Below are 455,533 nucleotides of genomic sequence, written 5' to 3'. Positions count from 1 at the left end.
CAGGTCGATAAGCGCCTTAATCTTCTGGAGATCCATCTTTGAGTCCGTAGCCGGTTGGACGCGCGCCGGTCGATTGGCGTGCGCGAAGCACCGCTGGGGCTGTACGGCAACCGGATTCAATCTCCAATTGCCCCGCCCGCGTGACGGCTAGCCTCGTCGCGCCGGCTCACTGCAAACCGGGGCGATCGACGATGGACTCAATGTATCCGGCGCATAAAAATTGCGCCAAGACGGTTTGGCTTTGTAGCGATAAGGCGCGCTTATGTATCGGCGCCGGACTCGAAGCGCACGTCGAGCGCAAGGTCGCCGGCCAGTTCCAGCAGGATGTCCTTGACGGCCGCGGCGGGCTCGGAAAGCGGCAAATGGTCGGACAGACAGACCGAAAGCGGAATCTTGATGACGGGTGAAACGATCCGGCATTGCACGACGTCGCCCGCCGCGGCCACGACCCGTGCGGTGGAATCGGGCAGGATGGTCGCACCGATCCCCGCGCTCACCGCGGCTGACAACGTCGACGCGGATTCGATTTCGGCCACGACCTTGGGGATCATCTGCACGCGCGCGAAACCCTCGTCGACGTACTTGCGCAGATAGTTGTACGGACGCGGCAGCAGCAAAGGCACGTCGCGCAACTCCGTCACGGCGATCTGCTCCTGCGTGATCCCCATACTGCGCGGCGCCACGAGGAACAGTTCCTCGTTCATCAGAAGCTGGAACGACAGGCCGTGGACGGGTTTATCGCCATACAGCACGGCCATGTCCATACGCCCGTTCATGATCAGCTCGCTGAGCGTCGTGCCGAAATTCTCGTTGATGTAGAGCAGGATGTCCGGATGCCGGGCGCGCACGGTCCGCAACAGCGGCAGCGACAGCGCCGACGCGCCGGTGCCGGGCGCCAGCCCCACCGAAACCTGGCCTGACAGTGTCTGACCGGCGCTCTTCACGTCGGCCTGAGCCTGCTCGTACTGGCGCAGGATCAGCTGGGCGTGGCGATACAGCGTTGCGCCCGCCTCAGTGGCCGTGACGCCCCGCTTGGTGCGCACGAGCAGCTGTTGCTGGAACTCGTCTTCGAGCGTGATCAACTGCTGGCTCAACGCCGGCTGGGCGATATGAAGCACTTCGGCGGCCTGTGTCAGGCTGCCGATATCGACGATCTTCACGAAGTACTTCAGACGCCGCAGGTTCACGGTAGTCGCGTCTCAACGTTAAGTGATGGCAACAATGATAGGGCAAGCGCCGTCCCGCGCACAGTGCTTAAAAAAACCTCGCTCCCGCTCCTGCAACGCTAAAACCGTGGCCTGTCAGCGTATTCCCGCATGGACCCCGATCGGTAAATGCCGGACGCGCACGCGTACCGTCCTGTCATAAGTGGATGTTATTGCGCCAGCGGAAAGACGTCTTGGCTTGAACTTTTTCGCGCGCTTAAGGTGAAGCCTCATCAAATGCCGTTGAGGAGTCAAGTGTGAGTGCATCGCGAATTGCCGCCCGCGTCCAACGAATCAAACCTTCGCCGAGCAGCGCCGCGGCGGACCGGGCCGCGGAACTGCGGCGGCAGGGGAAAACCATCGTCAACCTCGTGGTTGGCGAACCCGATTTCGACACGCCAGCGCACATTCGCCAGGCCGCGTTCGAAGCGATGGAGCGCGGCGAAACGCGTTATACGCAGACCGCGGGCACGCCGGCGCTGCGCGCCGCCATCGCGGCGAAACTGCAACGCGAGAACGGTCTTTCGTACGACCCCAAACACATCATCGTGACGTGCGGCGCCAAACACGCGATCTTCAACGCGCTCGCCATCACCGTTGAAGCAGGCAATGAAGTCCTGATTCCCGCCCCCTACTGGGTGTCCTACCCGGACATGGCGCTCGCCTGCGACGGCGTGCCGGTCGTCGTGCCCTGCACCGAAGCAGACAGCTTCAAGCTCACACCCGCCACCCTCGAAGCGGCGATTACGCCCAACACGCGCTGGCTGATCATCAATTCGCCGACCAATCCTACGGGTGCAACGTATAGCGCCGTAGAACTGCGCGCATTGGCGGATGTGCTGTTGCGTCACCCGCAGGTGCTGGTGATGATGGACGACATCTACGAACATATCCGGTTCGAAGGCGAGGCATCACAGCACCTCTTGTCGATTGAACCCGAACTCAGCTCGCGCACCCTGGTCGTCAACGGCGTTTCCAAGACCTACGCGATGACCGGCTGGCGCATCGGCTACGCCGCCGGCCCTGCCGACCTGATCGCGGCCATGGACACGCTCCAGTCCCAATCCACCAGCAACGCCAGTTCGATCAGCCAGGCCGCGGCACTCGCGGCGCTGAACGGCGACCAGACATTCGTGCAGCAATCGGTGCGGACCTATAAGGAACGCCGCGACCACGCACTCGAAGCCCTTAACGCGATTCCCGGCATCAGTTGCAAAACGCCGGGCGGCGCTTTCTATCTGTATGTCAATTGCGGCGGCATGATCGGCCGCACCACACCGCAAGGCAAGCGCATCGAGGGCGACGTGGATGTCGTTCTGTATCTGCTCGAGCACGCCGGCGTCGCGCTGGTTGCCGGATCGGCCTATGGCGTTTCACCTTTCTTCCGCATGTCGATCGCGACAAGCATCGACATTATCGATGAGGGCTGCAGAAAGATTGCCGCCGCGGTCGCCGCACTGAACTGAGAGTACAGCGACGACGTGAATACGTCGCGTCGTCGTTTTGCAAAAAAGACATGCCGCGCCGAGAGGACGTGGCAGTCGGTTTGGAGTTTTCCATTTTTCGTCAATCTGCAAGGGGATCTAGTCGTGAAAAAGCATACTTTAGGCATACTAACTGGATTAGGACTGGCAGTTTCTGGGATCGCGCACGCGCAGTCGAGCGTCACCCTGTACGGCATCATCGACGAAGCGGTGCGCTACGACACCCACCAGAACAAATCCGGCGGGAAGCTTTTCACGATGGGTAGCGGCGGCGAGATTCAGGGTAGCCGCTGGGGTCTGCAGGGAACCGAGGATCTCGGTGGCGGCTTGTCCGCGATCTTCCAGCTCGAAGGCGGCTTTACACCGAATACCGGCGTGACACAGCAATCCACGCCGTCCGGCACCGCCCGCCTGTTCGGCCGCACCGCGCTGGTGGGCCTGAGCAGCACGGCCTACGGCACGTTGACAATGGGCCGGCAATACACGCTGGTGCATGAAATGGGCTGGACGCACGATATCTATGCGTTCGCCAATTACACCGGCACGGTCGGCTTTCAGGGCGCCGGTCTGACTGGCGGCGGCCGTCTGGACAATTCCGTCCGATATACCTCGCCGACGCTTGCCGGTTTTACCCTCAAGGGCTCGTATACGTTTGGCGGTGTAGCGGGAAATACTCACCAGAACTCGTCACCGGCCGTCAGTCTTTCTTACGACCACGGTCCCCTGAGCGTTGGCGCGGCCTATCAGATCGTCAACGACATCGGCGGCCTGACGCCTGCGACCAGCACCTATGGCAGCACGTACTTCGGCGTGACGATCCCGGACAGCTCGCAAAAGATCTTCACCGCGGGCGCAACGTATAAGTTCGGCGCGGCGAAGGTGTTCGGCTCGTATATCTACAGCCACGTCTATCCGGCCGACTATCGCAACGACTCCTTCTCCACCGCGGTCCAGTACTTCATCACGCCGTCACTCGTGCTCGATCTGCCGTTCTACATCGACTTCGTCCATCACGCGGGCCAGAGCGGCACGCGTATCACGACTGGTCCGACGTTCGACTATTTCCTCAGCAAGCGCACCGACGTCTATGTCGGCGTGGACTACAACCACCTGACCGGCGCATGGACGACCCTCGCCGCCGCCTCCGGCTCGAACCAGCCGTTCTATGGCTTCAACTCGCTGTTCGAAGCCACGATCGGTCTGCGTCACAAGTTCTAAGGTTTGCAGTGTGGCACGTCTGTTCGGTGTCGCCCGACGCCGGCAGACCTCTCCGAAGGCCGAACGACATCAGGACGCAAAGTCTTGTCCCGATCGTCAACAATGGGATCGAGAATATGACCAAGGCACTCGAATGAGCATCCATAAGCGTCGACTATCGGCCCAGACAACTTTGATCTTTGTCGACTGGGCCTTGAGACGCTAACGTATAGCGTGCTGATCCCGCATTCACCGTTATAGGCCCTCACCATGCATGCACTTGTCATTCACGCCCCACTCGATCTGCGGATCGAGGACGTTCCCACGCCTGAACCGGAAGCCAACCAGTTGCTCGTACGGGTTCGGGCCGGCGGTATCTGCGGTTCGGATCTTCATTACTTCAATCATGGCGGTTTCGGCACGATTCGCATCAAGGAGCCCATGGTGCTCGGTCATGAAGTCTCGGGTGCCGTCGCGCGTGTGGGATCTGGCGTGACGGATATGCCGGTCGGCACCCGGATCTCCATCAGCCCGAGCCGCCCGTGTGGCCTGTGCCAATACTGCCAGCAAGGGCTGCAGAACCACTGCCTGGATATGCGCTACTACGGCAGCGCCATGCGCACGCCGCACGTGCAGGGCGCATTCCGGCAGGAGATCGTGATCGACCGTTCACAGGCGCACGTCGTGGCGGACTCGTTGAGCGATGCCGAAGCCGCGATGGCCGAACCGCTGTCGGTCGCCCTTCACGCCGTTCGGCGCGCGGGTCCGTTGCTCGGCAAGCGGGTGCTCGTCACAGGATGTGGGCCGATCGGCGCGTTGATCGTGGCTGCCGCGCGCCGAGCCGGCGCAGCAATGATCGTGGCAACTGACGTGAATACGCTGCCGCTCGAGAGCGCGAAAAAGGTCGGCGCCGACCTCGCGTTCAACATCGCGGAGACGCCGGACGCGCTCCAGCCGTTCGCCGTCGACAAGGGCAGCTTCGACGTTCTGTTCGAGGCGAGCGGCAACGCGGCGGCATTGCGCGGTGCGTTCGACGTGCTCAAACCGCGCGGCGTGATCGTCCAGGTCGGCCTCGGCGGCGACATCTCGTTGCCGATCAATGTGATCGTCGCCAAGGAATTCGATCTGCGCGGCGCGTTCCGCTTTCACGAAGAATTCGCTATTGCCGTCGAACTGCTGAACAAGGGATTGATCGATGTGAAGCCTTTGATCTCGGGTATTTTCCCGTATCAGGATTCGGTCAAGGCCTTCCAGACAGCGGGCGATCGCTCAAAATCGATGAAGGTGCTGGTGAGCTTCGATTGATTGCACACGTGTGGCGACGATGACGCGGCAAGCCGCGTTCTCGTCGCCATTCGTCCGTCCATCGCGCGTATGGGCAATGAACCGGCCATAAAAAAGCCGACGTCGCAATACAGACGTCGGCTTTTTCCTGCTCCCCACGCGATGCTCAGTTATTGCATCGTGCTTCGAGCGCATCGATAAACGCGCGGTTCCAACGACCTTCCTTCATTGCTCGCATCGTCTCAGCCTCGGCTTCCAGAACGGCCAGCGCTTTTTCGATGACAAACTCGGCATCGCCTTGCGGAATGGCCAGCAAGCCATCCTGATCGCCGACAACGATATCGCCGGGATTGACCAGCATTCCGCCGACCGACACCGCCACATTGATTTCACCCGGACCGTCTTTATACGGCCCCCGGTGCGTGACCCCACGGGCGTAAACCGGAAAATCCCGATCGCGGATTTCCGCGACATCACGGATCGCGCCGTCTATGACCAAACCGACAACGCCGATGTTTGCAGCGTAGAAAGACAGAATGCCGCCGACCACGGCGTTGTTGAGATCGCCGCCCGCGTCCACGACCAGGACGTCACCAGGACGGCAAAACTCCAGGGCGCGCAGATAAGTCAGGTTATCTCCGCCACGCGAGCGCACGGTGACTGCGGTACCGGCCATCGTCTTCTTGCCGGGCCGTTGATACGGGTGGAGCCCCACGCTGCCGATGTTACGATGCATGTTGTCGCTGAGCGCGGAGACGGGGATGTCGCGCAATGCGCTAAGGATGGTATCGGCAGCCTGAGCCGCCGACGGGTTCTTCCTGATGGCTTTGTACATGGTCGATCTTCGCTTCCGGATGTAAGGGGAGCGGCTCATGCAGATCAGGAACGAGTAGGCACGACACCGCTGCAACACGGATATAACGGTATATCGCCCCTACAAATCGCGCCAAGACGGGTTCGTTCTTGCGCGATAGGAAACGCTTATGAAACGCAATTGCCGGGGGACGCGGCGCTGCGATACGCCGAGGTCGGCTTTCGACGATCAGCTATGGGCAGCGAAAGCAGACATTGGTTAACATCGCTCATCGACCCTTGGGATTTCACACCGATGCCCTCTTCCATCCGCAACTCGCTCGTCTGGATCTTCGACGCATTCGAGCGCGACTCCACCTATATTCGCAAACGGATGTTCGGCAGCGATGCCGCCTACATCGACGGCCTGTTGTGTCTGATTGCCGCCGACCGCGACAAGCCGTGGAATGGCTTGCTGGTGTGCACCTCGCATGAACGCCACGCCGCGCTCATTGAAGAAGTACCCGCTTTGCGGCCGCATCCGGTGCTTGGAAAATGGCTTTATGTACCGCAAGACGATCCGGCATTTGAAACCACCGTCGAAACGATGACGGCGCTCGTGCTCGCGCGCGATCCGCGCATAGGTGTAGAGCCGAAGCCGCGCAAACGGAGCGGAAAATCCACGTTGCCGAAGACATAAGGTATCGCTGCCGGCCGCCTCGCCGACTCATCGAACCCGACACAGTCAACGCGCCGCACGAAGCTCAGACGGCTCGAGATAAAAATTCCTGTTCCCAGCGAGACGCTCGACCGTAAAATCAATGAACGCCCTCACACGCAGCGGCTGCTCGGTTCGATGGCGATAGTAGACGTAGATGGCCTCACGCTGTGTGACATGCCTGACGAGCAGCGGAACAAGTTCGCCACGTTTGATAGGCAAGGTTGCCGAAAAGCCGCCGAGCTGCCCGATTGCGAGTCCAGCCAGCACGGCTTGGGCCTCCGCCTCCGTATCATTGACGCACAAGCTGGCTGCGACGTCGCGATAGACGATCTCGTCATCGATCAAAAATTCCCACGGAGACTGCTTGCCTGTATTCGCCCGCCGATAGCCGGTGCAACGGTGCCCGTCGAGCTCGTCGATGGTCCGCGGCGCGCCATAGCGCTCGATATAGGCAGGCGATGCACAGACAATCAATTGGATCGGCAACAGCCGTCTCGCGATCGTGCCGCCCGACGGCGGCGAACCACCGCGAAAGCCAACATCGGCCCGATCGCTGACGAGGTCGGTGAAGTGATCGTCGAACTGCACATCCAGTTGCACATTCGGATGCAATTCGGCGAATTCGAGGAAATACGGCCACAGCACGGTGCGCGAGAACGCACTTGGCGCGCTCACCCGCAGCGGCCCGGCGATCGCGTCTTTCGATCGCCGCGCGTCGTCGAGTGCCGACGACAGTATCGCCAACGCAGGTCTCACGCTGTCGAGGAGTCCCTGTCCCTCCTCGGTCAGGCTCAACTTGCGCGTGGTCCGGTGGAAAAGCCGAACCCCCAGCTCCTTTTCCAGTTGCATGACCGCGTGGCTCGCGGCCTGCGGCGAGATGCCCTGATCCACGGCGGCCTTGCGCAGACTTCCCAGCGCCGCGGCCCGGACGAATATCGTAATTGCGCGTACTTCGTTCATGGCCGCCTGAATTAGCAAATAAGAGTTGATTATCAGTCTACCAATGACCGTCTAGTTTGTGCCAATCGACACTCCTATTATTCGTTCACTTTCACCCGAACCGTAGGAGAAACATCATGGCTAACAACACGAACAACGGCTTCAAGCGCGTCTGGTTCATCACCGGCGCGACGCGCGGCCTGGGCGCCCTGATCGCCGAGGCCGCTCTCGCTGACGGCAATGCGGTCGTTGCCACTGGCCGCAATGTCGCAGCGATCGCCGAGCGCTTCGGTCACTCGCCGGCACTCCTTCCCGTCGCGCTGGACGTGACCGACGAAGCTCAGGCGAAGGCCGCGGTCCAAGCCGCAGTTGAACGGTTCGGCCGGATCGACGTTCTGGTCAACAACGCAGGCTTCGGTTTGCTTGGCGCCATCGAGGAGTCAAGCGATGCCGACGTGCGCCGCATGTACGACACGAACGTATTCGGCTTGCTGAATATCACGCGCGCCGTTCTGCCGGTGATGCGCGCGCAGCGGGCCGGCCACGTCATCAATATGTCGTCGATCGGCGGTTATCGGGCAGCCGCCGGGTTCGGCGCCTATTCTTCGACCAAGTTCGCCGTTGAAGGCTTGACTGAAGCATTGCGGGCCGAGCTGAAGCCGCTCGGTATTCACGCAACGGTCGTAGAGCCAGGATACTTCCGTACGGACTTCCTCGACGCGTCATCGCTTATGGTTGCCGGGAACGTGATTGCCGACTATGACGAGACTTCAGGAGAGGTTCGCCGGCGCGCTACCCGCATGAACCACAACCAACCGGGCAACCCGGAGAAGCTCGCGGCCGCCATGGTCGAATTGGTCGACGCACAAACGCCTCCGCTGCGGCTGCCGATTGGCACCGACACGCTGAAGGCGATCGCCGAGAAAAATGCGTATGTCACGCAGGAAACCGAAACCTGGCAGGCGCTGTCGGCATCGACTGACTTTCCCGCTTGATAGCTTTTAGATCGGATAGGCGAATGCCGGGCTTCCGTGCGATCGGAAGGACCCGGCATGTGCAATCCGTCAACGCATCAGGCCGTGTGCCCCTGACTTCCCTGTTCGCTGTCGAGATGCGCCATCTGCGCCGCTGCGTAACGTTCACCTGCGGCGGCCCCATGCGGCACTGCCTGGGCGATCGCGGCCAGATCCTCCGCGCTGAGCGTCACATCAACCGCACCGAGTGCTTCGGCAAGACGATCGCGACGGCGCGCGCCAACCAGCGGCACGATATCGCTGCCTTGGGCCGCAACCCAGGCAATCGCGATCTGCGCAACCGAGACGCCTTTTGCATCGGCCACCTTGCGCAACGCATCCACCAGCGCGAGATTGTGATCGACGTTGTCCCCCTGAAAACGCGGGCTCATGGCGCGGAAATCGCCTTTCCCCGCGGAGCCCTTGCTCCAGTGCCCACTGATCAAACCGCGGGATAGCACGCCGTACGCCGTCACGCCGATCCCGAGTTCGCGGCAGGTCGGCAGGATCTCGTCTTCAATGCCGCGCGAAATCAGCGAGTACTCGATCTGCAGGTCGCTCACCGGGTGCACCGCTGCCGCACGGCGAATAGTCGTGGCGCCTACTTCGGACAAACCGACGTACCGTACATAGCCGGCTTTGACCATATCGGCGATCGCCCCGACCGTGTCTTCGATAGGCACGTTGGGATCGAGCCGCGCAGGACGGTAGATGTCGATATGATCGACGCCCAGCCGCTGCAGCGAATAGGCAAGAAAGTTTTTGACCGCCGCGGGACGCCCATCGTAGAGCGACCAGCCACCTGCGGGGTCGCGCATGGCGCCGAATTTCACGCTGATGATCGCCGCGTCGCGGCGTGACGGCGGCGCACTTTTCAGGGCCTCGCCGATCAGGATTTCGTTGTGGCCGGAGCCGTAGAAGTCGCCGGTATCGAGCAGCGTGATGCCCGCTTCGAGCGCGGCGTGGATCGTTGCGATGCTTTCGGCGCGGTCGGAGGGACCGTACATGCCCGACATCCCCATGCAGCCAAGACCGATGGCGGAGCTTTGCGGACCCGTCTTGCCCAGTTGAAGCTGTTTCATGATGTTCCTCGGTAGGTGCGCCGCAAGAAAGGCGCTTGGGCTGAAGTATCGGCCGATTTCCAGCGTGCGATAATCCACCTCAATCTGGATGACCCGTGCGGAAAGGCGAACAATGCAGGAACCCGACCTGTCCGATCTGAAAGCATTCGTCGCCGTCACACGGGCACGCGGGTTTCGCCATGCCGCACTGACGGGCGGCGTGTCAGCCTCATCGCTTAGCGAAGCGGTTCGACGGCTCGAACAACAGCTTGGCGTCAGACTGCTCAACCGCACGACGCGCAGCGTTACACCAACGGAAGCCGGGCAGCGTCTTTTTGAACGGCTTGCGCCGGCCTTCGGGGAAATCACCATCGCGCTGGACGCGGTGAACCTCTTTCGCGAGAGTCCGACGGGAACACTGAGATTAAACGTTCCGTCGATCGCGGCAAGAGAAATTCTGCCTGCTCTCCTTTCCCGCTTCCTCGCCGCTCATCCGGCTATCACGGTGGACGTCGGCACCAACGACACGTTCATCGATATCCTCGCGGCCGGCTTCGATGCCGGCATCCGCTACGACGAACGCCTCGAGCGCGACATGATCGCCGTGCCAATCGGCCCGCGCGTTCAACATTTCGTCGCGGCGGCCTCGCCGTCCTATCTCGCGGCCCGCGGCATACCGCAACATCCGGGCGAACTGCTGAACCACGCGTGTATCGGACACCGCTTCGACAGCGGCGTGCTCGCGACATGGGAATTCAAGCGAGGTGACGACGTCGTGCGAATCGAGCCAAACGGACCGATGATCGCCTCCGTGATCGAACTGGAACGAGGCGCGGCCATCGCGGGACTGGGAATCGTCTACTCGTTCGATGAATTTCTGCGGCCGGCAATAGAGCAAGGGGCGCTCGTGCCGGTGCTCGACGAGTGGTGTCAATCCTTCACTGGACCTTTTCTGTACTACCCGAGCCGAACGCATATGCCGGCTCCGCTCCGGGCGTTCGTTGACTTTATTCTTGCCGATGAAGATTCAGGTAGTCATCCGTAGGCGAGGACGCCAAGGTAAACCGGTATGGGTCGCGGCGCGGACCGATGTCACGCGATCCACGCCACGCCGCACAACGACGGCGTGCTCAGCCGGCTACGACGACGTCGATGCGCAACGCTTCCCCACCGGCCACAATCGCGAGCAGATGGTCGACGTTCGGGTGGGCACCCGGATGGTTGCGCGCGTCGGCCGTATGCTCGGCGAACACCGCGAGGCCGTGTTCGGCGGCCTTGGCGTCCAGCGTGCCAAAGGCCTGCTGCAGATAGTTGTACACCGCGAGCGACCCCTGCTTGCCCGGCTTGTTCTCGATGCTGGCCACCACGGCGCCCTTGCCGTCGAGCAGATCGATACGTTCGATACCGTCAATGGCGGGCAGTTGGGCGAGGTTGTCCTTGAACACGTTGCTCGGTTGAATCACTGAAAACACTCCTTCTATTCGGAAAATTGCGGCGAGCCGTATCTTATCCGATAGGGTGTTTTGCATCGTGCTGAACGATGAGGCTTCGCACGGTCGGCCGCGGAAGCTTCGGTTTTTACGAACCTTCACTCCCGGATTAGCAGATTTATCCGTTCCTCTACCTGACGCAGACTGAGGCTCATCACCACTGCGGACATTGTCCGCGCCAGGAGCCCAAACATGCGAACCTATCCGCGCAATAGTCCTCAAGCCGCCGCACGTATCGTCGCGCTGGCACTCACTTCCGACGGACACGTCAGCAGCTCGGAAGAACTCGCCCTCGAAAGCCTGGATATAGCGGGCCAACTCGGTCTCGCACCGGAGCAATTCGCGCAGATCGTGCAAACGCTGTGCGAGGACCAGTCGGTCGCGAACACGCCGTTCGCCCCGCCGGTCGGCCAGCTCGGCGCGGCCTTGCTCACCACGTTGTTAGATGAGATCGACGACCCCGCGTTGCGTCGCAAGGTAATGCGGCTGTGTATCGCCGTCGCGATCGCGGACAACTATCTGGCGGATGGCGAAATTGCCTTGCTCGCTGCCGTGTTCAACGCGTGGGGGCCTAAGCCAAACCAGATGGCAAGCCGGCACATCCCGTTGCCGGACGCACCATACGCTCACGCACGCCCGGCAGCCACCACCTGAGAAGCGAGCGCATGGTGTTGCCCGCGCCGCGAGCGGATCGCGTGGATTTCTTCGACCACGCCTTCCGCTCGACCGAGCCAGCGCAGTCCTCGCAGCAGCGCCACGTCCCCCGCGCCCAATTCCGCGAGCGGAAACACGCCCAGACCACGCGCGGCAAACACCGCCATCAGCGCGCTGTCTTCGAACTCCCCAACGATCCGCGGCCGGATTCCTTCGGTTTCGAACCATCGGTCAATCCGCGCACGCAACGCGCCGTGCCCGGTGGGCAGGAGCACAGGCAGCTCGGCCAGGCACTGCGGAAATCCAGTGCGAGCGGACTTGCGGATGATCTCCGCGGGGCCATACCAGTCGACGGGTGAACCGACGAGGCGCTGACTGACGACGCGCAGGTCCGCATTGTGCGGCGCAGGCTGGCACGCCAGCACGAGATCGAGCCGGTGGAGCGCGAGTTCGGACAGCAACTGCGCATGTTCGCCCTCGTGGCAGAGCAGCCTGAGCGACGGCGTTTCGAGCACCGGCGCAAGCAGCGCGTGCGCGGCGAGCTTTGAGATGCCGTCGGAGAGACCCACCGCAAGCCGGGCAACACGTTCACCGCCCGCCTCGCGCATCTCGTCGAGTAACGCCTCGCCGATCTGAAAAATCTGTTCCGCGCGATTGAAAGCCGTCTCGCCGGCTTCAGTCATCGTGACGCCGCGCCCTGCTGGTTTCAGCAATTGACGCCCGATCGATTTTTCCAGTTCGCGCACCTGCGCGCTGATCGTTTGAACCGCCATGTCGAGACGCTCGGCCGCGCGCGCGAAGCCGCCCTCCTTCACGACGATCCAGAAATAGTAGAGATGGCGATAGTTGAGCATGTTGGCGACACTTCGAAAAAATCGATATATCAATCAGATTATCACTGATTTATCCGAACTACGAAGACGGCGATGATAACGGCATACCGACGTTGCCTGTCACCCTTTGCTTACGGACCCCATGGACTCTTTACTCATACTCGCCGCCGACCCCGCTGCATGGGCTGCGCTTCTCACGCTGGTCGTGATGGAAATCGTGCTCGGCATCGACAATCTGATCTTCATCTCGATCCTCAGCAACAAGCTGCCGGAAGCACAGCGCGCACGCGTGCAGCGCATGGGCATCATGCTTGCGCTGGTGCTGCGGCTCGCCCTGCTCGGCACCGTCGCATGGATTGCGCAACTGACCGCGCCCGCCGTGACGCTGTTCGGCCACGCGTTCTCATGGCGCGACCTGATCCTGCTCGGCGGCGGCCTGTTCCTCGTCTGGAAGGCGACGAGCGAAATTCGCCATCACGTCGTCCATGCGGAAGAAGTACGCAACAAGGCGAGCACGACCGTGCAGTTGACCGCCATGGCTGCGATTGGACAGATCCTGGTGCTCGATATCGTGTTTTCGGTCGACAGCATCATCACTGCGGTCGGGATGACCGAGCACATGCCGATCATGTTCGTTGCCGTGATCGCTGCGGTCACAGTGATGCTGTTCGCCGCCAACCCGCTGTCGCGCTTTATCGATCGCAATCCGACCATCGTCATGCTCGCGCTCGGTTTCCTGCTCGTGATCGGCATGACGCTCATCGCAGAAGGTTTTGGTTCACACGTGTCGAAGGCTTACATCTACGCGGCTATGGCGTTCTCCGCGTTTGTCGAGGCACTGAACATGCTCGTGCGCCGGGCGAATTCGAAGCGGATGGTTAGCGCGGAGTAATGAGCGCTCGATGAATTTTTTTACTCTTGAGGAGCAGCGAAATGAAATGTCCCGTTTGCAAGACCACTGACTTGCTGATGACCGAGCGACGCTCGATCGAAATCGACTACTGCCCGGTTTGCCGGGGCATCTGGCTCGATCGCGGCGAACTCGACAAGCTGATTGCGCAGGACGCCGGGAGCGATGACACGCAGGCTAACGCTGCCGCACGCACGAGCCGGGACGGCCATCAGGATCGAGATCGGGAACGGGAACGGCATCGCGACCATGCGTACGACAACAACCGCACGTATGACAATCACCGAACGGATTATCGGGGACACAAGAAGAAGCGCTCGCTTTTCGACATGTTCGATTTCGATTGACGGTGTCCGCGAGTAGAAGAACCAGGCTGCAGTTATCAGATCAAAGGCGCGCGCTGTTATCAGCCGCGCCTTTTCATTTTCCCTCCGACGTTGCCTCCGCCAGCGTCGAACCCTTCATACAAATAACAACGTGCCGCGTGTCATCGACAAAGCGAACTGGCGCGTTAAGCCGTTAACGGTTTCAGCGCGGGTTTGAGCGCGCAAGTCAGGCACGATCCACACGCGCTGAATTCCCTGCGCCCGCCGCCATGATGTTCCCCCAAATTGTTTTCCTGCCCGTCTATCGTTCAGATGCCAATTTCTATCGTTTCGATTACAAAGACCGTCGCGCTTGCCGCGCTAACGTATTGCGCGCTAACCATGGCGATGCCGGCGCAAGCAGCCGACAACGTGATCGTGCTCGACTCCGGCGAAGCCCAGCTGACGCTGATCGATCCCGCTACGCACAAGGTCATCGGCACGGAGCCGACCGGTAAGGAACCGCACCATCTGATGATTACGCCCGACGGGCATTCGCTCATCGTCGCGGATTCGATCTCGAACGATCTGATGTTTCTCGATCCGCATACCGGCCGCGTACAGCGCAAGGTCGACGATATTGAAGATCCCTATCAGCTCGGTTTCTCGCCGGATCACAAATGGTTCGTGACGGCAGGTCTGCGACTGGATCGCGTCGACGTGTACCACTACGACGGCCAGAACATGACGCTCGCCAAACGCGTCCCGCTCTCGAAGACGCCGAGTCACATGACGTTCTCGTCCGATAGCAAGACCGTGTTCGTCACGTTGCAAGACACGGGCGAGGTGGCCGCGATCGATCTGGCGACGCAGTCGGTGCTGTGGAAACTGCACGTGGGCAATACTCCCGCCGGCCTCTGGATGACACCGGGCGACCGCTATCTGTTAATCGGCATGACGGGCGAAGACGATGTGGCCGTGGTCGACTGGCACAAACAGCAAGTCGTGAAAAGAATTCAGACCGGGCGCGGCGCGCACAACTTCCGTAATCTCGACGACGGTCAGCACGTAGCGCTCACGAACCGCGTGGAAAGTACGATCAGCATTCTCGATTACAACACGCTGACAAAGACCGCCGACATCACCGGACTTATGCCCGGCCCCGACGACATGGAGCTGTCCGCGGATCACCGCTACCTGTGGGTCACATTCCGTTTTTCGCGGCATGTCGGCATCATTGATCTGACGACGCATAAACTTATCGACACGATCGCGGTCGGACGTTCACCGCATGGTTTGTATTTCGCCAATCGTGCGCCCGTGTATGCGCCCAATCCAGACTGAACAGGCTTTCGTTTTAATGACAGCACCCGCAATTTCAAGAGGTTTTTGATGGCCCACGAAATCCTCGCGCTACTCGACAATGGCATCTCGACGCTGCAGACACTCCTGTACGTCGACGTGGTGCAGCCGTTTTTCTATCGCTTCGGCCTGATGGGATACGACGAGGACACCTACGACGCGCTCTATTGGGTGATCGTCGGCGTGCTGGAAATTCTGGTCACGTATATCGCCTTGCGGCCGCTGGAGGCGCTGCGGCCCGTCGAGGCGTGGTCCGATCGAAAAGCGCTGCGCGCCGATGTGATCTACACGTGGATCGCCAAGCTCGGCATCCTCAATATCGCGTTCTTCTTCATGCTCCAGCCGCTGTTCAATCACTGGCAGAGTCTGATGGCGATCTACAACGTGCCGAACATCGACATCGACGGACTGTGGCCGGGCGTCACCGATCAGCCGGTTGTGTCGTTCCTCATCTACCTGATCGTGCTCGATTTCTTCGGCTACTGGTATCACCGCTGGCAGCATCGCTTCGGCGTGTGGTGGGAACTGCACGCGGTGCACCACAGCCAGCAGCAGATGTCGTTGTGGGCCGACGATCGCAATCACTTTCTCGACGACATCATCCAGGCCGCGTTCTTCGCCGCGATTTCGCTGTTCATCGGCGTGCAGCCGACGCAGTTCGTCGTACTGGTCGCCGTCGGCAACTTCATGCAGAGCGTGCAGCACGTGAACGCGCGCTTGCCGTATGGATGGCTGCTCGAACGCACTATCGTGAGCCCGATTTTTCATCGGCGTCATCACGCGGTCGGCTACGGTCATGAAGGCACGCGCTATGGCTGTAACTTCGGCGTGCTGTTTCCGTGGTGGGACATGATGTTCAGGACCGCGTCGTGGGACCGCACCGTCGAGCCGACCGGCATCCGTGACCAGTTGCCCGTGCCGCACGGCGCAGCGCGCTCCTATGGCGACGGGTTGATCGCACAGCAATGGCGCGCGTTTGGCCGCATCGCGATGCGTCTGCGGGGACAGCGCAATTACGGTGGCATGACCGATTGATTGTCGTCGGCATGGGGCGGGTGACTCATCCCAAGCCTACGGCTCGCGCGGTCAGCAACACGCCTGCGCCGACGATACCGGCCCCGATCACGCGCGCCGCCCGGTCACCACGCGGTGCAAGACGTTCAACGGTGATGGCCGCCGTCACGACAGCCATCACACTCAAATCCATGACCCCGGCAACGAGCAGGACCGTCGTCAGGCCCGCACAGCAGTAGCTGCAGTGGAGGCCGAGACGCAGGCCGTGCCGCCATGCGGTGGCGGCGTCGGCGGGCAATGCGGGCAACAGGAGGCAGCGACCAGGTGTTGCGCGGCAGCAGGCAAGACGCCGGGCCTTCCACGCCGTGAACTGCAGCGCCCCGGCGATCAGCACAATCACACCGTCTGCGAACGGAACGGCGCGCGCCAGCGCCGGCTGTTGCATCTCGAGCGCCGCCAGCGCCACGCCGAGCGGAAAGGCGGCCATGCCGAACGCGGTCCACACGAAGAAGTACCCCGCGCCCACCACCACCGTCAGCCGGCCCAAGCCCGTTACGCCCGTCCCGCCGACGGCCTCGCGGTAGCGCCACAGCATAGGAACGAGAGATGGCAGCATCATCGCGACCATCATCACCGCCCACATGCCGAGGAATGACGCCGCGAAGCCTGGCCACGTTTGTCCGCACATCCGCATCCACGCCGCCGACATCGTCCAGCCGCCGGGCATCGGCATCTCACCCATCGCCGACATAGATGCCGCGCCGACGATCGTCACCGCCGTGCTGACGGCGAAGAGTAGTGCCGAGACGCCGAAGAAAGCCCGCTGGGAAGCGCGCGCTTCGATCGCACGTCCTGACGTTTCGCCGCTCCCGGTTGCGCTAACGTGTTCCATCATCTAGCTCAGCGCGTCGCCTCGTACTCGTCGTGACGCTTCCACCAGACGCCCGTCTCGTTACGCCCTTTGGGCGCGCGGTCGAGCCACTGGTACATACCCCAGATGCCGTCCACGCCGCGCGCATAGGTGGAATACGTGTGATAGACGACGCCGTCTTCGAGTACGAACGCACTCAAGCCCGGCCTGTCGCGCGTGTACGTCGCCGCGTCGGTTCCGCATGTAGCCGCGAACTGGGCGACGGGCTCGGGGACGACCTGTGTCTCGTCCATCGCGTGGCCGCCGCGCTCGTAGTTGTATTCGATGCTTCCTTCGCGCTGTTGCGCCTCCGTGAACGCGATGTTGAAGTCGAAGTTGAAGTCGCTGCCAGCCGAAGACGCCCAGGGGAACGTCCAGCCCATCCGGCGCTGATACGTCTGCAGCTTCTCGAGCGGCGCACGCGATACCGCGGACAGCGTGACGTCGTGATTCGCCAGATGAACCACGAGGCCGTCGAACCCATCCGCGATCGACGAGCATGACGGGCACCCCGCCTTGTAGTCAGGCCCGAACATGAAGTGGTACACGAGGAGCTGCGAGCGTCCTTTGAAGAGGTCGGCCAACGAAGCGCTTCCCGCAGCCGTTTCGAATCGGTACGCCTTGTCGATTCGCACCCAGGGCAACGCCTGCCGTTGCTGCACCAGCGCGTCGCTCTGACGCGTGAGCGCCTTTTCCGCCTTGAGCAGGTCGATCCGCGCCGCCAGCCACTGGTCACGCGTCCCGGTTTTATGTGTCGTGGTCATGCTTCCCTCCTTGGGAGTCCTTCGCCGATCGTTCAGTTGTCGATACGACGAACTGGTTGGTGGTCGTGCTAGATTAGCCACGGGCACCCGAACGATGGGAGTGACAAATGTGGCGGGATTCGAATAGACCATGGACTCGCTAGTGACGGCAGCGGCGCGTGCGCTCGCTGCGGGCGACCCGCTCGGCGCACTGAACCAGGTCGCCTTGCGCGACGACGCAGCTGCGCTCGCGCTGCGAGGCATCGCGATGGCGCAGCTCGGCGATCTCGTTCGGGCGAAAGCGCTGGTGCGAAGTGCGGCGCGCGCCTTCGGCCCGAAAGCGCCCGTGGCCCGTGCGCGATGCGTGGTCGCCGAGGCCGAAATCGCGCTCGCCTCACGCGATCTGGGCTGGCCCGCAAAGGCGCTCGACGCCGCGCGAGCGACGCTCGAAGCCCACGGTGACCGGCTGAACGCCGCGCATGCGCGGTATCTCGAAGTCCGGCGCCTCCTCCTGATCGGGCGCCTCGACGAAGCCGAGCGCCTGCTTGCCCACCTCGATCCCACGCCCTTCCCGCCCGCGCTGCGTGCCGCCCACGAGCTGGTCGTCGCGGGGGTCGCGATGCGCCGTCTCCAGACGAAAACAGCGCGCACTGCGCTCGCGAAAGCCGAGCAGGCCGCGCGTCACGCCGGTATCCCGTCGCTGGCGGCGGAGGTCGAAAGCGCACGCCTTCTGCTTGACACGCCCGCGGCTCGTCTGATTGCACACGGCGAAGAGCGGCTGCTCGTGCTCGAGGAGGTTGAGGCGTTACTGGCCTCGAAAGCGCTCGTGGTGGACGCGTGCCGTTATGTCATACGTGAAGCAAACATCGTAGTTCCGCTCGCGAGGCGTCCGGTGTTGTTCGCGCTCGCACGCGAATTGGCCGAAGCGTGGCCCGAAGACGTATCGAGGGACACCCTCATCGCGCGCGCATTCCGGACGAAGCATGCCGATGAATCGCATCGCGCACGGTTGCGCGTCGAAGTCGGGCGGCTTCGCGCGTTGCTTGGGCCGCTGGCCGGCGTGAGCGCGACGAAGCGCGGCTTTGCGCTGGTGCCGCACGGCGCGCGCGAGGTCGTCGTGCTCGCGCGGCCGGTAGAAGAACCCCATGCGATGGTGCTCGCCTTCCTCGCGGACGGTGAGTCGTGGTCGAGCTCGGCGCTCGCGATTGCGCTGGACGCCAGCCAGCGCACCATGCAGCGGGCACTCGATTCGCTGGCGGCAGCCGGCAAGGTGCAGTCGTTCGGTCGCGGGCGCGCGCGACGCTGGATGACGCCGCCCATGCCCGGATTCACGACGGCTTTGTTACTCCCCGCTCCCCCTACCGAGTGATTAGGATCGAAACATGAACAAATCAGCCGCCAAAATCGTTCGTGAATATGGGCCCTTTCCGGGTGTCAACCAGGTGGGGGGCGTCACCTATGACGGTCAGCGTGTCTGGATTGCCGCCGGAGACAAGCTGAACGCCTTCGATCCAGTGAGCGGAGAAACGCTGCGCTCGTTCGACGTCACGGCGCAGGCAGGCACGGCCTTCGACGGCCAACACCTGTTCCAGATCGCCGACGATCGCATCCAGAAGATCGATCCGGATACCGGCAGCGTGCTCGCCACCATTCCGGCGCCCGGCGGCGGTGGCAACTCGGGGCTCGCGTGGGCCGAAGGCATGCTCTGGGTGGGGCGGTATCAGGACCGGAAGATCCACCAGGTCGATCCCCAAACCGGGGCGATTCTGCGCACCATTGAGTCCAACCGCTTCGTCACCGGCGTCACGTGGAGCAACGGAGAGCTCTGGCACGGCACCTGGGAAGATGACGCGAGCGAGTTGCGACGAGTCGATCCTGGTACGGGAGAAGTGCTGGAGAGCCTGGAGATGCCACCCGGCCTGACCGTGTCGGGGCTGGAAGCCGACGGCGGCGATCTGTTTTTCTGCGGCGGCGGAAGCAGCGGGAAGGTGCGAGCCGTACGCCGGCCCGCGCGCGACGCCGAGGTCCCTGTCGAGTCTGCGAGCGAGTAATTTCCCGCCTGCTTTCCCAGTCGCGCACCGCTTGCGCGAACAATCCCAGTGCGCTCGGCGGAGGCTGAGTCCGGCCGCTAGGGGTATGCACGGTACCCCGTGCCGCGCACACGATGCTACGCTTGGAGTTCTTTGCGCACGACACCAATTAAACGCAGATTTCAGCCAGACTTCGCACAACTCGTCTAGCCGCCACGGGATACATGACGAGTGTCTTTGGCACTCCACAAAGTCGATAGCGAACTGAAAAAGCGGCGCAAGCAACCGAATATCCGTTCAGGAGACTTCGATGAAGACAGCGGCTTCCACCCCTCTACCGCCAGATCAGGCGAAGAAGCAGGCCTTCTGGCCCCAAGGATGGTGGAGGCTGATGGAGATCCGCATTGGCATCATTCCGCTGCCGATCTATGTGATTGCCGGCGTACTCATCGCAGTGCTTGTCTATATCGACAAGCTGCCCAATGAGATCTCGCTCGTGATCGTGATGTTTGCGTTCTTCGGTTTCACGCTGGCCGAAATCGGTAAGCGCATTCCGGGCATTCGCGCCATCGGCGCCGCTGCCATCTTTGCGACCTTTATCCCGTCCGCGCTGGTGTACTACAAGTTGCTGCCTGCGCAGATCGTGAAGGTCACCATCGAATTCACCAAGTCCACCAATTTTCTATACCTGTTTATTGCGTCCATTATTGTGGGCAGCATCCTGAGCATGGACCGGCAGGTCCTGATCAAGGGCTTCCTCAAGATCTTCGTGCCGCTCGGTGTCGGAACGATCGTGGCCGGCGCCGTCGGGACGGCCGTCGGAACGGTGCTGGGACTCGGCGCCTATCACACGTTCTTTTTTATCGTCGTACCGATCATGGCTGGCGGAGTTGGCGAAGGGGCCATTCCGCTGACCGTCGGATATGCCGGGATCCTGCATCAGGATCCGGGAGTCCTGTTTGCGACCGTTCTGCCACCCGTCATGCTCGGCAGCCTGGCGGCGATCATTTTCGCCGGCACGTTGAACTTCGTCGGCAAGCGATACCCCCGTTTCACCGGCGAAGGGCGTTTGCAGCCTGGCGAGCACGACGAGATGGACCCTGCGCAGCAAGAAATCTCGGGGCATATGGATGTGACCCATATCGCCGCGGCAGGCATCACTGCACTGACGCTCTACGTTGTCGGGATCTTATGCCAGCGGCTGTTCGGCCTGCCGGCGCCGGTCGCGATGCTTTTTATCGCGGTGGTCGTGAAACTCGCGCAGGCGGTGTCTCCAGAGCTGCAACAGGGCGCTTACATTGTGTACAAGTTTTTCTCCACCGCGGTCACCTACCCGCTGCTGTTCGCCATCGGCGTGTCGCTGACGCCGTGGGACAAGCTGATGGCTTCCTTCACCCTGCCGACCCTCATCACCATCGTGTCAACCGTCGCAACCCTGATGGCAGTCGGTGCTTTGGTGGGGTACTGGATGAAGATGTATCCGATCGACGCGGCCATCGTGAACGCTTGTCACAGCGGCCAGGGTGGCACGGGCGACGTCGCCATCCTGACTGCCGCCAATCGCATGACGCTGATGCCGTTCGCGCAGATCGCGACCCGGATCGGCGGGGCGATTACCGTGACGACCGTGCTGATTGTCCTGTCGCGCATTGTCTAGCCAGCACCTCTCCAACCGGCGGCACACGCATGGCGTGTGCCGCGTCTAAACACCAACCAGTGCCGGCAGCTCTACCTCGTACGACACGCGCTCGCGCCAGCTGCTCATCTGTGGCTGACGTACCGCCTGGGTCGCATGCGACGCGCTTTCGACGCGTATCGATACGCGCGCTGGATAGCGCGCTTTCTTCCTCTCGAGAATGGCCCGGCTCAGAAACTCGACGCTATACGCTTTCAGCAAGTGCGCGTGATGTGCTTCGATGTACGCGGCAATCTGCGCCTCCTCGTCGTCGATCGTGGCTACCAACGCCAGCGTGCGCGCATCCCAACGGAAGCGCAGACCGAGTTCTTCGAACGCGCTGTTATAGGCGCACAGTTGCGCCTCTACTTCCGCGTCGTGCGCGCTGTCGCGGGCGTCGAACTGGGATGGGTTCATGGTCGTCTCCTTCGGGCAAATTGACATGACCAAGAATAGGAGCGCGCATAGATAAACAACAGTTAAAGTTATTTCGAAAAACCATAACGTTTTGTTTATACGTTGATTCCCCTGCCGATCCGTAAACGCACCGGAAAGCATCCGTTTGCTCTTGCAGTGCACCACATCCCTGCTCAGTCGACGCAGAGTCTCGTTGCTTAGAACCCGCAATCAGAACCGGCAACCCCATCCATTAGGTATGCCTAATGCTAACCATAAAATGTTTTAACTTTTACTTATCGCTGTTCGCGCGCAGCATCCTTCAGACGCGCTCCACGCGAAACGCCTTCTACCCAGTTGTTGTGAGATCGACGGGCAAGGGTTTTCGTCAGTGCAATTCCCTCTGGCCGACCACTGGCGCTTGATTGCCCACAGACAAACCGGCGATGAAGCGATTCGATCACGTAGGTCCAACGCGCCGCTCGAGCGCGACGGAATATACAGGAGACGAAAGACATGGGACATACCAACGTATCCGGGACAGGCAGTACGCCGTTCCGGCAAAACCGCTGGGTGCAGCTAGCGATCGGCATCGTATGCATGGGGCTGGTCGCGAATCTCCAATATGCCTGGACGCTGTTCGTCGTACCGATGGACAACGCCCACCACTGGGGCCAGGCAGCCATTCAGACCGCATTCACGGTCTTCATCGTCACTGAAACCTGGCTCGTGCCGATCGAAGGCTGGCTCGTCGACAAGTTCGGGCCGCGCCCGGTTGTGATCGGCGGCTCGGTGTGCGCGGCGCTCGGCTGGATCATCGACGCGCATGCGAGCAGCCTCGTCGATCTATACATCGCAGCCGTGATCGCCGGTATCGGCGCAGGTTGCGTGTACGGCACCTGCGTCGGCACGGCGCTCAAATGGTTTCCGGACAAGCGCGGTCTCGCAGCCGGCCTGACTGCGGCAGGTTTCGGCGCCGGCGCGGCCGTCACCGTGATTCCAATCGCCAACATGATCCAGCGCTCGGGTTACGAGCACACGTTCATGTTCTTCGGCATTTTCCAGGGCGTCTGCATTCTGTTGCTCGCCACCATGCTGGTACGGCCGAAACCGCCCGCATTCGCAGTCGCGGCCAAACGCGTGGTCGCCAGCAAGATCGACTACACACCCGGCGAGATGATCCGTTCGCCGCTCTTCTGGGTGCTGTATCTGATGTTCGTATTCGTCGCAGCCGGCGGCATTATCGCCACGGCACAGCTTGGGCCGATCGCGAAGGAATTCGGCTTTGCCAAGCTGCCGGTGAACCTGATGGGCATCACGCTGCCGCTGCTCACGATGACGCTGTCGATCGACAACCTGTGCAACGGCTTCACGCGTCCGTTGTGCGGCTTTCTGTCGGACCGCATCGGCCGTGAAAACACAATGTTCATGATCTTTCTCGGCGAAGGCGTCGCACTGCTGGGGCTCATGCAGTTCGGCCACAACCCGTACGCCTTCATGTTCTTCGCCGCCGCCGTATTCCTGTGCTGGGGCGAGATCTTCTCGATCTTCCCGGCGACCTGCGCGGACACGTTCGGCAGCAAATACGCTGCGGCCAATGCCGGCACGCTCTATACGGCGAAAGGCACCGCGTCGATGCTGGTGCCGATCGCATCGGTGCTGTCGGCCAACGGCGGGTGGAGCACCGTGTTCATCTCGGCGGCGGTGGTGTCGATCGCGGCAGCCGTATCCGCGAAATTCATCCTCGCCCCTATGAGAAAACGCTGGATCGAAAACTCAGGCGCGCCGGCTGGCGTAGTTATCGCTGAAGCGCGCCTGCAGCCGTCACCCGGCGGCTCACCTGAATGAACAACAACGTGAGCTCGCCACTCACGACGAATCCATAACGTCCCGCGACCAAGGAGCAGCATCATGGCAGAAGCCGACCGGCAATCAGTAGAAGAGACTTCGACACAACAAGCGGCCGAGACGACCGACGGGTTTCATCTCGTTATCGACGCGCTGAAACTGAACGACATCAGCACCATCTTTGGTCTTGTCGGCATCCCGATCACCGACCTCGCGCGGCTTGCCCAGGCGGAAGGGATGCGTTTCATCGGCTTTCGTCATGAACAGCACGCGGGCAACGCAGCGGCCATTAGTGGTTTCATGACGCAAAAGCCGGGTATCTGCCTGACAGTGTCGGCGCCCGGCTTTCTGAACGGCCTGACCGCGCTCGCCAACGCGACCACCAACTGCTTCCCGATGATCCTGATCAGCGGCTCGAGCGAGCGTGAAATCGTCGATCTGCAGCAGGGCGATTACGAAGAAATGGATCAGTTGAATGCGGCCAAGCCGTATGCGAAGGCCGCGTATCGCGTGCTGCATGCGGAAGACATCGGCATCGGCGTGGCGCGTGCGATTCGCGCGGCGGTGTCGGGCCGTCCGGGCGGCGTGTATCTGGACTTGCCGGCCAAGCTGCTCGCGCAAACGCTGGACGCCGTGAAGGCGCAGCAATCGCTGGTCAAAGTGGTCGACGCCGCACCGCGTCAGTTGCCGGCGCCGGAATCGGTCAAGCGTGCAATCGATGTGCTGAAAAGCGCCAAGCGTCCGTTGATCCTGCTCGGCAAGGGGGCGGCTTACGCGCAGGCCGACGCGGAGATCCGCGCGTTCGTCGAACAAAGCGGCATTCCGTATCTGCCGATGTCGATGGCCAAGGGCCTGTTGCCTGACACGCACGAGCAATCGGCGTCGGCGGCGCGCTCGTTCGTGCTGCAGGAAGCCGACGTTGTCGTGCTGATCGGCGCGCGTCTGAACTGGTTGCTCTCGCATGGCAAGGGCAAAACGTGGGGCGCGGAGCCGAAGAAGTTCGTCCAGGTCGATATTTCGCCGACCGAGATCGACAGCAACGTCGCGATTGCCGCGCCGGTGATCGGCGATATCGGCTCGTGCGTGGCGGCATTGCGTGCCGGCCTCGATGCGGGATTCGCGAAGCCGAGCGCTGAGTGGACCGGCGCCATCGCCGAGCGCAAGAGCAAGAACCTCGCAAAGATGGCCGCCACACTCGACAAGAACCCGTCGCCGATGAATTTCCACAGCGCGTTGCGTGCAATCCGCGATGTGCTGAAGACGCGCCCGGACATCAACGTCGTCAACGAAGGCGCGAACACGCTCGACTACGCTCGCAGCATCATCGACATGTACGAGCCGCGCAAACGCTTCGATTCGGGCACGTGGGGAATCATGGGCATCGGCATGGGCTTCGCGATCGGCGCGGCGGTGACGAGCGGCAAACCGGTTGTCGCGATCGAAGGTGACAGCGCGTTCGGCTTCAGCGGCATGGAACTCGAAACCATCTGCCGTTACGACTTGCCGGTTTGCACGATCGTGTTCAACAACAACGGCGTGTATCGCGGCACCGATGTGAACCCGACGGGCGGCAAGGACGTCGCGCCGACCGTGTTCGTGAAGGGCGCGCGCTACGACAAGATGATCGAGGCATTCGGCGGTGTCGGCTACAACGCGACCACCCCGGAAGAATTGACGAAAGCGCTGCTTGAATCGATCGCATCAGGCAAGCCGACCTTGATCAATGCCGTCATCGATGAAGCGGCGGGCACCGAAAGCGGCCGCCTGACCAATCTGAATCCGCAAAGCGCGGCAATGAAAAAGTGATCCAGCGTAACCACGGAGATAGCAAAGTGACCAAACCACTCGAAGGCATCAAGATCATCGACTTCACCCACGTTCAGGCCGGCCCCGCGTGCACCCAGTTGCTCGCCTGGTTCGGCGCCGACGTGATCAAGGTTGAAAGACCGGGTTCGGGCGACGTGACGCGCAACCAGTTGCGAGACATCCCCGACGCTGACGCGCTGTACTTCACGATGCTCAACAGCAACAAGAAGTCGCTCACGTTGGACACGAAAAAGCCCGAAGGCAAGGAAGTACTCGAAAAGCTGATTCGCGAATCCGACGTGCTGGTCGAAAATTTTGGCCCGGGCGCGCTGGACCGGATGGGTTTTTCATGGGAACGCCTGAACGAACTCAATCCGAAGATGATCGTCGCTTCGGTGAAGGGTTTCAGCGACGGCCATCACTACGATGACCTGAAGGTCTACGAAAACGTCGCGCAATGCGCGGGCGGCGCGGCCTCCACCACCGGCTTCTGGGACGGTCCGCCGACCATCAGCGCCGCGGCGCTCGGCGACAGCAACACCGGCATGCATCTGGCGATCGGCATTCTGACCGCACTGATTGGACGCGACAAAACCGGCAAAGGCCAGAAAGTCGCGGTGTCGATGCAGGACAGCGTGCTGAACCTGTGCCGCGTGAAGCTGCGCGACCAGCAGCGGCTGGAACGCGTGGGCTATCTCGAGGAATATCCGCAGTATCCGCACGGCGAGTTCAGCGACGTGGTACCGCGCGGCGGCAATGCGGGCGGCGGTGGTCAGCCGGGCTGGGTACTCAAGTGCAAGGGCTGGGAAACGGATCCGAACGCGTATATCTACTTCACGATCCAGGGTCATGCGTGGGAGCCGATCTGCAAGGCGCTCGGCAAACCCGAATGGATCGACGATCCCGCCTACAAGACCGCCGAAGCACGTCAACCGCATATCTTCGAGATCTTCGGCACCATCGAAGGCTGGCTCGCCGACAAGACCAAATTCGAAGCGGTCGACATCTTGCGCAAGTTCGACATTCCGTGCGCGCCGGTGCTGACAATGAAGGAGCTGGCCAACGACCCGTCATTGCGCGCGAGCGGCACGATCGTCGAAGTGCAGCACAAGAAACGCGGTTCGTATCTGACGGTCGGCAGTCCGATCAAGTTCTCGGACATGAAGCCGGAAGTGACCGCCTCGCCGCTGCTCGGTGAACACACGGATGAAGTGCTGGCGAGCCTCGGCTACAGCCGGCAGGACATCTTCAACCTGCACGAAATCAAAGCGGTTTAATGGTGTTACGCTGCGAGCCTGTGTGTAGGCTCGGGGCTGTGGATACGGCGCCCCTCAGCGGGCGCCGTATCCCATTCAAGGATCTGCGGTTTTACTTCCGGGGAGCGCCATGCAAAGCGCTATCGACTTCGAGCAACTCGTCAACGCAATCGGCGACGCGATCATCATTTCCGATGCCGCCGGCAGCATCACATTATGGAATCCCGGCGCTGAGCGCATGTTCGGCTTTACGCAGGACGAGGCACTGGGAAGGTCGCTGGACCTGATCATTCCGCAACGTTTACGCGGCCGCCATTGGGACGGTTATCACAAGACCATGGCAACGGGCGAAACCCGCTATGGCAACGACGTGCTGCGCGTCCCTGCCGTGCATAAAGACGGGCGGTCACTGTCGATTGCCTTTACGGTTGCGTTGCTGCATTCGCCGCAAAACGAACTCACCGGCATCGTCGCCGTGATCCGCGACGAAACCAGCCGCTTCCAGGAGGATCGCCTGCTGCGCAAGCGTCTTGCAGAACTGGAAGCGTCCGCGGGCGCGTGAGCGTCATGCGTAGCGCGCAAGAAACATATCGGCAGCAGATTCCGCGACGTGCCTTTGTTCATCCACGCTGAGGGGGGGCTGGCCCATCGTCACCTGCGGCCAGAACGCGAACGCTTTCACCAGGGCCTGCAACTGCTGCGAGGCGAACATCGGGTCCGACGTCTTGAGGCGGCCATCGGCAGCGGCTGCGCGAATCCACACCGTCAGGTCTTCTTCGCGCTCGCCCATGCGAGCCACCATGTCGCGCGCGCGTTCCTGCGAATGAATGCCCGCCGCGATCGCAACGCGCGCCAGCGATAGAAAGGCCTCGTTATTCAGGAGGGCCAGCTTTTTAAACAGAAGCTGGAGCAACTGCGCACGCAACGGATACGCGGCCGAATAAGCCGTCACCTCTCCCGTGTCACTCGACTCCCACAACTGCCCCAGGATCGCCGCAAACAGCGCTTCCTTGCTTGGAAAATGGTTGTAGACCGTCCGCTTCGAGACGCCCGCGCGTGCCGCGATACGGTCCATGCTGGTCGCGTCGAAGCCGGCCGCGAGAAATTCTTCGATTGCCGCCCCAATTACAGCGGCGCGCTTGCGGTCGGTCAGGCGGAGGGTGGGTTCACTGGTGCTCATCATTAAATTTTACACCGGGCAGTTTACTTTTCTCGAAAATAAACTACACTCAACAGTCTACTTTCTGTTTCGAGGCTGCCCGCATGACATCGTTCACCGGTTCTATTCGCCGCGCCTTGGGGCTGACGGCTGCGCAACGCGGGCGGGAATCGTTCGATATGTCGGCTCAGCACGACGGCGAGCGCTTTCGTAACGTCAAACCGCGTCCTGTCGAAGGACTCGGGAAGACCTTAAGCATCGTCTGGAATATTTTGCTCAACAAGCCGGCCGGCACGACGCCCGCAGGCGCCCTGCCCGTCGATGCGCTGTCGCCAGAACAACTTCAGGCCGCACCGGACCGGAGCCTGTATCGCCTCGGGCATTCCACCATGCTGCTCAAGCTGCGGGGTCAGTTCTGGTTGACCGACCCCGTCTTCGCCGAACGGGCATCACCGTTCCGGCGCTTCGGTCCAAAGCGCTTTCATGCGCCGCCCATTGCCCTCGAAGACTTGCCGCCGCTGCGCGGCGTGATTCTGTCGCATGACCACTACGACCATCTGGACCGCGAAACCGTGCTGGCACTCGCTGCGAAGACAGGGGTGTTCCTGACGGCGCTCGGCGTCGGCGACCGTCTGATCGAGTGGGGTATCGACGCGTCGAAGGTCCGCCAGTTCGACTGGTGGCAGGGCGTCGAAATCGACGGCCTGGCGTTCACGGCAACCCCGGCGCAGCATTTCTCCGGCCGCAGTCTGTTCGACGGCAACAGCACCTTGTGGGCTTCGTGGGTCATCGTCGATGACGCGCTGCGCGTGTTCTTCAGCGGCGACACGGGCTACTTCGACGGATTCAAGGCCATTGGCGAACGGCTGGGTCCCTTCGACGTGACGCTGCTCGAAACCGGCGCCTACGATGCGCAATGGCCGTACGTCCACATGCAACCCGACGAGACCGTCCAGGCCCACGTCGATCTGCGTGGCCGCTGGCTGGTGCCGGTTCACAACGGCACGTTCGATCTGGCGATGCATCGCTGGCAGGAACCGTACGAGCGCGTGACCGGGCTCACCGCCGCGCGCGGCATTCCGCTGTCGACGCCCCGCATGGGCGAGCGGCTGGACCTGGCCTCGCCGCACCGCGGCGAGAAGTGGTGGCGCGAAGTCGCCGAGACCGCGAGTGCGCGAGAGTCCAGGACACCGCTGCGCCGGTTCTTCTGCCGCCAGGCCCGGCAAGCGAATTCGTGAGGTCAACGACCTCGCGCAGCGTGCTCTCAGCTAGCTTGATCAGATGCCCGCGCGCAACGTTTTAGCTGCCGCAACCATGTTCTTCAATGCAGGGATGACTTCTTCCCACGCACGGGTCTTCAGGCCGCAGTCGGGGTTCACCCACAAGCGCTCAGCCGGAATCCGTTCAGCCGCCTTGCGCATCAGATTCACGATGTGCTCCTGGCTCGGGATATTCGGCGAGTGGATGTCGTAGACACCCGGGCCGATCTCGTTCGGATAATTGAAGTTGTCGAAGGCGTCCAGCAATTCCATGTCCGAGCGCGACGTCTCGATCGTGATGACGTCGGCGTCCATATCGGCGATCGAAGCGATGATGTCGTTGAACTCGGAATAGCACATGTGCGTGTGGATCTGTGTCTCATCCTGCACGCCATTTGCCGTGATACGGAAGGATTCCACCGCCCATTGCAAATAGTCGTTCCATTGCGACTTGCGCAACGGCAGGCCTTCACGCAGCGCCGCTTCGTCAATCTGGATCACCCGTACACCCGCCTTCTCCAGGTCCAGCACTTCCTCGCGAATCGCCAGCGCCAACTGATAGCAGGAAACCGAACGCGGCTGGTCGTCACGCACGAACGACCAGTTCAGGATCGTGACCGGGCCGGTCAACATGCCCTTCATCGGCTTGGCGGTCTGCGATTGCGCATACCTGATCCACTCGACAGTCATCGCCTTCGGACGGTTGATGTCGCCGAACAGAATGGGCGGCTTCACGCAACGCGAGCCATAGGACTGCACCCAGGCGAACTGGCTGAACGCGTAACCGTCGAGCTGTTCGCCGAAGTATTCGACCATGTCGTTACGCTCTGCTTCGCCATGCACGAGCACGTCGAGACCCAGCGCTTCCTGTTCCTGCACGCTGCGCGCAATCTCGTGCTGCATCACCGTCTTGTAGCTGGCTTCGTCCAGTTCACCACGCTTGAACTGGCTACGCGCCTGGCGAATTTCGGCGGTTTGCGGGAATGATCCGATGGTGGTGGTCGGGTAAGCCGGCAGGTTCAACAGCGCAGACTGCCGGGCGGCACGTTGCGGATAAGCGCTGGCACGACGTCCCAGCGCGGCATCGATCTTCGCGATCGCGTCCTTGACCGCCGGGTTGTGAACGCGCGGCGACGTGCGACGGCTCTGAATGGCGGTCTGATTTTCGGCAAGCGCGGCTTGCACCGACTCGCGCCCGTCGTTCAACGCCTTGGCGATGATCTTCAGTTCGTCGAGCTTTTGCAGGGCAAAGGCGAGCCACGAACGGATTTCGTGATCGAGCTTCTGTTCGCTGTTCAGGTCGACCGGAACATGCAGCAATGAACACGACGGCGCGATCCACAGGCGAGCCTGCAATGTTTGATGAATCGGCGTCAGCCATTCCAGCACCGCGTTCAGGTCGGTCTTCCAGACGTTGCGGCCGTTGATCACGCCAAGCGACAGAATCTTGTCGGTGGGCAACCGTGCGACGACCTGCTCGACCTCGCTACGGGCGTTGACCGCATCGACATGCAGACCTTGAACCGGCAACCCGCAAGCAAGCGCGAGGTTGTCGCGCAGTTCGCCGAAATAGGTTGCCAGTAGCAGCTTCACCCTGGTGGTCTTCAACACGTCGTACGCGGTGACGAAAGCGTGTTGCCATGCCGGGTCAAGCTCGGTGACCAGCGCCGGCTCATCGATCTGCACCCATTCCACCCCTTGCGCCGCCAGTTGCTCGAGCAGGGCCACGTACACAGGCAACAGGCGCGGCAACAGCGCGAGCTTGTCCGAATCGTCCTTCGCCTTGCCGAGCCATAGATACGTCACCGGTCCGATGATGACCGGCTTGGCTTTGACGCCAAGCGCGCGAGCCTGGTCGAGTTGATCGAGGAGGCGCGACGCGTCGAGCGAGAACTCGGTCGACGCGTTGAATTCCGGCACGATGTAGTGGTAGTTCGTATCGAACCACTTGGTCATCTCGCCGGCCTGCACGCCGCAACTGCAGGCGCAATCATGCGCGGAGCGGCCACGTGCAACGCGAAAATAATTGTCGAGCGCGTCGCCCTCAAAACCCCGGACCCGTTCCGGGATATTGCCCAGCATGAAGCTCGTGTCGAGCACCTGGTCATAGAACGAGAAGTCGCCAACCGGAACCTGATCGAGGCCGGACTGGTTCTCCCAGTGGCGCTGACGCAGTTGGGCGCCCAGGCTTTTCAGTTCGTCGCGCGACGACTGGCCTTTCCAGTAATGCTCCTGGGCGAACTTCAGCTCACGCTTTGCGCCGATGCGGGGGAAACCCAGATTGTGTGTCGTAACCATGGTGATGAACTGCTCCGAAAATGAACGGCTCGATCATAGGGTGGATGGCTCATGAAATATAATGGCATTATTTCATTGATCAATTAGTTTTCTTCATGGACTCGCCATGCTCGAACGAACCCATCTGACGATCATTCGGGAAGTGGACCGCCAGGGGTCTCTGACCGCGGCGGCCAACGTGCTATGCCTGACGCAATCGGCGCTGAGTCACACCGTCAAGAAGATGGAACAACAGCTCGGCACCGCCGTGTGGGATCGCGAGGGCCGAAACCTGCGCCTGACCCAGGCGGGTCAATATCTGCTGGCGCTTGCCAACCGGGTACTGCCGCAAATGGAACACGCGGAAGAACGGATGAAGCAATACGCCCAGGGACAGCGCGGCACGCTTCGTATCGGTATGGAGTGCCACCCCTGCTATCAGTGGCTGCTCAAGGTGGTCTCGCCGTATCTCGCGCGCTGGCCGGACGTGGATGTCGACGTCAAACAGAAATTCCAGTTTGGCGGCATTGGCGCGCTGTTCGGTTACGACATCGACATTCTGGTCACGCCGGACCCGTTGAGAAAACCCGGTCTACACTTCGAGCCGGTGTTCGATTACGAGCAGGTGCTGGTGGTCGGCCTCGGGCACCGACTCGCGCAGTTGCCCTTTATTCCGCCCGAGGAACTTGCGGATGAAGTCCTCATTACGTATCCGGTGGAAATCGATCGGCTGGATATCTATAACCAGTTTCTGATGCCGGCGAACGTCATGCCGAAGCGCCACAAGGTCATTGAAACAACCGACATCATGTTGCAAATGGTGGCCAGTGGACGGGGCGTTGCCGCGCTACCGCGCTGGCTGGTGGAAGAGTACGCAGGCAAGGTTGCCATCAGTCCAGTCAGATTAGGCAAGCGAGGCATCGCCAAGCAGATTTTTCTCGGCGTGCGCGAGACAGACGCGGCGATCGATTATCTGAAGGCGTTCGTCGAACTCGCGCGCGAATCGGACTGGAACGCGACCGAAAAAGCCGGCTGATCGGCGGGCGTGTCTGGAGAATTCGATGCGTTGATGGGCGGCGATAGTGCGTGACGGCGCATTGCTGATGGCCGGTTCATATAGCCGCCCGCGTCTCGACGAATTCACTCCGGTGAATCCATTGCCGATTGCTGATAGTTCTGAATCCCCACCTTGTCGATCAACGCCAGATTGGTCTCGAGCCAGTCGATATGTTCCTCGGTGTCGTCGAGAATATGGGTAAGGATCGCGCGTGACACGTAATCGCTAACCGTCTCGCAGTAGGCAATGGCTTCCTTGCACGTTGCCTGCGACATCCGCTCGAGCTTGAGGTCGCACTCAAGGATTTCCTGCGTTTCCTCGCCGATCAGCAATTTGTGCAGGTCCTGCAAATTCGGTAAGCCGTCCAGCACGAAGATGCGCTCGATCAGCAGATCGGCGTGCTTCATCTCGCCGATTGATTCGTCGTACTCGTGTTTGCCGAGACTTTTCAGGCCCCAATGACCATACATTCTGGCGTGCAGAAAGTACTGGTTGATTGCGGTCAGCTCATTCTTCAATTGCGCGTTCAGGTATTCGAGTACCTTGGCATCTCCTTGCATACCGCCTCCTCTATTCGCTACGCCACGCCGCTCAGGCAACGCACTTCACGTGATGCTGTCTGGTGCATGGCATCACGCTGCTCATGTGCGGCACCCGTTAGCGCAGCATAGTGCATGGCACGCCTGACCGTACGAATGAGAATTGGTATCGCTTCAGATCCAAGCAAACCCAACGCGCGAAGGGTCACTGGATTGCCAACTTGCGGATTCCATCCAGCAGTCTGCCAATTTCCGCCTCGGTAGTCAGATAGCTGACCGACGCGCGCGCGATCTGCTTAAGTCCTCTGGATTCCATATCAAGAGGCGTGTACGGGACACCGTTACTGCCGATTGAGACACCCTGATCCGCCAGACTGCGCTGCACCGACGCAGCTTCCAGACCCGCTATGTTGAACGCCACCAGCCCCGATTGCTCCCGGCCCTGGTCCAGCACCGTCACACCGGGGATCTCGGCGAGTTGCCCGCGCAACGCGCGTGCCACGCTGTCGATCCGCGCGCGAATATTTTCAACGCCGATCTCCAACGCCTCGTCCAACGCGTTAGCCATGCCGCAATGCAGCGCCAACGATGGTTCCGCCGACTCGAAACGCACCGCGTCGTCCCGCAAGACAGGTTCGCCGTCAGCACCCAGCGGCGCGGATCGCATGTCGACGAAAGCCGGCGTCAGGCGGGACAGAAAGTCCTCCCGCACATACAACAGGCCCGTGCCTCTCGGACCACGCAACGCTTTGCGGCACGGACCGGTCAGGACATCGCAACCCACCTCGGCAACGTCGATGGGAAGCTGCCCAATCGCCTGGGCGGCATCGACGAAGTAGGGAATGCCGTGGCGGCGTGCGACCTGCCCGATCGCCGCAGCCGGATTGATCAGTCCGCCGTTCGCCGGCAACCAGGTCAGCGTAATCAGGCGCACACGGTCGTCAAGCATGGCCTCCAGCGCCTGCGGATCCACGGCGCCGCGGGAATCGGACGGAATGACTTCGATCGACGCCCCTGCGCGCTGCGCCGACAGGCGCATGGCCGCCAGATTCCCGCCCCACTCGTGACGCCCGACCAGGATCCGCTCGCCGGCTCTCCAAGGTCCTAGCGCGGCGAATGCGGGCCCCCAACCTGCCGAGTTGCCGGTAGTCAGGGCGATCTCCGCCGGACGGGCGTTCAGCAGCCGCGCAGCCAGCGAGCGAGCGCGCTCGGTCTGCTCACGTCCGGCTACGCCGGCTTCCATCGGCCCCGTCGTGGCTTCGAGCCAAAGGTGAGCGCGCATCGCCTCCAGCGTGGCGGACGACGGCAGCGAGGCCCCCGCGTGATTGAAATGCGTGGTGCTTTGAGCACCGGGCGTGAGGGCGCGCAACGCGTCCACGGCAGCAGGCGAAAGAGGAGAAAGCATGGTCGGTAATGGGCGAGTGGGATGCATCGGACATGGGAGATAGGAGTTTGCCATGCTACGCCACCTGACCGGGAAGGCGCTGGCCTGCCGCCCTCGATCGATTCCACGACCTTTAAAAAAAGCCGCATTCAGCGACGGATTCCCGCAGGTTGCTCCGTTAAAGAAGCTGAAGCACAACGTTCGCGGGTCACGAGCAGTCTGACGGCACTGAAAGCTGGCGCGGCAAACCAGCCGTCGTGACGTGGCGGCCAACGTTATTGCAACCCTGATTGCCGGCCTATGCGTTCGATTTCCCTACTATGACAACTCAAATATTGGTCGTTGACGACGATGTCGAACTACTTGGGTCGCTGGCCGATTTTCTCGGACGGGAAGGCATGGCGGTCTCCGTATTGCACGAGGTGAGGTCGCTCGGGGAACACATCGAACGGAACCCACCCGATCTGATTGTCCTCGACCAGATCATGCACGGCGTGAATGGCCTCGCAGCGCTGAGCACGCTACGCGCAGCCGGCAACACGGTCCCCGTGATTCTGGCCTCGGGACCCGACGACATGGACCGGATCGTGGGCCTCGAAATGGGCGCGGACGACTGCATCGGCAAACCCTTCAATCCGCGCGAACTCCTTGCCCGCATGCGAGCCGTATTGCGACGACGAACCCTGTCTGCCTCGGCCGCCGCGCGGGAAAAACACGAAGTCGTCGGATTCGGCCCATTCACGCTGGACCTTCAGTTGCGCGCGCTCAAGACGGAGAACAACCGGCTCACGCTATCGGCGGGTGAATTCGCGCTGCTTAAGATCTTCGTCAGTCACCCCATGCGCACGCTTACGCGTGAGCGCCTGCTTGAATTGCTGCACGGCCCGGAAGACGATCATACCGGCCGTGGAGTCGATGTCCAGGTGTGGCGGTTGCGCAGGCTTCTCGAAGCGGACCCTTCCGCGCCGAGGTTCATTCAGACCGTCCGCAGTCATGGTTATGTATTTGTGCCGGACGGCGCGCAACCGTCCTCGACGCACTGAGTCTTCACTCATCGCGGTGGTCGCAACCTCGAGTGCGGATATGGACAAGGCGTCCACGGCACTGCATTATCCATGCTGGCTGTCAGACACCACCAGCGCGAGAGAGGCGAACAATGCCCAGGCACAACCCAGCGCTTCATCGCAACGAAAAACGCCCCATGACCCCGGGTCGCCGGCGGCTTCTCATCGCCGGCGTGATCGTGCTGATCGCCGCGTTTGGTTGGGGGCTTTGGGTCATACTCGAGCCCGCCTTCCGGCACACCATCGTCATCACAACCGGCGCAGACAACGGGATCTATCGCGGTTTTGCAGATCGCTATGCCCCTATCCTGAAGCGTGACGGCATCAAGCTCGATATTCGCAGTTCGTCGGGGTCGAGTGAAAACTATCAGCGGCTGAATGACCCCAACAGCGAATACGAGGTGGGCTTCATCCAGTCCGGCACCACCAGCCCGAAAGATACCGATCACCTGCAGACGATCGCTGCCGTCTCCTATGAGCCGATCTGGGTGTTCTACCGTGGCGAGTCCACCATCACCCGGCTGGCACAACTGCGTGGCAAGAGAGTTTCAATCGGTGTTCCTGGCAGCGGCCTGCTGAATGTCTCCCAGGTATTGCTCGGATACAGCGGTATCACACGGGACAATACGACGCTGCTCCAAATGGACGCCGTCAAATCCTACCAGGCCCTCGAAAACGGTCAGCTGGATGCCGCTTTCTTTATCGGCAGGCCCGATGCGCCCATGCAGACAACGCTGCTGAACAGCGATCTCAAGCTGATGAGTTTTGTGCAGGCCGATGCGTTGATACAGAAATTCCCGTCGCTATCCAAGGTCATTTTTCCGCGCGCCGCAACCAGCATCGTCAATGATCTGCCGCAAGCCGACGTCACGCTGCTCGCCGCCACCGCCTTGCTCGTCGCCAAAGACACACTGCACCCTGCGCTGGTCTACCTGTTGCTGGACGCCGCTAAAACCGTCCACGGTGGCGAAGATTACTTCACGCCGCTTGGCGTGTTTCCCAATCTGAATACCGCGGATTTTCCGGTTTCCGAAGAGAGCGAGCGTTACTTCAAAACGGGCCGCCCCTTCCTGCAGCGCTACCTGCCGTTCTGGCTGGCCAGCTTTATCGAACGACGTCTGCTGATCCTGCTCCCGTTCATGGCTTTATTGCTCGGCCTGCTGCAGGCGCTGCCGCGCATGGCGGAGGCACGCATAAAAAAACGCCTGGTTGTCTGGTATCGCGAGATCAAGGCGCTCGAAGACGAAATATGGAAAACCAGCCACCCAACGCCGGACCAGATTGCGCAATGGCAGGACGAGATCGAACACATCGATGCCAATGCCAATCAGATCCGGATGCCGCAGCGTTATTTCCAGGACGTGTATGCACTCAAGCAGGCGATTGCCGTAGTCCGGAACCGGATTTCCCGCGTCGCGGACCGGGCTACGACGGGCGCAGCATGAGCTTCTGGACTCGCCAGTTCAGCAACTCAGCAACAAACAGCACGTTCTCGGACGGACAGGCCATCTGGTGAATCCAGCCGAACTGCTTCAGTTGCTTGCCGGATTGCCCCAGCATGCCAAGCAGTTTTCCTTCGAGCGTCAGTTTGTAGATCCGTCCCGGAAACGCATCGGAACAGTAAAGCACCTGATTCGGACCGGGAGAAATGCAGATCGCCCACGGTGAGCCTGGTGCAAAGGTGCCGGCGGCTATCGTGGCTTCATCGGGAACGCTGCCGATCGCGGGTTGGGCGCCGGACGGGACCGGCACGTCGATGGTGAACTGCCGCTGGAAATTACCCTCGCCGTCGAAAACCTGAATACGACGGTTGCTGCGATCGGCAACATACACGAGGCCTTTGGCATCGACAGCGATACTGTGAGGCGTATGGAACTGACCCGGCCCCGTCCCACGCTCGCCCCATGATTTGAGCCAGTTGCCGTCCTTGTCGACTTTCGCCACACGGGAGTTGATATATCCGTCGCTGATATAGGTGTTGTCAGCGCTGTCCCACGCGACGTCGGTGACCTGCCTGAAGCGTCCCGGCTCTGCCGGCAAGGGCGGATTCGGATGTTTGAGCGGACCCGTTTCCTCGTCCGCCGCCTCCTGCTTACGACCGAAAACCATGGCTACGCGTCCCTCCGGCGTGAACTTGATCACCATGTCGGAACCCTTGTCGGTCACCCAGATATTGTCGTGCCGGTCGACCTTCACCGTATGCGCAAACGACCAGGCATACAGGTTGTGGCCGATTTCGCGGACGAAACGACCATCTGGTGCGAACTCGAGAAGCTGGGCCGCGGCCGCGCCGTAGGCTGGCCCAATCGAATTGCCGCGCGAGAGTACAAAAATATGCCCCTTCGAGTTGAAGCTCACGCCCGAACACTCGCCGAAATAGACGTCGCGTGGGAGATGCAGCAGATCGGGAACCGACTCGTAAGCGATGGTCGGGACAGAGTCCGCGTAGGCGAGGCTGGGGAAGATAGCAAGCGCCGCGGCGCTTTCGGCCGCCAGAGTGAGGAAGCGGCGGCGGCTAAAGGCAGCGCTTGGAGAGTCGCTGCAGCATAGACAAGAGTACGAGTGCTGATCGTTCATTGGCTTGCCTCCTTTTCGCTTGCTGTGCGGAACAGCAGCGTTGTCGGTTTTCGCGCCGATGCATGCGGCATGTCCGAACAACAGGCGCGGTAGGTCTTGCACGCCGAGGATACACCGAGTAGCCGCGACTGATCGGAGTCAGCTGATTGGAGTCAGGTTAACCGAGGTGACGCACACACAGATTCCTGGCGCATATAAGATCACGCGTAACATCTGTAATCTGTACGATTCAGTTCACTGGTCGTACTCAACGACCGCAACCGCCATGCACCACGTGTCACTCGAGGTCATATCCATGCTCAGGAAAGTTTCGCAAGCAAGCTTCGCAACCATCGCCGTATCCCTGCTGACCGCGTGTGCGACGCCGCCAGCAAGTCCCCCAAGTGCATCCATCGATCCACCTCAAGCTGAGCGCGTGATGACGCTCGCTGCGTCCGGTGTACAGAACTATTCGTGTGAATTCGACGCGCAGCATCAGCTGGGATGGGTGTTCAAGAGCCCACTGGCAACGCTCTACGATGCGAGCGGCCACGCTACGGTCCGGCACGGCGCGGGGCCGTCCTGGGAAACGGAAGATGGCAGCCGGATCGTCGGCCACGTGCTTGCACAGCAGCCCAGCGAAACGCGGGCGAGCATTCCCCAGCTACTGCTCGAAACGCATAGCACGGCCGGTAGCGGCCCACTGTCAGCGGTACGGTATGTGCAGCGCTTGCATACCGTCGGCGGGTTAGCGCCAACGGCACCATGTTCAACGGAACATCAAGCCGGAAGCTCGCCCTATCTCGCGGACTACGTGTTCTACCGATAGCCGCCCAGGCTTCGCGTCGCGCCCTTACTTCATGTCGGACTGGTTCGGCGGCGGCAGTGACGGATCGAGTTTCGCGGACTCTCTCACCAGTTGCTCAGTCATTGCGGCCGCAACCGGGTTCGAGCCAGGACGATAAGAGTCGTCACGACTACTGGGTTGGGCCGGCGGCGGCAAAGCCGGATCGAGTTTTGCGGATTCTTTGACCAACTCATCCGTGATCGCGGCCGCGACCGGATTCGTGCCATGGCGATGCAAACCGTCACGCGTGCCTTCTGATCGCAACGCGGGGTCGGTCTTCGACTCGACATAACTACGAACGGCGACCGATTCGCGTGGTCGCGTGTTCGCTCGCGGCAAAGGCACGGCGTCGTTCACTGGCGAGCCGGATACGGCCACCACTGTCCCGTTCGCAGACTGCTTGGGGTCAGTCACCGTGTTGGCGGAGAGCGCCGCCGCGCCGATCACACTTCCCGCCGTCACATGGGTGTCACCCAATGGGGGGGAAGTCGCGGCCAATTCCGTCGAACCGCTTGTCGTAGCGTCGGGGTCGACTGTCGAGCGATGGCTTTTGTGTAGCAGTAGAAAAGCGCCGAACACCAACTCGAGGAGCAGCACTCCAACAATCAATGATGTACGTACATTCCTCATATTAACCAACGATTCGTTCAGTCGAGACGATTGGATTGATGATGGCCGCTGGCTCGAAGGGCACGCCAAACGGCAAGTTCGCAGCGTGAGCCTGCGATGGGTTGATGTGGGGATGATTTGCGCGACCCGCACACGTTGATTGTCCGGTGGCAATGGTCCGGTGATTCGCTCCACCGAACGGCACGGGACATTTCTCCTATGCTAATGCGAAAAAATAACCCGTGCTGAACGGTCGCGCGGTCGGGGCGAGATAGTCCGAAAACTGCGGGCTTTCTGCGAGCCCGCAGCCACAGGGGACTACAGGTCGATGTTATGGAACATTCGGTTGGCGAGAGGCAATTTTCTCGTCCGGAGCGGTCAGATTTTTGTCGGCAATGAGCTAGTTCTGTTTGCGATCGATGTGCACGCGATTTGTCCGACGATCCGCACGCAGCGTGATACCGCATGCGCTGTCAATCAATATGCCCCTTGCACCAGATTGGTCGGCACACCGTTTACGAAGTTTTCAATGTTGTCCATTAATTGATCGGCAAGACACTGCTGCGCCTCGTCCGACGCCCATGCAACATGCGGCGTCAGAATGACGTTCGGGCGACCGGCCGCACGCATCAGCGGATTGTCCTCAGGAGGCGGCTCGCTTGCGGTCACATCGAAACCCGCACCGCTGATCAAACCTTCGTCAAGCGCCTGCACCAATGCGCCTTCATCGACCAGGCCGCCGCGCGCCGTGTTGATGATCAAGGGCTTTCTTTTCATCGCGCGGAACTCGGGCATGGCCAGCATGTTCCGCGTGTTCGGTGTAAGCGGACTGTGCACGGTGATGATGTCGCTGGTCGCGAGCACCTCGTCCCACGGTGTGTAAAGCGGACCCAAACCGTCACGCCCTTTGTGCGCGGCGAACATCGGCTGCATGCCGAAGGCTTTGCCGATTTCCGCGACACGCTGACCGAGCACGCCTTCACCAATGATGCCAAGACGCGCGCCGGCCAGATCGTGAATCGCGTGCGTAAAGAAACAGAATTGGCCGGACTTCTGCCACTCGCCGGCGAGCACGTCATCGCGATACGCGATCAGATTGCGCCGCAGCGCGAGTATCAGTGCGAAGGTGTGCTCGGGCACGGTATTGATCGCATAGCCGCGAATATTGCACACGGCAATGCCGAGCCGCTGGCAAGCCGCTTTGTCGACGCAATCGGTGCCCGTGGCGGCGATTGCGATAAGCTTCAGATCGGGCAATTGAGCGAGCACGTCCTGCGTCAGCGCCACCTTGTTGGTGATCGCGATCGACACCCCGGCGAGCCGCTGCAACACCTGCTCAGGCGACGTGTTTTCATATTCGATCAACTGATGATCGAAGCGCGGTTCGCGCAACACGATTTGCGGCGCAAGCGTGGCGCGGTCGAGAAAGGCGATCTTATGCATGCTCATGTCCTGGTTGATTTACAGATGCCGCTTTGCTTCGGCCACGACATGCTGCGCCGTGATACCGAAGTGCTCGTACAACGTCTCTGCGGAAGCCGAAGCACCGAAGCCCGTCATCCCGACGAAACCACCGCGCTCGCCCAGATAGCGGTCCCAGCCGAAACGCAGCGCCGCCTCGATACCGACGCGTACTGTGTTTGGACCCAAAACCGCCGCGCGATAGTCAGCGTCCTGCTCATCGAAGATTTCCCAACATGGCATCGACACCACGGCGGTCGCAATGCCCTCTTCCTGTAACTGAACGCGCGCCTGCAACGCCAGCGCGACCTCAGAGCCGGTGGCCAGCAAGGTCACGACACGCGCGCCACCCTCCGCTTCGGCCAGCACATAGGCACCGCGACGCGACAACGAATCGGCGCTATATTCGCGGCGCACCAGCGGCAACGCCTGCCTTGCAAAAATCAACGTACTCGGCCCGTGCCGATGCTCGAGCGCAAGCGCCCAGCACTCGGCAGCCTCCACCGCATCCGCGGGACGCAGCACGCGCATATTCGGCATCGCGCGTAACGAGGCAAGTATCTCGACGGGCTGATGCGTCGGCCCGTTTTTGCCCACGCCGATCGAGTCGTGGCTGAACACGTAGTGCACCGGCAAGCCCATCAGCGCGGCCATGCGCATCGCCGGGCGCTGATAGTCGGAGAACGCCAGATACGTGACGCTGGTCGCGACGATGCCGCCGTGCGCAGCCATGCCGTTAGCCATCGCACCCATCAGATGCTCGCGCACACCGCAGTGGACGTACGCGCCGCTGTGGTCGTCGGCGGTGAAAGCGTGCAACTGGCGTTTGTGGCCCGTAGGCGCCTCGAGATCGGCGCAACCCACCATGCGTTCAGGCAGCAGCGGCGCGAACAGATCGCTGATCTCGCCGGACACGGTGATGCCAGGCTGCGGTTCGTCGCGTTCCACGGCACGCTTTCGGTAAGCGTCGAGCACGTCACGCCAGCCTTCCGGCAAGCCACCCGCCATGACCCGTTCGAACTCGGCGCACTGAGCGTCCGGCAACGCGGCAAGGCGCGCGTGCCACGCGTTGTATTCCTCACTACTGCGTCGGCCCGCTTCGCGCCATGCGCCCAGGACATCGGCGGGCATGTCGAACGGTGCGTGCGGCCAGCCGAGTTGTGCGCGCGCCGCGTCGGCATCCGCCTGGAACAGCTTGCCGCTATGGCCGCCGCGCTGTCCTTGCAAGCGCGCGATACCGCGGCCGATAACCGTCTTGCACGCGATCATCGACGGCCGCGGATCGGCGCGCGCAATTGTCAACGCCGCGCTGACCGCTTCTAGATCGTGGCCGTCGACTTCGATCACCTGCCAACCGGCAACGCGAAATCGCGCGCAGACGTCCTCGCTGATGGAGAGCGAGGTGCTGCCGTCGTCGGTGATCTGGTTGTCATCCCAGCAGAGGATCAGTTTGCCAAGCCGCAGATGGCCGGCCAGCGAAATCATTTCCTGACCGATGCCCTCCTGAAGACAGCCGTCGCCGACGAACGCATACGTGTAGTGATCGACCAGCTCGCGGCCGAAATTCGCCGCGAGATACGCTTCGGCGATGGCCATGCCAAACGCGTTGGCAATGCCTTGCCCCAGCGGACCGGTGGTCGCCTCGATACCATGCGCCGGCTCGTACTCGGGATGCCCCGCGCAATGCGAACCCAGTTCGCGGAAGGTCTTGAGCTGGTCAAGCCCGATCGCCGCATAGCCAGTCAGATACAACAGCGAATACAGCAGCAACGAACCGTGGCCGTTGGACAGCACGAAGCGGTCGCGGTCGGGCCAGGTTGGGTCGGCGGGATTGAATTTCAGGTGCCGGGTGAACAACGCCGTCGCGACTTCGGCCATGCCGAGCGGCACGCCCTGATGGCCTTCACCCGCCCGCAGAATCGAATCGATGGAGAGGAAGCGGATCGCGTCGGCCAACGGCAATTGCGGCCGTTGCTGACGAGATTGAGTTTGCGTCGCTGCGGCCGATAGTGAAGTCGATGGCGTAAGCGAAGCAATCGGTGCAGCAGACTGAGCTTCAGTGGTGGACATGACAAAAGGCTCCTCTACGCCGCCCCGGCATGCAGGGCGGCGGCAATCAAAACGAATCGGATCGGATCAGGCGGAAGAACTTCGTATGAGGCGGCACCGCGCAGCCTCATACGTCAGCGGGTCAATGCAGGAAACCTGTCGAAATCCACGGCACCGCGGCGACGATAATCAACCCAGCCATCAGCGCTGCGATGTAGCCAAGAATCGGCTTCATGCCTTCGTCGGGATGAATGCGGCTCACCGCGCAGGCCGAGTAATAACCCACGCCGAACGGCGGCGCGAACAAGCCCACGCCCATCGAGAGGATCACCACCATCGCGTAGTGCACATCGTGAATGCCCATCTGCCGCGCGATCGGGAACATCAGCGGGCCGAACAGCACGATCGCCGGAATGCCTTCGAGCACGCTGCCGAGAATCACGAACACACAGATGGATGCCGCCATGAACATCGCCGCGCCGCCAGGCAGTGCGCCGAGCGTCTGCGCGAGCTGTCCTGAGAAGCCCGATTGCGTCAACGCCCACGCCATGCTCGTCGCCGCGCCGATAATCAGCAGAATCGCGCCCGACAACGTTGCGGTGTCGATCAGCATCGGCTTGAGCCGCTTCCACTCGAAACGGCGATAGATCAGCAAACCCGCCAGCACCGCGTACGCAATACCGATGGTCGAGACTTCCGTCGCCGTTGCAATACCTTCGACCACCGCGGCGCGAATCACGAACGGCAACGCAATCGCAGGAAACGCGATGACGAACTTGCGCAGAATCTCGACGCCCGTCGCACGCTTGACGCCCGACATGTCTTCGCGCCGATAACGCCACTGCACAACGATGCACAAGGTGATCGCCAGCACGATGCCCGGCAGCATGCCGCCCGTGAAGAGCGCTGAGATCGACACGCCGGTCACGGAACCGAGCGTAATCAGCACGAGGCTCGGCGGAATCGTCTCGGTCTGCGCGCCGGTCGCGGCCAGCAGCGCGACCAGATCGCCGGGCTTCGCACCGCGCGCTTTCATCTCGGGAAACAGCACCGGCGCAACCGCCGCCATGTCCGCAGCTTTCGAGCCCGAAATGCCCGACACCAGATACATCGCGCCGACCAGCACATAGGACAGTCCGCCGCGCACGTGACCCAGCAAGCTAGCGAGAAACGCGATCATCGCCGCGGCCATGCCGGTCATCTCGATCAACTGCCCGAGAAACACAAAGAGCGGCACCGAAAGCAGGATCAGATGCGACATGCCCTCATCCATCCGGCCGACCACCACCGGCATCGGCGTATTCGTGGTCAGCGCAAGATAGCCGAAGGTGGCGAGTCCAAACGAGAAGGCAATCGGCACGCCGCTCAGCACACCGAGCGCGACCAGGCCGACAAAGAAGATCAGCAGGTTGATATTGCCGAGATCGCGCAGCAGCGGGCCGAGTGCAATGAAGATGCCGGCCAGCGCGCCGACCGTTGCAATCGCAGCGAGCGTCAGGCGCCAGTTGCCCATGCGGGCGAGCCGCACCACCGCGACCAGCAGCATCAGCGCCGAACCAACCGGCAAGGCAGCGGCGCGCCACGAGTTCGACAATTCGAGTGCCGGCGTCGTGATGAACGATTCGTCCTGCGCGAAGCTGATCGCCGGACCGATCACCATCGCGAGGAACGCGATCGGCGCGGCGATCGCGACCACGTCGAGAAAGGCGCGCACACCTGGCGGCGCCATGCCGACCAGCGCTGTCATCCGCATATGCTCGCCGCGCCGCAACGCGATCACGGCACCAAGCATGGCGAGCCACAGGAACAGCATCGACGCGAGTTCATCGGACCACACGAGCGGCGCGTGCAGCAGATAGCGGCTCGTCACGCCAGCCAGCAGCACGACGATTTCCGCGAGCACCAGCAACGCAGCGGGAATCTCCACCAGATGGCCGAGGGCGGAGTCGAGCGCACAGGCGAACCGATGCTGCCGCTCGTGCGAATAGGAGATTGAGATCATCGCATTACCCCAGTTTTCCGACGGACTTCTCCATCAGCCCCCACGCCTCGTCGCCGTACTTGGCTTTCCAGTCGTGATAGAAGCTCGTCTTGGCCAGCGCGCCACGGAAAGCGTCCCGGTCGACATCGATAAAGGTAATGCCCTTCTTTTTCAGGTCGTCGCGCAGCGAGAGGCTGAGCCTGGCAATATCCGCGCGTTGCAGCATCGCTGCGCTTTCGAATTCACGCGTGACGATCGCGCGAATATCCGCAGGCAGACGCTCCCAAGCAGCGCGATTGCCGAGAATCCAGTAACCGTCCCACACGTGCGACGTGAGGCTGATGTACTTCTGCACTTCATAGAGCTTGGCCGTCGCGATGATTGGCAGCGGGTTTTCCTGACCTTCCACCACACCGGTTTGCAAGGCCGAATACAGCTCGTTGAAGTTGATCGGCGCGGGGCCGGCGTCGAGCGCTTTGAAGAGTGAGGTCAGCATCGGCGCTTGCGGCACGCGAATCTTGAAGCCTTTCAGATCAGCCGGCGCGCGCAGTGCTCGAGTCGATGAACTGATCTGCCGGAAGCCGTTGTCCCACACCTTGCTCACAGATACCAGGCCCGACTTGCCGATCTGCGCGCGGATGTAGTTGCCGAGATCGCCGTCCATCGCCTTCCAGACCGCGTCGTAGTCCTTGAACGCGAAGCCGGTATTGACGATGCCCGCGGCGGGCGTCAGCGTCGCCAGAATCGACGAGGCCTGATTGAAGAACTCGACGCCGCCATTGCGCACCTGCGACAGCAGATCGGTATCGGAGCCGAGCTGATTCTGCGGAAAGAGTTTGATATCGAGGCGGCCCTTGGTCGCTTCGCGAATGCGATTGATCGCCTCCTGTGCGCGAATGTTGACCGGATGTGTCGGGTCCTGGCCGGTTGCGAGTTTGTACGAAAACTCGGGGGCCGCCATCGCGCTTCGCGAGATGCTCCATAACGGTGCGGCGGCGGATAAGGTCGCGCCGGCCTTCAGAAAGGTGCGGCGGCTGATGCCCTGCGGGGCGTTCGAACGGGTTGTCATGGTGTCTTCCTCCAATTCTGGATCGCGCGTCGTTATGTTTTTAGAATCTGAACCGCGGCGGCTGCACGTGTTGCTCGCCGCGATCGTCTGTTCTCTACTACGTGGTCCCCATTGCCGCCGCCGGCCCCCCGCCTGACGGCCCGTCCTGCCGTCTGGCGTCAGCCGTGAATCAGCATTCCACCGTTCACATCGATCACCGCGCCGGTAATATACGACGACAGGTTCGATGCGAGGAACAGGAAGGCGCCGGCCACATCGTCGGGTACGCCCAGACGATTGAGCGGAATGCCCGCGAGAATTTCGCCGCGCTTGTCGTCGCTGATCTTGCCTGCGTTGATGTCGGTCTGGATCAGACCCGGCGTCACGCAGTTCACGCGAATGCCGTCGTTGCCGAGTTCACGCGCCATCGCTTTGGCAAGGCCCAGCACACCGGCTTTCGCCGCCGAGTAATGCGGGCCGCCGAGAATGCCGCCGCCGCGCTGCGCCGATACTGACGACATGCAGCCGATCGAGCCGCTCTTCTGCTTCTTCATCTGCGGGACGACCGCTTGCGACAGATACAACACGCCGCGCAGATTGACGTCGAGAATACGGTCCCAGCTTTCCGGATCGATCTCGAGCAGCTTGGCAGCCTGGGTAATGCCGGCGTTGTTGATCAGGATATCGATCGAACCAAAATCGGCGACGGTGCGTTCGACAGCAGCCTGGCAGGCGCCACGGTCGGTCACATTGCATACATAGCCACGATGTTCGGGCCCAATCGACGCCGCGGCTTCGACCGCGGCATTTTCGTCGAGATCGAAAATGGCGATGCGTGCGCCGTGCGCCGCGAACATGCGGGCGGTCGCCATACCGATGCCGCGCGGCGACGCGCCGCCGGAAATGACGGCGACCTTGCCGTCGAGTAGACGTGACTCTGACATGATGCGGATCTCCTGAATATGAAGCTTATGGTTTGCTAAATTGTTTGCTATCGGTAAGTACGCGTGTATGCGGCGCTTACCAGCCTTGATGAACCTTTACCGCAGCCAGCCTTTGATCGTGTCGCACATTGCCTCGGTGGAAATTCCGTAGCGGTCGTGCAAGGTCGGCAGCGCACCCGCGTCGAGAAACGCGTCGGGCAAGCCGATCTGACGGAACGGCGGCGTGACGCCATTGGTCAATAGCACCGCCGCCACCGCTTCGCCCAGCCCGCCGATCACCGTATGGTTCTCCGCCACCACGACAAGGCGGCCGGACCGGCGGGCTTCGCGCAGCAGCGTGGCGGTGTCGAGCGGCTTGATGGTCGGCACGTGCAGCACGCCCACGTCAATGCGATCGGCAGCCAGCGCCTTCGCCGTTTCCAGCGCACGCATCGTCATGATCCCGGACGAGATGATCAGCACCTCGGCGCCGTCGCGTAGCAGCTTCGCTTTGCCGAGTTCGAACTGATAGTCGTATTCGTCGAGTACGACCGGCACGTTGCCGCGCAACAGTCGTGCATACACGGGCCCGCGATGGTCGGCGATGGCCGGCACCATCTGCTCGATTTCGATGGCGTCGCACGGGTCGATCACCGTGAGATTCGGCATCGCGCGGAACAGGGCGAGGTCTTCCGCCGCCTGGTGGCTCGGACCGTAGCCGGTCGTGAGGCCAGGCAACGCGCAGACGATCTTGACGTCGAGGTTGTCCTCGGCAATCGCCTGATGGATGAAATCGTAGGCACGGCGCGCGGCGAACACGGCGTACGTGGTGACGAACGGCTGCGCGCCTTCGTGCGCCATGCCGGCCGCGGCGCCCATCAGCAGTTGCTCGGCCATGCCCATCTGGTAGTAGCGCTCCGGGTATTCCTTCGCGAACAGATGCAGGTCCGTGTACTTGCCGAGATCGGCGGTCATGCCGACCACTTCGGGGCGGTTGCGCGCCAGTTCCACCAGGGCGTGGCCGAACGGGGCCGAGCGGGTGATCTGCCCTTCACCGGCGATCGAGGCGATCATCGCCGACGTTTTCAGACGCGGTTTCGGTACGGCGGCGCTCATACGGTTCTCCCGGCTTCGAGCGCCTGCAGCGCGAGTTGCCACTCGTGCGCATCGACGCGGATAAAGTGATTTTTTTCGCGCGCTTCGAGGAACGGCACGCCACACCCCATCCGCGTATCGCAGACGATGATTCGCGGTTGCGCTTCCGGATGCGCATGCGCTGCATCGAACGCGGCGACGACAGCGGCGAGATCGTTGCCGTCCACGCGTTGCACGAACCAGCCGAACGCCTGGAGTTTGTCGACCAGCGGCTCGAACGCCATCACGCTCGACGACGGGCCGTCGGCCTGCTGGTTGTTGACGTCGACCATCGCGATCAGGTTGTCGAGCTTCCAGTGGGCCGCGGACATCAGGCCTTCCCAGATCGCGCCTTCATCGAGTTCGCCGTCGGAGAACAGCGTGTAGACCCGGGCATCCGAGCCTTTGCGCTTCAGACCCAGGCAGCGGCCCACCGCGATCGTCAGTCCCTGCCCGAGCGAGCCGCCGGACATCTCCATGCCGGGCGTATAGCTCGCCATACCGGACATCGGCAGACGGCTGTCGTCGCTGCCGTAGGTTTCCAGTTCTTCGTCGGCGATGATGCGGGCCTCGATCAGCGCGGCGTACAGCGCGATGGCGTAGTGACCGTTCGATAGCAGAAAGCGGTCGCGGCCTTCCCATTCGGGGTCGTCGGCGCGATAGCGCATGGCGCGGAAGTAGGCGACGGCCAGGACATCGGCGATATCGAGCGCCTGGCCGATATAACCCTGCCCCTGCACTTCGCCCATGCGCAGCGCGTTGCGGCGAATCTGATAGGCGTGCTCCGCGAGCTGGGCGTACGGCGCGGTTTCGCTGGTGGTCACTGTTTGTCTCCTCGTGGATCTCTTGGCAGGGGCCGCTGTGATGCCGATCCCAGTGACTCAAGCGTAATCTCGCACTCACACGCGCTCAAACGAATTAATATGGGTCAATGGATGAATTCAATTCACCTTGATGCTGCCATGCACAATCGTGTCACCTTCAAGTCGATACAAGCATTCGAGGCCGCTGCGCGGCTCTCGTCGTTTGCGCTCGCAGCAGACGAACTGTTTGTCACGCCCTCAGCCGTCAGCCATCAAATCAAGCTGCTGGAAGAGCAATTGAGTATTCGTCTGTTTCATCGGCTGCACCGCACGGTGATCCTGACGGACTACGGGCGGCAATACGCTGAGGAAATCACCGCGGCGTTCGCGCGGATCGACTCAGCCACCCGCGAGATCGGGCGCGCCGCCAAGAGCGACATCCTCACGATCCACTGCACGCCCAGCTTTGCGACTCAATGGCTGATGCCGCGCATCGCTCGTTTTAGCGCGGCACATCCGGATATCGACGTGCGCTTGAATGCCTCTTCAGAGGCGGTGGATCTGATCTCGGAAGCGGTGGATATCGACATCCGTTACGGTCCGAGAAAGCTGCAGCCGGCCGGTACGATGGTGCTCGAGTTACCGCCCGAGACGATCGTGCCGTTGTGCTCGCCCACGCTGATGGCTGGAGAACATCCGCTGCGCAGCGTCGCGGATTTACCGCACCATGCGCTGATTCATAGCGAAGGGTGTCTGGTCGGATGGAGAGACTGGATGCGTCTATATCGCAAGACGCGGCTCGATATCGGACGCGGTCCGCGTTTCGATCGATCGTTTATGGCGATCAGCGCGGCGGTGGACGGCTTGGGCGTCTGCCTCGAAAGCCTGCTTCTGGCGCAGCGCGAACTGGAAACGGGCCGACTGGTGGCGCCGTTCGGTCTGGAAGGACTCCCTGTGAACGGCTATACGCTGAACCTGCTGAAATCCCGCGCCGAATTGCCGAAGCTGCATAGCTTCCAGGATTGGCTGTTTGCGGAACTTGAGAAGTGATGCGCGTGCCGCACTGATCCGGTCATGCGCAAACAGTCGACAAGAGAGGGGGCCATCTTTCCTCATCGGGCACTCAGACAGCGTCTCCTCCTGTTCCGGCAACAAGGCGAGCGGCCAGAAAATCAATCAACACACGGATGCGGCGCGGAACCGGACGGCCCGCCATCCACACCAGATGTACGGGTACGGGTTCGGGCTCGAACGAATCCAGCACCGTCACGACCTGCCCTGCGTCGAGCAGCTTCTGCACCTGAAAGATCGGTGCCCGGCCGACACCTGCGCCAGCCGCGGCCGCCGCATTGCACGCTAACGCGCTTGTGGAGCGGAACCGCCCCGTGACTTGGACAGCGCCCCCTGCCCGATTGAATGTCCATGTTTCACGCTCCGCGTGCTGGCGCAGGACGCAATCGTGTGCGGCAAGATCGGACGGATGAGCCGGGTAACCGCGAGCGGCAAAATAGCCCGGCGCGCCGAACACCACCCGTCGCAACGTGCCCACCTGTCTCGCGCGTAAGGTCGAATCCGGCAGACGTCCGAGGCGGACCGCTAGATCGATGTCGGCTTTCGCGAGGTCGAGATACAGCTCGGCGAGCACGAGTTCGGCTCTGACAGACTCGTGAATTGCCAAAAACTTCGCAAGAATCGGCGAGACAAATTCAGCGCCGAATACCGTCGGTGCGCCGACGCGAATACTGCCGCGCAACTGCGTGACCTGGTCGACGAGTTCGTCACGCGCTGCGTCGATTTCTCCCAGCGCGGGCCGAATTCGCGCAGCGAATTTCAGGCACGCCGCAGTGGGCTCAACACGACGTGTCGTTCGATGGAACAAGGTCGAGTTCAACTCACGCTCGAGCGCGGCAATGGCGCGGCTCACCGACTGTAACGTTCGACCCAGCGACCGCGCCGCAGCTGTCAGACTTCCTTCGTCGAGAATAGCCAACAGCACTTCATATTCGTCTTTGTTCATGCACGTTATTCTCTCGTTTTCTGGAAGAATCTCTGACGGCTCGCGCAGCTATGCGCGAGCTGATCGCCGCCTTACATTCTAGCCATGTTGATATCCAACTGGACCAAATGAGGCGACGAATGACCCAACGAAACGAGAATGGCATGCCGATGAAATACAGCGACCGGTTCAACCTGGCCGATGCACGCCAGGTCGCGCGCGCAGCCGAAGAGGAGGCGATGCGTCACGGTTGGCCGATGGTCATTGCAATTGTGGACAGCGGCGCGCACCTGGTGCTTCAGCAGCGGCTTGACGGCGCGCAACTCGGTAGTAACGACGTTGCAAGACAGAAGGCCGAAACGGCCGTGCGATTCCGGCGGCCCACGTGCGTTTTCGAAGACGCACTCGCGCAAGGCGGACTCCACCTGCGCCTGCTCGGCATGACTAACCTCGTACCACTGGATGGGGGAATTCCGCTGCTTCGCGACGGCGCGGTGGTCGGCGCGATAGGTGTGTCGGGTATGCGTTCCGACCAGGACGCGCAGGTCGCCCAGGCCGGTGCAGACGCGCTGCCGCCGGCAGAACCGCCTGGCAGCCTTTAAGGTTTGCCTTTGAGGGTGAACGGCGCCAGCAGTGACCGTACGTCGACCTGCTGCCCCTGGAGCAGAAGCAGCCTCGCGTGAAGCACCGTGTTCTCGAGAACGAGCTTGGCGGTGCTCAGCAGATACAGCGCGTGGATATCGGAGATCGACATGTTGCCTGCTTCGACCTGGTGGTGACGCTCGACAAGTGAACTCATGACGAGCCGCCTGAGTTCCTGCTCTCCAAATGGAAGGTCCGCGTAGTCGATCGGGTCGTCGGCTTCTACTTCCCGCAGCAGTTCCACCAGCGTTTCAGTGCTCACGTCCATGGCAGGCTCCACGTTGTCGTTCAAGACCAGCATAGCCAAACAGAGTCACCAGCACTGACAGCCTACCGTTTCTATTTAAGGGAGTCTAGTCTGCGAGTGACACTGCCCGGCTTCAAATCACGACACGTGAAATCGCGTTGAGCTTACCCTCGACGCTTCTTCTTCAACTCGATTGTTTCGAACAACTCGTAGTTCTGAGTCGGTGTTTGGTCCGCACCCGGCGCGTGGTAGTAGTTCATCGTTATCGTGGTCTCACCACCCGGATGGCCCGGATCATGGTCAAACACCGCGATACCGTAGCCCGTGCCGGTATCCCGTTGCGCCGACCACACCGCATCTTCAACGGCATCCGCGCCGGCACGCACAAACGTACCTGCGGTCGTCCCGGCAACCGGACGATTCGGCCGCGTGAAAATACGCGCCTGCGGTAAGCCGGTTCCGAGATCCACCCCGTACACGTCGAGCGGCGCACTCGTGCCGCCACCGCCGAGAATCAGGTGGATCGTGCCGTGACTCGTATCGAACGTCGATGCCCCCGACGACACCGCCGACATCACCGGCCGCGGCTGCAACGTATCGACCACGCGTCCCGTGGCGATATCGGTGCCCTTGTTGTGATTGCAGCCGCGCACGGGATAGCTGCGCTCGTAATCATGGTCATGCCCGCACAGCACCAGATCGACACCGTAGCGGTCAAATAGTGGCAGCCAGGCTTCGCGGATGCCCTTGTCGGAGCCGTTGCCGGTCTTCGACGAACTCAGCGCGTCTTGATGCATCTGCACGATGATCCAGTCGACTTCGTCGTCTTCCGCCGCCCGGCGCAATGTCTTCTCGAGCCAGCGGGTCTGCTCGCCCTCGCTATAGCCGCGCACATAGAGCGACGTGCCCGGCTGAATCGGCGGATTGCCGGTGCTCGCCACCGGCACCAGGGGAGCCGGGCCGGCCACGAACGCAGCCGCATCCTGATAGACCACGTCATCCGCATCGAGCGAGATGAACAGCACCGAACTCACGCGGAAGCTGTACCAGCGTCCCTGGAAGCGCGTGTGATTCTCCGGCAGCGTGTAGCGCGAAAGATACGAGGCGAGGCCCTGTTCGCCGTTATGGAATTCGAGCTCGTGATTGCCCGGACATGGCATCCACGGCCGGTTCGACGCCGAGGTCTGGCAGTTGTTGCCGAAATCGCGCCACACGTCGGGCTGGTGCGTCGGGTTCAGATTGGCGTAGCAGAGATCGCCGTTGAGCAGATGGAACAGCGGCTGAAATCGCTCGACGGCCTGAACCGCGAAACGGCTCTGCGGCGACGACAGGACCCAGCCGGTGTTGGGCGTCGCGAGATCGCCGTAGCTCGTCCAGCGAAATGGCGCGCGGCCGCGGGGCGCCGTGCGGAAGCTCGCGGTGAAGGGCTGAGCCGCGTTGCTGTCGTTGTCGGCGCTCACCTCGTACTCGTAGTTCGTGTCTGCCTTCAGGCCACGCAGACGTGCGTGATAGGTGAACACGACCTCGCCGTTGATGCCATCGGTATAGGTGCTTTGCACGCCGTGCACCGTTACTCTCGCCCCGCCCCCGCCGCTTAACCGCACCTGTGGATTGGCCGCCGGCGCCGGCGACGCCCATGACACGGTGACCTCGCTCGTCGGATCGTTGCCCCAGGTCAGGTGGACCTGCTCAGGCGTACCGTCGGGCGCGCCGTTCGCGGCCCGCGCCGCCGACGCGAGCGTGCCCGCGGCCGTCGCGAGGCTCGATGCGCCCGCAAACTTCAGAAAGCCACGGCGCGAGACGATGGTAGCGCCCTGATCGGTCGGCGAATCCTTGTCGATTTTCTTGTTTGTCATGTCGGGTTTTTGTATGGGGGTGGAAGGTCGGCAACGCGGACGGCGAGTACACGGCGCGATATGCGCCGCGAGTGCCGTGCCGGACCAGGGTGCGACAGAAGCGACAGGGCATCCTAGTCGCGAAGCTATGACAGGCAGATGAAATGGTCGGACGTGGGCGGTGCCGTGCCGCCTCTTTCGGGAGAGACTACACCGCGTCGGCGCGGTGCATCGCGCCGGCCGACCGCCGTGACCATTCAGTCGATAGACGGTGTAGAAGCCGCCCAATTAACCTCGTAAAAACCCTCATGGCGGCCCAAATCACCGCATCGCGATCGGCCCGTTGGCCGCGCTGAAACCCTCGCTTGCCCCGCCCGTTCATTAAGGGGCTGCATCCCTCCCCCCGCCGCCGTGTAAACTGCTGACTTTTTTGACTCTGGTGGTATGGTGCAAGCCCCACAGCGCACAGCTTTCAGTGGCCCGGCGCTCATTCGCATACTTGCTCGCCTGACGGACGTCGATGTTCCCGAATCCAGCCAGTCGCTTTCGGACCGGCTAAGCCAATGGCTCGGCTGGACCGACGCGATCGCGTTGTCCTCGGCGCTGAGCAACGCTCCGCCTGCCGTCGCCGCCGGCGCACGCGCCTCCAGCGACGCTGAAGAGAGCGAATGCGCCCGCGTGCGCGCGTCGTTGGCGGATGCCATCGTCGGCGACAGCGTGTTTGCCGTTGCGAGGCGCCGCGGGTCGGCGGCTCAGGCGCTCCCGCAAGGCGCCCCGGCGGATGCGCCGGTCGATTATGCGGTTTTTCGTCAGCGCTACCTCTCCATGCAGCAGTCGATGGAGACGGGTATCGGCACCCTGCGCGCCCGCCTGCGGGCCATGCTGGCCGCCAGAACACCCGCCATGGCCCGGCTCGCGGTGGTAGACGCCGTGATGGAGCGAGCGCTCAGCGAGCGTGAGCGGAGTCTGCTGGCCGCCGTGCCCGGCTTGCTCAAGGGGCACTTCGAGCGTTTGCGCGAGGCGGAGCAACAGACGCTGGCCGACGCCGAAGCCTCAGAGGACGCCGCAACCGTCCCATCCGCCACACCCGGCGCATGGCTGAACACGTTCCGCAAGGATATGCAGAGCGTGTTGCTGGCCGAACTGGATGTTCGTTTACAACCGGTCGAAGGGCTGCTTGCGGCCCTTCGCACCCGCTAACTGGGACACTATGTCCAGATATCTCAATCTCGTTGTTTTTCTGGTCGGTCTGGCCGCGGTGTGCTGGATCGGTGGCGGCTACGTCGGCTCGAATGTGCTGGCGTTGGCGGTCACGCTGTTGATTGGCGCCTGCTACGTGGCAGGCTCGCTCGAACTGCGGCGCTACAGCCAGGCCACGTCCACGCTGGCGCGTGCGGTCGCGGGCTTGTCCGGACCGCCGCCCAGCCTGGGCGCCTGGCTTGAGCCCTTGCATCCCAGCCTGCGCAATGCGGTGCGCGTGCGCGTCGAGGGTGAGCGTGTGGCCTTGCCGGGCCCGGCGCTGACGCCGTATCTGGTCGGTCTGCTCGTGTTGCTGGGCATGCTCGGCACGCTCCTCGGCATGGTGGCGACCCTGCGGGGCACCGGCATGGCGCTGGAAAGCGCGACAGACCTTCAAGCTATCCGCGATTCGCTCGGTGCGCCGGTCAAGGGGTTGGGCTTCGCGTTCGGCACGTCGATTGCCGGCGTGGCCGCATCTGCGATGCTGGGACTGCTTTCAGCGTTGTGCCGGCGCGAACGGATCGATGCCGCGCAGATGCTCGACGTGAAGATCGCGACGACCTTGCGCATCTACTCGCAGACCCATCAGCGCGAGGAAAGCTTCAAGCTCCTGCAGCGGCAGGCCGAGGTGATGCCCACGCTGGTCGATCGTCTGCAGGCGATGATGACGGCCATCGAGCAGCAGAGCCTCGCCTTGAACGAGCGGCAGATCGCCAGCCAGGACGCTTTCCACAGCAGGGCCGAGACCATCTATACGCAGCTTGCTGCGTCCGTGGAGCAGTCGTTAAAGGAGAGTGTCGCCGAAAGCACCCGCGCCGCCAGCGCGGCGCTGCAGCCGGTCATGGCGGCCACGTTGGCGGGTCTCGCGCGCGCGACGACCGCGATGCACGACACCGTCACGCACGCCGTCCAGCGGCAGTTGGATGGACTCTCGACTGGCTTCGAGGCGACCACCTCGACTGTCGCGGGCATCTGGAACAAGGCGCTTGAGGGGCAACAGCAATCGAACGAGGCGCTCACCCAGCAACTGGGCACGTCGCTGGATCGATTCACCGAGACTTTCGAGCAACGCTCGGCTGGCCTGCTGGATGGCGTCGCCGCGCGGCTGGAGGCAACGGCGGGCAGCGTGTCGGCCGCGTGGAACGAGGCGCTGTCACGACAAGAACAGGTCGGCGAGAAACTGGCGGGACACAATCAGCAAGCTTTGGCGGCGGCCGCTGCAACCTTCGAGCAGCACTCGGCGTCACTGCTACGCGCAGTAGGCCAATCGCACACGGACTTGCAGACGGAATTGGCCGCGCGAGACCAGCAACGATTGGCGATCTGGACCGAGACGCTTGGCTCGATGGCCGCTACGTTGAACAAGGAGTGGGAGCAGGCAGGCACGCTTAGCGCGAGCCGGCAGCAGGAAATCTGCGACGTGCTGGCACAAACCGCACGCGACGTCTCCGCTCAAACCCAGGCACATGCGAGCAGCACGATCGCCGAGATTGACCGGCTCGTGCAAGTGGCTGCAGAAGCGCCTAAGGCCGCGGCAGACTTGCAGGCGGAACTGGCCGCGCGAGATCAGCAGCGGCTGGCCGCCTGGACCGAGACACTCGGCTCCATGGCCACCACGCTGAGCAAGGAATGGGAACAGGCCGGCACGCGCAGCGCGAGCCGGCAGCAGGAAATCTGTGACACGCTGGCGCAAACCGCACGCGACATCTCGGCCCAAACACAGGCGCACGCGAGCAGCACGATCGCCGAGATCGGCCAGCTTGTGCAAGCCGCGTCGGAAGCGCCCAAGGCAGCGGCCGAAGTCGTCGCCGAATTGCGTCAGAAGCTCTCCGACAGCATGGTCCGCGACACCGCGATGCTGGACGAGCGTAGCCGCCTGCTAGCAACGCTGGAGACCCTGCTCGATGCAGTGAACCATGCGTCCACCGAACAGCGCACCGCCGTCGACGCGCTCGTCGCCACGTCGGCGGATCTGCTGGATCGTGTCGGCACCCGTTTCACCGACAAGGTCGAACTCGAAACCGGGAAGCTGGGCGCGGTGGCCGCGCAGGTCACTGGCAGCGCCGTCGAAGTAGCGAGCCTCGGCGAAGCATTCGGCGCGGCCGTCCAGATGTTCGGCGAGTCGAACACCACGCTCGTCGCGCATCTTCAGCGTATCGAAGCCGCGTTGGACAAGTCCCTCGCGCGCAGTGACGAGCAGCTGGCCTATTACGTCGCCCAGGCGCGAGAAGTCATCGACCTGAGCATGATGTCGCAGAAGCAGATCGTCGAAGATCTGCAGCAACTCGCGGGCAAGCGGGCGTCCATCGGGGCTGAAGCGGCATGAGCGAGGAAATCGACGGCGGCGTAGAGACCACGGCGCCCATCTGGCCCGTCTTCGGCGACCTGATGTCGGTGCTGCTGGGCGCGTTCGTGCTGATTCTGGTGGGCGTCATCGGTGTGCAACTGGAACTCTCGACCCGCCTTGCGCAAGAGGTCAAGCAGCGTCAGATGGAAACGCAGCGCCGCAAGACCCTGGAGCAGGCGCTGGCAGGACCGTTGGCAGCGGGCCGGGTCACGCTGGTCAACGGACGCATCGGCATCAACGGCAGCGTGTTGTTCGCACTGAACTCCGATCAATTGCAGCCCGAAGGCCGGGACGTCCTCAAGAGCCTGGCGGGGCCGCTGTCCGCTTACCTCCGGGCCAATGACCAGATCCTGATGGTGAGCGGCTTTACTGATGACCGGCAGGTGCGGGAAGCTAACCGTCGCTTTGCCGACAACTGGGAGCTGTCGGCCCAGCGCGCGCTGACGGTGACCCGTGCGTTGATTGATGCAGGCGTTCCGGCTTCGTCCGTATTCGCGGCCGCGTTCGGCTCGCAGCAGCCCGTCAGCTCGAATACCGACGACCAGGGCCGGGCGAAAAACCGACGCGTGGAAATAGCACCGGTCCCGAGGCCTTCGAGCGCAACGGTGAAGCCTCGTGAGTAGTGTGAGTCATACGAGTAGTGGCGCCAGTGACGTGACAGCCGGCGCCCGGGCAACGCTCGACGCATGGCGCGAGCGCGGCGCCGATCGCCTGGATCCCATCCGCTTTCGTTTCATCGAGGCGCTGGATCGGCGGGCAGCGGATCATAGCGGCGAGGCGCGGCGTCTCCTGGATGAGAAGCTCTCCAAACTGATCGAGGCGTATGCCATCGATCTCGAGCACGCTGCGTCCAAGGCGGTTGACGCTAATGCCGATACCGACATCGGCCCCACGGCATCATCCGATGAACCCGCTCGCGACACGCTGGCCGGACTGATCGACTACATCGCCAGTCATGCGCCCGCAGACGGTGACGGCCTCAAAGCAGGCAGCGTCACGCCTCGGCCGTCGTCCTATCCGGAACTGGAGGCGCTCGACTACTTCAGGGAAACCTGGTCCAAGGTCCGATCCGAGAAACAGCTGCGGCAGTCGTTAAAGAAAGCGCCGGGCAATGCCGGTCCGCTCAACTCGAGCAGCCTCGTGCATCGATCGCTCTCGCTGATGCGCGAGTTGTCGCCTGGGTATCTCCAGCAGTTCCTGTCGTACGTCGACGCCTTGTCGTGGATGGAGCAGATGAACGGCGGCGGCGCCTTGCCGGCTAAAGATGCGCCTCGCGCCGCAAGCGCCAAAAAGAATACTAGGGGCAAATCGCGTTAGCGCGAGGGCAGATCCGCCGAGCCCCTGGAGCATCACAATCCAGCCAAAAGCAATCCTCCGGTTTGCGCCGCTTTAACATCCGAAATCGCGATTTAGAAGATGGGCTCTACTTGGGATAATCGGATTGTACTGATTGGTTAAAATCTGAAAATGTTCGAATCCCCGCTGTCTGATGAAGACTGGCAACGCATTGCCCACCTGTTCCACCACGACACCACACCGAGAGTTGGCCGACCACGGCGAGATCCGCGCGAGATCGTCAACGCCATACTGTGGATCGTTCGCAATAACGAAAAGTGGCAGCGCCTCCCCGCAAGCTTTCCGCCATCGCAAACCTGTTACATCAAATGGCTGGAGTGGCGACGCGCCGGCATGATGTCGAAGGTTTTCGTCGAACTTGGCATGAGCGAGCAGTTCGACTGTTCAAACGGCGCGCGATGTTGAAGTGGTGAAACAGGACAGGAAGAATCGAGACGCCGCGGATCACGTCTATTCGCGGGTTGCGCGGGTCGACGCGCGTCACGCCCGATCCGCTGTCCACTTCACGAATACCGCGCCGACCTCGCGCAAGACAGCCTCCCGAGCGGGCATGTCAAGCGCGGGCGCATCGTAATAGGCTGCGATCAAAAGCGGCGCGCGTCCGGGTGGGCGAACGATCGCATAGTCGTTGGTTTCTTCTTCGACGCTGGTTCCGGGCCTGTCACCCGCTATCCAGTCCAGCGGTAACTTAGCACGGAGCCGGTTCAAACCCGGCTTGCAGGCAATCATCCAGTTTTCCAGCTGCGTACGTGATTGGGGGCTCAGAACATTCCCCAAGAGAATTTTGCTCGCCGAGTTCGTGATCGAACGAGGCGTAGTGGTATCGAGCACACCGTTATATTTGTTCGACTCGGGTTCGTACCGATCGGAACGCGTCACGGTATCGCCGAGACCGCGAACGAATTGAGTCAAAGCGGCAGGACCGCCGGCGCTTCTCATCAACAACACGGCCGCCGTGTTGTCGCTCACTTCGACAATCGCCTGGCACAGTGCGCCGACCGACATCGCGCCCTCTGCAACGTGTGCCTTCGTCACGGGCGACGTAAAGATCAGATCCTTCTCTGTGTATGTCACGCGGCGGGCAAGATCCTCATTGCCGGCATCCACGCGCGATAGCACCTGCGCGGCGAGCATTCCCTTAAAGGTGCTGCACATCAGAAAGCGTTCGTCAGCGCGATGAGCTAAGGTCCGGCCTGAACCGGTATCGATAGCGAACACGCCAAGGCGTCCATCATTGCGGCGTTCGATGTCGGCTAATGGAGAAGCGTTTGCGGCCAGTGTGGGAGTAACGCGAAGGCTCAAGAGCAGCGGCAACCCGAGCGTCAGGGTTCTGCGCGTCGCAGAGATGGTCAAAGAATCGTCCTCAAATTCAATTCGCTCACGACAAGCACGCGACGGATGGCAACGATCAGGCGTATCACGCTGCGATCCGACATCCCGCCGATCATTTTCCATGGTTGCTTTGCGCGCGAGAGTCTGTCCCGGGTCACCATGAAAAACGGGCCAGTCCTAAATAGGACTGGCCCGCTCACAGCGCAAAAATCACGTCTGAGGATTCGTACCGTCTGCAGCCTGAGCGTTGTCGGCGTCGTCCTGCTTCTCGCCGTCTTTCTTCTCGACCAACGACTCCAATGCACCGGCGCCTTCAAAGCCTGCAATCGCTGCAACGCCTTTCGTTAGCAGACCTGCGTCCGGATCGACTTTTTCCGCCGCTTCAACGGCCGCCACTGCACCAGCGATCTTGCCTACTTCGTCCAAGAGTCCCATTTCGCCCTCCGCGAGAAAAAGTGAAATGCCATCCTCTCACGAACTTCGCGCCTTGTCGCCAAATGTAAAATTGACTTACCACTTTTCCGCCGGCTCGAAATGACATTGAAAGAAATGTCCACTCCGTACGGCTAAATCGCCTTCGTCACCGGCGCAGTGGCAGCCGGATCGGTGACGCTGGTGTGGCCTGTTTCCACGTGACCTGCAATGCGCCGCAACCAGCCCGCATTGCCTGCAACAGTCAATTGAAAGTCATACCACTGGCTGCTGCATGACAGATCCCAATGCGCCTCCACACTACTCGCCGCAGGCACGGTCAACGTGCGCGGCGCCTGTCCATAGGCGGCGTCGATCGCGGTGACCGTGAGCGACTTGGTTCCAGCATTGGACACTGTCACGTAGACATTGCCGTTGGCCACGTCGTAGCAGGTCACGACATCCGGCTTTGCAGCAGCATCTGCAGTGGACGAACCCGCGAAGCGCCGGAAGTAACCGTTCGGGCCATAGACGTTCACCAGGTAATTACCATTCGCGTCGAGTGCCCACGTATCGGTCAACTGCTTGCCGGCCTCGACGGTATAGCGACGCGGCATCGCAGTCGGGTCGACCGTGTACACCCAGAAATGTGCGCCCTGCGTGCCGGTGTTCGCAAACGTCAGCGCATACCCTTGCGACTGCAACTGCCCGTTCACATGCAATTCATACGGCAACGCCCGTGCGGGCCGCGTGCCCGCCTCCTGCGCCGTCACCAGCTGCTGAGCCGTGCTAGCCGGCGCAGCTTGCGCCGTGGAACGCGCGCATTGCAGGTCGGCCTGTGCGACGTAGGTTTGCGTGCTCGGCAGCGACGGCACGGCCGAATCCGATTTCGAAAAGTCGAGCGCCGTGGTCAGGTCACCGCAAACGGCACGGCGCCACGGCGAGATATTGGTCTCGACTACGCCGAAACGTTTTTCGATGAATTGCAGCACCGACGTGTGATCGAACACCTGCGAGCAGACGAAACCACCCTTCGACCACGGCGACACGACCGTCATCGGTACACGCGGCCCAAGGCCGTACGGCAGATCGTCGGCGGTATACGTGCCGGCCTGCGTCGCGGTCACGACGTTGTGCCGTTCGAGCGAGATGTCCACGGTGCTCATGCCGGAGCCGGGCACCGTTGGCGCCTGCGGCGGCACCACGTGATCGAAGAAGCCGTCGTTCTCGTCGTACATGATGAACAGGACGGTCTTGCTCCACACGTCGGGATTCGACGTCAGTGCGTCGAGGATCGTCGAGATGTAATTGGCGCCATAGAGCGGCGTGAACTTCGGATGCTCCGAATACGCGGCGGGCGGCAACAGCCAGGACACTTGCGGCAATGCACCGGCCTGCACGTCGGCCTTCAACTGTGTCAGCGTGCGTGTGCTCATCCCACGGTTTTGCAACGACGAACCCGCCGGTGCGTTTACGAAATTCTGGAACGAGGCCAGCATGTTCGTGCCGTAGTTGCCGGTGAAATTGTCGAAGCCGGTGCCCTGCTGATAAATCTGCCAGGAGATGCCGGCCGTTTCCAGCCGCTCGGGATACGTGGTCCAGTTGAAGGGCTGCAGTTTGACGGTATCGAACTGGTTGTCGATGTAGTCGGTGTTGTCGAGTAGCGGCCCGCCTCCCGTGGCGAGTGGGTCGACCATCCCCGTCATCAAATACATGCGGTTCGGGTGCGTGTTTCCCGGAATTGAACAGAAGTAGTTGTCGCACACGGTGAAGGCGTCGGCGAGCGCGTAGTGGAACGGAATGTCCTCGCGCACGTGGTAGCCCATCGTCATGTTGGTCTTCTGCACGGCCCACTTGTCGGCGCGGCCGCTGTCGATCGCGCCGTGCGTGGTGGCCCACGTATGCGGCAGGCCGCCGATACATTGCGCGTTGACGTTCGGATTGGTCGTGTCGTAGCGGAACGGCGCGATCACCTTCGTCTGATCCTCCTGACGCGGCTGGAACCACACCGGCTGGCCGTTCGGCAGCGTCACGGGGAAACGGTCGTTATATCCGCGCACACCGCTCAGGTGACCGAGATAGTGGTCGAACGAGCGGTTCTCCTGCATGAACACGACAATGTGCTGCACGTCCTGGATCGTGCCGGTCACCGAATTCGGCTCGATCGCCAACGCCTTGCGAATCGATTCGGGAAACAGGGCGGTGGCGGCTGTCGCGCCAGCCAGTCCGGCGGACAGCTTCAGAAAATCTCGACGAGTTTTGGTGACCATGCGATGGACCTAGTTTGAATTCTGGACTCAGGAGGCGGGCGGGACGAAGCCAGGAGGGCAACTCATACGCGCGTTCACGACGGTGGCGTTGCCGCATGCTGCCTTGGCCGGCGTGGACAATACGCCGTCGCTGCATGCGCTAAGCAGCGCTGCCGCAGCAATAGAACAGATGAGCGCAAAAAGCCGGAATGCCGACGTCGGCATGGAGGTCTCCGTGGAAATGAACGACGGACGCGATCGCGCGTCGGCAACCGCCGCGCTCTGGCGCAAGCGATGCCGAGACAATAGTTTCGATTTATTACATGAGAGTGTCGTGCTGGAAAGCAGATGGACTATGTGTAATCGCTAGCGCTTGGGCGGCTGCGGGTTATTCGCGGGATTAGTATCGAACCGGGCGACGCTCTTAATGCCATCTTCACTGGCGAGTGCCGTCAATTCAGATTCCATCACGTCGGTGATTTCCTTGCCGTATATCTCGTCGCCATTCACGTAGACAGTGAATGATTGCAAGTACTTCGCTTTCTTCTCTGGGTTCTCAATTGTCTGCCGGGTCCATTGATAAAGCGGATAGTTTTCCAAGCCCCGCTTTTCCGCTTCATGTACGTAATCGGCGAAAGCGTCGAATTGACATTTCAAAGTCGCGTTGTGCTTGTCCAGCACATGGCGAAGCGCAGAATGCGAAGCACCCGTCGGGTCTGCACGCAGATGGTTTGCAAGTTCGGGTGAGACGGTGATTCTTAGCTGGAATTGCCAGGTGGGTTCCATGTGGACCTCGGTATCGAATCATGAGCGCGCGCTCGTGGACATTCAAGAAGGTAGCATGGGCGCGATCCATCGGCGTTTCGAATCAAGGCGCCAATTCACAGTCAGCCACTCGCGTCGTTCAGCAACGCTTCGACTTCAAACTGCTGTCAGACAAGCAGTCCATCAGCACACTGCTCGCAATCCAGCAGCGTTAAACCCCGGCACAGCTACCGAGCAGCGCGGCAGCATGCCCGCCACGATGGCATAGCTCGTGCTTTGTAGTCCATATGGTCAAGAGCCCAATCGCTCTGCCTTACTCCACCTATCGACTTAAGAGCAGGCGCATGACATCACAAAACCCGCGTGAAAAACACCCGCTTTCGTACGGCACAGACTATGAACAGTTGGCTGCCAGGTTCAGGCCGATTTTCAACCGGATCGCGGAAGGCGCGCTCGAACGCGAACGCACTCGTGCGTTGCCCTACGAGCAGATTGTCTGGTTGAAGGAAGCGGGCTTCGGCGCCGTCAGAGTGCCGCGCGAATACGGCGGCGCCGGCGCGTCGCTTCCGCAACTCGTGCAACTCCTGATCGAACTGGCCGAGGCCGATTCGAGTTTGCCGCAAGCGTTGCGCGGACATTTCGCCTTCGTCGAAGACAGAATCAACGCGGCACCCGGCGCTGCACAGGAAAAATGGCTGCAACGCTTCGTGGCGGGGGAAATCGTCGGTAACGCGTGGACCGAAGTCGGTGCGGTCAAGATCGGCGACGTGATCACGCGGGTCTCGCGCCACAACAATCAGTGGGTCGTCAACGGAACCAAGTACTACAGCACCGGCAGCATTTTTGCCGACTGGATCGACGTCTACGCGCAGCGCGACGACAACGGCTCCGACGTCATCGCAGCAGTAAGCACGCATCAGTCAGGCGTCAAACAAAGCGATGACTGGGATGGCTTCGGTCAACGCACCACCGGAAGCGGGACGTCCGTATTCGAGAACGCCGTGGTCGACGAAGAGAACATCATCGACTTCTCCACGCGCTTCAAATACCAGACTGCGTTCTATCAACTCGTGCTGATCGCCGTAATTGCAGGGACGGGGCGCGCTGCCTTGCGCGACATCTCGCATGAAGTACGCAAACGCACCCGGGTTTACAGCCACGGCAACGCGCCACGCGTCAGCGAAGACGCCCAGGTGCAACAGGTGGTGGGGCAAATAGCGGCACGCGTGTATGCAGCAGAAGCGGCCGCTGTGCGAGCCGCGGAGCCGTCACAAAGAGCGTACGAAACGCGCTTCGGCGCGGACCGCGATGCTGAACATGCGCCGAACGTGGCGGCCGAAATCGAATCGGCAAAAGCCCAGGTCGCCGTGGCCAGTCTGATTTTGCAGGCGACCACCGATCTGTTCAATGCACTCGGCGCTTCGGGCACTAGCGAAAACAAACTATTGGACCGTCACTGGCGAAACGCGCGCACTGCAGCGTCGCACAACCCACTGATCTATAAGGAGCGGATTGTGGGAGACTGGGAAATCAACGGCAAAGAGCCGCCCTTCGTCTGGCAGATCGGCAACAGCAGAACCGCGGTATAGTCCGCTGCCGCCGCGAACGCAGCAAACAACGCAGCAACACATGCGGACCGGCCTCGCGGCCGGTCTGCTTCCACTTCCAAAGCCCTGCAAAAGAAAGTACCGCACCTACCATCCGCTATCACGCACATGAGCCTACTTCTGCGCGGAAATCTGCTTCGCCCGAATCAGGCGCGCCCGCAACACATTGCGACTAATGCCCAGCAGCCTCGCCGCCTGAATCTGATTCCGGTAGCAGAAGTCGAAGGCCACGCGCATCACCGTGTCTTCGATCTGTTCGAACAGGTTGCCTTCCGCGTGATCGAACAGATGACGCAACGCCCCCTCGAGCCCTTCCAACGGTGTAGACGCAAGCGGTTCAGCAGCCGCCCGTCGCGCGGCGTGAATCCCGAACGAAGACATCTGCAAATCGCCCTCACCTAGCGAATCGCTGCGGCACACCAGCAACGCATAGTGGATGACATTCTCAAGTTCGCGGATATTGCCGGGCCAACTATGTTCCAGCAGCTTTCGTTCCGCGCGCGGCTCGATGTCGACGGGACCGTAGCCCAGCCGGTTCCGGTACTCTTCAATGAAGTAGCGGGCCAGCGGCAATATATCGCCGGGCCGATCGCGCAGCGTCGGTACAGCCAGATGCACGACGTTCAGCCGATAAAACAGGTCCTCGCGAAAATGGCCTGCCGCCACCGCGTCCTGCAGATGCACATTGGTGGCCGCCAGCACCCGCACGTCGATGGGAATGCTCCGGCGCGAGCCGAGCCGCACGATCTCACGTTCCTGCAATACGCGCAGCAGTTTGACCTGCATCGATAGCGGCAGATCGCCTATCTCGTCGAGAAACAGCGTCCCACCGTTCGCCGCTTCGAACCAGCCGGGCTTGGCGCAGAACGCCCCGGTGAAGGCGCCTTTCTCGTGGCCGAACAACTCGCTCTCCACCAGCGACTCGGAGAACGCCCCGCAATTGACCGCCACAAACGGACCGTCCTTGCGAGCACTCAGGTTATGCACATGACGCGCGACCAGTTCTTTACCCGTCCCTGTCTCGCCGATCACGAGTACGTTAGCGTCGCTCGGCGCCACCATGCGAATACGTTCGAGCAACGCCAGCGATTGCGGGTCCGAGAAGATCTGCGCGGTCGCGCGAATCGAGGTGGTCAGCGTGCGCTTGTCGGGCATCGTCAACAAAGGCGGCACTTCCGTTCGCGCGATGGCAGGCCGGTCTGGTAACACGTGATTGAGTGAATAGTTCATGAGTAGAAGCTCGGCGTCGGATATCGTTGCGTCAGGGCCCATTCGCCGATTTCTCGAAGCTTATAGGCAAGCGGATCGTGAAGCGTATGCGTGCGCAAATTTCGCCAGTGGCGGTCCAGCCTCAGCGCGCCGTGCGTCGCGCGCGCACCGGCTACATCGAACATACGCGTACAGATGGTGAGCCCAATTTCTGTGGCGGCGACTTTGGCCGTTGCAACCGCCAACGCCACGTCGCCACGTTCGGCATCAGTCAGCGCATCCGCTCGCATCCAGGCCGCATCGAAACGATCGGCCGCGCGGTCGGTCAACAGCCGCGCCGCCTCGAGGCCCGCCCAGAACTCGCCATACTGGCCGAGGATATAAGGATCCGCCGCGGTGGTTTGCACGCCGGACGTATGCCACGGACGCGCTTCATGAAGCGTGTAATGACGGGCATCGTTGAACGCGCTTTCGCCGATGCTGAGGTACACATTCGTCAGGATCAGCTGAGCGAGCAACGGCCGTAAGCACGCAAAAGGCGTCGACAGCGGCCCCGGGTCGGTCAGAATCTCGTGGTTCTCCACCCGCACCTTTTCCAGCGTCACCGTGCCGCTGTCCGTTTGGCGCTGGCCGATGTTGTTCCAATCCTCCGCGACGGAGATGCCCGTGCGTCCGGTCGGTACTGCCGCGATCAGCAACGTTCCGGTATCGGCGTCTCGCGCGGACGCGATCAGCATTTCGGAATCAAGTGCGCCGGAACAGAAGCTCTTCTGCCCGCTGAACTCCCGCCAATCCGCGTGCGAGTGGCTCACGGCCCGCTCATCGAGCGGGTTTAACGCATTGCCCCAGAACCATTGACGGCGGGCAGTCTGCTCGAACCAGGCACGCCATTGCGCCGACGAACCGAACAACCGCACCGTCGCCAGCATCAGATGATGGAAGCCGAATACATGTCCAAGCGAACTGTCGGCCCGGCCAAGCGTGCGCACTACATCCATCGTCTGCCGCCAGTTCGCGCCGAGACCGCCGAGCGCCTCGGGAATGCTCATCGCAAGCAGACCACTGGCGCGCAATGCATCCCGCTCCGCTTTCGGCGTTCCGCCCCGCGCGTCGCGTTCGGCAGCAGTTAGCGCAAATAGGGTCGCGAGCCGCTGCGCGATCTGCTGCGGCGTTTCAGTGACCGATGCTGTCTCCGCGCTCGGTAGCAAAGAAGCCGGTGCGTCCGGCAGTACGTAGGTCGAATTCATATGGGCAAGGACACTCACTCCGCTACGTGCGGGCGTGGACCGTCATCTGTCGGCTGACGGGCGTTGAATGGCATCGATCAGGGTTGCTTTCTCAGAAGCGTATTCTGAACATCTACCGCGATTTCCGATGCATTTTGTTGTGGTATCCAAAGTCAAATTGCTGCTTACGCAGCAGCATCGGTATGGATGTTGCCTCTGCACCAGCACCGCCCGCACTCACTGCCTCCCAGGCAGCAGGCCTGTTGGAACACTGAAAGCCCTCGCGTCCATCGCTGACACTCGCGCTGCTTCTCCAGCAGCAGCGCCGAGGCCATCTTGCTTCGCCAGCTTCATACGTCAGCCTGCAATGGTTCCATGCCACCGCGATATGCGCGGAAGCAAAAACCGCAAACGGTTATGCCATTTGACTTGGCGCGCGATCGGAGTTGGCCCGCGCATTCATCATCAACCCGTCTTGTTCACGCAAATCCGGATGGCACGGTATTCGCTAAATAAGCGGCACTCCCGATTAATTCGCTTTCGCCTGAAAGGATCGTTCGAATGAGTAAGAGATTGAAAGTAGTCGCCGTCTCCGGTGGATTGCAACGGCCGTCGCGCACCCTCGTGGTGGTCGAACGCCTGCTTGCCGCGCTCGGCGACGCGCTGCCGATCGACACGCATCTCGTCGAACTAGGGCAAATCACCTCCAGCCTCGCCGGTGCGGTTCATCGCTCGCAGGTCCCTGCCGACGTGGGAACGCACATTGACGCCATTGAAGCGGCGGACCTGCTGATCGTTGCGAGCCCGGTTTATCGCGGGTCGTATACCGGACTCTTCAAGCATCTGTTCGATCTCGTGCATCACGAGGCGCTGGTCGACGTGCCCGTTCTGCTCGCTGCAACGGGCGGCAGCGATCGCCACGCGCTCGTCATCGATCATCAATTGCGTCCGCTGTTCAGCTTTTTTCAGACTCGCACGCTGCCGATCGGCGTGTATGCGTCTGAAGCGGATTTCAACGGCTATGCAATCTCTAACCCGGCGCTGGAAGAACGCGTTGCCCTGGCGGTGACACGCGCGCTTCCATGGCTGCATGCCGGACGCCTCCCCGCCTCTTTCCCGCAAGCCGCAACGCTGGCTGCATAGACCTCTTCATTCAATCATCAGGAATATCATGAGCCAGAACCACTCTCACGACGACGCCGTCAAATTCGCCTACTGGGTGCCCAATGTCAGCGGCGGTTTGGTCGTCAGCACGATCGAGCAGCGCACGGACTGGAGTCTCGAGTACAACCAGAAGCTCGCACTCACCGCGGAGAAGGCGGGTTTCGAATACGCGCTGAGCCAGATCCGCTTCACCGCCGGATATGGTGCGGAATATCAGCATGAATCGGTTTCGTTCAGTCAGGCCCTGTTGCACGCTACAACCAAACTCAAGGTGCTGGCGGCGATTCTGCCAGGCCCGTGGCACCCCGCCGTTGTCGCCAAACAGATTGCCACCATCGACCATATTTCCAACGGCCGTATTGGAATCAACGTGGTGAGCGGCTGGTTCAAGGGCGAATTCACCGCGCTCGGCGAACCGTGGCTCGAACACGACGAACGCTACCGCCGCACGCACGAATTCATTGAGGCACTCAAGGGCATCTGGACACAGGACAATTTCACCTTCAAGGGTGACTTCTACCGCTTCAACAATTACACGCTGAGTCCCAAGCCCGTGCAAAAGCCGCATCCAGAGATCTTCCAGGGCGGCAGTTCGCGCGCCGCACGCGACAACGCTGCGAGTGTCTCCGACTGGTATTTCACCAACGGCAACACGCCAGAGAATCTGAAAGCACAGATCGACGATATTCAGACCAAGGCAGCAAAGAACAATCACAAGGTGCGCATCGGCGTGAATGCCTTCGTGATCGCCCGCGATACCGAAGAAGAAGCCAAGGCCGTGCTCGCCGACATCATCAAACATGCGCACGTCGAAGCCGTGCATGCGTTCGGCGACGCCGTCAAGCAGGCCGGCAAGGCCTCACCGGAAGGTGAAGGCAACTGGGCCACGTCGAGCTTCGAAGACCTCGTGCAATACAACGACGGCTTCCGCACCAATCTCATCGGTACACCGCAGCAGATTGCCGAGCGCATCGTCGAATTGAAATCGGTCGGCGTGGATCTCGTGCTGACCGGTTTTCTTCATTTCATCGAAGAGGTGGAGTATTTCGGCAAGCGGGTCCTGCCGTTGGTCCGTGAACTCGAACTCAAGCAGCAGGCCAAGGCCGCCTGACCATGACAAACGCCCAGCCCTCGACGCTGCCGGACTGGCTGCGCCATCAGGCGCAGCACCGGCCTCACGCCATCGCATTGCGGCACAAGCAGCTGGGCGCATGGCACGCGTTGTCGTGGCAAGACGTCGCCACGGCGGTCGAGCAGTTAGCCGCCGGTCTCGCGCAACATGGCTTTGCGGCGGGTGACGCGCTGCTGCTCGTCAGTCATCCGCGCGAGGAGGCGCTGCTACTGTCGCTAGGGAGGTCTGCACAACCCGTTTCCCGTATGTCGCGTAGGTTGCTTGCCCGCATTGTATTGGCGACGAAGGTGCTGCGACCTGAATCGCAGTCCTGTTCGAACCGACGCGACTCACGTTAGCCCAGTCTCATCGCGCGTACGTCCGCGTGTTTCACGCTTTGCGCAGTGCCTTACGCACCATCCACAGGTTACCCAGCGCGAACAGCGTCGTGATCTGCGCCGTGTTCTTCATCAAGCCCCGGTATCGTGTCTTCGTATAGCCAAACTGGCGCTTGATGATCCGGAATGGATGTTCCATCCATGGCACGGATACCGGCTTTCAGGCGTTCGATCTGATCGAATATCGCGTCCAGACGATCACTCAGGTCCAGTTTTCTGCGCTTGCCTGGTCCCATCGCCACATGCCAGCGCACTGAACCGCCCGCACATCGCTTCTGAATACCCTGATAGCCGGCATCAGCATACACATCCGCTTCTTCACCGTGTAGCAACGCTTCGGCTGTATTGATGTCCTGAGCGTTGGCAGCTGTACCGATGACCGTGTGAACCAGGCCAGATTCCGCGTCCACGCCGATATGCGCTTTCATCCCGAAGTACCACTGATTTCCCTTCTTCGTCTGGTGCATTTCCGGATCCCGCGTACCTGAGGCGTTCTTCGTCGAGTTGGGCGCAGAAATCAATGTGGCGTCGACTACCGACCCGGCCTTGAGCATCATCCCTTTCCCGCTCAGGATCTCATTGACCAGCGCGAGCATCTGCACGGCCAGGCCGTGCGCTTCGAGCAGGTGACGGAACCGGAGGATCGTGCTCTCGTCGGGCAATCGCGCCATGCTGTCGTCAAGCCCCGCAAAGTCGCGATACAGCGGTACGTCATAGAGCGCTTCTTCCATCGCCGGGTCTGACAGACCAAACCACTGCTGCATGAAGTGAATCTGCAGCATCGTGGCAATCGGAAAGGGCGGCCGTCCCGTTTTACCCTTCGGATAGTGTGGCTCGATCAGGGCAATCAGCTGCGACCACGGCACCACGCGCCTCATCTCTTCGAGAAATTCCCGCTTGCGCGTGCGTTTCGTTGACAGATCCAGACCAAGGCCAAGTTGTGCCATCACGTCCCCCTTAAATTCTCCTGTTCCCAGGATAGTCCACACTCACGTCAATGCCAGGACTTTTGCAGACTTTCCTTAGTGCGTTTCGAAAGACATCGTCGTCCATGATTCTTTTGAGAAGCATTCTGGCTTCCAGAGCGGAATGGTAAATCACCCCGGTCGAACCATGACGAACGGTATCGATGTTTCCAGGGCAATCGGAAGCCACCACCGGTGTCCCAAGCGTCATAGCCTCAATAACGGAAATCGGCATTCCCTCCCAGGAGGCCGTCGACAGAAAGATATTCGCCTGTGCGACAGCGTCGATAACTTCCGTTCGCACCAGCCATCCCGTCACACGCACGCCCGCTTCCTCCAACGTTCTTTTAAGGTCGGGATCGCCGTCGCCGATCCATATGAACTCGGTGCCGTCCTGGTTGAACGAGCGCGCAATCTCCGCAAATAGCCGCGGATTTTTTTGCACACGAATGCCGCCGACCGTCACAATTCGTTGCGTCGTCTTCGAATGCACCTTATCCGAATGCCAATCGCGACGCGCTGTCACAGTTCGATCCACCGCGTTTTCGATCAGCACGGCAGGCCGTCCGAGGTAACGCTGGATTGCCGCGCACTCGCTCTCCGAGCACCCGACATAGGTGCAGCTCTTCACGCAAGCCAACAGCTCCAGCCCGGCGAAACAGTATCGTTTCATACGGCCGACGTCCTGACGAATGAACGAAATGCAGTGCGGGCTATATAGAAACGCTGTTGAAGGCAGGCAGAACAATGTAGATAGCCGACCCAGAAATCCTGCGAACGACGAGTGAAGATGAACAATGTCGGGCTTCAGCTCGATAAGCTTCCGGCGCAAGCCCAGCAATGTGCTCGCCAACGAAGGCCCTTTCATCTGCAGATTCAGCAAGACGACGTCCGGGTGAAACAGGGCATGCAGGTTCTGCGGCGTTTCATCTCTCGCGGAATAGATCACACGGACTTCATGACCTTCCGCAGCCAGACGATTAGCGATCGTGCATACAACCGCAAGCGTTCCTGTGGCAGTCGATTCGATTACGTGGGCTACTCGCATGATTTTTTCTATTTGAAAAGGAGTGCACTACATGGCGACCATGTCAAATTCAATCGAGGGGATCTGCAACCGAAGACATGGATTGAATGCGGGCGACTTAGTACGCCCCGTCTTTTTCCAGCACCACTTTGACGGTCTTCAACAGAATCGTGACGTCGAGCGCCAGCGAACGGTTCATGGCATAGCAAACATCGAGTGAGACGCGGGTCGAGTAATCTACGTTGTTTCTACCGCTGATCTGCCACAGACCTGTGATCCCGGGCTTCAGCATCAGGTAATAACTCACATCGGGTCCGTATCGAGCCAGTTCCTGGCGGACAACCGGACGCGGCCCCACGAGGCTCATATCGCCACGCAACACATTCCAAAGCTGGGGAAGTTCATCAAGGCTCGTTCGCCTCAGAATGCGTCCTATCGGTGTGATGCGAATATCGTTTTTTAGCTTGAAATCACGGTTCCATTCCTCACGAGCCTTTGGATCGGTGGCCAGTAGTTTTTCAAGGACCTGGTCCGCGTTCCTCACCATCGAGCGGAATTTCAGACACAGGAAAGTTCTACCTCCCCGACCAATTCTCGGATGCCCGAACACGACACTTCCCCGGTCGCTCATGACAGCGATCGCGATGACAATCAGAATCGGAAACAACACGACAAGCAGCGTGGAAGCTCCGCAGACATCGACCGTCCTCTTAAAAAAATCTCCCCACCATCCAGAGAAAGAGTTCGTCTTCTTCGGAACGGTGTCATTGGGGACGGCCTGCTGCGAGGATACGTCGAGGCGTGTGTCTCCTAACTTCGGATCCGTGCGGACTTGGGAATCGGACATGCAAACTCCTTGAGATGCGGGCACCATTTGACACGATGCCTGCGAGCAGCACGTACGCGGCGTCTTTCGATTTCAAATCCGATTTGGTATAGAACGCGATGGCTGTTGCGATAAACATCGCCGGCATCGCTGTGACTTCAAGATGAGGGTAACACCCCATTCCGCGCGCCGAATACTTCAATAGCGCGCACAGACGCCATCGTACAGTCGGATCACGACACGTTGAAGCTGGTGATTCATTGCTCGAACCTTGCGAGTGCACGTTCGAAGTATCAGAGATGATTGATTCCCGACTCGAACGCATGTCGGTCGAAAGAACCGTTCACTCCTTATCCGCGGAATGCGCAGCCAGCCTTTTTTCGAGGTGCGGGATCTCTTCACTCCGGACTGGTTTTCCCAGAAGGAAACCCTGAGCATGCGTGCATCCGCAGACGCGCACGAAATTCAACTGCTCCTGCGTCTCAATGCCTTCCGCTGTGGTGGGCATGCCGATCTCGCGTGCCAACGCCACAATCCCACGAACCACGGCCGCGGATTCGCGTCGATGCACGGACTCTTTTACGAATGAACTGTCGATCTTGAGCTTGTCGAATGAGAAGCGCACGAGGGTCGACATGGTTGAGAATCCGGTGCCGAAATCGTCGAGTGCGAGGCCGATTCCCAATGCACGAAGCTTCTCGACGTTGTGCCGGGTGACGATATCGTCGCTCAATAACACCGTTTCCGTGACTTCGATATTCAGACGCGCCGGCGGCAATCCGGTCTTGCCAAGGATCACGGCAACCGTCGACGCGAACGATTCCTCCCGCAATTGCACCGGCGAAACATTCACGGCGACGCTCACTGCGTCGCGCCACATGGCAGCTTCCGTACAGGATTGCAGCAGCGCCCACTCGCCGAGTGCGAGGATGAGGCCCGTACGTTCGGCTGTGGGAATAAATGAGGACGGAGAGAGCTCGCCGCGCGTCGGGTGCGTCCAGCGAAGCAGCGCTTCGCGGCCGGAAATCGTATCGTCGGCGAGATCGACGATCGGCTGGTACTCCATGCGCAGATCGCTATAGGACTGCATCGCACCTTCCAGATCGCTTCGCAGAAGGCTCAAACTCTCGTCGGATGCGTGCCTGACGGCATCGAAGACAGAGAAGGCACTTTTGCCGCTGCGTTTGACCGCGTACAACGCGCGGTCCGCGCAGATCAGCAATTGTGGTCCTGTCTTTGCGTGCTCCGGATAGAGCGAGACGCCCACGCTCGCACCGATATGCACCAACGCTTCACTGAGTGTGAAAGGCCGCGCGAGCGTTTTGACGATACGGTCTGCCAGCAAATGGACGTCGCGGGTCAACGCCGTGCCGTCAGTAATGGCGACGAACTCGTCGCCGGCCAGGCGTCCGACCAGGTCGCCAGTCGGCAGTATTTCACGCAATCGAATCGCCGCTTCCTGAAGAATCTGATCGCCGGCGGCGTGACCCAGGCTGTCATTGATCGCCTTGAAACCGTCGAGGTCGATCAGTAAAACCGCGAATCGATGATTCAGCCGTAACGAGCCTGCCGCCGTGCGTTCCAGCAGAAGCTCGGTAATGCGAGCGCGGTTAGGCAAGCCGGTGAGACTGTCCTGGTGCGCCAGCCGATGACTGCTTTCGCGCGCCAGCAGTAACGCAACGGTGTCGCGATTGCTGCGCAATGCCACGGTAAAGAAACCCGCCGCGCAAAACGGCGCCTGAAACAGCAGCACGAGCTTGCCGGAGCCGGGAGAAAGCGCCGCCCCGCAACCCAACAGCCCGAGAATGAATGAAATCTGGAGAAGCACCAGCCTGGGTGTGCCTGCATTGCGTCCGGCTAGTCCGCCGATCACGCCCACGGCGCAAACGTTGCCGAGCAGAAAAAGTGTCTGATTTCCGCTGGTATTGCACAAAAAGGTGCCAAAGCCGAACAGGGCCGCCCAGAGAAGACTGGCAAAGAGAAAAGCTGAGGTAGGGGTTGGCAGATTGCGGGCACTGCGCTCGCAGCACAACCAGATCAACGCGAGACGCGTTATCAGCAACGCGACCACCGCGCCGCCCCACCACGCGTACAGGGCTCTCGGATAAAGGTAGTAGGCGGTTGCGCAGACACTGATTTCGCAGATCGACGCAAAGACAATCGATGCGGTTCGCGTGAACAGGTTGGCAAGCAATATTTGCCGATTCTCGGCGCTCAGATTCTGAGCGGAGGACACCACCCATTTGAAAAACGGAGACCTTGGTTCGCTGAAAGCCATGACCTGCGCATTTTTAATGGTTAATGGGTCGAATCTGACACACCTCGCAATTATTACGTAAACACCCAATGTCCGTTACAACGCAATTGCGTTGGCTTATTAGACACCCTTATTGGACACCCTTATTGGACACCCTTATTGGACACCCTCATTAGACACCACTACGCCTGTGCAACAGGCAATGCGGCGCCGCCCGTCGTCCGAAGACGCGAGCATCCCTTGCGGATTGCTTCACGCTCCGGCGAGAGATGCGGTCATTCAGGCTATTTCTACAGGCACCCGTTTTGCCAAGGCGCACATCAGCTCGTACCCGATCGTTCCGGAAGCGTGAGCGACATCATCGATCTTGACCTGTTCGCCCCACAGTTCGACCTTTGAACCGATCTGCGCATGCGGGCACGGTGTCAGATCGACAGTGAGCATGTCCATCGACACACGGCCCACTACCTGCGTCATGACGCCGTCGATAGCGATTGGTGTACCCGTCGATGCGTGCCGGGGGTATCCGTCCGCATACCCGCATGCGACCACACCAATGCGCATCTCGCGGTTCGCAGCGAAGGCACGGCCGTACCCAACCGTCTCCTCCGCCGACAATGACTGCACACCGATCACTTCGCTCCTCAGCGTCATCGAAGCGCGCAAGCCCACGTCGTCGATGTGGCGCGACTGACCGGTGGGCGAACCGCCGTACAGCACGACACCTGGCCGCACCCAGTCACGATGCGCCTGGGGATGCCACAAAACGGCCGCTGAATTCGCGAGGCTTCGTTGACCCGGTATGTCTTGAGTCACTGCATCGAAGCGATCCATCTGCCATGCCACGTCGCCATCATCAGCATTCGCGAAATGGCTCATCAACGTGATGTCCGCTATAGCCGCAATCGATCTGGCTTGTTCCCACGCGGCGCGGTACGCATCGGGACGGAATCCGAGGCGGTTCATTCCGGAGTTCATCTTCAGATGCACGTTGACGCGCTCATGCGACGGTGACAGGCGCAACAGATCGAGTTGCTCACGGCAATGCACGGCCATGGAAAGATCGAACTGTTGGGCGATTTGCACGTCACCTGACTTGAACACGCCTTCCAGAAGAAGGATCGGCTTGGTCCAACCCAACTCACGCACACGGACTGCTTCGTCGAGATCGAGCAGTGCGATGCCGTCGGCATTCGCAAGTGCCGGGAAAACGTGATCGATTCCGTGTCCGTATGCGTTGGCTTTGACCACGGCCCAAGCCCGTGATCGAGGTGCCCGCTGCTTGACGATGGAGAGGTTGTGGCTGACTGCGGCGGGATGAATCTGTGCAACGATCGGGCGTGGCATAGGAGGCGTGGAGGGCTAGTTTGAAAAGGGAATGGATGCCCGTTGGTAAAGACCGGCGTTATGGCCTACAGGCAGCTTTTTCCACTATCGTATCTAGCTCAAGCCAGTTTTTGTTACTGTATTGTTTGGATTTTTGGGTTTATCTATCGGCTGCCTGCTATCGCTCGAAACCCTTCCTGGCGGTTTTCGATGTCTGAGATGGGCAAGTGCAAGGCGTGTCGATTTGCACGGACGGAGCTTCGCCCTGATTCCATCTATTACCGGTCACTACTTGTTGAAGGCTCATGCATTACGTTATATATAGCGAGATACAACGACACAAAAGTAGATACCTCAGGTCCATGACTCGCTCAATCAACGCCTTTCAGGCGCTCACACTCGTATCCGCAGGGATGGGAGCGACATTCTCAGCCCATGCTCAAGACGACGGAATCCAACTCACACCGGTAGTCATCACTGGAATATCACCCTTTACGTACCCGTCATATCAGATCGACCGAACGAAAGTTGGACCGCTCGGCGAGAAGGCGCTTCTTGATACGCCGTACTCGATTAGCGTCGTTCCCTCATCGCTCGCGGAGAACCAGCAACTCCAGAGCGTGCGCGAAGCGTTTCGCTTCATCCCGACGGTTCAGGGGGAAAATATCCGCCCTCAGACTCGAGGACTGCAAGCCGGGGTTGTCCAGAACACGCGGGTTGACGGCCTGAATATCGCGGCGACAACCGACTATCCAATCGAGCAGTTCGAGCAGATTGAGGTTCTAAATGGCCTGGCCGGTGCCCTGTACGGGCCCGCCAGCCCTGCCGGCACGTTCAACTACGTGCTCAAACGGCCTACCGCCGAGCCGTTGCGCGAGTTCACGTTCGGCTACGCCTCACGCCAGTCCTTGACGGAACATCTGGACCTCGGAGGACACTTCGGCAACGACGATCTCTTCGGGTATCGGCTGAATTTGCTCAACCAGAACGGCGAGGGATATGTGGAAGGCAGTCGCCTGCGCAGACAACTGGCAAGCCTCGCGTTCGATGTTCGTTTCTCCCCGGACACGAGACTCGAGACCAATTTCAGCACGTACCACTACCTGTCGACTGGATTCCCAGGAACGTTTGCTTTAGCGCGCAACGTGCCCTTTCCCAGCGCGCCCGACCCTACACGTCCCGGCTACGGCCAATCGTGGGCTGGTGACGACAACGTCACCAACATGTTCAGTGCCACCTTGAAGCATGACTTCAACAAGGACTGGCACTTCAGCGTTGGTGTGTTGAGAGAGACGAACGACCGTGCGTCGACCGTGCCGACCAACACCATCACCAGCAAGACAGGCGCCTATACGACGACCACCGCGACGACCACGTACAGCCTGGACACGATCGTCAGCAACACGGTCGCGCTGAATGGCCACACGGAGCTTGCAGGCCTGACACACGACGTCTTCGTGTCAAACACCGGGTTCTTCTGGAATCGATACACGCCATTTCAGACAGGCGCGATTACGCTCGGCAACGCAAGCATCAACGACCCGCTGTCTTTTGCAAAACCTCCGTTGCCCGATTTCTCAAATCGATATCGGTCCGTCAACACGGTCCAGCAGTCGATTAGCGTCGGCGACACGATTGGATTCGACAAACATTGGTCAACGCTACTGGCCGCGAGCCAGAGCTGGATACACACTGAAAACTACAACAAGCAGGGAGCGACGACCAGCAAGTACAACGCGAGCGGCATCAGCCCGACGGCCAGTCTGATGTTTAAGCCGCTAGACAATATGACAGCGTATCTGACGTACGCCGACAGTCTTCAACAAGGGGACAATGCCCCGGCTGGATCGGCCAATGCGGGAGATAGCCTCGCTCCGTATCGAAGCAAAGAATGGGAACTGGGCTACAAAGTCGATGTGAGCCGGATTACGCTCGGCGCCGCCCTTTACCGCATCGAGCGACCGTACGCTTATGTCGGTGCGAACAATATTTTCGCCGAACAAGGGCAACAGGTTAATCGTGGACTTGAACTCACTGCAACAGGCGCGGTGACAAGAGATCTAAACATCTTCACGGGGATCTCGCTACTCGATCCCCGTCTGTTCGACACCGGTTCGGCGTCTACCAGTGATAAACAGATTCTCGGGCTGTCGCGCGTTGTGTTCAATGCGCTACTCGACTACTCCGTACCGGCCGTTGCCGGTCTCGGATTCAACATCAACATGAACTACGCAAGTCGTCGCCCAGGAAATTATACGAACACAGACTATGTTGACGGCTACACCGTCTTTGATCTCGGTGCGCGCTACAGAACGAAAATTGCCGGCAAATCAGTGACGCTGCGCATTGCCATCGACAACATCACCAACCGTCAGTACTGGGCCAACATCACGCCAAGTGGACAAAATGGCTACAGCGGCTCCGACAACGGTACAGGTACGCTTGGCGCCCCACGTACCGTCCGCGCTTCGCTACAGATCAATCTCTGAACAAGGACCGACCATGGTACTTCGCACTTTCCTTGCCGTAGTTCTCGCTAGCACCACGAGCATCGCGTGGGCGCAACAGGCGCCCGCCACACCGGTGGTAACGATCTTTGCTGCGGGAAGCATGAGCGGTGCACTCGCCGCTATCACGCAGCAATACACGAGGGAGTCCGGTCAGAAAGTTGATCTCGTCACAGGGCCAGCAGGTCTTCTACTGAACAAGATCGAGAATTCCGCCAACGCGGACGTTTTCGTTTCCGCCAATATGGCGCATCCACAGCGCCTGACGACGGAAGGAAAGGCTGCGCCTACTGTCGTCTTTGCGAGGAATCGGCTTTGTGTTCAGGCCCGGCCGGACGTCGGCCTCACCACGGACAATCTGCTCGACAAACTACTTGATCCGAACATAAAGATCGGCACTTCAACACCCAAGGCAGACCCGGGCGGTGACTACGCATGGGAGTTGTTCGCGAAGGCTGACTCAGTCCGCCCGGGAGCGAAGCAGATTCTGGAGACGAAAGCGCAGCAACTGGTTGGTGGTCCAGCGGCGCCTCAGGTGCCAGCGGGGCAGAATCCGGTGAAATACTTTATGGCGACGCGGCGTGTCGACGTCTTCGTCGGCTATTGCAGCTCCCACGAAACAAAGCCCGATTCGACCCTCGTGCAGGTCGAGCTCCCGGCCAACCTTAGCATCTCCGCCGACTATGGGATGACGGTTCTGGAGCTGCCGCAGACCGCTACTACCCGCAATACCGCGTACCGGCTTGCCTTGTATCTGATGAGCCCTGAGGCACAGGACGTACTCACACGTTACGGGTTCACGCCGGTTGCGCGCCAATAGAATGTCGCCCGGTCCCATGTAGCCGCGCGCGTGCGCATGCACGCGCCAATGATAGATTGCCCCTTCCCGCGAGCCGTCACATCAACTCCATCCACGTCGCATTGCGGATAGGCTTGTCACTTTCTATTTTCCACTGACACTTTTAATTTCCAGGATCATTCGCAAAGAAACACGCACGCACGCGCGCCTCCCACAATTTACTTGACATCTAAACTATCGACGCCTAAATTACCCTCCAGAGAAAGGTCCACATGGAGAGTCAACATGCGCATCGTATGTATCGGCGGCGGCCCGGCCGGCTTGTACTTCGGCCTGTTAATGAAGGGCCGGAACCCGGCATATGACGTCACGGTGGTCGAGCGCAACCGGCCCTATGACACCTTCGGCTGGGGCGTGGTCTTTTCCGACCAGACGCTCGGCAACCTGCGCGCCGCCGATGCTCCCAGCGCGGACACGATTCTCGACGCCTTCAACCACTGGGACGACATCGAGATCAATTTCCGCGGCAGGCAGGTTCGCTCGTCGGGCCATGGCTTCTGCGGCATCGGCCGCAAACGTCTGTTGAATATCCTGCAGGCGCGCTGCGAAGAACTGGGCGTCAATCTGGTGTTCGAAACCCAGGTCACCGACGACACAGCCTACGAAGCCGACCTGATCATCGCCTGTGACGGCGCCAATAGCGCCATTCGTCAGAAGCACACCGCCACCTACAAGCCCGCGATCGACATGCGCGATTGCCGCTTCGTCTGGCTCGGCACCAAAAAGCTCTTCGACGCCTTCACGTTCGCCTTCGAAGAAACCGAGTTCGGCTGGTTTCAGGCCCACGCCTATCGCTTCGACGATCAAACCTCGACGTTTATTGTGGAAACACCGGAGCGTGTATGGCGCGCCGCCGGTCTCGACGAAATGAGCAAGGAAGACAGCATCGCGTTCTGCGAGAAGTTGTTCGCCAAGTACCTGGACGGCAACCCGTTGCTGTCGAACGCCGCGCATTTGCGTGGGTCGTCGCAGTGGATTCGTTTCCCGCGTGTCGTCAACGAGGAATGGGTGCATTGGCGCGACAACGCCGACGGCACCCAAACGCCGATCGTGCTGATGGGCGACGCAGCGCACACCGCACACTTTTCGATTGGCTCAGGCACCAAGCTCGCGCTCGAAGATTCGATCGAACTCGCCAACAGCATCGGCGCGCATCCGGGTGATTTGCCCGCTGCGTTGCAGCACTACACGGATGTCCGCAGTATCGACGTATTGCGCATCCAGAACGCCGCGCGCAATTCGACGGAGTGGTTCGAGCATGTCGACCGCTATACGTCGTTCGAGCCGGAACAGTTCGCGTATTCGCTGCTCACGCGCTCGCAGCGCATCTCGCATGAGAACTTGCGTGAGCGTGACGCAACCTATCTCTCGACGTTCGAAGACTGGCTCTCACACCGCTCAGGTATTGACCGCGCGCCTGAAAAACACTCCGTTCCACCGATGTTCACGCCCTTCACATTGCGTGGCGTCACCCTGAAAAACCGCGTAGTCGTCTCGCCGATGGCGCAATACTCCGCCGTCGACGGCATCGCCGGTGACTATCACCTGATGCATCTCGGTGCCCGCGCCATGGGCGGCGCCGGGCTGGTCATGACGGAAATGACCTGCGTGTCGCCGGAAGCGCGCATCACGCCCGCTTGTCCCGGTATGTACGCGCCCGAGCATCTCACGGCATGGAAGCGCATCGTGGATCTCGTGCACACCCAGTCGGACGCGAAGATCGGCATCCAGCTGGGACACTCTGGCGCCAAAGGCTCGACACGTGTCTCGTGGGAAGGCATCGACCAGCCGCTTGACGAAGGCAATTGGCCGCTCGTGTCCGCTTCGCCGCAGCAATATTTGAGCGGCGTCAGTCAGACCTCGCATGAAGCCTCACGAGACGAACTTGAAGAAATCGAAGCGCAATTCGTACGCGCCACGCAAATGTCCGCAGAGGCAGGCTTCGATTGGCTCGAACTGCACTGCGCGCACGGCTATTTCCTCTCGAGCTTCCTGTCGCCGCTGACCAACCATCGCACGGACGAATATGGCGGTTCGCTCGAAAACCGTCTGCGCTACCCGTTGCAGGTCTTCAAGGCGATCCGTGCGGTCTGGCCGCAAGACAAGCCGATTTCCGTGCGCATTTCCGCTAACGATTGGGTTGAAGGCGGCACCACGCCTGACGACGCTGTGCAAATCGCCAGTGCCTTCAAAGCGGCAGGCGCCGACATGATCGACGTCTCGTCGGGCCAGGTCAGCAAGCAGGAAAAACCCGTGTTTGGCCGTATGTTCCAGACGCCATTCGCCGACCGTGTGCGCAACGAAGCCGGCATCGCAACCATCGCCGTTGGTGCGATCTCGGAAGCGGACCACGTGAACAGCATCATCGCGGCGGGCCGTGCCGATCTCTGTGCGATCGCGCGGCCGCATCTGGCCAATCCGTCGTGGACGTTGAATGAAGCCGCAAAAATCGGCTATCTGGACGTGACGTGGCCGAAGCCTTACACGGCAGCCAAGTCGCAACTCGAGCGCAATCTCGAACGCGAACGTACACAGGCCGCTGCGAACGCAGGGTTGTCGCCGCAAGAACGCGCGCAACGCGCTGAAGGAACCACGTGAATACGTCCAACACGAACCTCGCAGGACAGCACGCCGTCGTCACAGGCGGCGGCAGCGGCATCGGCGCAGCCGTAGCCGAAGCGCTGCTGCGCGCCGGTGCGCGCGTCACCTTGATGGGCCGCAACGCGCAACGTCTCGATGCCCAGCGGGAAAATTTCAACGGGCTCGGCGAGGTCGCCTGCATCAGCGTCGATGTCACAAGCGAAGAATCGGTCGAGAAAGCATTCGCGCAAGCCGGCGCAATCGATATCCTCGTCAACAACGCCGGCCAGGCGCAAGCCGCGCCCTTCACTCACACCGACATGGCGCTCTGGCAGCGCATGCTCGACGTGAACCTCACCGGCGTCTTCCTCGGCACGCGCGCCGTATTGCCCGGCATGCTCGAGCGCGGCCATGGCCGCATCGTCAACGTCGCGAGCACGGCGGGACAAATCGGCTACGCCTACGTCGCCGCTTACTGCGCCGCGAAGCATGGCGTGATCGGCCTGACGCGCTCACTCGCGCTGGAAGTCGCGACGAAAGGCGTCACCGTCAACGCCGTGTGCCCCGGCTACACGGAAACCGAACTGCTGCACGCATCGCTCGAACAGATCACCAGCAAAACCTCGCGCACCGAACTGCAGGCGCGCGAAACCTTGCTGCGCTCGAATCCGCAACATCGCTTCGTGAGCCCTGAGCAGGTCGCCAACGCCGTGCTTTGGCTTTGCCAACCCGGCTCGGACGCGATCACGGGTCAATCCATTTCCATCTCCGGTGGAGAAGTAATGTGACCAAGTTATCGAACCTCAAAAAGACTACGACGGCCGAAGCAAAGCCGCCGCGCAAAGGCGTCGCCAAACCAGCGGAGAACGTCGTGGATCTGGAAATGAGTACCGGCGCCGATAGTCACATGGGCCTACGTTTGTGGCTGCGCATGTTGACCACGACCAATCTCGTGCAAGCCGAACTGCGCAAGCGCCTGCGCAACGAATTCGACACCACATTGCCCCGTTTCGATTTGATGGCGCAACTCGAACGTCATCCGGAAGGCCTGAAGATGACCGAACTGTCGCGCCGTTTGATGGTGACGGGCGGCAATGTGACCGGCATTACCGATCAGCTCGAGAAAGAAGGTCTGGTTTCGCGCGGCACCGATCCCAACGATCGCCGCTCGATCAGCGTGTGCCTCACACCCGCGGGCCGCAAGGCGTTCGACAAGATGGCCATAGCGCATGAGCAATGGGTTGTCGAACTGTTCGGTGGCTTGAGCCTCGACGAAAAATCGCGCACCCATCAGCGCCTCGGCAAGCTCAAACAACATCTGCTCGACAGTCTGAAAGACTGATCCGCACCGAATAGAGGGAGATACTCATGACACGATCCAACGCCGACGCCCTACTGGCCGGCAACCGCCTGACGCTCGCCGGTTACGAGGCGCAGCACTTCGGCTGGTCGGTCGCCGACAAGGTCGCGACGATCACGCTCAACCGCCCCGAACGCAAAAACCCGCTGACGTTCGAATCGTATGCGGAATTGCGCGATCTGTTCCGGCAACTCACCTACGCGACCGACGTGAAGGCGGTCGTGATTCACGGCGCAGGCGAGAACTTCTGCTCCGGCGGCGATGTGCACGACATCATCGCGCCGCTGATCGATCTGCCGATGCCGGAATTGCTGCTGTTCACGCGCATGACTGGCGATCTGGTCAAAGCGATGCGTCACTGCCCGCAACCCATCATTGCCGCGGTCGACGGCGTGTGCGCAGGTGCCGGCGCAATCCTGGCGATGTCGTCCGACATGCGCCTGGGCACCGCGCGCAGCAAGCTCGCGTTTCTGTTCTCTCGCGTCGGCCTCGCCGGTTGCGATATGGGCGCTTGCGCGATCCTGCCGCGCATCATCGGCCAGGGCCGCGCCACCGAATTGCTGTTCACCGGCCGCTCGGCGAGTGGTGACGAGGGCCACGCATGGGGTTTCTACAACCGCCTGTGCGAACCGGCAGCGCTCCTCGCGGACGCACAGAAGCTCGCCGCCGATCTCGTCGCCGGTCCGACCTTCGCGCACGGCATCACGAAGAAAATGCTGCACCAGGAATGGAGCATGAGCATCGACGAAGCGATCGAATCGGAAGCGCAAGCACAGGCAATCTGTATGAGCACACGCGATTTCGAACGTGCGTATAGCGCGTTTGCCGCCAAGTCGCGCCCTGTCTTCGAGGGAGATTGAATTGAGCACCAACAGCGATATGGATCTGCACAGCGCACTGGCCTGGCCGTTTTTCGAACCACGCCATCGCGAACTGGCCGCGGGTATCGAAGCATGGTCTCGCGCGAATCTCTCGCCTGTAGAACATAACGACGTCGACGCAACCTGCCGCCGCCTGGTTCGCGAACTCGGTTCGGCAGGCTGGTTGAAATACGGTGTCGGCGGCGTTGCCTATGGCGGGAATGGCGACACGATCGACACACGCGCCGTGTGCCTGCTGCGCGAGACACTCGCCAAGCATTCCGGTCTCGCTGATTTCGCTTTGGCGATGCAAGGACTCGGCTCCGGCGCGATCTCGCTCGGCGGCACGCATGAGCAAAAGACACGCTACTTGCCGCGTGTGGCAAGCGGTACCGCGATCGCTGCCTTCGCCTTATCGGAACCGGAAGCGGGATCGGACGTCGCCGCGATGTCCCTCTCAGCACGCGAAGACGGCGACGCCTACCTGCTCGACGGCGACAAAACGTGGATCTCGAACGGCGGCATCGCCGATTTCTACGTGGTATTCGCCAGAACCGGCGAAGCGCCTGGCGCACGCGGCATCACCGCCTTCATCGTCGATGCCGACACGCCGGGCCTGGAAATCGCCGAACGCATCGACGTGATCGCACCGCATCCGCTAGCGCGTTTGCACTTTGCCGGCGCACGCGTGCCGCGCAGCCAGATGCTCGGCGCGCCCGGCGAAGGTTTCAAACTTGCGATGCGCACGCTGGATATTTTCCGCACCTCGGTGGCGGCAGCGTCGCTAGGCTTCGCGCGGCATGCAATGGCTGAAGGTCTCTCACGCGCATCGTCGCGCAAGATGTTCGGACAGACCCTCGGCGATTTTCAGCTGACGCAAGCCAAGCTCGCACAGATGGCATTGACGATCGACAGCAGCGCATTGCTGGTCTATCGCGCGGCCTGGCTGCGCGATCAGGGCGAACAGGTCACGCGTGAAGCCGCAATGGCCAAGTGGCACGCAAGCGAAGGCGCGCAACAGGTAATCGACGCCGCCGTGCAACTCTATGGCGGCATGGGTGTGCAAAGCGGCACAGCCGTCGAGATGCTGTACCGCGAAATTCGTGCGTTGCGGATCTATGAAGGCGCGACTGAAGTGCAACAGCTGATTGTCGGCCGCGACCTTCTGAAGGCACATGCCGCGCAAGCCATCAAGGGTGCGGCGAAATGAACACGACCTTCGAAAGACCTGTCCGCATCCGCTTCCAGCACTGCGATCCGGCCGGCATTGTGTTCTTTCCGCAATATCTGGTAATGACCAACGCGTTGGTCGAAGACTGGTTCAACGAAGGCATGCAGATCGACTACGCGCAAATGATCGCGCAACGCCGGGTCGGCTTGCCGATCGTCAAACTCGATTGCGAGTTTTCGCGGCCGAGCCAGATGGGCGAAACGATCACGCTGTCACTCAGCGTCACGAAGGTCGGGCGCCGCTCGATCAGTATCGAGATCGTCGGCCGGCACGGCGACGAAATCCGCTTTAGCGCGAAACAGGTGCTGGTGACGACATCGCTCGAAAGCGGCACATCCATCGACATTCCCGCAGACATCGCGAGCGCGCTCGCGGCGTTTGTCCCACAGCCTGAATCCATCGAGGCGCATCGCTCATGAAAAAAGCTCTCCTTCCCGCCGGTTGGATCAAGCCGCGCGGCTACGCGAACGGCGTTGCAGCAACCGGCACGCAAGTGTTCATCGCCGGCCAGATCGGCTGGGACGAACAGGCGCAGTTTCAGACCACCGACTTTGCACAACAGGCGATTCAGGCGCTCAAGAACATCCTCGCCGTCCTGCACGAAGCGGGCGGCAAGCCTGAGCATCTGGTCCGCCTGACGTGGTACGTCACGGACAAGCGCGAATACCTCGGCTCGCTGAAAGATATCGGCCGTGCGTTTCGCGAGTTGATCGGCGACTACGACATCGCGATGAGCGCGATACAGGTCGTCGCACTGGTCGAAGACGAAGCCAAGGTCGAGATCGAAGCCACGGCAGTGATTCCCCAGTAAGCGCACGAAATACGAAGCACGAAGCACGAAGCACGAAACACGCAACCCACCAAGCCAACCGAAGCGCATTCAGCCGGCTCACCCCCGGGAGACCATGATGGAACCGTCAGCACACGTCGATACCTTCGCGCGCGACAATCTTCCGCCGCAGGATCAATGGCCTGTCTTTCTGCTCGACAACCCGGACGTTGCTTACCCGGCGCGCTTCAATTGCGCGACGGAATTGCTCGACAGAACGATCGAAGCGGGACACCGCGACCATCCGGCGATCTGGTCGGACGTAGATGGGAAGCCGCAGGCGACCACTTACGGTGAGTTGCTTGCCTTGGTGAATCGCAGTGCGCATGTACTGGTCGATGAAATGGGTTTGCAACCCGGCAATCGCGTGCTGCTGCGCGGACCGAACACCTTGCACATGGCGGTGACGGCGCTCGCCGCGCTGAAGGTCGGCCTTGTCGTGGTGCCCACCATGCCGCTGCTGCGCGCGAAAGAACTCAAGCAGATCATCGAGAAGGCACAAGTCAGCGCCGCGCTATGCGATGCGCGCCTGACCGCTGAACTCGCGCGCTGCAACGATCCCGAGGACGAGTTCTACTGTGCGGGTTTGAAACAAACGTGCCTGTTCCATGACGATTCAGACGATTCACTCGACACCCTCGCAATCAACAAACCGTACCACTTCACCGCCTGCGACACGGCCGCCGACGACGTCTGCCTGATTGCCTTCACGAGCGGCACGACGGGGGCGCCGAAGGGCTGCATGCACTTTCATCGCGACGTCCTGGCAATGTGCGATCTGTTTCCGCGGCATGTTCTGAAACCCTCATCGAGCGATGTGTTTTGCGGGACGCCACCGCTCGCCTTCACATTCGGCCTCGGTGGTTTGCTGTGCTTTCCGCTGCGAGCGGGTGCGTCGACGGTGCTGATCGAGAAGCTCACGCCCGAAACCTTGCTGCAAACCGTCGAACGCTTTCACGCGACGATCATGTTCACCGCGCCGACGTTCTATCGGCAGATGGCTCCGCTCGTTGCGCATCACGACATTTCAAGCTTGAAGAAAACGGTCTCGGCGGGAGAAGCGTTGCCGGATTCGACACGCCGCCTATGGCACGATGCAAGCGGCATCGAGATGATCGACGGGATCGGCGGCACAGAACTGATCCATATTTTCATCTCGGCGCAAGGCGACGCGATTCGCCCGCATGCCATCGGTCGTGCGGTGCCCGGTTACGTCGTGCAGGCCGTTGACGACGCCATGCAACCGGTCCCGGCTGGCACAATCGGCAAACTCGCGGTGCGCGGACCGACTGGCTGCCGCTATCTCGCCGACGAGCGTCAAGCAAAGTTCGTTCGCGACGGCTGGAATCTTCCCGGCGACTCGGTCTATCTCGACCAAGACGGCTACGTGTTCTATCAGGCGCGCGCCGACGACATGATCGTCTCCGCCGGCTACAACATCTCCGGTCCGGAAGTGGAAAGCGTGTTGATGCAACACGACGCGGTGGCCGAATGCGGTGTGATCGGCGTGCCCGACGAGACGCGCGGACAGATCGTCAAGGCCTTCGTGGTGCTGAACCCGGGTTATACGCCTGACGACAAAATGGTCGCACAACTGCAGGATTTCGTGAAAAATAGCGTGGCGCCGTATAAATACCCACGCGTCATCGCTTTCATCGGGGCGCTGCCGCGCACCGAAACCGGCAAGATCAAACGCTTCGAATTGCGCACGCTCGGGTAGCCCTTCATGTAGTCCCTCTTTCCTGTTGGAGACACACCGCATGGCCGCCTCTTTCATCGAAGTTGTCGCCCAGGATGGCGGCCGTTTCAACGCCTACGTCGCGCGTCCGGCGCAGGGCTCAGGCCCGGGGCTCGTCCTCCTGCAGGAAATCTTCGGCATCAACGACACGATGAAGTCGATGGCCGACCGCTTCGCAGAAGAAGGTTACGTGGTGCTGGTGCCGGATCTGTTCTGGCGGATCAAGCCAGGCATTTCGCTCGGCTATGGCGAGGCGGATATGAAGCAGGCGCTCGGCTATCTCGCGCGCTTCGACGTCGATCTCGCCGTCGACGATATCGCGGCAACGGTCGCCACATTGCGCACGTTGCCCGAGCAGGCCGGCAAGGTGGGCACCGTCGGCTACTGTCTCGGCGGCAAACTCGCATTCCTGAGCGCGGCACGCACCGACGTGGACTGCGCGGTCAGCTACTACGGCGTCGGCCTCGAAGCGTATCTGGATGAAGTGCCGGCCGTGCGCTGCCCGATGGTGTTTCACTTCCCTGAAAACGACGCGCACTGTCCGCCCGAAACGCGCGAGCGAATCAGCGCCGCATTGCGCACGCGTCCGCAAATCGACCAATACGTGTACCCCGGTTGCGATCATGCATTCGCCACACCATCACGTCCGCAGTACGACAAACCCGCCGCGATGATGGCTTATTCGCGCACGCTCGCCCTGCTCCGTAAAGTGCTGGGTCCGGTCTACGATCTGAACGCGTTGTGGGAAGCACACTGCTATTACGAGTTCGCCACGCGCGATGTCGACGCCGTCATGCCGACCATGGTCGCGCAACCTTACGTCAACCACGTCCCGACCATGACCGGCGGTGTGGGCCATGACAAGCTCAAACGTTTCTACACGCATCACTTCGTCAATTCGAATCCTGCCGATACGAAGCTGATTCCGATTTCGCGCACGATCGGCGCGGATCGCATCGTCGACGAATTCATTTTCAGCTGCACGCATAACTGCGAGATCGACTGGCTGTTACCTGGCGTCGCGCCAACCGGCAAATATTTCGAAGTGCCGATGCTGGCCGTGGTGTGCTTTCGCGGCGACAAGCTGTACAACGAGCACATCTATTGGGATCAGGCATCGGTGCTCGTGCAGGTCGGCTTGCTGAATCCCGAGGGACTGCCGGTGGCCGGCATCGAGAGCGCGCGCAAGCTGCTCGATGAGACCTTGCCGTCGAACCAGCTGATGGGCGCGAAGTCGCGCGTGTGACGTGTGGCCGGGGGCGAGCATGAGGCAAGCAAATAGAGCCCCGCCTCGGCACAACACCCCTATGATGTGACGCTTCACCGGCCAACCTCCCTCGACCCATGCTGACCGTCCATCATCTGAACAACTCCCGCTCGCAACGCGTGTTGTGGCTGCTCGAAGAACTCGGCGTGCCGTACGAGATCAAGCGCTACGAGCGCGATCCGAACACAATGCTGGCGCCGCCCGAGTTGCGCGCAGTGCATCCGCTCGGCAAGTCGCCCGTCATTACGGACGACGGCCAGACCCTCGCCGAATCCGGCGCAATCATCGAGTATCTGGTCGACAAGTACGGTCAAGGCCGCTTCGCACCCGCAGCGGGCACGCCCGAGCGGCTGCGCTACACCTACTGGATGCACTATGCGGAAGGCTCGGCCATGCCACCGCTGCTGCTGAAACTGATCGCCCTGCGCATCGCCAGCGCGCCGATGCCGTTCTTCGCCAAACCTATCGCCCGCAAGATCGCGTCGACATTGCAATCGAGCTTCATCGATCCACAGTTGAAGCTGCACCTCGGCTTCATCAATAAAGAATTGAGCGCGACCGGCTGGTTCGTCGGCAGCGACTTCACAGCGGCCGATGTTCAGATGAGCTTCCCGCTCGAAGCCGCCACCGCACGCGGCGGCATGAAAGGGCAGATTCCCGCCGTCGTCGATTTCCTGCAACGCATTCACGTGCGACCCGCCTATCAGCGGGCGCTGGAGCGCGGCGGCAAGTACGAACTACTGGGCGGCGATTGACGGCCAACTCCGCCCAGGAATTCGTAGTTGTGGCTTAAAAGTCGCGAGTGCTAGACTAAAAATCGCCATTGCCATCAACGGGTTGCCGACCGGGCTTCGAATTCGTGCCGGGCGGCGGAACGTCCGGCATTCGCTTGCATCCGCTGGCGCCCGCTTGAGCTTGATAGACCACGGCAAAGGAGTCCCTGCATGACCCATTCCATCCAAGGCAACAAACGCTGGCTGGCGCTGATCGTTCTGTGCCTCGGCGTGCTCATGATCGTGCTCGATACGACGATCGTGAACGTTGCCTTGCCGTCGATCGCCGCGGACCTCGGCTTTAGCGAAACCTCGCTGGTGTGGGTGGTCAATGCGTACATGCTCACCTTCGGCGGCTGCCTGCTGCTTGGCGGCCGGCTGGGCGATCTCTACGGCCACCGCAAGCTGTTCCTCGGCGGCATCACGCTGTTCACGCTGGCGTCGCTCGCATGCGGCATGGCGAATTCGCAGATTCTGCTGGTATGCGCGCGTGCCGTGCAGGGTCTGGGCGGCGCGGTGGTCTCCGCTGTTTCGCTGTCGCTGATCATGAATCTGTTCACCGAAGCGGGCGAACGGGCGAAAGCGATGGGCATATACGGTTTCGTCTGCGCGGGCGGCGGGAGCATCGGCGTATTGCTCGGCGGTCTGCTGACCAACCTGCTGAGCTGGCACTGGATCTTTCTTGTCAACCTGCCGATTGGCATCGCCGTCTACGCCCTGTGTGTCGCGCTCCTGCCGTCGGCACGCGGTCATGCACATGGCGAAAGGCTCGACGTGGCCGGTGCGGTCACAGTCACCGCCTCGCTGATGCTGGCCGTGTACGCGGTCGTGAACGGCAATGAAGCGGGCTGGACCTCGGCGCAGACACTCGGCCTGCTGTTCGCCGCGCTCGCGCTGCTGGCCGTGTTTCTAGTGATCGAAGCACGTGTGCAGCATCCGTTGATGCCGCTCGGTCTGTTCCGCCTGCGCAATGTCGCCACTGCCAATGTGGTAGGCGTACTGTGGGCAGCCGCAATGTTCGCGTGGTTCTTCATCTCCGCCTTGTACCTGCAGCGCGTGCTCGGCTACCGGCCCTTGCAGGTCGGACTCGCGTTTTTGCCGGCCAATCTGATCATGGCGTTCTTTTCGTTGGGACTGTCGGCACGCGTGGTGATGCGCTTCGGCCTGCGCCTTCCGCTTGCCGTCGGGCTGCTGGTCGCGGCGATTGGCCTCGCACTGTTTGCACGCGCGCCCGTCGACGGCAGCTTCGTGCTCGACGTGCTGCCCGGCATGATCCTGCTCGGCTTCGGCGCGGGTATCGCGTTCAATCCCCTGCTGCTGGCCGCCATGAGCGACGTCGATCCGAGCGATTCGGGCCTCGCGTCCGGAATCGTCAATACGTCGTTCATGATGGGTGGCGCACTCGGCCTCGCCGTGCTCGCGAGTCTCGCGGCCGCGCGCAGTGATGCGACGCAGGCTTCCGAAAACGCGGTGACGGCGCTCAATAGCGGCTACCACGTGGCGTTCCTGTTCGGTGCAATCTTCGCGGCAGCGGCGGGTGTATTGGGCGGTTTGCTGCTGCGGCCGGGGCAACCTGGTGCTGCGAACGCACATGCGGATGCGCACGATGACGGCGGCTCCGCCGCAGCGCAGTCGCGTGACGCCAGTAACGGAGCAGCGACCGAAAACTACTGACCTCTCCGCCCTGAAACCAGGCCGATCGCGGCCAATCAGGCACCCACCGCAAAACCGCAAGCGCGATCAAATGCGCCGCGTCGCGCCTGGCTATGCTGGCTTCGTGCTGACATGAGAGCCGAAATGAACCCCGTCGGAAAAGCGCTCTGGTTTATCGAAAGCCACTTTGCTCGCGAGTTGACGCTCGACGACATCGCCAACTGTGGATGTGTGTCGCGCTTTCACCTGGCGCGTGCTTTCGAAGCAGCCACGGGGCTTTCGGTCATGCGCTATGTTCGCGCGCGCCGTTTGAGCGAAGCGGCACGGCGCCTCGCCGACGGTGCACCCGATATTCTGACTGTCGCCATCGACGCCGGTTACGGTTCTCACGAAGCATTCACGCGTGCGTTTCGCGAGCAATTCGGACTCACGCCCGAAGCGCTGCGCGCGCGTGGTCACCTCGACAACATTGCCATCGTGGAGCCGATCAAAATGGACGAAACCCTTCTCACGCACCTCGAACCGCCGCGTTTCGAAGACGGCAAACCGTTTCTCGTCGCGGGCCTGAGCGAACGCTACACAAGCGAAACCTGCGCCGCGATTCCTTCGCAGTGGCAGCGCTTTGGCGAATACTTCGGCAGAGTGCCGGGCCAGCTCGGCAACGTGGCGTATGGCGTCTGTTACAACGCCGACGACGCCGGCAACGTCGACTATCTGTGCGGCGTCGAAGTCAGCGACTTTTCGGCATTGCCTGCCGAACTCAGCCGCTTGCGCATTTCCCCGCAGCGCTACGCGGTGTTCAGCCACCGCGAGCATATCTCGACCATACGGCGCACCTGGAACACGATCTGGAATCAGTGGCTGCCGGCATCGGGACATATTCCCGCCGATGCGCCCAACTTCGAGCGCTACGACGAGAAGTTCGATCCGGTCAGCGGCATGGGTGGGCTCGAGATATGGCTACCGCTGAAGGCTTGATTCGAGCGTTGGGCGGCTCGCTCGCGAAACTAGCCGCTCACTTTGAGCAGCACCGGATCGTTGCGATACAGATCGGGAAACATGCGCTTCAGTCCACTCACCTTCGGTAGATCGTTGATCACGATGTACGGGTGGTCAGGATGGAGCGCGAGAAAATTCTGGTGATAGCTTTCCGCCGGATAGAAACCCTTGAAATCCTCCACGCGCGTGACGATCGGCCCTGAAAACACGTGCGCCTTGTCGAGCTGCGCAATATACGATTGCGCGACGCTACGCTGCTCAGGATTGGCCGGAAAGATCGCCGAGCGGTATTGCGTGCCGTGGTCGGGCCCCTGGTAGTTCAGCTCGGTGGGGTCGTGTGCAACCGAGAAGAAAATCTGCAGCAAACGTCCGTAAGTTATCTGCGTGGGGTCATAGGTGACCTGCACCGACTCCGCGTGCCCAGTATCGCCCTCGCTGACGGTTTCATATTGCGCAGTCCCAGCCGCGCCGCCCGTGTATCCCGAGGCGACCTGCTTCACGCCGCGCACGTGTTCGAACACGCCCTGAACGCCCCAGAAGCAACCGCCCGCGAACACCGCAGTTTCGCTATGCACCGAGCCGACGCTCTCGTCATGGGCAGGCGCCGGAATCTTCGTCATTGCTTCGGCTGAGTTCGCGATGCGCTGCGCGGCGAAGACGCCCGCCGCAATGGCGACGCAACCCGCGAGCCGGAAAAATGACGAACGCCTGCGTTGGGAAACCTTGCTAGTAGAGGTTGTTTGCATGATGTCAGTCTTTCAATGAGTGGTTGAGTCACGCCGTCAGGCTCAGCTTAGCCAAACGTAAAGGCATACGCTTGCACGCCCGGATCCAGAAACTCGATCGAGAACGTGTGATCCGCAACATCGCCGGTTTGGCGCACGAGCTGGTAAAGACGCTGCTCGGTAACGGTGCCGCTGCCGTCTGCGGCGACGTCTGTTCCGTGCGCAGCGCCGGGTGCGGCGCCATCCACGCTTACGCGGAAGCGAACCGGCTTGCCGTCCTTGCCCGGACCAAGCACCAGATGCAGATCACGCGCATGGAAGCGATAGACGATGCGTCCGGATGCCGCCGCGAGCGTCGCGTGTTCGGCACCCACATTCCACGCACCGGCCAGCCCCCAATCGTTGACGGCGGGCTGTGATGGCACCGTATAGGTATGAACCTTGTCCTCCGCTGCGCCGCCGGGCGACGTGAAATTCTCAGCACGCTCGTATCCGATATAGGTTTCCGGCGACTGCATGTCGGCGCTGTCGGCCGCGGCCTGCACGCCTTGCGCGCTCGTGCCGGTGATGCCGATTGCGACCTTCGACGCATTCGCATGCCCTGCCTCAGTCAGCAATTCCTGAATCACCTTTTCCGATTCCGCATAGTCGCCTTCGCCGAAATGGTGATAACGAATCTGCCCCTTGCCATCGACGAAATAATGGGCCGGCCAGTACTGATTGTTCAGCGCGCGCCAGATCGCGTAGTTGTTGTCGATCGCGACGGGATAGTCGACGCCGAGATCGTGGACAGCCTTCTTCACGTTGTCGATATTGCGTTCGAACGCGAATTCCGGCGCATGCACGCCGATGACGACGAGCCCCTGGTCCTTGTACTTCTGCGCCCACGCTTTCACGTACGGCAGCGAACGCAGGCAGTTGATGCACGAGTACGTCCAGAAATCGACCAGCACGACTTTGCCGCGCAGGTCCTGAACCGTCAGTGGCGGTGAATTCAGCCACTGGACGGCGCCGTTCAAGGTCGGCAGCACACCTTCAACGGGCAACGCAGCCGCGCCGCCTGGGGCGCCTTGCGAAGCACGCATCATCGCGCCGGCGTCGCTTGCAGCGGCGGCGGGGTTGGCCGTCATCACGGCATCGCTGCCCGATGCGTTGGCTGGCGCGTTGGTCGGTGCATTGGTCTTGTCACCCGCCGCCACCGGATTGGCCGGCGTCGCACCGGGCGACAGCTTGTCGACCAGTTTCTGTTCAAGGCCACCGGTAGCGATGGTCGATACACGCGCCAGCACGCCAGTGTCGAGCCCGAATGCAATCGCCACCACGCCGCCTAGCATCGCCGCGCCGATCCCGCGGCGGATCCATTCGCCCGCGCCCAGAGAGCGCTTCATCGCCGTGAACACCCGGCCGCCGATCAGCAGCGCCACCGCGAGCGACGTCGCCGCACCGGCCGCATAGGCAACCAGCAACAGCGTGGTGCCGACGCTCGCGCCCCGCAATGCCGCGCCGGTCAGCACCAGGCCGAGAATCGGACCGGCGCACGGCGCCCACAGCAAGCCAGTGGCGATGCCCAGCAAAAAGGACGATCCCGCGCGAACCTGCTGACCGTCGCCCTGCGCGAAATTCGACAGGCGATTGCCGGCGCTCACCAGCGGGCGCATCAGACGATCCGCGAAACGCGGCAGCAGCAGCGTCAGTCCGAAGATGGCGAGCAAGGCAATTGCAAGCCAGCGGCCATACTGGTTAGCCTGCGTGACCCAACCGCCACCCACTGCGGCGAGGGTCGCGACGATGGCGAAGGTCAGCGCCATGCCGGCCAGCAACGGCAGCCCGCTGCGCACGAAAGGCTGATCGGCGCGCGCGAAGACAAACGGCAGCACCGGCAGGATGCACGGACTGAGGATCGTCAGAGCGCCGCCGAGATAGGCAAGAACGATGAGTAGCATGTCGGTTCCGGGCGTTGTTTTAAGTCGGTTAGGATGGTTACGCGGCTTGGGTACGCTGTTAATCAGCGGGAAGCGCAGCGGAAAGTGCCCACATCCTAGGGCGCGAGGGGTGTCAAAGTCCTCACGAAAAGTTAAATTAAACGTGATAACTCGCAGCCCGGAAATTTTGCACAATGGCGCAACGGCCCGTTTTTGCGGGCGCCCTGTCTTTCCACCGCTCGGAACCACGCCCTTACCCACGGCTAAAGCCCTCCATGGACCCACTGAAGCGCATCCTGATCGTTGAAGACGACGTCGACATCGCCAACGTGCTGAGCCTTCATCTGCGCGACGAGCGTTACGAAGTCGTGCACAGCGCCGACGGCAGCGAAGGGCTGCGCCTGCTGGAGCAAGGCGGCTGGGACGCGCTGATCCTCGACCTGATGCTGCCCGGCGTCGACGGTCTGGAAATCTGCCGGCGCGCCCGCGCAATGACGCGCTACACGCCGATCATCATCACCAGCGCGCGTTCGAGCGAAGTGCACCGGATCCTCGGCCTCGAACTCGGCGCCGACGACTACCTGGCCAAACCGTTCTCGGTGCTCGAGCTGGTGGCGCGCGTCAAAGCCTTGCTGCGGCGCGTCGAAGCCATGGCGAAAGACTCGCGCATCGACGCCGGCAGTCTGCAGCTCGCCGGGCTCACGATCGATCCGCTGACGCGCGAGGCGACAGTGGACGGCAAGCCTATTGAACTGACGCCGCGTGAATTCGACCTGCTGTATTTCTTCGCGCAGCATCCCGGCAAGGTGTTCTCGCGGATGGACCTGCTCAATGCCGTGTGGGGCTATCAGCACGAGGGTTACGAACACACCGTCAACACCCACATCAACCGCCTGCGCGCGAAGATCGAGACCGACCCCGCCCAGCCCGAGCGCATCCTGACCGTCTGGGGGCGCGGCTACAAGCTGGCTATGCCTGGCAATCCAGGCGACGGGCCGACGCCCGCGGGCGCACCTCAGGACGCGCCGTGAATCTGACACTGACCCAGCGGCTCTCGCTCGTCTTCTCCGCGCTGCTGCTGGCGTGCTGCGGCGCGTCGGCGTGGCTGCAGATCCGGTCGAGCGACCTGCACGAAAAGGAGGTCGTGCAGCGCCTGTCGAAGGATCTCGCCAACCATATCGCGCATCGCACCACGCTGATGGACGCGAACGGCCTGCGGCCCGACGCGGTGCGCCAGCTGTTCGGCCAGTTGATGATGGTGAATCCGAGCGTCGAGGTGTACCTGCTCGACAACCAGGGGCGCATCGAGGGCGACGACGCCCCTGCGGGCCACGTCAAGCGCGCTCGGGTGGATCTCGCGCCCGTCCGGCAATTCATCGCCGGGGAGGCGTTGCCGATCCTCGGCGACGACCCGCGCAGTGTCGACGGGAAAAAAGTGTTTAGCGCCGCGCCGCTGCAATTGAACGGGCAGCCGCCGTCCGGCTATATCTATGTGGTCCTGCTCGGCGAGGAACACGACGCGCTCGCCGCACGCGTGGCCGCCAGCTCGGTGCTGCGTACCACCCTCTGGTCGATGGCGCTAGTCGCGCTGCTGGGATTGCTGGCAGGTTTGACGGCATTCGGCCTGATCACGCGACCACTACGCCGCCTTACCGACGCCATGCGCCGTTTCGATGCCGACGGCGAGCCGGACACCCAGCCGGCAGTGCCACGCTCGTCGCCTGCCGGACGGCGCGACGAAATCGGCGTACTCGAAGCCACGTTCGCGCAGATGGCCAACCGCATCGGCGATCAGTGGCGCGCGCTGACGCGCCAGGATCAGCAGCGGCGCGAGCTGATCGCCAATATTTCGCACGACCTGCGCACGCCGCTGACCTCGCTGCACGGCTACCTCGAGACGCTGTCGCTCAAAGCCGAGACGCTCGGCGAAACGGAGCGCAAACGCTATCTGGCGATTGCGCTCGCACAGAGCGTCAAGGTCGGGCGGCTCGCGCAGGCGCTGTTCGAGCTTGCCCGGCTCGAACACGGCAACGTGCAACCCGCACTCGAGCCGTTCTCGCTGGTCGATCTGGTCCAGGACGTCTTCCAGAAATTCGAGTTGCCGGCCGAGGCACGGCACATCCAGTTGCGCGCCGATTTTCCCCCTCGCCTGCCGGCGGTCTACGCCGACCTGGGGATGATCGAGCGCGTGCTGACGAACCTGCTCGACAACGCGATTCGCCATACACCCTCCGGCGGGTCGATCGACGTCGATCTCGCGCACAAGGACGGCAAGGTATCGGTCACGGTGAGCGACACCGGTCCCGGCATTCCAGCGGAGCAGCGCGAAGGTCTGTTCGAACGTCCGTTCAGTTCAGGTGGCGCGCATCGCGGCGGCGGACTCGGTCTGCTGATCGTGCAACGCATGCTGCAGTTGCATCACAGCCAGATACGCCTGCTCGAACATGAGGGAACGGGCACGGCATTCTGCTTCGAGCTGCCGACCACCGAAAAACCGGCTGTCGCCGGCATCCCGCTCTGACCGGTAGTGATTAACCGGCGCGATCAGACCAGCAAGTCCTCATAGAACGACCCGAACGGCCGGGTCGGATGCGCGAGCTGGATTTCAAGAATCCACAGGCCGGCGTCCGGACACTCCGCGAAATCGCCCAGATTTCCTGCTTTGTAGATCGCGTGCGGAAAATCGCTGACACGGTGACCCTTGATATCCAGGTTCAAACGCAACCCTAGCGCCGCTGCACGCTGCGCTGCGAAGTCATACAACGCTTTGCCGCCCGCACGCGTCGAGCGCCAGTGATGCTCCACTTCGTCGAACACGGTCTTTGCGGCGTCGGCGCAGGCCTTCATCTCCGCATCATGGCCGACCACGAAGGTCGCGCCCGCATCGCCTTCGTGCTGATCCCAAACCACGCCCAGGTCGACGAAGAAAATATCGTCGTCCTTGAGTCGCGGATCGCCATCTGATTGCTGCTTGAACGTCTTCAGCGTGTTCTCGCCGAAGCGCACCAGCACCGGATGCCAGATACGATCCATGCCCAACTCGTTCAATACGTTCTTGCATTCGGCCGTCGCCTCCGACTCGAGCATGCCGGGCTGAATCCGCTGCGCCAACTGCTCCACGACGTCCCACGTTCGGCGCTGGGCATATTTCATCGACTCGAGCACGTATTTGCTTCCAACCGCCTGTTTCGCCGCTGCTTCCATCCACCTTCTCCAGTTATGTCCGTTCGAATATAACGATCGAATGCATCGGTGTCCATGCTCTGTTTCTGCCGATCGTGCGTCGCAGAGACGGCCATTCCGCGCGAAACGATGCGCGCCGATCCGTTCAAGGCACGCGCGGTCGCTATATTCCATGTGATATAACGAGGCGGGCATGTGCAAACGGCACCTGCCGGTATTCGGGGAGCGCGATGTTCATCCGTCAACTTCATTATCTGGTTACGCTTGCGCAGGAACAGCATTTCGCCAAGGCTGCGGAGCTGAGCCATGTTTCGCAACCGGCGCTGTCCTCGGCGATTCGAAGCCTTGAGGCAGAGTTGGGTCTGGTCATTGTCAGACGAGGCAGACGTTTCATCGGCTTCACCGAGGAAGGCGAGCGGGTGCTTGGGTGGGCCCGTCAAACACTCGCCACACTCGAACATATGCGGCAGGACGCGTCGGCCGCTCAGGTGCGATTGACCGGTACGATCCGCATCGGCGTCATTCCGACGACGATGCCTATCGTCGGTTTGTTACTGGGGGCGTGCCGGGCGGATCACGCCGCGATCCGATACTCCGCGCGCTCGCTCAGTGCCGACACCATCCTGCGTCAGTTGGACGACTACGAACTGGATGTCGGGTTCACCTATCTGGACGATCGCGTTCAGGCTGGTTTTGCCGTTCTCCCGCTGTATCGCGAGCGTTACTTTCTGCTGTCCCCTCCTGACTCGCCTGCCGACCCCGCTCTGAACCGCTGGGACGCGCTCGGCGAACTGCCTTTCTGCCTGCTGGGCACCTCGATGCAGAACCGGCAGGTCATCAATGCCGCATTTCGCCGGGCCGGTGTTCAGCCAACCGTCGTGCTCGAAACAGATTCGTTGCTCGCGCTGTATTCGAACGTACAGCACGCCGGCTTATACAGCATCTTGCCGCACAGCCTCTTGAGCGTGCTCGACACCCGGACTAGCGTCAGCGCAACGCCGTTGTTGCCCGAACTGACACGCGAGATTGGCCTGATCACGCGCAATTCACCGTCGATGCCACCGTTGGCGGCTGCCATGTGGAGCGCAGCAGAACGACTCGACCTGCAGCAGTCGTTCGATGCATTGCTACAGAAGGCGGATATCGTGGCGTTGCAGTGAACGGCGTTTGATAAGTACAGGTTATCAGCCAATCCGTCCAAACGATTGGACCGGGTCCGCTTCCCTCACAGACACTGTGCCGGTCGATGTCACGCATCGATCCGCCCGGCAGATGCATGACGCCGGATCACAATTGCACTGAGTGGAGTGAGACAACATGGCCAAGGTTCTTTGTGTACTGTATGACGACCCGGTCGGCGGCATGCCGAAAAAGTACGCGCGCGACGACATTCCGGCAATCACCCGCTATCACGATGGTCAGACAGCGCCCACGCCCGAGGCGATCGATTTCACGCCGGGACAGTTGCTCGGCAGCGTCTCCGGCGAACTGGGGCTGCGTCGTTTTCTCGAATCGCAAGGACATACGCTGGTCGTTACGTCCGACAAGGACGGCCCGAACTCGGTGTTCGAACGTGAACTGCACGATGCAGAGGTCGTCATTTCGCAGCCGTTCTGGCCGGCCTATCTAACGGCGGAACGCATTGCCAAAGCACCCAGGCTCAAGCTTGCCTTGACCGCCGGCATCGGCTCCGACCACGTCGATTTGCAAGCGGCGATTGAACGCGGCATCACGGTCGCCGAGGTGACTTACTGCAACAGCATCAGCGTCGCGGAACACGTGGTGATGATGATCCTCTCGCAGGTCCGCAACTATCTGCCTTCACACGAGTGGGTGAAGCAAGGTGGCTGGAATATCGCCGATTGCGTCGAACGGGCATATGACCTCGAAGGCATGCACGTCGGTACGGTTGCGGCCGGGCGCATCGGCGCGGCGGTGCTGCGCAGACTCAAGGCTTTCGACGTCAAGCTTCACTACACGGACCGGCATCGTCTGCCGGCGGATGTGGAACGCGAACTGGGCGCGACCTGGCATCCGGATGTCGAATCGATGGTGAAGGTATGCGATGTCGTGACGATCAACTGTCCGCTGCATCCGGAAACCGAACATCTGTTCGACGAAAAAATGATCGCGAAGATGAAGCGCGGTGCGTACATCATCAACACGGCGCGCGGCAAGATCTGCGACCGCGACGCGATTGTTCGCGCGCTCGAAAGCGGACAACTCGCAGGCTATGCGGGCGATGTGTGGTTCCCGCAACCCGCGCCGCGCGATCATCCGTGGCGCACGATGCCGCATCAAGGGATGACGCCGCACACGTCGGGTACGACCTTGTCCGCACAGACGCGATACGCGGCTGGCACACGCGAAATTCTCGAGTGCTGGTTCGAAAAGCGACCGATCCGCGACGAATATCTGATTGTCGATGGCGGACAACTCGCGGGCGTGGGCGCCCATTCGTACTCGGCGGGCAATGCTACGACGGGTTCCGAGGAAGCCAGCCGCTTCAAGGCTGCCTGATCCTGTTGCCGCTTGCCGTCATGCGCGGACCCACCGCGCGGACGGCACGCGGCCCACGCCGGAGTATCCATGCAACAAAGTGTTCCCGGGTCGGCGGCGGTCGGCGCCCGCTCCACGTTTCGTCATGTGGCTGTGCCGGCCGTACTAGGTTTTCTAGGCGGCACCCTTGCGATCGGCGTGCTCGGCACGCTCGGCAAACTCACCGGCTTGCCGCTGTTGATCGCACCATTCGGTGCATCGAGCGTATTGTTGTTTGCGGCCCCTGATAGCGCCTTTGCCCAACCGAGAAACCTCGTGCTGGGACATCTGATCGCTTCGGCGGTCGGGCTGGCGGTTTTCTGGATCGCAGGCGCAGGAATCTGGCAGGCTGCGTTGGCCGTCGGCGCGGCGATTGCCGCCATGCAACTGACCAGGACGGTGCATCCCCCCGCAGGCGCCGATCCACTCGTGATCATGCTGGCGGGTGGGATGTCTCCACGCTTTCTGATTCTGCCTATCCTGGCCGGTGTGCTGGTGCTGCAGGTGATCGCGCTTTTGTTCAATAACATTGTCCGCAAGCGTGCCCCGCGGTAATTAGTTGCAGCGCAACGGCGGATTCCCCCTACAACCTGCCTACAGGGACAGTCTTTTTTGTTCTACGCTATAGGTGCGACCCGCAGCGCGTCCCGATGGCTGTTCCGCATCCCGGCTATTTGAGAGCATCTCTGAAACTGTTGCGCCCGCAGACGGTCCTCCGGCACGATATGGTGCAATACGGCGCAAGCGGCCGGAGGGTAGTCTCTAGTCAGACCAATTGCCACTCAACACCCAGGCAGCCCGGGGGACGTCACGCCGACCGCGGCACGGGTACCTCGGTACACTCACCTATGGAGACTGATGATGTCGATTCGACTAGGAGAAAACGCTCCCGATTTCACTGCCGAAACCACAGAAGGGACGATCCATTTTCACGAATGGATCGGAGACCATTGGGCGATCCTGTTTTCGCATCCGAAGGATTTCACCCCCGTTTGTACGACGGAACTCGGCTACCTGGCGGGCCTCAAACCGGAATTCGATAAGCGCAACACGAAAATTATCGGGCTCAGCATCGATCCCGTCGGCGACCATAAGGAGTGGGTCAAGGATATCGCGGAGACGCAGGGCCACGCGGTCAACTACCCGCTAATCGGTGACTCGGACCTGACGGTCGCGAAGCTCTACGACATGATTCATCCCGAGGCGAGCGGCGGCGGCGCGCGCACCGCGGTGGACAATGCGACCGTACGCTCGGTATTTCTCATCGGACCGGACAAGAAGGTCAAAGCCATGCTCGTCTATCCGATGAGTGCGGGCCGCAATTTCGACGAAGTGCTGCGGCTGCTCGATGCCCTGCAGCTCAACGCGAAACACACGGTAGCGACGCCGGTGAACTGGAAACCGGGTGAAGACGTGATCATTCCAACGTCCGTTTCCAACGATGCCGCGACGCAAAAGTATCCGCAGGGTTTCAAAACCGTGAAGCCTTACCTGCGATACGTTACGCAGCCGAAGTAAAAACGCTCATTGATTGGAGCGGCGAGCGCCAGACAGTGTCGAAGTGCGACGGCCGATGCGAGTCCGGGTGCACTCACGTGCCCGGCGCGCTGAACGGGGTGCGCCCAATTCGACTGCCTGTAGGACGGTTTGGCGACGCTCCATGGGCCGCGATCCTTAACCGCTCGCAAAAGCGGGCCGCGGAGTGAAATCGTGTTGATCTTCCGGCAGCTATTCGATCAGCAATCGTCGACCTACACGTATCTTCTTGCCGACAGCGCGACGCGAGAGGCCGTGCTGGTCGATCCGGTATTTGAACAGGTGCGCCGGGATGCCGCCCTGATCGAAGAGCTCGGATTGCATCTGCTTTACACAATCGACACCCACGTCCACGCCGATCACGTGACCGGTGCATGGATGCTGAATCGCCGCACAGGTAGCCGGATTGCGATCTCGGCTGCAAGCGGCGCCGAAGGTGCGGACCGCTATCTGAGCCACGGCGACAAGGTCGAGTTCGGTGCGAGGTACCTGGCCATCCTTGCGACACCGGGTCATACCGATGGCTGCATCACACTCGTACTCGACAACGAGACCATGGCGTTTACCGGCGACTGCCTGCTGATCAGAGGCACTGGCCGCACGGATTTCCAGCGCGGTGACGCGCACGCCATGTTTCGCGCGGTCCACAACCACATTTTCACGCTACCCGCCGCGTGCCTCCTTTACCCGGCCCACGACTATCGCGGTTTGACGGTCACCAGTGTGGACGAGGAGCGGCGCTTCAATCCACGTCTTGGCGGTGAACTGTGTGAAGACGATTTCGCCGGATACATGACGAACCTGCGCCTGTCGCATCCGAAGCAGATCGATGTGGCGGTGCCCGCGAACCTGAAATGCGGCCTGGCGGCGAGCTACCCCGCGCAGATGGCGGAGCCCGATTGGGCGCCATTGACATGTAGCTTTGCGGGCATCTGGGAAATCAATGCCCAGTGGCTCGAGGAAAATCTGCGTGCGGTCGAGATCGTCGACGTGCGCGAGCCCGACGAGTTCAACGGCCCGCTGGGGCGCATTCCCGTTGCCAGGCTCATTCCATTGGGTGAGCTCGCCGGCCGCGCCCCTGAACTAACGAAGGAACGCCCGATCGTGACTGTCTGCCGGGCAGGCGGACGGTCGGCACAAGCCACGATCATGCTGCGACAGGCCGGATTCGAGCAGGTTGCCAACCTTCCCGGCGGCATGCTCCGCTGGCGTGCAGAAGGCCGCGTCGTCGACAACGCCAGCATGTGACGGAATCGTCAGTCGTCGGCTGGATGGCTAACCATCGGCCACGCGGCGTCTGATTTGGCGCTTCATGCATGCTCCTGCTTCCATTGCCGATAACGCCGCGTCAGCCGGCGCGTGCGCAGTTGATCGAGTATCAATGTCAAGACCGCGGAATACCGGGCGGGTGCCGTACGTCCCGCGCCGAGCATACGCAGACGGCGTTTGACGAGCGCCATGCGCGCGAGTGCCGCGAGCGCCCGGTCGCGCCACTCGACAGGCTGAATGTGCGCCCCCAGATCGGCGCCTGCCTGCCAGCGTGCCGGCAGATCGGGCATCACGGCAAGCGCCGTGGCCATGCCGACGACGGCGACGCCACTGTTCAGCACCTGCTCGGCCACAGCGCGGCGCCGGATGCCGCCGGTGGTCATGACAGGCATCGTGGCGACGCCGGCCAGATCTTTGGCGAATTCGAGGAAGTAGGCTTCGCGCGCGAGGGTGCGCCCGTCGGCAGTGTCGCCCTGCATCGCGGGGCTTTCGTAGCTGCCCCCGGATAGCTCGACCAGGTCGACCGACAGGTCATTCAGCCACAGCACGACTTGCCGGGCGTCCTCTTCCGAAAAGCCACCGCGCTGAAAGTCAGCGGAGTTCAGTTTGACCGCCACGCAAAAACCCGCTGAAACCCTTGCGCGCACCGCTCGCACCACGTCCAGCAACAGACGGGCACGGTTGGCGAGATCGCCGCCCCAACGATCGGCGCGGCGATTGGTCAGCGGCGAAAGGAACTGCGAGATCAAATAGCCATGGGCGGCGTGAATTTCCACGCCAGTAAACCCCGCCTGCTCCGCAGCGTGCGCCGTCGCGGCAAAGCGGCCGATGGTCTCGCTGATCTCGTCCTCGCTCATGGCGCTCGGCTGCGCGAACAGCTTGCTGTGTTTGCCGAGCGCCATCGGGACAGCGGAAGGCGCCCACGCCGTGCCGCCCATCGCCGCTAGAACCTGCCGGCCCGGATGATTGATCTGCATCCACACCTGGGCACCCCTGCTGCGCGCCGCTTGTGACCACTGCGTGAAGGGTGCAAGGGGCGTATTGGCCTCGAGCACGATCCCGCCTGGCCCGGTCAGCGCCCGGCCGTCGATCATCACATTGCCCGTAACGATAAGACCTGCGCCGCCTTCGGCCCACGAGCGGTATAGGCGATGGATCGTCTCGCCAGGCAGTTGCCCCGCGTCGGCAAGATTTTCTTCCATCGCCGCTTTGGCTAGACGGTTGGGCAGCCAACTGCCGTTGGGCAACTGCACGGGTGTGAACAGCGATGTAGTCATGGCGGAGTCAGCATACAAAAGGAGCGATGCCGCTATACTAAGATTCAAGTCAACTTGAAGGTCAAGCGTTATGAGAATCGGCGAACTTGCGGAAAAAACCGGCCTCGCGCCGTCTGCCATCCGCTTTTACGAGCAGAGCGGCTTGCTGCCTGCGCCGGAGCGCAGTGCCAATGGTTATCGCGTCTACTCTGACCTGGCCGTTGGGCGCCTACGCGTAGTGCAGTTGGCGCAGAATCTGGGCTTCCCCCTCGACAGACTGCGTGAGGCCTTCGCCGGTGACGAGGTTTATCCGAAAGAGGAATTGCTGCACAAACTCGATGCGCGGCTCGACGAGATCGAGCAACTCATGACCGCGCTGCGTACGCAGCGAAAGACGCTACGCACGCTGCGCACCACGCTCAGCGAAGCGTGGGCTGCAGGAAAGTGTGTCGACGGCGTGGAGTTGGCCAATCAGCTCCTGGCACAGCAGCAGGAACCGGTGCGCCGGTCAAAAACCCGACACGAATAAAGCAGACCGCGCGCGCACCACGGTCAAAGCTCATTTGTTGAACGGCGCCTTTTCCGGTTCAGCTGCGTACTTGTCCCGGATCGCGTTCACGCAGTGGGTGAAGCGCGTGCGGAAACCGACGGGATCGGTGCTCGGCGGCGTGAGTCCGTCCGAAGTCACGTTCCATCCGTCGGACGTACGGGTGACATCAAGATCGAAGGAAGGACCCGGCTCATTCTCGAGGATCACCGTCTCGCGCACGTCACGGCCCTCGGCGCGGATGATCGCCATGCATCCCTGGTGGAGCCCGCCCGGAGCATGCGTGTAGACGCCGCCCGGAGCGGGGTTATCCGGCGCTGCGCCGTACATCCGCATTGATTCGAATTGGGGCGGCGTCCCGGTGGTAACGAATGCGGCGTCGGCCTCGGATATCCCGTCACTACAGCCTGTTACCAAGGTGGAAATCGCAGCCAACATGACGCCGGCGGAAACGCGTCGGAGACTCGATGTGGCGTAGCGTGGCATGGTTGGTCTTGGAATTTATAGTACGTAGCGGTAAGCGGCATTTTAGGGCAAGTCGGCGTTCGTCGGCACGACCACGCGTCTCTCACGATCCGGCGACACATCGGCCACGCCCCAACGCGTCGCGAGACCACGCAATACTTAAGGAAACCTTATGCAATACAAACTATTACGTCATTTTCTCACCGTTGCATAAATCGTTAGTGCGTTATGGAATCGAAAGCGCCAGTTCATCCCGACGACTCAATTCCACTGCACATTCATCTCCGATTACCAAATGTTTCGTAACAACCAAAAGGACGAGAGATGAAGACGATCAGGAGATGGAAGCGTACACAAAGCACCGTTGGCGTGAGCGTTGCCTTGCTGGCTGGAATGTACTCGCTGGGCGCAGCGGCGAGCGATGAACACGATCACGAGCATGAGTCAGTGAAACACGTGCTGCTGATTAGCTTCGATGGCTTGCATGAGCAGGACGTCGCACGCTGTATCGGTTCGAATGCCTGCCCCAATCTTGCATTGCTGGCCAGGTCGGGCACGACTTACACCAACGCGCACACGCCAGGTCTTTCGGATTCGTTCCCGGGCCTCGCGGCGCTCGTCACCGGTGGCTCGCCCAAATCCGCGGGCCTGTTCTACGACGTATCGTATGACCGCACGCTCTACGCGCCGTCCGATAACAATTGCACCGGCAAGCAAGGCTGGAACGTCGTATTCGACGAGACCACTGGCATCGACGGTGAGAACGGCGGTGCACTGACCCATCTCAACGGTGGCGGCGCGTTCAATCCGCAAGCCATCCCTCATGCGTTGGTTAATGGCGTCTGCACGCCCGTCTATCCGCACAACTATGTGAAGACCAACACGATCTTCGAAGTGGTCAAAAGCAACGTGAAGGGCGCTCGCACCGCGTGGGCGGACAAGCATGCGTGGGGCTACGACTGGCTCAATGGACCGTCTGGCACAGGCGTCGACGACCTTTCTCGCACTGAGATCAATTCGATTGATCCGGCTACCAACACGAACTACATCGACATCTACACGCACACGGAAAAGTTCGACAATCTCCACGTGCAGTCGCTGATCAATGAAATTGACGGCAAGGATTCGACTGGCCAATCCAGCGCCGACATACCCACAGTGTTCGGCACCAACTTCCAGACACTGAGCGTCGCCCAGAAGGCAACGGTCGCGAATGGCGGCGGCTATCTGGATGCGAGCTTCACGCCGGGTCCGCAGGTAACCGGCGCGATTGCTTATCTGGACAACGCGCTGGGCCGCATCGTGTCCGAACTCAAGCAGCACAACCTTTATTCGTCGACAGCGATCATCGTCACGGCGAAGCATGGACAGTCTCCGACCGATCATTCGAAGCTGGTCAAGAACGGCGACACGCTCTCGAAACTGCTTGAAGCAAACAACTACCTGGATCCGAACGGCAACTTCGGCCAGAACAGTACGAAAAGCGGCAACCTCAATGACGGAACGGGGCTCGTCAATACGGGTCTCGTGCAGACCGATGACGTCGGCCTGATCTGGTTACGCGATCAAAGCCAATTGCCCGCAGTCGTGAAGACCCTGAAAGACAACCTGAGCTGCAACGCACCCGGCATCTGTGCGGACGGCCCGCAGGCGTACATTCTGTACGGCCCGCAGTTGAACGGCTGGTTTGGCGATCCGGCACGCGGACGTACGCCTGACATCATCGTCCAACCGAACCCGGGGGTCATCTATACCTCGAGTACGGCTAAAGACGAAGAGCACGGCGGCAATGCTCCCGACGACAGTCATCTTGGTCTCGTGATCTACGTGCCTCACGCCCATCACGCTGGTCGAAGCAACGACGAGCGTGTATCGACCACGCAGGTCGCGCCGACGATCCTGCGTTTGCTCGACCTGGAACCTGAACTGCTGCACTCGGTCGCTATTGAAGGAACGCGTGCGCTACCGGGCTTCGATCGCGAGCGCTTCTAGGCGAATGGATGCGAGTGCGTGGCCAGTACCGCGCACTCGCTTCACCGACGATGCCGTTTTTAACTACTCGAAGTCGTTTCTGACGGCGTCGTTGAAGACGTAGACAGCACCTTGATCGACTCCCAACGCGGATGCAGGAGACGCAACATAGCGAGAATCGCGCTCCTGGTATCTTCTGACACGGTTAGCTCGTCACTTCCTGTCTGAACCGCTTTCTTGCCATGCTGGCAATACTGATACTCCACGCGAACCGTTACTGACATGATTACGATTTCCTTCCTGTTAAGGCTGACATCCCACGAGTGATCGACGGTTTAACGCTATCAGTCAGTCCCTGTTCGACTCGATTCGATTGACGAATCCGCAATCCAGCAGTATCTGACACAAGTCTTCGGGCGAGCAGGACGATCCCGCCACTTCGCTCATCCGGGCGAGAACGTCAGAGAACGAAGCAAGTACGCGCCAACTGTCATAGTAAGCATGCAGTTGCGGCACGACCTCGTTGCCCAGTTTTTCCCAGCGCACGGAAAGCATACCGACCGTTCCGCCGCCCTCCACCCGGTAGAGACCGAAGGTAACGGCCGAGACAACGGACATCACCCGGCAATAGGAAGCCGGGTTCACATAGAATTCACGCCTAAGACGCTCATCGTTGCTCATCGCCGTTCTCCCCCGAGTTTTTACGGTTGTAACCCGTATAACGGCGCGCGGATGTCGAAGCTTGAGTCTCGCTTACGTCATGGTCAGCAGCGACCCGGTTAAAAATCGCACGCAGGGTCCAGCACTTCGCGGCCAACGCCACGGCGTCGGCTACAGCTCCGCAAGTGCGTTCAGCATGGCGTTCACCCGCTTTGTCGGACTGCCGTCAACGCGGTATGCACGGGAGTTTCAGACACCCGCACCAGCCGCTTGATGCTCCGTCGATAAACGGGTACTGGCTGCCTATGTGATCTCCCACCGCGATGCACGTACCGGGTGCGCCACAGGTCATCGCCAGTCATGCCTGCACCATGACATGCATCACCAAACGTTTGCGGTGTGCACGACAACGCCCACGAAGCCCATCGAATCAACCCGGCCCAATGCTTGCTTTTATGTAGGCACAACATTTCCACGCTACCAGGACCAGGCCATGTCGAATCCGCTCGAAATCGTCGAACTAACGCATCACGTCAAGAAGCTCGCGACGGGGAAAATTTCCGATATCAACGACATCAATCGCGAGACCACCTTCCTCGCACTCAACGCATTGATCGAAGCGGCACGCGCGGGCAATGCGGGCCGTGGCTTCGCGGTCGTGGCGAATCAGGTCAAGCATGTGTCCGCGCGGATCGGCGAAATCACCACGGTGCTCAATCGCGAACTCGCCGGCTCGCTGACCAAGCTGACCGATCTCGGCGACAGCATGATCGAACGGCTGCGCTCGCACGAAGGCCAGCGCAGCGCCGATCTCGCGCTGAACATGATCGACGTGATCGACCGCAATCTGTACGAGCGCTCATGTGACGTGCGTTGGTGGGCCACCGACTCCGCGGTGGTCGACTGCCTCGCCAATCAGAATGCCGAAACGCGGGCGTATGCGTCGCGCCGTCTGTCGGTGATTCTCGACAGCTATACCGTGTACCGCGATTTATGGATCATCGACGCGGCGGGCAATGTGGTCGCGAACGGCCGACCCGATACGTATGCGGTACACGACCGCAATGTCGCCGAAGCCAGTTGGTTTCGCGATGCGATGAAAACGCCTTCGGGCGCGGACTTTGTTGCGGGCGATATCGAGGCGCTGCCGCTTCTGAAGCATGCGCACGTCGCGACCTATGCGACAGCGATCCGCGAAAACGGTGCGGTCGACGGCAAGCCACTCGGTGCGCTAGTGATCTTTTTCGATTGGGCGCCGCAAGCGTCGGCAGTCGTTAAAGGCGTGCGGCTCACGGAGGAAGAATGGCGCCGCACGCGCTGCATGATCGTTAATGCATCGCACCGTGTGATTGCGAGCTCGGACGACAAAGGCGTGCTCGACGAACAGTTCCGTCTGAATACCGACGGCCGTCCAGCGGGTTTTTATCAACTGACTGACGGCCGCACCGTGTCGTTCGCCGCCACCCCAGGCTATGAAAGTTATCGCGGCCTGGGGTGGTACGGTGTGATCGTGCAGTCGCCTCCGGCATAAGCCATTTGCCTTGATCGCCGGGTGATCTCCTCAAACAAGGCGTCCTGAACATCTGACGCCGTCAAGGGATTCACGTACGCGTAATCGACGCGCCGCCATCGACCAGCGAAGCAGTACCGGTTACGAACGACGAGTCATCGGACGCAAGATAAAGCACCGAACGGGCGAGTTCTTCCGGCCGTGCAACCCGCTTGAGCGCGTGCAACCCGGTCACGAAGGCTTGCGACTCGGCGGTGTCGTTCATGTCGCGATACATCGGTGTGTCCACGGCACCAGGCAGAATGGCGTTGACGCGCACACCTTGCGGGCCATATTCGGCAGCAAGCGCTTGTGTCAGCCCAATCAGGCCGGCCTTGCTCGCGGCATATGCCGCGGTGCCCGGGAAAGCGAATGAGTAGCCAACGAACGTCGACGTGAAGATGACCGACCCGCCACCGTGCTTCACCATCTCGGGGATCTGGTGCTTCGCACCCAAAAAGGCGCTCGTCAGATTGGTCGCCAAAGCAGCCGACCAGCCGGCTTCCGACACACCCGAGGTCGGGCCCATTTCGCCCAGCGTGCCGGCGTTGTTATAGGCAATGTCGAGCCGACCGAAGCGGCTGACGGCGAGCGCGACCAGCGCTTTCGCGAAGTCCTCCGACTGCACGTCGCCCGCCAGAAACGCGGCCTCACCGCCTTCGCTGACGATCTCGGCAGCGAGCGTTTCAAGTTCAGCTTCGCGGCGCGCCGCGATCACGACTTTTGCGCCTTCCGCGGCGAACAGTTTTGCGGTGGCACGGCCAATTCCCGCGCTGGCGCCGGTCACGATCGCGACTTTTCCTGATAAGCGTTGCATGTTCAATCTCCTGCTGCAGTGTGTTGACCAGTGCCCAGTGCCTTGGTCCGTGAGAAGCAATATAGGCTTCAGTCACTCATGCAGGAAGGATCAAAACATGGGTATATCATTCAGTATTTGTGAATGATCGGGGAAAGGCATGGACCGGCTGCGTGCTTATGAAGTCTTCGTGACTGTGGTGAGCCGCGGCAGCTTCACGCGCGCCGCCGATGCGCTCGAGACGTCGCCCGCCAATGTGACCCGCTACGTGAATGAGCTGGAAGCGCACCTCGGCACCCGTCTGCTGAATCGCACCTCACGCAGGCTTTCGCTGACTGAGGGCGGCGAGACGCTTTACGCCCGCTGCAAATCTATCCTCGACGACGTCGCCGAGACTGAGGGGCTTGTGTCATCGGCGTCGGTCGAACCGCGCGGCCGACTGCGCATCAATGCGCCTGTGAGCTTTGGCATTCTCCATCTGGCGCCGCTATGGCCCGAGTTCATGCGGAAATATCCCGGCGTGGAACTCGATGTCGCGCTGATTGACCGTGTGGTCGATATCGTCGAGGAAGGCTACGACCTCGCCATTCGCATCTCGCGCGCCGGTTCGACCAGCCACGCGGCCCGCAAGCTGGCGACGTCGAGAAACATCCTGTGTGCGTCGCCAGAATACCTGGCGCGTTGCGGATACCCTGCTGAGCCAGCCGACTTGATCGAGCATCAATGCATCGGCTACTCGTACGCCGCCACCGGCGACGAGTGGCAACTCATGGACCGTGAACGCAAAGCTCACACCGTGAAGGTCAACTGTCACATGCATACCAACAACGGCGATACAGCACGCGCGGCTGCGCTCGCCGGGCAAGGCGTGATCTGGCAACCCACCTTTCTCATCGGTAACGACCTGCGCGCCGGCAAGCTCGTTCAGGTTTTGCCTGACTATCGCTTGCCTGACATCGACGTACTCGCGTTGTATCCGAGCCGTCGGCATCTGAGTGCCAAGATACGCGCGGTGATCGATTTCCTGGTCGATGCGTTCGGCGACGTGCCGCCATGGGATCGGGATGGCGGAGGTTAAGCGGGTCTCGTGCCGCCTCGGTCCGCGATTCGTCACTGCCCGGCAACGCAAGGCCTTAATGCTGTTACCACCGGATACGCGTCGTCGTGCCCGCGACGCGTATCCGGCAAACAGTCAATCACCCACCGAACACTTCCGTCAGTTGCGTATTGAAGCTATTGACGAAGGTGTGCTCACCGGGTCCCGGGTTCGCGCGGAACGCCTTCGCCCCTTCGACCAGAACCTCATCCACGTCCGTTCCGAGCACAGCGATCGTTTCGTCGATGAAGGCGTCAAGCGGCATCGCCTGTTCGGCCTCGCGGCTATTCATGAGGTCCGTGCGCACCCAGGGCGGTGCGATTTCGAGTACGCGAACCTTCGTGTTCCGCAGCATGAAGCGTTGCGAGAGAACGTACGAATGCAGCGCCGCCTTGGTCGACGAATACACGGACGTCACGGCCAACGGAACGAAAGCGAGGACCGAGCTCGTATAGGCGACAACAGCGTCGTTCCGAGTCTTGAGATGATCGAGCAGCGCCGACGTCATGCGGATCGGCCCCATGAGGTTGGTTGTAATGGTGGATACCAGCAACGCGTCGTCGATGTGGCCGCCCGCCTGGTCGGGCTGCATGATCCCTGCGTTGTTGATCAGCACGTTGAGGTCGGGATAGTCCGCGATCAATTGCGCCGCTACCTTCTCGATGCTGGCCGGGTCGGCAATGTCGAGCTCGATCGCAGCCATGCCGGGATTCGCTGCCACCACCTCGTCAAGGTGGCCGCGCCGGCGGCCGCTGATGATGACCTTGTTGCCGCGCTTGTGGAGCGCCTCGGCAAGCCCGCGGCCAATGCCCGAACCGCCGCCCGTGATGAAGATCGTGTTTCCGGTGAGTTTCATGATCGTACTCCTGATGAAGTTGAAGTTGATTTGCTGTAGATGAGGTTGGCGTGGTCAGGCAGGGAAGCTGTCGCCGAACATCGGCAGACCGCTCGCTGATTCGGCGCGGGTCGCTTCGTCCTGAAGCACGTCCCAGTGCTCGGCGAGCTTGCCGTTTTCAAAGCGGACGACATCGGCTGCGATCCACGCAGCGGGCCGGCCGTGTCCCGAGAAGCGCCCATGTGCAATGACATAGTCGCCCTCGGCCAGGATCAGCTGATTCTCATAGCGCAACGTGTCGGGCAGCGTGCGAACCAGGTCGAACAGACCGTTGCGTCCCGGCGCGATATGAGCGCTATGTTGGATGTAGCTGTCGGACCAGAAGCGCCCGGCTGCTGCGTAGTCGCGCTTGTTGAACAGGGTGTCGAATGCCTCCAGCACGAGCGCCTTGTTCTGTTCAGGGGTTGTCTTCGTCATGGTGATGCCCTCTTTCAAGAGTGAGGTGACGACGCGTTCAGGCGTCGGATAACCGTTGTGCCTCCTGCCGCCTGGACATACAGGTAAAGAAGGCTATACTTAAGACAATGGTGAATGACATTGTCATTGAAATGGATTGTGGGCGGCCGCCTTGGCGATGTCAATGATGATCACCATTGTATTTTTTGATGGGTCTTATTGGGTCGCTATCGGCCAAGGGAGGGAAAGTGGGTGTTTCCAGGCAGCAGGCAGTCGAAAACCGGCACGCGATCGTGGCTGCGGCTGAAAAGCTGTTTCGCGAGCGCGGCGTCGATGCGGTCGGTCTCGCCGAGTTGATGAAGGCGGCGGGCTTTACGCAGGGCGGTTTTTACAACCACTTCAAATCAAAAGACGCGCTGGTCGCCGCGGTGATGGAAAAGGCGATGGAAGAAGGGGGCGAGGCTTATGCCGCCCTGATCGACGGCGCGAAGTCATCTGGCGCTGACCCGGTCAAGTACAACATTCAGTGGTACCTGTCTCCCGAGCATCGCGCGAATATTGAGGCGGGTTGCCCGTGGTCGGGTTTTGTAGGCGACGCCCGCCGTTTCGACGACGTCGCGCGTGGCGCTTATGCAGAGGGTCTCGCGGTAAACCTCGACCGATTTGCCAAGGTCATCGAAGAGACCGAGGGGATCAGCGAAGGCGGCCGCAGCAAGGCGATCACTCTGTTCAGCCAGATGGTCGGTGCGCTGCTGCTTTCGCGTGCTGTTGCAGACGTTGATCCGGCGCTCGCGGATGAAATTCTTGACGAGGGTCGCCAGCATCTCCTCGCTGCGGTGGACACACAATCCGCAATTCAATCGCGTGGACGGTAGCCCGATGTGCAGTTCGGCGGTGCGTCTGTAGCCTTACCGAGACTCACCGCTGTTCCGCATTCCCGCTGCGACCGGCAATGGAGAGACGGGGAAGGAAGGGAGCACTCCGCTCCACAACGCCACCTACGATTTCAACGACGAGATCCTGCTCACCGGTGCGCGATACTTTGCTGAAATCGCGCGGCTCGCGCTCCCTTCTGCCTGAGCCGCGTCCCCTTTCTACCGCCACGGTGTCTGCTCGACGTCAGAGGCCGTGCGGGTCGCGGGTTTTCATAAGCGTCAGGCGGGGGAATCGCCTGCCTTTGCGGCCTTTATCGCGGCGCACTCAAGCATGGCTTCGCCGATCACGTTTTCTCCCCGTTCATTGAGGGCAGCGCCGGCCCCTTCTATATCCCGCACTTCTTTGTTCTGGCCGAGCTTGATCTTCCCGACAAGGCGGGTGATTTCGATCTCGACGCCGACGATCGCCCTGAGCATCATATCGATGTAGTCGCAGGAGCTATCCGTCATCTTCCACGGACGAGGCTGGGAGGCTTCATGGGTCCGCGTAAGACGGGCGACCAACCCTCGAACATAGCGTTCGTCATCGCGGATGGTCACCCGGCCGTGCGCGTGGACCACCCTGTAGTTCCATGTCGGCACCTGCTTGTGAAGCTCGTGCTTGCTCGGATACCAGTTGGGCGAGATGTAGGCGTCGCCCGCGCGAAACACGACCAGTACCTCGTCCCCGTTGGCCACGTCTTGCCAGACCGGATTGGCGCGAGCTACGTGAGCATGCAGGACGCCACATGCGCCTTCGCCGGCTTTCAGATCAAACGGAATGTGGTTGGCGTCCAGACCGCTTTTGCCATGCGTGAACAGAGTGCCGAACGGATTCTCTGTGATCAGCGAGTGCAGCACCTCGGTGCGCGGTTCATCAAAATGAGTGGGTACGTACATAGGGGCTCCGTGATGAGTGCAGCGATGCGCTAACCCTCATTGCAGGCAACGCCGGTGCGGCAGGCCTGCAAAGAATTGTGGCGGCAAACTGGTTTATATTGTAGAACCAGTTTGGATCATTTTCTTTGGACCAGAAAGCCATGGCTCGCAAACCGAAAGCGGTGGAAGTTCCGGCGATCGGCATGCTGGATCGATCCGCGGGCCATTTGGGCCGTCAGCTCGCGCAGGCGCTGCGCGACGCCGTTCGCCGTGGCGACCTTAAACCCGGCGAGGTGCTCCCCTCCACGCGCACGTTAGCTGCTTCATTGCATGTTGCACGGGGAACCGTCGTCGAGGCATTCGAGCAACTGATCGCCGAAGGCTTTCTGCAATCGCAGCCTGGCTCGGACACGCGCGTGGCGCAATCGTTGACGCTCCCCGCCGACGCCCGAGGGCGGTCCTCATCCGTTGAAACTGCCCCGCTTCCAGAGCGCGCCCGTCTGTTCGCACAGGTTGCACGTCAGTTTGCTGCCGTACCGCAGGCGCCTTTCGCCGTTTCGGTACCCATTGGCCCTGCAGCTCCGGATGATGTCTGGCGCCGGCTCGGCAACCGGCTGCGCGCCCGCGGACCCGGCGCGCCGGCCGGGTATGGCGACCCACAGGGGGCGCTGGCGCTGCGCGAAGCGGTGGCCGACTACGTCAGGAAATCGCGCTCGGTTCGCTGCGAGGCTGACCAGGTGATCATCACCAGCGGCACACAGCAAGGCCTTTACTTGTCATGCCAGGTGCTGCTCGATGGCGACGCGTCGGCGTGGGTAGAGGACCCGGCGTATCGGGGCATTACGGCCATTCTGGAAAGCACCGGCCGCCCGGAGCGCATGATCCGGGTGCCTGTCGACGCGGAGGGCCTCAACGTCGATGAGGGTATCAAGCTGGCGCCGCATGCACGGGCAGCATTCGTCACGTCGTCGCACCAGTACCCGCTGGGAATGCCATTGAGCATGGCGAGGCGCAACGCGCTGTTGACGTGGGCCCGCGCGAACAACGCCTGGGTGGTCGAAGACGACTACGACAGCGAACTGCGTTATGCGGGACATCCGTTTCCGTCGCTCCAGGGGCTCGACCCTAACCGGGTGGTCTATCTCGGCACCTTTAGCAAGATCCTGTTTCCGTCATTGCGGCTCGGCTATGCCGTTGTCCCGCAGAATCTGGTGGAAGCATTCTGCGGCGCGCGCGTGCTCATGGATCGCAATCCCCCAAACGCGGACCAGCATGTACTGGCGGCCTTCATCGCGGAAGGCCACCTGGACCGCCACATCCGGCGTATTCGTGGCTTCTATGCGGACCGCCGCGCGTGCATCATCGAAACACTCGAGCGACGGCTGCCGAAAGAGGTCGCCTGGCTGCAGCCGAGTGATCAGGGCATGCACCTCGTCCTCTGGCTTGGAGGGAATGTCGACGACCGGTTGGTGGCGTCGTTAGCAGGCGAAAGTGGGGTTGCTGTACGAGCGGTGTCACCCATGTATGCCGAGGGGAAAGGTCCAATGGGCTTGATTCTGGGTCTCGGCGGTTTCAGCGACGCTGAAATTGAAATTGCCACTCAACGTCTCGCCACGTGTATCGAGGCTGCGGCAAAAGCGGCGCGCCGTGCGAATCCGCAGGGCGCCGCTGCCGTAAAAGCGTAACTGAATGATCTACCAGGGAATGGTCGCTTCCGCGCGCTAGCCTTGCTGCGCTTGCCAGCCGATGCCGAGGCTTTTCTGCAACGACACAAAGTCCTTGAGCAACTCGGCCTGTCCCGCGACAACATTCTGCTGTGCGGTGAATTCTTCGCGCTGCGTGTCAAGCAGATCGATCAGCGTGGCAACGCCGGCGGAATAGCGCTGCCGCATCAGCGTGGCCGAGTGGCTTGCGGATGTTTCCACCTTTTGCAACGTGACGACATGCTCGCGCTGATGCCCATAGCGCGAGAGCGACGAGTTCGCGTCCTGCAGCGCGCCGAGCACGGCCTTCGTATAACGCGCTTCGGATTCGTCACGCGATGCCTCGGCTGCATGCACGCTACCCAGTGTGCGGCCAAAATCGAACGCGTTCCATTGCAGATACGGCGCACCAATCCAGCTGAAATTGTTCTTGCGCACGAGATGACCCGGATCGCCTGCGCTGAAGCCGATATCGCCGAGCAACGTCACCTTCGGGAAAAAATCCGCGATGTGTTCGCCGATCTGCGCATTGCTCGACGCAAGCCGCCGCTCCGCTGCGCGAATGTCGGGACGCTGCTGCAACATCACCGACGGATCGCCGATTGCCACCGTCCCCGGTAACACCGGCAGCGGCCGCGTGCCCGCGAGTTGTTGGTCGAGCGCGCCGGGCTCGCGGCCGGTCAGTACGGCGAGGCGGTCGAGCGAATCGGTCAGTTGCGCGTCGAGCGGAATCAGCGTCGCTCGCGTGTTCTCAACCTGCGTGCTCAGGCGTTCCACATCGAGGTCTGCTGCCGTGCCACGCTCCCGGCGCTGTTGCGTGAGCGTCAACATCTTCTGTTCGGTCTCTGCCTGACGCTGCGCGAGTTCAAGTCGCGTCTGCTGGTCGCGCAGTTCGATGTAGGCCTGTGCCACCTCGGCCGCGAGCGACACCTGGGTGTCCGCGAGATCGGCGTCGACGGCTTCCGCATCCGCGGACGCCGCTTCGATGGCACGCCGCGTGCCGCCAAACAGGTCGATTTCCCACGTGGCGTCGAAGCCCGCGGTATAGAGCTGCAGCGGGCCTCGACCCGACGATGTGCTACTGCCCGACGAGCTTCCGGAGCTGAGCGAATTCAGATCAGGCGAGCGCATGCGCAGCGCGGCAGCATCGCCAGAAATTTTCGGCAATTCGTCCGCACGTTGCTTCTGCAGTTGTGACCGCGATTCCCGCAACCGGGCCTGCGCAATATGCACGTCGGGACTATGTGCAAAGGCAGCGGCGATGAGATCGTTCAGCTGTGGATCGTTGAATGCGAGCCACCACTGGTTCGGCGCGGGCGTCGCAGTCGTGCCGGAGGCCGGCGCACGCACGAAGGTCGCGCTGCTGCGGGCGTCCTGTGCAACCGGCGGTGCGCCGTGATAATCCGGGCCGACCGTGCAACCCGACAAGGCGGACAGAAGCGCGGCGGCGGCCAGTGCGATAAACGAGGGACGGTTGAACATCATGGTGTGATGAAAAGACATTAGTGTCCGGCGGAAGAAGGCGGCGGCGCATTCCGGCTGGGTGTTTTCAGAAGCAGCGCAAGCGGAATGCAGGCGATCAGCGCGATGCCGAGCAGATAGAAGGTTTCCGAATAGGTCATCACGATGGCCTGCTGCTGGATCTGCGCCCCGAGTTGCCCAAGCGCACGCACCTGCGAGTACGCCATGTCGCCCGTATGGGCGAACCAGTTCGCCGCGTTCGCCGCCAGGCTCTCCTGGCCGATCAGCGAATTGGCACTGACCGACTCGCGGATCATCGCGGTATGAAAGGTCGTGCGCCGGTCGATCACGGTACCGATGATCGCAAGGCCGATCGACCCGCCGAGGTTGCGCGCCATGTTGTAGAGACCGGCGGCGTCACCGGAATCTTCGCGCGACACGGCAGCCATCGATGCCTGATTGAGCGGCATCATCGCGAGCATCTGTGCGGTACCGCGTATCAGTTGCGACCAGATGAAATCGTGCCCGACACTCTGAGCCGTCAACTCGATGTCGATCATGCAACTGATTGCGTACAACACCAGCCCGGTAATCACCAGCACGCGGAAGTCGACTTTGCCAAGCAGCCGCGGCAGGATCGGCATGATCATGAAGGCGGGCAGCCCGGAAAGCAGCATGATCGCGCCGGACTGTTCCGCGTTGTAGCCCGCGACCACCCCGAGAAACTGCGGCAGCAGATACGACACACCATAAAGCGCTGCGCCGACGGCGGACACGATCACGATCACACTGGCGTAGTTCGGGTTGCGCATCAGGCCGAGGCGCACGATCGGCTTCTTCGCGGTCATTTGCGAGGCGGCAATCAGGATCATGCCGAAGACCGACACGCAAGTGAGCATCACGATCGTCGACGATTCGAACCAGCGCTCGCGCTGACCTTCTTCGAGCACCACCGTGAGCGAACTGAGACCGATCGCGAGACCCACGATGCCGAGCCAGTCCGCCTTGAAAAACGCTTCCCAGTGCGGCCGGTCTGACGGCAAGCCGACGATCAACAAGGTCATCAGCGCAAGGCAGATCGGCAGATTCATGAAGAAGCACCAGCTCCAGCTGATGTTCTCCGCGAGCCAGCCACCGACAACCGGTCCAAGCAGCGGCCCGAGCAATACGATCAAGCCGAACATGGTCATGCCGACCGGCATCTGCGATAGGGGCAGGCGCGTGCGGATGATGGTCTGCGCCGTTGGGATCAGCGCGCCGCCCGTGAAGCCCTGCCCAATGCGGCCGGCGATCATCATGGGTAACGTGTGCGACCAGCCGCACATCATCGAGAACGCAATGAAAAGCGCCGAATTGGTGAGCAGGAAATTGCGCAGGCCGAACACGCGCGTAAGCCATGCCGCCAGCGGAATCATCACGATTTCCGACATCAGATAGCCAGTCGAAATCCAGGTGCCTTCCGTACCGGTGGCGCCGATTTCGCCCTGAATCTGCGGCAGCGCGGAGTTCGTGATCGAGATGTCGAGCGTCGCCATCAGAGCGCCGAGCGCGCCCGCAGCGACGGCGATCCAGTCGCCGACGCTGGCGCGCTCCTCCCCACGCGGTGCGGCGGCGGGCGTTGTGGTTCCCGATTCAGCCACGATGGTTCTCGCTATCGATGCGTGCGTCACGATCGCGCGCGGAACGCGTGTCGACATCCACGGTCACCGACAGCCCGGGCAGGAGCACGCTGCGCGTCTCCGCGCCCGTGTCGATCCGAATCCGCACGGGCACCCGCTGCACGATTTTCGTGAAGTTGCCGGTGGCATTTTCCGGCGGCAGCAACGCGAACTGCGAGCCCGTGCCGGGCGAGAAGCTGTCGATCACGCCGTGCAGCGTATGACCGGGCAACGCGTCGACATGCATTTCCACCGGCTGACCGACGCGCATCCCTCCCACCTGCGTTTCCTTGAAGTTTGCAAGCAAATAGGTACTTTGGACCGGCACAACTGTGAGCATCCGTGTGCCGGGTTGCGCGTACTGACCGACGCGCACGGTGCGATCGCCGACCTTGCCGCCGAGGACACTGCGCACCACGGTGTTGTCGAGATCGAGTTGCGATTGCTGCGCGCTGGCCTGGGCCGCTTCGAGTTGCGCCCGCGCCTGCGCGAGCTGCGCGGTGGCCGAACCGATCTGCGAGCGTGCTGCCTCGACCGCCGCCGCATTCGCGGCGAGCGTGGCATCCGCCTGATCGCGGCTACTGGTCAATTCGGCCAGCCGTTCGCTGCTTTCAGCGCCGGTGGCGACGAGCGGCGCGTAGCGACGCACCTCGTCGCTCGCGTGCTGCGCGCTCACGCGCGCCACCTGCTGCTGCGCCTGGGCCTGCGTAATGTTGGACTGCTGTTGCTTGATGTCGGCCTGCGCGCGTTCGATGTCGGCCTTGCGCGCGTCGATCGTGGCCCGCGCCTGGTCGAGCGCGACCTGATACTGGCGGGCGTCGAGATGGACAAGCGGATCGCCCGGCTTCACAACCTGGTTGTCCGCAACGTAAACTTCCGTAACGTAACCGGCGATCTTGGGCGCCACGGTAACGCTGTCGGCCTGCAGATAGGCGTCGTCGGTGCTTTCGATGAAGCGGCCCACGGTCCACCAGCGGGCGAGCCAGACGGCGCCGACGATCAGCGCGACGACGCCGAGCGCGACCAGCACCGTGCGCCGGCTGTGACGCCTCGCGCCCGCTGCGGGCGAATCTTCGGCGGGTATCGGGCGGGAGGGAGAGCCTGCAGTCGCTGACATCGTATCGGTCCAATTGTTTCCAGGTGGCACAATTATTCCAGTTGATCAAATTGTGTCAAGTGATATATTTCTTACGAATTCCCGCAATACGCGTATTGGAGAAAGATGCATGAGCACCGCAAAGAAGCTGCGCCGCTCGCCGGAGGGCGGCTATGCACGCGGCGACGAAACGCGGCACCGGATCATCGAGGCGGCGATCGAACTGTTTGGCGAACACGGTTTCGAGGGCGCGTCGACACGCGACATCGCGGCCCGCGCCGGCGTCAACGCGCCCGCGCTGCAGTACTACTTCGAGAATAAGGAAGGGGTATATCGCGCATGCGTCGAGATGCTCGCCGACGACGCATGGGAGACATTCGGCCCGGCCATCGAACATGCGCAGGAAGCGCTGCGTGAAAACGCCGACACGCCGGCGTTGATCGACGCCTTCCTCGGCATTCAGACAGCGATTGCGCACGGCGCTTTCGTCAAAGCAAGCAAACCTGGCCGGCGGATGTTCTTCGCGCGCGAACAGGCGGGACACGAGCCTCAGAGTGCCATGCAGATTTTCGGCTGCCGGATCCGCCAGCCGCTCAACGATGTCAGCGTGGCGCTAGTGGCGCGAATTTCCGGGCGTGCAACCGACGATCCGGTCATCTTGATCCGCACCTTCAGCCTGCATGGGCAACTGGTGATTTTTCACCTCGCGCATCCGTCCAAGCTGTCGCTGCTCGGCTGGAAGAGCATCGACGCAGAGAAGGCGGCGCTGCTCACGTCGACCGTCCGCGATCAGACTCGCACGCTGCTCGAGCATTGGAGCCGGGAACGTGACGAGGGGCGCACGCCCCCCGCGCAAACCACGGGCAAAGGAAAGCCGCGCAAGCAGCAGTGATCTCACGCTTGCGCATAGATCACCGCCTTCGGACCCGTTGGGCAAGATGCCATTACAATCCAGCACTTCGAACCGACAACGGTGATTTACGCCATGAGATATCCCCTTGCATTGACACTCGCCACGGTCATTGCAACCGCAAGCACGATCGCGACCGCCCAGACATCCGGAGCCAGCGACGCACCCAAACTGCAGTGCGCCATTGGGTATGTCACCGGCGTCGGTGGGTCGGCACAGAGCTTTCGTGAATACCTTGCGACCCCCGACCGGGACAAATATCGCTACGTCGCTGACAACCCGATTCAATGCAAGGTGTCCGACGAAGGTCGCGCGTCAGCCTGTACCGGCGTGACAAATCTTCGGAATGAAAAAGTCAGCGTGTATGACGACGTCGACAACGCGACGATGGCCGTGGTCGCGCGCGTGGAACTCGAGCACGGGACCTACCCGGTGATCATCGTCGTGCGACGGCAGGATGTGAAGTGCGAGGAGTGAGCGCTGTCTGGCGCGTCATTGATGATTGCCGGTTGGGTGCGAGCAACAACCCACCCGGCGAAAGAACGATTGCGAATCGAAGACGCCGTTGTGATCAACGGCGTTTCATTTTGATCACGCGCGAAATCTGACCCAGCGTAAATCCGATGTTCTGCACGTATTTGGCGTAGTCGAGCGGAGCGATGATATCGATCTGTATCTAAAGCATTTGTATAAAGTGCGAGCTTCTTGATAAAGAAGGTATGTGGGTCGATCGCAATCGAGAGACGTGTGCTTAGATATGCTGAATTTACGGCACACACCCCTCGGTTTTATAAACTCGTTATACCGTTGATGACAGAATCTCGAGGTCACAGAGCGAGGGTCTAAATGATTCGGCCGGGATTACCCTCTCTGTCTCCGCAGTCTTACCGTTCGCGTTTGTTCGTAGACGGTTGCCGCAAGCGCTTGTAGGAACACGCCGAGGTGTTTTGGAGGCGAAAACCGCACGACGTGCATAGATCGGCCATACGCCAAAGATATGTTTCTACGAGTGCTTGCGACAGCGTTGCGCTACTCGCGACGAAGGAATCTGCTCAGCATTAAGTTGCCTCTACGATTCAATGCATGTGGGACCGAATAACGGCGTCTTTCGGAGGCGTCCGATCTGTCGGCGCCTCGTCGGCGGACTCCAATACATCGACGCTCGTGTCGGTACGGTTGAGCATCGCGCGAGCCTTGTTCATATCGAGTGCCCCCTCCCATCGAGCGACCACGATCGTCGCCACCCCGTTACCGATCAGGTTCGTGACGGCACGAGCTTCGTTGAGAAAGCGATCGACACCTAGCAGCAGCACCAGTCCAGACACAGGGATTTTGTGCATCGAGGCCAGCGTGGCAGCCAGCGCGACGAATCCGGCCCCGGCCACACCTGCCGACCCTTTGGATGTCAGCAGCAGCACACCGAGGAGCAGCAACTGATCCCCGATCGTCAAGTGGATGTTCATCGCTTGCGCAACGAACATCGAGGCCATGGTCAGGTAGATCGCCGTGCCATCGGCGTTGAAGGTGTAGCCCGTAGGCAGCACCATCCCGACCACGGGGCGTGAACATCCCAGTTGCTCCATTTTGATGAGCATCTGTGGCAGCACCGCTTCAGTCGAAGCTGTACCGAGGGTAATGAAGATCTCGTCCTTGATGTAGCGGAGATACTTCCACAGCGACAGTCCGCTCATCCGCATGACAGAACCAAGCACAACGACCACGAAGAAGATCGAGGTCAGGTAGAGGCACAGCATCAATTGGCCGAACGATGCCAGTGTGCCAATTCCGTACTTCGCGATGGTGAATGCCATGCCGCCAAAGGCGCCGATGGGCGCGACATACATCACGATTCGCACAACACCGAACATGCCCTGAAGGAACATGTCGAGCATGTCGACGAACGGCGCAGTACGGGGACCGAGCCTGGCGAGAGAGACCGCGAGCAGGAGCGAAAAGAAGATGATGGGCAGGATATCTCCATTTGCGAACGCTCCGACAATGCTGTTCGGAACGATGCTCATGAAAAACTCAAGCATGCCGTGCTGCTGTGCCGCATGGGTGTAGCTGGAAATGGCCGAACTGTCGATATGTGCGGGGTCAATGTTCATACCACTGCCCGGCTTGATGACGTTCACGATTACAAGTCCAACAGCGAGTGCAATCGTCGATGCAATTTCGAAGTAGACGACCGCCTTGACGCCAACGCGACCGGCCGCGTGAAGGTCGTTCATGCGTGCAATACCGACGACAACGGACGCGAAAATAATCGGCGCAAGCAGCATCCGGATCAGCTTGATGAACAGATCGCCGAGGGGTTTGAGCTGAGAACCGATGTCAGGGTAGAAATGGCCGACGAGGACGCCAGCAACAATGCCAAGCAGGACCTGTACGTAGAGCCTGGAAAGAGATTTTCCGATCTTTGAAACCCGCATGACTGTCTCCTATGCGTGGCATCTTTTAATGAAAGTCAGGACCGGTCGCCGCAGCGGGAACTACCGCTGCGGCGAGCACGAACTGATTTCGCGTGCGTTCCTTTTGTCTATTCTTATGAACGCTGCGTCGACACTTTTGTCGGCGCGTTTTGCCGTTTGAAGGCTTATGCGGACAGCTTTTGCATTTCGGCGAAAAGATCAGCTTTTCCTTCGAAGCCGATGCCGGGCAGGTCGGGCATGGTGATGAAGCCGTTTTCCACTTTCACGCCGTCGGGGAAGCCGCCATAAGGCTGGAATAGGTCCGGATAAGATTCATTGCCACCCAGACCGAGTCCGGCCGCAATGTTCAACGACATCTGATGTCCGCCGTGCGGAATACAGCGGCTCGGCGACCAGCCGTGTTGACGCAGCATGTCGAGCGTGCGCAGATACTCCACCAGGCCATAGCTCAGCGCGCAGTCGAACTGCAACCAGTCGCGATCCGGACGCATTCCGCCGTAACGGATCAGGTTGCGTGCGTCCTGCATCGAGAACAGGTCTTCGCCAGTCGCCATCGGCTTGTCATAGTAGTTGCGCAGCGTAGCCTGCAATTCGTAGTCGAGCGGGTCGCCCGGTTCTTCGTACCAGAACAGGTCGTATTGCGAGAGTGCCTTCGCGTACTGGATCGCGGTGTCCAGGCCGAAGCGGCCATTGGCATCGACGGCGAGTTTCTGACCGTCGCCGAGTACGCTCAGGATCGAGTCGATGCGGCGCAGATCTTCATCGAGCGAAGCCCCACCGATCTTCTTCTTCACTACCGTGTAGCCTCGGTCGATGTAGCTGCGCATTTCGTCTTTCAGCTTCTCGTGGTCCTGGCCGGGGTAGTAGTAACCGCCGGCCGCGTACACGAAGATCTTGCGATCGGGTTGGCCATTGCCGTAGCGGTCGGCCAGTAACTGGAACAGCGGCTTTCCTTCGATCTTCGCCACCGCATCCCAGATCGCCATGTCGATCGTGCCGATGGCGACCGAGCGCTCGCCGTGACCGCCCGGTTTTTCGTTCGTGAACATGGTCGCCCAGATCTTGTGCGGATCGAGATTGTCGCCAGCGTCGTTGAGGAGCGTGGCGGGATCGGCTTCGAGAATGCGCGGAATGAAGCGCTCGCGCATCAGCTTGCCCTGGCCGTAGCGGCCGTTGGAATTGAAGCCATAACCCACGACCGGTTTTCCGTCCCGGATGACATCCGTCACCACGGCGACGAGACTCAGCGTCATCTTGCTGAAGTCAATGTAAGCATTCCGGATTGGGGAACTGATCGGAACAGTTTTTTCGCGGATTTCAACGATTCTCATGACGGTGTCTCCTGAGTTCTGGGTACGTTTTGCATGTGTCCGACTGCAATGGAAACTAGCTTATCCGTGAAAGGAGGGATTAGAATTCACTTTGATTCATTTCATTTTTTACTTTAGGTGAACAACTGAAGTGACGACTGACTCAGCATCCGACTTCGAGTTTTTCATCCTCCTCGCCAGACTCAAAAGCTTGTCAGGCGCGGCGCGGGCGCTCGATCTCACCCCTCCAGCCGCGACCAAGCGCCTGGGACTGATGGAACAAAGACTGGGGGCGCGGTTAGTCAACCGGACAACGCGGAGTGTCAGCCTGACGCCCGAGGGTGAGACTTACCTGCGCTACGCGACACAGATCGTCGGGCAAGTCCGGCAGATGGAGGACGAGATATCGGGGGCTCGATCCGATCCCCACGGACTGTTACGCGTCAACGCGACGCTTGGCTTCGGGCGCACGACCATCGCGCCGCTTGTGTCCGAATTCGCGAAGCGCTTTCCCAACGTGGAGATTCAGTTCGAAGTAACCGACAGGCCCATCGATCTGGTGGAGGAAGCGTTCGATATGGCGATTCGTTTTGGCGAGCTCCCCGACAGCCGGCTTAGCGCCCGGCGCATCATGAGCAATCGTCGTTTTCTTTGTGCCTCGCCGAAATACCTTGAGCGATTTGGGACACCGGAGCGTGTAGAGGATCTCGTTCGCCACCGTTGCATCATTCATCGGCAGAACGATGATGCCTACGGCGTGTGGCGGTATATGCAAGGGGACCACACCGAAGCGTTGAAAGTCAAAGGCGCGCTATCGAGCAATGACGGCGACATTGTGTTGCGGTGGGCGCTCGACGGGCATGGGATATTGATTCGCTCCGAATGGGATCTGGCGAAGTATGTCCAAAGTGGACGGCTCAAACTGGTCTTGCCGGAAACGGTGCTGCCCTCAGCCGACCTCTTCGTCTACTATCCAAGCCAGCGAAACCAGACCGCTCGCGCCCGTGCATTCATCGACTTTCTGATCGATCGCTTTCAAGCACCGTTTATACCTGTCGAAGCCGGCGCTTCGATCTACGATCAAAAAAAGAAGGCGGGCCGCAGGACATAAGTCACGCAGATGCGAACAATGCAGCGGCCCAATCGGCAAACACCCTCACCTTGGTGCTATATCTTCGGCTAGGCGGATACGCGATATAGACCTCAAGCGGGTTCGGTCGCCATCGCGCGAGAATGGGTACCAGTTTCTTCTGCTTGATGAATGGGCGAACCATGAAGTCCAACGTTTGGACGATCCCCAAACCAGCCAGTGCAGTTGCAAGGTGTGAATTGCTCTCGCTAACAAGAACGTCATTGCGTACGCGGCCAAGCGTGATCGTCTCCTCGTCCCGGCGAAACGTAAGGGGCTGCGTCACGCCCGTAGTGGCAGAAAAATATCCAGCAACAGGCAATTGGGCATATTCAGCGAAAGGGCCGCCCGCCCGAAGCCTCCTGTCTCGACAACGCGGACAAAAATACGAATGGCCTGCAGATGGTCCATGGATCTACCTCCTCGATTATCCATCCATGTGGATAGACAAACCACAATGTACATATTTATCTGCGTGGGTGATTAAACTAAGCTGGGCTCACTAATCCGCGTAACTGAGCCACACAGCTGAACCAGGAGCCCTGAAATGACAACGTCTCTCTACGACAACATCCATTCGACCAAGCATGCGGGAAAGGTGGCGCTCGTGACCGGCGGCAGCACCGGAATCGGCCTCGCCACCGCCAGGCGCCTCGCTCGCGAAGGTGCGACGGTGTTTATCACCGGTCGACGCCAGGCGGAATTAGACGCTGCGGTATCTGAAATCGGCCACGGGGCACGCGCGATTCGCGGCGACATTTCGTCGGCCGCGGACCTGAAGAGAATCGTCGATACGGTGTCTGCGGAACATCAACGGATAGACATTCTCTTTGCCAATGCAGGCGGCGGCGAGTTCACCCCGCTTGGACAGATCACCGAAGCACAATTCGACAAGTACTTCGACATCAACGTGAAAGGCACCTTGCTAAGCGTGCAGAGCGCATTGCCGCTCATGCGGGCCGGCAGCGCCATCGTTATAACAGGATCGATCGCATCGGTACAAGGTGTACCGGCATTCGGTGTTTACGCCGCCACCAAGGCCGCCTTGCGCTCCTTCGCACGCACTTGGGCATCGGATCTCAAAGGCCGCGACATCCGCGTCAATGTGGTCGCGCCGGGTGTCGTCGTCACGCCTGCCTATAAGACCGAACTCAAACTGAGCGACGAACAGATCGAAGCCTATTGCAAGGAGGTTGCCGAAACGACACCGCTTGGCCGTGTCGGCAGCACCGATGAAATCGCCAAGGCAGTTTCCTTTCTCGCCTCCGACGATGCCAGCTATATCACCGGGATAGAACTGTTTGTCGATGGCGGACGCGTGCAAGTCTGATTTTTTCAGCGTCGCATCAACCGCCGCTCGACATTAGCAGGCAGCACCGTCTTTTAACGCACAGGCTCGTGAGGCCGACGGATTATCGCTCGGCCGGCCCGCGACTACTCAAAGGAATCCACAATGCAATTTTCGGTGAATGAGCTTATGAAGCGAAATCTGCTCGCCATCTTCAGCGAGCGAGATTCTGCGGCGCGAATGAGGGAACTGGAAACCATCTGGCAGCCTGAAGGTGTCTTCGTCGATCCCGACGGTCGACATGTCGGCCTCGATACCATCAACCGCAGGGTTGACGAGTTACAGGCGAAATTCCCCGGTTTCGACTTCGTCGAGCGTGGACCCGTTGACGCGATGCATGGAATCGGACGTCTCGCATGGGGATATGGGCCTGAAGACAATCGGACGGCCGTGACGGGCATCGACATAGCGGTCACACGCGACGGCAAACTTCTCGAGCTATACGTGTTTATAGACTGACTATTGTGGGGTGTCAGGATGATCCCGATTAAAGTGACATCGACGCCTGCCGATGCCACGAAGGATCCACCCGGCGCGCATTTCTTTGACATCTGATAACGTCCACCGCGCTAGATAAGTTCCGCGAGTCGATCGATGAGAAACGCCGCAGGCACAGCCAGTCCATGAGGGCTAAGCCGCCCGATCGCCCGAATTCGCCCGCTGCATACCTGCCTCGCGTGCCGCACGCCGTTGCCGGCGCTCCAGCCGATCCTCCTGCAACACCCGCCGGCCGGTGCGCGTAGCGAGCACCAGCGTGATCGCTAGCAACCCCGTACCGAGCAGGTAGCTCGGTGGAATGAAGTGCCCGTCCGTAAAACGCGCCACCAGCGAGATATAGAACGGCGCCAACCCGCCAAACAGCATGACCGAGGTGTTATACGAAATAGCCACGCCGGTGGAGCGCCCCTGCACGGTGAATATCTTGACCAGCATCCCTGGATGCGCGGCGCCTTGCAGGGTCAGGAATAGTATGCCGACAACCCGTACGATCATCAGACGGCTCTCAGTGGGATCGGCCAGCAAATACGAGAACAACGGAAAGACGCAGATCAGCCAGCCCACGATAAAGAAGAAGAACAGCCGATACGCGCCGACACGGTCCGCCAGCATGCCGAACACCGGCGAGAGAACGCACATCAAGATACTCGTGACGAATATCCCTTGCAGCGACGAACTGAGCGACAGATGCAACTGAACCTGCGCGTAGGTCGGCAGATACGCATTCCACACATAATTCAGCGACGTGCCGGCGATCATCACGCCCATCGCGCACACTACGGCATCGCCGTTCTCACGCACAAAATCGCGTAGCCGCTCGCGCATGGGCGCCCGTGCCGCGGGGCGTGCCTGCAACCGGTTGAATTCATCCGATTCGTCGACATGATGGCGGATGTAGAAGCCGATTGGCCCGACCAGCGCGCCGATCAGAAACGGCACGCGCCATCCCCAGGCCGACAGATCCGCATGCGACAGGTGACGCGACAGCAGGTAACTGCATCCCGAAGACAACATCGCGGCGATCCCGATCGACAGCATATTGAAGCTGCCGTAAAACATCTTCCGGTTGGGCGGCGCGACCTCGTAAATCGTCACCGACGACAGTGCGAACTGCGCGCCCACCGCGAAGCCTTGCACCAGGCGGCCGATCACCACCAGCAGAGGTGCGACGAGCCCAAGGGTCGCGAAGCCCGGGGTCAGCCCCAGGATCAGCGAGCCCACCGACATCAGCACCATGATCCACGACAGTACCTTCACCCGACCGACCCGGTCCGCGGCCATGCCCATCGCCACGCCACCGATCGGACGGACCAGGAAACCGACCGCGAAGGTCGCGAACGTTAGCAGCAATGCACCGCTGCGATCGACGTTAGGAAAAAACACCCGCGCGATTGTGCTCGAAAAATAGGAGTACACCATGAAGTCGAACCACTCGAAGGTGCCTCCTATCACCGTCGATACAATGGTTTTCCAGACCTTTCCTGAATCGCGTCGCGCGTCCATGTGTTTATCCTCCGGCCCGCAGGGTGCGCAACGTCTGCGCAAAGAAATCCTGAACCACCTCGACGACCTGCATGCCGTTGTGGGCGATATTCGCCATCTCATCGAAGCGCACGTGAACGCCGGCGGCTTCGAACGACGCCTTCAGCGTACGCAGCCGCTCCGGGCGCGTCGCGCCGGCATCGTTGATGCCTGGCAGATACATCGAGCTATCTTCGGACACTGTGATTTCCCAGGTTTCCAGATCCGCCCGGCCCACCACCATCTGCACCGGCACACGCTGCAAGGTGGCCAGATCGAACGGCTTGCCGAAGTGACGCTCGAAGCCACCCGTGCCTAGCCACCAGTCTTTCGTGTCATCGAGTACGGTGACGTTGCCGGGTGCGCCGATCGACGCGGCCCAGAGCCGCTCCGGATGCGCGTACGCAAAGCGGTTCACGTACTGTCCACCGCCCGAATAGCCGAACAGTGCGAACCTGTCGAAGCGCTTGCCATAACGCTCGCCCACTTCGGTCACCATGTCGAGCAGCACTTTGTCATAGCGGATATCGCCTTCGATCAGGCGCTTGAAGCCACTGCGCTCGCCATCGCCGCGCACGCCGACCGGAAACAACGGACACAGCACGATGCAGCGGTTCCAGCGGCCGAACGACGCAAACGCGTCGCGATACTGCGTGAACTGACGCCCCGTGCCATGCATCACGACGACCAGTTCCACGTCGTTGCCGGGTGTCAGGACTTCAGGCGGCACGTACAGCACATACGGAAAGCGCGGATCATGGCGACTCGCGTACACGGTGGTCGAACCCAGGTCGTAAAGCGCCTGCGCTTTCTCATGACCCGGAGCGGATCGCGTCTCTGCATTGAACATCTGTCATTCCTCTCTGACGATTTCAGCGGTCTCGTGCATGCCCCGCGCTGCGAGGCATACGTGTTTATTCACAACTCACGCCGCTTCGGCGAGCGGTTCGTGGTGCAGGCTGTAGCGGGTGAAGATCCGGTTGAGTGCGGGCATTGGTGCGACGTCCATTTCCCCTGCGGCCGGCACCATGACGATCATCGCGACCGTCGCGGTCATCGTGTGACGTGTGCCCGGACGCGGCGGACGGCATACCGAAAACGGCGTGGCGAACGCGTCGAACAGTGCGGCCTTGACCGCGTCGCGATCCACCTTCGGTGCGGCCTTCAGCAATTGACGCACGCGCCAGTCGCGGTAATAGCTGTCCGGCGAACTCTCGCAACCGGTATCCAGCAGCTTGGTGCGGGCGACCGGGCTGATCCAATGGTTCGCATGCACGATCATCTGGTCGTCGTCCGGATAGATCGGGAAAGCTTCGTTCGGCGCGCATTCGAAATCGATGCCGAAGCCCTCGGCCATGCCGAGCATGATGTTGTTCGAACACGACTTCGGTGTGGTGGCGATCACCTTCAACGCGTTCGCGAACACCGGCTCTTCCAGCACGCGCCGGCGCAGCAGCGACAGCGGCACGCCCAGTTGCGTGAAGTCGCGCTCGGACTCGAGATAATTCGCGGTGATCGACACGCCCGCGGCATTGAGCCCACTGCGCGCGAGGCCACCCGCCTCGACAAAGGTCAGGAAATCGGGGCCGTCGTCGCTGCGCACGCGCAAGACGATGCCGGTATCGACGCAATCGGCCTTCCAGTCCCAGTTCTGCGCATGGATCAACTGCCCGGTCGACGTGCGCGATGGCAGCACCAGCACACCGGTACAACCGTCTTCGTCGTCCGCTTGCAGCGCCATTTCGACTCGCGCCTTGGCCAGCACCTCGGTACGGGCATTGATCATCACGATGTCTTCGAACGGCACTTCCGCGCCGGTGGCGATGCCGCGCATCTCGTCCAGGTACGCAGGTTGAAACTCGCCGATGACCTGTTCGAGCGAGCGGATCAGCGCCGTCTGCGACGCCTCGCTGTAGCCGAGATTGCGCAGCGTCTGACCATAGCGGGATGCGCTCAGGCGCACACGCGCCGCCGCCGCACGGCCATATCGCAAGCCGCGTTCATACGGTTTGCCGGACACGCTGACGAATGGAAACTGCGGAAACTGCTGGATTTGCGACATTGATGGGACTCCTCACCCTGGCTGCCGCCGACGATATGAAGCGGGACTAAGTCCGCGCTGACGCCATCGGCCTGATTTGTGACAAATCGATTCTCATAGGCCACAAACAAAATAAAAAGCGTTATTTTCTTTATCGAATGGAAAGAAAAAGTTTCGTTTCGTGCGATCATGCGACGCGCGGAGACGGGAAAAAATCGTGCAACCCGCGCACGTCCCGAAGGCCCAGGAGGAGATCCCGCATGAGTGAAATTCGAATGCTGCGGACGTTTCTCGCCATCGAGAAACACGGGACCATGGCGGCCGCCGCCGATCGCATGGCGCTTACGCACGCCGCTGTCGGCGCGCAGATGCGCACGCTGGAGCGCGTGTGTCAGCGCCAGTTATTCGACCGCAGCGGGCGCAGCATCCAGTTGAACGATGCCGGCCGCTCGATCATCGAGCAGGCGCGCACGGTGGTGGCCGCGTACGACTCGCTATTGCGCGGCGTGGCCAACAAACTCAGCATCGAAGGTTCGATCACGATCGGCTCGACCGTGTCGTCGATGGGGTTTCTGGCGGCCAACGTAATCCAGTTGAGGTTCTCCTACCCCGGCTTGAAGGTGCGCCTCGCGCACGGTAGTAGCGGCGAACTGGAGCGCCAGGTGCGCGCCGGCGAAATCGATGCGGCAGTGATCGTCAGCGAACCCCGGGCGACCACGCTACCTGAGTCATGGGAGCGCCTTTACGATGAGCCACTGGTACTGCTGGTCAATCCGGCGACCGCCGCGGACGATGCGTCCGTGACCTCACTGCTGAAGCGTCATCCGTTCATCGGCTTCGAAGCGGCATCGCTGACAGGCACCCATGTGGCGAGCCTGCTTCGGCGGCTGCGCGTCGAGGTCAACCCTATTCTGGAAATGAATTCGATCGCCGCGATCGCCGATCTGGTGCGACAAAACATCGGCGTGTCGATCGTGCCGCGTTTGCGGCACGCCGCCTGGGACGAAGACCCGTTGTTGTCGGTGAGGCCGATTCCGGGCACGGCGTGGCGCCGGCATATCGGATGGTATGAATTCGGGCGGCAGCCGCTGGCCACCGCGATCGTCAAGAATCAATTGCTCGCGGCGCTGGCCGAGTAACGGCGCAGCGCCGGGTGGCAACGCGCCGCTCAGATGGCACCAGTAGGCCGATGCTCATCCGTATCTACGCAACACACCAGCACCTCCGCATCGTCCTTGCCGAGGCTCAGGTAAACATGCCCAATCGAGCTGTCGAAATACAGGCTATCGCCCGGCATCAACTTGAACGACTTGCCTTTTTCAAAGCGCAATTCCAGTTTTCCTGCCAGCACAAACACGAACTCCTCGCCTGAATGCCGGATGTACTCTGGGAAGTCCGAGACGGCGCGGGCGCGAATGTGCGCGCGCATCGGCACCATCCGCTTGCCGGTCAGATTGTTGGCGAGCATGCCGTACTCATAGTTCGGGGTGTCGTAAATCTCCTGTTTGCCGTTCGCCGTAAAGGACGGTTTCATCAAGCCCGCTGGCTGATTGCGTTTGCGGCTGCGCCTGAAAATCGCATCGAACTCCAGTTCAAGCGAATGTGCCAGCGCCGCAAACTTGTCGTAGGTCAGCGCGATATCACCGCGCTCGGCCTTTGAGATTGTCGACACGGCGATACCGGAGCGCTCCGACAACTCCGTCAGCGTCAGCCCGCGCGCCTTGCGTGCCTGCCGCAAATGGCCGCCTACGAGTTTGTGGTCGAGCGCGGGCGGCGCCTCGTGCGCCTCCTCGGCCTGGTTGTCCATGACTGCTGCTTTGGCCATTTCACTCACTTCCACAGAAAATTTTCTCATATACGATAATTTATTTTTTCTCGTATATGATAACTCACGTCGATTCCACCCTTCCTGTGGGAACCCTATCGTGTCTACCCTTGCTCTGAGTAAGTCCGGTCTGACGAAAACCCACGTTATCACCGCCACGACGATCGGCACGGCGCTCGAATTCTACGACTTCACGATCTACAGTTTCTTCGCGATCCAGATCGGGCAATTGTTCTTTCCGGGCGCTTCGCCGGTCAATCAGTTCCTGCTGTCGATCGGTGTATTTGGCGTAGGTTTCGTGGTACGGCCGCTGGGCGGAATCGTGATCGGCGCCTACGCGGATCGCGCGGGCCGCAAGAAGGCGATGGTCCTCACCATCATGCTGATGGCGCTGAGTTGCGCGATGATCGCTTGTGCGCCGACCTATGCCGTTGCAGGACTTGCGGCGCCGTTGATCGTGCTGAGCGCGCGCCTGATCCAGGGCTTCGCCGCAGGCGGCGAGTTTGGCCCAGGCACCACCCTGCTGGTCGAATATGCGACCGACAATACGCGCGCCTTCTTCGCCAGCTGGAACTTCGCGGCCACCGCGGCCGGTCTCGTGCTCGGCGCGCTCGTGGCCACGCTGATCAACGCCACGCTGCCCAAACAGGCGATCCTCGAATGGGGCTGGCGGATGCCCTTCCTGCTCGGCATCGTCGCCGCTCCGGCCGGCATGCTGATCCGCAAGCGGCTCGAAGAAACGCTCGCCGAGCGCAAGCCCGGCGAAGCACCGCCGCGCGGCGCGTTGAAAGCCGCGCTGACCACCCATCTGAACCTCACCATACTCGGCACGTTCGCCGAACTGGGCGGCTCAGTGTCCGTCTACATCACAGCGTTTTTCCTGCCAAGCCACGCGGTGCGCACGTTGCATCTCTCGTCCACCGCTGCTGTCACGTCGGGCATTGTCAGCTCGCTCGTATTGTTCGCTGCGGCGCCGCTGGCGGGCATGCTCGCGGACCGCTTCAGCCGCAAGCGCGTGCTGGTTATTTCGCGCGTCGTGATGCTGCTGCTCGTCTATCCGGCCTTCGCCTTCCTCAGCGCGCATCCGTCGATGACGGCGCTGTGCATCGTATCGGCCGTGCTCGCCGTGTTTGTCGCGGGACAGATCGTACCGGTGCTCGTGATGATCCCGGAACTCTTTCCGAAGCATGTCCGCGCAACCGGTATTGCGCTGACCTACGTAGTGAGCGCATCGTTCTTTGGCGGCTTCTCGCCGTTCATCGCAAGCTGGCTGGTCGCGCAAACCGGCAACCCACTCGCGCCGGCCTGGTATGTGGCCACCGCGTGCGCCATCTCGCTGGTGCCGGTAATCTGGCTGAAAGACCGTACGGGCGAAGCGCTCGCCTGATGAATCGAGGATGCAATGAGTCACGATAATGAACTGGTTGGACGCAGCGCCGTTGAGCTGCGCCGCATGATCGGCGCGAAAGAGATTTCGCCGGTCGAACTGCTCGACGCCTGTATTGCGCGTATCGAGGCGATCAATCCCGCAGTCAACGCAGTCACCGCGACGGATTTCCCAGCCGCGCGAGAAGCCGCGAAGCGCGCCGAAAAGCAGGTGCTCGACGGCGAAGCGCTCGGCTTGCTGCATGGCTTGCCGGTCGGCGTCAAAGACCTCGAAAATACAGCCGGTCTGCTGACGACTTATGGCTCGCCCATGTCGCGCGGCAACGTTCCCACGCAAGACGTGGTGCTGGTGGAGCGCCTGCGCGCCGCCGGCGCGATCGTCACCGCGAAGACCAACGTGCCGGAGCTCGGCGCGGGCGCCAATACGCGCAATCCGGTATGGGGTGCAACGGGCAATCCATTCAACACCACGCTGAACGCGGGCGGCTCGTCAGGCGGTTCGGCCGCCGCGCTCACGTGCGACATGCTGCCGGTCTGCACCGGCTCCGACACCGGCGGATCCTTGCGAATTCCGGCGTCGAAATGCGGCGTGGTGGGCTTTCGTCCGACGCCCGGCCTCGTGCCGAATTCGCGCAAGCTGGTCGGCTGGACACCGATCTCGGTAGTCGGGCCGCTGGGCCGCACCGTCGCCGAGGCCTGCCTGCAGCTCGCCGCAACTGCGGGAATCTCCGCCGGCGATCCGCTCAGCTTTCGTGTCGATCCGCTGGACTTCGCGCGGCCTGACGATATCGACCTCGGCTCGCTGCGAGTCGGCTGGACCGAAGACTTCGGCAGTTGCGACGTCGACGACGAAATCCGCAAGGTGTTTCGCGAGCGCATCGCGCTGATCGCGCCGTCGTTCCGTTCCTGCGAGCAGGTGAGCTTCGATCTCGGCGACGTACACCGTTGCTTCGACGTGATCCGCGCGGAGAGCTTCGTCGCCGGTCTGCACGATGCCTATACGCGCGATCCGAACCAGCTCGGACCCAACACGCGCGCGAACTACGAAATGGGCGCGAGCATGAGCCTCGCCGACAGCGCCTGGGCACAAGCCGAGCAGACCCGCATTTTCAAACGCTTCCAGAACGCGTTCGAACAGTACGACGTGATTCTCTCGCCGACCACGCCGGTTTCACCGTTTCCCTGGCAACAGCTGTACGCGGCGCAGATCGCCGGACGCGAACAGGACAACTACTATCGCTGGCTCGCGCTGACCTACGTCGTCACGCTCACAACGCATCCCGCCGTGTCGCTGCCCTGCGGGGTCGATCATGCGGGCATGCCGTTCGGCTTGCAGATCGTCGGCCCGTTTCATGGCGACCGGAAAACGCTCGCCGTTGCGCACGCCATGGAACAGGTCTTCGATCGGTCACCGGTCTTGCGCCGGCCGCGTCCCGATCTGTCAAAACTCACGCAGGCTGATCCGTCGCTGAAGTCGATCGTGACGGCACCGCCTCTTTTCAACGAGTCCGGCCAGAATGGCGCCGGCATTTCAACGGTCTAAACACATGTCGAACCCAATCAAACGTCTGCAAACGAATGCGCGCATGAGCCAGGTGGTGATCGCCAACGGGGTGGTGTATCTGGCCGGCCAGGTGCCCGACACGGCCAACGTCTCCGTGACCGAACAAACCAACGAAGTCCTCGCGCGTATTGACACGCTGCTCGAAGCAGCAGCCGTTGACCGTACGCGTCTGTTGTCGGCGAATATCTGGCTGAGCGATCCGAAGCACTTCGCCGAATTCAACGCGGTGTGGGACGCCTGGGTACCTGCAGGCCATGCGCCGACCCGCGCCTGCGTCCAGGCACTGCTGATGAAGCCGGGTTGCGATGTCGAAGTCGCGGTGACGGCACTGTCGGCGTAATCGTCAGTCTGTGAGCTCATGAGCATGATGAAATTCGATACCGTCGTACTTGGCGCGGGCATCGTCGGCGTGTGCGTCGCCGTCCATCTTCAGAAGCGTGGCCACCGGGTTGCGCTGGTCGATCGCAGGCCGCCCGGCAACGAGACATCGTTTGGCAACGCGGGGCTAATCCAGCGCGAAGGCGTGTATCCGTATGCGTTTCCACGCGAACTCGGCACGTTGATGCGATACGCGCGCAACCGGTCGCCGGAGGTTCGCTATCACGCCAACGCGATGCTCAAGGCCGCACCGTTCCTGTGGCAATACTGGCGCAACTCTCAGCCGGTGAAGCATGCGGCAATCGCGAGGTCCTATTCGACGCTGATCGAACATTGCGTGAGCGAGCACCGCGCGTTAGCCGCCGATGCCGGCGCGAGCGCGTTATTGCGTCCGATCGGCTGGATGAAGGTGTTCCGCACCGAAGCGGTTCGCGACAGTGAAACGCGGCTTGCCGAGCAGTGGCATCGCGAATACGGCGTCGAATTCGAATCTCTCGACGCGGCGAGTCTGCAACAGATGGAGCCCGATCTCGACCGCAGCCTGATCGGCGCGTTGCGCTACACGGCATCCGATTCCGTCAGTGACCCGAACGCGCTCGTCACAGCCTACGCAAAATACTTCGAGCAGCTTGGCGGGCGTTGTTTGATCGGCGATGCGAATACGTTGCGCGATCATTGGGAGGTGGATACATCGGCGGGCACCATCGTGGCGTCGTCGGCGGTGGTCGCGTTGGGCCCGTGGTCGGATCAACTCAGTTCACGGCTGGGCTATCGCCTGCCGCTCGGCACCAAGCGCGGGTATCACATGCACTATGGCGCGCAGCCAGGTGCGCGTCTGAATCATCCGGTCCTCGATGTCGAGCGAGGTTATCTGCTGGCGCCGATGGCCAGGGGTATCCGACTGACGACAGGCGCCGAAATCGCGCTGCACGACGCACCGAAGACGCCCAACCAGCTTGACGCCGTCGAGCCCTCGGCCCGCACGCTGTTTCCGCTAGCCGGGCGTCTGGACGCCGAACCGTGGATGGGCCGCCGCCCGTGTACGCCTGACATGATGCCGATCATCGGGCCGGCGGCAAACCACAAGGGTTTGTGGTTCGCATTTGGTCACGCGCATCACGGGCTGACACTCGGCCCTGTGACCGGACGGCTGATCGCGGAGATGATGACTGGGGAGGAGACCTTGGTGGATACCCGGCCCTTCAGGGTGGACCGGTTCTAACCGCCGGCACCAGCCCGTACCTTGACATGACATCGATAAGCTTTGAGCGGTCGGGCGGCCCGCCTGCGCTTACAACTGCTCCGACATCACGAAAATACTGAGCACCTATATCGGGCGTAAGGACGATCAGCGCGCGGGCCGTATCATTGTGCGGGTTGCTAAAGTGATGAACAGACCCACGTGGAGTAAACATCCATTCTCCCGGAACCAGGTCTCGGACTACCCCGTCGACCGAGTACCGAAGCATGCCCTCCAGCACGTAGACGCACTCTTCGTTACGCGTGTGGCTATGTGGCGGTGGGACCTGTGAGCCAGGCCCCACAGTCAATTCGAAAACACCCATCCCGCCCGTAGAAGTTCCATCAATCAGGTACTGAATCTTCAATTGACCAATGTTGATTGGTTCGATCGGAGTCGCGCTGTTAACTGTCATTGTCGAACTCCTTTGGATTAAGGATACTCGTCAGTCCACCAGCGTGCAGGTGAGGGGCGTGCCACTTGCGGCCCAACCCGCAGGCTGATGAAATCGCTAGAATTCAATCGCTTTTGAGCGCGGTTAGCCTGGAAAATCGAGCGCACCCAACCAGAATATCAGGAGACACAGCACCATGAGTGATCAGCCGTTCGGACGTTCCCGTCGTGATTTCATGCGTATTGCCGTGACAGCAGGCACCACCGCGGCGCTGCCGTGGATGCAGGACGCCCACGCGCAGTCACCGGCCAACTCCGCAACTACGGCACCCGCTGCGGGACATTCGGCACAAGGCACGCAGCTGATCCTGCTCGGCACCAAGGGTGGCCCGACACCGTCCGACCTGCGCGCGGCACCGGCGAACGTACTGGTGGTCGACGGTCAGCCCTACGTGGTCGATTGCGGCAACGGCGTCGCGCTGCAGTTGACCAAAGCCGGCATCAAGCTGCCGGGCATCCGTGACATCTTCCTGACCCACCATCATTCGGATCACAACGCCGACCTCGGCAACCTCGTATTCCTCGCCTGGGCCACCGGCCTGCACACACCCGTCAATCTGTACGGGCCGCCGCGCATGACAAAGATGATCGACGACTTTGTCGACATGAACGCAATCGACCTCGACGTGCGCATGCGAGAAGAAGGCCGCCCGCCGTTCCGGCCACTGATCAACATCCATGAATTCGAAGGCCCGCGCCTCGTGATGGAAGACGACCGCGTGCGCGTCACCTCGACACTGGTCGACCACTACACGATCAAGCCGGCATTCGCTTACCGCTTCGAGACGCGGGACCGCACTGTTGTCTTCTCCGGCGACACGACTTACTACCCGGCCCTTGCCGAGTTCGCCAAAGGCGCTGACGTCCTGGTGCATGAGGTGATGTACCTACCCGCGCTCGAAAAGCTGATGAAGACCGTCGATAACGCGCCTACGCTGCTCGATCACCTCATGAAGAGCCACACCAGCACGGAACAGGTAGGCAAGATCGCCGCGGCGGCGGGCGTCAAGACGCTGGTGCTGAGCCATTTCGTGCCGGGCGGCGATCCCGCGATTACCGACGAGATGTGGGCCGCCGATGCGCGCAAGCATTTCGACGGACAGATCATCGTCGGCAAAGACCTGCAGGTTATTTGAGTGTCTGGAGAAGCCACCATGCAATCTGCTGCGATTCCTCTGACGTTGCTAACTGGCTTTCTCGGTTCGGGTAAGACCACGTTGCTTAATCGCCTGCTGCCGCAGCCCGCGCTGGGCCGTTGTGCGGTGGTGATCAATGAACTGGGCGCGATCGGTCTCGATCATCTGTTCGTCAGCACCTCGCGCGATGAAACCATCGCCCTGCTGGAAAACGGCTGCCTGTGTTGCGGCGTGCGCGACGAACTGGCTGCGACCGTGACCGATCTGCTGCAGCGCCGCATGCGCGGCGAGATTCCGGCCTTCGAGCGGATTCTGATCGAGACCACGGGGCTTGCGCGACCCGGCCCGGTGATCTCGTTGCTGCTGGGTGATCCAGCGCTTGAGGGTCGTTTGCAACTCGACGGCATCGTAACAACCGTCGATGCGAAACACGGCGCCGCGCAACTTGCCCGACATGAGGAGTCGCGTCAGCAGGTGGCCGTCGCGGACCGGCTGTTGCTGACCAAAGCTGAACTGGCCGGTGCGCCCGCACTGGCGGACCTCGAGGCGGCGCTTGAGGCGCTAAATCCGGGCGCGACGCGCATTCTGGTGCGCAACGGCGAGATTGACGCGCAACAGCTGCTCGACATCCTGACGCCACGTGCCTTGCGGCCCTGGTTGCGTGCCGAGCCTGCGCCGCGCAAAACGCTGATGCGCGGCGCGACGGCGTCACGCGTGGCCCATCCGGACATCGACAGCTTCTGCCTGACTTACTCGCAGGCATTGCCGATGCAGGCCTTCGAAACCGCGCTGACCGTACTGCTCGGCTATCACGGCGAACGCATCCTGCGGGTTAAGGGGATCGGCAACTTCATCGGCGAATCGCGGCCGGTTGTGTTCCACGGCGTGCAGCAATTGCTGCATGAACCGTTGCGGCTCAATGCGTGGCCTGACGACGATCACACGACACGGCTCGTGTTCATCGTGCAGGGTCTGGCGAGGTCGGTGATCGAGGAGACGATCACGCATTTTCTGCGCGAAGCCGGGGTGGAGGCAGCGGCAAGCTGTTAACCGAGGGTTTCACAGGACGAAACTTTCACTCGCATCCGCCGATAACTCGAGCAGGAACCACCTGGACGGACGCCGGACAGCCCGCCGGCGCCGCCCGGGCGCGCCCATTCACGTGCCACTTGGCACGGCAGCCCTGCGCGGGTTCCATTCGTTTGCACGAGGACTAAGGATGCACAAGCTCAGTTTTACGCAGAAGCTGTGGCTGCCGCTGATCATCAGCCTCGTCGCGTTGCTCGCCGTCTCCGTATCGGCGGCGTGGCAGTCGCGCGAGACGCGCATCGAGGAACGTAAGCACGACCTCACCAACATCGCGCACGTCGGGCTCAGCATCGTGACGGAGTATGCGGCGCTGGCGCAAAGCGGCGCGCTGCCGGAGGCGGATGCCCGCAAGCAGGCACTCGAGCGCCTGCGCGGCGTGCGCTACGGCGAAGACGGCTACTTCCTCGTGATCAACTCGAAGCCGCAGATGGTGATGCATCCGATCAAGCCGGCACTCGAAGGCAAAGATCTCGCGGGCAGCGCCGATGCCGACGGCCGTCACCATTACGTGACGTTCGCGGCGGCTGCACAGTCGCCGGACGGCGGCTTCGTCGACTACGTGTTCCCGCATTCGGGCGCGGCGTCGACGCAGGCAGTCGGCAAGATCGGCTACGTGGTGCGCTATGCGCCGTGGGACTGGATCATCGCGACCGGCGCCTATGTCGATGACATCGACACTGCGTTCATGGCATCGCTGTGGCTGATCGCCGCGATCTTCGTGGCGGTGTCGGCGGTGCTCGTGACGCTCGTCGCGGTGACGAACCGCAGCATCGCACGCACGGTCGGCGGCGATCCGGCCTACGCGGCGAACGTGGCGGACGCGATCGCATCGGGCGACCTGACGGTAGCGATCCGCACGCGCGACGGCGACACGTCGAGCCTGCTGCATGTGATGCAGCGGATGCGCGACGCGCTGACGGGCACCATCTGCCAGATCAAGCATGCTTCCGACAACGTCGCGTGCGGCGCGAACGAGATCGCGAACGGCAATGCGGATCTGTCGTCGCGCACCGAGAACCAGGCGGCCTCGTTGCAGGAAACGGCGTCGAGCATGGAGCAGATGACGGCGATGGTCCGCCAGACTGCGGACAACGCGCGCACCGCCAGCGAGCTTGCGGCCGGCGCCGCGAAAATCGCAAACCGCGGCGGCGACATGATCACGCAGGCTGTCGCAGCGATGAAGGGCATCTCGAACGAATCGGGCCGCATGGTCGAGATCATCGCGACGATCGAGGGCATCGCGTTCCAGACCAACATCCTCGCGCTGAACGCGGCGGTTGAAGCAGCACGCGCGGGCGAGCAAGGTCGCGGCTTCGCGGTCGTCGCGAGCGAGGTGCGCAGCCTCGCGCAGCGTAGCGCGACCGCGGCGAAGGAAATTCGCGAGCTGATCAGTCATGCGGTGGGCAGCGTCGGCAGTGGTGCAACGCTGGTCGAAAACACCGGCTCGACCATCGACGAAGCGCGCGACGCGATCATGCGTGTGACCGGTGTCGTGCAGGAAATCGCGGCGGCAGCGGCGGAACAGAGCGCCGGCATCGATCAGGTGAATCTCGCGGTCACGCAGATGGACAGCATGACGCAGCAGAACGCGGCGCTCGTCGAGCAAGCGGCGGCCGCGGCGCAGTCGCTGAAGGAGCAGGCGATGAGCCTGCAACGCGCGGCGGCGGCATTCCAGGTGGGCGCCGCCGACGCCAGCGGCGGTACATCGTTCGCACCGGCTTCGGGGCCGCGCCGCGTGGCGTTCGCGTAAGGACGGTCTGCTCTTCGCAGTTGCGGGATTTTCCGGACACTGCGCCTGGCCACGGTATAGACTCGAACGTAGGCAAGTTGGTTGATCTATCGCGTGGCGTCGGACCACCACGTGAGGTGCACATAGCAGGTGACCGGTGTGCCATCTGCGTTGCGACGCAACAAGGCACCTGTTTGCGGCCGGATGCGCCCAGCAATGGCGGAGGCATTCAAATGTGTGATGTCTGTGGTGATGCGCAGCACGAGCCTCAAGTGTCGCGCCGGGATTTCCTGAAGACCGGCGCACTCGCGGCGCTCCTACCGTGGAGCGTGGGCGCCGCCATCGCGGCCGACCCGCCAGCACCCGGCGCATCGCCACCATCGAACTCGATCCCGCCTGCGGACGCGTTGAAACGAATCATGGATGGCAACGCGCGCTACGCCGCCAACGCGCCGAACGAGCGCGACTTTTCATCGGGTCGCGCCGCCCGAGTGCAGGGGCAGTATCCAATCGCCACGATCCTGAGCTGCTCCGATTCGCGCGTGGCGCCGGAGTTCGCGTTCGATCAGGGGCCGGGAGATCTCTTCGTTTTACGCGTCGCGGGCAACGTCGTGAACCCGGATCTGCTTGCGTCTCTCGAATACGGCGCGCAGTTCCTGGGGGTGCCGCTCATCATGGTGCTAGGCCACACCGGATGCGGCGCGGTCGACGCCGCAATCAAAGTGTTGAAGGCCAAGGCGGTTCTTCCAGGCCATTTGCCGGGACTCATCTCAGCGATCAAGCCTGCTGTCATCGCCGCCGAAAAGACGAAGACCGGCAACTTGCTGGACAACGCGGCCGCCGAGAACGTGAGACGGCAAATGGCTCGACTGAAGCGCTCACCGCCGATCGTCCAGAAACTCTACGAGAGCAAGAAGATCGACATTGTTGGCGGCATGTATGACCTCGCCACCGGCAAGATTGCGCTCGTCTAGAATCCATGACCGACCCGACCTATCACGCGCCCGACTTTCGACAACAGCGCAGCATCGGTATTGTCGGCATCGCAGTCGCGTCGCTGTTTGCCTCCGGGCTCTGGCTCGGCATCGATCTTTTGATGTCGCCCCTGCCGGGCATGGACAGCCTCGGCGCGCGGATGCTTCTGACGCTCAAATGCTGCTGTGCCGCGGTGCTGTTCTGTCTGGTGACCGGCGTCGAAGCCGTGGCGCACGAACGATTGACCTCGCCCGCATTCGATCCGCTGGCGGGCTTCGAAACGCGCAGGTTGCGCGTCAATCAACGATACCTGCAGAACACGGTGGAGCAGATCATCGTGTTTGCGACGTCGCTATTCGGCTTGGCCGCCTACTGCCCCGATGGCTCGTCCATGCGCGCGGTGGTGGCGACGACCGTAGTCTGGATCGTCGCGCGGGCCGCGTTCTGGCTCGGCTACCATCGCAGCGCAGCGCTGCGCGGACTCGGGGCACCAGGCATGGCGATCAGCATGATCGTGCTGCTGTATGTGACGAGCCGGTTTGGGCATGAGATCGCGGGGACGGTGGGCGCTATTGTGCCGCTCGTTGCTTTCTTCGCGATCGAGGCAGTGTTGTTTTGGGGGACGCGGCCCGTGAAAGCGGGTTGATTCAATGAAGCCGATCGACCCGACCGGCGCGTTCATTTCAAATGGCTGTTGCGCCAGTCACGAGGCGTCACACCAAAGCGTGAACTAAACCAGTTTGTGAAGGAGCCCTGCTGCGAATAACCAAGCAGTGCGGAAACCCGCCCGATGGGATAGCGTGGGTTGCTCATATAGCGCACGGCAAGTTCACCCCTGACTTCCTCGACCAGACGCGAGAAGCTGGTATGCGCAAGTTCAAGTTGGCGCTGCATGGTGCGAACGCTCAGACGTAAATGGCGGGCAACCAGTTCGACGGTGGCCTGCTCGACGGGCAGCAACAAGTAGATCGCCTTGCGTACTTCCAGCGCGGTCGAATCGACACCGGTCACGTTGAGTGAATCCGCGAGGCTCTCGGCATATCGCACCAGTTCCGGGTCAGCGGAGGGATTCGGGTAGTCGAGATCGGCGGCCGCACACACGAAGCCGTTGAAATCGCTGCCGAACTCCAGCGGACAGCCGAAGAACCGTCGATGAAACGTCAGGTCTTTCGATCCCTGATGAACAAAATGGACCGAGCGTGGTTTCCAGTGATCGCCAAGCAGAGCGCTGGAGTGGCGCCAGAGGACACCGACCGCGAGTTCGATCGCCTGATTCGTTGGGGTACCCGGTTCGACGACCAGTTCTTCGCGGATGGTAACCGTTTCGCCCACGTCCTCGACGTACACAGCCAGGGCCTCGTTCAACAGATACCGGTATTCAGCCGTGGCCAGCAATACGTCGCGCAGCGTGCGCTTGTGCGCGAGCAGCACATTGATTACACCAGTACCGAACTTCTGCCGGGTCTCGGCCATCTGCAGCGCGAAAGTCGGGCATGACGCCTTTTCGGCCGTAAGTTCCAGCAGCCGGCACGCGGCGGCTGCCGGAATGCGATCGTCCGGATTCGCAAGCGCCGCGGTATCGATCCCGACCTGCTGTGCAAGCTCAATCGGGTTCAGTCCGACCCGCCGCGTCACATCGAAATAGCCGCTCATGGCTACCGAGCGCAACATCGTTTCCATCGCTTTGTCTCCGCGCACGCCTCGCAGGCGGCCTTCCTGCGCCTGCTATTGAGATGTCTGCCGCACGCACCGGTGTTAACGCGTAGTGGCATCAAATGCTAAAAGAATGGCGCCATATCATAAAAGTGTAACGCAGGATTGCCGTATCGTGGTTTCTCAACGGTTCATCATGTTCCGACCAGTCTTCATGCGGCCAGCCGTATCGCGAGCGTCGGAACACCGTACTCATATTGGAGAACACGATGCAATTCCTCGACGATTCGCTGCACCCTGAGAACCAGGACAAGGTTGTCATCACGACCGCTCCTTACGGCCCGGAATGGATGCCCGAGGACTTTCCGGAAGACATTCCGGTGACGATGGAGGAGCAGATCCAGAAGGCCGTCGACTGCTACGAGGCAGGCGCGACCGTGCTGCACCTGCATGTGCGCGAACTGGATGGCAAGGGCTCCAAGCGCCTGTCGAAGTTCAACGAACTGATTGCCGGTGTGCGTGCGGCCGTGCCGGACATGATCATCCAGGTGGGAGGTTCGATCTCGTTCGCGCCGGAAGACGACGGCCAGGCCGCGAAGTGGCTGTCCGACGACACGCGTCACATGCTGGCCGATCTCGACCCGAAGCCCGATCAGGTGACGGTCGCGATCAACACCACGCAGATGAACATCATGGAATTGCTCTATCCGGAGTACCTGGAAGGCACGTCGCTGTCCAATCCTGCGCTTATGGCCGCCTACAGCGAAATGACCGTGCCCGCGGGTCCAGCCTGGGTTGAGGAGCATCTGCGCCGCCTGCAGGCCTCGGGCATCCAGCCGCACTTTCAGCTTACCGGTATCCATGCGCTCGAAACGCTCGACCGCCTGGTGCGCAAGGGCATCTACAAGGGGCCGCTGAACCTGACGTGGATCGGCATCGGCGGCGGCTTCGACGGTCCGAACCCGCACAACTTCTTCAACTTCGTCCACCGTGCGCCGGACGGTGGCACGGTCACGGCCGAGTCGTTGCTGAAGAACGTGCTGCCGTTCAACATGATGGCGATGGCCATGGGTCTGCATCCGCGCTGCGGCATCGAGGACACGATCATTGACCAGCACGGCAATCGCATGAGCTCGGTGCAGCAGATCGAGCAGTGTGTGCGCGTGGCGCGCGAACTGGGCCGTGAAATCGCGAGCGGTAAGGAAGCGCGCGAGATCTACAAGATTGGCGTGCAGTACAAGACGGTCGACGAGACACTCGCGGCCAACGGCATGGCGCCGAATCGCAGGGCCGGTGTGAAGAACCTGCCGCTGCGCGCGGCGTAAGTGATTGAAGCGCGGCTGACGTTCGCGGACGTCGGGCTTCAAAGGCAGGGCTCGCCGGCCAGGCCGGGGAGAGTTTTGCAGTATCCATAAAGGCTGCCTTTGTCCTGTCGGGCAAAGGCGGTCGCCATCGAGCTGGACACGAAGGAGACAACTCATGTTCACGCATGCCGAGCCCTTGACGGGCGATGTTTCGACAACGCAAAAAGGCGTGCACGCGTATGCGTGGGTGGTATTTGTCCTGACGGTGGGGTTGCTGCTATCCGACTACATGTCGCGGCAGGTGTTGAATGCGGTGTTTCCGATGCTCAAGGCGGCATGGAATCTTTCCGACACCCGGCTCGGTTCGCTGAGCAGCGTGGTCGCGCTGATGGTCGGCGTGCTCACCTTTCCGCTGTCGGTACTCGCCGACCGCTGGGGCCGCGTGAAGAGCATTGTCCTGATGGCGGCGATGTGGAGTCTCGCGACGCTCGGCTGCGCGCTCGCGACGAACTATGGCGAGATGCTGCTCGCGCGCGCCTTCGTCGGTATCGGTGAAGCCGCCTATGGCAGTGTCGGCATCGCGCTGGTCCTCAGCATCTTTCCGGCACGGCTGCGCGCCACGCTCACTGCCGCGTTCATGGCCGGTGGGGCGTTCGGTTCAGTGCTGGGCATGGCGCTAGGCGGTGCCGTCGCGGCTCGCTTCGGCTGGCGCGCGGCGTTCGGCGCAATGGCGGCGCTTGGAATCATGCTGGTCGTTTTCTACCGGTTTGCCATCACCGAAAAGCGACTCGCGCCGCTGCAACCGGCAAACTTGGGCCGTCAGACGCAGGGCGCCGGTGTGTGCATGAGCTTGCGCACGTTGATCCAAGGACTCTTTTCAACAAAGTCGGTCGTGTGTGCCTACGTCGGCAGCGGCATCCATCTGCTGGTTCCGGCCGCTGTGTGGGCGTGGATGCCCAGCTTCCTGAACCGCTACTACGGCATGCCTGCCGGCAAGGCGGCCATGGGCGCGGCCGTGTTCGTGCTGGCCACCGCGTTCGGCATGGTGGTGTGCGGAAATCTGGCCGACCGGCTCAGCAAGCATGCGCGGGAAAAGAAATGGAGTACCGCCGTCGCCTTCTGTCTGATCTGCTTCGTGCTGCTCACAATCGGCTTCCGCATGCCGGCGGGGTCGGCACAGCTCGTCGTGATCGGCGCCGGCATGTTCTTCTGCGCCGGCGCGACCGGCCCTTCAGGTGCGATGGTGGCGAACCTCACCCCACCATCGATCCATGCATCGGCGTTTGCCACCCTGACGTTGGCGAACAACCTGCTGGGGTTGGCACCCGCTGCCGTCCTGACGGGCATCGTGGCCGACCGGATCGGACTGCTCGGCGCGTTGCAACTCGTGCCGTTCGCCCCCCTGGTCGCGGCAATCGCCTTCTTCATCGGCAAGCGGAACTATGGCGTCGACCTCGATCGCTTGAGTGCCCTGCGTGAGCAGGCCGGGAGCTGATCCGGCGGTAACCCGCGAGCTTTAGACCTGGCAAGTGCGCCTGAGAGCAAATTGGGCAGCCCATCGCAGGCGAAACAAATTCGTAGTTTGAGTAATGAACAGGAGATTTGACATGGCGAAAGCAGTGCGCTTCCATGAAACCGGCGGTCCCGAAGTGTTGCGCTATGAAAACGTTGAAGTGGGCGACCCCGGCCCCGCACAGGTTCGCTTGCGCCAGGAGGCAGTGGGCCTGAATTTCGCCGACACCTACTTCCGCACCGGCCTGTACCCCGTGCCGCTGCCTGCGGGCATGGGTGTCGAGGCTGCAGGTGTGGTCGAGGCCATCGGCCCCGACGTGACCAACGTTGCGGTCGGCGATCGCGTGACCTACACCGGCTTTCTCAACACGCTCGGCGCTTACAGTACAGAACGCCTGATCCCGGCCGCGCCGCTCATCAAGCTGCCTGATGCGATCCCCTGCGAAACAGCTGCCGGCATGACGATGCGAGGCCTGACCTCCTCGTACCTGATGCGCCGCATTCATGACTTCAAGGCAGGCGACACCATCCTGCTGCATGCCGCCGCCGGCGGTGTGGGTCTGATCGTGTCGCAATGGGCGAAATTGTTGGGTCTCACCGTGATCGGCACGGTATCGAACGAGGCCAAGGGCGAAGTGGCCCGCGCGCATGGCTGCGATCACATCATCTACTACAGCCAGGAGGATGTTGCGAAGCGTGTGCGCGAACTGACCAATGGCATGGGTGTGGACGTCGTGTTCGACAGCGTCGGCAAGGATACCTTCGAGGCGTCGCTCGATTCGCTCAGGCGCCGTGGCCTGATGGTCTGCGTCGGCACGGCGTCCGGGCCGATCCCGCCGTTCAATCCGCAGATGCTGGCGATGAAGGGCTCGCTCTACCTGACGCGGCCCGCGCTGGCGGACTACATCGCCGACCCCGTCGAGAAGAACGAACTTGCTGGCGAACTCTTCGGGCATGTCGCCGCAGGCCGCATCAAGATCGAACTCAACCAGCGTTACGCACTGGAGGACGCGGCGCAAGCCCACCACGATCTCGAAACGCGCAAGACGACCGGCTCGTCGGTCTTCGTCATCTGAGGAGTGGGCCATGCGAGTCGAACAATTGACGTGTGCCATCGGAGCCGAACTGGTCGGGGTGAATCTCGCCGATGCCATCCACGACGACAGCCTGTTTGCCGGGATCCGGGCGGCGCTGCTTGAGCACAGGGTGCTGTTCCTGCGCGACCAGGACATCTCGCGCGCCGAGCACGTCGCATTCGCGCGCCGTTTCGGCGCGCTGGAAGACCATCCCGTCGCCGGCAGTGATCCCGAATATGCGGGACTCGTGCGCATCTACAAGAACCCGGATCAGCCCAACGACCGATATGAAAACGCGTGGCACGCGGATGCCACCTGGCGCGAGGCGCCGCAGTTCGGCGCGGTCCTGCGCTGCGTGGAGTGCCCGCCCGTGGGGGGCGACACGATGTGGGCAAACATGGTCCTCGCCTACGAGAACCTGCCGGACCACGTCAAGACCCAGATCGCGGACCTGCGCGCCCGCCACAGCATTGAGGCAAGCTTCGGTGCCGCGATGCCGATCGAAAAACGTCTCGCGCTTAAAGCGCAATTCCCGGACGCCGAGCATCCGGTCGTGCGCACGCACCCGGAGACCGGTGAGAAGGTGTTGTTCGTGAGCGCCTTCACCACCCATTTCACCAATTACCACACGCCGGCGCGCGTGCGCTTCGGGCAGGACGCCAATCCAGGCGCGGGTGAGCTGCTGCGCTATCTCATCAGCCAGGCCTACATCCCGGAATACCAGGTCCGCTGGCGCTGGAAACCCAACAGCATCGCGATCTGGGACAACCGCAGCACGCAGCACTATGCCGTGATGGACTACCCGCCGTGCCACCGCAAGATGGAGCGCGCCGGAATTGTCGGCGACAAGCCGTACTGATCGGGCCGCAACCCTCTGCATGGGATCGGAGTAGCGCGCTATGGGGCTGGAGTAAGCGCTAAAGCGCTAACTCCAGCCGACACGCGAACTCCGATCGACAGGAGACCATTTCATGACTTTCGATACGACGCCGACCATTCTGATGGTGCCCGGCTTGCGCGACCACGTCGCGGAGCACTGGCAAACGCTGCTGGAGCGGAAGTTGCCCAAGGCGGCCTCGGTACCACCGCTCGAGCACGACAAACTCAGTTGCGCAGCGCGCGTTGCGGCGCTCGATGCTGCCCTCGCGAAAATCGATGGCCCGGTGATCCTGGTCGCGCACAGTGCGGGCGTGATGATTACAGTGCATTGGGCCCAGCAGCACAGCCGCAAGATTCACGGTGCGCTGCTCGCCGCTCCGGCCGACCTCGAGACGCCGCTGCCCGCGGGCTATCCGGCCTTCGATGCGCTGGCTCGAAACGGCTGGCATCCGGCTCCGAGAAAGCCGCTGCCGTTCCCGAGCATCGTCGGCGCGAGCCGCAACGATCCGCTCGCGCAGCTCGAGCGTGTGGTGGCGATGGCGAAACACTGGGGCAGCCGTCTTGTCGACCTCGGCGAAGTCGGTCACCTGAATCCGGCTGCAGGGTTTGGTGAATGGCCTATGGCGGAGACTCTGATCCATGAACTCGTCTGATCAGATACCGGTTGGCGCGGTCGATGAACTCGGACCAGGCCAGCGAAAACTGGCCTTCATCAATGGCCGCGGGGTTGTCCTTTTTAACATCGACGGCACGATCCACGCGATTGACAACGCGTGTCCTCACCAGGGGGCCTCGGTCGCAAACGGCCATCTCGACGGATGCGTGCTGAGCTGCCCGGCGCACGGTCTGCGCTTCGACCTCCGCACCGGTTGCATGCCGGGTGCAAGTGGGTTGAGCCTGACGACATTCCCAGTCCGGGCCATCGACGGAAAGCTGTTCGTGAGTCTCGAGGATCCAGTCGCCAGTCCCGCGCCGGCACCGGCGTGCAATGCGACATCGTGATCCGGGCCGGGCGGCAACACACAGCCATTCAGGGGAACAAGGATGCAAGGTTTGATGATGCAACAACCGCTACTGGTCGCTTCGCTGCTCACGCATGCTGAGCGCCATCACGGCGAACAGGAAATCGTGTCGCGACGGGTCGAAGGTGACATTCACCGGTATCGGTACCGGGATCTTGCGCAACGCGCGCGCCGCATGGCAAACGCGCTGACAGGCCTCGGCATCAAACCGGGCGAGCGGGTAGGGACGCTGGCGTGGAATGGCTACCGGCACATGGAGCTGTACTTCGCGGTGTCGGGGTCCGGGTCCGTGTTGCACACGCTCAACCCGCGGCTGCACGTCGACCAGCTCGCGTACATCATCGAACATGCGGAAGATCGCGTCGTTTTCTTTGACCTGACGTTTCTGTCGCTGATCGAGAGCGTCGCGTCGCGGGTCAGGAGCCCGAAGGTCTTCGTTGCAATGACCGATCGCGCGCACATGCCGCGAGACTATGGCCTGTCGGCGACGCTGCTGTGCTACGACGATCTCGTCGACGGTCACGGTGACGCATTCGACTGGCCGCTGCTGGATGAAAACAGCGCCTCGTCGCTGTGCTACACATCCGGTACGACAGGTAATCCTAAAGGGGTGCTATACAGCCACCGCTCGACCCTGCTGCACACCTATGCGGCGGCGCTGCCGGATTCGCTGAATTGTTCGGCGCGCGATGTGATCCTCCCCGTCGTGCCGATGTTCCATGTGAACGCGTGGGGATTGCCTTATATCGCCTGCATGGTCGGTGCGAAGCTGGTGTTTCCGGGGCCGGCACTGGACGGCAAGTCGCTCCATGAGTTGATCGAGGGCGAACAGGTCACGCTGTCGGCCGGCGTGCCGACGGTCTGGCAGGGATTGCTTGCACATATCGACGCGATCACGGGTTCGTTTTCATCGATGAAGCGCACGATTATCGGCGGCGCGCCCTGCCCGACAGCGATGACGACGGCGTTCCAGGAGCGCCATGGCGTCGATGTCGTGCACGCATGGGGCATGACGGAATTGAGCCCGGTCGGAACGATCTGCAGTTTCAAGGCACATCAGGTGTCTCTGCCGGTGGACGAGCGCTACGCACTTCAGGCGAAGCAAGGGCGCCCGGTATTCGGCATGGATATGAAAATCGTTGGGCTGGAAGGCGAGGCGTTGCCGTGGGACGGCGCGGCAACTGGCGACCTTCTCGTGCGTGGTCATTGGGTCACGCGGGAATATTTCGGCGGTGACGACACACCCCCACTGCGCGACGGCTGGTTCCCAACCGGCGACGTGGCCAGAATCGATCCCGACGGCTTCATGCAGATTACAGATCGCAGCAAGGACGTCATCAAGTCCGGCGGCGAATGGATCAGTTCAACTGACATCGAAAACGTCGCGTACCTGCACCCCGAAGTCACGACAGCGGTATGCATCGCCGCGCGGCATCCGAAGTGGGACGAGCGCCCCCTGCTGCTGATCGTGAAGAAGCCTGGCAGCGCGCTCGTCCCGGACGAACTGCTCACGTTTTTTGACGGCCGGCTCGCGAAGTGGTGGAAGCCCGATGCCGTTGTGTTTGTCGACTCGGTTCCGCTCGGTGCAACGGGCAAGGTGCTCAAGAACCGGTTGCGGGATCAGTTCGGCGATTACTACCTGTCGGCCTGAGACACCGGCACGGCAGCAACACAGCTTCATTCGAGTAACAAACCATAAACTGCCGGGTCCACCCGGCACGCCTCAAACCTGGAGGAGACACAATGAAATTGAAATCAAGCAGCCTGGCAGTGCTGATAGTTTTTTCCAGCGCGGCCCATGCCCAGTCTTCAGTCACGCTCTATGGCGTACTCGACAGTGGACTCCTGTATCAAAGCACCTCGGCGGCAACGTTCCTGCCGACCGCGCGAAACCAGGGGCATTCCTATCAACTTAAGGACGGTGGCATCTATTCGAGCTACTGGGGCCTGAAAGGAAGCGAGGACATCGGCGGTGGCTACAAGATCACCTTCAAGCTGCAAGGCACGTTTAACACCACGAACGGCAAGTCCGGGCTGTCCGATACACCGGGCACGACCGCAATCTTCAACCAGTTCGCAACGATTGGGGCAACCGGGCCGTTTGGCACGTTCGACGCCGGCCGGCAGATCATCCCGATGATCTACGCAATGGCGGAAACCGACGTACGCGGCGCACAGTATTTCGGCAGCATCCTGACTGCGTGGCTCGGCATCAATCAGGCGGCCGGCTGGCCCGGCACCAGCACGAACGCTCCAATCGGCGCCCTCTATGACAGCAACGCGCTGGTCTACAATTCGCCGAAATTCTATGGTGCATCGCTTGCGCTTGAGTACGCGCCGGGTGGCGTCGCGGGACAGTTCCAGGGCGGCACGCGTGAGTCGGCTGTGCTCAAGTATTCGAACTACGGACTGAACCTGTCCGCTGTGTACTACAACGGACATGACACCAATCCGTTCCCGCTAACCTATCCGGCGGCGCCGGCTGCGCCTGCGACAGGCCAGAGCAACAATCGCTTCTACTATTTCGGTGCGATGTATACGATCAGTGGGTTTTCTATGTCCGCCTCGTACGGCATCGGCAAAAACCCGGCGAGGAGCAATACTGCTGACTTCGAAATGGTGTCGGGTGGCCTCGGCTATCAGTTCAATCCGCACTTCAAGATTACGTCCGGCTACTACTACCTGAAGGACCGGAATCATTCAGCGAATCACTCGAGTGAAATCGCAGTGGGTGCCGAATACAACCTGTCCCAAAGGACCAAGGTGTACGCGCAAGTCGGCTACGTCGACAACAAGGGGACGATGAACCAGACGATCATCTATGGGGCACCGGTTGCGCCGGGCATGTCCACCACTGCGGCCATGATCGGCCTCCGCCATAACTTCTGATTCCGTCACCCTCATCAAGCGGAGCAATCCATGAAAACAATCAGGACACTTGGGCAGGCTGTCGCCACATTGTTCGTTGCAATGTCCATGACCACGTGGTGCCAGGCCGGTGAAGCGGCCAGTAGCCCTGCCAGTGCGCAAGGCGCGTCGACGATGGCGGGAACAGGCGCAGCGGCACCCACAGGCAGGAAAGCGGATCGTGCCCTGCGGCGAAAGGTCTATGCTGCCATCGGGAAATACAAGGAAATCAGCGCCGGAGACATCAGTGTCATCGCGAAAGACGGCGCGGTAACACTGAATGGCACGGTCACGGAAGCTGCCCAGATCAATAGGGTCGAGGCGATCGCTCGGGGCGTTCCCGGCGTGACGTCAGTGACCAACAAGCTGACGGTGAAGAAGCCATTTGGCGGCATGTAATCCGCCGTAGCCGGAAACGGAGTGGGCGCGGCCGAAGACAACTGACCACGCCGACTTCGACCCATCAGTGGCGAAGCCCAATCTGGCGGTCGCGCGCGGCCACTGCCTCCTCGCGAGATCGGCTGTTCGCATTCGTCCAGGAGCGGACATAGGGCGCACAAATCAAACGCATTGAAAAAATAGCGCCAGATACTATTCTTCATGCTGGCATCGTAATTCCATACGTTCGACTCTGAGCATGCCGCACGTGTGGCGCGAAGCCTCCCTTGCGGTCATTCACGACGGGACTTGCGAGATGATCAAGCGGCTGTCGCTTATTTCTGCTTCTGTCGCACTGGGCTGCATAGCTACGGTTGCCCCAGTACTGACCAGCATCTATATCGCCGACGAGGATGCAGAACGTCGCGAGCAAGAAGATCTGCAGCAGTTCGCCGCGAAAGCTGTGATGCGCACGGAGCTTGTCACCTACCAGGCATTCGCCGCTATTGCCGACATGGAGGCGCTCCCCGGCGGTCTCTGCTCTCCCGCCCAGGTCGCACAGCTTGCCCGCGTGGTTTTCAATTACCGGTACGTGCAGGACGCTGGTGCTTACGGTGGCGGACAATATCTGTGCTCACCGCTTTTAGGCGACGTTCGGGCGCAGCATCTGACAATGCCACCGCCCGATTGGCGGAGCAAGGACGGCTATCTGCTCTGGTACAGGCAGAAGAACCCCCTCAGCGACGAGCGCCAGGATGTTCAGATTGGCCGCAATGGAAATTATGTCTCGATCGATCCACAGTCCTACGTCGATATTATCGACCTCGCCGGAAGACCGGTCGCCGCGATCAATGTCGAGACAAACACAATCCTTGCGTTGTCATCTGGTGCGGACGCCGACGACATGCTCAACGCATGGAAGCTGGCTGGGCATGTGAACAATGAACACTGGCACTACGCTGTCGCCCGTTCGTCAAGTCGACCCCTCGGGGTGGTAGTCAAGTCTCCTCGCAGCAGCCTCGTGGGTCACTGGCCTGGTTTGCTCGTGATGTGGCTTTCGATTGGTCTCGTTGTTGGAGGTGTGCTTGGTTGGCTTGCGTTCAGGCGAATCTCGCGGCAACTCTCCTTCCCGGCGACGCTCGAATGGGCTCTAGCACGCAAGAAACTCGACGTGGTTTTCCAGCCGATCGTCCGCCTCACGAGCCGCGAATGCGTTGGCGTAGAAGCGCTCGTCAGGTGGAACTTGAACGGACGCAACATCTCGCCGGAAATCTTTGTCGCGGTCGCGGAGCAAAACGGCCTTATTCAGCAGTTGACGGACCTCGTACTGGACAAAACGATTGACGAGCTGTCGAAGCTCTTGCGCTCGCGTCCTTCGTTCTACGTCTCAATCAATGTGAGCAGCGAGGATTTGCGGTCGCGCCGTTTCCTGAACGTTCTTACGGCCCGGTTGCAGGAGACGGGTATTCGACCTGCTCAGGTCAGAATCGAAGCAACGGAGCGAAGCTTCATGGATGCCGACGCAACGCGGCAAACAATAGCGGCATTCAGGGATGCTGGCCACCCTGTCTATATCGATGATTTCGGGACTGGGTATTCCAGCCTTTCGTATCTGCAAACCTTTACGATCGATGTCCTGAAAATCGACAAGTCGTTTATCGACACCATTGCACAAGACGCAGCATCCAGCGTCGTCGCGCCTCATATCATCGAGATGGCGCACGAACTGGGGGTGGAAATCGTGGCGGAGGGCGTCGAGCGCGATATCCAGGTCGAATATCTGGTGCAGAGAGGCGTCCAGTATGGACAGGGCTGGTTGTTTGCGAAGGCCATGCGTGTCAATGAACTTATCGTCTGGCTTAACGAAAGCAGATCGACGCTTCAGCCGATCCATCAGTAACCCGGGTGTGCAGTAAAACAATGCGGCGCCGCGCGGCCGACACCTGGTCCCGCAGGAACGGGCCTTGCTGACCAATGCGGCGTGCAATGCTCGATGGTTATGCCCCATGAAAGCTACCCGCGCCTTGGAAGCACTGAATTTCTTCGTTGCGGACGTGCAGGCAGGTATCGGCCCGTTTCTCGGCGTGTTCCTTCAAGCCCGTGGTTGGGGCACTGACCAGATTGGGACAGTCATGACGATCGGCGGCATCGCCGGTATGGTCGCAACCTCGCCCGCCGGCGCGCTTGTCGATTCAATTCGCCATAAACGCGCGCTGATCGTGGTCGCGGGCGCAATGACCGTAGCGGCATCGCAGGTAGCCACTGCGATCACGGGAGCGGCTCTTGGGCCGGCTATGGCCGGCATCACGCTCGGCATCGTGCGGCAGCACGGCTTCGACCGGCAGTTTGGACGCAATCAGGTGGTCCAATCACGCGGCAACGTCATGGCAGTTGCGCTATCCGGCTGGCTAGGCTGGCGCTACGGCTTCGGCGCTGTCTTCGCGCTGAGCGCGGCGTGGGATTTGCAGTCTCAACGGGATCGCTGATACTCTGGCTCAGCTTCGGAGCGGGACTTAGACATGTGTGTCGTGCACGCGGCGACTTCGATAGCAACACCGTTGACGCACGACCCGCCGAGTCTTGATCACCCTTTTCCAGCGCTTCGGACAATGACGCTGCCCCTCCGCTCCCGTCGCGCTTTCAATCATGGTCGCCATTTGACAGTGCCAACGCTTACATGGAAAGCATGAAAGATAGATCGACAGTCGTATGCGTCCGGAATGGCAAAATCCTTCTCGTTGCCCGCGCGCGCTCGCGGTGGTCCTTACCAGGTGGCACGATCAGGAGATCGGAGTCGCCGCAAGACGCCGCCCTGCGCGAACTGGAAGAGGAGACTGCGCTAGTTGGAGTGGAACTTACGTACCTGTTCCAGTTTGGTGGTCTCAGCAAACACCACCATGTTTTCCGCGCCGATGTTCCTCAGGACGCGGTCGCCGAAGCGCGTAACGAAATTTCGCGTTGCCGGTGGTTCAGCCCGGCCAAGATTTCAACGCTAGTCGCGAGCATACCGACGCGGGAAATTGTCGATCTTTTTTGCAAGCACGAAAATCGCGCCGAAACGCCGCCGACGGTCATCGGCAAATCGGATGGGAGCGTTAACACGGCGGCCCAACCGTATACCAATGTCTCCGACACGGCCGCACCGCAGGCTTAACATCGAACCAACAAAAGGCAAAGCGCGATAGGCATCTCAGGAAATCAGACTCGCAACGTCGTCCCACGCAAAGACGATGTTTTGCGATCGCCAGACCGGTCCCGGATCGATGTACTCGCCTGCTGGTCGGCCATTTAGCGCCTCGTAAAAAGCGATCGCGGCTTCGTTTCCCTTGACGACGCTTAAAGCGGCTCCCTGGTAGCGCATTCTTCTCAAATGAATCGCGAGATGTGCAAGCAACTCGCGGCCGATACCACGTCGCTTGAAGTCGGGATCGACATAAAGGAATTTGATCTCGCCGCGACCGTCGAATATCGATTCTGAAGGCCCCCCAGCAGCTCCGCTTCCAACGGTTCTACTGTCAATCTCAGCAATGAGCACCACCTGGCTGCTGTCATTCGCAGACAGTTTTTTCTTCCACTGCTTGCCACGATATTGCTCGTTGAGGACGGTATATGCTTCCGCTGGCGCAAAATCCTGGTAGGTGTGTCTCCAGACCTTTACGTGAAAATCGGCGAGCGTGGTCAACTTCGGTGGTGCTGGCGGAGCATTTGGATTGATCGGTGGACTGGTGCAAGGCGGGATCAACGCCAATCATACGAGTACGTACACGCAGCAAGTGACGAGTGGAAAAATCGCCTTCGCTCCCGTCGTCAACGATGGCCTGACGACCCGGCTGTCCAATAACGGCTATGAAATCGTTGCGTTGCACGACCAGCATGCCAATTTCTCGAGCGACGGCAAGTCCGACGACTTTTCCGATGTCAAGACCAACGCCGACGCCATCCTGAGCGTGTGGATCACTTCGTTTGGTTACGTATCCCCGCCGGAATCGAGCGATTTCATTCCGTGGGTCGTCGTTCCCGCTCGCCTGCTTGACTCGCAGTCCAAGCAAGACTTGTACTTCAAGACATTCGCCTGCGGCTGGGACATCAAGGCCAACTCAGTTCATGTCGAAGCGGACACTAAATATCACTATGGCAGCTTCGGCACCTTGATCGACCAGTTCGATCAGTCGGTCGCAGGCCTCAAGGATTGCGAACAGGCAGTTGTCGCCGCAATTGGGCAGGATCTGACGAAGCAGCAGTAAGAGGAGTGATGAGTGCAGCCGTCCTCGGCATTCCGGAGTGCAGCCATGTCGACATGGCTGCACGTGGTGGTCGAGGACGGGCATACGAAGCCGCGACGCGTGCCCGTGCGCAACTTGGCGGCCGGTTATGTTTGGACGGGCACTTGAAAGTGGTGCTTCTGGCCGCTCACGTCGACAAAATATCCTTTGACTGAATCCGCTTTACGCCCACGCGATCCATGTTTTTTCGCGCAGCCGCAAGTGAGCCGTTGAGGTCAATCGGACGCGTTGCGTCTTCGATGACATAAGCTTCGAACCCCGCCTTGCGGGCGTCCATTGCTGTCCACGCAACGCAAAAGTCAGTCGCCAGTCCGGTCACAAACACGGTGTCGATACGCCGCTGCTTCAGGTATCCCGAGAGGCCGGTTTGTGTCTTGTGATCGGCTTCCTCAAACGCGGAATAGCTATCCATGTCCTTGTGAAAGCCCTTGCGTATGATTACTTGTGCAGTTGGCAGCTTAAGGTCCTTGTCGAGCGCGGCGTCGTCGGTGCCTTGCACGCAATGATCCGGCCACAAGACCTGTGTACCGTACGACAACTGCGCCGTCTCGAACGGCTTCTTACCGGCATGGGAGCTGGCGAACGAAGCATGTCCCGGCGTGTGCCAGTCCTGCGTAATGACAATGTTCTCGAACTTGCCAGCCAACTCGTTGATGAGTGGCACGACCTCGGCGCCGCCTTTCACCGGCAGCGTTCCGCCATCGATGAAACAATTTTGTACGTCCACGACGATCAATACGGATTTGCTGCCGGGCTTGATGTGTTTGCCTGACGCAGCCGACGCCGCCAAAGCGCTCAGGCTTCCAAGGCCGCAAAGATGGGCCAGACCGAGTGCGGCGGTCGACTTGATCAGTGCCCTACGACGGTTTTCTCCCATGGCGAATCCCCTTTTCGATTGGAGCCACAATCATAGAGGCGCCAAATTTATTCCAGACTGCGTCTTGAGGCACCTGTCTTGTCGAGAGCCACCGCATAAATAGTCGCACAAAAATTCGCTAAATAGTTTGATGTCCGGGAAATGCTCTTTGAGTCAGCTCGGCGTATGTGGAAGAAGGCCGCTTTGTCGACAAGCTCGGGGATGATTCGCTCCAGCATGCCCTGCACCGGATCGTCGGCGTAGCCGCTATGCGCGCACTAGCGCACGCATAACGGCGAAGATCAGGTACCTGAGCGCGTGCAAAATCCCGGCAAATGCATCCGGATGCTTGACGATTTTTGAGTAGCCGTGCGCCATGAACCCGTAACCGACGATCGACCGCAATGGTAAGGGTGCCCATCGCGCGAGGCTCCAGCGGTCCGTCAGCCAGACGGGATCGGGGAAACGAAGCAGGTTGCGAACAGTGTCCATGCGCAAGATCTCCTGATGAACGTTAGCAAAGAACAACGGGCGACGCAGGTGGGGTATGCATCGCCCGCTCTCTTTGTAGTTCGTCGGGGATGGATGCGCGGTTACTGTGAGGCTGAATATTTTTTCCTTAGCACGCGTCTGCGTCTGCTGTTGCCGGCCGCCTGCTGGTAACAGCCGGCTCAGACAGGGCATGCCGGTCCTACTTGTTGAACTGAGGGCAGCTTTCCGCGGCGAGTGGACGTTTGCGTACCGACGACGAGGAACCGCTCATGGCCGACTGCCGCTCCTGGCAACGCTCGCATGCGACGTTTCGGCTCTCTTCGCTGCTGTAGTGTTGGCGTGCGGGCAACTGAAATCATCTCAGGTGGTGGCCGTTAGCCCACCGCGCCTCACTCCGATGCCGTTGGATCGACGAGCCAGCGTGAATCAGCGCGATGGCACAACATATGCAACGGTTCGTGCAAGCGTCCGGCCGCTCGTCCAGTCCTCATCCTCTACTCACCTAAGGAGTGCATCATGAAAGCACTAACAATCATGGACCTTTCCACGTCTATTGACCTGGACCGCGAAGCGATGGCCGAGATTCACGGAGGCCGCATGAAGATCATCGGCCAACATGCCAACGGCGCAATATTGACGTCGGCCGACGGGGAGCCCGTCAGCGTCTACGTCGATGGCGTGCTGCAGAATTCTGTTGGCGACGGCTATTACCACGTTTGATATGGCCAGGTGAGGCGCGCACTCTGTGGCGCGCCCCGTCGACGTTGCCCGGTATTCTTGTCCTATAGCCCACCCGGCACTTTACGGGCGGGCGTCGCAAATCGGCCCGGACCGGTCAGTCACGCATCCCGGAAGCGGCCCCCCCAGAGGCGGTAACGTGCGCTCCTGGTGACCGCCGTTTAGATGCATTCCCAGGGAATATGCGCCTCTCGTTACGATCGAGCACAGCTGGCTTTGCGCCTTACTCCGAGCGGGATGTCGCTCGGGCAGTGACACGCCGTACCGCTGGCTTCGTTGCTAGTTCATCCAGAGTGGTAAAGAACTCGAAGCCCTTGTCGTTTTCACGCGTCACCAGAAATCCAAGTTTGCGATGGAAAGCGATAGACAATCGGTTGGTCTTGTAGACATGGCTTCGTAGCTCACCGATTCCTCGTTCGGTCGCCAGAGTCGCGATCTTCGCGAACAGTTCACTTACTACGGTGTACGTTCGATGCAAGGGATGCGTACCAAAAGCACCAACGAACCAGCACGCTCCGGCTTCCGGGCGAAGCATTGCATAGGCCACGAGTTTCCCGTCCCGTCGCACGGAGCACACCTCATTAATCTCTAGTGACTTGCACAATTTTTCCCGGTGCTCGTCTACGTCACAGGCGTCGCCAGCTCGTTCTGTGTGCTCACGCAACGTAAGTACGTCAAGCGCGAGAAGTTCATCGACAGAATGCGACATAGGGGGAGTCCAGGATAATGGAGAGGCACGCTGCAAGAATACTTCAGAAAAAATTGCCGCCAATTCGGGCCACCTTGGTGGCCGACCGCAACTGGTCGGCCACTGCCTGATGCTATCGGCATAAACAGGTCAATCCAGACGGCGACGATCACCAGAGACGAACACTTCAGGCCGACTTCACGAAGCCACGGGCCCTACTTACGCGCGCGAAACCCATAGGCGGTTTGCTCGAACGACGAAAATCCGAGTTCCGTGAACGCTGACCGAAGTCGCTCCTCAAAGGGGGTTCCATAGACTTCAATAACTGTGTAGCCGGGATCATGCGAATAGCTGTTGTGGTGCTCGTCAACCGCATTGAGCATCGTTTCACACCAGCGATTTCTATCCTCGTCCAAATCTGCATGGAAAATCGTGACGCCGCACTCAATGCTGTAACTGTGAGGCTCTGGCTGCTCAGTCCAGATTTTCTCGGCAGAAGCGGCATTCGCTGTTGTAGCCACGATCCATGTGTGTATCCGTGAAGAAACCGCAATCAGGCGGCTGCCAAAATCAGGATCAACGACAAGTGCGATTGTGTACGGCGCTGTCATCTTAAAAGGCTTCCGGCTAGAAATGCGCGGGGTCGAAGAAGCCCTCGTTTCCGGGGAGGGCAGCGAGTCGATCGCGGAAACATTGGCCGTGGCAAAACCAAACTTGCCAACTCTTGCCGCTCGCCGAAGTTGTAACGCGAACCTCGCACGGATCAGTTGCGCTTGTTTCTATAGGCTGCCCACAGAAACAGCACGGCCCCCACGCTATTGCCATCATTTTCCTCTTGGGCGATCGGATTTATGGCGAGACCGGTTTTGCGTCTGGACAGATGCTTGATTGTCCACGATTTCCGCAGCGTGGTCGACCGGCAGCTTTTGGCCGGGCTCAGTCCCAGAGAGAACTTCTGCAGCCGACCTGGGGCGGCCCCGCACGTTTTACAAAGCAGTTAGGCTATCGCGGCCATTATTTGTCGCCTCTGAGCCTCTCGCGAGCGGTACGCTGTCGCCCGATCTGCAACATCGCGATACTCGCAAGTATCAGGACGACGGCTGCTACTTCGAATATGCCGACCTTCTCGCCGGCCGCCCAACCGATCAGCAGCGCGACCATAGGTGTAATGTAAGTGGCACCCGAAGCCGCAACTGCACCGAGCTCTTGCAGCAAGAAATAGTAGATCAGAAAGGCAGTTCCGGTTCCCAGAATACCAAGTCCAACCACCACACCGATAACAGCACGCCAGTTCTGAAGTATCCGTCCAATCCCGGTGAAGTTTGTCAGCAGAACAAGGATAAGCAGGGCCAGCCCCACCTGCCAGGTGGCGAGTGCCAGGGGCGGTAGGTTGACTGGCGCCAGAAAGCGACGGACGTAAACATACGACAGTCCAAGAATGATTGAACCGGTCAGCATCCAGACGACACCTGCAAGGTCGATGGGATTGGCTGCTCCCTCCCAGGGGCGAGCGATCAGAGCGATGCCTGCAAAGCCTAAAACGACCCCAACCGCCATCAACCCGTTGAGTTTCTCTGTTCGCAGAAGCAAAAGCGAGAAGATGGCGGTGAACAGAGCGATCGACCCGCCCAGAACGCCCGCGATGCCCGAAGGGAGCAACGACGTTCCCTTTACGATGGCGAAGTAGTAGAAAGCCGTCGCCACAACGGCCATGACAAGGAAATGCGGTAAATGGCGGGCCTGGCTACGGTTGATCACACCTTTGTGCCAAGCCACAAATGCCAATGGTAAAAAGCCAAAAAATACCCGCAAAAAGACTATTTGCTCAGGGCTGATCAAGGCCGCAGCCCATTTCATGTAGATGAAATTCGACCCCCAGATAAGGCCGAGAAAAACAAAGGCTGCATAGGTAAATATCATTCGGCCTGTCCTGCAAAAAGGGGCGGAAGTATGCGAACAGAATCCTCGACGACGGATACTCACACGCGTTAGTGATTTACCTCTCTAAGCACGTCTATGAACGCCCGCAGACCAGCAGGCACGTGGCGATGCCCAGGATAGTACAGGCAGAGCCCCGGGATGAACGGGCACCAATCTTCCAGCACGGTAACCAGCCGGCCATCGTCCAGCCAGTCGCGGGCGGTAGACTCCGGTACATACGCGAGGCCCAACCCATCCGACGCGGCCTCAACCATCAGACCGTTGTGATCCAGCGTGAGCACCCCGGGAACATCGATTGCCACTTCCTGCCCGTGCTTGCGGAACTCCCAGCGGTAGCGTTTGCCGCTCGGTAGACGTTGACGAATGCAGTCGTGGCTACGGAGATCGTCGGGCGTGATGAGTGGTGTGCGACTCGCTAGATACGAAGGCGCTGCAACGACTACGAAGCGAAGATCATCGCTGATGCGCACCGCCACCATGTCGCGCGGGATCGACTCGCCAAGCCGTATTCCGGCATCGAAACCTTGCTCGACGATATCGACGAGCCGCCCTTCTGCGACCAGGTCGAGCGCCATGCTCGGAAAGCGCTTCAGAAAAAGCGGCACCACTGTTTTCAATAACAGCCGCGCCGCACTCTCATTGGCATTGATCCTGAGCGTGCCGCTCGGATTGCCGCGCGCATCGGCGACGGCATCCAGTGCGTCGTCGAGATCACGGAGCACGGGCGCAAGCCGAGCGAGCAATGCTTCGCCGGCTTCTGTCGGCGCTACGCTACGCGTCGTGCGATTGAGCAGGCGCACGCCCAATTCGCGCTCCAAGGCGAGCATGGCGTGACTTAGCGAGGAGCGCGAAACGCCGAGTGCATCGGCGGCACGGCGGAAACTCCGATGCGTTGCGACAGCGGAAAACGCGGTGAGATCGGCAAGTGTCGGCTTGGTCATTGGTGGCGAAATTTCACGGGGTCATACGTACTATAGAGACTTCTCTGACCAATGACGGGTACCTAGACTGGGAATCAGGCAATGCCATTCCATCCACTCTATGGAGAGACACACCATGATGAAGACCTGGTTTATCACCGGCACATCGTCAGGCCTTGGCCGGCTAATCGCTGAGCGCCTGCTGCAACGCGGCGATCGGGTCGTCGCGACGCTGCGGCGCGAGGGGGCGCTCGATGAGCTGAAAAAACAGTACGACGACCGGTTGCACGTGCTGACATTCGATGTCACCGACATCCGTGCGGTGCACTCGAATATCACAGCGGCATTCGAAGCGATGGGCCGTATCGATGTGATCGTAAACAACGCGGGCTACGGATTGTTCGGCGCGGCCGAGGAAGTGACTGATGAACAGATTGACCGGCAGATCGCCACCAATCTCACTGGATCGATTCAGGTCATCCGTGCCGCGCTGCCTCACCTGCGTCGCCAGGGCGGCGGGCGGATCGTTCAGGTCTCGTCCGAAGGTGGACAGATCGCTTACCCGAATTTCAGCCTTTATCACGCTACGAAATGGGGCATCGAAGGTTTCGTCGAGTCGGTGGCAAAGGAGGTGAGGCCATTCGGCATCGACTTCGTGATCGTGGAGCCCGGGCCGACGAGCACGCAGTTCGGTGCCGGTCTCGATCACGCGGTGCCGATGCCCGAGTACGACGATACTCCGGCGGGCGACGTCAGGCGGGCAATCGCGTCCAACAGCTTTGCAATTCGGGGCGATGCCGGTAAGACGGTCGCCGCAATGATCGTCGCGGCGGACTCGGCACATCCTCCGTTACGCCTGACGCTTGGCGGCGGTGCCTACGATTCGATCAGGGCTGCGTTGGCTGAGCGCCTGAGGGTGCTCGAAGCACAGAAGGACATCGCGTTTTCAGTCGACTCGATAAGCTAAGCGGACCGGCGCCGACGCAATAGCTGCATGATGGCCGTCCCCGATTGACCCGTTCCTGTCCTTCAACTGGTGTTCGCGAATGTCACAACTGGGGGCGGACGCAACTCGATATCGCGGATTCGACACCGCTCCATCCTTGCACTCGGGGAACTTTTCAACGATGGTGGGCGATTCCTCGCCGAGGTCTAGTCACGTATCGTTCAGCGGAACCCGATCCTATCGCGGGACTGCGATGGGAGCGAAATTCGTTTTCTGTGGATTTCTGGCTAAAAGCGTGAAGTATCCGAATGAATGTTGGTTGCCCCCTGCTTTCGTTGAAAGCAGGGGCTATCTACCTTGTCACTTCAGCGAGACACCAAGTCGAGGCTTCGTCGATTGGTCTTCGGACCAAACACGCCGATGGTAACCATCACGATGATCATGATAGCCGTGATCAGGGTAAAGACGCCGGATGTGCCAAAACTGCGAAGCGTGAAAGCGACGAAAAAGCCGGAGAACATCGCGGACAACCTCGACAGTGAATAGACGAAACCTACTGCACGAGCTCTGATACGAGTGGGATAAAGTTCGGCCTGATACGCGTGATAGCCTGCCGACAGCAGCGTATTGCAGAGCGTCAGCAGCACGCCGAGCGCGATCAGAAGCACACCGGACTGAACGACCGCGCACAACCCGCCGAACAGTGCAACGCCCGCCGCCGACAACACAATCAAGGTCTTGCGTTCTATCCGGTCCGCAATGGCGAGTCCAATCAGCGGTCCGATAGGATTGGCGAATGCAATGATGAACGAGTACAGCAGACTGTGGGTCACCGTGATGCCTTTCGCCACCAGCAATGTCGGCACCCACGAAGCGAAGCCATAGAAGCCGATCGACTGGATCAGGTGAAACGTCAGCAGGACAAGCGTTCTTCTAAGGTAAGGCGGCTGCCAGATTTCGCTGAAACGGGCCGGTTTCTGCACGGATTCGATGTGGGCACCAGACTCGTTTCCATTGTCCTTCACCGGTGCACCAATTTTCGCTTCGAGCACGTCGAGAATCTGTCCGGCCTCGGCAAGCCTCCCATGCTGCGCGAGCCAACGGGGACTTTCCGGAACCCGACGACGAATCGCCCAGACGGCGATAGCGCCCAACGCACCGAGTGCAGCGGTCAAACGCCAGCTCGCGATACCGCCGACAGGATGCTGTTCGAACCACCACGCGAAAAACGCGACCGAGGGAACTGCCGTGTACTGCACGAGGTGGACGAACGCGAATGCCCTTCCACGAAAGTGTGCCGGGACCAGCTCACTTACATAGGTATCGATCACGACGAGCTCCACACCGACGCCGATTCCCGCGATGAGTCGCCAGAGATTGATCGCCTGGGCGGAATCCTGAAACGCCATGACAAGCGTCGCCACCGAATACCATAGCAACGAAGCTGTAAATACAGTCCTGCGTCCGAACCGATCGGCAAGACCGGTCAACAGAAGTGTCCCGATGAACAAACCTGCAAATGATGCCGCCACGAACGCGCCCAGCCCGCTGAAACCGAAGAACGACGCTGTAGTCACCGAATACATTCCGCTCTTGACCAGACCCGGTCCGACGTATGCAGTCATGAAAAGGTCGTAAAACTCGAACCAACCTCCGATCGATACCAGCAGCACCAGCATCCACACGGGCCGCGTGGCGGGAAGCTGATCGAGGCGTTGATTGATCCCCGAAGCAGATTCGGACGTGTGAGCAGGCTTCACCTGAGCCTCCGTCACTGCCTGAGACGATATTGCATACATCAATGCTCCTCCTGGCGCTTTGACAGTGCGCCGCTTATGGGGTGATCGTCACCCGGATTTGGTTTTGTAATTGCAGTCTCGCGATGACGGCGACGCGTCAAGCCGACTTCTGCTTTAAAAATTCATCGGATTACGTATGAAGCCATGCGCGATTCGCTGCTTATCGTTACGCCTTGATCTCGACGGAGGCTTTCGACCCAACTGCCCCAGCCAAGTAGTTCAGCATCTCCGTTCCACTTGCCTACCAACTGGATACCGAGTGGCAAACCATGACGGGACCGCCCAAAGGGAATATGCAGACATGGCCAGCCGAGTACCGACCAGACCACGTTGAATGCAGAGGAACCCGTAGCCGCAAGTCCCAGCGGCGCTTCACCCGGCACGCTAGGAGTGAGAATCAGATCGGCGTCGCCGAAGTGCATGTTCCACGTATCTCTTAGCGAGGACTGAACGTCCTTCATCCCACGATATTGGCTGCGTGAGATCGCAAGGCCCTGCCGAACACACGCCAGCAATACCTCGCTGAGCCCACTGCGTACTACCCTCGCGACTGACGCCAGGCTGCGCGCGAACTCGTACTGCATGATGGTTCGATGTGCTTCCACCAGCAGCGCGAATTCCTGTGGAAAGGCAATCTGCGTACAGGTTGCGCCGTAATCTATCAGCGCACGTTCGGCCATCACGAGTATCTCTCTCGCGTCTGAATCCAGAGCATGCAGCGAGGTGCCGCATATCACCGCGACTCGTGGACGTCTCGCCGGCGATTGCAACACGCGCTCGTCGGACAGCAGCACGTCAGCAATAGCACCAATATCGCTGACCGACGTTCCGTACCATCCGATCACATCCAGCGATTCGCACGACACCTTCATGCCGTCTCGCGGTACAGCACCGAATGAAGGTTTGAAACCCGCCACGCCGCAGAACGCCGCGGGCCGGATGATGGAACCGCCTGTCTGCGTGCCGATAGTCACGGGTACCATGCCGGCAGCAACCGCTGCAGCGGAGCCGCTAGAAGAGCCACCCGGCGTGCGCCGGAGGTCGTGGGGATTACGCGTTGGTCCCGGGTGTTTATAGGCAAATTCGGCCGTAACGGTCTTACCGATCGGCACTGCTCCTGCGGCACGCAACATGCCCACGCATGCAGCATCAAACTCCTCGGCGCGACGCGCGAAAAGCTGCGCGCCATACGCGGTTGGCATGCCGGCAATATGTAGCACGTCCTTGACGCCGATGGGCACGCCGGCAAGAGGTGCTGCTGTATCTACTGCACTTGTTGCTTCAATTATGTTCGCACGTGGTGCGATGCAAGCCCACGCACGTATTTGCGAATCCAGCGCTTCGATTGACGCCAACGATCGGCGAACAAAGTAGTCTTTCGGTCTCTCTTTTCGTCGAACCTGTCCGGCGATCTCACGCACGCCTAGTTGTCGGATTTCACCTTCCATCTTTCCGTTCCTGGGTTATCTCGCACCACCTCTTGTGATGCTGTCCCGAAGCGTATATAACGGATTATTCATAGTCCAATTCATAATGAATAGGCATTTATGTCGAAATTTGAATTAATCGCGGCCAGCGTCGACGCGAAACTGGTCGCGACGTTCTGCGTAGTGGCCGAGGAATTGCATTTCGCGCGGGCGGCAGAGCGCCTTTTCATGAGCCAGCCGGCGCTGAGCCACCAGATCAGACGGCTCGAAGAAATGGTCGATGCGGAGTTGTTCGCCCGCACCACGCGTTCGGTCCAACTGACACCAGCAGGCGTCGTGATGCTCGAGCACGCGCGGGAGCTTCTGAGGGACATGGAGCGCATGGTGCGCCGTGTCAGGCAAGCTGCGCGCGGAGAAACGGGTAGGCTATCGGTCGGGCTGACACCTACGGCAGCGTGCTCTCCGCTGGCGGAGGCACTACATCAGTACCGGCTGGCGAACCCAGGAATTGAACTGGACCTGCATGAACTGAACTCCATCGAGATGCAGAGTGCGCTGAGACTGAGAACGATCGACGTCGCGCTTATGCGGCCCACCGCAGTGGACGCAGACATGCGTGTCGAAGTGATCTATCGTGAGCCGATGTATGTGGCGATGCGATCTGATCACCCGTTGACGACAAAATCCAGTGTCGATCTGGCAGAGCTTGGTAGCTATCCACTCGTCGGATATCGAGCCGATGCCTCGCCCTACTTCCGGAATCTCATTCATTCGGCCTTCTCGATTGCCCGCGTAGTCCCTTCATTTCTCCAGGATAGCGTATTGCCGACGTTACTAACGCTAGTCGAAGCAGGCGTCGGCCTTGGCGTCGTGCCGGAGTCGGTCATCAGCGCGCGCGGCGGCAATCTGGTCTATCGCAAGTTGCCCAAGCGCGAAGAATTGACCGCAAAGATCGTGGTGACTGAATGCGAAGCGCAGCCGAATCCCGCAGCACGACCATTCATCCTTTCCATTGCAAATCCGACACCACAAACCGATACCAAGGAAGAGCCTGCGCGCCGGCACCAATAGCCGAACTGTTCGCTCCCGATGCTGATCTCCCGCTGCCTACGGCAACGGAGTTTGTACCGCTCGCCCCTGCCCGCGTCCCGAGCGCGACGCTTCCGGCGGTGTTTGTGCTCGCGCTCGCACCGATCGCGATGGATGAGCCTGCGGTGGCACTCGCGCCCGTGCCGATCGCAATATCGTTGGTCATTGTCAACGCCGATCACGCTACACCTGCTACCGCGCCGTTACCTTGCGCAATGCTCCCGTCACCGTTCGCTGCGGAATTCACGCCGACCGCAATCGACGAGGCTCCCGCAGCGGTTGCAAAATTGCCGCCGGCATACGCGGCGTTTCCCGAAGCGGTGGAACCCTCGCCAATGGCGGTACTGAGCGTGCCGTTCGCAGTACTGCCAGAACCGTACGCGCTGCTGCCCGGACCAGAGGCGACGCTGCCCTCACCTCCAGCGATTCCGAAGTTTCCCGTCGCCGCGCTGAAAGTACCTAACACTGCGGACTGTCCGCCGGTAGCCTGCGCGTGACTGCCGACCGCCGTGTTGCGAATGTCCGAGCTGGAGGCACCGGCTACGGCGTTGGGGCCAATAGCCGCGTCTTCGACGTTGTTCGCCTGCGAACCCGGCCCGACCGCGACCGAGTCAATCGCGTTGGCGTTGGTCGGCTGACCGGTGGCGCCGCCACCGATCACAACGGCGCCGTTTGCGGTTGCCGTTCCACCGCCATCGTTAAACTGCGCATGGGCCAACGGTGCAGTGCCCGCGAGCGAATTCACCAGGGCGATCACAACAAATTTCTGGTTTCTGGATACGGCGCACGTGCGATTGGATCTGCTCCATCCGGACGTATTCTGTTCGCACTCAACAAACGCTGTCACATCGCAGTTACGACCCCTTCTCATGCCCCCTCCGCCCGGATTGCCATCGATCGCAACGGCGGCTTAATCTCTTTCTTTTGCCATATCGGCAAAAGTGGCAATTTCATCAGGGTTGATTTTGTTAACCTTCGTCAACTACCTGTGAGAGCGATTGGACGCGGCAGTGCGCTCCGGCCGGCGAGTGGACTCGCACCGTGCTGCCGCAAACCGCCTCATGTCAGTTCGGAAGCTGACACTCGAAAGTTTCGTCTGAACGTCTCAACCTGGCCGGTCACGGCACTATCGACGGCCTGCTAGTACAAGTGGGTCCTTAAAGGCCTAAAACGGCCAAAGATCAGGGCGTCCACCGATAAACAGTAATACTGGAGCCCTTAACGTTGTTCTTCGTGACCACATACTCACCCGTCGATCGGAGGTACGCCTTGACGCCGTACATCGAATCGATCGCACTGCTGGCGTCGACTTTACCGGTATTGGTGTTGACCAACGTAGTGTCAAGGTTGCCCGTAGCGAGATTGAAAGCGTCGATGTTCGGCAAAGCTTGCCCGGTGCCGAACCAGTAGCCGACGAAGAGATAGCTGCCGGCCGCGTCAATCGACTTGGCGCCAACGTGAGGAAGCTTAATCACCGGATTGGGCGTCGTGGTGTTACCCGCGCTCCAGCCGTGATACACCTCGATCCGCGTGCCTATCGACGTCCAGTCCGTACTCCCAACAACGCCCTGTCCGAGAATCATGGTGTCGCTGTCCGCGAGGTAGACGATTCGTGTCAACGGCTTGATGCTATCGGGAATGCGAATAGGGACACCGGGTCCCCATGTCGGCTTGCCGCTGGCATCGAAGCCGATCAGCGGGTAGTGGTAGATGTAACCGGTCTTGTCCAGCCCGGCCCAAACGCCCCCCTTGCTGTCAATGCAGAATCCGTCCCTGACCGATGCGGTCGTCTTGAACGCCGGACCGGGAAGCGTGGCGTCCGGTATCGCGACGTAGCCGTTCGCAGCATTGAAGTGAAAGAAGTAGTAGATATCGGGATTCTGCCCGGACGCCACAAGAATCCGGTTTGCACCGACGGTGGCAAGTTGACCGAAGTGCTCATCCCGTGAGCGATCGTTGATGTTGATGCGTGGATCGGATGGATAGGCGATCGGGTCGACAGTGTTCGCTACAAAGGTTCCCCCAGCGGTGCCGGTGTAGATGTTGGTGCCACCATAGAAGTAGACGCCGTCAGTACCTGGGTCCGGAGCGGCGATCCCCTCAAAGTTGAGAGACTGAAGCTTCCATTGCAAGCGACCAGAACCGTTGTAGGAGTGAATGTCGGTGCCGCCGTCGCGGCCGAGGTCCCAGCTTCCGCCCCACGGGTTGTTGAGCACATAGAGGTTGCCTGCTGTGTCCTTGCCGATGCCGACGACGCGCGTGAAGCGCTTGTCACCAACCTGCCCTTTGATTCCCGTCGTGGTGTCGAGATAACCGCCCTGAATGCCGAATGTGCCGGCCAGCGTCGGCGTGCCCGAAACTTTGTAGCGCTTGATATTCATGTCGGGACCTTCGTCCCCGACCATGAGCTGCCCCGACGACGCATCGAAATAGAGCGCCGATGGCAGCGACCCACTTGGCATCCGGATGGTGTTCAACAGGGCACCGGTTGGACTGAACCCGACGATCGAGCCCTCGCTCTTCTGTGCGACCCAAATGTTGCCCGCGCCATCCAATGCGAGAGCGCCCGGGCCCGTGATGTTGATGTCCCGCTTCCAGACACCGTCGGTAGTGAAGATGCGGACGCGATTGCCGTAGAAGTCGCTCGCGTAGAGGAGCGAGCCCACCGTGGCGAGTCCAGTGACCACGTCAACTCTAGGCTGGTTGTTCAACGCGCTGATCTGAATCAATAGATCGCGAGTCTTGGTGGTGCGGTTGTATCGTCCCACCGCACCGCTTCCGTACGTCCCGCCGGGCTGCAATGCCACAAAGATTGACGTCGCGTTGCCCGTGATCGCGCTGCCCTGAAACTCGCCGTGCGCGCCGATCGAGCCGAGGCTCTTGCCGGCCTGGTAGATAGCGACGCCACCCTCATACTCGTCCCACATGGAGGCCGTATAGATGACGCCTTCCGGCGCGACCCATATGGAACGCGCGGTATTACCCACGTGGGCTGCGAGGGTGCCGTAGGTGTTCGCCAACCAGTCGGTGGTGTTTTCCGCCTGACACGCCGGCGCGATCGTGGCGATCGCTGCGACGAGTAGCACAGCATGAATTCGTTTTTTCTCAATCATGACTGATGCTCTCCAGAACGTAGTGATCATTCACGTGAATAGTCGGCCAGTCAGATTTCAAATTCGTGATCGGTGACCCACGTATGACCATATGCAACGCATTGCGCCTTTACAAGCCGCACTGCGACTTTGCATGCGGACGTGAATTGATCTCTCCTCTCCTTCTCGCGCAACAGGTAATATTTCGCCTTGTCCTGGCGTATCGCTATGCATAGCGAATGAATCAGGGTGTTTTGACCGTTACCAAAAAAACATAGGGGTGGAGTCAATGAATCGAAAAGAAATCAAAGCTCAGGTCGTGCAGCTTCTATCGGATGGCGTTGCGAAGTCCGAAGTGTTCACCAGGCTGGCGGGACAAGGCGTCAAGGATCGTCTGCTTGCATATTTCATCGCAGCGCACGCAGATCCCGAGCTGTGCCGTGCAAACCGCGGCCATTTGATTGCCGTTCGGGTCATTGCCTGGCTGCAGGTGATTGTCGGTTTGTTGGCAGGATATGGCGTTGGCAGCGAGATATCTGCGGTGGCGGGGTTGATCGTCGCGGGGGTGGCTGTGGCGATTTCCCTGTTGTTCGTCTGGGGTTTTTCGAAGAACAATGTCGGCGCCTACAACGCCTATCTGATTTTGGCGATTACGCAATTGCCAAGGCAGTTCACGGACTTTGCGGAACGTCCAGTGTCAACGTTGATTGGTTGTCTCATCGGTGCGGGGTTGTTCGCCTATATCTGGTACGTCAGAACCCGGATCTTCCCTGATTTCAATTTCATTGCACCTAAAAAATTGAATGGGAAGTACGTCTTCTCGGAGTAACCCATCGGGCAGTGACAGTAACCGCGAGACGCCGTCTTTTGGGATGGCGAAATTTCTACCGAATGTGACGCGTTTCATTCGTCTCGGAACGGTTGATTTTGCAAACGGTCGAATTCGATTCGCGCCTGTTCAACCCGAATCCGTCAACACGAGGGGTAGACATGAAAGCAATCGAAAGCAAGCGCTCTTCCATGCATATTGGCTCGCGGGCGGTCGCGTGCCTACTGGTCGCGGGGTTTGTCGCTTCGACCAGTTCCGCGGCCGGTGCTGCAGAGTCCGCCCTTCTGCCTCAGGACGCGCCGCACTACAGGACCGGAGACAACTGGACCTATCTGTGGTCCGACCTGCTATCCGGAAAGAGTAAGACCATCACGCAAACCGTGACGTCCGTCAATGCGGATGGGAGTGCATCTCTTCAAATAGGATCTGGAAGCGGGCGTGTAGAACTGACCTCTGAAGCAAACGTGATTCCGAACGCGGCCGCCCAGCACGCCTGCGGTATCGCGCTTCATTTTCCGCTGCAAGCCGGAACGCGCTACGAAGCGGACTGCCAGGCCGCCGGCGAAGCGAGCACGACTGTGCTGCGGCGAGCCCAGTGCGAAGTGCAAGGTGTGGAGGAGATCAAGACAAGGGCAGGCTCATTCTCCGCGATCAAGATCAGGATGACGGGAGTCTGGTCGCCGCAATCTGGCTTTGGGGGTGGACCGATGGAGGAGACACTGTGGTATGCCCCGGCCGCCAAGCGCATTGTCCGTGAGGAGTTTCAAGGCCGCATGGCCGGAAAGGGCGCACCCGCGACGACCGCAACCGAACTGGTGCGTTACGCGGTGAAGCCGTAGCGCGCGTCCTTCTTTCCGAAGCCCACTGGCGATGAGAAGAATGAACGGCATCTGGCGTGTCGTCGGCTGTGTCGGCCGCCGAAATTTGAGAGTCAGCGCGCGGGTGAACGGACTTTGCCGTCCACCGCCAATGTCCGTTTGTCTGGTGTAACGTCGTATTCGACGGTTTGCGCTGGTGTAACGGCACCGTAGGAAACGCCGTTCACGTAGACAGTCCCGCCATTCAGTTCAATCGTGTCGCCGCCGACCCGCGCGGTGCCCTGTTCACCCTGTAAAACTGCGCCGGCGCAATCTTGAGTTGAAAAACTGCGGACTGTCGTAGTCGGCTTCACAGGATTCCCTTGCTGGTCCGGAAAGAAAAAATGCGGGACAAAAGGGCCATGTGCGTTCGAGGTATTCGCCGCGCTGCATGGCTGTGCATCCTTGCTGTCGGCGCCGTGGACGGTTCCGAAACTGATCATGTATCCGTTAAGCATGGCAATCGTCGGTCGCAACAGTTTGTTCATGCTCCAAATTTGTTCTTTGACGACAAGTTGATCGTCGGGAAACGTTTTCTGCAGCTTTCTAAGGCATCCGAGATGAATGCCCATGGAGATCGTGAAGCAGAAAGGGGGAGTAAAGCAGAGTTGCCTGACACATGACTTTCATACGTCAGAGCGGACGGGCAGTCACTCATATTGTTGAACTGGTCCGTCTTTCGCAGGACGACGCGCCGTTCATTTGAGAGTCTTTTGGCGGTTCGGATGGGTTCGGCATAAACCCAATTCCGCTCGGGAAGGGGTTTCATCAAGCGCTTTCGCATCTTGAGGCTGATGAAGCCGAGGCCGTTGATGCTTTTCAGCGCGGCCACCGTTTGCGGGAGACGACGGCGAAGCTCACAGCGATTGCGCCCGTCTGAACGTGGCCATCGTCTGCCGAGGATACGCCGGCGAAGCGAGGGCGACGAAGGCGGCGCTCCCTATCAACCAAAGGATCCGGCGCAGGTTCGGGATCGCCGGCGTGGTCGTCAACCGAGACATCTGTGCGGCCCAGCCGGTGTGGATGACGCTTAGGGCTTGTGGAGGCCATGGGTAATCGCTTGTGAGAAGACATACCCATATTGAACAACTCGACCATCAATTAGTAAAATGAATGATTTGATCGATACGATAACGAACTGGAATGGAACTCAAACTGCTGAGAACGTTTTTGTCGGTCGTCGAACTGCGTCATTTCGGGCGCGCGGCGGATGCTCTGTACATGAGTCAGCCGGCGTTGAGCAAACAGGTCGGCGCGCTGGAGGCGAGCCTGGGCGCGAAGCTGTTCGAGCGAGGCCGGCATGGCGCGGAGCTGACGCGGTTCGGGGAAATTTTCCTGCCCGATGCGCAAGCGCTCGTCCACGACGCCGACGAGATTCTCGCGCGTGCGCGAGAGGCCGGCAGCGGCAGGCGTGGGCATTTGCGGATCGGCATTTGTCTGTCCGTGCTGACGATCGCACCGCAGATCATTGCCGACTTCCGTCAGCAGTATCCGGGCATTGCCGTCGCGTTGAGTGACCTGTCTTCCGCTGAGCAAACTCGCCGCCTTCTGGCGGGGAAGCTGGATGTGGGCTTTATGCGGGCGCCCTCGGTCGACGGTCTGTCGTCACTTCGTGTGATGGAGGAGACACTGGCGCTGGCCTTACCCCCACGCCTTGAGCACGTGCGTCTTCCCTCCGATTTTGGCAAGCTGAATGAAATAGGTTTCCTGGCCTTGCGGCGTGCGCGTGGGCCCGGCCTCGCTGCTCAAGTGGAGAGCTGGTGTCGCGAACAGGGCTTTGTACCAAACGTGACGCAACAAGCTGATGATGTGCAGTCTGTCCTGGCATCTGTCGCTGCTGGCGTCGGCGTCGCATTCGTTCCCTCGCGTGCGCAATATCTTCTTCGGGACGCTACCGTCCTGCCGCTTCGCGGAAGGCACGCGAAGTGGCGCGTAGGACTTGTGTGGGCGGATGCGCAGAAGAATCCGGTTACATCACGGTTTGTCTCGTTTGTGCGCGCTGCATTGAAAGGCGTCTGATTCTTCCTTTCGGCGACAACTTACCTGAGAGGCGAGTCTTAGTTGGCGTCCCACCGATTCGGACGCACCGCACTACTACTCGCCCGCCCTACTTGATCGACTAGTGTTGTGCGACGACCGGTTGCTGGGCTGCGTCGGTTCTTAGCGTTGCGGCAGTTTTCTCTGGCGGGGCTTCGCGCTCTGGCACGTTTGCGGTGGCCGTCGGTTCGCCTGCTCGTTGCGCCGCCTCTTCTGCAAGCAGGTTCGCTGCGTGGCGCGCCGTGATGCGGCTTTGCGGAACGCCCTTCGCATCGAGCGCAATCACCTTGTACAACTCGCGGTCGCATTCGAGTTCCTGCTGATATTGCTCAGCCGTGTCCACCAGCAATTCGAGGAGTGTCTGACGACGTCGTCTTTCCTCAAGCGTGACAGAAGGATTCCTACATATCGAGGACGCAAGTGTGATCAAGGTATCCAGTTGAGCCAGGTGCCGGTCGCATAAATCGAAGGCGGATAGGGCAAGCTTTTCGTACTGGATTGCGTCGACAGGCGGACGTGAAGTGGGTTGACTTTTGTTGGACTTGCTCATGGTGCGATCTCCCTGTTACTTCCTGGATCGCCCGACACTCGCTGGAAGGGGTGAGCGGGCACGTAGAAGGGTTGACAGACCGGTGTTACGTCAAGCCGGCGAGCCTTGCGGCTCCCCCACTACAGCCCGCCCATAGAATATAGACGTGCAGCAGCAGACGCACTCCCGCCTAAGCGGGGTGCGGACGTAACAATCAGGCTGTCAAACCTGATCGCCGGGTGTTTCCCGACGACTTGGTAATTATAAGGGAGACCACCAAGGTTGCCTTCAACCTTGCAGGCTAAATGTTTGATCTTGGCCGAATGGATAAGGGGAAATAGGACGAGGGTGGCGGGCGTGTGTTTGGGCCGAGGCCCGCCATTCGCCCATCGGCGTTGGCCTAGCCGCTAACTGCCGCTGATCGGACGCTCGCTACGCACGATTTCAACGTCCGTTCGGCCCCGAAGTTGTTATGGATCATGGATTCAGTGCGCCGTTACCCGCGACCTGATGCACGCCGAAGCCGCGCCGCTGCCTGGCAGCGGGCCGCAAACCGCCAGCCTGTTCCAGGGCTGACGTTACTCATCCCCACGGATCAGGGTTGGCGTTTGCCACGGCCACCGGCGGGTTTGCCAGCCGGCTTACGTGAACCCGCAGCTGGCTTGCTGGCGGGTTTGCTGCGCGGCTTTTGCACGCCAAATGGGCTACCGCTGGACAAGCTCGTGCCTTCGCCCGCGGCCACAGTGCGCTGCGCCGCAGGCTTGCGTTTCTTTTCGCCACTTTGCGCGCGCGGTTTATTGCTGAGCACCTGCGTGGCGCGCGGCGCAGCTTGCGGCACTTTGGGCTTCTTGGGCTTTTTGGGTTTCTTGATGATCTCGCCTGTCGCGCTAGTTTGCGGCACGCGGTGTTCGGCTTCAAAACCCGGCTCTTCTTCACGGCGCAGTGTTTGCCGGATCAGCGCTTCAATCGCGGCCAGTTGCGGCGCTTCATCGGCACACACAAGGGACACCGCCACGCCGCTGGCGCCCGCGCGGCCGGTACGGCCAATACGGTGTACATAGTCTTGCGCCACGATCGGCAGATCAACGTTGATCACCAGCGGCAGGTCGTCGATATCCAGCCCGCGCGCAGCCACATCGGTGGCTACCAGCATATGTACTTCGCCCGTCTTGAAGCGCTCCAGCGCACGCATGCGCGCGGGTTGCGGTTTGTCGCCGTGGATGGTGTCGACCGCATAGCCCGCTTCATCCAGCATGGCCGCCAGGTAATCCACGCCAATGCGGGTTTTGACGAACACCAGCGCGTGCTCCCAGTTGTTCTCAGCCACCAGGTGCATGAAGAGATCAGGCTTGTTCTTTTTATCCACCGGCACCACCCACTGCTTGATCTTGCTGGCCGTGGCATTGGGCGGGCTGACGCTGATATTGACCGGGCCGCGCAGAATGCCCGCCGCCATGGCGCGGATATCATCAGTAAACGTGGCAGAGAACAGCAGAGTCTGGCGCTGAGCGGGCAAGGCAGCAAAGACGGCGTTGAGTTCGCGCGCAAAGCCCAGATCCAGCATGCGGTCGGCTTCATCCAGCACCAGCGTTTGTACCTGATCAAACTGCACTGCGTTCTGGCGATTGAGATCTAGCAAACGGCCCGGCGTGGCAACGAGCACATCCACGCCTTTGCGCAACGTCATCATCTGCGGGTTGATACTCACACCGCCGTAGGCGGCCAGAAATCGTAAGTCGAGGCCTTTGCCGTAATCGATAAAGCTTTGCAGCACCTGTTCGGCCAGTTCACGCGTGGGCACCAGCACCAGAACACGCGCGCGGTTGCTGGACACCGCCGGGCCGTGCTGCACCAGCCGTTGCAACAGCGGCAGCGCAAAACCCGCCGTTTTGCCAGTGCCGGTCTGTGCCGCAGCCATGACGTCCTTGCCGCTGAGCACAGCAGGAATCGCCTTGGCCTGCACCGGCGTAGGTGTGTGGTAATTGAGGTCCCGCAGATTACGCAGCAAGGGATCGATCAGGCCAAGCGAGGCAAAAGACATTCGCGTATTCCGGGCTAAAGCCGCAATTCTAGCGGTTACCGCCTGATTGCGACGCGCAGATCAATGGTCAAAAAGATCGACGTTGATCGCCACTGAAAAACGTAGCGGTGCCGGGTGCCGCGCCGGCAAGCTGTACTACGAGACACCGATGAGCAACGTTGCCTCCAGCGCCCTGCTCGTCAGTCCCCTCATCGCGCGCTGCGTGCCTTTACTTCCAGGCACCGAAGACGCTACCTGCGACTTATCCAGTGCGGTTAAACCACCGCTGCATGTGGCGCCAGCTTCCCGGTCTCGGCAATTTGTCTGTAGATTGCCATTGCCAACGGCAGCCGAGTCCGTCCTGGCATTGGCCGCCGCCCAAGGCCTCGGATTGGAGGCGATCGCTATCGTTCGGATACCTACCGATAAAATTCGCAAACCACATTACGCTGGGCTTTGACCGGTTCAGGCGGGATGCGAATGGAGACCATGGCGCTTCGACCGCAGCTCCGTCGTGCTGCTTGATGTATTGGTGCCGGATGACGCGCAGACAAAGCATCTGGAGGGTGCATAGCGCGGCGCCGCTATTCAGCGGTGGCATAAAACAGATGCTTGTAGCGATCGGCAAATCAACGAAAAGAGGCCAGAAAAAAGGCCTGTTCGCGATGCAGACACACGCATATGACCGATAGAATTTCGTCCTATACACACGTGACGCACTATCGCGCGTTCGATCTCTGTCGGATCGTTTTCTCACATCGGATTTCCGGTTAATTCAGCATGACACGGCTTGCACGGCACTACGTCCCAGAACAACCGCAGCACGTTATCTTGCAGGGGCTCACGGGTCCCGCATTCCTGGACGAAGGAGACTACCTGTACTTCCTCGCCTGCCTGGCAGACGCAGCGCGCGTCGCCGATCTGGCAGTCCACGCATGGGTCCTTATGCCTGACGCGATACAGTTCCTCGTCACGCCTTCATACGAGTGGAGCGTGGCCGTGGCGATGCAGGCGATCGGCCGTCGCTATGTCGAGACCTTTAACCGCCGCCATGGATGCCGCGGTACGGTGTGGCGTGGCGGGTACCGGGCAACAGTGATTGAGCCTGATCGGTATTTCCTGCTCGCGAGCCAGGTCATCGATCATGCGCCGGTGCGTAACCGCCTCGTAGCCGAGCCAGGAAACTACCAGTGGTCGAGCTACACGCATCACATCGGGCTGCGTGTCGATAACTTCATGAAGGACCATCCACTGTACCGGGCGCTTGGCAATACGCCGTTCGAGCGCCACCAGGCTTACCGCGATTTGGGCGTACAGCCTCTTGACGAACGCGAGGTCAATAACCTGATGCAGTCGACGCTCGAAGGTTGGGTGCTCGGCAGCGCCGCGTATTGCGAGTGGGCGGCGCAGACAGCCAACCGGCGTTTGATGCCCCTGCTGCTGCGCGACCGGCCACCCCAACGTTTGCCCGACACGCGCCCTCGCACACGCGGGCTAACCAAAAGATAAACAAGCAAGGAAATCTTGCTTGTTTGAGAGGTGCTACGTCAGGTCAGAGCGTTTCAATGCGCCCATCCGGTGTCGCGATACCACCCGGCCTCTTCCACAAAAGCGAGCGTCCTCCGGAATCGGTCGCGCTATTGTCGAAGATGCATCGGCCAAATTGCTCGACTTCATGAAGGAAAGCGTGGCCTCTGGTGAGTCAATGACTCGATACGCCAACAGATTCTCACTGATCAACACCGCGGTCCAACGAGGCTGCAAACACGGTAGACAAATTGATGTCCGCAGTGCAATGCGTAGCCGACGTTCGAATGTCGGTGCAGATGCAGTGACCAAGGACCGCAGATGGCCGGTCACTGCCGGAGAAGTCGGTTACTTGGGCGGCGGCAGCGAAGGATCGAGCTTCGCCGATTCCTTGACGAGCTGATCCGTCATCGCGGCCGCGACCGGATTCGAGCCCGTGCCTGGCTTGGAGCTACGTTGGTCCATGGCGGCGCGAGCGGCCGACATATCCGGCGGAGGCAACGATGGATCGAGCTTCGCCGATTCCCTGACCAGTTCGTCCGTTTCCGGTGTCGCGCCTTGAGTCGTTGTCGCGCGATGGTCCAGACCGTCTCGTCCACGCAGGGCGCGCTGCGCCGGAACCACCTTCGGCGCACCCGACTCCTGCACGTTCACCGACGCGACTGCCGTCGACGGCGCCTGCTTCGGTTGTGCCTCCGGTTTCGGTTGCCCGGTGACTTGTGCGGCGGCCGAACTGGATGCGGGCGCGGCCGTCTTGGGCGCAGGTGCTACTGCCAGAGCAGGCGTGGAAGCCACCGGCTCCTGCGCGATGGCAGTGCTTTTCGTGATTGCGCCGGACGGCTTCGAAGGGTCGATGCTGCCTTCCGTCACGTGATCGCCGGCGCGCGAATCGACGACGGGAGGATGTGCGGACTCATGCATGGCGGCCGTGACTTCTGCCATTGAGCGGCGGTCCGCCTGAAGGAGCATCAAGTACGTGGCCCCTGCTGCTACGAGCAGGAGCCCTCCAATAATCATCAAAATCTTTCGGGTATTCATCATACTTGCTGACGGATCCTGCAAACGACGTGAAGCAGTCATGGTAAACCACTGATCGCGGCTTTCATCAGATGAATAACAATAATGGCCGACCTGATACGCCCGCGCGGCCTGTTATCGTCCAGGGCTCACTCGCCTGGTGGCGAGCAAGCCTCAACCGCGGAGCGCCACAGTAACCACAACGAGAGCCGAGAAGATCAGCGCCGGGGCGAGATGCCCGAACGGCTCACGGTTTCGTAGCAGCGTGAAGAGCGCGACGACCATGATCGCACCGGCCAGCGTTAGGCCCAAAACTCTGGTTTGTTGTCCAAAAAGAAGTGCGGCAGACAACAGCTCAAGAGCGCCACAGAGCAAACGAAACCATGCCGGGTAACCCCAGCGTGCGAAGTCGCGCTTCACCGCGCCGAGTCCTGTGAGATTGACCACCCCAGCAACCGCGAACAGAATCGCCACGATCATCGCGAGAATCGACTCGAAAGATGCACTGTTCCACGCCATGGTCATGCTCCGTTGATTTGCTGAAAGTGCTTTTCTGCAGAGAGGTCCGCAATCAGGCCGGGGCCATGGGGCGTCCACGCAAGAACTTGCCGGGCATGCTGGCCGCTTACGGTCTGATCGAGCGCCAGTGCATCAGCGAACGGTCCAAGCGATTTGCGAGCATCGTCGAGCGGCCAGGGTTCGACGCGATCGGCGCCGACCGAGGCCCGAATCGCTTCGCCCATTTCGGCAACGGCAACGGCATCTTCCGCGACCACGTTGAAGATCTGTCCCGCGACCCGACCGTCCCCGGTCGCCGCCCGCTCCATTGCGCTCAGGTAGGCCGTGGCGAGATCATCGACGTGAACGGCAGGCCAGTGGTTGCGACCATCGCCGACGACCCTCACACTGCCGGTCTGACGAACCATGCCGGCAAGCATGCCAAAGATGCCGCCGCCATAGCCGTGCACCATCGCCGGCCTGAGGATCACTGCAGCAACCGCGCGGCGTGCTGCTAGCGCCAGTACCTGTTGCTCCACTGCGGGCCGCCAGGCGATGAGTGGTGTCGGGTTCAGCGCCGATGATTCAGTCGCGGGCTCCCCCTCCGTATTGCCGTAGACCCATGTGCCCGACGTATAGACAAACGCCGCGCCCGGATGCAAATGCGAAAGCATCGCTACAGCCGCGGCCTCATCAGCTGCAGCGGCGAAAGCATCGTTGGTCGACGCGGCGTGCACCACGCCATCAGCGGCACCGGCAGTCGCAGCGAAAGACTGTGGCTCGCGCAGGTCGCCGGAATGCAGTGTCACACCGAGACGCGCCAGCGCGCTGGCGGCCGCCGAGCTGTCCTCGCGCACCAACGCCGTCACCTGATGACCGAGGGTGATTGCCTTGCGCGCGACCGCTTGCCCGATGAAGCCCGTACCACCTGTAATGAACAGTTTCAAAGCGTTCTCCAATGATTGGCTGCGAAGTTGAAAAGTCATACAAACGAGACTCACCGGTCTCGTTTTGACAAATCTAAACGAGACTACCCAGTCTTGTCAACTACTCAACGATCTGTTATTTATCTGGGATGGACACTTCTTCTCTCCCCGGCCTGAGCCCGCTGCAATGCCGCAAGCGGTCGGCAATCCTCGACGGCGCGAAAACCGTTTTCTTACGCGGGGGGTTCGGTTTGGCAACGATGGACGATGTCGCCTCGGCCGCCGGCGTCGGCAAACAGACGGTCTACCGCCACTTCAAGTCGAAGGAGGCGCTCTTCGTTGGTCTGGTGAGCGCGATGTGCGCTCAGGTGGGCGCGGTGCTTGCCAGCGCTCAGGGCGAGCAATCCGATGGCGCACCCGAAGTCGAGTTGCGCGAATTGGGATGGGTGCTGGCACGAAGCCTTATTACGCCGGATAGTCTGGGGCTTTACCGGGCCATCGTTGCCGAGGCCGCGCGTTTTCCGGAACTCGGCCAGGTGTTCTACGAAAATGGTGCAAAGGTCGTGCGTGCCTTCGCCGCAAAAATTCTGCGAAGGCGATTTGACGAATCAACTGCTGCATTGCGGGCAGCAACATTCGTTCAACTGGTGCTAGGCGACGCGCATCTGGAACTGACACTTGGCTACACGGTGCCCGATGTTGAAGCACGCTTTGCGCTGCAGATTGACGAGGCGGTAGCGGCCGCACTTCGCTAAGGAGCGCTGCATAACATGTCGAGCCGCTGCATGCGGAACGCAACAGCGTGTAGCGCAGGAAGCAAGACACCGCTCAACGTACCAGGAATCCATACTTGAGCGGATCCCGCTCGTCGATGATCCAGTTGGCGAATCCACAAACGTGGGCTGAGCCTTCAATCTCGGGGATCACGGCAGGGAATTCGCCGAGTTGCGTTTCACCGACAACGCGCGCACGAAACACCGTGCCGATAATCGATTCATTCACGAGTACGTCGTCTCGACCGATCTCGCCACGCAGATACAGTTGCGCCACGCGGCCTGCGGTGCCCGAACCCGTCGGAGAACGGTCCACTTCCCGGTCTGCGAAAATGCAGCAGTTCGCCTGGGTGGATTCGGGAAATCTCGGCGCGCCGTGAATGATCGTGCCGTAGATATGATTGATTTCCGGAATCTGCGGATGCACGAGTGGAAACGCGCGATTGGCGGCAATCTTCACTTCCGCGCCGAATTGCTTGAGCGCGTCGACCGACGACTCACGAATCGCGAGGCCGTGCGGTGTGCCGTCCGTGTAGAAATAGAACGCACCGCCGAACGCGATATCGCCAGCCACCGTCCCGTAGGTCGGTGTTTCGACACTCACGTCGCGCCTGTAAATGAACGACGGTACGTTAATGAATCGCACACCGTTGGCGTGCATGCCGTCCCACTTGACGAATGCCTCGATAAAACCACACGGTGCGTCGATGCCAACCCGCGTCTCGGGCGATTCGCGCTGCACCCAGCCGAGCTCCACCGCGGCCGTTGCCAGTGCGATCACGCCATGTCCGCAGTGGTCGCTATATCCTTCGTTATGCAGGAAGATGACACCGAAATCAGCCGTGGGTGAAACGGGCGGCGTGAGATAACCTCCGTACATGTCCGCGTGTCCGCGGGGTTCGAACATCAGGGCCTGGCGAATATTGTCCGCATGTTCGCGTACCCAGGCACGGCGCTCCACGATCGAGTTGCCCTGCAGGCGGGGAAGGCCTGATGTGACGATCCGGAACGGCTCTCCGCCGGTATGGACTTCGACGGTACTGATTGTGCGACTGACCTGCATATCCTTATATCCTCCACGTGGCTGCGGAAATCACGTTGAGAGGGAGTGCGATGCGTGAGGCGGCCGACACGTAATCCACCTTGTCATAAAACCCCAGCGGGATCGTTGCGAACAATTCCCGCCAAGATGCCTGTCGAAATCCCGTCCCACCTGGCGCCGCCCAGAAAATCCACCGCCCTCGCGCCCACCTGAATTACAAAGGCCGCCGATCGCACGCTTTGCATCCCGACGCACAACCTGGAGACGATATGACCGTACCGCATTCCCTGCGGTGCCTGTGTGGCGCCGTCAATATCAAGCTGAATGGCCAACCTGAAGCAAGAGCGAACTGCCAAAGTACCTCGATGGATGGGACGGGCCGATTTACGACGGTTCGTCGTGCGGCGAGCCCTTATGAGCATTTCTCATGTCTCAGCGCACCGGTTCAATCTTGAAAGCATCGACCGCTACACCAAGGTCCACGCCTTCACCGCTTCCGCTCAACGCCATCGACGTAGTTCCCTTGGTCAGCACCTGCGCAGTACCGCTCCTCCCCGCCCCGGCCGAAGCGCCGGCCTGCGCGTAACTGCCGAACACATCCTTAATGCTGTAGACATTGGTGATTTCGCCGCGGCCGCTGACGTGGAACTTGCCGGCGGTCAGGCCGCCGCCGTGCACGCTGATCGTGACAGCGGCCTTTTGCCCATTGCTGCAGCTTACTTTGCCGCGTCCTTCGGCATGCTGATAAATCGCCGACCATCCGGACATGCTGTAGGTCAGATGGCATTTCACCGACGCGTTGCCTGCCCGAGCCGAGGTGGCGGTCAAGCCCGTCAGGGCAACCGCGCACAGCAACGTGGTGGCAGTCGATACAAGGGTATGCTTGCTCATAGAAGTCTCCTGGCACCTGAAATAGGTTATCTAGTGTAACCGTCATTCGCAGTGGGTCGGCTGACGGCCACCCAAGTGTCCATACGGCAGTGCGGGCGAACGCCGGTTCATGGCCACCCCGGTCCCGTGCCGAATTTCCGTGAACGACCCAGCTCGGCCGTTCGGTTTTTAAAATCAACTGTCTGATCGTCAACGCACAACGGACGGTCCGCGCTCCCTGACCCATGCAATCTTCCAATACCGCGTATCTCCTTCAGGCGCCGACCGACGCTCGGATCGCGCCCGGCCAGCAGATATCTGCACGCTTGCTGATTCTGCCCGTTCTGACTGGAGAGCGGATATTGCGACCGATCTCGCTGTCGTCCCGCCACCGGTTTCATCGGCGTGCCATGAAGAGATTAACGGCGGCCACCGCGAACACAGGCTCACCGGCCCCGGCACCAATAGATACCAACGCGAGGGAATGTCGCGTGCATCACGATCACAGATCGAGCACGAGACGAGGCGACACGAATCGATCGTTTGCTTGCACAAAGCCAGGAAGATCGTCCTAGTCAGCTCCTTTGCCTACTGTCAGAGTGATGTCATGTGCATGTAGCCAAAGGAGCCCTGCGTGTCCCAGCTCGCAGAGAATCAAGCGATTTCAATCCGCCAGTTCACCCCCGACGATGTAGTTGCTGCTCAGGTGCTATCGCGAGCCGTCAAGTGGAGACATCGAGTAGAAGACTGGCGCTTTGTCGCATGCGTGGGAGACGGCTTCGTCGCGGAAGACGCGACTGGCATTATCGGCACTGCGTTGTACTGGAAGTACGGTCGCGGAGCGGGCTCGGTCGGCATGGTGATCGTCTCCCCCGAGCGACAACGGCAAGGCATCGGTCGCAAGTTGATCGAAAAGGTACTCGATAGACTGGAAGGAAGCACTGCGCTATTGCACGCTACCCCACCAGGCGAGCAACTTTGTCAATCACTCGGCTTCGCAGAAGTAGGTACGGTCAGGCAACATCAGGGCGCGGCGTTTCATCCTCCACTTATCTCCTTGCCGCCTGGCGAACGCCTGCGCCCCCTTGGAGGCAACGATGTTACGCGCATCATCAATCTCGCATCCCGCGCAAGCGGGCTCGATTGCAATGTGGTTATGCCCGCACTGTTGCGCGAGTCCTCCGGAATCGCGCTCGATCGCGAGGGCGAGCCCATCGGGTTCGCGCTATTCCGGCGCTTCGGCGATGGATATGTGATCGGGCCAGTGATTGCTCCCGCATCAACCGATTTAAGCCGCGCAAAGGCACTCATCAGTCATTGGCTATCGCTGAATGCTGGAATGTTTGTACGAGTCGATATTCCCGGAGATACCGGCCTCTCCAAATGGCTCGACGATCTCGGGTTGCCTCTCGTTGACGCTGTCGTGAAGATGTCGCGCAATGGGCCTCTGCTGCTTGATCCAAACGTTACGGAATTTGCTATAGGAAATCAGGCGCTTTGTCTGTGACTGCGGGTCGCCAGATGCATTAAACACGGCGGTGCTGTGCTCTCATCTTCTCACCAGGGACGACTAGCCGAATGCACGCAATGACCATGAACTGCAAACTGGATCGAATCGACTTGCGCATACTTTCGCAGTTGCAACGGCGAGGACGCATCACGAACCTTGAGCTTGCGGAAACCGTCGGTCTCTCACCGAGCCCGTGCTTGATGCGCGTGAAACGGCTCGAGAAAGCGGGGTTCATTGTTGGTTATGGTGCGCAGGTTCAGCTCGAAAAGCTTGGTGAGGTACAGATCGTTTACACCAAAATCACTCTCGCTGATCACGGACTCAAGGACTTTGCGACTTTTCTGTCGGCTGTCTCGCGTGTCGATGAGATCGTTGAATGCCATCTGGCGAGCGGCGGTTGCGATTACCTGCTGAAGTTCGTGACGCGTAGTGTGAGCCACTATCAAAGCGTCATGGAGGCTCTTCTCGAACGAGAGATCGGCATTGAAAAATTCTCGAGCTACGTGATGATCAAGTCACCGCTAATAAAGCGGGATGATCCGCTTGAACTGCTTTTCGCGCCCGGCAAGCCAAACGGCGATTGATCGCGGGAGGCGTGAGTATCCAGCAGTTCTCGCAATAGTTGCCTGACCTTCGATCGCCCGCCTGCCATCGTGAGTGACGGGACGCGAAGACGGGCGCCACCCGCCCTCGCCGGTAAATCAGAAGCGATGTCGAAGTCCCACATTGACGCGCGTCTGCGACGGTTTCCCGGCATCAATGTCCGTCGCGCCGATCACCGCTTGAGCGTTTCCGGCATCGTTTTCTCCCGACGCATGCGTATAGCTGACGATCGTGTATATATCGGTCCGCTTACTGAGCAGATAGTCGGCACCGACGCTGATCTGGTGATAACGCGCTGCCGAATCGCCTGATGATTTCAGGAAGTTATACGCCACCTCCGCAAGCCAGGCCGGCGTCACTTTCCATACACCGAACGCCGACGTGTTGCGATAGATTTCGGTGTGCGAGAAGCTCGATGCGCCATCGGCCGAATAGCGGGAGTCGCTGTAGTACGCCCCCAAGGTGAACGCAGAGAACGCGTACTGAGTCGCGACACGCCACACGTCGATCGCCTTCGCGGAGGAATACGCCGCGTTGACCGAACTGTTGAACAGCGTATCCGAAGACGCAGTGCCACGCGTCGATAAGGTGGGGTTGCCGCGATCCATGTGCAGATAGCCGCCCGCGACCGTAAAGCCTCCCTGGCCGTAACTGAGCGCCGCGCTGTATGTCTGGCCCGACACGACACTGCCGGCCACCCCGCCGAAGCCGTACATCCATTCGCTGCTCAAGCCGTACCACTTGGGGCTTGCCCACTTTAACGCGTTGTTGAAGCGAGCACTGCTGTCGGCGTTATCTACATCACCCGGCGAAGTGAAAGTCTGTCCGAGATAGTTGTCGCCCTGCACCGGCTGAACGAGGTCTGTTAGCGGGTCATAGATGCGGCCCATCGTGAGCGTGCCGGCCGTCGCACTTTTCAAGCCGACATAGCTCTGCCGCCCGAACAGTCGCCCGCCCTGATTCATCTTGCCGGTGTTGAGGTTAACGCCGTTCTCCAACTGGAAAATTGCGGACAACCCTCCACCTAGCGGCTCAACCCCTTTGAGCCCCCACCGCGACCCGGACAAGCTGCCGCTGATCAGACCGAGCTGGGTCGGCTGGCCACCACTGTTATGTGTATAAACGAATCCGTTATCGACGATGCCATATAACGTCACGGAGCTTTGCGCCGATGCGCTGGCCGCGACGCCGAAGGTAGCGATTGCTATCGCTCCGCCAATCTTGGTTCTTGCTGCACGCGACCTGTTCATCATGAACGTCCGGTAAAGAAATAGTGGATGAGGCAGTCTGCGCACGAAGCGCGCGCAGACCGACCCGCCACCTGTCGTGGCGAGTCGAGCTGGAAATGCGAGCGAAATCCGGAGAGAACGGCTCCGAACCGGGTAACGAAGGGCGCTAGCCGCGCTGTATGAGAAGCTGGCACCGGGTCTGGCCGACCCTCAAAGGTATTTCAGCCACCAGATATCCTTGCGGCGCTGCTTGAGTTTTGAGAACCAGCGCGCCGGCGGGTACAGCACGACCGCGAGGATCGCCCACCACAGCCAGATCCCTGCGATGCTGTCGAACCCGTAGAATTGCCCCTGGTTTGCCCCCCACACATGCAGCGCGATCAGGTAGAGGGCCTTTAGCACGTAGAGGTGAAGCAGATAGAAAAACATCGGTGCACCGCCAAGTACGGCGAGCATGTCTGCGATACGCCGGTCCTGAATCTTCTCGAAGCAGGCCAACAGAATCAGACCGATTCCAAGCGTCGGCAACAGAAACATCAACGACGGCGGATACTTCTTCGCGCTCATGAAGCTCATGAACGTGCGCAGTGCATCGCCGGTGTGCGCCCACGGTTTTTCGCCGTAGAAGTTCAGATAGCGAATCACGACGAAAGCGACCAGCACGCCCGCACCCACCTTCAGCAGCCGCGACATGCGCTCGCCCGGATCGACCTGTTTGGCGAACCATGGGCCGATCGTATAGCCGAGCAGGATTACGCCGATCCACGGCAGAACCGGATACGTCGTGCGTGCCCGCGTAATGCCACCCAGGTCGATGAATACGCGTTGATGCAGGATCGACCACGGCACGAACAGCGGTGAGTCAGGTCCGAGAGTGAATCCATCGAGCAGGTTGTGCCCGGCGATGATGACGATACCGATCGCAATCAGCCACTTTCGCGGCAAGTGCAGCAAAGCCGACAGCGCGATCATGCACAGCCCGATACACCAGATCACCTGCAGCCACAGCGTTTTGGGTGGAAATTCCGCGGTCCACGCGAAGCACACGAAAGTCAGTTCGAGAAACACAAGAAAAATGCCCCGCTTGAACAGGAAGGCCGAGGTTTCCTTCGGCGTATGCGACTGACCGTACAGGTACGCGGACAGGCCGGTCAGGAAGATAAACACCGGTGCGCAGATTTCGCTCACCATCCGCGTAAAAAACAGCTCTGGCGCTACGGTGAACGCATCCATCGGGTCGGTCACCTGACGATGCAGAAAAAATGTCTCCCGTACGTGATCGACGAGCATGCACAGCATCACAAAGCCGCGAAGTGCGTCGATAGCGATCATCCGCGTGCGCGACTGCACCGCCGGCTTCGCGACGGACCGTGCGGCTGCAGCCGCTGGGTTGGATAAACCCGAAGAGATAGTCATTTTGATCACCCTCGTCTGAGATAGGGCATAGCGTTCAGGAAAGTGGCAGGCGCTTGCGCCCCGGCACCCGTTCAATGCCCGTCGGGGCGGAAGAGTTTTTCGTAGAAACCGCTGGTTTTCACTTTGATCGTGACGGTTTCATCGCCGCGATTGCGCCAGTACCAGCCATGCGTGCCGTCGAACGGCGCGGTGAACGAACCTTGCGCCGATGTCTGATCGACATCTTTCCAGTAGCTGGTGAAGGCCTTGCCCGCGTGCGGCCGTTCGCCGTGCATATCGACGTTGACCGGTCCGCCCGTTGCTGACCACTGGAAAATGTAGTGATCGCCCTTCTTCATCTGCGCCTTGATCTCGGCACCTGCGTTCGGCGGCAGGACGAGTTCCATTTCGTCACTGCGATACGGCGTAGCCTGTGCAATCGACAACCGGTTCGGGATCGGCAGATCGCCCACGGTCTGTGCGGGCGCCACTCCCGAAACCGGTTCAGCGAACGGACTCTTCATGCCCATCCTGGTCAGTCCGAGCACACCGCCGAGTCCGGTGATGTCGATGCCCCGTTCTGCAGGCAAAACGAACAGCGCGAGAATGACCAGCGCCGCGACCGCAGCACCGGACGTGGCCTTCATCAGGCTTTGATTCGATACCTCGTATGTGCTCATGTCATGCCACCGTGGGAAAGAAATAGCCGGAGAGTTGAAAACCGACGAGCACGAAGCCCGCAGCCATCAGCACCGCGTTGGCGAGCAGCGCGTGGCGCTGAAAGCCTGGCGAACGACGCCAGTACGTCATCGCGATCAGGATCATGCTCAGTGCGATCAACTGGCCGATTTCGACGCCGACGTTGAACGCGATGATGTTCGGCACCATGCCGTCGCGCGAGATGGTCATCTCCTGGAGTTTCGTCGCCAGCCCGAAGCCGTGAAAGAAGCCGAAAATCAGCACGGCGAGACGCGGATTCGGCTCGAAACCCAGCACCTTCCTGAACGCACCAAGGTTATCGAGCGCCTTGTAGACTACCGACAGACCGATCACCGCGTCGATCAGGTACGGATTCGCATGCACGTTCGCGATCACACCGAACAGCAAGGTCGTGCTGTGCCCGACGGCGAACAGCGTCACATAGCGGCCGACGTCCTTGAGCCGATAAAGGAAGAAGATCACGCCGAACAGAAACAACAGATGGTCGTAGCCTGTGACCATGTGTTTCGCCCCAAGGTAGATGTATGGAATCAGGTTGATCCCCGCACTACCTTCGATAAACGACTTGTCGTCGTCCGAGACGCCGTGTGCGTATGCGAGCGCCGTGGTACCGGCGAGCAGCAGCAACATCAGCGGGCAGCCGTTTGCGAGCCGGACCAACCACGCGCGGCAGAGCGTGCAGATGCGATTCATCCGCTGTTCCTTTTCGAAAGACGTTAATGAAAGGAGGTTGAGCGTGCAGCTTCACTGAACCTTGAATCGCGCGCTCACCTTGGTCGTACCGTCCGCCATCGTCAGCAATGCGGTGACGCGCGAGCCGGGAGGCACGTCAACGTCCTGCGAGCGAAGCAGGTTGCCGGATACGGCCGCGATAGGCGTTTGCTTCTTCGTGCCGGTAGCGGATGTGACCGTCAGCACGCCCTTGATATTGCGTGCGTCGACCGGCGCGTCATCGTCGGTGACGAACAGTTCGACTGTGCGGTTCTTCGCAACCATTTCGACGGCCACGAGACCTGCGTCGTCCATGATTCCACCGTGCTGCGGCAGCGGAACGCCGTGTGCGACAGCCTGATTGATCGTGAATGCGGCAGCCGTGACGGCCAGAATACGGGCGAGGTAGTTCATCGATGCTCCTTGTCGGATATCGGTTGGAATCGGTGAATCAGCGTTCGTGCTTCCGGGCGCGCCGTGTTCGAAGCAACGACGCGGCACCGTGCAACCGTTTATTACTTCGCGTTCAGCCGTGCGATTTCGGACGCGGGGAGCGTCGACGGCGCGCGCTTCATTGGCTCCGCGCCGGTCGGCTGATAGAAAGACAACGTCGAACTAAAGCTACGGATCGCGTATTTTTCGGTGACACCCTCGGTGTTGACCCGCTCACCCGGCGTACGATCACGGTACTCGATGCCGAGAACGTAAGTGCCCTTCCATGGCAACGGAAAGGACACCTTGCCTTCTCCGTCCGTGGTACCGAGATAGTCCCAGCCTGCCCACGACGAAAGCGTTACTGGCTTGTTCGTCAGCGGCTCCTTCTGATAGAAGACCTGGAACTGGGCGACATTACCTTTGACCACGCCCGTGGGCACGACATCAAGTTCGAGTTCCGGCTGGCGCGCGCTGAAATCACCGACCCATCGCGTAGCCGGGGTCCAATAGGTATCGACCGTGGTGCCTTCGTCGTGAACCTTGAAAATCGGATATTTATGATCGACCGCAACGAGCGAGTCGCCCTTGCCAGGTCTCTCCGCTACCGAAAAGCTTGCGCGCTGCAGTTTCATATCCAGTGGCTTCGCACCGGAGTCGGAGATCGACTGGCCGGTAAGTGCCTTGAAGCGGTCCATGCCTCCCGGCGTGACTTCCAGCATGTTCTTGTCGAACTCGCCGTAATAGAACGTCATCGTCTTGTTAGGCGACTGCTCAAACCAGATCTGATGGGCGCTTGCACCTGCGGTGCACAGCATCGACGCGGTGACGAGAGCGAGAGTAGAGACGGTCAGCTTCATTGAAGATTCTCCGTTGTTCGATGGCGCGCAAAGGACGGCTCGAACAATCCGGGCGACCTTCGTTACGCCAGTCTGCAATCCACGCCACGCAACTGATGGCGCTATCCGTTTGATGAGGGGTGTCGTTTCTTTCAGAAAGCCTTTGCGAAAACGACAGGTGAATTACAGCACCTGCATTTTTCGAACAATTTCGAAACGCAACCCGTCAATGCGTAGATATGTTGTTTTTGGCGTTCCGATTAGCGGAAGATTCTGTTGCACGTTATGCGCGCTCGGATTCCCGGATCTGGACAGGGTTTCCCCACACATGTGCGCGTCAATCGCCGCAAAATGCTTATGAAAGACTGAGCCGCGCGCGAAAGTCAGGGGCTCAGATTCGTAGCAGAACAGATGATGAGAAATGAAAGGATCGTCCTAGCCTGAACCAGAACGCGGTGCGAGAGTAGTGGGACGCGCGTCCATGCACGCCCACTTGACAGCAATCGGTCAGCCTACTGCATGCGAGGGCTGTACCTCGACAGTGACGTGCGATAACCCCTTGAATCGCTCAAGCACAGCATGATAAAAACGCGAGTCCCGTTGAGACTCATTCGTCGCGACAGACACCACGGCGCTCATATGGCCCGGACCGACTCGCCACACATGCAGATCGACCACCTTGTCACCACGGTCCTCAATGGCGTGCCGTACGTTATCTGCCATGCGCCGGTCAGGATTCATGTCGAGCAGGATTGAACCGGTGTCCCGCATCAAGCCGTACGACCAGTTTGCAATCACCAGCGCTCCAATGACGCCCGCGAGCGGGTCCATCCAGAGCCAGCCAAATGTGCGTGCCAGTAAGAGGCCGATGATAGCCAGTACGGAGACCGCTGCATCAGCTATCACGTGGATGTACGCGGACCTGATGTTGTGGTCCCGGGTCGCTGCTTCATGTACGTCGTGGCCATCCTCATGCTCTTCGAATTCGAGTTCGTGCTCGCCCTCCGGCGTCCGGACTATAGCCTTGAAGGCATGTGGTTCAGGGATGTCTTCCTTCGACTCCAGATAGCCGCCGCGGTCCGCGAAAGTGAATACCTGCTGTGTCCCACCAGGCCGTACGGTCGTCACGGACACCGCCGACGAGTCCTGTCGCGACGCCTCCGTCGCCGGCGTAATACGGAAAACGGGCGGCACGCCGTCCTCGAAGATGGAAACTGCAAACACGCCGGAAGAAGCGAAAATCTTCTTCACTTCGTCTTCGTGAGCGTGCTCGTCATTGCCATGACCGTGCCCGTGGCTATGACCGTGGCTATGGCCGTGGCCGTGGCCGTGATCGCCGCCGCTCAGCAGCCACACGCTTGCCAGGTTGACAAGCAAGCCGACCACCGCGATAGGAATCGCTTCGCCGAAGTGAATGGGTATCGGCGACAGGAAACGCGACACCGCTTCATAGCCAATCAGCACTGCAATCATCGCGAGCACGATGGCACTCGTGAACCCTGCGAGGTCACCAAGTTTGCCGGTACCGAACACGAAGCGGGAGTCGGTGGCGTGCTTGCGCGCATAGGTATAGGCAAGTGCAGCAATCAGCATCGCGCCGGCATGCGTCGACATATGCAGGCCGTCAGCGACCAGCGCAAGCGAGCCGAACATGCTGCCGCCGACGATTTCAATCAGCATCATTGCGCTGCACAGTGCAATGACCGCCCACGTCTTGCGCTCGTTCTTTTCATGAGCGGCACCTAGAAAGATGTGGTCATGGCCGGCACCGAATGCGGCATCTCTGAAATCACTCATTTTTGACTCTACTTGAAATAGCTGTGAACAACTTCAATGAGTTGTTCCGTCGCGCTGCCGCCGTGGTCCTCGCCGTTATCCGCATCGACGAGGTGATTCCTGATGTGGTCCTCCAGCACAACCGCCAGCAGGCCGTTCATCGCTCCGCGACAACTCGTAATACGCTGCAGAACATCCGTGCAGCCGTGCTCTTCCTCGAGCGCCCGCTCGATGGCTTCAACCTGCCCCTTGATACGGCGAACCCTGTTAAGAAGTTTCTGTTTTTCCTGAACTGTATGACTCATACCATCCTCCAGATACCCCGTGGGGGTATATAATTTCTCGGAGTCTACCATAGGGGGTGGGGGTATTTTTTGTTCGCGCGAAATTCTCCGTGCTCACTGGCTTCGCCAGATACTTCCCCAACATGGTTAATATTCGTAGCCCGTCAATCCGTGAACGCACGTCACAACGCCGCTTTTACCGCTCTTCATATTCGCGAGAGGCGTGAACATCCGCACACTCACGAGGTTCTGGACCACCGCGCCCTTTGGCCCTTCAACTCAATCACGGTCAATGCGGTTCCACTGAAGTCAAACAAATATAATTTGTAAAGTACGCTACATGTGTGTAGTTTACTTTACATGAATACCTTAACCACCTGGTCTGTCCTCGTTCTGACGTTCCCCACCGAGAACGCCACCGCGCGCATGCGGGCGTGGCGCGCGCTGAAAGCGAAGGGGTGCGCTGTCCTGCGTGACGGCATCTACCTGTTGCCTCACACCGGGGAGCGTGAGGACATGCTGCGCGAACTTGCCGGCAGCATCGACGAAGCCGGCGGCACAGCGCATCTGCTGCGGGCGCCAAGCCTGGACGCGTCGCAGGAAGCGGACTTTCGCGTACTGTTCGACCGGAACGACGACTACGCAACCTTTGTCGCGTCACTGGGCGCTGCGCGCAAAACGCTGGGCGGCCTGCCGCCGGCAGACGTCACGCGCTTGCTGCGTCGCCTGCGCAAGGACTATGACGCGATCCGGACGATCGACTACTTTCCGGGCGCGCCATCGACCGACGCCGAAGTCGCATGGGAAGACTTTGTAGCGCTCGCGGATACGGTCCTGTCGCCGGGTGAGCCACATGCGGCCGAGCAGCCCATCCGGCCGTTACGGCGCGACGAGTATCAGGCCCGCACGTGGGCAACCCGACAGCGGCTGTGGGTCGACCGCGTCGCAAGCGCATGGCTGATCCGTCGCTTCATCGACCCGAAGGCGCGGTTCCTCTGGCTGGATTCTCCGGAGGCCTGCCCGCCGGATGCACTTGGCTTCGACTTCGACGGTGCCGCATTTACACACGTGGGCGAGCGCGTGACGTTTGAGGTACTGGTCGTGAGCTTCGGCCTAGACGACGCGGCGCTTCTTCGGCTCGGTGAAATGGTGCACGCGCTCGACGTCGGCGGCGCACCCGTGCCCGAGGCAATCGGCTTCGAAGCGGTGATGGCGGGCGCACGTCAACGCGCGTTGGACGACGACCAACTGCTCGACGAAATGGGTCGCGTGCTCGATTCGATCTATGCGCACTTTGCGGCGAGCAAAAAAAATAACAGCGCAGAGGGCCGTTCGTGAACACCACCACGGCGACCGCACCGGGCTATACCCTCGGCCAGTTGATGCTTTATATGCTGCGCCTCGGCACCTTCGGCTTCGGCGGGCCGGTGGCGCTGGTCGGCTACATGCATCGAGACCTCGTTGAGCGTCGGGGCTGGATTAGCGAACAGGACTACAAGGAGGGGTTGGCGCTGGCTCAGATGATGCCAGGGCCTCTCGCCGCACAACTCGGCATTTATCTCGGCTACGTCCATTACCGCGTCGTCGGTGCAACGGTGGCCGGTATCGCTTTCGTCCTGCCTTCGTTCCTGATGGTTGTGGCGCTCGGCTGGGCCTACGCGCAGTTTGGCGGCCTCTCCTGGATGCAGGCAGTCTTCTATGGCGTGGGCGCCGCGGTGGTCGGAATCATCGCGATGAGCGCGTACAAGCTGACCAGGAAGACCGTCGGTAAAGACAGACTGCTGTGGGCGATATTCCTGACGCTGGCGGTCGTCACCGTGGTCACTGAATCCGAGATCGCATGGCTGTTTATCGCGGGTGGCCTGCTCAACTGGTTCCGGCATGCACCACCGAAGTGGCTTGGCAAAGGCGGATTGAATGCGCTTGCCGTGACGCAGGCGCCGGGCGTAAGCGGCGTCCTGAGTGGTCTTGATCTGCCGCTGCTCGGCCAGGTCGGGCTGTTCTTCGCCAAGGCCGGCGCGTTCGTGTTCGGTTCGGGACTCGCGATCGTGCCGTTCCTCTACGGTGGCGTGGTGACCGAGCATCACTGGCTTAACGATAAGCAGTTCGTCGATGCGGTGGCCGTGGCGATGATTACGCCAGGGCCGGTCGTCATCACAGTTGGCTTCATCGGTTACCTGGTCGCGGGCTTCCCGGGCGCCTGCGTCGCCGCGCTCGGGACCTTCCTACCCTGTTACCTGTTCACCGTGCTTCCAGCGCCGTACTTCAAGAAATACGGCAAGTTGCCCGCCGTCAAGGCGTTCGTCGATGGCATTACGGCGGCGGCCGTGGGCGCGATCACCGGCTCAGTCATTGTCATCGCGCGGCGCTCGATCGTTGACTGGCCCACTGTCGTGCTTGCGCTTGTGACGATCGTGTTGCTCTGGCGATTCAAGAAGCTGCAGGAGCCGGTGATTGTCGTTGCGGCTGCCCTGTTTGGTCTTGCTGTCTATCCGCTCATTCATTCGCACGCGATCTGACGGAATGCGCGTGCGCGCCTTCTACAAGGAACGTAATCATGGCAACACGTCGGACCTTCCTGCAGGACACCGCTGTTGTTGGCGCGGGAATCATGCTGGCCCAGGCACAAACCGCTCGTGCGGCAGAGGAGCCCGGTTACACCGACAAGCTCACAGACGCGGACGGCAAGTATGCCGCTGGACCGCTGCCGTTTGCCTACGACGCGCTTGAACCCATCATCGATGCGCGCACCGTCGAACTGCACTACAACTTTCACCACAAGCCTGCTGTAGTTGCCGCGAACAAGGCTGAAGACGCCTTGGCGAAAGCGCGGGACTCAAACGACTTCGCGCTGGTGAAGTTCTACGAGAAAGAGCTCGCGTTCCAGCTGTCCAGCCACATCCTGCACACCATTTACTGGACCAGTATCTCGGGTAAAGGCGGTGAACCGAAGGGCGAGTTGGCCAAAGCAATTGACAGGAATTTCGGTTCCTATGCGAAGTTCAAGGCACAACTGATCGCCGCAACGATTGCTGTAGAAGCATCGGGCTGGGGCGTTGTTGGCTACCACCCTGCAACAGGTAAGCTCATGATCCTGCAGTGCGAGAACCATCAGAAGCTGACCGCGTGGGGCATTCAGCCCATCCTTGTCCTCGACGTTTTCGAGCACGCGTACTACCTGAAGTACCAGAACCAGCGCAATGAATATGTCAATCAGCTGTTTAGCCTCATCAACTGGGACAACGCCGCCATGCGGATGCAGGCAGCGATGCCTGCTCGGAGGATGACGTGAACTGGATGCGAGAGACTGGTGAAGTCGGCAATACTCAGTACGATCCGGTTTCCCGACACATCTTCGTGAACGTGCAATCGCGACGGCAACTGCTCGAAATTGACCCAGCCACGGACCGGATCGTCACACGGATCGATCTGCCTGGCGCGCCGGGCAATCACGGACTGCTGATCGAACCGCAGCAACGGCTTGCTTTCATCGCTTGCGAAGGCAATGACAGGCTGCTGGTGCTCGACATGCGCACGATGCGCGTCACGTCATCGTTCGACGTCGGTCAGGACCCCGACGTCCTGGCCTTCGACTCGCAACTGCATCTGCTCTACGTGGCTGGCGAAGCCGGCATCGTCTCGATGTTCAAAGCCGACGCGGGCAACGTGTCGAAGATTGGCGACGGCCGCGTCGGCCCCAACGCGCATGTTGTCGCGGTAGATGAGTCGACGCATCGCGCTTACTTCCCGCTCAAGGAAGTTCAGGGACAGGCGATGTTGCGCATCATGGCGCCGTAAGGCTGAGGCAATCGTGACGCACTCGGGGCGGTTAAACACTTCGGCGGATGGCAGAATCGCCCCTGCACCTGGAAAGACCGGCAAGTGGTGATAAAGACAACGGAGTTGGAATGCGTAGTGCCAATCCTGCCAATCGCGAAGTTGTTCGCGCTTAAGTGACGCCTTGGATGCTGGCGCCTATGGAGGACAAGATGAGTCAAACTAAAACTGCCGCCAAGGTGGCCGTACTGTGGCGCGGCGATCACGAGGCGCGTAAAAGTGCGACACCGGCGAACAATCGCTTTTACCGCGTCGTCGAAGAGTTGACGGCGATCGGTATCGAGGCGCGCAACCCGCTGTCTATTCCGACGAGATAGTGGATGAAGTGCGTGAGCAGCTTCTGAGGGTTGACGGCGTACTGGTATGGGTTGATCCGATTCACGACGGGCAGATCCGGGTAGCGCTTGACACCATGCTGCGGGAGGTAGCGTCGCGTGGACCCTGGGTCAGCGCCCACCCCGACGTCATCCTGAAGATGGGCGTCAAGGAAGTTCTGCATCGCACCCGGAATCTCGGCTGGGGAACGGATACTCATCTCTATCACGACAGATCTGCGTTTCGGTCTGAGTTCCCACGTACTCTGTGAGATCAACGTCAGTTCAGTTTTCGCCATACCGAACCAGGCACCGGCAGTCATTGCTCGCCTGGCGAAGGAACGTCTGCGAAAAAAATAGCCATCGAACCGAGGTTCTCTCGGATGGCGGACAGCATGATTTGTGCAGCTAAAGTCGCCATCGAAGCTCCCGTGAACGGGTGATCGCTTCAGTTGGACAGGATGGTCAAAGCCACGAAGGTCCGCGCGAGGGCAAACTCCGGTCATTCGCGAGGCCCTATTGATTGACCGTAGATGGCCCGACTGAGACGAATGGCAACCGTCTCCGTTCGACTGAATCCGGCTTAACATCGCTGCTGAATCAGCCGAGATCCGAGCGCCTGATCTTAGAAAGAAACGCTGCGGCGTTGGCCAACTTCTTTCCTTCGCCATCACGGTTACCGGCCATGAGTCGACTTGCCAGTCAATTGCATCGATGAATCGACCCAATGACCTTCGTCATACGATCAGTCTCTGCAGCCTGGCAGGCGGCAATTTCCATCGGCACGATAGAACCACCTCCGTGTTCTGCCTCGGCGGACTTCTTGCAACTCGCATCGCGGCGCTTCTTCCACGCGGCGACTCTCGTTTCCAGACTCGCTTTGCAGTTCGGGAATTTTGCGGACTTATCTTCGACGACGTCCTGCAACTTCTGCTCGGCAACCACCCTATCGCGCCATGCACAGAAGTTCAGGCTCATCTGGTTCGCGTCGCAGTTCGCGAGCATGCCTTGCACCTCGCTCGCAGGCACTCCGCTCTGCTGCGAGATGACGTCAGCGGGATCCGGAGCGCCAGCAAATGCAGGCGAGCACGCGAGTGCAAGAAGTACGAGCAGAGCGCGGTGAACGGAGTGTACCCGGCAAATTGGTTTGAATGCAGATTGCATAATGATCCCCTTTCCTGGGAGCAAATCAACGTACCGGGTCCACTTTCGCGCGAGCGTGCCACTTTCTATCGCCACCCTGGGCGCGTCACCGCGCGCAGCTTAACTCCGTCGGCGCACCAATCCATAAATGATCAGCAGAACGATAGCGCCAATCACCGACGCAATCCAACCTGCCGCCTGGCCGGGTTGATACCAGCCCAGTGCACGCCCCACATAGCCCGCAATCAGCGAGCCGGCAATGCCGAGGATGATGGTCATAATGAGCCCCATGCTGTCGTCTCCGGGCTTCAGCGCCCGCGCAATCAATCCGACGACCAGCCCTACAATTACCGTACCGATAAAGGAAAGCATGCTGACCTCCCAAGAGTGTGAGTGCTACGGTTTTCGTTTATTGCCGACTATTGTTTCACTGCGCTGCTTTTCGGAGCATACGCGCTAAATGTGGCAGTCGACCAGCCCCGCATTAGCTGCGCCAGATGTCCAGATGCGCACGGATATAGACTTGTTGCAGTACTTCTTTCGTGGCCAGATAGTCCTGCAAAGCCCAATCTGAATAGAGCGCCGCGGCAATACTCGATCTGCCCGGATGCTTCGATACCTCTGCGGCAAGTGTCCCCGCACGTATGCCGGATTCAATCGCGAACCGAAGGCCATCGCCTGAGGCGGGATCGAGATATCCCGCAGCATCACCGCATACGAAATAGCCGGGACCGGCGGCCTGATGAAGATGTCGCCAGCGTCGGCATTGCTGCCACACAGTTCCAATGGCGGATATGCCAGAACGCAAGGCGATATGCGCGTTCCGTTGCACGGACAACGAAGTCCACATGTATTGCGCCGATGTCGGCCGTAGCCAGAGCCAGCCTTCCCGCGCGATCTGCCAATAGGTGTCGCTCTGCGACGAGCATCCGCTGGCGAAACCGCGACGAAGCCAGATGGGTGACGAGTCGACGGTTTCATCGAGTGAAAGTCCGCGTCGCAGGAAGCCGGTAATTCCCGTCGCGTCTATGACGATGCACGCCCTGCACTCATCCGCTCCGCACGTCACACCGACGACACGTCCGCTTTCAATGCGAGGCAAAAGCGGATACAGACATTCGCACTCATGGGCTACCCCGGCCGCCGACGCATCGACTCGCAAACGGTCGTCGAGTCGACTCCGCACAACCGCGCGGCCGGGAATAGATTCCGAATCGACATCGAGCCATGCATCCAACTGCTCGATCACTGCGGGATCCAGCAGCCCGAGCAACTTCAATGCATGGTTCGATACACACTCCGGCGCCGAATGCGACAGGCCGCGACCTAACATCGTGACGTCGCATCCTGCGTTGGCGGCGACAATTGCCGCCGCGCATCCGGCAGGACCATCGCCGATAACCAGAACATCACACGGACTCATACCTTGAGTAAAGCCGAAGTGCCTCAGGTCCCGGTGGGTATCGTTGAACGTGCCCTATCAGCATCGAATCGGTCGCGTTACAACTGATGGCCTCGCCGTATCGAATGCGCAAGCGTCCCGGCACATGCTGCACCGGTTTCGCGCCGTCTTCGGGAAGAACGAACAGGAAATGATAGGTTTTCTTTGCGCTTGCCGGCTGATCGGACTCCGTTGCCGAGACAAGCCATAATTGGGTCTTTGCGGGAGTATGGGTTGGATCGCATGCTGCCACAGCGAGGCGCAGCGCCTTGATCCTGCGAATGAGTTCGGCTGCGTCGACATGTTCGAAGGCGCCATACAGCATATTGCCGCCCAGCGCGTTCGCGACGTAATCCGATCGCTCGATATCCGCGTAATCAACCGTGCCCACGGCCGTAAGAAAGGGACCGTACTCGCCGTCCCATCCTGTGCGCGTGTTATGTACAAGGCCGCCTTGCACCAAAGGATGTTGCGGATGAAATCCAAGTTCGCTGTCCAGCATCGGAATGGCCGTTGGCGCATCGCTCCGGTTGAAGGTTCGCGATGCATCCGGGCTGACAGCGGGCCAGAAACTGTTCGACGCTGCGCACAACTTGATGTCTTCTGCGAATGGACTGCCCAGGCCAAACGTTGCGAGATAGATCCCTTTACGATGTCCCCCCGCGTAGGTCACGTCCCAACCCGGTGCAAAAACACTCGATGATGCATCGGATAGAAACGACACCATACGAGGCAAATACGCCTTCTCGTTAGACTCTTTTGATGCGCGCGGTGCAAGACTGAATGAAACGGAAATCGTATCTTCGCCAGTCGAAAACGCCTCTTTCTCGCTGAACGAATCGACGTGATGCGGATTGACGGGAAGCCGCTCCGCGCTGAGCGATATAGGCGAGCCGTTTCTAAACTGAGTCTTGGGGTCGATGCGATCTTCGTTGAACCAGCGCTGTAATTCGGACTGGTCCGCATAAGGGAAAAAGTCCGGCGCAGCCACGATCGAGTAAGCGGGCAATACTCGCCGATTCACGAGCTCGTTGATTCTGATCGTGACTGCGCCTTCGAGACAGTGATCAAGAAACAGTTGCGCATCGTAACCGCCTTTGATCACCTTCTCGACGAATGCCGATTGACGGATCGGATGCGTACGCATGTCCGCATACGTACCGTTCTCGTCCCTCATATGGCGGATATTCATGTATTCCGGCGAGTTGCGAGGTTCCGGAAAACGCAGCCAGAACCAGTTCTTTGCGATCGTTGGGAAAAACATTTCATGTATCTGCGCAACGAACGCAAGAAACAACCTGTATAGATCCGTGAACAGACGCATAGTCGTATAGCGCCGGTTGACGATGTGTATGATGCGCCATCGGGCCGGCACTGAGAACCCGCCAACGTTATAGTTCGCCGACGTCACGGGTTCAATCAGAGGCCGCGCCGCAGGCATCAACAGTACGCTTCCGCCACAATGCTTGAGCACGATTGATGGAACGCCCGTCGCGGCCGACTGCCCCAAATCCGGAAACCGGCATACGATCGAATACGGAGGACGGTCGAGATCTCCCAACGGGACCGGAGAAATGCCCCATCGTGCCTTGACGGCGCGCTTCAGCTTTTCGCCGACATGCCAATGGCCATAATCCAGATTCAACGTCATGTCCGGCAGGCATTCGGCGGAAAACAGCTTGCGCACCGGCTGAATGAATGCGCGATGTGCGTCGCCAGGCTGCTTTCCTTCGATCATCGCTAGTCCGTCTGGACCGGATACACGCCGTACAAGAAACGCCCCATACCGCGCCGGCAACACCCGCACATGCTCGACTTTGTTCTCGACGTGCGGAACGTAGCTCCGTGTTCGCGCGTCGTAGAGTGCTTCCGTGTCGCCATTTCGCGCGATGCCGAGCCGCGAGAAAACCATGTCAGCGTGCTGCTGATGTCCGGTACGGCGCGCGGGACGATACTGATAGGCCAGAATGGCAATGTCGAGTGTCGACCAGTCGGAAGGCAAAGGTGCGAGCGAGTAGATATAGTTTTCGAGCAGGTCTATATCTTCCAGGCTTATTCCGCCATCGGGCGATGGACACTCGGACAGCGCGAGCATGTGATAAAGCAGGCTCCGCGCGGGGTCGCCCGGTTCTATCGCGCGTTCGGTGATTCGGCAAAGATCTTGAACGCGCCGATCTTGCCAGTCAATTTTCAGTCCTTCACTCAACAATACGGCAGTGCGTTGCGGCGAATCCGAAGACGAGAGATCGAGACCATGTCGTTTCAGCACATCCTTCCACGGTGCCGATAATTTGCCAGCCAACGCGTGGATTTCATCGATCAGCATCTACCACCTCCCAATGAGTGGCTCGCCCAAGACTGCGCGGAGAAAACTTGTCTGCTGCTTGCGTGCTTTCCCTGGGTCTACTGGCGATTGCTGTGTTTTCAGCGATCGCTCCACTTGCCTGCTGCATTTCGGGTTCGCAATCGCCAAATCCAGTGACTAATATAGGTGATTCGAGAAGAAGAAAAGCGTTCGTTTTGTTTGAAGCAATTCACATCTCGATCGTGAGCAAAGCAAGATCCCGGCTTCGGCCTTCGCCGACCTCAATACGCTGTAAGAACATACGGTGAACGATGTCATGCTGGCGCGGCGAACCTTTCTTCTAGGTGGTGCCAGTGTGGCGGGCCTGGGCGTGCTCGCGATCGGATGGTCCGTATCTCCGTCAGACAACAGGCTTGTCCCAAAGATGCCACTCGATACGCCTGGCACCAATGTGGCGCTCAACGGCTGGCTGATGATCGATACCGGCAACAACGTCACGATCGTCATGAGCAAAGCTGAAATGGGCCAGGGCATCCACACGGGCGCTGCGATGTTGCTGGCGGAAGAACTCGGCGCGGATTGGTCTCAGATCCGCATTGTCGATTCTCCTATCGATGCGATATACACAAACCGCGAAAATCTGGCGCGCTCGCTTGCTATACGTCCTGACGATCACAGCTGGCGGGCGACGACTGAAGAAGATTTCGCGCGGTTGATTGCCCGCCTCCTGGGCACCATGGTGACAGGCGGATCGACGAGCATCGTCGATCTCTGGAAGCCCATGCGCGAAGCCGGCGCATCGGCTCGCACGATGCTATGCAGCGCGGCGGCAAAGCAGTGGAAAGTATCGGTCGGTCAATGCGAAGCACGCTCGGGCCGCATTATTTGTGGTCCGGAACAGTCGGTGACGTTCGGCGAACTTGTCGATGCGGCGAAGCTCGAATCGCGCCCCACCCATGTCAAGCTCAAGGAAAAATCCAGCTTCACGATTATTGGTCAGCGATTCAAGCGCATCGAGGCACAATCGAAAATCAATGGCACAGCGAAATTCGGAATCGATGCACTGCCGCGCGACCTGCTCTATGCGAGCGTCACGATGTGCCCGACGCTCGGAGGCACTGCGACCGGCTACGATTCTTCGAACGTGACGAATAAAGAAGGTGTGCATGCTATTTTCAAGGTCGAACCATACAACGGTGGTACCGGCGGAGTCGCAGTCATTGCAGATAACCCGTTTATCGCAATGCGCACGCTCTGTCGGTTGTCGTACACATGGGACCACGGGCCAGCGGCGAAAGTAAGCGATACAGACATTTGCGCCACCTTGATCAAGGCCCTCGATGACAACACCCATCCCCGGTCTTTCTATGTGACAGGTAACGTCGATGAGGTTCTGAAGGAATCGAAACCTCTGGAAATGCAGTACAAAGTGCCATACCTCGCGCACGGAACGCTCGAACCCGTCAACTGTACGGCTCAGGTCACGGACGGCGAAGCGACGATCTGGGTATCCACACAGATTCCAATGGCGGCCCGCAAGGCAGTGGCAAAGTTCCTGAAGCTGAGCGAGGACAAAGTACAGGTGCATCAGTATCTGATTGGCGGCGGCTTCGGCCGCCGGCTCGAAGTCGACTATATCGTGCAGGCGGTTGCGATCGCAGGTCAAGCCAAAGGACGTCCTGTGCAGACCATCTGGCCGCGTGCGCAGGATATGACCCACGACTTCTACCGCCCCGCGTGTGTGTCGCGCTTCAAAGGTGCGCTCGATTCCGACGGCAAGCTGATCGCCTGGCAGAACGAGTCGGCCAGCCAGTCGATCAACGTGGAAGCGCTGCCTCGCGCATTCGGCTCTCCGAAGATTGTCTTCGAGGCCCTCAAGGACATCACGACCGCGGAGGGCGCGTTCGATCAGCCATACGAATGCAAGAATGTTTCCGTCACGCACAATACGGTCTCACTACCCATCCCGGTCGGTAACTGGCGATCGGTCGGGCATTCCTATCATGCGTTTTTTGTCGAAAGCTTTGTCGACGAAATGGCGACGGCCGCACACAAAGACCCAATCCAGTTCCGGCTCGATATGCTGAAGAAGCAGGAACATCATCGGCATGCCGAAGTACTCCGGCAACTCATCGAGTTTTCCGGCTGGCATACGCCGCTGAAGCGAGACGGGAAGACCGCGAGAGGCGTAGCGATGCACGAATCATTTGGCAGCGTCGTCGCGCAGATAGCGGAAGTGCAGAAACATGGCGACAGTTTCCGCGTCACGCGCGTGTTCTGCGTGATTGATTGTGGCATTGCAATCAATCCGAATCTCGTAGAACAGCAGATGGAAAGCGGCATTATTTTCGGCCTCTCGGCCGCATTGCAGCAACAGATCACGATCGTGCAAGGTCAGGTTCAGCAGAAGTACTTTTCTGACTTCCCTCTCGTCAATATGTCGACCTGTCCTGAGATTTTCACAAGAGTGATCCAGAGTGGCACTGAACCTCAAGGTGTCGGCGAAGCCGGTACGCCGCCAATTGCGCCTGCTCTGGCGAATGCTCTTTTCGCACTCACGGGAACCCGGTTTCGCAGCCTTCCACTCATGCAACCGCCTGTCCCTTGCGGAGGTGATATATGGTGTCAATCTGTGTTAACGGGAAAACCGTCGTCATGCATTCCGCCCCCGACACACCCCTCCTCTGGGTGCTCCGGTGCGAACACCAACTGACGGGTACCAAATTCGGGTGCGGTATTGGCGTTTGCGGCGCCTGCACTATCTTGCTCGATAACAACGCCAAGCCGGCTTGCCAGATACCCATATCCACGATTCACAACGCGCGGGTCGTCACCATCGAGGGACTGGATAGCAGAGAAGCTCGCGCGCTGAAAAAGGCCTGGATCGAATGCGATGTCGTGCAGTGCGGTTACTGTCAAAGCGCTCAATTGATCGCGGCAACGGCGTTGCTTTATTGCCATAGTCATCCGACCGATTCCGATATCGACGACGCCATGAGCGACATCGCATGTCGCTGTGGCACTTTTCCCCGTATCCGCAAAGCCATTCACCTGGCGGCCCAGTCGCTGCGCCCATAGACAAAAACTGAGCAGCACGCCAGCGATTCATCCGCTCACTCGCAGGCTCTCGGGAAGGAAAAATCGGAGAAAATAATTTTCTCCGATTAAACAAAACGCATCGCTTCTAAACGCAGAATAAACACGATGCAGAAAACCCGGCTTTAGTAAAACTAAACCCGGAACTCAAATCAAATCGTTTGTGCGCCACCCCCGCCGCCGCTACTCTGCCCAGCAATGATCTCCGGCAAACATCACGCCTTGAAGCGGATATTGCCACCCCCTTCATTTCATGCATTCGACAGAGGACATTCAGAATGAGTCTGGCGCACATCGAATCTCGACCCAGCAAGATATCCGAAGTTCAGCTCGGAGAATCCGATATTTCAATCGAGCAATTCATCGCCGTAGCCAAGCATGGCGCACAGATAAAGTTTTCCTCCGCCTATCGCGAGCGCGTGTTGAGTTCGCGCCGCCTGGTCGATCTTTTTCTGAGCCAGAACCGGCTTGTCTATGGCGTGACGTCTGGCTTTGGCGCAAATTCGACACGCGTCATCAGCCCGGAGGACGCCGAGCAGCTTCAGCGAAATATCGTGCGCTCCCATGCCGTCTCGGTCGGCGAACCGCTGCCTCGTGAAGTGGTACGAGCCACGCTCCTGATGATGCTGATCAGCCTCGGCAAAGGTTACTCCGGCGTAAGCCTCGAATTGCTGCAGCAAATCGCCGGACTGCTGAACAATGACATCACGCCGTTCGCACCGGGCGACGGATCGGTCGGTTATCTCGCGCCCGAGGCACATATGGCGCTTGTGCTGATCGGCGAAGGAGAAGCTTTCTACCGCGGTGAACGCATGAGTGGCGCCGAGGCGTTGGAGCGAGCGGGGCTGAAGCCGCACCCGCTGCGCTGCAAGGAGGGGCTTTCGCTCACCAACGGCACGACCTCAGTGACCGCGATCGGCATGCTGGCGCTTTACAACGCGCTCGAGCTTTCGAAGGTTGCCGACATTGCCGCGTCGATGTCTCTGCAGCCGCTCAAGGCCACCACGCGCTCGCTGGATGCCCGGTATCACTCCGTCAAGAAACATGTCGATCAGAGGAACACAGCCGACAACATCCGACGGTTGCTGGCCGGAAGTGCGCTATGCGATCGCTTTGTCGATTACAGACTGCAGGACGCTTACAGCCTTCGCGGTATTGCTCAGGTGCATGGAGCTTCCAAGCGAGCGATCAAGGACGCGTACGACGCGATTCTCGATGAAGTGGGGTCGTGCGGCGACAACCCTGTCATCTATCCCGACAGCGAGGACGGTACCGCGATCTCTGGTGCCAACTTCGACGGTACATTCGTCGGCATTGGGTGCGATCTCCTCTGCATCGCCATGACCACGCTCGCAAAGATCTCGGAGCGCAGGACGGACCGTCTCGTCAACCCGTACCTCAGCGAACTGCCCGCGTTTCTCGCGAAGGATCCAGGGCTGAACAGCGGTTACATGATCATTCAGTACACGGCTGCCGGCTTGCTGGGCGAGATGCGCACCCTGGCTCAACCAGCAAGCGTCGACAGTGTGCCGACGAGCGGCAATCAGGAAGACCCCGTGAGCTTCGCCTATCACGCGGCACGAAAGGCCTACACAACTTCGCAGAAGTTGCAGCACGTGCTGGCGATCGAATTGCTCACCGCCGCCCAGGCGCTGGACTTCTTCGATCCGGCCGACGCATCACCCGCAACCGCGGCGGTGTATGCGCGAATTCGACAGGTTGCCCCGACAGCAGAAGGCGATCGGTTCTTCTATCCGGACATGATGGGCGTCCACCGCCTCGTCGAACAGGGCGACTTGCTGAGCATCGTGGAAAACATCGCCGGCACCTTGCACAACTGAAGCCAGCAGCGCCAGCAGTGCCGCGAACTGTGGCGATCCGAGTATTTCCGATCCAAGCACAACCTTGATTCGACACTATAGAGGTGTAATGTGAATGCGATTTCAACAAGAGTCTTGAAGACTTCTCTCGTCACTTTTCTCGGCGTGCTGGCACTGGCAGGAAACAGCGCACAAGCGAAGGAATGGAAGACCGTGAAGGTCGCCCTGGAAGGCAGTTATGCACCATGGAATCTGACCTTGCCGAACGGCAAAATCTCGGGATTCGAACCGGAATTACTCGACAATCTGTGCAAGCGGGTCAACCTGCAATGCGAGACAGTCGCCCAGGACTTTGACGGCCTCATCACCGGCCTGCAGGCCGGCAAATTCGATGCTGTGATGGATGCCCTTGCAATCACACCCGAACGTCAACAGGTCATCGCCTTCTCCAAGCCCTACGCTGCAACACCGGCCGCGTTCGCGACGGTAGATGGACATGGATTGGCGAATACGACAGGAAAACCCTCTTCGCTCAAGCTAACTGGCAACCCCAAAACCGACAACCCCTTGATCGCCCCGCTGCGCGATCAACTGAAAGGGAAATCGATCGGCATTCAATCCGGCACGGTTTATACGAAGTTCATCAACGACAACTTCAAGGACATCACGTCCGTACGCCTCTACAAGACCTCGGCCGAACGTGACCTCGACCTAGTCAACGGACGCGTCGACATAGCTTTCGACGACGTCACCTACTACGCTGGAATCGCCGATAACAAAGACACCGCCCGAATCCGGGTCGCCGGACCAACCATCGGCGGCGCGGTTTGGGGGCCGGGAGAAGGTCTTGGGTTTCGCAAACAGGATGCGGATCTGAAAGCAAAATTTGACGCAGCCATCACGGCAGCACTCGCGGACGGTACCGTGACGCGCTTGTCGGAAAAGTGGTTCAAGACCGACGTGAAGCCGTAAGCGTGCGGCATTGCATGACGCCGTTGCGCGTCGAGGCGGAGATCAGTCTTTGCTAGACTGGCTTCACGATGGCATTTGCCAGGTCAACGACATGAACCGCCTTCCTCCTCTTCGAGCCTTGCAGATATTCGATGCCGTCATTCGTTACGGAGGCGTCGTAACCGCCGCTGAGGCGCTTTACGTGACGCCCGGTGCGATTAGTCAGCAGATTCGCGTCCTTGAAGAATTTCTCGGGGTCACGCTTTTCGAGCGAGAGAACACGGGCCTGCGACCGACCCCGCTCTGCGAGATGTACCACTCGCACATCTCCCGGGGGTTCGAATGCTTTCATAGCGCCCAGGCGGCGCTCAAGGCGCAGACGGGCCGCCGGCTCACCCTGATGACGTTCCCGTCAGTCGCGACCCATTGGCTCGCCTCAAGATTGGACAAGTGGCACACCATCTGCCCGCATGTACAGGTCCATGTCGAGGTCGTCGACCACGAAACCAGTGTCGCCGCGCGAAGTGCCGACGTCCGGCTAACGTATGGGGCCCTACCGAGTGATGGAACGCCCTATCACGTCGTCTTTACGGACAAGGTTGCGCCCGTGTTTGCACCCTCGCTGTTGCAGCCGGAGAAGCCGATCTCGCAACCGGCGGATATCTTGCGCTACCCGCTGATTCACGTCGAATGGGGATGGGCAAACTTGTCACCGCCAACGTGGGGACACTGGTTGCATGCGGTTGGCGTGCCTCTGCCCGAGGGCCTGGCGCCACTCACTTACTCCGTTTCCAGCATGGCAATCGATGCGGCAATTCGGGGCAGAGGCATTTCGTTGGGACAGGGTTTTTTTGCCATTGATAGCATCAAGCGACACGAACTCGTCGCGCCGTTCAAGGTCGCCCTGCCCATGCCGTTCCCCTACTTCATTTGCTGGAAGCGAACTTCGGCAGACTCCCCTGCAACCAGGCAATTTCTCGACTGGCTAATTGAGGAAGCCGAGCAGACGGGGCGCGACATTAAAGCCATGTTTGGCGATTGAATCGTCGATCCTCACCGGGCAACGCCAGTGCCACTACGAACGACAAGCGCCCGTCGCAAGTAACACTCAGCTAACCGGCGAAGAGTCGCGACTCATAACCAGCGCGAGCGACTCGGAGAGAATCGATTTCGCCAGTTTGTCGTCGTCAACGGCGCGCGCAAGCGTAATGGCCCCCACGATAGTCGCGACGATACCCAAGCCAGCGTCCGTGCTATCACTGGATATGGCTTGCGCTATTCGTGACGCCAGTTTGCGCACGTAATCCGTGAGCTGTTCCCTGACATCCGGATTTGCATGCCGCGCTTCCCCGGCGAGCGCACACAGCGCACATCCATTGCCGGGATTCTTCACGTGGCGCTCATTGAGGAAAGCTTCGGCAATAGCCTGTAGAGGCGTTTCCCCACGCTTTGCCGCACCGCTTGCGATAGAAGCCATGCGCTTCTCGCTTTGGCTCACCGCGTGCCCGAGCGCCTCCAGGATCAACGCATCACGCGACGAAAAATGGCCGTAAAACGCACCGTGCGTCAACCCCGCGCTGCGCATGCACTCGGCGACGCCGAGCGCCTCGATGCCGTTTTCGCGAATCTGTCGTGACGCGTTCTCCAGAACCCGCTGCCTGCTCTCAGCCTTTTGTGCCTGCGAATAACCCATTTTTCCGCCTCATCACGCTTGACAAACTGCATGATGAGCATAATACTGAATTTCTGCATGATGATCAACATACAGAATGAGATGTAGAGGATGCTCATGCGCATTCGGACGCAGCGGCTGTCCCGCGCTGCTTAACAGAGATTTTTGCGAAGTTTTCGCTCCGTCAGCACGTGCGGCTTGGGGCGTGATCTCGCGGCGCAATACATAGGAGAAGGAAATGCGTTTTACTGGAAAGACAGCGCTCGTCACTGGCGGCAACAGCGGCATCGGCTTTACTGCAGCGAAGCTTTTGATCGCCGAAGGCGCCCGTGTTGCCATCACCGGCCGCGATCGCGCAAAGCTGGATCAGGCAGTATCCGAGCTCGGCGAAAACGCGCTTGGCATTCAGGCCGATCTCGATGATGAAAGCGCGATCGAGTCGACGTTCAAGCAGATCCAGGCAGCATTCGGATCCCTCGACATCGTGTTCGCCAACGCCGGAATCTCCGGTCCGACGCCGCTCGGCGGCACGACCGCTGCTGCATTTGAGGCGATTCTTCGTACCAATCTCACCGGTGTTTTTCTCACGGTTCAATCGGCCCTGCCGTTAATGAGCGCCGGAGGCTCGATCGTATTGAACGGTTCCGTGATGCGTGAGCTGGGCTCGCCCGGGTCGGCCGCTTATTCCGCAACGAAGGCGGGCGTCACCGGCATGGCAAAGGTGTTTGCGTCGGAACTCGTGCAGCGTGGCATTCGTGTCAACACCGTGATTCCCGGCGGCACGCGCACACCGATCTGGACGCGCGGCGCACGGGCCGGCGCAACGATCGATGGGACCGAAGAAGCGTTCGCACCGCGCATTCCGATGGCCCGCCTCGCTACACCTGAAGAAGTGGCCAAGGCCGTGCTGTTCCTCGCCTCCGACGATGCTTCGGGAATCACGGCGGCTGAGATTGTCGTCGACGGCGGCACGATCGGTGCGCCGTGGGGAGCGCCTATGTTCCGCAAGGGGTGAAGGCACTCGAGTTTCCGGTAGCGGGTCGACTGGCCGCTTTGGGCGATCAATGCGTTTTCGCACGCCCTCGGCCAGGAGCCGCGATAGTGGACGATTCGTCAGGCGACCTGCCCACAAAAAGAAGGCTACGTAAGCGCCATCCCTCCTTCGGCCTCACTCCACCTCGCAACCCATCCGGGCAACTCCGGCGACGGCTGCGTAATCTCCGACAGTTCCAGCAACTCTGCAGTCGTCACAACGCCACCGCTTCGCTTCAGGAACCGTGCTCGCACGACGGCCAGTGCAACCTGCACATCATCGCGCACGAATCCTTGTTCGATGAAGATGTGCTTCTCATCCCAACCGATAACGCGAGTCTGGACGTTATAGCGGTCGCCAAGCTCGAGCGACCGATGAAAACGCATCGTTTCCAGTGTGACGACTGGATACCAGCCTTGCGCCTTCAATTGCCGCCACAGGCCACTACGCATCATCAGATCTACGCGCGCCAGATCGAGGATCGTGAAGTAGCGGCCGTTGTTCATATGAAGCAAGACATCGAGGTCATTGAGCCACACCCGAAAGGGCGTGACACACGTGTCGAGCACCTGCAGCCGACTCCGGCCACGACTGGTGATTAACAAAAGCAGCAAACGAATTAGTAGACTCATGCGAAAACCCGATGATAGGAAGGCGCCGCGCGCAGCACAAAGACGTGAATGGTAGTCGCACAGACAAGATCCGGGACGCAGACGGTGAGGCAAATCTGTAGAACACTCACTCGAAAAGATGCGACATGCCGTGGCGAATCACGACGTAGGGATAAATTGCCTGCGCACACCTTTCGACAAATGCCAGGCTAATATCGCTCTGACACGCTAATCAAGGTCGACCCAAGATGACAAAGCCTTCAATCGCAAAACGCCGTAGCGGCGTGGTCAAAACATTGGCAGCTTTAATGGCGTCAAGTGCGGTCTTGTCCGTGCCCGTACCAACGCCCGCTGTCGCGCAAACGAAAGATGCGAGTGCATCGATGGCGATGGTGTTCGCGCCGAGCGGCACGCTGCGCGCGTCGATCAATCTCGGCAATCCGGTTCTGGCAAGTCTTGATCCGGCGACGGGCAAACCAGTCGGCGTGTCTGTCGATCTCGCCACCGAATTAGCCAAACGACTTGGCGTGCCGCTGCAACTGGTCGCGGTCAAGTCGGCGGGTGAATCGGTTGAAAACGTCAATCAGGACAAGGCGGACATCGGGTTCTTCGCTGTCGATCCGAAGCGCGGACAGGAAATCGCTTTCACCAAACCGTACGTGCTGATCGAAGGTTTTTATCTCGTGCGCAACAGCTCGCCGATCACCACCAACGAGGGTGTCGATCAACCCGGCGTGACGGTCGCAGTCGGCAAAGGCAGCGCCTACGATCTGTTTCTGACGCGCGAACTGCATCACGCGACAATCGTCCGGATTCCAACGTCACCGGCGGTCGTGCAAGGTTTTCTGGATCAGCATCTGGACGTGGCTGCAGGCGTCAAGCAACAGCTCGAAAAAGACGCCGCTAAAGCGGGCGGATTGCGGTTGCTGGACCAGCGCTTCATGGTGATCCGTCAGGCAATGGGCGTGCCGAAGGCCAGGGGCGATGAAGCGGCCGCGTATCTGTCGAAGTTCGTTGAGGACATGAAGGCGTCGGGCTTCGTAGCGGCGTCGCTGGCGCGGCATCACATCGCGGGTGCGGCAGTCGCAAACAACGACGAGTAGCGCACCACGCGTATGTGCCTTTTAGGTGCACTACCACTACCACTACCACTACCCCCTCACCCTATTCGTTGGCGACGTCCGGCATGACCTGTCCCATCTCCATCGCCTGACTGGCCGGTACGTCCTGAATGCCGACGACAATTTGATCATCGGGCGCTCCCGTCGCGGTCTGAAACAGTTTCCAAAGACGCTGTATCAGCTCCCGCTTGTATTCAGGTGGGCGTCCGGCCCGCATCAAGAGCGTGAGCGCAGCGGTTGCCGCCGGTTCTCCGGCGGTGAACCCGCTGCCCGGCGCATAGTCCTGAAACACAATATGCACCCAGTTTTTCGGCACGCCCGCAAATTCGGAATGCAGGGTCGTCAGTTCCATCGCGAGCTTGGCCTTAGCGTCACTGCTGAGTGCGCCGTGCTGGGTAGTCAAGGTGTAGAGCGGCATGAGAGCGACTCCTGGACTGATGTTTCACGGGCGCTCGCATCGAAAGCGCCCCCTCTTAACCGGGCCCCTTGCTAACGCATAGGGGCGCCCAAACGATCATTCGACGTAGTTCTTCAGAATGCGCAGGTCGGTCACGGAGTACGCCATACCGAGCCGATAACCCCGCCCGACGCGCACGGGCGCAATCAGGTTCATGTCCTCACCGGCGACTTCGGGAATCTTCAGTTCCGCCGACCCAGCCCACACGTCAACGATCGCGAGATTGTCCGTGAGCGACATGGTCAGTTCATCGAGCGGTGGCTTCTCCTGAAGTCCCGCTGCGAGTTGAGGAAAATAACGGCGCATCGTCGTTGGCCGGTTGAACACGGTCGTCGGGTCGGCGACAGGTTCCTCAAGCTGGATGCGGGCGGTCGCCAGTCGCTCACCATGCGCGGACACGCTCGCACCAAAGCGGCTTCCCTTTGCAAGCGGCGCAGCTGCCAGACTGGGCGCGGAGAAACTGCGAGTCTGGTAGACGCTGGCGAGCTTCTTTGGAAACCCCTGCGCCCATCCGCGGGCGATGGCGGCATCGTTATCGACGAAGATGTATGGGCAGTAGTTGACCGGAACACCGTCGAAGACCGCCTCGACCAGAACGAAAGCCTCGCGGTATTGATACCGGGCCGGGTCCGTCAATTCGTCATTGGAACCCGTGAACTGCCAATCCAGAAACCAGAAGAAGGCCCGGCCGCCAGATTTCTCGTCCACCGTGACGCCCGGGGGAAGGAGCGCCGCGATCGCTTTCTGGTCCGCCCAGTATTCGATGGCGAGACAGTCGCTAGAATAGTGCCACGGCGGCAGCGTCGCCAGTGCAGACTTTCCTTGCGGAGTAATAGGGACCGAAAACGCTTTAGGCATCTCGCTTCTCCTTGATCGGCGCGACGAGAAGTCGCTGTACGTGGAATCCATGCGTTTCCTGCGGACGCCGCGTATCACTTGACGCAGACCGTTCGAGGACACAACGCGCGGCCAGAATGCGATCCACCGTAGCGCTCGATCCGGCGCGGCGCGCGTGAGGTAATAGTGCCGTGGCTCGCCTGCTACTGCTTTAGAAATCGCACGACCGCACAGCAGTGATGTCCGCTTTCAGGATTTACTCACGTCATGCTCGACAGGGAATATCGACATCGCCTCACGCAAAGTCCGCGCTTTCTCCCGCAAGCTTGCCGACGCCGAAGCGACGCCGTTCACGTGCTGGACATCGGCCTGTCGACCTTCACATAAACCGCGTGCAACAACTGACGCCCAACGTTTCGCTGGGTACGTCCTCAGTGGAAACCGTATTCTGGGTTACGTCGGTCGAAAATCGAATCGCTCCAGTGGTGAGGCACGACGTCTTCGAAACGGATCATCTCCACCAGGTCGCCGCGTTCGTTCCACGCGGCTTCGCCACTGGGCCAGGGGTGCTGAAGATCGAATAGCAGTCTCACGCGCTGCGCATAGTGCGCCGGCGGCCCGGAAGGAGCAGTCCATGTCCATGCAAGCAAGCGCGCGCCGTGCACGTTCATGAGTTCGATACGGGTCGGTTTTTCAGTCAGGCCCTCTTCACGAAAGCTGTGGGCATCGTGCTCGATGGTGCGCGCAATGTACTGCAGGCCGAGATCGCGGACACTATGGCGGGACTGGGTGTGTGCGAACGTGCCGTCGATGGCGACCTTGCCCGACACGATATGCAGCGCGCCGCCGAGATGACCGACGATGCTGTCAGGATCTCTTGTTTCGTCGTAGAGAATCTCCTGTCCCGCATGGGCGCCGTCGGGTAGCCATTTTGCGTAGACTTTTCGAGGGGTGTCCTGGTAGCGGACAACCATGTGATCGGGCCGGTCGGACCATCTTCCGGATATCCGCTCCTGGCGGAACATCCTGTATTCGCAGGCGTCGTCGGGAACCATGCCGGACCTCGCGTACTCGACGAAGGCGTCCGGCTTCATCGCGTCCATCAGAGAGAGGATTTGAGCGTCGGTGAGGGACAGAAGCGAGCGGCTTTCAATCCACGTTCGCAACGAAGCCGCCTGATCGCGAGCCGCGAGACACCGGAACCGGTTGACATCCACACTCACGGTATCCGACGTGGCGACATCGGCGCATCCCATCGATCTACCGGATGAAGCCGGCGTAATCGGGTTGGTCGATTGGGCATGAACGTCCGTTGAGACAAACAGGCAAGTCAACGCGAACGCGCACAGCAATGTCCGCACGGTTGCCTGCCAACCTGCGGCCGGCAGGGTGCTCCTTGCCGGATGATCGGAAATACGCGCTCCGCAAAGCATCATGGGTTCAAACCGCCGCTGGTTTCCCGGCTTCTGAACGCCTGTCCGAGCATGCTGCATGCGTCGATCGCCATGGATCGCAATTGCACCTCTGAGACGAGGCCAGTCAACGCGCATCCCGTCCCCTGACTCTCCCAGTAGAACGTGCTGCGATCACCGTCACGAAACAGACGGAACGCCGTCGCGTCTTTTGGAACCCCTGCAACGTACATCGTAAGCCGGGCGCCGGCCGTGTTCTGATACATGAATTGCGCGGCAGAGCCGGTCTCCCCGGGCAGCAGGCGACCGCCGATCAACGCATAGCCATATTCCCGAAGCGAAGGCACCGACAACCGCTGACCAAGGCGCCGTGACAGCCAGTCAACCAGTTGATCGCGTTGCGGCGCCGCTACTTCTACGGGGTGGCGTTGCTCAGGCGCATACACCGCGAAAGCGATGTCGGCGCGCTTCGCGAACACGGGTGGGTTGGCCGCGAAATTCGCCGACGTCCAACCGGGTGCCGAGCCGAGCGCTACGCCCATCGCCACGCACGATGCCGCCACGCCGGCCTGCTGCCACCACGGCGTGCGGTGGCGCACGACGATACAACGCGCATCGTCTAGCGGGTCTCCGAACAGCGCTGTCAGCGCTGCTTTTTGCGCGCGATAGTTCGCCACGCGCTCGGCCGCCCGAGGGTTGGTGGTCAGCCGAACGAGCGTGGTCTCGTGCTCCCTGGCGGACAGTTCATCGTCGGCAAATGCCGATAGCGGCCGCAAATCCGGGTCGCCCGAGCCCCGCCTCGTTCGGTCTCCATGGTCGTTCATGGTTCGTTTCAAACTTCCCCCAACCGGATGCCGCGTGATGATGGAATGTCGCGCAGGGCGCCATGCATCATTTCTAGCGTTGACGCCCCCAATAAACGTACGGCGGGGCCGCTATATTCCATCAGGAACTGCGCGAAAGATGGAATAGACGCCACTGCAAAATCGTTTAGACGACATACGAACCACCGGCAGACTTCGATGAGCACTCGACAACAGCACGTCACCCGTTCTGTCAGCGCGGGGCTGCTAATTGCATCCGTTGCGTTGTTCGCTGGCTGCGGAGGAGGAGGTGGTGGTGGAAGCGCGAGCAGCCCGTCGATGGTTTCGATCACCGGTACGGCGGCAACCGGCAAGGCACTCGCGAACGCGACGATCAGCATCAACTGCGCGCGGGGCTCGATGTCGGTCTCAGCAGATGCGAACGGAAACTACCACGCGGCATTCGGCGCCGTAATGCCGTGCATGATCGCTGCGACTTCGGGCGGGACGACGCTGCACTCCGCAGCGTTCACCGGCGGCACGTACAACGTCACGCCGGAGACTGATCTGATGTTGTCGTATCTGGCGGCGCAACTCGGAACGAATGAAAGCGGGCTCATCGCCGGCTTCGCGACGAACATACAGTTTCAGCAGACGCTGCAGAATCAGACAAACGTTCTGACTGCGCAGGCCGCCGTCGTCCAGAATCTGCAGCAAAAGTACGGTGTTACGCTTTCCACCGCCAATTTTCTGACCACCACATTCACAGTCGGTCAGCCGGGCGAGGATAGCGATCTCGAAGCGCTCCTTGCTCTTGGCGCAATCGACACCAACGGCGAACCGGACGCAGCCGCCGTCTCACTTATCACTACGATGGGAGCCACACATCCGATTGCGACGTCGCCAGGTGCCGGCACAAACGGGACCGGTGGAACCGGGGTAGGCGGCACTGGAAGCACGGGCGGCATGATGTGAGACGATACGACACATGCTCAACCGACACCACCCGCGCATAGGTCAGAGCAACTCCATGGTGAAGTCGCCCGCAGAATGGCTGCGACTGGAGCTGGGTGAACTCGTGCGAAACAACGCGGTGAACTCCTCCGCAGGCAGAGGCCGTGAAAAAAGATAACCCTGTCCAGTCTGGCAGGACCACTCCCGCAGGAGCCTTGCCTGCTCACTCGTTTCAATCCCCTCGGCCGTCACGGCCAGTCCAAGTGACTGCGCCATGGAAATCACTGCTCGAACGATCGCATCGTCTTCCGCACTCGTGCCAATGCCCTGAACAAAGGATCGGTCGATCTTCAGCACGTCCAGCGGCAGCCTGCGAAGATAACTGAGCGATGAATAGCCCGTGCCAAAGTCATCGATTGCGATTGTGACGCCAAAGTCTTTCAGCTTCTGGAGCGTCTCGATACTCTTTTCGGTATCCCGCATGATCAGACCCTCCGTGACCTCCAGTTTCAGCGAGGTTGCCTCGATGTGAGCGTTGGACAACGCCGCGGCCACGTCGGCAACGAGGTTGGGGTCATCGAACTGCCGAGGCGAGAGATTGACGCTAATCTGCAGCGGCGGTTCTGCTGGGAACTCACGTTGCCAGCGGGCGACTTGCAGGCAAGCCTCTTCCAGGACGTATCGTCCGAGCGGAATGATCAGACCGCTCTCTTCCGCAATCGCAATGAACTCGGACGGCGGCAACAAACCTCGCGTGGGGTGCTGCCACCGCACGAGCGCCTCCATTTCCCGGAACCCTGCCTCCTGAAGCTGCATGATGGGCTGGAAATACACGCGTAGATCGCGATGCTCGATCGCGTAACGCAGGTCCGTTTCAATCTCCAGCTTCTTGACTGCTTCAGCGTGCATGTTCTCTTCGAAAACCACGTAGCGGCCCTTCCCGCCGTTCTTGGCTCGGTACATGGCAACGTCGGCGTCCCGCAACAACGTGTCCGCATCGCCGCGGCCACGGCCGGCGTGCGCGAATGCCAGCCCGACGCTCGCGCTGACGATGTACTGTTTGTTGTCGAGATCAAACGGCTGACTGAATTGCGCAAGAATGTTGTCCGCGACCAGGGTTCCTTCGTTCGTCGCTTCACTCCCCAGATGTTCCAGCAGGATGACGAACTCGTCTCCACCCAGTCGCGCAACGGTGTCGGTCGGGCGAACACATCCTTCGAGACGCTTGGCCGCTGCGATCAGCAGCCGGTCTCCCACGTGATGTCCGAGACTGTCGTTCACCCGCTTGAAGTTGTCCAGGTCGATGAAAACGACACCGATCATCGCATTACGCTCACGCGCGCGAGCTTCGGCCTGGCTAATACGATCGAGCAGCAGTGCGCGGTTCGGTAACGAGGTGAGCGTATCGTAGAACGCCCGTCGCGCGAGCTGCTCCTCAAAGTTCTTTCTTTCGGTGGTGTCGCTCGCGGTCGCCACGATTGCGCCGACGGCCGGTTCGTCGAGCAGATTCGTCAAGGTAAGCTGAATATAGCGCCACGCATCGCCTTCGCCTCGAGTACGAATCTCGATGGATTTCGTGGATCGAGCCGTCGACGACACGGTCTCCAACAGGCCCTGCAGCGTGGGACGGTCAATGGGATGAATCGGATCGAGCAGACTGGTGCCGACGAGCTGGCCCATGTTCTTCAAGGGGTCCGGTCTTCGCGTCGGCGCCTCGTAAGTCACAGTCCCGGTGACGTCGGAAACGAGTATCGCATCCGACGTGTTGGCGACAAGCGCCTGCAGCCTCTGTTCGCTCGTGCGCAGCGCGTCCTGGGCAGCCGCATCTGCGTTCTTGCGAATGCGCCGCAGCATCTGAAGAAACAGCAGCGCAAGGCCCACGCCGATCGCTAGCACTACAGGGGTCGATATCAGGACGATCCGTTGTACCGCAACGAGCCGTTCGAGTTGCTTCGTCGCGTCGTCGCGATGCTGTGCCGCTGCTGCGAGGACCTTTTGCTCGATATCGCCGAAGAGCGGATCGGCCGAGTCCTCGTCGATCTCATTAGCTCTCGCGATATCGTGATCGTCGACGGCCTTGAACATCGGCTTGGCGAACGATCGATACTTCGCGTGCTTCTCCAGCAGGGCGCGCAGCATCGCGCCGCTGTCAGGCTCAAGTGCCATTGCCTTCTTCAGCGCCGCGTCGAGTGCTTCACCGGCCTCGCGGTGCTCGCGCAGAACCTCCGGGCGTGGATCCTGGAAGTACTTGCGTTCGGCCGATTCCTCCCACGCAACGCTATAGCGAGCTTCCTCGAATGCGTTATCCGCCTCGTTGGCGGCTTGCGCGGCGAAACCGGCACTCAAGCTTTCATACGCTCCCCAGAAGGCCAGGAGCGGCACGCTCAACAGAACGAGGACGAGACCAAACACTGCCGTGCGCCGCGCGGGAGGCACGTTCGACGATGTCTGCTCAACTCGGTCTTCTGCTGCGTTGCGGCGCCACAGGTATCGACGCCTTTGGGTGCCCTTCTGTCTGGTCACGATTGCTCCGATGTGGAACGGCACGTCGACGAGGTGACCTGTTCGAGCAGGTTGGACGAAAGGAAACTGAAAGTGTCAGTCTGCCCGTTGACGACGTGCGCATCCGGAAGTCGTGATCCGAAGCATCGCTCGGTTCGTTCGTTGATTTCGAACCGAGTAAATGACGGACGACTCCGATCCCGGTCCGCGTTATGTCGGACCACCGCTTATTAACGGCAAGCTCCGGTTTTTTCTAAAGGTCTCGCGGTGGTGGAGTGCAGTGCGCTCGTCAGCCTCGGACTAGAACAACGGATGCGCTTGCGGGTACAGCGCGGTCCTAAGGGCAAGACCACCTAGAACAACGAAGATGATGGCGGCGAGAATGTGGACCGCCTTTGTTGGCAGGCGATCGGCGAATTTGTGTCCCAGGTAGATAACGGGCACATTGGCCAACATCATGCCGAGTGTCGTACCCGCAACGACCCCGAAGAACTCGTGAAAGCGCGCCGCGAGAGCAATCGTGACGATTTGGGTCTTGTCGCCCATTTCGGCGAGAAAAAATGTAAGCGCGGTTGTGCCGAACACCCCCATTGAGTTTTTCGTCAAAACCGCGTCGGCGTCGTCCAACTTGTCCGGAACGAGAATCCACACGGCCATCACGGCGAATGACGCGACAACCGCCCAGTTCAGAATGCCCGGACTCAGAACGCTCGCAAGCCATGCGCCGAGTGCGCCAGATGCACCATGGTTGATGAGGGTAGCGACAAAAACACCAAGGATGATGGGAATGGGCTTGCGATATCGCGCTGCCAATACCAGGGACAAGAGTTGAGTCTTGTCGCCGATTTCAGCAAGGCCGACCACACTGGTCGAAATGAGGAAGGATTGCATGGGGGTTGTTGTATCCGGGCCGCGCAGAAAAACCGCGATGACGCGCATTCCGGCGACCCGGTTAGGTCGGAATGCGAGTCATCGGTCTTGCCAGGCATTTAGCTGCGCACGCCATAGCGGGTCTTTCGACTCGCCAAGTATGTTGACGTGCGCCCTCGAACATGGCGTTCGAGGCGGCTACTCCCCAATGAGCAGGCGCGATTCTATCGCGCCATGCGTTACGTAAGCAAGTCGCCACAATAGCGCTTTTCGCAGTTGAGCATTGCTGCGCGCGCCAATTATTACGAATGCCTTTCGGCCGTGATAAGCTCGCCCTTGTCTTTGGGGAGTAGCCGGCTTCTACCCAGAAGCGCCTGCGTCAACATACTCGGTCGCGCAGACCGTGGTGCAGGCAGCCCTTTGGTTGACAAGACCATCGACACACCACGCGACCGGTCGGGCGCGGCGGTGTGTCGCGGTTTTCCGCCCGACCTTGAGCCACTCCTCTTATGAATCCTGTCGCAACGCTATTCCTTGCTTTCGCCATGTCTACCGATGCCTTTGCAGCGGCAATCGGCAAAGGCGCCACGCTCAACCGTCCTCACTGGCGCGAAGCCATCAGGACGGGACTCATCTTCGGGGTCATCGAGGCACTGACGCCTTTGATCGGATGGTTCCTGGGTAAAGCAGCAGCCCAGTACGTCTCCGCATGGGATCACTGGATCGCGTTTACGCTGCTGCTCGTTCTCGGCGCTCGTATGGTGTTCAACAGCTTTACGGCGAAAGACGTCGCGGAGACGAAGCCAGCATCCCATTCGTTCTGGTTGCTGGCATTGACGGGTTTCGCCACGAGTATCGATGCGATGGCGGTCGGCGCGGGCCTCGCCTTTGTCGACATCAACATCTATTCGACAGCAGCAGCGATCGGTCTCGCCACCATGGCGATGGTCACGATCGGTGTGATGCTCGGTCGTGTCATTGGCCACGTCGCGGGCAGGCGTGCAGAGATGGCGGGCGGCGTGGTGCTGATCGGGATCGGCGGCACCATACTTGCTGAACACCTTAAGTTCTTCGGCTAAACGTCGATCGTGAGTCCAAGGCCTCTAGTACGACAGCGGCTCAAGCAAAGCCGGTTCGCCAAATTCGACAAGCTGCGCGTTGGAGCCGCTCACCGAGACCAGCGCATTGACGCGCTCGGGCCAAAGGGCACTTTCGATGTCCCCGTAGGAGACCTGCAACATTTGGGAGACGGCGGCAGGAACGCCGCATCATTTGAAGGCGGCCTGATAGACCTTCGGCGTCACGCCAGTCTGCTGCTTGAACACGCGCGTGAAGTGCGATTGATCGGCAAAACCCATTCGCGCGCCCACCTCCGCAATGGGCCTGCCGGCCCGCAACAACGGCATCGCACTGCGCACGCGCTCCTGTTGCTGGAAGGCATGTGGACTCAATCCCGCGTCGCGCACAAAGGCGCGCAGCAGCACGAAAGGCGTCACGCCAAATTCGCACGCAAGCGTCGACAAGGTCAGCTGTGCGTGCAGTTCGTCGCGCAGACGGGACTTGATCGCGCGCACTAGCGCAGGCTCGCTGCGCACTGCGGGCAGAGCGGCATACCGGCCCGCGTGCCGGGCATGTAAGCCAATCACGGCGCGGGCCAGCGTTTCACTGCGCTTGAAGCGGTCCTCATCCACCTCGGAACACCAGTTCACGCCGTAAAGCTGCTGTGACAGTTCAGCGTCGACGACAAACGGACTCGGTATCTCAAACCGCTCGCGTCGGGGAATGCCGAGTCTCTCGCAATAGGCGGCGAGCGCCGCGGGCTGCACATGTGCCACGCGCATCTTCCATTTCCCATTGTCGGCGGCCGAACCGGAGTGGACTACGTCGGCATCGATGACGATCACGTCGCCACGGCGGCATACGCGTCGCTGGTCCCGAACCTCGACCGCCAGCGCACCACCCGTAATCACCGCAAGGCAGTGCGTGTCGTGCGTATGCGGCGGATAGCGGTGGCCGACGAACTGGCCCTTGAGCATGACGGCGTCCATGACGTCTGGCGCGTGCCAGAGCTTGATCGACTTCGTCGCTCCAGTGGTATTCATGGCGAGGCTGCCCCTGGAAGTGGCTGGAAGATCTCATCATATTCCTCTAGCCGCGGCATCGGCATGCGAGGCTGCTCTTCGAGTCGGGTGACGAAGTCGCTCCAACGCTTGAGCGTGTCGACTCGCTGAGCGTGCGAACAGTATGGAATGTGCCAGGCAAAGAACGGCTCGAGCACTTCATAACCGACGTAACCCAAGGTCCCCTGTAGCAGGTGACGCAGCATGCCGCCTGCAAGTTCGCCATGTATGCCTTGCGGCCCGAACATGTGCTCCCGGCCGCCCAGGCTTACCCCGACCACCGCGCGCTTGCCGACCATGCCGCCGCGACCGTAGATGCGCTTGCCGCCGTAAAGCGCGCCGGACAGGAAGCAGCGGTCGATCCATCCCTTGATAAGCGCAGGCACCGAAAACCAGTAGAGCGGAAACACCAGCACCAGCGTATCACTGGCCAGCAGTGCGTCGACTTCCCGCTGGATGTCGGGCGCAAGAGCGTTGCGCTCAAGTGCATGGCGCTGCTCCTTGGCGTAGACGAGGTAGTCGCTGTTGGCGCGCTCGGCGAAATCGCTGCTGCGCACCACGGGATCGAAGTTGAGCGCATAGAGGTCTGAAAAACTCACGTCATCGCCGCGCAACTCCAGCAGGCGTTGGGCTTCATGGGCCATGGCCGTGCAGAAGGAGCGCGGCTCCGGGTGGGCGTGGACGACGTGAACTTTATGCATGAGGGATCGAGCGCCAGGTAACGGCAGGAATGAAGGCGTTCAGGTGGGCAAGCTCGCGCTGGATGGCTTCGATGGCTGGCAGCGTGGCGCCCTCAAGCAACAGACGCCGCATACTTTGCAACGCTGTTGGTGGCTTGGCGGATAGCAGCGCGCAGTATTCGTCGGCAGTTGCGCGCACATCCGCGTCTGGCACCACGCGCGAAACGAAGCCCCGCTGCAATGCCTCCGCGGCCGTTATCGGCCGGCCGCTCATGAGCCAGTCGCGTGCGCACAAATCGCCCACCCGGCGGGCCAGTAATGCGGTTGCGCCGGCTTCAGGCACGATACCGAGATCGGCAAACGGAAAGCGGAACATAGCCCCCTCGCCGGCGACCACCCAGTCGGCGTGCAGCAGCAACGTGGCACCAAACCCGACCGCCGCGCCGTTGACGGCTGCCACGAGCGGCTTGGGCTGATCCGCGAAGGCCTTGATGCAGCGCACGACCGCGCCGTCGGCTGCCTGCGGCCACAAGGAACCGAACTCGGCCTTGTCGTGGCCCGAGCAAAAACATTCGCTGGTTCCGTGAAGCAGTACGCAATGAACGCGCACGTCTCCTTGCGCAAGACGCAAGGCATTTGCCAACGCTTCGAACAGAGGGCCGTTGAGCGCATTGCGCTTTTCTGGGCGGTCTATGCCTACGGACCAGACCTGGCCATGGAGCTCCGCGGTGAGGTTTCCGCTCATCATGCGAACAGGGCGAAGCCGCCGACCAATTTGCCGACCTTCTTTCTGGGCCCGACCAGTCCGACTGCCAGGTACTGGAGGGACTCGCCCGGCAGCACGCGCACCGCGTGCAAAAAGGCGTCGTAGTCGACGGTGGCCTGTCCTTGTACAGGAAAGTCGACCACGTCGCAGTACGCCAGCGATTTCTGGCGCAGCGCGTTCAACTGATCAGCCGTGGCCTTGAGAACCGGGATGCCAATGGGAATGAGACCAGGGTGCGCCGTCCCGTCCTGTTCTCGCAAGGACTCGCCGACGAGATGGCTGTGGCGCTGGCCCAGCGTGAACGCCACCACTGCGGCCGCGTTCGAGGCTTTACCAGGAGGAAGCGCTTCGTCCACGACGATGACACAACGCACCGGCTCGAGCGGGGCTTCAATGGCGTTAGCGCCGCCTGGTTCGTTTTGTAATAACAAAGCATCTCTCCAGAGAGTTAAGCGATGGAGGGAATGCTAGGTAGATACGGGCGAAAAGTATTGAACGATCTTGCAACTAGCCGAGATCATATCGACGACGATGACATGCCCGGACTTCCACCTCATTTGTGGCGGACAACCCAACGCCAGTAGCATATAAGAATGAGGCTTCAAGTCGTCAATCAGAATGTTGGTTGATCCTCAAGAATCGGAGTACGACGTGCCATCTTTATGCAAAAACCGGCCGTCGACACTGGGGCTCATCATGTCAATGTCGGAGCACGTAATGACATCCGTTGGCGACCGCGAGCCGACTTCGAGATAAACGGCCATCAGGTTCGACTTGTTAATCATGTGATGGGCGTTACCGGTGTTTTTTGGAAAGGCAGCACAGTCGCCGGCCTGGAGCACCGTTTCGCCGTCGTCTTCGATCAAAGTAAGCTCGCCTTCCAGGACGTAGACAAATTCGTCTTCGGCAGAGTGCCAATGGCGTTGGCTCGACCAATTGCCCGGTGGTAAGCGCATAAGATTGACACCGAAATCACCGAGTCCGCCGGCGTTGCCTAGTCGCTGGCGTATCCGATCGGCGCAGGCTACATCAAACGGTGGTGGATAACTCGTACCTTGACGTTCTGGTACATCGGCGATGTTGATCTTGGGCATGTGAGGCTCCGTAAATCCGCATTGACAAATTGACTCAGCAAAGTTCCGCGGGCATGTTCCAGAGCAGGAATTGCCTTCCAACTGTCCGAGCTACGGGAAGCTGCTGGAAGAGCCAGCCAAGCATTCTGTGAAGTCATTTGCCAGTATCGCCGCGAACCGATTGTCGATGATCTACGCGATGGCGTCGAACGTTTCAAACCGGCCGAACTCAGCCGGGTGGTGACCGGCTCAGTTCGGCCCTGAGCCGTCATTCGGGTCACCATGTCGGCAACGACCGCTTTCCAATTCCGAGCGGACATCCGTCCGCATCAGGTCTGCCGTACGGGCGCTCGCAGCCGGCGGGTCGCCAGCGACCGTCATGCACTCGCTCAGAGGCACTAGCTGAATCTCGATCAGATCACCAGCACGCGTTTAGCGATGCGCGTGGCCGCTGTGACTTCGTCGTGAGGCCCCGCTATCTGAACTTGACGAGATCCTTGAAGATCAGTTGACCCCAAGTATTCCCCCTGCCTTGGACAAGCAAGCCGCCATCCTTGAGCAGTCCTAGCGCAATCGGCGCGAAACCGAGTTGTTCAGCCAAAGCAGCGACCGGTGCCACCGCATTTTCGTCATCGCTCGACAAAAACACGACGCGGCTGCCGCCATTCACGCTCGGATCAGCGGCCAGAACGGCAGCGGGCAGATGGTTAAAGCCCTTTACGAACCTGGCGCCGGCAAACGCTTTGGCGACAACCGCGGCCGACGGCTGACCTTCCAGGTCTTCAACGGGAACACCGAAAGCATTTGTCATGTCGATGATCGTCTTGCCCTGCCAGGTTGTGATCCGCTTCGCGACTTCGCGATGTTCCCAAAACGGAACCGCCAGAAAGATGGTGTCGGACGCGATTGCATCCTGCAGCGTCCCGGGGACAACGGTGGGGCCGATCGCTTGTGCCTGCTGCATCAACGTCTCGGGAGGGCGCCGGCTGGCGACTGTCACATCGATGTTCTTTCTTGCAAACGCTCGGGCGAGTGCCTGACCTACCGCGCCAAAGCCAATAATCGAATAGCTCATGCCAACTCTCCATTCAGTATTGGTAAGGAACCCGTATTTATCGACACAAATCGGATCATCTTCGTCGAGTTGACAGGTCCTTCTACACGCTTTTCGGCGCGATTTCAGATGGCCGAGAAGCCGCCATCGACAGATAACTCCACCCCATTCACGAAGCTCGAATCCTCTGAAGCAAGAAACAGCGCGACTGTTGCAATTTCCTCAGGACGACCCATCTTTCCCCGCGGGATCAGGGATTCGAACATCCGCTTCGCCTCCTCGGTGAGAACCTGGTCCTGCATCGGTGTGGCGATCGGCCCCGGACTCAGCACGTTCACCCGGATATTCCTGCCCTTCAGTTCGTTAAGCCAGGTGCGTGCGAATGAGCGCAACGCCGCCTTGCTCGCCGAATACACGCCATAACCAGGAAAACCTTTCACCGAAGCAACTGACCCGGTCATGAAGATCGATCCGCCATCGTTGAACAGCGGCAACGCCTTCTGAACCGCAAACAGCGTTCCGCGCGTATTCAGACCGAAGGTCGCATCGAAGTGCTGCTCGGTAATCTCGCCCAGTGGGACGGCGTCGCCCGTGCCAGCGCTCGCGAACAGGATGTCGATCTTGCCCTTTTCCCGCTTGACTGTATCGAACAGGCGGTCGAGGTCGTCGAGATTGGCCGCGTCGCCGCGCACGCCGGTCACGTTCCGGCCAATCAGCTCGACGGCCTCGTCGAGCGCCTCCTGCCTCCGGCCCGTGATGAAAACATAGGCGCCTTCTTCAACGAACCGCTTGGCGCTCGCCAGCGCCATGCCGCTCGATCCACCCGTGATGACTGCAACCTTACCCTCAAGCTTTCCCATGACATCTCCTTTCGTGGTGTCGTACTGCGCCTCTGTTCCCATCTGCACAAATGTGCTGTATCTTGTGGATCACTGATCCGGATACAGGTTCATTATATTCGGATCACTGATCCGATTGTCAAGGCAATTTATGCGAGCTGACGCCAGAAAGAATTACAGCCATCTACTTGAAATCGCGCGCGACGTCGTCGCCGAGCATGGTGCCGACGCGTCCATGCGAGATATCGCCCGCAGGGCCGACGTCGGGTTGGCCACACTATTTCGCCATTTCCCGACACGAGAAGCCTTGTTCGAAGCGTTGCTGCGCATGAACGTGGACGAACTAATACAGCAGGCAGCCGAACTCGAAACGTCGAATCCACCTGACGAAGCGCTGGTGTCCTGGTTTCGCGAAGGGGTTGCATTCGTTCATACCTATAACGGTATTTGCGCCTTGTTTGCGACCGCGCACGCGGACCCGGACTCCGCGCTTCACGCTTCGAGCACAGCGCTGCGTTCAGCGGGCGCGCGACTACTGCTCCGCGCTCAAGCCGAGGGAACGGCGCGCGCCGATATTGATGGGGTCGACCTGTTCGCCCTGATGTCGGCGTTCGGCTGGCTCGTCGGCCAGCCCGCATTCGCGCCACGGGGGGATCATCTCTTTCATGTTATTACGAGCGCCATCCTGACAAATCGGCCTGACAAAGATATCAAGAAGGCAACGTAGCCGAGTGCAACGAATTGTTGTTTGCATTGCGTCGGATGGCGTCCTCTATGACCGGCGCCGGCGACACTATGCACAAAAGTCTTGGCAAAGGTGACGAATGCAGCTGATCGTGTCGGGAGTTTTGAGCGGCTGTTAACGAAGGCGATAAGACGTTGGAGCGGCTGAGCTATCGCACTATCCAGCGACCGCACATGGCCGACCTCTGCCTCACGCGATCCGCATGTGCAGCACGAGCCCGGCGGTCGGCACCGCGCGACCCCAAAAGCGGACAGTCTGGCGAGACCCGCCACAAACTTTTCAGAAGATTGTCGATTTTCGATCATCAGCTTCGTCGTCAGGTTATTCACACCCAAAGGAGATCTCCCATGAAATACCTCGGCTTGGCCTACTTCACCCCCGATAAATTCGCCGCGATGGCGCCAGACGACGTCAAGAAATTGGTGAGCCAATGCCCCACATTGGACGACAAGATGCGGGCTACCGGCAAGGTACTGATTTCCGCATCGCTTGGCGATCTGGACAACTGGAGGACGCTCCGCCCGCGCAGTGGCAAGACGCACGTCACCGATGGGCCCTACACCGAGTCGAAGGAAGTCGTGGGCGGCCTGTTCATCATCGAAGCGGATACCCATGACGAGGCGTTGCGCATCGCCTCCATGCACCCGGCGGCCACGCTGGGCGAAGAAGGTGGATGGGTCGTCGAGCTTATCCCCGTGGATTTCTACTGGGCTCGATGAGGGCTTGGACGCGTGTCTCAAATATGCGTTGGCGTTCTGTTCTCCTCAAACACCTTCATGGCTTCGTGAGTCATCGCGGCGATGCTGCTTCTGGGCCGAGCGGCGACGCCTGTGATCGACCCTGGGCGGACATACAGACGGCTCCGAAGCGGTCGTTCCAGCCACACGCGGTAGGCTCGCCCGGGAACTGCGTTAGGATCCGCAGTTTCTGTGATCCGCGCCAGGCCCCTGAACACCCATACTCCTGCCGAATGATCCCCCTACAAGTAGTCGACTTCAGTCCCCTCGGCAACGTAGCTAAAAATTTTGAAGCCGTTCTTCGTCTCAACACCAGGAACGTGCACAGATCTGAGTACACCTAATACGGCTTCGCGCTGTGACGGCGAGGTCACCTCGACTTCGACCCATTCGTCTTCTTCGTGATGCTCGAAAAAATGGTAGAACCATTCTCGGTCCCACGCGCTGACGTATCCGCTCTGGAGGTTCCGTACACGAAATCGAGGCGACTGACCTTCCAGCGCGTGCATGCCGATTCGAATTTCGCCCCATTTCGTGTTGTTCATAACGGGAGTCACGCGGTCTACCTCAGTGTCGAATGAAATGGATTGGATGCCGCGGGACGCATCGATCGTAGTCTCGCTGCGTCCCGGATATCCCAAAATTGTCGACGATTCCGAGGGCAATGTCGAACGACCGCTTCTGGCCGAACCCGGGCCGATGCGGCCCCCGATCGCGCAGGTATGCGAGACATAAACCAACCCACACGGGACACTCGACAGCCCTATTCGGATGCCGAATGATGGCCATTGAGCAGGCGCACGCGATCGCCCTTCCGAAGCACGATGTGTGCTCACTGCTTCGGTCGTATCCCAAGACTACGCTCGGATTTGTGCACATCTCGGTAACCAAGCATTTTCATCAACTGCTGCTCCTTCTCTTCATCGAATCCACACGTGTGGCGCCACTCCCTCGGATTCTCGTAAGTCCCGAACAACATGTCCCACCATGGGATATCACCGTAGTTGTTCTTATGGCGGCCGCACTGATGATGAATTCGGTGCATCTCGGGACGCTGGAAGAAGAAGCCGACCCAGCGTGGAGTTCTGACGTTCGTATGGTAGAAAAACTCTCCTACGGCTGTGCAAAACGTGTAGACAGCTGCCGCCTCGGTCGAGAACCCGAGGAACGTGAAGACCAACAGGCTGCCAATGATCGAATTCACGACCATCTCGCCGGGATGCTTGTAAAACGGCGTGATGACCTCGAGTCGCTGTGCGCTGTGATGTATCTGATGGAAAACGCGCCACAGCAGATCGTTTTCATGGCGCCAGCGGTGCCACCAGTAGAAAACGAAGGTAGCAACGAAATAGGCTAACAAGCCACCAGCAACCGGTCCGAGATACCGTGACAGCCCCAGGATTGACCATGACGAGAGCCATCGCTCCCACGTCACGCCGGCAAGCATCACGACGCAAACCTGGATGGCGTTGATGAGCAACACCCGCAATGGCCAGGTACGCACACGCGGTATCCACGCTGACGGAGCATCAGGAGACACAACTCGTATCGAACAGCAAGTTATTGCTTGTGGCTGTCTGCGCGTTTAACCATTGGTCAGTCACAGACATCGTCGCGACCTACCAGATAAGCAAGGCGGAATGCTTGAAGCGGTTGTTGGTACTCGATCGTATGGGCGTAATCGCGCTGCTCCCAGGGGACCGGATTCGACTCCGTATCGCGCGAGATTTTGACTGGTTGCCAAACGGGCCGATTCGCCAACTCTTCCGGCGAGAAGGTCTAAGCGATTTTTTGGCCGGGCGCTTCGACCAACCGAATGAAACGCTGGAGTTCACTCACGGCATGCTGACAGAAGCTGCGTTCTCGCAACTCCAGCTTGAGCTAAGGCGGCTGCGTAGCAGGTTCGCCGCCTTGCATAAGGAATCCGCGGCCGCTCCTTTGAACCAAAGACGCGGAACCGGTTTGTTATTGGCGAGTCAGGAATGGGAGCCAACCGTGTTTCAGCAGTTCCGGCGACCGCCGGCGGCCTAGGATCAACGGGACCCAGCGCCGATTCATGCAGCGACTTTTCGTTCCGCTCCGAGAGTCAGTTCGGGCATGTCACGATCGGACTGCGGCACGGAGCCAGGCCGGCGATGCACGTCATGCGTCACGAAACCCTGTTCGCGGCTCGGCACATCGAACCACTCCCGATGCGCAAACGAATCGCGAATGTCTTCGAGACCGCTTTCCCAATGCTCACGCATCGTGTCGACGCTGAACTCGTAGTCCTTGTAATGCCCTTCATATGGCTTGTTCTTGTAGATCAGATGCACCACATTGATCGCGCTGCCATCGGCCGCTTCTTCAGCGAGACGGAATAGTGGATCGGTCTTGCGCAGATCGGGTGGAACATGCGCGAGCAGCTCCTTGACGAACCGCGCATGCTTCTGGCGATCCGCCAGCATGCTGGTTATCGCCCGCGTACGGCTGGAGTACTGGATGTCTTTGGCGCGCTCGGACACGTCAAGAAAATCTCCGGGCGCATTACCTCTCGCGCTCCACAGATCGACCTGAAAAACCAGCGTATCTTTGTGGTCCGCATCGCGAAGCACCTCGGTCAGCGGTGTGTTGGAAACCAGGCCGCCATCCCAGTAGTACTCGCCGTCGATCTCGACCGCAGGAAAACCTGGCGGCAACGCCCCCGACGCCATGAAATGCTCCGGCTCCAGACGCATTTTCGTGTTGTCGAAGTACACCAGGTTGCCGGTCCGCACGTTCACCGCACCCACCGAAACGCGGATGTCGCCATCATTGATACGATCGAAATCGGCGAACTTCAACAGCGTCTCTCTCAGAGCGGCCGTGTCGTAGTAGCTGACCACGTTGGGGCTTTGCTTGCCGAAACCCGCCATTGGCAACGGGCTGCGCGGCGAGAAAAACCCGGGCTGTCCCTCCGTCAACGCCCGCCCGGCTGCCCACAAACTTGCCCACTTGCGCGACAGGTCTTGCACCCCAAACCCAGGCAGCATCCATGCACCCAGACCACCAACCCAGTCGAGCGGATGGCAGATCGAATCCCAGAAACCTCGTAACGCTTCCACGCGGTTTTCCGGCGCATTACCGGCAATGACTGCAGTGTTAAGCGCGCCGATCGAGACACCGGCGATCCAGTTCGGTTGCACACCGGCCTCGGCCAGGCCTTCGTAGACGCCGGCCTGGTATGACCCGAGCGCGCCGCCGCCTTGAAGCACCAGAGCGATCTCGTCGTAGCGCGGCAGCGCAAACACATCCGGCTGCCCGTTGATTTTTTTTGTGCTGCTGCGCATACGCGACCCCTTATTGCATTGACCAGCCGTGGCTAACGATCACCGACTGCCCGGTGAGCGCAGACGATTCGAAGCCTACAAGGAACGCAACCGTATTGGCGACGTCCTCGACCGTGGTGAATTCACCGTCGACAGTTTCCTTGAGCATCACGTTCTTCACCACTTCGGCTTCGGAGATACCGAGCGCCTTGGCCTGCTCGGGAATCTGCTTGTCGACGAGCGGCGTGCGCACAAAGCCCGGACACACGACATTCGCCCGCACGCCGCGCGGCCCACCTTCCTTCGCAACCACCCGGGCCAGTCCCAGCAAGCCATGCTTGGCGGTCACATAGGCGGACTTCAGCTTCGACGCTTCGTGCGAATGCACTGAACCCATGTAGACGATCGAGCCGCCCTTGCCGCCCGCGTACATGTGCTTGATTGCCGCCTTGGTGGTGAGGAAGGCGCCGTCCAGATGGATCGCCAGCATTTTCTTCCAGTCAGAAAACGCATACTCCTCGATTGGAGCGACGATCTGGATCCCCGCGTTCGACACGAGCACATCGATGCTGCCGAGCTCCCGCACCGCGCGTTCGATGCCGGCATTAACCGCTTCTTCATTCGTCACATCCATTGCAACCGCCAGCGCCTTACCGCCCGCGGCGACGATGCTGCTAGCCACTTTCTGTGCGTTCTCGAGATTCAGGTCGGCAATCACTACTGCGGCACCGAGGCTAGCGAGTTTGCGTGCGCACTGCTCGCCAATACCGCTTGCTGCGCCCGTCACGAGCGCGACTTTATTGTTCAACGACATGTTGCTTTCCTTCCTTGTCGGTTCACAGACCGTTATTGATTGACTGCGAGCTTCACGCTCTCGGTTGTGGCGAGATAATCGAGCGCAACCTCGCCGATATCCAGTGTGAGATTGGCAATCACATGCCGCGCGCCGACCACCCGCTTCACCGGCAGATCGGCGACGGGCGCCAATGCATGCGGATGCAGTTCGAGCGCAGCGGGACCCGACCACGCGCCCAGCACGCTCACGTCGCGCAGATAGAAACGCACGAGCTCGCACACGCGCGCCGAACCGTCAACGTGCGGGATCACTTTCAGCAGGTAATTCGGTGTGTCCGCAAGCTTCTTGCGTTCAACCTCGATGTCGAGCGGCACATGCTTGAAGCCCATCGTGCCGGTTGCGATACGTTGTGTGCCGTAGTCGAGTGTGCCGAGCAGCGTGTCGTTGCCGTCGACACTCAAGGTCGGCTTAGCCAGCTTCTTCGGAAAGCCCCAGATCTCGCGGCCGCCGGCGATCGGGCCTTCGTCGTCGAGGTACATCGAATGCGTGTAGTTGCCGAGGCGACCTTGCTGGTCTCGCACCGAGATGACCTGACCGCTTTCGGTGTAGTCACCGAAGCCCGACGAATCAGGCATGCGAATGAATTCGTAATGCACGAGGTCGTTTTCCGGATGCAACGGCTCCGGCACGATGGCGCGCAACGCATCGAAATCGGTCTCATACGAAATGATGAAGTATTCCCGATTGATGAAGCGGTATGGCGGCCGGGGGTAGGCTGGATTGTGAACGGGCATCGCAAAGGCGTCTTTGCGGATCGAAGCGAGGTTCATGAGACTCCTTTATGACTGGCGCATGCAGCACCGGTGCAATGGTAGAGGCAAACCTCACGCGATAAGAGCCACCTTTCGTCAATAGACCGTTAACCACACTGCAACACTGCCGCTGGAACTTTGGCCGCGTCGTGCAACTCAGTGCGTGTTCAATTACGCCAGAAGGGAGCGAAATACACGGGCCTCCAAAAAAGATCGCGCGAGCGCGATCCGTCGCAACAAGCCCCCACCTCATTTTGACGTCAGTGAGAAGCAGAGAATTCAGCGATCGTCGCAGCCGGAGATAGTGCGAACGATGCCCGCATATCTCGAGCCTCATCGACCGGCGAGCGTCCGAAGAAACGCTTGAACTCGCGACTGAATTGCGAGGGACTTTCGTAACCGACGCGCGCCGACGCAGAAGCCGCCGTCAAACCGTCGCGAATCATCAGCAGGCGCGCCTGATGCAAACGCGTCGACTTGATGTATTGAATCGGCGAGGTCAGCGTGACGGTTCTGAAGTTGACATGAAACGCGGGAACGCTCATCCCCGCCTCTTCCGCGAGACGACTGACATCCAACGGCTGCGCATAGTCGATGTGAATTCGCCGTAACGCTTTCGCTACCCTGCCGAAGCGCCCCTGATGCGCGAGCGCAGCCCTCATCGCTGCGCCTCGCTCCCCGATCAATACCCGGTAGCAAATTTCCCGCATGATTGCGGGCCCCAGTACCTCGGCGTCAAGAGGTGACGTCAGGGCTTGCAGCAGGCGCAAGGCCGCTTCGGCGAGGTCTCCTTCGAGCGGCGTCGATACGATCCCCAGCGGCGTGCCTTCCTGGTGGCTTCCGCTGCGGTCGATCGCCAGTATCAGATCAGTCAACTCGATCAGATCAAGGCGCAACGTCACAGCCAGCATCGGCTCGGACTCGCTCGCTTCGGTTTCAGTGGAGAACGGCAGCGGCACGGACAGGATCAGATAGTGCTGCGCGTCGTAGACATACACCTCTTCGCCCAGAAAACCCAGCTTGCGCCCCTGACACACGATCACGATGCTGGGCTCGTACAGCACTGGCGTGCGCCCCAGCGGCCGGTTCGAGCGCATGAACCGCACGCCCTCCAGCGCGGACTGGGTGTACCCCTCATTCGGCGCCAGACGCTCAAGCAGGCTCACCATCCTCGCGGAAACTGGATTGTCGGCAACTGTCACGAAGACTCCTCTTTCTCCAGATCGGATGAATAAATTCTACCGGATACACTCGGCGGCCCGCATCCACATCAATAGGAATAGGCAATACCGCGATTGTCACGTGTATTCGCGTGCAGATGCTCGACTCATAAGATGGGTCATCGGTTGCACGGTGCAGCCGAAGCGCCCGGGAGACCGCGCCGCGATTGCCTTGCCGCCTCGTGCGCAGACTTCGTAGCCTCTCCCTCAGACAAACCTGCACAGATTATCGGCACGGAGAACGCAACATGACAACGCAAACCAATCAACCCAAAGTCATCCTCATCACAGGGGCAAGCAGCGGTATCGGCGAAGCAACAGTTCGGCTGCTCGCCGCCCAAGGTCACCAGCTCGTGATCGGCGCGCGACGCACAGAACGACTCGCGGCGCTGGCCGACGAAATCCAGGCAAGCGGCGGCTTGGTTCGTTACAAGGCACTCGACGTCACGTCCGCCGACGACGTCAACGCTTTCGCTCAATCCGCACTGGACGCCTTCGGTCGTATCGACGTGATCGTCAACAACGCCGGCGTGATGCCTTTGTCGCCCTTGAGCGCGACAAAGGTGGGCGAATGGAATCGCATGATCGACGTGAATATCCGCGGCGTGCTGCACGGCATCGCTGCGGTCCTGCCGACCATGGAGCGCCAGGGGTTTGGCCAGGTCATCAGTATCTCCTCGATCGGCGGCCTCTCTGTCTCACCGACGGCCGCCGTGTACTGCGCCACCAAGTTCGCCGCGCGCGCCATCTCGGACGGCCTGCGTCAGGAAACCGACAAGATTCGCGTGACCGTGATCTGCCCGGGCGTCGTGGAGTCGGAGTTGGCCGATTCGATCTCGGACGACACCGCGCGTGCAGCGATGCGTGACTTCCGCCGTGTTGCGCTGACATCGGATGCCATTGCGCGCTCGATCGCCTAACATCAAGGCCGGGCAGCGTCCAGGGATGGGCGCTGCCTTGCGGGAGAATTCCAATGTTCGAGGAAATGTGATCGAATGTTGGAGTCGAAGAATCTAGTGGGGATTTGCAATGCCTAAGGCACACTTCAGAAGCGATGCGTCGGAAGCAATTCATAGCGCAGCTTCCGGTCTGCATCGCGCAAAGGTCATCGACAAAAAGACGATGCGTGAGTATGACAATCTGTGCATCGAAAAGGCCCCGGAGTTCAATGCGAAAGAGATCGCCCGCATCCGGAAAGGCGTGAACGTCAGTCAAGGCGTGTTTGCCTTGTACCTCAACACAACTGCGTCAACCATTCGTCAATGGGAGCAGGGCGACAAGAAGCCCAGCGGGATCGCCGCTCGTATGCTCCAGCTCGTACAGAAGAACGGTCTTGATATTTTCGGTTGAATCACTTCTTCCCCTCCGACCGTCCTCCACCCAGCGCCTCAAGCAGCGGCCGCAGCGCATCCAGTTCCACACCGAACCCACTCCAGTCCCCCGCCTTCAATCGCTCGATCGCACGGTCATAATGTGCAAGCGCCTCACGAGCACGCGCGTCCGCCGTGCCCTGAGGCTGCGATGCGAGCGGCGCACTTTCCTTGAAAAGCGCCGCCAACGCTTCGCCCAAGGTTTCCTTCATCACCACTCGATCCCCATACGCAGCGATCACCCGTTTCAACTCAGGTAACTGACCCGACTCCGCACGCAAGTAGAGCGGCGAGATGTAGAGGATCGAGTTCTCAATCGGTACAACAAGAAGATGGCCGCGAATGACACGCGAACCCATCTGGTTCCACAGCGAAATCTGCTGCGAAATCTCGGTACTCTGCTGGATGCGCGCCTCGATCTGGAACGGCCCATAGACGAGCTTATCTTTCGGGAACGAGTAGACGACAAGCTTGCCGTAGTTCGGCGGATCGCAGCGCGCGGCGAGCCACGCGATCATATTGTCGCGCTGACTGGGCACCATCGGCAGCATCAGGACGAACTCTTCGCGCGGCTCCTCGGGCAGCCGCATGATCATGTAGTAGGGCGTCATCGGCGTGCCGGGACTATTCCCACCATCAATGCCGATCAATTCCCGTGGGAACTGCCAAAGATCCTCGCGATTGTAGAAAACCTCCGGCGCATCCATGTGATAGGCACGATAAAGTTGTGCCTGAATCTGGAATAGCTCTTCCGGGTAGCGGATATGTTGCTGCAAATCTTGCGGCATCGTCGCGAGCGGCTTGAACAGACCCGGGAAAATGCGCTGATAAGTCCGCATGATCGGATCGCCAGGATCGCTGACATAGAAATCGACCGTACCGTTATATGCGTCGACCACAACCTTGACTGCGTTGCGGATGTAGTTGCCGCCATCGTCGAAGCCCGACTGTGCGTAGGGGAACCAGTTGCTAGTCGTATACGCGTCCTGCATCCAGAAAAGGCGCCCGTTGCTTGTGACGAGGTAGGGATCGTGATCGAGCCTAAGGAATGGGGCGATCGTGCGCACCCGATCCTGAATGTTACGGTGCAGCAGAATGCGACTACCGTTCGTGATGTAATCGGTTAGTAGAATGTTCGGATCGTTGAACTGCCAGGCGAAGAGGCTGCGCCGCGCGCTACTGCCGAGGCCAATACCATCGCTCCCACTGTAAGTGGTGTAAACGTTGTCCTTGCCCTTGGGGTAGTCGAACTCGGGAACGCTGCCTTTTACGATGACGTAGCCTTCACCCCCTTCCCCGAAATACAAACGTGGTTCGCGGATGGCAGGCCCGCCGTGCGCAACAGGTGGAATATCCTGCAGATAGAAGGACGGCAAACCTTCCGTCGATTTTTCGGTGACGGGCGACATCACGACGCCGTTGCCATGTGTGAACAGGAGGTGCAGGTTCACCCAGGTCTGGGCGTTGGCGGGGAGCATCGAAGGCTCCAGTTCGCGGGCAGACAGCATCACCTGCCGATAACCGGCGTCGAGTCGGTAGCGATCGATATCGACGGAGAAAAATTTGTAGTACGTCCTGATCTCCTGCAACTGCGCGTAGGTATCCATCAGCGGCTGCACATCCCATAGGCGGATGTTGTCGATGGTCGCGCGATTAGCCTCGAGCGAGGCGAGATTCAATTCCTGCTCTGCCGGAAACGGCTTTACGGCGATCTGGTTGAGGCCGTAGGCCATTCGCGTCAGCGCGATATTGTGTTTGATATAGGGCATCTCCAGTTGCAGTTCGCTCGGCTTGACATAGAGGCGCTGGAACAACGCCGGATAGATCAAGCCGAACACGAACGAGGTGCCGAACACCAGCAACACTGAAGCGACAGGAATTCGATAGTCCTGCCGGCGCATATTGACCCAGCACGCGACAGCTGCAACAGCAGCAAGGCCGACAAGCACCCACAAGACCGGGAGCTCGACATGGATGTCGGTATAGCCGGCGCCGACCACGACGCCGTTATCGCCGTAGAGCAGCAGAAAACGGTCGAGTGTGTAAGACCAGGCTTTCAGGAGAAAGAACGCACCAAGCAGCGCTGAACCATGAGCGGTGGCAGCGACAGAGAGTACGCGCGGCGCCCGCTCGAACGTGATGTCGCCGCGAACCCCATACACCGCGACGGCAACGAGCGCGCTGCAGAAGATCAGCTGCAGCAGCCAGTTCTTGAACGCAAGATAGGCGGGCAGCGAGAACAGATAGAAGCTGATGTCCTGCCCGAAAACAGGATCGCGCTCGCCAAAGGGCACCTGATGCAGGAAGCGCAGCACCAGATCCCAGTTGGAGATTTCGCCGCCAGCGATGAACAGCGCCAGGACAAGAGCGCTGCCGACAATGCTGGCGCGCCAGGGGATCCGCGGTGCGAGCTGGTCCGCGAGTTCGCTGATGAACTCTGGCGTACCTGACAGACGGGCCGTTTCGACTTGCCAGCTACCGGGACGCCGCGCGTAGCGATGCGCAAGAAACCCCGATGCAGCTATTACGCTCGCCGACACGGCGAACACGGTGGCAAAGAGGAGCGCCTTGGCGGAGAGAGTTGTCCAGAAAACGTCGGCGTAACCGATTGAAGCAAACCACAGCCAGTCGACCACGACGCCAGTGAGGCGCCCGGCGACGATCAGGGCACCCACCACGACCGCAACCATCATTGCGATGCGTCTGACGTTCATGCCGGAGCTTGGTTGCCAATGCATCGCCCCTCCTTTGCCAGGACGCCACTTGCGGCTAACTGCGATCAGGTCTGCTTAAACCGCTACTCTGCTGCGAACCTGGTTGACCGGTTCGTCAATGCGCCCGTTTGCGCCCGTCGAAGCCGACGCGCAGCCAATGAATGATTAGGGTCACGTAACTGATTGTAGTCCGGTGAAGCGGAGCGCGTACGCTCACCCGGTCCGCGCAGGGATGAACGAATAAACTCCTACAGCGCAACGCTAGAAGCGCTCGATCATGCCGAACTGTACGCCCCGCACAGAGGCCCCTGGCCACGACGGCGTGAGGCCCGTCACATTAACCCCGCGCAACGTGAACTCACCCTGCCCACGATTGCGCAGCCACCCAGCGCTCGCATAAAGCAGAGCGCGCTTAGAGAGGTCGTACTCGCATGCCGCGCTGAACTGATCGGCATTGTTGTCTCCGCCCGAGCGATCACGCAGATAGGTATAGCCAAGTGACGCACGAAAGCGCGCACTCACGGCATAGCGCGCGGAGACGGAGACACCGTCGTTGTGATATCGCGGCGTACCGCCATCGCCGTTGAAGAACGATAGAAAACCCGTGACCGGACCAAAACCATACGAGACGCCGCCCAGGTTAGCGCGCAACGCGCCGTCGCCGTGCGTCTGTTGATGCGCGTACGAGATGCGGAACGGTCCCTCGCGCCATGCGAACGTTTCGATGTGACCGGCGAGCCCGTTGCCATCATTGCTGGCGTCGCCGTCGCGCAGCGCTGCCATGATGGTCGTGGAGAAGCCGTGGAATTCCGGCGAGAGATAGGTGATCGCATTGCTCTCGTAGGGCGTGATCTTGGAGAGGTTGTCGAGACCGGAAGCGATCGTGCCTGCGTCGAACGCATCGAGCCCGCCCTTGAACGGGATATAGATCGGCGAGTACTGGCGGCCGACGCGCACGGTGCCGTAAACCGTATCCAATCCGATCCAGGCCTGCCGGTTGAAGATCGTATTCGCAACGGCGAAGGTGCCGTCGGTGGAACCGAAGCCGTTCTCCAGAGTGAACAGAATCTTGACGCCATTGCCGATGTCCTCGACGCCGCGCAGGCCGACGCGCGAGCCACGATAAGCGCCTGAATCCAGGCGAGCAACGTAGCCCGCCCCCGGATTGGTGATTTCAATGCTCGTGTCGAGTGCGCCGTAGAGCGTGACGGAACTTTGCGCATGCGCAAGCGTGGCGTGCACAGCAATCGAGGCCAGCACGACGCAGGCTCGCGGCGCAAAGCGTGAATGGTTCATTCGACAATATAGAAAGCGGCGCATTCAATGCGCCGCATAAGGGACAAGAAAAACCGCATGCGCGGCGCGTGCCGCTTACTGCGGCGGCAATGCGTAGGCAATCACATAGTCGCCGAGCTTTGTGCCGAACGAGCCATGCCCGCCCGCCGCGATCACGACGTACTGACGGCCGTTGATCGAATAGCTCATCGGCGTGGCCTGACCGCCTGCGGGCAGGCGGGCCTCCCAGACCTGATCGCCGTTGTTCACGTTGAACGCGCGGATGTAGTTGTCCGCCGTCGCGCCAATAAACGCGACGCCGCCCGCAGTGACAATCGGACCGCCCAGCATCGGCATGCCCATCTTGAACGGCAGAGGAATCGGCGAACTGTCGCGCACAGTGCCGATGCGCTTCTTCCACACAATCTCATTGGTCTTGAGATCGATCGCAGAGATGTAGCCCCATGCCGGCTGCTTGCACGGCAGGCCCAGCGGCGAGAGGAACGGATTGATCGTCACGCCGTACGGTACGCCGTACTGCGGCTGGACGCCTGATTCCGTGCCGCTGCCCTTGGCGCCCTCCACCGGTTCCAGCGGGTTGCCCGGCCCGCGCGGAATCAGACGCGAGACGAACGGCAAGCCGATCGGGTTCGAGACGGCAATCTGGCGATCCGTGTCGAGGGCAAGACCACCCCACTCAAACACGCCCAGGTTGCCCGGGAACACGAGCGTGCCCTGTAGCGACGGCGGCGTGAAGGTGCCCTCGTACCGCAGCTGGTGGAACATCACACGGCATATAAGCTGGTCGAACATCGTTGCGCCCCACATGTCGGCGTCGGTGAGGTTCTTCGACGGACGATACGTGAGCTGTGAGAACGGTTGTGTCGGCGCAACGTGGTCGCCGGGCGCCGCGCCCTGCGGCACGGGCGTTTCGGGCGCCGGCACGACCGGCACGCCGGTGCGGCGGTCGAGCACGAACAGGTTGCCGGTCTTGGCAGGCGCGTACACGACCGGCACGGTCTTACCATCCTTGTCGGTGATGTCGGCGACCGTGGGCTGCGACGGCTGGTCCATGTCCCACAGATCGTGGTGCACGCTCTGGTAGAACCAGGCGAGCTTGCCGGTCGAGGCGTTGAGTGCGAGCAGCCCGGTGGCGTATTTCTCCTGCTCCGGCGTGCGGTCGCCGCCCCAGATGTCCGGCGTCCTCACACCCATCGGCAGATAGACAATGTCGAGCTTCGCGTCGTAAGCGGCGGGTGCCCAGGAGTTGGGTGAATTCCACGTGTAGTGTTCGCCCGGGCCCGGAATGTGATTCGGGTCCTTCGCGCCCGGATCGAACGCCCAGAGCAATTCGCCCGTGCGCACGTCAAAGCCGCGGATGACGCCCGACGGCTCGCGGTTCGAGAAGTTGTCCTCCACCGCGCCCGCCACGACGATCACCTTGCTGGTGATGATCGACGGCGAGGTGGGCTCGTACATGCCCGGCGTTGTGACCGGTTGGGCATGTTGAAGGTCGAGGTCGCCGTTGTTGCCGAAGCCCGCGCAACGTTGGCCCGTCAGCGCGTCGAGGGCGTAGAGGTGGCCGTCGTTGACCGGCAGGTAGATGCGACGCGTACAGGCGGCCGTAGCCGGGCCTGAGGCGTCTGCGACTGCGACGCCCGAGGCAGCGGCGGTGGCAGCAGCGCCCGAGGCGTCCGCGGGTGCGGCGGCATCGCTCGCCGGCGCCGCAGCGGGTGCGGCCGCCGTGGCACTGGCCGACAGATCGACATACGAGACGCCGCGGCACGTCACGTGCTGGAACGACGGATCGTTCTTCAGTCGCGGATCGAACTTCCATTTGAGCGTGCCCGTCTTCGCGTCGAGCGCGAACAGGATCTGATGCGGCGAGCATAGGTAAAGCAGGTCGCCGATCTTGATCGGCGTGACTTCGTTGGTAATCTCGACAGGATCGTTGGGCCCCTTCATGTCACCGGTGCGGAAGGTCCAGGCCACCTGGAGATTCTTCACATTGTCAGGCGTGATCTGCTGCAATGGCGAGTAGCGCGTGCCTTCCTGGGTGCGCCCATAGGCGGGCCAGTCGGAGGGGTCGATCCCGGTGCTGGCGACGCTCGCGGGCGCGGAAGCGTTCAGTGTGCCGTTGACCTGTTGCGGATCGTTGAAGTTGGCGTACACGAGTATGCCCGCCCATGCCACGAGCGCGACGACGAGCGATGCGACACCCAGCTTGCGCTCGCCCTCCAGCCGCCAGCTCACGAGCAGCAGCAACCATACACCGAAGATAACGAGTACACCGGAGCGCGGCGCGAGTGCCCAGAAGTCGGGACCCGACTCGAAGAGCGCCCAGATCGCCGTGCCGATAAGCACGAGTGCATAAAGCAGGAGCGCGGCTGGACTGCGTCGCCAAAGCAGCCAGGCCACGCCCAACAGCACGATGCCTGTGACGACGTAGTACGCCGAGCCGCCGACCGCCAGCAGCCATACGCCACCGATCAACAGATAGAGCGCGGTCAGCACCGTAAAGAGCAAGGTGATGACGCCGATCACGCCCCGCGAATTCGATTGACTGGTCATGATGAGATCTACCCTCTTGAGTGGATACCGCCTGCCAGTGGTACCGACATTGAATTCGCATGCCGGCGCACGGTGAAAAGCATATCAGAACGCTAACTACACATACTAGGAGACGTAGCGGCCATCTGGAATGACATATTCGTTGTAGAGCCGGCTACTGCGCTTCGCGCCGCCCGATCAGATGCGCCGCCAGCTGGATGGCATAAACAGCAGAACCCGTTACCACACCCGTTATCAACACGCCGAGCAGTCCAAGCAAAACCGCGAGGATGAGACCCGGTGTGGTGGTCGGTACCACGTCGCCGTAGCCGATAGTTAGCGCCGTGACCGCGCAAAAATAGAAAGTGTGGCCTAGCGATGAGTGCGTGCGTGTGGCTACATCGACGGCCCCGCCAAAGTAATACATGGAGACCGACAAGACGAGGAAAAGTATCAGCAGCATCACCAGAATGGCGCGCAGATGCCAGAGAACCCTGGCAAACTCGGCAATTGCCCGTTGCGGCTGGATTCGGGTGCGAGCAGCGTCTCCGGCGGCATTGTCCATGTCATGAACCTCAGAGATGCGCGCCGCTTTGCGCGACACGGCATCCGCTGCTTGCACTCGAAATAGCGCGTGACGACGCGCGGCTTAGACCAGCGTCAACTTGACGTCGATGTTGTTGCGTGTGGCGTTCGAATAAGGACAGACGACGTGCGCCTTGGCGATCAGCGCTTCCGCCTCTGCGCGATCCATGCCCGGCAGCGAGATTTTCAGTTCGACTTCGATACCGAAGCCATTGGGGATCTGTCCGATGCCGACGCTGCCATCGATGGCGACGTCCTTTGGCAAGGTGATCTTTTCGCGCGCGCTAACGGCCCTCAACGCCCCGATGAAGCATGCGCTATATCCCGCCGCGAAGAGTTGCTCGGGGTTCGTTCCGTCGCCGCCTCCGCCGCCGAGCTCCCTCGGCGTGGTCAGCTTGAGATCGAGGTTGCTTTCGGGAATCGTCGCGCGTCCATCGCGACCGCCGGTGACGTGTGCATGAGCACGATATAAGACTTTTTCAATCGACATTCAAGACTCCTTTGTGTGCCAGGATGATCGACGCCTTACGCCGCCCTTTCTGTTCACGTTATGCGACATGAGGTCCCGAAACGTTGATGCCAAAGCTAACACGCATAGTAGTCGGGTCAACTCGGACCGGCAACCGGGACGGAGGTGCTTTCTCCTACTTTAAGCGCTCTATTGGCAGATTGATATGACATATTCCAGGTAGGCGCGATGGTATGCGGGTGAGGTTGTGCCGTGTGACGCGGGTTACCGATGGTCAGGGTTATATGACCGCACTGAGACGGGCGACAGCCGTCTCAGTGCGGGCGGTTTCCGAACGATTCTTGGGTTGTACGGCATTGCCACCCAATGGCCCTTCTTAATCGCCTAGTGTTGCGCGACCACCGGTTGCTGCGCAGCGTCGGTTCTTAACGTTGCGGCACTTTTCTCTGCCGGGTTTTGGCGTTGTGGCGCGTTTGCGGTGGCTGTCGGTTCTCCTGCTCGTTGAGCCACCTCTTCTGCAAGCAGGTTCGCCGCGTGGCGCGCCGTGATGCGGCTTTGCGGAACGCCCTTCGCATCGAGCGCAATCACCTTGTACAACTCGCGGTCGCATTCGAGTTCCTGCTGATATTGCTCAGCCGTGTCCACCAGCAATTCGAGGAGTGTCTGACGACGTCGTCTTTCCTCAAGCGTGACAGAAGGATTCCTACATATCGAGGACGCAAGTGTGATCAAGGTATCCAGTTGAGCCAGGTGCCGGTCGCATAAATCGAATGCTGAGAGGGCAAGCTTTTCGTACTGGAGTGCGTCGACCGGCGGACGTGAAGCGGGTTGAGTTTTAGTGGACTTGCTCATGGTGCGATCTCCCTGTTACTTCTTGGATCGCCCGACACTCGCTGGAAACGTGGGTGAGCGGGCACGAAGTAGGGTTAGCAGACCGGCGTTCCAACGAACCGGCGAGCCTTGCGGCTCCCCTACCAAGGCCCGCCCATAGAAATATAGACGTGCAGAGGTAGACGCACTCCCGCCTGAGCGGGTGTGCGGTTGGAACGTCAGGCTGCTAAACCTGGTCGCTGGGTGTTTCCCGACGACTTGGTAATTATAAGGGAGGCAGCTTGGGTTGACTTCAATCTTGTAGGCTAAATGTTTGATTTGGCCGAATGGATAAGGGGAGATAGGACGAGGGTGGACGATCTTCCGTTGAGGCCGTCATTCGCCCATCAGCGGTGACTGACCGAAGCTCAGCTACGCTCGAATCGCAGCACTCGACTACGTTGCGTCGCGAGCAAAGCCGACCGGCCACCGGCGCTAAAGCTCAGGCATACGCGCTGTCGTTGGAGCGCCTCGCGCGGTGGATCGATCGCTTGATCCACACCAACCGGCAAACACCACACCGTGGAAATTTGGCTCGGGTCGAAAGGATGCCATTACCGTAGGCCATAGCCGATACGGCGTGGAATTCCCAGCAGCAAGTCATCGGCCTTTGCAATCGTTGGTCTTTCATCTGAGAGCAGGCGTCGAATGACTGCTCTTAGAAAACGCGGAGGACTAAAGTCGACCCCGTTACGGCCAGTCGGCGCCGCCACAGGAACGACTCCTTTGCATTCGGTAGCGGCCGTATGCACAACCCGCTCTCTCGGGTCAAAGTTTCGAATCCGATTCAGAATCAACTACGTCATATATCGCGGGTCTTGGAGCCGGAAGGGTTCGCACTTTGCGGTCAGTGCCAACTACTTCATGCGTTCTCTGGTGATCGGGATACCTGCTCACGAAGCGTCCTACGCAAGTCCAGACAATCGCGAGCAGCTTCTGTCGAGGGCAGGACTAGACCGTCAGTCTGCGAAGACCGCCACGTGCTTCCGGATGAACGCCTCGACGGTCATGGGCGGGGTGCCCGTTAGTTCCTCGACCAGCGTATTGGTACCGGCGAAAACGCCATTTTGATAGTCGACAGCGACAGACAGGAGATGCTGTGAAAATGCATCGCTAAATTTCGAATCGGTATTCAAACGCTTTTCGAACATATCGAGGTCAATCGGCTGGTACTTCACTTCCCGGCCCAGAACCTTGCTCATTTCATCAGCAATCTGATGGTGGTCCATCTCGATGGGGCCGTATAGCGGGTAGACCTTGCCAGCGTGCGGAGCTGGATCACGAAGAATCGCAGCGATGACGCGCCCCTGGTCTTCTGCTGCAATCGGTGCATGACGCCCGTTACCAAAGGGCAGCCTCAACGTTCCGTCCTTTTTGACGTTTGCAACCTGGCCGGGATAAGTTAACCATTGTGCGAAGAACGTCGGGCGAATGTGGGTGACCGGGATTCCCGACCAGTCAAATACCCTCTCCGAGATCCAGTGGTCACGTGCGGCGTGACTCGTTGCGTTCCTGCGAGCGGAAATTTGCGACATGTTCACGATCCCGCTGATTCCAGCCTCCCGGGCCGCCTGAGCAAAATAGACGCTCGCCTGTATTCCCCCTGCTTCGATTGGATAGACAAAGTACGCCGAAAAAATGCCCTCGAGAGCTCGTGCCACGTCGTCCAGACTGGAAAGGTTACCGACCAAAACCTCGACTCCACGCGACTTCAGTCGTTCCGAACGTTGGTCCTCCTTCCGCACCAGTGTGCGTACCTTTTCACCAGCCGCTAGAAGTGCTTCGGTAGCTGCTCCACCGGTATCGCCTGTCGCGCCGGCAACAAAAATTTTCTGATCAGACATTTCGAACACTCCACGCTGTAGGGAAAGGGTTATTGGATCTGTGGCATGTCGGGGTGCTTGATTAACCTCATGCGAGGTAGCTTTGCCTCAGCCAATCGACGAACCGGTTCACTTCGACCGGGAAACGTTCACCCGGCCGGTCCACCCGCTACAACCCGCTCGTCTTAAGCCACGAACGAATCGTTTGGACAAGCTCAGCCTTGCGCTCAAGCGGAAGCCAGTGGCCAGCGGGCAGGTTCGTTACGGAAAGGTCGGCGCAGGCGCTGCGCATGGGTTCTCCGAGGCGACTGCGGTTGATGTCGCAGATTGCGTCCCAATCACCATTGACGAACAAAACGGGCTGGCGCAGCTGGCCGCCTTCCGGCGCTGTGCGCGCGTAGGCAATGTTGGCGGTGTCGTTCAGGTACCAGGCATTGACCGAACGGAAACCACTGACATCGAACGCATCGACTAGCGCGTTAAAGTCGGTGGGCGTCCAGAGCGCTGGATCAGGCGGCGTCGCCGGGGCGTGATGCGCCGAACCATAACGCCCACCGTTTTTTGTGATCAAGGCGGACGGAGAGACCTGGCCGACAGACGCAGGATTGCCGCGCCGATAGAGCGACGCGAGCGTTGCCGGGGTGTCCGCCTCGAAATCGCTAACCGTCTGGCTGAAGTGCGTCAGGTAAAAGCGGAAGTAATCCCACTGCCCATCCGGATATTGATCCGCAGGGTACAACTGACGGTCGATCAGCGGCACGAGATTGGGCAGCGCGAAGCCCTCCGGAAAGTAAGGGACTGAGATCAGCACCACGCCGCGACTGCGCGCCCCGTGGTGCGCAGCGAGCGCTCCGGCCACGGGGCTTCCCCAGTCGTGGCCAACCCAGATTGCCGGGCGCGCCCCCAAATGGTCGTGCAGTTCGACCATGTCGTGGACGATCTCGTTCAAGGCATAGGCTGCGGAAGCGGCCGGCGCCGATGAGCCGCCATAGCCACGCATATCCGGTGCAACGCAGCGCCAGCCTTCGGATGCGAACGCCTCGATCTGCGCGCGCCACATCAGGCCGATCTCGGGCCAGCCATGGAGGAAGATCATCAACGGCCCATCGGCCGGGCCAGCCTCCAGGTAGCGCGTTGTGTGGCGCGGCGAGCTGAAGGTATGCACGGTCAGGTTAGGGACGTTATCTGAACTGGCACCGACGACTACCGTGCCGCCGGCAGCGCCAGACCCAGCCCCAAAAACTGCCTTACTCATCAACAGGCTTGTACCAAAGGCGGTTCCATTGGCGAGCAGAGTGCGGCGCGACATGGCTGACATAAAGAGGTCTGGTTTAGTCACGATTGATTATAGGAAACGTTTGCGGACTCACCTGCTCCGGGTCCGGTCCGCCACGTTCGCCGGTGTCGAGCGCGCTGATTGCCCGAACTTCCTCCGACGCAAGTGCGAAGCCGAAGATATCGATGTTCTCGGCAATCCGTTCCGGGCGCACGGACTTCGGAATGGGAGACGTGCCCAACTGGATCTGCCAGCGCAGGATAATCTGCGCCGGGGTCTTTCCGTATTTCCTGGCGAGCAGCACCACTGTCGGGTGGGAGAGAGGATCATGCATCTCCTGCGAGGTCTTCGCCTTTTCTCCGTCGCGTTTGATGCCGCCAATCGGGGACCACGCCTGGGTGATGATTCCGTGCTTCTCATCAGCTTCGCGAAGTTCACGCTGAACGAAGAAGGGATGCAGTTCTACCTGATTCACAGCGGGAATATGACCCGTTTTCTCGATCAGACTGTGGAGATGGTTGGAGCTGAAGTTGCACACGCCAATCGCTCGAACGCGCCCTTCCTCAAGGAGCTTCAGCGCGGCTTTGTAGGCATCGATAGTTGCCTCAAAGGCCGAAGGGACCGGCCAATGAATCAGATACAGGTCCAGGACATCGAATCCCAGCTTCAGAAGACTTCGGTCGAAAGCACGAAGGGTCTGGTCGTAGCCATAGTCGGTGATCCACACCTTGGTCGTCACGAAGACGTCCTCCCGAGGGACGCCAGACGAGCGGATACCTTCCCCAACCTGCTGCTCGTTCATATAGGCCGCAGCGGTGTCGATCAGCCGGTATCCATTTGCGACTGCCGATCTGACCGCAGCTACGGTTTTCTCAGGCTCGCTGCGAAACACCCCAAGTCCGAATGCGGGCATCTGAATTCCATTGTTCAACCTGTACGCGGGGCTTTTGCCTGTCACCATCGTTAAATCCGTTTCTCAGTTGGATGTCTCTTGCCGGCGCGGCTGCTGCAGGGTGCGTGGGCGTGGGGGCGGTGACGGCGGATAGGTGCCCTTTCCGCGTATCAATCCCATAGCGAGTCAGGTGGGCGTTACGGTTTGCAGGAACTTCACGAGTTGCTCATTGACCACATCAGGGGCTTCGTGTTGTACCCAGTGGCCCACATTGTCGAGTTCGAGACCGCCAATGAGACTGGGAACGCCCGAGCGCATCTGGTCCACGGTCAGCGGATAGAGCTCTTTCAAGCCATCCGCCTTCCCCCCGATGAAAAACGAAGGCTGCGTAATCCTGGCGCCTTTCCACGGAGCGGACAGGTAGAAGTACGGTTCAGCGGCCCGATAGTAGTTCAGGGCACCGTGAAAGCCGGTGCGCTGAAATTCCGCTACGTTATGAGCAACGTAATCCGGCTCCACCCATGACGGTAACGGTCCGGGAGCCGCACGGTGAAGACTTCGTGCCGGATCCATCGGACTCCACCGCTTGTCTGCGGGAGCGGAGCCCGAAGCCCAGTACAGGATTCCCGGAATTGTCACCGTGGCGTCGGCCCAGATCTGATCGGCGTCCGGCCGGCTCTGTTCGAACATGTAGAAGTCATCCTGGTGGCCGGACTTGCGCATCTTCTCGAAGACGCTGACATCCCCACGAGGAACGAACGGCACGCTCAGACAGAACACGGCCTTGAATCGGTCGGGACGCATCAGCGCCGCTTGCCACACGTGCGTTGCACCCCAGTCGTGACCCACGAGGACAGCGCCCTGAATCTTCAACGCATCGAGCAGGCCCACCAGGTCACCGACTGTTTGCAGTGGCGTGTATAAGGTTGGGTCTGTCGGCGCCGAACTGCGTCCGTAGCCGCGCATATCAGGAGCAATTGCCCGATATCCGGCAGACGCCACGGCTTTCATCTGCCCGCGCCACGTGTAGGAAGTGTCCGGAAACCCGTGGCAGAAGAGTACGGCTGGCCCTTCTCCCTGTTCGGTTACGTGCAGGATGATGCCATTGGTATTGACGTCGTACTCCTTGATACCGGGTACGCCGCCGGTTCCAGGGCTTTGCGCCTGCGCCCCGCGATCCAGCAGCAGGCTTGCACCAAAGGCCGTCCCGCTCGCGAGGAACGCGCGGCGCGAGATAGAGGGTGCAGGAATAGACACTGTTCCAGAGAGGTTGCTTTCCATAGGGGTTTCTCGATTGGTCCGATGTGAGACTCGGGAATCCGCTAATGGTAGAAGCCCTCAACGAGGCGGGAGGGACGTATTTCCGACAATTCTGGCCATGCTGGCGCGGCCACTCTTATCGGCATCAGGATCGCTGGTTAGAATCAAAGCTCAGCAGGCGACGGCTCGCGCCGGGCGCCAGCGTGCAGGACGTAACGTTATGTTCTGCTATTTTCCGGGACCTATCATGCTGCGCATTGGCTACATCGTCGTTCCAGGCTTCCAGGTCATGGTTTTCGGCGGACTAACCGTGTTTGAACTCGTAAACCGACTGACCAAGGAGCCGTACTACGAGATACGTCTGATATCTGAAAGCGGTGGGCCGGTTCAAAGTTCTCTCGGATACTCCGTCATGACGGATAGTTTCGCTGAAGGGGGGTTCGATACGGTGATCATCGGCGGCGTCATCACTGGCGCACACTTGGCGAGCGCCGCACTGATCGAATATTTGAGAGGCGCGGTGAAAAACACCCGGCGCGTTGCCTCAATGTGCACGGGCGCATTCTTTTTGGCTCAGGCCGGCGTTCTGGACGATCGGCGTGCCACGACCCACTGGGCACACGCGCGCGAATTGCAAACGACGTATCCGAAAGTCAAAGTCGAAGAAGATCGGATATTTATCGTGGACGGTCCGGTATGGACATCCGCGGGCATGACTGCGGGGACCGATCTTGCGGTTTCGATGGTCGAAAGAGATCTTGGTCCAAAGGTAGCGCGAATTGTCGCCAAGCGAATGGTCATGTTCCATCGACGTGCCGGCGGACAGTTACAGCACTCCACACTGCTGGACCTCGATGCAAAAACTGACCGGATACAAACCGCGCTGGTCTACGCGAAAAGCAATTTGCACACCCCACTGACGGTCGACAGACTCGCTGAAGCCGCCAATCTGAGTGTGCGGCAATTCAGCCGGGCGTTCCGTGAGGAGACCGGCCAATCACCTGCGAAAGCTGTCGAGAACTTGCGGTTGGAAGCAGCGCGTCTCATGGTCGAGCAGGGCAGGCTGCCGATTGACGTCGTTGCGCGAGAAACGGGTTTTGCTGATCCAGACAGAATGCGCCGCGCGTTTCTGCGAGCTTTCGGTGAACCACCTCAGGCTATTCGCCGCAACGCGCGTGAGCACGCCGACAATTGAGGTATCAACTACCTGTCATGAGCACGGCGCACGGTCCAGAATTTCGCATCAATCGAATGACCGATAACGTCGACGCTGCGGTCGTCGCTCGCGCATTCGCGACTGGCTCTTGGTGGCCGCGTTGAGTCCGTCGTGTTGAGCAACAGCCATGCAGCGCGTATGCTCGATCCAGCAGCCGCTAAAGCAAGTGCGCCAACGACAATTTTCGAAGTCCAGTTGCCTAGCTTCTAATTGTCCTGTGATTCATCGGTGGGCCGTTCGCCGATAGCGTCGTGTGCCGATGTTGACCAGCCACACAGCCAGCGCGGCGACGAGCAGGCAGGCGAAGAAAATCACTAACCCGGCAAGATCGAACATATCGTCAGGGTTGTCGTAACTGCGAATGCCGAACAGGTGCAGCACGAACCGTATTGAACCGGTCAGCCACGGCCATTCAACGGGCAGGTTAGCCACGTACCGGGCGAGTAGTACGCCCAGCAATAGCGTGACTGCGACGTTTGAAATATAACGGGCGAGTTTCATTACTGTACGTCCACGTAGCCATAGGCCTTAAGCGTGCTGCCGGGAATCGGCAGCGTAGCGCCCTGCTTATGCAGATAGTCGGCTAGCACGTTGAACTGGTCGGGATTGACGATCGTTATACATCCCTCTGATAACCCGCGCGGCCCCATGGGATGCAGACGGAAAGCACCGCGTTTGATGCCGTTGATTAGCGTCGTGTCTCCCGTGCCTTCACGCCACAGCATGAACCAGTGGCGGCGATCAGCGCCATACACCGCCGCCGCCAGATCGCGAATCCATCCAGCACGTCCCCCGCTTTGTCGATCAACGATGTAATACCTGCCTGGTGGCAATGGCCCGATATCTGGCTGTGCGACGGCCTTGGGATTATCGCGCCCGGTAGACGTGCCTGAAAACGCGCTGAATAACCCAACACCGGGGCACGATAGCACTGATGTTTTTTGAGAGTTCAAACTGAATGTACATGCAGCAGGCATAAAAGCACTAGTTTCATCCGTAGCGATTTGCGCATGCTACCAAAGTCGGTTGATCACGCCCGCAGAAACCAGTAAACCCTTGCACGCAATAAAAATACGGTTTCCTAAACTTTACAAAATTCCAATCCACATACCCCCGGCAACACCAATCCCCCACATCCGCATCCCACCATTTGCAACACGATACCAAGGGAAAAACCTAATGTCTGACAAAACCTTACGCGTGCATATTTGAACTAGATATTCATTAGTGGATTCAGCATAAATTCCCAGCAGGGAGACACGGTGAAGATTTCCATCTGTCAAAAGCGTCGCAAGCTGCTGAAGTTAGGCAGTACTGCGGTCATCCCCCAGTTGCAGCACGTGCCGGCGCTGCAACTCTTCCTTGCCCGGCGCGGCCGGCATTCCCTCTTCAGCTCCACCTAATACTTTCATTCAGCCAACGCTTCGCCGCAGGCGAATCAAATTCTGCGCGAGCAAACCTAAGGCGCTCTATCTAAACGAAATCACGTTGCGCTCGGCCAGCAAGAACGATGTCGATCTGGCCTACACGACGACAGGGATGAGCACCTATCCGGAAATCCCAGTTTCATTTTTCAGCAAAGGAAAATCATGAAGATCCTGGGTCGCACACAGGTGTATCTGTTCTTCGCGAGCATCATGATGGCTTTCGTTCTGTCCGGCTGCGGAGGAGACCAGCAAGGTTCCTCCAACGCCACGAGCGTCGCGCAGGTCGCGGCCAACTCCGCAAACGTTTCCGCACAAGACGCGTCATCGCAAACTCAGACCCGAGCGTCGATTGCACTACCGCCTATGGGTTGGGCCTCGTGGAATGCGTACGGCTGCAACATCACCGAGGAGCTGGTGAAAACAGCCGCGGACGTTATCTCCGACGGCCAGAAGAAAGATGGTCCGTTGATGAAAGCGGGCTACAGCTATATCAACGTCGACGACTGCTGGTTCGCGCCATCCCGCGATGCGCAAGGCAACCTGGTCGCCGACCCCGTGAAGTTTCCAAGCGGCATCAAAGCGCTGGCCGACTACGTCCACGCCAGAGGTCTGAAGTTCGGCATGTATGAAGTGCCCGCAGCCGAAACCTGTGCTCAGCGTAACAATCTGTACGCTGGACACACCAACCCGATGGGCAGTCTTGGGCACGAAGTTCAGGATGCCAATACATTCGTGGCATGGGGCGTCGACTACGTGAAGTACGACTGGTGTTCGCCGGATGGCACCGTCGACGATCAGGTGACCGGTTTCCAGAAGATGCGCGATGCGCTGAACAGTGCGGGTGCTGCCGTGAATCGGCAGATCGTCTACAGCATCAATCCGAACAGTTTTCACACCGACAAGACGGGCAGATCGTATGACTGGGGGCAAGTCGCGGATCTGTGGAGAACGACCGAGGACATCACCTATGACACCGGCACGCCGGGTCATCAAAGCACGCCCGATTTTTCCAGAATCGTGAACCAGAATTTCTACGGCAATCTGTTTCCGGAAGCCCAACATACGGGTGTCTATAACGATGCGGACATGATGCTTGCCGGGTTCGGTCTGACCGCCGCGCAGGATCAGACGCACATGAGCCTGTGGGCCATTTCCGGTGCGCCGCTTATCCTGGGTCTCGATCTCACGACGCCGGTCAGCCCGGCAACGATGGCGACGCTGACCAATCCGGAGGTGCTCGCCGTCGATCAGGACCCGCGTGGCCTTCAGGCGATCCGGGTGGCGGTGCCGCAGAACGGTCTGGGCGTGTGGGCCAAGCTGCTCGCCGGTCAAGGTCGCCGTGCGGTAGTTCTGCTCAACACAACCGGGTCGGCCGCTCCGATCACGGTGAACTGGAAGGATCTCGGGCTGGACCCCGCTGCTTCGGCCAGCGTGCGGGATATCTGGGCGCACAAGGATCTTGGTTCGCACACGTCCGGGTACACGGTGTCTGCTGTTCCGGCTGGCGGCTCCGTCATGCTGACCATCGCCGGCGTGGACGATGCATCGAAAATCCACCCGGCCAAACCGGGCAGACATGACGACGGCGCAGCACGCTATACGTTGAATGCAACCACCGGCGGGTACATCGACGTGACGTACCGAAACGAAGGAAGTTCTTCGCTGAAGGTGCCGTTGACGCTCAACGACAGCGTACTCACGACGATCCAGCTACCCGTGACCACCGGGCATGCCCAAGGCACCGTCACGCTGTCCATGCCGTTCGTGCCGGGAAGCAACACGCTCACTTTCGCTCTTCCGGACAAGGGCCGCCGCGCTCCGTCGATCGGCAAGGTGACGCTGATCGCCGCTCCGCAACCCGCATTGCCGCCCGTCGCCTATCAAGCGGAAAGCGCCACCAACATCATTCAGGATGCGGCAGTCCAGGCATGCAACATATGCAGCGGCCACGAAAAGGTCGGCAATTTTGTGAACTCGGATTCGAGCCTCCAGTTCAACGGAATCGTGGCGCCTGCCGATGGCGAGTATGTGCTCCCCGTGGTGTATATCAGCGCGGACGACGGCGGCGGTTCGCCTCGTGCACTGAGCGTGAGCGTCAACAATGGCCCTCCGGTTCCCGTGCAGTTTCCTGGTGAAGGCACCTGGGACTTTCCGATCCTCTCGAGTGTTCAGGTCACGGTCCCGCTGAAAGCCGGCGCGGCCAACACCGTCAAGTTCTCTGTGATTTCCGGCAACTATGGTCCCGACATCGACGGCTTGGGCCAGGCAATCATCCAGCCGATCAAACAGTGAACCGGCAATCCTTGGAGACAGGCATGAAGAACTTCTTGATGCGAATTGCGCTGCCGTTCATATTGGCCGCGAGTGGGGTGCAGGTGTCCGTCGCCGCCGACGCGACGGCCCAACCGAATGCCGCAGCGGCAGAATCGTGGAACAAAGGAGCGCGCTTCCGGCACGACGAAGTGGCGGTCCTGTTCGTGATGGGGCAGAGCAACAGCGCCGGTCTTAACGGCCTGCCCGCGGATCTGACGTTGACGGGAGCCTCGGGTGCAGGCGCGGGCACCGGCGGCATGCCGGCACCGAATGTATGGGGCATCCGCAACGACGGCTGGGGGAACATCGCCGGTAACGCCGACGGGTCGGGTGCGCCATTTACCCAACCGATATCCGCGATCGATCACGTGTCGTGGGTGAACTGGTCGGACAGCACGTCGTCCGATATGAACCTCGGCTACTACGGCGGCAGCGGAAATGCCGCCAATTTCGCCGCGTATGCGTGGCAGTCGGCGATCAATGCAGGCGAGCCGCTGCCCGATCTGTACATCATCCATATCGGCTGGGGCAGCCAGGGCGTGGACGTCGCAGACGATGCGTTCAGCGGCTGCTGCGGCTGGACGGTGCATGGCGTTAATCTCTGGCAACCCATGCTCGATGCAAGCAAGACGCCGACGTATGCGCTTGCACCGTTCGCGCGCCGCATGATGTATCTGGGACTCAAGCAGATTCTGGCGACCGGCAAGAAGCCGCGTATCCTCGGCCTGGAGTGGAACCAGTGGGAGGCAGAAGCTGCGCCGCTGAATTCGGCCGGCAACGCAACGACGATTCATCGCGCGCCGCAGAATTACGCTTACCTCTTCAGCAGTTTCTTCGCTGCGGTGGGTTCGACCTTCCCGGTGCTCATCGTGAAGCCGTTGTCGACCGCTTACGACAACGTCACCAACGCGGTCGCGCCTTATAATCCCGCCGCGCTTGCGTCGATGCAGAAAGTGTTCGGTGGCTTCGTCGACGCGAATCCGCGCATCTTCAGTTTCGCCGATGCGTCCCGGTCGCCGGACTGGAATGGACAGCCGCCCGGCTTCGGTATTTTCCAGGGCGGCACGTTAGGCGGTGGAGACGGCAGCGTGCACTACAACCTGGACACGCAGAAATGGTTCGGCGAGCAGGCGCTTGCATCGTGCCTCGGAAACGCCCGATTCTGTGGGCCGCGCATCACGGATCTTCCGAGGCATCTGCCGAATTAACGAACGGATCACTCAGCACCCTTCGGCCGCCACGCTTTTGAAACCCTTGGCACCCAGGCGTGAGCGAACGCGCGGACCGGCCGTCCAGTTGTTACGCGGCCTCCGTTTTCGTTTGTTCATTGGAGCGGAGTAACGCGGGTGACAGGAAGCAGCCCATGACCGCAGACAGGATAATGAAAATCGCGGCCGCATCGACGAGCAGTCCAAAGCGGATGAAAATGAAGAAGCAGCATAGAAGATTCAGCAGATGCAGGCTGATACCCAGAGCGGCGACGCCCTTAGGGACAGCTTTGATGAGCGCCGCGAACCGAGATTGGGGGCGCGGCACATACCAGATGATCAGCAGCCCGAACGTCATGATGAAGGCGCTTTCTGCCCATTTCAGCCAGGTGGGGCGGCGCAGAAACCGTCCCTCGACAATCGTCTCGATGACCTGCGCCTGAATCTCGATGCCCGGCACCAGTTCCCCCAGCGCCGTCGTGCGCATGTCAGTCACGCCAGCACCGGTTAGTCCGACCAGCACCAGTTTGTCCCGGATCCGTTCCGGATCGACTATTCCCTGCATGACGTCGCGTGCCGACACGTAGCGGCTCAGCGTCGACCGAATAGACGCGAAATGCAACCAGATGTCCCCTTCGGGCTGCGTGGGCACCAGCACATCGGCGACACCCACCGCTTGCACGCCCGATGTATCCGCAAAGACGTCAATCGCCGATGAATCCGTGGCAACGCGGAGCATTTCCATCGGCAGACTGGGGACCAGTTTCTCCCTCAATCCCGTGATGAGCGGAATGTGCCGGACTACGCCTTGTTCGAGCGCTACGCTCAGCATCGCCTGCCCGTGGGCCGCAGCCTGCAGTTCCGGCAGGCTGCCGAGAACATAGTCGAAACGCGGCACGTAGCCCAGCGGGTCGGTGCCATGAACGCGGATCGGTGCGCTTCGCAGATCGGTGCGGGTGCCGAACGCAGCATGATCGAGCGCCGCGGCACCCAGTATCGTCGGCGCTGCGCGCAACGATCTTGCGAGAATGGCTTCGTGACTGGGTAGGGCCCGCAAGCCGGCGGCCAGCGCCGCAGCCGTTTCCGGCAGATTGCCGGCCACCTTGTCGGGAGAAGTCTGATCCGGCTCCGGCATGTAAATGTCGAGACCGATCGCCAGCGGTTTCAGTGCCGCGATGGCATCGATCAGGCTCGCGAGTCGGTTTCGCGGCCAGGGCCATTGACCGGCGGTCGCGAGCGTCTCCTCATCAATCTCGACAATGGTCACCGGCTGAGCCGTCGGAACCCGTGGGTGGTGACGTTGATACTGATCGAACAGAATTTGCCGGGCTGTTTTAAAGGAGTCGGGAAGCGTTTCATCGAGCGTGTCTACGAAAGCTGGACGTGCTATGTCGCTCGGCCATTCGCTGCACAGGTTGAGCAGGCTCAGGCCGAACAACACCACCAGTGCCACCGGACGCCCCTGGACCACCCTCAGCAGATTCCTGATCCGGGCGTGCCATGGGTCGAAATAGCGTTTCATCGACGGAAGGCCATTCAGCGCCGATGACTGGCGCGGGTCATTGGATTGTGATGACTGCGCGCCGGTTCATGCGATTGGGAACACCATCTGCCGTGGGCACCAGCGGCTCGCGCTTGCCTCGGGCCGCGGTCTCTATTTGCTGGGCAGGGATGCCTTGCTTGATCAGGAACGCTGCAACCGTCTTCGCCCGCTGCATGGAAAGTTGATCATTGAATTCCTGAGAGCCCGCCAGATCGGTATGACCGACCACTACGAGCTGCGGTGCGGGCCATGTCGCCAGGGCGGCTTTTAGCTGTTTGACCGTGGCCGACGACTCAGGGGCCAATTCGGTGGCGGAATCAAAGAGAAAAAAGATCGTGAATGCCTTGGGACGAGGCGGCCGTGCCGCAAGTAGCTCGCCATATCGTGTCTCCACAGTGGCTTGGCTATCCATCGTTTTTTCGATGGCACCGCCCTTGGTGACGTCGACCTCGGCGTAGGCCTTGTCTATTTTCTGTTCGCCGGTGGCGCTGTGGACAATGACCGCTCCGACTTTGCCATCGGGATCCGGCAATAGAATAATTTTGTCCGGCGTGCTGCAGCCCGCGAAGAACGGCAGCACGATGCATGCCGCGGCAAAGGCCAGCCCGTGATGTCGAATCGCAGCCTTCAACGTGCCCCCTTATCTATCGCCGACTTCGATGATGAATTCGGTGCCGCGCACGCCCAGCGTGGTAGTCGGCGTGCTGAAGCGGACCGCATCCGGATTAGCCTTCGCCAACTTCCCCGAAATCACAGCCAGGGAACCGCGTTTGATGGATGCGTCGAGCACGCCGTCATGGGTCGTGGTGTTGAACGCGAATTTGTTGAGCTCGAGGATGGTATTGGCGCCGGCAGAGAGTTGGGTGGCGTCACGCAGCGTGATACCGACGGAAGATTCCGGGCCGGTCACTATGCGATCGCTGCCGTAAACCTCGCTGCCGATGGCCGCACCTGAATTCCCTCCAGCCCGCTCGATCTGCACCGTACCCTTAAGGGTCTTCACGACGCCGGCAGCATCGGCGGCAAGCACATTCGCGACAGCCATGCATCCGCAGGCAAGAATCAAGGCATATTTGATGGCTCGAAGACGCATCGGTGGCACCTGATTGCGTAAAGTTGCTTTCCGCGGAATAGCGCGGGGCCCCGATGTCGACCTGATGTTGTGAGCGATCATTCCCCATTGCTCGTAGAGCTGGGGCTTGTGAAGGACATGCAGAAATACGGCTCCTGGATGTCCGGTGGAGATCTGGCTGCTGCACCGAACAGAGTATGGACCTGATTCAAATGACTCTGTGCGCTTCCGCGCATATCGCCAGATACTTCTCAGCGCAGACTTCTAACCTGGCTCGGCGTGACATCTCCGGCAAATCGATTGCCGAAATGGGTTCTCGTGTAGTTGACGACAGCAGCAACCTGATCGTCATTCATCTCGTCGCCAAAGGATGGCATCGCCTTTCGGCCGTGCAGTACGTTGATAATGACGTAGGGTGCTGCTCCGACTGCCGGGTTGTCAGCGAGCGCCGGGTAGTGACCGGCGCCCTCTGCGCCTTTTCCATCCGGCATATGGCATCCCGCGCAGGTAGCGTTGTAGAGCGCTTCACCGCTTTTTTCGGTGAAGCGGTAGCCCGGCGAAATCGTGAAGGCGCGTGGTGCGTCCTGTGCCACGGTCTGAGCCGACACCGTCGCGGCTCCCATCAGCAAGGCCATTAGCATCACGCTGAGGATCTGCGTCGGCCTATGCATTGACGATTCTCCGATGCAAGCGAGTAATCGCATCCAGCGACGACAGCACGGCGCCTTCCTGCCATGCCGGGATATGGGAAGCGTGCTCTCCGGCAAGGACGATCCGTCCGTCGATCTGGCAGAGATTCGCGTAATGCGCTTCTCTCAACGCATCCGTCCATGCGGCGAAGCAGCCATTCGTGAACGGCGATCGGCTCCAACTCATCGCGAAGCCGTTCTGGTACTCGCGCGGGTACTGCGGATGAATCTGGCTGCCCTGACTCAGTGCCACCGCGATCCGTTCGGCAGGGGGCAGTGCACCCATCTCATAGCTGGCGGGTCCCCACATGTAGGCGCCGAGCAGCACCGCAGGACCGGTCGATCCGTAACCTGTTGCCGGATAACCGATCGTCGAGATCGGCAGATCCGTATACGTAATGCCGCCGTAGATCTGCTCGTCTTCTTCCCAGAATCGCCGGCCGAATTGCAAGCCGATTTTCACCGATGTCTCGTAGGGCACCGCGTCGATCGCGGCGCGCATGGCCGGGCCAACTGCAATGTCGATCTGACTCAGAATCGAGAGCGGGATAGTGCACACCAGCCAATCCGCGTGCGCGCTCCGTTCGGTTCGGGTGGTCGTATCGGTGTAGCGCACTTCGACGCCTCGCTCGTCCTGCACGATGGCCGTGACTCTGGCGTTGAACACTACAGCGCTCGCGACCTGCGAATAAATCGCATGGGCAATCCTGTCCATGCCGCCGACGGGCTGGAAAATGCTGCTCTGGAAATCCTGCTCGTTTCCAGACGAGAGCCATTTCCACAAACGCGATGCAAGCAAGGGGTCGCGCGGGAGCAGATTCGACGGGACGGCATTGGGCATCAGGCCGCCGCCATCCGCGGTTGCGAATCCACGGCGTTCGCTGCTTCGCCGGCCCGACTGGTAGCTCCCATCCCGCCCGAGCGCCCCCCATTGGCGCAGGGATTCGAGTAGCAGATGCGCATCTTCGGCTGACAATGCATCATCAAGTGCGTCTTTGCGGATTGCTTTGGAAAGCAGCTCGGCGATATAGCCTTGATAGTCGGTCTGCACCGCCCGGAATCGTTGCGGCTTACCATCGAAAGCCTCCTTCGAATGCAGGTAGGCGTTGTAATTGACCTGGATGAACGGCTCGAGCGGCACCTTCAGGCGTTTTGCGTAGTCGAGTACGCCCTGGTGGTGATACGGAATGCGCCACGGCCCTGGGTTCAGATAAAGCCCGTCAGCGAAATCGCAGAACTGGGTGGCACCGCCGAGTTCGGTATAACGATCACCGCCCCTGACAGTCCAGGCCCGGCCACCTGCGCGGTTGTTGTACTCGAGCACCTGCACGTGGTAGCCCGCGTTCCGCAGCTCAAAGGCCGCGACGAGGCCCGCCATGCCCGCGCCAAGCACGAGAATTCGCGTTCCTTTGGGCGCGCCATCGAGTTTGATCGGTCCGGCGTAGGTTGAGGCAGCGGCGAACCCAAGCGTGCTCATGCCTTGCATCATGGCGGCCGCGCCGAGGTTCTTGCCGATCAGCGTCAGCAGGTGCCGGCGGCTCATCGCATTTGTGGTCATTCTCGACATAAGGACGCGGTGCCCCGACTGGAGAGAAACGATGGCGAACGAAATCAGCGTATTGCAACGGCTAGTTCATTCTATGCGATCGCCCGTGCGACTGTCCGTGCCAGGACGGCCGACTGCGCCCCGTGGGTCGGGCTCGCCCGGAAGCGTGAGGCGGTAGCCGGCCATAGGCGGTCGCTCGACGACGGAGCGTAAATCGCCGACGATCCCGCGCTGAACGGCTGAACGCGTTACAGCTGCCCGATCGAACAAAGCCGTCGTGATAAGCGGTGGATGTGAGATTGGCGTGACAACGTTGATCGAGCATTACGCCTGCACGTCAATCAGTACGCCGAGCGGCCGCCATTGGACTCCCTTCGTCTCGTCTGACAATCCGTCGAGTACCGCAACTAGCGAGACTTTCGCGCTCGTATTCTGCACGAGCGTCGCGACGTGATCCCGTAACGCCTGATTCAATTGTCCGATTGCGGCTGTCATCGGGTCGCCTGACTCTGTGACAGCGCTCGACGTGTTTTCGGAATTGTCGATATCGAAATCCCATTCGTCCGTATCGTCACCATCGTCGCTTGCTACCGTGCCGGACATCTTTGCCAGATCGGCAATCTGAGCGCCGAGATCGCGATAGCCGTTTACAGCCAAACTAGATGGCTGGATATCTGTCGCGGCGGAAAGCGCGTCCATCGTTTCTTTGCCCGACGTGCTCAGGCCGTTAGCCACGGCAATTGACCGCTGCAGCTCGAGCGCCTGGTAGAGCGCCGCGACCAGTGACGCGCTCGACGCACTCACGCGCCTGTGCAACGACAAGGCGTCGGAGTTGTCGTTGGTGCTGTCGCTGATGGTTAAGCCCGTTGACGCATCGATGCCGAGCCGCATCAACGTGTGCTTGAGTGCTGTTATCAGTGCATCGTTGCTGCGGTCGGACGTGCTGGTTGTCGACGATGCATCCTTTGATGGAGGAGGCTCGGGTGGCGGCGGTGTGGTGACTGACGTGTTCGTGTTGATCGGATCAGGCGACATGGGCTGACGCTTCCTTTGTCCCCCGCTTGGGGAGACGGTCGAAAATCGAATGCACGATAGCGACGTGCAATCGAGTTATCGGGATCATCGCGCGACACTTGATGTTTTGTAATTGCGCGAAAGGAAACCAGCCGTGCTTGTAATCGAGTCTGGATGATTGTCAACCCAGTAGCTCATCACCCGTTTGGCAAAGGGTACGGTGTTCGTGTATTTGATCGCGTGGATACACCAAACGGAACAGGGTACCCTTATATCAATGTGAACATCATGTGCCTCGACGAACTTAACGTCGACGAAGCGCTGAATGTGCCGGTTACTTATCAGAATGGCCTGCAGAATGATTGGAGCAATCCCCCTTCGGAAAGCCGACATCTTTGACTTTACCGGTCACTGATCTCTGCTCAGATTCAAGACAGAACTTCGTAATAGTTGGCGCTGATCGAATCAGCGCGGCGTCGGTTACGTGCAGAGGGCAAAATGGGCAAGCCTTCAAGAACAGCGTTATTCGCTGCAGTCCGCATGTGGGACTGGCCAACAGTCGCTGCATTACTAGCTGCGGCACCAGAACTCGTCGAGGCGAGCGACCCACAAGGACACACTGCCCTGCATCGCGCGTGCTCGGTAAAGCCTGGAAGTAACCCACAACTGGTCGAACTGAACGGCATCAGGACCGTCACAATCTTGCTCGAAGCGGGCGCAGATCTCGAACAGGCAGTGCCGATGGATGAGGACGAAGGCGATTTTCGGGCGACGCCGCTATGGTATGCGGTAGCCCGTGGAGAGAATTTCCCCTTGGTCGAGTTTCTTTTGCAGCGTGGTGCCAACGCCAGCTATTCGCTTTGGGCAGCAGTATGGCGCGACGACGATCTCGTATGTCGCGCACTGCTAAAATCCGAGCCAGAACTGAATCTCAAGGCTCATGGCGAGACTCCGATTTTCTATGCAGCAAGACTCAAACGACTCGCTACGTTGGCCCTGTTGATCGAGGCGGGAGCGGATCCGTCGATTCCAGATTCGGTAGGTCGCGACAGCGTAGCGATCGCTCGGGAACGCAAACTACCGGGAGAAATTATCGAGCGGATGGTGTCGCTACAGCAGAACAAGCTACGCCGCCGTTCTTAAAAGAAAGGTATTCGGCGTTTCGGGCTTAACCTTTGATTGAACCACGCCGTTTTTTGCTCAACGTTCAGTCATGGTGGCGACGTTTGTGATGGCGCTTGTTCGGTCGGTAGCCGCGGGCATAATCGTCCGCGTACGAATTGGACCGCGACATGTTACCGCCAAGCGCTGAACCCGCGCCGCCGCCCACGGCCGCGCCGACGAGGCCGCCCGTGCGGCCGCCCATCGCATTGCCTGCCGCTGTGCCGGCGCCGCCCCCGAGCGCGCCACCGATGATGGCGCCCGTGCGTTCCCTGCGGTTTGACGTGACTGCGCCGCCGGCACCGCCGCCGACTGCTCCGCCAATGACGGAACCCGTGCTGCCGCCTACTGCGCCACCCAGGGCAGCACCGGCTACGCCGCCGAGCGCGCCGCCAAGGGCATTGTTCATATCGCCGGCCACCGCCGATAACGACACTGCAGTGGTGAGCGCTGCAATGGCAACAATCTGGAAGATTCTCTTCGACATAAAAGGTCTTTAGTTTTTGGGACGGCGCCGAGTATAACCGCCCTACGAAAGGTTTTTGTAACCTGCCAGTTAGGATCTCGGTAAGAGGTGTAACAAAATGATCCGATGGCTTTTTAGTGAAACGCTTTCGGCACCCTTGGCGTCAGGCGGCCACCACGGTAAGTAGTAGTCGGCCCGATTCGAGTCCGGAAAGATGTAGGCGCCCCCTGATCTGGCAGGCGCATCCAGAACGCTACATTTGTGTGTATGACCCTGGAAGGCGCACTGCTATTCTGTTTGAATTACACGCTGCCCTATCCGCGGGCAGCGAATTTCCTGATCGAGCGTCGTCATGAGATCGTCAGGCCTCAGGGTGCGCAGGTTCAGCTCGGCGGCTCAGGAACGCGCGTTCCGGATCGACTACGCGCGGCGCTTCTTCGGACAGCGCAGGCTCGCGATCACAATCTTCACCGCGTTGTGGGTCGTGTTTTCCATCCGCGACTTCTCCCGGTTAAACGTACTCGATCCCGCCCATCTGCACCACAACGAGCTCATTCTCCTGAGAGTCGCCGGCGCGATCGGAATGGCGATTCCCGTGCTGTTCTGGACCCCCCGCGCACTCGATGAACGTTGGGCCGTCGGACTGCTCAGTGTCTGGACGATCAGTTGCTGGTTCACCACCCTGAGAATGCTGCAGTTCTATCCGGGCGACCTTGGCTGGCGGGAGGTCTATCCGGTGCTGATGTTTTCCCTTTTCGTGATATTCATGGCCTTTCGGCTTCGGGTGATCACGGCGGCGTGGCTAATCGGGATATGCGTCGTCAGCTATCTGATCATGCTTTATTTCAAGCCCGTCGGCGGGAGTGTCGAACTGCGCGTGGAGTCGGTGGCTGCGCACGCCACGATGCTGCCGCTGATGTCTGTCGTCGGCGTGTTGCTTAGCGTTCCGCTGGAACGTGCTGCGAGGCGCGAATTCATATACCGGCGCACCCTGCGCGCGGCCAAGGCGCGCGTCGAAGCGGCGTCGCGCGCGGTCAACGAGCAGAACAGACGCATGCAAGAGCTCGTCAAGGAGAAGGAGCGATTCTTTTCATCGGCGTATCACGACATCCAGCAGCCTCTCGCCGCAATCAACCTTTTCATCCGAAGCGCCCGGACGAGGATCAGGGACGGCTACGCCGTGGATCGCGAGCTCGATGTCGTCGAGGAGACCGCGTCCGACATCCTCGACATGTTCAAGGATATTCAGGACTACAGCGAGTTGGGTTCATATGTTCCCCATGTCGTACCGGTCGATACCCACGGCCTGCTGACCGAGGTCTTCGAGCAATACCGTGAGACGGCCCGATTGCGTGGCATCGATCTAAGAATCGCGGGGCGGCGAAAGTACCCGCCGTCCATCGAGACCGACCGATCGCTCTTCAAGCGGTCCGTATCGAATCTCGTATCGAACGCGATCAAGAACACGCCATCGGGTGGCGTTGTGCTTGGCTGGGTGCAACTGAATGAACGGCTGCGCGTCGATGTATGGGATACCGGCATCGGTATTGCGCCCGCCCATCGGGACGCGATTTTCTCCGAGTACTATCAGATCAACAATCCAGGGCGCGACCGTTCGAAAGGGCTGGGACTGGGGCTGTCGATTGTGCATCGTGCGATCCATATTCTGCCGGGACACAGCATGAGTTTCGCCTCCGTGGAAGGGCACGGATCGCGCTTTTCCCTTTATGCGACGGTTTCGGCATCAACTCCGACCGTCGGGGCACATGCTCAGGATGGCGACGTCTACACGACCGATCTCACTGGCACGTTCATGCTCCTGTGCGACGATGAACCTACCGTCCTCGAAGGCCTGAGGCGTCTTTTCTCAAGCGCGGGCGCGCTCGTGTACGCCGCCGAGTCGATGGCTGGATTCGAAGCCATCCTTGCCGATGACAGTCGCATTCCCGATCTCATCGTCGCCGATATCCGTCTACGCGACGGCGCCACCGGCAAGGAGGTTGCTAATCGGATCAGGCGCCATTTCGCGTGGGCGGGCGTTATTCCCGTTGCATTTATCACCGGTGAATTGCTGTCCGATCACGTCCTTCGCGACTTCCCCGAACCGTTCGTGCTATTGCGCAAGTCCTCCGCCCCCAAAGACCTGCTGGCAGAGATCAGCCGGTACGTGAGCGCTCAGCGGAAGATGAAACTCGATCTCGCGAACGATCAGTGACTGAAAGCGTCCCGAGCGCGGTGGTTCTTTTGGATACGCTTGATTCGTCTAATGATGGGTGAAAACCGCCACTTTTCAGGCGACGCCATATAGATCAGCCGCCACTGTGTACTATCTGACCTGAAGACATTGGACGATCGCTACCGGTTTAGCCATCCTCCGATGTGTAATCGCAGCTCGGCTCGAAGACAGTTCTGGGAGACGATGGAATGCGCGTACTGATCGTCGACGACCATGAACTGTTCAGAGCCGGATTGGCGCTTCTACTGACGGAGCTCTTTCCGGACATCGAGTTGCTGCACGCGAGCACATTGTCGCAGGGGGTGAATCATGCGCTTAGCGAGCTCCTGAACATCGTTTTTCTCGATCTCGACCTGCCCGATGGCAACGGCTGCAACGCGCTTGCCGAATTGAAGGAGTCGCGACCGTCGTTACCGGTGATCGTGATATCGGCCGATGAGCGAGTGGAAACCATCAGTCGATGCATCCAACTTCGCGCCATGGGATACGTGCCCAAATCGTCGCCGCCTGAAGCGCTTCGTGCGGCGATAAGCGCCGTGCTTGCCGGGGGCGTGTTCCTGCCAGCCTCCAGCATCGCCAGCCTCAGTCGCGATATGGACACTGACAGGGCTCCGGCAAATGGACCTGAGGATAGACAGCCGCGCGTTAAATCGGAAACGAGCAATGCATCCGAGCTGGGACTCACACCGAGAGAGTTCGAAACGTTGGCGTGGCTGGTGCGCGGACTTCCGTCCAAGGCCATTGCCCTGAGAATGGGGCTCGAGGACATTACGGTTCGGAAATACATCAGTCATCTGCTTGCGCATTTCAATCTGCGGCGCCGTACGGAACTCATCGTCATGCTGGCGGATAGAGGGATCAAGCTCGGCGTCCCGCCGGTCACGGATCCGGCGCTTGACCGAAGCCTACCGGCGGCTAGCGGGCAACCTACCGACTGACTTCAGTCAGCGTCGGGAGGCGAGTATTCGATATGTCCCCGGGATCGGACGCTCACAGTGCCTACATCTTTCGCCGACGTTTGCTGTCCACCACCTACGCATGTGCGTTGCGACGGCGCTTCCCCTGACCAAGAATGAATATGACAGCAACGCTGAGGGTGCATTCGTCGAGTGCACCCTCAGCGGTTTGTCGTCGTGATGAGCTGAACCGGCCTTGGCTCGTGCGAAACGCGAATAACGAATCGCATGAATGGAAAACTCAACGTAGATAAAGGAACCAACATGAAATCACCACTGATAGTCGCATCCGCTGTCGTGCTGTTCGCCATGGCCGGTGTGGCTCATTCGCAAGGCACACCGCAAGCCTCTCAACCCGCCCCGCAAGAAAACGCCACAGCACAAGCCTCTGACCCGAGTGCGGGGATGGAAGCATACGGCGGTACGCCCGACACACGGGTACAAGCCGGTGCAAAAAATGCGAGACCGTGCCGGATGGACCCACAATGCAACGTTTTTTTCGGAGGGAGCTAACAGGCGCGCGCGAGGCGCGACGGCTTCAAGGGCAAACGGAATGGGCGTCATAACGAGCAAGGTGGAGAAATGAAAGTGCAACCCTCGGCTGTAACCGTCGTGCTATTCCTGCTCACCGCGGCCGGCGCTGCCGACGCTCAGGAAATGCAACCGCCAGACGTCGCTAGCCCCTCATCCAGTCAGCAGCCAATAAATTCATCGCAACGGGTGATGCCGACGAACGGCGACAGCACGTGGAACTATGGAGCCCAACCGGGCGGACGAAATGGCTACGGCAAAACCCGAGACGGTCAACCGTGCGTGGTGGGCCTGTCGTGCGATATCTATCAGGGTAGTTGACCCGCGTGGGCGCGAGGGCGCGAACCGGGACGCTCTTCAGTGCGAGTGTGCAGTCGCTGCCCGTTCAATCCTTCGCTTTCCCATCGACCTTCCCTCGCGCCCCCACCTTCTCCATCTCAAACGGCGTATCCCTCCACCTCTTCCCCGTCAACCTGAACAGCGCATTAGCCACCGCCGGCGCCACCGAAGGACTCGACAACTCCCCAACGCCTCCAGGCTTAGCCGGGTCCCCCTGCACAATCAAAATATCAACCTCCGGCATATCACTCATCCGCATCACGCGATACGAATCAAAGTTCTTCTGCTCCACCTGCCCATGTCGAATATCGATGCGATCCGCCGTCGCATGCCCTAACCCCCACATCAGCCCGCCATACAGTTGCTCTTCAACCCCACCCGGCGACACAGCCAACCCGCAATCCGCTACACAGGTCAGCTTCTCAACCACAACCGCATCACCCTTCCTCTTAACCCGCACCACCACCGCTACATAGCTGCTATACGCCTGATTCGTCGCTATACCCAACGCCGTACCCGGAGGCAACGCCTTCCCCCACCCAGCCCGCTCCGCCGCCTCACGCAACACAGCCTTATGCCGCGGGTCCTTCATATACGCAAGCCGGAACTCAACCGGATCGCGCTGCGCGGCATGTGCGGCCTCATCCATGAAAGACTCCACCGCGAACACGTTCGGGATATAACTCACCGCGCGATACCAACCCGTCGGCACACCGGTTTCATGACGCACCCAACCAATATCGACGTGCGGCGCATCGTAAGCGAACTCGTACTTACTGATCGCTTCGGTGGTGCTGTAGTCCATCCGGTCAGGACGATCGAAATAACCCGGCTCCCATTGTTCCGGCGAAGCGGGCATCACGGCACGCAATTGCAACGTGATGAGTTTGCCGTGCGCATCAAAAGCGGCTTTAGCACGGTGATAACTCGCCGAGTGATAAAAGAGCGCACGCATCTCATCTTCGCGACTATTCATCAGCTTGACCGGTTTGCCGACTTTCAACGCAAGCCACGTCACTTCGAATAGCCAGTACTTCGATTCACGCGAACCGAAGCTGCCACCCGACACAAGTTCATGCAACACAACGCGCTCAGCAGGAATTCCGCCGATCACCTCAGCCGCTTCCTGTACCGTGGAAGGCACTTGCAAACCACCCCAATACTCAATGCGCCCATCTTTCGCCCAAGCAGTGACATTGATCGGCTCAAGCGCGTTCTGCGCCTTATAGGGCATCGAATACGACGCCTCGACCACACGCGCACCGTGCGGCCATGCAGTCTTCGCGTCACCGGTCTGAATCGTCGGCACAACATGCGCGACAGGATCGTCGAGCCAGGCAGCCTGACGTGCGGCGAGCGTGCTACTGTCGAAGGTTTCCAGCGGACTGTCTTCCCACTCGACCCTCAGCGCCGCCTGGCCTTGATGCGCCGACCAATAGTCATCGGCCAACACAGCAACGCCCGCCTGATTGCCGCCAAGAAGGTCGGGGCGGCCAGGAATCTGCAACACCTGCCGCACGCCCGGCACCGCCAACGCGGCTTTAGCATCGACGCTCCGCACACGCGCATCGATCACCGGCGCGCGCGTGACGACAGCCACCAGCATCCCCGGCAACGACACATCGATGCTGTACGGAAACGCCCCTCTCGCTTTCAGATCGGCGCCACGCTTCTTCTGCAGCTTGCCGATGTATTTGAACTGCGACGGGTCTTTCAACGCGACGTCTTTCGGTGTGGGCAATTGCGCAGCTACGCTCGCCAACGATCCATAGTTCGCGCGCTTGCCACTTGCCTTATCGATAACGAAGCCGTTTTCCGTCGAACACGCGGCCAGCGCCACATTCCATTGTTTCGCCGCGGCTTCGATCAACATGGCACGTGCGGTTGCACCCGCACGCCGCAAGCGATCGTACTCAAGCGAGACGCTGGTACTGCCGCCTGTCGAGAACACCTTCCACAACGGATGAATGTAGTCCCCGTAAAACGGATTCTCCGGCGTGATCACCTCCACGCGAAACGGATCGACATCGAGCTCCTCCGCGACAACTGCAGCGAGTGCAGTACGCGTTCCCGTGCCCGAATCGTGCTTATGGACCACCAGTTTGATCGTGTCGTCAGGCAGCACACGCACCCATGCGTTCGGTTCGAACTCGCCTGCTTGCGGTTTCGGATCCCCGCTTACGTTGGCATCTTTCGCGAAAGCCTCGGGCAGTTGAAAACCGATCGCGAGTCCCGAAGCCAACAACGCCGAACTCTGTTTGATGAAGCGTCGACGCGCCGCGCCGTGTGCGCCGTGTGCGCCGTGTGCGCCGTGTGCGCCGTTCAGCGCTTGTTTGTCGTTGTGCATTCAAGCCTCCTCTTTCGTGGAGGTGCAGGCGGAAGCGCAGATGGATTCGACCCACGTAACCGACGCGAGCGCCGGATCACCGGAAGCGGCGCGTTTGATCGCTTTGCGAATGCGCGAATACGTCCCGCAGCGGCAGATGTTTCCCGACATGGCCGTCGCGATGGTTTCGTCGTTGACCGTCGGCCTGTCCTTCAGAAACGAGGCTGCCTGCATCAACTGACCGGACTGACAGTAGCCGCACTGCGGCACGTCTTCCGCTACCCACGCGAGTTGCAGCGGATGCTTGCCGTCTTTCGACAGACCTTCGATCGTCGTGATGTGCTTGCCCGCCACCGCCGCAATCGGCAGCAAGCAGGAGCGTACGGCCTCGCCTTCCAGATGCACCGTACACGCGCCGCAAAAGCCGCCGCCGCAGCCGAATTTCGTCCCGGTCAATTTGAGCCGGTCGCGCAACACCCACAACAGGGGCATGTCTTCCGGTACATTGTCGAGCGAGTGCCGCGTGTCGTTGACCACGATCTCGATCATGCGCTGTCTCCTGAATGGTGTTGTGCAGCGCGGCGCGTGATTCAAAGGGTCCGCGTGCTTGCGGCCATTATTGAAAGCCGTTAAGCACAACGCCAGCGACGATTTCTTCCATCACCGGTAAGTCCGGCTAACACCCATGTTGAAACGCTACCCTTCCATTCAGTCGATGCAGGCCTTTCTGCAAGCGGCACGCGTCGGCAGCTTTTCGAGCGCGGCGCGCCAGTTGTCGCTCACGCATAGCGCGATCAGCCAGCAAATCCGCACGCTAGAGGAGTTCGTCGGGCAGCCGTTGTTCGTGCGCGAAAGCGGTCGCGTGGTGCTGACGGATGCGGGCGTGCTGTTCGCGAATCAACTGGCGGATGGCTTCGAGCAGATCGATCGCGCGTTGTCGTCGGTGAAAGAGCGCACGGTGAAGCAGTCGATCACGCTCGACGTCGATCCCGAACTCGCGCAGAGCTGGCTGGTCACACGCTTGCCTGCTTTGCTCGATGCGTTGACCGGCACGTCGTTGACGGTACTGTCCACGCCGCGGCATGAGCGCAGCGCGTTCGAGCGCGTGGATATTGCGTTGCGCTATGGGTATGGCGAATGGGAAGGTTTCGAGAACGCGCTGATTTGCGGCGACCGGTTGACTGCCATGGGTTCGCCCGCACTTCTTGAAGCGCGCGGGCTGAGCGTGCCGCTCACGCCTGAACAGGTGCTCGATTTACCGTTACTCGGCTATACGAAACGCTCGTGGATTCCGTGGCTCACCGCGGCAGGCTTGCCCGCAGTCGAACCGGATGCAGTCGCCGTATTCGATAATGCCGCCGGACTGATTGCTGCGGCCAGCGCAGGCGTGGGCGCGGGTTTAGCGCGCGGCCTCCTTGCCGCGGACGCAAAACGCGAGGGACGTCTGGTCGAACTCACTCACGTAGAAATTCCGACGCATTACAACCTGTATGCCGTATGGCCGCGCGAGAAAGCGGCCCGCGTTGCGCCCTTGATCGAGGTGATTCGCGAGTTGGTCGCGCAAACGGTCAGCCCATGCTAGCAGCCACCTCGCGCACCGTATCGAGAAACAACGACAACACCGGCGACGGATCCTCAGCACGATAGCGCGCATGCAGCGACACCTCGGGACGCGGCGCAGCCAGCGGCACAAACGCGACACCACCGGTCGACAATTGCCGCGCCGACGAAGGCAGCAACGCCACGCCCAGCCCTTCGCGCACGAGACACAGCAGCGTATGCACCTCGACCACTTCCTGATCGATCTGCGGTGTAAACCCTGCCTCGACGCAACAGTCCTGCAGAAAGCGCGCAAGCTGCGACTGCCGCAAACCGAACGACACAAAACGCTCCGTCTCCAACTCGCGCAACGCGATCTCACCACGCGCGGCAAGCCGATGCCCTAACGGCAGCGCCACCACCGCCGATTCGCGCATCACCACTTCACTACGAATCTCCGGGTCCTCATGCGACACCCGGAAGAAGCACACATCCAACCGCCGCTCCTTGAGCGCGAGAATCTGCGCAGCGGGCGTCATCTCGTGCAGCGTCCACTGCACTTGTGGATGCTTCTCAGCAAATACCCGCAGCGCGCGCGGAATCGGATCGACCATCGCCGAGCTAATGATGCCGATCTCGAGACTTCCCACTTCACCACGCCCCGCGCAACGCGTCAGGTCGATCGCGCGTTCGAACTGCGCGAAGATCAGCGGCACCTGCTCTTTAAGTGTTTTCCCTGCATCGGTGAGCTCGACACGATGTTGCGAGCGCGTGAACAACGCGGTGCCCATCTCCTCTTCAAGGATGCGAATCTGCTGACTCAAAGGCGGCTGCGAAATGTGCAGCCGTGCGGCTGCCCGGCCGAAATGCAGTTCGTCGGCAAGTACCGCGAAGTAACGCAACAGCCGGATGTCCATATCGCAAACGTATCAAGATCGTGGTTAAAAAATATTGTACAGAGCGTTTTTATCTTGTGAGACTGCATCGCAAGCAGCAGTGCACATCAGTGTGACACTCGATGCCGGCGAGGGGAAGGCGCACAAACACTGCGTCTTGCAAAGGGCCGCATGGGCAAGCCCGTCTGGGCTCCGTTCCATCGATGCGCCTGCCCGCGATCCGGCAACTGGATACACCAGTTCCTCTCAAGGAGATCGAGTACATGATCATCGACACCAGCTGTTACCCGACCAATCTGGTCGACCTCGCCTGGCGCCACGACGGCGAGCCATTTACCGGTGAGCGTCTGATCGCAACGATGGACGGCCCGTACATCATTAACGGCAAGCCGCGCCGCATCGACAAGGCCTTCATTCAACCGCCGCAAGGCAACACCATCTATACGTGGACCGACGGCAACCGTTCGGGCCGCGAATCGATCGACGACTACATGGCGTACACCGTCGAAATGACGCAGAAGTACCCGGACCGTCTGATCGGTTGCTTCGTGTACAACCCGCGTTGCGGTCCTGAGAACGGCGCCGAAGCCATCGAGTTCTATGCGAAGGAACACGGCTTCAAGATGGTGCAGTTGCAGGCCAACATGCATGCGTACCGCCCTGACCGCGCGCTCGACTGGTTGCGTCCTGCATTGCGTAAATGCGCGGACCTCGGCCTGCTCGTGAAGCTGCACACCGGCGACGGTCCCTACAGCATTCCAAGCGAGTGGTACCCGTTGATCCGCGAATTCCCGTCGGTGAATTTCATCATGGCGCATTTCGGTGTGCAGACGGGTGGTGTGTATTGCTTTGAGCCGTATCAAATGGCGCTCGATACGCCGAACGTGTACTGCGAATCGAGCTGGTGCCTGCAATCGCGAATCGTCGAATTCGCGAAGGTGCTGCCGACACACAAGATTCTCTACGGCTCGGACACGCCGCCGAATGAACCCGGCATGTGGCTGCGTTTGCTCGAAGTGTTGTGCCACGAGCCGCCGCAAGGCTTGAATCTCGACGAAGACACGCTCGAGGATTACCTCGGCAACAACCTCGCCCGCATGATCGGCATCGAGCCGAGCGCACCGCCGAGAAGCGTCGAAGAAGCGCAAACCTATCTGAAACACCATGCCGGCGCGTCACAGAAGCACGCCGCTCAGGCATCTCAAGCAGCCTACGCAGGAGCCCGCTGATGATCATCGATACCCATCTGCACCCGACCAATCTCGTCGACGAAGCGTGGCGCCACACCGGCGAGCCGTTCACCGGCGAACGCCTGCTGAAGATGATGGACGGTCCGTACATCATCAACGGCAAGCCGCGCCGTATCGATATGGGCTTCATCCAGCCGCCGCCAGGCAACACTGGCTATCGCGACGGCAATCGCCGTGGCCGTGAAGGCATTCGCGATTACATGTCGTATATCACCGAGCTGACGCAGAAGTACCCGGATCGCTTCATCGGCAACTTCACGTACAACCCGCGTTGGGGTCCGGAGAACGGCGCCGCCGAACTCGAATTTCACGTGAAAGAGTACGGCTTCAAGATGCTCAAGCTGCACGCGAACATGCACGGCTATCGTCCGGATCGTGCGCTCGACTGGCTGCGTCCGGCGATGAAGAAGTGCGCGGAGCTCGGCGTAGTGGTGCTGATTCACACCGGCGACGGACCGTACACGATTCCGACGCAGTTCTATCCGATCATCCGCGAATTCCCGATGGTGAATTTCATCATCGGTCACTTCGGGATTCAAACGGGTGGCAACTACTCGTTCGAATCGTTCTGGATGGCGATGGATACACCGAACGTGTATTGCGAATCGGGCTGGTGCTATCAGTCGCGCATCGTCGAATTCGCTCGTGAACTGCCGCGCAACAAGATCGTGTTCGGCACCGATTCGCCGCCGAACGAACCGGGCATGTGGCTGCGCGAACTCGAAATGCTATGCGGTCCGGCGCCGCAAGGCATGGATCTGGATGAAGACGGTCTCGAAGACTATATGGGCAACAACATCGCCCGTCTGGTCGGCATCGAGCCGACCAAGCCGCCGAAGGATCTGGCCGAAGCGGAGAAGCGTTTGAAGGCGACTTACGTGAATGACGTAACGCAGCCCGCTTAACGCACTTAACACGTTCAGCGCTTGCTGCAGGGCAGGAGCGGCCAACGGTTGGTGCCGCGCCTGCCTCGCCCGACAGTCCGCTTTCGTTATCGCTTTCGACGGAGTTCACTATGGCGGATAACCTCTTCCGCGCCACGCAGGATTTTCATCGCTTTGCCCTGGCGTACCGCGAGCAGTTTCCCGACGATGTATTGACCATTACGCAGCCGGTGGCTGCGGATCAGGACGTCACCGCAGTCGTGGCCGAACTGGCCGCACGCGGACGGCATGACATGTTGATCTGCGAAAAGGTCGACGGACTTGCCACGCCGCTGGTCACCAATTTCTTCGCTTCACGTACACGCATTGGGCGCTTGTTCGACGTCGATGCGTCGGGCTTATTCGACGCCTACCAGCAACGTGCGAATGCCCCCATCGCGCCGGTTTTCGTGCCGACCGGTCCGGTTCTCGATCAGGTTATCGAAGGCGACGCCGTCGATCTCGCGCAACTGCCGATGATCCGCCACTTCGATACCGATCGTGGTCCATACATCACCAACTCGGTGATCATTGCCGAAGATCCGGTGACGGGCGTCGCGAATCTCAGCTATCACCGTTCGATGCGGCATGCACGCAATGCGCTTGCGACCAGCCTGCATTCACGCGGCCACCTCTGGCGCATGCTGCAAACCGCTCAAGCGCGCGGCGACACGTTGAAAGTCGCGATGGTGATCGGTGCGCATCCGTTGTTCATGCTGGCCGCCGCGGCACGCGTGCCCTTCGGTACAGACGAGCGAGCAATTGCAGGAGGATTATTCGGCGCGCCGCTGGAATTGGTACGCACGCCGCGTTACGGCATCGGCGTTCCCGCTTCCGCTGAGTTTGTCCTTGAAGGCACGATCGATCCGCACGCTCACGCAGAAGAAGGCCCGTTCGGCGAATTCACCGGCTATTCGTCGGACCGATCGACCAACAACGTGTTGCGCGTCGACACGATGATGCGACGTAACGATGCGTGGCTCGTCGACGTAGTCGGCGGCCCGTACGCCGAGCATCTGACGCTGGCCCGTTTGCCGCGCGAAGCGGAAATGAGCGAGAAGCTGAAGGCGCGCTTTCCTTCCGTCACCGCGCTGCACTATCCGAACTCGGGCACACATTTCCACTGCTACGTCGCGTTGAATCAAACGCGCGACGGCGAAGCACGTCAGATCATGCTCGCGCTGCTCGGCTGGGATCCGTATCTGAAGAACGTCGTCGCGGTGGATAGCGATATCGACATCACCAACGATTCGCAAGTGCTGTGGGCGATCGCCACGCATTTCCAGCCGCATCAGGACGTATTTATCGTCGACGGTTTGCCGGGCAGCCCGCTCGATCCCTCATCATCCGCTGCGGGCACCACCTCGCGCATGGGCATCGACGCCACGCGCGGTTCCCACTTCGACGGCGTTCGCGCGAAGATCAGCGAACGGGCGTCGCAACAAGCGGTTGAGATTCTGGCACGCGTCGCCCTCGGGGCACTCCAATGACCCCGCGGCGACTCGTAGTCGGCATCAGCGGCGCGTCCGGCTTCACGTACGGCGTGCGCCTGCTGCAACTGCTGCGCGATCTCGACATCGAAACGCATCTGACGGTCTCGCGCAGCGCCCTGCTGACCATGACGCACGAAACCGACTACAAGTTCGCCGAAGTCAGCGCTCTCGCCAACTTCACCTACCGTTGCGACGATATGGCCGCAGCCATTTCTAGCGGCTCGTTCCGCTCGCTGGGCATGATCGTCGCGCCCTGTTCGATGAAGACGCTTGCCGAAATTGCCAGCGGCATGTCGTCGAGCCTGATCTCGCGCGCCGCCGACGTCAGTTTGAAAGAGCGCCGCCCCTTGGTGCTGCTGGCGCGTGAAACCCCTTACACGTTGGCGCATCTGCGCAACATGATCGCCGTCACTGAAATGGGCGCGATCGTCGCCCCACCGGTGCCAGCGTTTTACGCACGGCCTGTTTCGCTCGACCAGATGATCGACCACACGCTAGGCCGCGTGCTCGACCTGTTCGGTCTCGAAGCGGGCACTGTCAAACGCTGGCGAGATTGCGAGGCAGAAACCCCGTTACAGGAAGCAGCACAAGCACCCCATATCGCCTGACAAGTCGAACCGCACCAACCGCAGTACGAACGAAGAAACGGAGATAAGCCATGAGTCACATTCACACCACTCACAATGAAATCGAGAAAATCCCGGTCACGGTGCTGACCGGCTTTCTCGGCGCCGGCAAAACGACGCTGCTCAACTACATCCTGCGCGAGAAGCACGGGCGCAAAATCGCAGTGATCGAAAACGAGTTCGGCGAAATCGGCATCGACGGTGATCTCGTGCTGGAATCGACCGAAGAGATCTACGAGATGACGAATGGTTGCGTGTGCTGCGTCGGTGCGGTGCGTGAAGACCTTGTGCGAATCGTACGCATGCTGGTGGAAAGGCCTGACCGGCTGGATCACATCATCGTCGAAACGAGTGGGCTCGCTGACCCGTATCCGGTCGCACAGACCTTCTTCCTCGACGACCCGATCGCGAAACAGGTGACGTTGGATGCGGTCGTCACGATGGTGGATGCGAAGCATATCGCCGCGCACCTGGACGATCTGGTGCTCGACGGCAGCGACAACCAGGCGGTCGATCAGATCGTCTGCGCGGACCGTATCGTGATCAACAAGGTCGATCTGGTGACTGCTGAGGATATCGCTTCACTGACGGAGCGCATTCGCGGGTTGAATGCCACAGCAGAGATCGTCGAATCGAGCTACGCCCAGATCGACCTCGACAAGATTCTCGGCGTCGGCGCGAACGAGTTTTCGCAGATTCTCGTCGAGACGGACGGCTTGCATGAAGAAGCGCACACCCACGCGCATGAACACGAGGATCACCACGACGAGCACGAAGCCCGTCACGATCATGAACACGCCCATCATGACGAAGATCATACCGACCACCAGCACGACGAAAGCGTGTCTTCGGTGGGGATCGAAATCGATGCCGACATCGATCTCGACGCGCTGCACGCATGGCTTACCGAATTGCGCGAGGCCGATGCCGCCAACCTGTTCCGCATGAAAGGCATCCTCGCCGTGCAAGGCCAGTCGCACCGCTATGTACTGCAAGGCGTGCACAACGTCATCGAATTGCGCGCGGCACAGGTGTGGGGCACTGAACCGCGCTCATGCCGCATCGTATTCATCGGACGCGATCTCGATCGCGCCGCACTGACCGACCGCTTCCACGCCTGTCTTGCCGTGCCGGTTACGGCCTGACGGGAGAGCCGGTCGGTGCGCGAAGTGATGCTGCACGGCGAGTCCGTGCGGCGCGCTCCGATCGAAAACGATAATCGCTGTGCGTGGGACCGGAGCAAGCGCTAAAGCGCCAACTCCGGCCGACATGGAGACACGTCATGAACACCGCCATACACCCCGTCGATCGGATTCTGCCGAAGCGCCAGATGATTACGCTCGGTTTGCAGCACATGCTAGTGGCTTATATCGGCGCGATCGCAGTCCCGTTGATCGTCGCGTCGGCACTAAAGATGTCGCCGGCCGACACGACCGTACTCATCAGCACCGCCCTGTTTTGCTCAGGCATCTCCACAATCTTGCAGACCGTCGGCTTCTGGAAGTTCGGCGTACGTCTGCCGATTCTGCAAGGCGTCGCGTTCAGCAGCGTCGGGCCGGTCATCGCAATCGGCTTGAGTCCGGGCGTTGGCTTTGCAGGCGTGTGTGGCGCGGTGATTGGCGCGGGTCTCTTCACGATGTTTGCAGCGCCTTTGGTCGGACGCTTACGAAGATTTTTCCCGCCTGTGGTGACCGGCTGCATCGTTACGGTGATTGGTTTGCAACTGTTCCCTGTGGCATATCAATGGGCCGGTGGTGGGGAGGCCGCACAGCAACAGTTCGGCGCGTTGCCCTTCCTGAGCGTCACGCTGTTCGTCGCGCTGGTGATTCTGGCGATCAACCGTTTTGCCGGCCCGTTTCTGCGCAATCTCTCGGTGCTGATCGGATTGATCGCGGGTGGCATTCTTGCGTGCTCGCTCGGCATGGGCAACTTCACAAGCGTCAGCGCCGCGCCGTGGTTCACGCTGCCGATGCCGTTCCACTTCGGCACGCCCGTGCTCTCGCTGGTGCCGGTGCTGACGATGATCGTGGTGATGGTGGTGCAGATGGTCGAATCGATGGGACTGTTCGTCGCCATCGGTGACATTGTCGACAAGGACGTCAGCGAGGAAGACGTGGTGCGCGGCATGCGTGCGAACGGTCTGGCGAGCGCGATTGCGGGCATGTTCGCGGCGTTCCCGTTCATCGCCTTCATGGAGAACGTCGGCCTCGTGATCCTCACCGGCGTGCGCAGCCGTTGGGTCGTGGCGATCAGCGGCGTGCTGATGTGCGTGGTGGCACTGGTGCCGAAGATCGGCGCGGTGGTCGCGTCAACGCCCGCAGCGGCACTTGGTGGCGCCGGTATCGCGATGTTCGGCGTGGTGGTGGCGGCCGGTGTGCAGACGCTGGCGAAGGTGGACTTCGAACGCAATCGCTACAACGTGCTGATCGTTGGCTTCACGATCGCCACTGCGCTGATTCCTGTGATGGCGCCGCAAGTCTTCAAACACATGCCCGACTGGACGCAGCCCTTCCTGCATAGCGGGGTGGTGCTGGCATGCCTGGTATCGGTCGTGTTGAACGCGGTGCTGAATGGCGCGCATGAGGAAGAGAAGATCGTCGAAACGCACAACCTCGTGCGCGAATAAGCGGCCCTATCAGCAACCAATGCAGCAGAACGAGCGCGGCCACCGCGTCCCGTTGGACCGACGGTCGCTTCGCAGCAACTGAAAGGACATTGAATCGTGAGCATGCAAACTGAAACGCTGCTGATCAAGAACCCTGTCGCGGTGATGAACGGCCGAAGCGGCCGAGATGGCAATAGCGCACGCCTGGGTCAGGTCGATCTGCGGATTCGCAACGGCCGTATCGAGGCCATCGCCCCCAACCTTGAACCGCGCGCCGATGAGCGCGTAATCGACGCGCGTTCATGCGTCGTTTATCCGGGCTGGGTGAACACGCACCACCATCTGTTCCAGAACCTGCTGAAGGCGGTGCCGTCAGGCATCAACGCCGATTTGCAAGAATGGCTGGCCGCCGTGCCGTATCCGCGTCTCGCGCGCTTTACGCCGGATCTCGCGCGCGTCGCTGCACGTCTGGGCTTTGCCGAGTTGTTGTTGTCCGGCGTGACGACCTGTGCCGATCATCACTACCTGTATCACGCGGACGGCACCACTGAAACCGGCGATCTGCTATTCGACGAAGCGGCGTCGTTCGGCATGCGTTTCGTGCTGTGCCGCGGCGGCGCATTGCAGACGGCGGGCGATCATCCGGGTTTCTCCAAAGCGGCTTTAAAACCCGAGACGCTCGATCAGATGCTTGCCGACGTCGAGCGTTTGAAGTCGCGCTATCACGATTCGGGAGCGGCCTCCATGCGTCGTGTGGTGGTTGCACCGACTACGCCGACGTTTTCACTGCCGCCGGAACTGCTGCCTGAAGTCGCCCGCGCGGCGCGGCGCATGGGGCTGAGGTTGCACACGCACCTTTCCGAAACGACCCGTTACGTCGACTTCTGCAAAGAGCGCTTCAACAAACTGCCGGTCGAGTTCGTCGCCGATCATGAGTGGCTCGGGCCGGACGTCTGGTTCGCTCACCTCGTGCATCTGCAGCCGAGCGAGATCGCGATGCTTGCGGAAACCGGCAGCGGTTGCTCGCATTGTCCGGTGAGCAATGCGCGACTCGGCAGCGGCATCGCGCCGGCACCGCAGATGGCGGCGGCGGGCGTGCCGATGTCGCTAGCCGTAGACGGCGTCGCCTCGAATGAGTCCGGCAGCATGACCAATGAAGCGCACTTCGCATGGTTAGTGCATCGGGCGGCGCAAGGCGCGTCGGCGACCACCGTCGAAGAGACGATTCATTGGGGCAGCGCGGGCGGCGCAGGCGTGCTCGGCCTCGACGCGGTCGGCACGCTTGAAGTCGGCAAGGCAGCAGATTTTGTGCTTTATGACGTTAGCGATCTACGTTTCAACGGGTTCCATGACGTGGCGGTGGCGCCGGTGACGGCGGGAGAGCCGGCTCGTGTTCGCTACAACGTGGTGAACGGTCGTGTCGTGGTCGACAACGGCGCGATTCCGGGCCTCGATCTCGAACAGCTTCGCTATGAAGCGGCCAAAGGCGTGAAGCTGTTGCTGGCCGACTAACCCGCCGACGCACTCAAGCACCAAAGGGACACACCACGATGCAACACAGGAGAATCCGACTCGGCATTCTCACGCCATCGTCGAACACGGCGTTGGAGCCGATCACTGCGGCGATGCTCACCGAATTGCCGCACGTCAGCGCACATTTTGCGCGCTTCACGGTAACGGAGATCGCGTTATCGGAGCAGGCACTCGGCCAGTTCGACACGAGCCGGATTCTCGCAGCGGCGTGTCAACTGGCCGATGCACGGGTGGACGTGATCGGCTGGAGCGGCACGTCGGCCGGCTGGCTCGGCTTTGAGCGTGACCAGGCGTTATGCCGCCAGATCACCGAGGCGACCGGTATTCCTGCGACGACCTCGGTACTGGCGCTCAACGAGATTTTCACCAAGACAGGTGTGCGGCGGTTCGGTTTGGTGTCGCCATATATCGACGAGGTTCAGCAGCGGATCGTACGCAACTACGAGAAGCTAGGCATCGAATGCGTTTCAGAACGACATCTCGGCTTGCAGGACAATTTCAGTTTTGCCGAGGTGCCGGATACGCAACTGGCGATCATGATGCGGGAGGCCGCGTTTGCGAGGCCGGATGCGGTGGCGACCTTCTGCACGAATCTGCACGCAGCGCATCTGGTGCGAGCGTTTGAGATGGCGACGGATATTCCCGCGTATGACACGGTGGCCACTGTCGTTTGGAAGGCTTTGAAAATGTTGGGCGTGGACACCAACCCGCTTAGGAGTTGGGGCAGGTTGTTCGAGGAAGTGGGTTGAACGCGGCCCAGAGGGTGCAGTGAGCAAACTGGACGAGTCCGGGTTTCAAAGACAGATAGCTTAAGGGCGCAGCTCAGTGCGCCCTTAAGCGAGCCAGGCTTCATTGTTTCATATGCGTGGCGGGCGGCAGCGCAGCCAACCGCAAATGCTCGACACCTTCTGCGAGCGCAAGTGTCGACTGCTGTCCGTCGCGCATACGAATACTGATCGTCCGATCGCGTTCATCGCGCGAACCGACTGCGACGAAGATCGGCACTTGCTTTTCCCTTGCGTCAACGACCTTCCTCTCCAATCGCTCCGGTCGGCCGTCGAGCAGCGCTCTGATGCCGGCGTCGTCAAGCGCCTGCATCACCTCCTGCGCGTATGCCGCATTCGCATCGCTGATCGTCGCGACCACAACCTGTTCCGGCGCAAGCCACACCGGCAACCACCCTTCGTGATGTTCGAGCAGCATCGCGATGAAGCGCTCCATGCTGCCAAGCACCGCGTGATGAATCATCACCGGCCGCTCGCGTTCGTTGCGCTCGTTGACGAACTCCGCGTCAAGCCGCTCGGGCAGTACGAAATCGAGCTGGATCGTGCCGCATTGCCAGCTACGTTCACGGCTGTCCGTTAGATGAAACTCCAGTTTCGGACCGTAAAAAGCGCCCTCTCCTTCGAGTACGTCGAATTCAAGGCCCGCTGCACGCGCTGCATTGGCCAGCGCCTCCTCCGCGCGATCCCACGTTTGATCGTTGCCCGCACGCATCGCAGGCCGCGTGGCGAGCGCTACCTTGAAGTCAGGGAAACCAAGATCCGCATAAACAGCACGCAGCAGCGAACAGAAGCGGCCGACTTCGGTTTCGATATGCGCCTCCGTGCAGAACACATGCGCATCATCCTGCGCGAACGCACGCGTACGTTTGAGCCCTTCAAGCGATCCCGAAGGTTCGTCACGATGACATGCGCCGAACTCGCTATAACGAACCGGCAGGTCGCGATACGACCGCACACGCTGGTTAAACACCTGCACGTGACACGGACAACTCATCGGCTTCAAACATAGCGCGCGCGCTTCTTCCGCATCGGCTAGCGAATACATCGCAGCGCCGAACTTCTCCCAATGGCCGCTTTTCTCCCACAACGAGCGCGCCAGCAGTTGCGGCGTACGGATCTCGCGAAAGCCCACGCGGCGCATGCGGGCACGAATGTAGTCTTCCAGCACGCGGTACAGCTCCCAGCCGCGTGGGTGCCAGAAAACCATACCGGCGCCTTCTTCCTGCTGATGGAAGAGGTCGAGTTTGTTGCCCAGTACACGATGGTCGATGTCGTTCACGATGACACTCCGTTTGATTTGATCTTTCAGATACTGAGGATCGATGCCGCAAACGGAGGTTCAGAAACGCCAAAGGCCCCGTCCGTTTCCGGCGGGGCCTTTGGTGGTCTGCCACAGCTTCTTGCTTCTAGCGTGCGCAACCTCCAGACGACCCGCCTGTATAGGTGGTCGTCGTGGTGGTGACGGCGGCGAAGGGAATCGAGTGGAAGTCCATGGATCGACAGTAAACGATTTTGTGGCAACACGTCAATCGCAATCTGGATAAGCGATACGATGGATGTTTGATCCGAAGCCGCCGCATCTTCGCTAAACTTCGACCCACCATCCAATCGACCGAGCATTTCACCTTGACCATCCACATCCGCCCCGCCCACGTAGCCGACGCCGCCTTGATTCTCCGCTTCATCACCGAACTCGCGGTGTATGAAAAAGCGGAGCACGAAGTTGTCGCGACCGTGGAAGACATCGAAACGAGCCTGTTCTCGACCACGTCCACCGCGAAGGCTTTGATCTGCGAAATGAACGGCCAGCCAATCGGCTTTTGCGTTTACTTCTTTTCCTATTCAACGTGGCTCGGCAAACAGGGGCTCTATCTGGAAGACCTGTACATATCGCCGACATCGCGTGGCAGTGGCGCGGGCAAACAGATGCTTCGCCATCTTGCGCAAATTGCATGCGAAACAGGCTGTGGACGCTTCGAATGGAGTGTGCTCGACTGGAACGAGCCGGCAATCGGCTTCTATGAGTCGATCGGCGCGAGCGCGCAAAGCGAATGGGTTCGCTACCGGCTGGCTGGCGACGCACTCACGGCGTTTGCTGACGGCAATTCGTGAGACACGCTTACCTCCGAACAGAAATGTAGCCAGCGAATTGATTAATCCCCCACGCTGCTCGCCACCGGAGCGACTTCAAACGCGTCCCCCGTGGCAAAGAACGTCCCGCCCGCCACGTAATGGCATGTGCGCAGATCGGCATCATCGCCAAAGTGCCAGCGGTTGTTCGAATAGACGCGGCTGTCCGCATAGGCGGCGACCACTTCACCAATGATGAGATCGTGCCGCTGGCTATCGTCCGGAATCACCTTGCATTCCATCCACGTGATGCAGCCCGCCAGCATTGGCACATCGATTTGTTGTGCAGGGAAAGTCTCAAGGCTGAAGGCCGCGAACTTGTCGAGTTCAGCGCCTGCGTTCGTTCCCACTGCCAGCGTCTGCGCGGCAAATCCGCGGCTCGGCAGTTGCAATCCGAACACGCCGCTCGCTTCGATCAGTTGCCGCGTGAGCGTACGGCTGTCCACGACCACGACGACCTTTGGCGGGGTGAAATCGAGCGGCATCGCCCACGATGCGGCCATCACATTCGAGCGGCCGCCGTGCGCGCTGGTAATGATCGTGACAGGGCCGTGATTCAGTAGCTGCGTGGCCCGCGACAATGCGACGGGTTCCCGGGTGACTTTCATACGTGCTCTTCCGCGTGAAATGGATCAGGCAGATTGTAGCGGGGACACGCAAAACGGGTGCAACGTGCCGCATGACACAGAAAGTGAAAACTGTGCCAGGTAGGTGAAAAACTGCCGATGCAGTTAGCGAATCGACCTGGGCGGCCGACGCTTTTTTGCGTGGGCTCGCCCGTCTGTGCCTGTCTCTGATCGATCCCTAGGAGCCGCCCGCATTCGAAGCGTGAACGGCCGATCTACCGTCAACTGCGGACATTTCGACGCTGATCGATCGGTCACTACCGGACACCTGTCAACGTTTCGCTCAGTGCCCACAACCGCTCGGCCGCGGCTTGATCGATAGCCCAAGGCAGCACACCGTCAAGCGACGCGTGATTCGCAGCTACCGCAGTGGCAATATCCGCGTTTTCGCAGTAGACGCCACCAATTGCGTCGAGCGCCGGATTCGTCGCACACCATACCGTCGTCGCAGCACCCTGCTGCACGGTCTTATACGCCGTGCGCTGGTCTTCTGGTATTTCACCGTCCTCGTTTCGATAGCCAAGCGCCTGGAGTTCCTTGATCGTGATGGACCGCTGCAGGCCCGTCTCGATTCGGCCAGGATGCACCGCAAACGCCCGAACCCCGTTCCGGCGACAGTCCCCCGAACGGCACGATGCAGCGCTTCGTCATGGCGAGATGGACGGCATTCAATTGCGGCAGGTCGTCGGCGAGCGTCACCGCGCTTGCCGGAAACGACGCGAGCACTGAGTGGTCGTTTCTGGCAGATTTGTGTCTGCTGTATCGGGAGGTTCCTCGTACTGTCCCTCAGAAAACGACATTGACAGTCGAGATCATAAGGAGTGCCCGCGAGTGATCGATAAAGCGCATTTCGTCGGGCTGTATTACCTCGAGATAGTGGTCGTCGGTATAGTACTTGACGAGGTCGTCAACGTTGTCGAACCACAGTTCCGCGATTCCATCAAAATGATGGTCCGGGAGATCGATGCCCGGGATCGTCGCGCCGGTATTGTGTGCCTGTTCGTATCGCTTTACCAGCGATCGCGTGAACTCATCTCCACGAAGCAACGCCGCGTGAACGTCTCGATGGTAGTTCACAAACTCCTCCCGAGTTATCGATGTGTTCCTCGGCAGCAATACAGTCAGCTTGATCATGGTGTGTCTCCAACTCTGTTTATATCGCTCAGCCTCTTCACCTAGGAAACAGGCTCACTTTGCCGGGTCGCCTTATCGCGAGGCGCACGGCTCACGTACTCGCGGACCACGGGCCTCGCCTTTCGGTCCATCTTATTGTCACTCGTTGAGCCCTATCCAACAGTTGCCCAAACGACGCCGAATATTCATGGGGCGCCGCGCCGACTGCATTCGTGTGCGCAGCCGGCGCTTCCGCTTTGCTAGCTCTCCCGCAGCCCCGGATAACTCTGTACGTAGTCGAGAACTTCGATGTTCCGCTCCTCCCGCAGAGCGCCCGAAATCTCGGCTTCATACGTCTTCCTATAGGGCCTGGTAAACAGGTTATTCATGAAATAGTCGATGTCGCAAGACCAGGCTTCATAGATAACCAGCGACGTCGGATCGTCCTTCGAATGATGCACCCATGCGTGAACGAACTCCTTCTCGGCGCTCATTGCATCCCCAACGTCCGCGAGCAAAGCCTTGATCCTGTCGAGTTTCTCAGGCTTGATCTTCAGGTGGACCACAGCGGCGAACCCGTCTTTCATCTCCATCTCCTTGAATCACATAACTCACCAAAATATGTTCCCGTCGCCACAACTGATCGTCACAGTGACAGTCCTGCCGCGACGGGAACGTCCAACCTAAGCCGATCGGCCTTCCTATGCGTTAAACCCTCCGTCAATCGTCAGACTGGCACCTGTAACAAATGCAGCCTCATGACTCGCGAGATAGGCAACCATTCCCGCAATCTCGTCTACGCGACCAAATCTTGGGACTGCAAGCATCTGCTTGAAGGTCGGCGCATAGGGGCCGTCGGACGGATTCAAATCCGTGTTTGTCGGACCGGGCTGGACGTTATTGACCGTGATTCCCCTCGCACCCAGATCGCGCGCTAGTCCACGGGTGAATCCGGCTACGGCCGCCTTCGTCAACGCGTATACGCTTCCCCCTTCAAAAGGCATTCTGTCGCCGTTGCAACTTCCGATTGTGATGATGCGTCCACCTTCCTTCATATGTCGTGCCGCAGCTTGCGATGCCATAAACACACCTCGGACGTTGATTGCCAACATGCGCTCGAAATCTGCCGTCGAGAACTCATCGATGTGCGAAACAACGATGATGCCAGCGTTGTTCACGAGAATATCCATGCCTCCCCTGTCCCGCGCCACCTGATCGACTGCGGCGGTTACTGCTTCAGGCACTGCGCTGTCAGCTTCGATTGCCCACGCCTTGCCCCCCTCGTCGGCAATCGCACGGAGCACGTTGTCGGGCCCGTCGAACGCACCCGGATAGGTGACCGTGACGTGCGCGCCTTCCCTGGCAAGACGTTGAGCGATGCCAGCGCCAATCCCGCGTGCGCCTCCGGTTACTAGCGCGACCTTTCCTGTTAGCTGTTTCATCAGATGTCTCCGTTCCGTTCGTCAAAAATATGTTTTACGTTCGTTGAGCATAATCAATGCTGACGGCCTTGATAGGCGCGACAGGCCAGGAAAATCCTTCCTCCAGCGGGCTTCTGCCGTCTTCGCACTCGCTTCGATCGTCCGCTCTACATTCGCAAAGCATTCCTAACAGTTTGTTCAAACTATTGTCTTCTTGAATATATTCAGGCATTTGGAACAACCTTTTTGAACTGGCCTCCTAGCTGCCGTCGTCCTGCGCAATTGCAGCAAGCGGTTTTGGCAGGAAACGCATCTGGCAGCCTCGGATCGACGAATCTCTATCCAGCGGTTGCAGTTGGCTTATCGAGCATTGGTCCGCATCACGGTCTACTTTCCCCAATTTTCAGCGCGTTAAAGGACGTGCTGCTCGGCGCATCGACGCCAGACCGCTGAACGCGACGAGTGCTCCGGTAGCCCACGGGTAAGACAAGTGCCGGACAACCCGCACGGCGATGCGGTACCTGATGGAAGGGATACGTCGTGCCGCTCGTGCAGGGGAACCCGAGAGTCAGTGCGGATCGAGAGGCCACAGGAATGGCTCGATCGCTTCGAGGAACGCACCGGGCGCTTCTTCGGGAATAAAATGGCCGCAGTCCGCGATGACCAAGCCGGCCACGTTGTCGGCGATGAGTCTCGCCGTGCCTTCGACATACTCACCCAAAGCACGCGACGCACCCACTGCGAGAATCGGCATCGGCAGACGCGTCTTCACACGCTCCTTGTTCCGCTCCATATTGACGTCGATGGCACGGTAATACTCGAAGCTCGCGCGCAAGGATTCGCTATTCTTGACGGCGTCGACATAGACCTCGACGGCATAATCCGGAATGGCGTTTGGCGAGCCTGCCTTGCTCGCAAACTGGTGACCGAAGTAAATTTCCTCGCGCCCCTGCACCATACGCTCATTGATGCCGAAGGCGCGGTTGAATCCGACGTGCCAGAGGTTATCACTCAGTTGCCGGACGTCGAACACCGGCGGCGACGGCGTCACACCCGGGAAAATGCTTTCCACAATTACCCAACGCTCAATCCGATCCGGCCTTGCAGCCGCCATTGCATATCCGGTCCAGTTGCCGATGTTGAACCCCATTAGCGCAAAGCGTTCGTGGCCGAGAGCTGTCATCAGCCCAAGCAGGTCGTTTGCAAGCGTGTCGGAATCGTACCCGACAGCGGCTTTTTCGGAGAGTCCAACGCCACGCGGCTCGACAGCGACAACGGAGAACTGCTGTGCGAGGCGCGGCATAACGTAGCGCCACGCATACCAGGTCTGGGGCCAACCGCACACCAGCAGTAGCGGCGGCCCCTCGCCACCGATCACGGCGTGCAGACGCAGGCCGTCGACGTCGATATAGCAGCTCTCGAACGTCTTGGCAAAGCCATCTGGCAGTTCGGGGACCCCGCATACCGATCCCGCTCCGGTGGCTCGTTCGATATGAGCCACGCCCTCTCGTAATGTGGTGTCAGACATAGTCGCCTCCTTGAGTGCCAATTTCGGTGTACCGGACCTTGACTTAGATCGTGTCCGCATTAATGGATAACCGCGAAATAACACTGCACACAACACTGCGCAGTTCTGTCGTCGGATCGCCCCATCAACAGCTAGAACGAATGGGTTATCCCGACGTTTGCTCCGAAAGCTCCTCCGGATGGCTCATACAATGGGCCATCGTTGGAAAGGCCAGTGTCCATCTTTCCGCTATTGTTCACGTAGCCGAACTGCGTATACAGCATCGTCCGCTTCGAGAGCAAATACCGCACACCGGTAGCGACCAAGATCGAATGATTGTTCGAGTTGTTCCCGTCCCGAGTAAACCACGCACCGGCGTCGAGGGTTAGAGCAGGTGTCGCGGCATAACTTGCCCCACCCCCGTATACACGGCTATCGAAGGATCCCGCGATCTTAAAATTGACGAACACCGCCCTGAATGTCAAATTACCGAATGTATATCCAACCCCAATGGTGCGTCCCGTGAAAGCTACCGTCGAGGATGCTGGAGCGGAAGTAGTTGCATCTCCTGCGTTCCCGCTATAGAAGGCCGCGTTAGCGAAGACGCCGTTCCGATCATAGGTCAAGCTTCCCGAGTACTGCCTTGCGGCCTGAAAGTGGCCCGCCTCTCCACCGAGGGCGATCATGACACTTCCTTGTAGTCCGGCGAAAGTCGGACTTGAGTAAGTAATCGCGTTGGAGTTAAACAGCCCGGTGGTAAGAACACTGTCAACGTAAATCGGCGCTAGAGATCCAAAATCCGACGCGCCTCGCGCATCCGACTCGATTAGCGCCATTACGAACGGAGAGAATTGCAAGCCCGCCGTGACAGAACCGAAGTTGCCCCCTAGCTGGAGCCATGCCTGACGGCCAAACAGGTTCCCATTCGAGTTTCCGGTACTACCGTTTGCGATGTTAATGCCACTCTCGAGTTTGAAAGATGCCTTAACCCCTCCCCCCAAATCCTCAGCACCCGTCATACCAAATCGCGAGCCAAAAGACTGGCCATCAATCATCGCGATTTGACGACCTGCGTCCCGACCTGTCGACAAATTCAAGGTCCTGCTTGCATAAGATAACGAATCATCGACGATTCCATACAGCATGACATTGCTCTGCGCGTACGTGCAGCCCATCAATTCCACGAACAACGCGGGAGCGACCGCGCAATGCAGACCAATCTTCATGTAGCTGGTTCGTTTCATCCTCCGTCTCCTTTCATCATTCTATTACTTGTGTAGCTTTCCTAATCAATTACTCTGAACACATTCAAGCGATCTGCTCAATTTCAGGGAGCTCCTGATCTTTCCCGTTCTATATTTTCAAACAAATTTTTCTAGATGAACGGCTAAGTCACAACGTACGTCGCCCTGCGTCATGTGTTGATAGGCTGACAGACATAGGATCCTGGCTGCTTGTCATGTGTCTCCAGCGTTTGCGAATCCATCTAGGCTCTCCATTTGATGGACCGGCCGACAAACAATGGATCCGTTCAGGATCACAAGTGTAAGAACCGTGAAGGTTGAATTGCGTCTGCACGATTGTCGAAGGTCGTCAGTCTAGAAACGCATACAGCTCGATAAGTCTTCCGTCTCGTGTAACCGCTATGTCGACGCCCGTCACGGCCGTTCGATTGTCTTCAGGCCCATATCCCCATGCGAGACGCCCGATTCCATGCATGGCTTCACCCGGCCCACGCTCGACAAAGTCGAAATCGGGAAATCTTGCCTGTAACTCGGCAACCTTGCTGTCGCGCCGACGTTCGGATGAACGCGGCGCCGACAGATCAGACTTGCCCGAGTCCACCGTCAACGAACAGCTCGGTACCCGTTATGAAACTGGCATCGTCGAAGGCGAGGAAGGAGACCGCCTTTGCGATCTCGTCTGTGGTGCCGACCCTGCCAAGCGGAGTCGTCCCGGAAACGTCCTTGCAATACGCGTCGATCTGCTCGTCACTCATCCCGAGTTCGGTCTTGTAGGCGGGCGTGATGATGACCCCGGGGGCAACCAGGTTGACGCGGATGTCACGGCCTTTCAGATCGGATGCCCAGGTGCGCGCGAACGACCGCAAGGCTGCCTTGGTGGCGGCATAGACACCGAATGCGGGAATGCCTTTTATCGATGCCAATGATCCCGTGATTACGATCGCGCTGCCCGCTGGCATGAACGGCAGCGCGCTTTGGACGGTAAGCAATGTACCTTTCACGTTGATGCCGACGTACTTGTCGAATTGCGCTTCGGTGATCTCGCCGAGGGGCACGAATTCGCCGCCGCCGGCGTTGGCATAGAGGATGTCGATTCTCTGATGAGCAGCCGATACGATCTCCACAATGCGGTCAAGGTCCGCCGCAGAAGAGATGTCGCCGCGGATCGCTCGTGCGCCATGGCCGATTTCCGATACTGCGGCATCCAGTTCCGCCTGGCGTCGCCCGGTGATGAAGACCGTGGCGCCTTCTAGCGCAAAACGTTTGGCGGTGGCCAAGCCAATTCCGGTGCTACCGCCGGTCACGAGCGCAACCTTGCCCGCATGCTTGGTCGAATGAATGTTGTCGTAGAGTGAGGATGTCATCTCCGGGTTCCTGGGTTACCTGCGTGGACGAATGACCTCAGCTTATATTAGACACGCTGGTAGATAAATATACGTATTGTGGTTACTCTATTCACATATGTGGATAATCGGAGGTGGATCAATGGACCATTTGCAGGCAATTCGTGTTTTTGTCCGCGTTGTTGAGACAGGAGGCTTCGGGCGGGCTGCCCTTTCTCTGAATATGCCCAACGCCACGGCGAGCAAATGGGTCAAATCGCTGGAAACGCATCTTGGCGTAAAACTGCTTGAGCGCAATACGCGGCGGGTCAGTGTGACGACCAATGGCGCTGCTTACTATGAGCGCGCTCGGCAACTGCTCAGTGAACTCGATGATCTTGAGGCCACGCTCGGTCGAGAGCAAGCGAGCCCACGTGGGCAGCTGAGAGTCGACGTCGGAGGATCGACCGCAAGCTGCATCCTCATTCCTGGATTGCCGGCCTTTCTTGCGCGCTATCCCACGATGCGGATTCACCTTAGCGTCACTGACCGCACTGTGGATCTTGTCGCAGAAAACATAGACTGTGCAATTCGAAGTACCTCAGATGATCCGGACGTCATCACGCATCCGATCGGAACGGCTGCATGGACCACATGTGCAAGTCCCGCTTATCTCGCGAAGTACGGCAGACCGAAACATCCGCAGGAAATCGTGGATAAAGACATGCCTGTCGTTGGATATTTCTCTGCAAGTACGGGTATGACGCACCCCCTTACGTTTCGCCGAGGCGAAGAGACGATAACGCTTGGTCGTGTACGCAATGACATTCTTGTCAGCGAGAGCAATGCACACCATGCAGCCGCACTGGCAGGTCTCGGGATCGTCCAGACAATGGACTTCATGGTTCGTCCGTCCATTGAGCAAAAAAAACTTGTCCCCGTTCTCGCGCAATGGCGACCGGACCCGCTCGAGGTCTATATCGCGTATCCGCCTAGCCGAAGATATAGCACCAAGGTCAGGGTGTTTGCGGATTGGGCAGCTACATTGTTCGCGTCTGCGTGAGTTGGCATGCAACCATCAATCGATAAGTGAAAGAATCGACTCGATTGGCAAGTGCGGCAACTCGCAATCGTTGCCCGAGCCATCGGTGCAGAGCCGGGAGTGGTCCTTCCGGGCGAATCCCCTCGCTAGTACTCTCGCCCGACTGCTTCCAGACGCTACGACGCCACTGCCTTGTCAAGGCGATCATGGCTGCTTTGGCCGATCAAGCAACGTTCACCACCGTGAATTAACTGGCCGCTTCCTGGGTGGAAACGATGTCTGAATGTCCGAGCGACGGTGCGGGCGAATGACGCTTCATGGCCGGTCTGCGCCAGATGACCAAGGGATCTCTTTGGCGTCAACGCCTACCCGCCTTCATTGCTGTCAACCCCTTGCGAGATCCGTTCCCTATAAAATCTCAACAAATCCCATTGATCGGAGACCTCCCGTGATCAGATTGCCGCTGGCGATGGTCATCGTGTTAGCCGCCGTCGGCGCGGCGACTCCAGCTCGCGCGGACGTGGATTCAGACACGATCGCCATCACGAATCGGCTGCAGCGTTGGACGGAGGCGTTCAACGCTCGCGATGCTGCAGGGGTCTGCGACGTGTTCGCCCCCGACTTGATTTCGACTGTTCCCGAAGCCCTTGATGGTAACCGAGACGCGCTCTGCGGGAGGCTCCGTGCTGTGCTGGCAAAACCTGAGTTGCAACTTCATTACGACAGTCCCGATGTTCGCGAGATCATTGTTTCCGGGGATATCGCCATAGTCCGGCTGTTCTGGACGCTTACTGCGCAGAAGGGTGTCAAGTCGAGCGTGAGTACCGAAGCGGGGATGGACATTTTCAAACGGCAGCCCGATGGCAAGTGGTCTATTGCTCGCTTCATCTCGTTCACCCCGTAACCCGGTGGCACCATGATAGGTGTTCAAAATGCGTTTTGACACAATCTGGGCCGAACCCTGTCCGACTTTGAACCAGTGGAGTGAGCTGTCATTGATCGGTCCACGTTGGACAGAAGGCGACCGATGCTGTTGAAAAAGTCGGCAGGGGTCAATGTCGCAAGGTTTGCAAAGCTCGTTCAACCCTTAACCGACTCCTGCGAGCGGCTTGTAGGCCGATCTGAGAAATCGATTTTCTTACCGGCGGTGGGAAGATTGCGTGTCGTGACTTTTCAACAGCACCAGCCGACAACGGTCAGCGATTCTCAGGCATCACCTCCAACAACGGCTCCGGCGTCAGCGCGACTTCCCCTGTAAAGGGCCGATCATGGGAGAGGATGAGCAAAACGGTTGTAGCGAGTGCCGCCGAAAACAGACCGATTGCCACGGCAGATGTCAGCCGGTTGTCACAATGAACGAACGCGATGGCGAACAGCAGGCACACCGCCAGAAACGCCAGGCATAACCATTTGACACCATTCACTTCGCTGTGACTGATCAGGATGCGCTCGCGACGCACTTCGAGAGCATGCTGCAGGGACGCTGCGACCTCGCGCTGCGCCATCTGCTGTCCGGGCGTAACGACTGGCAGGGATAGCGTGAACTTCAGTGCGTTATACAGCGTGGGAGGAGTAACGTTAAGTGTGACGGCTCCCTTCGCCACGAGGGGCCATTCAGTCGTCGCGGTGTACTGGATGTAGTCTCGGACCATCCTTCGCAGTTCGGTCTGGGCTTCTTCTGGCAGAACGGCAGACATGACAACAACCGATCGCAGCGCACTCGCTTCAGTGGCGACCGCAACATTGGCTCGCGCTGTATCGTTCCAAACCTGCGAGGCCGTGAAGGCAATAAATAAGCCAAATATGATACCGAGTGGAGAAAGCAGACCGGGCGAAATTGCCTTGAATGATCGCCCATACCGACCGGCAGCAAGCCATCCGGTGACGAGATGTATGGTCGCGCCCGCGAGAAATATCGCACCAAAAGTGACAAGTGCCATCAACCATAACGGCAACTCATGTATCCATGTACTCATCATTGTGATTGCGCAGTCTGAACGGGATATTCCTGGTGGAGCGGGGAGTCCAAACCCCTCAACCAGACCACGAAGCTCCATCGGTAGTCTGTGCGCTCGACCACGTTGCGCCGTGACGGCCGCCGGGCAGCGTTGATTCCTGCCCGACCCATGCTCACACTTCGGTTTGCTCGGCCATCTCAAGTGCGTCGTCGACCGCGATGCCGAGATATCGAACCGTACTCTCGAGCTTTGTGTGACCGAGCAGGAACTGTACGGCCCTGAGGTTCTTGGTACGGCGGTAAATCAATGATGCTTTCGTTCGCCGCATCGTGTGTGTGCCGTGGGCGGTGTCGTCTAGCCCGATCGATTTAATCCAACGGTGGACGATCCTTGCAAATGGACGGGTTGAAAGGTGGGGCGAGGCGTGAATCCGACCAGGAAGCAGAAAGTCCGAGGAAGACAGCCCTGCTACCCTGATCCAATTTTCCACGCTATCGCGCGTTTGCTACAGGGACTGTGGCAACTACGTCTACCGCTTTGTTAGGGAGTTCTGTTTCGGCAGGTTCGATGATGGCAGCCAGACCAGTCTCCAATCTGACATGGCGTTCGAACAAGGCGAGAAGTTCAGGGCGCAGTCCGTCGCCGCGTTGTGCAGCAAGAGCGTGAAACGAGAGAAATGGCAACATGGTCGAACTCCAGTCGATGAAAGACAGGCGAGCGCGATGACGATGAAAGAATTGGCATGTCGAGCGCCTGCGGGGTAAGTGTGGTTCGGACGCGCCGCGCGTCGTCCGCCGACCCCGGCTAGTGCGGGATCGAATGCTCAAGCTAGCGCAGTAGATCGGTACAGGCACTCCGTTTCTTGCTGTTCAATTGCGATGAACGTAGAGCCACGCTTAACGCACACAGTTATGCGGTTTTGTCGCCTTTGACCGCTGGCGCGGTTGCCTACGAATGGCACGACATAGTGACCATAGTCACCACAAGCCGCATGGCGATTCTTCGAGTATTCAGCAAGAAACGGGGGGCTGCTGACTGCTCGCGCCAATATTGTTCAGGCAGAGAGGGGCGATCGTGCATCTCTCTTTCAACCACAGTCAATGAGGAATTCACCATGTCGAAGGAAGATGACAACAAGGCCATCGTGGGCCGCTGGTTCACCGATTTCTGGGGCAAGACCTGCAACCTCGAAATCGTCGACGAGCTTGCCGCTCCTGACATGCTTCTGCGCTACTCGCTGCACGAGCCGCGCCGTGGCCGCAAGGACATCAAGGCATTCATGACCGATTTCCGCGAAGCATTCCCGGATCTCAACTTCTGGGGCGCCGCTGATCTCATCGCCGAGGGGGACTATGTAGTCGGTCGTTGGGAAGGTGGCGGCACACATACCGGTCCGGCATTCAGCGATTTCCTCATTGGATCGTTGCCGGCTGCGACCGGACGGAAAATGCGCTTCACTGGTACGACTGTCCTCCAGCTAAAAGATGGCAGGATCGTTGAAGAAATCGGCCTGGACGACGGCGTGACCGCTCTGCAGCAACTCGGACTCATAAAAACAGCCTGATCAAAGGCACGATGCGTCCGATATGTTTGGGTAACGCCACGTGCATCTAACGCTACAACGGACCGGGTACACCCCCGGCCCGTTGTAGCCCGCGTCGAACTTCTGCAGTCGACCCGTTGCAGCCAATTGACCCGCTCGCAACCCGTCGCTCAACGAAACAAGCCCAGCGGCAGATTCCTAAACGCGAAAACGCGCAGATTAATCTGCGGGTCTCAACGTTATTCCGTCAACAGACCGAGGACGTCCAGGCACCACTCAATCAACGACACAAGGCTGCAATCAACCCGGCCAATTTATGCGCCGCCGAAAAACACGGGCTTCATTCCATCATTCGGGTCCGGGCGAACAGAGCCTTGAATTTTATGTTCCAGGTGGGAGACGGCAGTGCCGAACGAACGCAGTTGATGATGGCTGCCCGACGCTGAAGTACCGTCAGCAACACCGCCAAAACCGGTCGCAGCGTTACTTCCTGGATTCACGCTAGTTTGTGCGGCCTGAACATTGGTCGGAGCGACCGCTTCGTTGGATTGAGCAAAAGATGAGGCAGCGGGAATTGCAAGAGCAGCTGCGACGATGAGCGATTGAACGAGTTTCATGATGCTTACCTCCAGACTTCGTTTGTCCGCAAACGCCCGTTTGCGTTTCAGTGCTTGCAGTCTAGGCCGGGTCCTGCTCGCAATTAAGTGCTTGCGGAACAAAACAATGTTGAAAAAATAAGTACAAACCCTTAGAACCAAACGTCACGCACGCAGCAGCCTACGTTCGCCTCGCCATCTACACCACCATGACCTCAGCTCGCGTCCCAATCGAACTTTTAGAAATGGCCACTCCCAGTAACAGCGAGAATGCCCAAACGACGCTTCTGGACACAGCCGGGCGGGGTTTCTGCCATTGCCTCAGAACTTGTGTACCAAGCCGACTCCGATGCCGCGCGTATCGGTGCCGGGAGTGACCGCAAGGCCCGAATACGCGGTGCCGGAGAGCGTGTATAGCGCCTGATTCCTGTTCTGGATAAAGCCGGCCGCTGTATAGAGCTCGGTCGATTTAGACAGCGAGTACTCGAAAAGCAGACCCAATTGCTGCGCATTGTTGCCCGCACCCGTGCGGTCGTACAGGTAACCGTACATCAGCGAAAGCAAAGTAAATGGCGAGAGTTGATACGAATCCGATATCTGGTAGACATCGTGTTGCTTGTATTTCGGCGTGTTGGTCAGGTTCTCCGTGTGATAGGCCAGCCAGATGCGGTTGGCACCGATCGCGTACGAAGCCCCTGCGTTGAACACGCTAAATACCGCGCCAGGACCCGCGGCACCTCCACCCGCCAGCGTATAGCTGCCACCCGCCCCGACGCCAGGTTCGTCGCCCCGCTCGTAGCCGGCCGCCACATTCAACGGCCCGTTGATGTACTGGACGACAACGTTATAGAACCCTATGCCGTTGCCCGACCCGGTCGTCGAATCGCGCAATGCCACCATGAATTTGGCATTCAGCCCATCAAACGTCGGCGTGTAGTAGGAAATACCATTGTTCGCGCGGATGATCAGGCCGTTGAAATTATTCATGGGCGACGCGATGCTTTTAACCCAGGACGGATCCATTGCCGCCTGCAGGACGTCGTATTGCGGCGAGTTCTGCAAGCCGAAGCGGACTTCGCCGAATCCGCCGGACAGGCCAACATACGCTAGACGATTAAAGGCTTCAGCCGCGTTTGTTGCCGCACCCGTCTGACCGGAGAAGGCTTGTTCCAACTGGAAATTAACGTGCAGGCCGCCGCCGATATCCTCGCTGCCCTTAAAGCCATAACGTGTCGCGAAGAGTCCGCCGGGTACCGCACGGATCGCCGAATTGTTGCCGCTCGAACTTTGATAGACGAAGCCATTGTCGAGCACGCCATAGAGTGTGACAGTCGACTGCGCGAACGCGGGGGAGGCGGACGCCCAGGACAAGACTGCGCCGCATGCGAGAGTGATAAACCTTTTCATATGGAATCTCCGTTTTTATTCGCATCGGAATGCCGGTGCTTTTATGAATAATTATTAGTCTGCATAGCTAATATAAATGCCATGCGGTGGGCGATCGAGCGTGCCAAAGCACCCGGATATGCCACAGTCTTTCGGATGGAGGGCCGGTTTCGGGGCGGCCCCGGTTGTTGTCTGTCGGATCGGAGGACGGTAACGGCGGGGCAAGCTAACAGCCTTAAGTAGTTTCGCTGCTCAAGCCGATCTCCTTTGATTGAATGTATTTTTTGCGCGGTCGATGTCGATTCCGGCGAAAAACGTATCGAACATCATTCGACAAGGTTAATTGCGCGGAAGGCGATGGGTCCATGTATAAAACTTCGATTGAATGGTATTTTTTTACTTGCAACTGGACCGGGTAAACCAGTAACGATCCGGCGAGCCGTGCGCAGGCTGCGCAGCTCACCGGATGGCTATGCGTGGTAAAACGAACTCGCGAAGGACTGTAGCGCCGAGTTTGTGCGAAACACTGGGTCGCATCTGCTGATTCGATGGCGTTCGCGTTCGGCGCACGCGCAAAGGCGCGGCAGAAATCCGCTACTGTTAAGCGTTGTTCGATGCCTGCCCTTGTCCGCTGTCCCACGAATGCACGGCGACGCGTGCGGGCTGTCGTTGGACAACGCTTAACAAAAGTACGCGTTCGTTGCAGTCGGCATCGGACGCTCATCAGGCCAATTGGTGGACGACCGTTCTACAGCTGTCAGCGGGAATATCAAGGGCGATGATTCAAAGTCCGCGATGGTCAACTCAACAATCGGAAAGCAGACATTCAATGCTGCGGTTCAGTGACGGGCCGCGCAGCGGCCCGCCGCTGAACCGATTGTTAGGCACCCTCACTGACGCACATAGCGCAAGTGTGTGGCAGCTGGACCAGCAAGAACCTTGTCAATGCGAAACTGCGGCCCGGGCTCGCGCAGGTTCTCGAAGAGACGCCGCCCACTGCCGAACAATACGGGTGACAAGGCGATTTCCAGCTCGTCAACGACACCCATGGTCAGGTACTGCTGGATCACATCGGCTCCGCCCGCAATACGAATATCACGACTGCCTGCGGATTCCCGAGCCAGCTCAAGCGCACGCTCGGGCCCGTCATTGATGAAGTAGAAGGTCGTGCCACCCGGGCGCACCCAAGGTTCGCGTTTCTCATGGGTAAGAACGTATACCGGTGTGTGAAACGGAGCCTCTTCTGGCCAGGCGCGCTCGCCTTGCTCGAACATTCGCTTGCCCATAACGTTGGCACCGATGCGCTCCGTGGTGCTGCGAAGCAGGTCATTGACCGGGCCGGTCTCTCCCCCTGGTCCGAGCTTGAGGTTCTCGCGGAAGTACTGTTGATTGAAGATCCAGGCCATCAGCGCACCCCACTTAGCGCCCCAGTTCTTGTACTCAGGCGTGTCCCAATTCTCCATGGTCATTCCTTCCGGTGCCATGTAGCCATCGAGGCTAAGTCCAATGTTGACGAATACTTTACTCATGATTCTCCTCTCACATGTTCGGATGTCGGCCTAAGTTTGATATAGGGCGACAGTTTTGCGCCCTAACTTCGACGACTGCCGGTTAACTCCGCAGCTAGAACTAGAGATATATTGAATCAGAATAGATAGTTGCGCCATTCTTGACTTCTGCCAAGTCCGTCAAATGAAATGCATAAAGAAGCATATCGAAGAATGGTCTGCAAATCGTCCCTATGTCCGCTTTGGAGCGATTGACTGAATGTCGCCTGGTGGCCGGTCGCTACCTGAACGCGATCGGCGGCACGCAAGCCGCGGGCGTCGTTGCGCTTTAAACATAATGGCCATTCAGTCGTCTCTTGCTTCTGCCGCCTGATTAGAGAAGTATCCAGACGGGCAGTCGTTTCCAGGCGAGAATACAAAACCACCACAACCCGTTGGAGACACCGTGCGCATCGTCTGCTTGCACACCGCCGAGAGCAACATCGCCTTGTTCGATGCAGCCGCCCGCACCGCCGGATTCGAAGCACTCGAGTTGTCGCACGTGGTACGCACCAACTTGCTCGCCGCCGCTGAGCAGGCCGGCGGCTTGACCGAGGCGATCGCGTCGCAAACCCGCGAGGTGCTTCTCACGCTAACGGACAACGCGCACGCCGTGTTGCTCAACTGTTCAACGCTCGGCCCATCAGTGAATGAAGCCCTAGCCGCGCAAGCCGCACCGGTACCCGTTTTACGGGCCGATGCCGCGTTGGCTCAACGCGCGGTGGAAAATGGTGGCAAGGTTGTCGTGCTGTGCACCGTATCCACCACACTCGACCCGACCACTCGCCTGTTCGCTCAGGCCGCCACGCATACCGCCGCGGAAGTCGAGGTTCAGTTGGTGAGCGGCGCATGGGACCGTTTCAGAGCAGACGACACAGCAGGCTACCTGTCCATGATCGCCACTGCAGCGGATGTGGCCTACGAAAACGGCGCGGACGTCGTGGCATTCGCACAAACATCGATGGCCGGCGCAGACTTGATGGTCACCGGTGGCGCCAAACCTCTGACCACACCGGCCATCGCCCTCGCCGCCGCGGTCCACGCAGCCACACTCGCAGCCTGAAGCGCGATGTTCGCCGAGTACCTCGTCAAATGGGACCTGCTGCCGGACGGCGCGCCGATTCGCACGCATAGCAGCCGCCTACTACCGGTGCGCCAGCATGGCGTCGCCGCGATGCTAAAAGTTGCGCAGGAACCCGAAGAGAAATTCGGTGCGCAACTGATGGTGTGGTGGGACGGCGACGGCGCGGCCCGCGTGCTCGTCCATGATGCCGACGCCCTGCTGTTGGAGCGCGCCCAAAGCGACCACGCGTTAGCGGACCTGGCCCGCACGAGCAACGATGAGGCAGACGACCAAGCCATCCACATCCTCTGCGCCGCCGCGGCACGACTCCACGCACCACGAAACAAACCGTTGCCCGACCTGATCGGCTTGCCGCGCTGGTTCCAAAGTCTCTGGCCCGCAGCGCAGCAATGCGGCGGCTGGCTCTCTGACAGTGCCGCGACGGCCCAAGCCCTGCTCGCCGCGCCGCAAGACCAGGTTGTGCTGCACGGCGATATTCATCACGGCAACGTCCTCGATTTTGGCGCGCGTGGCTGGCTGGCGATCGACCCGAAAGGTCTCTACGGCGAACGCGGCTTCGACTACGCGAACATCTTCTGCAATCCGGACGAGACGTCCGCGCTCGCACCCGGACGGTTTGAACGCCGCGTCGAACGCGTGGCGCAAATCGCCGGGCTCGACAGATACCGTCTGCTGCAATGGATCCTCGCGTGGTCGGGATTGTCTGCAGCGTGGATTCTCGAAACGGGCGAGACGCCGGACATCGATATAGACATCGGCAGAAAGGCGGCCGAAGCGCTGAAGTGGAAGTGACCGCTGGAAACTGAAGAGGAAACTGCCATCCCTGGACTGGACATAGCCGCCAACGGCCTTGCGTTGCCGTCGTTGTCCCGATCCCGCACCAAGCTACCCGGTGTAGCAGACATCCTTGGGCGGCAGCCGGCAAGCCGCCGCCCAAGCCCCGCGTCAGTTAATGCGGAGCTTTGCCGTTGGGCAAGGCGTCCAGCGGTTTGTGCTGCTCTTCGCCGAGTCCCGGGAAAAATGCGTTCCATGCGGCGCGCACGCCCTGAGCCGCGGTGGCCTCCGCGCCGATCGATTCTGCCTCGCCGTCAGCAGCTTTCGAGGGGTCGGAGGAAAGGCCGCGCCAGTGCGTGAACACCAGCAGCGGTTTCTCGGTCCATATGCCGTCGCCATATTTTGCAAATGCCGTGTCGCCGCTCGTCAACTGCACCTCGTACCAGCCTTCACGGGCGGGCGTATGGGCAGCAAGCTCAAACCAGGCGGTCGGTTCGATTTCCTTCATGTCGTCTCCGGTCGGATCAATCGTCAAAGATAACCACGAGCAAGGCATTCTTCATGCCCGAGCCCGGTAGCGGCCCGGCACGCACACACCGCATGTCACGCGGTGCTGCAGGGCGGTGCGCTGGGCATAACCTGCGGGCGATTCGTCGACGTCGCGCACTCCGAATTCGCCGCGCATAAACGACACGATAGCGCGACATGGGCCGCGCGGACAAACGTAAAAACTTACACGGCGCGTCGGGTTGTCGACCCGCTTGCCAACCCGCTGTTCGATTCGCTCGCCATCTCCCGCACCAGCGCGGCCAATACGCGGACAGCGAGCGCCAATTGTTCGGCCGGCGTGCTGCCATAGCCGATCACCAGCCCGTTCGTCTCCTCGCGCTGCTGCAATGCAAAACCCGACAACGCGCGCGGATTGAGCCGTCTGGCAAGCGCGCCTTCGGCGAGGGTCCGATCGGAAATATGCGGCGGCAAGCGAAGCGTCAGATGCATGCCGCAATTACCGCCCAGAATCTGCGATGGCGCGAAATGCACGGTGAGCGCATCGCGCAGCGCTTGCTGGCGCTCCCGATACAAACGCCGCATGCGGCCCAGATGCCGCCCGAATTCGCCGCTATTGATGAAATGCGCCAGCGCCAGTTGCTCCAGACGATGCCCGCCGCGCAGCATCTCCTGCAACGCGACGGCCGTGTGCGCAGCGATCACGCGAGGCAACACCACGAAGCCAATGCGCAGCGCCGGAAACATCGTTTTGCTGAATGAGCCGACGTACAGAACCGGCGCGTCCTCAACCAGCCCTTGCATGCTCGCAATCGGCTCGCCGGTATGGCGGAATTCGCCGTCGTAGTCGTCTTCGATCAGCCACGCGCCGCAGCGGCGCGCCTGCGCAATCAGTTCCAGCCGGCGCGCCACCGACAACACCGCACCGGTCGGATACTGATGCGCGGGCGACGTGTAGATCAGCTTGGGAGAATGCGTGCGCCACGCGTCGGGCGGCACCACGATGCCTTCGAGATCGACCGGCATCGGCACCGTGGTCAGATCGCCGAGGTTGAAAGCAGCTTTGGCGCCGCGATAGCCCGGATCTTCAACCCACGCGATGTTGCCCGGATTGGTGAACAGCCGCACGCACAGGTTCAGCGCTTCCTGCGCGCCTTCGGTGATGACCACCTGCGAACCTTCGCAGCGCACGCCGCGCGCCATCCGCAAATGCGCGGCAATCGCGGCGCGCAGCGCCGGTTCGCCCGCCGGGTCGCCGTAGCCGAGCGCAAGCGGCAACGCACGCTCCATCGAACGTTCGAGCGCGCGCCGCCAGGCGGCCAGAGGAAAACGGTCCAGCGCGGGCGTGCCCGGTGTCAGCGGCAACGTATTGTCAGCATGGGTGCGGGTCGCCGCGAATTGCTCGACGCGCGCCGCGTAAGCGACCTCCGGCGCGGCCGACGATGTCCGGGTTTCACCGCGTGCCGAAGGGCTGGAGAGCGGACTCACGCGCGTACCCTTTTTGTCGGCCACCACATAGCCGACCGCGGCCAGATGCTCGTACGCGATCACCACCGTGTTGCGCGACACGCCCATCTCCGCCGCCAGCAAGCGCGACGACGGCAGCAGCGACCCCGCCGGCAAACGTCCCATGAGGATCGCCTGTTGCAGCCGCTCGATCAGTTGCTTTTGCAGCGGCACGGACTTTTCGCCGCTGCCGGCGGTGGTCGCGGCGGCCGGATTGGAGAGCGGGCCAATGATTTCGATCATCCTGTCTGGACCTATCAAATGCTGTTCTGTTGGATCTTTTTAACATACCACGTTTGCCGTATCGTTCTCCATAAGCAAACCATCACCCACTATCGACAGGAGAGCAGACATGGAACCCAGACGTAACGCGTTCGAGCAGCCGATTGGCGTCCCCGTGCCGGATTGGAAAGGCGCCCAGGCGCCCGGCCGCGAACCGCTGGTGGGCAGCTATTGCCGGATTGAACCGGTAGACGTCGAAGGCCATGCGGCGGACCTGTACGAGGCCTACAGTTCGGCGCCCGATGGCCGCGACTGGACCTATCTGATGGTCGGACCGTTCGAGAGCCTTGCCGCGTATCGCGAGCATCTGACGCGCATGGCCGCGTCGCCTGATCCGCTGCACTACGCGGTGATCGATCTGGCCACCGGCAAGGCGGTCGGCACGCTCGCGCTGATGCGCATCGACCGCGTGAACGGTGTGATCGAAGTCGGACACGTCACCTATTCGCCGCGCCTGAAACGTACACGCATCGCCACCGAAGCAATGTTTCTGCTCATGAACCACGTGTTCGACGATCTCGGCTATCGCCGCTTCGAATGGAAGTGCGATTCGCTCAATGAGCCATCGCGCACGGCGGCGTTGCGCTATGGCTTCACGTTCGAAGGAATCTTCCGGCAGGCGATCGTGTATCGCGAACGCAATCGCGATACCGCGTGGTTTTCGATCATCGATAGCGAATGGCCTGCGCTGCGTCCGAGCTATGCACGCTGGCTCGACGCCGGCAATTTCGATGCGCAGGGTAGGCAGGTTGAGCGGCTGGTGGACCTGATCGCGCGGCAGCGGGCAGCGGCGGGCGCAAGCGGTCAATGAGGGGCGCCGGCTCGCGGGCCGGTCGCAAGCTGGCTGGCGGGCCAGCACGCGCCGGCTCGACGATTCCGAGGCTTCAGAGACTAGAGAGACTTCAGGCGTCGTGTCGTGCAACGACTCAGGCAACGCCTGCCGTTCGCCGCAACACGATGGTCGGTTTGCCTTTGTACGTCGTGCGGAGCTGCTCACGGTAACCGCACTTGCGCGCGACGTTCAGCGAAGGCTGGTTTTCCGGCGCGATGATGCAGGCTGTCTCGCCGTCAGGCCAATTCGCATCAGCCCAACCGAGCGCAGCGCGCACGGCTTCGGTCGCGTAGCCGCGGTTGTGGACGGCAGGGTCCAACGCCCAACCTATTTCCGGTGTGTCCAGCAAGGAAGGTTCGATCTCGCGGTGGTAGTCGGCAAAGCCGACTTCGCCGAGGAACCGGCCGCTCTCCTTTTCCCGCACCACCCAATAGCCGTATCCCAGCATCGCCCAATGCCCGGCGTAGCGCAGCAGGCGCGCCCAGACTTCTTCGCGCGTAAACGGCTTGCCGCCGATGTAGCGGATCACTTCGGGATCGGACCACATCGCATAGCTCTCGAGGAAATCGTCGCGCGCGTGTGGACGCATGATCAGGCGGTCGGTGGTGAGAAGCGTGGGGCGGTTGGACATAGGCGGGCAGGTGGTTGGCGTAGACGCTATGAGGTTGAGAAGCGTTGAAGAGTGCCTGGGATGATCGCAGATTTTTTGCGCGCCAGGTTCCGCCGCCCAAATCCTGGCGGCGCTCACACCGCACTGCAGACGCTGGTACGCGAAGGGGCTTCGCTCTACACTCCCTGGATAAGCATGCGCAGCCACGCCGGCGCGGTCAGCACGTCGCAAACGGGCGTGCGCGACTCGCCATCATTGCCACGCTCACGGCCGCTCCGTCCATGAAAGCCCGCTTGCGTTACCTCTCCGCGCTGGTCGTGAACGTCGCCTTTCCCTGGCTCGCCTACCGGCTTGCATTCCCCCACTACGGCCAAGTCGGCGCGCTGGTTGCATCGGCACTGCCCTTGATCGCGTGGATGAGTTGGGACCTGGTCCGCCATCGTCATTTCGACGCGCTCAGTGCAATCGTGCTGGTCGGCATCGTGCTGTCGCTGATTGCAATAGCAGCAGGGGGCAGCGCGCACATGCGAGCGCTGGAAGATCCAATGGTCTCAGGGATGATCGGCGCGTCGTTCCTCGTCTCCCTCGCGTTGCCGCGGCCGCTCGTGTACTACCTCGGCCGCTCCACGATGGCGCGAGAAGATCATCGCAGCGTCGAAAGCTACGAAAAGCATTGGCGCGAACGCCCCACGCTCGTCGCCTATGTCCGGTTGATGACGCTCGTCTGGGGCCTGGGCATGATCGGCGAGAACCTCTTGCGCAGCCTGATCATCTGGCGGTGGCCGAACGATCCCCGCTCGGAGCTGGCCTCCGAGGTGCTGCGTTACGGCGTCTATGCCGGCTTAACGGCCTGGACGTTCTGGTGCCGACAGCGCCTCAAGCAGGACGCCATGCGCTATCCAGCCGACCCGGCCGACCCTGCGAACGCCACGGACCGTCTGGCGAATTCATGAAGCCGCCTCTCACGCCATCTCGAGAAACCGCGCCAGACACGGATTGCGATTGGCCGGCGACCACGCCAGCACCTGCTCAATCAGCGGCGCATCGACCAGCGGCCGGAACACCACGCCCGCGAGTTGCGCTTTGCGCATCGAGGCCGGCACCAGCGCCACCCCCACCCCTTCATCGACGAGACTGAGCACGGTCTGCTGCAACTGCACTTCGAATCGGATATCCGGTTCGAAGCCGCCTGAACGGCAATGCTCGAGAATGGTCGCGCGCAAGCTCGGCGCGACTTCCTCGGACGCCAGCACGAATGGCTCACCCGCCAGTTGCGCGATTTTCAGACGTCGCGCGCGTGCGCGCGGATGGCTGCGTGACAAGGCCACGCACAAAGGCTCGCGGAGGATCGTCCGGGTCGCGATGCCCTTGTCTGGCACGCCTGGAAACATTATCGCGGCGTCGATCTGGCCGGTCAGCACTTGCGCGGCCAGATCATTCGATACGATCTCGCGCAGGTTCAATGCAACCTCGGGAAACGCGGCGCCGAACGCGCGCGCATAGCCGGGCACGACGCTGTATGCCGCACACATCGTGAAGCCAATGGCGAGTTTGCCGGCGTCGCCATGCGCCGCCGCCTGTGCATTGCTAACCGCCTGCTCCACCGACGCAAGGATCGCCTTCGCATCGGCGTAAAAGCGTTCGCCCGCGGCGGTCAGCGTGACACTGCGCGGACTGCGCTCGAGCAGCGTCACGCCCAGGTTCGCCTCCAGTGCCGCCAGTTGCCGGCTTAACGGTGGCTGCGACAGATTCAGGCGCGCCGCCGCGCGGCCGAAATGGCGCGTCTCGGCGAGTGTCACGAAGTAGCGTAACGGCTTGATATCGATCACGACGCCCTCAAGCTGAATGACGATGCAAAAAAGGTATTGTCGATGGCAGAAAACAGTATTGGATTGTATCAACGCAAGCCACTACGCTGGCGCATCGCTCCCTGCGCCCACGCTTTCTTTTAAATCGATGTTAGCTACTCTCGAGATTCTGCTTCCCGTGTTCGGCCTGATTTTCGCGGGCTTTGCTTGCCGCCGGCGCGGTGTGCTCGGACCGAACTCCGCGTCCGAACTGAACCGCTTCGTCGTCTGGCTGGCGCTGCCGGCGCTGCTGTTCGACACGATGGCGCATGCCACGTGGCAACAGCTTTATCAACCGGCCTTCGTCGCGGCGTTTTCGATCGGGTGCCTCGGCGCGTTTCTGCCGATTCTCGCCATGCGGATGATCGGCGGCCGGCATCTGGCCGACGCAAGCGTCGACGCGATTGCGGCGTCGTATCCGAACACCGGCTACATCGGCTTTCCGCTCGGCATGATCGCGTTCGGCTCGGCCAGCCTGACACCGACTACGATCGCCACGATCCTCGTCGCGTGCGTGCTCTTTGCGCTTGCCATCGTGCTGATCGAAGTCGGGCTGCAGACCGAACGCACGCCGCACAAGCTGGGGTTGAAAGTGTTGGGCTCGCTGGCGCGTAATCCGTTGATCGTGTCGCCGATCCTGGGCGTGCTGTTGGCAAGCACCCATGTCGCGTTGCCGCAAAGCGCGGAGACGTTTCTGAAGCTGCTGAGCGGCGCCGCCAGTCCGTGTGCCTTGGTCAGCCTTGGCTTGTTCCTCGCGGAAAAGCGTCCGTCCGAGGCGGGCGCGGGCGGCATCTCGCTGCTCCTGACCGGTGTCAAGCTGCTGGGGCAGCCGGCGCTGACCTGGTGGCTCGCGGCGCGCGTGTTCGGGCTCCCAGCCACGCTGGTCGAGATGGCTGTCGTGCTGGCCGCGCTGCCCACCGGCACTGGGCCGTTCATGCTGGCCGAGTTCTACCGCCGCGAGGCGCACATCACGTCGCGCACGATTTTGCTGTCGACGGTGGGGTCGGTCGTGACCCTTTCGTTATTGCTGCTGGTGATGGGGCATCGTACGTAAGCGGAGCGGGGGAATATCCGCCGCGCCGTGCCTCGCGCTATGCTTCGTACGGACCACCAAGGTCCGCGCTCTCCATCCGCGAAGAGCAAACAGCGAACCGAACCGCCGTGCCCAAAGCCCGCCCACCCGAACTTCACGACGACGCCGACGCCCGCTCCCTCGCACGGCGCTATCCGCGTGGGCTGCGCATCGACCCGCATTCGCACACGTGGGCGCAGGTGCTCTATGCGGTATCAGGCGTGATGTGGGTAGAAGTCGGCCGCGAGGCGCTGGTGGTGCCGCCGCAGCGCGCGGTCTGGTTGCCGGCCGGCACAGTCCACTCCATCCACATGATGAGTGAGGTGGAGATGCGCAATATCTATCTCCATGAGCGCAACGTCGGCCATCTGAGCCGGCGCAGCGACGTGTTCGAGATCAACGGTCTGTTGCGCGAACTCATCACATCGATTGCGGAACACGAGCACACCCATGCTCGCGACGAAACCTATCTGGAAGCCGCCTATCGTCTCGCGATGCTGGAGTTGGGGCATGCGCCGCGCTCGTCGCTGCGCATCGCGCTGCCCGATGCTTCGGACCGGAGGCTCGATGCGCTATGCCGTGCAGTGATCGACAACCCTTCGATCGCGATCAGCTTCGAACAGCATGCTGCCTTGGTCGGCGCGAGCGTACGCACCCTGGCGCGCCTCTTCACGCGCGAGTTGGGAGTGGGATTTGCCGAATGGCGGCGTCAGGTGCAGTTGGCGGTGGCCGTGTCGGGTCTGGCCGAAGGTCGCTCGGTCAGCAGCATTGCGCGCTCGCTGGGCTTCCAGCCGAGCAGCTTCAGCGACATGTTCCGGCGCGAGTTAGGCGCGCCGCCGACCGGCTTCGATCCGAGCGGTACGCTCAGCGAGGCGGCTTCCGAAGCTGCGCCGGAGCAGGCGCAAGACAAGCTGTCCACTGACGGGTAAGTTATTCGCGCTGCAAGCAACAAGATTCGCCCTTGCTGTTGAACCTCCACTTGCCAGCGGCTTAACGAATCGCACTCGCAGCCGCGCCCGCCACCGTCGGCCAAGCCGTTTGCCCTGCCGGCCAAACGACGCCCGGCGTGGCCTGTAAGCCGCCACACAGCACGCCTTGTCCGAAATTCGAAAGTCTTTGTCTCAACGCCTTTGTACCGGTCATCTAGACTACGCTCATCGGCTGCACGACGCAGCACAAGACCTGACAGGAGTGACACGCAATGAAAGCGATTCAGTTCAAGACTTTTGGCAACCCCGAGGTGCTCGAATACGTCGATCTGCCGACGCCCCAAGCCGACGCAGACAGCGCCGTCGTGCACGTCAAGGCGGCCTCGGTGAATCCGAGCGACGTCAAGAACGTGTCCGGCCATTTCGAACACACCGTCCTGCCGCGCACGCCCGGCCGCGACTTCAGCGGCGTAGTGACAGCCGGTCCCGCCGAGTGGCTCGGCGCAGAAGTCTGGGGCACCGGCGGCGACATCGGCTTCACACGCGACGGCACCCACGCCGAGTTCATCAAGATTCCGCTCGCCGCGCTGTCGCGCAAGCCCACCACACTTAGCCACACGGAAGCCGCCGCGATCGGCGTGAACTTCGTGGTCGCGTGGCTCGGCACGGTCGAGTACGCACACCTGCAAGCCGGCGAAACGATTGCCGTGATCGGCGCGGGCGGCGGCGTCGGCGGCGCGGTGGTGCAGATCGCAAAAGCGCGGGGGGCTCGCGTGATCGGAGTCGATCGTCATCCGCTTTCCGCCGACACCCCCGCAGGCCGACTGATCGACGACTACGTTCCGTTCGACGAAAACGCAACCGCGGCCATCAAAGCCCTGACCGGCGGCGCCGGCGCGGACGTGGTGTACGACACGGTCGGCGGCGTCGCGTTCGAGACCGCACTGAGTCTTGTCAAGCGCCGCGGCCGGGTGCTGGAAATCAGCGCCACGGGCAAACGTCGCGTGGAATTCGACCTGATCGATTTCTATCACAACGAGACGCAACTGCTCGGCGTGGACAGCGCCAAGCTAGGCGTCGCCGAATCGGCGCCGTTGATGACGGCGCTGGTGGAAGGCTTCGAGAGCGGCAAGCTACAAGGGCCGGCCATCGCGCAGGCATTCCCGCTCGAACGGGCACGCGAGGCCTACGAGACGGTAGCCGCCGGCACGCGCGGCCGGGTCGTCATCACGATGTAATTGCCGACATGACCGGCGGGCGTGGCTGCCCGCATTTCAGATGGGTATGAACAACATGAAAGCGTATTTGATCTCGCTCGTGGCCGGCGTCGTAGTCGGTTTGATCTACAGCGTGATGCAGGTGAAGTCGCCCGCGCCGCCAACGGTCGCGCTGGTCGGGTTGCTCGGCATGCTGGCCGGCGAGCACGTGATCCCGTTGGTGCGGACGTGGCTATCCGTCGGTATTCACTGACGCCCTCCCACTGACGTCCTTCCCGCTAACGTCTGTCGTCGATATCTCTTCGCACCGATAGCTTTTCCGTCACTGGGCGCCACACGCTAAGATGGAGCCCGCCGGGCCGGCGAACCGCGCTTGCCGCATCGCCCGCGCATGTGCCACCGACATGCGCGCCACCCGGAGACCACAAGAAAAGCCTGGCTCGGAGAATCAGATGTCTGAAGAATATGAAGTGCATGGTCCGCACGACCATGCGGTTGAACACGCTGGCCACCACGACGCGGACCCGTTTGCGAGCCGCATGGCCGTGATGACGGCGATCCTCGCGACGATCGGCGCACTGTGCGCCTACCAGAGCGGCAACAGCGAAAATCTGGCGCTGTACTACAAGAACGAAGCCGCCATTAAAAAGACCGAAGCGTCGAATCAATGGAACTACTACCAGGCCAAGGGCGAGAAAGAGAATCTCGCTGAACTCGGTGCGGCGCTGTCGCTCGGCAATGCCGATGCGCACGCGAAGTTCGCCGCCGACGTCGACAAGTACAAGCAGCAGAAAGAGCCGATCCGCGCGAAGGCTGAAGCGATCGAAAAGGAAGTCGTGGACAACGACGCTAAAAGTGAAGCGCTATTGCATGGCCATCATCGCTGGGCGCAGGCCACGACCTTGATTCAGGTGGCGATTGCCCTCTGCGCGATCACGTTGCTGACTCGCAAGAAGTGGCTGCGCAATCTGTCGTTCGGGATTGCGGCTGCGGGTGTGATTACTGCCGCTGTGGCGTTCTTTTCCGCGTGATTGCGCGAACGAAGTTTGCCGCGATGCTCGGCATGGCGTGCGTCAGTTGATCCGATAAATTGAATACGGTTCAATGCGCGCGGCCGCGCGCAGCACGCTCAAGCAACAGTTCACGCTCGCGCGCATTGCGTGTCATGGCGGCAGCGCGTTCGAATTCGGCGCACGCCTCTTCCACGCGGCCGAGTTTCTCCAGCAGATCGCCGCGCACGCTCGGCAGCCAGTGATAGTTCGCGAGCGCCGCATCGGCGGCGAGCGCGTCGACGATTTCCAGGCCCGCAGCCGGTCCGAACGCCATGCCGACTGCCACCGCCCGATTCAACTCCACCACCGGCGAAGGCGTCACCTGCGCCAGCGCGTCGTACAACGCGACGATCTGCGCCCAGTCGGTCTCTTCGGCACGGCGGGCACGCGCATGACACGCGGCCAGCGCGGCTTGCAGCGCATACGGGCCGCTCGCGCCGCCCAACGCGTGCGAGGTGCCGAGCGCGGCCAGCCCGCGACGGATCAGCAGCGGGTCCCAGCGGCTGCGGTCCTGGTCGAGCAGCAGCACCGGCCGCCCCTCGGCATCGGTGCGCGCATGCGTACGCGACGCCTGGATTTCCATCAACGCGACGAGGCCATGCACTTCGCTTTCGTCCGGCACGAGCCCGCTCAGCACCCGCCCCAGCCGCAGCGCTTCCTCGCACAAGGCCGGACGCATCCAGTCGTCGCCGGTTGTAGCCGAATAGCCTTCGTTGAAAATCAGATAGATCACCTGCAGCACCGACGCGAGCCGCGGCGCACGTGCATCCGCCTGGGGCACCTCGAACGGCACCTTGGCCGCCGACAACGTGCGTTTGGCCCGCACGATGCGCTGCGCGATGGTCGGCTCGGGCACGAGAAACGCGCGCGCGATTTCGTCCGTGGTGAGGCCGCCGAGCAGGCGCAGCGTCAACGCGACACGTGCGTCGGTGGACAACACCGGGTGGCACGCCGTGAACACCAGGCGCAGCAGGTCGTCGCCGATATCGTCGGCGCGTGCGGCATCGAGGGTATCGACGAAATCCGGCACGAGGTGCGCCTCCATTGCGTCGAGGTCGTGGCCCAACTCCTCACGCTTGCGGGCATGCAGCGCTTCCTGGCGCAAGCGGTCGAGGGCGCGGTTCTTCGCGGTCGCCATCAGCCACGCTCCCGGGTTGTCGGGCACGCCCGCGTCAGGCCAATGCTCGAGCGCCGCCACCAGCGCGTCCTGCGCCAGTTCTTCGGCGAGCCCCACGTCACGCACGATTCGCGCGACGTGGGCGATGACCTTGGCGGACTCGATCCGCCAGACTGCCTCGATGGCACGATGGGTGGCCGGTTTTGTCACGGGATCAGCCCGCTGCCTTGGTGTTCGGATCCATGTAGATCAGCTCCCAGATGTGTCCGTCGATATCTTCGAAGCCGTGTCCGTACATGAAGCCATAGTCCTGCGGCGCGCGCGGCACCGTGCCGCCGGCGGCGAGCGCCTTCGCGACCAGCGCATCCACCTCGCCCCGGCTCTCGCACGAGAGACCCACCAATGCCTCAGTGCTTTCCTTCGGATTACAAAGCGACTTGCGCGTGAAGGACTTGAACAGGTCCTTGACCAGCAACATCGCGTAGAGGTTCTCGCCGAGAATCAGACAGGCGGCCCGCTCATTGGTGAATTGCGCCTCGAAGCTGAAACCGATCGCGCTGAAGAATGCCTTCGACCGTTCGAGGTCGTCGACAGCGAGATTGACGTAGATCTGCTTATGCATGATGAAATCCAGTGATCGGGTTGTGGGCTCGCCGGGGCGTCGCAGTGCGTCGCACGGCGCCACGCATACATCGATCCCGCGTACTCAGCTCGCCTCGGCCAGCGTTTTCAGATTGCCCAGTCCGTCTTCGAAATCTTTGCCGACCATGCGGTCCATGCTGACGAACACCTGCATCAGCTTCGACAGAAACGGCGCAGGCCCATGCATCGCCCAGGTGACCTGAGTCGCGCCGGCCTCCGGCTTCAACGTGAAATCGGCGATGTTATGGGCTTCGAACGGCTTGATGAAATCGAGGTTCATCGTCACGTTGGCCGGCGCCGAAGTGTCGACGATCTCCATCTGCCCGACGCCGACTTTTTCGCCTTGCCACGCATAGCGCGCACCCTTGCCGCTCGGCGTGCCGCTGTAAGTGCCCTGCGCCGCGGGATCTTTGCGCAGGAACGGATTCCAGCGATTGAATTGATGCAGGTCGTCGATCAACCCGTAGACCCGCTCAGGCGGCGCCTCGATGCGCACGCTGCGTTCGATCCGAAAGGTGTCGGGCCGCGTCGCCGCGTAGATGAGCAGCAGGCCGACCGCCGCAACGACGGTGATCAGAATGACTTTGAGCATGATGAATCCTCTCGATGTGGCCGGATCGGCGCCTCGTTCGGCGGTCGGATCGGCGTCGCGATTAATGTTTGGCTGCGTCCAGTTTGCGGAAGCGGTCCACTTCCGGGCTCGGCTCGAAGTCCTCGAGTTCATACAGCTGCCGCACTTCGATTTCGCCTTCGGCCTGCTCGCCGAACGGCGCCGGAAACCGCCGCGCCCATTCCATGGCTTCTTCGCGGGAGCGAACCTGAATCAGCGTGTAGCCGGCGATCAATTCCCTGGTTTCCGCGAACGGGCCGTCGATCAGCGTGCGCTTGCCCCCGCTGTAGTGGATGCGCCAGCCTTTTGAACTCGGTTTCAGGCCGGTTGCGTCGAGGAGCACACCGGCCTTGGCCAGTTCTTCATGGTAGGCGCCCATCGCGGCCATCAGGGCTTCGTCCGGCGCGCCGCCGGCTTCGCTGACGGCCGTCGCCTTCACTATGATCATGAATCGCATCGCAATCGCTCCTAGGGTGGTGTGTAGTTGGTGGAGAGCCGTTATCTGTTTGCTGGCTCCTTACTCACACGACGAGCGATGCGCGGCCGGATCGACATATTTGTCGTTAGCCTAGGGAAAACCCCCAGAAAATAGTGACGAATGGGCGAACCCGCTTATAGGAAACAAGGCCCGAGCTTGCGGACTTCGACGGTGCACCACGAGGCCGCCGGGCAGGCTTGCGCGATCGCCACCGCTTCTTCGCGGGTTTCAACATCGAGCAGGTAGAAGCCGCCGATCATTTCCTTGGCTTCAGCGAACGGGCCGTCAAGCAGTTTCGCTTGACCATCACGCACCTGCACGCGCACGGCGTCATTCGTGGAGGTCAGCGCTTCGGCTGCGACCAGCTTGCCGCGCTCTTTGAGGCCGGTGGCGAAACGCACCATCTGGTCATAAACCTCGCGCCCCGCCTGCTCACCGCGTTCGACACGTTGATTCGGGGGTTCGACGATAAGCAGCATGTAAGACATGGCGTCTCCGATTAATCGCGCCGTGGACGTGAACGCCAGCGCGGCGTACCACGGCAAGAGCGCGCTTACAGTTGGGTTGCGAAGGCCAGTCTAGCAAGCGCGGATAACTCCAGCAAACCCGTTTCACAGCCCGGGCGTCCGCGGACCGCAAGCCCTACGGACACTCGTAATACGGATGCGGCATGTGGATTGCTGCTTCGGTTGAATCGATACACATCCGAGGTGACATCATGCGAAATCGATCTGGCCTGGGCATTATGGCAATGGCATTGGCGCTACTGACATTGATGGCCGGCTGCACCCTTGGCGGTGCGGCGGCAGGTGGCGTGATCGGTAACGAGGCGACCAATCACAGCGCGGTCGGCACAGTCGGCGGCGCAGTAGCCGGCGGGGTTATCGGACACGAGCTGGGCAAGTAATTAGCGCCTGAACTGTCTGAAGCAATTCGATCAGAGAATATGACGGGTTCGCAAACGCGACTACCTTTCATATTCTCCTATTCAGTCGCTCTCCCACGCGACACAACAACGCCACTTTGAAGTATTCTCCCAACGCTTAAGCGCGCGCGGTGAACGCATTGTGTGTGGATTAAAGGCAGCAAATAATCTGCTTTCAATCCGATAAACCGACGCGGCAAATGCAATCGAATTTATCGGCATAATCTGCCGGCATAACAAACGAATCATATAAACAGGGCATCGGGGAAATTCATGCATCGATCGTTAGTGCGTAGCGGCGTCGCGGCCGCCGTGGCCTTTACGTTGTTCCAACTCGGCGGTTGCGGCGGCGGCGGTTCCAGTTCAACGTCGTCGAGCACCTCGACGGTCACGGCCACCTCGGTGAACGGCACGGTCGCCACCGGCAGCGCTGTGGTGGGCGCAACCGTCACGCTGACCGATGCGACCGGCGCTCAGGCCACGGCCACCACCAACACCCAGGGCGCGTACACGATCTCGGTGAAGGGTATGACCGCGCCGTTCCTGATCGTCGCCACCGACGCCACTGGCATCTCCGCCCCGCTCGTCTCCGTGCTCGCCAAATTGCCGAGCGGCACGGCGCCGGCTGTAGCCAACGTCACCACGCTGACCACCGCGATTGCCGCGATGTTGACCGCTTCGGGCAACCCGCTCGACCTCGCGTCCACCACGGCACTGGCCAAGGTGACGCTGCCGTCCGTGCAGATCGCCACCATCACGCTCGACACGATGCTGACGAAAATCCTCACGCAGAACGGCATCCTGACAGCGGGCTTCGATCCCATCGGTATGGCCTTTACGCCGAACCACACCGGCGCCGATGCGGTGATTGATACTGTGTCGGTCGTATCGGCGGCCAACGGCGGCCTGTTGCTGCTGTCGAATGCGGCGCCTGGCACGACCATCGTGCTGAACAACCAGACTTCCCAATCGGTCGTGCTGGCAGCGCCGTCCGCGGCGGCCAACTATCTGGAGCCGCTTGCGTCCCTGCTGACTGCCTGCGCGGCGACCGGCACGCTCAACACCTCATGCTCGCCGGCAATCGACTCTGCTTACCTCGAAAGCGGCTCAACCGATCTGGCCATAGCCCATGGTCTGACGGAAGCGACCTTAACGGGTGCGGTGTTCGGTTCGCCGAAGACGCTCGCCTTCTTCACAAGTAACGGCAAACAGCTTGCGCTCGTGCAGTTGCCGGTCACGCTGGCGAACGGCACGGCAGCCGGTGTGCTCTACACCATTGCGCAACAGCTCTCCACGCCGGTCACGCTCGCCAACGGCACGCAGCTCGGCTGGGATCTGATCGGCAATCAGTCGCAATTCGCTGCGTCGATCATGTCGCAAATCCAGCGTCGCACCTTCCTCGATTCGAAGCTGAACGATGTGAACCGTTACGAGTCGGGTCTTAAGATTGCGATTCCGACCACTTCGAATCCTACGGTGTATTCGGCTTCAGTCACGGGACCTGGCCTTGCTGCGCCAGTCTGGCTGATGCAGCGCAATGCGCTCGGCATCAGCTCACTGGGTCTGTCGGATCAGGCATTGAGCGCGGCGCCGGTTTCGCCCGCCACAACCAACAGCAATACAGAGCTGTATCGCTGGTCATGGCAGTCGCTGTCGTCGACCGCGAACTTCACGCCGGCAGCTTCGAGCGGCTACTACTCGGCGCAATCGATCGACGCGAGCACCGTGCCGCTCTGCTCGACCTACACCGTGACGTTCTACGACCAGAACGGCGCGCAGCTCGGCCAGTCGTCGATCATCAATCCGGGCAGCCCGCTGAACGCGGCGGCGGGTAGCACGGTCGCGTGGCCGACGCTGCTGCCGGACTTCGCGACCCAGTTCCTCACGCCAGCCGGGTCGCTGGCCGGCGTGCAGTACGCGATGAGCGTGACGTGGTCGAGCCTCGTGAACGGACAGAATCTCGCGTATCCGGTGACGTCAGTGCAGATCCAGGCCTCCCCTGGAACGGGCTCAGGCTCGACGACTGCAATCGATGGCTTCTCGATCGGTGCGCCGAACAACACAACGGTCGGTCAGTATCAAACCACCGTCTTTGCGGGGGTCAATGCCGCGGGTGTACAGACTTGCACGAACTGCCCGTTCCCGGCGTTGACGTCCGGTGGTTCGCGGCTCGTGCAATTGGGCGGTGGGCAGAATGGGACCACGTACTACGACATGACGCAGTACAACAATTAGAGCAGGACAAACAAGAAACGCCGGCCCATCGCAGCGGCTTTCATGCCGCCGGCAAAAGCGACCGGGCCTGCTCGAGAAGTGCGTGGGACGCAGCAAACTCGTTGCGTCCCGCCATCGTCAGTGCGGCGTGGCCGGTGCTCGCGAACAGTTCGTCGTTGGACGTTACGACTGCATTCGAACCGGAACCCGGCTGGTCGTATCGGCGGAAGAACGCGAGCATCTGGAACGCGCCGAATCGCCACTCCTCTGGACCGGCCTTGGCTAGAAGCTCAGCGGCGGCCGCCAGTTGCCGCGTGACTGCGAGGAATTCAGAGCGTTCCATAACACCTGTCTCCTTGTGGGTCGCCGTCACCGGGCGCTCCGGGAGTTTAGCGCAGGAATTCAATCGGCCAATCACCCGACCGCAGCCCAGCAAACTCGCAGGCCCAAGTAACAAGCCCGCGAGTTTGCATCAACAACGCATTACGACGCTTTTTCCAGTTTCACGATGGTCATCGTGCCGTCGACGTCTTCAACGCGCACCTTCACCTTGTCGCCTTCGTGAATCTGCTTGATCATCGCGGCATCCTTCGCCTTGAAGGCCATGGTCATTGCCGGCATTCCGACGTTCTGCAGCGCGCCGTGTTTCAGCGTGACCATGCCGGAGGCCGGGTCCACTTTTCTCACCACCGCATCCGTGAGGGCCGCATTCGGCGAGTCCTTTGAAGCCGCCGGCTTCATGGACATGTTCATCCCCGTCATATCGTCGCCCGCAAACGCGGGGGCCGCAGCCGTGGCGCCGAAAGCAGCAAACGCAACAATCCATTTCTTCATTGAAGTTCTCCAGTTTGAGTAGTTGGCACGGTTGTGCCGGAAGGTACTGCGTGAGAAAGCCGCGCGTCCGGCATACGCTTCGCGCGGCGGCGTTGCAGCAGAAACCACGCGGCGGGAATGACCAGCATCGAAAGGATGGGCGCCGTGATCATCCCGCCCACCATCGGCGCGGCGATGCGCTGCATGACTTCCGAGCCAGCGCCGTGTCCGACCATGATGGGTATGAGACCGGCAAGCACGACCGCGACCGTCATCGCCTTGGGACGCACACGCTGTACAGCCCCCTCTCGAATCGCATCGAGAAGCAGCGCTTCAGTCAGCGGTTCGCCTGCGTCGAGTCTGCGATTCAACGCACCCTTCAGGTAAAGCAGCATCACGACACCGAACTCCGCGGCGACGCCTGCGAGCGCAATGAATCCCACAGCGGTCGCGACGGACACGGCGTGCCCCAGCATCCAGATAAACCAGAAACCGCCGACCAGCGCGAAGGGCACCGTCGACATCAGCAGCAGCGCGTCACCTACGGAGTTGAACGTCAGAAAAAGCAGCACGAAAATGACCACCAGCGTCACGGGAATAACGGTGCGCAACTTCGCCGCCGCTCGCTCCAGATATTCGAACTGACCGGACCACGCAATCGAATAGCCCGCGGGCAGCGTTACTTTCTCTGCGACCGCGCGCTGCATGGCCTGCACGGCCGAGTGCAGGTCCGTGTCGCGGATATCGACGTACACGTAACCGGCGAGCCGCGCGTTCTCACTGCGAATCATCGGCGGGCCATCGGCAATCGTGACGTGTGCTACGTCTGCCAGCTGGATTTGCGCGCCACGCTCAGTCACGACCGGCAACTCGCGCAGCTTCTCGAGCGAATCGCGAATCTCGCGTGGATAGCGAACGTTGATCGGAAAGCGCTCCCGGCCGGCAATGACCTCGCCGACGTTTTCGCCGCCGACCGCGGTGGACACGATCGACTGGATGTCGGCAACCGCGAGGCCATAGCGTGCCGCTGCCAGCCGGTCGATATCGACGTCGATGTATCGGCCGCCGTTCAGGCGCTCGGCCAGTGCGGACGTCACACCGGGCACGGTCTTGACCGCTGCTTCGACCTGCGTTGCGACCTTGTCGATTTGCCCGAGGTCGGGGCCCGAAATCTTGACGCCGACCGGCGTCTTGATACCCGTCGACAGCATGTCCAACCGATTGCGGATAGGCGGAACCCACACGTTCGAAAGCCCCGGCACTTTGACGGTGCGGTCCAGTTCGTCGACCAGCTTCTCCGGCGTCATACCCGGCCGCCACTCGCTGCGTGGCTTGAACTGAATCGTGGTCTCGAACATCTCGAGCGGCGCCGGGTCGGTCGCCGAGTCAGCGCGGCCGGACTTGCCGAACACAGTCTGCACCTCCGGGACAGTCTTGATGAGCCGGTCGGTCTGCTGCAGCAGTTCACTCGCTTTCTCCGTCGAGATGCCCGGCAGCGCTGTCGGCATATACAGCAGATCGCCTTCGTCGAGCGGCGGCATGAATTCGCCGCCGAGCCGCGAAAGCGGAATCGCCGACGCTGCGAGCGCAACCACCGCCAGACCGATCGCGACCCAAGGACGACGCAACGTCGCCTCCAGCACCGGGCGATAGAGCCGGATTAGCACGCGGTTGATCGGGTTCGCGTTCTCGTGCGGAATGCGGCCGCGGATCAGCAAACCCATCAACACCGGCACCAACGTCACCGACAGCCCCGCTGCCGCTGCGATCGTGTAGGTCTTCGTGAACGCCAGGGGGGAAAACAGCTTGCCTTCCTGGCCTTCGAGCGAGAACACCGGAATGAACGACAACGTGATGACGAGCAACGAGAAGAACAGCGCCGGCCCGACCTCGGCGGCCGACGTGGCAATGAGCTCCCAACGTTCAGCCGAACTGATCGCCTTGCCGGGATGCGCGTGCTCGTATGCTTCGAGATGTTTGTGCGCGTTCTCGATCATCACGATAGCCGCGTCGATCATCGCGCCAATGGCAATCGCAATGCCGCCCAGCGACATCAGATTCGCGTTGACGCCTTGATACCGCATCACGATAAAGGCGGCCAGCACGCCCAAGGGTAACGACAGGATCGCGACGAACGCACTGCGCAGATGGAATAGAAAGATCGCGCAGACGAGTCCGACGATGATGAATTCCTCGATGAGCTTGTCCTTCAGGTTGTCCACCGCGCGTTCGATCAGCTGTGAGCGATCGTATGTCGTCACGACCTCGACGCCCGCAGGCAGCGAACGCTTCAGGTCGGCGAGCTTTGCCTTCACCGCATCGATCGTCGTCAACGCGTTCTTGCCGGAGCGCATCACGATGACCCCGCCCGCCACTTCGCCCTGACCGTTCAGCTCTGCGATGCCGCGCCGCATCTCGGGGCCGATCTGAATACGCGCGACGTCACCCAGCAGCACGGGCGTACCGGCTTCGTTCGTACGCAGGACGACGTTGCGGAAGTCATCGAGCGTGCGCAGGTAACCGGACGAGCGCACCATGTATTCGGACTCCGCCATCTCGACGACTGACCCGCCCGATTCCTGATTCGCCTTGCCTAATGCGTCGGCGACCATTGCCTGCGTAATGCCGTAAGCGCGCAGTTTGTCCGGGTCGAGAACAACCTGATATTGACGCACCATGCCGCCAATGCTCGCGACCTCGGACACGTCCGGTACCGATTTCAGCTCGAACTTCAGGAACCAGTCGTTCAGTGCGCGAAGCTGTCCCAGGTCGTGCTGTCCGCTCCGGTCCACGAGTGCATATTCGTAGACCCAGCCGACACCGGTTGCATCGGGCCCGAGCGATACCGTCGCGCCAGGAGGCAGCCTGCTCTGCACCTGATTCAGATACTCGAGTACACGGGAACGTGCCCAATACTGGTCGGTTTTGTCGTCGAACAGGACATAGACAAACGCATCGCCGAATGACGAATACGCGCGAATGGTTTTCGCCCCCGGCACGCCTAGCAGCGTCGTGGTGAGAGGATAGGTGACCTGGTCCTCGACGACTTGCGGCGCTTTGCCCGGGTACGACGCCTTGATGATGACCTGCGTGTCGGACAAGTCTGGCAGCGCGTCGAGCGGCGTTTGCGTCACCGAGTAGACGCCCCATGCGGTGACGAGCACGGTGGCAAGCAGCACCAGAAAGCGGTTGTAAATAGACCATCTGATAAGACGCGCGATCATTTGGCGCCTCCTACCGGTTCGACGGTCGTCAACTGGTAGCCGCTGTCCGTCTGCCGGAATGCGAAGTGCACTACGTCACCGGGTTTTGCGTCCGGAAAGGCCGTGGGCGATGGTTTGCCGAATGCCATTGTCATCTTGCCCCAGCCCAAAGCCGGGACCGGCTGGTGGGAGAAGGTGATGTCATCGGCGGTCACCTTTTCGACCCTACCGGTGGTCTCGTACGTTTGGGATGCACCGGTCGTGGCGGGCGCGGATGCGGGCGCGCTCGGACCTGCGTTGGCGCTCCCCGCGAGGCGAGGAAGCACCGATTTAAGGCTGGCTTCCGAATCAATCAGAAACTGACCGGACGCCACGACCTGGTCGCCATCCGCCAAGCCGCTCAATACTTCGGTTTCGTCGCCTGTATCTTTGCCGACAGTGACATTCACCGGCTGCAAACGGCCATCACCGTTTCTGACGATAACCACGGTGCGCTTGCCGGTCGTGATGACCGCTTCGGATGGAACGAGCAGACGCGAGGCCGGTTTCTGCGCGCCGACCCGCACACGCATCAACATGCCCGGCGTCAGCCTGAACGCGGCGTTGTCGATCTCGAGACGCGCCTGCAGCGTGCGGCTGCCCGTGCTGATGCCGGGCAGGATTTCGCGGATCTGCCCTTTGAAGTGCTGAGTGGGATCGCCCGCGAATGCCGCGTCCACCGTCATGCCGGGCTGCACGGTCAGCGCAAGGGATTCCGGTATTTCGACGATCAGCCACAACGTCGAGAGCCCGGCGATCTTGGCGAGCGTCTGCCCGGGCGTCACCATCGCGCCATCGCGGACGTTCAGTTCGCTGACCACGCCCGTTTCCGGCGAGGTCAGCACGACATGCGTCTGCGCCTTTCCGCTCCGGTCGAGATTCGCAACGACACCGTCGGGTATCGACATCGCCCGCATGCGCGCGCGAGCCGCATCGAGCATGCTGCTGTCCATACCACTGCGTTTAAGCGCGAGGTACTCTTCCTGCGGCGCCAGCCAGTCCGGCACGAAGAGCGACGCGATCGGCGCGCCTTTCGCTATCCGCTGCATCGGTGCGTCCGCGTACAGGTGGTCTATGTAGCCCGTGACGCGCGACTGCACCACGTCGGCGCGCGATTCGTCGAATTGCGTGGTTCCGACGGCATCGAATCCTTCGGTGACGTCCTGCCGTCGCGCCGTTGCGTAGCGGATGCCGAGGTTCTGTTGCAAGCCCGGATCGATTTTGACGCCGCTCGTGCCTGCGTCATCGGCGAAGACCGGTTCGAGCTGCATGTCCATGAAAGGCGACTTGCCCGGTTTGTCGAAATGCTGATTCGGAACCATCGGGTCGTGCCAGTACAGCACCTTGCGCCCCGTCTTCGGGTCGGTCTTATCGCCTGCCGCAGATGCCGTGGCGGGCATCGTGGCGGCAGAAGCCGAACCCGCCTGCGTGGAATGACGCGCGCCGGCCAGGTAGCCTGCGCCTAACAAAGCGGCGGCGGCGAACGCAACGAGAACCGCGCGTGCCAGTTGTTTCTTTTGCATGGTGTTCTCCTTCACTGGCTGATGGACATCGACGCGGGCACGACCTGGTATTCGAGCTGGGCCCAGGTCTGGGACACCTCGCGCCGAAGGTCAAGCACCTGTAGCTGCGCGTCAAGCAACGCACGTCTGGCAGCAAACGCGTCCGCAAGCGACCCACTCCCTGCCTGATAGGCCGCGGCAGCGAGCTGGACGCGCCGGTCCGCAGCGGGCAGCAGGGAGTCGGTGAGATGGGTGACGCGTTCGCGGCCGCTGGCAAGCGTCGCCGACTGCGTGCGGATATCCGCTTCGACTTGCCGCTGCGTGTCTTCGTACATCAGCCGCGCCTTGGTGCCGAGTTCCGCCTTCTCGTCGGCGTCGCGGTTCTGGCGATTCTTGCGATTGATCGGCAGCGGAATGCTGACCCCGACCGAAACCATGTTCGAGTACTGCCCGCCACGCTGTTGATAAGAGACTTCCCACGTCCAGTTGGGACTGCGGTCGCTGTTGGCGACAGCCGTATCGGCATCGGCGACGGCGATGTCCCGCGAAGCGGCCACGAGCACCGGCTGAACGTCGCGAAGCTCCTCGGGTGGCAGAGACGACACATACGATTGCGGCGCGGGCGGATCGCCGCTCACATCGAGAACAGGCGTAGCAGTCCAGCGGGAGAGCCCGATCAGTGCGGTTTGAAATGTCTGTTGTGCTTTGAGCAGCTGATCCTGGGTCTGCGCGAGCATCGCCTGTGCTTGCACGACGTCGGCTGCGCTTGCCTTGGCTCCCCGGTAAGACGCTTTCGTCGCGTCCAGTTCGTGGTCCATATGACGCACCAACTCCTGCTGCAACGCGAGCGCCTGCTTTGCATAGACGGCGCTCAACCACGCAGCCGCCGTTTGTTGCCGTGTGTTTACGAGCTGCAACAAATAGCTGGCTCGCTCGCGGTCCACCACATCGCTGGCCCGGGCGGAGAGCAGGCGGCGTTTATCACCGGATACCCATTCCTGCTCGATGCCAATACGACGCATCGTCATGAAGTCCTGACCGATGGTGAACCGTTGCGATCCGTTCACCGGCAGGTTGTCGATACCCGCTTTGAGCATCGGATCGGGCAACTGCCCGGCCCGGACCGCGGCATCGGAACTGGCGCGCACAGAGGCCTGTGCGGCTCCCATGGCGGAAGAGCGGTCGGTGGCGGCCTGAAGCGCCGCATCGAGCGTGTAGCTTGCTTGCTGAGCGTGTGCCGCGCCGCTCGCGAGAATCAGCGCGGCGAAAAGCGAACGCGCGCGCAGTGGTGCACGCCGGGTTAACGGCGTGCGAATAGTGAATGGCATGTTCTAACCCCAACGGCGAACTCCCAGAGGGAGTCCACGTCCTGAACGCAGGACGACCTCACCGCAAATGCGGTGAACCTGTCAGCAAGGGATTAGATGGCGCGAGGAGGTCGCCACGGTCCGGTCGGCTCACGAACCGGCAGCGACTGCGCGTAGTGGAAAACAACGGTGCTCGACAACCCGGCTGGCCGGGTTATTCCGGTCGGAGAGACCGGGTGATACAGACTGCCGATTTGGCATTGAGCCATTACCTTGCAGAAAAAGCCCTTGGCTTTTTCGGGCTGCGATGAATGCATCGACTCGCAGCCGGGCATGTCAGCCGACATCGCGTCGCTCTCGTCGGCACTCATGCTCATCTGCATCGGACATTCTCCCGTCAAGCCGCTGGCCGCCAGCCCACTAATGGGCAGCGCAGCGCATAACAACAGAAGGAGCAAAGTCCGCAGAAATTTCATGCCGGAGATTATAGCCGCAGTAATTTAACCGGGTGCATCGGATTGGCTAATAACAGCAGGATCGGCGTTGAAGCGAAAAAACGCCCCATGCGGGGCGTTCTTCGTTTGAGTGCTAGCTTACGGCAGAGCGCGACGTTGCTTAAACGGTCGCTTCGACAATCGCTTGCGTATGGGCCGATCTCATCAGCCCCTCGATCATCTTCGCCTCGGCGTTCGCGATCTCGCTCAACGATGCGATCGACAGTTGCCCATCCAGAATCGCCAGCGCCGTGCAAAGACGGGCGTATTCGCTGTCCTCGAGCATCCAGGCACCGTCGTGATGCTCACGCGCGTCGAGCTGCACCATCGCCGCATGCGCGCTTTCGATATCGGCAATGACGTCTTCGCCGAGACCAAGACGCGCTAATTCTTGCGACACCAGCAGATGCCGGCTCAAGGTCAGGTGTAAATCCCGCGTGCCCCGACCGCGCCGGAATGCATCGAGGGCGGTGTAGCACTGCAGGAGCATCGCCTCGGTGACCGGCTCGTGGGCGGTGCGGCTATAGGTCAGCGCGCGCAGCAGCGGAGACATGGCCGGCTGGGTGTACTTGCGGACTCGCGATTTACTGGACATATCGATTCAACCTCCTTCGCTAACTCTCGGTTTTGCCACCGAATGCTGTGCTCTCCGGTGGCAAACGCCGCCGATGCGCCGGCGGCTTGACAGGCCCTTAATGTGAGTCTGTGTAGCCATCATGGCAAGCAACTATTAAGACAGACTTAAACAACTCAAAGTCTCCAATGTGCGCAGCGTCTCGCCGCGCGCGAGCAGATTTTCCGCTACGGCTGGCCGGAAATGCAACGCTGCCATATAGGTTCGGATCGAATAAATACAAGTCACATCGGCCGCACCGACGAAAAAAAACCCTGTTCCCGCGAGGGAACAGGGCCGGACAGGATGGAAGAGTCGTACAGGCGCGTGGATGCTTGCCGACTTTTATAACCATCACAAACTACTAAAGCTGTTGCTACCTGAACTGCTAATGCGTTATTGCGGTACTGCTTTACTGCGGTGTTACGGTATTGCGTTACAGCTCGGTCCCTCGCCATCAACATCGCCTCGCTGCAACCCCCTGCTGATTCGTGCGCATGGCTGCTGCGATTGCGCACTATTTGCATTGCTTCGACTTCCTACTGCTTTACTGCCCTGCCGCGTTGGTCAAACGCGGCAAACTGCCATCAACGGTACGGTTCAAAACAACGCGGGGGAAGACCGCGTCGATGGGCTCGGTGACTTGTCGCTCCATGGAAAACAGTTTATGTGAACACACAAAAATGCAATTGCGCGAAACGAGGGGAATTGGCAGGCCAGTTTGCCGAATCGCCGCAGCGTGGCGGTTTCTTCAGACTTGAGCCGTGAGCGTAAGCGCCCGAAACACAAGCGCGTGGTAAAAAAGCGCTGCTGCTGCAACAATCCGCGACAATTCTTTCTCACCGCCCGCGCACCGGAAACGTTACCCGCATGTCCGTTCAAGAACCTGCCCTTGCCCTGCGCCCCGCGCTGGAAGCCGACGAGCGCTTTCTCTTCGAACTGCGCAAAGCCACCATGGCCGAGCATCTGGCGCGTGCCGGCGAAATGGTCGACGATACCCAGCATCTCGCGCGTCTGCGCTATCGCTACGATGCCGCACAGGTGATTTGCGTCGATGGCGCGCCGGCTGGTTTGCTGAAAGCGTATCGCACCGAAACCGAGTGGTTCGTCGTGCAAGTGCAGATCGCGCCCGAGCATCAAGGCCGCGGGATCGGCGAGCGCGCGCTGCAAACCGTTCTGCAGGCCGCGCAGGCCGACGCATTGCCGGTCAGCCTCAAGGTGCTCAAAGGCAATCCCGCCAGGCGCCTGTACGAGCGCCTGGGCTTCGAAATCGTCGCCGAAGAAGAAATAGAGTTTCTGATGCGGCGCGCGCCGCACGCGTCGGCGCAAATTCGAGCAGAATGACCGTCTGACAAAGACGGAACGAAACCCGCTATGACCTTTCGCGACACCTCGGCCATCGAGAGCTGGCACGCCCACGTTTACTTCGATTCAGGTAGCCGCGACGCCGCGTGGACCTTTCGCGAGCAAATCGAAGCGCACTGGAACGGCAAACTGCAAATGGGCCGCTTTCACGAACGCCCGGTCGGACCACACCCAATGTGGTCGTATCAGCTCGCATTCGCGCAGGAGCAGTTCGCCGAGCTCGTCGGCTGGCTCACGCTGAATCACGGCGCGCTGGATATTTTTCTGCATCCAAATACCGGCGACGCCTTGCGCGACCACCGCGACGCGGCGCTGTGGATCGGCCGTTCGCATGAGCTCGTACTGAGCGCGTTGAACTAGGTGCCAAGAACTTGTAGCGGCGCACGGCCGCTAGCCCGGTCACATATTCGAATACGAACTGCACCAGCCACGCGCGGCGACCTGCTTGTCGCCGAACAGCGTGCAGCCACCGTAGGCATCGGTGGGCTTGCCCTGGAATAGCGAGCAGTTGGCGCAGGTTTGTCCGGCGGCGTAGCCAGGGAACTTCGCCTTGTCGACCTTTGATGCGTCCTCCTTATAGCCGACGGCCTGCGCCTTCGGATCGGCTTCGCTCAGTGCGTTCGCGGTATCGGCGAACGCGACGCGCGACAGCATGAGCGATGAGCTCACGCCCACACTCAGCATCAGAAAATGGCGGCGTGAGGTTTTCATCATGGTCCGATTGGAAGATGGAAAGTGGGGATACCCGTCGATCGGGTTCAATCGAGAAATCGCGTGAACCGCTCAACCGGTTCGCGATCCGTGCGTAACGTATTGACCAGCGCGCTTTCATTGGCGAAACCGAGTGACATGCCGCACACTAGCTGCTCTTCGGCCGGCAGGCCGAGATGCTCGGCAATCAGCCGATGAAACTGCGTAAAGGCCGCCTGCGGACAGGTGTCGAGGCCGCGCCCGCGCGCCGCCGTCATGATCGCTTGCAGGAACATGCCGTAGTCGAGCCAGCTGCCGAGCTCCATCACCCGCTCGATCGTGAAGAACAGGCCAACCGGCGCGCCGAAGAACCGGTAGTTCTGCGCATGCTGTTCATGCATGCGCGCCTTGTCGCCCTTTTCGATGCCCAGCAGGCCGTACAAATCCCAACCGATCTTGCGGCGGCGATCGATGTACGGCGACACCCATTGGTGCGGATAGTAGCGATACTCTTCCTGGTACAGCGCATCGCGCTGAGGGTCGTTGTAGGCGGCGACCAAAGCCTGCGACAGGCGTGCGAGCGACTCGCCCGTCACCACATACACTTTCCACGGCTGAGTATTGGTGCCCGACGGGGCGCGGCTGGCCGCTTCGAGAATCGCCTCGATATCGGCGCGCGCAACCGGCGTGGGCAGAAAGGCGCGGATCGACCGTCGCGATATCAACGCGGCGTCGACCTGGTTGGGGGACGTGGTCATCGGCAGAAATCCGGCAGGGCCAACGGTTTTGGCGGTCTGCGACGATTCTAGCGCGAGCACCCACTTTTCCGCTGGCAGGCGTGCAGGGTTCCCGGCGCGCGCGCCAACCGCTGCGGCGCGCCCTCAGGGTCTGCTAGATCAGCCCCATACACACGGCAGCGACGATAGACCCCATCACCAACACCGCGCCGACGGTCTTGCGTTTGTTCAACTCCGTCCAAAGCAGGACGCCGGTGAGCGACAGCAGAATGATGCTGCCCGCCAGTGTATCGATCAGCAGCACCCAGCCGACGCTCAAGCCGACGCCCTTGTGCAGATTCGTGAGCGTCGCGAGAAACGAGTTTTCACTGCGCTTGACCGTCACATAGCCATTGCCGACCCAATACTCCGCGGCGGTGTTTTCGTGCGGCGACGAAAAGGTGAGCTGCCAGTGCTCGGGCTGAAGCACGCTGCGCTCGCCCCACGCGACCGGATGTGCGGGCTCTTTCTGCGCGCGTCCCGGACTGCCGGCCAGTTTCAGTTCCTGCTTGAGCCACTTGCCGAGTTCGCGTGGCGTTTCTGGCGCCGGTTGCGGCAACGGCACCTGCACAACCGACACCTGCGGCTCGCCGGTCGACACCCTGAGCGGCCCGCCACGATGATTCAACAGAAAACCCGTGGTGCCGAACAGTAAACCCAGCGCAGCGCCCCACAAACCGATCCAGCCATGCACTTTGCGCAGCCATTTGACGAAGGTAGCGCGGCGCGAGCGCTGCTGCCGTGCTTTCAGCTCGTCGCGGTCGAGCCGCTGCGGTTCGACCGCCTCGGCGTCGATGGCCTCAGCCGGTCGGAATTCAATAGCCTCGGGTACGCTCACGTTTCGCTCCAGGTGCGCAACAGGTTGTGATAGCAACCGACGAGGCTGCGGCGCGCGGCATCGTCGGCATGCGTGGCGTTCAGACGTTGAATCGCCGTGTCCATATCGAATAGCAAAGCGCGCTGCGTGTCGCTGCGCACGAGGCTCTGCACCCAGAAGAAGCTGGCGAGGCGCGCACCGCGCGTGACCGGCGTGACCTGATGCAGACTGGTGGCGGGATAGACGATCATGTCGCCCGCCGGCAGCTTGACCTGTTGCACGCCGTAGGTGTCTTCGACAACGAGTTCGCCACCGTCGTATTCGCCGGGTTCGGAGAGGAACAGCGTCACCGACACGTCCGTGCGCAGCTTCACGCCGTTGGGCAGCACCCGCACCGCACCGTCCACATGGCTGCCGAATTCCATGCCGCCTTCGTAGCGATTGAAGAGCGGCGGATAAACCTGATTCGGCAACGCCGCGCTAATGAAGAGCGGGTTGCGCTCAATCGACGCGAGAATCACATCGCCGAGTTCACGCGCGAGCGGTGAATGCTCGGCGATCTGCTGGTTGCGTTTGACCGGCGCACCCTGATAACCGGCGGTCGCGCGGCCATCGACCCATGCGTCGCCGGCGCTGTCGAGCCGCTCGCGCACAAAGCGCAACTGCTCGGCGTTCAGTACATTCGGAATGTGCAGCAGCATTTTGAGTTTCCTTGGCCTCGTTACGTCGGCCTGCCGTTGGCGAGAACAGCAAGCCTACCGTATCAATGAGGCACGCTTCAGAACCGGTAGTCGAACGTCGCCAGCAGCGTGCGTCCAATACCCGGCACCGAACGGCCACCGTCCGACTGGATGAGCGCGTCGTAGTACATCTTGTTGGTCAGGTTCAGCAGATTTAGCCGGACGTCGTATTTCTTCGCGTGATAGGCAGCAGTCGCATCCCAGCGCGTGTAGCCCGGCACCTGCACGTAGTTCGTGTTCGACGCGTAGCGCGGCGACATATAGGTCGGGCCGCCGCCGATTTCCCAGTGCGGCGTGATCGCGTAGGTGGTCCAGAACGTCAGCGTGTTGCGCGGCGTGTTGGCCGGTGTGTGCCCCTGGGTGCCGTCGAGCGCCTTCAGGACGATCGCGTCCATGTACGTGTAGCCACCAAACACTTGCCACTTGTCGGTAATGTGTCCCGTGATGCCCGCCTGGAAACCGTCGACGCGGATGTCGCCGTCGAGTTCATATTCGGTCGGCGAGACTTGCGTACGGGCATTGGTCATTTCCTCGCGGAAGAACGCGGAGTTCACCGAAATATTGCCGCCCAGCAGATCCCACTTGCCGCCGATTTCATACGACCTGGTCGACTCCGGCGCAAGGTTCTGCGTCAGGTTAGTGACCGTCAGCGCCTCGAGCGACGGATCGAACGACGTGCCGTACGACACGTAGTACGACTGCCAGTCGGTCGGCTGATAAATCACGCCGGCGCGAACGCTGGTGAAGAAGTTGGTTTGCGTCGCGTAGCCCGGCAGGCTGACCGTGTTGTGGATCTGCGCCTGGAAGCGATCCCAACGCAAACCGCCGATCACCTTCCAGTGCTGGCCGATCGACACCGTGTCGTTCACGTAAGCGCCAATTTCGTTCGAGCCAGAGTCGGCGCGGTTGCCGACCGTGGTGGTCACACCGGCAGGCGAAGACAGATACGCCGGGTTCACCATCGAAACAACCGGCAAGTTGTTGCGCGTGTAGGCCTGATTCGAATAGCTGTCGTGACCCAGGTCGACTCCGGCAATCAACTCGTGCTTGAGCGGCCCGGTGTCGAATTTGTACTGAAGCGAGGTGTCGTTGTACAGCGAGTGGTTTTCGATCACACGGTCGTGGCTTTGCAACTTGATGAACAGTTGCGAAGGCGACAGCGTCGTGAAATTGCCGTTGGTCAGCGCCGTACTGGTGGCAAGCGGCCCTGTCAGCACTGCTTGCGGCGCGGTTTCGCGCGCATCGGTCATCGAGTGCGAGAACTGCGTCTGGTTCGTCAGCGTGAGCTGGTCCGAGAACTTGTGTTTGATCGCGGCGGTGACCGTCTGCACGTCCTGAATCGTGCGATCGGTGGTCAAGCCATAAAACGTGTTCTTCGGCACTGGCGATGGGCGGCCGTTCAACGCCTGCACCCCGTAGTCAGGCATGTCGTAGTTGTGCTGGATCAGCGCGGAGATCGTGACTTCAGTTGGCGTGCCGATGCCGAAGCGCACTTCCGGCGCGATACCGTAGTCCTTGTTTTTCATCTCGTCGCGCGTCGAACCGAGGCTTTGGCCGAATGCATTCAGGCGAATCGCCGAGGTGTCCGTCAGCTTATGGTTCACGTCGACGGTACTGCGATAGCGGTCGTCGGTGCCGATCATGCCCGTGACTTCCGCCGAGTCTTTCAGGTTCGCCTTCTTGCTGACCTGGTTGATCACGCCACCCGTCGAGCCACGGCCAAACAACATCGACGACGGACCGTATAGCACTTCGAGTTCTTCGAGGTCGAAGGTGTCGCGATAGTACTGATTGCGATCACGGAAGCCGTCCAGATAGATGTCGTTCTGCGCGGTGAAGCCGCGCAGGTTGACGTTGTTGCCGATCTGGCCGCCTTCGGCCCCGCCAATCGTCACGCCCGGCGCATTGCGCAGGGCGTCCTGGAACGACGTGGCGCCCTGGGAGGCGAGCACCGCCTTGTTGATTACCGTCACCGTCTGCGGAATGTCGCGCAATGCGGTGGGCGTCTTTGCGCCGACCGTCGAGCGTTCTGCCTGGAAATCCTGTTGTTCGGCTTGCGCCGCGACGCCGATGGTCGGCAAGGTCGCGTTGTCGGCCACTGCGGGCGACGGCGCGCTCTGCGCCGACGGCTGCGACGCAGCTTGCGGAGCGGTCTGCGCGACGGCGGGCGAGGCAAATGGAACGGCAAAAGCTAGCGCTAACGCAGTCGCAAGCGGCGTGTGATTGAACATGGGAAATCCCGTCGGATATGCGCTTGCCCGATCCGCATGCTCGACATGGAATCAATGACAAAACCGCAATTGGCTGGCTGCCGGTCTCCTGCTTGGAGCAAAGACGACGGGATGGCTGGCTAGTTGTTAAATGAGAATCGATATCATTCCATATGCATAAAGACGCATCAATCGCGGCGAACCTTGCCGGGTGTAATGGAATTATTTCTAAGTTTTACCAATGTAGGGAATACGTAATTTTCGAGGCTTCGCGGTCAACCAAACATTACGAACTTGTAATGGTAAGCAGCCCGACACATGGCAACTTCGAGTACTTGCTAGACAATTGAGTGACACGGAAAGCTTTCTAAATGCTAACAACTCACTGCTCTTGCGTGTGCCAGTGGCCAAACGAGAAATCGCCACACCGTTTATCCTTTTTACAACACCGCATACCGCAACTGTCCCGTCCATCCTCGGAGTTGACCATGCAATACCGCAAATTCGGCCGCACTGGCCTGACCGTTTCGCGCCTGTGTCTCGGCACGATGACCTTTGGCCTGCAGACTGAAGAAGACGTCTCGCGGCGAATTCTCGACACGGCGGCGGACGCCGGCGTGAACTTCATCGATACCGCCGACGTTTATCCGCTCGGCGCCGGCGAAAGTATTGCCGGACGCACGGAGGAGATCGTCGGACGGTGGTTGAAGGGCAAACGCGACCGCTTCATTCTGGCGACGAAGGCGGTCGGCAAGATGGGGCCGTCAGCGTGGGATCAAGGCGCGTCGCGCAAACATCTGCTGGATGCGATCGACGCATCGCTGCGGCGGCTCGGCACCGACTACGTGGACCTGTACCAACTGCATTCCGATGACGCGAACACCCCGCTCGATGAGACGCTCGAAGCACTGGACGTAATCGTGCGATCTGGGAAGGCGCGGTATATCGGCGTGTCGAATTTCCTGGCGTATCGGCTGGCGCGGGCGCTGGGTCGCGCCGATGTCCTGCGCGTGGCGCGGTTTGTTTCGGTGCAGCCTCGCTATAACCTGTTGTTCCGGCAGATCGAGCGCGAGTTGTTGCCTTTGGCGGATGAAGAACAATTGGCCGTGATGCCTTATAACCCGCTAGCGGGTGGTTTGCTGACCGGTAAGCATCGGGTGGATGCTGCGCCCGCGTCCGGGCGATTCACCGAAACCGTCGGGAAGGCGGGAGCCATCTATCAGGAGCGGTACTGGCATCAGCGCGAGTTCGAAACGATCGAGAAACTGAAGGCGATCGCTACGCCGACGGGCGAGTCTTTGACTCGGGTTTCTCTTGCGTGGGTGCTGGCGAATCCGCTGATTACATCGGCGATTATTGGCGCCAGTCGCGCTGAGCAGTTGAGCGATACGCTGTCGGCTTCGGAGCTTGTGCTCGATGCACAGGTTAAGACGCAGCTTGATGAGGTGAGTCACGAATATCGATGGGGTGATGCGGCCCGGTAGTGGGGCGCCTGTGACGGCGGCGCCGGTTGCCCGGCGGCCGCCATCGAAGGCATAGAAATCACCACCCGATCACCGTCCGTATCGAAGCACCGTACTCGCTGCGGCGAGCACATGATCCTTCATAGCCGCCTGCAACGCGTCGCGCGTCAATCCTGCCGGCAATGCGTCGGGTGGTAAATCAAGCGCATAAACCTGCGCAACATAATGATGCGGTACGTCTCCGACCGGCGGGCAGGGTCCGTAATAGCCAGGACCACCCGTCCGGTTCGTTCCGGCCACGCTACCGGCCGGCGTCGCACCCGCGCCAAGCCCGGTCGCCGACGGCGCGACGCCATACATCACCCAGTGGACAATGCCCAGACCCTTCGCGCCATCCGGATCGAAGATAGTAATGGCGTAACTCTTCGTGCCGGCAGGCGTGTTCCGCCATTGCAAGGCCGGCGACACATTCCCGCCACCGCAATTGTTCGCACTCGCCGCATGGCTCGAATCCAGCGTGCCGCCGTCGGCCAAACCCGGTGACGACAGCGCGAATGCGTCGGACGCGCGGGCATTCACTGCAGCAAAAGTCAGCGCGGCGCACATGCTGACCAATAACGGGCGTAGTGCAACGCCAGCGGTATCGCTTCGAATCATTGTTGGCTTCCCCGGGTATAAGTTAGCTAAGCTGAAAAAGGTCGTGCCGCAACAAACGCGCGTCACGGCCACCGGTGACAAACGTATCGACCGGCCGCTTTATTCCGCCGACGCGCAACGAATTCATCGGCACATCACGCCTCACTTGAACCGGCCCGTCCGCTCATTCGCCTCCGGCAACTGCCGCGTCTCACGCAATGACTTCGGATGCCACAAACGCGCACCGCCTTCGATTCCCGCATCGTTCGATACGGTCGCGACGTTTGCGGGCAACTTGAACGTCAGCCGCGCCGCGTTGCCGCCGCCAATCCACAGCTTGTCGTAGTTCACCAGCGAATTGAGAATGCCGATTATCTTCTCGACCCGGCGATTCCAGCGCTTGTTTCCTGCCTTCTCGCGCGCCGCGTCACCGATGTATTCGTCGTACGCCACCCCCTTCTTGCTGACCGGATGATGCGCAAGTTCGAGGTGAGGCATCAACTCGCCATCGCGGAACAATGCTGTGCCCGCGCCCGTGCCGAGCGTCAGCACGAGCTCGATGCCGTGGCCTTCGATCGCGGCAAAGCCCTGCATCTCCGCGTCGTTGATCATGCGCACCGGCAGACCGCCGAGGCGCTGCGCCAGCGAATCCGCAAGCGGAATATCGTGCCAGCCTTCAACGCCAAAATGCGGCGCCGTCAAAATACGGTTGTTGCGCACCACGCCCGGGAAGCCAATCGACATCAGCGTCGGTGGCTCCTTTGCGACAAGCGGCTCGACCAGCTTCACCAACGCGTCCACCAGTTGATCCGGCGTGCACGGATGCGGCGTCGGCACGCGCAAACGGTCGGTTTTCATCTGTCCGTCCGCATCGATGATCGCGGCTTTCAGGCCAGTGCCACCGACATCGATCGCCAGAATCCGCTCGGTACTGCTTTTTACTTTCGTCTTACGTGTGGCCACGGTGTCCCCCGATTGTATTGGTGCGCCTCATGGAATTACTTCTTTTCGACTGCATCCTGCTTCAAAGGCCGCCATGCATGGCCGTCGCGTGCGAGCAGCGCGTCTGCTTCAGGAGGCCCCTCGCTGCCGGCAGCGTAACCATGCACCGGCATCGCGCCGCCGGTCTTCGGGTGCAGCACGTCGTCCACCGCGCACCAACTCGTTTCAATACTGTCGGCGCGCTGGAACAGCGTCTCGTCACCCAGCATGCAGTCGTACAGCAAGGTCTCGTAGCCAACGTTGGCCCGTTCGGCGAAGAAGTCCGCGTAGTCGAACGACGACTGCACCGCGCCGATCTGCATCACCGGCCCCGGTGTCTTCACATTGAAATCGAAGCTCGTGCCGTGCGCAGGATCGATGCGCAAGGTCAGCACGTTCGGCGTCAGCGCGTCGACCGGCGTGTCGCGGAACAGACGGAACGGCACCGGCTTCAGTTGCACCGAGATCTCCGTGCGGCGCGCGGCGAGCCGCTTACCGGTGCGCAGATAGAACGGCACGCCTGCCCAGCGCCAGTTCTCCACGTACACACGCGCGGCCGCGTAGGTTTCGGTCGTGCTGTCCGGCGCGACGTCCGGTTCCTCGCGATAGCCGATGCCCGCCGGACCCTTTTCGTATTGACCGAAGACGACGTCGTCAGCGGTCAGCGGCTGGATCGCGTCGGAGATTTCGGCCTTCTTGTCGCGCACGGCTTCGGCATCGAACGAATTGGGCGGCTCCATTGCAACCATGCCGAGCAGCTGGAACAGGTGGTTCGGCAGCATGTCGCGGAACGCGCCGGTCTGCTCGTAGAACTTGCCGCGTCCCTCCACGCCGATCGTTTCGGCCGCGGTGATCTGCACGCTGTCGATATATTCGCGCCGCCAGATCGGTTCGAACAGCGCATTCGCAAAGCGCACCGCGAGAATGCTCTGCACGGTGTCCTTGCCGAGAAAGTGATCGATGCGATACACCTGCGACTCGTCCGCGTACGACAGAATGTGCGCGTTCAGATCACGCGCCGAAGCGAGATCGGTGCCGAATGGTTTCTCGATCACGATGCGGCGGAAGCCGCCTGCATCGCCCTCACCTTCTTTCAGCAAGCCCGCGTTGCCGAGATGCTCGACGATCGGCTTGAAGAAGCGCGCAGTGACCGCCAGGTAAAAAATCACATTGCCACCCGGCGATTGATCAAGCTTTTGCTTGAGCTTCGCGAACGTGTCGTCGGTTTCGAACTCACCGGCCATGTATTCGAGCCGCTGCGCGACCCAGTCCCACGCGTTGTCATCGAGCTTGCCGGCGTGGAAGGTGCTGGCTTTGTCGGCGGCGAACTGTTGCAGCGACTTATGCAAGTCTTCGCGCCATACGCTCGTCTCGCGTTCGCCGTGATTCACGCCGATGATCTTCATGCCGTCATCGAGCAGGCCGTCCACCGCGAGGTTGTACAGCGCGGGCATCAGCAACCGTTTGGTCAGGTCACCGCCCGCACCGAAGATCACCAGTGTGCAAGGCGGCGCAGGCCGCTTGCCGGCCGGCGACGACGGCGCCTCATGCGGACCCGCGCTGACTTTGCAACTAGGTTCGCGACTGGCTGAAGTTGGGGTGTTCGGAGTAGTCGACATGGGATTCGCTTAAGGAAGCTACTTGGTTACCGCCGTTACCAGCGCAGGCGCAGGTTCGGGCGCGGACTCGGATGGGCAGGCGGGGGCCGGCGCAGAAGTCGACGTGGGTATCGGCGCCCGGTCCGGTTCGCCAGCCAGCGGAACATTGCCGGATGCGCCCATCGCCCTCGGTTGCAGGAGCAGCGCCACCAGGCCGCTCCAGCCGGTTTGATGCGAAGCACCCACACCACGCCCGTTGTCGCCATGGAAATACTCATGGAACAGCACGAGATCGCGCGAACGCGGGTCGGCCTGCAAAAGTGGATACGCGCCCATCACCGGACGTTCGCCGTTCTTGTCCTTCAGGAACAGGGTAGTCGCCCGGCGCGCCAGTTCGTCACCGATTTCGCTGAGCGAAAACTGCTGCCCTGAGCCGGTCGGATATTCGACGCGGAAGCTATCGCCGTAGTAACGATGAAATTCGTACAACGATTCAATCAGCAGATAGTTCACCGGCATCCATACTGGCCCGCGCCAGTTCGAATTGCCGCCGAATATCCGTGTGTCGGATTCGGCCGGCAGATACTTGACCGTGACGCTGGTGCCGTTGTGGCTGAACTCGAACGGATGGTCGCGATGGAACTGCGACAGTGCCCGCACGCCGTGATCGGAGAGGAATTCGCTTTCGTCGAGCGCCCGGCGCAGCAACGCTTTCATCCGATGCCCGCGCAGCAGCGAGAGCAGTAACGCATTGCCCTTACCGGGCTCGTTCCACCGCGAGACCAGCTTCGCCAGATCGGGGCGATGTTCGAGGAACCAGACGAGCCGCTCGCGCAGACCCGGCAAGTGACCATGCAAACGCTCTTCGAGCACGTGCACGGCGAAAAGCGGAATCAGGCCGACGATCGAGCGCAGGCGCATCGGAATATTGCTGCCGTCGGGCAAGCGCAGTTTGTCGTAGAAGAATTCGTCTTCACTGTCCCATAGACCGGTATCGCAACCGTCGTCGCAACTCACGGCCTCGGCGATATACAGGAAGTGCTCGAAAAACTTCACGCCGATATCGACGAACACATGGTTCGCATACGCGAGTTCAAGCGCGATCCGCATCAGGTCGAGCGCGTATGCCGCCATCCACGCGGTGCCGTCGGCCTGATCGATGTGACCGCCTGTCGGCAACGGCGACGAGCGGTCGAAGATACCGACGTTGTCCAACCCGAGAAAACCGCCCTGAAAAACGTTGCGTCCGTCCGCATCCTTGCGGTTCACCCACCACGTGAAATTCAGCAAAAGCTTGTGAAATACGAGCTCCAGAAAATCTCGATCCGCCTTGCCGGTCAGCGCGCGGTCGATTTCATAGACGCGCCACGCAGCCCAGGCATGCACGGGCGGATTCGCGTCACCGAGCGCCCACTCGTAGGCCGGCAGCTGGCCGTTCGGATGCTGATAACGGTCCTTCACCAGCAGCAACAGTTGCCGCTTGGCAAACGCGGGATCGATCAGCGCAAACGCGGCCGCATGAAACGCCAGGTCCCATGACGCGTACCACGGGTATTCCCACTTGTCGGGCATCGACACGATGTCCGCGTTGCACAGGTGCCGCCAGTCCGCATTGCGGCCACGTTTGCGCGACGCAGGCGGTGTAGGTTGCAGCGGGTCGCCTTCGAGCCAGCGCTGCACGTCGTACTGGTAGTACTGCTTGGACCACAGCATGCCTGCGAGCGCCTGGCGCTGCACGAGGCGCGCATCGGGATCGCTGATCTCGTGTTGCAGCGCGCCATAAAATTCATCGGCCTCGGCGATGCGGTGAGTGAACACCGCATCCGCATCGAGTTGCGTGTCATCCGGCGCCGACTGCGGACGCCAGCGCATGTACACCACGGCGCGGCCATGCGGGCCGAGTTCAATCGACGCATGCGCGCCCGCCTTGGTGCCGGCGTCGCGCCGGACCGCCTGTTCGTCGCCGTGGACGAGATAGTCGTTGAAGCCGTCCTTGAACGGCCCCGCGCCCTCCATGTTGAACAGACGCTTGACGTTGGTGTCGTTTTCGCAGAACAGCCACGCCATCTGCGGCGCGTCTTTCGACCACGCTGTCACGACGATCGGTTCATGGCCATGCTGCTTGCCGATCAAATGGACTTCACCGTTATGGTCCTTGCCGGCGGCGAGCGACGGCTTGTCCTTGTTCTCCTTCCACGACCACGAATTGCGCGCCCAGATCTGCGGCAGCACGTCGAGCGAAGCCGCCTGGTCCGCACGATTCTCGATCGTCACGCGCATCAGGATGTCGTCGGGCGCATGCTTCGCGTATTCGACCTGCACGTCGAAATAGCGGCAATCGTCGAACACGCCTGTGTCGAGAATTTCGTATTCCGGCATGTCGCCGTCACGCCGCGCGTTTTCCGTCACGAGGTCGTCGTACGGAAAAGCGGCGTGCGGGTACTTGTAGAGCATCCGCATGTACGAATGCGTCGGCGTGCCGTCGACGTAGAAGTACAGCTCCTTCACGTCCTCGCCGTGATTGCCCTGCGCATTGGTGAGACCGAACAGACGTTCCTTCAGGATCGGGTCTTTGCGATTCCATAGCGCGAGCGACACGCACCAGCTGAGTTTGTCGTCGCCGAAACCGGCGATGCCGTCTTCGCCCCAACGGTAAGCGCGGCTGCGTGCGTGGTCGTGGGGGAAAGAATCCCAGGCGGTGCCGTCCGCGCTGTAATCCTCGCGCACCGTGCCCCACTGACGCTCGCTGAGATACGGCCCCCAGCGTTGCCAATGGGCACAGTCGGCGGAGTGCAGGCGGGAACCTTCGATCGTGTCGAGCAGATTGGCAGCGCGCAGCGGTGGCATGACTACGTCCTTGCGTCGGGCCTGGCGGTGGGACTTACATCGTAGCGCGGTTTAAGGGGCGATGGACTCCAATCGGGCAAGCAGCTTTTCGATACGCAGCAACTCCCCCAGCGACCACGCCTGAAACGGCGTGCCGGCGGGCGTGTGCGGCGCGTCGCCGTCGGCGATTTCGGAGAGATGGTCGAGGCCGGCGTGATCGAGATGCGCGTGCAGCGGGTCGAGAAAGCGCGCTTTGGCTTGGGTACGGGCATCCGGCTTGGCGCCGTGAACCCGCAGCCACGCTTCGACGAATGGGCCTAGCAGCCATGGCCAGACCGTCCCTTGGTGATAGGCACCATCGCGCTCCAGCGGCGTGCCGCCGTAGTGCCCGCGGTAGGCAGAATCGGACGGGGCGAGCGTTCTGAGGCCAAGCGGCGTAAGCAAGTGCGCTTCGACCTGATCGACCACCGCGCGCGCCGCCGCGCCTTCGAGTAACGGAAACGGCAGGCCGCCTACGGCGAAGATCTGATTTGGGCGGATTGAGCGGTCAACGGCGCCTTTCACGAAATCCACGTCGACGTTATCGACGAGCGCTTGCGTCGACGGATCGGTAAAACGTTCATGAAACGCTTGCAGCGCGCGGTCCGCAGGCTGCTGCCATTGCGGATTCCACATTGTTGCAATGCGCAATGCGTTGATCCAGAGCGCCTGCACTTCCACAGGTTTGCCGATGCGCGGCGTGACCACCCAGTCGCCGACCTTTGCGTCCATCCACGTGAGTTGGACACCGGGGACGCCGGCGCTCAGGAGGCCGTCGTCGGTGGAAGCTTTGATGTTGAAGCGCGTGCCGTTCGTGTAGCCCGTGAGGATGGTTTCGACTGCCTGCTGCAGGCGCGTTCGGGTGCCGGCTTTCGCGTGGTTCGTCGCCAGATAGTCGTGGACGGCGATAACGAACCATAGCGATGCATCGACGGAGTTGTATTCCGGGGCGTCGCCGTAATCGGGGAAACGATTCGGCAGCATGCCTTCGGACAAGGTGCCCGACCATTCGAGCAGGATCGCTTCGGCTTCGTCGAGGCGCCCCGTTGCGATCAGCAAGCCGCGCATGGCGATGAACGTGTCGCGGCCCCAGTCGGTGAACCATGGAAAACCGGCGAGGATCGTGCGGCCTTCGTTGCGGGCTACGAGGTAGGCATCGGCGGAACGTTGCAGGCGTGAGCCGAGTGCGTTGCGGCGCTGCCGTTCGATGTTCGCGAGTTCCGTTGCGTGGGCGACGGCTGGTTTGGTACTTGCCGACTCCGCCGCCGAGGACGCGATCGACGCGCTGAGGATCATCACCGCTTCGCTATCGGCGAGATTGAAGCTGAACACACCTGGCGTAGCAAGGTCTTCGCTGAAGTCGAGGCCACGCTCGCGCTCGCGAACGTAGCAGAAGTTTCGATACCAATCAGGTGCATGCGTGTAGACGCCATTGGTCGCCGCACGGATGACCGGCAGGTCGCCATAAGGTTGCCAATTCACGCACGCCTGATCGCTGCTCGTCTGCGCGTTGAAATTGAACGCGGGGTTTTCGTGGTGCAGTGCATGGTAGTCGCGCCCGGAGAGCAAGGGCCTGACTTTCAGGTTGAACGTGCCTGCGCCAGAAGCCGCTACTGCGCCTTCCAGCCGCCAACGCAAAACCGTTTCGCGCGTCACCTTGCTCACGAACACTTCCGCTATCAGCGTTACGTGCGGATCGAGTTGCAAACGCCATGTCGGCCACGGGTCGGTGTCGAACGCGAGAAGACTCGCCGTTAGGTCAGGATAGATCACGTCCGGCACATATCGCTGCATGCTCAACGGATAGCGCTGACCGTTCGCTTCGAGCCACGCTTCCACCCCGTTCACGAGTACCACGCGCCCGCCAGGCGCGCGCGTGGCCGTGAGCAGCAAGGCTTGATAGCGGCGCGTGCGCAGCGTGCCGACAGTTCCCGAAGCGAAGCCGCCGAAGCCGTCAGCCTCGAGCCATTCGTCTTCGAGACGCGTGATGTCGAAAGGTCGTTCGATGCGTGTCATGGACCTGCCAAAGTATGCGAAGCGCAAATCATTCGGTGTGCCAGGGCTTCAGCCGTGTGGCGCTAACGTGACCATTCTCCTGCTTACTGCTTTCAATTTTCTTTCTAATAGCCGACATTGCGACGTAAGTCTATCCACTCGCAAACGTTTCACAATTATTTCTCGAAAGGAATGGAGACTGCATCCGCCGCCACAAATTGGATGCAGACATGAGAACAGACCCGCGCCTCGCCAGCGCCGTTTTCGTTGCACTTGCAACTTTCGCGTTGAGCGGTTGTGGTGCCGATGACTCCGGCTCGGCCTCAACGTCTTCATCGTCAACCACCGAGAACAACGCTGTCGCGCAAAGCGCCACGACAGCCCCTGCGGCGGCCATGCTCAACGCATCAGTGCCACTCGCAGCCGGCCCTGCCGCGGCATCCGACCCGATCACACAAAACATGCAAGCGAGCCTCGCTGCCGACAGCCAGCAAGTCACGCCCGTGATGCATTACGCACCGGGCGACAACGCCAACAGCAACTGATCCGACTCCACCGGCGCGCTCGAGGCGCGCTATTCTTTCCCCACCCGCAGAAGGTGATATTCGATGACATCAAATAGCCGTCGCCGTTTCCTGCAGACCGTGGCTTCATCCGCCGGCGCTGCCGCCGCGCTGACCGCGCTGCCCGAGTCCATTCGCAATGCGCTCGCCGTGCCCGCGTTTTCGCGCACTGGCACGATCAACGATGTCGAGCACATCGTCGTGTTCATGCAGGAGAACCGTTCGTTCGACCACTACTTCGGCCATCTGCGCGGCGTACGTGGTTACAACGACCGCTTCCCGATTCCGCTGCCAGGCGGTAAGCAACCCGTGTGGTACCAGCCGTCGAAGGAGAACGCCGCGCAACCGGTGCTGCCGTTCCATCTGAACACGGCGACGACCAGTGCGCAATGTATCGGCGACCTCGACCACTCGTGGTACCCGACGCACTACGCGATGAACAACGGCGCGTACAACCAGTGGCCCCAGTACAAGACGGACATGACGATGGGCTACTACCTGCGTAGCGACATTCCGTTCCACTATGCACTGGCCGACGCGTTCACCGTGTGCGATGCGTATTTCTGCTCGCTGCCGGGGCCCACGCACCCGAACCGGTCGTACCTGATGACCGGCATGGTCGATCCGACCGGCACCATGGGCGGCCCGCTGCTCGACAACAACGATTTCGTCGACAACGACGGTCCGCCGGCTTATCAGCTGCTTTCGTGGACCACGTATCCGGAGCGCCTGCAAGCTGCGGGGATTACATGGCAGGTGTATCAGCAAGGTCTGACCGGCGCCGATCCGTTGAACGGCAACTACGGCACCAACGTGCTGCAGAACTTTGCGAATTTCATCAACGCGCAGCCGGGCAGCGCGTTGTACGAGCGCGCGCAGACGGTGCGCACGATTGCGGACCTGAAGAACGACGTGCTCGCGGGTAATCTGCCGCAGGTGTCGTGGTTATGCCCGCCGGCCGCGTACTCCGAGCACCCGAGCTATACGCCCGCATATGGCGCGGAATACACGTCGCAGATTCTCGATGCGTTGACGTCGAATTCCGAAGTGTGGAGCAAGACCGTGCTGTTCATCATGTACGACGAGAACGATGGCTTCTTCGATCACCTCGTACCGCCGCAACCGGCGACGACGCCGGCCCAGGGACAGTCGACGGTCAGCACCGATGGCGAAATTCACAACGTGGTGAATCCAGGGCGTGGCGGCAGCTACACCGCGGACGGCTTGCCGTATGGCCTCGGCCCGCGCGTACCGATGACAATCGTGTCGCCGTGGAGCAAGGGGGGTTTTGTGTGCTCACAGGTGTTCGACCACACCTCGGTGATTCGCTTCATCGAAACGCGCTTTGGCGTCCATGAGCCGAACATCACTGCATGGCGCCGTGCCGTGTGCGGCGATCTGACCACCGCGTTCGACTTCCGGACGCCGGACTCCTCCGTACCTGCGCTCCCGGACACGAGCAACTACCAGCAGATCGCCAACGAGTGCACGTCGCAGCCGAAACCCACGGTGCCCACCACGCCAGTGGCATTCGACCCGCAGGAAAGCGGTATCCGTTTCGCTCGTGCGTTGCCGTACGAGTTGCACGTGAACGGTCACGCGGATGTGAAGAAGAACACGTTTGACATCGCGTTTGCCAATAGCGGCAATCAAGGCGCGCATTTCTACGTGTACTCGACGAATCGCACGGATGGTCCGTGGCGTTACACCGTCGAAGCCGGCAAGTCGCTCAACGAGAGTTTCGATCTGACGACGACCAACGGTGTGTACACGTTCGAAGTGTTTGGGCCGAATGGTTTCGTGCGCAAGTTTGCGGGGAATGCGCAGACTGCGACGGCGCAGACTGCGCAGGCAGCCTTCGGCGGACATGGCAACAACAAACCCGCCCAGCCGGAAATCAAGGTGCAATACGACGTTGCGAACGGCAATGTGTTTATCAAGTTCAGCAACAAGGGCGGCGGCATTGCCCGCCTGACGGTGACGGACAACGCGTATGGTGCGCGCACGCGTCCAGTGCTGGTGCCGGCAGGGGCACACATCGAAGAGGCCTGGGTGCTGGCATCGAGCCATCACTGGTACGACTTGACGGTGACGAGTAATGACGACGCCAGCTTCTCGGTTCGTCTGGCTGGGCACGTTGAGAATGGTCGGCCGAGTATTAGTGATCCGGCGGCTGTGGCGCCGGTGTTGGTGGTGAATTAAAGCAAGGTGATGATGGATGGGCTTCGGTTGGGCGGCTGCTTTGTTGGGTCGCTTGATCGAAGCTCAGTTGCTCCGGGCTATTACGGCGAAAGAAAATTAGAACGGTCTTAGGCCGATTAGCCAAAGCTAGATAGTTAGCTTAGCAAAGTGAATTTTAAGAGACGAGCGCATTTATAATCTGGCGGTCGTCAAAACAATGATGACCGGGTGTGAGAGCCCGACTGTTCCGATCGCATAACCTGTTGTGCAGGTGCGTGCGTTTGCCTCAGCGCGTCTTCAACGGGCGGGTGATGGCGAGGGGGCCGCAAGGCTCGCCGGCTTGTCGGGACACCGGTCTCTCAACCTCGCCACGTGCCCGCCCACCCGTTTGCAGCGAGTGTCGGGCGATTTCGAGAATCAACCGGAAATCGCGCCATGAACAAACCCGCTGAAGCTCCATTTATGAACCCTCGCCTTTCGGTGAAGCCCGCTGAATATAAGCGACTTGCCGGCGAGGTATTGGAAGCAACCCGCACGTATGTGGAACGACTTTCATCGCTGGCTATGCTAGCGAGGACGCTGCGCAAAGGTATCGCGATGAACCATTGCGACCGTCGCGATCAGATGTTGCTTGCGGAGTTGTTGGAGCGTACGGCACAGCAGTACGAAACCGAGGCGAACATCGAGCGAGGAAAGATCTCAGTCGTGATGGCCGATGCGGAAGAAGCGGAATCGAATGCTGCGCGCCGAAGGAAAGGACTGGGTGAATCAGTGGCGCCGCGCACGAGAACGCGCAGGAAGGTCGGCTCCGGTGCAACGGTGCCGGCATAACACACGGCTGCGCTCTACACGAATTAGCGGATAGCGTTACAGTAAATCTTCGCAACTGCTAGCCGCTGAGGGCGCCATGGACCGCAAAGCATTCACTGAAAGCCTGACGAAAGACGGATTCCCTGAGGCCGTCGTTGTGACGCGGGAGGCGAATATCACGATGGACGTACACGAACATCCGTTCGAGGCGAAAGCGTTGATTCTGGAAGGCGAGTTGCACGTACGCGTGGGCGACACGGAGCAGGTATATAAAGTCGGCGACGTCTTCCAATTACCGGCGAACAAGCCGCATGCGGAGCGTTACGGTCCGAATGGTGTGACGTATCTCGTGGGAAGGAAATAGGAGGCGCGCGTGTAGGCGAGGCGCCTCGAGCTGCATGCTCCTACGCAAGCAAAGGGGCCCCCGATGCGGCTACGATAGCCCCCGACTCCAGTTCGGCTGCAAACTGCGCGGCCCCGCGGCACACACCTGACTATTGCTGCGGAACCTGTTCCGTACGCAGATCCCCGGCATCCAGACGCCCCATCTTCGCGGCCAGTTGAAGCCGCGCCGCACGCCAGTCGGTTAGCGCCTGGATGCGCTGCTGCTTTGCCTCCGAAAGCGATTTCTGTGCGCTCAGCAGTTCCAGTATGTTTCCCACACCCGCCGCGTACCGATGGTTTGCAACGTCGAATGACCGCTGCGCAATCTGCTTCAACGTAGCCGTGTTCCCCACATTCCGAATGTTCGTCTGCAGTGACTGATAGCTTTTCCAGACATCGAGCCCGACCTGCTGGCGAGCTTCATCGAGCGTGTTCTCCTGGACCTCCACTTGAGCATGTGCTCCACGCACCTTGTACTTCCGGCTCAACCCCTCGAACAAGGGGATCTGCACCTGTACGCCAACATACCAGTCGTGCCCTGTCGCGGCCAATTGAGGCTGGCCCAGCCCCAGACTGGCGGGCTGGTTGTTCTGGCTGTACTTCGCGATCAGGCTGAAGTTGGGCAACCCTTCGGCGCGTGTCTGCTGTTCGCCGGCAATTGCCGCGTCAAGCTTCGCCCTGGCCGCAGCGATAGCCGGGTGGGCGCTTTGCGCTTCCTCGATCATCGCGGCGACCGACGCTTTGAAATCCTGGTCTGGCACCACACCATCTTCAGCTTCCGGCATCTTAATTGGTTGATCCGGACTGAGGCTCATATCAGAGGCGAGTGTGCCAAGAGCGGCTTGCAAGTCGCCTTCAGCCTTCGTCCGGTTGAACGTCGCCTGCGCATATGAAGTCTGGGCCTGCAACTGGTCGGAAATCGCTGCGACACCGCGGGTCACGCGTGCTGACGCCGCTATAAAGCTGTCACGCACGATACTTTCCGTTTCCTTCGCCAGAGCCCACTTGCCGGTTGCCGCCTGCGCTGCGTAGTAGTCTGTTGCCACAGTGGAAAAGACGGTCTGCAGAGTAGCATCCTGGTTGGCCCGCGCAGCCGCGAGCAAAGCCTGTGCATTGGCAAGCGCGGCCTTTCTGCCGCCAAAGTCATACAGCACCCAGTTCGCCGAAACCGAACCGGAAAAAACCGTCGAGCGGTTCGCTGAACTCAGGCGAGGATAACCCCTCACGTCCGTCACGGAGTGTTCGCGCACGTCCTGCAGGTTGGCCATCAAGTTCGGCAGATAAGCTGACTTTGTCACGCCAACCGCCGCGGCCTGCACCTTTACATTCGCCCAGGCTTCCCGCGTTTTCGGGTTTCCGCACAAAGCGCGATTCACCGCCTCCGCCAGAAGCAGCGGCGTATCGAGCGGCCCGAACTGACAGGGATGCGCGGCGTCAATATCTGAAAATGCGCTCGCAGGGGTTCGGGAGACCAAGACGTCGGTGCGAAACACATCGATTGCTCCGGCCATACCCGGAGTGGCACCCAATATCGATAGCCACAGCGCCGCCCTTAGCGTGCAGACGTACCCGGGCCCTTTGCCATTGACCCGTTCAACGTTCACGCAGGCTCTCCCCGGTTGTCTGCATCAGCGGATCAAGGAAATATCCGGCAACGCTGCGCCGCCCGGTCTTGATTTCCGCCGTCACCTCCATGCCCGGAGTGAGATTGATTGATTTGTTATTGATCTGCATCTGATTGGTCGGCAGGCGAATGCGCGCCGTAAACGTCAGGCCCAGCTTCCGGTTCCTGTCCTGCATTGCGTCGTTCGATACGGACGTGATCTTGCCGATCAGGTAGCCGTACCGTGTATACGGGAACGCTTCGATCTTGACGATGGCGTCCTGCCCAACATTGACGAAGCCCACGTCCTTGTTCTCAATGCTTGCTTCGACTTCCACTGTGTCGTCCGGCACGATCTCCATGATCGATTGTGCCGTTGTGACAACTCCGCCGAGCGTATGTACGGCCAGTTGCTCGACCGTTCCCGAAACCGGTGCGTAAAGTGTCATCAGTTCCTGTCGCGTCACGGCCTTGGTTTCGTCAGCGCGGTTCTGTGCAAACTGCTGTTTTGCCTTCTCGAGTGCATCAAGCTGTTCCCGAGAGAATTGCGAGCTTGTCACCTGGATCGCCGCCTGCTGTTCCGCTACAGAAGCGGCAAGTTCGCGAGCGTGACTCTGCTGCGCGGCGAGTTCATGCTCCTGTTCGAGCGCGGTCTGCTCCTTGCCGAGATAGTCATGCTGCGCGACGTATTGGTCGCGTGCCAACTCACGGTAATCCTCGGCTGCGCTACGCGCCAGTGGTGCAGTCGCACGCAGTTTGGCCACTTGTTGTTGGGTCGTCGAGAGTTCGGCTTCCCGCTTAAGAAGCTCGGCCTGCGACGCGGCGAACTTGTCTGCGTATTCCCTGTACAGCCCTTCGGTGAAATTCTGCGCCTGGACCTGTTGCTCGGACGATGCGCCATCCACGGCAACCAGTGCCGGGACGTGCCCGGTTTTGACCGCATCCAGTAGTGCGGTCGCCCTGCCGGCCGCGAGTGCTGCATCGATCCGCGATGAACGGGCCTTGTCCGCGTCAGCCGCTGCCTGTGTCGCGTCCAGAACCAGCAATGCCTGTCCCGCATTGACGCGCTGACCGTCACGAACCAGAATCTGCCGCACCACGCCGGTTATCGCCGGTTGAATGATCTTGACGCGCTCGTTGGGAACAAACTTGCCCTTTGCCGTCACGACGATATCAAGCCGACCAAGGATGCCGATCAGCAGGATCAGCACTGACAGGATCACCAGAATGCGCATTGCCCAACGAGGCGCAGGGTGAACAGGTGTTTCAACCAGTTCGAGCTGGGCCGGCTGGAAAGTCAGTTCGTAACTGAGCTTTTCGGGAGCATCAAGTTGGTCGCGAATCGACCACCCGGCCCGCCATATACCCGCGTACCGACGTATCAGATCAGCGAATGCCTGCAGATGGAGACGCATCATCAACTGTTCTGCAAAGAAATAAGGTGAGCGTAATAGCCGCCATGCGCGAGCAGCGCGTCGTGCGTCCCACGTTCCACAATCCGTCCCTTGTCCATCGCGATGATCTGCGTTGCATGACGCACGGCGCTCAGGCGGTGGGCGATGATGATCACGGTTCGTCCCGCGCAGATGGCTCGCATGTTGTTCTGGATAATGCGCTCGGTTTCGAAGTCGAGCGCGCTGGTCGCCTCGTCGAAGATCAGGATGCGTGGATTGGTAAGCAACGCCCGTGCAATCGCCAGCCGCTGGCGCTGGCCGCCTGACAAATTGCCGCCATGCTCCTCGACAGGCGTATCGTAGGCCTGCGGCAGTTCGCAGATGAAATCATGCGCGCCGGCCAATTTTGCGGCCCGCATCACAAGTTCAAGTGGAGCGCCTGGATCGGTTAGTGCAATGTTCTCGCGGACCGTACGGTTAAAGAGCGCGTTCTCCTGCAATACAACGCCCACCTGTCGGCGCAACCAAGCAGGATCGGCGAGCGCAAGGTCGATGCCGTCGATACGTACAGTGCCCTGCTCGGGCAAGTAGAGTCTTTGCAACAGCTTCGTGAGTGTGCTCTTGCCAGAGCCTGAACGGCCAACAATGCCGATCACTTCGCCCGCGCGCACGTCCAGGGCTATGTCATTGAGAATCGGTGGACCGTCCGCCCGGTACCGGAAACGGATATTCTCAAACTGGATGTTGCCTTGCACTGCAGGCAGTGCCTGGCGGCTTTGCGGCAATTCGTTGCGCGTGTTGAGAATGTCGCCCAGTCGTCCCATTGAGATGCCGATCTGCTGAAAGTCTTGCCATAGCTGCGCGAGACGCAGGACCGGCGAGGCGACGTGCTGCGACATCATGTTGAACGCAACCAGTTGACCTACAGTCAGCCGACCGTCAATAACCAGCTTCGCGCCCAGCAGCAGCGTGGCGAGCGTGACCAGCTTGCCGACAAACTGGATAAGCTGCTGGCCCACATTTCCAAGTGCTGTCACCCGGAAACTCGATGCGACGTAGGCCGCGAGTTGCGTTTCCCATCTTTTGATGAACTGCGGCTCGACGGCCATTGCCTTGACCGTTTCGATGCTCGAAACGGTTTCAACCAGAAACGACTGGTTGTCCGCGCCGCGTGCGAATTTTTCATTCAGACGGCGGCGCAGGGCCGGCACAAGCATGGCTGAAATGATGGCGTAGAGCGGCAACGACGCGACGACGATGAGCGTGAGCCACACGCTGTAGAGGCACATCACCCCGATGAAAACGAACGAGAACACAAGATCGATGACGGCAGTCAGCGCCTGCCCCGTCAGGAAGTTGCGGATATTCTCCAGTTCTCGTACGCGCGCTACGGTATCGCCCACGCGCCGGGCCGCGAAATAGGGCAACGGCAGGGCCACCAGATGGCGGAACAGACGCGCGCCAAGCTCCACGTCGATCCGGTTGGTGGTATGCGAGAAAGTGAAATTGCGCAGACCCGTAAGAAGCACCTCGAACGTGGAACTGACGAAAAGCGCAACGCCGACAACGGCGAGGGTGCTGTAGGCGCGGTTTACGAGCACCTTGTCCATCACTACCTGAAACATCAGTGGCGAGACGAGCCCGAAGATCTGCAGGACCAGCGACACGCCGAGCACTTCCAGCAATAGTCGCCGGTATTTGATGATCGCCGGAATGAACCACGAAAAATCGAATCGCGCGAGTTCACCGGCGAGCGAAGCCCTCGATGTGAATAGCAGCATGCGGCCGGTAGTACGGAGCGCCAGTGTGTCGAGTGGCATCACGGTAGGAGCGAGAGCATCGGCCTCGAGAACAAAGACCGTCTTGCCGTCGCAGCGCGCAATGATGAAATGCTTGCCGTCCTTGTCAAAAGCGAGTACGGGTAAAGGTGTACGATCAAGCCGGTCGATTCGCAGCGGCGCTGGCGACGCCTTCAGACCGATCGAGCGAGCGCCCAGAACGAGCGCATCGCTGTCAAAGCGCTCATTGCTGCGCGCCGCGGAATGACGTAACTGCGCGGCGTCTGCGGCAATGCCATGAAATCGCGCGATGACGACAAGGCATGCTAGTGCCGGATCGTGAACGGGCTTGTCGTGGGGAGCAGTATCAGAAGCTGGGGCGGACGCGGAAGGCACCGGCTGGTCGAGTTCAGGAGCGTTCAAGGGGCATTGAGTTTTCTGGCGTCCGCGACGCAATAGGCCGCGGACGCCTGAACAGCGGATGAAGGGAGCGTTAGTGCAGGTTAGCTGCAAGCGTTGCTTGCGGTGGCTGCTGGATCGCATCCAACGTCTGCGAACTGGCCGCTGGTTGCACGCCGTAAGATGCCATGCCCGCGATCAGGTTATTGACTTGCCTATCAGCGAGAGACACGACGCCATTCGCCATATTGAGCAATTGCTGTCTGTTCCATGTCGTGCCATCGGCGAACTGCACTGTCTGAACGCCGTAGCCGCTGCCGCTCATAAATGAATCCAGCGTGATCTGGTCGCCCGCGATGCCATCCGTGAGCACAATGCCGGAATTGCTTGAGCTCTTCACCGTGACGGATGATGCGCTGATTCCCGCGCCCAGTTGCAGCACGTTATGGGGCGCGCTGCTGGAGTCATACTCATCAATCTCAAGTTTCCCGTAGCCCGCATTGAAGATGAACGTATCGCCGCCGCCGCCGCCCCGAACATAATCGTTGCCGCCTTTGCCATCGAATACGTCTGCGCCGGGGGTCCCATACAGTTTGTCGTCGCCCGCAGTGCCAGTTGTCGCCATCTGGAGCAGTTGCTGCCTGTTCCATGTCGTGCCATCGGCAAACTGGACCTCTTGCACCCCCCAGTTGCTGCTGCTCATAAACGAATCCAGCGTGATCTGGTCGCCTGCGATACCGTCCGTCAGCACAAGGTTGGAATTGCTTGTGCCTCTCACCGTAATGGATGACGCGTTGATCCCCGCGCCCAGTTGCAACACGTTATGGGGCGCGCTGCCTGAATCATATTCGCCAATCTCGAGTTTTCCGTAGCCCGAATTGAAGATGAACGTGTCGCCACCGCCGCCGCCCTGAACGTAGTCGTTGCCACCTTTTCCATCAAAGACTTCCGCATTGGACGTCCCGTAGATCGTGTCGTTGCCCACAGTACCGGTTGTCGCCATGCGGAGCAGTTGCTGCTGTGTCCAGACCGTGTTATCTGCAAATCGCACCGCCTGAACGCCCATGTTGTAAAGGAGCATGGCCGAGTCGAGGGTGATCTGGTCGCCGGTTATACCGTCAGTTAGCACGATGCCGGAATTGCTGTTCGTCCTCACTGAAACGGATGAAGCGCTTATTCCAGGGCCGAACTGTAGGACGTTGTAAGGGCTGCTGCTCCTGTCCGACTCAGAAATTTCCAGTTTTCCGTAACCCGCGTCGAATAGGAACGTATCGCCCCCGCCGCCGCCCATGACAAAGTCGTTTCCGCCCTTGCCATCGAACACTTCCGCGCTGGTGGTCCCGTAAAGCGTGTCGTTGCCTGCTGTTCCGCAGAGTGCGGCCACCTGGATCAACTGGTATCTGGTCCATGTCGTGCCGTCCGCAAATTGCACGAACTGAACGCCCCCGCCACCGTCGCGCAACTCTCCCACCAGCGTGATCTGGTCGCCGGCCATACCGTTAGTCAGCACCATGTCACCGTTGCTCAAGACTTTGGCCTTGATCGATGACGGGTCGATTCCCAGTCCAAAACTCAGTGTATTGGCGGGTTTACTAGAGTTCGGATCGCTTTCGCGAATCTCCACAACACCGTCACCGGCAGAGTAGTGGAATACGTCGTTGCCCGGCAACTGGACAGACGGGTCATTGCCGGCATGCGAGCCGATCAGCACGCTCACGCCCGAACCGGCATAAAAATCGTGGTAGATCGTGCTGCAGGTTTCTTGAATGCGACCGGAACTGTAGAAACTGATTTGCAACCCTGAAGCAATGGCGTTCGCAACCGACGCGATGGTGTCGTTCGTCGCCGCAGCAACGTACTTCTCAAACAGAGAGTCCGACATGCCCATGTCAAAACGCGCTGCGTCTGCAACGCGTAACAGCAGATCCCATGAGGCGAGATTCGCGGCGGTAATTGTGCCGAGACGTTGGAAGGCTGCAGCTAGCGCTGGTGCGAATGTCGCAGTCGCCTGGACCGTATCGGTGGAGGCGTCGTACCTGAATTCGGGCGCTACGCTCGCAGCCAACGGCGATTGCAAAACAAGGCGCGCCAACGCCGCGTCATACAGATCATTCCAGCTTTGTTGCAAGTAGGCCGCCGCCCTGATTCCAGGGTTGACACCGTCGCCGGTCGAATTGAACGACCGGCCCAGGTACCGGTCTACGAAGCTGAGTTGCCGTGCGTCAATCGAGCCGCCCCGTGACGTGGGGTCCACTTGAGTAACCCCCGCCCACTGGAAGAGAATTGCCTGGGCCGCCGATTCGATACTTGAGGGGCTTGTACCAACTGGCAGGGCAACAAAGGCCTGCACCAGATTCTGCAAACCCTGGTCGAGCGACATCGCTGAGCGCAGGTCCCGCAACGTCCCTGCGCCGGCCAATTGAGGGAGCAACGCGGCAGTCGCTGTCACTTCCACTGGCGTAACCGGTTTGGTGTTCATCGTGCTGTTGGCGAACCACGCATCAGCAATTTCGCGGGTGGTGCCGTCCGCCAGCGTATAACTGCTAATCGAACTTATCCTGTTGCCTGCGATCGTCTCAGTTACCGCAGTGGCATTCAGGTTGATCGAAACGATGCCGAGTTGACTGAGCGTGTAGAGTTCGCCTGAATCAGAGGCGCCGTTCCCGTTTGCATCGACCCACACCCGCAGGCTTGCAAATGCGGGATCTGATGCATCGATAACGTTGTCGTGATTGGCGTCGAGCTTCCGCAGGATGTCAAACCCATCGGTCGTTTCGTTGCCGAATAGCTGGGTAATATTCGTGATGCTCCGGTCGTCCGGATCGAAACAGAGCAGCCCCATGCCGGCACCGACCCAACCGGTTTGGCGGGCAAAGCCGTCATTGACCAGGTCGAAGTAGGGGGAACTTGTGTTTAGCGGTGTCAGGTTGATTCCCGAACCGGTCAAGTCGAGGACAAGCGGGCTGATAAGTGCGTCATCACCCGGGTATTTGCCCATCGCGGCACCCCCGGCGCCGGATTCGGGTCCTTTCCCGCCAGCGCCGGGTGCGCCCGGCTGACCGGAATCCGGCGAGCCGGTACCTAACTGGGACTCGATGTCATTGAGTAGATTGCTGATTTCAGCTGCGGCTGCTTTTACTGCGTCTGTAACTGCGTTGCTTGCGGTCATCGCCAACAATCCCGCCGCAGCCGTAATCGCCAGGCCGAGACTGGCAATGGGCGCCATCGCTGCCGATCCGGCCATACCAGCAGCCGCTATTGCACCAGCAGCACCCGCGATCACCGACCCAATGGTGTTAACCACGGTCGAGACGGAACTTGTCACTGCTAGGCCTGCAGAGCTTATTGAACCCTGATTGCCAGACGCGACTGCATCGTTGTAGGCAGTCAGCGAACCGGACATTTTGTCTATCTGATTCCCGAGGTTTTCGATCGCCGTCACGATCGAATAACCGGTGCCGACTACCGAGCTAAGCGTCCCTAAACCTTTATTGTCAGTTAAGGTCGCTTTAGCACTGGCAACTGCCGTACCGATGGCGACAGCCGTCCCTACTTTGTCGCCCCCAGCCGCAGTCTCAGCGATCTCAGCAATCGATGCAGTGGTATCGAAATAGGGACCAAAATAAACAAATGATGAATAGGTTGGCATTGTGTTGCGGTCCCATTTAAAGTTATTTGAAATTGAATAGAAGTATTGACGGTTTGAATTGTTTTTGATGAAATAATATATATTAATATTTTTCGTTACCCTCTTTTCCTGTGAGAAGCCACCTCGCCATGTATCCGCGATAAGGTTCGGGAAGAGAGTTGCCTTTGGTATAAAGGGTTCGAACCGTTGCGCACATATCTTCATCGTTCGCTGCCTTCAGGCCAGTCAACCCGGAAATAAATGCCGTGGATTCCGGCTCATACATTGATCTTGCGATTTTCAGAACACCCCGCGTTGCGTTTTCAGTTGACAGCACGATGAGCGGCGACCCATTCAGTTGTGCCTCGATGGCAGCTTCGTTGACAGCGAACCATGCTTTCGCTTCGTCGTCGCTAAACGATTCCATGGCTGAAGAAGCTTGGACTACGAACTCCATGGCGTTGAGTCCTCCTTTTAGAAACGTGCTGCACATATGGGCGTCCAGCAACGGCAATATCTTGGTCATAGCGGACAGTCGCTGCTCAAGCAGATCAGTGGATAATCGGGGTACTCCCTTTGCCGCTAGCTGGCCGGACAGCCTCAACAGATGACCCGGAGTTGGCGAGTCGCTGAGAGCCGCCAGTTTCCTGTTATTCAGAACCCATTTGCGGAATTCATCGAACTCACCGTGCATCGGTGACGACGCCGAATATGGATTCATCGATACGTCAAGATCGTCGGCGTTTACGTTGGAATTGACGATCCTGGCATCACTTTCCTCCGGCGCACTGACCGTAGTCTTTCGTGTATCTTGCTTCTCTATAAAAAGGCATCCCAGAGAAAACGCTATCAGGGAAATGATGATCAAGGCGGCAATGCCCAGGTACTTTCTTGTGCAATTCATTTATCTTATTCCGGTGCTATCCTAACCATGTATCGGAACGGTGAATAGGTGCTGGCGTGGCAGGCTTCCGCCGTTGGGGCACTTTTTATCGTGTTCTGCAATCATCGAAGAAACGTTGCGCAACGGTCTACCCGAAATTTCTGCATTGGCGCCAGGAATGGTCAGATGCATCGAAACTTGAAAGGCGGCATCAGATCTGTTCGCATTCCTCATTCTTAAACAGCCCCCCGTCAGAGTTTTTGCTGCCCATCTTTTCCAGTAAGAAGCAATCTCGCCATGTATCCCCGATACGGCTCAGGCAGAGAATTTCCCTTGACATAAAGAGTGCGGGCCGTCGCGCACGCATCCTCGTCGCTCTCTGTCTTCAAATTGGCCAACCCGGAAACGAAAGCTCTGGATTGCGGCTCATACATTGAATTTGCAGTTTTTAGAATAGTCTGTTTCGCGTCTTCGGCTGAGAGCACAATAATCGGCGACCTGCCTAACTGAGCCTCAATGGCAGATTTGTTGATAAAAAACCATGCTTTCGCTTCGGCATCGTCGAATGATTCGATGACCGGAAAAGCGTAGCTTTGGAACTCCGACTCGGGCATCTTTCCTTTGATATATTTGCTGCACATATGTGTATCCAGCGACGCTAATATCTTGTTAACAGAAGACAGGCGTTGCTCCAGTAAATTGGTCGGCAACCGAGCCATCCCACTGTTTACCATCTGGCCGGATCGAAGTAATTTATCAACCGGCCCGACCGCACCAACTTCATCGGCCAGCTTCCTGTTATCTAACAACCATTGGTGAAATTCCTCTGCCTCGCGGTATGCAGGAGATGTCTTCGAAAATGGATTTATCCATACCGTAGCATCGCTGACCACGATCTCCTTCACATCCTGTTTCGGCGTCAGATGGCAGCTGTGGAGAAATGCTGTTGTGGCGCAGATAACCACAATCACACCGAATAGAAATCTCGTCATTAATTTCATTTATGTCATTTCAATGCTGTGTTACCCGCGTCTCAGAACGGTGAACAGGTGCTGGCGCGGCAGGCTTTTCCCGCTCGAGCACTTTTTGGCGTGCCTCGCAATCATCGAAGAAATGATGCGCAACGGTCCACCGGAAATTTCTGCATTGGTGCCGGGAATGGTCAGGCGCATTGAATAGAGCTATCAATTGGTTGTCTGTGTTGCGTGGGCAGGCAGGCGGATTGTCGTTCGTGACGAGCGGGACCGCGACACAATGCGAGTGCGTGATGGAGAAATCTGATCGAATGAATTGTTGGTCTTCCAGAGAGGACAGCCGCTATACGCGGGGATCGATTACAGGCGCGTGTTCGTCCGAACACCGCATTTCTGGCAGGCACACACTGGCCTACGAAGCTGAGCTGCCGTGCGTCAATCGAGCCGCCCCGTGACGTGGGGTCCACTTGAGTAACCCCCGCCCACTGGAAGAGAATTGCCTGGGCCGCCGATTCGATACTTGAGGGGCTTGTACCAACTGGCAGGGCAACAAAGGCCTGCACCAGATTCTGCAAACCCTGGTCGAGCGACATCGCTGAGCGCAGGTCCCGCAACGTCCCTGCGCCGGCCAATTGAGGGAGCAACGCGGCAGTCGCTGTCACTTCCACTGGCGTAACCGGTTTGGTGTTCATCGTGCTGTTGGCGAACCACGCATCAGCAATTTCGCGGGTGGTGCCGTCCGCCAGCGTATAACTGCTAATCGAACTTATCCTGTTGCCTGCGATCGTCTCAGTTACCGCAGTGGCATTCAGGTTGATCGAAACGATGCCGAGTTGACTGAGCGTGTAGAGTTCGCCTGAATCAGAGGCGCCGTTCCCGTTTGCATCGACCCACACCCGCAGGCTTGCAAATGCGGGATCTGATGCATCGATAACGTTGTCGTGATTGGCGTCGAGCTTCCGCAGGATGTCAAACCCATCGGTCGTTTCGTTGCCGAATAGCTGGGTAATATTCGTGATGCTCCGGTCGTCCGGATCGAAACAGAGCAGCCCCATGCCGGCACCGACCCAACCGGTTTGGCGGGCAAAGCCGTCATTGACCAGGTCGAAGTAGGGGGAACTTGTGTTTAGCGGTGTCAGGTTGATTCCCGAACCGGTCAAGTCGAGGACAAGCGGGCTGATAAGTGCGTCATCACCCGGGTATTTGCCCATCGCGGCACCCCCGGCGCCGGATTCGGGTCCTTTCCCGCCAGCGCCGGGTGCGCCCGGCTGACCGGAATCCGGCGAGCCGGTACCTAACTGGGACTCGATGTCATTGAGTAGATTGCTGATTTCAGCTGCGGCTGCTTTTACTGCGTCTGTAACTGCGTTGCTTGCGGTCATTGCCACGAGTCCCGCCATAGCGGAAATCGACAGACCGAGACTCATAACTGGGGCCGCTGCCGAGATTCCCCCCGTCGTGATCACCGCGTCAGCAATGGCAGCGACTATCGATCCAATGGTATTTATGACCGTCGCGACTGAATTGATTAGGTTTAGGGCCTCCGAACTTATTGCTCCTTGATCGCCGGCTGCTACGGCATCGTTGTAGCGGGTCAATGCTGTAGACACTTTTCCGACCTGATCCGGCAATTTTGTTACAGCCGTCGCTCCCGTGCTTGTGGCGCCAATAGTCGTGTTAAGCGACGCGAGATAGGCGCTATCAGTGAAGGAATTCGCGCCGCTGACGATTGCCGTCGCGGCGTTGACAGCGGCTCCTTTCATATCTCCAGTGGCAGCAGACTCGATAGTCGTAGCAAGCGACGACACGGCATCGGTTATTGGGCCAAGAATGCCTCCGAGGATGGAAGATTTCAAGTTCGAGTCCTTATTTATATTACAGAGAACGTGATACAAAAATCAGACTGGCTTACGCTGCCCGTCGGGAGGAGAGGAATCAAGGCTTTTGATGCCCATCTTTTCCAGTTAGGAGTAGTCTGGCCATATACCCACGATAGGGTTCGGATAGGGAGTTTCCTTTGGAGTAGAGAGTCTGCGCTGTTGCGCACGCCTCCTTGTCGCCCTCAGTTTGTAGGTTCGCTAACCCCAAGCCGAACGCTTCGGCCTGCGGTTCATACATCAACTCCGTAGCGGATTGGTAGGCACGCTTGCCCGCCTGATTGTCGCGTCTGGCTTGCTGATGTCTGTCGCCCACACCAATGCAGCGACAGAAGACCAATGCATGCATCTATTTTTTAAGTCCTTAGGAATTCCAGGCACCCCGGAATGCGCAGTGCAGGTCGCGGGCACTATGCCCCCGTCCGACGGACCAGACGATATTTACAACCCAATGAATTACTACAACTGCGGACACTATATATCGGACTACTGTGCTGGTGCGACAGGAGGTTCTCCGCCAGACGATACCTGTCCGGTAAGCGATCCTGTATTCGCTGCTAGCGGTGTTGTCACGACAACGGAGAATGATTTTGTCAGCGGCGATGAGATTCCCGTCGCATTCACGCGCACTTACCGCTCTGTACCTTACCCACTAAACACGAATGCTGTTGGGGCAAACTGGGTTCACAACTGGCAGCGCAAACTGGGAATCGTTGGCAATGGAGACAGTGCGGAAAAGGTCAATGCGTACCGGGCAAACGGTGAGCCAATAACCTTTACCCTGACGAACGGCACATGGCGAACCGCGACCTTTAGCGGCTTGACACTTGCTCGGAATGGCGCGGGCTGGTCGCTGACCGATCTTGTGACCGAGATGGCAGAAACCTATTCTGCACAAGGCGTTCTATTGTCAGAAAAAACCAAGACCGGGTTCGTCAGGACGTTGACTTACAACGGATCGGGGCGGCTTTCTACGATCACGCAACACGGCCCCGGAACCCAAGCGGTCTATGACCTGATCCTTCGACTCGAATATGACCAGAACGGCCATCTCGCGCGACTGATAGATCCTGCAGGCGGCATCACGCAATATAAGTACGGTCTGTGGGGCAATCTAATTTCCGTCACCTGGCCGGATGGAAGCGTACGCCAGTATGTCTATGCCGATCCTTACTCGGAACGCGCGCTGACTGGAATCATTGACGAAACCGGATCGCGCATCGCAACGTGGACATACGACGCACAAGGCCGGGCGACTGCTGTCAGCCATCCTGACACAACAAAAAACGTACAGTTTTCCTATGGATCGGGGACGACCACTGTCACGGATAGCAATGGTGCAAGAACGCTTTCCTTCTCGACCATAGCTGACAAGGTCCGCCCAACCGGCAGCAGTGGTTCTCTATCGGGCGGAATGACTTGGGACTCATCGGGCAGTCTCCTGACGACGACCGCGCCGGGACGCAATGCCGTCTACAGCTACGACCAAACTGGTCGTCCGGTGAAAGCAACCGTGCGAACCTCTTCCGCCGTTGCGGTCACGTCGGTGCAGTACGCCGATGCAACGAGCCTTCATCCTGCGTCAGTCGCCATGCCGGGAAAGTTGATGTCATTCGTCTATGACGCCAATGGCAACGTCACAGGGTATAGCGAACGCATCACAAATGACCTGACAGGTGAAGCCGGTTTCGATGCTACCTGGGACGGGCTGCAACAGCGAACCATTGGTGCCCGGTACGACCAGTTCAACCGGCTTGCCGAAGCGATCACTTACGTTAACAACGTTAAGACTTCGGATTGGGTCTACTTCTACGACGAAACCGGCAATCTCAACACTGCGCAGAATATCGTATCAAGGTGGCTCTTTGGTAACCAGGATCGCGATGCTGCGCACCGCGTTACCTGGCAAACTGGCAACTACCGCACGGCACGCATTACTTACGACGCGCGGGGGCGAGTTAACCAATTCACATACGATGAGCAGCCGATAGCTCAAATCGGCCGGGTTCGTCGTCTACTGACCGTAGATTACGGCTACTCACCCGATGGTCACGTGGTATCCCGCAACGGTACGGTAGCAACCAGTGGTGGGGCTGCGGTAGCAATCAGCAGTGACGACACCGACAAATGGCTCGATAACTATCAGGCCGGCCTTGATCCCGTAGGTCCCCCGGCCACCCGCCTTGGCTGGTTGCGGTCGAACACGTCCGACGCAACGCCAGTTACAAGCGCTGTGTGCGTGGATTGCGGGTTCATTCAGGCGCGTCTTGCATGGTCGCTGTTCCTGCACGACCTTTATTTCAGCGCACAGACGGGCAAACCCATTGAGGACGATCCGGTTGAAATTCAGGTTGCGGCGCAGAATCAGTTACCGTTTCCGGTATTGACTCCCAACCTGTCTCAACGGAGTGCGCTCTATGCAAAAGTGTTCCCGAGCACCGAGGCTCAAACATCCGGCTTCGTGAAATGTAAGGATGATTCGGATTGCGGCACAGTTAGAACAGCCTGCCGGAAAAAGTGTTCCTTGTCGGCGTTGCCGACCGGTGATTTCGGAGTCAAATTCTGGAACTGCGTTAACGACTGCGCCGAGCTTTCAGGGTGTCCACGAATATAACGCGCACAATGCTTGTCAGCGTAGTGCCGGAGCAGGCAATGTCCCGGCCGCGAACGTCGGGCTGCATAGATTAAATTGGAGTAGAAACATGATTAAAGATAAGGCATTGGCCCTAGAAGTGTGCAACCGTATGTTGAAGATAAACGGGTCGCTCGACGAAGCGATTGTCTTTGTTCAAGCGCATTGCTCCACCGAGGAGCTTGAAATTTTCAAGCAAGCCATGGGAGAGGTCATGTACATGGTGTTCGAGCAGGCGCTTATCCCTATTTACAAACAACACCCGGACCTCGTTCCGGAGGGGCAGCGTGTAAGCGGAATCACGGACTAAGTTAGGCTTGAACGAAAGAAGGCGCGAGCAATTCGCGCCTTCTTCTTTGCTGCGGCGTGATGGCCGAGCAGTTCGGTGCGATGGTGGAATTGCCCCGCACAGGGGCGATTGCAAAGAAAGGCACCGTCGCAGGCGAACCACAAATGCTGCCGTCAAAGGCAAAAAACTCACGCCCCCAACAAAACCCCCGTCCTAAACGCCCGCGTCCCAGTCACCCGCCCCAACGGCGCGCCAGCCGTCACAAACCGAATAGCGCGCCGCATATAAAACACCCCTTCGGTGTTACTAACGAGCGTAGTAGTCTCATCAGTCAACGGATCGACGATATCGAACAAAGCCTGTCCGACGCGAATCGTGTCCCCGATCTTCGCGCGATGAATGAGAATCCCGCTAACCGGTGCATAGAACTGCTCGCTGCCAGCAAGCGGCGTCGCAGGCGACAACAACTCGGGCAACGGCTTAGCAACATCAACCCGAATCGCCTTCCGCCAACCAAGATAATCCACAATCGCGTCAGCATCCTCCTGCGCCACTTCATAAGACACATCCCGCTGCCCACGGCATTCCACTGTCACAGCAATCGCCCCATTGGGCACCGGCTTATCAGCGGGCATTTCCTGCTGCAACTTCCACCACGACAAACTGTGAGTCTCATCAAACGACTCCCCGCCTGAGTTAGTAGCAAGCAACGACGCTTGCGCACCCAAATACCGCGACAAAGGCTCAAACTCAGGCCATGCTGCCTCACTGGTATAGAGATGCATCGCCGCTTCCAAAGAACAATGCAGATCGATCACCACATCCGCATCGAATGAGAGCTTGAGCAACGCCAACTGCAAAGACTCGAATTCAGTCAACGGTTTCTGTTCAGCCAACTCAGCAGCGATCAGTTCACGAACAATCCGCCGATTCTCGTCAGCATTCGAACCTAGAGCCTCCTTAGCTCGCGCTACGAGCTTGGAGAACTGCATGAAATGTCGATTAAAGTTCTTGCCACTGCTCAAATCGAAGCGCCCAAGAAACTGCCCGAGCACGTACTGCCCAAGCCCGACAGGATTCGCCACCGGCACCAGCACGATTTCCGCGTTCAGCGCGCCCTGCTTCTCCAGTTCGAACAATCGACGCTTAAGCAAAACCGTCGTCAACATCGCCGGCGTTTCATCAGCGTGCAGCGACGACTGGATATAAATCTTCTGTCCGCTATCCGCGGGACCAAAATGAAACGACACCAGTTCGCGGTGCGTGCCGATAGCCGGCGATAGAAGCGGAATCGATTGCTTATTCATGAGAGCGGGAAGTCTGTAAAAGAGATATCAAGCGGAAAATCAATTGCCGTACGGATCGAAGTCGAAGTACTTCTTTGCGATCTGCGCGTACGTACCGTCCTTGCGCATCGAAGCAATCGCCTCGTTAATGGACGCCTGCACCGCAGTCTCATCTTTACGCAAACCGATGCCGACCCCACGATCACCCATCGAAAGCGGCTCGCCGACAAACGCAAAGCCCTTCCCCGCCGGCGTACGCAAAAAGCCGTAGTCGGCTTCGACGGAGCCGAGCAACGCGCCATCAAGACGACCGTTCTGCAAGTCGGCGAACACCTCATCCTGGCTCTTATACGCGACCACATGCGCGCCAAGCGTCGCCCAGTTCTTCAACGCGTACCCCTCGAACTGCGTCCCCGACTGCACGCCGATCTGCTTGCCGGCCAACGCATTCATACCGCCCGCAAGCGCCGAGCCTTGTCGCGCGATCAGCCGCGATTTGAACTGAAACAGCTTCGACGAAAACAGAATCTGTTGCTCGCGTTTCTCCGTGATCGCCATCGACGAAAGGATCGCGTCGATCTTGCGCGCCTGCAACGCGGGAATCATCCCCGAGAACTCGAGTTCGACCCATTGGCAACGCGCATGGATGCGCCGGCAGATTTCGTTGCCGAGATCGACGTCGAAACCTTTGAAGCTGCCGTCGGGCGCCTTGGCGTCCATCGGCGGATAGCTCGGATCGATGCCGAGGCGCAGCGTGCCGGATTCGGCGCCAAACGCACCACTGCTGAAAGCCAGCGTGGCGCTCAAGATCATCAGCGGGATTTTCATGGGAGACGGGTGTGAGTTGGGCGGATTACTGCAGGGCAATCCTATGCCGCTGCCGCGCCTCAAAGAAGTCTCGAAAGTAATATCATGATCACTTTTACCGATCACAGAGATTCTTCATGGCGCTGACGATCTCCCAGTTGCGCGCATTCACCGCCGTGGCCGAGCACGGCAGCATCCGCGCGGCCTCGCGGGCGCTCGGCATCGCCCAGAGCGGCATCACGCAGCAGTTGCAGAACCTCGAGTCGATGCTGGGCGCGACCTTGTTCACTCGCACGAACCGCGGGATCGCGCTAACCGCGCTCGGCCAGCGGCTGTTGCAGCGCGCCGGCGCCATTCTTGGCGAATGCGAGCGGGCCGAACAGGAAGTGCAGCAATTGCGCGGCGACTACGCGGGCGAGGTCACGTTCGGCATGACCACCGAGCCGCTCATCGACGCTTTCGCCCCGGTGCTGATGGAGTTCCGCGCGCGCTTCGAGCGCGTTGCGGTGCATTTGCGCACCGGCACCTCACGGATGATGATTGCGTGGATTCGCGAAGGCACGCTCGATTTCGCTGTCGCGCTAGTGTCGAAACATACCGACACGGCCGATCTGTCCGTGACGCCGCTCTATCCGTCCGTTCCGGTGATCGTCTGCCGTCGCGGTCATCCGAAAGCCGGCGCGACCTCGCTTGCCGAGCTCGTCGATTGCACATGGGTGGCCACGCGCTCACCGAATCTCACCGACGATCCGCAAGTCAACCGCCTGAACCATCTGTTCGAGAGCCACAGCTTGCAGCCGCCGAAAATCATCGCGACGGTGGAAGGTCTATACGAAACGCTCCATCTGGTTGGCGCGACGGACTGCCTGTCGCTTGAGTCATCGATCGTCGCGAAGCGCGGGCCGTTTGCGAGCACGCTCACGTCGATCAATGTGCACGAGCGCGTGATCGAACAGAATGTGTGCCTGCTGCAGCGCGCGGCGATTCCCGTCACGCCCGCTGCGCAGGAACTCGCGACGATGATTGCGTCATATACGCGCACGGTGAGGGCGCGATGAAGTCGGGTTCGCGCAGCGTGGCGCTGAACGTTGAGGACCTGCACGCCGCACCGCCCCATCTCGCGCCGTACGGCCGGCACGCGCAAGGCTCACCGCAGGCCATCAGCACTGGACCGCGCGCGGGCACCTTAGTCATGTACGTGGTGGGGCCGGGCGGCGCGACGATCGAGTTGAGGCAACCGCCGGCTTGATGCTGCCTGTCCGGCTATGCGGCTATCGACGTGCTCAGTCCAGCGTTTCGAGCGCGATCAACTCCTCGATGGTCTGCCGACGCCGAATCAACCGCGGCGTGCCGTTCTCCAACAACACCTCAGCCGCCAATGGCCGGCTGTTGTAGTTCGATGACATCGACGCACCGTATGCCCCGGCGTCATGAAACACGATGAAGTCCCCCACTTCTGGCGTCCGCATGGAACGGCTCGTGACGACACCACCCGCCTCCTGCGTGAACACATCGCCTGCCTCGCACAACGGTCCGGCCACCGCGAAAGAGCCACATGGCGCTTCGCTCGGCATGCCATTACCCTTCACCACCGTCATCTCATGATGGCTGCCGTAAAACGACGGCCTCACCAGATCATTGAATCCCGCATCCACCAAGGCGAACTGTCGGTTCGGCCGCCGGCTCAGCGCGTGCACCTCGGCAACCAGCACACCCGCTTCGGCGACCAGAAAGCGCCCCGGCTCGATTTCGAGTCTCACGCGATGCCCAAGATGCGCTTCAATCTTCCGCCGCGCCGCATCCCAAAGACAGAAATAATGCTCGACGTCGATCCGCGGCTCGCCTTCGCTGTACGGCACCGACAAACCGCCACCGGCCGAAATGGCTTCGATATCGTGGCCTAAGCCTTGCACCGCTTCGACCATCGCATCACACACGCGCGATAGATGCGTGTAGTCGACGCCGGAGCCGATATGCATGTGCAGCCCGACCAACTTCAGGCCATATTGCCGCACCATAGCGATCGCGAGCGGCACGTCATCGAGCCAGATGCCGTGCTTGCTATGCTCGCCGCCCGTGTTGGTCTTGTTGCTGTGACCATGGCCGAAACCGGGATTGATCCGCAACCACACACGGTGACCATGAGGCGCATGCTGTCCAATACGTTCAAGCATATCGAGCGAACCGGCGTTGACCGTGATGCGATGCTCGATCACGGTGGCCAGCGTCGCGTGATCGACAAGGTCAGCCGTAAAAACAATGCCCTCTGGATCGCCATCCGGCTGGAAACCCGCCGCGAGACTGCGCGCGATTTCGCCCAAAGACACCGCATCGACCATCGCGCCTTCGTCGCGCATCAGCTTCAGGATACGCACGTTCGAACACGCCTTCTGCGCGTAGCGAATCACGTCGAAGCTGCGCAATTCGGCGATACGCTGGCGGATCACGTCGGCGTCATAGACCCAAAGGGGCGTGCCGTACTTATGCGCAAGTTCGACGAGTTGCGGTGGATTGAATGGGGTCACGGTTGGCGGCTCTCTATATCGAAGCATTAGTGTGAGCAACATGATGCTGAGAACCGGTCATTCAGTAAAATACCTATTCTTCACGAATCCATTCATTTCTGATATAGACATCATGGCGCTCACTCATCGACATATCGAAGTCTTCCGCGCGTTGATGACGGCAGGCAGCGTCACCAAAACGGCTGAGATGCTGTTCACCTCGCAGCCCACGGTAAGCCGCGAGCTTGCGCGCATGGAACAGAGCATCGGTTTTGCCTTGTTCGAACGCGTGCATGGGCGGCTGCGTCCGACCATGTCCGCGTTGACGCTGTTCGATGAAATCAAGCGCGCGTATATCGGGCTCGAACGGGTGGCGTCCACGGCGGCAAGTCTGCGTGAATTTCAGGGTGGTCAGCTTTCCATCATCGCGTTGCCCGCGTTTTCGCACTCGATCCTGCCAGGCGCGGCGAAACGTTTTCACGATGCACAGCCCGGCGTCAGCCTCTCGATCGCGACACAGGAGTCGCCCTTTCTCGAAGAATGGCTGACTGCGCAGCGCTACGACCTCGGCTTGACCGAACACGGCACGCCACCCGCCGGCACACGCCTGACGCCCTTGCTCGAAGTAGACGAAGTCTGCGTGCTGCCCGATGGGCATCCATTGCTCGCAAAGCGCGTGATCGAACTGAAGGATTTCGCGAATCAGCCCTTCATCAGTCTGTCGTCGAACGATCCGTACCGGATTCAGATCGACGAAGCCTTCACGCAAACGGGCATCGCGCGCCGCCAGATGATCGAGACGCCCACCGCCGTCTCCGTTTGCAGTTTCGTGCGGCAAGGTCTCGGTGTGGCCATCGTCAATCCGCTTACGGCGTTGGATTTCGCGGGTCGCAATCTGCATATCCGGCCGCTCGCCGTGTCGTTGCCGTTTCGCGTGAGCGTGGTTCATCCGGAGCATCGTCCGAGTCATCCGCTAGTTGGCGCATTCATCGACGCGCTGCAAAGCGAGGCCGCCGCGTTAAGAATACAATTAAAAACCCACTCAAAACGCAAGCAGCAATAAGGGCGCTATTCGACAAACAAACCGCGCCACGTTCGCCCATCAACAGGAGTTTCCCAAATGATGAATCGAGACAATCCCGTCTGGCTGATTACAGGCTGTTCCACCGGCTTCGGCCGCGAGTTGGCGAAGCTGGTGCTGGAGCGCGGCTGGCGCGCGGTGGTCACCGCACGCGATCCGTCGAAAGTGAAAGATATCGCCGAAGCACACGGCGATCGCGCGCTGGTTCTCCCGCTCGACGTGACGAACCGCAAGCAGATCGCGGACGTGGTCACGCAGGCCAAACAGCGTTTCGGGCGCATCGACGCGCTCGTCAATAACGCGGGTTACGGCTATCTGGCCGCGATCGAAGAAGGCGAGGACGACGAAGTCCGCGCCATGTTCGAGACCAACGTGTTCGGTCTGGTCGACATAACGAAGGCCGTGCTGCCGATCATGCGTGAGCAGCACAGTGGCTTGATTGTGAACGTGTCGTCGATTGGCGGCATCACGAGTTTCGCCGCGACCGGTTATTACCACGCCACCAAATACGCTGTGGAAGGCTTGTCCGAATCGCTCGCGACGGAAGTGAGGCCGCTCGGCATCGACGTATTGATCGTCGAACCCGGCCCGTTCCGCACGAACTGGGCGGGTCCGTCGATCAAGCAATCGGCGACTGAGATCGACGACTATGCAGCCACGGCTGGCGAGCGCCGCAAGCAGACCGAGGCGCGCAGCGGCAAACAGGCGGGCGATCCGGTGCGCGCGGCTCAAGCGATCATCGACGCCGCGCTGTCAGACAAGCCGCCACTGCGTTTGCTGCTCGGCAAGGCCGCGCTCGAACTGGCGCGCAAGAAGCTGGACTTCATGCGCGGCGACTTCGATACCTGGGAGGCCACGACGGTCGGCGCGGATTTTCCGGCTTAAAACTCGACCAGCGCGAAATCTTCCTTGCCCACGTCGCACAGTGGGCAGCGCCAGTCGGCCGGGACATCTGCCCAGCGGGTGCCCGGCGCGATACCTTCTTCCGGCAAGCCAGCGGCTTCGTCGTAGATCCAGCCGCAGATCACGCAGACCCATTGTTTGAAGTCGTCCGCGGGCGCCGCGCTTTCTTCCGCCACATGCGGCGCATCGACCGCGCGCGCCGCCGCCGTCGTCTCGTCAAGGCTCACAACCAAAGGCGCGGCGGTACCCGCACTACTTTCAGCAAGACGTGCCTGCAGGCTTTCCAACAGCCGTTGCGCTTCGACCTGCGTCAAATCGATCCAGTACGGATCGCCGGCACCGTCGTTGAGACGTTCAGGAGAAAACTGGATTTCTACAGCGACGCCCTTCTTGTACATGGCAAATCGGAATATCGATGAAGCCGGCGGCGAGCGCCGGCATAGGGTCGGATGCTTGAAGCGAGGGCCTCGTGGCGGGATTAGGCGAACTGGTTCAGCACGAACGCTGCGATCAGCCCGGCGGCCCCGATGAGGCCTAGCAGTTGCAGCAGAGTGAGAGATTTACGGGATGCGGTGGGGATGTGTTGCGTAGTCACGAGGCGTTCTTAAGGATTGGAAAAAGCGAAATGGTACACGGGTCGGAAGCGGGCGCATCTCGATTGGCGCAAACCTCGGTGTGTCAGATGACATTATCGCTGGTCGATCGGCCCGAATTCCCTACCGGATGGAGATGGATTCATTCTCCACCGGGCGGAAAGCAACCTACGAAAGCGCCACTTCGCCAGCACGCTCAGAGACCGCGCCCACGATCGCGGCAACCGCCGCAGCATCGAGCGTCAACGCGATATGCGCCACGCCCGGCACGATCGTGACCGGCACCACACGCCCCGCTTCCTCAAAGACCTCAGCAAACTTCCTGGCGTGAAACGCCTCGTCATCCGCACCGATCAGCACTTCAATCGGCTGCCGCGTCGCCCGGATATCCGCGCGGTAATTCTCATGCGGACGAAAGTTCTGCATCAGGTTGTACGAGTACTGCGGCGTGAGCCTGGCAGCCGCTTCAGGCGACAACGCGTAGGCCACGGTCGGCAGATAATTGAAAAGCGTGACGTGCAGCTTGTTCAGGATCATCAACACGATCACGCGTGGCAACCCGACATTCACCCATCCGCCGGCGGAGGGCTGCGTGGTCGGCGCATTCTGATGAATGAACGGCGCAAGCAACACGTAGCGGTCGAATGCCAATTGCCGCGCGTCCCCCGCGAACCGCAGCGCGAAACCGCCGCCCGCCGAGAAACCAGCCAGCGTGCGCGGTCCGGCCGGCTGAACCGCGTCGAGAAAATCGCTGAGATCGTCCTCAAGCTGGCCGATGTACGCGATCGCGCCTTTCTTGCCCGATTCACCATGCCCGCGCATGTCGGGTACGTAGACATCGTACCCGGCCGCTGCGAGTGCTTTCGCCAGGGTATGCAGGCTCACGCCACTCGCCGACGAGCCGTGAATCAGCACCGCGCTGCCTCGCACCCGCGTTATCCGGCTCGCATAGCGCCGATATGCGAGCGCCGCGTTATCGCGGGCGGTGTAGCGTTCAACGGGAGGTAAATCAGAAGTGTCGACTGACTTGAAAGGCTCATTGATCGACGCAAGCGGCGGCGGCTGTTTGGGGCCGCCCTTCGCAAGCGCCACCGCCATGATGGCGAGACCCACACAGAACACGACGACCGGCATCACTGCATGCAGTTCGGTACTCATCGAATGGACCCCTCAGGCGATTCATTATGATTTTTGGCTTTCCCGATCGATGAGCCTGCGTCTGCCTTATGGGCGTTGTGCGCGTTGCTTTAGATTTTAGCTGGGGCCGCCGGCCCGCCACTCATCATTGCCGACGATTGTACGGTCCTGCGCGGCCCCAAAAAGCTCGAATATCAGGTATTCGACAATGGATTGCCGTGACGCGAATCCCAGAAGCGGATTACCGCGGCGCCACCCGTGCCGGCGCCCACCACCTGATCCGGTGAGCCGCTTTCGCGCAACAAGGCGCGTAGTTCGTTGATGACCGGAAACACCTCGTGATTCCAGTCCGCGCCCTGCGAATCGTGCGCACGCTGTTCCGATTCGACGATTTCGCGGTCTTCCTTGAAAATGCGTTCGGTGAACCACACGAGCAGCGGCCACGCGAGATTCAGCACGCCGGGAATGCCCGGTTTGCGGATCGACAGCAGACCAAAGGTGCGGTTCGTGCGCTGCTCGCGATCGAGCGGCACGTAGACGATCCACAAATCCATCACCAGCGTCTGATCAGACGTGCGAATCTGCAGCGTCTGATACGGATACTCGGTGCGGATCGTCATCACGTCCTTGTCGTTGTCGCCACCGGTCTTGCGGCTCTGCCCGAACACGATCGCCTCACCGATCGGCTGCTGGCCGGCCATGCGCGCAAACGTGTAATCGACTTCGACCCAGCCCTCGCCGCGCCGCCGGCCCAGCGAACGCGCGCGCATCTGACCCATCTGGCGGCGATGCAGGAACTGATGGTTCATATCCATCAGGTTCTCGTGCATGAACGAATAGTGGCAATTCACCGGACGCCCGAAACGGCGCGTCTTGTACTTCTTATCGGATACAGAGCCGAACGCGGGTAGCGGCCGTTCTTCGGCCAACTCGGCATTGCCTGGAAACACGAAAATCAGGCCTTCGACTTCGCGGCACGGATAAGAACGCACGCCATTGGGCAGGCGATCGCGGCCCAGATACGGCACGTCGATACACGTGCCCGAACAGTCGTAGGTCCAGCCATGATACCCGCAGCGGATCGACTCGCCGTCCACCACACCCTGATGCAACGGTACCTGGCGATGCGCGCAGCGGTCTTCGAGCGCGAATACCTTGCCGGACTCCGTACGCGCCAGCACGATCGGCTCACCCGCGAACGTCACACCATGCGTCTTGCCCCGTTTCACCTCATGCGACCACGCGAGCGGATACCAGTAATCAGGGTGAATGCCTACGCGCCGCAGATCGCGCACTGGGGCGTCGTTGGCGGCCTGATCCGGCGCGTGTGGTTTCGCGCCTGTTGAGGCGTTGGTTTGCGCGGCTGCATGAGCAGGCGACGCATCGAACGGCGCATCGACGGTGTCTTGTTCGAGCGGGGGAACAGCATGCATAGGTGGAGCCTCCGTGCACGAGCGGATAGAAGGTGGTCGCCCTGCAATTCGCGGGCCGACATCGCCGTACAGTCTACTCGAACCCGAAGCGGCTTGGTTCACCCGCCTGCATGCCATGTCCGGCTCGCCGCCCATTGGTTGAGCGCACCAGTCTTCCGGCCTGCGTGCCTTTGAACAGACGATTGGCGGCTAGCTTTCGTCGCGCGTCACGAGCCCGGAGCGGCGTTGCACGCCCCACGAGCGTCCGCCACGCAGGAAATGCAGCCAGCCGAGCAGTGCGCCGACGTGCCGCACCAGCTGGAACGTGAACGGCTCGGCAATCGCCGCGAGCACCGCCATCCACAAACTGGAGCCGGTGCGGTGGCCGGTCCAACGCCGGTACAGATGGATACACCAGAGATAAAACGCGAGGTCGATCGCCGTTTTCAGGCCGATCACGCTGAAAATCGACACGACGATCGCGCCGTGCCCGCCGAACAGAAAACCGAGCAGCAGCGCGAAGGCGGTCAACCCGTAGATCGGCTGCATCGTATCGATGGCCTTGACCGGCAGCATCAGCATGCCCATCGTGCCGTAGCGCGGGTTGCCGGTCATGTCGCGGTTCCAGTATTGCGTTTGCAGGAATCCCGCAAACCAGCGGCGGCGCTGCCGCAGGAAACTGCCGAGGTTGTCCGGCGCGTCGGTGTGCGCATGGGCATCGCCGACCACGCGCACGTCCCAGCCGAGACCATGATCGACCGAATAGCGGCGCAGCCGATGAATCAGTTCGTAGTCTTCGACCAGGCACTGCGGATCGAAACCGCCCACGTCGACCAGCGCGTCGCGCCTGAACGACGCGAAGGCGCCGGAAATCAGCAGCAGACTGTCGGCGCGCATCCACGCAAAACGAGCGATGAAGTTGCGCATGTACTCGTAGGTCTGGAACCACTGGAATACGCGGCCCGACACCGATTTGCCGCATACCGGCACCAGAATGCCTGCCGCCGCGACCAGCTTCGGCTCGCTCGCGAAGGCGGCGCGCATCGCGTAGGTGGCGTCGTCGTCGAGCAGTGTGTCGGCATCGACAGTCATGACGGTCTCGGCGGTCATGACCACGATGGCAGCGTTCAGCGCACGCGCTTTGCCGCCGTGCGGCACGCGCAGCCAGTACAGATTTGGGTACAGCGAACTCGGCGCGCTCAGCACGCCGTCAGCGGCGGCCGTGAGGCCAAAGCGTTCGGTAAGCAGCGCATGGGTGGCGTCGGTGGAACCGTCGTCGGCGATCACAATTTGCGCCGGGCCATGCGTCTGGCGCAGTAACGCTGTGAGCGTCACCGGCAATACCGTCGCCTCATTATGCGACGCGACGATCACACCCATGTCCGGCAAGTTGCGCGCATCGAAGTCCGGCTCGAGCGGCGGCGTGGGCCGCATCAACGGCAGCGTTTTCCACGTGACGAACGCAAGCAGCAAGGTGTCGTACACGACGTACGCAATGCCGGTCGACCACGCCACCACACCTTGCAGAAAGAAGGCGCGGGCGAACAGCAACAACCACAGCACGACGACGCTGAAATGAATCAGCGTGCTCAGCACCGTAGTGGGACGCGGCAGAATGCGCGGCGATGCAAGGGCGAGTGCCTGTTCCAGAGTTTTCTTCAAAATGACTGCCGAGTCCGTCGTTGGTGCGGTTATCAGGTAGACAGCGAGTTAGAAAGCAGCGTAACGGTGCTTACGGCACCATGCGTTTCAGAACCGACTTGCGATCGATCCATTGATGCTTCAGCGCGCCGCCGATATGCATTGCCAGCAACGCATACAGCGCGTAGCCGAGCCACGTGTGCAAGGCGCCGAAGCGGTCGTGCAGTGTCTCCTTGAGCACCGGATCGAGATTCATCACATAGCCGATGCGCGGCCAGGGGAACAGATTGAATAGATGCATTGGATGCGTGGCGGCATCTTTCCACGCTGAATCGTGCAGCCAGCCGGATAGCGGCAGCGCAATCATCAGCAGATACAGCAGGAAATGGGCAACGTGCGCGGCGATCTTTTCCCACGACGGAAACTCACGCGGCAACGGCGGCGGCTTGTGCGTCACGCGCCACAAGATGCGCATCAGCGCGAGACCGAGCACCGTAATACCGATCGACTTATGAGTATCGACCACCGGACGCACCCAGTCGTCGGGCCATGATTCCGCGGTCAGGCCGAGTACGACATTGCCGATCATCAGCAGCGCGATCAGCCAGTGCAGCGTTATCGCCGTACGGGTATAGCGCGACGCCAGCGGCGTGCCGGTTGAATCGGTCAGGGAGTCGGCGTGAGTATTCATCGGTCGTTCCGTCTGCAAATGGTTTTCTGGCGAAAGCTGTTTGAAAATTCGGCCGTGCCGCAGCAGGTCTGATCTCGCCGCCGGTATGAAGCAAACGCATTAGTTTGCCGTTTTATTCCGTCAGGCGCTTAATTGTGTGTTTCAGATTATTTCGACGGCGCGAGGCGAATCATTCCTGGAGCGCCGCACCAACCCGCGCACGCAAAGTCGGCAATACATCCGCTTCGAACCACGGATTGCGCTTGAACCAGGCGATATTGCGCGGCGAGGGATGCGGGAGCGGTATCACGTGCGGGCCGTAATCTCGCCAGCGCAGCAGCGTGTCGGTCAGCGTCGGCCCGAACGCGTCACCGAGGCCAAAACGCTGCGCGTATTGGCCAATCAGCACCGTGAGCCGCACCTCGCGCAACTGGGCGAGCAAGGCCTCATGCCAAAGCGCGGCGCATTCGGGCCGCGGCGGCAAATCGCCACTCGCACCTCTGCCCGGAAAGCAGAAACCCATCGGCACGATGGCAAATTTCGAGGCGTCGTAAAAGGTCTCGTCGGAGACCTCGAGCCAGTTGCGCAAACGTGCGCCACTCGCGTCGCTCCATGGAATCCCTGAAGCATGCACGCGCGCACCGGGCGCCTGACCGATGATCAGAATGCGCGAATCAGCCGACGCCACGACGACCGGCCGCGGCGCATGCGGCAGCACCGGCGCGCACACCGTACAGGCGCGAATGTCGTGCAACAACGTGTTCAGTGAAATGGGTTTCCTTGCGGTCATACCGAGGCGCGGGTCCGGATTCGGTTTAGCGTTTTACAAACCGGTAGTGTCCCACGCCCCACTCATTCCCGTTCACGTAGCCGAACAACTCGGCCACGGCCATGTAAAACATCCGCCACCGCTGAAACCATACAGCCGCATCGCGCGCGCCATATGTATGGGCCAGCATCGGCATCACGCGGTCACACGCTGCGTCGAGAGCGGCGAGCCAATGATTCGCCGTGCGCTCGTAGTGTGTGCCGTTCACCCACCACTGCCGCTCCATCCGCAGGTCGTCCTGGAAGTTCAGCAGGAGCGCTTCGGAGGGCATCGTGCCGCCGGTGAAAAAGTACTTCGACATCCAGTCGTTGCCGTCCTGCACCTGAAAGTGATACGCAAGCGTGCGATGCACGAAGATATGCACGAACAGCTTCGCGTCGTCGCGCATCCAGCGTGAAATCTTGGCGAGCAGCAGCCCATAGTTCTTCATATGCTCGAACATCTCGATCGACACCACACGATCGAAGCCGCCGCCAAGCTGCGTTTCGTCGAATTCGAAATCGACGACATTGCCCGTGACCACCGAGAGGTTGTGCAGACCGAACTCCGCCGCACGCGCCTCGATGAACGCGCGTTGTCCATGCGAATTCGACAGCGCGACGATCTGCGCGTGCGGATAATGCGTCGCCAGCCACAGCGACAACGAGCCCCACCCGCAACCGAGATCGAGAATCCGCTGACCGTCGGCCAGTTCCGCGCGTTCGGCGTAGCGCTCGAGCATCGCCGCTTCGGCTTGCGCGAGCGTCTCATTGCCGGTTGGGTACAAACAGCACGAATACTTGAGATGCGGTCCGAGATGCGCGTGGAAGAATGAGGCCGGCACCTCGTAATGCTGCGAGTTGGCAACCTGCGTTTCGATGGCGATCGGACTCGCGCGCAAGTCGTCCAGCAGACGGTTGAACCGTTGTGCGCGCACCTCGCCGTTGTCGATCGCTTCGTCGCGTAAGCGCTGGCGCATCAGCTGACGCATGCCGAAACGGATCAGGCTGTCGGCCAACCAGCCGCGTTCGCAGCTCTGAATCAGCCAGCCGTCGCCCGGCTCGACTGGCGACGAAGGCGGCATTGTATGGTCGGTGGTGGAAAGGCTCATGAGGCTCACTCCCTATCGTCTTTTCTGGACTTTCGCGCCGTGGCCGGCTCATCTCAATGCCGCGGCGGCCACGGAATCAGCGCGCTGGTGGTGCGCATGTAATCGGCATAACCGGCGCGCCTTTTCGCCATGCTTTCTTCGAGCAACGGGATGCCGGAAAGCTTCAGCAGCAGAAACGCCATCAGCACCGGCGGCAACAGCGTGAACCAACCCCAGGGCGTGCCGATCGACAGCGCGATGTAAGCAAGCCAATGCACGCATTCAAAGAAGTAATTCGGATGCCGCGAATAGCGCCACAGGCCGACGCGGCACACCGTGTTGTGATTGGCCTGGTCCTGCGTGAAGCGCTTGAGTTGACGGTCCGCAATGCCTTCGCCGACTACCGATGCGATCCACACCACAACCGCCAGCACAATCCAGCCGATGGCCGGTGCGCCGCTCCGGTACGACGGCACCAGAAATGCGATCGACAGCAGCATCGAAATCACGACTTGCACCTGGAAAAACCAGAACATCCTGCTGGCTGCCTTGTCGCCCCATTCTTCACGGAAGCGGCGATAGCGCGCGTCTTCAGGCTTGCCGAAATTGCGCTTCCACAGATGCGTACCGAGCCGCACGCCCCAAACCAGGCCACCCAGCGCGGTCAGTGCGCGCGATACCGGATCGCCGTTGCCGAGTACGGCGTAGAGCACCGCGACCAGTCCAAGCGAATACGCCCAGACCGGGTCGACCATGCCGGCATTCCCAGTCTTCAGCTGCCACGCCCAGACGGCGCTGAAGATCACGATGAGCCCAATCAGAGCGATCACGGCGGAGGCAAGTGGCGACATGGGGGCCTCATTCGATAGCGATGCGAGTTATACGCTGTGAGGGGGCGATCGGATGCGCGCGGGCTGGATTTCCAGCCCGATCACCTGTTCAGCGGAGTTAGGCGTCCGCGGCCCGATAGCGGTATCGTGTCGGCAACGCCTGCTCCGTTTGAATCTCCCGCCCATGCCGACTCGCTTCAACGCAGCTTTCACCGCTCTGCTCGCCGCCGCCTTGTTCGGCGCGACCACCCCGCTCGCCAAGGCGCTGCTCGGCTCGATGTCGCCGTTTCTGCTGGCCGGACTGTTCTACCTCGGCAGCGGCACGGGCCTTGCCGCCGTGATTCTGGCGCGCCGCCTGAAAGGTCAGGCGGACGGGCCGCCGGTCAGTCACCACCGCTTCCCGGTACGCGAAGTGCCGTGGCTCGCCGGCGCGATCGTGGCTGGCGGTGTCGCGGGGCCGGCACTGTTGATGCTGGGTCTGAAAACGACGCCGGCCGCCACCGGCTCGCTGCTGTTGAATCTCGAGGGCGTATTCACCGCGCTGATCGCGTGGATCGTGTTTCGCGAGAACGTCGACATTCAGGTGTTCCTGGGCATGGCCGCGATCGTCGCGGGCGGCGTGGCATTGTCATGGCAGCCGGGTGCAGCCAGCCTGCCGCCCGGCACACTGTTCCTGATCGGCGCCTGCGCCTGCTGGGCGGTCGACAACAATCTCACGCGCAAGGTGTCGACTCACGACGCCATGTTCATCGCCTGCGTAAAGGGGCTCGTGGCCGGTTCGGTCAACGTGACGCTCGCGCTCACTTTTGGTGCAGCATGGCCCAAGGCCGCGACCGTCGCGCTCGCCATGCTGACCGGGTTCGCAGGCTACGGCGTGAGTCTCGTGCTGTTCGTCGTCGCGCTGCGTAATCTCGGCACCGCGCGCACCGGCGCCTATTTCTCGGTCGCACCGCTATTTGGTGTGACCTTATCGTGGCTGTTGTGGCCGGAGATGCCGCCGCCGTTATTCTGGGTGGCCGCGGCCCTGATGACGCTGGGTATCTGGCTGCACATCCGCGAACGTCACGAGCATCCGCACACGCATGCCCCACTGGACCACACGCATCGTCATCGGCACGACGCGCATCATCAGCACGAGCATGATTTCGCGTGGGACGGCAACGAACCGCACACGCATCCGCATTCCCATGCGCCGATCACGCATGCGCACGCGCATTTCCCAGATATTCATCACCGGCATACACATTGATTTTCCGCATCACCGCGTGGCGCGGGCGCTTGCTGCAGTGCAAGACAAAAATCTCTGTGGAGCGGGTCATTCGATAGACCAATTCAATTGGCATCGTAGCCAATCGCATCCTCTAATGAAACTCCTGTCGTGCGCCCGTTCCCGGCAACCCCGCCGGTCCATCCCGCTTGCCCCGGAGAGTTCCATGTCCCAACCCGAGCCAAATGTCGACGAAGTGGTGAGAAGCATCGCAGAGGAAACCGATACCCCCACGGAAACGGTCTCGAAGATGTATGCAGACACACTGGCCGACTACCGGCACGAAGCGCGTGTATTCGATTACGTGCCGCTGTTCGCCGCGAAGAAAGTACGCGACAAGCTGCGCAATACGTCGAAACACAAACACTGATACGGCGCGCGCGGAGACCACCGCCTGCCTGGTAGCACGCTGGATCGACCCCGCTGGCTCGCGCGGCGATTCGCTAGAACACATACCGATTTATTTTTCGCGTTGCGCGAACGCGTACCGGTTTATTTTTCCCACTGCTAGACTCTGACCCGGATAGATCGACTCGGGGGAAGATGGCATGCGGGTGACAATCGTAGGCGCGGGCATTGCCGGCTTGAGCACAGCGTGGTCGCTTGCGAAGCTGGGACACGACATCACGCTGATTGAGCAGGGCTCGATTCCGAACCCACTCGCCGCCTCGGGCGACCGGAGTCGCATGATCCGTCGCGCCTATGGCGATGCCGACGGCTACGCACGTACCATCGCCGAGGCTTTCGATAGCTGGGATCTGCTGTGGAATGACCTAGGCGTGTCCCACTATGCGAACTGCGGCGTGCTCGGCATTTCGCAACACGCGGGCGATGGCGCCGAGCAATTTCGCGCCGGCCTCGACCGGATGAAATTCGAGTATGAACAACTCGACCCGCGCGAAGCGGCCGAGCGTTATCCATTTCTCGACCCCGCCACGTTTCGCTACGCCTACCTCGATCAGGATGGCGGCGCACTATTTAGCGAACGCATCGCACGCGACATGAAAGCGTGGCTCAAGATGCGCGGCGCCGAGATTCGCACCCATACCAAGGTACTCGCAGTCGATGCACATGCGGCCTCCGTGCGGATCGAAGACGACACGATCATTCGCGCCGACCGGCTCGTGGTCACCGCCGGCGCGTGGACGCTGCAACTGTTCCCCGCGCTCGCCGAAAACCTGGTGACTTATCGCAACGTGGTCGCCTATCTGGAGCCACCCGCGGATCTGGCGGACGCATGGTCGAATGCGCCCGCTATCGTCGATATCGGCGGCGCCAGCAGCGGCTACGTGCTGCCGCCAATCGACGATGTCGGCTTGAAGTTCGGCGCCGGTGTGCACAAATCACGTGCGCCTGATCCTGATGCCAATCGCGTTGCGGCGCCGGGAGAAGGCGACAGTCTGCGTCGGTTATTTTCACCGCCGCTCAGCCGCATCGATGAATATACGGTCAACGAAGTAAAAACCTGCGCTTACACGTTCACTGCGGACGAACGCTTTTTTTCGAAGCGCATCGGCAACACGCTGGTGGTGTCGGCATGCTCAGGCCACGGCTATAAATTCGGCGCGGCAGTCGGGCGCAGGGTCGCGCAAGCGCTGGATTCCGATGGCGACGCCGGGCTCGCGCGTTGGCTCAGAGCGGAAGCGGTCTAGTTCTCTTTCGTCACAACAATACGACGTTCGTTCGTTCGTTCGTTCGTTCGTTCGTGATCTAGCGTAGCCCACGCACCACGGCGGCGAGTCGCGCCACCAATGCATCGGCTTCGTGCGGTTTGACGCCCGCGTAGCCGAGCATAAAGCCGTTGTAGCGCGCGGCGTCTTTAGCAGGTGGCTGACAAAACGCACTGAGCGCAGCGATATGCAAGCCGTGCTCGCGTGTTACTGCGCTCACGTCCTGGTCTCGCAGCGGCACATCGAGTCGCATCGTCAGATGCATGCCGCCGCCGTCGGACGAGACTGTCACCAGGTCGCCCATATGGCGCTCGATCGCATTCACCAATGCCGTACGGCGCTGCTGATACAGCCGCCGCATACGCCGCAGATGCCGCGCATATTTCCCACTATCAATGAAATCCGCCAACGCGATCTGTTCAGCCACGCGCCCTTGCCGGGCGATCTCGCTGAGTGCCTCGTCGATATCGGCGACGAGATGCGCCGGTACGACCATGAAGCCCATACGCAGCGCTGGAAACATCGTCTTGCTGAAGGTGCCGAGGTAAATCACCGGCGTGTCGGCCGCGAGGCCCTGGATCGACGGCAACGGCGGACCACTGTGGCGCAGTTCGCTGTCGTAGTCGTCTTCGATGATCCAGGCGCCGCGCGCCACCGCGTTCTCGATGATCGACCAGCGCCGTTCCAGGCTCAACACGCTGCCGAGCGGATATTGGTGCGACGGCGTGATGTACATCAGGCGTGGCGGCGTCTGCTCCCAATGATCGGGCGTCGGCGCCATGCCGGCGGCATCGACTGGAATCAACACCAGTTGCAAGCCAGCGGCCTGGAATGCAGCCTTTGCACCGTGATAGCCGGGGTCCTCAACCCAGACGCTGTCGCCGGGGTCCGCCAGCATGCATGCGCATAGATCGAGACTCGCCTGCGTGCCCGAGGTGATGAACACCTGCTCTGCCGAACACCGCACGCCGCGCGACACGCGCACGTATTCCGCAATCGAGCGACGCAATGCGGGGTGCCCGGCGTTGTTGCCGTAACCGAGTTCCCGTGGCTCGACCGCGCGCCATGCGCGCTCCATCGAGGCACGCCATTGCGCGAGCGGAAATTCGTCGAGTGCGGGCACGCCGGGACGAAATGGCGTGGGGTCGTCGGGATTGGTGCGCTCGCGCGGCAGATTGGCGACACGGCGCGACAGGTGATTTGCAGGGGTCTGCACGCTGCCGCTTGCTGCGGAGATTGACGCGCCTGAACCGCTTACCATGCTCACGATAGAACCATGCCGGCTCGCCGTGATAAAGCCTTCCTCGGTGAGCCGCTCGTACGCGTAGAGGACCGAGTTGCGCGCAATGCCCAATTGTTCGGCGAGCGCGCGTGTGGCAAGAAGACGGCTGCCATGGCGAATATCGCCCTCGAGAATCGCACGGCGCAGACTCTCGTAGAGCAAGTCCTGCTGCGTAAGCTTGCGCCCACCCATTGCGCGCTCCACGTTCGACATCAACAGGCCGTAGTCCAAATTCGTGGCTCCAAATTCTGGTCGCATTGTGGAGCTAACAATGGTGCCACAAATTTCTTATGCTGACGGTTCTGGAGTCGCTGAATACTGCGAGAGAGGCCGTTGCCATGAACACGCATGCACGTCACGCCGTCACCGCACGTTTGAGCTATGGCGCCGCGGTGAAGTGGTGCGCAGCGCTGGCGTGCGCGGCCTATGCCTATGGGCTGCTCGAGCCGGCGGCAACCGCCCGCGCAAGCTTGGATGCCTGCGTGAACGAAAATCTGGAGCAGCACGGTAGCGCAGCCGACGCAGCTGCGGCAACGTCCGCAACACCTACTGCCGAGGAAGAACGCAAGCAGGTGTTCACCGCAGCCGTCTACGCTTGTTCGACTCAACCTTAGCAGCGGCGAGCCACTCGCCCTCAACCATCACCGCACAAGGAGCCACACCCATGTCCGACGCGATTCAAATCCGCCCCGTCACCCCCGCCGACTTCGACGCCTGGCTGCCGCTGTGGGACGCCTACAACGCGTTCTACGGCCGCTCGGGCGAAACGGCATTGCCGCGCGAGATCACGCAAGTCACGTGGGGCCGTTTCTTCGACGCCTACGAGCCAATGCATGCGATGGTCGCCGAACGCAACGGCCAGCTGCTTGGCCTCGTGCACTTCCTGTATCACCGTCACACGACCATGGTGGCGCCGACCTGCTATCTGCAAGACCTCTACACGCTGGAAGCGGAGCGCGGCAAAGGTGTCGGCCGTGCGTTGATCGAAGCCGTATATGCACGGGCTAAGGCAGACGGTTTGCAACGGGTCTATTGGCAAACACATGAGACGAATCACGCGGCAATGAAGCTGTATGACAAGGTCGCGGGTCACTCCGGTTTCGTGGTGTACCGCAAGGCGTTGTGACGTTGTGATACAGCGCAGCAGACCCGCCTGGCGGGCTTTGCGTCCCCGCTTCGCATCCCGTTCTCGCGTCGCCATTCTTGCGCGACCAGACACCGCATTCGCATGACCGGCGGCCCATCCAGCCGGCATGTGTAGCGCATCACCCTCATCGACACTCGCCGCATTCGTTCCCCTCGCCGCTCAAGTTTGCAGGCAGCCTGCCGTTATCGCCATTGGACGGAGCGCCATCTGGCTCCCACGCGACCTTGGGCGATCTCCTCACGGAGGGGCGCAAAACGAATCGGAAACTGTACATGCCTTCGATCATCGGCATCGATCTTGGAACCACGCATAGTCTTGCAGCCGTCTGGCGCAATAACGAGGCTGCCCTCATCCCGAACGCACTGGGCGAGGTGCTGACGCCGTCGTGCGTCTCGATCGACGACGACGGCTCGATCCTCGTCGGCCGCCCCGCTCATGACCGGTTGCATACGCATCCCGAACGCACCGCCGCCAACTTCAAACGCTACATGGGCACGAATCGCAATGTGTCGCTCGGCGTGCAGACACTGCGTCCGGAAGAACTGTCTTCGCTGGTGCTCAAATCGTTGAAAGCCGACGCCGAAGCGTTTCTCGGCGAACCGGTACGCGACGCCGTGATCGCCGTGCCCGCCTATTTCAGCGACGCGCAACGCAAGGCCACGCGCATCGCCGGCGAGTTGGCCGGGCTCAATGTGCTGCGCCTCGTCAACGAACCGACCGCGGCCTCGCTCGCGTACGGTGTGCATCAGCGCGACAGCGAACGCAAGTTCCTGATCTTCGATCTGGGCGGCGGCACGTTCGACGTCTCGGTGCTCGACTTCTTCGAAGGCGTGATGGAGGTGCGCGCCAGCACCGGTGACAATTTTCTCGGAGGCGAAGATTTCACAGAGGCGCTCGTCGAGTTGTTCTGCCAACGCAATAGCCTTCGACTCAAATCGCTCACGCCGATTGCCGCACAACGTCTGCATCAGCAGGCCGAACGCGCGAAACGTCTGCTCACGCAGAACACCACCGAAAGCGTCACGCTCAAGCTCACGGTCGACGACAAGGAGCACGCACTCGAACTCGATGCGGCTGCCGCTGAGCGGACTTGCGAGCATCTGCTGCAGCGGCTGCGCAAACCGGTCGAGCGTGCGTTGCGCGATTCGAAGATCGCCGTCGATTCGCTCGACGAAATCATTCTGGTGGGTGGCGCTTCGCGCATGCCGATGGTGCGCAAACTGGTGTCGAAAATGTTCGGCCGTTTGCCCGCCGCGCATCTGAACCCGGACGAAGTCGTCGCGCTCGGCGCCGCCGTGCAGGCAGGCCTCGTCACGCGGGACGCAGGTCTCGACGAAATGGTGTTGACCGATGTCGCGCCGTATAGCCTCGGCATCGATACCGCGATGCAGATCGGCGCCACGAATTTCGTGCCTGGTCACTTTCTGCCGATTATCGAGCGCAATACGATCGTGCCGGTGAGCCGCGTGCAGCGCATTTTTACGGTGAGCGACCGTCAGGAGATTCTGAGCATCAAGGTGTTTCAAGGCGAAGCGCGTTTGACGGCCGACAACGTCGCACTCGGCCAATTCAATCTTGAAGTACCGATCAAGCCGGCTGGCCAGGCAGGTGCGGATGTGCGCTTCACCTATGACATCAACGGCGTGCTGGAAGTGGAAGCCACCGCGTTTCCAGACGGCGTGAAACGCGCCATGGTGATCGAGGAAAACCCCGGCGTGATGACGCCTGAAACAATCCGCGAGCGGCTCGCCGCACTGAGCACCTTGAAAATCCATCCGCGAGATCAGCTCGAGAATCGCACGTTGCTCACGCGTGCGGATCGTGTCTATGAAGAAACGCTCGGCGAGCATCGACAATATCTGGCCGCGCATATCGCGCGTTTCCAGTCGCTACTCGAGCGGCAGAACGCCGAGGAAATCGTCCATGCGCGCAGCGAACTGAGCGCGTTGCTGGACCGCTTCGATGTGCATGTGACGTACTGATTGGCTATGGATACGACTTCTACCCACCACTGGCCGTGGGACGTGCTCGGCATTGCGGCAAACGCCGACGAACGGACCGTGCGTCGTGCTTATGCACGTCTTTTGAAACAGCAACGTCCGGATGAAGATGCTGAGGCGTTTCAGCGGCTTCGGTACGCGTATGAGTCGGCTTTACAGATGGCGAGCGGCGGCGCTGCGGTAACGATAGCCGCGGTGTCGGCTTCGGTGCCAGTCTCGGTGCCAAGCCCGCCGCCTGAGGCACACCTTCGCGAACACGACGCCTTCGAAAGCGCCGTGCAGTTGTGGCAGCACTTCGTCTCGCAACGGGATCAGCTCGAGTCGCGCCGTTCACTGCAGGATCTATTCGCAGCCGTCGTCAATATTCAGATGCTCGACGAACTCGAATGGCAGGCGCTGGTTCATTGTTTGAACGAGGATGCGCCGGCCACGCTGCGCATGAACCTGAGTGCGGTCCTGGGATGGCGGGACAACGCCGCGCATCTGCGGCGGCGCAACGCGGCCATCGCAACCCTCGCGCTAGACCGTGTATTCGCCGACGAGGACTACAACGCGCTACGCCTGCGTTTCACGAATGCAATGGCGCTTCTCGAAGGGCCGCAACCTCCGTTGGCGGCCGGCGCACACGCACTGCTGCGCGCTGGCGTGCGCAGCGAGATGGAACAATTGTTGACCGCGCTCGGTCGTTATCATCCGAATGTCGTACGCCTGCGGCTCGACAGCGAGAAGGTCGAATTCTGGACCCGCTGCCTGTCGTTTCGGATTGGCGCGGGACGTCTGTTCTGGCCGGCGCTCGCGCTGAGCGCCTGGTGTGGCTTGCTGTTCGCCAACGCGTCGATGGGCCTGAATAGCGATCGGTGGTTCGATCAATGGACGCCCGTTCAACTGGCCGTGCTTCTGGCCACGCTGATGGTGACGTTGGTTACCAGCGCCGCGAAGACTGTGCTGCTGTCCGAACCGCAGCAACAGCGGATGCGGACGCTACGCTCGATTGGCTGGCTGCGTTATGGCTGGATTCCGGTGTGGCTTGGCGCGACTGCTGCCGCGTTGTGCGACGGAGGCAGTGGGCGCTTGACGCCGATCGGAATGGAGACGCTCGGGATTTGCACGATGTGGGCAGCGCTGATCTATGGATGGCCGCGCATTAAACAACTCGCGATACTCGCCGCCGTCGGCGCGATCGGATTCGGCTTCGCCGGCCATTGGCTCTCCACTGATCCTCGCGCGTGGCAGATGCCGTTCGCGCACGGCGTGCTGTTCGCTTTCTTCTTCTCTTTTGCGCAACAGGAGTGTCGCGGCTGGCTCGCACGTCGCCCGCGTCTTGCGCGGTTTGTAGCGACGATGTGGTTTGCGGGCTTCGCCGCGTTGATCGTTTTGCTGTTGCAACGGGACGAGCGTTCGACGCAATTTGCGTGGGCGCTTTTTACGGTGATGGCCGCGGCGGGCGGTGTGTTGGCGACGACACGTTGGGCTGATCTGCGCCGGGTTGTGCCGCCCTTTTTCCGCGGCTACGTACACCTCGTCTGGTTGGCGACTGCACTCTCCAAACCGGACATCATCGCTTGCGTAAGCGCGGGATTGATGAGTATCTGGATTATTGAGGAAGTGAAGCAGCGGCGTTTGTCGGCGCGCACGGCGCGCTGACAGTGTGTCCGCAAAGCGACGGCATGTGCGTGAGATGCGGCCTGATCAGTTCAGGTCATCGCTGTTGTAGCCCTGAATAACGTCTCATCTCGCGTAACTAGAAACAACGTTGGACATCCCGCTCCGAGTACGTGCAGAGGGACGCTTCTCATAACTTGATCCCAGAAGGTGTTCGTCTGCTCATCGTCTGAATTGAGCACGCTAAATCCCCAACGGTTGACAAAATTTGCGTGGGGTGCGAGCCCATTTTTCCGGCCATAGACATACCACTCATCAAAGCCGGGAGCTGGAAGCTGCGAGACAGTCTCCACTTTTGGGCTGATCGCGAGCGCCCCAATCTTGCTCCATCCGGCTGCAAACTCATCGTCCGTTGGTGTGTAGGGGCCGCTATCACAGCTCGCTATGGCGACATACCGTCCTATCAGCAACTGCGGACAGCGTTGCGTAAGGTCACCCATGCAAGCGTCTGTTCCGTCGTCCCATTCCACGATCCAATATCCAGCACGGTAGCCCGTTCTCACCATTTTGCCCCGTTTGCATAACATCGATGCACTCTATCCAGTCGGTCTTGAACAATTCGCCTCTCGTTCCTGTCCAGCAGCCCGCCCACGCCGAAGCCACCGCGCCCTTCGATGCCCGACTTTCCCATAGACAGTGACCTATCCACCGACTACTACGTAGCCGCCAGCGCTGATGCTTCAGAGCCCGAAGAGGTCGTACAGCGACGTGAGATTCCCATTGACGAGGCATACGCATTCGTCTGCCCACTCGCGTAGCCAACCGGATCCTCATTGATGAACCTTGCGGTCGTTGGATCGTAGTACCTATTGCGATAGTAATACAACGGTACTGCGATATTCACTACCGTTTACAGTTGGGAAGTTGCGTCATAGTTGCACCACTCGAACGTACGTACCGCCACTTTTGACGCATGCCGAAGAACAGATGGCCCATCGCCGGTCATGCCAGCGTCAGGCTGCCGGTGCAAGCTCTACGCAGATATTTCTGGGCATGAGGAGGCAGGTATTCTTGATTTAAAAATGAACACCCCGAGTCGAACGCCCACCCACATCCCGGCCCCCACTCCGAAAAATATTAGTGATTGGGTAGATTCATGCCATCCATATCTGAAAAAAAGGACCACCCACTCACCAACGCTTATTGACAAGATCGCCATGGAGAAAAGATGTATCCATTGCCATGGCGACACCAAACCACTCGACCATGTTGGCATCTCCCATTTTCTTTTTTTGGGCCAAGCAACATGGTGCAACAGGAGAAACCCCAAGGAAAATAGCGCGCCCATTGCCGCTCCTACTAGTCCAATAAATGCCCTAACCGCCAGCGGAAAATGGTCAAGCGGTGACGCAAAAAGTCCTGCGATCAGAGCGCCCAACAGCACTACGATCTTGATCGCAGGCCAAATCATGAATTTATTTTCCACGAGTATTGGTCACCTCAATGCCAACTGCTGCGCAGGCAGAACCTCTAAATCCATCACTCGGAAATCCGATCGCAACGCCACTTCCCGACCCTCGATAGGGCCTTCCCCCGAATCCCGGAAGCCCTGAAGAACCGGACTGGTTGAATTCCACTCCATTGGAAACCCCAACGCTTGTGGCAAAGGGCCCCCAACTAGCGCCGGCCTCCGCAAAGCCACCGATAGTTACGGATGAACCCGTATCACCTCTGCTGGGAGGCGCGCCGTTTGGATCTTAACTAACTCCCCCACCTACGCCGAAGCCACCGCGCCCTCCGACGCCCGTAATATTTGAGCCATCCCCATAGACAGTGACCTGCCCACCGACAACTACTTAGCCGCCAGCGCTGATGTTCCAGAGCCCGAAGGGGTCGTACAGCGACACGGGATTTCCGTTGACGTAGGCATACGCATTCGTCTGCCCACTGGCGTATCCCAAGGGGTCCTCACTGATGAATTTGCCAGTCTGCGGACTGTAGTACCGATTCCGGTAGTAGACAAACGGTACTGCGACAGACCAAACCAGTTTGCAGTTGCGTGGTTACGTCGTAGTCGCATTGATTGAAGGTACTTACGTACCGAGTAGGGCCTGTCCGCAGACATCGCATCTCCGGTTACGAGGGCGGCAGCGGTATGAACTCTATGCGGATATTTCTATCACGAAGGTGCAGGCATTCTGGACTTAAAAATCACAATCCCGAGTCGAACGCCAATCCATATCCCGCACGCCATTCCGAATGGGAACAATGCCAACGTAGCCTCACGCCACCCGTGCTTCGCCCACAGAGAAAGTCCACTACTGGCAACCACTACCAGCAAAACCGCCGAGTAGAAATCAATCAGTTGCCACGGTGATAACAAACCGTTCGACCATCCTGGTAGCCTCCATTTCTTAGCTTTTGGCCAGAAAATATGGTTTAAAAGGAGAGCACACAAAGCCAGGGAAAAGCCCATCGCACCTGCTAGCGCGCCAAGGAATACCCAACTTTCAAACGGCATATTGGCAACAGGTTGCACGGACAATCCTGCCACAAACACTACTGTTAGCACGACCACCTTGATCGCAGGCCAGAACATGAGTTTATTTGCCACGACTATAGGTCACCTCAATGCCAACTGCAGCACAAGCAGCGCCCCCAAAACCTGCACTTGGAAAGCCGATCGCGATACCGCCGCCCGCCCCTCGATAAGGCCGCCCCCCGAATCCCGGAAGGCCTGACGAACCAGACTGGTTGAATTCCACGCCGCTGGAGGCACCGACGCTTGCATTAAAAGGACCTAAGCTAGTGCCCGCCTCCGCAAAACCACCGATAGTTACCGACGAACCATCGCTACTTCTACTTGGTACTGCGCCGTTTGGATCGAAACTAAGCCCTATACCTGCGCCGCGCCCGCCGCGTATCCCCACCCCAGTAATGCTCGAAGCCGTTGGGGCAGAGCCGTCGCCGTAGACGGTGACCTGTACGCCGAAACCTCCATACACACTCCCGCTGACGCTCCAGAACCCGTAGGGGTCGTGCAGCGACACGGGATTCCCATTGACGTAGGCATACGCATTCGACTGCCCACTCGCCCACCCGATCGGGTCTTCACTGATGAACCGTCCGGTCGCCGGACTGTAATACCGGTTCCGATAGTAATACAATCCAGTCCCATCATTCTCCCGCCCGGTGTACTGCTGCAGGTTCGGGTCTGCCGCGCCGGTTTGCGTCGTCGCACCATACGGCTCAAACCGATACTGTGTCCGACTCTGCTGGTTCGCGTCCGTCAGGGCAATCACGCTGTTGTTCGCATCGCGCAGAACGTACCGGTCCTGACTCGCGTTATCCCCGATACGCCGGTACGTCAGTTCGTCCAGTCCACTTTCCGGATACGGCGAGAACACGCGGATTCGACGTGCGTAGTCGTTATCCGCAATCGTGAAGTTCAGCTCATCGCCGATCCAGAACGACTGCGTCCGGCGACCATTGACCGTCTGGTCCCGGCGATGCCCATAGATGTCGTAGCTGAAACTCGCCGCGACGCCACCAGTAATTCCGGCCAGCAGATCCTGCGCGTTCCAGCTGTACTGGTTCGTGCCGTCGCTGGCCAGATTGCCGTTCAGGTCGTAAGTGAAGGCTTTCCCTGACCAGCGCGTGAGCTGGTTTGCCCGGTTGTACTGCGCGTCGTTCACCGTCTGCGGCAGGTCCACCTTTGCGAGACTCCCGCCCGCATTCGTGCGACGACCTGCCAGGTCATAGCCGTACGTCAGGTCGCCCAGCACGCTGCCGTCGGCGCGTTTGTACGTGATGCCCGTCAGCTGGCTGGCTGCATCCCACGTGTAGGCTACCGTGATGCCGTTGGCCAGCGTCGCCTGACTGCGCCGGCCCAGCGCGTCATAGCCGTACCCGAACGTGCGCGGCGCCTCCCCGTTCACTTGATACTGGATCTGCGTGACGCGATGCTCCGCGTCGCGGCTGTAGTCCACCGTCGCATCGCTCATCTCGATGCGCGCCAGATCCCGACTGTCGGCCGCGTAGCGCAGCCACCAGCGTCCCTGCTGGCTGGCCTGCTCAAACCACCCGTTGAAGTAGCCCGTCACGCTGTCGTAGTAGCGGTAGGTCGTTGCAGGGGACTGGTTCAAGCCGGTATCAATCGTCGTCTGCAGCCTGCCGTACGCGTCCCTGCCGTAGCTCCACTTACGTACAGGCTTGCCGTTCGGATTGCCATCCGGCATGAAATAGGTTGTCTGCAGATTGCCCGACGCATCGTACCCGTACGTCCTTAGCTGGCCCTTGCGGTCAGTCACTGTCGCCAGCTGCCCCGCGCTGTTCCACGTGTAGGTCTCACTGCGACCCAGTGCATCGGTTTTGCTTACCGGGCGGCCGATCGCGTTATATGCGTAGCGCGCCGTCACCCCGTTCGGATCGGCCTGGCTTAGCAGGTGAGCGTTGCGGTCCCACGTGAGGCGGGTCACACCGCCCAGGGCATCGGTGATGTCGCTGGTGCGGTCCAGCGCGTCGAGCATGCGCTTCGTTTTATTGCCCAGCGGATCCTGCACCGCTGTCACGCGCCCTGCTGCGTCCGTCGTGTACTGTGTGGTGCGGTTCAGCGGATCAGTGACACCCGTCAGGTCGGCACCGCTCCAGGTGAATTTCGTCACACCCTTGAGCGCGTCAGTCACCGTCAGCACGCGCCCCTGGCTATCGTTTGTCAGCGTGGTGCGGTTGCCCAGCCGGTCCGTGACCGTCAGCAGGTTGCCCTTCGGGTCGTACGTGTAGACGGTGCTCACGCCGCGCTGCGGGTCACCGGCCTGTGCGTCTGTCAGCAACTGGCTGTAGCTGTCGAACGTGCGCGTGACGAACATGCCCGACTGGTCGGCTTCGCTCGAGCGGTTGCCGTTCGTATCGTAGCCATAGGTGTACTGGCGATCGCCCGCAGTGAGGTTCGTCACGCGGCCATTGCCGTCGCGCGTGAAGGTCTGTACCTGCTGGATCGACTGACCGGCCGGATATGTATTGCGCACCGCCCGCCCGTTCCCATCGAACTCCAAGCGGCGGATGCTGCCGCGCCGATCCGTCACTTCGGTCTGTATCACCTTGCCGTTGGCAACTATGTACGCGAAGCCGAAAGTGCTGTCATCGGCAAGCTTCTGGGCAATGACGCGGTCGCTGTCGTCGTAGGTGTTGGTGACCTGAACGTTGCCTTCGGGATCGGTGACGCTCACCAGTCGCGACTTGCTGTCCCAGCCGTAGTTCCATATGCCGCCGCCCGCATCCGTCACCTGGATGAGGCGGTCCTGGTTGTCGTACACATAGTTGACCTGCCGGTTCAGCGGATCGGTCACACGCGAGACAAGCGGCGTGCCGCGAGCGCCCACAATCGACTTGAACGTCAGCGCACGGCCATTCGGGCCGGTGATGCTGGTGACTCCGCCGGTGGTGCTGTCGCGGGCAATCGTCACCGTATTACCGTTGCGGTCCTGCACGCTGCTGAACCGGTAGATTCCCAACACCATTGTGAAGCGCAGCACACGTCCGTCGCGCAGGGTCAGCGCCCTGACGCTGCCACTTACATTGCCGTTACTAATCGCGGCCTTGTAATACTCGCCCGGGCTCGTCAGGTCGTCCCAGATCGCACTGCTTCCGGCACGTAGCGTGAACGGCACACGGATGCCGCTCGGCAGGCACAACTCGACTCGTTGCCGCATGCCATTACTATCTGCCGCGCTGAACGTGAGGTAGCTGTCGTAGTTAAACGTCGTGCCGATACCGAAGGCGCCGGCCATCGGTCTGCCCGAGGTGTCGTAGGCACTGCTGCGATACACCCGGGCGAGATCCAGCGCGATCGTGTCTGCCACATGCAGGTCGTGCGCGACCAGGTGGAACTGGCCCGTGTACAGCCTGACCGGATCGCCACCCGAGGTGCTGCTACCGCAGCCAGCCGTGGCATCGGCCGAGCAGCCATTCGCATCGCCAGGGTTGCCGTCCAGCCCGTCGCCATCAAGGATCACGCCCTCGTCTGGCGACAGCGGTTCAACCGTAGTGCCACCGGAGGCGCTACCGCAATAGGCATCGACGTTCAGGGGCTCGCCGCAGGCCCAGCCCGACTTGAAGGTGGCGCTTGCAGCGAGAAGTTTGCAGTTCGGGCCTGTCGGGTAGGCGCCATTTGACGCGTAGTCGTCGGCGCATTCCGCATGCGCGTGCGGCGCGACGAACCATGACAGCAGCACGAAGAAGAACAGCGCGACTGGGCGCAGCAGCGCGCGACGCGCCGCGAAGACATCTATGGATCGCATAAGGGCCGGGAAGAGACTGGGAATGGAATCGACCGCGATACGCCTAGCGCATGCTGGCCTGAGTCGAGGCAGGTGAGGCCGACAATGCCCCGGCTTCCGATGCGGGCGAAGAATCTGCACCGCTCGCCGGAACCTCCGCGGATAGCCCCCCCTGCCTTCTGATCGCCGTGATGTTGCCTGCGGCGTCGTAGTCGTAATACGCCGCAGCGCCCGCGACAGTCACCGAGATGAGACGGCCCAATGCGTCGTATCCGTAGGAGATTTCATCGGCACACGCAGACACCGCCAGCGTTGATAGCCAAACCACAGCGCAACAACTCACCACGCGTCCGACTGGCGCCCGGCGACTTCTTTTCCATGCGCCGGAGCCCGAGCGACAGAGTCTGGATAAATTGATCATCGATATTTTTCACGCAATTTATAGTTTTACTAAGCAACAGAACGATATCGAAAACCGAATCTGATTTATAGCGGACATCTCCTTTATTGAGTAATAGATTTCTGACAGTAAGCAGCGCTATAAGGCGATCAATTACCAAGCATCTCATGGGCACTCTGAATCTATGAGAATCCTCTTAGAACATTCTTAGAAAATCAAAAACGTATCGCAGCATCCCGGTATCAGCGACAAAAGCGTCACCCCAAAACAAAGGGCGCACCACCCAGTGCGCCCTTCATCTTCCTGCCATTGCGGCACTACATCAACCGCCCACCAAACTCTTCACTCGCTAAAAAAACATCAAGCCTCAAGCTGCTCCAGCACCTTCCCCTTGGTCTCAATCCCGAGAAAGTGCACAGCAATCGCCGCAATAAACGGCACAGCTGCGAGAATATAAAACGCCACTTCCAGATTGCCCCCGATCATCGTCTTCGACACGATCGCCGGTGCGAAAATCGCCGCCACCTTCAGCCACGCGCCGCCCACGCCGCAGCCCATCGCACGGATGCTGGTCGGATACAGTTCCGGCGTATACACATAAGCCGTGATGAAACCGCAAGCGAGGAAGCCGAGCGAGAACGCGCAGCACGTCGCGACCACATACACTGACGAATTGTGGAACACGCCAGCCAACAACAACGAGAGCGCGCACAATACGAACGAAAAGTTAATGATCGGCTTACGCCCCACCTTGTCGACCAGCAGCGCACAAGTCAGCGAACCCACCACGCCCAGCACCGAAGCCGCCACCGCCAGATTCAACGCCAGCTGCAGCGGCGCGTGATAAACCGTGCGATAGATCGTCGGCAGCCAGGTCGACAGACCGTACTGAATGAAGCCGCAAGTAATCCACAGCATCGCCACAGCCATCGTGCGCTTCAGATACGCCGGCCCGAACAGATCGCCCATACGGCGCTTCGGATGGCGATTGGCCATCGCCTCGAATTCGGCCGAATTGGCGACCGGCGGAAGCGGGCCTTTCACAGCACGCTCGAAAGTATTCACAGCAGCATCGGCATCGGCCATCCGTTCGCGTTCGGCCAGCCAGCGCGGCGATTCCGGCACCAGTTTGCGCAGCACGAAGAACAGGATCAACGGCATGCCGCCGATGAAGTACATCGCCTGCCAGCCGAAACGCGGCACGATCCACGCACCCAACGCGTTCGATGCAAGCAAGCCAACCGGAAAAACGATTTCATACAAGAGCACAAAACGGCCACGGCCATGTGCACGGCTGATCTCGTTGATATAGGTCGCGGCCACCGGCAATTCGCCACCCAGCCCGAGTCCCTGAATCACACGCAACACGACAAACGCCGCGAAGGTCGGCGCAAAGCCGCACGCAATACTCGTAATGCCGATGATCCCCGAACTCAACGCAATCGCCTTCACGCGGCCCTTGCGTTCGGCGTACCACGGGAACACGAACGCGCCGATCAGCTGCCCAACCGAGCCTGAGCCGATCAGGAAGCCGATTTCCCACGGCGTCAGATGCCACTTCGCAATCAGGATCGGCAGCGTGGCCGCGATTGCGATCACGTCGAAGCCGTCGAAGAACGTCGCGAGGCCGATCAGTATGCGCGCGCGCACCTGCATCGCATTCTTGGGCAAGCGCTCCAGACGCGCGATGATCGAGCCCCGGGTCACGGGGCCTGAGACACCGGCGCTGCTGCGGTCCCCCATGGTGTTGTCGATGGTTCTCATGCCGTGGTGCCGTCCGTAGGTGTGGTTAGGCAAGCGCCGTTGAGGCGTCGGTAAGGGTAGCCAAGTCGATAGTCCGGCCCTGGTTCATCCATTTGCGCGAGAGTTTCAGTTCGCGCGGCGTGTTGATGGCGATGACACCGCGAATCGCGCCGTCTTCCAGATGGAAAAGCGTGGCGTGTTTGCCCGGCAGATCACCGCGTACAGCGAGTTGCGCATCGCCCGGAATGTCGCCGAGGATTTGCAGATTGACGTCGTATTGGTCGGACCAGAACCACGGAATGTCCGCATACGGTTCGAAATTGCCGAGCAAAGCTTTTGCCGCCGAGATCGCCTGGTTCTGCGCGTTGGCCCACGATTCGAGCCGCACGCGGCGCTTGAGCCAGGCACTCGGATGGTTCGCGACGTCGCCGCAAGCGAAAATGCGCGGATCATCGGTCGCGCCGAAATGGTCAACGACAATGCCGTCTTCCACCTTGATACCCGCTGCTTCGGCCAGTGCCGTATGCGGCGTGAGGCCGATGCCGGCGACCGCGAAGTCGGCATCCAATGTGGAGCCGTTAGCGAACGTTGCGCGAATACGGTTGGCGTCGTTCGGATGATCCGCAATCGACACGAGCGATGCGTTCAAACGTACATCCACGCCATTCGCACGATGCAGTTGCAACAGGAAATCCGACACCATCGGCGGCAACGAGCGAGCGCACAGACGCGGCGCACCTTCCACTACCGTCGCGTCCACACCGAGCTTGCGCGCAGTAGCTGCGACTTCGAGACCGATCCAGCCGCCGCCGATCACCAGCACGCGCTTGCTTGAGCGCAACCGTTCGCCGAGCGCGACGGCTTCGTCGAGCGTACGCAGATAGGCGATGTGCGAGGTCTTCACCAACGCATCCGGCAAACGGCGCGCCGCGCCGCCGGTTGCGATCACAAGCCGGTCGTATTGCACCTCACGTCCCGACTGCGTGCGCACGATGCGCTGTTCACGATCGATCGATGTCGCGCTATCCGGTTGCCATGCTTCGACATTCAGCGCGTCGAAATCGCCAGGCTTCACGAGGCGCACGGTTTCGATATCGGCGTCGCCTGAGAGCACGGCCTTCGACAGCGGCGGGCGCTCATACGGCAAATGGATTTCGTCGGCAATCATCACAAGGCGGCCATCGAAGCCTTCCTTGCGCAATGTCTTCACGACCCAACCCGCCGCCTGGCCGCCGCCGATCACGACGATCGTGCGCGGCGCTTCGAGTCCGGCGTGTGCAGCTTGAGCCTTTTCAGCAGCAGCGTCAGTCATTTTTCCGCTCCGTCATGAACTTGCCTTCCGGCGCCTTCGTGTTTTTCTGGCGACGTGTATTGCCGTCGATGCCACCGTCGATTGCCCATTCGGCGAACACGGTCGGACCCGGTTCGAAATCGCGTGGCTGCCATTCGGGCGTGAGCTGGTCTTCGTCGGCGTAGTACTCGATCAGGCCGCCGGCCGGATTCTGGAAGTACCAGAAGTACGCCGACGAAACCGGATGACGTCCCGGACCGAGTTGCGTATCCCAACCGCAGCGGCTGATATGCATGCCACCGCCGAACACTTCGTGGATATCGCGCACGGTGAACGCGACGTGATTCAGACCGCGCTTACCGCCCGGCAAGGCCAGCAGAAAAATGTCGTGATGGCCGCCGTGCGGTGCGCAGCGCATGAACGCGCCGCGGCCCGGATAACGATCCGACATTTCGAAGCCGAGCAGTTCCTGGTAAAACTTCTCTTGTGCCGCGAGTTGGTTCGTAAAGAACACTACGTGGCCCACTTCAACCGGCTCAGCGCGCTCATAAATCGGCGACGGCTGATCGACGCGCAACGTCTGACCCCACACGTTCGACGGCGAACCGTGAATGTCGAGCGCGCGCTTGCGGGTTACTTCAACGCGAATCGCCATGCCATTCGGATCGATACAACCGACAGCGTCTTCCGTTTCGAAGTGACCCGGCTGACCGGCAAAGCGGCCGCGCAGTTCGTCGAGTTCCGCTTTCGTTGCCACACCCCACGTCACTTCACGCAGCGTCGGACCTTCTTCAAATGCGGGTGGCAGCGACGGGTCGTTGGCATCGACCAGGAGAATCGTGCAGCCGTTCAGCGTTTCGAAGCGTGCGTGGGTTTCGTCGTGCGCGACCTCCTTCAAGCCCCAGTCCGCGAAAAAGCGGCGACAGGTGGCGAGATCCGTCACGCCGTAAATAATCTGTTCAATGCCGAGAATCGTCATAACGTGCCTCTTGCGTATTTCGCGTATTAGTTCGCCCACGCCAGCGGCGCGTCGTTCAAGCCCCAGTAGAGACTCTTCTGCTGCATGTATTCGCGGATGCCGAGGCGGCCCTTCTCGCGTCCCATGCCGCTCTCTTTCCAGCCGCTGAACGGCGTCGAGATCGAAAACAGCTTGTAGGTGTTGATCCACACGGTGCCGGTTTCGAGCGCACGGGCGATCCGGTAGGCACGTTTGTAATCGCGCGTCCAAATGCCGGCGGCGAGGCCGAACACACTGTTATTGGCTTCTTTTAGCAGCGATGCTTCGTCGTCGAACGGCATCGCGACCAGCACCGGGCCGAAGATTTCCTCCTGGCAGATGCGGGCGTCGTTCGTGAGACCTTCGAGTATCGTCGGCTGGAAATAGGTGCCTGCTTCGCGGCCATCGCCGACCGGACGTTCACCGCCGCACAAGAGGCGGCCGCCTTCTTCCTGGCCCAACGCGACGTAACGTTCGACGGTTTCACGATGTGCCGCGGTAATCAGTGGACCCATCTGCGTTTCAGTACGCGACGGATCGCCGACGCGCAGCTTACGTGCGCCTTCCGCAAGACGCTTCATGAACGTGTCGTAAATCGAGCGCTGTACGAACAGGCGCGAGCCTGCGATGCACGCTTCGCCAGACGAACTGAAAATACCGTACAGCACACCGTTCACTGCATGATCCAGATCGGCGTCATCGAACACGATAGTCGGCGATTTTCCGCCGAGTTCGAGCGAGACCGGCATCAGCTTGTCCGCAGCGATGCGCGCGATGCCGCGGCCGACTTCGGTGCCCCCCGTGAACGACACTTTCTTCACCAACGGATGGCGTACCAGTACGTCGCCGATCACAGAGCCTTTACCCGGTACCACGCTGATAACACCTTTCGGCACGCCGGCTTCTTCACAGATACGCGCCAACGCAAGCGATACCAATGGCGTGACTTCAGCCGGCTTCAGTACCACAGCGTTGCCGCCTGCTAGTGCCGGAGCCAGCTTCTGCGCATCCGAAGCAATCGGCGAATTCCACGGCGTAATCGCCGCGATCACGCCGATCGGCTCGTAAATGCTCATCGTCAGATAGTCGCCACGCGAGGGCGTCACTTCTTCGTCGAGCGTTTCGAGGCACGCCGCGAAATAGCGGAAGGTGTTCGCAGCGCTCGCCACCAGTACGCGCGTTTCGCCAATCGGCTTGCCGTTGTCACGACGCTGCAATTGTGCGAGCGCTTCGTGGCGCGCCATGATCAGATCGGCGATGCGATACAGAATCAGCGCGCGTTGATGTGGCTTGAGACCCGACCAATCCGCCTTGCGCCATGCGATGTCCGCGGCTTCCACGGCTTCGCGGGCGTCGTCGGCGTTGGCTGTCGAGATTTCCATGTTGACCGACTGATCCGCCGGATACAGGCTTTTGTACGGGTTGCCACGCCCTTGCCGCCATTCGCCGCCGATGAAAATATCGCCGGTAGGCACGAGGCTGGTATCGAAGTGAGTCATGTCGGTCGTTCCGGTTTGCTTCAGCTAATCAGCGAATGTCTTAAATCACGCAGCGTGCTGCGCGATTGCGTAGCGCACGAATCGCGCTGTATGCGGTCAGTGCGGACGTCTTGGGGTTGTCCGGCAGCGGCTTGCCGCACATTTCCAGCGACATCTCGCCGAATGCGCCACGGGCCACGATGCGGTGCACGTTGCGCGTCATCTTCGGGTCGGCGATCAGGCGCACCATGGTCTGGTCGAGACCGAGACCAGCCAGCGCGATCGTCGCGGCGACGTTGGCGTTCTTCGGATACAGGCGCGCCGCTTCGCGCGCGCTGCCTTCGAAAATCACCCGCTCTTCGGTCAACGCGTGCAGATCGCACACCTGTTCCGCTGGCGTGCCGAGCCAGCCCAAAGGCGGCTTGCGCCCCGTGTACAGCACTTCGTCGAGGCCACCGAGCTTGGCGGCAGACAACGCATCCACGCCGCCGATTGCTCCCGACAACAGCGTCAACGTTGCGTCGCCTTCATCGGCCGCAGCGGAGAGCGCGTCCAGCAGCAGCATGTCGGACAACGCGCCGATCGACGCGACCGCGCAATCCGTACCGGCTTTCAGCAACGGCACCACGTGATCGACCAGTGCGCTGTGTCCCGCGCATTCCAGCGCGAAATGCGGCTGACTGCTCAACGCGGACACGGAGGCCACCACATCGACCGACGCGCCCACCACTTCACGCACCGACGCCATATGACGTTCCGGCACGATCACGTGCGACACGCGCACCGTCGGATCCGACTCGACCGAGCGATACACCGCCTGGCCGATCGCGCCGAAGCCGATCATTGCGACGTCGACGGGTGCGTGATGCCCCGCATAGCCGGTCTCACGCATGTTCCGGCTCCTTTTCCTTGACCGGCGGACCCGCGAACGCGGTGGCGAACGAGCCGACCGACAGCATGTCCACTTCGACCAGCACCGGGCCGGTCTTCGCCATGCCTTCGCGGATGATCTCCTCGGCCTGGTCGAGCGATTTGATGCGGTAGTGCGTAAGCTTCAGGCTCTCGCAGAACTGCGCAAAATCCGGTTGATGCAGATCGACGTAGCAACGGCGGCCACCGTATTGCGCGTCCTGAATGTTGCGGATTACGCCGTAACACTGATCGTTCATCAGCACGATCATCACGTTGGCGTTTTCCTGCACGGCCGTTGCGAGTTCGCCGACGTTGACCATCAGGCCGCCGTCGCCAACCAGGCACACGGTCTTCGCGGCATTGCCCGCAAGTGCGGCGCCGATACCCATCTGCATGCCCTGGCCGATGCCACCGCCGAGTGCATGAACGCCCGCGCGCGGCGAGAAGATCTTCAGCATGCGATTACCCCACGTGCTGTTCGAGATCGTGACGTCGCGCACCCAGTTGTAGTCGCGGCCTACAGCCTGCTGTAGCGCGTCGACAAGGCGCTTGTACGGACCGAGGCCTTTGCCCACATCGGCGACGGCGCTTTCGCGCGCGGCAGCCAGGTCTTGTGCGAACGTCGGATCGACCTTCAGACGGCCTTCGAGCAGCGTCGCGAGTTCTTCGAGAACGGCCGATGCATCGCCGTGAATGAACATGTCGTTGCGATAACCGCGGTTGTCGGCGAGCGCGTCGGCGTCGATGCGATACAGCGGTTGCGGCAGCGCCAGCTTGTATTTCAGCGTTTCGTTGCCACGCAGACGCGAACCGACCACCACCAGCGCGTCACACGTCTTGTAGAAGCTTTCGACAGCGGCATGCACGTTGAACGCGCCGAGCGTCGCCGAATGATCTTCCGGCAGCACGCCACGACCCTGCACGCTTGTCACCACACCGAAGCCCAGCGCAACGAGACGTTCAACCGCAGCACGTGCGTGGCGCGTACCGCCGCCGAGCCACAACAGCGGACGCTTCGCATTCGCCAGTTGATCCGCGAGTTGCACGACACGCTGGCTGCAATGCGTGAGCGTGGTGACATGCGGTGCGGCCAGATCGGCTGGCCATTCGATTTCGGCGGCTTGAATGTCGATCGGAATTTCAACGCTGACCGGGCCGCTCGGCGCGGTTTGCGCGACACGCACGGCTTCGCGGATCGTCGGCAATGCGGTTTCAACCGAGCGCACGCGGAACGCGGCCTTCGAGATCGACGACAGCATCGACAGTTGGTCCGGCGCTTCGTGGATATAAGCGAGGTCCTTATCGAGGTATTCGGTTTCGATCTGCCCCGTCACATGCAACAACGCAGTGCCAGCGGTCAGCGCTTCGACCATCGCGCCGGCAGCATTACCCGCTGCAGTGCCCGTGCTGGTGAAGGCAACACCGAGGCCGCCGGAGACACGCGCCAGGCCATCAGCCATATTCACCGCGCCCGCTTCGCCACGTGCGCCGACGTAGCGAATCTTGCCGCGGTTGTGGATCGCGTCGAGGATCGGCATGTTGTGGATCGAGATCACGCCGAATGCGGTTTGAACGCCGCATTGCTCGAGAAAAGCGGCGATCAGTTCGCCAACAGTGGTTTTGTTAGACATGTCGTGCAACGCCTCCAGAAACATCGATGTGACTGCCCGTCGTATAGGACGACAGCGTCGTAGCCAGATAAAAGAGCGCTTGAGCGGCTTCTTCGGGTTTGCCGAAGCGGCCTAGCGGAATGTTTTTCTTGCGTGCCAGTTCGGCGGTCCAGTCTTCCCAGCTCTGGCCCGGCTGCGCTTCTTTCGCGTAACGGCGGCGCCATTGACCCGATTCGACGATGCCGATCAGAATCGAATTCACGCGAATGCGTTGCGGCGCGAGTTCGACCGCAAGTGATTTGATGAGGCTCAGCACGCCGGCGCGTGCCGACGAGGTCGCGACCATGTGCGGCTCGGGTTGCAGTGCGAGCAGCGAGTTCACGCAGGCCACTGCGGGGTTCGCCGCGTCGCGCAGCATCGGCAGGAAGGCGCGCGTCGGGCGGATCACGCTGAAGTACTTCAGGTCGAGTTCTTCGCGCCAGGCGTCGTCGGTAGTGTCGCCGAACGTCGACACGCGACCCTGGCCGGCGTTGTTCACCAGCATGTCGGTGCGGCCGAAACGCGTTTGCACCGCTTGCGCGAACGCTGCGACCTCGTCCGCGTCTAGCACGTCGCAGGTTTGCGCCAGCAATTGCGCTTGCGGAAACTGCGCCTTCAGCGAGGCTTCCGCTTGCGCGAGACGTTCGCTGTCGCGTCCGCAGATCGCGACCGAAGCGCCTGCTCGCAGAAACAGCTCGGCAGTCGCGAGGCCGATGCCGGACGAGCCGCCCGTCACCACCGCTACCTGTCCGTTCAAGTCGATTTGAATCATTTGAGCCCCAGTGCCTTAAAGTATTTCGCGCCCGCGTTCGGGCTACCTGTCGGCCGATAGTTGAGCCGCTGCGAGAGTTCGTCAGCCGCGCGGCGGACCTTGTCGATCAGACCGCTGTCGAGCAGCGACGCATCGATCTCGTGGCGCGGAATCGTTGTCGTGATCACGGCGACGATCCGACCCGTGTCGTTGCGCACCGGCGCGCTCACCACCGAAATGCCGCGTTCGAACGACGACTCGCTGATCGCGAAGCCACGCTTGGCGTCGTCGCGAATGCGTTCGTACAGATCGTCGATGGTGGCCGGCGTTTGTTTCGTGAAGCGTTCAAGTTCCGGCTCGGGATAGAGCTTCTTCAAGTCGTCGAGCGTCATGTCGCCCATCAATACCTGGCCGTGTGTCGTCGCGTAGGCAGGTAGACGGGTGCCGACATTCACCTTCACCGAGCTGAAAATCGGTGCGTGGCTTTGCGCTTTGGCAACGAACACCACATCGCGTCCATCGCGAATCACGATGTGGCTGGTGAGGCCGGTGTCGTCGCGCAGCGCTTCGATGATCGGCAAACCGAGGTCGGTCAATTCGAGCGAGCTCAGGTATTCGAAGCCAAGTCGAAGCACCGCGACGCCGAGGCGATAGTTGCGGTCCTTATCGGCGCGCTCGAGAAAGCCGAGCGATTCGAGTGTTTGCAGCAGACGGAACACCGTCGTGCGGGGAATCTTCAGGCGCTTGGATAATTCCGGTGCGCCGAGAACCGGCTCGCGTGGCGAGAACTCCGTCAGAATCTTCAGACCGCGTTCCAGACCCGGCACGCGATAGCTGATATCGCTGCTCGTGTCTGCGTCGTTGCGGTCGTCGTCCGCGTCGCGCTCGGCGCTAACCATGTCATGCGTGTCGGACGTCATTCATTGGCTCCGTTGTCCGTCGCTTGCGCGGCAGAACGTGTCGATGATCGCGGTGTACGCGGCGGGTGCTTCGATGTAGCCGGCGTGCCCGGCGCGCGGCACGACCTGCAGTTTGTTGCCGGCGGCGAGAGCAAGTCGCTCGCAGGCTTCGGGGGGCGTAATGGTGTCGTCTGCGCCGACCGCGACGCTGATACGGCCTCTGTAGCGCGCGAGATCGCTTGCGAGATCGGCGTTGGCGAGCAGATGCGTCGCTTGCGCGTAGCCGTGGGGAATCACGCGCGACATGTTCCAGCGCACCCATGCGCGGGCTTCGTCGCTTGCGTGGGTGGACACCATATTGGTGCTGCGTTTTTCGGCGAGGCCTTGCGGGCCGAGTTCTTTCAGCATGGCCAGACGTTGATCGCGTTTTGTTTCGCGCACTTCGGCCGCGGAAGCGCCGTAGCCGCCAGCCGGCGACAACAACAGCAAACCGGCCACGCGCTGCGGATTCGCCACAGCAAATGCACCGGCGATGATCGCGCCAAGCGAATGACCCATCAGCACGCAGCGTTCAATGCCGAGCGCGTCGAGCCATTCCTTCAATACTGTTGCGTAGTCGCCTGCTGCGGGGGAATCGGCTTCTACGGGTGTTGATGCGCCGTATCCCGGCGCATCCCACGCCAGCACACGGCGCGTCTCACTCAGCACTTCAAACTGCTGCACCCACGAAGCCGCGCCCGAACCGATACCGTGAAGCAGCACCAAAGGCAGCGCTTCGCTTTCTGCGCTATCCACGTCGCGATAGCTCACCGCGCGTTGCGATGCCAGCCAGATCTGCTGTGCCGGAAAGCGTGCAAGGCGCGCTTCGAACGTAGCGTTCTGATCGACGGTAGCGGACGGGACTGCGGGCATGATTTCCTTCGTGGGTGTTTTTAAAGCAATGCCGGTGTTTAAAGGCTTAGCGCTTGAGCCTGGCCAACGGCGAATCCGGCGGATACGTCGGCGTGATCGGCTTGGCCGCACCAAGCATCACGCACATCAATGCGTCTTCTTCACCGATATTCACTTCCGTGCGATACACGCCTGGCGGCACCGAAATCAGATCGCGTTCACCGAGCACCGCTTCCCACGTTTCGCCGTCTTTCTCGCAGATCACTTTCATCTTGCCGCGCAGCACGAAGAAAATTTCTTCGACATCCATATGGATATGGCTCGGACCGATGTTGCCGGCCGGGATCACCATCGTCGAAAACGTGAAGCCGCCTGCGGGCACCGTGTTCATGTCCTTCGTGACGCCCGTGCCGCCCGTGCCGACATAGCGCATTTGCGCGCGGCGATATTTCGGGTCGTAGTCGGCCTGGAACTTCAGCGCGTCCCAGTCATAACGACGCGTTTCCAGGCGCGCGACGCGGCTGTCCAACCATTGTGCAAAGCTCGCGTCCGCGGGTTGTTCCCACGATTTGCGTTCGATATCGGCGTCCGCCATCTCTTTCTCCTTTCGATTCGACAAGATCAATTCATCACGAAGCCGCCGTTGACCGGCAGTAACTGGCCGGTCACGAAGCGCGCGGCATCGGACAACAGGAACAGCACCGGCCCGGTGACGTCGTCGGGCACTTGTGCGCGCGTGAGCGCGCGGCCTTGCAGGTAATACTGGTGACGTTCGGCGGGCACGTAGGCGGTGGCCTCGACTTCGGTGAGGCCCGGGGCGATCGCGTTGACCGTCACTTGATGTGCGCCGAATTCACGCGCCAGCGAACGCGTCATCGAAATCACCGCGCCCTTGCTCGCGACATACGCGAGCAACTTCGGCGCGCCCCACATCGCCGTATCCGACGCAATGTTGACGATGCTGCCGCGGCCCGAATCACGCAAATGCGGCAATGCGGCGGTGCTCATCAGCCACGTGCCGCGCACGTTGACGTTCATCACGGCGTCCCACGTGTCGATCGACAACTCATCGGCGAACTTACCGCCCGAGTTGGTGATCGCCGCGTTGTTGATCAGCGCGTCCAGCCCGCCGAGTTGCGCCGCCGCCTGATCGGCGACCTGCTTGATGCTGACGGGGTCGGCGAGATCGAGCGGCAGATACGTCACTGCGTGGCCTTGCTCGACAAGCGACGCTGCGAGCGCCCGGCCTTCGTCATGCAACACATCGCCGAACACGACTTGCGCACCGGCTTGCACCAGCGAGCGAACGAACGCCGCGCCGAGGCCGCGCGCGCCGCCCGTCACGAGGACTCGCCTGCCTTGGAGTGCAGCCAATGCCGGGGACGCTTCGTTATGCATGGCTGTGGCCTGCTGCTTCGGTTTGCGCGGTGCCGGCTTGAGCGGCTTGAGCGTGATAGGCATCCAGCTCAGCGAAGTGCTGCTGCGCGCGCTGACGGAACATGCGGCGCACACGCGTCATGCCGACGTCGTGCTGATAGAGGAATTCGTGCTCGCGTGCATTCGGCGCCATGCTTTCGAGAACATAGCGGTCTTGTTCCAGCACGGCCCAGTGCAGACCTTCCAGACGGTTGCGATACATGAAGCGCCATGCGTCGCGCTGCCAGCCCGACACCTTGCGCGTGCGCCAGAAGTAAACCTGGCAGTTGTTTTCGTCGACCGGTGTAGCAAAGCCGATGATCCCGAAGTTGCCGCCCGGGCCGAACTTCTTCTTGTACGGAATCGCGAGGCGCATCCACAGCGCGCCTGTTTCGCCGAGCTCGACCCAGTCGAAGTTCACGTCGCGCTGGCCGACCTTTTCGAACATCAGACCGGTTTCGGTCTTGCGCACGCGCATGTCGGCCTGCTTGTCGCCTTCTGCCATCGAGTGCGAGGTCGCGTGCAGATACGCGCCGTGCATCGGGTCCATCACGTTGTCGATCGCGTACTGGTAATTGCACTTCCAGTTCGACATGCACAGAAAGTTCGCGTACTCGTCGCCCACCAGTTCTTCCGGCAGCACGAGCGGCGTGGGTTCTTTATGGGCGTCGTCGCCGAACCACAGGAAGATCGCACCGGCATGCTCTTCGACCGGATACGACTTCACGCACTTCTGGCCTTCCAGCGGGCAGTTCGAGACAGCGGGCACCTTTGTGACCGTGCCGCCGCCGTCGATTTCAATGCCGTGATACCAGCACGCAACGCTGCCGCCGAGGTTCCAGCCGAGCGACAAACGCGCGCCGCGGTGCGGGCAACGGTCTTCGAGCGCGCGGACTTTGCCTTCCTTGTCGCGCCACAGCACGATCTGATCGCCGAGGCGCGTGACGCCGACAGGCGCGTCGCCAACTTGCCAGCTCGGCGCAACGGGATACCAGTAATTGCGCAGGCCTCGGTTCAGATAAGACTGGATCGGGTCGGCCACGCCTTGAGTCGTTGTATTGGGGGACGTCATGAAGAGACTCCGGATGCGAAAGCGAAGAGACGTGTGCGGGAGAGCGCGCTTATTCAGCGAGCAGGCGGAATTCGGCGGCAAGGCGATCGGCGTTCCACGCATTGCCTTCCGGCGTGCGGAAGCCCACGCGGTTCAAACCGTCGACGACTTCCTGCAACTCATTCGCGCCGGCTTCGAAAACCTTTTCCAGCGCATCGCCGAAGTCGTTTTCGTATTGGGTCGGCTCAGCCTTGCGCGTTTGCCAGATGAAGTTTTCGGTCTCTCCCGGCTTTTCGATCACGCCCTTGCCGGCAACGTTGTTCGGCTGCGGCGCGAGCCACGGCTTCAGGAAGGGATTGAAGCTCACGATGTGTTCTGACATGTCATTCCACCTTGATCTGGATTTCTTCGCCGGCGAGACGTACCGAGTACATCTTCAGGTCGCGGCCACCCGGCTCTTTCAGGCATTTGCCGGTCGGGATATGGAACACAGCTTCGTGCAGCGGGCATTCGACGGTGTCACCGTCGACAAAGCCCTGCGTCAGCAGCGCGTACGCATGGGGGCAGACGTTTTCCAGCGCGTACAGCGCATCGCCCACCTTGTAGATGCCGATTTCGGTGCCGTCGAGTTTGAACTCGAGCGGCGCGTCTTCGGACAGGTCGCCAGCATGGCCGGCGCAGCGCCATTGTTCAGTCATTTCTCGCCTTCTCCTGAAGCTTTATGTTCCATATAAGGAACATCAGTTCGTGTATGGATAATTATAGGAGTGGCTTTGGCTCGAGAAAATAAAAATCTGAGCTGGTAGGGGAAAACACCGACTGTGGCGTTCGCAACACAGCTTTGCCTGAACTGACGTGAGCGGCTGTTTTAACTTGAGAGCCTTTCTGGGCTTGGGTTTTCCCATAATTTTCAGACAAATGCCGCAGCCCTCATGCGGGTTTGTACGGGGCCCGAAAATTTATTTTGACCACTTTCAGACTCACTATACTTTCCATAGGCGATACAGACGCCCATAGGTGGAACATAAAGCGGAGCAGTTTTGGCGCATAAACCCGAAGCTGCATTCAACCAAAGCAAGGATCAGGGACGACGAAATCGGCGCGAGCTATCCGTCGTGTGATCAGGAGAACCAACGGTGAAGCACATCATTGCGGCGGCCGGCTTGACGGCAATCTGCGCAACGACTGGCGCCTGGGCGCAAAGCAGCGTGACGCTATACGGCAGCCTGGATGCCGGTATTGCGTACATCAGCAATGCGGGTGGCCATTCGAAGTGGATCGAGGAACAGGGCAACATGCAGCCGGACCGCTGGGGCCTGAAGGGCGTCGAGGATCTGGGCGGTGGTCTTAAGACGGTTTTCCAACTGGAAAACGGCTTCTATACCAACACGGGGGCATTCGCCAAAGCGGGCACGCTGTTCAATCGCCAGGCGTTCGTGGGATTGAGTTCGGACCAGTTCGGCACGGTGACGCTCGGTCATCAAACGCCGTTCAGCTTCGACGTGCTGGGTCCGTTGAGCACGGCTTATCAGGCCGCGAGTTGGTACGCCTTCCACCCGGGCAACATCGACGAACTCGCCGACACCGGCGTGGTGCCGTTCGACAATTCGGTGAAGTTCCGCTCGGCGAGTTTCGGCGGTTTCTCGGTCGGCGCGATGATGGGCCTCGGCAACACGACCAACTTCTCGACCGGCAAGACGCTGAGCTTTGCGCTTAGCTATGCGAACGGTCCGTTCAAGGCTGGCGCGACCTATGCGAATGAGCACGACCGTACGCCGTCGATCGTGACGACGGGCATCACTAGCTTCCAGGGTGTCGCGGCGGTGAACTACACCGCGGCCAAAGTCGAGAATATGGGCGCGGGTGCGTCATACCAATTCGGCAAGCTGCTCGTGCACGGTTTGTACACGCGCGTGAAGCTGGAATCGTCTGGCCATTCGGACACGTATCAGAGCTACGACGTGGGCGCGAATTATCAGTTCACGCCGTTCAACAGCGTTGCCGGTGGCGCCGCGACCACGACGATGGCCGGCCATCGCTGGACGCAGTTCGAGATCGGCGATATCTACGCGCTGTCGAAATCGACGCAGTTGTACGTGAATGCGCTGTACGAGCGCGCGGGCTCGAATACGGACGCCGCATTCTTTACAGCGGGTGTGTCGAGCGGCCGGAACCAGACGATTTTCCTGACGGGCATCCACCACTCGTTCTGATGTCAATGATGCCGACGATGTAAAGCAAACGGCCCGGGTGCGAAAGCAGCCGGGCCGTTTGACATGAGCAGAAACAGCAAGAAAACCAGAATCAGTTCGCCGCAACCGATCTGCGGCGCGCTTGAGCCGCAGTCGGATCGTCGGGCCGCGGACGATAGCTGAGCCGTTCGGACAATTCGAGCGCCGCCTGGCAAACCGCGATGATGAGCGGTTCGCGTTCTTCCGCTTCGCCGATATCGGAACGGGGAATGGTGACCGTCAACGCTGCCGTGATCTTGCCGCTTTGGTCGCGCACCGGCGCACTCACTACCGAAATTCCCCGTTCAAAAGATGCTTCGCTCAACGCGTAGCCGAGCGCCGCGCTTTCGCGCACCCTTCCGTACAGTTCTTCGACGGTCGCCGGCGTGCGTTCAGTGAAGCGTTCGAGTTGCGGCTCGGGATACAACTGGCGCAATTCTTCGAAACTCAAATCGCCCATCAGCACCTGACCGTGCACCGTGGCATGCGCGGGCAAGCGCGTGCCGACATGCACCTTCACCGAACTGAACATTGGCTCATGGGTTTGCGCCTTGGCGACGAACACCACGTCACGCTGGTCGCGGATCAGCAGATGCGTGCTGAGGCCGGTCGCGTCGCGCAACCGTTCGAGAATCGGCGTGCCAACGTCGGTCAGTTCGAGCGAGCTCAGATATTCGAAACCGAGCCGCAGCACCGCGACGCTCAAACGGAAATAGCGGTCGCCGTTCACGCGCTCGAGAAAGCCTAAAGCTTCGAGCGTTTGCAGCAGACGAAATGTGGTGGTGCGCGGAATGCCGATGCGCTTCGACAATTCAGGCGCGCCCAGAATCGGCTCGCGCGCGCTGAATTCGGCGAGGATGCGAAGACCGCGCTCCAGCCCTGGCACGAGATAAGTCGATCCGCCGGTGCTCTCTTCATCAGTGGAATCGGGGGAATCGGCGCCGTCCGCCTGGGACAAGGGCGCATCGTCTCGCGGAGTCGAAACCGTCGCGCCGCGTGGCCTCGCGTGCTTGCGTCCCGTTCCTGTCTGCTCTTCTTTTGCCATCTTGGCTGCCGTCTTTGCCGTTGTCTCTGCTGTTCATCGGATACAGATCAGCATGATAGCGCGAAGCACACGGTGGTCATTTTCGTTTCGCGCGGTGCTATGCTTTGATGCGGTCCATCGCGCGAGGTCTCACTGCCGCGCTTTGGCTCGCGCCAGGCGTCCGGAGGCCACGTCCATGTCCGATTCCGTACAGATCCAGGTTGCCGACTCACATCTTTATCCGGGCTGCGCAGTGCAGATCGCGCACCTGCCCGAGCCGGCCCGCGCGGCGGCGGCGATAGTCGAATTCGCGGACGGCTCCGGCGCGCATGCCACCTGCCATCGACGGACTTTCGATGAACTCGAATTGACCGTTGACCGTTACGCTACACGGCGGCGTCATCCAGTGGACACCCGACATTGGCTTCTGTTCGCCGTCGACTCGACGCACAACAGTTGGCGCGTGAAGCGACGATTACCCTAGCCGTGCCGGAACCTTCCGGCCACCTCGATTTTGAACCCGGTGCCGCGCGCACGCCGCCCCGAGCGGTAGCTTTGTGGCTGTGAAGCGCCCGTCACGCAAACTCCGAGAGATACCGATGACAGACAACGACTCCACCCTGCCACCGAACCCCGACGACACCCCCGACGATCCTGAACGCCGCCGTGTCCTGACCGGACTCGCGGCGGTCGGTATCGGGCTGGCGCTAACCGGGTGCAAGACTGACCAAAGTACCGCGAGCGACATGGCGCCGCGCAGTGCCGCCGACATGCGGCTCGACGCCGCGTTACGCGACCAGGTCAAGCAGATCGTGGTGATCTATGCCGAGAACCGCAGCTTCGCGAATCTGTACGGCAACTTTCCCGGCGTCCAGCATCCGCTGGATGCGGTGAGCGCCGAGCGTTATCTGCAACTCGACCGCGACGGCAAGACGCCGCTGCCGCGCCTGCCGGCAATCTGGGGCGGCCTCGTGCCGCAAGCGCAGGAGGTGGACGGCAAGCGCTACATGATCGGTCAGAAGGATATCGCCAACCTGCGCAACGGCCCGTTCCATATTACCGACGCGCAAGGCGCACCGTTGCCGAACGGTGTGATCACGCGCGATCTCGTGCATCGCTTCTATCAGAATCAGATGCAGATCAACGCCGGGCGCAACAACCAGTTCGCCGCCTGGGGCGACTCCGGCGGCCTGGTGATGGGACACTACCGCAATTCCGCCGACACGCTGCGTCTGTGGAACCTCGCGCAGCAATACACGCTGTGCGACAACTTCTTCATGGCGGCTTTCGGCGGTTCGTGGCTGAACCACATCTTTCTGATCTCGGCGCAAGCGCCCTTCTATCCTGACATCCAGAACAGTCCGGCGAAGAAGATGGTCTCAGTGGTGGAAGGTGACGATCCGACCGGCGTGTGGCTGAAACAGGCGGCAGACTCGCCCGCGTCCGCCCTCGACGGTCCGCCGAAATTCGTCAACGACGGCGCGTTTACCGCCGACGGCTACGCCGTCAACACGATGGCGCCGCCCTACCAGCCGAGCAATGTGCGTCCGGCCGAAGGCGGTAATCCCGCACTCGCCGACCTGTCGAATCCGCGCGTGCTGCCGCCACAAAACTTCGCGACGATCGGTGACCGTTTGACGGACAAGGGCGTCGACTGGGCCTGGTACAGCGGTGCGTGGCAGTACGCGCTGGAGCATCAGGACACGGGTGCGGTACCTGACTTCCAGTATCACCACCAACCGTTCAACTACTTCACTAATTACGCGCCTGGCACGGCCGCGCGGCGCAAGTATCTGCGCGACGCGGGCCTCGGCGACGACGCCTCCACCAATCGTCTGATCGCCGATATCGATACGGGGCGGTTACCGGCGGTCACGTTCTACAAGCCGCAGGGCGACCTGAACATGCATGCGGGGTACGCGGACGTCGCATCGGGAGATCGTCACATCGCGAATGTGATCGACCACATTCAGCGCGGCCCGCAGTGGGCCAACACGGTCGTGGTCGTCACGGTCGACGAGAACGGCGGCTGGTGGGATCCGGTCTCGCCACCGAAGGGCGACCGCTGGGGGCCGGGGTCGCGGATTCCCGCGTTGGTGATTTCGCCGTTGGCGAAGAAGGGGTACGTCGATCACACGGTGTACGACACCAATTCGATTCTTCGCCTGATTAGCCGCGTGCATGGGCTGGCGCCGCTCGATGGGGTCGTTTTGCGAGATCGGGCTTTTGCGCAGAATGGTTTGGTGCCGCTTGGCGATCTGACCGGTACGCTGGATCTGGCCTGAGCCGCTTACCTATTGCGTTTGCCTATTGCGTCGGGGTGAGCAGCAGTGCATCAATCACTGCGCCACCCCGTGCAGCTTGGCAATTACTGCATCTGAGATCTGCTGCGCGGTCTTCTCGATCGTCTTCTTTTCGTCGCCGCTTGCCATCACGAACTTCGCCGCGATCACATACGGATTGAGTTTGATCACCGCGCCAGGCTTTCCCTTGCTATCGGCGTCTTCCACGGCCTGATAGAGCGGCGGCAAATCATCCGTCGCCAGGCTGTCGCACGACACTGCCACCTGGATGTCGTTCTGACCCGCACCAAAACCGACCATCGCACGTCTTAGACGATTGCCGTCGTCGACGCTCAGAAACACGCCTCGCACTTGCCAGCCCGTTGCGGGTAATGGCTGGGCGGGCGCAATACGGCGCGCGTCGACACCGCCTTTTTTCAGGTCCGCAGTCAGCGCGTCCGCCATCTCGTTCACGATGTCCTTAGCGTGGTCCTGCGGATTCTTGTCCTTGCCCATCGGTCCCGGACCACTCGGCAGCAGACCGCGCAGGCGGCGCACGCGTTGCCCCGGTCCGCTGTCGGGTGTCACGTTGGCCACGTCGAGGTCAAAGTCGGATACATAGACGATCGGCGCAGGCGCGGCGAAGGGGGGACTGTCCGCGGCTGCGCTGAGCGTCGATATCGCGCCGAGGCATCCCGCCACCATCGTGACTTGCAGCAATCGACGCAGCATGGCTCGCCTCCGCGAATGTCTTTCAGACGCGGCTATCGTACAGCCGTGTGCACCGCGCGTAGGTTTTTTCGTGCCCGATCTCCATACCTTTTTGCCTTGCATAACACGCGTCGCGACATAGACTGATAAGGCATTACTTCGCACTTTGTACGGAACTGCCATGCGCCTGACCATCCTCATCAACGGTTCCGATCCCACCGTCAGCCACGACTACGCTGTGTTATGGCTCGACACCGAAGAACATCGGTGGTCGAGGGAAGCGCATCAAGGGATCGATCTGCCCCCGTGGGGCGAGTTACACGACGACAATGGCGTGACCACCCTCTGTGCGCCGAGCACGGATGCGCCGCTGTGCACGTTGCGCGGATTGCATGTCGATCGCAAACAACGCGTGAGCGCGGCGCAAGGTGCCGCAGCGTGGACAGCCTTGCCGACACGCTCGCCGACCAGCGGTTTCTGGCGCTTGCAAGCTGTCGATCGCCAGAGTGTGCACGCCGAACACAGTGTTTTCGGCAATTAGGTTTCGGCGCTTTTCTCGTCGGTCGAAATTTCCACTCATCCAAACCGCGCCGCCTGCGCGCGGGTGGGTGGGTTTGTGTGCGCGCCCGACCGTCGACCCACATTTCCGCGCTCCGCATTTCGCGCGCTTAAGTCCGTCTTAAGTTTGCGTGCGTAGAGTTTGAATTCCACGCATTAGGGTCGCTGCAAAGCGGCCCGTTTTTTTTGTGCAGCGGTTTGTGCCGTGCTTCTTCGGCTTCGTCCGCTCGCTGCATTTTCATCACTGCGGGTACTGCGCAAAAACCGCTTCCTTCTCTCACGTTCTTCTACGTTCCACGTCGCTCGACACCGGCTCGCGACGCTATACTTGCGCCCCCGATCCTTCAACTGACTGACACATGAAGAAGTGGTTTGCCTGTCTGTTATTCGCGGCTGCTGCTCACGCGAGCGCGGCACCTTCCTGCACCCAGTTCACCCCGAATGCGCAATGGCCGGTTCTGACCAATCAGAAGATGGCGCCGAAAACGCGCATGCTTTGCTATAGCGATTTCGCGGTGCTGCATTCAGGTATCACGCATGGTCCCTTGTGGTCCGCGGAGCATCTGACGCGCGACCATATCGAAGCCGCCAAAGACATGGTGCGCACCAACAAGTTCTTCGAAGACGCGCGTTTGCCCGACGGCGAAGGCGCGACGCTCGCGGACTATAAACGCAGCGGCTTCGATCGCGGTCACATGAGTCCGGCAGGCAATCGCTGGAATCAGGAAGCGATGGCACAATCGTTTTCGCTGGCGAACGTCGTGCCGCAAAATCGCGAGAACAATCAGCGCTTGTGGGCGCGTATCGAAACGTCAGTGCGTAAGATCGCAATGTCGTACAACGATACCTATGTCATCACCGGGCCGATTTTCAGCGGCCAGCAATTGCAGACCATCGGACCAACACGCGTCTTCGTGCCGACGCAATTGTTCAAGGTGGTCTACGTGCCGTCCCGGCAGATGGCATTCGCGGTGGTGGTGGACAACGTCTCGACCAACCGCTACGACATCAGGACGATTCACGAACTCGAGACAGCGTCGGGCATCCATTTTCCGGGCATACCGGAGAACCTCAAAGATCAGCGACCGGGAGGACTAAAAGGTGTTTAAACCCTATTCGAACGATGACGACGTGCTCAACATCCAGGGCGATGCACTCACCGTCAGCAACGGCACCACACGCGTGGTGCTGAACGGAACGCTAGCGTTGACTCAGGACCAGCGTGGGTTGAAGGCGGCCCTGGCGCTGAAGGAAGCGATCGATGCGGTAGTGGCCGCGCTGCAGGCACAGACCAATCTGCCGGCGAAGGTGAAGGACGAGCCGGATGCAAAACCTGGCGTCGTGCAGAATCCGTTTCAATAGCGCATTCACACAATCGCCAAAGCGCGAAGGTATGGGATTTCCCCGTCGCCTTCGCGGGCGGGACGCGAAACCGCTTCGGGCTGATTCAGGACCCCGATATGTATCCGCCGTTACGTTTTGTCACCAGAGCATCGTCAACTGCTGTCTTCCCGCCAACGTTAAACCGGCAGCGCTGAAACATTTCAGCCGCGACACAAGAACAACCGGTTTAACCAGGAGTTACATCATGAAGACGCTTTTCGCTGCTCTCGCTTCCGCTCTCGTCGTATCGACCGCATTCGCACAAACCGCAGCACCGGCAGCCGCGCAACCGGCGCAAACGCAACCCGCCGGTCAAGCGAATCTGAAGGCGAGCACCGCCGTGCAAGCGGGCGCCACGAACGAAAGCACCGCCACGACGAAAGCGCCGACCAAGGCCGCTACGAAGGCGCACGTGAAAAAGGCTTCCGCCAGCCACACGGCAAAGACCCATAAGACCACCAAGAAGACTGCAGTAGATACAAGCGCAAGCAAGACAAAGACGGAGAGCGCGAAAGAGGCCAGCAATGCCCCGGCAAAAGCCGACGGCGCAAAGACCGACACGACGAAAACGCAATAACACGTGATCGGTATTCGGCATGCACCGGCCAGGCATCTGTAGTTAATCGAAGCCGAACTCTGCCGTTCAGGGAGGGCGAGTCTCACGACTCGCCTTTTTTTATGGGCGCATCGCATGGGTCTGGTTGAAGCTCATGCAAAGTCAAATTGCCAGCGCGGCTCATGATTCAAATCGAGCAACTCGTCTAGTCCCCGCGATTTTTTCAGCGGACACCCGAATTTTTGCACTGCGTTTACCCGTAGACGTCTAATCTCGAACTGTCTTGATCAACCATGGCGTCAACGAACGCCGCATCAAATGGCACTCACGCAATCAATCGACAACTTCGAAACGCAGCCGCTTAGCGCGCCGCCGGTCCAGCGCAACAATGTCATTCCCTTCCCCGCGGCCCGCGCCCGCTTGCAGATCACCCTGCCTCATCCCCCGCGCGACCTTCCTGGCACCCAGCTCCGCACACTGCTTCATTCGCCGCTCGGCGTGTATGTGGTCAGCACCGAGGCCGTGCGCGAAGAAGTGCGCGTGCAACTCGACATTGCGCTCGACGACCTCGACTTCACGTTGCATACGCTGATCTCGACACTCCCTGCAGCACTCATCGGACCATTGAAGCGCCGCCATGCCGTCGCAAAGGCGCGCTAATCATGTTCTCAGGAATCTGGTTGCCCATCGTCACCCCGTTTCGCAACGGTGAAGTCGATGTCGACGCGTTGCAGCGCCTCGCGGACTATTTTCTGCGCACAGAGATCAGCGGTTTTGTCGCCATGAGCACGACGGGCGAAGCCGCTTTGTTACAGGAATCCGAACGCCTCACCGTCTTGCAGGCGCTGACCGATGTGATCGGCTCGCGTCTGCCGATGCTGATCGGCGTCGGCGGCGCCAATACGCGCGACGTCCTGCACGATATTCAGCGCTATGAGCGCTGGGATTGCGCGGGCTATCTGGTGTCTCCTCCATCGTACGTATGCCCGGATCAGGCCGGCGTGCAATGGCATTTCGAACAGGCCGCACTCGCCACCGAACGCCCTATCGTTCTGTACGACGTGCCGCATCGAACCGGTGTGACGATCGCGCCTGATACGGTCACGCGTTTGGTCGAATACAGCAACATCGTCGCCATCAAGGAATGCGTGAAGGACCATTTCAGCAAGCTGCGCGGCCTGCCGATCAACGTGCTGTGCGGCACCGATGAAGCATTGGACGACTGTCTGCACAGCGGCGGCACCGGTGGCATTCTGGCGAGCGCACATGTTTGCGCGGACCTGCTGGTTGCCGTACAGGAATTGATCCGCGCCGATCGCGATCCGGACGAGCGCAATCTGTTCGCCAGCTTGCTGCCCGTGTTGCGTCTGCTGTTCGCCGCACCCAATCCGTCCGCGATCAAGGCGATGCTGGCATTCGATCATTCAATGACCGACGAAACGCGTATGCCGATCATGCGCGCTTCGGCACAACTCGTCGAGCGCCTGGGCACCGCGCGCGACAGGTTGCAGGATCTGCGCGCCGAGTTTGCCGGAGCGATGAGCTAAAGCGCTAAAGCGCTGGAGCAACAACAAGAGGGTCCGAGGAGGAATGCGCCGCGAATGAGTTCATCATTCGTGGCGCAAACTTGCGTCCAGGCGCTGCATCCGCAGCACGACGCGCTGCGCGTAACCGCGGCCGCCGCCGCTGTAGCGAACGAGCGCGGCATCGAGATCGCCACCGCTTTGATCGAGGTAGCCGCGCAAAATGGTCGAGCCGATCCGCACGTTGATTGCCGGATCGGATAAGTCGGTTGTGCCCGCAATCAATTGCGGATGCGCAGCGGGCAAGACCTGCATCAGCCCTCGCGCGCCTGCGATGCTGACCGCGTGGCGATCGAAACTCGACTCGACCGACATCACGGCAAGCAGCAATACCGGCGAGATGGCTTGACGCTCGGCTTCGATCAATACCGCGCGAGCGATCTTCATGGATTCCAATGGCGCAACGCGAAACTGCGCGCGCAGCATGGCGGTGATATCGCTGAGCGCCGGCAAGCCGGCGTCAGGCGCTGCGTCGCTCGCGACAGTTGGAGCGGCCAACGGCAACGCCGACTGCGCGTCGGCGGCCTGCGATGCCGCGGCGAGCGAGAAGACGATCGCCGCGAACATCACCTTCAGGCCGGCTTTGCGGCGAAGGTTTCGTTGTACCTGGGCACCATTCAGAGCGCTATTTTCATGCATAGATTCGCTTCCTGACCGGGGTACATCGACGTTACCGGGCTTGGTATAGCGAATCGCCAAAGAAATAGGGGTGCGCCGTAAAATGCTTATAAAGATGCAGCGGCGCGTGAGTGAACGTATAGGGGAGGCAGCGTCGCGCTTTGCGGGTAGATCGAGGCGATCAGTCCGCGGCCGGATTCGGATCGGCTAGCGCCCTGAGCTTTTGCGCGTCGGTGATTTCGATTTCCGCATAGCCCAGCTTTAACGCACCCTGCGTTTCGAACTGCTTGAGCACCTGATTGATCGTCTGCCGCGACAGAGCCAGCATCATCGCGAGGTCCTCCTGCGGCACTTTGAGTACGTGTCGCAATGCGCCGGGTTCGCCGTAGCCGCCTGCCATCAACAACAAGCGGCGCGCCACGCGCGGTGCGGCGGGCAGCAAGGCGGCTTCCTCAATCGCGTCGAAAGCGAGGCGCAGCTTTTGCGCCAACAGCAAACCGAAGACATGCCAATACTCGGGCTTGCGTTCGAGCAGCGCGGCAAGCGCGGCGCGCGGCACATGAAACAGCTCTGAATCACGTTCGGCATACGCGTCATGGGTTCGCGGGCGGTTATCGAACAACGCGATCTCGCCGAACCAGTTGACCGGCTCGATGACTGCGAGCAACGCCTCCTTGCCGGCCGAACTGGCCGCGCCGATTCTCACCAGACCGTCGAGCACACAATAGAGGCCGTCGTCGGAATCGCCGCGCGTGAACAGCCGTTCACCGGCCGCGAGGTGCTCGACGCGCCCTGCTTCGATCAGCGGCGCCCGCATGGCAGCGGGTGCCGAGCGAAACCACGCGCTGCGTTCAAGCCGCGCGGCAAGCTCATTGGATGAAAAACTCGCAGTCATAGAACGGTATCCGTGCCCGATTGTCGGCTACCCGATGGTTTCAAATTCCGCTGCCCGCGATTATGCTGGCTTTGATTGAGGAGCGGCATCCATGAGAACGCTGACGCAACAGCTTACGCAATACGCGGCCTACCATCGTGACCGGCGCAATATCGCCACGCATTTCATCGGCATTCCGATGATCGTGCTGGCGCTGGCGGTGTTGTTGAGCCGGCCTGCTTTCAACGTCGGCGCGCTGCCATTTGCGTTGCCGCCCGCGTGGGTGTTGTTCGCCGCAGCCACCGTCTATTACCTCGTGCTCGACGTGCCGCTCGGCGTGATGATGGCAGTCGTATCGGTGCTATGCGTCGCGTGCGGGAAGTGGCTCGCCGCGCAAACCACCCTCACCTGGCTCGCCTCCGGCATCGGACTCTTCGTGGTCGGCTGGGTGTTTCAGTTTATCGGCCATGTGGCATACGAACATCGCAAGCCGGCATTTGTCGACGATGTGATCGGTCTGCTGATCGGACCGCTCTTTGTCCTCGCTGAAGCGTTGTTCGGTTTTGGCTGGCGGCCGGCGCTGCGCGAAGCGATCGAAGCACAGGTCGGCGCAACGCGTATCAATGCGGATCGTGCAGCAGCGCATCGTTGAACCGCGGCATGTGATTCAGTGGCCGAAGCTCAACGCGGCGCAAACCGAACGAGCCGCACGCTATGCAAGGCCGTCAGCGCAACCGCCATCCAGATCGGAACATACGTGGCTAACTGTGCGGCGCTGAGCGTCTCGCCGAGCAGCGTGATCGAGACAAACACGAGCAACACCGGTTCGACATAGCCAAGAATGCCGAACAAGGCGACCGGCAATAAACGGCTCGCCTTTAGATACGAAGCCAGCGCAATGGTGCTGAGCGCACCGAGTCCCGGCAACAACAAGCACCACATGTCGATACGGCCGCCGATCATCGCCAACGAACCACCGATGATGATGAACACAGCCGCCGCGGGCAACAGCAACGCCATTTCGACCGTGAACATGGCGAGCGAATCCTGATTGATTTTGCGGCGCAGCACGAAATACGGCGGATAGCCGAGCGCGACGAGCAACGTGGGCCACGAAAAGGCACCCGTCATCCACAGTTCATGCACGACGCCCAACGCGGCGCAGATAACAGCAAGCCACTGCAGACCGTCGAGGCGCTCGTGATAGTAGAAGCGTCCCACCAGTACCATCACAAGCGGCAGCAGAAAATAGCCGAGCGAGACTTCGAGCATGCGCCCATGCAGCGGCGCCCACAGAAACACCCACAGTTGCGCGCCCAGCAAAGCCGCGCTGACAACCATCGCCGCGCCGAGCGTCGGCTCCGTCACCATGCGGTAAAGAAGTTGCCGGAGAATCGGCAGGCGTCTGCGCAACATGATCAGCAATAGCGCGCCGGGGACAGTCCACACAACTCGCCACGCGAAAATGTCGAGACCGCTCAACGGCGTAAGCAGCTTGGCGTAAGCCGACAGTAAAGCAAACATCGCCGACGCGCCAACCGACAACGCAATACCGCGCTTTGGGTCATACTGGTTCATTGCGCGGCCCGTGGCGCAATCGCTTTGACATGCAGTGCAGGTGCGCGAATGGATGCAGGTGCAGGTGTGTGCGGCGCAGCATACGGCTGCGCGCCTCGAGTTGTTGTCATTGGAAGTAAAGTCTCACAAGCAGGCAGTGCGGCGGGTAGTGCGTATCAAGCGCTGCGTTTTTATCTTCGATATGCGATGCAAGCCGGCATTCTAGACGGGTTTCCGAACAACGTGCCCGTACGTTCCTTGCAGTCAATAGCAATTTTTCCCGTGCGCATCGCGCGCCAATGCACTAGAACATAACTTCACGCGCGACAGGCAAATCCGCAGTTGCAACGCCGGCAACTTTCCGCGCAGTCGTGTAAGCGCGAATCTTGCTACGAAGTCTAGCGGCATCGTTTGCAACGTCATCTGAGACATCTTGGATATCCGTCGCAACCGTCATTTTCAACTGTTATCACAGCATCAATGAGCCGGGCCGGCATAGGCAGTCCATACGGACCGAGCCCGCCCTTCTTTCCCGCGGCATACAGCAACTGCGAGCAATTGCGCTCCGTTGCACCTGCCACCGCCCGGCCAGCAATCCCGCTCATCGAATGTGACTACTGGAGCCAGCATGACCCAGCCAGCCCTATCGCACGACGCATCGCCCGACCTACTCCGCGCCACCTTCGCCGCCGAAGTACGCGCCGGACTCACGCACGCGCCGCAAAAAGAGTTGCCGTCGAAGTATCTGTATGACGAAGTGGGTTCTGCGTTGTTTGAAGTGATCACCGTACTGCCCGAATACGGCGTGACACGCGCCGAGGAGCGTCTGCTCGCGAAGCACGCAGCGGACATCGTCGCGCATCTGCCGCACGACGTGACCGTCGCTGAACTGGGCAGCGGCAGCGGCCGCAAAACGCGGCGCATTCTGGAAGCGCTGTGTAAAAAGCGCCCCACTTCTTACTTCCCGATTGAAATTTCGCGCAGCGCGTTGCAGTTGTGCAGGCGCGAACTTGGTGACATCGAGCGGATTTCGATCGTCGGCTATGAACGCGATTACCTGGCCGGGCTCGCCGAGGTAAGCCAGGACCGTGCGGCGGACGAGCGCTTACTCGTCCTGTTTCTTGGCAGCACGATCGGCAATTTCGGCCGGCTCGCGGCGACGCGTTTTCTGCGCGATATCCGCAACATGCTTGCGCCCGGCGACGCGTTGCTGCTCGGCACGGATCTGATCAAGCCGACGCCGGTGCTGGTGGCCGCCTACGACGATTCGGTCGGCGTGACCGCGTCGTTCAATCTGAATCTGCTGGCACGTATCAATCGGGAACTCGACGGCGACTTTCCGCTCGATGCGTTCGAACACGTCGCGCGCTTCAATCCGGACGCGCGCAGCATCGAGATGCATTTGCGGGCGAAGCGCGATGTCACCGCGCATGTGGGCGCCGCGCAATTGACGGTCTCGCTCAAGGCAGGCGAAACGATCTGGACCGAGAGCAGCCACAAATATCGCGCGGACGAGGTCCCCGCGATCGCCGACGATGCGGGCTTCGTGTGCAGCCATCAATGGATCGAAGATGGATGGGGGTTCGCTGAGAGTTTGTTGGTGGCGCGCTAGGCGCAAAGCGTTATCGGCTGACTAAGCGGACAAACAGGACGCGCAAACTGCAAGGCGGCGCGCCATCGAGGTGATGGCGCGCCGCCTTTGTTTTGGGTGAAGCTCACTTACGTACTCAGTGCTGCTCGAACCGCTCGAAACGTTTTTCGGTCGCGCGCTCCTCGCCGGTCACTTCGGTCACGCGCGCCGCCGGCGGCCCGTGACGCAGCCACGACAGCATCCGGTCGACCTGGTTGGCCGAACCTTGCAACATGGCTTCGACGGAACCGTCGTCGAGATTCGCCACCCATCCCTTGATACCGAGCGCGTGGGCCTGCCGCACGGTGGCATGGCGAAAGCCCACGCCCTGCACGGTGCCGCGCACCCGCACGTAATATGTTTCGATCCGCTGGTCCAGATCCGGGGCCATGCCGTCCTCTCATCACATTCTTTCAAGCGGGCATTCTAGACGTGTCGCGGCAACATTGCTCGGTGGTCTCTCTGAGTTCCCCGGCGCGACACGTACAATCCGTCGACTGTCACGCAGGGAATCAAACAGAATGACCGAACAGAATCGCGATCTCGTGCTCGTGACCGGCGCATCCGGCTTCGTCGGCTCGTCGGTGGCGCGCATCGCGCAACAGAAGGGTTTCAAGGTACGCGTGCTGGTGCGTGCCACCAGTCCGCGCAAAAACGTCGAGGCGCTGGATGCGGAAATCGTCGTGGGCGATATGCGCGACGAAGCGTCAATGCGCACCGCGCTGCGCGGTGTGCGCTATCTGCTGCATGTCGCCGCCGACTATCGCCTGTGGGCGCCGGACCCGAGCGAAATCGAGCGCTCGAATCTCGAAGGCACCGAAGCGACCATGCGCGCGGCGTTGAAGGAAGGCGTCGAACGCATCGTCTACACAAGCAGCGTGGCCACGCTGAAAGTCACCAGTTCCGGCCAGTCCGCGGACGAAACCTCGCCGCTCAAAGCCGACCAGGCGATTGGCGTGTACAAGCGCAGCAAGGTGCTGGCCGAACGCGCGGTAGAGCGCATGATCGCCGAAGACGGCCTGCCCGCCGTGATCGTGAATCCGTCCACGCCGATCGGTCCGCGCGACGTCAAGCCGACGCCGACCGGGCGCATCATCGTCGAAGCGGCGCTCGGCAAGATTCCCGCGTTCGTCGACACCGGGCTGAACCTCGTGCACGTGGACGACGTGGCCGCCGGCCATTTTCTCGCGCTCGAACGCGGCAAGATCGGCGAGCGCTATATTCTCGGCGGCGAAAATCTGCCGTTGCAACAGATGCTCGCGGATATCGCCGCGCTGACCGGCCGCAAGGCGCCGACGCTGAGTTTGCCGCGCTGGCCGCTTTATCCGCTCGCTGCGGGCGCAGAAGCCGTCGCCAAGATCACGAAGCGTGAACCGTTCCTTACCGTCGACGGTCTGAAGATGTCGAAGAACAAGATGTACTTCACGTCGGCGAAGGCGGAACGCGAGCTCGGCTATCGCGCGCGGCCCTATCGCGAGGGCTTGAGCGATGCGATCGATTGGTTCAGGCAAGCCGGGTATTTGAAGCCTTGATAAAAGCTCTGACGCGGGCGGGATAAGCGGCAGCGGCGTAGGGCGGCATGAGGCCCTTCACGCAGGCTACGACGCACCGGCTCTCGAAAACGGCATCACGCAGGTCACGCTGCTCCGAACGATCCGGCGCGGCGTGCACGCACTTTGTTACAACGTCACTGTGTTTGCGACAGGTAAAAGCCTACGCGCAGCAGTTAAAATCGTAGGTCTTACCAGAGAAAGCTCGCATGAATCTTCACGAACAGCTCGGCGCGCTGGAAATGGGCGTCGATCAGCTCATCCAGGCTGTCGTGGCCCCGCAGGCCGAAAACATCCCCGAGACACCCGCACACGCTGCAAACGCCGCAGAGGTAGCAGCGCAGGAAACGCCGGCGGCGAATCACGCCTCATCGGAATCAAAAACGCAAAATGTTGCGTCCGAGGCAACGACGGCAACGACGGCAACGACGGCAGCGATAGCGGCAGAAGCAGCGGAGCCGGCACCGGCGCCCGGCGAAGCGCCGGCCGCCCAGGTGCAGCCCACGCTCGAAATCAACCGCCCCGCGCAAAACGAAATCACCATGACGATCGGCGGCCAGACGGTGGCGCTGCGTGCCGAGCAGATCGGGCAGTTGATCGAAGAATTGTCGAACGCGCGCGCCTCGATGACGCCGGAACCGCCACCGGGCATTCCCCCGGGCTGGCGTTTCGTGTCGACAAAGAATCCCGTCATGGCCGTGCAGAAACAGTCGAATGGCGACCGCCTGCTGGTCATGCGCCACACCGGCCACGGGTGGGTGCCGTTCACGTTCTCGCCCGACATGGTGATCCAGATGTACATGATGCTCACCAAGGGCTGAAGCAAAGGTCGATGTAAAAAAACGGCGCCCGAGGGCGCCGTTTTTTCGTCTGATCAATCCATGCGCACGCGCGTCTCAGCGCTCCTGCACCGGCGCCTGCACCCGCGCCTTCCATTGGCCGCCCTTGCCGCGCCAGTAGCGCACCGCCGAGGCAAACGTCGCGCCGACATAGAACAACGCCACCAGCGGCAGAAACGGCGCCCACAGCGGCGAGCGACGGTAGTAGCTCAGCATCGGCGCATACGCGCAACACATGGCCGCCCAGGCGAGCCACGCGGGCGCGCCCTGAGGACCGAGCACCAGCGCGGCCGCCGGCGGCACCAGGTAGATGATCGTCATGCCCAACAGCGTGCCGGCCAGCAACAGCGGCGAGTAATGCAGTTGCGTAAAGGCCGTGCGCGCGATCATGTTCCAGATCTCACGCCAGCTATCGTAAGGACGCAACGACACGCTGCGCGCCGCCACATCGAGACGGATCGGATGACGCCCCGTGCCGCGATGCTTGATACGCGCAGCAAGGCTGCAATCGTCGATCAGCTCGGCGCGAATCGACTCGATGCCGCCCGCCTCTTCGAGCGCGCTGCGCCGCACCAGCATGCAGCCGCCGGCCGCCGCGGCCGTGCGATTGCGCGGGTTGTTGACCCACGAGAACGGGTACAGCTTCGCGAAGAAGAACACGAAGGCCGGAATCAGCGCCTTCTCCCAGAACGAATCACAGCGCAGACGGACCATCAGCGAGACGAGGTCGCGCTTTTCCGCATCCGCACGGGCGACAAGTTGCGCGACGGCGTCGGCAGGATGGCCGATGTCGGCATCGGTTAGCAGCAGGAAATCAGCCGGCAGGCCGAGCGTGCGCACCGCCTCGATACCTTGCGACTGCGCCCACACCTTGCCGGACCAGCCCGGCGGCAGCGGCTTCGCGCTCAGCACCGTCAGGCGATCGGGGCATTGCAGTTGCAACGCGGCTGCGCGAGCGGCGTCGGCGGTGCCGTCGGTGCTGTGGTCGTCGACCACGATCACGTGAAATTCGCCCGGATAGTCCTGCTCGAGCAAGGTGGTGACCGCTTTCGCGATCACGTCGACTTCATTGCGTGCCGGCACCACGGCGGCGACCGCCGGCCATGTTTCGCGCGGTTCAAGCGTGAGCGGCGCGGCGGGCCGCGCCCGCCAGAAACCGCCGCGCGCAAACAGCAACACACACCAGATCAGCAGGGAGAGACACGAAAGGAGAAACAGAACCACCGCCATTAAGCATTGCCCTCGAGTGAACCGGCTTCTACGCCGACGCGCCGCGACAGGCGCATCACCACAGTGCGTACCGCGACGACGCACCAGTCAAATGAGTTGAGTACCGGCCGCTCACGAAACACGTCGTAGCCGGCCTTTTCGATCCGCTCGAGGATCCGCAAACCGCCGTGGATGGCGCCGCACAGCTCGATCCCCAGCCGCCCGGGAATCCGCAACGCGAGCGGCGCGCCACGTACCAGCGTGGTCCGCACGAACGAAATTTCGTAGGCCATCAGCTTCGTCCAGGCATCGTCGACGACGCCTCGCGCGATCTGTGCCTCGGTCACGTTGAAACGCCGCATATCCGCAAGCGGCAGATACACGCGGTCTTTTTCCCAGTCGGCGGCGACGTCCTGCCAGAAGCTGATCAGTTGCGAAGCCGTGCAGATCGCATCGGCGTCGGCGAGATTCTCCGGCGTGGCGGCGCCCACCAGATGCAGCATCAGATGCCCGATCGGGCTAGCCGAGTGGCGGCAATAGTCGAGCAAGGCGGACCGGTCCGCGTAACGGCGGGTGTCGATGTCCTGGCCGCAGGCGTGGAGTAGATCGTAGAACGGCGCGAGCGGCAGTTTATACTGCGCGATCACGCCGGCGAGCTTGCCGAACAGGAGCGGGTGCACCGGCGCCGCGCGCCGTTCCGCCACCGCGTCGAGGCCGGCGCGGAAGTCGGCGAGGCGGGCATGCCGCTCGGCCGGGCTCCAGTCGCCCTCATCGGCGATGTCGCCGGCGGTGCGGACAACCTGATAGATAATGCCGATAGGCGCGCGCAGCGCCTTTGGCAGCAACACGCTCGCGACCGGAAAATTTTCGTATTGATCGACGTCCATCCAGCGAGCCTCGAAACCTTTCTGTAATGCGGCGGCCGATACGTGCCGCAGGACCACGTAGTTTAAGGGTTCCGTCAAACCGGTGCAGCGTGTAATCATTGCCACCTGCGCCACGCGTGCGACGACGGGCAGCAACCCGCAGTGCGGCGCGGCCCCAACACGCTGGCGGGCGCGCCAAAGCAAAGCCGGCCTGATAGCGTTAGAATGCGCGTTTGGTTTTGCTGTACCGGCTGGTCGCCGGGGCTCAAGACGTCAACTAAATAGATGATCGCGGCGATAAAGTCATAGTTACCGACTTCTTCGAAACCCGCGTCAGTCGGAGTTCGCCAATTTATGCGAGTCATCCTTGCTCAGCCCCGCGGCTTTTGTGCGGGTGTTGTACGTGCAATCGAGATCGTCGACCGCGCGTTACAGCAACACGGCGCGCCCGTGTATGTTCGCCACGAGATTGTTCACAATCGCCACGTGGTGGATAACCTGCGCCAGAAAGGCGCGCGCTTTGTCGAAGAACTCGATGAGGTGCCGCACGGCGCCGTGGCGATTTTCAGCGCACACGGTGTCGCGCAAACCGTCGAGCGCGACGCGGAACAGCGCGGTCTCGACGTGCTCGACGCGACCTGCCCGCTCGTGACCAAGGTCCACGTGCAAGGGCGCCAATATGTGGCGGCAGGTCGTACCCTGATCCTGATCGGCCACGCGGGCCATCCGGAAGTGGAAGGCACGATCGGCCAGATTCCCGGCAAGGTGCTGCTGGTGCAGAGCGAGGCTGAAGTCGCGCATCTGGACCTGCCGCTCGATACGCCGCTTGCGTACGTCACACAGACCACGCTATCGGTCGACGACACACGTGGCATCATCGATGCCCTGCTGCGCCGTTTCACCGACATCGTCGGTCCCGACACGCGCGACATCTGCTACGCCACGCAAAACCGTCAGGCGGCGGTGCGCGAACTGAGCAAGGAGGTCGAGGTGCTGCTGGTGGTAGGCGCAACCAACAGTTCGAACTCGAACCGGCTGCGTGAGATCGGTAGCGAAACCGGCGTAGCGAGTTATCTCGTCGCCGACGGTTCGGAAGTGAAGCCGGAGTGGTTTGCGAACGTGCAGACCGTCGGCATCACGGCTGGTGCTTCAGCACCGGAAGAGATGGTAATGAACGTAATCGATGCGCTGCGCGCATTGGGGCCCGTCGATGTCACGACGATGGCGGGCCGTGAAGAGAAAGTCGAATTCAAGTTGCCATCGAAACTGATGCAACCACTCGCTGCACGCGAAGTTTAAGGAGGACGTCTTGTCTATTCCGCTGCTACAGAAAGTCCGGGTTGGCGCATACATCATGCGTCAGCATCTCTCTGGCAACAAACGCTACCCGCTCGCCTTGATGCTGGAGCCGCTGTTCCGCTGCAATCTTGCCTGCAATGGCTGCGGCAAGATCGATTATCCGGATCCCATCCTGAATCAGCGTCTGTCGCTCGAAGAATGCCTTGGCGCAGTCGACGAATGCGGCGCACCGGTCGTTTCGATTGCAGGCGGCGAGCCGCTCCTGCACAAGGAAATGCCGCAGATCGTGAAGGGCATCATCGCGCGCAAGAAGTTCGTGTATCTGTGCACGAATGCGTTGCTGATGGAAAAGAAGATGGACGACTACGAGCCGAATCCGTACTTCGTCTGGTCGGTTCACCTGGACGGCGATCAGCAGGCGCACGATCACTCGGTGTCGCAGGAAGGCGTGTACGACAAGGCTGTCGCCGCCATCAAGGAAGCGAAGCGCCGCGGTTTCCGCGTGAACATCAACTGCACGTTGTTCAACGACGCAGTGCCGGAACGCGTCGCTGCGTTCTTCGACACGCTCGGCCCGATGGGTGTGGACGGCATCACCGTCTCGCCGGGTTATGCGTATGAACGCGCGCCGGATCAGCAACACTTCCTGAACCGCGACAAGACCAAGCAACTGTTCCGCGAGATTTTCAAGCGCGGCAACAACGGCAAGAACTGGTCGTTCAGCCAGTCGGGCATGTTCCTCGACTTCCTGGCCGGCAATCAGACGTACGAGTGCACGCCTTGGGGCAACCCGGCGCGTACGGTGTTCGGCTGGCAGAAGCCGTGCTACCTGGTCGGCGAAGGCTACGTGAAGACCTTCAAGGAATTGATGGAAACCACGGAGTGGGAAAAGTACGGTACGGGCAACTATGAGAAGTGCGCGGATTGCATGGTGCACTGCGGCTTCGAAGCGACTGCCGTGATGGATACGGTGGCCCACCCGTTGAAGGCGTTGAAGGTCAGCCTGCGCGGCCCGAAGACTTCCGGTGCCTTCACCAAGGATATTGCGTTGGATAAGCAGCGTCCGGCTGAGTACGTGTTCTCGCGACACGTCGAGATCAAGCTCGAGGAAATCGGGCGCGCTGGAAAGGGTAAGAAGGTGCAGACGGCGGCTTCCGCTTCCGCACACTAAGCGCTGTGCCCGGGGCGGTTTTGTCCGCCCCATGAAGTACCTGCTCGGTAGAAAGAAGCGCGGTGGCCTGATTGCCACCGCGCTTTTTCTTTTTTGCGCTGTTACGTCAGCCCGCGCTTCGTGCGTTATGCGCAGTCAGGAACTTGATCAGCCCATCCACTCCGCCCTTGGAAATCTGATCGGCGAACTGCGTCTGATACACCTGGATCAACCAGGCGCCCATCATGTTGATGTCGTAAATCTTCCAGCCGTTGGCGCCCTTGGTTAGCCGGTAATCGATGGCGTCATCGCCCCCATTGCTGAGCACGTGCGACTGCACAACCAGGTCCTTGGAGCCGGCCGCCACATTGACGGGCAAGAACTTGAACTTCACGTCCTGATCCCGCAACTGCGACAGCGAGGCGGCGTAGGTGCGCACCAGCAGCAGCGTAAACTGGTCATAGAGCTGCTTCTGCTGCTCGGGAGTCGCCGTACTCCACGCCTTCCCTACCGCGATCCGCGTGGTTCGCTGAAAATCGGTAGCCGGTACGAAGCGCGTTTGAACCAGCTCGGTGATCTTCGCCATATCGCCACCGCGCGCCTGCGGATCGGCCTTCATCGCGGCTACCGTGCCTTCGACGGCACCCTTCACCACCGCATCAGGCGCGCTTTGCGCATAGGCCGCAGTGGACACCACGGCCGCAGCCAGAAAAGCAGACAGATAACGTTTCATACGCTCGCCAAAACCCCAGGAAGTAAGCGCCGGCAGGCTCGCAAGCCCGCGGCGAAAGCAAGATAGACCAGTATACCGATATTGCGTTCCCGCCCCCAGCCGCACCGCCCGGGCGTCGTACTTGCTACCGAAGTGGAGCCGAGTCGCTCCGGCTCTGTATACTTGTGCACTTTCGTCAAAAACGCCACTCGTGATAAGGCCACCTCCGCCTACATGCTGAAGTCATCTATCGTCCGTCTCGTCGCCTATTCGGTGCGTCATCCGTTACGGATCATCGCTCTGTCGCTCGTGCTCGCCGTTTTGAGCGGCTTCTACGTTGCCCATAATTTCAAAATCAACACCGATATCAGCAAGCTGGTCGAGACCGACAAGCAATGGTCCGCGCTCGAAAATTCGATGGACGCGGCCTTCCCGGATCGTGGTCAAACCGTGCTGGTGGTGGTCGAAGCCCGCGCCCCGGAGTTTGCCGACGCCGCCGCCAATGCCCTGACCGCCGCGCTCAAAGCCAATCCTAAGGAATTCGTCGCCGTCTCGCAGCCCGCCGGCGGTCCGTTCTTCGAACACAATGGTCTGTTGTTCCCGTCGACCAATGAGGTGCTGTCCACCACCTCGCAGCTCGTTCAGTCCCGCCCGCTCGTCAATGCCCTCGCGCACGATCCGAGCCTGACCGGCCTCGCAGGCACGCTTACCACGAGCCTGTTGCTGCCGCTGCAGCTGGGTCAGGTGAAGCTGGCCGACATGAGCCATTTGCTGTCGCAAAGCGCAACCACACTCGATCGCGTGTTGGCCGGCCAGCCGGCGGCGTTCTCGTGGCGCGCGCTGGTCGATAAAAGCGCCGCCACGGATCCGGCACGCGCCTTCGTCACGGTGCAGCCGGTTGTGAACTACGACGCGCTGGAGCCGGGCGCGACCGCGTCGAAAGCGATCCGCGACACCGCCGCCTCGCTGCACCTCGACGCGCGCTATGGCGCCACGGTCCGCCTGACCGGCGAACAGCCTCTCGCGGACGAAGAATTCGCGTCGGTCCAGGACGGCGCCGTGCTCAACGGCATCGGCACCTTCATCGTCGTGCTGGTCATTCTGTGGCTGGCGCTGCGTTCGGGCCGCATGATCCTCGCGGTGTTCATCACGCTGTTCGTCGGGCTCGCGATCACCGCGGCGCTCGGCCTGCTAATGGTCGGCGCGCTCAACATGATTTCGGTCGCCTTCATGGTGCTGTTCGTCGGGCTCGGGGTCGATTTCGGCGTGCAGTTCGGCGTCAAATATCGTGAGGAGCGCAATCGCGACGACCGTCTATCCGCCGCCCTCATGCATACCGCACACAGCATCGGCGTGCCGCTGACGCTCGCGGCCGTGGCGGTCGCGCTGAGCTTCTTCTCGTTCCTGCCGACGGCTTACCGCGGCGTGTCGGAATTGGGCGAGATCGCCGGCGTCGGCATGTTTGTCGCGTACTTCACCAACATGTCGTTGCTGCCGGCGCTGCTGAAAGTCTTCAATCCGCCGGGTGAACCCGCTTCGCCAGGCTTCAAGCAACTCGCGCCCGTTGACGATTTCCTCGATCGTCACCGCAAGCCGGTGCTGATCGGCACGCTCATCGTCGTGATCGGCGCGGCGCCTTTGCTGACGCATTTGCGCTTCGACTTCAACCCGCTGCATCTGAAGGACCCGCATACGGAATCCATGGCCACGCTGCTGTCGCTGAAGGATTCGCCGGAAGCCGCGGTCAACAACGTGCACGTGCTGGCGCCCACGCTTGCCGATGCGGATCAGAAGGCCACGCGTCTGCGCACGCTGCCGGAAGTGGGCCGCGTGACCACGCTGAGCACCTTCATCCCGACCGAGCAACAGCAAAAGCTGATGCTGGTGGCAAGCGCCGCGCAGCAACTGCTGCCCGCGTTGCAGCAACAGCCCGCGCCTCAAGCCACGGACGCGGTGCGCGTTGCCGCGTTGAAGCGCGCGTCGAACCAGCTCTCGCTCGCCGCCGACGACCACCCGGGCCCGGGCGCCGCCGAAGCCAAGCACCTGTCCGCGACGCTGCAAAAGCTGGCTGTCGCCGACGACGCCACGCGCGACCGCGCCGAAATCGCGATGTCCGAGCCGCTGCGCATCGCGCTGAAGCAACTGGCGGATCTGCTCCAGCCGACCGAGATTACGCGCGACAACCTGCCCAAGGAGATTTCCACGAGCTGGGTTTCAAAGGACGGCCACGCGCTGGTCGACGTCGCGCCGAAGGTCAAACCCGGCACCGATCCGAACGACGACGCGATGCTCGCCCGCTTCGTTCACTCGGTGAAGAAAGCGGAGCCGGACGCGATCGGCGGCCCGATTTCCATCCTCAATTCCGCGGACACGATCATCAAGGCGTTCCTGCAGGCAGCCGGCTGGGCTTTACTGTCGATTGCAATCCTGCTGTGGATTGCGCTGCGGCGGCTCAGCGATATGCTGCGCACCCTGGTTCCGCTGCTGGTGTCCGCGCTGGTAACGTTGGAGTTGTGCGTGGTGTTCGGCATGCCGCTGAACTTCGCGAACATCATTGCGTTGCCCCTGATGCTGGGCGTCGGCGTAGCATTCAAGATCTACTTTGTCATGGCGTGGCGCCATGGCCAGACCAGCCTTTTACAGTCAAGCCTCACGCATGCCGTGCTGTTCAGCGCGGCGACTACGGCGACGGCGTTCGGCAGCCTCTGGCTGTCGCACCATCCGGGGACGTCGAGTATGGGACGCTTGCTGGCACTCTCGTTGTTTTGCACGCTGATCGGCGCAGTGGTGTTCCAACCCGTACTGATGGGCAAGCCGCGCCAACGTCGCGCGAAGCAAAAAGGAATATAAGTATGAAGCTGCGAACCACTGTGCTGGCGCTGGCCGCCACCGGTCTGATCTCTGGCTGCGCGACCGGCCCCGACCGCAAGCCCGGCGACCCATTCGAGCCGGCGAACCGCGTGATTTTCAATTTCAACGACGGTGTGGACCGCTTCGTCGCCGTCCCGGTCGCCAAGGGTTACCAGAAGGTGACGCCGCAGCCGTTGCGTACGGCGGTGAGCAACTTCTTCTCGAACCTGGGCGACCTGACCAACGCCGCCAACAACCTGTTGCAGCTAAAGATCACCGACGCGACCGAAGACTTCGTGCGCTTCGCGTTCAACTCGACCTTTGGACTCGGCGGCCTGCTCGACTGGGCGACGCCGGCCGGCTTGCCGAAGCACCACCAGGACTTCGGTCTGACGCTGGGTCACTGGGGCATTCCGTCGGGCCCGTACCTTGTCCTGCCGCTATTTGGTCCGAGCACGGTACGCGACAGCATGGGTCTGATCGTGGACGTGAAGTTCAACCCGTTGAACTACATTGAGCCGGCGGTACGCAATCCGCTGTACGTGCTGCAGTTCGTGAGCGTGCGTTCCGATCTGCTGGGCGCGTCCAGCCTGCTGCAACAGGCCGCGCTCGACAAGTATTCGTTTGTGCGCGACGCCTATACCCAGCAGCGTAAGGCGCGCCTGCGCGGCACCAGCGACAACGCCGCGCCGCTCCCGAACTACGACGACCAGGACGACTCCGGCGCCGCCGCACCCGCCAAGGGCGCTTCAGGGGCCGCGGCTGGGGGCCCGGCGGGCTTACCGAACTATGCTGACCCGGGCGACGCACCGGAAGCTCCGAATGCGGCCTCAGGAAGCGCCACAGGCGCCCCGGCGGGCGTGCCGAACTACACCGACCCAGGCGACACGCCGAGCGCTCCAGCGGGGGCGCCTGCTGCCGCGTCGGGCGCAACGACGCCGGCACCCGCACCGCAAACCGCACCGGCGGACAAGAACCCGCAGGAAGCAGCGCCGGCAGTCCAATAAGGGATGTGAGTCAGGCGCCCGTCGCGCGCAACGCGCGCCGGGCAGCGAAGAACCCGCAGACAACTCGCCTGACCAAACCAGACGGTTTTATGAATTACGCTTCGGCGCGCGAAGCGTCGCCGGAAGTATGACGCCCTTGTCACTGGCGTATGCAGGGGCACGAACCCAGATTCCAGATGCACCACTACTCGTTGCAGACCACGGTGCCCACTTAGCACGAGCGGTTTGAGCCGCTTTCTTTGCTTATCTTTCTTTGCGGCGGCAAAGAAAGTAAGTGCCGCCCCGCACAGGGGCAACGCTAATAGACCACTAACAAATCAAGGAAAGGCCAACGCCGTAGGCAAATAGACAAAACAACCACCCTTACCCAACAGCCATCCTCAAAACCCCACCTTCCCCCATAGCATGCCGCGCCTGCACCAATGAGGTCCGCGCCGCCCGCGCATCGACGGCCACCTGAATCAGCGCGGCAATCTGCGAAGGCTGCCGCAAAAGCTCCCGCAAAATCGGCCCCAACGCAGTAGTACCATCATCCCGCAAGCCAGCAGTCGCAGCAGACGGCAAAGTCCGCCAAGCCGGATCCACAATCGCCCGGCACACCGCAAACGGCACCCCATGCGCGGCAGCCGTCGCCCCAGCAATATGCGACTCCATATCAACAGCCAAAGCACCGGTCGAACGATGTAGCAAACGCTTGTCGTCAGCGGTGACCAAAGGCGCGGTCACAGCCGCCATCACCCCACGCCGCAGACGCGCCGCCAGCGGCCCTGTCGCCAGCGCGGCGGCAAACCTGTCAGCCCATGACCGATCGGTCTCAAGCCGCCCAAACGGCCCATCGACGGCCTCGCCGACGATCAACGTTCCTGGCTCCAGCTCCGGCGCCAGCCCACCCGCCGTACCGAAGCTAACGATCCCCGAGCAGCCACGCGCAACTGCCGCGCTCAATGCCCGCTCCAGCAGATCCGCGCGAGCCGCGTAGACCACCTCGACGCCCTTGCCGCGCGCGATGCGCGCTTCGAACGCCATACCCGTCACCACGATCACCGGCAAGGTGTTACGGCCGGCTTCGGCTGACAGCGTTGTCGAAAACGCCATCCGTTACATCCCGACGGCGACGCGCGTCAGCCCGTTGCGTTTCAGGTGACGGAAGCGCGCCAGCGCCCACAACGGGAAGAACTTGCGATAACCGTGGTAACGCAGATAGAACACGCGCGGGAAGCCGGTCGCCGTGAAGCGCGTTTCGTCCCACAGGCCGTGCTCGCGTTGTTCGCGCTGCAAATACTCGACGCCGCGCGCCACCGCCTCGTGATTCACCTCGCCCGCCGCCATCAGGCCCATCAGCGCCCATGCGGTTTGCGAAGCCGTGCTCGGCGCGCGCTCGTAGCCGTGATAGTCGAGCTTGTAGCTCTCGCCGCCCTCGCCCCAACCGCCGTCTTCGTTCTGGATCGACAGGAGCCACTGTGCGGCGCGCTTCATGCGCGGATCGTCATGCGGCAAGCCGGCGGCGTTCAGCGAACACAGCGCGGTCCACGTGCCGTAGATATAGTTCAGGCCCCAGCGGCCGTACCAGCTGCCGTCCGATTCCTGTTCCTTCAGCATGTAGTCGAACGCGCGCTGCGCCGGTTCGCTGCCCTGCGGAAATTCGCCAAGTTGCGCAAGCATCGACAGGCAACGGCCCGACACGTCCGCGGTCGGCGGATCGAGCAAGGCGCCGTGATCGGAGAACGGAATGTTATTCAGGTAATACTGCGTGTTTTCCGGTTCGAACGCGCCCCAGCCACCGTCGCTGCTCTGCATGCCAACCACCCATTCGCGCGCCCGCGCAATGGCTTCGCGATCGACATCCGATTGCGTCACTGCCGCCGAGCGTTGCATCGCCATCGCCACCACTGCCGTATCGTCGACGTCCGGATAGTGCGCGTTGTTGTACTGGAACGCCCAGCCACCAGGACGCACGTTCGCGCGGCGTGAGATCCAGTCGCCACGCACGTCGAGAATCTGCAGCGGACGCAACCAGGCGAGGCCGCGTTCAGCCGCCTGTTCGGCATGCGCTTCGCCGGTCTCGAGCAGCGCATGCGCCACAAGCGAGGTGTCCCACACCGGTGACAGACACGGCTGGCAATATGCTTCGTCATCCTTGATGACGAGCAACTTTTCGATCGACTGACGAGCGATCGCGCGATTCGGATGATCGGCCGGATAGCCGAGCACGTCGTACATCATCACCGAGTTGGCCATCGCCGGGAAAATCGCACCGAGGCCGTCTTCGCCGTTCAGCCGTTCGTCGACGAAGCGCACCGCCTCGCGCACCGAACGCTCGCGCGTCGCCTTCGGGAACAGGCCATCGACCATGCGCAGCATCACGTCCACGCCGCGGAAGAAGCGGAACCAGCCGAGGTGCTGATGCGGCGCCCGGTCGCGCATGCCGGTATTGACCGGCGCGCCGCGGAACAGCTCGTCGATCCGCACACGGCGCGGATTGCGCGCCACCGGCCGCTTCGCGTTCAGCACCAGCAACGGCACGATCACGGTACGCGCCCAGTACGACACCTTCGACAAATGGAAGGGGAACCACTGCGGCAGCAGCATGATTTCCACGGGCATCATCGGCACGGCACGCCACGACACCACGCCGAACAGCGCAAGCAGAATCCGCGTGAACACGTTCACTGTTTCCGCGCCGCCGTTCGCCAGAATCGCCTCGCGCGCACGGACCATGTGGTCGGCGTCTGGCGAGTCGCCGATCATTTTCAGTGCGAAGTACGCCTTGACGCTCGCGCTGATGTCGAGCGCGCCGTCGGTAAAGAGCGGCCAGCCACCGTCCGCCAGCTGGATGCGGCGCAGATAGCGGCCGATCTTCTGCTCCAGTTCCACGTTCGGCGTTTCGCCAAGATAGTGGACCAGCAACACGTATTCGGCGGGAATCGTCGCGTCGGCTTCGAGTTCGTAGACCCAGTGGCCGTCCGGTTTCTGCGCGCCGAGGATCGCGTCGGTGGCGCGCGTGATCGCGGCGTCGAGTGATGTTGCGAACGCTTGCGGCGCAGCATCGGGCGCAGCGCTCGACACCGCGTTTGGCACATTCAGCGACGCTTCGGCGATTTCAGGCAGGACGGCGTCCAGCGGCTGGGCTTGAGATAAGTCGTTCATCGGCGTTCCATCGGTTGATTCAGCAGCGTGTCCGCGGCCTTCTGGCCGGAGCGGATCGCCCCTTCAATCGTCGCGGGCAGGCCGGTGGCCGTCCAGTCGCCCGCGAGCATCAAATTGTTCCAGCGAGTGCGCGTGCCGGGGCGCAGCATTTCCTGATCCGGCAAGGCGGCGAATGTCGCGCGCTTTTCCACCACGACCTGCCAGGCCGGCATTGGCTCGGCTGGCAAATTGGCAGCCTGAGCCACTTCGGCCCAAACGGTTTTCGCCAGCGCTTCATGCGGTGTGTCGAGCAGGCGCTCAGCGGCGTTGACCGTGACCGACATGCGGCCTTCGAAGGCAAACAGCCAATCGGCCGTCGCATTCAGCAGACCCGTGATCGGCGCCATGCCGAACGGCGGTTCGATCGCAAAATGCACGTTGAGGGTCGCCGCGAAGCGATTCGGCGAGCGCAAGCCGGGAACGAGCGTCTGTGCGATGTCCGGCGGCACTGCGAGCACCACAGCCTGGTTGGCTTCGATCGCGATGCGTTCGTCCGCGAAATTCAGTGCCGAAATACGGCCGGGGCCGGCGCCGGTGTCGGCAAACACGATGTCTGTCAGGCGCGACCCGAGTCGGATTGCCGCGCCGCCGTGCTGCAATAGACGCAGCGCCGGGTCGACAAAGGCGCTGCCCAGACCGTTCTTCGCCACCAGAGGCCGGCACGCCAGCCCACCGGCGACCAGCGTTTCCCTGACCATCGCGGCCGTCAGCTCCGCCGACGCTTCACGCGGCTCGACATTGAGCATCGCGAGAAACAGCGGCCGCAGCAGACGGTCCCACAGCGGGCCATTGCAGCGCATGGTTTGCGCCACACTGCGCCCGGGCTTGGCGAACAGCAGCGACACGAGCGCCAGATAGTCGCTGGGCCCGGTGTTCGGCACGCGCGCGTTCGGGTCGAAGACCCACCAGGGCAGGCGGCCCGGCGACATGCGCACGGTCCAGCGCGCCCGCGTCGCCAGATCCACGAACGGATACTCAGGCTGGGCTGGGCCGACCAGCTCGTCGGCGGCGCCGATCGCGCGCGCATAGTTGAGCGTGGCGTAATTGCCCGACAGCACCATGTGATTGCCGCTGTCGATGGTGGCGCCGAGCTTGGGATCGTAATACGACCGGCAACGGCCGCCCGCCTGCGGCGCTGCTTCGTGCAGCACGACTTGCGCGCCGCGGCGCTGCAATTGCACCGCGGCGGCCAGGCCGGCGAGGCCGGCGCCGATCACATGGATGAGCTTCGGCATCAGCTCAGAAGAGCGCGTAACGCGCGACGATCCACAGCATGCGCAGTTTCGGCTTGCTGACCTTCGTACGCGGAATGTCGAAACCGCGCTCGAGCGTGCGTTCGAGCAGCACGCGATAAACGCCCGACATGATGCGCGGTGCGCGCACGTGGCTGCGCGGCTCGCGGTCCATGATCGCGTCGGAGGCGGCGAAATGCTCCTTGGCGCGCTCGACGAGCGTGGCGCAGACGCGCGGCAGCGACGGATCGTCGGCGATCTGGGTCGGGCTCGTCACTGCAATACCTTCGCGCGCGAGCAATTCGTGCGGGAGGTAGCAGCGGTTAATGCCGGCGTCTTCGTCGATATCGCGCAGGATGTTGGTCAGTTGCAGCGCGCGGCCCAGATGGTGCGCGAGCAAACGGCCCGGCTCCTCCTGCATCCCGAATATCCTCACCGATAGACGGCCCGCCGCGCTCGCGACGCGGTCACAGTACAGGTCGAGCGTGGCTTCGTCGGGCGCGCAGATGTCGGCGGCGGCGTCCATCGCCATGCCGTCGATCATCGCGTAAAAATCTTCGCGTTGCAGGTGAAACGTATGGATGTGCCGCGTCAGCGCGCGCAAGGAAGCGCGCGGTGCGCCGGCGTAGCACGCGTCGATGTCGGCGCGCCAGCGCTCGAGTGCGGCGGCGCGTTCGGCGCGCGGCATGTCGCTGTCGGCGATATCGTCGACAGCGCGGCAGAAAGCGTAGACCTGATACATCGCGTCGCGCTGCGCGGCCGGCAGGATGCGCATCGCGAGATAGAACGAGCTGCCGGACGTAGCGGCAGCGGCGTCGATTTCTGTATCGTCCACGACAAGATTGGAAACAGCCAAGACGATCTCCGCTGGAGGCGCCCGCTGAAAGGCGTTCAAGAAGTTTTGTGTTTACTGCAAGGCAAGCGGCCCGCGCGCGCGGACACGCGCGAAACACCCGACTGGGATGCCGGAAACGGCGAAAAGTATAACAACCTTTGTGAGATGACGCAGTTTAGGGGCGAATAAGGGGCCGGAATGAGGGATGTGGCGCTTCGCGAGAAACGCTCAGGTAAACGCCACCGAGCGATTGCGCCCTTGCCGCTTGGCGCTATACAGCGCCGCGTCGGCTTCATTGATGAGCACGTCGTACGCCGGCACGCCGAGGCGCGCCGACGCACCACCGACGCTGGCCGTCACCGGCACGCTCGTGCCCTGTACGTCGACCGGCGTGTCGGCGATCGTGCAGCGAATTTTCTCCGCGACCCGCATGGCGTCTTCGAGCGGCGTACACGGCAACAGCAAGGCAAATTCCTCGCCACCGAAACGCCCGAAGGTGTCCTGCGCCCGCACCACCTCGACGACGCGCTGCGCCATCACGCGCAACACCGTATCGCCCACGCCGTGGCCGAACTGGTCGTTGATTTTCTTGAAGTGATCCAGATCGAACAGCAGCACGGACATCTCGCCGCCGTAGCGCTGCCAGCGCGTGAATTCGTCGCGCAGGCGCGCTTCGAAGTAACGCCGGTTGGCGATGCCCGTCAGACCGTCGCGGTCCGCGTATTCCTGCAGCTTGGCGACCGCCTCTTCACGCTCGCGCTGCACGATGCTGACATGCGTAACGTCGGAGATGGTCACGCACACGGCCACCACTTCGCGATCGCGCGTGAGCGGCATGAAGGTACAGTCCTGCTGCATGAAATCGACGCCGCCGGTAATCGGCCGGTCGTGATCGAACTTGAACAGGTACGGGCGCTGCTCCCACGAACTGAACGCGAAACTGCCGAGCTGAAACACGCTTTCGATCTTGCGCGACAGCCATACGCGCGGCAATTCCGGAAAGTGCGTGAAGAGCGATTTGCCGACCACCTGCTCCGGCGTCAAGCCGCTGTGATCCTGCATGAAGCGATTCCACATCAACACGGTCATGTTGCGATCGAGCACGAAAATGCCGAAACCGACGCGTTCGACCACCAGATCGCTCAACGACTCCGCGGACACATTCATAAGCTGGACAACAGCTCGTCGAGCGCCTCGTTCATATGGCGGATCGACTCTTCGGCCATCAGCATCACGAGGTGCGCGCGGAAACTCTGGTCCTCGAGCGCGAAATTGACTTCCACCAGCAGCGCGACTTCCCATTGCAGCACGCCGGGCTGGAACACTTCGTCGAGCGTCATCGCTTCGCCGAGCAGGCCCGGCGCGGAGAAAACCGGCGTGCGGCCGAGCTGGTCGAGAATGCACGAGACACATGCGCCCGTCAGCACGTTGGCGACGTCGAACACAAGTTCCTGCTGGCTCACCGCCTCATAGCTCGAGCGCGAATACGGATCGCTCACGAGCGAACACAACTGGTCGATGCTGTCACTGCGACAGATCACCAGCGCTTCGCCCTTGATGTCGGAGCGAAAGCCCTGGCGCACCGCGCTCACCGTGTCCTCGATCCCGGTCATCTCGCGCAGCGCCTCGGCCGCCTCGCTCACCTCCACCACCTTCACGCGCGGCACCGACAATTCGATGAACGCATCGAGCAGGCACGCGAGACGCGTCGCGGCCTGGCCCATCGCCAGATTGGCGACCTCTTGCAGCGCGTCGCGCTGGTCTTCGGTGAGGACTGGCTCAGACATACAACCCGTACTCCTTGAGGATGGGTAGTACCGCCTCGGGCGTCACGGGCTTGGCGATGAATGCGGCGGCGCCGAGCGCGCGCACGCGCGACTGGGCCATCGGCTGGACATCGGCGGAGACGACAATGACGAAAGTGTTCAGGTCCTCATGCTGCAATGCTTCCAGCACCTGATAGCCGGTCATGTCCGGCATCGTCAGGTCGAGGAACATCACCGACGCCTTGCCTTCGCGATACAGGCCGAGCGCTTCGCGCCCGTTCGTCGCGTAGGACACGTCGACATCCCAGTCCGGCGGCAATGCCTTGGTGAGCACCTTGCGGGCAAGCAATGAATCGTCGGCGATCACAATAGGCAAAGGCATGGGCGGGTCGGTAAGCGGAATTAGCTCTTGCGCGTTAACGGCGGGTGGAGGTGATTTCTTTAGCGCGCGGTCTGTCGACCGGCGCTCAAGGGGGCTGAAGCTTGCAAACGAGCGGGGAGCGCGCGCAGCGAGGCGCTTGCGACGGAAGCCGTGGGCGCGCATGGATGCGTGCGAGCACGGTGGACGACGGCTATGACCGGCATGTTCGAGCCTACCCCGTAGATGAATCCGCGCGGCTCCACGGATCGGGCTGGTCCCCTTGCCGCGCGGCTGTTTCCGCGAGCGCCTTCGGTCACGCGTTGTGCGCGTTGCCTGGCGGTCCTCGCGGCAGATGCATCCGAACATGGCGGACGCATTATTTATGATGACATCGATTTTCGAAGCAAATTGGCGGAAAGGCAACTCGCCAATTTCGCTTTGATTAAAGAGATTTTCCTATTAAGTACTATTTTTGAAAATGTTTCAGTAGATTTCGAAGTCTTTCTTTTGCATTTATACTTTTGTGTACGTTTGCGCTGCTCGATTTGTCACTGATTCAAACGGTCGACAAATCGGGGGCCGACCATTTGTCACAGTAACCAGTACGGCTGCTACATGTCTATGCTTTTCGTATGACGCCGATTCCCGGCCTTTTCGTCCAGAACGACCTTAGCGTTACCGACCATGACACCAGAACGGTTCGACCCGCCTGAAGCGAGCCGCCCTCCCGCCAGCCGCCAGGACGAGGCGCGGTTTCCAGCTGTACCGGAACAGAATTTCCACGTCCGGCGCATCACGCTGATCGCGCTGCTGATCGCAGCCATCGTGCTGCCTTGCGTGTACGTCGCGGCGATGGCGTTCAGCGATCTGCGCGCGCGCATGGCCGACGCGACCGACGTGACGCTGCGCACCGTGCGCGTGGCGGAAGAACACGCGCTGAAAGTGTTCGACATGAACGAGACGCTCGACTCGCGCATTGTCGATCTGACGCAAGGTCTGGACGACAGCGGCATTCGCGCTCAAGAAGGTGAGATTCACGAGAAGCTGCGCACGATGGGCGGCGGCTATCCTCAGGTGGCGGCCGTCTCGATCTTCGGCCGCGAGGGGGATCTGCTCGCCACCAGCCGTTTCTATCCTGCGCCGGTATTGTCGATTGCCGACCGCGACGATTTCACCGGCATTCGCGACGGCAAGGGTCTCGAGCATGTCTCAAAGGTCATGACGGGACATGTGGTGGGCGAACAGGTGTTCAACACGGGCGTGGAGCGGCTCGCAGCCGACGGCTCATTCGCCGGGGTGGTCTCGGTCGCACTGCGGCCCAGCTATTTCGATGCGTTCTACCGGGAACTGCTCGGCGGCAGCGACGGCACGCCGATGATCATGAGCCTCGTGCGCACCGACGGCGCGATCCTCGCACACTATCCACGCCGCCCGCGCGAGCCGCTGGCAACGGCGCCGCATTCACCACTGGCCGAAGCGCTGGCGCAAGGTCGGCGAGCCGGCGTCGTACGCATGCATTCCGACATCGACGACGACAACATGATCCTCGCGTTCCGGCGCATCGGCGCCTATCCGGTCTACGCGTTGTGCGGCTATCGCACCTCGGCGATCTGGGCCGCGTGGTACCGGCACCTGAGCGTACTGATCCTATCGATGTTCACGCCATCCATCGTGCTGTGGTGCGTGATCTGGCTGTCGCTGCGGCGCCTCGGCGCCGAAGAGGAGGCGTGGGAGCGCTGGCAGGCCGAAGCCTCGATGCGCCGCTCGATCGAATCCGCGTATCGCCAGTCGCGCAAGATGGAGGCGCTCGGCAACCTGGTCGGCAGTGTGGCGCACGATTTCAACAACCTGCTGATGATCGTCTCGGCCAACGTGCAGATCGCCCGGCGGCGCGGCACGCCGGGGCTCGACCGCGAATTGTCGGCGATGGAGCGGGCGCTCAAGGGCGGCCAGTCGCTCACCCGGCAACTGCTCGGCGTCGCGCGCAAGCAGCCGTTGCGCAACGAAACCCTGGCACTCGAGCGCTGGCTGCCAGCATGCCGCGAACTGCTGCGCGCATCGCTCGGCGCGAAGATTTCGCTGGTGATGGACATCGGCGTCGACATCTGGCCCATGCGGGTCGACGTCGCCGAGCTCGAACTGGCGCTGATCAACATCGCGGTGAACGCGCGCGACGCCATGCCCAATGGCGGCCGCTTCACGGTTCGAGTCGCCAATATCAATTTCCGCCACCAGGACGGCTTTCCGCTGACCGGCGATTTCGTGCAACTGTCGCTTGAAGATACCGGCGGAGGCATGCCGCCGGAAGTGCTCGCGCGCGCCTTCGAACCGCTTTTCACCACGAAGCCGAAAGGCATGGGCACCGGTCTCGGGCTGCCGCAGGTTTTCGCCTTCTGCGAGCGCTCCGGCGGCCTTGCCGCGATCGACAGCGCAATCGGCGCAGGCACCTCGGTGCGCCTCTATCTGCCGCGCGCCACAGCCGCCCCCGAAGCCGAACTGCCGGCTGAAACGGGCGTCGAGGAAAGCGGCACGCCGCACGGCTTGCGCATCCTGCTGGTCGAGGACAACGACGAAGTCGCCGCCGGGACCGAGGCCTTGTTGCAAATGATGGGCCACCAGGTCACGTGTGTATTCAACGCCGATACCGCGCTCTGCCTGTTCGACGACGCCCACGCGAGGCAGGCGCGCACCGGCGAGCCGCTGCCGTTCGACCTGGTGCTGTCGGACATCCACATGCCCGGCACGATGAACGGCATCGACCTGGCCGAAGCCGTGCAGGCTTTCGACACCCGGCTGCCGGTCATTCTGGTCACCGGCTACGCGGAAGAACTCGACCGTGCGCGGCATGTGAACGTGCGGGTGCTGTCGAAACCCTTCGATATCGCATTGCTGGAAGAGCTCCTGCAAGCGATCCAGCGCGAGCTCGCGCAAACGGGCGCCGATCCGGCTGCGGCGGCCCATCCGGCCGATTAACGCCGGACTTTTCAGCGTCGCCGCCAATTACCGGCGGTTGTAAAAGCGCGGCAGCGGAATGCCGCAGTTTCTACGTGACCACATTGGCGCAAGCGGCCAGCAGCGGGCGTGCGGACACGCCGTGCCGCCCCGGCATGATCGTTGCGATGTTTTTAGGGAAGGAGACCGACGCGTTCTTGCGCCGTTCGATCCACCTAAAACCGCCGGGAGACAGCCATGCGACATACCGTGATTGGTTTATTCGACACCTATTCTCAAGCCGAGGCCGCGCGCGACACGCTTGTACAGACCGGTTTTGCACGCGAAACGATCGAGTTGCAAGCGAATCCCGAACCCTCCGTCGACTCTGCAACCGACGAAGTCGCCGGTTCCGGTGTGCTCGCAAATATCGAGCGTTTCCTTTCGAGCCTGTTTGCGAGCGGCCCTCGCGCACCGGAAACGGCTCGCTACACGGAGGCCGTACGCCGCGGCGCCGTGCTGGTCTGTGTGAGCGCAGCCAGTGAATCGCATGCGGAACTCGCTCGCAATACCTTGACAAGGCTGGGCGCGACCGACATCGGCGAGCGCTCGGCCGATTGGGACACGCCGGCGGAATCGAGCCGCGATCATTCGATACTCGACGAACTCGGCATTGGCGCCGTGACACCAGGCACGCCGCATACGTCGAGCGTAGCGACGCCCGGCACGACGACGCCCAACGTGGCAACGCCGGCTTCAACCACGCGGCCTGCGACCCCGGCTGATCCGCTTTATCCGCCGCCGCTCATGGGCACCGACGCCGAACCGTTCGTCCCGCCGCCGCTGGCTGAGCGTCCGATGCGCGACCCGGTCAGCGAGCCGGTCACCGACCCGCTGGTTGGCGATGCGGGACGTACCGCGATAGCGGCCGGTTCGATGCCGGGATCGGGCGCGATCCTGCAGCCGTCGGAAGTCGTCTCCGAAGCGGGGCAGCCAACCGCGGGTTTAGGCGGCCAGATGCCGAACGAGTATCTGGAATACGAAGAGGATTTCCGCACGCACTACGACGAGCAATACGCGACCGAGAACGCACGCTATGAAGATTACGTGCCGGCCTATCGCTACGGCGCGGAGATCGGTCAGGACGCGCGTTATCGCGACCGGCCGTGGGACGACGTCGAGCCGGAAGCCCGGCGCCATTGGGAAACCACCTCGCCCGACAGCACGTGGGAGCGCTTCAAGCTCGCCGTACGTCATGGCTGGGAACGGGTGACGGGACACCATCACGTCTAAACAGGGGAGCGGCAGCGCCGGCGTGCCGTGAAGTTACGGCGACGTCGGCGTTTTCGGCCTGGATGGGTGCTCTGATTTGACCCGAATTGGCCGTCAGGCAGCGGTCTGACGTTTGACCCACGCGACGTAGCGGTCAACGAAGGTCTGCAAAAACTTGCGCGTGCCATCATTCACGATCTCGCCTTTCTCGTTGATGGCCGCCGGGTCGTGCTTGATGAACACTTCAGGCTGGCCAAGCGTGGCGACATCGAGGTATGCCAGCACGTTGCGCAGATGCTGTTGCGCCAGCGCCGTGCCGGTCGCGCCGAGCGAGGTGCCGAGCACGGCGCCGGGCTTGTTGCCCCACGAATTGGTGCCCCACGGCCGCGAGCCCCAGTCGAGCGCGTTCTTCAGGACGCCGGGCATGGAGCGGTTGTACTCGGGCGTGACGAACAGCAGGCCGTCTGCAGCTTCGACACGCTTCTTCAGGTGTTTGGCGACTTCGGGATAGTCGGCGTCGTAGTCCTGACTGTAGAGCGGCAACGAGCCGATATCGATAAACTCGAAGGTGAAGTCCGCGGGCGCGAGTGAAATCACGGCTTGCGCCAATTGGCGGTTGAACGACTCGCGGCGCAGGCTGCCGACGACCACTGCGATGTGATGGGCCATGGTTCGCTTCCTTGAGGTTAGGCGCTTGACGCGCTAAAGGGTACGAACTGTCCATCATAGGCAATAGCCGGGCGGTACGGCGACGGCGCGCACAAAAAGCGCCGACTTCCGGATGCGCGGTCCAGACCTCGAAAGTGGCTACCGGTGGATAACCCGGTAGCAACAAAAGTTATCCACAGATTCACTGAATAACCTTGTGGATAACTGGTACTTTTGCCTTGTCAATCAAGCATGCTTTCGGCCTAGGACGATTTGAGGCAACTGGACATTCTTCGCTGTCATTCCGGGACAGCGATGTCGCCATCCACGAGCTGCCAGCCGTATGTCTCGGCAAACACCTGAGCCGCATCCGCATTTTCAAAAAACGGCATGTCCGCGTGGCCCTGGAAGGGATAGATGACGCGCTCGTCGCTCAACCGGATCACTTTCAGCGTCGGCACCGTCCCGCTGGAGGTTCGACGCGACGACACCGCGACCTGATAGTTCGCGCGGCCCGTCAACGGCGTGGAATTCGCGCCCTGCGCGCGCCTGGAAATGTGGCTTGCCATCGGTGTGCGCATCAGAGTCCGGCGATCGACTCGCCGGCAACCATGCCGTCGATCACCCGCTCCGCGTAACTCGCCGATGCAATGCGTGCGTCGCCGGCCGCACCAAACGGAGAACGGCTCGGCACGCGAAATACACGGCTGCCGGTCAAGGTGTCGTCAGTGCCGCGCCGGCAGATTCGCACCGCGGCGTCGAAGCCCGAATCGTAGTGGCGGACGCCATCGGCAGAACGCGGCTGATGCGGATAAACCAGTGGATAAATCTCAAGGCCCCGGTAGCTTCTGATCGTATTGTTCATGGTAGTCGTCTCCGGTGAAGGATCTCGCTTGAAACGTGTCGCTGTGTGTTGGGCGTGACGCCGGGCGAGTCGCGGCGTTTCAGCGAACAAGGTGTTGGTCGGCGACGATGCGCGTCAGGAGCGGCGTCTGTGAGGCCACGCCGACGACACCGTCAAGCGAAGTAGAAGGAAAGGACCCCGTTCGATTCAGGGCGCTGTGATGAGAGGCTGATGCCTGAGGGACTGCGCAGGGCGCGCAGGAGAACTGCAAGCTGTTGGCTCACTGTAACACGTTAGAAGAGTGAGCATTAGGCGCATTTGCGCGCCAGGCGCGGGTGTTGCTTCGGAGTGCCGCGTATGGCGTACCGCTTTCAGTTTCTCGACGCTTGCATGCCGATGAAGTGGGTTCGCAGCCATGTTCTGCAGGTGCTTCACACGCGCGTCAAACGTGCGGGATTAAATGCAAAAAAGGGCGCCTTTATCGGCGCCCTTTCTTGATTTCGAGAACTAGTCTCGTCAGCAGACTTGTGCCGGACAGGTGTCCGACCGCGTCCGCCAGACGACTAGTTGCCGAAGAACACGTTGCAGTACGATGCCGGGCCGCTGCATTGGGCCGGAGCAGCAGCTTGAGCTGCCCCCGAAGCAGCAGCAAACAGGGCGACGGAAGCGATCAAGGCGGTAAGAATGCGTTTCATGGTGCTACTCCTCTTCGGCGTTTAGTTCGCGATCTGGTGCGATCGATGGAGTGGAGAGTAGCGATTCAGCGTCCGCCTAAAAATACCAAAGACAAGAAGATGTTTTTTCAAATAATGAAATAATCCAGACGCGTGTTTGCGGCGAGCCTGAGACGCACCTCTGCAGGTCTCGCACATGCGCCTGAAGTTACGGTTGGCCGCCGCAGCCTTGATTTCATTTTCCGCAATAATATTTTTTGCTGTCATAAAGCCCGTTGCGGCACGACCAAGGTCATCTGATCTTCGCTTGCTGGCGGGCACATGTTCAATACCAATTCGCTTGCGCTGGAACGTGCGGGAGAATGGCGCACCTGTCCGGGAACTGCGCGAGGAAACCCACCCGCCTATGAACCACAACGATCCAGAAGAAAACGCGCGGCAACCGCAAGCGCGGCGATGGAGCCTGCCATGGCGCAAGTAAGCGGGCCAGCGCTCGATGATCCCATTTACCTGACGCAACTGCGGCGCGACCTGTTGCGCTTCGCCCGTTTGCAACTGCGCGATGCCGCTGCCGCCGAAGACGCCGTCCAGGAGGCCCTGGCCGCCGCCTGGACACAAGCCGACCGGTTTGCCGCGCAATCGGAGCACAAGACGTGGGTGTTCGGCATCCTGCGCCACAAGCTCGTCGACACCTTGCGCGCACGGCAGCGCACGGTGAATCTGTCAGCGCTCGAATCCGAAATCGACGGCGAAACTCTGCTCGATCGCGAGCTCTTCAAGGACAACGGCCACTGGTCACGCGAGAGCAAGCCGCAACCATGGCCGACGCCGGAAGCCGCGCTGCGCCAGCAGCAATTCTGGACCTTGTTCGAGCTGTGTCTCGAACACCTGCCCGAGCACATCGGACGCGTGTTCATGATGCGCGAATTTCTCGATCTCGAAACCGAAGCGATCTGCGCTGAACTGCAGATGACCGCCAATCATTGCAGCGTACTGATCTACCGCGCGCGCCTGCGCTTGCGCACTTGCCTGAGCGAAAAGGGCCTATCCAGAGAGGATGCGAATGGGGAAGTGTAAGCACATCACGCGCCTGTTGTCGGACGCGCTCGACCGCCATTTGACGACTGGCGAATGGGTCGCTATCCGGCTGCATCTGCCGACTTGCAGCGGCTGCCGCAATTACCGCAAACAGATCCGTCTGCTGCGCGTGGCAGCGCGCACGATGAGCGGGGTAGCGACGCCGGGCGCGGGCGGTAGTGAGGATTGAGGCGGCATTTGGCGCGTCTGGCCGGACTTTAGGCCCGCTGTGCATCGAGCGGCGGCCAGGGTGGTGCGCTGCAATGGACGGCAGCGGTTGAACACCGCCTTGTGCCGGCGGCGCTTGTTAGCGCTCGCCGGGCGGCGTGTTCCGGTAGCGCTCGAAGAAGCTTGCGTGCATCGCTTCGTCGATGGAAACAGGATGCGCTTCGGCACGAGCCGGATGCTTGGCCAACAGCGCGCGGGTGCGGATCGGCCGATGCTGGAAATTACCGCCACAGTTCGGACACACGTTTCGCAGCGCGCTAAGCGCACACACTTCGCAGAAGGTGCATTCGTACGTGCAGATCATCGCGTCGGGCGCGTTCGGCGGCAGTGATTTGCCGCATCCTTCGCAGGACGGTCTCAGTTCAAGCATGGTGGCTCCGCGTCAGCAGGGAAGCGAGGCGCGGGACTGCGCCTCGTCTGTGTCGAAGCAGTGTAAGCGGATCGGGTCATGCGGAATTGACAGCCAGGCGTCAATTCCTGCCACCGTTTGCGATCCCTAGGCCAAGCTCAGGTCAACACGGTCCACAACGCGAACGTCAAGACGAGGCCGACGACGGATACGATCGTCTGCAGAACCGACCAGACCATCACCGTCTGCTTCAATTGCAACCCGAAGTACTCGCGCACCATCCAGAAACCGGCATCGTTCACGTGGCAGAAGAACACGGAACCTGCGCCGATCGCGAGCGCCATCAGCGAATTGTGAGTCGCGCTGAGGCCCGCGACGACCGGCGCGACGATACCGGCGGTCGTAGTGGTCGCAACCGTCGCGGAGCCTGTCGCCTGTCGCAGCGCGACGGCGATCAGCCACGCCAGCAGAATCAGCGGCATGTGCGCGCCGACTGCGATCTTGCCGATCGTCGTGCTGATGCCGGCCACCACGAGCGCCTGCTTGAGGCCACCGCCTGCGCCGATGGTCAGCAGCAACGCAGCGATCGGCGGCAAGCTCTTGCGCAGAATGCCGCCGACCCGGTCGCGTGCCATGCCGCGCGACCAGCCCAGCGCCACCACTGCGAAAAGTACGGTGAGGCCGAGCGCGACCAACGGCTCACCCAGAAAATTGAGCGCGTTGAACAGAAAGGTCTCGGGTTGAAGCAGAAGTTTGGCGACCGTGCGGCCCAGCATCAGCACGACCGGCAACAGGATCGTGATGAGCGAAATTGCGAAACTCGGCGGCTCGCCGGTGCTTTGTTGCGCGGTGAAAAGCTTGCCCATTTCGTCCGGCTCGACCACATGCATCCGCTTCGACAACCAGATGCCATAGACCGGTCCCGCCAGAATGACCGCCGGAATCGCGACGATCAGGCCGAGACCGAGCGTAAGGCCGAGATCGGCATGCAACGCGCTCACGGCGATCAGCGGACCCGGATGCGGCGGCAACAGGGCGTGCAGCGTGGTCATGCCGGCGAGCGCGGGAATCGCAATCCGCAGGATCGGCTGCTGCGAACGGCGCGCCATCACGAAGATGATCGGCACCATCATCACCAGGCCGACTTCAAAGAAGAGCGGCAGGCCGACGATGATTGCCACCAGCGCCATCATCCACGGCAGCGTGCGCGGCGTGGAATGTTTGAGGATGGTTGAGACGAGCCGGTCGGCGGCGCCCGATTCGGCCATGAGCGCACCGAGCATCGCCCCGAGCGCGATGATGATGCCGACGTCGCCGAGCAACGCACCCGCGCCTTTGCTGAAAGCGCTGGCTACGGCTTCCAGCGGCAGGCCGGCCGAGAAGCCCGCCGCGAACGTGCCGACCAGAATCGACAGAAACGGCGCGAGCTTCAGCACGCTGATGAAAACGATGATCAGTGCGAGCCCGAGCACGCACGACAAAATCAGTTGAGTGTCGTGGGATGACCACGGCGCGAGTGTTGTCGTCAGATGCACGATGTCCCTTTTTCCGATTGACGCAGCCGCGACTGCGCGCGGATGACGGATTGTAGCGGGGCAAGGTGATTTGACGCAGTCAGACACGCAGAGCGGTACCTCTGAGGTGTCCCGTCCCTCCAGCGTGATTTGCTTATGCGAATTTATCGGTTCGTCCAGGCTTGCAGACGAATTATCGTCGAAGCTAATCGGTCCGTTTCGCGTCCGTCTTTTTAACGAGCACTTTTATGTCCCGTCATCCGTTGCTCACGCGCCGCGCGTTTATCGCCGGCGTGGGCGCCTCGCTGGCCGCCGCGGCCTTGCCCGTTGTCTCCTCGTCAGTCTTCGCCGCGGATGCGCATGCGAAGGAATTTCGCATCGGTTATCAGAAAGCGGCCAATACGCTCGTCTTGCTGAAGGCGCACGGCACGCTCGAAAAGCAGCTCGCACCGCTTGGCATCACGGTCAAATGGACTGAGTTTCCCGCCGGCCCGCAGTTGCTCGAAGGATTGAATGTCGGCGCGATCGACTTCGGTTATGTCGGCGAGGCGCCGCCGGTGTTCGCGCAGGCGGCCGGCGCGAATTTTGTCTATACCGCGTATGAAATTCCGACGCCGCATGCTGAAGGGATCCTCGTGCATCAGGACGCGCCGATCAAAACGCTCGCCGATCTGAAGGGCAAAAAGATCGCGTTCAATAAAGGTTCGGACGTTCACTGGTTTCTGGTCGCCGCATTGCAGAAGAGTGGCGTGAAATACAGCGACATCCAACCCGTTTTTCTGGCGCCCGCCGATGCGCGTGCGGCCTTCGAACGCGGTGCGATCGACGCATGGGCGATCTGGGACCCGTTCCTCGAGGCAGCAAAACGCCAGTCGAATGCCCGCTTGCTCGCCGACGCCGAAGGTATCGTCAGTCACCATCAGTTCTTCCTGAGCGCGCGGCCGTTTGCGGAGAAAAACGGTGACGTGCTCGCGATCGTGATGGATGCGGTGAGTAAAGAGGGCGAGTGGGTACGCGGGCATTACAGCGAAGCAGCCGCTCAACTCGCGCCGATTCAGGGCCTCGACGCAGCCGTGATCGAAGCGGGTTTGCGGCACTACGCGCACATCTACAAGCCCATCGATGCGAACGTGCTTGCAGAACAGCAACGTATTGCCGATACATTCAGCGATCTGCGCATCATCCCGACAAAGATCGTGACGAAGGACGCTGCATTGCCTGCCAAGGCCTAGGTCGCTTGGGCTCAGGTCACGTAGACCTCGATGTTTCGACGTCTAGGCGAACAGCACTTTGACATTTTCCGGCGGACGGCCAATCACGGCCCGCCCGTTTCGCACGACGATCGGTCGTTGCAGAAGGATGGGGTGCTTTGCCAATGCTTCGTATAACTGAGCGTCGCTCAGCGAGGTGTCGGAGAGGCCGAGTGCTTTGTATTCGGCTTCGGTGTCGCGGATCATCTCGCGGACTGTGCAGCCTAGCTGCGCGTTGAGTTGCTGCAACTGCGTGACCGTGAGTGGTTGCTTCAGGTATTCGATGATTTCCGTTGGGTCGTTGGCGCTGTTGTAGGCGGCGGCGATCAGGTCGCAGGTAGCTCGCGATTTTGAACAACGGGGGTTGTGATAGATGGTGATCATGGTTTGTTGGGGTGAGCGTTGCTTGGGTTGGGATGCAGGGTGTTTTTTCGTGGGGGATTTTAGCGGGTGCTGGGAGTTGGGTGGAGCTACCGGGCCGGCAGATGGAACGATTGGGTTTGTTGAGGCAGGAACGTGGCGTTGCCTGTTGGTGATGGGGTCGTTCGGTTTATGCGCATAAAGCGCCTGCCGGAAGTTGTTGTCACGTGTCTTGGGGCGACTTGGGCGGCTGTTTCGACTCATATCGTTTGATCCCCCCGCCGGGTATACATGACCGAGATGCTTCGCCCAGTGCCAGTGCCAGTGCCAGTGCCAGTGCCAGTGCCAGTGCCAGTGCCAGTGCCAGTGCCAGTGCCGTGCCGTGCCGTGCCGTGCCGTGCCGTGCCGTGCCGTGCCGTGCCGTGCCGTGCCGTGCCGTGCCGTGCCGACAGGATCATGCATCGAACCGCACGGTCAGATCCCAACGGCGGCGGGCGCTCCATGCGTCAGTAACGCCCGAGGAGTTTATGCGCATAAAGGGGGCTGCGCGTGACGGCTCGAGGGGCACGATCGTGGGATGGATATGCCTCGAAGTCGCCAGCGGTTGGGCCAAACAAAAGCGATGCAATGCGGCAAGGTCAACCCAGGACAAACGGGACAGCGTCGAATCCGAGACGGCCGAACGCAACACGAGCGATACCCGAAGGCATAGCTTCACATCGCGCGGAGCCTGTAACCGCCTCCCCCTTTCGATACCCCACAGCGTCTGACATCTTCCAGGCGCCGCAAACCTATTGCCGTTGATACTCGCGTCAAAGCCGCTGCGCTTTCGCTCAGTCACACCGCACCCTTTATGCGCATAAACCTATCCCGTTCGGCTAATTCTTCTCGCGTTTACACAAAAACGATTGAAATGCGAATTCATCCAGGTAAAATCCTTTTGCGTCTAAAAAGAGGAGGTGAAGATTGGCAGCAGAAATCATCGCGGTAACTCAGCAGAAGGGTGGGGTCGGGAAGAGCACAATCGCGATGCACCTCGGGGCTGCGTTCCATGAAAAAGGCAAACGCGTCCTCGTCGTAGACGCAGATGGTCAAAACACCTTGGTCCATTGGGCCAGTGCATCATCAGACGGCGAAACCGGCATTCCCTTCCCGGTCGTCAACCTCTCCGAAGCCGGCAGCCAGATCCATCGCGAGATCAAGAAATTCGTGGCTGACTACGACATCATCGTCGTCGACTGCCCCCCCTCCATCACCGAGAAAGTGTCCGGAGTCGTGTTGCTCGCGGCGAGCGTCGCGATCATGCCAACGTCGTCGTCGCCCGCCGACTATTGGTCGAGCGTCGGACTGGTGAAACTCGTGCAGCAGGCCCAGGTCATGAACGAGGATCTGCGCGCCGTCTTTCTGCTGAATAAGACCGAAGAGAAACGGATGCTGACGCGCGAACTGAAGCGTGCGTTGGAAGAGCTCGGTTTCCCACTGCTCAAGACCCAGATCCCGACGCGGGAAGCCTACAAGCAGGCAATGGCCTTAGGACAGACAGTGCTTCAGATGAACGATCGCGGCGCCAAGCTCGCCGCCATCGAAGTCCGGGCGTGCGCCAACGAGATCGCAGCCCTGCTCCCCTGAATTTATGCGCATAAAGGACCCTGAATGAAACCCTCCCAATTCGCCAAAGGCTTTCAAGCACGTCCTGATACGACTAGCAGCGAAAAGCGAACCGCTCTCGACCGCCTGAACGCGATCGACGGTTTGGTCAAGAATGGCGCCCCGACTGGCGATGGACCGAACCGCGTCATCCAGCCGATCCTCTCCCAGGACGTCGCGGAAGTCGAAGCGGCGGATGTCGCCAATGAGTCAGCGGCTTACCGTGCCTGGCGGATCGAACACGCTTACCGGCCCGGCCAGGTCATCGAGCTCGCGCTCAAGACGATCAAACCGAGCCCGTTCAATCCGCGCCATTTCTATCTGAAGGCATCGATTGCCGAGCTTGCCGTCAATCTGGCGAAGCAGGGCCAGCAGCAGGCAATTCACGTCATTCCCGATTACGACAACCCCGGCACCTACTTCGTCAGCGACGGCGGCCGGCGTGTCCGGGCGCTTAAAGAAGCGAACAAGGAATCGGTGAAGGCGATCGTCATCGATCTGCCGATCGGCATCCAAAGCTATAAGCTTGGCTACGACCTCAACGTCCAGCGCGATTCGCAGACCGTGTTCGACAACGCAATTGTCTGGAAACGCTTTCTCGACGATCGGCATTTCCAGAGCCAGAAGGAGCTCGCCGAACACCTCGGACTGGACGAGTCGACCGTCGCGGTCGCCCTATCGATTGCGAAGCTACCCGAGGCGGTGATGCATGAGATGGTCGCAAGGCCTGACCGCTTTGGTTCGAACATGGCGTATCAGGTGGGCCGCTATCACACTGCCCGCGGCGCCGACGCTACGCTGCGCCTGATCAACAAAATCCTCTCGGACGACCTGAGCACGCGACAGGTTGCGGACATCGTCAAGGGCAGAGCAAGCGCGCAGGAAAGCACCAAGCCGGCGGGTCGGCAGCGCTATGCGCAGCGTCTGGAAATCAAGCTCGGCGGCGTCTCGGTCGGCGATCTGAAATCGTATGGCGACGATCGAATCGAACTGCGCCTGAAGGGTCTCACACGTGAAAAGCGTGACGACATTCTTCGTCAGATTGAAAAGATGCTGAAGTAACGAAGGGAAATCGCCTGCAGAAAAAGAAACGGCGGCACACGAGAGTGGCCGCCGTTTTTCTTGATGCGATCTTGATGATTACGCCGCGCGCGATTGGCTCAGCGTGAAGGCGAGCAGGTCGCCATCGGTGGGTTCGCCCCAGGTTTTGCGAGCCAGCCAATCGAAAAACGCCGTTTCGACGATCTTCGAGTCCAGTCCACGACGGCGCCAGTCGTCACGCATGTGTGTGCCGAGATCCGGTAACACGTCTTCCTCAAACGATTTCCGCGCGATCTCCCGCTCGGACTCACCTTGCTCGTCGTAAAGCTCGCGCGCTTCCTTGCGGCGGACCGCCGAGTACTCGCCAAGCAGACGCGCTTTCAGGTCGTCCGCCGGCGCAGCCACCGCGGCTTTGCCGCCGCTACCGGACGCCAGCGCCTCGACCGGCGGTGCATAGCCCTTCTTCAACGCATCCTTGAACAGAGCCGGCGCGCTACGCACAGCGGGCAACGACGTGCTGCGCATGCGTTGCTCGGTCATCTGCAGCGCCGCGCGAATTCGGTTTTCTTCGCTATCGGCGTACAGTGTTTGCGCTTCTTTCAGCGGAATGCCGATCTTCACCATCCGGTCGACCAAGGTGCTGTCGAACACATTCGGGTGTTCGTCGAGCGCAAGCATGGGCTGCTTGCGCTCGGTCACGCGGAACTGGATCTCAGCGACCCGCCGCCCTTCGCGGTGCTCGATCAACTCGACGAAGATGTTGGTGACCGCATTTACTTCGGCGATGGCCGGGCGCAGGTAATCGCGCTTGAAGTACTTGTATTCCCGCTTCGCCTCATCACCCGCTTCGGTGTCTGGCGTGCCGGAGAGAATAGGACGCCACCATTCCCATGTTTCGCGCATCGTCAGATGGCTCGGGTTGGTCAGGTAGCGAACGCAAATCTCGTAAAGTGCGAGCCCCGCGCTACTGCGCAACTGGCTCTGGAACTGCAGACTCAACCGCGCATACTGAACCGGATCGAGCAGCTTCTTTTTGATCTTCGGCGCAAACGAGAACTCCACCCACACGCGGCGGGTGGTGGGATCTTCGAGAATTTCCGCGTCGGCAATCAGCGTGGAAATACCCCATTTTCGGCCCGGCTTCTGGCTGGACGTGCCGGTACTCCATTCGACCTGCACTGACACCATGCGCCGCAGGTGCTCTTTCACGAGCGCCGTATCGTTCGAATCGAATGCGGAATTGGCGACGATGTCGGACAGCAAGGCCCGATAGGTATCACCGGACTCGTCAGCTTGCTGAGCAACGGCAAGGAGAACGTTGAACAGCTTACGGGTGAGGAGCGTGATCTTGCCGCTCTTGGGCTGGATGGCGATCGCCTCGACGGCCTTGCGTAATTCGGCCGAGCTCGGGCTGACTACATCTGTCTTCTTCGCGCGCTTCGTGGCCAT

Annotated in this window: 428 protein-coding genes, 7 pseudogenes and 2 riboswitches (1 of these 437 cut by a window edge); of the genes and pseudogenes, 197 read left to right on the top strand and 238 right to left on the bottom strand. The window is 60.6% G+C overall.

What is annotated here, in order from left to right; all coding sequences use genetic code 11:
• Both accB and nac read right to left on the bottom strand, forming a co-directional pair.
• Positions 1-36, bottom strand: the 5' end (the start) of a protein-coding gene (accB, locus tag PQQ86_RS21930; RefSeq protein ID WP_408271528.1) for an acetyl-CoA carboxylase biotin carboxyl carrier protein. 462 nt of this gene lie to the left of the window's left edge; only the first 36 of its 498 coding nucleotides appear in the window; it begins with the start codon at positions 34-36; its stop codon lies beyond the left edge, outside the window.
• Between the two features lie 224 nt (positions 37-260).
• On the bottom strand, positions 261-1,187 hold the full coding sequence (gene nac, locus PQQ86_RS21925) for a nitrogen assimilation transcriptional regulator NAC (protein WP_097395394.1): 927 nt from the start codon (positions 1,185-1,187) through the stop codon (positions 261-263).
• 275 nt (positions 1,188-1,462) lie between these two features.
• Between nac and PQQ86_RS21920 the strand changes: the two genes are divergently transcribed.
• The 3 genes from PQQ86_RS21920 to PQQ86_RS21910 all read left to right on the top strand — a co-directional run bounded on the left by PQQ86_RS21920 (position 1,463) and on the right by PQQ86_RS21910 (position 5,191).
• Positions 1,463-2,671, top strand: coding sequence for an aspartate transaminase (locus PQQ86_RS21920; RefSeq protein WP_408271526.1), 1,209 nt, complete (start codon positions 1,463-1,465; stop codon positions 2,669-2,671).
• Between the two features lie 123 nt (positions 2,672-2,794).
• The gene (locus PQQ86_RS21915; RefSeq protein WP_408271523.1) at positions 2,795-3,907 is read left to right on the top strand and encodes a porin; all 1,113 of its coding nucleotides are present in this window, start codon (positions 2,795-2,797) and stop codon (positions 3,905-3,907) included.
• Between the two features lie 249 nt (positions 3,908-4,156).
• Positions 4,157-5,191: an L-idonate 5-dehydrogenase gene (locus PQQ86_RS21910; RefSeq protein ID WP_408271520.1), complete on the top strand. Its 1,035-nt coding sequence runs from the start codon at positions 4,157-4,159 to the stop codon at positions 5,189-5,191.
• Positions 5,192-5,336: 145 nt separating this feature from the next.
• Here the strand turns inward: PQQ86_RS21910 and PQQ86_RS21905 are convergent, their stop codons facing one another.
• Positions 5,337-6,005, bottom strand: coding sequence for an RraA family protein (locus PQQ86_RS21905; protein ID WP_408271518.1), 669 nt, complete (start codon positions 6,003-6,005; stop codon positions 5,337-5,339).
• Positions 6,006-6,278: 273 nt separating this feature from the next.
• On the opposite strand from PQQ86_RS21905, the gene PQQ86_RS21900 reads away from it, so the two are divergent.
• Positions 6,279-6,662 carry a hypothetical protein gene (locus PQQ86_RS21900; RefSeq protein ID WP_408279293.1) on the top strand — a complete coding sequence of 128 codons (384 nt, stop codon included), beginning with the start codon at positions 6,279-6,281 and terminating at the stop codon, positions 6,660-6,662.
• Positions 6,663-6,707: 45 nt separating this feature from the next.
• Here PQQ86_RS21900 and PQQ86_RS21895 read toward each other — a convergent pair whose 3' ends face one another.
• Complete coding sequence (locus PQQ86_RS21895; protein WP_408271515.1) at positions 6,708-7,643, bottom strand: LysR family transcriptional regulator; 936 nt, start codon at positions 7,641-7,643, stop codon at positions 6,708-6,710.
• Between the two features lie 116 nt (positions 7,644-7,759).
• On the opposite strand from PQQ86_RS21895, the gene PQQ86_RS21890 reads away from it, so the two are divergent.
• A complete protein-coding gene (locus PQQ86_RS21890; RefSeq protein WP_408271513.1) occupies positions 7,760-8,617 on the top strand; it encodes an oxidoreductase in 858 nt (285 codons plus the stop codon).
• Between the two features lie 77 nt (positions 8,618-8,694).
• On the opposite strand, the gene PQQ86_RS21885 is transcribed toward PQQ86_RS21890, so the two are convergent.
• Positions 8,695-9,717, bottom strand: a complete 1,023-nt coding sequence (locus PQQ86_RS21885) for an aldo/keto reductase (RefSeq protein ID WP_408271510.1) — start codon at positions 9,715-9,717, stop codon at positions 8,695-8,697.
• A gap of 112 nt (positions 9,718-9,829) precedes the next feature.
• Between PQQ86_RS21885 and PQQ86_RS21880 the strand changes: the two genes are divergently transcribed.
• Positions 9,830-10,741 (top strand): LysR family transcriptional regulator, encoded by a 912-nt coding sequence (locus tag PQQ86_RS21880; RefSeq protein WP_408271507.1) that lies wholly within the window; start codon positions 9,830-9,832, stop codon positions 10,739-10,741.
• 85 nt (positions 10,742-10,826) lie between these two features.
• Here the strand turns inward: PQQ86_RS21880 and PQQ86_RS21875 are convergent, their stop codons facing one another.
• Entirely contained in the window at positions 10,827-11,159 is a 333-nt protein-coding gene (locus PQQ86_RS21875) for a DUF2322 family protein (protein ID WP_408271504.1), read from the bottom strand.
• A gap of 219 nt (positions 11,160-11,378) precedes the next feature.
• Here PQQ86_RS21875 and PQQ86_RS21870 point away from each other — a divergent pair, with 219 nt between their 5' ends.
• The gene (locus PQQ86_RS21870) at positions 11,379-11,840 is read left to right on the top strand and encodes a TerB family tellurite resistance protein (protein ID WP_408271501.1); all 462 of its coding nucleotides are present in this window, start codon (positions 11,379-11,381) and stop codon (positions 11,838-11,840) included.
• Here the strand turns inward: PQQ86_RS21870 and PQQ86_RS21865 are convergent.
• Entirely contained in the window at positions 11,813-12,694 is an 882-nt protein-coding gene (locus PQQ86_RS21865) for a LysR family transcriptional regulator (protein ID WP_408271500.1), read from the bottom strand. The two genes, PQQ86_RS21870 and PQQ86_RS21865, sit on opposite strands and share 28 nt — an antisense overlap.
• Before the next feature lie 121 nt (positions 12,695-12,815).
• Between PQQ86_RS21865 and PQQ86_RS21860 the strand changes: the two genes are divergently transcribed.
• From PQQ86_RS21860 to PQQ86_RS21845, 4 genes are all read left to right on the top strand, one after another.
• On the top strand, positions 12,816-13,565 hold the full coding sequence (locus PQQ86_RS21860) for a TerC family protein (RefSeq protein ID WP_408271497.1): 750 nt from the start codon (positions 12,816-12,818) through the stop codon (positions 13,563-13,565).
• Positions 13,566-13,606: 41 nt separating this feature from the next.
• Positions 13,607-13,930 carry a TFIIB-type zinc ribbon-containing protein gene (locus PQQ86_RS21855; protein WP_408271494.1) on the top strand — a complete coding sequence of 108 codons (324 nt, stop codon included), beginning with the start codon at positions 13,607-13,609 and terminating at the stop codon, positions 13,928-13,930.
• A 291-nt stretch (positions 13,931-14,221) separates the two neighbouring features.
• A complete protein-coding gene (locus PQQ86_RS21850) occupies positions 14,222-15,232 on the top strand; it encodes a YVTN family beta-propeller repeat protein (protein WP_408271491.1) in 1,011 nt (336 codons plus the stop codon).
• Positions 15,233-15,280: 48 nt separating this feature from the next.
• Positions 15,281-16,285 (top strand): sterol desaturase family protein, encoded by a 1,005-nt coding sequence (locus tag PQQ86_RS21845; RefSeq protein ID WP_408271488.1) that lies wholly within the window; start codon positions 15,281-15,283, stop codon positions 16,283-16,285.
• 25 nt (positions 16,286-16,310) lie between these two features.
• On the opposite strand, the gene PQQ86_RS21840 is transcribed toward PQQ86_RS21845, so the two are convergent.
• On the bottom strand, positions 16,311-17,156 hold the full coding sequence (locus PQQ86_RS21840; protein WP_408279291.1) for a DUF2182 domain-containing protein: 846 nt from the start codon (positions 17,154-17,156) through the stop codon (positions 16,311-16,313).
• An 8-nt stretch (positions 17,157-17,164) separates the two neighbouring features.
• A complete protein-coding gene (locus tag PQQ86_RS21835; RefSeq protein ID WP_408271485.1) occupies positions 17,165-17,938 on the bottom strand; it encodes a DUF899 domain-containing protein in 774 nt (257 codons plus the stop codon).
• Between the two features lie 130 nt (positions 17,939-18,068).
• On the opposite strand from PQQ86_RS21835, the gene PQQ86_RS21830 reads away from it, so the two are divergent.
• The 3 genes from PQQ86_RS21830 to PQQ86_RS21820 all read left to right on the top strand — a co-directional run bounded on the left by PQQ86_RS21830 (position 18,069) and on the right by PQQ86_RS21820 (position 21,604).
• A complete protein-coding gene (locus tag PQQ86_RS21830) occupies positions 18,069-19,286 on the top strand; it encodes a winged helix-turn-helix domain-containing protein (protein ID WP_408271482.1) in 1,218 nt (405 codons plus the stop codon).
• A gap of 13 nt (positions 19,287-19,299) precedes the next feature.
• Positions 19,300-19,968, top strand: coding sequence for a Vgb family protein (locus PQQ86_RS21825; protein ID WP_408271479.1), 669 nt, complete (start codon positions 19,300-19,302; stop codon positions 19,966-19,968).
• A gap of 289 nt (positions 19,969-20,257) precedes the next feature.
• Positions 20,258-21,604 carry a 2-hydroxycarboxylate transporter family protein gene (locus PQQ86_RS21820; protein WP_408271476.1) on the top strand — a complete coding sequence of 449 codons (1,347 nt, stop codon included), beginning with the start codon at positions 20,258-20,260 and terminating at the stop codon, positions 21,602-21,604.
• Between the two features lie 45 nt (positions 21,605-21,649).
• Here the strand turns inward: PQQ86_RS21820 and PQQ86_RS21815 are convergent, their stop codons facing one another.
• Positions 21,650-22,039 (bottom strand): hypothetical protein, encoded by a 390-nt coding sequence (locus tag PQQ86_RS21815; protein WP_408271473.1) that lies wholly within the window; start codon positions 22,037-22,039, stop codon positions 21,650-21,652.
• Positions 22,040-22,534: 495 nt separating this feature from the next.
• Between PQQ86_RS21815 and oxlT the strand changes: the two genes are divergently transcribed.
• From oxlT to PQQ86_RS21795, 4 genes are all read left to right on the top strand, one after another.
• Positions 22,535-23,866 (top strand): oxalate/formate MFS antiporter, encoded by a 1,332-nt coding sequence (gene oxlT / locus PQQ86_RS21810; RefSeq protein WP_408271470.1) that lies wholly within the window; start codon positions 22,535-22,537, stop codon positions 23,864-23,866.
• A gap of 63 nt (positions 23,867-23,929) precedes the next feature.
• Entirely contained in the window at positions 23,930-25,672 is a 1,743-nt protein-coding gene (oxc, locus tag PQQ86_RS21805; RefSeq protein WP_408271466.1) for an oxalyl-CoA decarboxylase, read from the top strand.
• Between the two features lie 26 nt (positions 25,673-25,698).
• The gene (gene frc / locus PQQ86_RS21800) at positions 25,699-26,949 is read left to right on the top strand and encodes a formyl-CoA transferase (protein WP_408196209.1); all 1,251 of its coding nucleotides are present in this window, start codon (positions 25,699-25,701) and stop codon (positions 26,947-26,949) included.
• 109 nt (positions 26,950-27,058) lie between these two features.
• Complete coding sequence (locus PQQ86_RS21795; protein ID WP_408271460.1) at positions 27,059-27,490, top strand: PAS domain-containing protein; 432 nt, start codon at positions 27,059-27,061, stop codon at positions 27,488-27,490.
• A gap of 3 nt (positions 27,491-27,493) precedes the next feature.
• On the opposite strand, the gene PQQ86_RS21790 is transcribed toward PQQ86_RS21795, so the two are convergent.
• The gene (locus tag PQQ86_RS21790) at positions 27,494-28,108 is read right to left on the bottom strand and encodes a TetR/AcrR family transcriptional regulator (protein WP_408279290.1); all 615 of its coding nucleotides are present in this window, start codon (positions 28,106-28,108) and stop codon (positions 27,494-27,496) included.
• An 83-nt stretch (positions 28,109-28,191) separates the two neighbouring features.
• Between PQQ86_RS21790 and PQQ86_RS21785 the strand changes: the two genes are divergently transcribed.
• On the top strand, positions 28,192-29,325 hold the full coding sequence (locus PQQ86_RS21785) for an MBL fold metallo-hydrolase (RefSeq protein WP_408271458.1): 1,134 nt from the start codon (positions 28,192-28,194) through the stop codon (positions 29,323-29,325).
• 39 nt (positions 29,326-29,364) lie between these two features.
• On the opposite strand, the gene metE is transcribed toward PQQ86_RS21785, so the two are convergent.
• Positions 29,365-31,644, bottom strand: coding sequence for a 5-methyltetrahydropteroyltriglutamate--homocysteine S-methyltransferase (gene metE, locus PQQ86_RS21780; protein WP_408271454.1), 2,280 nt, complete (start codon positions 31,642-31,644; stop codon positions 29,365-29,367).
• Positions 31,645-31,750: 106 nt separating this feature from the next.
• Between metE and PQQ86_RS21775 the strand changes: the two genes are divergently transcribed.
• Positions 31,751-32,659 (top strand): LysR family transcriptional regulator, encoded by a 909-nt coding sequence (locus PQQ86_RS21775; RefSeq protein WP_408271453.1) that lies wholly within the window; start codon positions 31,751-31,753, stop codon positions 32,657-32,659.
• Positions 32,660-32,763: 104 nt separating this feature from the next.
• On the opposite strand, the gene bfr is transcribed toward PQQ86_RS21775, so the two are convergent.
• Positions 32,764-33,240, bottom strand: a complete 477-nt coding sequence (bfr, locus tag PQQ86_RS21770) for a bacterioferritin (RefSeq protein WP_408196199.1) — start codon at positions 33,238-33,240, stop codon at positions 32,764-32,766.
• Between the two features lie 184 nt (positions 33,241-33,424).
• A complete protein-coding gene (locus PQQ86_RS21765) occupies positions 33,425-34,624 on the bottom strand; it encodes an aminotransferase class V-fold PLP-dependent enzyme (protein ID WP_408271450.1) in 1,200 nt (399 codons plus the stop codon).
• 299 nt (positions 34,625-34,923) lie between these two features.
• On the opposite strand from PQQ86_RS21765, the gene PQQ86_RS21760 reads away from it, so the two are divergent.
• Entirely contained in the window at positions 34,924-35,646 is a 723-nt protein-coding gene (locus tag PQQ86_RS21760) for a response regulator (RefSeq protein ID WP_408271447.1), read from the top strand.
• Between the two features lie 158 nt (positions 35,647-35,804).
• Entirely contained in the window at positions 35,805-37,112 is a 1,308-nt protein-coding gene (locus PQQ86_RS21755) for a TAXI family TRAP transporter solute-binding subunit (RefSeq protein WP_408271445.1), read from the top strand.
• Here the strand turns inward: PQQ86_RS21755 and PQQ86_RS21750 are convergent.
• The gene (locus tag PQQ86_RS21750; RefSeq protein ID WP_408271443.1) at positions 37,093-38,244 is read right to left on the bottom strand and encodes a peptidyl-alpha-hydroxyglycine alpha-amidating lyase family protein; all 1,152 of its coding nucleotides are present in this window, start codon (positions 38,242-38,244) and stop codon (positions 37,093-37,095) included. The genes PQQ86_RS21755 and PQQ86_RS21750 overlap by 20 nt on opposite strands.
• 295 nt (positions 38,245-38,539) lie before the next feature.
• Here PQQ86_RS21750 and PQQ86_RS21745 point away from each other — a divergent pair, with 295 nt between their 5' ends.
• A complete protein-coding gene (locus PQQ86_RS21745; protein ID WP_408271440.1) occupies positions 38,540-39,052 on the top strand; it encodes a DUF3455 domain-containing protein in 513 nt (170 codons plus the stop codon).
• A gap of 24 nt (positions 39,053-39,076) precedes the next feature.
• Here PQQ86_RS21745 and PQQ86_RS21740 read toward each other — a convergent pair whose 3' ends face one another.
• From PQQ86_RS21740 to PQQ86_RS21705, 8 genes are all read right to left on the bottom strand, one after another.
• Positions 39,077-39,679, bottom strand: a complete 603-nt coding sequence (locus PQQ86_RS21740) for a hypothetical protein (RefSeq protein WP_408271437.1) — start codon at positions 39,677-39,679, stop codon at positions 39,077-39,079.
• 477 nt (positions 39,680-40,156) lie between these two features.
• Complete coding sequence (locus PQQ86_RS21735) at positions 40,157-41,122, bottom strand: D-2-hydroxyacid dehydrogenase (RefSeq protein ID WP_408271435.1); 966 nt, start codon at positions 41,120-41,122, stop codon at positions 40,157-40,159.
• A gap of 18 nt (positions 41,123-41,140) precedes the next feature.
• Complete coding sequence (tkt, locus tag PQQ86_RS21730) at positions 41,141-43,210, bottom strand: transketolase (RefSeq protein ID WP_408271432.1); 2,070 nt, start codon at positions 43,208-43,210, stop codon at positions 41,141-41,143.
• A gap of 121 nt (positions 43,211-43,331) precedes the next feature.
• Positions 43,332-45,191: a TRAP transporter large permease gene (locus PQQ86_RS21725; protein WP_408271430.1), complete on the bottom strand. Its 1,860-nt coding sequence runs from the start codon at positions 45,189-45,191 to the stop codon at positions 43,332-43,334.
• Between the two features lie 4 nt (positions 45,192-45,195).
• Positions 45,196-46,239 (bottom strand): TRAP transporter substrate-binding protein, encoded by a 1,044-nt coding sequence (locus tag PQQ86_RS21720; protein WP_054034227.1) that lies wholly within the window; start codon positions 46,237-46,239, stop codon positions 45,196-45,198.
• A 158-nt stretch (positions 46,240-46,397) separates the two neighbouring features.
• Positions 46,398-47,162 carry an SDR family NAD(P)-dependent oxidoreductase gene (locus tag PQQ86_RS21715; RefSeq protein ID WP_054033623.1) on the bottom strand — a complete coding sequence of 255 codons (765 nt, stop codon included), beginning with the start codon at positions 47,160-47,162 and terminating at the stop codon, positions 46,398-46,400.
• Between the two features lie 96 nt (positions 47,163-47,258).
• Complete coding sequence (locus tag PQQ86_RS21710) at positions 47,259-48,257, bottom strand: transketolase family protein (RefSeq protein ID WP_200620653.1); 999 nt, start codon at positions 48,255-48,257, stop codon at positions 47,259-47,261.
• On the bottom strand, positions 48,254-49,099 hold the full coding sequence (locus PQQ86_RS21705; RefSeq protein ID WP_266241059.1) for a transketolase: 846 nt from the start codon (positions 49,097-49,099) through the stop codon (positions 48,254-48,256). Before PQQ86_RS21705 ends, PQQ86_RS21710 begins: the two co-directional genes overlap by 4 nt.
• 138 nt (positions 49,100-49,237) lie before the next feature.
• Here PQQ86_RS21705 and gcvA point away from each other — a divergent pair, with 138 nt between their 5' ends.
• Positions 49,238-50,128: a transcriptional regulator GcvA gene (gene gcvA / locus PQQ86_RS21700; RefSeq protein WP_408271424.1), complete on the top strand. Its 891-nt coding sequence runs from the start codon at positions 49,238-49,240 to the stop codon at positions 50,126-50,128.
• A 73-nt stretch (positions 50,129-50,201) separates the two neighbouring features.
• On the opposite strand, the gene PQQ86_RS21695 is transcribed toward gcvA, so the two are convergent.
• Positions 50,202-51,095 (bottom strand): LysR family transcriptional regulator, encoded by an 894-nt coding sequence (locus PQQ86_RS21695; protein ID WP_408271421.1) that lies wholly within the window; start codon positions 51,093-51,095, stop codon positions 50,202-50,204.
• A 119-nt stretch (positions 51,096-51,214) separates the two neighbouring features.
• Between PQQ86_RS21695 and PQQ86_RS21690 the strand changes: the two genes are divergently transcribed.
• The gene (locus PQQ86_RS21690; protein WP_408271418.1) at positions 51,215-51,676 is read left to right on the top strand and encodes a GlcG/HbpS family heme-binding protein; all 462 of its coding nucleotides are present in this window, start codon (positions 51,215-51,217) and stop codon (positions 51,674-51,676) included.
• On the opposite strand, the gene PQQ86_RS21685 is transcribed toward PQQ86_RS21690, so the two are convergent.
• Both PQQ86_RS21685 and PQQ86_RS21680 read right to left on the bottom strand, forming a co-directional pair.
• Positions 51,673-51,984: a hypothetical protein gene (locus PQQ86_RS21685; protein WP_154567003.1), complete on the bottom strand. Its 312-nt coding sequence runs from the start codon at positions 51,982-51,984 to the stop codon at positions 51,673-51,675. The genes PQQ86_RS21690 and PQQ86_RS21685 overlap by 4 nt on opposite strands.
• Before the next feature lie 143 nt (positions 51,985-52,127).
• Entirely contained in the window at positions 52,128-53,819 is a 1,692-nt protein-coding gene (locus PQQ86_RS21680; RefSeq protein WP_408271415.1) for a purple acid phosphatase family protein, read from the bottom strand.
• A 423-nt stretch (positions 53,820-54,242) separates the two neighbouring features.
• Between PQQ86_RS21680 and PQQ86_RS21675 the strand changes: the two genes are divergently transcribed.
• From PQQ86_RS21675 to PQQ86_RS21655, 5 genes are all read left to right on the top strand, one after another.
• A complete protein-coding gene (locus PQQ86_RS21675; protein WP_408271413.1) occupies positions 54,243-54,998 on the top strand; it encodes a DUF3348 domain-containing protein in 756 nt (251 codons plus the stop codon).
• Positions 54,999-55,008: 10 nt separating this feature from the next.
• Positions 55,009-57,363, top strand: coding sequence for a DUF802 domain-containing protein (locus tag PQQ86_RS21670; RefSeq protein WP_408271410.1), 2,355 nt, complete (start codon positions 55,009-55,011; stop codon positions 57,361-57,363).
• Positions 57,360-58,007 (top strand): OmpA family protein, encoded by a 648-nt coding sequence (locus PQQ86_RS21665; protein WP_408271408.1) that lies wholly within the window; start codon positions 57,360-57,362, stop codon positions 58,005-58,007. Before PQQ86_RS21670 ends, PQQ86_RS21665 begins: the two co-directional genes overlap by 4 nt.
• Positions 58,000-58,701, top strand: a complete 702-nt coding sequence (locus PQQ86_RS21660; protein WP_408271405.1) for a DUF2894 domain-containing protein — start codon at positions 58,000-58,002, stop codon at positions 58,699-58,701. Before PQQ86_RS21665 ends, PQQ86_RS21660 begins: the two co-directional genes overlap by 8 nt.
• 150 nt (positions 58,702-58,851) lie before the next feature.
• Positions 58,852-59,145, top strand: a complete 294-nt coding sequence (locus PQQ86_RS21655) for a transposase (protein WP_408271402.1) — start codon at positions 58,852-58,854, stop codon at positions 59,143-59,145.
• 75 nt (positions 59,146-59,220) lie between these two features.
• Here PQQ86_RS21655 and bla read toward each other — a convergent pair whose 3' ends face one another.
• The 4 genes from bla to PQQ86_RS21635 form a co-directional block, all read right to left on the bottom strand.
• The gene (gene bla / locus PQQ86_RS21650) at positions 59,221-60,195 is read right to left on the bottom strand and encodes a class A beta-lactamase (RefSeq protein WP_408271399.1); all 975 of its coding nucleotides are present in this window, start codon (positions 60,193-60,195) and stop codon (positions 59,221-59,223) included.
• 87 nt (positions 60,196-60,282) lie between these two features.
• Positions 60,283-60,507 (bottom strand): hypothetical protein, encoded by a 225-nt coding sequence (locus PQQ86_RS21645; RefSeq protein WP_408271396.1) that lies wholly within the window; start codon positions 60,505-60,507, stop codon positions 60,283-60,285.
• 131 nt (positions 60,508-60,638) lie between these two features.
• Positions 60,639-62,753 carry a phosphocholine-specific phospholipase C gene (locus tag PQQ86_RS21640; protein WP_408271395.1) on the bottom strand — a complete coding sequence of 705 codons (2,115 nt, stop codon included), beginning with the start codon at positions 62,751-62,753 and terminating at the stop codon, positions 60,639-60,641.
• A 345-nt stretch (positions 62,754-63,098) separates the two neighbouring features.
• Positions 63,099-63,518 (bottom strand): hypothetical protein, encoded by a 420-nt coding sequence (locus tag PQQ86_RS21635; protein ID WP_408271393.1) that lies wholly within the window; start codon positions 63,516-63,518, stop codon positions 63,099-63,101.
• Positions 63,519-63,841: 323 nt separating this feature from the next.
• On the opposite strand from PQQ86_RS21635, the gene PQQ86_RS21630 reads away from it, so the two are divergent.
• On the top strand, positions 63,842-65,086 hold the full coding sequence (locus PQQ86_RS21630) for an acyl-CoA dehydrogenase family protein (RefSeq protein ID WP_408271390.1): 1,245 nt from the start codon (positions 63,842-63,844) through the stop codon (positions 65,084-65,086).
• A 132-nt stretch (positions 65,087-65,218) separates the two neighbouring features.
• Here the strand turns inward: PQQ86_RS21630 and PQQ86_RS21625 are convergent, their stop codons facing one another.
• Together PQQ86_RS21625 and PQQ86_RS21620 are read right to left on the bottom strand one after the other, a co-directional pair.
• Positions 65,219-66,334 carry a sigma-54 interaction domain-containing protein gene (locus PQQ86_RS21625; RefSeq protein ID WP_408271387.1) on the bottom strand — a complete coding sequence of 372 codons (1,116 nt, stop codon included), beginning with the start codon at positions 66,332-66,334 and terminating at the stop codon, positions 65,219-65,221.
• Positions 66,331-67,560: an acyl-CoA dehydrogenase family protein gene (locus PQQ86_RS21620; protein ID WP_408271384.1), complete on the bottom strand. Its 1,230-nt coding sequence runs from the start codon at positions 67,558-67,560 to the stop codon at positions 66,331-66,333. The genes PQQ86_RS21625 and PQQ86_RS21620 overlap by 4 nt, the downstream gene beginning before the upstream one ends.
• 540 nt (positions 67,561-68,100) lie before the next feature.
• Between PQQ86_RS21620 and msuE the strand changes: the two genes are divergently transcribed.
• From msuE to PQQ86_RS21605, 3 genes are read left to right on the top strand one after another with little or no spacing between them, the layout of a single operon-like run.
• Positions 68,101-68,682 (top strand): FMN reductase, encoded by a 582-nt coding sequence (gene msuE / locus PQQ86_RS21615; RefSeq protein ID WP_408271381.1) that lies wholly within the window; start codon positions 68,101-68,103, stop codon positions 68,680-68,682.
• A 28-nt stretch (positions 68,683-68,710) separates the two neighbouring features.
• Positions 68,711-69,814 carry a dimethylsulfone monooxygenase SfnG gene (gene sfnG, locus PQQ86_RS21610; protein ID WP_408196140.1) on the top strand — a complete coding sequence of 368 codons (1,104 nt, stop codon included), beginning with the start codon at positions 68,711-68,713 and terminating at the stop codon, positions 69,812-69,814.
• A gap of 2 nt (positions 69,815-69,816) precedes the next feature.
• Positions 69,817-70,173 carry an AMP-binding protein gene (locus PQQ86_RS21605; RefSeq protein ID WP_408271377.1) on the top strand — a complete coding sequence of 119 codons (357 nt, stop codon included), beginning with the start codon at positions 69,817-69,819 and terminating at the stop codon, positions 70,171-70,173.
• 31 nt (positions 70,174-70,204) lie between these two features.
• Here PQQ86_RS21605 and PQQ86_RS21600 read toward each other — a convergent pair.
• The 5 genes and pseudogenes from PQQ86_RS21600 to alr form a co-directional block, all read right to left on the bottom strand.
• Positions 70,205-71,159, bottom strand: a protein-coding gene (locus PQQ86_RS21600) for an IS5 family transposase (RefSeq protein ID WP_408279288.1) whose coding sequence is annotated in 2 segments (ribosomal slippage) — positions 70,205-70,351 and positions 70,353-71,159 — 954 coding nt in all. Because the reading frame shifts where the segments join, the coding sequence is not laid out codon by codon here.
• Positions 71,160-71,169: 10 nt separating this feature from the next.
• Positions 71,170-72,225 carry a glycosyltransferase gene (locus PQQ86_RS21595; RefSeq protein ID WP_408271374.1) on the bottom strand — a complete coding sequence of 352 codons (1,056 nt, stop codon included), beginning with the start codon at positions 72,223-72,225 and terminating at the stop codon, positions 71,170-71,172.
• Positions 72,226-72,322: 97 nt separating this feature from the next.
• A pseudogene (locus tag PQQ86_RS21590) lies at positions 72,323-72,916 on the bottom strand (sugar transferase); the annotation flags it as partial.
• A 457-nt stretch (positions 72,917-73,373) separates the two neighbouring features.
• Positions 73,374-75,308, bottom strand: coding sequence for a putative bifunctional diguanylate cyclase/phosphodiesterase (locus tag PQQ86_RS21585; protein WP_408271372.1), 1,935 nt, complete (start codon positions 75,306-75,308; stop codon positions 73,374-73,376).
• Positions 75,309-75,566: 258 nt separating this feature from the next.
• Positions 75,567-76,634 (bottom strand): alanine racemase, encoded by a 1,068-nt coding sequence (alr, locus tag PQQ86_RS21580; RefSeq protein ID WP_408271369.1) that lies wholly within the window; start codon positions 76,632-76,634, stop codon positions 75,567-75,569.
• A gap of 341 nt (positions 76,635-76,975) precedes the next feature.
• Here alr and PQQ86_RS21575 point away from each other — a divergent pair, with 341 nt between their 5' ends.
• The 14 genes from PQQ86_RS21575 (at position 76,976) to PQQ86_RS21510 (ending at position 93,248) form a co-directional block, all read left to right on the top strand.
• On the top strand, positions 76,976-79,102 hold the full coding sequence (locus PQQ86_RS21575; protein WP_408271363.1) for a TonB-dependent receptor: 2,127 nt from the start codon (positions 76,976-76,978) through the stop codon (positions 79,100-79,102).
• A 13-nt stretch (positions 79,103-79,115) separates the two neighbouring features.
• A complete protein-coding gene (modA, locus tag PQQ86_RS21570) occupies positions 79,116-79,940 on the top strand; it encodes a molybdate ABC transporter substrate-binding protein (protein WP_408271357.1) in 825 nt (274 codons plus the stop codon).
• Between the two features lie 264 nt (positions 79,941-80,204).
• On the top strand, positions 80,205-82,577 hold the full coding sequence (locus tag PQQ86_RS21565) for a bifunctional salicylyl-CoA 5-hydroxylase/oxidoreductase (protein WP_408271354.1): 2,373 nt from the start codon (positions 80,205-80,207) through the stop codon (positions 82,575-82,577).
• The gene (locus tag PQQ86_RS21560; protein WP_408271351.1) at positions 82,574-83,347 is read left to right on the top strand and encodes an SDR family NAD(P)-dependent oxidoreductase; all 774 of its coding nucleotides are present in this window, start codon (positions 82,574-82,576) and stop codon (positions 83,345-83,347) included. Before PQQ86_RS21565 ends, PQQ86_RS21560 begins: the two co-directional genes overlap by 4 nt.
• Positions 83,344-83,901, top strand: a complete 558-nt coding sequence (locus PQQ86_RS21555; RefSeq protein ID WP_097395294.1) for a MarR family winged helix-turn-helix transcriptional regulator — start codon at positions 83,344-83,346, stop codon at positions 83,899-83,901. Before PQQ86_RS21560 ends, PQQ86_RS21555 begins: the two co-directional genes overlap by 4 nt.
• 26 nt (positions 83,902-83,927) lie before the next feature.
• Positions 83,928-84,779 (top strand): enoyl-CoA hydratase family protein, encoded by an 852-nt coding sequence (locus PQQ86_RS21550; RefSeq protein WP_408271348.1) that lies wholly within the window; start codon positions 83,928-83,930, stop codon positions 84,777-84,779.
• 19 nt (positions 84,780-84,798) lie between these two features.
• The gene (locus tag PQQ86_RS21545) at positions 84,799-85,989 is read left to right on the top strand and encodes an acyl-CoA dehydrogenase family protein (protein WP_408279286.1); all 1,191 of its coding nucleotides are present in this window, start codon (positions 84,799-84,801) and stop codon (positions 85,987-85,989) included.
• On the top strand, positions 85,986-86,429 hold the full coding sequence (locus tag PQQ86_RS21540) for an acyl-CoA thioesterase (protein ID WP_200565095.1): 444 nt from the start codon (positions 85,986-85,988) through the stop codon (positions 86,427-86,429). The genes PQQ86_RS21545 and PQQ86_RS21540 overlap by 4 nt, the downstream gene beginning before the upstream one ends.
• A complete protein-coding gene (locus PQQ86_RS21535) occupies positions 86,426-86,821 on the top strand; it encodes a RidA family protein (protein ID WP_408271345.1) in 396 nt (131 codons plus the stop codon). The genes PQQ86_RS21540 and PQQ86_RS21535 overlap by 4 nt, the downstream gene beginning before the upstream one ends.
• A gap of 97 nt (positions 86,822-86,918) precedes the next feature.
• A complete protein-coding gene (locus tag PQQ86_RS21530; RefSeq protein ID WP_408279284.1) occupies positions 86,919-88,559 on the top strand; it encodes an AMP-binding protein in 1,641 nt (546 codons plus the stop codon).
• A 40-nt stretch (positions 88,560-88,599) separates the two neighbouring features.
• Positions 88,600-89,823, top strand: a complete 1,224-nt coding sequence (locus PQQ86_RS21525) for a dienelactone hydrolase family protein (RefSeq protein WP_408271342.1) — start codon at positions 88,600-88,602, stop codon at positions 89,821-89,823.
• 98 nt (positions 89,824-89,921) lie between these two features.
• Positions 89,922-90,599, top strand: coding sequence for a glutathione S-transferase (locus tag PQQ86_RS21520; RefSeq protein WP_408271339.1), 678 nt, complete (start codon positions 89,922-89,924; stop codon positions 90,597-90,599).
• Positions 90,600-90,788: 189 nt separating this feature from the next.
• Positions 90,789-92,291, top strand: coding sequence for a DHA2 family efflux MFS transporter permease subunit (locus PQQ86_RS21515; RefSeq protein ID WP_408271336.1), 1,503 nt, complete (start codon positions 90,789-90,791; stop codon positions 92,289-92,291).
• Positions 92,292-92,414: 123 nt separating this feature from the next.
• Positions 92,415-93,248 carry an AraC family transcriptional regulator gene (locus tag PQQ86_RS21510; protein ID WP_408271333.1) on the top strand — a complete coding sequence of 278 codons (834 nt, stop codon included), beginning with the start codon at positions 92,415-92,417 and terminating at the stop codon, positions 93,246-93,248.
• Positions 93,249-93,277: 29 nt separating this feature from the next.
• On the opposite strand, the gene msrA is transcribed toward PQQ86_RS21510, so the two are convergent.
• Together msrA and PQQ86_RS21500 are read right to left on the bottom strand one after the other, a co-directional pair.
• Positions 93,278-94,015: a peptide-methionine (S)-S-oxide reductase MsrA gene (gene msrA / locus PQQ86_RS21505; protein ID WP_408271330.1), complete on the bottom strand. Its 738-nt coding sequence runs from the start codon at positions 94,013-94,015 to the stop codon at positions 93,278-93,280.
• Between the two features lie 47 nt (positions 94,016-94,062).
• Complete coding sequence (locus PQQ86_RS21500) at positions 94,063-95,937, bottom strand: cytochrome c biogenesis protein DipZ (RefSeq protein WP_408271327.1); 1,875 nt, start codon at positions 95,935-95,937, stop codon at positions 94,063-94,065.
• A 254-nt stretch (positions 95,938-96,191) separates the two neighbouring features.
• Here PQQ86_RS21500 and PQQ86_RS21495 point away from each other — a divergent pair, with 254 nt between their 5' ends.
• Both PQQ86_RS21495 and PQQ86_RS21490 read left to right on the top strand, forming a co-directional pair.
• A complete protein-coding gene (locus PQQ86_RS21495) occupies positions 96,192-96,947 on the top strand; it encodes a response regulator transcription factor (protein ID WP_154561096.1) in 756 nt (251 codons plus the stop codon).
• Positions 96,944-98,437: a sensor histidine kinase gene (locus tag PQQ86_RS21490; protein WP_408271323.1), complete on the top strand. Its 1,494-nt coding sequence runs from the start codon at positions 96,944-96,946 to the stop codon at positions 98,435-98,437. Before PQQ86_RS21495 ends, PQQ86_RS21490 begins: the two co-directional genes overlap by 4 nt.
• Positions 98,438-98,460: 23 nt before the next feature.
• Here the strand turns inward: PQQ86_RS21490 and PQQ86_RS21485 are convergent, their stop codons facing one another.
• Positions 98,461-99,120: a M24 family metallopeptidase gene (locus tag PQQ86_RS21485; RefSeq protein WP_408271320.1), complete on the bottom strand. Its 660-nt coding sequence runs from the start codon at positions 99,118-99,120 to the stop codon at positions 98,461-98,463.
• Between the two features lie 209 nt (positions 99,121-99,329).
• On the opposite strand from PQQ86_RS21485, the gene PQQ86_RS21480 reads away from it, so the two are divergent.
• The 5 genes from PQQ86_RS21480 (at position 99,330) to PQQ86_RS21460 (ending at position 104,421) form a co-directional block, all read left to right on the top strand.
• Positions 99,330-100,259, top strand: a complete 930-nt coding sequence (locus PQQ86_RS21480; RefSeq protein WP_408271317.1) for a LysR family transcriptional regulator — start codon at positions 99,330-99,332, stop codon at positions 100,257-100,259.
• 157 nt (positions 100,260-100,416) lie between these two features.
• Complete coding sequence (locus tag PQQ86_RS21475; protein WP_408271314.1) at positions 100,417-101,619, top strand: NAD-dependent formate dehydrogenase; 1,203 nt, start codon at positions 100,417-100,419, stop codon at positions 101,617-101,619.
• A 69-nt stretch (positions 101,620-101,688) separates the two neighbouring features.
• Positions 101,689-102,192 carry an HPP family protein gene (locus PQQ86_RS21470; RefSeq protein WP_408271311.1) on the top strand — a complete coding sequence of 168 codons (504 nt, stop codon included), beginning with the start codon at positions 101,689-101,691 and terminating at the stop codon, positions 102,190-102,192.
• 306 nt (positions 102,193-102,498) lie between these two features.
• The gene (locus tag PQQ86_RS21465) at positions 102,499-103,155 is read left to right on the top strand and encodes a peroxiredoxin (RefSeq protein ID WP_408279282.1); all 657 of its coding nucleotides are present in this window, start codon (positions 102,499-102,501) and stop codon (positions 103,153-103,155) included.
• A gap of 195 nt (positions 103,156-103,350) precedes the next feature.
• Complete coding sequence (locus tag PQQ86_RS21460) at positions 103,351-104,421, top strand: rhodanese-like domain-containing protein (protein WP_408279280.1); 1,071 nt, start codon at positions 103,351-103,353, stop codon at positions 104,419-104,421.
• 62 nt (positions 104,422-104,483) lie between these two features.
• On the opposite strand, the gene PQQ86_RS21455 is transcribed toward PQQ86_RS21460, so the two are convergent.
• A complete protein-coding gene (locus tag PQQ86_RS21455) occupies positions 104,484-105,719 on the bottom strand; it encodes an NADH:flavin oxidoreductase/NADH oxidase family protein (protein ID WP_408271309.1) in 1,236 nt (411 codons plus the stop codon).
• A 70-nt stretch (positions 105,720-105,789) separates the two neighbouring features.
• Here PQQ86_RS21455 and PQQ86_RS21450 point away from each other — a divergent pair, with 70 nt between their 5' ends.
• Entirely contained in the window at positions 105,790-106,227 is a 438-nt protein-coding gene (locus PQQ86_RS21450) for a MerR family transcriptional regulator (RefSeq protein WP_408271306.1), read from the top strand.
• A gap of 30 nt (positions 106,228-106,257) precedes the next feature.
• On the opposite strand, the gene PQQ86_RS21445 is transcribed toward PQQ86_RS21450, so the two are convergent.
• Positions 106,258-106,497 carry a hypothetical protein gene (locus tag PQQ86_RS21445; RefSeq protein WP_408271304.1) on the bottom strand — a complete coding sequence of 80 codons (240 nt, stop codon included), beginning with the start codon at positions 106,495-106,497 and terminating at the stop codon, positions 106,258-106,260.
• 537 nt (positions 106,498-107,034) lie between these two features.
• On the opposite strand from PQQ86_RS21445, the gene PQQ86_RS21440 reads away from it, so the two are divergent.
• The gene (locus PQQ86_RS21440; RefSeq protein WP_408271302.1) at positions 107,035-108,702 is read left to right on the top strand and encodes an alkaline phosphatase family protein; all 1,668 of its coding nucleotides are present in this window, start codon (positions 107,035-107,037) and stop codon (positions 108,700-108,702) included.
• A gap of 327 nt (positions 108,703-109,029) precedes the next feature.
• On the opposite strand, the gene PQQ86_RS21435 is transcribed toward PQQ86_RS21440, so the two are convergent.
• On the bottom strand, positions 109,030-109,362 hold the full coding sequence (locus PQQ86_RS21435) for a hypothetical protein (protein ID WP_408271299.1): 333 nt from the start codon (positions 109,360-109,362) through the stop codon (positions 109,030-109,032).
• A gap of 472 nt (positions 109,363-109,834) precedes the next feature.
• Between PQQ86_RS21435 and PQQ86_RS21430 the strand changes: the two genes are divergently transcribed.
• Positions 109,835-110,872: a methyl-accepting chemotaxis protein gene (locus PQQ86_RS21430; RefSeq protein ID WP_408271296.1), complete on the top strand. Its 1,038-nt coding sequence runs from the start codon at positions 109,835-109,837 to the stop codon at positions 110,870-110,872.
• Between the two features lie 70 nt (positions 110,873-110,942).
• Here PQQ86_RS21430 and PQQ86_RS21425 read toward each other — a convergent pair whose 3' ends face one another.
• Positions 110,943-111,707, bottom strand: a complete 765-nt coding sequence (locus PQQ86_RS21425; RefSeq protein ID WP_408202575.1) for an SDR family oxidoreductase — start codon at positions 111,705-111,707, stop codon at positions 110,943-110,945.
• Between the two features lie 139 nt (positions 111,708-111,846).
• Here PQQ86_RS21425 and PQQ86_RS21420 point away from each other — a divergent pair, with 139 nt between their 5' ends.
• Complete coding sequence (locus tag PQQ86_RS21420; protein WP_408271290.1) at positions 111,847-112,764, top strand: LysR family transcriptional regulator; 918 nt, start codon at positions 111,847-111,849, stop codon at positions 112,762-112,764.
• A gap of 118 nt (positions 112,765-112,882) precedes the next feature.
• Here the strand turns inward: PQQ86_RS21420 and PQQ86_RS21415 are convergent, their stop codons facing one another.
• Positions 112,883-113,638, bottom strand: coding sequence for an SDR family oxidoreductase (locus PQQ86_RS21415; RefSeq protein ID WP_408271287.1), 756 nt, complete (start codon positions 113,636-113,638; stop codon positions 112,883-112,885).
• A gap of 54 nt (positions 113,639-113,692) precedes the next feature.
• Complete coding sequence (locus PQQ86_RS21410; protein WP_408271284.1) at positions 113,693-114,094, bottom strand: nuclear transport factor 2 family protein; 402 nt, start codon at positions 114,092-114,094, stop codon at positions 113,693-113,695.
• Between the two features lie 227 nt (positions 114,095-114,321).
• Between PQQ86_RS21410 and PQQ86_RS21405 the strand changes: the two genes are divergently transcribed.
• Both PQQ86_RS21405 and PQQ86_RS21400 read left to right on the top strand, forming a co-directional pair.
• Positions 114,322-114,948, top strand: a complete 627-nt coding sequence (locus PQQ86_RS21405; protein ID WP_408271281.1) for a TetR/AcrR family transcriptional regulator — start codon at positions 114,322-114,324, stop codon at positions 114,946-114,948.
• A gap of 73 nt (positions 114,949-115,021) precedes the next feature.
• Positions 115,022-115,153: pseudogene (locus PQQ86_RS21400) on the top strand (amidohydrolase); the annotation flags it as partial.
• A gap of 74 nt (positions 115,154-115,227) precedes the next feature.
• Here the strand turns inward: PQQ86_RS21400 and PQQ86_RS21395 are convergent.
• Positions 115,228-115,887: an FMN-binding negative transcriptional regulator gene (locus PQQ86_RS21395; RefSeq protein ID WP_408271278.1), complete on the bottom strand. Its 660-nt coding sequence runs from the start codon at positions 115,885-115,887 to the stop codon at positions 115,228-115,230.
• A gap of 140 nt (positions 115,888-116,027) precedes the next feature.
• On the opposite strand from PQQ86_RS21395, the gene pdxR (PQQ86_RS21390) reads away from it, so the two are divergent.
• Positions 116,028-117,551, top strand: coding sequence for a MocR-like pyridoxine biosynthesis transcription factor PdxR (gene pdxR, locus PQQ86_RS21390; RefSeq protein WP_408279278.1), 1,524 nt, complete (start codon positions 116,028-116,030; stop codon positions 117,549-117,551).
• 36 nt (positions 117,552-117,587) lie between these two features.
• Here pdxR (PQQ86_RS21390) and PQQ86_RS21385 read toward each other — a convergent pair whose 3' ends face one another.
• Genes PQQ86_RS21385 through PQQ86_RS21375 form a run of 3 tightly spaced genes read right to left on the bottom strand, consistent with a single transcriptional unit; the run spans position 117,588 to position 121,805 of the window.
• The gene (locus PQQ86_RS21385) at positions 117,588-119,054 is read right to left on the bottom strand and encodes an efflux transporter outer membrane subunit (RefSeq protein ID WP_408279276.1); all 1,467 of its coding nucleotides are present in this window, start codon (positions 119,052-119,054) and stop codon (positions 117,588-117,590) included.
• Positions 119,055-119,071: 17 nt separating this feature from the next.
• On the bottom strand, positions 119,072-120,727 hold the full coding sequence (locus PQQ86_RS21380; protein ID WP_408271275.1) for an MDR family MFS transporter: 1,656 nt from the start codon (positions 120,725-120,727) through the stop codon (positions 119,072-119,074).
• Positions 120,663-121,805, bottom strand: coding sequence for an HlyD family secretion protein (locus tag PQQ86_RS21375; protein WP_408271272.1), 1,143 nt, complete (start codon positions 121,803-121,805; stop codon positions 120,663-120,665). The genes PQQ86_RS21380 and PQQ86_RS21375 overlap by 65 nt, the downstream gene beginning before the upstream one ends.
• A 109-nt stretch (positions 121,806-121,914) precedes the next feature.
• Between PQQ86_RS21375 and PQQ86_RS21370 the strand changes: the two genes are divergently transcribed.
• A complete protein-coding gene (locus PQQ86_RS21370; RefSeq protein ID WP_408271269.1) occupies positions 121,915-122,676 on the top strand; it encodes a CerR family C-terminal domain-containing protein in 762 nt (253 codons plus the stop codon).
• 93 nt (positions 122,677-122,769) lie between these two features.
• Positions 122,770-123,171, top strand: coding sequence for a hypothetical protein (locus PQQ86_RS21365; protein WP_408271267.1), 402 nt, complete (start codon positions 122,770-122,772; stop codon positions 123,169-123,171).
• 599 nt (positions 123,172-123,770) lie between these two features.
• Here PQQ86_RS21365 and dctA read toward each other — a convergent pair.
• Both dctA and PQQ86_RS21355 read right to left on the bottom strand, forming a co-directional pair.
• The gene (dctA, locus tag PQQ86_RS21360) at positions 123,771-125,126 is read right to left on the bottom strand and encodes a C4-dicarboxylate transporter DctA (RefSeq protein ID WP_408271265.1); all 1,356 of its coding nucleotides are present in this window, start codon (positions 125,124-125,126) and stop codon (positions 123,771-123,773) included.
• Between the two features lie 164 nt (positions 125,127-125,290).
• A complete protein-coding gene (locus PQQ86_RS21355) occupies positions 125,291-126,457 on the bottom strand; it encodes a mandelate racemase/muconate lactonizing enzyme family protein (RefSeq protein WP_408271262.1) in 1,167 nt (388 codons plus the stop codon).
• A gap of 130 nt (positions 126,458-126,587) precedes the next feature.
• On the opposite strand from PQQ86_RS21355, the gene PQQ86_RS21350 reads away from it, so the two are divergent.
• A complete protein-coding gene (locus tag PQQ86_RS21350) occupies positions 126,588-127,547 on the top strand; it encodes a LysR family transcriptional regulator (protein ID WP_408271259.1) in 960 nt (319 codons plus the stop codon).
• Position 127,548: 1 nt separating this feature from the next.
• On the opposite strand, the gene PQQ86_RS21345 is transcribed toward PQQ86_RS21350, so the two are convergent.
• The gene (locus PQQ86_RS21345; RefSeq protein ID WP_408271256.1) at positions 127,549-127,851 is read right to left on the bottom strand and encodes a LysR substrate-binding domain-containing protein; all 303 of its coding nucleotides are present in this window, start codon (positions 127,849-127,851) and stop codon (positions 127,549-127,551) included.
• Positions 127,848-127,976: a helix-turn-helix domain-containing protein gene (locus PQQ86_RS21340; protein ID WP_408271253.1), complete on the bottom strand. Its 129-nt coding sequence runs from the start codon at positions 127,974-127,976 to the stop codon at positions 127,848-127,850. Before PQQ86_RS21340 ends, PQQ86_RS21345 begins: the two co-directional genes overlap by 4 nt.
• 136 nt (positions 127,977-128,112) lie before the next feature.
• On the opposite strand from PQQ86_RS21340, the gene PQQ86_RS21335 reads away from it, so the two are divergent.
• Together PQQ86_RS21335 and PQQ86_RS21330 are read left to right on the top strand one after the other, a co-directional pair.
• Positions 128,113-128,895 (top strand): SDR family NAD(P)-dependent oxidoreductase, encoded by a 783-nt coding sequence (locus PQQ86_RS21335; protein ID WP_408271250.1) that lies wholly within the window; start codon positions 128,113-128,115, stop codon positions 128,893-128,895.
• A gap of 123 nt (positions 128,896-129,018) precedes the next feature.
• Positions 129,019-129,372 (top strand): nuclear transport factor 2 family protein, encoded by a 354-nt coding sequence (locus PQQ86_RS21330; RefSeq protein WP_408271247.1) that lies wholly within the window; start codon positions 129,019-129,021, stop codon positions 129,370-129,372.
• 171 nt (positions 129,373-129,543) lie between these two features.
• On the opposite strand, the gene PQQ86_RS21325 is transcribed toward PQQ86_RS21330, so the two are convergent.
• The 3 genes from PQQ86_RS21325 to PQQ86_RS21315 all read right to left on the bottom strand — a co-directional run bounded on the left by PQQ86_RS21325 (position 129,544) and on the right by PQQ86_RS21315 (position 132,994).
• Positions 129,544-130,914: an MFS transporter gene (locus PQQ86_RS21325; protein ID WP_408271244.1), complete on the bottom strand. Its 1,371-nt coding sequence runs from the start codon at positions 130,912-130,914 to the stop codon at positions 129,544-129,546.
• Positions 130,915-130,918: 4 nt separating this feature from the next.
• Positions 130,919-131,671, bottom strand: a complete 753-nt coding sequence (locus tag PQQ86_RS21320; protein ID WP_408279274.1) for an alpha/beta hydrolase — start codon at positions 131,669-131,671, stop codon at positions 130,919-130,921.
• Between the two features lie 186 nt (positions 131,672-131,857).
• Positions 131,858-132,994 carry a C45 family autoproteolytic acyltransferase/hydrolase gene (locus tag PQQ86_RS21315; RefSeq protein WP_408271241.1) on the bottom strand — a complete coding sequence of 379 codons (1,137 nt, stop codon included), beginning with the start codon at positions 132,992-132,994 and terminating at the stop codon, positions 131,858-131,860.
• Between the two features lie 239 nt (positions 132,995-133,233).
• Between PQQ86_RS21315 and PQQ86_RS21310 the strand changes: the two genes are divergently transcribed.
• On the top strand, positions 133,234-134,112 hold the full coding sequence (locus PQQ86_RS21310; protein ID WP_408271237.1) for a LysR family transcriptional regulator: 879 nt from the start codon (positions 133,234-133,236) through the stop codon (positions 134,110-134,112).
• Positions 134,113-134,141: 29 nt separating this feature from the next.
• Here PQQ86_RS21310 and PQQ86_RS21305 read toward each other — a convergent pair whose 3' ends face one another.
• Positions 134,142-134,798 carry a helix-turn-helix domain-containing protein gene (locus PQQ86_RS21305; RefSeq protein ID WP_408271234.1) on the bottom strand — a complete coding sequence of 219 codons (657 nt, stop codon included), beginning with the start codon at positions 134,796-134,798 and terminating at the stop codon, positions 134,142-134,144.
• Between the two features lie 100 nt (positions 134,799-134,898).
• Between PQQ86_RS21305 and PQQ86_RS21300 the strand changes: the two genes are divergently transcribed.
• Genes PQQ86_RS21300 through PQQ86_RS21285 form a run of 4 tightly spaced genes read left to right on the top strand, consistent with a single transcriptional unit; the run spans position 134,899 to position 139,348 of the window.
• Positions 134,899-136,185, top strand: a complete 1,287-nt coding sequence (locus PQQ86_RS21300) for an MFS transporter (protein ID WP_408271231.1) — start codon at positions 134,899-134,901, stop codon at positions 136,183-136,185.
• A 15-nt stretch (positions 136,186-136,200) separates the two neighbouring features.
• A complete protein-coding gene (locus tag PQQ86_RS21295) occupies positions 136,201-137,727 on the top strand; it encodes an amidase (protein WP_408271229.1) in 1,527 nt (508 codons plus the stop codon).
• Between the two features lie 4 nt (positions 137,728-137,731).
• Positions 137,732-138,088 (top strand): RidA family protein, encoded by a 357-nt coding sequence (locus PQQ86_RS21290; RefSeq protein ID WP_408271227.1) that lies wholly within the window; start codon positions 137,732-137,734, stop codon positions 138,086-138,088.
• 27 nt (positions 138,089-138,115) lie between these two features.
• Positions 138,116-139,348 (top strand): NAD(P)/FAD-dependent oxidoreductase, encoded by a 1,233-nt coding sequence (locus PQQ86_RS21285; RefSeq protein WP_408279272.1) that lies wholly within the window; start codon positions 138,116-138,118, stop codon positions 139,346-139,348.
• Here the strand turns inward: PQQ86_RS21285 and PQQ86_RS21280 are convergent.
• Entirely contained in the window at positions 139,329-139,781 is a 453-nt protein-coding gene (locus PQQ86_RS21280; RefSeq protein ID WP_408271224.1) for a cupin domain-containing protein, read from the bottom strand. The two genes, PQQ86_RS21285 and PQQ86_RS21280, sit on opposite strands and share 20 nt — an antisense overlap.
• A 214-nt stretch (positions 139,782-139,995) precedes the next feature.
• Here PQQ86_RS21280 and PQQ86_RS21275 point away from each other — a divergent pair, with 214 nt between their 5' ends.
• From PQQ86_RS21275 to PQQ86_RS21255, 5 genes are all read left to right on the top strand, one after another.
• Positions 139,996-140,955: an MBL fold metallo-hydrolase gene (locus PQQ86_RS21275; protein ID WP_408279270.1), complete on the top strand. Its 960-nt coding sequence runs from the start codon at positions 139,996-139,998 to the stop codon at positions 140,953-140,955.
• Positions 140,956-140,973: 18 nt separating this feature from the next.
• Entirely contained in the window at positions 140,974-142,005 is a 1,032-nt protein-coding gene (locus PQQ86_RS21270) for a CobW family GTP-binding protein (RefSeq protein WP_408271221.1), read from the top strand.
• Positions 142,006-142,174: 169 nt separating this feature from the next.
• On the top strand, positions 142,175-143,794 hold the full coding sequence (locus PQQ86_RS21265) for a methyl-accepting chemotaxis protein (RefSeq protein ID WP_408271218.1): 1,620 nt from the start codon (positions 142,175-142,177) through the stop codon (positions 143,792-143,794).
• 173 nt (positions 143,795-143,967) lie between these two features.
• Positions 143,968-144,747: a carbonic anhydrase gene (locus tag PQQ86_RS21260; RefSeq protein WP_408271215.1), complete on the top strand. Its 780-nt coding sequence runs from the start codon at positions 143,968-143,970 to the stop codon at positions 144,745-144,747.
• A gap of 5 nt (positions 144,748-144,752) precedes the next feature.
• Positions 144,753-145,394, top strand: a complete 642-nt coding sequence (locus PQQ86_RS21255; protein WP_408271213.1) for an MAPEG family protein — start codon at positions 144,753-144,755, stop codon at positions 145,392-145,394.
• A gap of 32 nt (positions 145,395-145,426) precedes the next feature.
• Here the strand turns inward: PQQ86_RS21255 and PQQ86_RS21250 are convergent, their stop codons facing one another.
• Positions 145,427-146,428, bottom strand: coding sequence for an AraC family transcriptional regulator (locus PQQ86_RS21250; protein WP_408271210.1), 1,002 nt, complete (start codon positions 146,426-146,428; stop codon positions 145,427-145,429).
• Between the two features lie 242 nt (positions 146,429-146,670).
• On the opposite strand from PQQ86_RS21250, the gene PQQ86_RS21245 reads away from it, so the two are divergent.
• The 12 genes and pseudogenes from PQQ86_RS21245 to PQQ86_RS21190 all read left to right on the top strand — a co-directional run bounded on the left by PQQ86_RS21245 (position 146,671) and on the right by PQQ86_RS21190 (position 158,633).
• On the top strand, positions 146,671-147,726 hold the full coding sequence (locus PQQ86_RS21245; protein WP_408271207.1) for a beta-keto acid cleavage family enzyme: 1,056 nt from the start codon (positions 146,671-146,673) through the stop codon (positions 147,724-147,726).
• Positions 147,727-147,880: 154 nt separating this feature from the next.
• Positions 147,881-149,200 carry an MFS transporter gene (locus PQQ86_RS21240; protein WP_408271204.1) on the top strand — a complete coding sequence of 440 codons (1,320 nt, stop codon included), beginning with the start codon at positions 147,881-147,883 and terminating at the stop codon, positions 149,198-149,200.
• Between the two features lie 112 nt (positions 149,201-149,312).
• Entirely contained in the window at positions 149,313-150,293 is a 981-nt protein-coding gene (locus tag PQQ86_RS21235; RefSeq protein ID WP_408271201.1) for a quinone oxidoreductase family protein, read from the top strand.
• A gap of 10 nt (positions 150,294-150,303) precedes the next feature.
• Complete coding sequence (locus PQQ86_RS21230) at positions 150,304-151,152, top strand: TauD/TfdA dioxygenase family protein (protein WP_408202546.1); 849 nt, start codon at positions 150,304-150,306, stop codon at positions 151,150-151,152.
• A gap of 112 nt (positions 151,153-151,264) precedes the next feature.
• Positions 151,265-151,825, top strand: coding sequence for an RBBP9/YdeN family alpha/beta hydrolase (locus PQQ86_RS21225; RefSeq protein WP_408271198.1), 561 nt, complete (start codon positions 151,265-151,267; stop codon positions 151,823-151,825).
• Complete coding sequence (locus PQQ86_RS21220) at positions 151,812-152,174, top strand: Rieske (2Fe-2S) protein (protein WP_408271195.1); 363 nt, start codon at positions 151,812-151,814, stop codon at positions 152,172-152,174. The genes PQQ86_RS21225 and PQQ86_RS21220 overlap by 14 nt, the downstream gene beginning before the upstream one ends.
• A 42-nt stretch (positions 152,175-152,216) precedes the next feature.
• On the top strand, positions 152,217-153,845 hold the full coding sequence (locus PQQ86_RS21215; RefSeq protein ID WP_408271192.1) for a 3-(methylthio)propionyl-CoA ligase: 1,629 nt from the start codon (positions 152,217-152,219) through the stop codon (positions 153,843-153,845).
• Between the two features lie 92 nt (positions 153,846-153,937).
• A complete protein-coding gene (locus tag PQQ86_RS21210; protein WP_408271189.1) occupies positions 153,938-155,083 on the top strand; it encodes a porin in 1,146 nt (381 codons plus the stop codon).
• A 30-nt stretch (positions 155,084-155,113) separates the two neighbouring features.
• Positions 155,114-155,500, top strand: coding sequence for a BON domain-containing protein (locus PQQ86_RS21205; protein WP_408271186.1), 387 nt, complete (start codon positions 155,114-155,116; stop codon positions 155,498-155,500).
• Positions 155,501-155,795: 295 nt separating this feature from the next.
• On the top strand, positions 155,796-157,379 hold the full coding sequence (locus PQQ86_RS21200; protein WP_408271183.1) for an EAL domain-containing protein: 1,584 nt from the start codon (positions 155,796-155,798) through the stop codon (positions 157,377-157,379).
• Between the two features lie 106 nt (positions 157,380-157,485).
• Positions 157,486-157,938, top strand: a pseudogene (locus PQQ86_RS21195) (MFS transporter); the annotation flags it as partial.
• A 218-nt stretch (positions 157,939-158,156) separates the two neighbouring features.
• The gene (locus PQQ86_RS21190; protein WP_408271180.1) at positions 158,157-158,633 is read left to right on the top strand and encodes an NUDIX hydrolase; all 477 of its coding nucleotides are present in this window, start codon (positions 158,157-158,159) and stop codon (positions 158,631-158,633) included.
• Positions 158,634-158,669: 36 nt separating this feature from the next.
• On the opposite strand, the gene PQQ86_RS21185 is transcribed toward PQQ86_RS21190, so the two are convergent.
• Positions 158,670-159,161 (bottom strand): GNAT family N-acetyltransferase, encoded by a 492-nt coding sequence (locus PQQ86_RS21185; RefSeq protein WP_408271175.1) that lies wholly within the window; start codon positions 159,159-159,161, stop codon positions 158,670-158,672.
• A gap of 28 nt (positions 159,162-159,189) precedes the next feature.
• Between PQQ86_RS21185 and PQQ86_RS21180 the strand changes: the two genes are divergently transcribed.
• Positions 159,190-159,723 (top strand): hypothetical protein, encoded by a 534-nt coding sequence (locus PQQ86_RS21180; protein WP_408271171.1) that lies wholly within the window; start codon positions 159,190-159,192, stop codon positions 159,721-159,723.
• A gap of 166 nt (positions 159,724-159,889) precedes the next feature.
• Here PQQ86_RS21180 and PQQ86_RS21175 read toward each other — a convergent pair whose 3' ends face one another.
• Both PQQ86_RS21175 and PQQ86_RS21170 read right to left on the bottom strand, forming a co-directional pair.
• Positions 159,890-160,639 carry a nicotinamidase gene (locus PQQ86_RS21175; RefSeq protein ID WP_408271168.1) on the bottom strand — a complete coding sequence of 250 codons (750 nt, stop codon included), beginning with the start codon at positions 160,637-160,639 and terminating at the stop codon, positions 159,890-159,892.
• Between the two features lie 246 nt (positions 160,640-160,885).
• A complete protein-coding gene (locus PQQ86_RS21170) occupies positions 160,886-161,110 on the bottom strand; it encodes a hypothetical protein (RefSeq protein ID WP_408271165.1) in 225 nt (74 codons plus the stop codon).
• 516 nt (positions 161,111-161,626) lie between these two features.
• On the opposite strand from PQQ86_RS21170, the gene PQQ86_RS21165 reads away from it, so the two are divergent.
• Positions 161,627-161,830, top strand: coding sequence for a hypothetical protein (locus PQQ86_RS21165; protein WP_408271162.1), 204 nt, complete (start codon positions 161,627-161,629; stop codon positions 161,828-161,830).
• Between the two features lie 241 nt (positions 161,831-162,071).
• Here the strand turns inward: PQQ86_RS21165 and PQQ86_RS21160 are convergent, their stop codons facing one another.
• The 4 genes from PQQ86_RS21160 to PQQ86_RS21145 all read right to left on the bottom strand — a co-directional run bounded on the left by PQQ86_RS21160 (position 162,072) and on the right by PQQ86_RS21145 (position 165,418).
• The gene (locus tag PQQ86_RS21160; protein WP_408271159.1) at positions 162,072-162,557 is read right to left on the bottom strand and encodes a GNAT family N-acetyltransferase; all 486 of its coding nucleotides are present in this window, start codon (positions 162,555-162,557) and stop codon (positions 162,072-162,074) included.
• Between the two features lie 194 nt (positions 162,558-162,751).
• Entirely contained in the window at positions 162,752-163,147 is a 396-nt protein-coding gene (locus tag PQQ86_RS21155) for a hypothetical protein (protein WP_408271156.1), read from the bottom strand.
• Between the two features lie 403 nt (positions 163,148-163,550).
• Positions 163,551-164,456, bottom strand: coding sequence for a DMT family transporter (locus PQQ86_RS21150; RefSeq protein WP_408271153.1), 906 nt, complete (start codon positions 164,454-164,456; stop codon positions 163,551-163,553).
• Between the two features lie 68 nt (positions 164,457-164,524).
• On the bottom strand, positions 164,525-165,418 hold the full coding sequence (locus PQQ86_RS21145) for a LysR family transcriptional regulator (RefSeq protein ID WP_408271150.1): 894 nt from the start codon (positions 165,416-165,418) through the stop codon (positions 164,525-164,527).
• A 115-nt stretch (positions 165,419-165,533) separates the two neighbouring features.
• Here PQQ86_RS21145 and PQQ86_RS21140 point away from each other — a divergent pair, with 115 nt between their 5' ends.
• Positions 165,534-166,364, top strand: a complete 831-nt coding sequence (locus tag PQQ86_RS21140; protein WP_408271147.1) for an SDR family oxidoreductase — start codon at positions 165,534-165,536, stop codon at positions 166,362-166,364.
• A 344-nt stretch (positions 166,365-166,708) separates the two neighbouring features.
• Here the strand turns inward: PQQ86_RS21140 and PQQ86_RS21135 are convergent, their stop codons facing one another.
• Together PQQ86_RS21135 and PQQ86_RS21130 are read right to left on the bottom strand one after the other, a co-directional pair.
• The gene (locus tag PQQ86_RS21135) at positions 166,709-168,142 is read right to left on the bottom strand and encodes an MFS transporter (protein WP_408271144.1); all 1,434 of its coding nucleotides are present in this window, start codon (positions 168,140-168,142) and stop codon (positions 166,709-166,711) included.
• Between the two features lie 122 nt (positions 168,143-168,264).
• Positions 168,265-169,590 (bottom strand): amidase, encoded by a 1,326-nt coding sequence (locus tag PQQ86_RS21130; RefSeq protein ID WP_408271142.1) that lies wholly within the window; start codon positions 169,588-169,590, stop codon positions 168,265-168,267.
• Between the two features lie 99 nt (positions 169,591-169,689).
• Here PQQ86_RS21130 and PQQ86_RS21125 point away from each other — a divergent pair, with 99 nt between their 5' ends.
• The gene (locus PQQ86_RS21125) at positions 169,690-170,640 is read left to right on the top strand and encodes a LysR family transcriptional regulator (RefSeq protein WP_408271138.1); all 951 of its coding nucleotides are present in this window, start codon (positions 169,690-169,692) and stop codon (positions 170,638-170,640) included.
• On the opposite strand, the gene PQQ86_RS21120 is transcribed toward PQQ86_RS21125, so the two are convergent.
• From PQQ86_RS21120 to PQQ86_RS21110, 3 genes are all read right to left on the bottom strand, one after another.
• The gene (locus PQQ86_RS21120) at positions 170,570-170,824 is read right to left on the bottom strand and encodes a hypothetical protein (protein WP_408271135.1); all 255 of its coding nucleotides are present in this window, start codon (positions 170,822-170,824) and stop codon (positions 170,570-170,572) included. The two genes, PQQ86_RS21125 and PQQ86_RS21120, sit on opposite strands and share 71 nt — an antisense overlap.
• Before the next feature lie 12 nt (positions 170,825-170,836).
• Positions 170,837-171,415, bottom strand: coding sequence for a hypothetical protein (locus tag PQQ86_RS21115; RefSeq protein ID WP_408271132.1), 579 nt, complete (start codon positions 171,413-171,415; stop codon positions 170,837-170,839).
• 424 nt (positions 171,416-171,839) lie between these two features.
• Positions 171,840-173,771, bottom strand: coding sequence for an NHL repeat-containing protein (locus PQQ86_RS21110; protein ID WP_408271129.1), 1,932 nt, complete (start codon positions 173,769-173,771; stop codon positions 171,840-171,842).
• Between the two features lie 268 nt (positions 173,772-174,039).
• Between PQQ86_RS21110 and PQQ86_RS21105 the strand changes: the two genes are divergently transcribed.
• Both PQQ86_RS21105 and PQQ86_RS21100 read left to right on the top strand, forming a co-directional pair.
• A complete protein-coding gene (locus tag PQQ86_RS21105) occupies positions 174,040-174,579 on the top strand; it encodes a hypothetical protein (protein WP_408271127.1) in 540 nt (179 codons plus the stop codon).
• A gap of 161 nt (positions 174,580-174,740) precedes the next feature.
• Positions 174,741-175,418 carry a hypothetical protein gene (locus PQQ86_RS21100; protein WP_408271124.1) on the top strand — a complete coding sequence of 226 codons (678 nt, stop codon included), beginning with the start codon at positions 174,741-174,743 and terminating at the stop codon, positions 175,416-175,418.
• 92 nt (positions 175,419-175,510) lie between these two features.
• Here PQQ86_RS21100 and PQQ86_RS21095 read toward each other — a convergent pair whose 3' ends face one another.
• Positions 175,511-176,008, bottom strand: a complete 498-nt coding sequence (locus PQQ86_RS21095) for a S26 family signal peptidase (RefSeq protein WP_408271119.1) — start codon at positions 176,006-176,008, stop codon at positions 175,511-175,513.
• Positions 176,009-176,579: 571 nt separating this feature from the next.
• Between PQQ86_RS21095 and PQQ86_RS21090 the strand changes: the two genes are divergently transcribed.
• A complete protein-coding gene (locus PQQ86_RS21090; RefSeq protein ID WP_408271114.1) occupies positions 176,580-177,455 on the top strand; it encodes a LysR family transcriptional regulator in 876 nt (291 codons plus the stop codon).
• Between the two features lie 100 nt (positions 177,456-177,555).
• On the opposite strand, the gene PQQ86_RS21085 is transcribed toward PQQ86_RS21090, so the two are convergent.
• Together PQQ86_RS21085 and PQQ86_RS21080 are read right to left on the bottom strand one after the other, a co-directional pair.
• Positions 177,556-178,023 carry a hypothetical protein gene (locus PQQ86_RS21085; protein WP_408271112.1) on the bottom strand — a complete coding sequence of 156 codons (468 nt, stop codon included), beginning with the start codon at positions 178,021-178,023 and terminating at the stop codon, positions 177,556-177,558.
• 574 nt (positions 178,024-178,597) lie between these two features.
• Complete coding sequence (locus PQQ86_RS21080; protein ID WP_408271109.1) at positions 178,598-180,043, bottom strand: DEAD/DEAH box helicase; 1,446 nt, start codon at positions 180,041-180,043, stop codon at positions 178,598-178,600.
• 759 nt (positions 180,044-180,802) lie between these two features.
• Here PQQ86_RS21080 and PQQ86_RS21075 point away from each other — a divergent pair.
• Positions 180,803-181,531 (top strand): transposase, encoded by a 729-nt coding sequence (locus PQQ86_RS21075; RefSeq protein WP_408271106.1) that lies wholly within the window; start codon positions 180,803-180,805, stop codon positions 181,529-181,531.
• Between the two features lie 366 nt (positions 181,532-181,897).
• Here the strand turns inward: PQQ86_RS21075 and PQQ86_RS21070 are convergent, their stop codons facing one another.
• The 3 genes from PQQ86_RS21070 to PQQ86_RS21060 form a co-directional block, all read right to left on the bottom strand.
• Entirely contained in the window at positions 181,898-182,491 is a 594-nt protein-coding gene (locus PQQ86_RS21070) for a hypothetical protein (RefSeq protein WP_408271104.1), read from the bottom strand.
• A 249-nt stretch (positions 182,492-182,740) separates the two neighbouring features.
• Positions 182,741-183,085, bottom strand: coding sequence for a DoxX family protein (locus tag PQQ86_RS21065; RefSeq protein ID WP_408271101.1), 345 nt, complete (start codon positions 183,083-183,085; stop codon positions 182,741-182,743).
• 2 nt (positions 183,086-183,087) lie between these two features.
• On the bottom strand, positions 183,088-184,011 hold the full coding sequence (locus PQQ86_RS21060; protein WP_408271098.1) for an NAD-dependent epimerase/dehydratase family protein: 924 nt from the start codon (positions 184,009-184,011) through the stop codon (positions 183,088-183,090).
• 128 nt (positions 184,012-184,139) lie between these two features.
• Here PQQ86_RS21060 and PQQ86_RS21055 point away from each other — a divergent pair, with 128 nt between their 5' ends.
• Positions 184,140-184,745 (top strand): TetR/AcrR family transcriptional regulator, encoded by a 606-nt coding sequence (locus PQQ86_RS21055; RefSeq protein WP_408271095.1) that lies wholly within the window; start codon positions 184,140-184,142, stop codon positions 184,743-184,745.
• Between the two features lie 73 nt (positions 184,746-184,818).
• Here the strand turns inward: PQQ86_RS21055 and lhpH are convergent, their stop codons facing one another.
• Together lhpH and PQQ86_RS21045 are read right to left on the bottom strand one after the other, a co-directional pair.
• Positions 184,819-185,826 carry a trans-3-hydroxy-L-proline dehydratase gene (lhpH, locus tag PQQ86_RS21050; protein WP_408271092.1) on the bottom strand — a complete coding sequence of 336 codons (1,008 nt, stop codon included), beginning with the start codon at positions 185,824-185,826 and terminating at the stop codon, positions 184,819-184,821.
• A 411-nt stretch (positions 185,827-186,237) separates the two neighbouring features.
• Positions 186,238-186,696: a hypothetical protein gene (locus PQQ86_RS21045; protein WP_408271089.1), complete on the bottom strand. Its 459-nt coding sequence runs from the start codon at positions 186,694-186,696 to the stop codon at positions 186,238-186,240.
• Positions 186,697-187,309: 613 nt separating this feature from the next.
• Between PQQ86_RS21045 and PQQ86_RS21040 the strand changes: the two genes are divergently transcribed.
• On the top strand, positions 187,310-188,182 hold the full coding sequence (locus tag PQQ86_RS21040; protein ID WP_408271086.1) for a GNAT family N-acetyltransferase: 873 nt from the start codon (positions 187,310-187,312) through the stop codon (positions 188,180-188,182).
• An 80-nt stretch (positions 188,183-188,262) separates the two neighbouring features.
• On the top strand, positions 188,263-188,769 hold the full coding sequence (locus PQQ86_RS21035) for an Lrp/AsnC family transcriptional regulator (protein WP_408271083.1): 507 nt from the start codon (positions 188,263-188,265) through the stop codon (positions 188,767-188,769).
• Positions 188,770-188,886: 117 nt separating this feature from the next.
• On the opposite strand, the gene PQQ86_RS21030 is transcribed toward PQQ86_RS21035, so the two are convergent.
• From PQQ86_RS21030 to PQQ86_RS20995, 8 genes are all read right to left on the bottom strand, one after another.
• The gene (locus PQQ86_RS21030; protein ID WP_408271080.1) at positions 188,887-190,041 is read right to left on the bottom strand and encodes a porin; all 1,155 of its coding nucleotides are present in this window, start codon (positions 190,039-190,041) and stop codon (positions 188,887-188,889) included.
• A gap of 186 nt (positions 190,042-190,227) precedes the next feature.
• Positions 190,228-191,433: an acetyltransferase domain-containing protein gene (locus PQQ86_RS21025; protein WP_408271078.1), complete on the bottom strand. Its 1,206-nt coding sequence runs from the start codon at positions 191,431-191,433 to the stop codon at positions 190,228-190,230.
• Positions 191,434-191,504: 71 nt separating this feature from the next.
• Entirely contained in the window at positions 191,505-192,092 is a 588-nt protein-coding gene (locus tag PQQ86_RS21020) for a transmembrane anchor protein (RefSeq protein WP_408271076.1), read from the bottom strand.
• A 1-nt stretch (position 192,093) separates the two neighbouring features.
• Complete coding sequence (locus PQQ86_RS21015; protein ID WP_459252431.1) at positions 192,094-192,825, bottom strand: HupE/UreJ family protein; 732 nt, start codon at positions 192,823-192,825, stop codon at positions 192,094-192,096.
• Between the two features lie 51 nt (positions 192,826-192,876).
• Positions 192,877-193,257, bottom strand: a complete 381-nt coding sequence (locus tag PQQ86_RS21010; protein WP_408271073.1) for a hypothetical protein — start codon at positions 193,255-193,257, stop codon at positions 192,877-192,879.
• Positions 193,258-193,358: 101 nt separating this feature from the next.
• The gene (locus PQQ86_RS21005) at positions 193,359-194,135 is read right to left on the bottom strand and encodes a DUF4198 domain-containing protein (RefSeq protein WP_408271070.1); all 777 of its coding nucleotides are present in this window, start codon (positions 194,133-194,135) and stop codon (positions 193,359-193,361) included.
• Positions 194,136-194,621: 486 nt separating this feature from the next.
• Positions 194,622-195,911, bottom strand: coding sequence for a CDF family Co(II)/Ni(II) efflux transporter DmeF (gene dmeF, locus PQQ86_RS21000; RefSeq protein ID WP_408271067.1), 1,290 nt, complete (start codon positions 195,909-195,911; stop codon positions 194,622-194,624).
• An 8-nt stretch (positions 195,912-195,919) separates the two neighbouring features.
• Positions 195,920-196,195 (bottom strand): metal/formaldehyde-sensitive transcriptional repressor, encoded by a 276-nt coding sequence (locus PQQ86_RS20995; protein WP_408271064.1) that lies wholly within the window; start codon positions 196,193-196,195, stop codon positions 195,920-195,922.
• A 339-nt stretch (positions 196,196-196,534) separates the two neighbouring features.
• On the opposite strand from PQQ86_RS20995, the gene PQQ86_RS20990 reads away from it, so the two are divergent.
• From PQQ86_RS20990 to PQQ86_RS20970, 5 genes and pseudogenes are all read left to right on the top strand, one after another.
• Positions 196,535-197,512: a chromate resistance protein ChrB domain-containing protein gene (locus tag PQQ86_RS20990; protein ID WP_408271061.1), complete on the top strand. Its 978-nt coding sequence runs from the start codon at positions 196,535-196,537 to the stop codon at positions 197,510-197,512.
• Positions 197,509-198,693 carry a chromate transporter gene (locus PQQ86_RS20985; RefSeq protein ID WP_408271058.1) on the top strand — a complete coding sequence of 395 codons (1,185 nt, stop codon included), beginning with the start codon at positions 197,509-197,511 and terminating at the stop codon, positions 198,691-198,693. Before PQQ86_RS20990 ends, PQQ86_RS20985 begins: the two co-directional genes overlap by 4 nt.
• A gap of 38 nt (positions 198,694-198,731) precedes the next feature.
• Positions 198,732-199,466 carry a superoxide dismutase gene (locus PQQ86_RS20980; protein ID WP_408271055.1) on the top strand — a complete coding sequence of 245 codons (735 nt, stop codon included), beginning with the start codon at positions 198,732-198,734 and terminating at the stop codon, positions 199,464-199,466.
• Between the two features lie 17 nt (positions 199,467-199,483).
• Positions 199,484-199,972, top strand: a pseudogene (locus PQQ86_RS20975) (YncE family protein); the annotation flags it as partial.
• 191 nt (positions 199,973-200,163) lie between these two features.
• Entirely contained in the window at positions 200,164-200,328 is a 165-nt protein-coding gene (locus PQQ86_RS20970; RefSeq protein ID WP_408271052.1) for a hypothetical protein, read from the top strand.
• A 699-nt stretch (positions 200,329-201,027) separates the two neighbouring features.
• On the opposite strand, the gene PQQ86_RS20965 is transcribed toward PQQ86_RS20970, so the two are convergent.
• The 5 genes and pseudogenes from PQQ86_RS20965 to PQQ86_RS20945 form a co-directional block, all read right to left on the bottom strand.
• Positions 201,028-201,354, bottom strand: coding sequence for a lysozyme inhibitor LprI family protein (locus PQQ86_RS20965; protein ID WP_408271049.1), 327 nt, complete (start codon positions 201,352-201,354; stop codon positions 201,028-201,030).
• A 234-nt stretch (positions 201,355-201,588) separates the two neighbouring features.
• The gene (locus PQQ86_RS20960) at positions 201,589-201,840 is read right to left on the bottom strand and encodes a GlsB/YeaQ/YmgE family stress response membrane protein (RefSeq protein ID WP_408271046.1); all 252 of its coding nucleotides are present in this window, start codon (positions 201,838-201,840) and stop codon (positions 201,589-201,591) included.
• A 112-nt stretch (positions 201,841-201,952) separates the two neighbouring features.
• Positions 201,953-202,747 (bottom strand): NAD(P)/FAD-dependent oxidoreductase, encoded by a 795-nt coding sequence (locus PQQ86_RS20955; protein WP_408279458.1) that lies wholly within the window; start codon positions 202,745-202,747, stop codon positions 201,953-201,955.
• Positions 202,748-202,792: 45 nt separating this feature from the next.
• Positions 202,793-202,891, bottom strand: a pseudogene (locus PQQ86_RS20950) (FAD-dependent oxidoreductase); the annotation flags it as partial.
• The gene (locus tag PQQ86_RS20945; protein ID WP_408271044.1) at positions 202,878-205,235 is read right to left on the bottom strand and encodes a hypothetical protein; all 2,358 of its coding nucleotides are present in this window, start codon (positions 205,233-205,235) and stop codon (positions 202,878-202,880) included. The gene PQQ86_RS20945 and the pseudogene PQQ86_RS20950, both read right to left, overlap by 14 nt.
• Positions 205,236-205,530: 295 nt before the next feature.
• Here PQQ86_RS20945 and PQQ86_RS20940 point away from each other — a divergent pair, with 295 nt between their 5' ends.
• From PQQ86_RS20940 to PQQ86_RS20920, 5 genes are all read left to right on the top strand, one after another.
• Entirely contained in the window at positions 205,531-207,927 is a 2,397-nt protein-coding gene (locus tag PQQ86_RS20940; protein ID WP_408279266.1) for a xanthine dehydrogenase family protein molybdopterin-binding subunit, read from the top strand.
• On the top strand, positions 207,834-208,292 hold the full coding sequence (locus PQQ86_RS20935) for a (2Fe-2S)-binding protein (RefSeq protein WP_408271041.1): 459 nt from the start codon (positions 207,834-207,836) through the stop codon (positions 208,290-208,292). Before PQQ86_RS20940 ends, PQQ86_RS20935 begins: the two co-directional genes overlap by 94 nt.
• 296 nt (positions 208,293-208,588) lie before the next feature.
• On the top strand, positions 208,589-210,151 hold the full coding sequence (gene hutH, locus PQQ86_RS20930; protein WP_408271038.1) for a histidine ammonia-lyase: 1,563 nt from the start codon (positions 208,589-208,591) through the stop codon (positions 210,149-210,151).
• 114 nt (positions 210,152-210,265) lie between these two features.
• On the top strand, positions 210,266-211,102 hold the full coding sequence (locus PQQ86_RS20925; protein ID WP_408271035.1) for a transporter substrate-binding domain-containing protein: 837 nt from the start codon (positions 210,266-210,268) through the stop codon (positions 211,100-211,102).
• A 91-nt stretch (positions 211,103-211,193) separates the two neighbouring features.
• Positions 211,194-212,123, top strand: a complete 930-nt coding sequence (locus PQQ86_RS20920; RefSeq protein WP_408271032.1) for a LysR substrate-binding domain-containing protein — start codon at positions 211,194-211,196, stop codon at positions 212,121-212,123.
• A 66-nt stretch (positions 212,124-212,189) separates the two neighbouring features.
• Here PQQ86_RS20920 and PQQ86_RS20915 read toward each other — a convergent pair whose 3' ends face one another.
• A complete protein-coding gene (locus tag PQQ86_RS20915) occupies positions 212,190-212,774 on the bottom strand; it encodes a TetR/AcrR family transcriptional regulator (protein WP_408271029.1) in 585 nt (194 codons plus the stop codon).
• A gap of 217 nt (positions 212,775-212,991) precedes the next feature.
• Between PQQ86_RS20915 and PQQ86_RS20910 the strand changes: the two genes are divergently transcribed.
• Complete coding sequence (locus PQQ86_RS20910) at positions 212,992-213,768, top strand: SDR family NAD(P)-dependent oxidoreductase (RefSeq protein WP_408271026.1); 777 nt, start codon at positions 212,992-212,994, stop codon at positions 213,766-213,768.
• A 125-nt stretch (positions 213,769-213,893) separates the two neighbouring features.
• On the opposite strand, the gene PQQ86_RS20905 is transcribed toward PQQ86_RS20910, so the two are convergent.
• Complete coding sequence (locus tag PQQ86_RS20905; protein WP_200657951.1) at positions 213,894-214,418, bottom strand: thioesterase family protein; 525 nt, start codon at positions 214,416-214,418, stop codon at positions 213,894-213,896.
• Positions 214,419-214,780: 362 nt separating this feature from the next.
• On the opposite strand from PQQ86_RS20905, the gene PQQ86_RS20900 reads away from it, so the two are divergent.
• Positions 214,781-215,500 carry an ABC transporter substrate-binding protein gene (locus PQQ86_RS20900; protein ID WP_408279264.1) on the top strand — a complete coding sequence of 240 codons (720 nt, stop codon included), beginning with the start codon at positions 214,781-214,783 and terminating at the stop codon, positions 215,498-215,500.
• A gap of 61 nt (positions 215,501-215,561) precedes the next feature.
• On the opposite strand, the gene PQQ86_RS20895 is transcribed toward PQQ86_RS20900, so the two are convergent.
• The 4 genes from PQQ86_RS20895 to PQQ86_RS20880 all read right to left on the bottom strand — a co-directional run bounded on the left by PQQ86_RS20895 (position 215,562) and on the right by PQQ86_RS20880 (position 219,048).
• Positions 215,562-215,936 (bottom strand): tautomerase family protein, encoded by a 375-nt coding sequence (locus tag PQQ86_RS20895; RefSeq protein ID WP_408271024.1) that lies wholly within the window; start codon positions 215,934-215,936, stop codon positions 215,562-215,564.
• A gap of 96 nt (positions 215,937-216,032) precedes the next feature.
• Positions 216,033-216,884, bottom strand: a complete 852-nt coding sequence (locus tag PQQ86_RS20890; RefSeq protein WP_408271021.1) for an acetoacetate decarboxylase family protein — start codon at positions 216,882-216,884, stop codon at positions 216,033-216,035.
• A 359-nt stretch (positions 216,885-217,243) separates the two neighbouring features.
• Positions 217,244-218,305, bottom strand: a complete 1,062-nt coding sequence (locus PQQ86_RS20885; RefSeq protein ID WP_408271018.1) for a DUF1571 domain-containing protein — start codon at positions 218,303-218,305, stop codon at positions 217,244-217,246.
• On the bottom strand, positions 218,245-219,048 hold the full coding sequence (locus PQQ86_RS20880; RefSeq protein WP_408271016.1) for an anti-sigma factor family protein: 804 nt from the start codon (positions 219,046-219,048) through the stop codon (positions 218,245-218,247). The genes PQQ86_RS20885 and PQQ86_RS20880 overlap by 61 nt, the downstream gene beginning before the upstream one ends.
• A gap of 198 nt (positions 219,049-219,246) precedes the next feature.
• Between PQQ86_RS20880 and PQQ86_RS20875 the strand changes: the two genes are divergently transcribed.
• A complete protein-coding gene (locus PQQ86_RS20875) occupies positions 219,247-220,002 on the top strand; it encodes a hypothetical protein (RefSeq protein ID WP_408271014.1) in 756 nt (251 codons plus the stop codon).
• Positions 220,003-220,044: 42 nt separating this feature from the next.
• Here PQQ86_RS20875 and PQQ86_RS20870 read toward each other — a convergent pair whose 3' ends face one another.
• Positions 220,045-222,504, bottom strand: coding sequence for a putative bifunctional diguanylate cyclase/phosphodiesterase (locus tag PQQ86_RS20870; protein ID WP_408271012.1), 2,460 nt, complete (start codon positions 222,502-222,504; stop codon positions 220,045-220,047).
• A gap of 279 nt (positions 222,505-222,783) precedes the next feature.
• Entirely contained in the window at positions 222,784-223,374 is a 591-nt protein-coding gene (locus PQQ86_RS20865) for a TMEM165/GDT1 family protein (RefSeq protein WP_154566686.1), read from the bottom strand.
• Positions 223,375-223,384: 10 nt separating this feature from the next.
• A riboswitch (yybP-ykoY riboswitch) is annotated at positions 223,385-223,572 on the bottom strand.
• 113 nt (positions 223,573-223,685) lie between these two features.
• A riboswitch (yybP-ykoY riboswitch) is annotated at positions 223,686-223,852 on the top strand.
• A 10-nt stretch (positions 223,853-223,862) separates the two neighbouring features.
• Here PQQ86_RS20865 and mntP point away from each other — a divergent pair.
• Positions 223,863-224,432: a manganese efflux pump MntP gene (gene mntP, locus PQQ86_RS20860; protein WP_408271009.1), complete on the top strand. Its 570-nt coding sequence runs from the start codon at positions 223,863-223,865 to the stop codon at positions 224,430-224,432.
• A 189-nt stretch (positions 224,433-224,621) separates the two neighbouring features.
• Here mntP and PQQ86_RS20855 read toward each other — a convergent pair whose 3' ends face one another.
• The 7 genes from PQQ86_RS20855 to PQQ86_RS20825 all read right to left on the bottom strand — a co-directional run bounded on the left by PQQ86_RS20855 (position 224,622) and on the right by PQQ86_RS20825 (position 229,906).
• Complete coding sequence (locus PQQ86_RS20855; protein ID WP_408271006.1) at positions 224,622-225,455, bottom strand: AraC family transcriptional regulator; 834 nt, start codon at positions 225,453-225,455, stop codon at positions 224,622-224,624.
• Positions 225,452-226,174: an NAD(P)H-dependent oxidoreductase gene (locus PQQ86_RS20850; RefSeq protein ID WP_408271002.1), complete on the bottom strand. Its 723-nt coding sequence runs from the start codon at positions 226,172-226,174 to the stop codon at positions 225,452-225,454. Before PQQ86_RS20850 ends, PQQ86_RS20855 begins: the two co-directional genes overlap by 4 nt.
• Positions 226,167-226,901, bottom strand: coding sequence for an enoyl-CoA hydratase/isomerase family protein (locus PQQ86_RS20845; RefSeq protein WP_408270999.1), 735 nt, complete (start codon positions 226,899-226,901; stop codon positions 226,167-226,169). The genes PQQ86_RS20850 and PQQ86_RS20845 overlap by 8 nt, the downstream gene beginning before the upstream one ends.
• Positions 226,898-227,350: a DUF2000 domain-containing protein gene (locus PQQ86_RS20840; RefSeq protein ID WP_408270996.1), complete on the bottom strand. Its 453-nt coding sequence runs from the start codon at positions 227,348-227,350 to the stop codon at positions 226,898-226,900. The genes PQQ86_RS20845 and PQQ86_RS20840 overlap by 4 nt, the downstream gene beginning before the upstream one ends.
• 201 nt (positions 227,351-227,551) lie before the next feature.
• On the bottom strand, positions 227,552-228,013 hold the full coding sequence (locus PQQ86_RS20835; RefSeq protein WP_408270993.1) for a cupin domain-containing protein: 462 nt from the start codon (positions 228,011-228,013) through the stop codon (positions 227,552-227,554).
• 454 nt (positions 228,014-228,467) lie between these two features.
• A complete protein-coding gene (locus PQQ86_RS20830; protein WP_408270991.1) occupies positions 228,468-229,067 on the bottom strand; it encodes an NADPH-dependent F420 reductase in 600 nt (199 codons plus the stop codon).
• A 104-nt stretch (positions 229,068-229,171) separates the two neighbouring features.
• Entirely contained in the window at positions 229,172-229,906 is a 735-nt protein-coding gene (locus PQQ86_RS20825) for an SDR family NAD(P)-dependent oxidoreductase (RefSeq protein WP_408279262.1), read from the bottom strand.
• 130 nt (positions 229,907-230,036) lie between these two features.
• Between PQQ86_RS20825 and PQQ86_RS20820 the strand changes: the two genes are divergently transcribed.
• Entirely contained in the window at positions 230,037-230,612 is a 576-nt protein-coding gene (locus PQQ86_RS20820; protein WP_408270989.1) for a TetR/AcrR family transcriptional regulator, read from the top strand.
• 365 nt (positions 230,613-230,977) lie between these two features.
• Positions 230,978-231,349 (top strand): YciI family protein, encoded by a 372-nt coding sequence (locus tag PQQ86_RS20815; protein ID WP_408270986.1) that lies wholly within the window; start codon positions 230,978-230,980, stop codon positions 231,347-231,349.
• Positions 231,350-231,609: 260 nt separating this feature from the next.
• Here the strand turns inward: PQQ86_RS20815 and PQQ86_RS20810 are convergent, their stop codons facing one another.
• Together PQQ86_RS20810 and PQQ86_RS20805 are read right to left on the bottom strand one after the other, a co-directional pair.
• On the bottom strand, positions 231,610-231,924 hold the full coding sequence (locus PQQ86_RS20810; RefSeq protein ID WP_408279260.1) for a DUF6678 family protein: 315 nt from the start codon (positions 231,922-231,924) through the stop codon (positions 231,610-231,612).
• A gap of 275 nt (positions 231,925-232,199) precedes the next feature.
• Entirely contained in the window at positions 232,200-232,871 is a 672-nt protein-coding gene (locus PQQ86_RS20805; RefSeq protein ID WP_408270983.1) for a sterol desaturase family protein, read from the bottom strand.
• Positions 232,872-232,882: 11 nt separating this feature from the next.
• Here PQQ86_RS20805 and PQQ86_RS20800 point away from each other — a divergent pair.
• A pseudogene (locus PQQ86_RS20800) lies at positions 232,883-233,398 on the top strand (transcriptional regulator); the annotation flags it as partial.
• A 23-nt stretch (positions 233,399-233,421) separates the two neighbouring features.
• Here the strand turns inward: PQQ86_RS20800 and PQQ86_RS20795 are convergent.
• From PQQ86_RS20795 to PQQ86_RS20780, 4 genes are all read right to left on the bottom strand, one after another.
• Entirely contained in the window at positions 233,422-234,675 is a 1,254-nt protein-coding gene (locus PQQ86_RS20795) for a DUF3734 domain-containing protein (RefSeq protein ID WP_408270980.1), read from the bottom strand.
• Positions 234,676-234,685: 10 nt separating this feature from the next.
• The gene (locus PQQ86_RS20790) at positions 234,686-235,468 is read right to left on the bottom strand and encodes a 3-hydroxybutyrate dehydrogenase (protein ID WP_408270978.1); all 783 of its coding nucleotides are present in this window, start codon (positions 235,466-235,468) and stop codon (positions 234,686-234,688) included.
• Between the two features lie 32 nt (positions 235,469-235,500).
• On the bottom strand, positions 235,501-236,280 hold the full coding sequence (locus PQQ86_RS20785) for an acetoacetate decarboxylase (RefSeq protein WP_054033950.1): 780 nt from the start codon (positions 236,278-236,280) through the stop codon (positions 235,501-235,503).
• A 242-nt stretch (positions 236,281-236,522) separates the two neighbouring features.
• Complete coding sequence (locus tag PQQ86_RS20780) at positions 236,523-237,464, bottom strand: AraC family transcriptional regulator (protein ID WP_408270974.1); 942 nt, start codon at positions 237,462-237,464, stop codon at positions 236,523-236,525.
• Between the two features lie 266 nt (positions 237,465-237,730).
• Between PQQ86_RS20780 and PQQ86_RS20775 the strand changes: the two genes are divergently transcribed.
• Positions 237,731-238,402: an SDR family oxidoreductase gene (locus tag PQQ86_RS20775; RefSeq protein ID WP_408270971.1), complete on the top strand. Its 672-nt coding sequence runs from the start codon at positions 237,731-237,733 to the stop codon at positions 238,400-238,402.
• 109 nt (positions 238,403-238,511) lie between these two features.
• Entirely contained in the window at positions 238,512-238,832 is a 321-nt protein-coding gene (locus tag PQQ86_RS20770) for a helix-turn-helix domain-containing protein (protein WP_408270968.1), read from the top strand.
• 1 nt (position 238,833) lies between these two features.
• On the opposite strand, the gene PQQ86_RS20765 is transcribed toward PQQ86_RS20770, so the two are convergent.
• The 10 genes from PQQ86_RS20765 to PQQ86_RS20720 all read right to left on the bottom strand — a co-directional run bounded on the left by PQQ86_RS20765 (position 238,834) and on the right by PQQ86_RS20720 (position 252,587).
• Entirely contained in the window at positions 238,834-241,590 is a 2,757-nt protein-coding gene (locus PQQ86_RS20765) for a UPF0182 family membrane protein (RefSeq protein ID WP_408270965.1), read from the bottom strand.
• A 237-nt stretch (positions 241,591-241,827) separates the two neighbouring features.
• Positions 241,828-242,862 (bottom strand): porin, encoded by a 1,035-nt coding sequence (locus PQQ86_RS20760; RefSeq protein WP_408270962.1) that lies wholly within the window; start codon positions 242,860-242,862, stop codon positions 241,828-241,830.
• A 75-nt stretch (positions 242,863-242,937) separates the two neighbouring features.
• A complete protein-coding gene (locus PQQ86_RS20755) occupies positions 242,938-245,412 on the bottom strand; it encodes a glucose/quinate/shikimate family membrane-bound PQQ-dependent dehydrogenase (RefSeq protein WP_408270959.1) in 2,475 nt (824 codons plus the stop codon).
• Between the two features lie 154 nt (positions 245,413-245,566).
• The gene (locus PQQ86_RS20750; protein WP_408270956.1) at positions 245,567-245,956 is read right to left on the bottom strand and encodes an ion channel; all 390 of its coding nucleotides are present in this window, start codon (positions 245,954-245,956) and stop codon (positions 245,567-245,569) included.
• An 84-nt stretch (positions 245,957-246,040) separates the two neighbouring features.
• Positions 246,041-246,466: an organic hydroperoxide resistance protein gene (locus PQQ86_RS20745; RefSeq protein WP_408270954.1), complete on the bottom strand. Its 426-nt coding sequence runs from the start codon at positions 246,464-246,466 to the stop codon at positions 246,041-246,043.
• Positions 246,467-246,829: 363 nt separating this feature from the next.
• The gene (locus PQQ86_RS20740; RefSeq protein WP_408270951.1) at positions 246,830-247,297 is read right to left on the bottom strand and encodes a hypothetical protein; all 468 of its coding nucleotides are present in this window, start codon (positions 247,295-247,297) and stop codon (positions 246,830-246,832) included.
• Between the two features lie 977 nt (positions 247,298-248,274).
• The gene (locus tag PQQ86_RS20735; protein WP_408270946.1) at positions 248,275-249,159 is read right to left on the bottom strand and encodes an NmrA family NAD(P)-binding protein; all 885 of its coding nucleotides are present in this window, start codon (positions 249,157-249,159) and stop codon (positions 248,275-248,277) included.
• Between the two features lie 148 nt (positions 249,160-249,307).
• A complete protein-coding gene (locus tag PQQ86_RS20730) occupies positions 249,308-250,456 on the bottom strand; it encodes an alpha/beta fold hydrolase (protein WP_408270942.1) in 1,149 nt (382 codons plus the stop codon).
• 13 nt (positions 250,457-250,469) lie between these two features.
• A complete protein-coding gene (locus PQQ86_RS20725) occupies positions 250,470-251,327 on the bottom strand; it encodes an aldo/keto reductase (protein WP_408270939.1) in 858 nt (285 codons plus the stop codon).
• Between the two features lie 165 nt (positions 251,328-251,492).
• Positions 251,493-252,587 (bottom strand): alpha/beta fold hydrolase, encoded by a 1,095-nt coding sequence (locus PQQ86_RS20720; protein WP_408270936.1) that lies wholly within the window; start codon positions 252,585-252,587, stop codon positions 251,493-251,495.
• 226 nt (positions 252,588-252,813) lie between these two features.
• On the opposite strand from PQQ86_RS20720, the gene PQQ86_RS20715 reads away from it, so the two are divergent.
• Positions 252,814-253,761, top strand: coding sequence for a GlxA family transcriptional regulator (locus tag PQQ86_RS20715; protein WP_408270934.1), 948 nt, complete (start codon positions 252,814-252,816; stop codon positions 253,759-253,761).
• A 243-nt stretch (positions 253,762-254,004) separates the two neighbouring features.
• Here the strand turns inward: PQQ86_RS20715 and PQQ86_RS20710 are convergent, their stop codons facing one another.
• On the bottom strand, positions 254,005-254,283 hold the full coding sequence (locus tag PQQ86_RS20710; protein ID WP_408270931.1) for a hypothetical protein: 279 nt from the start codon (positions 254,281-254,283) through the stop codon (positions 254,005-254,007).
• Complete coding sequence (locus tag PQQ86_RS20705) at positions 254,283-254,759, bottom strand: DUF2778 domain-containing protein (RefSeq protein ID WP_408270929.1); 477 nt, start codon at positions 254,757-254,759, stop codon at positions 254,283-254,285. The genes PQQ86_RS20710 and PQQ86_RS20705 overlap by 1 nt, the downstream gene beginning before the upstream one ends.
• Before the next feature lie 285 nt (positions 254,760-255,044).
• Here PQQ86_RS20705 and PQQ86_RS20700 point away from each other — a divergent pair, with 285 nt between their 5' ends.
• The 3 genes from PQQ86_RS20700 to PQQ86_RS20690 all read left to right on the top strand — a co-directional run bounded on the left by PQQ86_RS20700 (position 255,045) and on the right by PQQ86_RS20690 (position 258,730).
• The gene (locus PQQ86_RS20700) at positions 255,045-255,185 is read left to right on the top strand and encodes a hypothetical protein (RefSeq protein ID WP_408270926.1); all 141 of its coding nucleotides are present in this window, start codon (positions 255,045-255,047) and stop codon (positions 255,183-255,185) included.
• Between the two features lie 186 nt (positions 255,186-255,371).
• Entirely contained in the window at positions 255,372-257,501 is a 2,130-nt protein-coding gene (locus PQQ86_RS20695; protein WP_408270923.1) for an alpha-galactosidase D, read from the top strand.
• Between the two features lie 23 nt (positions 257,502-257,524).
• Positions 257,525-258,730, top strand: coding sequence for a hypothetical protein (locus PQQ86_RS20690; protein ID WP_408270920.1), 1,206 nt, complete (start codon positions 257,525-257,527; stop codon positions 258,728-258,730).
• 91 nt (positions 258,731-258,821) lie between these two features.
• Here PQQ86_RS20690 and PQQ86_RS20685 read toward each other — a convergent pair whose 3' ends face one another.
• The 6 genes from PQQ86_RS20685 to PQQ86_RS20660 all read right to left on the bottom strand — a co-directional run bounded on the left by PQQ86_RS20685 (position 258,822) and on the right by PQQ86_RS20660 (position 264,615).
• The gene (locus tag PQQ86_RS20685; RefSeq protein ID WP_408270917.1) at positions 258,822-260,252 is read right to left on the bottom strand and encodes a CHASE2 domain-containing protein; all 1,431 of its coding nucleotides are present in this window, start codon (positions 260,250-260,252) and stop codon (positions 258,822-258,824) included.
• Positions 260,253-260,289: 37 nt separating this feature from the next.
• Positions 260,290-260,904, bottom strand: coding sequence for an OmpA family protein (locus PQQ86_RS20680; protein ID WP_408270914.1), 615 nt, complete (start codon positions 260,902-260,904; stop codon positions 260,290-260,292).
• 9 nt (positions 260,905-260,913) lie between these two features.
• Positions 260,914-261,366, bottom strand: coding sequence for a FecR family protein (locus tag PQQ86_RS20675; protein ID WP_408270911.1), 453 nt, complete (start codon positions 261,364-261,366; stop codon positions 260,914-260,916).
• 230 nt (positions 261,367-261,596) lie between these two features.
• Positions 261,597-261,980, bottom strand: a complete 384-nt coding sequence (locus tag PQQ86_RS20670) for a c-type cytochrome (RefSeq protein WP_408270909.1) — start codon at positions 261,978-261,980, stop codon at positions 261,597-261,599.
• Between the two features lie 28 nt (positions 261,981-262,008).
• Positions 262,009-263,577 (bottom strand): flavin monoamine oxidase family protein, encoded by a 1,569-nt coding sequence (locus PQQ86_RS20665; RefSeq protein ID WP_408270906.1) that lies wholly within the window; start codon positions 263,575-263,577, stop codon positions 262,009-262,011.
• A gap of 327 nt (positions 263,578-263,904) precedes the next feature.
• Positions 263,905-264,615: a hypothetical protein gene (locus tag PQQ86_RS20660; RefSeq protein WP_408270903.1), complete on the bottom strand. Its 711-nt coding sequence runs from the start codon at positions 264,613-264,615 to the stop codon at positions 263,905-263,907.
• 153 nt (positions 264,616-264,768) lie between these two features.
• On the opposite strand from PQQ86_RS20660, the gene PQQ86_RS20655 reads away from it, so the two are divergent.
• Positions 264,769-264,993: a hypothetical protein gene (locus PQQ86_RS20655; RefSeq protein WP_408270900.1), complete on the top strand. Its 225-nt coding sequence runs from the start codon at positions 264,769-264,771 to the stop codon at positions 264,991-264,993.
• Between the two features lie 99 nt (positions 264,994-265,092).
• A complete protein-coding gene (locus PQQ86_RS20650) occupies positions 265,093-265,737 on the top strand; it encodes an ankyrin repeat domain-containing protein (RefSeq protein ID WP_408270898.1) in 645 nt (214 codons plus the stop codon).
• A 64-nt stretch (positions 265,738-265,801) separates the two neighbouring features.
• Here the strand turns inward: PQQ86_RS20650 and PQQ86_RS20645 are convergent, their stop codons facing one another.
• Complete coding sequence (locus tag PQQ86_RS20645; protein WP_408270895.1) at positions 265,802-266,242, bottom strand: hypothetical protein; 441 nt, start codon at positions 266,240-266,242, stop codon at positions 265,802-265,804.
• A 352-nt stretch (positions 266,243-266,594) separates the two neighbouring features.
• Between PQQ86_RS20645 and PQQ86_RS20640 the strand changes: the two genes are divergently transcribed.
• The 3 genes from PQQ86_RS20640 (at position 266,595) to PQQ86_RS20630 (ending at position 270,265) form a co-directional block, all read left to right on the top strand.
• A complete protein-coding gene (locus PQQ86_RS20640; protein WP_408270892.1) occupies positions 266,595-268,436 on the top strand; it encodes an ATP-binding response regulator in 1,842 nt (613 codons plus the stop codon).
• Between the two features lie 209 nt (positions 268,437-268,645).
• Positions 268,646-269,395 (top strand): response regulator transcription factor, encoded by a 750-nt coding sequence (locus tag PQQ86_RS20635; RefSeq protein WP_408270889.1) that lies wholly within the window; start codon positions 268,646-268,648, stop codon positions 269,393-269,395.
• A gap of 600 nt (positions 269,396-269,995) precedes the next feature.
• On the top strand, positions 269,996-270,265 hold the full coding sequence (locus PQQ86_RS20630; protein ID WP_408270886.1) for a hypothetical protein: 270 nt from the start codon (positions 269,996-269,998) through the stop codon (positions 270,263-270,265).
• A 64-nt stretch (positions 270,266-270,329) separates the two neighbouring features.
• Here the strand turns inward: PQQ86_RS20630 and PQQ86_RS20625 are convergent, their stop codons facing one another.
• Entirely contained in the window at positions 270,330-272,630 is a 2,301-nt protein-coding gene (locus PQQ86_RS20625) for a xanthine dehydrogenase family protein molybdopterin-binding subunit (protein WP_408270884.1), read from the bottom strand.
• A complete protein-coding gene (locus PQQ86_RS20620; protein WP_408270882.1) occupies positions 272,631-273,158 on the bottom strand; it encodes a (2Fe-2S)-binding protein in 528 nt (175 codons plus the stop codon).
• A gap of 136 nt (positions 273,159-273,294) precedes the next feature.
• Between PQQ86_RS20620 and PQQ86_RS20615 the strand changes: the two genes are divergently transcribed.
• Entirely contained in the window at positions 273,295-274,191 is an 897-nt protein-coding gene (locus PQQ86_RS20615; protein ID WP_408270880.1) for a LysR substrate-binding domain-containing protein, read from the top strand.
• On the opposite strand, the gene PQQ86_RS20610 is transcribed toward PQQ86_RS20615, so the two are convergent.
• Positions 274,178-275,065, bottom strand: a complete 888-nt coding sequence (locus PQQ86_RS20610; protein WP_408270877.1) for a LysR substrate-binding domain-containing protein — start codon at positions 275,063-275,065, stop codon at positions 274,178-274,180. The genes PQQ86_RS20615 and PQQ86_RS20610 overlap by 14 nt on opposite strands.
• Positions 275,066-275,307: 242 nt before the next feature.
• Between PQQ86_RS20610 and PQQ86_RS20605 the strand changes: the two genes are divergently transcribed.
• From PQQ86_RS20605 to PQQ86_RS20570, 8 genes are all read left to right on the top strand, one after another.
• On the top strand, positions 275,308-276,273 hold the full coding sequence (locus PQQ86_RS20605) for an amidohydrolase family protein (RefSeq protein ID WP_408270874.1): 966 nt from the start codon (positions 275,308-275,310) through the stop codon (positions 276,271-276,273).
• The gene (locus PQQ86_RS20600; RefSeq protein WP_408270871.1) at positions 276,273-277,199 is read left to right on the top strand and encodes an amidohydrolase family protein; all 927 of its coding nucleotides are present in this window, start codon (positions 276,273-276,275) and stop codon (positions 277,197-277,199) included. Before PQQ86_RS20605 ends, PQQ86_RS20600 begins: the two co-directional genes overlap by 1 nt.
• A 110-nt stretch (positions 277,200-277,309) precedes the next feature.
• Positions 277,310-278,707 carry a UbiD family decarboxylase gene (locus tag PQQ86_RS20595; protein ID WP_408270868.1) on the top strand — a complete coding sequence of 466 codons (1,398 nt, stop codon included), beginning with the start codon at positions 277,310-277,312 and terminating at the stop codon, positions 278,705-278,707.
• Positions 278,704-279,318: a UbiX family flavin prenyltransferase gene (locus PQQ86_RS20590; RefSeq protein WP_408270865.1), complete on the top strand. Its 615-nt coding sequence runs from the start codon at positions 278,704-278,706 to the stop codon at positions 279,316-279,318. The genes PQQ86_RS20595 and PQQ86_RS20590 overlap by 4 nt, the downstream gene beginning before the upstream one ends.
• Positions 279,319-279,368: 50 nt before the next feature.
• Positions 279,369-280,481 carry a CobW family GTP-binding protein gene (locus PQQ86_RS20585; RefSeq protein WP_408270863.1) on the top strand — a complete coding sequence of 371 codons (1,113 nt, stop codon included), beginning with the start codon at positions 279,369-279,371 and terminating at the stop codon, positions 280,479-280,481.
• 137 nt (positions 280,482-280,618) lie between these two features.
• On the top strand, positions 280,619-281,962 hold the full coding sequence (locus PQQ86_RS20580; protein ID WP_408270860.1) for a nucleobase:cation symporter-2 family protein: 1,344 nt from the start codon (positions 280,619-280,621) through the stop codon (positions 281,960-281,962).
• A gap of 102 nt (positions 281,963-282,064) precedes the next feature.
• The gene (locus tag PQQ86_RS20575) at positions 282,065-283,453 is read left to right on the top strand and encodes an isoxanthopterin deaminase (RefSeq protein WP_408279258.1); all 1,389 of its coding nucleotides are present in this window, start codon (positions 282,065-282,067) and stop codon (positions 283,451-283,453) included.
• 38 nt (positions 283,454-283,491) lie between these two features.
• Positions 283,492-284,223: a maleate cis-trans isomerase family protein gene (locus tag PQQ86_RS20570; protein ID WP_408270857.1), complete on the top strand. Its 732-nt coding sequence runs from the start codon at positions 283,492-283,494 to the stop codon at positions 284,221-284,223.
• Between the two features lie 100 nt (positions 284,224-284,323).
• Here the strand turns inward: PQQ86_RS20570 and thrS are convergent, their stop codons facing one another.
• Positions 284,324-285,556, bottom strand: coding sequence for a threonine--tRNA ligase (gene thrS, locus PQQ86_RS20565; protein WP_408279256.1), 1,233 nt, complete (start codon positions 285,554-285,556; stop codon positions 284,324-284,326).
• A gap of 329 nt (positions 285,557-285,885) precedes the next feature.
• On the opposite strand from thrS, the gene PQQ86_RS20560 reads away from it, so the two are divergent.
• Positions 285,886-286,371: a GNAT family N-acetyltransferase gene (locus PQQ86_RS20560; protein WP_408270854.1), complete on the top strand. Its 486-nt coding sequence runs from the start codon at positions 285,886-285,888 to the stop codon at positions 286,369-286,371.
• A gap of 41 nt (positions 286,372-286,412) precedes the next feature.
• Here PQQ86_RS20560 and PQQ86_RS20555 read toward each other — a convergent pair whose 3' ends face one another.
• The 8 genes from PQQ86_RS20555 to PQQ86_RS20520 form a co-directional block, all read right to left on the bottom strand.
• Positions 286,413-286,997, bottom strand: coding sequence for a flavin reductase family protein (locus PQQ86_RS20555; RefSeq protein ID WP_408270852.1), 585 nt, complete (start codon positions 286,995-286,997; stop codon positions 286,413-286,415).
• A 275-nt stretch (positions 286,998-287,272) separates the two neighbouring features.
• Entirely contained in the window at positions 287,273-287,602 is a 330-nt protein-coding gene (locus PQQ86_RS20550) for an SDR family NAD(P)-dependent oxidoreductase (protein ID WP_408270849.1), read from the bottom strand.
• A 199-nt stretch (positions 287,603-287,801) separates the two neighbouring features.
• Positions 287,802-288,149: an EthD domain-containing protein gene (locus PQQ86_RS20545; protein WP_408270847.1), complete on the bottom strand. Its 348-nt coding sequence runs from the start codon at positions 288,147-288,149 to the stop codon at positions 287,802-287,804.
• Positions 288,150-288,388: 239 nt separating this feature from the next.
• On the bottom strand, positions 288,389-288,715 hold the full coding sequence (locus tag PQQ86_RS20540; protein WP_408270844.1) for a putative quinol monooxygenase: 327 nt from the start codon (positions 288,713-288,715) through the stop codon (positions 288,389-288,391).
• 114 nt (positions 288,716-288,829) lie between these two features.
• Positions 288,830-289,570: an SDR family oxidoreductase gene (locus tag PQQ86_RS20535; RefSeq protein WP_408270841.1), complete on the bottom strand. Its 741-nt coding sequence runs from the start codon at positions 289,568-289,570 to the stop codon at positions 288,830-288,832.
• Between the two features lie 547 nt (positions 289,571-290,117).
• A complete protein-coding gene (locus PQQ86_RS20530; RefSeq protein ID WP_408270838.1) occupies positions 290,118-291,077 on the bottom strand; it encodes an alpha/beta fold hydrolase in 960 nt (319 codons plus the stop codon).
• 131 nt (positions 291,078-291,208) lie between these two features.
• Positions 291,209-292,300 carry a porin gene (locus PQQ86_RS20525; protein WP_408270835.1) on the bottom strand — a complete coding sequence of 364 codons (1,092 nt, stop codon included), beginning with the start codon at positions 292,298-292,300 and terminating at the stop codon, positions 291,209-291,211.
• Between the two features lie 581 nt (positions 292,301-292,881).
• Entirely contained in the window at positions 292,882-293,664 is a 783-nt protein-coding gene (locus PQQ86_RS20520; protein ID WP_408270833.1) for an SDR family oxidoreductase, read from the bottom strand.
• 121 nt (positions 293,665-293,785) lie between these two features.
• Between PQQ86_RS20520 and PQQ86_RS20515 the strand changes: the two genes are divergently transcribed.
• Together PQQ86_RS20515 and PQQ86_RS20510 are read left to right on the top strand one after the other, a co-directional pair.
• A complete protein-coding gene (locus tag PQQ86_RS20515; protein ID WP_408270830.1) occupies positions 293,786-294,685 on the top strand; it encodes a LysR substrate-binding domain-containing protein in 900 nt (299 codons plus the stop codon).
• A gap of 427 nt (positions 294,686-295,112) precedes the next feature.
• On the top strand, positions 295,113-295,568 hold the full coding sequence (locus PQQ86_RS20510) for a YybH family protein (RefSeq protein WP_408270814.1): 456 nt from the start codon (positions 295,113-295,115) through the stop codon (positions 295,566-295,568).
• Positions 295,569-295,860: 292 nt separating this feature from the next.
• On the opposite strand, the gene PQQ86_RS20505 is transcribed toward PQQ86_RS20510, so the two are convergent.
• A complete protein-coding gene (locus PQQ86_RS20505) occupies positions 295,861-296,643 on the bottom strand; it encodes a bestrophin-like domain (RefSeq protein ID WP_408270811.1) in 783 nt (260 codons plus the stop codon).
• 151 nt (positions 296,644-296,794) lie between these two features.
• A pseudogene (locus PQQ86_RS20500) lies at positions 296,795-297,127 on the bottom strand (tyrosine-type recombinase/integrase); the annotation flags it as partial.
• 609 nt (positions 297,128-297,736) lie between these two features.
• On the opposite strand from PQQ86_RS20500, the gene PQQ86_RS20495 reads away from it, so the two are divergent.
• Positions 297,737-298,186 carry an ester cyclase gene (locus PQQ86_RS20495; RefSeq protein ID WP_408270808.1) on the top strand — a complete coding sequence of 150 codons (450 nt, stop codon included), beginning with the start codon at positions 297,737-297,739 and terminating at the stop codon, positions 298,184-298,186.
• A 293-nt stretch (positions 298,187-298,479) separates the two neighbouring features.
• Here the strand turns inward: PQQ86_RS20495 and PQQ86_RS20490 are convergent, their stop codons facing one another.
• The 3 genes from PQQ86_RS20490 to PQQ86_RS20480 all read right to left on the bottom strand — a co-directional run bounded on the left by PQQ86_RS20490 (position 298,480) and on the right by PQQ86_RS20480 (position 301,676).
• Entirely contained in the window at positions 298,480-298,782 is a 303-nt protein-coding gene (locus PQQ86_RS20490; RefSeq protein ID WP_408270806.1) for a hypothetical protein, read from the bottom strand.
• A gap of 300 nt (positions 298,783-299,082) precedes the next feature.
• A complete protein-coding gene (locus tag PQQ86_RS20485) occupies positions 299,083-300,168 on the bottom strand; it encodes a porin (protein ID WP_408270803.1) in 1,086 nt (361 codons plus the stop codon).
• A gap of 869 nt (positions 300,169-301,037) precedes the next feature.
• Complete coding sequence (locus tag PQQ86_RS20480) at positions 301,038-301,676, bottom strand: dihydrofolate reductase family protein (protein ID WP_408270800.1); 639 nt, start codon at positions 301,674-301,676, stop codon at positions 301,038-301,040.
• Positions 301,677-302,100: 424 nt separating this feature from the next.
• Between PQQ86_RS20480 and PQQ86_RS20475 the strand changes: the two genes are divergently transcribed.
• Both PQQ86_RS20475 and PQQ86_RS20470 read left to right on the top strand, forming a co-directional pair.
• Complete coding sequence (locus PQQ86_RS20475; RefSeq protein ID WP_408270797.1) at positions 302,101-302,757, top strand: aspartate/glutamate racemase family protein; 657 nt, start codon at positions 302,101-302,103, stop codon at positions 302,755-302,757.
• A 6-nt stretch (positions 302,758-302,763) separates the two neighbouring features.
• Positions 302,764-303,570 (top strand): aminoglycoside phosphotransferase family protein, encoded by an 807-nt coding sequence (locus tag PQQ86_RS20470; RefSeq protein WP_408270794.1) that lies wholly within the window; start codon positions 302,764-302,766, stop codon positions 303,568-303,570.
• Between the two features lie 157 nt (positions 303,571-303,727).
• On the opposite strand, the gene PQQ86_RS20465 is transcribed toward PQQ86_RS20470, so the two are convergent.
• Positions 303,728-304,060 carry a hypothetical protein gene (locus tag PQQ86_RS20465; RefSeq protein ID WP_408196427.1) on the bottom strand — a complete coding sequence of 111 codons (333 nt, stop codon included), beginning with the start codon at positions 304,058-304,060 and terminating at the stop codon, positions 303,728-303,730.
• 224 nt (positions 304,061-304,284) lie between these two features.
• Positions 304,285-305,808, bottom strand: coding sequence for a MocR-like pyridoxine biosynthesis transcription factor PdxR (gene pdxR, locus PQQ86_RS20460; protein WP_408270790.1), 1,524 nt, complete (start codon positions 305,806-305,808; stop codon positions 304,285-304,287).
• Between the two features lie 109 nt (positions 305,809-305,917).
• Between pdxR (PQQ86_RS20460) and PQQ86_RS20455 the strand changes: the two genes are divergently transcribed.
• Positions 305,918-306,658 carry a GNAT family N-acetyltransferase gene (locus PQQ86_RS20455; RefSeq protein WP_408270786.1) on the top strand — a complete coding sequence of 247 codons (741 nt, stop codon included), beginning with the start codon at positions 305,918-305,920 and terminating at the stop codon, positions 306,656-306,658.
• A 115-nt stretch (positions 306,659-306,773) separates the two neighbouring features.
• Here PQQ86_RS20455 and PQQ86_RS20450 read toward each other — a convergent pair whose 3' ends face one another.
• Positions 306,774-307,310 (bottom strand): GNAT family N-acetyltransferase, encoded by a 537-nt coding sequence (locus PQQ86_RS20450; protein ID WP_408270781.1) that lies wholly within the window; start codon positions 307,308-307,310, stop codon positions 306,774-306,776.
• A gap of 260 nt (positions 307,311-307,570) precedes the next feature.
• On the opposite strand from PQQ86_RS20450, the gene PQQ86_RS20445 reads away from it, so the two are divergent.
• The gene (locus PQQ86_RS20445; RefSeq protein ID WP_408270778.1) at positions 307,571-308,242 is read left to right on the top strand and encodes a VC0807 family protein; all 672 of its coding nucleotides are present in this window, start codon (positions 307,571-307,573) and stop codon (positions 308,240-308,242) included.
• A 9-nt stretch (positions 308,243-308,251) separates the two neighbouring features.
• On the opposite strand, the gene PQQ86_RS20440 is transcribed toward PQQ86_RS20445, so the two are convergent.
• Positions 308,252-309,118, bottom strand: a complete 867-nt coding sequence (locus PQQ86_RS20440) for a LysR family transcriptional regulator (RefSeq protein WP_408270775.1) — start codon at positions 309,116-309,118, stop codon at positions 308,252-308,254.
• 127 nt (positions 309,119-309,245) lie between these two features.
• Here PQQ86_RS20440 and PQQ86_RS20435 point away from each other — a divergent pair, with 127 nt between their 5' ends.
• The 5 genes from PQQ86_RS20435 to PQQ86_RS20415 all read left to right on the top strand — a co-directional run bounded on the left by PQQ86_RS20435 (position 309,246) and on the right by PQQ86_RS20415 (position 313,385).
• Complete coding sequence (locus PQQ86_RS20435) at positions 309,246-310,190, top strand: AEC family transporter (protein WP_408270773.1); 945 nt, start codon at positions 309,246-309,248, stop codon at positions 310,188-310,190.
• A gap of 107 nt (positions 310,191-310,297) precedes the next feature.
• Positions 310,298-311,137, top strand: coding sequence for an AraC family transcriptional regulator (locus tag PQQ86_RS20430; protein WP_408270771.1), 840 nt, complete (start codon positions 310,298-310,300; stop codon positions 311,135-311,137).
• Between the two features lie 272 nt (positions 311,138-311,409).
• Positions 311,410-312,375, top strand: coding sequence for a quinone oxidoreductase family protein (locus PQQ86_RS20425; RefSeq protein ID WP_408270769.1), 966 nt, complete (start codon positions 311,410-311,412; stop codon positions 312,373-312,375).
• A gap of 46 nt (positions 312,376-312,421) precedes the next feature.
• A complete protein-coding gene (locus PQQ86_RS20420) occupies positions 312,422-312,607 on the top strand; it encodes a DUF1427 family protein (RefSeq protein ID WP_408270766.1) in 186 nt (61 codons plus the stop codon).
• Between the two features lie 199 nt (positions 312,608-312,806).
• Positions 312,807-313,385 carry a DUF4337 domain-containing protein gene (locus PQQ86_RS20415; RefSeq protein ID WP_408270763.1) on the top strand — a complete coding sequence of 193 codons (579 nt, stop codon included), beginning with the start codon at positions 312,807-312,809 and terminating at the stop codon, positions 313,383-313,385.
• 70 nt (positions 313,386-313,455) lie between these two features.
• Here PQQ86_RS20415 and PQQ86_RS20410 read toward each other — a convergent pair whose 3' ends face one another.
• The 5 genes from PQQ86_RS20410 to PQQ86_RS20390 form a co-directional block, all read right to left on the bottom strand.
• Positions 313,456-314,733, bottom strand: coding sequence for an RNA polymerase sigma factor (locus tag PQQ86_RS20410; RefSeq protein ID WP_408270760.1), 1,278 nt, complete (start codon positions 314,731-314,733; stop codon positions 313,456-313,458).
• A gap of 4 nt (positions 314,734-314,737) precedes the next feature.
• A complete protein-coding gene (locus PQQ86_RS20405; protein ID WP_408270758.1) occupies positions 314,738-315,145 on the bottom strand; it encodes a VOC family protein in 408 nt (135 codons plus the stop codon).
• A gap of 84 nt (positions 315,146-315,229) precedes the next feature.
• On the bottom strand, positions 315,230-315,757 hold the full coding sequence (locus PQQ86_RS20400) for an SRPBCC family protein (RefSeq protein WP_408270755.1): 528 nt from the start codon (positions 315,755-315,757) through the stop codon (positions 315,230-315,232).
• Between the two features lie 61 nt (positions 315,758-315,818).
• Positions 315,819-316,232, bottom strand: coding sequence for a YciI family protein (locus PQQ86_RS20395; protein WP_408270752.1), 414 nt, complete (start codon positions 316,230-316,232; stop codon positions 315,819-315,821).
• A 155-nt stretch (positions 316,233-316,387) separates the two neighbouring features.
• On the bottom strand, positions 316,388-316,741 hold the full coding sequence (locus PQQ86_RS20390; RefSeq protein WP_093634239.1) for a YciI family protein: 354 nt from the start codon (positions 316,739-316,741) through the stop codon (positions 316,388-316,390).
• Between the two features lie 257 nt (positions 316,742-316,998).
• Between PQQ86_RS20390 and PQQ86_RS20385 the strand changes: the two genes are divergently transcribed.
• Positions 316,999-317,160: a glycine zipper 2TM domain-containing protein gene (locus tag PQQ86_RS20385; RefSeq protein WP_408279253.1), complete on the top strand. Its 162-nt coding sequence runs from the start codon at positions 316,999-317,001 to the stop codon at positions 317,158-317,160.
• Between the two features lie 291 nt (positions 317,161-317,451).
• A complete protein-coding gene (locus tag PQQ86_RS20380) occupies positions 317,452-319,413 on the top strand; it encodes a hypothetical protein (protein ID WP_408270749.1) in 1,962 nt (653 codons plus the stop codon).
• Between the two features lie 40 nt (positions 319,414-319,453).
• On the opposite strand, the gene PQQ86_RS20375 is transcribed toward PQQ86_RS20380, so the two are convergent.
• The 7 genes from PQQ86_RS20375 to PQQ86_RS20345 all read right to left on the bottom strand — a co-directional run bounded on the left by PQQ86_RS20375 (position 319,454) and on the right by PQQ86_RS20345 (position 327,345).
• Positions 319,454-319,735, bottom strand: coding sequence for a hypothetical protein (locus tag PQQ86_RS20375; protein WP_408270747.1), 282 nt, complete (start codon positions 319,733-319,735; stop codon positions 319,454-319,456).
• Positions 319,736-319,875: 140 nt separating this feature from the next.
• A complete protein-coding gene (locus PQQ86_RS20370; RefSeq protein WP_408270744.1) occupies positions 319,876-320,226 on the bottom strand; it encodes a copper-binding protein in 351 nt (116 codons plus the stop codon).
• The gene (locus tag PQQ86_RS20365; RefSeq protein WP_408270741.1) at positions 320,223-323,429 is read right to left on the bottom strand and encodes an efflux RND transporter permease subunit; all 3,207 of its coding nucleotides are present in this window, start codon (positions 323,427-323,429) and stop codon (positions 320,223-320,225) included. The genes PQQ86_RS20370 and PQQ86_RS20365 overlap by 4 nt, the downstream gene beginning before the upstream one ends.
• A complete protein-coding gene (locus PQQ86_RS20360; protein WP_408270738.1) occupies positions 323,426-324,970 on the bottom strand; it encodes an efflux RND transporter periplasmic adaptor subunit in 1,545 nt (514 codons plus the stop codon). Before PQQ86_RS20360 ends, PQQ86_RS20365 begins: the two co-directional genes overlap by 4 nt.
• Before the next feature lie 11 nt (positions 324,971-324,981).
• Entirely contained in the window at positions 324,982-326,277 is a 1,296-nt protein-coding gene (locus PQQ86_RS20355) for a TolC family protein (RefSeq protein ID WP_408270735.1), read from the bottom strand.
• Positions 326,278-326,369: 92 nt separating this feature from the next.
• Positions 326,370-326,732 carry a hypothetical protein gene (locus tag PQQ86_RS20350; RefSeq protein WP_093634247.1) on the bottom strand — a complete coding sequence of 121 codons (363 nt, stop codon included), beginning with the start codon at positions 326,730-326,732 and terminating at the stop codon, positions 326,370-326,372.
• A 139-nt stretch (positions 326,733-326,871) separates the two neighbouring features.
• A complete protein-coding gene (locus PQQ86_RS20345; protein WP_408270732.1) occupies positions 326,872-327,345 on the bottom strand; it encodes a hypothetical protein in 474 nt (157 codons plus the stop codon).
• Positions 327,346-328,233: 888 nt separating this feature from the next.
• Here PQQ86_RS20345 and PQQ86_RS20340 point away from each other — a divergent pair.
• Positions 328,234-328,707 carry a GNAT family N-acetyltransferase gene (locus tag PQQ86_RS20340; RefSeq protein WP_408270730.1) on the top strand — a complete coding sequence of 158 codons (474 nt, stop codon included), beginning with the start codon at positions 328,234-328,236 and terminating at the stop codon, positions 328,705-328,707.
• 30 nt (positions 328,708-328,737) lie between these two features.
• Positions 328,738-329,088, top strand: a complete 351-nt coding sequence (locus tag PQQ86_RS20335) for a DOPA 4,5-dioxygenase family protein (protein WP_097395052.1) — start codon at positions 328,738-328,740, stop codon at positions 329,086-329,088.
• Between the two features lie 39 nt (positions 329,089-329,127).
• On the opposite strand, the gene PQQ86_RS20330 is transcribed toward PQQ86_RS20335, so the two are convergent.
• The 5 genes from PQQ86_RS20330 to PQQ86_RS20310 form a co-directional block, all read right to left on the bottom strand.
• Entirely contained in the window at positions 329,128-329,439 is a 312-nt protein-coding gene (locus PQQ86_RS20330) for a high-potential iron-sulfur protein (protein ID WP_408279250.1), read from the bottom strand.
• Between the two features lie 47 nt (positions 329,440-329,486).
• On the bottom strand, positions 329,487-330,176 hold the full coding sequence (locus tag PQQ86_RS20325) for a nitroreductase (RefSeq protein WP_408270727.1): 690 nt from the start codon (positions 330,174-330,176) through the stop codon (positions 329,487-329,489).
• Positions 330,177-330,309: 133 nt separating this feature from the next.
• Positions 330,310-331,032 carry a PepSY-associated TM helix domain-containing protein gene (locus PQQ86_RS20320; protein WP_408270724.1) on the bottom strand — a complete coding sequence of 241 codons (723 nt, stop codon included), beginning with the start codon at positions 331,030-331,032 and terminating at the stop codon, positions 330,310-330,312.
• Entirely contained in the window at positions 331,029-331,712 is a 684-nt protein-coding gene (locus PQQ86_RS20315; RefSeq protein ID WP_408270721.1) for a Fe2+-dependent dioxygenase, read from the bottom strand. Before PQQ86_RS20315 ends, PQQ86_RS20320 begins: the two co-directional genes overlap by 4 nt.
• A gap of 77 nt (positions 331,713-331,789) precedes the next feature.
• Entirely contained in the window at positions 331,790-333,982 is a 2,193-nt protein-coding gene (locus PQQ86_RS20310; RefSeq protein WP_408270718.1) for a TonB-dependent receptor, read from the bottom strand.
• 467 nt (positions 333,983-334,449) lie between these two features.
• Between PQQ86_RS20310 and PQQ86_RS20305 the strand changes: the two genes are divergently transcribed.
• Positions 334,450-335,445 (top strand): aldo/keto reductase, encoded by a 996-nt coding sequence (locus PQQ86_RS20305; protein WP_408270716.1) that lies wholly within the window; start codon positions 334,450-334,452, stop codon positions 335,443-335,445.
• Positions 335,446-335,514: 69 nt separating this feature from the next.
• Here PQQ86_RS20305 and PQQ86_RS20300 read toward each other — a convergent pair whose 3' ends face one another.
• The 5 genes from PQQ86_RS20300 to PQQ86_RS20280 all read right to left on the bottom strand — a co-directional run bounded on the left by PQQ86_RS20300 (position 335,515) and on the right by PQQ86_RS20280 (position 343,520).
• On the bottom strand, positions 335,515-336,081 hold the full coding sequence (locus PQQ86_RS20300) for a YbhB/YbcL family Raf kinase inhibitor-like protein (RefSeq protein WP_408270713.1): 567 nt from the start codon (positions 336,079-336,081) through the stop codon (positions 335,515-335,517).
• Positions 336,082-336,222: 141 nt separating this feature from the next.
• Positions 336,223-337,023 (bottom strand): ROK family protein, encoded by an 801-nt coding sequence (locus tag PQQ86_RS20295; protein WP_408270711.1) that lies wholly within the window; start codon positions 337,021-337,023, stop codon positions 336,223-336,225.
• Between the two features lie 35 nt (positions 337,024-337,058).
• Positions 337,059-338,660 carry a glucose-6-phosphate dehydrogenase gene (gene zwf, locus PQQ86_RS20290; RefSeq protein WP_408270708.1) on the bottom strand — a complete coding sequence of 534 codons (1,602 nt, stop codon included), beginning with the start codon at positions 338,658-338,660 and terminating at the stop codon, positions 337,059-337,061.
• An 18-nt stretch (positions 338,661-338,678) separates the two neighbouring features.
• Positions 338,679-341,486, bottom strand: a complete 2,808-nt coding sequence (locus tag PQQ86_RS20285; RefSeq protein ID WP_408270705.1) for an MGH1-like glycoside hydrolase domain-containing protein — start codon at positions 341,484-341,486, stop codon at positions 338,679-338,681.
• A 51-nt stretch (positions 341,487-341,537) separates the two neighbouring features.
• The gene (locus tag PQQ86_RS20280; RefSeq protein WP_408270702.1) at positions 341,538-343,520 is read right to left on the bottom strand and encodes an amylo-alpha-1,6-glucosidase; all 1,983 of its coding nucleotides are present in this window, start codon (positions 343,518-343,520) and stop codon (positions 341,538-341,540) included.
• A 209-nt stretch (positions 343,521-343,729) separates the two neighbouring features.
• Between PQQ86_RS20280 and PQQ86_RS20275 the strand changes: the two genes are divergently transcribed.
• The 4 genes from PQQ86_RS20275 (at position 343,730) to PQQ86_RS20260 (ending at position 347,417) form a co-directional block, all read left to right on the top strand.
• Positions 343,730-344,044 (top strand): hypothetical protein, encoded by a 315-nt coding sequence (locus PQQ86_RS20275; protein ID WP_408270699.1) that lies wholly within the window; start codon positions 343,730-343,732, stop codon positions 344,042-344,044.
• A gap of 63 nt (positions 344,045-344,107) precedes the next feature.
• Positions 344,108-346,264, top strand: coding sequence for a phosphocholine-specific phospholipase C (locus tag PQQ86_RS20270; protein ID WP_408270697.1), 2,157 nt, complete (start codon positions 344,108-344,110; stop codon positions 346,262-346,264).
• A gap of 414 nt (positions 346,265-346,678) precedes the next feature.
• Positions 346,679-347,074 carry a hypothetical protein gene (locus tag PQQ86_RS20265; RefSeq protein ID WP_408270694.1) on the top strand — a complete coding sequence of 132 codons (396 nt, stop codon included), beginning with the start codon at positions 346,679-346,681 and terminating at the stop codon, positions 347,072-347,074.
• Between the two features lie 76 nt (positions 347,075-347,150).
• On the top strand, positions 347,151-347,417 hold the full coding sequence (locus PQQ86_RS20260; RefSeq protein WP_408270691.1) for a cupin domain-containing protein: 267 nt from the start codon (positions 347,151-347,153) through the stop codon (positions 347,415-347,417).
• 130 nt (positions 347,418-347,547) lie between these two features.
• On the opposite strand, the gene PQQ86_RS20255 is transcribed toward PQQ86_RS20260, so the two are convergent.
• The 7 genes from PQQ86_RS20255 to PQQ86_RS20225 all read right to left on the bottom strand — a co-directional run bounded on the left by PQQ86_RS20255 (position 347,548) and on the right by PQQ86_RS20225 (position 359,952).
• Positions 347,548-349,041 (bottom strand): TolC family protein, encoded by a 1,494-nt coding sequence (locus tag PQQ86_RS20255; RefSeq protein ID WP_408270689.1) that lies wholly within the window; start codon positions 349,039-349,041, stop codon positions 347,548-347,550.
• Positions 349,031-350,458: an HlyD family type I secretion periplasmic adaptor subunit gene (locus tag PQQ86_RS20250; RefSeq protein WP_408270686.1), complete on the bottom strand. Its 1,428-nt coding sequence runs from the start codon at positions 350,456-350,458 to the stop codon at positions 349,031-349,033. The genes PQQ86_RS20255 and PQQ86_RS20250 overlap by 11 nt, the downstream gene beginning before the upstream one ends.
• On the bottom strand, positions 350,458-352,608 hold the full coding sequence (locus PQQ86_RS20245) for a type I secretion system permease/ATPase (RefSeq protein ID WP_408279248.1): 2,151 nt from the start codon (positions 352,606-352,608) through the stop codon (positions 350,458-350,460). Before PQQ86_RS20245 ends, PQQ86_RS20250 begins: the two co-directional genes overlap by 1 nt.
• A gap of 97 nt (positions 352,609-352,705) precedes the next feature.
• Positions 352,706-356,260 (bottom strand): SPM autocatalytic domain-containing protein, encoded by a 3,555-nt coding sequence (locus PQQ86_RS20240; protein ID WP_408270683.1) that lies wholly within the window; start codon positions 356,258-356,260, stop codon positions 352,706-352,708.
• Positions 356,261-356,342: 82 nt separating this feature from the next.
• Complete coding sequence (locus PQQ86_RS20235; protein WP_408270680.1) at positions 356,343-357,143, bottom strand: hypothetical protein; 801 nt, start codon at positions 357,141-357,143, stop codon at positions 356,343-356,345.
• Positions 357,144-357,373: 230 nt separating this feature from the next.
• Positions 357,374-358,123, bottom strand: a complete 750-nt coding sequence (locus PQQ86_RS20230) for a hypothetical protein (RefSeq protein ID WP_408270677.1) — start codon at positions 358,121-358,123, stop codon at positions 357,374-357,376.
• Between the two features lie 161 nt (positions 358,124-358,284).
• Positions 358,285-359,952, bottom strand: coding sequence for an SPM autocatalytic domain-containing protein (locus PQQ86_RS20225; protein ID WP_408270675.1), 1,668 nt, complete (start codon positions 359,950-359,952; stop codon positions 358,285-358,287).
• A 472-nt stretch (positions 359,953-360,424) separates the two neighbouring features.
• Between PQQ86_RS20225 and PQQ86_RS20220 the strand changes: the two genes are divergently transcribed.
• Together PQQ86_RS20220 and PQQ86_RS20215 are read left to right on the top strand one after the other, a co-directional pair.
• Complete coding sequence (locus tag PQQ86_RS20220) at positions 360,425-362,587, top strand: DUF6531 domain-containing protein (protein WP_408270672.1); 2,163 nt, start codon at positions 360,425-360,427, stop codon at positions 362,585-362,587.
• An 88-nt stretch (positions 362,588-362,675) separates the two neighbouring features.
• Entirely contained in the window at positions 362,676-362,915 is a 240-nt protein-coding gene (locus PQQ86_RS20215; RefSeq protein WP_408202972.1) for a hypothetical protein, read from the top strand.
• A 167-nt stretch (positions 362,916-363,082) separates the two neighbouring features.
• Here PQQ86_RS20215 and PQQ86_RS20210 read toward each other — a convergent pair whose 3' ends face one another.
• Together PQQ86_RS20210 and PQQ86_RS20205 are read right to left on the bottom strand one after the other, a co-directional pair.
• Positions 363,083-364,201, bottom strand: coding sequence for a succinylglutamate desuccinylase/aspartoacylase family protein (locus tag PQQ86_RS20210; RefSeq protein WP_408202971.1), 1,119 nt, complete (start codon positions 364,199-364,201; stop codon positions 363,083-363,085).
• A gap of 39 nt (positions 364,202-364,240) precedes the next feature.
• Positions 364,241-365,008 carry a transporter substrate-binding domain-containing protein gene (locus PQQ86_RS20205; RefSeq protein ID WP_408202970.1) on the bottom strand — a complete coding sequence of 256 codons (768 nt, stop codon included), beginning with the start codon at positions 365,006-365,008 and terminating at the stop codon, positions 364,241-364,243.
• A 116-nt stretch (positions 365,009-365,124) separates the two neighbouring features.
• Here PQQ86_RS20205 and PQQ86_RS20200 point away from each other — a divergent pair, with 116 nt between their 5' ends.
• Complete coding sequence (locus PQQ86_RS20200) at positions 365,125-366,045, top strand: LysR substrate-binding domain-containing protein (RefSeq protein WP_408270667.1); 921 nt, start codon at positions 365,125-365,127, stop codon at positions 366,043-366,045.
• On the top strand, positions 366,042-366,236 hold the full coding sequence (locus PQQ86_RS20195; protein WP_408202968.1) for a hypothetical protein: 195 nt from the start codon (positions 366,042-366,044) through the stop codon (positions 366,234-366,236). The genes PQQ86_RS20200 and PQQ86_RS20195 overlap by 4 nt, the downstream gene beginning before the upstream one ends.
• Before the next feature lie 34 nt (positions 366,237-366,270).
• On the opposite strand, the gene lysA is transcribed toward PQQ86_RS20195, so the two are convergent.
• Positions 366,271-367,539, bottom strand: a complete 1,269-nt coding sequence (gene lysA, locus PQQ86_RS20190) for a diaminopimelate decarboxylase (RefSeq protein WP_408279246.1) — start codon at positions 367,537-367,539, stop codon at positions 366,271-366,273.
• 85 nt (positions 367,540-367,624) lie between these two features.
• On the opposite strand from lysA, the gene PQQ86_RS20185 reads away from it, so the two are divergent.
• Both PQQ86_RS20185 and PQQ86_RS20180 read left to right on the top strand, forming a co-directional pair.
• Positions 367,625-368,554, top strand: a complete 930-nt coding sequence (locus tag PQQ86_RS20185) for a LysR family transcriptional regulator (protein ID WP_408270662.1) — start codon at positions 367,625-367,627, stop codon at positions 368,552-368,554.
• Positions 368,555-368,611: 57 nt separating this feature from the next.
• The gene (locus tag PQQ86_RS20180) at positions 368,612-369,457 is read left to right on the top strand and encodes an oxidoreductase (RefSeq protein ID WP_408270658.1); all 846 of its coding nucleotides are present in this window, start codon (positions 368,612-368,614) and stop codon (positions 369,455-369,457) included.
• Here PQQ86_RS20180 and PQQ86_RS20175 read toward each other — a convergent pair.
• From PQQ86_RS20175 to PQQ86_RS20140, 8 genes are all read right to left on the bottom strand, one after another.
• Positions 369,454-369,873: a rubredoxin gene (locus PQQ86_RS20175; RefSeq protein WP_408270656.1), complete on the bottom strand. Its 420-nt coding sequence runs from the start codon at positions 369,871-369,873 to the stop codon at positions 369,454-369,456. The genes PQQ86_RS20180 and PQQ86_RS20175 overlap by 4 nt on opposite strands.
• Before the next feature lie 363 nt (positions 369,874-370,236).
• Entirely contained in the window at positions 370,237-371,226 is a 990-nt protein-coding gene (locus PQQ86_RS20170; RefSeq protein WP_408270653.1) for an alpha/beta hydrolase, read from the bottom strand.
• 173 nt (positions 371,227-371,399) lie between these two features.
• Positions 371,400-372,638: a Rieske 2Fe-2S domain-containing protein gene (locus PQQ86_RS20165; RefSeq protein ID WP_408270650.1), complete on the bottom strand. Its 1,239-nt coding sequence runs from the start codon at positions 372,636-372,638 to the stop codon at positions 371,400-371,402.
• A gap of 189 nt (positions 372,639-372,827) precedes the next feature.
• Positions 372,828-374,279: a glycosyltransferase family 2 protein gene (locus tag PQQ86_RS20160; protein ID WP_408270647.1), complete on the bottom strand. Its 1,452-nt coding sequence runs from the start codon at positions 374,277-374,279 to the stop codon at positions 372,828-372,830.
• A 70-nt stretch (positions 374,280-374,349) separates the two neighbouring features.
• On the bottom strand, positions 374,350-374,949 hold the full coding sequence (locus tag PQQ86_RS20155; RefSeq protein WP_093634273.1) for a cytochrome b: 600 nt from the start codon (positions 374,947-374,949) through the stop codon (positions 374,350-374,352).
• Between the two features lie 169 nt (positions 374,950-375,118).
• Positions 375,119-375,718 (bottom strand): uracil-DNA glycosylase family protein, encoded by a 600-nt coding sequence (locus PQQ86_RS20150; protein ID WP_408270642.1) that lies wholly within the window; start codon positions 375,716-375,718, stop codon positions 375,119-375,121.
• Between the two features lie 25 nt (positions 375,719-375,743).
• The gene (locus tag PQQ86_RS20145; RefSeq protein WP_408270639.1) at positions 375,744-376,847 is read right to left on the bottom strand and encodes an SAM-dependent methyltransferase; all 1,104 of its coding nucleotides are present in this window, start codon (positions 376,845-376,847) and stop codon (positions 375,744-375,746) included.
• A 53-nt stretch (positions 376,848-376,900) separates the two neighbouring features.
• The gene (locus tag PQQ86_RS20140; RefSeq protein ID WP_408270637.1) at positions 376,901-377,677 is read right to left on the bottom strand and encodes a DUF1295 domain-containing protein; all 777 of its coding nucleotides are present in this window, start codon (positions 377,675-377,677) and stop codon (positions 376,901-376,903) included.
• Positions 377,678-377,840: 163 nt separating this feature from the next.
• On the opposite strand from PQQ86_RS20140, the gene PQQ86_RS20135 reads away from it, so the two are divergent.
• The 3 genes from PQQ86_RS20135 (at position 377,841) to PQQ86_RS20125 (ending at position 380,575) form a co-directional block, all read left to right on the top strand.
• Entirely contained in the window at positions 377,841-378,905 is a 1,065-nt protein-coding gene (locus tag PQQ86_RS20135; RefSeq protein ID WP_408270634.1) for a DMT family transporter, read from the top strand.
• 184 nt (positions 378,906-379,089) lie between these two features.
• Entirely contained in the window at positions 379,090-379,293 is a 204-nt protein-coding gene (locus PQQ86_RS20130) for a DUF3562 domain-containing protein (protein WP_408270631.1), read from the top strand.
• A 178-nt stretch (positions 379,294-379,471) separates the two neighbouring features.
• Entirely contained in the window at positions 379,472-380,575 is a 1,104-nt protein-coding gene (locus PQQ86_RS20125; protein WP_408270628.1) for an FAD-dependent oxidoreductase, read from the top strand.
• Positions 380,576-380,633: 58 nt separating this feature from the next.
• On the opposite strand, the gene pdxR (PQQ86_RS20120) is transcribed toward PQQ86_RS20125, so the two are convergent.
• Positions 380,634-382,106 (bottom strand): MocR-like pyridoxine biosynthesis transcription factor PdxR, encoded by a 1,473-nt coding sequence (gene pdxR / locus PQQ86_RS20120; protein ID WP_408270625.1) that lies wholly within the window; start codon positions 382,104-382,106, stop codon positions 380,634-380,636.
• A gap of 107 nt (positions 382,107-382,213) precedes the next feature.
• Here pdxR (PQQ86_RS20120) and PQQ86_RS20115 point away from each other — a divergent pair, with 107 nt between their 5' ends.
• The 4 genes from PQQ86_RS20115 to PQQ86_RS20100 all read left to right on the top strand — a co-directional run bounded on the left by PQQ86_RS20115 (position 382,214) and on the right by PQQ86_RS20100 (position 386,666).
• The gene (locus tag PQQ86_RS20115) at positions 382,214-382,489 is read left to right on the top strand and encodes a hypothetical protein (RefSeq protein WP_408270622.1); all 276 of its coding nucleotides are present in this window, start codon (positions 382,214-382,216) and stop codon (positions 382,487-382,489) included.
• 50 nt (positions 382,490-382,539) lie between these two features.
• Complete coding sequence (locus PQQ86_RS20110; RefSeq protein WP_408270619.1) at positions 382,540-383,001, top strand: GNAT family N-acetyltransferase; 462 nt, start codon at positions 382,540-382,542, stop codon at positions 382,999-383,001.
• Between the two features lie 293 nt (positions 383,002-383,294).
• Complete coding sequence (locus tag PQQ86_RS20105; RefSeq protein ID WP_408270617.1) at positions 383,295-385,004, top strand: molecular chaperone HscC; 1,710 nt, start codon at positions 383,295-383,297, stop codon at positions 385,002-385,004.
• 6 nt (positions 385,005-385,010) lie between these two features.
• Positions 385,011-386,666 carry a J domain-containing protein gene (locus tag PQQ86_RS20100; RefSeq protein WP_408270614.1) on the top strand — a complete coding sequence of 552 codons (1,656 nt, stop codon included), beginning with the start codon at positions 385,011-385,013 and terminating at the stop codon, positions 386,664-386,666.
• Between the two features lie 673 nt (positions 386,667-387,339).
• On the opposite strand, the gene PQQ86_RS20095 is transcribed toward PQQ86_RS20100, so the two are convergent.
• The 19 genes from PQQ86_RS20095 to PQQ86_RS20005 form a co-directional block, all read right to left on the bottom strand.
• Positions 387,340-387,528 carry an RHS repeat-associated core domain-containing protein gene (locus PQQ86_RS20095; RefSeq protein ID WP_408270609.1) on the bottom strand — a complete coding sequence of 63 codons (189 nt, stop codon included), beginning with the start codon at positions 387,526-387,528 and terminating at the stop codon, positions 387,340-387,342.
• 129 nt (positions 387,529-387,657) lie between these two features.
• Complete coding sequence (locus PQQ86_RS20090) at positions 387,658-388,110, bottom strand: hypothetical protein (RefSeq protein WP_408270606.1); 453 nt, start codon at positions 388,108-388,110, stop codon at positions 387,658-387,660.
• A 370-nt stretch (positions 388,111-388,480) separates the two neighbouring features.
• Positions 388,481-388,672, bottom strand: a complete 192-nt coding sequence (locus PQQ86_RS20085) for an RHS repeat-associated core domain-containing protein (protein WP_408279244.1) — start codon at positions 388,670-388,672, stop codon at positions 388,481-388,483.
• Positions 388,673-388,803: 131 nt separating this feature from the next.
• Positions 388,804-389,238 carry a hypothetical protein gene (locus PQQ86_RS20080; protein ID WP_408202949.1) on the bottom strand — a complete coding sequence of 145 codons (435 nt, stop codon included), beginning with the start codon at positions 389,236-389,238 and terminating at the stop codon, positions 388,804-388,806.
• On the bottom strand, positions 389,228-392,923 hold the full coding sequence (locus PQQ86_RS20075; RefSeq protein WP_408270602.1) for an RHS repeat-associated core domain-containing protein: 3,696 nt from the start codon (positions 392,921-392,923) through the stop codon (positions 389,228-389,230). The genes PQQ86_RS20080 and PQQ86_RS20075 overlap by 11 nt, the downstream gene beginning before the upstream one ends.
• A gap of 739 nt (positions 392,924-393,662) precedes the next feature.
• Positions 393,663-395,066: an MFS transporter gene (locus tag PQQ86_RS20070; protein WP_408270599.1), complete on the bottom strand. Its 1,404-nt coding sequence runs from the start codon at positions 395,064-395,066 to the stop codon at positions 393,663-393,665.
• Between the two features lie 25 nt (positions 395,067-395,091).
• Entirely contained in the window at positions 395,092-396,357 is a 1,266-nt protein-coding gene (locus tag PQQ86_RS20065) for an NAD(P)/FAD-dependent oxidoreductase (protein ID WP_408270596.1), read from the bottom strand.
• Complete coding sequence (locus tag PQQ86_RS20060; protein ID WP_408270592.1) at positions 396,350-397,315, bottom strand: VOC family protein; 966 nt, start codon at positions 397,313-397,315, stop codon at positions 396,350-396,352. The genes PQQ86_RS20065 and PQQ86_RS20060 overlap by 8 nt, the downstream gene beginning before the upstream one ends.
• Positions 397,316-397,341: 26 nt before the next feature.
• A complete protein-coding gene (locus PQQ86_RS20055) occupies positions 397,342-398,832 on the bottom strand; it encodes an aldehyde dehydrogenase (RefSeq protein WP_408270589.1) in 1,491 nt (496 codons plus the stop codon).
• Between the two features lie 40 nt (positions 398,833-398,872).
• The gene (locus PQQ86_RS20050) at positions 398,873-399,703 is read right to left on the bottom strand and encodes an aspartate dehydrogenase (protein ID WP_408270586.1); all 831 of its coding nucleotides are present in this window, start codon (positions 399,701-399,703) and stop codon (positions 398,873-398,875) included.
• Positions 399,696-401,354 carry a thiamine pyrophosphate-binding protein gene (locus tag PQQ86_RS20045; RefSeq protein WP_408270584.1) on the bottom strand — a complete coding sequence of 553 codons (1,659 nt, stop codon included), beginning with the start codon at positions 401,352-401,354 and terminating at the stop codon, positions 399,696-399,698. The genes PQQ86_RS20050 and PQQ86_RS20045 overlap by 8 nt, the downstream gene beginning before the upstream one ends.
• Positions 401,347-402,144, bottom strand: coding sequence for an SDR family oxidoreductase (locus tag PQQ86_RS20040; RefSeq protein ID WP_408270581.1), 798 nt, complete (start codon positions 402,142-402,144; stop codon positions 401,347-401,349). The genes PQQ86_RS20045 and PQQ86_RS20040 overlap by 8 nt, the downstream gene beginning before the upstream one ends.
• Positions 402,141-403,022 carry an IclR family transcriptional regulator gene (locus PQQ86_RS20035; RefSeq protein WP_408279243.1) on the bottom strand — a complete coding sequence of 294 codons (882 nt, stop codon included), beginning with the start codon at positions 403,020-403,022 and terminating at the stop codon, positions 402,141-402,143. Before PQQ86_RS20035 ends, PQQ86_RS20040 begins: the two co-directional genes overlap by 4 nt.
• Positions 403,023-403,043: 21 nt before the next feature.
• Positions 403,044-403,934 carry an alpha/beta fold hydrolase gene (locus PQQ86_RS20030; RefSeq protein ID WP_408270578.1) on the bottom strand — a complete coding sequence of 297 codons (891 nt, stop codon included), beginning with the start codon at positions 403,932-403,934 and terminating at the stop codon, positions 403,044-403,046.
• 46 nt (positions 403,935-403,980) lie between these two features.
• Positions 403,981-404,508 carry a cupin domain-containing protein gene (locus tag PQQ86_RS20025; protein ID WP_408270576.1) on the bottom strand — a complete coding sequence of 176 codons (528 nt, stop codon included), beginning with the start codon at positions 404,506-404,508 and terminating at the stop codon, positions 403,981-403,983.
• Between the two features lie 26 nt (positions 404,509-404,534).
• Positions 404,535-405,311, bottom strand: coding sequence for an SDR family oxidoreductase (locus PQQ86_RS20020; protein WP_408270573.1), 777 nt, complete (start codon positions 405,309-405,311; stop codon positions 404,535-404,537).
• Complete coding sequence (locus tag PQQ86_RS20015) at positions 405,304-406,401, bottom strand: aromatic ring-hydroxylating dioxygenase subunit alpha (protein ID WP_408270570.1); 1,098 nt, start codon at positions 406,399-406,401, stop codon at positions 405,304-405,306. Before PQQ86_RS20015 ends, PQQ86_RS20020 begins: the two co-directional genes overlap by 8 nt.
• A gap of 49 nt (positions 406,402-406,450) precedes the next feature.
• Positions 406,451-406,762 carry a recombinase-like helix-turn-helix domain-containing protein gene (locus PQQ86_RS20010; RefSeq protein ID WP_200561120.1) on the bottom strand — a complete coding sequence of 104 codons (312 nt, stop codon included), beginning with the start codon at positions 406,760-406,762 and terminating at the stop codon, positions 406,451-406,453.
• A 1-nt stretch (position 406,763) separates the two neighbouring features.
• Positions 406,764-407,078 (bottom strand): non-heme iron oxygenase ferredoxin subunit, encoded by a 315-nt coding sequence (locus PQQ86_RS20005; RefSeq protein ID WP_020068683.1) that lies wholly within the window; start codon positions 407,076-407,078, stop codon positions 406,764-406,766.
• Between the two features lie 438 nt (positions 407,079-407,516).
• Between PQQ86_RS20005 and PQQ86_RS20000 the strand changes: the two genes are divergently transcribed.
• Positions 407,517-408,593: a porin gene (locus PQQ86_RS20000; RefSeq protein ID WP_408270567.1), complete on the top strand. Its 1,077-nt coding sequence runs from the start codon at positions 407,517-407,519 to the stop codon at positions 408,591-408,593.
• Between the two features lie 91 nt (positions 408,594-408,684).
• Here PQQ86_RS20000 and PQQ86_RS19995 read toward each other — a convergent pair whose 3' ends face one another.
• A complete protein-coding gene (locus PQQ86_RS19995; protein ID WP_408270564.1) occupies positions 408,685-409,656 on the bottom strand; it encodes an IclR family transcriptional regulator in 972 nt (323 codons plus the stop codon).
• Between the two features lie 175 nt (positions 409,657-409,831).
• On the opposite strand from PQQ86_RS19995, the gene PQQ86_RS19990 reads away from it, so the two are divergent.
• Both PQQ86_RS19990 and PQQ86_RS19985 read left to right on the top strand, forming a co-directional pair.
• Positions 409,832-410,119, top strand: coding sequence for a hypothetical protein (locus PQQ86_RS19990; RefSeq protein ID WP_408270560.1), 288 nt, complete (start codon positions 409,832-409,834; stop codon positions 410,117-410,119).
• A 115-nt stretch (positions 410,120-410,234) separates the two neighbouring features.
• Complete coding sequence (locus tag PQQ86_RS19985) at positions 410,235-411,920, top strand: acid phosphatase (protein ID WP_408270557.1); 1,686 nt, start codon at positions 410,235-410,237, stop codon at positions 411,918-411,920.
• A 54-nt stretch (positions 411,921-411,974) separates the two neighbouring features.
• Here PQQ86_RS19985 and PQQ86_RS19980 read toward each other — a convergent pair whose 3' ends face one another.
• Positions 411,975-412,649 (bottom strand): DUF4410 domain-containing protein, encoded by a 675-nt coding sequence (locus PQQ86_RS19980; protein WP_408270554.1) that lies wholly within the window; start codon positions 412,647-412,649, stop codon positions 411,975-411,977.
• 160 nt (positions 412,650-412,809) lie between these two features.
• Here PQQ86_RS19980 and PQQ86_RS19975 point away from each other — a divergent pair, with 160 nt between their 5' ends.
• The 6 genes from PQQ86_RS19975 (at position 412,810) to PQQ86_RS19950 (ending at position 416,672) form a co-directional block, all read left to right on the top strand.
• Positions 412,810-413,169, top strand: coding sequence for a DUF3564 domain-containing protein (locus PQQ86_RS19975; RefSeq protein WP_408270551.1), 360 nt, complete (start codon positions 412,810-412,812; stop codon positions 413,167-413,169).
• 376 nt (positions 413,170-413,545) lie between these two features.
• Positions 413,546-414,295 carry a DNA/RNA non-specific endonuclease gene (locus tag PQQ86_RS19970; RefSeq protein WP_408270548.1) on the top strand — a complete coding sequence of 250 codons (750 nt, stop codon included), beginning with the start codon at positions 413,546-413,548 and terminating at the stop codon, positions 414,293-414,295.
• The gene (locus PQQ86_RS19965; RefSeq protein WP_097394999.1) at positions 414,288-414,548 is read left to right on the top strand and encodes a hypothetical protein; all 261 of its coding nucleotides are present in this window, start codon (positions 414,288-414,290) and stop codon (positions 414,546-414,548) included. Before PQQ86_RS19970 ends, PQQ86_RS19965 begins: the two co-directional genes overlap by 8 nt.
• Positions 414,549-414,774: 226 nt before the next feature.
• Complete coding sequence (locus PQQ86_RS19960) at positions 414,775-415,146, top strand: hypothetical protein (RefSeq protein ID WP_408270544.1); 372 nt, start codon at positions 414,775-414,777, stop codon at positions 415,144-415,146.
• A 297-nt stretch (positions 415,147-415,443) separates the two neighbouring features.
• A complete protein-coding gene (locus PQQ86_RS19955) occupies positions 415,444-415,785 on the top strand; it encodes a hypothetical protein (RefSeq protein ID WP_408270541.1) in 342 nt (113 codons plus the stop codon).
• Between the two features lie 2 nt (positions 415,786-415,787).
• A complete protein-coding gene (locus tag PQQ86_RS19950; RefSeq protein WP_408270538.1) occupies positions 415,788-416,672 on the top strand; it encodes a 4-hydroxy-tetrahydrodipicolinate synthase family protein in 885 nt (294 codons plus the stop codon).
• Positions 416,673-416,735: 63 nt separating this feature from the next.
• On the opposite strand, the gene PQQ86_RS19945 is transcribed toward PQQ86_RS19950, so the two are convergent.
• Together PQQ86_RS19945 and PQQ86_RS19940 are read right to left on the bottom strand one after the other, a co-directional pair.
• Entirely contained in the window at positions 416,736-417,347 is a 612-nt protein-coding gene (locus tag PQQ86_RS19945) for a lytic transglycosylase domain-containing protein (RefSeq protein ID WP_408270535.1), read from the bottom strand.
• A 160-nt stretch (positions 417,348-417,507) separates the two neighbouring features.
• On the bottom strand, positions 417,508-418,221 hold the full coding sequence (locus PQQ86_RS19940) for a Crp/Fnr family transcriptional regulator (protein WP_408270532.1): 714 nt from the start codon (positions 418,219-418,221) through the stop codon (positions 417,508-417,510).
• Positions 418,222-418,312: 91 nt separating this feature from the next.
• On the opposite strand from PQQ86_RS19940, the gene PQQ86_RS19935 reads away from it, so the two are divergent.
• Complete coding sequence (locus tag PQQ86_RS19935) at positions 418,313-418,852, top strand: Mpo1 family 2-hydroxy fatty acid dioxygenase (RefSeq protein ID WP_408270530.1); 540 nt, start codon at positions 418,313-418,315, stop codon at positions 418,850-418,852.
• A gap of 29 nt (positions 418,853-418,881) precedes the next feature.
• Here PQQ86_RS19935 and rarD read toward each other — a convergent pair whose 3' ends face one another.
• Positions 418,882-419,778, bottom strand: a complete 897-nt coding sequence (rarD, locus tag PQQ86_RS19930) for an EamA family transporter RarD (RefSeq protein WP_408270527.1) — start codon at positions 419,776-419,778, stop codon at positions 418,882-418,884.
• Between the two features lie 607 nt (positions 419,779-420,385).
• Between rarD and egtD the strand changes: the two genes are divergently transcribed.
• Positions 420,386-421,369 (top strand): L-histidine N(alpha)-methyltransferase, encoded by a 984-nt coding sequence (gene egtD / locus PQQ86_RS19925; RefSeq protein ID WP_408270524.1) that lies wholly within the window; start codon positions 420,386-420,388, stop codon positions 421,367-421,369.
• A gap of 115 nt (positions 421,370-421,484) precedes the next feature.
• Here the strand turns inward: egtD and PQQ86_RS19920 are convergent, their stop codons facing one another.
• Positions 421,485-421,778 (bottom strand): acylphosphatase, encoded by a 294-nt coding sequence (locus PQQ86_RS19920; protein ID WP_120293712.1) that lies wholly within the window; start codon positions 421,776-421,778, stop codon positions 421,485-421,487.
• Positions 421,779-421,908: 130 nt separating this feature from the next.
• Between PQQ86_RS19920 and hpnA the strand changes: the two genes are divergently transcribed.
• Positions 421,909-422,919, top strand: a complete 1,011-nt coding sequence (gene hpnA / locus PQQ86_RS19915; protein ID WP_408270520.1) for a hopanoid-associated sugar epimerase — start codon at positions 421,909-421,911, stop codon at positions 422,917-422,919.
• Positions 422,920-423,146: 227 nt separating this feature from the next.
• Positions 423,147-423,758 (top strand): hypothetical protein, encoded by a 612-nt coding sequence (locus tag PQQ86_RS19910; RefSeq protein ID WP_408270517.1) that lies wholly within the window; start codon positions 423,147-423,149, stop codon positions 423,756-423,758.
• A gap of 75 nt (positions 423,759-423,833) precedes the next feature.
• On the opposite strand, the gene PQQ86_RS19905 is transcribed toward PQQ86_RS19910, so the two are convergent.
• Both PQQ86_RS19905 and hpnC read right to left on the bottom strand, forming a co-directional pair.
• Positions 423,834-425,006 carry a glycosyltransferase gene (locus tag PQQ86_RS19905; protein WP_408270514.1) on the bottom strand — a complete coding sequence of 391 codons (1,173 nt, stop codon included), beginning with the start codon at positions 425,004-425,006 and terminating at the stop codon, positions 423,834-423,836.
• Positions 425,006-425,872, bottom strand: a complete 867-nt coding sequence (hpnC, locus tag PQQ86_RS19900; protein ID WP_408279241.1) for a squalene synthase HpnC — start codon at positions 425,870-425,872, stop codon at positions 425,006-425,008. The genes PQQ86_RS19905 and hpnC overlap by 1 nt, the downstream gene beginning before the upstream one ends.
• Positions 425,873-426,205: 333 nt before the next feature.
• On the opposite strand from hpnC, the gene ispH reads away from it, so the two are divergent.
• Both ispH and hpnH read left to right on the top strand, forming a co-directional pair.
• Positions 426,206-427,150 carry a 4-hydroxy-3-methylbut-2-enyl diphosphate reductase gene (gene ispH / locus PQQ86_RS19895; protein WP_054034174.1) on the top strand — a complete coding sequence of 315 codons (945 nt, stop codon included), beginning with the start codon at positions 426,206-426,208 and terminating at the stop codon, positions 427,148-427,150.
• Between the two features lie 10 nt (positions 427,151-427,160).
• Entirely contained in the window at positions 427,161-428,321 is a 1,161-nt protein-coding gene (gene hpnH / locus PQQ86_RS19890) for an adenosyl-hopene transferase HpnH (RefSeq protein WP_063500562.1), read from the top strand.
• A gap of 106 nt (positions 428,322-428,427) precedes the next feature.
• Here the strand turns inward: hpnH and PQQ86_RS19885 are convergent, their stop codons facing one another.
• Entirely contained in the window at positions 428,428-429,033 is a 606-nt protein-coding gene (locus tag PQQ86_RS19885) for an MlaC/ttg2D family ABC transporter substrate-binding protein (protein ID WP_408270510.1), read from the bottom strand.
• Positions 429,034-429,246: 213 nt separating this feature from the next.
• Here PQQ86_RS19885 and hpnN point away from each other — a divergent pair, with 213 nt between their 5' ends.
• Positions 429,247-431,862 (top strand): hopanoid transporter HpnN, encoded by a 2,616-nt coding sequence (gene hpnN, locus PQQ86_RS19880; protein ID WP_408270506.1) that lies wholly within the window; start codon positions 429,247-429,249, stop codon positions 431,860-431,862.
• Positions 431,863-431,864: 2 nt separating this feature from the next.
• The gene (locus PQQ86_RS19875; RefSeq protein ID WP_408270504.1) at positions 431,865-432,869 is read left to right on the top strand and encodes an MlaA family lipoprotein; all 1,005 of its coding nucleotides are present in this window, start codon (positions 431,865-431,867) and stop codon (positions 432,867-432,869) included.
• Positions 432,870-433,232: 363 nt separating this feature from the next.
• Here the strand turns inward: PQQ86_RS19875 and PQQ86_RS19870 are convergent, their stop codons facing one another.
• From PQQ86_RS19870 to PQQ86_RS19840, 7 genes are all read right to left on the bottom strand, one after another.
• On the bottom strand, positions 433,233-433,964 hold the full coding sequence (locus PQQ86_RS19870; RefSeq protein ID WP_408270501.1) for a phosphorylase: 732 nt from the start codon (positions 433,962-433,964) through the stop codon (positions 433,233-433,235).
• Positions 433,965-433,967: 3 nt separating this feature from the next.
• On the bottom strand, positions 433,968-436,016 hold the full coding sequence (shc, locus tag PQQ86_RS19865) for a squalene--hopene cyclase (RefSeq protein WP_408270497.1): 2,049 nt from the start codon (positions 436,014-436,016) through the stop codon (positions 433,968-433,970).
• Positions 436,013-437,290 carry a hydroxysqualene dehydroxylase HpnE gene (hpnE, locus tag PQQ86_RS19860; protein WP_408270492.1) on the bottom strand — a complete coding sequence of 426 codons (1,278 nt, stop codon included), beginning with the start codon at positions 437,288-437,290 and terminating at the stop codon, positions 436,013-436,015. The genes shc and hpnE overlap by 4 nt, the downstream gene beginning before the upstream one ends.
• 4 nt (positions 437,291-437,294) lie before the next feature.
• Positions 437,295-438,143, bottom strand: coding sequence for a presqualene diphosphate synthase HpnD (gene hpnD, locus PQQ86_RS19855; protein WP_408270489.1), 849 nt, complete (start codon positions 438,141-438,143; stop codon positions 437,295-437,297).
• Positions 438,144-438,350: 207 nt separating this feature from the next.
• Entirely contained in the window at positions 438,351-439,289 is a 939-nt protein-coding gene (locus tag PQQ86_RS19850; protein WP_408270486.1) for a sensor domain-containing diguanylate cyclase, read from the bottom strand.
• Complete coding sequence (locus PQQ86_RS19845; protein WP_408270484.1) at positions 439,286-439,909, bottom strand: chemotaxis protein CheC; 624 nt, start codon at positions 439,907-439,909, stop codon at positions 439,286-439,288. The genes PQQ86_RS19850 and PQQ86_RS19845 overlap by 4 nt, the downstream gene beginning before the upstream one ends.
• Positions 439,902-440,270 carry a response regulator gene (locus PQQ86_RS19840; protein ID WP_028195969.1) on the bottom strand — a complete coding sequence of 123 codons (369 nt, stop codon included), beginning with the start codon at positions 440,268-440,270 and terminating at the stop codon, positions 439,902-439,904. Before PQQ86_RS19840 ends, PQQ86_RS19845 begins: the two co-directional genes overlap by 8 nt.
• 222 nt (positions 440,271-440,492) lie before the next feature.
• Here PQQ86_RS19840 and PQQ86_RS19835 point away from each other — a divergent pair, with 222 nt between their 5' ends.
• The 3 genes from PQQ86_RS19835 to PQQ86_RS19825 all read left to right on the top strand — a co-directional run bounded on the left by PQQ86_RS19835 (position 440,493) and on the right by PQQ86_RS19825 (position 444,473).
• Positions 440,493-440,804 carry a hypothetical protein gene (locus PQQ86_RS19835; protein WP_408270481.1) on the top strand — a complete coding sequence of 104 codons (312 nt, stop codon included), beginning with the start codon at positions 440,493-440,495 and terminating at the stop codon, positions 440,802-440,804.
• A 129-nt stretch (positions 440,805-440,933) separates the two neighbouring features.
• Entirely contained in the window at positions 440,934-443,222 is a 2,289-nt protein-coding gene (locus PQQ86_RS19830) for a hybrid sensor histidine kinase/response regulator family protein (protein WP_408270478.1), read from the top strand.
• A gap of 216 nt (positions 443,223-443,438) precedes the next feature.
• Positions 443,439-444,473, top strand: coding sequence for a hypothetical protein (locus PQQ86_RS19825; RefSeq protein ID WP_408270476.1), 1,035 nt, complete (start codon positions 443,439-443,441; stop codon positions 444,471-444,473).
• A gap of 93 nt (positions 444,474-444,566) precedes the next feature.
• On the opposite strand, the gene PQQ86_RS19820 is transcribed toward PQQ86_RS19825, so the two are convergent.
• The 4 genes from PQQ86_RS19820 to PQQ86_RS19805 form a co-directional block, all read right to left on the bottom strand.
• Complete coding sequence (locus PQQ86_RS19820; RefSeq protein WP_093634330.1) at positions 444,567-445,121, bottom strand: NADPH-dependent FMN reductase; 555 nt, start codon at positions 445,119-445,121, stop codon at positions 444,567-444,569.
• A 278-nt stretch (positions 445,122-445,399) separates the two neighbouring features.
• Complete coding sequence (locus tag PQQ86_RS19815; protein ID WP_408270472.1) at positions 445,400-445,669, bottom strand: DUF6723 family protein; 270 nt, start codon at positions 445,667-445,669, stop codon at positions 445,400-445,402.
• 11 nt (positions 445,670-445,680) lie between these two features.
• Positions 445,681-445,965, bottom strand: a complete 285-nt coding sequence (locus PQQ86_RS19810; protein WP_408270470.1) for a hypothetical protein — start codon at positions 445,963-445,965, stop codon at positions 445,681-445,683.
• Positions 445,966-446,507: 542 nt separating this feature from the next.
• Positions 446,508-446,639 (bottom strand): hypothetical protein, encoded by a 132-nt coding sequence (locus PQQ86_RS19805; protein WP_257021004.1) that lies wholly within the window; start codon positions 446,637-446,639, stop codon positions 446,508-446,510.
• A gap of 447 nt (positions 446,640-447,086) precedes the next feature.
• Here PQQ86_RS19805 and PQQ86_RS19800 point away from each other — a divergent pair, with 447 nt between their 5' ends.
• Positions 447,087-447,695, top strand: coding sequence for an RNA polymerase factor sigma-70 (locus PQQ86_RS19800; RefSeq protein ID WP_408270467.1), 609 nt, complete (start codon positions 447,087-447,089; stop codon positions 447,693-447,695).
• The gene (locus tag PQQ86_RS19795) at positions 447,682-447,885 is read left to right on the top strand and encodes a zf-HC2 domain-containing protein (RefSeq protein WP_408270465.1); all 204 of its coding nucleotides are present in this window, start codon (positions 447,682-447,684) and stop codon (positions 447,883-447,885) included. The genes PQQ86_RS19800 and PQQ86_RS19795 overlap by 14 nt, the downstream gene beginning before the upstream one ends.
• 117 nt (positions 447,886-448,002) lie before the next feature.
• On the opposite strand, the gene PQQ86_RS19790 is transcribed toward PQQ86_RS19795, so the two are convergent.
• Positions 448,003-448,293, bottom strand: a complete 291-nt coding sequence (locus PQQ86_RS19790; protein WP_408270462.1) for a DUF1272 domain-containing protein — start codon at positions 448,291-448,293, stop codon at positions 448,003-448,005.
• 137 nt (positions 448,294-448,430) lie between these two features.
• The gene (locus PQQ86_RS19785; protein ID WP_408270458.1) at positions 448,431-449,807 is read right to left on the bottom strand and encodes a GntT/GntP/DsdX family permease; all 1,377 of its coding nucleotides are present in this window, start codon (positions 449,805-449,807) and stop codon (positions 448,431-448,433) included.
• 227 nt (positions 449,808-450,034) lie between these two features.
• Between PQQ86_RS19785 and PQQ86_RS19780 the strand changes: the two genes are divergently transcribed.
• Entirely contained in the window at positions 450,035-451,018 is a 984-nt protein-coding gene (locus PQQ86_RS19780; protein ID WP_408270455.1) for a sulfonate ABC transporter substrate-binding protein, read from the top strand.
• Between the two features lie 42 nt (positions 451,019-451,060).
• On the opposite strand, the gene arsC is transcribed toward PQQ86_RS19780, so the two are convergent.
• A complete protein-coding gene (gene arsC / locus PQQ86_RS19775; protein ID WP_408270453.1) occupies positions 451,061-451,420 on the bottom strand; it encodes an arsenate reductase (glutaredoxin) in 360 nt (119 codons plus the stop codon).
• Between the two features lie 942 nt (positions 451,421-452,362).
• On the opposite strand from arsC, the gene parA reads away from it, so the two are divergent.
• A complete protein-coding gene (gene parA / locus PQQ86_RS19770) occupies positions 452,363-453,025 on the top strand; it encodes a ParA family partition ATPase (protein WP_054034704.1) in 663 nt (220 codons plus the stop codon).
• A gap of 24 nt (positions 453,026-453,049) precedes the next feature.
• A complete protein-coding gene (locus PQQ86_RS19765) occupies positions 453,050-454,105 on the top strand; it encodes a ParB/RepB/Spo0J family partition protein (RefSeq protein WP_408270450.1) in 1,056 nt (351 codons plus the stop codon).
• A 78-nt stretch (positions 454,106-454,183) separates the two neighbouring features.
• On the opposite strand, the gene PQQ86_RS19760 is transcribed toward PQQ86_RS19765, so the two are convergent.
• A partial coding sequence (locus tag PQQ86_RS19760) for a replication initiation protein (RefSeq protein WP_408270447.1) occupies positions 454,184-455,533 on the bottom strand: 1,350 nt, incomplete at its 5' end.

The organism is Paraburkholderia sediminicola, assembly GCF_046026675.1.
GTDB lineage: Bacteria > Pseudomonadota > Gammaproteobacteria > Burkholderiales > Burkholderiaceae > Paraburkholderia > Paraburkholderia sediminicola_F.
Note: the sequence above shows the minus strand (reverse complement) of the source record. Positions and strands in the feature narration are given on the sequence as shown.

Bases quoted from the DNA above. Each gene is read 5' to 3' on its own strand.
- PQQ86_RS20235 (WP_408270680.1), bottom strand. From the start codon at position 357,143: ATGAATTGCACAAGAAAGTACCTGGGCATTGCCGCCTTGATCATCATT.
- PQQ86_RS21535 (WP_408271345.1), top strand. From the start codon at position 86,426: ATGAAAAAAGCTCTCCTTCCCGCCGGTTGGATCAAGCCGCGCGGCTAC.
- PQQ86_RS21495 (WP_154561096.1), top strand. From the start codon at position 96,192: ATGGACCCACTGAAGCGCATCCTGATCGTTGAAGACGACGTCGACATC.
- bfr (WP_408196199.1), bottom strand. From the start codon at position 33,240: ATGCAAGGAGATGCCAAGGTACTCGAATACCTGAACGCGCAATTGAAG.
- PQQ86_RS21735 (WP_408271435.1), bottom strand. From the start codon at position 41,122: ATGCATAAGATCGCCTTTCTCGACCGCGCCACGCTTGCGCCGCAAATC.
- PQQ86_RS20260 (WP_408270691.1), top strand. From the start codon at position 347,151: ATGGACCGCAAAGCATTCACTGAAAGCCTGACGAAAGACGGATTCCCT.
- PQQ86_RS20355 (WP_408270735.1), bottom strand. From the start codon at position 326,277: ATGCCATTCACTATTCGCACGCCGTTAACCCGGCGTGCACCACTGCGC.
- PQQ86_RS21890 (WP_408271513.1), top strand. From the start codon at position 7,760: ATGGCTAACAACACGAACAACGGCTTCAAGCGCGTCTGGTTCATCACC.
- PQQ86_RS20595 (WP_408270868.1), top strand. From the start codon at position 277,310: ATGGCGGATAACCTCTTCCGCGCCACGCAGGATTTTCATCGCTTTGCC.
- PQQ86_RS20635 (WP_408270889.1), top strand. From the start codon at position 268,646: ATGCGCGTACTGATCGTCGACGACCATGAACTGTTCAGAGCCGGATTG.
- PQQ86_RS20045 (WP_408270584.1), bottom strand. From the start codon at position 401,354: ATGTCTAACAAAACCACTGTTGGCGAACTGATCGCCGCTTTTCTCGAG.
- PQQ86_RS21640 (WP_408271395.1), bottom strand. From the start codon at position 62,753: ATGGTCACCAAAACTCGTCGAGATTTTCTGAAGCTGTCCGCCGGACTG.
- PQQ86_RS19845 (WP_408270484.1), bottom strand. From the start codon at position 439,909: ATGTCTGAGCCAGTCCTCACCGAAGACCAGCGCGACGCGCTGCAAGAG.
- PQQ86_RS20200 (WP_408270667.1), top strand. From the start codon at position 365,125: ATGGCGCTGACGATCTCCCAGTTGCGCGCATTCACCGCCGTGGCCGAG.
- PQQ86_RS20695 (WP_408270923.1), top strand. From the start codon at position 255,372: ATGAAGATCCTGGGTCGCACACAGGTGTATCTGTTCTTCGCGAGCATC.
- PQQ86_RS20055 (WP_408270589.1), bottom strand. From the start codon at position 398,832: ATGACTCACTTCGATACCAGCCTCGTGCCTACCGGCGATATTTTCATC.
- pdxR (WP_408270790.1), bottom strand. From the start codon at position 305,808: ATGATCGAAATCATTGGCCCGCTCTCCAATCCGGCCGCCGCGACCACC.
- PQQ86_RS21085 (WP_408271112.1), bottom strand. From the start codon at position 178,023: ATGAGCAAGTCCAACAAAAGTCAACCCACTTCACGTCCGCCTGTCGAC.
- PQQ86_RS19980 (WP_408270554.1), bottom strand. From the start codon at position 412,649: ATGCTGCGTCGATTGCTGCAAGTCACGATGGTGGCGGGATGCCTCGGC.
- PQQ86_RS20750 (WP_408270956.1), bottom strand. From the start codon at position 245,956: ATGGACAATGCCGCCGGAGACGCTGCTCGCACCCGAATCCAGCCGCAA.
- PQQ86_RS20335 (WP_097395052.1), top strand. From the start codon at position 328,738: ATGACCTTTCGCGACACCTCGGCCATCGAGAGCTGGCACGCCCACGTT.
- PQQ86_RS21620 (WP_408271384.1), bottom strand. From the start codon at position 67,560: ATGAATTCGACCTACGTACTGCCGGACGCACCGGCTTCTTTGCTACCG.
- PQQ86_RS21855 (WP_408271494.1), top strand. From the start codon at position 13,607: ATGAAATGTCCCGTTTGCAAGACCACTGACTTGCTGATGACCGAGCGA.
- PQQ86_RS20605 (WP_408270874.1), top strand. From the start codon at position 275,308: ATGATCATCGACACCAGCTGTTACCCGACCAATCTGGTCGACCTCGCC.
- PQQ86_RS21515 (WP_408271336.1), top strand. From the start codon at position 90,789: ATGACCCATTCCATCCAAGGCAACAAACGCTGGCTGGCGCTGATCGTT.
- PQQ86_RS21470 (WP_408271311.1), top strand. From the start codon at position 101,689: ATGCAACAAAGTGTTCCCGGGTCGGCGGCGGTCGGCGCCCGCTCCACG.
- PQQ86_RS21540 (WP_200565095.1), top strand. From the start codon at position 85,986: ATGAACACGACCTTCGAAAGACCTGTCCGCATCCGCTTCCAGCACTGC.
- PQQ86_RS20675 (WP_408270911.1), bottom strand. From the start codon at position 261,366: ATGCGTCTTCGAGCCATCAAATATGCCTTGATTCTTGCCTGCGGATGC.
- PQQ86_RS21450 (WP_408271306.1), top strand. From the start codon at position 105,790: ATGAGAATCGGCGAACTTGCGGAAAAAACCGGCCTCGCGCCGTCTGCC.
- PQQ86_RS20040 (WP_408270581.1), bottom strand. From the start codon at position 402,144: ATGATTCAAATCGACTTGAACGGACAGGTAGCGGTGGTGACGGGCGGC.
- mntP (WP_408271009.1), top strand. From the start codon at position 223,863: ATGAATCCTGTCGCAACGCTATTCCTTGCTTTCGCCATGTCTACCGAT.
- PQQ86_RS20010 (WP_200561120.1), bottom strand. From the start codon at position 406,762: ATGTCAGAACACATCGTGAGCTTCAATCCCTTCCTGAAGCCGTGGCTC.
- PQQ86_RS21900 (WP_408279293.1), top strand. From the start codon at position 6,279: ATGCCCTCTTCCATCCGCAACTCGCTCGTCTGGATCTTCGACGCATTC.
- PQQ86_RS21725 (WP_408271430.1), bottom strand. From the start codon at position 45,191: ATGATCTCAATCTCCTATTCGCACGAGCGGCAGCATCGGTTCGCCTGT.
- PQQ86_RS19955 (WP_408270541.1), top strand. From the start codon at position 415,444: ATGGCACTCACGCAATCAATCGACAACTTCGAAACGCAGCCGCTTAGC.
- PQQ86_RS20270 (WP_408270697.1), top strand. From the start codon at position 344,108: ATGACATCAAATAGCCGTCGCCGTTTCCTGCAGACCGTGGCTTCATCC.
- PQQ86_RS20520 (WP_408270833.1), bottom strand. From the start codon at position 293,664: ATGACATCCTCACTCTACGACAACATTCATTCGACCAAGCATGCGGGC.
- PQQ86_RS20830 (WP_408270991.1), bottom strand. From the start codon at position 229,067: ATGAGCTATTCGATTATTGGCTTTGGCGCGGTAGGTCAGGCACTCGCC.
- bla (WP_408271399.1), bottom strand. From the start codon at position 60,195: ATGGAAAATGATCGGCGGGATGTCGGATCGCAGCGTGATACGCCTGAT.
- PQQ86_RS21885 (WP_408271510.1), bottom strand. From the start codon at position 9,717: ATGAAACAGCTTCAACTGGGCAAGACGGGTCCGCAAAGCTCCGCCATC.
- PQQ86_RS21415 (WP_408271287.1), bottom strand. From the start codon at position 113,638: ATGAAACTCACCGGAAACACGATCTTCATCACGGGCGGCGGTTCGGGC.
- PQQ86_RS21315 (WP_408271241.1), bottom strand. From the start codon at position 132,994: ATGTCGCAAATCCAGCAGTTTCCGCAGTTTCCATTCGTCAGCGTGTCC.
- PQQ86_RS21775 (WP_408271453.1), top strand. From the start codon at position 31,751: ATGCTCGAACGAACCCATCTGACGATCATTCGGGAAGTGGACCGCCAG.
- PQQ86_RS20310 (WP_408270718.1), bottom strand. From the start codon at position 333,982: ATGTTCAATCACACGCCGCTTGCGACTGCGTTAGCGCTAGCTTTTGCC.
- PQQ86_RS21795 (WP_408271460.1), top strand. From the start codon at position 27,059: ATGCAAAGCGCTATCGACTTCGAGCAACTCGTCAACGCAATCGGCGAC.
- PQQ86_RS20990 (WP_408271061.1), top strand. From the start codon at position 196,535: ATGAATACCTTAACCACCTGGTCTGTCCTCGTTCTGACGTTCCCCACC.
- PQQ86_RS20265 (WP_408270694.1), top strand. From the start codon at position 346,679: ATGAACAAACCCGCTGAAGCTCCATTTATGAACCCTCGCCTTTCGGTG.
- PQQ86_RS20690 (WP_408270920.1), top strand. From the start codon at position 257,525: ATGAAGAACTTCTTGATGCGAATTGCGCTGCCGTTCATATTGGCCGCG.
- PQQ86_RS20035 (WP_408279243.1), bottom strand. From the start codon at position 403,022: ATGGTTAGCGCCGAGCGCGACGCGGACGACGACCGCAACGACGCAGAC.
- PQQ86_RS20580 (WP_408270860.1), top strand. From the start codon at position 280,619: ATGAACACCGCCATACACCCCGTCGATCGGATTCTGCCGAAGCGCCAG.
- PQQ86_RS21025 (WP_408271078.1), bottom strand. From the start codon at position 191,433: ATGACTATCTCTTCGGGTTTATCCAACCCAGCGGCTGCAGCCGCACGG.
- PQQ86_RS19800 (WP_408270467.1), top strand. From the start codon at position 447,087: ATGGCGCAAGTAAGCGGGCCAGCGCTCGATGATCCCATTTACCTGACG.
- PQQ86_RS20140 (WP_408270637.1), bottom strand. From the start codon at position 377,677: ATGTCGCCACTTGCCTCCGCCGTGATCGCTCTGATTGGGCTCATCGTG.
- PQQ86_RS21160 (WP_408271159.1), bottom strand. From the start codon at position 162,557: ATGTCGCATTCTGTCGATGAACTTCTCGCGCTTGACGTACTTACGTTG.
- PQQ86_RS21035 (WP_408271083.1), top strand. From the start codon at position 188,263: ATGACCATGAACTGCAAACTGGATCGAATCGACTTGCGCATACTTTCG.
- PQQ86_RS21015 (WP_459252431.1), bottom strand. From the start codon at position 192,825: ATGAATCGCATCTGCACGCTCTGCCGCGCGTGGTTGGTCCGGCTCGCA.
- PQQ86_RS20970 (WP_408271052.1), top strand. From the start codon at position 200,164: ATGAGTCAAACTAAAACTGCCGCCAAGGTGGCCGTACTGTGGCGCGGC.
- PQQ86_RS21070 (WP_408271104.1), bottom strand. From the start codon at position 182,491: ATGGCAGAAGTCACGGCCGCCATGCATGAGTCCGCACATCCTCCCGTC.
- PQQ86_RS20905 (WP_200657951.1), bottom strand. From the start codon at position 214,418: ATGAGTCTACTAATTCGTTTGCTGCTTTTGTTAATCACCAGTCGTGGC.
- PQQ86_RS20625 (WP_408270884.1), bottom strand. From the start codon at position 272,630: ATGCACAACGACAAACAAGCGCTGAACGGCGCACACGGCGCACACGGC.
- PQQ86_RS20330 (WP_408279250.1), bottom strand. From the start codon at position 329,439: ATGAAAACCTCACGCCGCCATTTTCTGATGCTGAGTGTGGGCGTGAGC.
- PQQ86_RS21365 (WP_408271267.1), top strand. From the start codon at position 122,770: ATGAGATATCCCCTTGCATTGACACTCGCCACGGTCATTGCAACCGCA.
- PQQ86_RS20490 (WP_408270806.1), bottom strand. From the start codon at position 298,782: ATGAAACTCGTTCAATCGCTCATCGTCGCAGCTGCTCTTGCAATTCCC.
- PQQ86_RS19995 (WP_408270564.1), bottom strand. From the start codon at position 409,656: ATGGCAAAAGAAGAGCAGACAGGAACGGGACGCAAGCACGCGAGGCCA.
- PQQ86_RS21215 (WP_408271192.1), top strand. From the start codon at position 152,217: ATGCAAGGTTTGATGATGCAACAACCGCTACTGGTCGCTTCGCTGCTC.
- lhpH (WP_408271092.1), bottom strand. From the start codon at position 185,826: ATGCAGGTCAGTCGCACAATCAGTACCGTCGAAGTCCATACCGGCGGA.
- PQQ86_RS20740 (WP_408270951.1), bottom strand. From the start codon at position 247,297: ATGAGCAAGTCCACTAAAACTCAACCCGCTTCACGTCCGCCGGTCGAC.
- PQQ86_RS20165 (WP_408270650.1), bottom strand. From the start codon at position 372,638: ATGCATGCTGTTCCCCCGCTCGAACAAGACACCGTCGATGCGCCGTTC.
- PQQ86_RS21545 (WP_408279286.1), top strand. From the start codon at position 84,799: ATGGATCTGCACAGCGCACTGGCCTGGCCGTTTTTCGAACCACGCCAT.
- PQQ86_RS20130 (WP_408270631.1), top strand. From the start codon at position 379,090: ATGTCCCAACCCGAGCCAAATGTCGACGAAGTGGTGAGAAGCATCGCA.
- PQQ86_RS20910 (WP_408271026.1), top strand. From the start codon at position 212,992: ATGCGTTTTACTGGAAAGACAGCGCTCGTCACTGGCGGCAACAGCGGC.
- PQQ86_RS21135 (WP_408271144.1), bottom strand. From the start codon at position 168,142: ATGTATGCAATATCGTCTCAGGCAGTGACGGAGGCTCAGGTGAAGCCT.
- PQQ86_RS21220 (WP_408271195.1), top strand. From the start codon at position 151,812: ATGAACTCGTCTGATCAGATACCGGTTGGCGCGGTCGATGAACTCGGA.
- PQQ86_RS21845 (WP_408271488.1), top strand. From the start codon at position 15,281: ATGGCCCACGAAATCCTCGCGCTACTCGACAATGGCATCTCGACGCTG.
- PQQ86_RS20195 (WP_408202968.1), top strand. From the start codon at position 366,042: ATGAAGTCGGGTTCGCGCAGCGTGGCGCTGAACGTTGAGGACCTGCAC.
- PQQ86_RS20285 (WP_408270705.1), bottom strand. From the start codon at position 341,486: ATGCCACCGCTGCGCGCTGCCAATCTGCTCGACACGATCGAAGGTTCC.
- PQQ86_RS20005 (WP_020068683.1), bottom strand. From the start codon at position 407,078: ATGACTGAACAATGGCGCTGCGCCGGCCATGCTGGCGACCTGTCCGAA.
- PQQ86_RS21240 (WP_408271204.1), top strand. From the start codon at position 147,881: ATGTTCACGCATGCCGAGCCCTTGACGGGCGATGTTTCGACAACGCAA.
- PQQ86_RS19765 (WP_408270450.1), top strand. From the start codon at position 453,050: ATGAAACCCTCCCAATTCGCCAAAGGCTTTCAAGCACGTCCTGATACG.
- PQQ86_RS21420 (WP_408271290.1), top strand. From the start codon at position 111,847: ATGGACCGGCTGCGTGCTTATGAAGTCTTCGTGACTGTGGTGAGCCGC.
- PQQ86_RS20180 (WP_408270658.1), top strand. From the start codon at position 368,612: ATGATGAATCGAGACAATCCCGTCTGGCTGATTACAGGCTGTTCCACC.
- PQQ86_RS20340 (WP_408270730.1), top strand. From the start codon at position 328,234: ATGTCCGTTCAAGAACCTGCCCTTGCCCTGCGCCCCGCGCTGGAAGCC.
- PQQ86_RS20600 (WP_408270871.1), top strand. From the start codon at position 276,273: ATGATCATCGATACCCATCTGCACCCGACCAATCTCGTCGACGAAGCG.
- PQQ86_RS21680 (WP_408271415.1), bottom strand. From the start codon at position 53,819: ATGACAAACAAGAAAATCGACAAGGATTCGCCGACCGATCAGGGCGCT.
- PQQ86_RS20375 (WP_408270747.1), bottom strand. From the start codon at position 319,735: ATGGAACGCTCTGAATTCCTCGCAGTCACGCGGCAACTGGCGGCCGCC.
- PQQ86_RS21895 (WP_408271515.1), bottom strand. From the start codon at position 7,643: ATGAACGAAGTACGCGCAATTACGATATTCGTCCGGGCCGCGGCGCTG.
- PQQ86_RS21665 (WP_408271408.1), top strand. From the start codon at position 57,360: ATGAGCGAGGAAATCGACGGCGGCGTAGAGACCACGGCGCCCATCTGG.
- PQQ86_RS20650 (WP_408270898.1), top strand. From the start codon at position 265,093: ATGGGCAAGCCTTCAAGAACAGCGTTATTCGCTGCAGTCCGCATGTGG.
- PQQ86_RS20435 (WP_408270773.1), top strand. From the start codon at position 309,246: ATGTTAGCTACTCTCGAGATTCTGCTTCCCGTGTTCGGCCTGATTTTC.
- PQQ86_RS21840 (WP_408279291.1), bottom strand. From the start codon at position 17,156: ATGGAACACGTTAGCGCAACCGGGAGCGGCGAAACGTCAGGACGTGCG.
- PQQ86_RS21645 (WP_408271396.1), bottom strand. From the start codon at position 60,507: ATGGGACTCTTGGACGAAGTAGGCAAGATCGCTGGTGCAGTGGCGGCC.
- PQQ86_RS21880 (WP_408271507.1), top strand. From the start codon at position 9,830: ATGCAGGAACCCGACCTGTCCGATCTGAAAGCATTCGTCGCCGTCACA.
- PQQ86_RS21290 (WP_408271227.1), top strand. From the start codon at position 137,732: ATGTCGAACCCAATCAAACGTCTGCAAACGAATGCGCGCATGAGCCAG.
- PQQ86_RS19985 (WP_408270557.1), top strand. From the start codon at position 410,235: ATGACAGACAACGACTCCACCCTGCCACCGAACCCCGACGACACCCCC.
- PQQ86_RS21065 (WP_408271101.1), bottom strand. From the start codon at position 183,085: ATGGCGTGGAACAGTGCATCTTTCGAGTCGATTCTCGCGATGATCGTG.
- PQQ86_RS20050 (WP_408270586.1), bottom strand. From the start codon at position 399,703: ATGCGTGAGACCGGCTATGCGGGGCATCACGCACCCGTCGACGTCGCA.
- PQQ86_RS20370 (WP_408270744.1), bottom strand. From the start codon at position 320,226: ATGAAGAAATGGATTGTTGCGTTTGCTGCTTTCGGCGCCACGGCTGCG.
- tkt (WP_408271432.1), bottom strand. From the start codon at position 43,210: ATGTCCACCACTGAAGCTCAGTCTGCTGCACCGATTGCTTCGCTTACG.
- PQQ86_RS20075 (WP_408270602.1), bottom strand. From the start codon at position 392,923: ATGCGATCCATAGATGTCTTCGCGGCGCGTCGCGCGCTGCTGCGCCCA.
- PQQ86_RS21520 (WP_408271339.1), top strand. From the start codon at position 89,922: ATGCTGACCGTCCATCATCTGAACAACTCCCGCTCGCAACGCGTGTTG.
- PQQ86_RS21860 (WP_408271497.1), top strand. From the start codon at position 12,816: ATGGACTCTTTACTCATACTCGCCGCCGACCCCGCTGCATGGGCTGCG.
- PQQ86_RS19850 (WP_408270486.1), bottom strand. From the start codon at position 439,289: ATGAATGTGTCCGCGGAGTCGTTGAGCGATCTGGTGGTCGAACGCGTC.
- PQQ86_RS21910 (WP_408271520.1), top strand. From the start codon at position 4,157: ATGCATGCACTTGTCATTCACGCCCCACTCGATCTGCGGATCGAGGAC.
- PQQ86_RS20425 (WP_408270769.1), top strand. From the start codon at position 311,410: ATGAAAGCGATTCAGTTCAAGACTTTTGGCAACCCCGAGGTGCTCGAA.
- PQQ86_RS20125 (WP_408270628.1), top strand. From the start codon at position 379,472: ATGCGGGTGACAATCGTAGGCGCGGGCATTGCCGGCTTGAGCACAGCG.
- PQQ86_RS20745 (WP_408270954.1), bottom strand. From the start codon at position 246,466: ATGTCGATTGAAAAAGTCTTATATCGTGCTCATGCACACGTCACCGGC.
- PQQ86_RS19935 (WP_408270530.1), top strand. From the start codon at position 418,313: ATGAGAACGCTGACGCAACAGCTTACGCAATACGCGGCCTACCATCGT.
- PQQ86_RS21265 (WP_408271218.1), top strand. From the start codon at position 142,175: ATGCACAAGCTCAGTTTTACGCAGAAGCTGTGGCTGCCGCTGATCATC.
- PQQ86_RS20670 (WP_408270909.1), bottom strand. From the start codon at position 261,980: ATGGCCTTGCTGATGGGAGCCGCGACGGTGTCGGCTCAGACCGTGGCA.
- PQQ86_RS21465 (WP_408279282.1), top strand. From the start codon at position 102,499: ATGTCGATTCGACTAGGAGAAAACGCTCCCGATTTCACTGCCGAAACC.
- PQQ86_RS21820 (WP_408271476.1), top strand. From the start codon at position 20,258: ATGAAGACAGCGGCTTCCACCCCTCTACCGCCAGATCAGGCGAAGAAG.
- oxc (WP_408271466.1), top strand. From the start codon at position 23,930: ATGGCAGAAGCCGACCGGCAATCAGTAGAAGAGACTTCGACACAACAA.
- dmeF (WP_408271067.1), bottom strand. From the start codon at position 195,911: ATGAGTGATTTCAGAGATGCCGCATTCGGTGCCGGCCATGACCACATC.
- PQQ86_RS20715 (WP_408270934.1), top strand. From the start codon at position 252,814: ATGCTGCGCATTGGCTACATCGTCGTTCCAGGCTTCCAGGTCATGGTT.
- PQQ86_RS19920 (WP_120293712.1), bottom strand. From the start codon at position 421,778: ATGGCCCCGGATCTGGACCAGCGGATCGAAACATATTACGTGCGGGTG.
- PQQ86_RS21190 (WP_408271180.1), top strand. From the start codon at position 158,157: ATGGAAAGCATGAAAGATAGATCGACAGTCGTATGCGTCCGGAATGGC.
- PQQ86_RS21255 (WP_408271213.1), top strand. From the start codon at position 144,753: ATGACCGACCCGACCTATCACGCGCCCGACTTTCGACAACAGCGCAGC.
- PQQ86_RS20415 (WP_408270763.1), top strand. From the start codon at position 312,807: ATGTCTGAAGAATATGAAGTGCATGGTCCGCACGACCATGCGGTTGAA.
- PQQ86_RS20785 (WP_054033950.1), bottom strand. From the start codon at position 236,280: ATGAACCTCGCTTCGATCCGCAAAGACGCCTTTGCGATGCCCGTTCAC.
- PQQ86_RS21275 (WP_408279270.1), top strand. From the start codon at position 139,996: ATGCGTATTGCCGTGACAGCAGGCACCACCGCGGCGCTGCCGTGGATG.
- oxlT (WP_408271470.1), top strand. From the start codon at position 22,535: ATGGGACATACCAACGTATCCGGGACAGGCAGTACGCCGTTCCGGCAA.
- PQQ86_RS20820 (WP_408270989.1), top strand. From the start codon at position 230,037: ATGCGAGCTGACGCCAGAAAGAATTACAGCCATCTACTTGAAATCGCG.
- PQQ86_RS21500 (WP_408271327.1), bottom strand. From the start codon at position 95,937: ATGCTACTCATCGTTCTTGCCTATCTCGGCGGCGCTCTGACGATCCTC.
- PQQ86_RS21710 (WP_200620653.1), bottom strand. From the start codon at position 48,257: ATGAGCGCCGCCGTACCGAAACCGCGTCTGAAAACGTCGGCGATGATC.
- PQQ86_RS21825 (WP_408271479.1), top strand. From the start codon at position 19,300: ATGAACAAATCAGCCGCCAAAATCGTTCGTGAATATGGGCCCTTTCCG.
- PQQ86_RS20535 (WP_408270841.1), bottom strand. From the start codon at position 289,570: ATGAAACAGCTAACAGGAAAGGTCGCGCTAGTAACCGGAGGCGCACGC.
- PQQ86_RS21905 (WP_408271518.1), bottom strand. From the start codon at position 6,005: ATGTACAAAGCCATCAGGAAGAACCCGTCGGCGGCTCAGGCTGCCGAT.
- pdxR (WP_408279278.1), top strand. From the start codon at position 116,028: ATGGCTCGCAAACCGAAAGCGGTGGAAGTTCCGGCGATCGGCATGCTG.
- PQQ86_RS20465 (WP_408196427.1), bottom strand. From the start codon at position 304,060: ATGAAGGAAATCGAACCGACCGCCTGGTTTGAGCTTGCTGCCCATACG.
- PQQ86_RS19840 (WP_028195969.1), bottom strand. From the start codon at position 440,270: ATGCCTTTGCCTATTGTGATCGCCGACGATTCATTGCTTGCCCGCAAG.
- PQQ86_RS20980 (WP_408271055.1), top strand. From the start codon at position 198,732: ATGGCAACACGTCGGACCTTCCTGCAGGACACCGCTGTTGTTGGCGCG.
- PQQ86_RS20555 (WP_408270852.1), bottom strand. From the start codon at position 286,997: ATGAAAGTCACCCGGGAACCCGTCGCATTGTCGCGGGCCACGCAGCTA.
- PQQ86_RS20765 (WP_408270965.1), bottom strand. From the start codon at position 241,590: ATGCATTGGCAACCAAGCTCCGGCATGAACGTCAGACGCATCGCAATG.
- PQQ86_RS20895 (WP_408271024.1), bottom strand. From the start codon at position 215,936: ATGCCGCTCTACACCTTGACTACCCAGCACGGCGCACTCAGCAGTGAC.
- hpnA (WP_408270520.1), top strand. From the start codon at position 421,909: ATGACCGAACAGAATCGCGATCTCGTGCTCGTGACCGGCGCATCCGGC.
- PQQ86_RS20405 (WP_408270758.1), bottom strand. From the start codon at position 315,145: ATGCATAAGCAGATCTACGTCAATCTCGCTGTCGACGACCTCGAACGG.
- PQQ86_RS20365 (WP_408270741.1), bottom strand. From the start codon at position 323,429: ATGATCGCGCGTCTTATCAGATGGTCTATTTACAACCGCTTTCTGGTG.
- PQQ86_RS20135 (WP_408270634.1), top strand. From the start codon at position 377,841: ATGCCGACTCGCTTCAACGCAGCTTTCACCGCTCTGCTCGCCGCCGCC.
- PQQ86_RS21375 (WP_408271272.1), bottom strand. From the start codon at position 121,805: ATGTCAGCGACTGCAGGCTCTCCCTCCCGCCCGATACCCGCCGAAGAT.
- PQQ86_RS20685 (WP_408270917.1), bottom strand. From the start codon at position 260,252: ATGAAACGCTATTTCGACCCATGGCACGCCCGGATCAGGAATCTGCTG.
- dctA (WP_408271265.1), bottom strand. From the start codon at position 125,126: ATGCGGGTTTCAAAGATCGGAAAATCTCTTTCCAGGCTCTACGTACAG.
- PQQ86_RS21525 (WP_408271342.1), top strand. From the start codon at position 88,600: ATGGCCGCCTCTTTCATCGAAGTTGTCGCCCAGGATGGCGGCCGTTTC.
- PQQ86_RS20960 (WP_408271046.1), bottom strand. From the start codon at position 201,840: ATGCTTTCCTTTATCGGTACGGTAATTGTAGGGCTGGTCGTCGGATTG.
- PQQ86_RS21550 (WP_408271348.1), top strand. From the start codon at position 83,928: ATGACACGATCCAACGCCGACGCCCTACTGGCCGGCAACCGCCTGACG.
- PQQ86_RS20920 (WP_408271032.1), top strand. From the start codon at position 211,194: ATGAACCGCCTTCCTCCTCTTCGAGCCTTGCAGATATTCGATGCCGTC.
- sfnG (WP_408196140.1), top strand. From the start codon at position 68,711: ATGAGCCAGAACCACTCTCACGACGACGCCGTCAAATTCGCCTACTGG.
- PQQ86_RS20875 (WP_408271014.1), top strand. From the start codon at position 219,247: ATGAGCACTCGACAACAGCACGTCACCCGTTCTGTCAGCGCGGGGCTG.
- PQQ86_RS21445 (WP_408271304.1), bottom strand. From the start codon at position 106,497: ATGGCGATCATCCGCGCCGAGGGCCGTGACGTGCGCGAGACGGTGATC.
- PQQ86_RS20305 (WP_408270716.1), top strand. From the start codon at position 334,450: ATGCAATACCGCAAATTCGGCCGCACTGGCCTGACCGTTTCGCGCCTG.
- PQQ86_RS20900 (WP_408279264.1), top strand. From the start codon at position 214,781: ATGGCGATGGTGTTCGCGCCGAGCGGCACGCTGCGCGCGTCGATCAAT.
- shc (WP_408270497.1), bottom strand. From the start codon at position 436,016: ATGAACGACTTATCTCAAGCCCAGCCGCTGGACGCCGTCCTGCCTGAA.
- PQQ86_RS21655 (WP_408271402.1), top strand. From the start codon at position 58,852: ATGTTCGAATCCCCGCTGTCTGATGAAGACTGGCAACGCATTGCCCAC.
- PQQ86_RS20940 (WP_408279266.1), top strand. From the start codon at position 205,531: ATGCTGGCGCGGCGAACCTTTCTTCTAGGTGGTGCCAGTGTGGCGGGC.
- PQQ86_RS19885 (WP_408270510.1), bottom strand. From the start codon at position 429,033: ATGAAACGTTATCTGTCTGCTTTTCTGGCTGCGGCCGTGGTGTCCACT.
- PQQ86_RS20825 (WP_408279262.1), bottom strand. From the start codon at position 229,906: ATGGGAAAGCTTGAGGGTAAGGTTGCAGTCATCACGGGTGGATCGAGC.
- PQQ86_RS20705 (WP_408270929.1), bottom strand. From the start codon at position 254,759: ATGCCTGCTGCATGTACATTCAGTTTGAACTCTCAAAAAACATCAGTG.
- PQQ86_RS20385 (WP_408279253.1), top strand. From the start codon at position 316,999: ATGGCAATGGCATTGGCGCTACTGACATTGATGGCCGGCTGCACCCTT.
- PQQ86_RS19905 (WP_408270514.1), bottom strand. From the start codon at position 425,006: ATGGCGGTGGTTCTGTTTCTCCTTTCGTGTCTCTCCCTGCTGATCTGG.
- PQQ86_RS21835 (WP_408271485.1), bottom strand. From the start codon at position 17,938: ATGACCACGACACATAAAACCGGGACGCGTGACCAGTGGCTGGCGGCG.
- PQQ86_RS21630 (WP_408271390.1), top strand. From the start codon at position 63,842: ATGACATCACAAAACCCGCGTGAAAAACACCCGCTTTCGTACGGCACA.
- PQQ86_RS20155 (WP_093634273.1), bottom strand. From the start codon at position 374,949: ATGAATACTCACGCCGACTCCCTGACCGATTCAACCGGCACGCCGCTG.
- PQQ86_RS20025 (WP_408270576.1), bottom strand. From the start codon at position 404,508: ATGGCGGACGCCGATATCGAACGCAAATCGTGGGAACAACCCGCGGAC.
- PQQ86_RS21075 (WP_408271106.1), top strand. From the start codon at position 180,803: ATGACACGGCTTGCACGGCACTACGTCCCAGAACAACCGCAGCACGTT.
- PQQ86_RS20100 (WP_408270614.1), top strand. From the start codon at position 385,011: ATGGATACGACTTCTACCCACCACTGGCCGTGGGACGTGCTCGGCATT.
- PQQ86_RS21335 (WP_408271250.1), top strand. From the start codon at position 128,113: ATGACAACGTCTCTCTACGACAACATCCATTCGACCAAGCATGCGGGA.
- hutH (WP_408271038.1), top strand. From the start codon at position 208,589: ATGAGTCTGGCGCACATCGAATCTCGACCCAGCAAGATATCCGAAGTT.
- PQQ86_RS21140 (WP_408271147.1), top strand. From the start codon at position 165,534: ATGATGAAGACCTGGTTTATCACCGGCACATCGTCAGGCCTTGGCCGG.
- PQQ86_RS21865 (WP_408271500.1), bottom strand. From the start codon at position 12,694: ATGCTCAACTATCGCCATCTCTACTATTTCTGGATCGTCGTGAAGGAG.
- PQQ86_RS21325 (WP_408271244.1), bottom strand. From the start codon at position 130,914: ATGGACGCGCGACGCGATTCAGGAAAGGTCTGGAAAACCATTGTATCG.
- PQQ86_RS20755 (WP_408270959.1), bottom strand. From the start codon at position 245,412: ATGACCAGTCAATCGAATTCGCGGGGCGTGATCGGCGTCATCACCTTG.
- PQQ86_RS21530 (WP_408279284.1), top strand. From the start codon at position 86,919: ATGGAACCGTCAGCACACGTCGATACCTTCGCGCGCGACAATCTTCCG.
- PQQ86_RS20350 (WP_093634247.1), bottom strand. From the start codon at position 326,732: ATGAAATTTCTGCGGACTTTGCTCCTTCTGTTGTTATGCGCTGCGCTG.
- PQQ86_RS21095 (WP_408271119.1), bottom strand. From the start codon at position 176,008: ATGGGCATTCATCTCGGATGCCTTAGAAAGCTGCAGAAAACGTTTCCC.
- PQQ86_RS20915 (WP_408271029.1), bottom strand. From the start codon at position 212,774: ATGGGTTATTCGCAGGCACAAAAGGCTGAGAGCAGGCAGCGGGTTCTG.
- PQQ86_RS21285 (WP_408279272.1), top strand. From the start codon at position 138,116: ATGAAATTCGATACCGTCGTACTTGGCGCGGGCATCGTCGGCGTGTGC.
- PQQ86_RS19945 (WP_408270535.1), bottom strand. From the start codon at position 417,347: ATGCATGAAAATAGCGCTCTGAATGGTGCCCAGGTACAACGAAACCTT.
- PQQ86_RS20345 (WP_408270732.1), bottom strand. From the start codon at position 327,345: ATGTCCAGTAAATCGCGAGTCCGCAAGTACACCCAGCCGGCCATGTCT.
- PQQ86_RS21675 (WP_408271413.1), top strand. From the start codon at position 54,243: ATGGTGCAAGCCCCACAGCGCACAGCTTTCAGTGGCCCGGCGCTCATT.
- PQQ86_RS20360 (WP_408270738.1), bottom strand. From the start codon at position 324,970: ATGCAAAAGAAACAACTGGCACGCGCGGTTCTCGTTGCGTTCGCCGCC.
- metE (WP_408271454.1), bottom strand. From the start codon at position 31,644: ATGGTTACGACACACAATCTGGGTTTCCCCCGCATCGGCGCAAAGCGT.
- PQQ86_RS21685 (WP_154567003.1), bottom strand. From the start codon at position 51,984: ATGGACGTGAGCACTGAAACGCTGGTGGAACTGCTGCGGGAAGTAGAA.
- PQQ86_RS20710 (WP_408270931.1), bottom strand. From the start codon at position 254,283: ATGAAACTCGCCCGTTATATTTCAAACGTCGCAGTCACGCTATTGCTG.
- PQQ86_RS20540 (WP_408270844.1), bottom strand. From the start codon at position 288,715: ATGAAAGACGGGTTCGCCGCTGTGGTCCACCTGAAGATCAAGCCTGAG.
- PQQ86_RS20060 (WP_408270592.1), bottom strand. From the start codon at position 397,315: ATGACGATTCTCGGCATTGAACAGATTATTTACGGCGTGACGGATCTC.
- PQQ86_RS21120 (WP_408271135.1), bottom strand. From the start codon at position 170,824: ATGACCAACGATATTGCGATCGGCACGGGCGCGAGTGCCACCGCAGGC.
- PQQ86_RS21270 (WP_408271221.1), top strand. From the start codon at position 140,974: ATGCAATCTGCTGCGATTCCTCTGACGTTGCTAACTGGCTTTCTCGGT.
- PQQ86_RS21150 (WP_408271153.1), bottom strand. From the start codon at position 164,456: ATGATATTTACCTATGCAGCCTTTGTTTTTCTCGGCCTTATCTGGGGG.
- PQQ86_RS21310 (WP_408271237.1), top strand. From the start codon at position 133,234: ATGAGTGAAATTCGAATGCTGCGGACGTTTCTCGCCATCGAGAAACAC.
- PQQ86_RS21055 (WP_408271095.1), top strand. From the start codon at position 184,140: ATGGACACTTCTTCTCTCCCCGGCCTGAGCCCGCTGCAATGCCGCAAG.
- PQQ86_RS20505 (WP_408270811.1), bottom strand. From the start codon at position 296,643: ATGATGAGTACATGGATACATGAGTTGCCGTTATGGTTGATGGCACTT.
- PQQ86_RS21110 (WP_408271129.1), bottom strand. From the start codon at position 173,771: ATGATTGAGAAAAAACGAATTCATGCTGTGCTACTCGTCGCAGCGATC.
- PQQ86_RS20570 (WP_408270857.1), top strand. From the start codon at position 283,492: ATGCAACACAGGAGAATCCGACTCGGCATTCTCACGCCATCGTCGAAC.
- PQQ86_RS20030 (WP_408270578.1), bottom strand. From the start codon at position 403,934: ATGCCCGCAGTCCCGTCCGCTACCGTCGATCAGAACGCTACGTTCGAA.
- PQQ86_RS21565 (WP_408271354.1), top strand. From the start codon at position 80,205: ATGCGCATCGTATGTATCGGCGGCGGCCCGGCCGGCTTGTACTTCGGC.
- PQQ86_RS21745 (WP_408271440.1), top strand. From the start codon at position 38,540: ATGCTCAGGAAAGTTTCGCAAGCAAGCTTCGCAACCATCGCCGTATCC.
- PQQ86_RS20105 (WP_408270617.1), top strand. From the start codon at position 383,295: ATGCCTTCGATCATCGGCATCGATCTTGGAACCACGCATAGTCTTGCA.
- PQQ86_RS21205 (WP_408271186.1), top strand. From the start codon at position 155,114: ATGAAAACAATCAGGACACTTGGGCAGGCTGTCGCCACATTGTTCGTT.
- PQQ86_RS19910 (WP_408270517.1), top strand. From the start codon at position 423,147: ATGAATCTTCACGAACAGCTCGGCGCGCTGGAAATGGGCGTCGATCAG.
- PQQ86_RS20325 (WP_408270727.1), bottom strand. From the start codon at position 330,176: ATGACCACGTCCCCCAACCAGGTCGACGCCGCGTTGATATCGCGACGG.
- msuE (WP_408271381.1), top strand. From the start codon at position 68,101: ATGAGTAAGAGATTGAAAGTAGTCGCCGTCTCCGGTGGATTGCAACGG.
- rarD (WP_408270527.1), bottom strand. From the start codon at position 419,778: ATGAACCAGTATGACCCAAAGCGCGGTATTGCGTTGTCGGTTGGCGCG.
- modA (WP_408271357.1), top strand. From the start codon at position 79,116: ATGGTACTTCGCACTTTCCTTGCCGTAGTTCTCGCTAGCACCACGAGC.
- PQQ86_RS19810 (WP_408270470.1), bottom strand. From the start codon at position 445,965: ATGAACAATACGATCAGAAGCTACCGGGGCCTTGAGATTTATCCACTG.
- PQQ86_RS20450 (WP_408270781.1), bottom strand. From the start codon at position 307,310: ATGTCCAACCGCCCCACGCTTCTCACCACCGACCGCCTGATCATGCGT.
- PQQ86_RS20610 (WP_408270877.1), bottom strand. From the start codon at position 275,065: ATGGACATCCGGCTGTTGCGTTACTTCGCGGTACTTGCCGACGAACTG.
- PQQ86_RS19805 (WP_257021004.1), bottom strand. From the start codon at position 446,639: ATGAAACGCATTCTTACCGCCTTGATCGCTTCCGTCGCCCTGTTTGCT.
- PQQ86_RS19820 (WP_093634330.1), bottom strand. From the start codon at position 445,121: ATGGCCCATCACATCGCAGTGGTCGTCGGCAGCCTGCGCCGCGAGTCG.
- PQQ86_RS20935 (WP_408271041.1), top strand. From the start codon at position 207,834: ATGGTGTCAATCTGTGTTAACGGGAAAACCGTCGTCATGCATTCCGCC.
- PQQ86_RS21625 (WP_408271387.1), bottom strand. From the start codon at position 66,334: ATGAACTATTCACTCAATCACGTGTTACCAGACCGGCCTGCCATCGCG.
- PQQ86_RS21475 (WP_408271314.1), top strand. From the start codon at position 100,417: ATGGCCAAGGTTCTTTGTGTACTGTATGACGACCCGGTCGGCGGCATG.
- PQQ86_RS21295 (WP_408271229.1), top strand. From the start codon at position 136,201: ATGAGTCACGATAATGAACTGGTTGGACGCAGCGCCGTTGAGCTGCGC.
- PQQ86_RS20725 (WP_408270939.1), bottom strand. From the start codon at position 251,327: ATGCCCGCATTCGGACTTGGGGTGTTTCGCAGCGAGCCTGAGAAAACC.
- PQQ86_RS21395 (WP_408271278.1), bottom strand. From the start codon at position 115,887: ATGTACGTACCCACTCATTTTGATGAACCGCGCACCGAGGTGCTGCAC.
- PQQ86_RS21480 (WP_408271317.1), top strand. From the start codon at position 99,330: ATGTTCATCCGTCAACTTCATTATCTGGTTACGCTTGCGCAGGAACAG.
- PQQ86_RS21175 (WP_408271168.1), bottom strand. From the start codon at position 160,639: ATGGGAGAAAACCGTCGTAGGGCACTGATCAAGTCGACCGCCGCACTC.
- egtD (WP_408270524.1), top strand. From the start codon at position 420,386: ATGACCCAGCCAGCCCTATCGCACGACGCATCGCCCGACCTACTCCGC.
- PQQ86_RS20630 (WP_408270886.1), top strand. From the start codon at position 269,996: ATGAAAGTGCAACCCTCGGCTGTAACCGTCGTGCTATTCCTGCTCACC.
- PQQ86_RS20865 (WP_154566686.1), bottom strand. From the start codon at position 223,374: ATGCAATCCTTCCTCATTTCGACCAGTGTGGTCGGCCTTGCTGAAATC.
- PQQ86_RS21765 (WP_408271450.1), bottom strand. From the start codon at position 34,624: ATGCTTTCTCCTCTTTCGCCTGCTGCCGTGGACGCGTTGCGCGCCCTC.
- PQQ86_RS20250 (WP_408270686.1), bottom strand. From the start codon at position 350,458: ATGATGCGTCTCCATCTGCAGGCATTCGCTGATCTGATACGTCGGTAC.
- PQQ86_RS19950 (WP_408270538.1), top strand. From the start codon at position 415,788: ATGTTCTCAGGAATCTGGTTGCCCATCGTCACCCCGTTTCGCAACGGT.
- PQQ86_RS20110 (WP_408270619.1), top strand. From the start codon at position 382,540: ATGTCCGACGCGATTCAAATCCGCCCCGTCACCCCCGCCGACTTCGAC.
- PQQ86_RS20170 (WP_408270653.1), bottom strand. From the start codon at position 371,226: ATGAGTACCGAACTGCATGCAGTGATGCCGGTCGTCGTGTTCTGTGTG.
- PQQ86_RS21030 (WP_408271080.1), bottom strand. From the start codon at position 190,041: ATGATGAACAGGTCGCGTGCAGCAAGAACCAAGATTGGCGGAGCGATA.
- PQQ86_RS21245 (WP_408271207.1), top strand. From the start codon at position 146,671: ATGCAATTCCTCGACGATTCGCTGCACCCTGAGAACCAGGACAAGGTT.
- PQQ86_RS20735 (WP_408270946.1), bottom strand. From the start codon at position 249,159: ATGTCTGATCAGAAAATTTTTGTTGCCGGCGCGACAGGCGATACCGGT.
- PQQ86_RS20645 (WP_408270895.1), bottom strand. From the start codon at position 266,242: ATGTCGAAGAGAATCTTCCAGATTGTTGCCATTGCAGCGCTCACCACT.
- PQQ86_RS20205 (WP_408202970.1), bottom strand. From the start codon at position 365,008: ATGAAAATCCCGCTGATGATCTTGAGCGCCACGCTGGCTTTCAGCAGT.
- PQQ86_RS21410 (WP_408271284.1), bottom strand. From the start codon at position 114,094: ATGACGAAGACAACCCCTGAACAGAACAAGGCGCTCGTGCTGGAGGCA.
- PQQ86_RS21695 (WP_408271421.1), bottom strand. From the start codon at position 51,095: ATGAACAAAGACGAATATGAAGTGCTGTTGGCTATTCTCGACGAAGGA.
- PQQ86_RS20065 (WP_408270596.1), bottom strand. From the start codon at position 396,357: ATGACTGACGCTGCTGCTGAAAAGGCTCAAGCTGCACACGCCGGACTC.
- PQQ86_RS21170 (WP_408271165.1), bottom strand. From the start codon at position 161,110: ATGGACACTGTTCGCAACCTGCTTCGTTTCCCCGATCCCGTCTGGCTG.
- PQQ86_RS20395 (WP_408270752.1), bottom strand. From the start codon at position 316,232: ATGCGATTCATGATCATAGTGAAGGCGACGGCCGTCAGCGAAGCCGGC.
- PQQ86_RS21435 (WP_408271299.1), bottom strand. From the start codon at position 109,362: ATGAGCAACGATGAGCGTCTTAGGCGTGAATTCTATGTGAACCCGGCT.
- PQQ86_RS21250 (WP_408271210.1), bottom strand. From the start codon at position 146,428: ATGGAAACGATGTTGCGCTCGGTAGCCATGAGCGGCTATTTCGATGTG.
- PQQ86_RS21165 (WP_408271162.1), top strand. From the start codon at position 161,627: ATGAAAGCACTAACAATCATGGACCTTTCCACGTCTATTGACCTGGAC.
- PQQ86_RS21510 (WP_408271333.1), top strand. From the start codon at position 92,415: ATGAACCCCGTCGGAAAAGCGCTCTGGTTTATCGAAAGCCACTTTGCT.
- PQQ86_RS20480 (WP_408270800.1), bottom strand. From the start codon at position 301,676: ATGAGTAAAGTATTCGTCAACATTGGACTTAGCCTCGATGGCTACATG.
- PQQ86_RS21100 (WP_408271124.1), top strand. From the start codon at position 174,741: ATGAAAGCAATCGAAAGCAAGCGCTCTTCCATGCATATTGGCTCGCGG.
- PQQ86_RS21010 (WP_408271073.1), bottom strand. From the start codon at position 193,257: ATGAACTACCTCGCCCGTATTCTGGCCGTCACGGCTGCCGCATTCACG.
- PQQ86_RS20590 (WP_408270865.1), top strand. From the start codon at position 278,704: ATGACCCCGCGGCGACTCGTAGTCGGCATCAGCGGCGCGTCCGGCTTC.
- PQQ86_RS20790 (WP_408270978.1), bottom strand. From the start codon at position 235,468: ATGTCGTTGAACAATAAAGTCGCGCTCGTGACGGGCGCAGCAAGCGGT.
- PQQ86_RS20300 (WP_408270713.1), bottom strand. From the start codon at position 336,081: ATGATTCGAAGCGATACCGCTGGCGTTGCACTACGCCCGTTATTGGTC.
- PQQ86_RS21755 (WP_408271445.1), top strand. From the start codon at position 35,805: ATGACCCCGGGTCGCCGGCGGCTTCTCATCGCCGGCGTGATCGTGCTG.
- PQQ86_RS21305 (WP_408271234.1), bottom strand. From the start codon at position 134,798: ATGGCCAAAGCAGCAGTCATGGACAACCAGGCCGAGGAGGCGCACGAG.
- PQQ86_RS21380 (WP_408271275.1), bottom strand. From the start codon at position 120,727: ATGTCGACACGCGTTCCGCGCGCGATCGTGACGCACGCATCGATAGCG.
- PQQ86_RS20660 (WP_408270903.1), bottom strand. From the start codon at position 264,615: ATGTCGCCTGATCCGATCAACACGAACACGTCAGTCACCACACCGCCG.
- hpnN (WP_408270506.1), top strand. From the start codon at position 429,247: ATGCTGAAGTCATCTATCGTCCGTCTCGTCGCCTATTCGGTGCGTCAT.
- PQQ86_RS21045 (WP_408271089.1), bottom strand. From the start codon at position 186,696: ATGAGCAAGCATACCCTTGTATCGACTGCCACCACGTTGCTGTGCGCG.
- PQQ86_RS21280 (WP_408271224.1), bottom strand. From the start codon at position 139,781: ATGACAGTTAACAGCGCGACTCCGATCGAACCAATCAACATTGGTCAA.
- PQQ86_RS21340 (WP_408271253.1), bottom strand. From the start codon at position 127,976: ATGGACCATCTGCAGGCCATTCGTATTTTTGTCCGCGTTGTCGAGACA.
- PQQ86_RS21670 (WP_408271410.1), top strand. From the start codon at position 55,009: ATGTCCAGATATCTCAATCTCGTTGTTTTTCTGGTCGGTCTGGCCGCG.
- PQQ86_RS20885 (WP_408271018.1), bottom strand. From the start codon at position 218,305: ATGCAGCATGCTCGGACAGGCGTTCAGAAGCCGGGAAACCAGCGGCGG.
- PQQ86_RS20230 (WP_408270677.1), bottom strand. From the start codon at position 358,123: ATGAAATTAATGACGAGATTTCTATTCGGTGTGATTGTGGTTATCTGC.
- PQQ86_RS20470 (WP_408270794.1), top strand. From the start codon at position 302,764: ATGTTCGCCGAGTACCTCGTCAAATGGGACCTGCTGCCGGACGGCGCG.
- PQQ86_RS21440 (WP_408271302.1), top strand. From the start codon at position 107,035: ATGAAGACGATCAGGAGATGGAAGCGTACACAAAGCACCGTTGGCGTG.
- PQQ86_RS20995 (WP_408271064.1), bottom strand. From the start codon at position 196,195: ATGAGTCATACAGTTCAGGAAAAACAGAAACTTCTTAACAGGGTTCGC.
- PQQ86_RS20495 (WP_408270808.1), top strand. From the start codon at position 297,737: ATGTCGAAGGAAGATGACAACAAGGCCATCGTGGGCCGCTGGTTCACC.
- zwf (WP_408270708.1), bottom strand. From the start codon at position 338,660: ATGTCGACTACTCCGAACACCCCAACTTCAGCCAGTCGCGAACCTAGT.
- PQQ86_RS21330 (WP_408271247.1), top strand. From the start codon at position 129,019: ATGCAATTTTCGGTGAATGAGCTTATGAAGCGAAATCTGCTCGCCATC.
- PQQ86_RS21200 (WP_408271183.1), top strand. From the start codon at position 155,796: ATGATCAAGCGGCTGTCGCTTATTTCTGCTTCTGTCGCACTGGGCTGC.
- PQQ86_RS20815 (WP_408270986.1), top strand. From the start codon at position 230,978: ATGAAATACCTCGGCTTGGCCTACTTCACCCCCGATAAATTCGCCGCG.
- alr (WP_408271369.1), bottom strand. From the start codon at position 76,634: ATGCCACGCCCGATCGTTGCACAGATTCATCCCGCCGCAGTCAGCCAC.
- PQQ86_RS20775 (WP_408270971.1), top strand. From the start codon at position 237,731: ATGACAACGCAAACCAATCAACCCAAAGTCATCCTCATCACAGGGGCA.
- PQQ86_RS21155 (WP_408271156.1), bottom strand. From the start codon at position 163,147: ATGACAGCGCCGTACACAATCGCACTTGTCGTTGATCCTGATTTTGGC.
- PQQ86_RS20845 (WP_408270999.1), bottom strand. From the start codon at position 226,901: ATGATGAGCGGAAACCTCACCGCGGAGCTCCATGGCCAGGTCTGGTCC.
- PQQ86_RS20020 (WP_408270573.1), bottom strand. From the start codon at position 405,311: ATGCATAACGAAGCGTCCCCGGCATTGGCTGCACTCCAAGGCAGGCGA.
- PQQ86_RS21455 (WP_408271309.1), bottom strand. From the start codon at position 105,719: ATGACTACATCGCTGTTCACACCCGTGCAGTTGCCCAACGGCAGTTGG.
- PQQ86_RS21080 (WP_408271109.1), bottom strand. From the start codon at position 180,043: ATGTCTTTTGCCTCGCTTGGCCTGATCGATCCCTTGCTGCGTAATCTG.
- PQQ86_RS20655 (WP_408270900.1), top strand. From the start codon at position 264,769: ATGATTGTCAACCCAGTAGCTCATCACCCGTTTGGCAAAGGGTACGGT.
- PQQ86_RS21830 (WP_408271482.1), top strand. From the start codon at position 18,069: ATGGACTCGCTAGTGACGGCAGCGGCGCGTGCGCTCGCTGCGGGCGAC.
- PQQ86_RS20150 (WP_408270642.1), bottom strand. From the start codon at position 375,718: ATGACCGCAAGGAAACCCATTTCACTGAACACGTTGTTGCACGACATT.
- PQQ86_RS20210 (WP_408202971.1), bottom strand. From the start codon at position 364,201: ATGAATAAGCAATCGATTCCGCTTCTATCGCCGGCTATCGGCACGCAC.
- PQQ86_RS20945 (WP_408271044.1), bottom strand. From the start codon at position 205,235: ATGCTGATCGATGAAATCCACGCGTTGGCTGGCAAATTATCGGCACCG.
- PQQ86_RS19960 (WP_408270544.1), top strand. From the start codon at position 414,775: ATGAAGACGCTTTTCGCTGCTCTCGCTTCCGCTCTCGTCGTATCGACC.
- PQQ86_RS21605 (WP_408271377.1), top strand. From the start codon at position 69,817: ATGACAAACGCCCAGCCCTCGACGCTGCCGGACTGGCTGCGCCATCAG.
- PQQ86_RS21225 (WP_408271198.1), top strand. From the start codon at position 151,265: ATGACTTTCGATACGACGCCGACCATTCTGATGGTGCCCGGCTTGCGC.
- PQQ86_RS19825 (WP_408270476.1), top strand. From the start codon at position 443,439: ATGCGACATACCGTGATTGGTTTATTCGACACCTATTCTCAAGCCGAG.
- PQQ86_RS20795 (WP_408270980.1), bottom strand. From the start codon at position 234,675: ATGCGCAGCAGCACAAAAAAAATCAACGGGCAGCCGGATGTGTTTGCG.
- PQQ86_RS21790 (WP_408279290.1), bottom strand. From the start codon at position 28,108: ATGAGCACCAGTGAACCCACCCTCCGCCTGACCGACCGCAAGCGCGCC.
- PQQ86_RS21425 (WP_408202575.1), bottom strand. From the start codon at position 111,707: ATGCAACGCTTATCAGGAAAAGTCGCGATCGTGACCGGCGCCAGCGCG.
- PQQ86_RS20515 (WP_408270830.1), top strand. From the start codon at position 293,786: ATGGACCATTTGCAGGCAATTCGTGTTTTTGTCCGCGTTGTTGAGACA.
- PQQ86_RS21785 (WP_408271458.1), top strand. From the start codon at position 28,192: ATGACATCGTTCACCGGTTCTATTCGCCGCGCCTTGGGGCTGACGGCT.
- PQQ86_RS20455 (WP_408270786.1), top strand. From the start codon at position 305,918: ATGGAACCCAGACGTAACGCGTTCGAGCAGCCGATTGGCGTCCCCGTG.
- PQQ86_RS20275 (WP_408270699.1), top strand. From the start codon at position 343,730: ATGAGAACAGACCCGCGCCTCGCCAGCGCCGTTTTCGTTGCACTTGCA.
- PQQ86_RS20400 (WP_408270755.1), bottom strand. From the start codon at position 315,757: ATGCTCAAAGTCATTCTGATCACCGTCGTTGCGGCGGTCGGCCTGCTG.
- PQQ86_RS20545 (WP_408270847.1), bottom strand. From the start codon at position 288,149: ATGATCAAGCTGACTGTATTGCTGCCGAGGAACACATCGATAACTCGG.
- PQQ86_RS19780 (WP_408270455.1), top strand. From the start codon at position 450,035: ATGTCCCGTCATCCGTTGCTCACGCGCCGCGCGTTTATCGCCGGCGTG.
- PQQ86_RS19815 (WP_408270472.1), bottom strand. From the start codon at position 445,669: ATGGCAAGCCACATTTCCAGGCGCGCGCAGGGCGCGAATTCCACGCCG.
- PQQ86_RS21485 (WP_408271320.1), bottom strand. From the start codon at position 99,120: ATGGAAGCAGCGGCGAAACAGGCGGTTGGAAGCAAATACGTGCTCGAG.
- hpnC (WP_408279241.1), bottom strand. From the start codon at position 425,872: ATGGACGTCGATCAATACGAAAATTTTCCGGTCGCGAGCGTGTTGCTG.
- PQQ86_RS20240 (WP_408270683.1), bottom strand. From the start codon at position 356,260: ATGCCAACCTATTCATCATTTGTTTATTTTGGTCCCTATTTCGATACC.
- PQQ86_RS21635 (WP_408271393.1), bottom strand. From the start codon at position 63,518: ATGGAACCCACCTGGCAATTCCAGCTAAGAATCACCGTCTCACCCGAA.
- PQQ86_RS19940 (WP_408270532.1), bottom strand. From the start codon at position 418,221: ATGACTGCGAGTTTTTCATCCAATGAGCTTGCCGCGCGGCTTGAACGC.
- PQQ86_RS20850 (WP_408271002.1), bottom strand. From the start codon at position 226,174: ATGCATAAAGTTCACGTCGTCCACGCCCACCCGGAGCCGCGCTCCTTC.
- PQQ86_RS21125 (WP_408271138.1), top strand. From the start codon at position 169,690: ATGTCGAAATTTGAATTAATCGCGGCCAGCGTCGACGCGAAACTGGTC.
- PQQ86_RS21715 (WP_054033623.1), bottom strand. From the start codon at position 47,162: ATGTCAGAGTCACGTCTACTCGACGGCAAGGTCGCCGTCATTTCCGGC.
- PQQ86_RS19875 (WP_408270504.1), top strand. From the start codon at position 431,865: ATGAAGCTGCGAACCACTGTGCTGGCGCTGGCCGCCACCGGTCTGATC.
- PQQ86_RS19790 (WP_408270462.1), bottom strand. From the start codon at position 448,293: ATGCTTGAACTGAGACCGTCCTGCGAAGGATGCGGCAAATCACTGCCG.
- PQQ86_RS20420 (WP_408270766.1), top strand. From the start codon at position 312,422: ATGAACAACATGAAAGCGTATTTGATCTCGCTCGTGGCCGGCGTCGTA.
- PQQ86_RS21575 (WP_408271363.1), top strand. From the start codon at position 76,976: ATGACTCGCTCAATCAACGCCTTTCAGGCGCTCACACTCGTATCCGCA.
- PQQ86_RS19835 (WP_408270481.1), top strand. From the start codon at position 440,493: ATGAATCCGCGCGGCTCCACGGATCGGGCTGGTCCCCTTGCCGCGCGG.
- PQQ86_RS20215 (WP_408202972.1), top strand. From the start codon at position 362,676: ATGATTAAAGATAAGGCATTGGCCCTAGAAGTGTGCAACCGTATGTTG.
- PQQ86_RS20575 (WP_408279258.1), top strand. From the start codon at position 282,065: ATGCAAACTGAAACGCTGCTGATCAAGAACCCTGTCGCGGTGATGAAC.
- PQQ86_RS20760 (WP_408270962.1), bottom strand. From the start codon at position 242,862: ATGAACCATTCACGCTTTGCGCCGCGAGCCTGCGTCGTGCTGGCCTCG.
- PQQ86_RS21355 (WP_408271262.1), bottom strand. From the start codon at position 126,457: ATGAGAATCGTTGAAATCCGCGAAAAAACTGTTCCGATCAGTTCCCCA.
- PQQ86_RS20380 (WP_408270749.1), top strand. From the start codon at position 317,452: ATGCATCGATCGTTAGTGCGTAGCGGCGTCGCGGCCGCCGTGGCCTTT.
- PQQ86_RS20615 (WP_408270880.1), top strand. From the start codon at position 273,295: ATGTTGAAACGCTACCCTTCCATTCAGTCGATGCAGGCCTTTCTGCAA.
- arsC (WP_408270453.1), bottom strand. From the start codon at position 451,420: ATGATCACCATCTATCACAACCCCCGTTGTTCAAAATCGCGAGCTACC.
- PQQ86_RS21020 (WP_408271076.1), bottom strand. From the start codon at position 192,092: ATGAGCACATACGAGGTATCGAATCAAAGCCTGATGAAGGCCACGTCC.
- PQQ86_RS21130 (WP_408271142.1), bottom strand. From the start codon at position 169,590: ATGGAAGGTGAAATCCGACAACTAGGCGTGCGTGAGATCGCCGGACAG.
- PQQ86_RS20730 (WP_408270942.1), bottom strand. From the start codon at position 250,456: ATGTCAGCCATGTCGCGCCGCACTCTGCTCGCCAATGGAACCGCCTTT.
- PQQ86_RS21005 (WP_408271070.1), bottom strand. From the start codon at position 194,135: ATGAAGCTGACCGTCTCTACTCTCGCTCTCGTCACCGCGTCGATGCTG.
- PQQ86_RS21090 (WP_408271114.1), top strand. From the start codon at position 176,580: ATGGAACTCAAACTGCTGAGAACGTTTTTGTCGGTCGTCGAACTGCGT.
- PQQ86_RS21690 (WP_408271418.1), top strand. From the start codon at position 51,215: ATGACCCAACGAAACGAGAATGGCATGCCGATGAAATACAGCGACCGG.
- PQQ86_RS19990 (WP_408270560.1), top strand. From the start codon at position 409,832: ATGTCCGATTCCGTACAGATCCAGGTTGCCGACTCACATCTTTATCCG.
- PQQ86_RS20530 (WP_408270838.1), bottom strand. From the start codon at position 291,077: ATGTCTGACACCACATTACGAGAGGGCGTGGCTCATATCGAACGAGCC.
- PQQ86_RS20770 (WP_408270968.1), top strand. From the start codon at position 238,512: ATGCCTAAGGCACACTTCAGAAGCGATGCGTCGGAAGCAATTCATAGC.
- PQQ86_RS19830 (WP_408270478.1), top strand. From the start codon at position 440,934: ATGACACCAGAACGGTTCGACCCGCCTGAAGCGAGCCGCCCTCCCGCC.
- PQQ86_RS19795 (WP_408270465.1), top strand. From the start codon at position 447,682: ATGGGGAAGTGTAAGCACATCACGCGCCTGTTGTCGGACGCGCTCGAC.
- PQQ86_RS19970 (WP_408270548.1), top strand. From the start codon at position 413,546: ATGAAGAAGTGGTTTGCCTGTCTGTTATTCGCGGCTGCTGCTCACGCG.
- PQQ86_RS20485 (WP_408270803.1), bottom strand. From the start codon at position 300,168: ATGAAAAGGTTTATCACTCTCGCATGCGGCGCAGTCTTGTCCTGGGCG.
- PQQ86_RS20585 (WP_408270863.1), top strand. From the start codon at position 279,369: ATGAGTCACATTCACACCACTCACAATGAAATCGAGAAAATCCCGGTC.
- PQQ86_RS20665 (WP_408270906.1), bottom strand. From the start codon at position 263,577: ATGAGCCGCCGGCACCTGCTGACGCTGATCGGCAAGAACCTCGGCGCG.
- PQQ86_RS21595 (WP_408271374.1), bottom strand. From the start codon at position 72,225: ATGCGAGTAGCCCACGTAATCGAATCGACTGCCACAGGAACGCTTGCG.
- PQQ86_RS20015 (WP_408270570.1), bottom strand. From the start codon at position 406,401: ATGACGTCCCCCAATACAACGACTCAAGGCGTGGCCGACCCGATCCAG.
- PQQ86_RS20525 (WP_408270835.1), bottom strand. From the start codon at position 292,300: ATGAAACGAACCAGCTACATGAAGATTGGTCTGCATTGCGCGGTCGCT.
- PQQ86_RS20720 (WP_408270936.1), bottom strand. From the start codon at position 252,587: ATGGAAAGCAACCTCTCTGGAACAGTGTCTATTCCTGCACCCTCTATC.
- PQQ86_RS20115 (WP_408270622.1), top strand. From the start codon at position 382,214: ATGAACACGCATGCACGTCACGCCGTCACCGCACGTTTGAGCTATGGC.
- PQQ86_RS21585 (WP_408271372.1), bottom strand. From the start codon at position 75,308: ATGGCTTTCAGCGAACCAAGGTCTCCGTTTTTCAAATGGGTGGTGTCC.
- PQQ86_RS20890 (WP_408271021.1), bottom strand. From the start codon at position 216,884: ATGGATTCCACGTACAGCGACTTCTCGTCGCGCCGATCAAGGAGAAGC.
- PQQ86_RS21720 (WP_054034227.1), bottom strand. From the start codon at position 46,239: ATGACAACCCGTTCGAACGCCCCGCAGGGCATCAGCCGCCGCACCTTT.
- lysA (WP_408279246.1), bottom strand. From the start codon at position 367,539: ATGCTTCGATATAGAGAGCCGCCAACCGTGACCCCATTCAATCCACCG.
- PQQ86_RS21760 (WP_408271447.1), top strand. From the start codon at position 34,924: ATGACAACTCAAATATTGGTCGTTGACGACGATGTCGAACTACTTGGG.
- PQQ86_RS20445 (WP_408270778.1), top strand. From the start codon at position 307,571: ATGAAAGCCCGCTTGCGTTACCTCTCCGCGCTGGTCGTGAACGTCGCC.
- PQQ86_RS20070 (WP_408270599.1), bottom strand. From the start codon at position 395,066: ATGAGAACCATCGACAACACCATGGGGGACCGCAGCAGCGCCGGTGTC.
- PQQ86_RS19975 (WP_408270551.1), top strand. From the start codon at position 412,810: ATGCGCCTGACCATCCTCATCAACGGTTCCGATCCCACCGTCAGCCAC.
- PQQ86_RS20220 (WP_408270672.1), top strand. From the start codon at position 360,425: ATGAATTACTACAACTGCGGACACTATATATCGGACTACTGTGCTGGT.
- PQQ86_RS20855 (WP_408271006.1), bottom strand. From the start codon at position 225,455: ATGAATACCACTGGAGCGACGAAGTCGATCAAGCTCTGGCACGCGCCA.
- PQQ86_RS20880 (WP_408271016.1), bottom strand. From the start codon at position 219,048: ATGAACGACCATGGAGACCGAACGAGGCGGGGCTCGGGCGACCCGGAT.
- PQQ86_RS21370 (WP_408271269.1), top strand. From the start codon at position 121,915: ATGAGCACCGCAAAGAAGCTGCGCCGCTCGCCGGAGGGCGGCTATGCA.
- PQQ86_RS20175 (WP_408270656.1), bottom strand. From the start codon at position 369,873: ATGTACAAGAAGGGCGTCGCTGTAGAAATCCAGTTTTCTCCTGAACGT.
- PQQ86_RS21235 (WP_408271201.1), top strand. From the start codon at position 149,313: ATGGCGAAAGCAGTGCGCTTCCATGAAACCGGCGGTCCCGAAGTGTTG.
- PQQ86_RS20315 (WP_408270721.1), bottom strand. From the start codon at position 331,712: ATGCTGCTGCACATTCCGAATGTACTGAACGCCGAGCAGTTGCGCTTT.
- PQQ86_RS21870 (WP_408271501.1), top strand. From the start codon at position 11,379: ATGCGAACCTATCCGCGCAATAGTCCTCAAGCCGCCGCACGTATCGTC.
- PQQ86_RS20145 (WP_408270639.1), bottom strand. From the start codon at position 376,847: ATGAGCCTTTCCACCACCGACCATACAATGCCGCCTTCGTCGCCAGTC.
- PQQ86_RS21750 (WP_408271443.1), bottom strand. From the start codon at position 38,244: ATGAACGATCAGCACTCGTACTCTTGTCTATGCTGCAGCGACTCTCCA.
- PQQ86_RS20620 (WP_408270882.1), bottom strand. From the start codon at position 273,158: ATGATCGAGATCGTGGTCAACGACACGCGGCACTCGCTCGACAATGTA.
- PQQ86_RS21145 (WP_408271150.1), bottom strand. From the start codon at position 165,418: ATGACCAAGCCGACACTTGCCGATCTCACCGCGTTTTCCGCTGTCGCA.
- PQQ86_RS21385 (WP_408279276.1), bottom strand. From the start codon at position 119,054: ATGATGTTCAACCGTCCCTCGTTTATCGCACTGGCCGCCGCCGCGCTT.
- PQQ86_RS20835 (WP_408270993.1), bottom strand. From the start codon at position 228,013: ATGCCCAAGATCAACATCGCCGATGTACCAGAACGTCAAGGTACGAGT.
- PQQ86_RS21230 (WP_408202546.1), top strand. From the start codon at position 150,304: ATGCGAGTCGAACAATTGACGTGTGCCATCGGAGCCGAACTGGTCGGG.
- hpnE (WP_408270492.1), bottom strand. From the start codon at position 437,290: ATGCCGAAGCTCATCCATGTGATCGGCGCCGGCCTCGCCGGCCTGGCC.
- PQQ86_RS21815 (WP_408271473.1), bottom strand. From the start codon at position 22,039: ATGAACCCATCCCAGTTCGACGCCCGCGACAGCGCGCACGACGCGGAA.
- PQQ86_RS19870 (WP_408270501.1), bottom strand. From the start codon at position 433,964: ATGGCGTTTTCGACAACGCTGTCAGCCGAAGCCGGCCGTAACACCTTG.
- gcvA (WP_408271424.1), top strand. From the start codon at position 49,238: ATGCACAATCGTGTCACCTTCAAGTCGATACAAGCATTCGAGGCCGCT.
- PQQ86_RS20280 (WP_408270702.1), bottom strand. From the start codon at position 343,520: ATGACACGCATCGAACGACCTTTCGACATCACGCGTCTCGAAGACGAA.
- PQQ86_RS21105 (WP_408271127.1), top strand. From the start codon at position 174,040: ATGAATCGAAAAGAAATCAAAGCTCAGGTCGTGCAGCTTCTATCGGAT.
- PQQ86_RS21850 (WP_408271491.1), top strand. From the start codon at position 14,222: ATGCCAATTTCTATCGTTTCGATTACAAAGACCGTCGCGCTTGCCGCG.
- ispH (WP_054034174.1), top strand. From the start codon at position 426,206: ATGCGAGTCATCCTTGCTCAGCCCCGCGGCTTTTGTGCGGGTGTTGTA.
- PQQ86_RS20390 (WP_093634239.1), bottom strand. From the start codon at position 316,741: ATGTCTTACATGCTGCTTATCGTCGAACCCCCGAATCAACGTGTCGAA.
- PQQ86_RS20185 (WP_408270662.1), top strand. From the start codon at position 367,625: ATGGCGCTCACTCATCGACATATCGAAGTCTTCCGCGCGTTGATGACG.
- PQQ86_RS21210 (WP_408271189.1), top strand. From the start codon at position 153,938: ATGAAATTGAAATCAAGCAGCCTGGCAGTGCTGATAGTTTTTTCCAGC.
- PQQ86_RS21430 (WP_408271296.1), top strand. From the start codon at position 109,835: ATGTCGAATCCGCTCGAAATCGTCGAACTAACGCATCACGTCAAGAAG.
- msrA (WP_408271330.1), bottom strand. From the start codon at position 94,015: ATGCAAACAACCTCTACTAGCAAGGTTTCCCAACGCAGGCGTTCGTCA.